The organism is Dactylosporangium sp. CS-033363, assembly GCF_050942475.1.
GTDB lineage: Bacteria > Actinomycetota > Actinomycetes > Mycobacteriales > Micromonosporaceae > Dactylosporangium.
In genome coordinates, this window is sequence record NZ_CP192032.1 from 8,012,528 (window position 1) to 8,472,694 (window position 460,167).

Below are 460,167 nucleotides of genomic sequence, written 5' to 3' on the forward strand. Positions count from 1 at the left end.
CCTACAACTACGGCGGCTGGGGCTGGTTCCCGGCCACGATGGTCTCCGGCGGCGGCAACTACCAACCGGTCCCCGGCCTGCCGATCTGCTGACCCGATCCACCTGGAGCGCGGTCGCGCAATGCGGCCGCGCTCCGTGCGGGGTCTTGCGTCCCGGTCAGGCTTGACGCATGATTTGAACATGTTCAAATACGGGTCGGCCGCCACCTGGCTGATGATCGGGCTGGTCGGATCGGTCCTGGTCCGCGGTTCGCTGTGGGTGGTTTCGCTGCTGAACATCACGCCGCTGCTCGGGCCGGTCGCGCTCCTGTCCGGCCGTACGGTCGGCGGGGTGATCTGGGCCGGCGACATCGTCGCGTCGTTCGTGCTCGCCATCGTGACCTGCGTCGTCTGGCGGGGGCTGCGCGACTACCGCCCGTGGGCAATCCGGCCGGCTCAGGGACTGGCCTGGTTCTACATCGCCACCAACGTGGTGGCCGCCGGCGCCTGCGTCAGACACCTGCCGGACTGGGACCTGCTGGCCGTACCCCTGGCCTGGTACGTCGTGTCCATCGGCATCGCCGTCATGGTGCTGCTGCGGGTAGCGGCGACAACACCGGGAAGGCGAACTCCTGCCAGAGCCGGCGGGACGCCTCCTCCGGGTACGGCGCGACGTCCGATCGTGCGTCGAATACCTGCGTGAGGCGCTTCTCCCCGTCGTACGCCGGCCACCCCGGATCCCCGTGCGCGGCGAACCCCGTCCAGGCCGCCCGCATCTCCGCCGACAGGACCTCCGCGGCGGGAGGCGGCGGCGACCCGACGAGCATGCCCGGCAGGCCGCCGTTCAGGTTGCCCAGCACCAGCGGCACGTCGAGCCCGTGGCAGGCGCCGAACCCGCCGCCCATCCCCGGCGCGGGCCAGGTCAGCTCGTACACGTAAGCGCGCCCGCCCGCCGCCGCCTGGGCCGAGGCCAGGTGCAAGGAGGGCATCCGGAACAGCCAGTCCGACAGGACCAGCTCGAACAGCTCCTCCGCCCCCGCCGACGGATAGGCCTCGCGGTAGCGGCGCTCGCCGTCCGGCCCCGGGGCGAACAGCCGCAGCGCCTCGGCCGCCTGATCCGGCGTGACCTGGCCCAGGACCCCGGTGAGGGCGGAGAACAGGCGCTGCTCGTCGCGCGTGTGGCCGACCATCAGGTCCAGGTCGCGGGCCGCACCGGACGCGAGCGCCTGCCACGGCGTCGTGGGCAGCACGTCGCCGTCGACGACCGGGGCGAACATCACACCCCGGAGCGCGACCGGACCCCAGCGCCCGGCCCGCGAGGCAAGGGTGTTCTGGATCTCGTCCGCCGCCGCGACCAGCAGGTCCGGCTCCAGCGCGCCCAGATCGGCGACGGTGGCCGGCGCGCCCAGTTCGGCCGCGATGTCGGCGGCGATGCCGGCGGCCAGTACGGGCGAGAAGAACGGGCCGGGCACGCTCTGCGCGACGGCCCGCTGGAACAGCCCGGCCGCGCGGGGCATGGCCAGCAGCGAGGCGACCGAGCCGCCGCCCGCCGACTCGCCGAAGACGGTGACGCGGGCCGGGTCGCCGCCGAACGACGCGATGTTGTCCCGGACCCACTCCAGGGCCGCGACCTGGTCGAGCAGGCCGCGGTTGGCCGGAGCGCCCGCGATCTGGGCGAAGCCCTCGACGCCCAGGCGGTAGTTGAACGTCACGACGACCACGCCGCCCTCGTGGGCCAGGCGGGCGCCGTCGTACTCGGGGCTGCCGGACGCGCCGATCGTGTACGCGCCGCCGTGGATCCACACCATCACCGGCAGGGCGGCGCCCGGGTCGGGGGTCCAGACGTTCACGGTGAGCCAGTCGTCGCCGATGGCGTTGCGGCCCGGCTGCGGGGGCGGCGGTCCGTACTCGAGCGCCGGCCGCACGCCGTCCCAGGGCTGCATCCGGGCGGGGGCGGCGAAGCGGAGCGGGCCCACGGGCGGCGCGGCGAAGGGGATGCCGAGAAAGACGTGCTCGTCGCGGCCGCGGACTACACCGGCCGTCGTGCGGACCTCAGCCATCCCCGGAGTCTGCCGCCGGGCACCGAACCGCGCCAGCCATTTTCAGCGGACCCGGTAGGTGACCCCGGCGCGGGCGGGCCAGCACAGCCGGACCCGGCCCGCCGGTGCGCCCGGCACCTCGACCGCACCTGCGGGCGCGTCGGACCCGCCGGAGCGGCCGGCCACCTCGACGGTCAGCGGCCCGTTCGCGCCCGCCGTCACCGCCGCCTCCGCCAGCGCCCCGCCGGACCAGCGCAGCGCGACCGTGTGCCCGCCGCGGCACCGGATGCCCCGCACCGCGCCGGCGGGCCAGCCCGGCGGCAGGGCGCGCAGCAGGGCGATCGCGCCGTCGTGGCTCTGCACGAGCAGCTCGGTCAGGCCGGCCACCACGCCCAGGTTGCCGTCGATCTGGAAGATTCGGCCGCTGGGCCGGCCCGCGTCCGGGTGCAGGGTCAGCAGCGAGCGCGAGCAGAGCTCGTCCAGCAGCGCGGCGACCGTGGACTCGGCCAGGTCCGCGTCGCGCAGGCGGGCGGCGAGGGCCAGGATCCAGGCGCGGCTCCAGCCGGTGTGGCCGGAGCCGTGTTCGAGGCGGAGCGCGAGGGCCCGGCGCGCGGCCGCGAAGTCCGCCGGGGTGCCGGCCTCGGTGATGCGGGTGCCCGGGAAGAGCCCGTACAGGTGGGACAGGTGCCGGTGGCCGGGCTCGCGGGGCGGGCGCTCGTCGTACCACTCCAGCAGCGCCCCGTCCGCGCCCGTCTGGACCGGCCGCAGGGAGCGCAGCGCCGTGGCCGCCTCGCGCACGAGGGCCGCGTCGGCGGGGGCGGGCCAGCGCGCCGACAGCGCCGCGAACCGGGACAGCACCTCCCGGGCGAGCTCCTGGTCCAGCGCGCAGCCCCACGAGGTGGCGGCGGATCCGTCGGTACCGTACGCGAACTGGTGTTCCGGCGAGGTCGACGGCGCGACGACCAGCGCGCCGCGGCCGTCGTCGACGAGCATGTCGAGCGTGAACCGGACGGCGGCCCGCAGGACGGGCAGGGCGACCGCGCGGCCGAAGTCGCGGCCGGCGCCGTGGTCGAGGTGGTCCCAGGCGTGCGCGGCGAGCCACGGCAGGGCCGAGGGCCAGTTCGCCCACTGTGGATCCCCGGGCACCGGTGCCGTGAACCGCCACAGGTCGGTGTTGTGGTGCGCGGCCGCGCCGCGGGCGCCGTAGTGCCGGGCGGCGGTCCGCTCGCCGTGCACGGCCAGGTCCCGGGTCAGCTCCAGCAGCGGCTCGTGCAGCTCGGGCAGGCCGGTGCTCTCCGCCGCCCAAAAGTTCATCTGGGCGTTGATGTTCGTGGTCCAGTTGCACGACCAGCCGGGCCGCACGTCGGCGTTCCAGATGCCCTGCAGGTTCGCGGGCTGGGTGCCGGGGCGGGAACTGGCGATCAGCAGGTACCGTCCAAAGTGGAACAACAGCTCCGCCCGCGCCGCGCCGGGCGAGGCGGACAGGTCGAGGTCGGCCCGGTCGAACAGGCGGCGGTGGTCGGCGCGGTGCCGGGAGCGCAGCTCGTCCGGCCGCACGGCGAGGGCTCGCCCGAGGCGGGTCGCGGCCGCGGCGGCCAGCGCGTCGAGGTCGGCGGACGGGCGGCGGGCCGGGCCGCGAAAGCCGGTCACCGCGGTCACCAGCAGCCGGGTCCCGTCGGCGGTGCGGCGCACGGCGGCGGCGATCGCGAAGCCCATCCCGGCGGCCACGGTACCGCCGGCGTCCGGGCGCTCATCGCTGTACACGATGGACGGATGGCGGTCGGGCACGTAGTTCGGCACCACGTGCGCCGGCGCGCGCCCGGTCCACACCAGACAGTCGGGGTCGGCGAACCGGCGCGCGGCCACGCCGGGATGCGGGCCGTGCAGCCGCGGGACGATCGGCCGCGGCACCGCACCGGGCCCGCCGGCGGTCAGCACGAGCACGCCGTCCGGATGCGAGGCGAACGCCGTCACCCGCACCGGGCCGGACACGCTCGCATAGCCGGTGCCCGCCTCCGCCTCCTGAAGATCGAGCCATCGAGTGTACTCCCCGAGCCCCCGCTGATCCCCGTAGCGCCACTCCAGGCGGCCCAGCGGCTGGTACGACTCCGTCCAGGCGTCCCCCTGCAGCCGGCGGGCCAGGTCCTCGGCCTCGGCGTGCCTGCCGGCGGCCACGGCCCGGCGCAGCTCCGGCAGCAGCCCCGCCGGTCCGGGACCGGGTGCGGGGACGAGCGGCCCGCCGGACCAGAGCGTGTCGGCGTTCAGGTCCAGGGCCTCCACGCCCGGCCGGCCGTGCAGCATCGCGCCCAGGCTGCCGTTGCCGATCGGGAAGCCGTCCTCGAACGTCGCGGCGGGGTCGGGGGCCTCGATGCGGTACCGGCGGCTCATGGATCGACCCGGATCTCGGCCCGGCCCTCGGCGTGGTGCAGCAGGAACACGACCCGCCCGCGGCGCACCGCCTCGACGCCGGGCGGCAGGTCCGCCAGCACCGGCCGGACCCCGGCCTCGGCGCAGACCCGGGCGAGCAGCCGCGCCAGGTCCTCGGGTTCCGGGGTGTGCCCGACGTACCAGGCGCGCCCGTGCCGGAACACCACCGGCCGCCCGTCGAGCGGCCCGCCGCGCGCGTGCCCGATCACCTCGGCGCCGCGCGGCTCGGCCCACTCGGCCCAGCCCGACGGCAGCGGCCAGTGCTCCTCGACCCGGACCCCGACGAGGTCCATGAGCAGCCCGGGCCACCCTCCGATGTGGACCCGCTCGTCCGCGTCGGCGACGCCGCTGAACGGGCCGAGCACGAAGGTCCCGCCGCTCGCCACGTACGCGGTGAGGTTCGCGGCCACCGCCGGCGTCACCTGGTACAGGTTCGGGGCCAGCACCAGCCGGTAGCGCGACAGGTCGGCCGCCGGGTGGGCGAAGTCGCACGTGATGTTGGCCGTCCACAGTGGCTCGTACCACTCGGTGAGCCGCTGCACGTAGGAGAATCCGGCGTCCGGCTGGTGCGGCAGCTCGGCGGCCCGCCAGGACTCCCAGTCGAGCAGGATCGCCACGTCGGCCGGGACGTCCGTCCCCAGGAGACCGTCCACCTCGGACAACGAAGCCAGTTCGGAGCCGAGCGCGCACGCCTCGCGGAACACCCGGGAGTCCTCGCCCGCGTGCGGGAGGAGCGCCCCGTGCGCGCGCTCCAGGCCCTGCCGGGACGCCCGCCACTGGAAGTGCAGCACCCCGTCGGCGCCGCGGGCGACCGCCTGCAGCGACCAGAGCCGGTTGAGGCCGGGCCGCTTCGGCGTCGACACCGGCCGCCAGCTGGCCGCGCCCGGGGACTGCTCCATGAGCAGCCACGGGCCGCCGGCGAGGGAGCGCATGACGTCCTTGGACATCGCCCCGCGCATCGCGGCCCCCGGGTCGTTCGGGTCCGGATAGGTGTCGAGCGAGACGACGTCCTCCTCGGCGGCCCAGCGCCAGCCGTCGACCGGGCGGTAGAAGTCCATGAAGTTCGTCGTGACCGGAATCGCCGGGTTGTGCGCCCGCACCGCGTCCCGTTCGGCAACGAAGCACCCTAGGAGGAGGTCCGAGCCGAAGCGCTGATAGTCCAAATCCTGTGCGGGATTGCCGATGTACTGCACGGTGACGGGCGGGAGGATCTCGGACCACTGGGAGTACCGCTGCGACCAGACGCTTGTTCCCCAAGCCTCGTTGAGCGCGTCGAGGTCGCCGTGGCGGGCCCGCAGCCAGTCCCGGAACCGGGCCGCGCAGTGTCCACAGTGGCAGGTGGTGCCGAACTCGTTGCCGATGTGCCACAGCCGCAGGGCAGGATGGTGCGCGTAGCGGGCCGCGAGGGCCTCGGTGACGGCGAGCGCGGCCCGGCGGTACTCGGGCGCGCTCGGGCAGTAGTGGTTGCGGGAGCCGTAGTGCCGGCGCACCCCGTCCGGGCCCTGCGGCAGCGTGTCCGGGTGCCGGTGGCCGAGCCACGGCGGCGGCGAGGCGGTCGGGGTCGCCAGGGCCACCCCGATCCCGCCGTCGTGCAGCAGCCCGAGCACGGTGTCGAGCCAGCCGAAGGTGTACCGCCCGGGCTCCGGCTCCAGCGCCGCCCACGCGAACACCCCGACGGTCGCGAGGTTCACGCCCGCCGCCCGCATCAGCCGCACGTCCTCGGCCCACACCTCGGGCGGCCACTGCTCGGGGTTCCAGTCGCCGCCGAACAGCAGCCTCGGCCCGATCATGCCCCCGATCATCCTTTGATGGCGCCGACCAGCATGCCCTTGGTGAAGTGGCGCTGGACGAACGGATAGACGACGAGGATCGGGATGAGCGTCAGCGTGACCACGGCCATCTGCAGCGAGAGGGTCGCGATCTGCTGATGGCCGGCGTACTGCCCGGTGTTGGTGAGCCCGGTGCCCGGCATGCTGGCGCCCTGCAGGGTGTACAGGTACATGACCATCTGCAGCGGCCACTTGCCGTTGTCCGGCAGGTAGAGCAGCGCGTTGAAGAACGAGTTCCAGTAGCCGACGGCGTAGAACAGCGTGATCACGGCCAGCACGGCGCGCGAGGTCGGCAGGACGACCGACCAGAGGATCCGCCACTCCCCGGCGCCGTCGACGCGGGCGGCGTCGAGCAGCTCGGGGGCGGTACTGCTGAAGAAGCCCCGCATCACGAGGATGTTGAACACCGACACGGCGGCCGGCAGGATCATCGTCCAGTACTGCCCGTAGCCGCCCAGCGCGGTGACCACCAGGAACGACGGGATCAGGCCGCCGCTGAAGAACATGGTGACGACCAGGAACAGCAGGATGAACCGGTGGCCGAAGGTGCCGTGCCGGGACAGCCCGTAGGCGCACAGCACGGTCACCACCATCGAGATGAACGTGCCGACGGCGGTGATGGCCAGGCTCACCAGCAGCGAGTGGGTGACGAGCTGGTTGGTGAAGATCTGGCGGTACGCCTCGATCGTCAGCTCCCCGGGCACGGTCACCAGGCCGCCCGCCTCGTTGATCGCCGCCTGGGTGGAGAAGCTGGTCAGCACGATCGACCACAGCGGGAACACGACCAGCACGACCACGACGACGAGCGTGATCCCCTTCAGGCCCTGTCCGACCGGTCCGGTGCGCTCCTCCCAGGCCGGGCCGGTGTGCCTGCGGCGGGGCCGGTTCACGGTTTCAGCGGTCATCTCGTCTGTACAACCCGTCCTCGCCGAAGGCGTGCGCAAGTTTGTTCGCGGCCAGCACCAGCAGCAGGGACAGGATGCCCTTGAACAGGCCGGCGGCCGCGCCGTAGCTGAAGTTGTTGTTGACGACGCCGTAGTAGTACGCGAACGTGTCGAGCACCTCGGAGGCGTCCCGGCCGACGGCCTGGCGCTGGATGAGCATCTGCTCGAAGCCCACGGTCAGCGCGTTGCCCAGCCGCAGCACGAGCATGAGCACGATGACGCCGCGCATGCCGGGCAGCGTGATGTGCCACATCCGCCGCCACTTGCCGGCCCCGTCGGCCGCCGCCGCCTCGTAGAGCGACTGGTCGATGGCGGCCAGCGCGGCCAGGAACACGATGATCCCCCAGCCCGCCTCCTTCCACACCGCCTGCGCGGTGACCAGGTACTTGAAGGCGTCGGCGTTGGTCATGATGTCCCAGGTGGCGTACCCGTGCCGGCGCAGCAGCGTGTTCAGGGCGCCGGCCCCGCCGAGCATCTCCTGGAACACGGTGACGACGAGCACCCAGGAGAAGAAGTGGGGCAGGTACACGACCGACTGCATGAACGAGCGGACCCGCGCGTTGGCGATCTCGTTGAACAGCAGGGCGAGGACGATGGGCACCGGGAAGTACAGGACGAGCTGCACGGCGCTGATGACCAGGGTGTTCTCGAGGGCGTGCCAGAAGATGGTGTCGGTGAGCAGGCGCTCGAAGTTGTACGTGCCGACGTAGGGGCTGTACCAGAACCCGTTGTAGATGTCGTAGCTCTGGAACGCGGTGATCAGCCCGAACATCGGGGCGTAGGCGAAGACGGCGAGCAGGACGACCGCCGGCAGCGTCATGAGCAGCAGCGAGCGGTCCCGGCGCAGGCGCAGGCGCCAGTGCCGCTTGCGGGGCGCGGCGGCGCCGCCGGCCTGCTCGGCCGGCGGCGCCGTTTTCGCGGGAGTGGTCGTGGTCACCGGGGGACCGTGCTCACTTGCCGGTGCCGTACTTCGAGCGGATGTCGTCGTAGAACTTGCGCAGCTCGTCGCCGCCGGTCCGGCGCCAGTTGTCGACCGCCTCGGTCCACGCCGAGATCGGCTTGCGGCCCAGCTTGACGTCGGTGATGGTGTCCTTCATCGGCTTGATGAGCGAGGAGAAGCGCGACGGCTCGCTGACGTTCATGCCGTAGAACATCGGCTTGACCACGTGCTTGACCGCGTCGGCCTGCCAGTTCACGTAGTCCTTGACGACCTGGGTGGCGCCGGACTGCACCACGATGGCCGAGGCCGGGCAGGACAGGAACTGGAAGGTGGTGGCGATCTCCTTGCTGCCCTGCTCGGTCAGCAGCGGGTTGCCGTCCTTCATGGTGAAGTCGGTGCCGGGCGCGCCGAAGTTCACCGTCAGCCACTCGGCCGAGCCGTACGGCGCGGCCAGATAGTTGGCGATGTTCAGCAGCTCCTTGATCTGGGCGTCGGAGAGCTTCTTGTTGAAGTAGCTGAACATCGACGCGCCGTTGCCCAGCTCGATCTTCGGCGCTCCGCCGTTGGCGCTGAACAGCTTGAAGCCCTGGCGGTTGTAGCTCGGGTTGGCCGCGGAGCCGGACTTGTTGTCGTCGCCGTTCCAGGCGCCGGTGCCGTCCGCGCAGATGAGCACCTTGCCCGACCAGAAGCGCTGCTTGCCGTTCTCGCTGTTGTTGGCGACCGCGTCCGGGTGCATGTACCCGGCCTTGACCATCTTGGCGTGCCAGTTCAGCGCGTCGGCGATGTTCTGCGTCTCGTAGCGGTGCACCAGCTTGCCGGAGGCGTCGGTGGTCCACGGGTAGCTGCCGCTGGGGAACTCGAAGAGCTGGTTGATGTACGCGCCGTCGTCGCCGAACAGGTCGTCGAACGCCCACACGCCGGCCGTGGCGTTGGTCAGCTGCTTGCCCAGCGCCTCCAGGTCGGCCACGCTCTTGACCTCCGCCGAGGCGCCGGCCTTGTCGAAGAGGTCCTTGCGGTAGTAGTACATGCCCGCGACGACCGCGTTGGACGAGTAGATCGGCAGCCCGTAGAGCTTGCCGTTCCACACCCCGGAGATCCAGGCGTTGGGCGACAGCGCGGCGAGGTTCGGGTACTGCTTGATCTTGTCCCCGGCCAGGTAGGGCGTGAGGTCGGCGAACTTGGCCGCGACCGCGTCACCGAAGGCCAGGTTGGTGATGTTCCAGACCGGCAGGTTGATCCAGTCGGGCAGCTTGTCCGAGGCGAACAGCGGGGGCAGCAGGTCGCCGTAGGTGTTGCCGTCGGCGGGCTGCAGCTTGAGGTTCGCGCCGATGGCCTTGTTGACGGTGTCGTAGTAGGTGTTGCCGCTCGAGGGCGGGATGGCGCCCCACAGCGGGGTCATCGTCGTGTACGAGCCGCCGGAGCCGACCGCGCCGGTGACCGACTTCGGCGGGTTCGCGGGGTAGCTCAGGAAGGCCGGGTCGGTGGTGGCCCCGTTGACCCCGGAGACGATCGGGATGTCGGGGTTCACCGCGTTGTTGGCGACGTGGTTCGGCAGCGCCTTGCTGAGCTCGTCCTGGCTGGTGGTGCCCTCTTTCTTCTCCTTGGGGCTGCCGCAGGCGTCCAGCAGGGGGGCGGCGGCGATGACGGCGACGGAGGCCAGCAGACCGCGCCGGCTCAGGCTTGCCATGGGTTGGACCACCCTTCGGGGATGGGATCGTGCATCGCGGACGGTCGGCGCTCCGGAGTTTCGAAACGGGTGTCGAAGCGCTTCGAGGCACAGACCCTAGGACATCGACGAACCGCCGACAAGGACATCGAGGCCGATCGCGCTGTTGCCGGGCTCCGGCCATGAAACTTCCGCTCCCGGTTGACACGTAGGGGCTGGTTGACCATCATCGAAACGCTTCGACTTAGGGAGTGCCGCGTGCTTGCCGGACTGACCATCGCCGAGAAGATCGCCCTGCTCCACCAGCACCAGCCGGCGGTACCGAGGCTGGGGCTGGAGGCCTTTCACACCGGCTGCGAGGCCCTGCACGGCGCCGCCTGGCTCGGCCGCGCCACGGTCTTCCCCCAGGCCGTCGGCTTGGGCGCGACCTGGGACCGCGAGCTGCTGCGGGCGGTCGGCGCGGCGGCGGCCACGGAGGTCCGCGCGTACCGCTCCGGCGGCGCCTCCCTCAACGTCTGGTCGCCGGTGGTGAACCCGCTGCGCGACCCGCGCTGGGGCCGCAACGAGGAGGGCTACAGCGAGGACCCGCTCATGGTGGCTTCGCTCGCCATCGCCTACTGCACCGGCCTGCGCGGCGACCACCCCGCCGTCTGGCGGACCGCGCCGGTGCTGAAGCACTTCCTGGCGTACAACGTCGAGACCGACCGCGACCGGATCGACATGCGGGTGCCGGAGCGCGTGCTGCACGAGTACGAGCTGCCGGTCTTCCTGGAACCCCTGCGCGCGGGCGTCGTGGCGGGCGTGATGCCGGGGTACAACCTCGTCAACGGCATCCCGAACCACGTCCACCCGCTGCTGCGCTCGGCACTGCGCGCGGCCAAGCCGGACGTGGTGATCTGCTCGGACGCCCAGGCCCCGTCGAACCTGATCGCCCAGTTCCCCACCCACGCCGAGTCACACGCGGCCGCCCTGCTGGCCGGCGTGGACAGCTACACCGACAACGGCTCTGACTCGGCCCCGACGATCGAACGGTTCACCGAGGCGTTGAACCGCGGCCTGATCACGGAGGCGGACGTGAACGCGGCGGTGTCGCGGCTGCTGGCCCTGCGCGCGCTGACCGGCGAGTTCGACCCGGCAAACGATCCCTATGCGTCGATCGGCCGCGAGGTCATCGCCTGCGAAGCCCACAACCGTCTCGCGCTGCGGGCGGCCCGCGAGTCGATCGTGCTGCTGCGCAATGCTGGCAACGCCTTGCCGCTGTCGGGGAGCGTCGCGGTGATCGGCGCCCTCGGCGGCCAGGTCCTGCGCGACTGGTACAGCGGCGACTTCCCGTACGCGGTCACGATCGAGGCCGCCCTGCGCGACCGCCTCGATTCGGTCACCTACACGCCCGGCCTCGACCTGGTCCGATTGGACGGTCTCGACGGCCTGTTCGCCCACCAGGACTGGGGATCGGGCGCCCACACCTTCCGCTCCTCGGACGGCGGCTACCTGACGGTGTCCGACGACGGCACCGTGTCGGCCACGGCGCCGGCCCCGGACGGCTGGGTGGTCCGCGAGCAGTTCTCGGTCCACGACGGCGCCGTCACGTGTGACACGCCCGGCGTCGAGTTCCGGATGGAGCGGGTCACGGACGGCGTGGCGGAGGCGGTGGCGGCGGCCCGGGCAGCTTCCTGGGCCGTCGTGGTACTGGGCAACGACCCCCACATCAACGCCCGCGAGACGATCGACCGGGCGGACCTGGCCCTGCCGCCGGACCAGGACCGCCTGCTGCGCGCGGTGGTGGCGGCGAACCCGAACACGGTGCTGGTCCTGGTGTCGTCCTACCCGTACGCCATCGACTGGGCCGCGGAACACGTCCCGGCGATCCTGTGGACGGCGCACGCGGGCCAGGAGCAGGGCAACGCGATCGCCGACACCGTGCTGGGCATCGCCAATCCCGGCGGCCGCCTCCCCCAGACCTGGTACCGCGCCGACACCGACCTCCCGGACCCGCTGAACTACGACGTGATCGGCGCGGGCTGGACGTACCAGTACCACCGCGGCCCGGTCCTGTTCCCGTTCGGCCACGGCCTGTCGTACACCACGTTCGCGTACGGCCCGCTGACCGTCGACGGTCCGGCCGCGACGGTCGAGGTCACCAACACCGGCGACGTCCCGGGCGACGAGGTCGTCCAGGTGTACTGCACCCCGCACGACTGGCCCGTGGTGGCCCCGACGCGGCGGCTGGTGGCGTTCGACCGCATCACCCTGGCCCCGGGCGAGACGCGCACCGTGACCCTGACGATCCCGCCCTGGGTCATGTCGTACTGGCACGACGGCGCACTCGTCGCCCCCGAGGGCCGCTCCACCTTCACGACGAGCGGCGGGGAGTGACCTCGGCGGACAGCATGGCCAGCTGGTTGCGGACCGCCTCCGCCTCGCGGGCGCCCAGGCCCGTGAAGATGGTCAGCGCCTGCCGGTAGTCCCTCCGCGCCCCGTCCCGGTCCCCCGCCGCCCGCCGCGCGTCCGCCAAGTGGGTCAGCACGAGACCGAGGTAGAAGCGCTCCCCCGAATCGGCCAGGCGGTCCAGCGCGTGGCCGAAGCACTCGATCGCCTTCGCATGCGCGCCCAGGTGGTGGTGGGCCACGCCCAGCGTGTCGTAGACGCCGGCCAGCTCGGCCGGTTCGGCCGCCGCCGTGAACAGGGCCAGGGCGCGGTGGCACGTGGCGATCGCCTCGGCGTAGTGGCCGATCATGGTCTGCAGCGAGGCCACGCCGCCGAAGGAGCGGGCCTCGCCCAGGGTGTTGCCGTTCAGGCGGTACAGCTCACACGCGCGCTGGGAGTAGGTCATCGCCTCCTCGTAGCGGCCCGCGCCCTCCAGCAGTTCGCCGAGCGTCCCCGTCGCGTGGGCCAGGCCGTTGCCGTCGCCCAGCGCTTGGTACAACGCCACGGCCGCGCGCAGGTGGGCCGTGGCCTCGTCGTGCTGGTGGAGGCGGCCCAGCGTGCGGCCCTGGCTGCGCAGGATCCGAGCCTCGACGGGGCGGTCTCCCGTCCGGCGTACCGCCTCCAGCGCGATCCCCAGCACCGCCAGTTTCTCCTGCCAGCGGCCGGTGCGCTCCAGGTACACCACGCAACTGCACGCCAGCTGCCAGGCGTGGGACGGGTGGGCGGCGGCGGCGCGCTCGACCGCGGCCAGCAGGACCGGGCGCTCCGCGTCGAACCAGGCGAGGGCCTGCTGGCGGTCCTCGATCGGGTCCGGGGTCACCGACGGGGCGGGCGGGTCGATCGGGGTCGGGGTCTGGTTCGCGTCGACCAGCAGCGTCGCCGGGTACGCGGTGTGCACCAGGTGGTCCAGCAGCCGGGACAGGGCGGCGTGGCGGCCGGCCGGCGGGTCGGTCGTCTCGGCGAGTTCGACGGCGTACGCGCGGATCAGGTCGTGGGCGCCGTAGCGGCCCGGGCCGGCCTCGGTGAGCAGGGACGCGGCGCACAGCCGGCGCAGGGCCGCGCCGGCCTCCTCGGGCGGGACGGCGGCCAGGCTGGCGGCGGCGTGCACCGTCACCTCCGGGCCGGGGTGGACCGACAGGAGGCGGAAGAGGCGGGCGGTGGGGTCGTCGAGCACGCGGTACGACCAGGAGAACACGGCCCTCGGGTCGGTGGCCGCGTCGACGCCGGCGAAGCCGTCCAGGGTGCGGCGGGCCCGGCCGAGCTCGCCGGCGACCGCGGCCAGGGACGGGGTGGTGGTCACCGCCGCGCGAGCCGCCACCACGCTCAGGGCCAGGGGCAGGCCGCCGCAGCGGGCGATGACGTCGGCGACGGCCGCCGGGTCGGCCGCCACCCGCCAGCGGCCGAGGCGGCGCTCCAGCAGGTCGGCGGCCTCGATGGTGTCGAACAGGTCCAGCAGCAGCGGGCGGGCGCCGGCCGCGGCCAGGCCGGCGAGGGGGTCGCGGCTGGTCACGACGGCCAGGCAGCCCGGGCCGGCGGGGAGCAGCGGGCGGACCTGGGCGGCGTCGCAGGCGTTGTCCAGCACGACGAGGACCCTCCGGGCGGCGACCACGCTGCGGTAGAGGGTCTCGCGCTCGGCCGGGTCGGCGGGGATGTCCCGGGGCCGCACGCCGAGCGCCGTGAGCAGCAGGTTCAGCGCCGCGGCGGGCTCCAGGGGCGCGCGCACGGGGTCGAAGCCGTGCAGGTTGACGTACAACTGGCCGTCCTGGAAATGCTCGGCGACCGCGTGCGCCCAGTGCACGGCGAGGGTGGTCTTGCCGATGCCGCCGGGGCCGCTGATGGTGACGGCGGGCACGTCGCGGTCCGGGTCGCCGGTGGGCAGCAGCTCGTCGAGGCGGGCCAGCCACTCGGCGCGGCCCGCGAAGCCGGCGACGCGGGCCGGGAGCTGGCGGGGGACGACGGCGACGAAGCGCGGGGCGTCGGTGACGACGGCGGCCGGCTGCTCGTTGCGCAGCACGGCCAGGTGCAGGTCGCGCAGCTGGGGGCCGGGGTCGAGGCCCAGCTCGTCGGCGAGGACCTGGCGCACGGACTCGAAGACGGCGGCCGCCTCGGCGCCCCGGCCGACCCCGACCAGGGCGCGCATGAGCTGGCCGCGGAACGTCTCGCGCAGGGGGTACTGCCCGGTCAGCGCCTGCAGCTCCGCGATGATCTCCTCGTGCCGGCCCCGGCCGAGTTCGAGCTCGAAGCGCTGTTCGAGGGCCTGCAGGCGCAGCTCCTCCAGGCCGGCCGCGTCGGCCGCGAGGGCCGGGACCGATTCGAGCCCGGCCAGCGCCGGGCCGCGCCACAGGGCCAGGGCGGCCTCGAGCGCCTCCAGGGCCCGCGCGGGCTCGGCGCCGCGGGCGGTGGCGAGCAGGGTGCGGAACCGGGCGGCGTCGAGCTCGCCCGGCTCCAGCCACAGCACGTACCCCTCGGGGCGGCGGCCGATGCGGTCGCCGCCGAGGGCCTTGCGCAGATGGTGCACGTACACCCGGACGTTGGCATCCGCCCGCGCGGGCGGCGCCGACCCCCAGAGGGATTCCACCAGGACCTCGGCCGACACCGGCCGGCCCGCGTGTGCGGCGAGCACGGCCAGCAGCGTCCTGGGCTTGCCGCCGGGCAGTTCGACGGGCGCGCCGTCCTCGTCGATGACCTCCAGCGGCCCGAGCAGGCCGATCCGCACCGGTCAGGGCGTCGGGGTCGACGAGGGCTGCGGCGACGGGGTCAGGCAGAGGATCTCACCGGCGTTGGTGTAGCACTTCTCCGGCTTCACATAGGCGTGAGCCGCGGTGGCCACGCCGAACACAATCGCCCCGGACGCCAATAACGCCAGCGCCAACTTTCGCATCTAGTCCCCCCAACAGTCGCGGCCTTCGTGGGTCCGGCCTGTCGGATCATACGGCCCGGAACGACCGTTTGGGTAAGGGCGGGATTGACGCATCGAGAGGTACCAACGCGGCATTAACGGATTTCCAACGCGCGTCCGCCACGCTGCGGGGTGCGGCCGTCAGGGGGAACGGCCCGCGACGGAGGTGGATCGGTGTTGACGTTCGGCGTACTCGGCCCGGTCGAGGTGCGGGCCGCCGACGGGCGGGCGACCGTCGTCCCGGCCCGCCAGCAGGCGCTGCTCGGGGCGGCGTTGTTGCAGGCCAACACGGAGGTGCCGACCGCGCGGCTGGCCGCGGCGATCTGGGGTGGCCGGCCGCCGCCGGCCGCCGCCGACCTGGTCCGCACGTACGTCGCGACGCTCCGCCGCGCGCTCGGCCCCCGGGCGGCCGGGTGCATCGTGGCCGGGCCGCGCGGCTACCTGGTGCGGGCCGAGCGGGGTGCGCTGGATCTCTTCGAGTTCGAGCGGCTGACCGCCGAGGCGGAGCGGGCCGCGGCCGGCGGCGACCACGAGCGCGCGACCCGGCTGCTGGGCGACGCGCTGGCCCGGTGGCGCGGGCCGGCGCTGGCCGGGCTGGACTCGCCGCTGCTGCGCGCGGCGGCGGCCCGGCTGGAGGAGCAGCGGCTGCGGGCGGTCGAGCTGCGCTTCGAGTCGGCCTGCCACCTGGGCCACCCGGCCTGGATGGTGCCGGAGCTCACGGCGTTCGTGGCCGAACACCCGCGCCGCGACGGCACGCGCGCGCTGCTGCGCCGCGTGCTGCAAGAAGTCAGCTGATCCCGGCCTGCGCGTCCAGGCGCTGCAGGAGGTCGTGCGCGGCCAGCTCGACGTCCTTGTGCCGCCACTCCGAGGCCCGGTAGACGCACGCGATCAGCCCGGTGCGGTGCACCCGGCGGAAGTCGCCGTAGACGAACGCGTACCGGGCCTTGGTCTCCTCCGACGCGCCCTCGGTGAGCCCCAGATGCCACGCGGCGTAGTCGTCCCACGAGTGCCGCTGCAGGAACGCGTTGCCGGCGTCGGCGTGCGGCTGGACCGCGCCCCAGTCGCTGTCCAGCACGTACTGCCGACCGTCGATCAGCGCGCGGGCCCGCTGGACCGCCGCGGGGTTCACCGTGTATGAGGCCATGACGTGCGCATACCCAGCGGCTGTATCTTTCACCCCCGCCGGGGCGCCCACCGCTGGTCCGGCGGCAGCTCGAAGCGCTTCGATTGATTTTTCGAAACTCCGGGGCGTACTGAAGTACCCCATGAAGAGACGACTCACGATCTTCGCCGCCGCGCTGGTCGCGGTGGCCGCGTCGTTCGTGGTGTACGCCCAGGAGGCGTCCGCCGCCGTCGGTCTCCACGTGAGCGGGCGCAACATCGTGGAGGCGAACGGCCAGCAGTTCATCATGCGGGGCGTCAACCACCCGCACGTCTGGTACACCGGCAACACGCAGGCCTTCGCCGACGTGAAGGCCCTGGGCGCCAACACGGTGCGGGTGGTGCTCGGCTCCGGCAAGCGCTGGGGGCCGTCCAACGACGTCGCCAACGTCATCGCGCTGTGCAAGGCGAACAAGCTCATCTGCGTGCTGGAGGTGCACGACACCACCGGCTACGGCGAGGACGGCGCCGCCGCCACGCTCGACGAGGCGGTGAACTACTGGATCAGCCAGAAGGCCAACCTGGTCGGCCAGGAGAGCTACATCTCCATCAACATCGGCAACGAGCCGATCGGCAACAACAACCCGGCGCAGTGGACGGCCGCCACCGTCGCCGCGATCCAGAAGATGCGCAGCAACGGCTTCCAGCACCTGCTCATGGTCGACGCGCCGAACTGGGGCCAGGACTGGCAGAACGTGATGCGCGACAACGCGCAGACCGTGCTCGACGCCGACACCCAGAAGAACACCGTGCTGTCGATCCACATGTACGCCGTCTACGCCAACGCGCAGACCATCATCGACTACCTCGACCGGTTCCAGAACAACAACTGGCCGCTCGTCATCGGTGAGTTCGGCTGGCAGTTCCAGTCGGGCGAGGTCGACCACGAGACGCTGCTGGCCCAGGCGGACGCCCGCGGGCTGGGCTACATCGGCTGGTCCTGGAGCGGCAACACCGACCCGATCCTCGACATGGCCACCAACTTCAACCCCAACCAGCTCACCACCTGGGGCCAGCGCATCTTCAACGGCGCGCACGGGATCAAGGCCACCGCCAAGCAGGCCAGCGTGTACGGCGGCACGACCAGCCCCTCGCCCTCGCGCTCGTCGCTCAGCCCGTCGCCCTCGCGCAGCGCGTCGTCGAGCCCGTCGCCGTCGCGCAGCTCGGCGTCGCCGTCGCCCAGCCGCAGCGCCTCACAGAGCACCGGCACCAAGTCGTGCAGCGCGGCGTACAGCATCGTCGGCCAGTGGCCGGGCGGCTTCCAGGGCCAGGTGACGGTCACCGCCGGCGGCCAGGCCATCTCCGGCTGGACCGTGAAGTGGACCTACGCCAACGGCCAGACGGTCAGCTCGTTCTGGAGCGCCACCATCACCAGCAGCGGCGCGAACGTGACCGCGACCAACGTGGCCTACAACGGCACCGTCGGCGCGGGCCAGAACACCTCGTTCGGCTTCCTGGGCGCCTTCGGCAGCACCAACTCGGTGCCGACGCTCACCTGCACGGCGGTATAGCGCGAGGCATGGGGGTCGAAATGTTTTCGGCCCCCATAACAATTTGTCACAACATTGACCTGCGTGAGTTGCGAGGTTCACCATCCTCGAAAGGGTTTTCGGACTCCATCCCGAGGACGTGAGAGATGAAACGAACCGCCGCCGCTCTCCTCGCGGCCGCACTGCTGCCGCTCGTGGCCCTCGAGGCGTCGCCGGCGTCCGCCGCGCCGGTGACGTTCACCAGCACCGTCGTCCTGCAGGCGGGCGGCAACTGCGCCGAGGTGCCCGGCGGCGCGTCGACCGCCGCGCTGCAGCTGCAGAACGCGGCCTGCAACGGTACGACGCGCCAGAACTTCACGTTCACGCCCGTCTCCGGCGTCGCGAACACCTACACCGTCGGCACCCTGACCGCCGGGTCGTGCCTCGACATCTCCGGACAGTCCACTGCGGACAACGGGCTCGTCATCCAGTACCCCTGCAACAGCCAGAACAACCAGCGCTTCCGGCTCCAGGCGGTCACCGTCTCGGGCGCCACCAACACGTTCAACCTCGTCGGCGCGCAGTCGGGCAAGTGCGTGACGCCGGCCGGGGACAGCACGGCGGTGAACGCGAAGCTGGTGCAGCTGCCGTGCACGACGGCGACGACGCGGGTCTGGCGCCTGGCCGGATACAACCCCGGCACCGGTACCGGCGGCGGCACCTTCACCAACCCGCTCGACCCGCAGGGCCCGGATCCGTGGCTGCAGTACTACAACGGCTACTACTACCTGGCCGCGACGACCTGGAACCGGACCATCACCATGCGCAAGTCCGCGACGCTCGGCGGCCTCGCCGGCGCCCCGGAGACCGTCATCTTCAACCTGACGCGGTCCAACGGCGCGGGCACCATGTGGGCGCCCGAGTTCCACCTGCTCTCCGGGCCCAACGGGCAGCGGTGGTACCTCTACTACGTCGCCGGCGCCGAACCGTACAACCTCGGCACGCAGCGCATCCACGTGCTCGAGAGCTCCGGGCTGGACCCGATGGGGCCGTACACGTTCAAGGCCGACCTGCTCGATCCGACCCAGAACAACACGTGGGAGCTGGACCCGACCATCCTGCAGCTCAACGGCCAGCTGTACCTGCTCGGCACCTACTACAACGGCTCGCAGCCGATGTTCATCCGCCCGCTGTCCAACCCGTGGACCGCGAGCGGCACGCGCCGGCTGCTGTCCACACCGACGTACAGCTGGGAGACGGTCGGCGGCGCGGTCAACGAGGCGCCGGAGGTCATCCAGCACGGCGGGAAGACCTTCATCGTCTTCTCGGCCAGCCACTGCTCGACGCCGGACTACAAGCTCGGCATGCTGACCTGGAACGGCGGCGACCCGCTGAGCTCCTCGTCGTGGGTGAAGACCTCGACGCCGATCTTCCAGCGCTCCAACGCCAACGGGGTCTACGGGCCGGGCCACAACGGGTTCTTCAAGTCACCGGACGGGACCGAGGACTGGATCGTGTACCACGCGACGACGTCCTCCTCCGGCAACTGCGACCTGAACCGCAGTACCCGCGCGCAGAAGATCACCTGGAACGCCGACGGCACCCCGAACCTGGGCGTCCCGGCCGCGCTCGGCACCGCCCTGGCCGTCCCGTCGGGCGAGCCCTCCTGACCTGACCCGCACCCCCAGAAGTCCGGTCCCGGCGCCCGACCCTTCCCTGTGGCGCCGGGACCGGGCCGGTCTCACGGCACCAGCACGGGCACCTGGTACCCGGACGACTCCACCAGGCCCTCGTCGTCGACGAGCACGAACGCCGGGAAGCCACGCACGCCGAACGCGGTGGCCACCGGGCCCTCGGGGTCCTCCAGGATCACCGGGGTGCCGGCGAGGGCGGTCAGCACGGTGGGGATGTCGCCGCCGTCGCGGACCACGACCGCGTAGGCGTCGCCGGGGTGGCGGGCGGCGGTGGCCCGGAAGTCGCCGAGCCGCTCGTGGCAGGCCGAGCAGTCGGGCGAGAAGAAGCCGAACAGCGTGGTGCCGGTGAGCGCGGCCCGCGACACCGGCCGGTCGTCCATTGTGGACGCGGCGAAGTCGGCCACCCGCGCGCCCAGGTGCGTGCTGAGCACCGGCGCGGGCTCGGCCATCCCGCCGAGCCGCTCCTCGTACGAGCGCAGCCGGCGGACGACCCCGAGCACGACGATCAGGTTGAACACGGTGAGCGCGGCGAGCAGCCCGACCGCGACGAGCAGGGCGGTGGTCATCGCATCCTCCAGGACCAGGGACGGCGCCCGCACGCTCGCGCGGGCGCCGTCGTGCGGGGTGTCAGCAGGTGCCGGTGACCGTGCAGGAGTAGCAGTGGTTGGGCACGCCCGAGCAGCCGTACATGCACCGCTTCTGGTACCGCAGGCCACCCTTGCACTGACAGGTGACCCACTCGTAGGCACATCCGGCGTCGGCCGAGGGGGCCAGCCGCCCCAGGACCCGGTCGGCGATACGGCCGAGGGTTTTCGCCATCGCTGCATCCTCTCGTAGCGGGAGTTGCGGAGCCGCCAGCGTGATCGACACATGTGAGCATGTCAATGGGAGCGCTCCCGCAGGCCGCCGCGCGGGCCGTGAACGCCACGGAAACACGCCGATAACGGGGCGGGCCTACGCTCGCCGCGGGAGGTGACCCATGCCCGGTCCGCGGCGACGCTCGGCGCTCGTCGCGCGGCTCGCCGGGCGGGCCGGCCGGACCCCCGGCGCCATCGTCGATGACCTGCGCGCCTGCATCCTCGACGGGGAGGTCCCGCCGGGCTCGGCCATCCCGGTCGACGCGGTCGCGGCGGCCTTCGGCGTGTCCCGCATCCCGGTGCGCGAGGCCCTCATGACCCTCATCGGCGAGGGCCTGGTCGACCACCGCCCCAACCTGGGTTACCGGGTCGCGAAACTTACCTTGGAGGAATTTGCGGAGATCTATCTTGTACGGGAGGCGCTGGAGACGGCCGCGCTCCGCATCGCGCTCGGCCAGGCCCGCGCCGAGGACGACGAGCGAGCCATGGCGGCCCACGCGGCGCTGGAGGCGGCGGTGCGGGCCGGCGACGGGCGGGCCTACCACCGGGAGAGCCGCGGCTTCCACCTCGCGCTGATCCGCCCGTGCCGGATGCGCCGGCTGCTGCACATGCTCGGGACCGCCTGGAACATGACCGAGCCGCTGCAGCCGATGACCCACCTGGGCCCGGCCGACCGCGAGCTGCTGCACCGCGACCACGCCGCGATGCTGGCCGCGTTCACCGCCCGCGACCCCGACGCGCTCATCGCCGCCTGCGCCGTGCACCACGGGCGGCTGCAGTCCTACATCGCCCGGCTCCCCCGCGATACGGGGCTCTTCGCCGATTCGCCTTGAGCGAAGCCGGCCAGCGCGCCCGTGTAGTCCTTCGCGGGCGGCCGGGCGTACTCGCCGTGCGCCGACGTCGACAGGCGCAGCGTGAGCAGCGAACGCACGAGCAGTACACCCGCGGCAACTCCGTCGATGACCGGAACACCCAGGCGCGACGAGACGGTGTCGCACAGGGCCGTCATCCCCGCGCAGCCCAGGACGATGACGTCCGAGCCGTCCTGGTCCAGGGCGAGCCGGGCCACCGCGGTGACCCGGTCGGCCAGGTGCGGGTCCGCGTCGAGGGAGAGCACCGGGATCGCGCACGCGTGCACGCCCCGGCAGGCGCCCGGGGCCACGTAGCGGGCCGCGAGGTCCCACGCCCGGCCCCGGGTCCGGTCCAGCGTGGTGACGACGCTGAAGCCCCGGCCGAGCAGGGCCGCCGCGTGCATGGCGGCCTCCGCGATCCCGACCACCGGGCCGCGGGCGAGTTCCCGGGCGGCGTCGAGGCCGGGGTCGCCGAAGCAGGCGATCACGTAGCCGTCGGCGCCCTCCGCCTCCCCCTCGGCCACCGCCGCGAGCAGGCCGGGCACGCTCAGCGCCTCGTCGTAGTGGCTCTCGATCGAGGCCGGGCCCATCGCCGAGGTGACCGCCTCGACGAGCACGCCCGGACCGGCCACGGCCCGGGCGCTCGCCCCGATCAGCGCGGTCATCGCCGCGGTGGTGTTCGGGTTGACGACGCGGATGCGCATGTCACTTCTTCCGGGCGAGGGCCAGGTAGGTGACCAGGCCCAGGCCCATCCCGATGAACCAGCTGTACTGCGCCGTCTCGTGCATCCCCGGCCCGCCGCTCCACAGCACCGGCACGACCGCGACGATCGCGCCGACCGCCGTGGCCACGAGCGCGGGCGGGTTGTAGCCCTTGCGGTACCAGTAGCGCCCGTCGGGGCTCATGGTGAACATCGCGTCGACGTCGACCTGCTGCTTGCGCACCAGGTAGTAGTCGGCGATGAGGACCCCGAACAGCGGTCCGATCGCGGCGCCGAGGATCTCCAGCGTGTAGTGGATGACGTCGGGGTTGTTGTAGAGGTTCCACGGGGTGATGAGCACCGAGCCGACCGCGGCGATCATGCCGCCGGCGCGCCAGCTGATCCGCTGCGGGCTGACGTTGGAGAAGTCGAACGCCGGCGAGATGAAGTTCGCGACGATGTTGATGCCGATGGTGGCGATCGTGAACGTCAGCGCGCCGAGCACGATCGCGAACGTCGAGTCGATCCGGGCGACCGTCTGCACCGGGTCGGTGATGAGCTCGCCGAAGATCGGGATGGTCAGCGACGAGGTGATGACGACGAGGATCGAGAAGGCCAGGAAGTTGACCGGCAGGCCGAGCAGGTTGCCGGTGCGCACCGCCCGGAACGACCTGCCGTAGCGGGAGAAGTCGCCGAAGTTGAGCATCGGGCCGGAGAAGTACGACACCACGAGCGCGATCGCGCCGAGCATCACGGGCACGGCGTCGAGGCCGTGGTACTTCACCTCGCCCAGACTGAGGTCGATGGCGCCCCAGCCGGCCTTGTAGATGAGATAGCCGGCGAGCACCGCCATGACCACGTAGACGGCCGGGCCGCAGAAGTCGATGAACCGGCGGATCGTCTCCATGCCGGTCCAGAACACCGCGGCCTGCAGCACCCACAGCACCGCGTACGAGCACCAGCCCAGCAGCGGCAGCCCGACGAATCCCCACTTGTCGACGTCGGCGTACGGCGCCAGGCCCGGCCACAGCTTCAGCACCACCACGTCGAGGGCGGCCGAGGCGAGGTAGGTCTGGATGCCGTACCACGCCACGGCGATCGAGCCGCGGATGATGGCCGGCACGTTCGCCCCGAGCACGCCGAACGCCACGCGGTTGATGACCGGGTACGGCACCCCGGTGGCCTGGCTCGGGCGGGCCACGAGGTTGCAGAAGAAGTACACGATGGAGATGCCGACCACGAGCGCGACCAGCACCTGCCAGCTGGACAGGCCCAGCGCGAAGAGGCTGCCGGCGGTCACGTAGCCGCCGACGCTGTGCACGTCGGACATCCAGAACGCGAAGATGTTGTACGCGCCCCACGTCTGCTTGCGCAGCGGGGCCAGGTCCTCGTTGGTGAGCCGCGGGTCGTACCCGGGCCTGACCTCCCCGCTGCCGACGGGCATGCCGGCGGCCTCGACGAGATCCTGATGCTGCGGAGTTTCCAGCGTGTCGGCCATGGCATCACGCTAGGAACGGCTCGTTTCCGCGACGTGTTCGCAGATATATATCTTTACCGCTTGAGGGCCTCGCGCACGGCCGTCACGACCTGCTCCGGGTCGCGGCCGTCGCGCAGCACGATCACCATCGAGCCGTCGGCGGGCTGCGGGTCGGCCGCGAAGAGCTGGACCACCCGGGCCATGGCGGCGTCCAGCTCCGCCGCCGGGTCGACGCCCTCGCGGCGCAGCCAGCGGCGCAGGACGTGGTTGTGCGCGGAGACGACCGCGGCCGCCATCAGCTCGGCCCGCAGCGCGTCGGCCGGGGCCGGGCCCATCCAGCCGGCGATGAACTCGCGGAACAGCCGCTGGTAGCGGGCCACGCTCGCGATCTCCCGGTCGCGCAGGGCGGCCACCTTGCTGGTGATCGAGTAGCGGCGGCGCGCGCGGTCGCCCTCCTCGACGTAGCTGAGCAGGACCAGCCGGACCGCCTCGGTCACCGCGACGATGGCGGTGTCGGCGGTCGAGGTGGCCAGCCGCTCCCGGACCGCGGCGATCAGCCGGTCGTGGTCCGGGAAGATCACGTCCTCCTTGGACCGGTAGTGCCGGAACAGCGTCGTGCGCCCGACGCCGGCCCGGTCGGCGATGTCGTCGGCGGTGGTCTGCTCGTAGCCGCGCTCGTCGAACAGGTCGAGGGCGGCGTCCACGAGTCGCCGCTTCGCGGGGGTTCCGGTCACCGTGCCATCCTCGCCTACCTCGAAATCGGCTGTTGCCTCGCCCAAGTGGGATCTAGTACCGTCGGAATGGTACTCGGTACCGCCATCACCCGGGGAGGGCACATGAGCCTGACGCTGCTGGAACGCCGGCCGCTCGACTCCACCCTGTTCAGCGCCCTCGACCCGGAGGCCGCCGCCGACCTCGCGGACGAGTTCGAGACGGTCGACGCGGCCCGCCGCACGGTGCTGTTCCGCGAGGCCGAGGCCGGCGACAGCCTGTACGTGCTGCTCTCGGGCAAGGTCAAGCTGTCCCGCCGGTCCTCCGACGGCCGCGAGGGGCTGCTGGCCCTGGTCGGCCCGGGCGAGCCGTTCGGCGAGGTCGAGCTGCTCGACGGCGGCCCGCGGACCACGACGGCGACGGTCGTGGCGGACGCCCGGCTGGCGCGGTTGTCGAAGACGGCGCTGTACCGCTGGATGGCCCTGCACCCCGGCGTGGCCGAGCAGCTGCTGGGCCTGGTGGCCCGGCGCATCCGCGGCAACCGGGCGACCGTGCACGACCGGCTCTTCAGCGACGTGCCCGGCCGGGTCGCCAATCAGCTGATCCAGCTCGCGAACCAGTTCGGCGTGGCCGAGGACGGCGCGACGCGGGTCGTGCACGACCTCACCCAGACCGAACTGGCCCAGTTCGTCGGCGCCTCCCGGGAGTCCGTGAACAAGGTGCTCGCCAACTACGCCTCGCGCGGCTGGGTGCGCCTCGAGAACAAGTGCATCGTCATCCTCGACGGCGCCCCGCTCGCCCTGCGCGCCCAGCACCGGCGCCGGCGGTAACTACACCCGGGCGCGGCGGGCCAGGCGCTCCGGGTCGGCGATCACGACGCTCTTGCCCTCCAGGCGGATCCAGCCGCGGGAGCTGAAGTCGGCCAGGGCCTTGTTGACGGTCTCGCGGGAGGCGCCGACCAGCTGGGCCAGCTCCTCCTGGGTGAGGTCGTGGGTGACCCGCAGGACGCCGCCGTCGCGGACCCCGAACGGGCCCGCCAGCTGCAGCAGCTTCTTGGCCACCCGGCCCGGCACGTCGGTGAAGATGAGGTCGGCCAGGGCGTCGTTGGTCCGCCGCAGGCGCCGGGCCAGCACCCGCAGCAGCTGCTCGGCGATCTCCGGGCGGCGCACCAGCCACGTGCGCAGCGAGGTCTTGGTCAGCCGGGCGGCCCGCGAGTCGACCACGGCCGTGGCGGTCGCGGTGCGCGGACCCGGGTCGAACAGGGCCAGCTCCCCCACCATGTCGCCGGGGCCCATGATGGCCAGCAGGTTCTGCCGCCCGTCGTGGGCGCGGCGGCCGAGCTTGATCTTGCCGGTCAGCACGATGTACAGGCTGTCGCCGGGCTCGCCCTCGTTGAACAGGACGTCACCGCGGCGCACGTCGATGTTGTCGAGGCCGCGCGAGAGCTCCTCCGCCGCCTCGGCGTCGATTCCCTGCATGATCCCGCTGCGCGCGAGCGCGTCGTCCATCGACCGTCCTCTTCCACCGGGCAATGATGGTCATTCTGGCACGGTTCCCCATGCCAGACTCGAACCTACATTTCGCGCCCCGTCACGAGATGATGGATCTCGGACAAAGGAGTAGCAGATGATCTTCATTACCGCCAAGTTCCGCGTCCTGCCCGAACACGCCGAGAACTGGCCGGCCATCGCCGGGGCCTTCACCAGCGCGACCCGCGCGGAGCCCGGCTGCCTGTGGTTCGACTGGTCCCGCAGCCTCGCCGACCCGAACGAGTACGTGCTGGTGGAGGCCTTCCGCGACGGCGAGGCGGGCGGCGCCCACGTGGGCTCCGAGCACTTCAAGGAGGCCCAGCGGACGCTGCCGCAGTACCTCCAGGAGACCCCCCGCATCATCAGCCAGACGGTCGACCAGGACGACTGGTCGGAGCTCGGCGAGCTCGCCGTCAACCGTTAGGCACTTCATTCAGTCAACTGACACGGTGGACTGGTCGATCAGGGCGATCAGGTCGGCCCAGTCCTCCCGCAGCAGCTCCAGGTCGAGCCGGGCCAGCTTGCGCCGCGCCGCCTTCGCCGTGGGATCGAGGCGGTGCCGGCGCAGGATGTCGTCGGCCCGGTCGATCGCGGTGTGCTCGCCGATCAGGTCGTCGATCCCGTCGAGCTCCAGGAAGATGGCCAGCTGGGCGCACAGGTCCCGGCATCGGCACACGTACGCGGGCAGCCAGCCCTCCGGCGGCCCGCTCAGGTGCTCGACCAGCAGATCGAGGTCGAACCGCAGCTCGTCGGCCCCGTCGTTGCGCACCCGGAACCCGGGCGTGGCGAGCAGCGGATCGGTCGCGGCGTGCGCGGCCGCGTACCTGGCCAGGGCGTCCGGGTCGGCGAACAGCAGCAGGCCGCCGTCGGCGTCGGCCGGGAAGACGTGCTCCATCACCCCGTAGCCGGCGTGCAGCTGCCCCCGCAGCGTCACCCCCGAGGCCGACGGCAGGCTGACCGAGACGAGCTCCACGATCGTGATCACCGCGGGAACCGGCGGCGCGACCGGCTGAAAAACCGGCGGAGGCGGCGTGACCTGCTGAAAGACCGGCGGGGCCGGCTGAAAAGCCGGCGGAGGAGGCACTGCAACCGCCGCGACCGGCTGCCACGCCGCGGGCGGCAGCGGAACCTGCGCGGGAACGGGCGAGCCGATCAGCAGCGGGTCGATGCTCCCCGCCGCCACCACGAGCTCCGGCTGGTCGATGATCGTCGGCGGGAAGCTCAGCGCCCGGTGCAGCATGGTCGCCACGAGCGGCATCCGGCTCGCCCCGCCGACCAGCACCACCCCGCCAAGCGGCCGCAGCTGCACCGTGCACCCCGAGACCGTCGCCGTGATCGCGTCGAGGGTCCGCTGCACGATCGGCGCGGCGAGCCCCTCCACCTCGGCGCGGGTGAGGAGCTGGTCGGTCTCCAGCAGCGGCAGGTACAGCGTCGTCGTGGCCGACCGCGACAGCATCTCCTTGGCCGTGCGCACGTCGTCCCAGAGCTGCCGCCGCGCGGCCCGGTCGGCCACCGTGCCCGGATTGTCCAGCCGCGCCCACTGCTCCGCCGTGCCGCACCGCCCGCGCAGCAGCTCGACGATCGCCGCGTCCACGTCCTGCCCACCGGTGTCGTCCAGCCCACCACTGGCCAGCACTGCAAGAGCCTGCCCCGGCGTGTACCGCACGACGGCCGCATCGAACGTGCCCGCACCGAGGTCGTGGACGAGCAGGTCGACCGGCCCGGACGCGTGCCGGCGCAGGTGGAAGGCGGCCGCGGCGACCGGCTCGGGGATCAGCCGCACCCGGTGCAGCCCGGTCGTGGCCGCCGCCCGCTCGAGCACCGCCCGCCGGCTCGGTCCCCAGGCGGCCGGATGGCACACGCTCATCCCCGCGACCGGCCCGCCGGCGATGCGCCGCGCCTCGGCCGCGGCCCGCTGCAGCAGCGCCCCGAGCATGGCCTCGACCGGCACCGCGGCGCCCAGGAACACGGTCCCGTCGTCGATGCGCCGCTTCGGGTTGCCCTCGAACCGCTCGGGGTGCGCGCGCGAGGAGTGCAGCGCGTCCCGGCCCACGAGGAGCTGCCCGGCGTCGTCGAGGTACACGGCGGAGGGCAGCAGCGACGCCCCGTCGAACAGCACCGGCTCGGTGCTCCCGTCGTCCCGCCGCAGGAACGCCACCGTGCTGGACGTTCCCAGATCGACCCCGAGCTCCACCGCGTCCCCCTCGCTGCGACCGTGCCGATCATCGAAGTCATCGTGGTTCGCACTGTCAAGGTCTCGCATTGCGCCGACGTCCGGGTCCGCTTCGACCGCCGGGGTCACCCGGCTGCACCGCGGCAACGAGCGGCGCACCTGTCTCGTGCGCCTCGACTGCCGGGCGCTGTCAAGGGCGTGCGGCGACGGCGAAAGACCGGCCGGTGCACGAGGCACCGGCCGGTCCTTTCGCATGCGTGAGCGCTGGTTTCCGCCTCGCGATCCGACGGCGAGCCTCCCCTACGGCCGGCTTTCAGTCGCCGGTCGGGCCCGCCGCAGATCTTGAGGGGGTGTGGGTGGAGCGGAGCTCCCCCACCGTCTTGGAAACTCAGCTAGCCGATCAGCTTCCAGGGACCGTTGGGGTCGCCCGGGGTCTGGTTGCGGCTGTACCACCTGGCCTCGTACGTGTGGTTCGCGTACGAGACCCGATCGCCGGCGTTGTACACCGTCGTCGGGGTCCAGGCCGCCGGGCCGCCGCCCGGCGCCGGTGGGGCGATTTCCTCCCACGGGCCGTTGGGGTCGCCGGGGGCCTGGTTGCGGGTCCACCAGCGGGCGCGGAACTTCTTGTCCTTGTAGAGGGCCACGTCGCCGGTGTTGAAGATCCGCGACGCGGTCCACAGGTTGGTGCCGTCCTCGGCGAGGGCCAGCTCCTGCCACGGGCCGTTCGGGTCGCCGGGCTTCTGGTTCTGGGTCCACCAGGAGGCCTGGTACACCTTCCCGTCGTACGTGACCCGCTCGTTGCCCTGGTACGCCTTGCTCGCGCTCCAGGCGGCCGGGGCGTTCACGATCGCGTTCACCGCGACCGAGGAGGCCGCGAAGGTGTCGGTGGCCGCGTACGTGGCCAGCAGCGTGTGGGTGCCGGGGGCCAGGCCGGGCGGCAGCTTGAAGACCGCCTGGTTGTTCTCCAGCGCCACGCTGCCGCGGACCTGGTCGCCCTCGCGCAGCTCGACGGTGCCGGCCACCGGCAGGCCCTCGGCGTCGGCCTTGACCGTGACGGTCGCCGCCGTGCCCCAGTTGACCGGGGCCGTGGTGGCCGTCAGGGCCGGGGCGCCCTTGCCGGTGCGGAACACCGCGGGCTGGGCGACCGCGACGCCGCCGTCCGCGCTGGCCGCGGTGACGAGCCAGGCGTAGGACGTGGCCGGGGCCAGGCCGGTCCAGCTCACCGCGGCCGTGCCGCCCGCGGTCACCTGGTCGGTGCCGATCGTGCCGGCCGGGACGTACGCGGCCAGGGAGTCGGTCGCGAAGGACGTCTTGCGGCTGGTGAGGTCGACCGGGAGGGTCAGGTTGTCCTCGGCGCCGTTGTAGCGCGGCTTGGTCTGGCTGCCGTCCTGGCGGATGTCGTACTCGGTCGCGCCGTAGTTGTGCAGGAACGGCGAGTACGTGTCGATGTGCATCACGGCCCGGTCGACGTCGAACTGCAGCAGCCGCAGGAAGCTGGCGCCGAACTGGAGCCGGTCCGCCGCCTTGTGGTCGGGCCTGCCGTCGCCGTTGACGTCGATGTTGCCGGACGCGTCGACCAGCGCGGGCCACAGCTCCCCGGCGGGGACCGTGTAGAACTGGTAGTCCGCGAGCAGCTCGACGACGTCGTGGGCGACGGTGACGCCGACGCCGGTCTTGAGGTTGGTGCCGACGCCGTGCTCGTGGCCGGCCAGGACCAGGAACACGTTCGGGTTGGCCTCGACGACCTGCTTGTACAGCGGGGAGCCGTCCGGCGCCGAGAAGTCCGCGCCGCGCCCGTCCGGGTTCGTCGAGGGCTTCAGGTAGTCGTGCGAGAGCAGGATGCCGTTGCGGTCCTTGTACTTCTTGAAGATCGAGTCCGCCCACTTGGCCTCCTGCGGGGTCACCCCGTAGGAGAGCCCGACGGCGACGAAGTCCAGCCCGCCGGCGGAGAACAGCACGTAGTTGTTCTGGTTGTCCCGGCCCGGGGCGCCGTTCTGCTCGTCCCAGGCGTGGTACTCGGTCCCGGCGGGCCAGGACTTCGCCACGCCGTAGTAGCGGTCCGCGCTGAACGTCCTGGAGAACCGGGAGTCGGGGCCCGTCTCGGCGCCGAGCTGGTCGTCGTGGTTGCCGGCGATGACCTGGTTGACCACGCCGTGGTCGTCGAGGATCTGCTGGTACCCCGAGGCGGCGGCCAGTTCCTTGTCGACCTGCTCGTTCAGGCCGGGCCGGACCAGCGAGCCGTCCGCGTTCCGCGCGAGCGGGTCGTAGTAGTCGTTCTCGATCACGTCGCCGGTGTGCGCGGTGTAGGCGATCTTCCGGCCGGCCTGGTTGTCGGCGATCCACTGGGTGGTGTCGCGGTAGGCGGCGGCCCAGATCGCCTGCTCCTCGGCCGTCTCGACGTCGGAGGCCTCGGCCTTGCCGTCCCAGTCGTCGTAGGTGCCGCCGGCGGCGCCCTCGGTCAAGTACTGCGTGTCTGTGAAATGCGCGAGGCTGAAGTCGTAGTTGCCCGGGTCCTCGAAGTGGTCCTTGTCCTGCTGGGCGGTGGCGTCGCGGGGCGAGAGGTCGTCGGCGAACGGGTCCTCGCCGGTGACGAGCACGTGGACGGTGCCGCCGTCGCGGTAGCCGGCGCCGAGCTGGGCGGCCAGGACGGTCGCCCGCTCGGTCTGGCCGCGCGAGCTGGTCAGCACGACCCACTGCTTGGCGGCCGGGTCCCACACCCGCAGCGCCACGACCCGCTCCGGGTCGATGGTGCCCTCCCAGCGCAGGGTCGGGTCGGCGGCGTTGCCCACCGCGAGGTCGTACCGCTGGAAGACCACGTCCCGGCTCGACGGCGTGGCGAGCGTGCGCCCGTCGAGCGGCTTCAGCGAGCCGACGTCCACGGTGGTGTCGTGGGCGACGTCGAGCGCCGTCGGCACCGAGCTCGCGGTGCCCTGGTAGCCGCCGCTCGGCAGGACCATGTCGGCCTTGGTGAAGGTGGCCGTCAGCGGCACTCCGGCCGCGCCCGGCACCGTGGCCGAGAGGTTCGCCGCCGGACGGTTGGCGGTGCCGGTGACGCTCGCGGTGAGGTCCGCCGGCACGTCGGGGATGTTGGCGCTGGTGAAGTGGATCTCGCGGGTGGCCGCGTTGCCGAGCGTGTCGGCGGCGGTGACCGCGATGGTGTGCGCGCCGGCGGGCAGGCCGCGGCCGATCTGGTCGCCCTGCTTGACCGCCTTGCCGTCGAGGGTGATGACCGGCGGGCCGGCGACCCCGGTGGCGTCGGTGACGTTCACGACGAGCGCGACCGTCGAGGTGAGCCGCTGGCCCTCGGCCGGGACGCTCTGCGCGACCTGTGGGGCGGTGTTGTCGACGGTGAACGTGCGGGTCGAGGTCTTGTCCGCGACGATCGCCGTGCTGGTGTGCTTTCCGTCGGCGAGCTTGGTCGTGTCGAGGTCGGCGCGGCGGCCCGCGGCGGGGGCACCGGCGATGTCGAACAGGACCGTCTTGTCCAGGGTGGCGTTGAACGAGCTGCCGCAGGTGCCGTCGCCGATGTACACCGTGACGGGCGAGCCGGCCGGGTAACTGGCCGAGCCGATCGTCACCGTGTTCTGCGCCGTCATCCGGGTCACCTGGGTGGCGGTGCCGGCCGCCGGGGCGAGCTGGAAGTCGCGCAGCGTGAAGTCGTCGTAGTTGTCGCAGCCGCCGGGGTTGGCGCTGCCGTGGTCGCTGCCGGCCACGAACTCCAGCACGTTGACGCCGGGGACGAGCCACTCGTTCGGGAAGGCGAGGTCGGCGACCTCCTTCTCCCAGATGCCGAGGTCGAGCGGGATGCCGTTGACGAGCACCTTGTTGTCGAAGCCGTTGTCGGCGCCGTTGCCCCCGACGAACACCTTGAGGTGCGCGTCGCCGGCCGCGGCCAGGGTGTCGATCGTGCGCGTGGTGGGCGCGCCGGCGATGTCGAAGTGGAACTCGGCCTCCTTGTTGGCCCCGCAGGTGCCGTCGCCGAGGGCGAGCGAGGCGTCGGCCGTGGCCGCGCGGGTCTCGCCGGTCCACAGGTACGTGGTGCCGCGGGTGACCGTGCCCGCGGTGCCCGGCGCCAGGATCGGCGTCGCGGTGACCCGGAAGTCGTCGTGGTTGGCGCAGGTGGCGCCGGCCGCGGTGCCGTTGTAGTCGCCGGTCTTGACCCGGATGACGTTGTCGCCGTTGTGCAGGAAGCGGTTCGGGAACTTCAGCGCCACCGTCTCCTGCCCGGCCACGCCGTAGTCGCCGCCGAGGTCGACCCGGTTGCCGTTGACCAGCAGGTAGTTGTGGTACTTGGCCTCGGCCGAGTTGCCGGCCTCGACGGTGAGCCCGAGGGTCGCGGTGCCGGCCGCGAGGGTCTCGGCGTTCTCGGCCGGCTGACCGTCCACCGCGAGGGATTCCACGGATCCGGTACCGCCGGTCAGCGCCGCGATGACGGGCTTGGTGCCCTTCACCAGGGCGCCGTCGGCCGGGGTGAGCTTCGGGGCGCCCGCCGGCGCGTTGTTCACGGCGACCGCGGCCTTGGCGGTGGCGCCCGACTTCGTGGTGGCCGTGACCGTGTGCGCGCCGTTGGCCAGGGTGCGGGTGTCGAGGTCGGCGCCGAGTCCCGCCGTGCCGCCCGGGGTGCCCGAGACGACGAACGTGAGGTCCTGGACGAGCAGGTGGGGGGAGCTGCCGCAGGTACCGTCGCCGAAGCTGTAGCTGAAGGAGTTCTGCTCGCCGTCGGCCACGACCCCGATCAGGCTGAGGCTCAGGCTGCTCAGCGGGAAGTCGTCGTAGTTGGGGCAGCGCAGGCCCTCGCCGTTCGGCAGCGTCTCCACCCCGGCGGCGGCCGTGTTGGTGGTGTCGACCCAGTTCGCGCCGGCGTGCACCGTGACGGTGTTGGCGCCCGGGTGCAGCCAGTCGCCGGGGAAGTCGAGGACGCCGTTGCGGCCGCCGGGGATGTCCGGGAAGTACACCCGCTCGCCGTCCGCCGTGTGCCCGTTGACGGTGATGTAGTTGTGGTACCGGGCCTCGGTACCGTTGCCGCCCATGTCGAACGCGAAGTGCGCGGTGCCCGCCGTCGGCTGCGCGGTCACCGGCGTCCCGTCGACGCTCAGCGATACGACCGAGTCGTTCTCGATGGTCGGCTCGGCGTCGACCCTGACGGTGCCCTCGAGGGTCTGCCCGTCCCGCAGGTTGAGCACCGGCGCCCCGGTCGTCGGCGGCGCGTCCCCGGCCTGCGCGCCGGCCGGCCCGATCGCCACGACGGCGCCGCCGACCAGCGCGACGGCCAGCAGCCGCCGCAAGTGGTGCCTCATGATGCTCCTCTACGGATTCTCCTGATGACGAGGACCGCGGCGGCGATTGCCAGCACGATGGCCCCGATCTGGAACGCGGCGTTGCGGCCCAGGTGCCGGTCGGCGGAGGACGGCCCGAGGGCCCAGTCGTGGGTGTCCGCGCCCTGGCGGTAGACGGTGCGCTCGCCGGCCGGACCCGTGGCCATCGTCTGGTACGCCGGGTTCAGGTCGGTCAGGGTGCGCACGCCGACGGTCGCGATGCCGACCGGGGCGGGACAGGTGTAGTCGATCGTCACGCCGCTCTTGGCGAGGTCGGCGGGGGCCTCGACGGCGCCGGAGCACGACTGCCCGGCGCCGGAGACGGTGATCTGCTGGAGCAGGTAGGCGGAGAAGCGCGGCGACGGGCCGATCGCGGCGGCGTCGGCGGCGCGGTAGACGACGGCGCCGTCGAGCATGACCCGGTCCTTGGGCAGCAGCCCGAGCGAGACCCCGAGCAGCACCAGGTCGTCCGGGCCGCCGGCCTTCCAGCGCACGTGGACGACCTCGAGCCGGGCCCCGTCGGCGGCGATGGTGACCGTCTGCGGGTCCCCGAACGGGTGCGCGGACGCCGGCCCTGGGGCAACGACCAGGGTGCTGACCAGGGCGGCGAGGCCCGCGGTGACGGCCGCGACGAGGCGCTTCAACGGTACGGACTCCGGAGGTGCTGGAAGCAGGCTGCGCAGAGTCTGTCGGTCCCGCGGAAGCATCAGGCGGCGGCGAGGTGAACAGCGATGATCAAGAATGCGGCAGCGGGTACTCCTCGCGGAGGTTGATCCGGCTGTACTCCACGTGCCGCACCAGCGGGTCCGCCCGTTGCGCGGCGGCGGTGAGCGGCAGCGTGTCGTGCGTCTCGTTGTAGAGCCGGTAGAAGCCCTCGGCGAAGTTGACGCCCGCCGCGCGGCCCGCCTCGCCGTTGGCCGACTCGATGAGCTTGCGGGCGAACAGGCCCGAGTACCCCTGGCTGTCGAAGCAGTCCATGGCCGCCACCTTGCGCCCGACGACCGGCGTGATGTCCACGAACACGTCGTTGCGGACCCCGAACAGGCTCAGCCCGTCGATCGGGAACACCGGCAGCGAGGTCAGGAACACCTGCTTCACGTGGTACTCCGCCTGCCCGTCCAGGTTGCGCAGGTACGCCCCGGCGCGGCCCAGGGCGGCCAGGACCGTCGTCGTCGCCACGGTGTGCGTGTTCGCGGCCATCACCGGGTTCTGCGGGTAGTCGCAGATGATGACGTCGGGCCGCTCGGCCGCGATCTGCTCGGCGACCGTCTCGACCAGGCCCTCGTGCAGGCCGGCCTCGCGGTCGTCGCGGTCGAGCGTGATGAGCCGCGAGATGCCGACGATCTCGGCCGCCCGCTCCAGCTCGCCCTTCTTGAACGCGATGATCTCGTCGAGGCCGGCGCCGGCGATGGCGTCGTCGGGCCGGTCCTTGCGCCACTCCTCGGCGTACCGGTTGGCGTGAATCCGGCCGCCGTGGGTCAGGATCAGCGCGACGATCTCATCGCCGGCGTCGGCGTGGCGGGCCAGGGTCCCGCCGCAGTTCGTGATGGTGTCCGCAGGATGCGCGTAGATGGTCATGACCTTCATGGCGCAACTTCACGTGAAACACCGTTCCATGTCAACGGTTTCTAGTAGCGAGCGGAGATCTCCCACCGCTCGACCACCTCGTCGCCGCGCACGGCGTAGAGGTGGCTCCACATGTTGGTGGTGCCGCAGGCGTGATTCGGCACGATCCGCACCATGTCGCCGACCGACAGGTGGCCGTCGGGATCGGCGAGGAAGCCGTGCTCCTCGTTCGCGTCGACGAATTTGGCGTCGGAATCGAGCACCAGGCCGACCGAGCCGGCGGCGGCGATCGTGTCGGAGCTCATCGCCTTGATGCCGGCGTCGATGATCGGGCGCCCGGGCCGCTGGACCGAGACCACCCGGGCCAGGACGGTCAGCGCGCAGTCGTCGAGGGTGCAGGAGCCGAGGCGGATCTGGTTGGCGTCGTAGTAGACGTACGTGCCGGGGCGGCCCTCGGTCACGCCCGGTGCGAACGGGGCCGAGCTGGCGCCAGGGGTGGAGCCGACCGAGACGACCTCGATCGCGTGGCCGTCCGCGCGCAGCCCGTCGGCGAGCGACGCCATCAGCGCGCCCGCGGTGCGGCCGGCCGCCTCCAGGGACGGGCGGTCGGGCATGCCGGCCAGGTGGCCCTCGTGGGTGAGCAGGCCGCGCAGCCGCAGGCCGGGCAGGGCGGCCAGGGTGGCGGCGACCGCCGGCACCCGGTCGGGGTCGGCGCCGAGCCGGGCGTGGCCGGTGTTGACCTCCAGGACGAACGGCACCTCGACACCGGCCGCCGCCGCGGCGGCCGACAGGGGCGCGGCCGCCTCCAGTGAGTCCAGCGCGACGGTGAGGCCGCCCCGGCGGACCGACTCGACGACGAAGGCGACCTTGGGCGGGCCGACGGGGGCGTGCGCCCACAGCAGGTCCGTGACGCCGGCCGCCTGCAGCCAGGCCACCTCGGCCGGGGTGGAACAGGTCATGCCGAGCGCGCCGGCGGCGAGCTGACGCCGTACGACATCCAGGCATTTGGAGGTTTTGGTGTGCGGGCGGAGACCGACGCCGGCCTCGGCGAACGCGCCGGCCATCCGCGCGATGTTGCGCTCCAGCCGGTCGAGGTCGACCAGCAGCGACGGGGTGGGTAACTCGGCGATCGCGGTCATCGGGCCAGCCCCAGCGCGTCGCGCGGGTCGCCGTCGATGAGCCACTCGATCGTCGCGGGCGCGATCGCGGGCAGGCCGCCCGGGCGCATCTTGGCGAGCTGGTGCAGGCCGTCCTTGGCCTCGGCCGGTGTCCACATCGGATAGTCGGAGCCGAACAGCAGCTTCGGTACCACGCCCCACTCCTGCGCCCGCACCAGCGCCATGAAGCCGTCGAGCGGCCGGGCCCAGGAGGCCGAGACGTCGCCGAACACGTTGCGGTTCTTGCGCAGCACGACGATCGTCTCGCGCTGCCACGGGTGCCCGAGGTGGGCGATGATCTGCTTCAGGTCGGGATGCCGGCGGGCCACGTCGTCCACGAGCAGCGGGTTGGACAGCTCCAGGCGCCCCTCGGGACTCGGCGTGGTGCCCATGTGCCAGAGCACGATGAGCCCGGCCTCGGTGGCGGCGCGGAAGAACGCGTCGTGTTCCTCGCCGCGCGGGTCGAAGTGGGCCAGCACGGGGTACAACTTGATGCCCTTGAGCCCGCGCGCGATGCCGTCGGCGAGCTGGTCCATCACGTCGGCGTCCGCGAGGTCGAGGGCCATGAAGCCGACCGTGTTCGTGCTCGTTTTGGCCACGAAGTCCTGGACGAACTCGTTCGGGGTGAGCACGCCGGCCCGGGTGGCCCGCATGCCGAAGACGAACGCGAGGTCGACCCCGGCCGCGGCCATCGCCTCGTCGTACTGCTCGGGCGTGCGGTCGGCGTACTCGTGGCCGTACACGGGCTGCCAGTTGCGGTGCCACTCGCAGCCCCAGTGCTCGGAAAGGTGGCAGTGGGTGTGGACGTCGATCATCCGGTGGTTCCTCTCGTGCGGTGCAGGACCCGCCCCGCCCGCCGGCCCGTGTGCGTGCCGCCCTCGACGGTCGGCACGCCGCCCACCAGCACCAGGTCGATGCCGGTGGCGAGCTGGTGCGGGGCGGTGAAGGTGGCGGTGTCGGCGATGGTGTGAGGGTCGAAGACGACGATGTCGGCGGGGGCGCCGGGGCGCAGCACGCCGAGGTGGGGCAGGCCGATGCGGCGGGCCGGTTCCGAGGTGCAGCGGCGGATCGCGTCGGGCAGGTCGTGGGCGTAGCGGTTGAGGTACCGCGGAAAACACCCGTAGCTGCGCGGGTGCGGGACCCCGGCGCCGGTGATGCCGCCCGGGTCCAGGGCCAGCCCGTCGGAGGCGACCACGGCCGCCGGGTGGGACAGCACCGTGCGCAGGTCGTCCTCGCTGCGCCCGCCAGCGGTCATCATGGCGCCCTGGCCGAGCTCGGCGAGCAGGTCGAGCGCGGCGTCGGCCCCGCCCAGGTCGGCCAGCGTCCGGCCGACGACGGGGTCGGCGTCGCCGCGGCTGGTCCAGCTGATGGTGAGCTCGTCCCAGCCGGTGGGCCGGTCGACCCAGGCGGCCCGGATCCGGGCGCGGACGTCCGGCTCCCACAGCTTGGGCGCCCAGACGTCGGCCCCGCCCTCCAGCGCCCAGGCCGGCAGCAGCTGGGAGAGGGGCGCGTTGCCGTGGACGTACGGGTAGATGTCGACCCCGATCGCGCAGCCGTCCGCGTTGGCCGCGTCGACCAGGTCCAGCGCGCCGCGGACCGCGCCCCAGTTGCGCCGGCCGACGGCGGCCAGGTGCGAGATCTGCGTGCGGGCGCCGGTCGCGCGGGCCACCCGGACCGCCTGGGCGACGGAGTCGAGCAGCCCGTCGTCGTAGTTGCGCACGTGCCAGGTGAACACCGCGCCGGCGGCGGCCACGACCCTCGCCAGGGCGACGAGCTCCTCCTCGCGGGCGTAGGTCAGCGGGGGGTACACCAGGCCGGTCGACAGCCCCAGCGCGCCGGCCTCCAGGGCGTCGGAGAGCAGCCCGCACATCCGGTCGAGCTCGTCCGGGCCGGCCGGGTGGTCGCCGAAGCCGCAGACCGCCGCGCGCAGCGGGACGTGGCCGACGAGGGCGGCGACGTTGACGGACGGGCGGGCCTGTTCGACGGCGGCGAGGTACCCGTTCAGGTCCCGCCAGTCGAAGGCGATCGCCGGGTCGAGGTCCAGGTAGCTCACGGCCTGCCGGATGGCCTCGACGTCGGCGCCGGGCGGCAGCGGGGCCACGCCGAGGCCGCAGTTGCCGACGACCTCGGTGGTGACGCCCTGGTGTACCTTGCTGCGGGCCTCGGGCGCCGACAGCAGCGTGAGGTCGGAGTGGGTGTGCAGATCCACGAATCCCGGGCAGACGACCTTGCCGGTGATGGTTCTTGTCTCGGCGGCGCTCAGGTTGGTTGCTATTGCCGCTATGACGCCGTCGCGGATCAGGACGTCGGCGACGAACCCGGGCGCTCCCGTGCCGTCGAGCACCGTGCCACCCTGGAGCAGCAACGTGGAATGTGATTCCATGTCGGCATGATCGAACGTTTCCACCCTGACTCCTTCGCCCCCGTCACCGTTCCGCTGTCACACGCCACGAAGGCCGGCGACTTCGTCTTCGTCTCCGGGCAGGTCGCCACTACCGCCGACGGCTCCATCTACCTCGGCGACTTCGCGACCGAGGTGAACCAGACCCTGGACAACGTCGAGGCGGTGCTCGCCGCGGCCGGGGCCGGGATCGACCAGATCGTGAAGATCGGCGCGTTCCTGTCCAACGCGACGCTGTTCACGCCGTTCAACGAGATCTACGCCCGCCGCTTCGGCGCCGCCCCGCCCGCGCGCACCACGGTGGTCGTGGCGTTCGGCCGCGGGGACGTGCGCGTCGAGGTCGAGGCGATCGCCTACGTCGGTCACTGATGTTTTCCGGCGGGGCGCAGTGACCGGTGCACGATCCGCAGCGCCGCGGTGAAGTCGGGGTCGTCGGACATGGCTTTGGCGACCTCGTCCAGCGCGGCGACGTACTCCTGCTGCTTCTGCGCCGTGAACTCCCCCGCCGGCCCGGACACGCTGACCGCGGCGAGCAGTTCCCCGCCGATGCGCACGCCGACGGCCACGCAGCGCAGGCCGGCGCTGCGCTCGTGGTCGTCCAGGGCGTAGCCGCGCTTGGCCGTGCGCTTGAGGTCCTTGCGCAGGTCCGCGACCGTGGTCACGGTGTTCTCGGCGAAGGACGGGAAGGGCTCGGCCGGCAGCAGTGCGGCGAGGTCCTCGTCCGGCAGTTCGGAGAGGAGCATCTTGCCCAGGCCGGTGCAGTACGTGTGGTCGCGCGCCCCGATCGCGGTGGTGAAGCGCAGCGGTCGGTCCGGCTCGGCGACGCAGATGTGCAGCACCTGGTCGCCGTCGAGCACGCCCAGGTTCGCGGTCTGGCCGGTGCCCAGCGCGACCGGGCGCAGGTAGGACTCGGCGACCACGGTCAGGTCCAGCGCGGAGATGTAGGCGCTGGCCAGGCGCTGGACCTTGTGGCCCAGGCGGTACGAGGGGCGCTCGTCGACCCGGACCACGTACTCCATCTCCGCCAGCACCGCCAGCAGCCGCACCAGGGTGCTCTTGGGCAGGGCGGTGCTCTCGCTGAGGTCGTTGACGGTCAGCGGCTCCTGCTCGGCGGCGAGCATCTCCAGCAGCGCGAGGCCCCGGGCCAGCGCGTTGGCGTGGTAGTTCGCCGACGCGGGCCGGGTGTCGTCGACGGGCACCGGGCGGGCGGTGCGGGTGGTGCGGGCCATGGCGGCCTCCTCGCGGGGCGTGCTCTACAAGGTGGACAGGGCGGCGGGTAGCTCGGGGAAGTGGCAGGCGCTGGGGTGGCCCGCCCCGATCCGATCGATCAGGGCCGGTGCCTCCTGCGCACAGACATCCTGGGCCTTCCAGCACCGCGTGCGAAATCGGCAACCCGACGGCGGGTCGGCCGGGCTCGGCACGTCCCCCGTGAGCGTGATGCGTTCGCGCTGGTCGCGGCCGACCGGGGTGGGCACCGGAATGGCCGAGAGCAGCGCCTGCGTGTAGGGGTGGGTCGGGCGCGCGAAGATGTCCTCCCGGGTGCCCGTCTCCACGATCCCGCCGAGGTACATCACGGCGACCCGATGGGAGATGTGCTTCACCACGGACAGGTTGTGGGAGATGAACAGGTACGCCAGTCCCAGCCGGTCCTGCAGGTCGCGCAGCTGGTTGATGACCTGCGCCTGCACCGAGACGTCCAGGGCGCTGACCGGCTCGTCGAGCACCAGCAGCTTCGGGTTGAGCGCGAGCGCCCGGGCCAGCCCGACCCGCTGGCGCTGGCCGCCGGAGAACTCGTGGGCGAAGCGGCGGGCGTGCTCGGGGCGCAGGCCGACCAGCCGGAGCAGCTCGGCGACCCGATCCGCGCCGCCGTCGCCGTAGCGGCCCTGCACGCGCAGCGGCTCGGCCACGATCTCGTGCACGGTCATCCGCGGGGACAGCGAGGCGTACGGGTCCTGGAACATGATCTGGATGTCCCGCCGCCTGGCGCGCATCTGCGACTGCGGCAGGCGGGCCAGGTCGGCGCCCTCGAACAGGATCCGGCCGGCGGTCGGCTCGAGCAGCCGGACCAGCAGGCGGCCGGTGGTCGACTTGCCGCAGCCGGACTCGCCGACCAGCGACAGCGTCTCCCCCGCGGCGAGTTCCAGGTCCACCCCGTCGACCGCCCGCACGGCCCCGACCTGGCGGCGCAGCACCCCCTTGCGGATCGGGAAGTGCTTGGCGAGACCTTCCACCTTCAGCAACGGCTCCGTCATGATGCGAGCTCCTCGTGGAAGTGGCAGGCGCTGGCGCGGCCGCCGCCGATCTGCAGCAGCGGGGGGCGGTCCGTCTTGCAGATGCCCTGGGCCAGGGAACAGCGCGGGTGGAAGGGGCAGCCGGCCGGGGGCGCGGCCATGTTCGGCGGGTTGCCGGGGATGGGGTCGAGCCGGTCGGTCTCGGTGTCCATCCGCGGGAGGCTGGCCAGCAGGCCCAGGGTGTACGGGTGGCGGGGCTGCTCGAACAGCTCGTGGACGGTCGCGGTCTCGACGACCCGGCCGGCGTACATGACGACGACCCGGTCCGCCATCTCGGCCACGATCCCGAGGTCGTGGGTGATGAGGATGGTCGCCGCCCCGGTCTCCCGCTGCGCCTTCTGCAGCAGCTGCAGCACCTGGGCCTGGATCGTGACGTCGAGCGCGGTGGTCGGCTCGTCGGCGATGATCAGGTCCGGGTCGTTGGCGATGGCCATGGCGATCATCGCGCGCTGCCGCATGCCGCCGGAGAACTCGTGGGGGTACTGCTTGGCCCGGTGCGCCGCGTCCGGCACGCCGACGAGCTGGAGCAGCTCGACCGCGCGGGCCCGGGCCGCCTTCTTGTCCCGCTTGGCCTGGTGCAGCAGGACCGTCTCGGCGATCTGGTCGCCGATGCTGAGCACCGGGTTCAGCGCGGTCATCGGGTCCTGGAAGATCATGCCGACCGGGCCGCCGCGGATCGCCCGCAGCTGCCGGGGCGAGAGGGCCTGCAGGTCCTGGCCGCGGAAGGCGAGGGTGGCCGCCTTGACCCGGGCCGGCGGCTCGCGCAGCAGGCGCAGGATCGACATCGCGGTGACCGTCTTGCCGGAGCCGGACTCGCCGACCACGGCCACGATCTCGCCCTCGTTGATCTCCAGGTCCACCCCGTCGACGGCGTGCACGACGAGGTCGTCCAGGTGGAACTCGACGGTGAGATCTTCGATCTTCAGGAGCTGCGCGTTCGACTGTTCGGTCATGACTGCCTCGGATCCACGGCGTCGCGCAGGCCGTCGCCGATGAAGTTGACGGCGAGCACGGTCAGCGCGACCGCGACGCCCGGGGAGAGCCACAGCCACGGCTCGGAGCGGATGACCGTGAGGCTCTGCGCGTCGGTGAGCATGTTGCCCCAGCTGGCCGACGGCGGCTGCACGCCCAGGCCGAGGAAGGACAGCGTCGCCTCCAGCATGATCGCCTGGGCCACGGCCAGGGTGGCGGCCACGCTGACCGGGGGCAGCGCGGCCGGGATGATGTGCCGGCGCAGCAGCCAGACCGGCCCGGCCCCGGTGGCCCGGGAGGCCAGCACGAACTCCTGCTCGCGCAGCGACAGCGTCACGCCGCGCACGATCCGGCCGCAGACCGGCCACTGGAACAGCCCGATCGCGATGATCATCGTGAGCACGCTGGGGCCGAGGATGCCGGCGATGACGACGATGACCACCAGCGACGGGAACGACATGAACACGTCGGCGATGCGCATGATGAGCCCGTCGACCCAGCCGCCGAGCAGGCCGGCCAGGCCGCCGAGGACGGTGCCGACGATGACCGCGAGCGCGGCCGAGGCGATGCCGACGCCGAGCGAGACCCGCCCGGCGAACAGCAGCCGGCTGAGCACGTCGCGGCCGGTGGAGTCGGTGCCGAGCCAGTGGTCCCCGCCGGGCGCGGCCCGCGCGGCGAGCAGGTCGATCTGGTTCGGGTCGTGCCCGGACAGCGGCCGCGCGAACAGCGCCGCCAGCACGACGAGGAACAGGAACACGAGGCTGGCCATGGCGACCGGGTGCCGGCGGAAGCGCCGGAACGCGCCGCGCCGCGGGATCGCCTCGCCGACCTCGGCGGCCTCGGCGGACGTCTGGATGGTCATCGCAGCCTCACCCTCGGGTCGACCAGCGTGTACAGGACATCCGCCAGCAGGTTGGACAGCAGCACCAGGATGGCGATGAGCAGCGCGAAGCCGATGATGACCGAGTAGTCGTGCTGGTTGACCGAGCTGACCGCGAGCTGGCCCATGCCCGGCCAGGCGAAGACCTGCTCGATGACGACCGCGCCGGCCAGCAGCTGGGGCACGTTGGAGGCCACGACGGTCAGCAGCGGGATGAGCGAGTTGCGGAACGCGTGGCGGATGACCACCCGGCGCGGGGGCGCGCCCTTGGCCTCGGCGGTGCGCACGTAGTCCGCCTGGAGCTCGGTGATCATGGAGCTGCGGACGTACCGCATGAAGGGCCCCGAGTTGCCGAACCCCAGAATCAGCGCCGGCAGGACCAGATGGCGGATCGTGTCCAGCAGGCTCGGCGCCGTCGGGTCGGAGATGCCCGAGGATGGCAACCACTGCAGCTTGAGGGTGAACAGGTAGATCGCGATCAGCGCCACGAAGAAGACCGGGATCGACACGGACCCGAGGCTCACCACGGTCGCGGAGTAGTCGACGAGCGAGTTGCGCCGGCGGGCGGCGGCGATGCCGAGCGGGATGGCCACCAGCAGCGAGATGAGCAGCGCTACGCCCATCAGCTCGATGGTCGGGCCGATGCGCTCGCCGAGCACCTCGGTGACGGCGCGCCCGTTGAGCAGCGAGTACCCGAGGTCGCCGCGCAGGGCGTTGCCGAGCCAGTGCCAGTACTGGACGAACACCGACTGGTCGAGGCCGAGCTCGTGGCGCTTCTGCGCGATGAACTCGGCGCTGCCGGCGTTGAGCTGGTCGGCGGGGACCTGCATGGCGATCGGGTCGCCCGGCGTCTTGTGCACCAGGCCGAAGATCGCGACGGTGATCAGGAAGAACACCAGCAAGTTCACCAGCAGGCGGCGGATGAGATACGCCCCCAAATCGCTCACCCTCCTTCATGGGGTAGAGGCCGGGCGGGTGCTGGACCCGCCCGGCCGTCCATCGTCGATGCGATCAGGCGGTGATGCTCCAGCTCGCCGGGTCCCAGAAGTTCGCGTCCTGGGAACCGGGGGCCCGGAAGCCCTGGACCTTCTTGCTCACGCCCCACAGACCGTACGGGTTGTACAGCCACATGAGGTCGGCCTGCGCGTTGGACTCGACGGCCGCCTGGTCGTAGAGGCTCTTGCGCTGGGCCTGGTCCACCGTCTGGTTCGCCTGCGTCATCAGCCCGTCGAGCTTCTGGTCGCAGAAGAAGTTGATGTTGCCACCGGCCGGGTACTGCTGGGCGCACGCGGTGATCACGTTGATCGCCGAGGAGTCCACGGCGTAGTTGCCGCCGCCGTAGAGGACCATGTCGTACGACTTGTCCTTGTAGGTGCCGGCGATCTGGGCGGCCTGGATGTTGACCAGGTTCACCTTCACGCCGACCGCCGCGAGCTCGCTCTGCACGATGGTCGCCGTGGCGTCCCGGTCGCGCTGGCCGTGCACCCACTGCAGGTTGACGGTCCGGTTGGGGTCCCAGCCGGCGTCGGCCAGCAGCTGCTTGGCCTTCTCGACGTTCTTGGCGTAGTCGTTGAGCCCGGACGGCTCGTTGGCCTTGGCGAAGTCCGACAGGCGCACCTCGGCCTTGCCCATGAGCACCGTCTTGACGATCTGCTGCCGGTCCACGGCGTAGAGGAACGCCTGGCGGACCCGGGCGTCCTTGAAGTAGTCCTTGGACTGGTTCAGCGCGATGCGCACGAACCCGGCGCCCGGCTTCTCCTGGCTGCCGACGTTGCTGAAGCCGGCCACGGTGGCCGCGTCGGTCGGCGAGTAGGAGGCGATGTCGATGCCGCCGTTGCCCAGCTGGGCGGTGGCGACGTCGGACGTCATCGGCTTGAGGTAGACGTCCTTGATCTTCGCCGGGTTGCGGTAGTTCGGGTTCGCGGTGACGTGGACGTACTGGTTGGTCTTGTACTCCACGAACGTGTACGGGCCCATCCCGACCGTCGGCTTGCGGAAGAACTCGTCCTTGGCCACGGCGTCCGGGGCGTCCTTGCCCAGGATGTGCTCGGGCAGGATCCACGGGTAGCCGATGACGGCGAGCAGGCCGAAGTTCGGCGTGGCGGCCTTGATGACGAACGTGTCGTCGTCCGGGGCCGAGAAGCCGGCGATCGTCTGCGCCTTGCCGGAGGTGAAGTCGGCGACGCCCGCGACCCCGGCGTAGCTGCCGGCCGTGGCGCTGGTCGTCTTCGGGTTGGCCAGCAGGTTGTACGTGAACAGCACGTCCTTGGAGGTGAACGGCTGCCCGTCGCTCCACTTCATGCCCTTGCGCAGGTGGAACGTGAAGGTCATGGCGTCCGGCGAGACGTCGTAGCTCTCGGCCAGCCGCGGCTGCAGCTTGTAGTCGGGGTCGACGGCGAGCAGGCCCTCGTAGACGAAGGACATGACCTGCGAGTCGGCGCCGTTGAGCGGGGCCAGCGGGCTGAACACGCCGGCGGGCTCCTGGTACAGGTACACGTTGAGCGACGACTTGCCCGGCGCGGAGGACGGCGTATCCGACTTCGGGCCGGTGCAGGCGGCCATGGCGAGCAACGCCATCGCGGCCGCACCGGCAAGGAACACCCGTTTCATGGGCACCTCTTGGTATCGGGGGGTTGGCAATTCGGAGGTGTTGGGCGCGGCCTTCAGGCCACCGTGTTGCGGAGGGTTCCCAGCGGGCCGAGGTCGACGGTCATCTCGTCGCCGGCCTTGAGGTATTCACCGGTCGCGGCCCCGACCCCGGAGGGGGTGCCGGTGAGGATCACGTCACCGGGTTCCAGGGTCATGAGCCGCGAGGCATGGGCGATCAGCTCGGCGACCGAGAAGATCATGTCCTTGGTCGAGCCGTGCTGCTTGGTGACGCCGTTGACGTCGAGGCGGACCGGGATCGCCTGGGGGTCGCCGGCCTCGTCGGCGCTGAGCAGCCAGGGGCCGAGCGGGGCGAAGCCGTCGCACCACTTGCCGGCCAGCCAGTCGAAGAACCAGACGGCCTTGTCGTCGGTGTCGCGCTCGAAGCCGTAGTCCATGCTTCGCGCCGACACGTCGTTGGACGCCATGTAGCCGGCCACGTGGTCCAGGGCCTCGGCTTCGCTGACGTTGCGGGCCTTGCGGCCGATGACGACCGCGAGCTCGGCCTCCCAGTCGACCTCGTGGCTCACGCCGGGCAGCGGAATGACCGCGCCCGGCCCGACGATCGAGGTGGGCGGCTTGAGGAACAGCCTGGGCGAGAGCCGGGACTTGTCGAGCGGTTCGCCGCCGGTCTCGGTGACGTGGTCCTGGTAGTTGGCCGCCGCGGCGAGCAGCTTGCCGGGCCGCTGCAGTGGAGCCAGTAATGCTACTTCTTCTGGTTGGTGACGGCTCCGAGCGACGTCCTTTGTGGACAGTCCGCTCTCGACAAGCTTCTGGAGATCTCCGTCGCCCAGTTCGGCGATGAGATCGCCTTCAATCCTGCCGTGGCGGACCGCTCCGTCGCGCAGGTAACTAACGAACCGCATCGAGCTGCACTCCCCGGCTCTCCTTGATGGACTGAAGGGCCGCCTCGACGACCCGCTGCGCGCGGACGGCATCGCGCGGGCCGAGCTCGGCACGGCCCGTGCGCACGCCGGCGGCGAGCACGTCGAGCAGCGCGTCGACGGTGCCCGGACCGGTCCACGCGTTCCTGGCTTCCGTTGTGGTGCGCACCTGCAGGGCCGGGCGCGTGGCGTCGGCGACGAGCACGCCGTGCGAGCCACTGATGCGGTACCGGTGCAGCAGCAGGCCGCCGGGGGCGATGCCGTGCACTTCCGGCACGCGGCCCACCACGATGGTGCTGGTGACCCCGCGCTCGTGGTCGAGCTGCAGCGTGTCGAGCGGGCCGCCGGTGGCGCGGACCCCGGTCACCGCGAGGCCGAGCAGGTCGCAGACGATGTCGATGGGGTACAGCCCGAGGTTGAGCAGCTCCCCGCCGGGCGCCGGGTCGCCGCCGGCCACGATGAAGTCGCACTGCACGTTCCACGGCAGCCCGACCCGGCCGGCCCGGACCGCGGCCCGCACCGAGCGCAGGGCGCCGCCGAGGCGCTGGTGGTGGGCCGGCACGACGACGACCCCGCGCTCCTCGGCCAGCGCGGCGAGGCGCTCGCCCTCCTCGGCCGTGGCGGCCAGGGGCTTGTCGGCCAGGACGTGGCGACCGGCCCGGATCTCGCGCTCGATGGCCCCGGCGCGCTCCGCGAGCGGCAGGGCGACCGAGACGACCTCGGCGTCCTCGTCCTCGACGACCGTGAACGCGGGGTGGCGGTCGAAGGCTGGGCGGTACATGTCGCGCTGGTGGTTCTGGGTTCCGATGCCGGCCTCGCCGAGCAGCCTGACGCGGATCATCCGAGCACCTCGTCCAGGCTCACGCGCTCGCCGGTCTCGATCGAGCGCTCGGCGGCCACGCCCATCGCGACCGCGAGCACCGCGTCCTCGACGGGCATCAGCGGCGCCGCGCCGGCAATGCTGTCCAGCCAGGCCCGCAGCTGCCGGGCGAAGCCGTTGCCGCCGGCCGCCGGGACCAGCGCGGGGCCGGTCTCGGCGTAGAGGACCGCGGCCTCGCCCTCCCAGTCCTGGCGGATCGAGCCGCCGGTGCCGGCGACGAACAGCTCGCGCTGGCTGAACGAGCCCGGCCGGTGGGCCCGGCTCATCTCGCACACCGCGGTGGCCCCGTTCGCGTAGTCCACCACCATCTCCAGGTAGTCGTAGATGCCCAGCTCGGCGGCGGTCTGCTTGTGCCCGCGGGCGCTCACGGCGATCGGCCGGGCGCCCAGCCACCAGGTGGCCAGGTCGAGCAGGTGGACGCCGTTGTGCAGGGCGTGCCCGCCGGACTTGGCCGGGTCGGCGACCCAGGCGCTCCAGTCGGGCCAGATCCAGCCGCCGAGGATGGCCAGCCGGACCAGGAACGGGTCGCCGATGTCGGCCACCGCCTCCTTCACCGCGCGGCCGTAGTCGTAGGCGCGGTGGGTGTGCGCGGCCGCCAGGATCAGGCCCTGGCCGGCGAACGTGGACTGCAGCGCCCGGGCGTCGGCTACCGTGGTGGTCAGCGGCTTCTCGATCAGCAGGTGCTTGCCCGCGCCGGCGACCGCGGCGCCGATGCCGGCGTGCGTGAAGTTCGGCGTGCACACGATGGCGGCGTCGACGTCCGGCCAGGCGAGTGCGGCCTCGAGGTCCGTGGCGTGCGGTATGCCACCCTGCGACCGGGCGAACGCGGCCGCGCGGCCGGGGTCGACGTCGACGATCCCGGCGATGCGCGCGCCGGGCGTCACGGCCACGGCGGCACTGTGCGCGTCGGCGATGAACCCGGCCCCGACCAGCAGGATGCCGATCTCGTCCACCTGGCCCCCTTCACTTCTCGGACAGTCGTTTGGAACGTAGTTTCATGTCGTACGGAAGGACTGTCAAGGTCCACTTTTCAAACATGGAACGTCTTGCCATGTTGTCGCACGGTGTTCTAGCGTCCCGGACATGCCCTCTGCACATCAACGGGAGGCCCCGCGCGGGCAGGCGATCGCGGAGCGGGCCGCCCGTGTCATCCCCGGCGGCGTCAACTCCTCCACCCGCTACATCGGCGAGCCCTACGCCTTCGCCGCGGCCGACGGCGCCTACGTGACCGACGCCGACGGCCGGCGGTACCTCGACTACCACGCCGCCTTCGGCGCGATCCTCCTCGGCCACAACCACCCGGTCGTCAACGACGCCGTCCGGAACGCCCTCGGCGGCGTCGACCTCGTCGGCCTCGGCGTGACCGAGGGTGAGGTGGCGCTCGCGGAGCGGATCGCCGACATCATCCCGTCCGCCGAGTCGATGATCGCCACCATGAGCGGCTCGGAGGCCACCGCGCAGGCGATCCGCCTGGCCCGGGCGGTCACCGAGCGCGACCTCATCATCAAGTTCCAGGGCGGCTTCCACGGCTGGCACGACGCCGTCGCCCGCAACGTCATCTCGGCGCCGGACAAGGCCTACGGCCGCGACCCGCTCTCCCGGGGCATCCTGGCCCAGGCGATCGACGCGACCCTCATCGCCGAGTTCAACGACCTCGACTCCGTCGCCGCCCTCTTCGACGAGCACCAGGACCGGGTCGCCGCGGTCATCCTCGAGCCGATCCCGCACAACGTCGGCGCGCTCCTGCCCACCCAGGAGTTCGTCGAGGGCCTGCGCACGCTGACCCGCGACCGGGGCGCCCTGCTCATCTTCGACGAGGTCATCACCGGCTTCCGGCACGCCCTGGGCGGCTACCAGCAGGTCGTCGGGGTCACGCCGGACCTCACCACGTTCGGCAAGGGCATGGCCAACGGCTACCCGATCGGCGGCGTCGCCGGCCGCCGGGACCTCATGGAGCGCTTCAACGGCCGCACCGGCGACGTGCTCATGGCCGGCACCTTCAACGGCAACCCGCTCGCCTGCGCGGCCGCCCTGGCCACCATCGACTACCTGCAGGCCAACCCCGGCTTCTACACCCGCACCCACGAGCTCGGCGCCCGCATGCGCGAGGGCCTCGCCGCCCTCACCGCCGAGCTCGGCATCGAGGCCACCGTGGCCGGCTTCGGCGGCGTCTTCGCGGTGTACTTCGCCAAGGCCCCCGTCCTGGGTTACCGCGACCTCATGCGCAACAACGACAAGGCGTACGTGGCGTTCCACCGCGGCATGACGGAGCGCGGCTTCCTCATGCTGCCGATGGCGCTCAAGCGCAACCACGTCAGCGGCTCGCACACCGCGGCGGAGATCGACCTGACCCTGGAGGCCGCCCGCGAGGTCCTGATCTCGCTGCGCCCTCTGCTGGAGGGATGATGGCTGTTCTGAAGGCTCCCTCGGGCACTCCGGCGGCTTCCGTGGACGTCGCCGAGATCGTCGCCTCGGTCATCGCCGACATCGAGGCCCGCGGCGACGACGCCGTGCGCGACTACTCCGAGAAGTTCGACCACTGGTCGCCGCCGAGCTTCCGCCTCTCCCCCGAGGACATCGAGCGCATCGTCGCCGGCGTCGACCGCCAGGTCATCGACGACATCCGGACCGTCCAGCGCAACGTCGGCGACTTCGCCCGGCGGCAGCTGGAATCCCTGCGGGACTTCGAGGTCGAAACACTGCCCGGGGTGTACCTCGGGCAGAAGTCGATCCCGGTGTCCGCCGCCGGCGCCTACGTCCCCGGCGGCCGCTACCCCCTGGTCGCCTCGGCCCACATGACGGTCGTGACGGCCAAGGTGGCGGGCGTCCCGCGGGTGGCCGCCTGCACCCCACCGATCCGCGGCGAGATCCCGGCGGCCACGGTGGCCGCCATGCACCTGGCCGGCGCCGACGAGATCTATCTGCTGGGCGGCGTCCAGGCGGTCGCCGCCCTGTCGATCGGCACCCGGACGATCGCCAAGGTCGACCTGCTGGCCGGCCCCGGCAACGCGTACGTGGCCGAGGCCAAGCGCCAGCTCTTCGGCCGCGTCGGCATCGACCTGTTCGCCGGCCCGACCGAGATCCTGATCGTCGCCGACGACACCGCGGACCCGTTCATCGTCGCGGTGGACCTGCTCAGCCAGGCCGAGCACGGCCCGGACTCCCCCGCGATCCTGGTCTGCTCCGACGAGCGGGTCGCCCGCGAGGCCCTGGCCCACGTCGAGGCCCTGCTGCCCGGCATGCCGACGAACGACTACGCCGGCCCGGCCTGGCGCGATCACGGCCAGATCATCGTGACCGGCACGACGGAGGAGGCCTTCGCGGTGGCCGACGGCTTCGCCTCGGAACACGTCCAGGTCCTGACCGCCGACCCCCGCCGGGCCCTGGACCTGATGCAGAACTACGGCGCCCTGTTCCTGGGCGAGGGAACCTGCGTCTCGTACGGCGACAAGGTCATCGGCACCAACCACACCCTCCCGACGCGCGGCGCGGCGAGGTACACGGGCGGCCTCTGGGTCGGCAAGTACCTCAAGACCGTCACGTACCAGGAGGTCACGTCCCAGGAGTCGAGCGTCGAACTGGGCCGCCTGTGCGGCCGGGCCGCCCGCGTCGAACTCTTCGAGGGCCACGCCCGCTCGGGCGACGTCCGCGCCGCGAAGTACGCGGGCGACCCGCTGCCCTGGGCCCCGACTCAATGATCTTCGACAGCGGCGACCGGGTCCTGTTCATCGGCGACAGCATCACGGACTGTGGCCGCCAGGGCCCGGCCGCCCCTTTCGGCGACGGGTATTTCAACTTGCTGCGGGCCCTGGTCACGGCCCGCCACCCCGATGTCGCGCTGACCTGGCTGAACCGCGGCATCTCGGGCAACACTGTGCGCCACTTGCGCGAGCGCTGGGAACGCGACGCGCTGGCCGAACGCCCGGACTGGCTGGCGGTGTTCATCGGCATCAACGACGTGTGGCGGTACTTCGGCGACCGCGCGTATGACCACGTGCCGCTGCCGGAGTTCGAGTCGACGCTCCGCTCTTTGCTGACCGAGGCGGTGGAGACGACGGGGTGCCACCTGATCCTGGCTACGCCCTATTTCATCGAGCCCTCGCTGACGGATCCGCAGCGGGCGATGAGCGACCAGTACGCGGGGGTGGTCCGGAAGGTCGCCTCCGACCACGGGGCGCTGCTGGTGGACACGCAGGCCGTGTTCGACGAGTTGCTGGTGTCGCGCCCGGCCGCCGAGTGGGCGCCGGACCGGGTCCATCCGGGCATCGAGGGTCACATGGCCCTCGCGCTCGCGTTCCTGGACGTGATCTCTGCGGCTTGACGCTTTCCACCGGCCCGATGGTCACCACATATGTGCCCTCGGCCGATGGTTCGGGCCGCCTGGCGGCGGCCCACAGGGTTAGCGTGGTCCCGGTTCGACTCTGGTCCAGGTTCGGTGGTCCAGACCGTTGGGGAATGCCGGGTCCGTCGTGGTCGTCATTCGGTGGTACAACCCAGGAATCCGTCTTTTTTCGCAATTTCTCTCCTGGACCACCGAACGTCGACCACCGCGGGTCCGGCTCCTGAATTACGGTCTGGACCACCGAACGGCGACCAAAGTCGTCACCGGGACCACGCTAATACATTCCGGTCGCCTAGCGGCCGGGGACCATCGGCCGAGGGCATATATGTGGTGCCCATCGGTCCGGCGGACGCTTTGAAAACCCCGGCGAGAAATCGCGCCATCTGCAATTCCGAGACCACGAAATTCGGCGTAAAAAGACCCAGGTGCGACAATTACCACGTGGGACAGATGTCATTGTTCGGCCGGGCCGAATTGCAAGCCATGCGCGACACGACCAGACGCCGGAATTACTCTCCCGCCAACGAAGCATTCCGGAAAGAACATAAGCGGCACCGCGACTGGGGACAATGCCACGTAGCTTAAGTTGATCTTGTTGGGTGCTCGGCGTGGTGTGGTGACATCGATGGCGGTTCCGGTTTGGATCGCGGGTCATGACCTCGGTGGTGGTGGATCGGCCGGTGGTGCGTCCTGATCAGGTCACGCTGGGTGTGCTGATCTCGCAGGTGCCGCGGGATGCGGTGGATGACGCGGTGGCGGTGTGCGGTGTGCGGGAGCGGCGTTCGGATGGCAAGCTGCCGGCGCATGTGACGGCGTATCTGACGCTTGCGTTGGCGTTGTTCCCTGACGATGACTATGAGGAGGTCGCCGCGAAGGTGACAGGGTCGCTGGACCGGTTCGGGGTCTGGGACGCGGGCTGGAGCGTGCCGACCTCGTCGGCGATCACGCAGGCCCGGAAACGGCTGGGTCGTGAACTGTTCGCCGAACTGTTCCGCGGCACCTGCGGGCCGGTCGCCGGGCGGGCCGGTCCGGCGGCGGCCGCGGCGGCGCTGGGCGCGGCACGGGGTTCGTTCCTGCGCTCGTGGCGGCTCCTGGCGATCGACGGGTTCGAGATCGACGTGCCTGACACACCCGCGAACGTGGCGGAGTTCGGCTATGCCGGCAGTGGTGAGAAACAGTCGTCGTTCCCCAAAGCCCGGGTCGTGGCCCTCGCCGAGTGCGGCACCCACGCGTTCGTCGCCGCCGCGGTCGGCACCCACACCAGCGGCGAGAAAACCCTCGCCGCCACGCTCTACCCACAGCTGCACGGCGATGAACTGCTGACCGCCGACCGGGGTTTCTACTCCTGGCGCGGCTGGCAGACGGCGCAGGCCACCGGCGCGGCGCTGCTGTGGCGGGCCCCGACGAACCTGCACCTGCCCGTGATCAAGATCCTGCCCGACGGCACCTACCTCAGCATCCTGATCAAACCCGAGATCCGGTTCATCCCACGCCGGGACCGGCTGCTGGCCGCCGCCCGCGCCGGCACCCACCTGGACAACCTCGATCACATCCCCGAGGCGTTCGACCGCCACGGCGAACCGATCGCGCATCTCGTCCGCGTCATCGAGTACGACATCCCCGACCGCGCCGGCGACGGCCACCACGAACTCATCGCCCTGACCACCACCATCCTGAACCCCGCCGACGCCCGCGCCGACGAACTCGCCGCCGCCTACCACCAGCGCTGGGAACAAGAAACCAGCCATGACCAGCTCAAAACCCACCTCCGCGGCCCCGGCCAAGTCCTGCGTTCCCGGCTACCCGACCTCGTCCACCAGGAAATCTGGGCCTACCTCATCGTCCACCACGCCGTCACCGCCCTGATCACCCAAGCCTCCGCCGCCGCCGACCTCGACCCCGACCAGATCTCCTTCACCAAAACCCTCCGCCTGATCCGCCGCACCGCCACCGGAACAGCCGCTATTCCCCCCTCACCACTGGACTGAGCAACTCCCCGACCACCTCCACCACATCACCACCCACCGCATCCCGCCACGACGCGAACGCACCTGCCCCCGCGCCATCAAACGCGTCCGGCACTGCCACTACCGCCTCAAACAACCCGGCGAACCAGCCAGCACCCGCCACGACAAACCCCCAACCATCCGCCACCACCCACTCACCACAAGATCAAACTAAGCTACGTGGCATTGCGACTGGGGACTGGCCCAGCGCCACGCCGGAAAGCTGCGGCGCGAAGTCCTGACTCGTCTGCGGAGACGCCTAACGTTGCTGGAAGGCGAGCAAGGCCGCCGGGTCGACCAGGAGCTTCGGGCCGGGGCCGGCGGTCGCGGGGCGGTTGCCGGCCAGGGCGGCGGCGACCTCGTCCAGGGTGATCGTGGCGCCGACCAGGGGGCGGGGGTCGACCGAGCCGTCGGCGTACGCGGCGATGGCGCCCGGCAGCCCCGCCGAGGCGCCCAGGATGCCGACCGCGGTCACGTCCTTCAGTACCAGCTCGCGGGTGTCGATGGTGCTCGGGACGCCCGACAGTCCGATGTAGACGATGCGGCGGCCCGGTTCCACCAGGTCCAGGGCCAGCGACGGGGAGGTCCGGTCGTTCGTGGCGTCGATCACCGCGTCCCACGGGCCGTCGGTCGCCTCGGGGAAGCCGAGGTCGCGCGCAAGGGCAAGCTGGGCCGGGTCGCGGCCGCGCAGGTGGACGTCCAGGCCCTGGGCTCTGGCGAACAGGGCGGCCAGCAGGCCGATCGTGCCGGTGCCCAGGATCAGCAGGCGTTCGCCCGGAGTCAGGGCCGCGGCGCGGACGCTGCGAAGGGCGTTGCCGCCCGGTTCGACCAGGGCGCCGGCGACCGGGTCCAGGGCGTCGGGCAGGGCGTGCAGGGTGTGGGCGGGGACGGCCAGGCGCTCGGCCAGGGCGCCCGGGATCGCGCCGCGGATGCCGACCTCGTTGCGGTCGGCGCAGACGTGGTGGCGGCCGGCGCGGCAGCGGTGGCACGCGCCGCAGCCGATCATCGTGTCGCCGGTGACGCGGCGGCCCAGCCAGGCGGACTCGGCCTCCGAGCCTGCCGCGGTCACGACGCCGCACCACTCGTGGCCGGGGCGGAGCGGATAGCGGGTGAGGCCCGTCTGCAGGTAGCTCAGGTCACCTGCGAAGAGCTCCACGTCGGTACCGCACAAGCCCGCCCGTTCCACCGCGACGACCACCTCGCCGGGGCGCGCGACGGGGTCCGGCACCTCGTGGACCTCGGCCCGGCTCGGGCCGGCGAAGACTAGGGCGCGCACGCCGGCGGAACCCAGGACGGGGTCGGCAGGCCGTGCACGCCCACGCGGGCGGTGAAGATGCGGCCGGCGTCCGGGAACTCGGGGCGGCGCTCGCGGGGCATGCCGCGGGCGGCGGTGGTGATCACGAGGAGGTCGCCGGCGAACGTGCAGCTCGAGGTGTTCAGGGCCGGTACGTCCACCGTGGCGAGCAGGGCGCCCGCAGGCGAGCGGCACTCGACCCGGGCGCCGCCCCAGACGGCGATCCACAGGTTGCCCTCGGCGTCGGTGCACATGCCGTCGGGGTGGCCGTCGGCGATGGTGAGCAGGTCGCGGCGCTCGCCCACGGCGCCGGTGGCCGGGTCGTAGTCGCGGACGCGGACCAGGCCGGGGAGGGTGTCGACGCTGTAGAAGCGGTCGCCCGCCGGGCTCCAGGCCAGGCCGTTGGACAGGTCCAGGTCGGCGTCCAGGACCGTCACGCCCGAGTCCTCCAAACGGACCAGGACCTCCTCGCCGCGCCGGTCGTCCTGGGCCAGGCTGCCGACCAGGAACCGGCCCGCGGGGTCCACGGCGCCGTCGTTCAGGCGGCTCGCGCGGTCCTCCGGCAGAACCCGGGCCACGTGGGTCCTCGTGTCGTCCAGACCGACCCGGGTCAGGGTGTGCCGCTCGGCGACCAGCAGTGTGCCGTCGCCGGCGAAGGCGACCGCCCCGACGGTGTCGGCGAAGGTCCAGGATCGGCGGGCATGGACGGTACCGTCGACGCCAAGGGATCCCTCGTGGACCGTGTTGGCGAGGATGTCCACCCAGAGCAGGCGGGACCGCGCCTCGTCCCACACCGGGCCCTCGCCCAGCGCGAAGGCGGCGTCGGTGGCGGGGCGCGCGGTGAACCGCATACCCCGGAACAGTACTACCCTCGATGCATGCCCGGGCGACGCAGCGCGCAGTGGTACGGCGGGGACGATCGCAACGCGTACATCCACCGCGCCTGGATGCGCCGCGGCCTGCCCGCCGGCGCGTTCGACGGGCGGCCGCACATCGCGATCGCCAACACGGCCAGCGACCTGACCCCCTGCAACGCGCACCTCGACGAGGTCGCGCGCAGCGTGGCCAACGGGGTGTACGAGGCCGGGGGCATCCCGCTCGACCTGCCCGTCGTGTCGCTGGGCGAGACGCAGGTGCGCCCGACCGCGATGCTCTGGCGCAACATGGCCGCGATGGCCACCGAGGAGATGCTGCGGGCCAACCCGATCGACGGGGTGGTGCTGCTCGGCGGCTGCGACAAGACCATCCCGGCGCTGCTCATGGCCGCGTGCTCGGTCGACCTGCCGGCCGTGGTGGTGCCGGGCGGGCCGATGCTCACCGGCACGTTCCGCGGCGTCCCGCTCGGCTGCGGCACCGACGTGTGGAAGCTGTCGGAGGAGGTGCGCGCGGGCACGCTGTCCGAGCGCGCGTTCCTGGACTCCGAGTCGTCGATGATCCGCAGCCGGGGGCACTGCAACACGATGGGTACCGCCTCCACGATGGGCCTGCTCGCGGAGGTCCTCGGGATGACGCTGCCGGGCGTCGCCGGCACCCCGGCCCCGGACAGCCGCCTGCTCGCGGCGTCGCACGCCACCGGCGTCCTGGCCGTGGAGCTGGCGAACCGGGAACGGCGGCCCAGTGCGGTACTGACGCGGGGCTCGTTCTTGAACGCGATCGTGGCCCTGGCCGCCCTCGGCGGGTCGACCAACGCCGTCGTGCACCTGCTCGCCATCGCCGGGCGGGCCGGGATCGAGCTGACGCTGGACGACTTCGACCGCGCCGGGGCCGGGGTGCCGCTGCTGGTCGACCTCCAGCCGGCCGGGCGCTTCCTGATGGAGGACTTCCACCGGGCGGGCGGGCTGCATGCGGTACTGGCGGAGGTTCTGGATCTTTTGGACCCGGACGCGTCCACCGTGACCGGGCGGCCACTGGTCGAGCACCTGGCCGGCGCGCGGATCTGGGACGCGCAGGTGATCCGCCCGCGCGCCGAGCCGCTGCAGCCGCACGCCGGGATCGCCGTGCTGCGCGGCAACCTGGCCCCGGACGGCGCGGTCATCAAGCCGGCCGCCGCCTCCCCGCACCTGCTGCGGCACCGCGGCCCGGCGGTCGTGTTCGACTCGGTCGAGGATCTGCGGGCCCGGCTCGACGATCCCGCGCTGGACGTCACCGCCGACTCGGTGCTCGTGCTGCGGGGGTGCGGGCCGAAGGGGTACCCCGGCATGCCCGAGGTCGCCAACACGCCCATCCCGGCCAAGCTGCTCAACCAGGGCGTCCGCGACATGGTGCGGATCTGCGACGGGCGGATGAGCGGCACCGCGTACGGCACGGTCGTCCTGCATGCCGCCCCCGAGGCGGCCGCCGGCGGTCCCCTGGCGCGGGTGCGCACCGGCGACATGATCGCGCTGGACGTGGCCGCCCGCACGCTGCACGCCGAGGCCGACCTGGACGCGCGGGAGCCGTCGGCGGCGTTCCTGGCCGCGCTGGCCCGCCCGGCGCGGGGCTGGGAGCGCCTGTACGTCGACACCGTCCGCCAGGCCGACACCGGGGCCGACCTCGACTTCCTGCTCGGCGCCAGCGGAGATCAGGTCCCGCGCGAGTCCCACTGAAGCGGTCGGGTGTGCTCCTATGTGAGCATGAAGACATTGAAGTACATCATGGTCTTGGCCGTCCTCGGCACGTTCTTCTGGGCGGCGAGCCCGGCCCACGCCGCGGCCGTCACCGTCCAAAGTGGAGTGCAGCTGCGCGACACGGCGGGCAACCTGCTGCACGCGCACGGCGGCGGGGTGATCAAGGCCGGCGGCTACTGGTACTGGTTCGGCGAGAACCGCAACGCCAACGACACCTTCCGGTACGTCGACGTGTACCGCTCCACGGACCTGCGCACCTGGGAGTTCCGCAACCACGCGCTGACCCAGTCGTCGGCGGCGGAACTGGGCTCGGCGAAGATCGAGCGGCCCAAGGTGATCTACAACAGTTCGACGGGCCAGTTCGTCATGTGGATGCACAAGGAGAACGGCAGCGACTACGGCGAGGCGCGGGCCGCGGTCGCCACCTCGTCCACGGTTGATGGAAGTTACACGTATCGCGGCAGTTTCCGGCCGCTGAGTTACATGTCCCGCGACATCACGCTGTTCCAGGACGACGACGGCTCGGCGTACATGATCTCGGCGGCGAACGAGAACGCGGACCTGCACGTCTACCGGCTCACGAGCGACTACCTGAACGTGAGCACCCGGGTGCAGCGGCTCTGGCCGGGCTCGTCGCGCGAGGCGCCGGCGATGTTCAAGCGCAACGGGGTGTACTTCCTGCTGACCTCGGCCGCCACCGGCTGGGGACCGAACCAGCAGCAGTACGGGACCGCGACAAGTGTTACCGGAACATGGAGCAGCCTGGCCAACGTCGGGGACAACACGGCCTTCGGCTCGCAGACGGCATACGTGCTGCCGGTCGGCGGGTCGTACCTCTACCTGGGCGACCGCTGGGCGGGGGCGTGGGGCGGGCCGGTCAACGACTCGCAGTACGTGTGGCTGGCGCTGTCGTTCCCGACCAGCACGTCGATGGCGCTGAGCTGGGCGCCGCAGCTGAGCATCGACGCCGCCGCCGGCACAGTTTCAGCAACAGCCGGCCCGGCGGAGCAGCTTGTTGCACGGCACAGCGGCAAGTGCCTCGACGTCAGCTCGGGGTCGGCGGCGGACGGGGCGCGGTCGTTGCAGTACACCTGCGGCAGCGGGCTGAACCAGCGCTTCACGGTGCAGGACCTGGGCACCGGCTACGTGCGGCTGGTCGCGCGGCACAGCGGCAAGTGCCTGGACGTCAACGGCGCCTCGACCGCCGACGGCGCGACGGTGATCCAGTGGACGTGCGGCGGCGGCACGAACCAGCAGTGGCAGGTGCAGAGCGCGGGCTCGGGCTACGTCCGGTTCGTGGCCCGGCACAGCGGCAAGTGCCTGGACGTGGCCGACGCCTCGACGGCCGACGGGGCGGGCGGGCTGCAGTGGGCGTGCAACGGGGGTACCAACCAGCAGTGGACCCGCCGCGTGGTCGCCTAGTCGAGGAGGGGGAAGAAGCGCGCGACGGCCGCCACCGGGCCGCGATCGGGTCCGGGGCGGCCGCCGTAGCCGGCGATGAGCGCGCGGACGGCGTTGCCGAGCTCGGCCAGCTCCTGCGGGGTGAGGTACACGACCTCGCTGAAGGCCTGGTCGCGCCGCCACCGCCGCGGGGCCCGGTCGCGCACGGCGAGCCAGTGCTGGTAGCTCTCGTCCTCGAGCCCGCGGTTGAGGTCGCTTTGCAAAGCCTCCTCTTGGCGTAGCCGCCACGGCTTCGCGCGTCCCTCCGCGGGCACCTCCTCGACGGTGCCGGCCCGGGCCAGCTGCCGGAGGTGGAACGAGTAGAGGCCCGAGCTGCCGCCCAGCTCACGGGCCGCCTCCGTGGAGGTCACGGTGCCGCGCTGCTTGAGCAGTTCGACGAGCGCGGCGCGCACGGGGTGTTCGTCCACCATGGTGCCAAGTATGCTGCTTTGCAAAGGACGATGCAAAGGGGCGTGCCATGAGCGTGGTTCCGGTCAGGATGTTCGGCGATCCGGTCCTCACCACCGCGACCGACGAGGTGCACACGTTCGACGCCGAACTGCGCCGCCTCGTGCGCGACCTGTTCGACACCCTGGAGTCGGAGCGCGGCTCGGGCCTGGCCGCCAACCAGATCGGCGTGGCCGTACGGGCCTTCGTCTTCCACGTCGACGGCGTGCACGGCCACCTCGTGAACCCGGTCCTGGACTTCCCCGACGCCGAGGAGCAGGACGGCCCCGAGGGCTGCCTGTCGATGCCGGGCCTGTACTTCGACACCGTCCGCCGCCAGCACGTGGTGGCCAAGGGCTGGTCCGACCGCGGCGACCCGCTGCAGGTGGTCGGCACCGGGGAGCTGGCGCGCTGCCTGCAGCACGAGACCGACCACCTCGACGGCGTCCTCTTCATCGACCGCATGGACACGCCCCGCCGCCGCGCCGCGATGCGCGAGATCCGCTCGGCCCCCTGGTTCGGCGGCCCGGCCGCCCCGCGGGTGCAGGTGAGCCCGCACCCCATCTTCGGACGGATCCGCTAGAGCAACAGCTAGAGCTCCAGGCGCACCGGGTTGTGGCGGAGCCAGAGGTCGAGGGCCAGGCACTGCTCGATCTGGCGGCGGACCGGGGCGAAGCCGTCGTGCTCGTACGGGGCCGAGGCCAGCGCCGCCACCTTGGCCGGGTCCAGCAGGTCGGCGGCCGGGGAGTCCATGGTCGCGGTGAGCAGGGCCTCGCGCAGGGCGCGCTCGTACCGCTCGTCCTGGGTCTGCGGGTACGGGCTCTTGACGCGGGCCAGGACCGAGGCCGGCAGCGCGTCCGACGCCGCGGCGCGCAGGAGGCTCTTCTCGCGGCCGTCGAAGGTCTTCATCGACCAGGGGGTGTTGTAGACGTACTGCACGAGCCGGTGGTCGCAGAAAGGCACGCGCACCTCCAGGCCGTGGGCCATGCTCATGCGGTCCTTGCGGTCCAGCAGGATCTGCACGAAGCGGGTCAGGTGCAGGTAGGAGATCTCGCGCATGCGGCGGTTGCGCGGGTCCGGGTCGTCGCCGTGGTCGACCTCGGCGATGGCGGCGCGGTAGGCGGCGTCGCGGTACTCCAGCATGCGCAGCGAGTCGTGCACGTCCCGGTCCAGGGCGCCGCCGCTCAGGTCGCCCGCCAGGTCGTTGCCGGGGATGTCCTCCGGGGCGAGCGCGGCCAGCCACGGGAAGTTGGCCTGCTCGATCACGGCGGGCTGGTGGAACCACGCGTACCCGCCGAAGACCTCGTCGGCCGCCTCGCCGGACAGGGCCACCGTGGAGTGCTCCCGGACCGAGCGGAAGAGCAGGTACAGCGACGTGTACAGGTCGCCGCCGAACGTCGGCTGGTCCATCGCGGTCACCACGGCCGAGCGGCTCAGCGGGTCCATGAGGGTCGCCGCGTCCAGCACGATGTCCTCGTGGTCGACCGACAGGTGCTTGACCACGTCGTGGACGAACGGGGTGTCCGGGGTGGCCCGCATCGGGTCGGGGCGGAAGTGCTCGGTCTGGCCCACGAAGTCGACCGCGAACGAGCGCAGCGGGCCCTCGCCGCGGCCGCTCAGCGCGGACTGGGCGAGCGCGGTGATGGCGGAGGAGTCGAGGCCGCCGGAGAGCAGGGCGCACATCGGCACGTCGGCGATCGTCTGCCGGGCCACGATGTCGTCCAGCAGCCCGCGGACGGTGGCGACGGTGGTGTCCAGGTCGTCGCGGTGCTCCTCGTAGGAGGGCCGCCAGTACTGCCGGTGGTGCACCCCCTCCGCGTCGACCCGCACGAGGGATCCGGGTACCACCTCATGCAGGTCGCGGTAGATCGCGTGCCCGGGGGTCTTGACGAAGGCGAGCAGCTCGCGCAGGCCGCCGGTGTCCACGACCGCCTCGGCGAGCGGGTGCGCGAACACGGCCTTGGGCTCGGAGGCGAACAGGACCGTGCCGGGGACGCCGGTGTAGTAGAACAGCGGCTTGACCCCCATCCGGTCGCGGACCAGGACCAGCTGCTCGCGGCGGACGTCCCAGACGCCGAACGCGTACATGCCGTTGAGCCGGTCGACGAAGTCCTCGCCCCACTCGAGGTAGGCGTGCAGCATCACCTCGGTGTCGCTGTCCGTCTTGAAGACGTGGCCGCGGCCGCGCAGTTCGTCGCGCAGCTCGAGGTAGTTGTACAGCTCCCCGCTGTACGTGATGGTGGCGACCTCCCGCCCGTCGTGCTCGACCGTCATCGGCTGGTCGCCGGTGAGCAGGTCGATGACGGCGAGGCGGCGGTGGCCGAAGGCGACGTGCTCGCGGACCCACACGCCCTCCGCGTCGGGCCCGCGCTGCACCATCCGGCCGGTCATGGCCCGCAACGCCGCGCGCTCGCGGCGAAGGTCACGACCGAAATCAACCCAACCGACGATTCCACACATGCTCGGGCCCTTCCCCGGTTACGGGCCTGTAACCAACCTGGGTCCTGCGTAACACCGGGGAAACTCGACGGAACCCGGCGCGAAACGGCGGCCCGGCACGCTGACGCGGCCGCAAGTCGATCGAGGGGGACGCATGCCCGAAGGGTTCAGCGCCGGCGACACCGCCTGGCTGCTCGTCAGCGCCGCACTGGTCCTGCTGATGGTGCCCGGCCTGGCGCTGTTCTACGGCGGGATGGTCCGGATGAAGAGCGCCCTCAACATGCTGATGATGTCGTTCGCCTGCCTGGCCGTGGTCACCGTGGTGTGGGTGCTGGCCGGCTACTCCCTCGCCTTCGGCCCGGACGTCGGCGGGCTGATCGGCTCGCTGCGCCACGCCGGGATGGCGGGCGTCGGGGTGCACGATCTCACCGGGACGGTACCGACGGCGGCCTTCGCTTCGTTCCAGCTCATGTTCGCGGTCATCACCGCGGCACTGCTCTCCGGGGCCATCGCCGACCGGGCCAAGTTCGGGGCGTGGATCGGGTTCGTCGCCGTGTGGGTGCTCGTGGTCTACGTGCCGATCGCCCACTGGGTGTTCGGCGGCGGCTGGATCGCCACCCACCTGCACATCCTCGACCTGGCCGGCGGCACCGTGGTCGAGGTGAACTCGGGCGCCTCCGGGCTCGCCCTCGCGCTGGTGCTGGGGCCGCGGCTGGGGTTCCGGGCCGACCCGATGCGCCCGCACAGCCTGCCCCTGGTCGTACTCGGCGCGGGCCTGCTCTGGTTCGGCTGGTTCGGCTTCAACGCGGGCTCGGCGCTGACGGCGGGCGGGGCGGCCGCCATGGCGTTCCTGAACACGCAGGTCGCCGGGGCGGCCGCGGTCTGCGGCTGGCTGATCGTCGAGCGGTTCCGCGACGGGCACCCGACCACCCTCGGGGCGGCCTCGGGCGCGGTGGCCGGGCTGGTCGCGATCACCCCGTCGTGCGGGTCGGTCAACCCGTTCGGGGCGCTCGTCATCGGCGCCGTGGCCGGGGTGGCGTGCGCGTACGCGGTCGGGTTGAAGTACCGGCTGGGCTACGACGACTCGCTCGACGTGGCCGGCGTGCACGGCGTCGGCGGGCTCATCGGCACGCTGCTCATCGGGCTGTTCGCGACCGCGGCGGTGACCGGCGGCGACAGCGGGCTGTTCTACGGCGGCGGGGCCGGGCTGCTGGGCCGGCAGGCGCTCGCGGTGCTGGTCGTGGCCGGGTACGCGTTCGGGGTGACGTGGCTCGTGGCCAAGGGCATCGACCGGCTGGTCGGCTTCCGCGTCCCGCCCGGCCACGAGCAGGCCGGCCTCGACCTGATCACGCACGCCGAGAGCGCCTACGAGCTGCACACCACGGGGACCCGGGTCAGCCACCTGGCGTAGCGATGGCCGGAGCGGGAGTTCGAGCGACCAGCAGCCGCCAGACCGCCAGTTGTACGACGGAAAGCGTCAGCGCGAACGGCAGCAGCGTCCAGATCCCGACGTGCTGGGCCATCCAGCCCGCCAGCCAGGGCAGGAACGACCCGCCGAGCAGGGACAGGCCGTTCATCACGCCGATCGCGGTGGCCATCAGCCGCTGCGGCACCAGCTGCGGGGTGACCGCCATCGCGGTCGGGAACAGCGGCCCGAGGAAGAACCCGAGCAGCACGAAGCCCGCGGTCGCGAGGGATGCCGTCGGTACCGCCCACAGCAGCGCCGACGCGCCCGTCACGCCGAGCAGGCAGGCCGTCGCCATGCTCGCCGCCGACATCCCCGCCCGGGTCGCGAGCGGGCTGATGAGGAAGCGGCCCAGGGTGAGGCCGAGCCAGTAGCCGCTGACCGTGTACCCGGCGACGACGTCGGGCTCGCCGTGCTCCTTGACGAGATAGGTGAAGGCCCACGTGCCGACGCCGATCTCCAGCCCGACGTACACGATGAGGAACAGCGAACCGAGGACCACCGCGCGGGTGCGCACCGCCTCCAGGAACACGCCCCTCGGGCGCTCGGCGCCGGCGTGCTCGGCCGCCGGGGCGCGGCGCGGATAGGCCAGCAGGAACCCGGCGGCCAGCGGCAGGCACAGCACGCCGAGGACGAGCCAGACCGCGGTCCAGCTGGTGTACTGCAGCATCCACGCCGCGAGCAGCGGCCCGAGCAGCGCGCCGACGCCGAAGAACGCGTGCAGCCGGTTCAGCAGCGTGGTGGAGTCCGGCAGCTCGGCCAGGAAGACGTTCAGGATCGACTCGAGGATCCCGGTGCCGTAGCCGACGAGCAGCTGCACGGCGACCAGGATCGCGAACGACGGGCGCACGGCCATGGCGAACGCGCCGGCGGCGTAGAACACCGCCCCGACGACGAGCGCCATGCGCACGTGCACCCGGTGCAACAGCGCCCCGGCGGTCGCCCCGGCCGCGAGGTACCCGGCCGAGGTGGTGAAGAAGGTGATGCCGATCGTGGCCTCGTCGATGCGGTAGTCCGCGATCTGCGCCGGGATGAGCACCCCGGCGACCCCCGCGCTGAGGCCGACGAGCACGAACGTGGCGTACGACAGCACGACCGGCGCCCAGCCCGGGCGGCGCACGAGATTCACCGCCGAATGGTACGGGTTTTACTCGCTCGCGCCAGTCTCCACCGGGCCGACCTGGGCGCGCCCCACGCCGTCGGCCGAGCACACCTGCTGCTGGAACGGCACGAAGTCGGCGGCCGTCTCGTCCGGCAGGTACACGCGGTAGCCCCGGATCTCGATCGGCTTGCACGAGTCGCCGAAGTTGCCCGGCTGCGGGCTGCGGATCTGGGCGTGCGCGGCCTGCGCGGGCTGCAGCGAGAGCTGCTTGGGCGCGATGCTCGTGTCGCGCTCGGCCGGCTGGTTGACCTGCTGCCCGTTGTCCCCGGTCACCCAGGAGACGCCGGGGTAGCCCTCCAGCGTGCAGGTCTTCGAGGTCGCGTTGGTCAGGATCAGCCAGAGGTACTGGCTGCCGGCCGCGCCGCCACCGGGTGCGCCCTGCACGGCCATCTTGACATCGCCGTGATGACAGCGCGTGTCCGCCTTCGGGGCCTCCGACGGCATCATCGACGGCTCGGCTTGTTGTGTTTCGGACGACGCCGGTGCGGCAGCTGTGCCATCGGTGGTGCTACCGCATCCGGCGACGGTGGCCAGCAGCGCGATTCCCAGTAGGGCCTTGCTTCGGTTCATGATTGCTCCTCCCCCACCCGGTTACCCAGGCGCCCAAATCGCAATCAATCAGGCAGCGGGTCATTGCCGGCTGACCCTGTACATGGCCACCCCGTGCGCGGGCACCCGGGCACGGATCGCGGCGACCGTGGTGCCCGCCCACAGGTCGTGGACGGCGGTCGCCCCCGGCACGCTCCAGCCCATGTCGGCGTCGGCGCCGGTCTCGTTGAACAGCAGCACCGCGACGTCCCCGCCCGCCAGGGGCCGGGTCAGCACGTCGAGCCCGTCATGCGAGGCGACCACCGTGCCCGCGCGCCCGAGCGGATCCTGATCGACCGCGATGACGGCCGCGTTTTGCAGATCCGCGACGGTACCGTCGTCAGCTTTCGTGAGGTCCGCCCCGGCGATGAGCGGCGCGGCGAGCATCGCCCACAGGCTGAGTTCCGCCCGTCCCTCGGTGCGCGTCAGCCCGTTGCCGACCTCGAGCATGTCCGGATCGTTCCACCCGCCGGGCCCCGCGTACCCGGACCGCCGCACCGTGGCGTGGAAGACGTCGAGCAGGCTGGCGAAGGTGGGCGCGATGTCGGGCGTGGTGCGCCACAGGTTGCCGTAGCCGCTCCCCCACGCCCAGACCCGATCGGCGCCCCAGTTGCAGATGCTGTAGACGATGGGCCGGCCGGTGTTTTCGAGCGCGTCCCGCATGGCCGCGTAGCGCTGGACCCCGCTGCCGTTGCAGGTGTCGTACTTGAGGTAGTCCACCCCCCAGTCCGCGAACGTCCGCGCGTCCTGCCGCTCGTGCCCGAGACTGCCGGGATACCCGCCGCAGGTCTCGGTCCCGGCGCTCTCGTAGATGCCGAGCCTCATCCCCTTGCCGTGCACGTAGTCGGCGACGGCCTTGATACCGTGCGGAAAGCGCTCGGGATCGGCCTGGAGCCGCCCGTCCGCGTCCCTCGCCTTGGCCATCCAGGCGTCGTCGATGTTGACGTAGACATAGCCGGCGTCGCGCAGCCCGGTTTCGACCATCCTGTCCGCGGTACGCTCGATGAGCGTTTCGCTGACGTCGAGCCCGAAGGCGTTGTAGTCGTTCCACCCCATCGGCGGCGTCAGGGCAAGCCCGTTGTCGAAGCGCGGCGACGGCACGGCGGACGCTCCGAGCACGCCGAGCAGAGCGAGCACGAACAGCAGCGCGCCGGCCCGCCGTACCGTCACCATCCCAGAACCGTAACGGCCCTACCTGGCACCCGGCTTACAGTTCCCTGACTGTCCTCAATGGATGTTCCCGCGACGCATCCCGGAATGGCTCACCACAACGTCGTGCAACCCGACCTGACCGGGCGGTGACGGAGGCAGGGCGGGTCATTACTCTTCGGACCGCTCCGTTTCCAGGAGTCACAGATCGGAGTGGTCCATGGCACGTCGGCGCGGCGTCATCGCTCAGCTTCAGCGGGCCCACGCACAGCAGGTTCGAGCCGCCGAGCAGGCCCAGCGGGCGTACTACCGCCAGCAGCAGGCGCTGCGGCGGGCGGCCGAGCAGGCGGCCAAGGCCGCGCAACGCGCGTCCGCCCACGACGAGCGCGAGCGCAAGCGGCTCTACCTGGAGGCGCGCGCGGCCGAGGTCGCCGCCGACAACGCCGATCTGCAGGCGCGGCTGGAGGAGCTGGACGGCCTGCTGTCCGCGACGCTCGCGATCGACGACCACATCGACCTCGAGCGGCTGAAGGAACCGTTTCGGTTCCCGCCGTTCGACCCCGGGCCGCACGGCGTGCCTGAGCCGCCGCCGGACTGGCGGCGGTTCGAGCCCGCGGCACCGACCGGGCTCGGCAAGATGTTCGGGCAGTCGAAGTACCAGCAGCAACTTGCCGCCGCGCAGTCGCAGTTCCAGCTCGCGCAGAGCCAGCACGCCGCGCGGGAGGCAGATCGGCAGCGCCGGGTCGCGGGCATGTACGCCCAGTACGAGCAGGCCCGCCAAGCCAAGCAGGCGGAGCTCGCGGCCCAGCACGCGGAGATCGACCGGTGGGCGGCCGGGTTGCGCGCCGGCAGTCCCGAGGACGTCGTCGAGTACTTCGGGCTCGTCCTGTCCAACTCCGTGTACCCGGACGACTTCCCGCAGAACTTCCGGATCGCCTACGTGCCGGAGTCGCGCCAGATCGTCGTCGAGTACGAGTTGCCGGCGCTCGGCGTGGTGCCGGCGGTGCTGGACCACCGGTACGTGAAGACGCGGGACGAGGTGACGTCCAAGGCGCGGACGGCCAAGGAGATCAAGGAGCGGTACACCTCCGTCGTGACGCAGGTGACGCTGCGGACGCTGCACGAGCTGTTCGAGGCCGACCGCGGCGGACTGGTCGAGACGGTCGCGTACAACGGGGTCGTCGACACCACCGATCCGCGCACCGGTCAAAGCATCCGGCCGTGCCTGGTCACCGTGCGGGCCACGCGCGAGCAGTTCGAGGCGCTGAACCTCGGCAAGGTGGATCCGGCCGCCTGCTTGCAGTACCTGAGCGCGACGGTGTCGAAGCGGCCGGAGGAGCTCGCGCCGGTGCGGCCGGTCCTCGAATTCGACATGGTGGACAAGCGATTCGTCGACGAGGTCGACGTCCTCGCCGATCTCGACGAGCGGCCGAACCTGCTCCGGCTCACCCCGACTGAGTTCGAGAGCCTGATTCAGAACCTCTTCACGAAGATGGGGCTGGACACCAAGCAGACCCGGCCGTCGCGGGACGGGGGTGTCGACTGCGTCGCGTTCGACGAGCGGCCGATCTTCGGCGGCAAGGTGGTCATCCAGGCCAAGCGGTACCGCAACACCGTCGACGTGTCCGCGGTCCGCGATCTGTTCGGCACGGTGCAGAACGAGGGCGCGTCCAAGGGAATCCTCGTCACGACGAGCGGGTACGGGCCGGCGTCCTACGAGTTCGCCTCGGGTAAGCCGCTGGAACTGCTCGACGGGTCCAACCTGCTGCACCTGCTCGCCGAACACGCCGGGATCAAGGCGCGCATCGACCCGAACGACCTCGACTGAGGCGCTAGCGGATGTAGTGCTCGGGTTCCTCGCTCTCCAGGGCGGCTCGGCCGCGGCGGGTGAGGGTGATCAGTTCGCTCGTGAGGTCCTCGCCGGCCCAGCGCCACAGGATCAGGCGGTTGTGTTCCAGGACCTGGACCGCCTCGTACAGGATCTCGCGGGCCTCGGCCGCCGCCGGTGGGTTGCGCAGGAGGCGGATGCGCAGCTCCGGGACCTGGCGGGCGATCGTCGTCTGCAGCTCCACGAGGTTCATGGTCGGCCGGCCCGGGCGGTCCAGGCGGTGGGCGAAGCCGAGCCAGAGGACGGCCGCGGCCAGGTCGCGCAGGTCAGCCTGCTGCAGGGCGGCTAGGGAGCGGACGCAGTCCAGGCTCGGCGGCATGCGGCCAGGGTAGATCCTTGACGCACCCGCGTGGGGGCGCCAAGCTTTCGGGAGAGCACCCCCGGAGGACGCCGCCACATGACCACCGGACCCGTCTCGGGACGAACCGTGACCAGCCGCGTGCTGAGCCTGCTCGGCGCGTTCAACGGGGATCACCGGCGGCTCAGCCTGTCGCAGATCTCGCGGCGGGCGGGCATGCCGCTCGCGACCACGCACCGGCTCGTCGGGGAGCTCGCCGCCTGGGGGGCGCTGGAGCGGGACGCCGACGGGCGGTACCAGATCGGGCTGCGCCTCTGGGAGGTCGCCGCGCTCGCGCCGCGAAGCCTCGGGCTGCGCGAGGCGGCCATGCCCTACCTCGAGGACCTCTACGAGGCCACCCACCAGCATGTGCAGCTCGCGGTGCTCGAGGGGTCCGACGTCGTCTACGTCGAGCGGCTCTCCGGGCGGGCCGCGCTCGGGGTGCGCAGCCGCGTCGGCGGGCGGCTCCCGGCGCACACGACCGGGGTCGGGCTGGTGCTGCTGGCGCACGCGCCGCTGGCGTTCGTCGAGGAGTACCTGACGCATCCGCTGGTCGCGTTCACCCCGTTGACGATCTCCGATCCCGAGCGGCTGCGCACGACGCTCGCCAAGGTGCGGCGGGCCGGGCATGCCGTGAGCGACCGGCAGGTGCAGATGGACGCCGTCTCGGTTGCCGCACCGGTGCGGGACGTCGAGGGCCGGGTCATCGCGGCGCTGTCGGTCATCGTGCCGTTCGACGGGCTGCAGCCTTCCGCGTTGGTACCGGCCGTGGTCGCCGCCGCCTGCGGGATCTCCCGCACGATCCTGCGCGCCGCCGCCGCCTGACGCGAGCGCACCATCCTGCGCGCCGCCGCCTGACGCGAGCGCACCCATCCTGCGCGCCGCCGCCGCGTACAAGCCGCGCGAGGCTGCGGGTGGACGTTGACGAACGCGTTCGTTACGATCGTGTTCATGAGTCCGCGACGAGTCCCAGTCAGCCGGCGTGAGCGGCCGGCCAAGCCCGCCCTCAGCCGGGAGGGCCTGGTGCAGGCGGCGCTCGCCATCATGCGCGCCGAGGGGCTCGAGAAGGTCACCATGCGGCGGCTGGCCAGTGAGCTCGACACCGGGCCCGCCTCGCTGTACGTGTACGTGCGCAACACCGCCGAGCTGCACGGCGCGCTGCTCGACGACCTGCTGAGCGACGTGCACCCGCCCGGCGCCGGGACGCCCTGGCGGGAGGGGGTGGTCGGGCTGCTCGTGCAGTACACGCGGATCCTGATCGGGCAGCCGAGCCTGGCGCGGTCCGTGCTCACCCTGCGGCCGTCCGGGCCGAACTATGTCCGGCTCATCGACGCACTGCTCGGGCTGCTCCGCGCGGGCGGGGTGCCGCTGCGCCAGGCCGCGTGGGGCGTCGACCTGCTCCTGCAGCTCGCCACGGCCACCGCGGCCGAGCAGGGCACCCGCGACGAGGCCGCGGACCCGGACCATGAGGTGAACCTTCAGGCCATGGCCGTTCGGGAGGCCTCGGCGGACGAGTTCCCCGAGATCGTCCGGGCCCGCGACGAGCTGTTCTCCGGCGACGGGGAGCAGCGCGGGCGGTGGGCGTTCGCCGCGCTGCTGGACGGCATCGCGGGCACCCCCGCGCCCTGAAGGGCTGCCCGCGAAAAACGCATTCGTCACGAACATGTTCGTCACATCACACGAGAGGACCAACGCCATGAACCAGCGCATCGGCATCGTCGGAGGCGGCCTCGGCGGGCTCACGCTCGCCCGGGTCCTGCACGTCAACGGCATCGACGCCACCGTGTACGAGCTCGACGCCTCCGCCGGCGCCCGCACCCAGGGCGGCATGCTCGACATCCACGACTACAACGGGCAGGTCGCCGTCCGCGCGGCGGGGCTGTACGAGGAGTTCCGCGCGATCGTGCACCCCGGCGGCGAGGCCATGCGGGTGCTCGACCGGCACGCGACGGTACACCTGGAGGAGCCCGACACCCGCGACGGCGGCCGCCCCGAGGTCGACCGCGGGCACCTGCGCCAGATGCTCATCGACTCGCTGCCCGAAGGCACGATCCGGTGGGGCAGCAAGCTGACCGCGGCCACGCCGCTCGGCGACGGCCGGCACGAGCTGGCGTTCGCCGACGGCACGACCGAGGTCACCGACCTGCTCGTCGGGGCCGACGGCGCCTGGTCGCGGGTGCGCCCGCTGCTCACCGCGGCGCGGCCGGAGTACGCGGGCGTGACGTTCTTCGACGTCGACCTGCCCGACGCCGACGAGCGGCACCCGGACGCGGCCGAGGTCGTCGGCGCCGGCATGCTGTTCGCGCTCGGGTCCGGCCAGGGCTTCCTGGCCCACCGCGAGACCGACGGCAGCCTGCACATCTACGTCGCGATCAAGGCCCCCGAGGACTGGGCCGCCCAGGCCGGGGACGTTGAAAAGGCGCTGCTGGAGCGGTTCGAAGGCTGGTCGCCCCGGCTGCGCGCGTTCATCACCGAGGCCGCGGCGCCGCTGGTCCCGCGGACCATCAACGTGCTGCCGATCGGGCTGCGCTGGGAGCGGGTGCCGGGCGTGACGCTGCTCGGGGACGCCGCCCACCTCATGTCCCCGTTCGCCGGGGAGGGGGCCAACCTGGCGATGTTCGACGGGGCCGAACTCGCCAAGGCGATCGTGGCGCACCCCGGCGACCTGGCGGCGGCGGTCACCGCGTACGAGGCGGAGCTCTTCCCGCGCGGGGCCGCGGCGGCCGGCGAGGCGCTGCGAAACCTGGAGCTCTGCTTCAGCGACGACGCTCCGCAGAGCCTCCTCGATCAGTTCGCGGCGTACGCGGCCGAGTGAACCGGGTCGCGGCGCCGTCGAGGAGGAGGGCGAGCTTGGCCTCGAACCAGTCGCGCGGGTCGCTGTCGATGATGGTGCGCACGATCGGGGCGTACGCGTCCTGCGAGGTCGACCACACCTCGCGCAGGTTCGAGTGCTGGGCGGCCGTCATGCGCTCCCAGCCGGTGTACGTGTCGGCGGCGAGATCCGTGAGCGTGTCGACCACCAGCACGGCGTCGGCGTCGCTGAAGCCGAGCGACGCCAGGTGCCGGGCCGTGCGGTAGAACACGTCGGTGACGGCGGGCGGGGTGTGGCTGACGGTGCGGATGGTGGAGGCCATCCCGGGGTACCGCGCGAACAGCTCCCAGACCCGCCCGGCCACCGCCTCCGTGTACGGCCGCCACGCCGGGCCCGGGGACGGCCAGTCCGCCGAGCGCACGGCCAGGTCCATGGCCGCGACGAGCAGCGCGTCGCGGTTGCGCACGTGGCGGTACAGGCTCGTGTGCTTGACGCCCAGGCGCTGCGCCACCGTGGCCATCGTGAGCGCGTGGAAGCCCACCTCGAGCGCCGCCCGGGCGATGTCGTCGGCCGAGATGGTCGGCGGGCGGCCGGGCGGGCGCGGGTCTCGCAGCGGAACTGGTCGTGGGCTCACACGGTAATCATCCACCGGCCGGCCCGCGCGCGTTCGCGCCACAGGTCCGCATAGCGGCCGCCCTTGTGCAAGAGCTCCTCGTGGGTACCGCGCTCAGCCACCCGGCCGCCCTCGAGGAACACCACCTGGTCGGCGCCGACCACAGTGGACAGCCGATGGGCGATGACGAGGACGGTGCGGTCGCGGGCCAGCTCGCGCAGGGCGGCCGTGACCCGCGCCTCGCTCGCGGGGTCCAGGGCCGCCGTCGCCTCGTCGAGCAGGATGATCGGCGCGTCCTTGAGCAGCGCCCGGGCGATCGAGACGCGCTGCCGCTCGCCGCCGGACAGGGCCTGGCCGCCCTCGCCCACGCGGGTCGCCCAGCCGTCCGGCATCCGGGCCGCGATCTCGTCGACCCCGGCCAGCTTCGCGGCGGCGTGCACCTCCGCGTCGGTGGCGCCCTCGCGGCCGATGCGGATGTTCTCGGCGATCGTGTCGTCGAAGAGGTACACGTCCTGGAACACCAGCGAGACGAGCGACATCAGCCGCTCGGTGGACAGCTCCCGCACGTCCGCGCCGCCGATGCGCACGGCGCCGCCGCCGACGTCGAAGAACCGGGCCACGAGCCGGGTCACGGTCGTCTTGCCGGAGCCGGACGGGCCGACGAGCGCGGTGACGGTACCCGCGGGCACGGTGAACGAGACGCCGTCGAGCACGGGGCGCTCGTCGTAGCCGAAGCGGACGTCCTCCAGCGCGACGCCCGTCCCGGCCGGCTCGGCTGAGACCGCGGGCGCGGGCAGCGCCGGCGTCTCGAACACCTCGGCGAAGCGCCGCAGGCCGGCCCGCCCGGCGCGGACGGCGGTGCCGAGCTCGGCCGCGAGCGCGAGCGGCTCGGCGCAGCGGGTGGCCAGGGCGAGCAGCGCGACGAGCCGGGGCGCGGACAGGCTGCCGTCCAGGGTCAGGTAGGCGCCGAGGGCGAGCAGCGCGGTGTACGCGGCCTGCACGACGGTCGCGTTGAGCGCGAGGGCGGGCACGATCGCGGTCACCGAGCGGCGCGCGGCGCGGTGCTGGGCGCGCAGCTCGTCGTCGAGCTCCCGGTACCCGCTCGACGCCCCGAAGGCGCGCAGGACCGGCTGGGCGCGGGCGTACTCGACGGCCCGCCCGGCCGCCGCCACCCCGGCCGCGTCCACCTCCCGGTCGGCCCGGTCGCCGGCCGCGGCCACGAACCGGAACGTGACCACGAGCAGCGCGCCGGCCACGGCCAGGGCGAGGCCGAGGCGCCAGTCGAGCACCGCGGCGACGAGCACGACGGTGAGCGGCGTGACGTACGCGGTGACGATCGGCTGCAGCAGGTGCGCGGGCACGCCCATCACCGAGCGGACGCCCTGGATGGCCAGCCGCCCGATCCGCCCCACGCGGTCGGCGGCGAACCAGCCCAGCGGCAGCGCGGCGAGCCGGTCGCCGAGGCGGTGGTACAGCGCGCGGGACAGGTCGAGGCCCACGCGGAAGCCCATCAGCGCCTGGAGGTACAGCAGGATCGCACACACCACCGCGGCCCCGGCGAGCGCGGCGACCCAGCGCGCGGCCGCCGCCGTGTCGCCGGCGAACAGCGCGGTGAGCACGGGCACGATGAGCGCGAACGCGAGGCCCTGGGCGATCGCGGCGGCGACGAGCACGGCGAGGTACCGCCGGGTGCGGGCCGCCGTGGCCGGATCGACCACCCGCAGCAGAAGCCGGATCATGCGTGGCTCCACAACTTCGCGTAGACGCCGCCGGTCTCCAGCAGCTCCGCGTGGGAGCCGCGCTCGGCGATGCGGCCGCCGTCGAGCACGAGAATCTGGTCGGCGGCGGTGATGGTGTGCAGGCGGTGGGCGATGACGAGCACGGCGCGGCCGCGCACGAGCACGCTGAGCGCGTCCTGGATGGCCGCCTCCGACTCGGGATCGGCGTACGCGGTCGCCTCGTCCAGCACCAGGATCGGAGTGTCGGCCAGCAGCGCCCGGGCGATGGTGACCCGCTGCGCCTCGCCGCCGGAGAGGTGGGCGCCGTCGCGGACGACGGTGCGGTACCCGTCCGGCAGCGCCTCGATCCGCTCGTGGATGTTCGCCGCCACCGCCGCCGCCCTGACCTCCTCGTCGCTCGCGCCGGGCCGGCCGAGGCGGATGTTGTCGGCCACGCTCATGCGCAGCAGCGTGGTCTCCTGCAGGACGAGGCCGATCGTGCGGTACAGCCGGGCCGGGTCGATCGCGCGCACGTCGGCCCCGCCGACGCGCACCGCCCCGGAGCCGGCGTCCCAGAACCGGGCGAGCAGTCTGGCCACAGTGGACTTTCCCGAGCCGGACGGGCCGACGAGCGCCGTCACGGTTCCCGGTTCCAGTTTGAAGGTCACGTCTTGTACCGCCAGTGCCCGCCCCCGGTACGCGAAGCTCACCCGGTCGAACTCGACGACCGGCGGCGCCGACGGCTCCGTTGCCTCCCGCGGCACGGGCAGCGGCGGCGTGCCGAGGATGGCCGCGATCCGCCCGGCCGCCTCCCGGGCCTCCTGCAGCGCCCCGACGCCGAAGCCCAGCGCCAGCACGGGCTGGCCGAGCCCCAGCCCGAGCAGCAGGAACGGCAGCAGGTCGACGGGCTCCAGCCAGTCCGCCGCGACCATGCCCGTCCCGGCCGCGAGCACGATCGTGAGCACGGTCGTCGGCGCGATCGCGTTCTGGGCCAGGGCCTCGGTGCGGGTCATCGGCTCGACCCAGCCCCGGAATTTCTCCGCGAACGCGTCGGCCGCCGCGGCGAACCGGCGGTGCGCCCGCCCGGTCTGCCCGAACGTCTTGACGACCGCGATGCCCTCGACGAACTCGACGGTCGCGGCGTTGATCGCCTCGGTGGCCGCGTTCATCTCGGCGAGCTTGCCCGCGTACCCGCGCATCATCGACGCGTACGTGAGCAGGTAGACCGGCAGCGCCGCGGCGGTGACGAGGGCCATCCGCCAGTCGGACCAGAAGAGGTACCCGAGGATGAGCACCGGGGTCAGCGCCGCCCCGACGAGGTCGAGCGCGGCGTGCGCGACGAGGTGGTGCAGCGCGTGCACGTCGTCCTGCACGGCCTGCTTGACCTGCCCGGAGGAGCGCTCGCCGAACCAGCCGAGCGGTACCCGGCCGAGCCGGCGGGCGAGGTCGCGGCGCAGCCCGTACTGCAGGTCGGCGTCGGCGAGGTGGCTCACGGTCGTGGCCGCGCCGACCAGCACCAGCCGCGCGACCAGGCCGCCCGCGCCGGCCAGCACGACCGTCCACACGCGACGGTCGTCGGCCGGTCCGGCGCCGAGCAGCGTGCGGGCCAGCTCCACAACGGCCAGATATGGTACGAGTCCCGCCGCCACCGCCAGCGCCTGCAACCCGGCCGCCGCGGCGAGCCGCGCGCGGACGGGCGCGATGAGCTCCCTCACAGCCCGGCCTTGCCGGTGGCCCAGAACGGCTTGGTGACCACGTCCTGCCGGCGCATGTTCAGGGCGGCGCGGTGCCGCTGGATCGACTGCGCGTGCCCGGCGAGGTACGCCGCGTCGGGCGCCGCGCCGCTGTGCTCCCGCAGCCAGGCGAGCACGGCGTCGCCGGGGTTCGCGGTCCCGGCCAGCACGGTCACCCCGGGAACCAGCGCCGCGGCCGCGGCCAGGTCGGCCTCGGGCACCTCGACCGCGCCGAGCACCTCGGACCCGGCCGGCAGCCCGGCGATCAGGCCCGAGAAGTGCCCGAGCGCGCTGGCGTCGCCCGCGAACAGGTGCCGCGTGCCGGGCCGCAGCCAGGAGCGGTTGCCCGGGCCGAGCACGAGCACCTCGTCGCCGGCGGTGACCGCGCGGACCCAGGTGTCGCCGGGCCCGTGCCCGTGCAGCTGGAAGACGACCTCGATCCGGCCGGCCTCGTCGTCGAACGCGGACGCGGTGTAGTGCCGGAAGTCCCGGGTGGACACCCGGAACTCGATCTCGCTGCCCGGCCCCCACTTCCGCCCGCGCAGCGCGTCGCCCTTGAACGCCATCCGGACGAGCCCGGGCGAGAGCCGGTCCACCGCTTCGACGGTCGCCGGCCGGCCCATCCACCGGGTCATCGGGTCGGCCAGCACACCAGGAAGGCTCGGCATACCGTCTCCTAAGTTAGGGTAGCCTTTCCAATATGCGACGTACTGTTGCAAACTCCGGCGGCGGCGTCAACGGACGAAGGCACGAAAAAAGACGGCGGGTGTGGTGAGCCCCAGCACCACACCCGCCGCGTCCATCGAGGGGCGCTACTCCCCCGTCACGCGCCCCGTCCCCGGATCGATCCGGCCCGGGCGCAGGCCCCGCGCACGCAGGCCGGCGAGGATGCGCGGGACCGCCGCCAGGGTGGCCGGGCAGCGCTCGTGCAGCAGGATGATCTGGCCGTCGGTCAGCTCCGCGGCGGCCGCCACGATGTCGTCCGCACTGGCACCCGCCCAGTCCCGCGAGTCGACGTCCCACAGCACCTCGGTCAGGCCCAGCCGGGCGGCGGCGTCGCGCACGGCCGCGCCGGTGGCGCCGTAGGGCGGGCGGAACAGCCGGGGCTCCACGCCGCCCACCCGGCGCAGGACGGCCTGGGTGCGGCGCATCTCCGCGCGGGCGCGGGCCGGGGTCAGGCGGGTCAGGTCGGGGTGGGACCAGCTGTGGTTGCCGATCCACATGCCGGCGTTGCGGGCCCGGCGCAGCAGCCGCGGGTACGCGCGGGCGTTGCGGCCGATCGCGAACAGCGTCGCCCGCGCGCCGCCCCGGTGCAGGGCGGCCAGCAGCGCCGCGGTGGAGGCCGGGTCGGGGCCGTCGTCGAAGGTCAGGGCGACGTGGCCGGGCATGCGGGCCTCCGGTGTTTCGAAACGATCGGGGGCGTTACCGGAAATGTTGCCTCACGGTACGATCGGCACCGACGTTCGTCAATGGGTCCGCCGACGGGCCGATCGGCGAGACACCGGCGGCCTATGATGCGGGCGTGACCGAGGCGAACTCGCAGGGCAGAGCCGGGCGGCGGACCCGCGGGGCGGTGACCGTGGCGACCATCGCGCGGCTGGCCGGGGTGTCCCCGCCGACGGTCTCGAAAGTTCTGAACGGTCGGTCCGGCATCGCGGTCGACACCCGGGAGCGGGTCGAGGCGCTGCTGCGCGAGCACGGCTACCGGCGCACCGACGCGACCAGCGCGCTGCCGATCGTCGAGGTCGCGTTCTCCGGGCTGGAGAGCCACCTCGCGGTCGAGATCCTGCGCGGGGTCGAGGAGGTGGTGCGCGACCGCGGGCTGACGGTGGGCTTCACCGACCTGCAGGGGCGCGCGCCGCGGGCCGGGCGGCGGACCGCCGACCTGCTGCTCTCGCGCCGGCCGACCGGGGTGATCGCGGTGCACTCGGCGTACCGGGGGCAGTACTACCAGCAGCTCACGGCCAGCGGGGTGCCGCTCGTGGTGGTCGACCCGACGGGCGAGCCGGTGCACGACACCCCCTCGGTCGGGACCACGAACTGGTCGGGCGGGATCGCCGCCGCCCGGCACCTGCTCGACCTCGGCCACCGGCGGATCGGGGTGATCACCGGGCCGCCGCAGTTCATGTGCTCGCGGGCCCGGCTGGAGGCGGCCCGGGCCGCGCTGGAGACGGCCGGCGTCGGGCTGGACCCGGCCCTGGTGCGCAGCGGGCCGTTCGCATTCGAGGACGGCGAGGCGCTCGGCGCGCAGCTCCTCGCGCTGCGCGACCGGCCGACGGCCGTCCTGTGCGGCAACGACCTGCAGGCCATCGGGGTGTACGAGGCGGCGCGCCGGGCCGGCCTGCGGGTCCCCGCCGACCTGAGCGTGGTCGGCTTCGACGACGTCGAGGTGGCGCGCTGGTGCGGGCCGCCGCTGACCACCGTCCGGCAGCCGTTCGCGGGCATGGGCCGGGCCGCCGCCGAGATGGTCCTGCAGCTCGCCGCGGGCCAGCCGGTGGAGCCGTCCCGGGTCGAGCTGGCCACCTCCCTGGTGATCCGGGAGAGCACCGGCCCGGTGTGAAAGGTGCATGGAAACGTTGCCGCGATCTTCCGGAAAGTCCGGGTGAATGCCGAGTGCGATCTTCGGGTACCGTGTCCACATTTCCGAGGGCGGCGGTAGGACCGGGGAGGTGGCGGTTGGCCGAGCGGCCGACCGGGCGCGGCGAGACCTACGGGGGGCAGACCCGTGAGGAACGTGCCGCGGACCGGCGTGAACGGCTGGTCGGAGCGGCGGTGCAGCTGTTCGCGGCCAAGGACTACGACGACGTCACCGTCGCCGATGTGTGCAGCGTGGCCCGGGTCTCGAAGCGGTACTTCTACGACCACTTCGCCGACCGCGAGGCGCTCGCCCTCGCCATCCACCGCGAGGTCAACGGGTGGCTGCTCGACGGGATCGCCGCGGCCGCGCCCCGCGACCCGGCCGGGCTCGACGACGCGCTCCGGCCGATGATCGCGGCCCTCGTGCGCCTGCTCGCCGACAACCCCGAGCGGGCGCGGGTCGTCTACATCAACGCCCCGCGGATGGAGCTGCGCCGGCGGGGAGTCCTGCGCGAGGAGGCGGAGCTGTTCGGGCGGCTGCTGGCGCCGCTGGCGCCGCGGCTTCGGGAGGAGCACGTGCGGTACCAGCGAACGGTTCTGGCCCTTATCGCCGGCGTCTCCGAGGTCCTCATCGACTGGGTCTGGCACGACATGCGGGACCCGGCCGAACCGCTGGTCGAGCATCTGACGGGCCTGTGCGTGGCCCTGCTGCGCTCCGGGAATTGACGCGACAGCGGTGCCGGCGGACGGCACCCTGGCAGCGTGGAGCACACCATCATGCTGCAGGGCATCGTCGGCTCGACCGCCTACGGGCTGGCCGGGCCGGACTCCGACGTCGACCGGCTCGGCCTGTTCGCGGCGCCGACGGTCGCGCTGCTCGGGCTGCACACGCCGGCCGAGTCGCAGGTCAGCCGCGCGCCGGACGTGACGCGGCACGAGGCCGGCAAGTACTGCCGGCTCGCGCTCGGCGGGAACCCGACGGTGTCGGAGCTGATGTGGCTGCCCGCCGAGCTCTACGAGGTGCGCACCGCGTTCGGCGACGAGCTGATCGGCATCCGCGGCGCGTTCCTGTCGGCCAAGCGGATCCGCGACTCGTACCTCGGCTACGCGACCCAGCAGTTCCGCAAGCTCGACAACACTTTCTCCTCCGCGACGGCGGGCCGGACGGCCAAGCACGCCCGCCATCTGCTCCGGCTGTGCTGGCAGGGGCTGCACTTGTACCGCACGGGCGAGCTGCTGATCCGGCTCGAGGATCCGGCCGCGTTCCGCGCGTTCGGCGACAGCGTGGCGGCCGGCGACATCGAGCTCGCGCGGCGGACCCTCGCGCGCTACGAGGCCGACTTCGCGGGGCTTCCGTCGCCGCTGCCGGACCAGCCCGACGAGCGCGCGGTGGAGGACTGGCTGCTGCGGGTACGCCGGGCCAACTACGCACCGGCGGGTACCGTGATCGGATGACCGCTCCGCCGACCCGCCGCCGCGACAGCGCCAAGACGCGGGCGCTGCTGCTGCAGACCGCGCGGCGGCGGTTCGCGCGGGACGGCTACAGCTCCACCACGCTGCGGGACATCGCCGACGAGGCGGGCGTGAACGTGGCGCTGATCGGGCGGTACTTCGAGTCCAAGGAGGGCCTGTTCGAGGCCTGCCTGACCGCCGCCGTCGACGACCTGCGGCGCGAGACGGGCGAGGTGCCGCTGTCCGAGGTGCACCTGGTGATCGCCGACCAGGCCGCGCGGATCGGCCCCGAGGGCCCGCCGAGCCAGCTCATGCTGCTGCTGCGCTCCTCCGGCGACGAGCGGGCCGACGAGATCCGCCGCGGCGTGCTGCGGATGTCGGCCGAGCGCCTCGCCGCCGCCACCGGCAACTCCCCCGGCGACCCGGACACCCTGCTGCGCGCGCAGATGGTGCTCGCCGCCTCCCTCGGCATCGTGCTGCTGCGCTCGGTCGGCGCGATGGAGCCCCTGCAGTCGGCCGACCGCGACGCCCTCGCCGGCCCGCTGCGCGACCTGGTGGCCGCCCTCCTGCCCGGACGTTGACAGGCGCCTCCCTCCGGTCCGATGGTGGGGCCTAGCTCCGCGTCTACCAGGGAAGGGAGTCGACATGGAAAAGGTGACCGCCCGTCTGCGCACGCACGAAGGGCAGTGGCAGTTCAGCTGCTACCCCTTCGATCACCCCGAGACCCCGACGATGGCTCTGGTCATGGGCGAGGTGGTGGGCGCCGACGAGGTCGTCGTGCGCGTGCAGTCCGAGTGCCTGACGGGCCACATCTTCGGGTCGCTGTCGTGCGACTGCTACGAGCAGCTGCACTACGCGCTCGAGCAGATCTCGGCGGCCGGCCGGGGCGTGATCGTGTACCTGCGCCAGGAGGGCCGCGGCATCGGGCTCATGTCGAAGGTGCGGGCCTACGTCCTCCAGCAGACCGAGGGCGCCGACACCGTGGACGCCAACCTCCAGCTCGGGCACGGCATCGACGACCGCTCCTACGAGGAGGCGGTGCACGTGCTGCAGGACCTCGGCGTGGCGAGCGTCGCGCTGCTGTCCAACAACCCGCGCAAGGCGGCCGAGCTGCGCGCCGGGGAGATCGTCGTGGCGAGCGAGGTGCTGCTGCCGACGTTCGACCGGCCGGAGAACAGCCGCTACCTGCAGACCAAGCGGGACCGGCTCGGGCACCGGCTCGACGTGGCCGCACTGGCCTGAGTATCGCCGTGGTACGGCGGCGGTATGCGGGTCCGCCAGACTGGAGCAGGTCGATGTGATCGCAGGTCAGACCGGCGCGCGAACGGGGGCGGCCGGTCCGGCCTGGGTCAGGTCGATGCCGATCGCGCGGTCGAGGGCGACCGCTTCGGTCCGGGCCGTCTCCGCGGCGGCGGGATCGGTCGGGCGCAGCGCGACGGCGAGCCCGGCGAGGGCGCGCGCCTGCTGGAACGGCCACTGCCGGGCCCGCGCCTGCCGCAGCGCCTTGCGGTGGTGGGTGACGGCCTCCGGGAAGCGGCCGAGGAGGCTGAGGGTGGCGCCGATATGGTTGCCGATGAGCGGCTCGAAGTAGTCGTAGTCCAGGGCGCTGGCCTGCCGGTACGCGAGCTGCTGGAGCCGGAGGCCGGCTTCGGGGTCGCCGTTGGCGGCCAGGAGCCGGCCGTAGTCGCTCAGTGCCTCGGCCGCGCCGCCGACGTTGCCGAACTGCTGCTTGAGCCGGATCGCCCAGAGCAGGACGCCGGTAGCCGCGGCCGTCTCGCCGAGGGTGGTGAGCACGCTGCCCAGGGTGCCCAGCGTGATGCTGAGCGTGTCGTCCTTGCGGTCGCGCAGGAGACGCACCGCGGCCAGGAGCATGGGCTTCGCCTCGCGGTCGCGGCCCAGCTCGTGCAGCACGTTCGCGCCCTCGGACAGGGCGACGGCCTCAGCCAGGCGGTCACCGGTCGCCCGGGCCGGCGCGACCGCCTCCTCGGTGGCCCGGACCGCCTCGCCGTGCCGGCCCTCGTGGCGCAGCAGCGTGATCATGTGCGCGCGCATGCTGTCGGCCATCGGCTGGTTCCCGAGCCGGCTGTACAGCGCCAGCGCGCGCTCGACGCTCGCCCGGCACTCGGCGGGGCGGCCGGCCGCGAGGAACAGCGCCCCGGCCATCTTGTGGGTGTCGGCCGCGAGCTCGTCGTCGCCCAGCGCGTCGGCCGCGGCCAGGGCCCGGTCGACCAGGGGCAGGGCATCGCTGTTGCGCCCGGCGACGCTGGCCGGGCGGATCACCATGCGCACCAGCAGCGCGGTGTGCCGGTGGGCGCCGACCGCCTCGGCCACCCCGATCAGCGCGGTGATGGTGGACCAGTTGGCGTAGGTCCAGGTCGCGGCGCTCGCCGCCGAGCCGAAGGGCCGTGGCCGCGGCTGCCACCGGCGGACCTCGCCGCGCCGGCCGGCGTCGGTCAGGACCGACAGATAGGCGTCGAGCATCCGCACCGTGGCCGATGCGCGCTCCTCGTCGCCCACCAGGCTCGCCGCGAAGACCCGCAGAAGATCGTGCAGCCGGTACTGCCCGGGGAGATCGGCCTGCACCAGGTTCGCCTCGACGAGGTCGTCGAGCAGGTCCTCGGTCTCGTCGGCGGGCAGCTCGGCCAGGGCGGCGGCGGCCCACACGGCGAACGCCCCGGCCGGGTGCAGGCCCAGCCTGCGGAACAACCGCTGCCGGGACTCGGACAGGTGCCGGTACGACAGGGCGAACGCGGCCGCCGTGGTGCGCCCCTCGACGCTGACGGTGATCGGCGCCGGGGCGGCCGCGGCCAGCTGGGCCTGCATCATGCCGGGCGTCCACTGCGGCCGGTGCCGCAGCCGGTGCCCGACGAGATGGATCGCGAGGGGCAGCCGCCCGCACAGCGCGACGATCGCCGCCGCGGCCTCCGGGTCGTCGCTGACCCGCTCGTCGGCGGTCTGGCGCAGCAGTTCGACGGCGGCGTCGGGGGCGAGCGGCTCCAGCGAGACGGAGACCGCGCCGCCCTCCGGACTGAGCCGGGCCCGGCTGGTGACCAGCACCAGCGCCTCGCCGCCGGCCGGCAGCAGCGGCTCGATCTGCGCGCTGTCGGCGGCGTTGTCGAGCACGACGACGGCGCGCCGGTCCCGCAGCCGGGCCCGCCACTGGGCGACCCGGTCGGCCGGCTGATCGGGCACTCCGCGCGGATCGGGGTCCAGCTGGCGCAGCAGCGTGCCGAGCGCCTCGTGGGCGGTGAGCGGCGGCTGCTCGCTGTGCCCGCGCAGGTTGATGAACAGCCGGGCGTCGGGGAACCGCTCCCCCGCCGCGTGGGCCGCGGTCAGCGCGAGGGCCGACTTGCCGACCCCGGCCATGCCGTCGATGACCGCGACGACCGGCGCGTCGAGGGCCAGCAGCCGCTCGAGCTCGCCGGACCGCCCGACGAGCCGCTGCGGCGCCCGCGGCAGGAAGCGCGGCGCGTCGGCGGCGCCGGCCCCGACCGGCTCGGCGATGGCGGCCAGGTAGGCGGCCCGGGCCTGCTCGCCCGGATCGATGCCGAGGTCCTCGCGGAGCCGGCGGGCCAGCGACTGGTACACGTCGATCGCCTCGGACCGCCGCCCGTCGCGCACGAACGCGGTCATGAGCAGCGCCGCGAGCCGCTCGCGGACCGGGTGCTCGGCGGCCAGCTGCTGGAGCCGCGGGATGAGCGGCCGGTGCTCGCCCAGCCGCAGCTCCGCGTCGGCGCACTCCTCGACGGCCGCGAGCCGCTGCTCCTCCAGTCCGGCGGCGTGCCCGGCGATGACGGTCCCGGGCAGCCCGGCCAGCGCCGGACCGCGCCACAGGCCGAGGGCCCGCTGGAACGCCTCGACCGCCTCCGCGAGCGCCCCGCCGGCCACGAGCCGCCGCGCGTCGCTCACCCCGGCCGAGAAGCGCACGGCGTCGAGGCTTTCCGCCGGTACGTCCAGCTGGTACCCCGCCGCCACGGTCCGCAGCACCGCCGGGCCGCCGACCCCGTCGATGACGTTCCGTAACCGATGCACGACCGTGCGCAGCTGCTGCCGCGCCGTGCCCGGCGGGTCGTCCCACACGAGGTCGATGAGCTCGTCGGCCCCGACCGGCCGCCCGGCCCGCATCAGCAGCCCGGCCAGCACGAGCCGGTCGCGCAGGCCGCCGATCGGCAGCTGCGCGCCGCTCGCGGTCACGGCGACCGGGCCGAGAATGCTGAACTCCATCGGTCCCAGAGCGTAGCGGTTCAGTCGCGCTGCACGAGATAGCGCAGGTGCGTGACCCGCGTCGCCTGCCGCACCCCCACCTGCTCGAGCCCGATCCGCCCGATCCCCTCGAACAGCCGCCCGCCCCGCCCGAGCAGCACCGGCGCCACGTGCAGCCGCAGCTCGTCGATGAGCCCGGCGGCCAGGCACTGGTTCACGGTCTGGGCCCCGCCGCACACGCTGATGTTGCGCTCGCCGGCCGCCTCCCGGGCCAGCTTCATCGCCTCCGCCAGGCCGTTGGTCACGAAGTGGAAGGTCGTCCCGCCCTCCATCTCCAGCGGCGCGCGCTCGTGGTGGGTCAGCACGAAAACCGGCCCATGGTACGGCGGGTTCGGCCCCCACCACCCCCGCCAGTCCAGGTCCCACGCGCCCCGGTCCGGGCTGAACATGTTGCGCCCCATGATGAACGACCCGGCGTCGGTGATCGCCTCCAGCTCGGCGGTGTTCTCCTCGGCCGTGTCGAACATCCAGCTGTGCAGGTCCTTCTCGACCTCCCCGTCCCCGAACGGCGCCTCGAGCCGCTGATTGAGCCCGGTCACGTACCCGTCCAGTGACGCGGCCATGTCCACGACGACGTTGCCCATGTCCAACCCCTTCCCTGTGGCCTTGCCTCTTGCCCAACGGTCGGAGCCGCCCGCCGGTCCTCGACATCCACCGCGCGGGAAGTATGAGTCAGACGCTATGAGGCTCGCCGGTAGATCGATGCATATCGTTCTCTCCAGACCGTACGAGTTTGGGGAGGGTTCCGGATGGTTCGAAAGGTCCTGGCCGCGCTCGCCGTGGCCGCCGCGATCGTCGGGGTGCTGCCCGGCGGCGCGCACGCCGGCGTCCCGCGGGAGTCGGTCGTGGGCGGCACGCGCGCCGCGCAGGGTGAGTTCCCGTTCATGGTGCGGCTGTCGATGGGGTGCGGCGGCGCGCTGTACAGCAGCCGGCTCGTCCTGACGGCCGCGCACTGCGTCGGGCGCACCGGCACGAACACCAGCATCACGGCCACGCTCGGCGCCGTCGACCTGCAGTCGTCGAGCCGGATCACGGTGCGGTCCAACTACGTGTACCGGGCGCCGGGCTACAACGGCAACGGCAAGGACTGGGCGCTCATCCGCCTCGCGACGCCGGTCACCGGGCTGGCCACGCTCCCGGTCGCGACGAACACCAGCTACAACTCCGGCACGTTCACGATCGTCGGGTGGGGCGCGGCGACCGAGGGCGGCGGGCAGCAGCGGTACCTGCTCAAGGCCACGGTCCCGTTCGTGCCCGACGCCACCTGCGACAACTCCTACCCGGACCTCATCCCGGGCGACGAGATCTGCGCCGGCTACACCTCGGGCGGCGTCGACACGTGCCAGGGCGACTCCGGCGGCCCGATGTTCCGCCGCGACGCGGCCAACGCGTGGCTCCAGGTCGGCATCGTGAGCTGGGGCAACGGCTGTGCACGACCCAACTACCCCGGCGTGTACACCGAGGTCAGCACGTTCGCCGCGCAAATCGCCTCGGCGGCGGCGTCCCTCGGGGGTTAGACCGGCGGGCGCCCCTCGGCGTCGGCCGGCGGGCGCCCCACGGCGTTAGCCCGGCGGGCGCCCCACGGCGTTAGCCCGGCGGGCGCCCCACGGCGTTAGCCCGGCGGGCGCCCCACGGCGTTAGCCCGGCGGGCGCCCCACGGCGTTAGCCCGGCGGGCGCCCCACGGCGTTAGCCCGGCGGGCGCCCCACGGCGTTAGCCCGGCGGGCGCCCCTCGGCGTTAGCCCGGCGGGCGCCCCTCGGCGTTGGGCGGCGGGCGCCCCTCGGCGTTGGGCGGCGGCGTCCCTCGGGGGTTAGATGGGCGGATGACCCGAGTCGTCACCGCCAGCCGTGACATCGCCGCACCGGCCGCCGTGCTCTTCGAGCTCATCGCCGACCCCGCTCAGCAGCCCCGCTGGGACGGCAACGGGAACCTCCAGGAGGCGGCGGCCGGCCAGCGCGTGCGCGCCGTGGGCGAGGTGTTCCGCATGTCGATCACCAGCGGGGCCGTGCGCGAGAACCACGTCGTCGAGTTCGTCGAGGGGCGGCGCATCGCGTGGCGGCCCAGCGAGCCGGGGCAGCCACAGCCGGGGCATCTGTGGCGGTGGGAGCTCGAGCCGCTCGACGACGGCCGGACCCGCGCCACGCACACGTACGACTGGACGCAGCTCACCGACGAGCGCCGCATCCCCAGGGCGCACGAGACCACGGCCGACAAGCTGCAGGCCTCCCTGGACCGCCTCGCCGCCCTCGCGGAGGAGACCGCTCACATCGCGCTTGACTAGGTATCGGCTGGCACCTATGTTAGCGGGTGCCATGGCGGATCGGCTGTTCGGGGTGCAGCGCCACGAGCGGCTGCTGAGCGAGCTGCGCCGCTCCGGCTCGGTGCGGGTCGCGGCGCTCGCCCGGGAACTCGGCGTCAGTGAGCTCACCATCCGCCGGGACATCGCCGCCCTCGCCTCGCGCAACCTCGTCACCCGCGTCCACGGCGGGGCCACGCTGCCCCGCGACGCGCCCCGGGCCGCGCGACCGGCGCGGACGCGGTTCACCGTCGGCATGGTCGTACCGTCGCTCGACTTCTCCTGGCCGCCGATCGTGGCCGGAGCCCGGGCGGCGGCGGCCGCGCTCGGGGTGACGCTGCGGCTGCGCGGCTCCGCGGGCGACCCGGAGGAGGACCGCCGGCAGATCACCGGGCTGGCCGGCGAGGTGCACGGGCTGCTGCTCGCGCCCGCCCTCGACGCCGCGATGGCCGGCTGGATCGGCCGGCTGCCGGTGCCGGCCGTGCTGGTCGAGCGGGAGCCGAGCCGGTGGACCGCCACCCCGCGGCAGCTGGAGTGGGTGCGCTGCGACCATGCGCTCGGGGCCGAGATCGCGGTGCACCACCTGCACGAGCGCGGCCACCGCCGGATCGGGCTGGCCCTGGGCTCGGACGCCTCGCACGCCTCGCACGCCCCGGACACGCCGGGCACGCCGAGCTCGCCGCACACCCCGCACGCCCCGGGCACGCCGAGCTCGCCGCACACCCCGCACGCCCCGGGCACGCCGAGCTCGCCGCACACCCCGCACGCCCCGGGCACGCCGAGCTCGCCGCACACCCCGCACGCCCCGGGCACGCCGAGCTCGCCGCACACCCCGCACGCCCCGGGCACGCCAGGCACGCCGGGCACGCCACACACCCCGGGCACGCCAGGCACGCCGCACGCCCCGGACGCCCCGGCTGGGCAGCTCCGGGCGGGCTGGCGGGCCGCCTGCGCCGAGCTGGGCGTCGACGGTCCGATCCTCGCCGGTGGGACCGTCCGCGACCTGCTGGCCGAGGTCCGGCGGGCGGGGCTGACGGCACTGGTCGTACACGGCGAACCCGACGCGGCGGCCGTGGCCCGGGGGTGTGCCGAGCACGGGGTCGTCATCCCCGGCGACCTGGCCCTGATCGCGTACGACGACGACACCGCCCATCTCGCCGAGCCCGCCCTGACCGCGGTGCGCCCGCCCAGGCACCACGTCGGCCGCCTGGCCGTCGAGCTGATCGTGTCGCGGCTCCTGGACGGCGACCGGCGGCCCTCGCAGCGTGTGCTGGTCGCGCCCGAGCTGGTGGAGCGGCACTCGTCGCGGGCTGTTCGGTTCTGAACGGTTCTGACCTTCTGCGTTCGGATCGTGGCGCCCGCCGCCCTCGTCCATTCCGATGTCATACGGACATTGACATCGATGGATCGAAGGTGCTCGCATGCGAAGCCCGATCGCGGCGCTGGCCGCGGCTCTCCTGCTCACGGCCGGCGCCGTGGTCGCCCTGGCCACGCCCGCCCAGGCCGCCACCGCCGACTTCCGCGGGGTCAACTGGGCCGACCAGCGGGACAACTTCGTCAACGACACGCTCGTGCTCGGCGGGCTGAGTACCTCCGACAGCTACGCGACCACGCAGACCAAGGCGGACCGGATCCTCACGGGCTTCCAGAACAACCTGGGCGCGAACACGGTACGGATGCCGGTGAACTACCCCACCGTGTCGGGCGCCTACTGGAGCTCCTACACCGGCGCCATCGACAAGGCCACGAGCAAGGGCATGCGGGTCATCCTCAGCTACTGGGAGGCCGACAACTCGCGCGACGGCCTGGTCGACAACCTGTCCCAGTTCTGGTCGATGTGGTCCACCATCGTCACGAAATACCAGAGCAACGCCGGCGTGTACTTCGAGCCGATGAACGAGCCGCACGGCTACTCCGACGCCGACTGGAAGAACGTCGCGGCCCAATGGCTCGCGAACTACCCCGGCGTGCCGCGCGGGCGGGTCATCGTGAGCGGTGCGGGGTACAACCAGAGGATCACGACGATCGGGGACGACAGCCGCTTCTCCGGCACCCTCATCTCCCGGCACACGTACCAGTTCTTCGACACCGGCCGGCTCACCGAGGACGCGTGGCGGGAGAGCCTGCGCACGAGCGTCGGCCCCTACGCGAGCCGCACGCTCGTCACCGAGTTCGGCGCGCCGATGACCGACGGGCGCAACTACGACGCACCGTCCACTTCGGACAGCTTCGTGGCCTTCATCCGCGGCACGGCGGCCGAGGCCCGGGCGCTGGGGATGGGCACCGTGTACTGGCCGGGCGTGCGCACCGCCGACCCGTACCGCCTCCAGGAGCTGACCGGAAGCGGAACGAACCTGAGCGTGTCGACCACGAACAGCTCGGGCCGCGACCAGCTGCGCTACTCGTGGGGCCTGGACGGCGGCGCCAACACCCCGCTGGCCCATTACCGGGTCACGAACCGCAACAGCGGCCGGGTGATGGACGTCGTCGGCTCGTCGATCGCGAACAGCGCGGAGGTCAAGCAGTACGCGGCCAACGGCGGCGCCAACCAGCAGTGGTCCTTCGAGGACGCGGGCGGCGGCTACGTGCGCGTCGTCAACCGCTACAGCGGCAAGTGCCTCGATGTCGCCGGCGCCTCGACGGCCGACGGCGCCAATGTCATCCAGTACACCTGCGCGGCGGGCAGCACCAACCAGCAGTGGCGCTGGCAGGCGAGCGGCAGCTACTTCCAGCTGATCGCCCGCCACAGCGGCCGCTGCCTCGACGTCGTCGGCGCGGGGACGGGCGACGGGGTGGACATCTCGCAGTACACGTGCAATGGGGGCAACAACCAGCTCTGGTCGCGCACCGCGGTCTAGCCCTGCACGGCCTCGCGCTTGATCTGGTCGAACTGGGCGGCCATCGCCTTACCCAGCGCCTGCACGGCCGACGACGGGCGGACCATGACGGTCAGCTCGTCGATCCGGCCGTGCTCGTCCAGGTGCGGGAAGTCGCACCCCTCGACCGCCACGTCCCCGATCCGCGTGGCGAACACGAGCGCATGTTCCCGCCCGCCGTCACCGCTCAACTCGCGCACGTACCGGAAGTCCTCGAACACCCGCAGCACCCCGCGCAGGATGGCGGCGACCATGGCCCGCCCCTCGTACGGCCGGAACGCCACCGGACTCCGGAACACCACGTTGTCGGCCAGGCACGCGGCCATGGCCTCGGGATCGCGCGCCTCGACGGCCCGGCGGAAGTCGGTCACCGGCCGAGCATAGACCGCCGACCGGAACGCCCAGCCCCGTCCGGTGGCGCGAGTGACGATGCGGGCTGTCGCGCCGCCGCCGGAAACATCGCCCCGGTGCAAAGGAAACCCGGTGCAAAAGGAAACCCGGTGTACGAAGGCACCCCGGTGCGAGAGGTCACCCCGGTGCAAGAAGGCACTCCGGCGCACGAGGTGACCCGGTGCGAGAGGTCACCCCGGTGCAAGAGGTGACCCGGTGCGAGAGGTCACCCCGGTGCAAGAGGTGACTCGGTGCGAGAGGTCACCCCGGTGCAAGAGGTGACTCGGTGCGAGAGGTCACCCCGGTGCGAGAGGTGACCCGGTGCGAGAGGTCGCCCCGGTGCAAGAGGTGACTCGGTGCGAGATTTCACGCCGATGCAAAAGGTAACCGGGTGCAAGATTTCACGCCGGTGGAAGCGGCCGCCCCGGTGAAGGTCCCGCCGCATCCCGCGCGCGGCGTCGCGCAGGTGCACGCGCGAGCCGCCGCGCCAGTTGAGGTCGAGCCGGAACTCGCCATCGGCTGAGCGCAGGCGGCCGGCGCCCTCAGCAGATTGCCCACCGCGACGCCACGCCCGCTGAGCTCCGCCTGCCAGCGACGCAGGCAGGTTGGCCGGCCCGGCGCGACGACCGCTGAGCTCCGGCCGCCAGCGACGCAGGCAGGTTCGCCGGCCCGGCGTGGCGGCCGCTGAGCTCCGCCCGCCAGCGACGCAGGCAGGTTCGCCGGCCCGGCGTGGCGACCGCTGAGCTCCGCCCGCCAGCGACCCAGGCAGGTTCGCCAGCCCGGCATGGCGACCGCTGAGCTCAGGCGGCCAGGGCCGCCAGGAGGTTGTCCACCGCCGCCTCGGCGGCGCGGCGGGAGCTCTCGGCCGTCGCCGCGCCCAGGTGTGGGGTCGGCAGGACCCGGGGCTCGCGCAGCAGCTCCGAGGGCTCCGGTGGCTCCCGGTCGAAGGCGTCCACCGAGTAGAACGCGATCCGCCCCGCCCGCAGCTCGGCCAGCAGCGCCGTCTCGTCGACCAGGGTCGAGCGGGCCGTGTTCAGCAGGACCACGTCGTCGCGGAGCAGGGCCAGCTCCGGCGCGCCCAGCAGCGGGCCGGCCGGGGACGGGGGGACGTGCAAGGACACGACCTCGCTCGTACGCAGGAGCTCCTCCAGCGGCAGCAGCGGTACGTCGGCCACGTCCACGAACGGGTCGTGTGCGGTCACCGTCATGCCCAGGCCGCGGGCCAGGGCGGCCAGGCGCTGGCCGATCGCGCCGTAGCCGACGATGCCCAGCGAGCGGCCCGCGGCCTCGCGGCCCGTGCTGCGCTGCCAGGTGCCGGTGCGCAGGGCGTCCGACGCTGCGGGGAGGCCGCGCAGGCCCATCAGGGTCAGGGCCAAAGCCAGCTCGGCCACGCCCTGGGCGTTGGCGCCGCGGGCCGTGATGACGCGGATGCCCTGGGCGGCGGCGGCGCGGGCGTCGATGGCGTCGCTGCCGGCGCCGTTGCGGCTGATGACGCGCAGGGCGTCCGCGCGGGCCAGGACGTCGGCGCCGATCGGCTCGACGCCGGCCACCCATCCCACCACGCCCGGTACCGCGGCCAGCAGCTCGTCCGTGGTGGGCTGGCGGCCCGGGGCCGGCGTCACGATCTCGTAGCCGGCGGCGGTCAGGCGGTCCAGGGCGGGCGAGCCGGCCGCGGACATGCTGCGCGGGGTGACCAGGACCCTCATACGAGCGCCCCGGAGAGGACGCGGATGAGGCGGGTGACCTCGGTGGCCATGGCGTCGCGGGCGGGGGCCACGTACTTGCGGGCGTCCATCACCTTCGGGTCGGACTCCAGGCGGGCGCGCACGACGTTGGTGAAGCACTTGTTCAGGTGGGTGGCGATGTTGACCTTGGTCATGCCGGCGGTCACCGCGCGGGCCAGGGTGGCGTCGTCGACGCCGGAGGAGCCGTGCAGGACCAGCGGGACCGGCACCGCGGCGGCTAGCGCGGCGACCAGGTCCAGGTCGATGACGGCGTCGCGGGTGGCCATGGCGTGGGAGGTGCCGACGGCCACGGCCAGGGAGTCGACGCCGGTGTCGGCGACGAAGCGGGCGGCGTCGGCCGGGTCGGTGCGGACGCCGGGGGCGTGTACGCCGTCCTTGCCCCCGACCTCGCCCAGCTCGGCCTCGACCGCGATCCCGGCGGCGTGGCAGAAGGCGACGACCTCGCGGGTGACGGCGCGGTTGCGCCGGTCGTCCAGTTTGGAGCCGTCGTACATGACGGAGGTGAACCCGAGGCCGACCGCCTCGCGCACCAGCGCGACGTCCTCGGCGTGGTCCAGGTGCAGCACGACCGGGACGGTGGCCGCCTCGGCGAGGGCGCGGGCGGCGGCGGCGAGCGGGCGCAGGGAGCCGTGGTAGCGGACCGCGTTCTCGCTGATCTGCATGATGAGCGGCGCGCCGGCCGCCTCGGCTCCGGCCACGAGCGCCTCGGCGTGCTCGAGCAGGGTGGTGTTGAAGGCGCCGACACCGTACCCGCGGAGGCGGGCGGCGGCGAGGATGGGGCGTGGATCGGCGAGGGGCACGGGGGAACTCCAGGTGCGTTATGTGACTTCGGATTGCGCCCGCACGGCCGCTCGCGCGGCACGGAAACGGGCCAGGGGCAGGGCGTAGTCGGCAGAGCCGGGCACGATCAGCTCGATCCCGGCGCCGCCGGAGTGCGCAGGCTCGGACCCGGCGCCACCGGCGTGCAGCCGCTCGGCGGAACCCAAGGCGCCGGTGTTCAGGGACGAGGTGGAACCCGGGGCGCCGGTGTTCAGGGACGCGGTGGAACTCGAGGCGCCGGTGTTCAGGGACGCGGTGGAACCCGAGGCGCCGGTGTGCAGGGACGCGGTGGAACCCGAGGCGCCGGTGTTCAGGGACGCGGTGGAATCCCAGGCGCCGATGCCGAGCCAGCCCAGGGCCGCCGCGCCGAGGGCCGCGCAGTGCTGGGCGTCGGCCGGGCGGGCAATGGGCCGCTCGAGCAGGTCGGCGAGGACCTGCAGCATGAGGTCGCCGCGCGCCCCGCCGCCCACGGCGGTGATCGGGGCGCCGGGCGGGATGTCGGCCAGCATGACCGCGGCGGCGCCGGCGAGGCTGAAGCCGATGCCCTCCACCACGGCGCGGGCGAGGTGGCCGTGCGTGTGGGCCAGGCCGAGCCCGAGGAACGCGCCGCGCACGGCGGGGCCGCCCTCGGCGACGGTACCGCCGGCAAGGGTCGGCACGCACGTCAGCCCGTCGGCGCCCGGAGCGACCGCGGCCGCCTCGGCCAGCAGCGCGCCCAGGTCGCCGTCCCGCCCGAGCAGGCCGGCCAGCCAGGTGAGGCTGCTGCCGCCGCCGAAGGTGGACAGCGCGGAGACGTAGAGGCCGGGCAGCACGTGGTCGAAGACGAACGGCCGGTCGACCATGTCGAGGACGGGCTCGGTCCCGGCGACGGTGACCCAGTTGGACGAGCCGAGCGAGAGGTACGCGGCGCCGGGGCGATCGAGTCCGGCGCCCAGGGCCATGCAGGAGTTGTCGACGCCGCCGGCCACTACGGGTACACCGGAAGGGATCCCGGTCGCGAGGGAGGCTTCGGCGCTGACGGATCCGATGACCGCGCTCGACGCGACGACCTCCGGCCACCATCCGGCCGGCACGCCCAGCGCCGCGAACACGTCGGGGCGCAGGGCGCGGGAGCGCAGGTCGTAGGCGCCGGAACCGGAGGCGTAGCTGGGGTCGGTGGCCCGCACGCCGGTGAGCCGGTAGTTGATCCAGTCCTTGCTGCCGAGGATGTGCGCGACGCGGTCGCCGAAGGGCGTCCCGGCCGCCTTGAACACGGTGTACATGCCGGCCGGGAAGCCGTTGCCGGTGCTCAAGTACCAGTCGTTCTCATCCACGGAGGCAAAGAACGCCTGAGCAGCGGCGCTCCCGCGCACGTCGGACCAGATCGGGACGGCGTCGAGCAGCAGGGCCCCGGAGACGTCGACCGGGACCATGGCCAGGCTGTGCCCGGAGAGGGAGACGGCGCGGACCGCGTGCCCGGGCAGCGGCAGCGCGCGGGTGGCGGCGGCCAGCGCGGCCCACCAGTCCTCCGGGCGCTGCTCGTGCCGGCCGGACGCCGGGTAGCTGGTCGGGTAGGCCACGAACGCGGTGGCGAGCACGCGCGCGGACGCGTCGACGAGGGCGGCCTTGCAGCCGCCGGTGCCGAGGTCGAAGGCGAGGACGACGTCCGTCATGAGCGCGGCATCCCCGATCGCATCCGGGACAGCCGCGTCTTCATGGTGCGGATGTCCTCCAGGGCGGAGTCCTCGCGCCGCAGCAGCACCATGGTGGCGAGGGTGTCGACCACGACGAGCTGGGCCAGCCGGGAGATGGTCGGCGTGTAGACGTCGGTGTTGTCCAGCGACTCGACGAGGAGGGAGATGTGCGAGAGCTCGGCCAGCGGCGACGGGCCGCCGGTGATGCCGATGACCGTGGCGCCGCGCTCCCGGGCGACGCGCACGGTGTCCAGGATCGACACGGTGCGGCCGGTGTTGGAGATGGCCACGAACGCGGTACCCGGACGGCTGGTGGAGGCGGCCAGGAACTGCTGGTGGGTGTCGATCGGGGCGGAGCACGGCACGCCGAAGAGCGGGAACTTCTGCTCGGCGTCCATGGCCACGATGCCGGACGCGCCGAGGCCGATGAACACGATGTGCGAGCAGGCGGCGAGGGTGTCCACGGCCCGGCCGAGGGCCTCCAGGTCGAGGTGGCGGCGCACGTGGTCGAGGGACGTGATGGAGAAGTCGAAGATCTTCCCGACCGTCGTCGCGATGTCGTCCTGGGCCTCGATCACCGACTGGGTCGCCGGCACGCCGAGCGCCACGCTCTGCGCGAGCTGGATGCGGAAGTCGTGGAAGCCGTCGCAGCCGATCGCGTTGGCGAAGCGCACGATCGTGGGCTGGCTGACGTCGGCCGCCTCGGCCAGCTCGGCCAGGGTCATCTGGACCACCCCGCGCGGGTTGGCCAGCACCGCCTCGGCCACCTTGCGCTCGGAGCGGCGCAGCTGCTCGAGGTGCTGGTTGATGCGCTCCAGCACGGGCCCGTTCATCGCCGGCCCCGCAGGACCACCGTGGCGCCGTGCTGGGGCACCGTGACCGTGACGCCGAGCGCTCCGGCGAGGCCGAGGTCGAAATCCGCCGGATCGGCGGTGTTGAAGGCGAACATGCCCCAATGATGTGGGACGAGGGTGCCGATCCCGGCGGCGGCGCACAGTCGCACCGCCTCGTCGAAGGTGAAGTTCCCGGGTACCCCGTTGTCCCGCCGGTACGCGTCGCGCCCGTTCACCGGCAGCAGCGCCACGTCGATCGCCATCCGGGACAGCCAGGCGGCGAGCCCGTCCCAGGGCGCGCAGTCACCCGAGTGGTAGACGCGGGTACCCCCGGCGTCGATCACGTAGCCGAGGAAGCGGTCGTCGCCGTACTCGTCGAGGGTGCGCTCCTCGTGCGCGGCGGGCACCGCGGTGACCATGAACGGGCCGTACCCGGTGCGCTCGCCTGCCCGCAGCGGGTCGAGCCGCGACTCGGCGGCGCCGCTGCGGCGCAGGGCCTCGCCGGCGGCCGGGCGCGGGCAGGCGAGCCGGGCCCTCGGCTGCGCGGCCAGCAGCGGGGTCAGGGTGCCGGGGTCCATGTGGTCGGTGTGCGCGTGCGTGCACAGGACGGCCACGAGCGGCGGCAGCTCGAGCGGGCCGACCGGGGCGGGGCGCATCCGGGTGTGCGGGAAGAGCCTGCCGGCGTACTTCTCGGCCAGGGAGTCCGACAGGTACGGGTCGACGGCCAGGTTCGCCTTGCCCGCAGTAAGGACGAACCCCGCCTGCCCGAGCCAGCGCGCCAGCAGCGTCATCGGACGGCCTGCGCCGAGTCGCAGCGCCGGCCGAAGCCGGCGCCAGCGTTGGGAAGCAGCGTCATCGGACGGCCTGCGCCGCGTCGTAGAGCCGGTCGAAGCCGGGGCCGGAGGTGGGCAGACCGAGGCCGAAGACGGCATCGATGGCGCGGGTCCAGCCGTGCACGAAGTACCGCCAGCCGTCCTCGACAATGAGCTCGTCGGCCGCCGCGCGGGCCCGGGCCTGGCGCAGGAAGCCCAGCTCGCCCCGGTAGTTGAACTCCCACACCGCCCCGCCGTGCGGGAACGCGGCGGCGTCGGTCAGCGGCGAGCCGGGCCGGTCCTTGCCCATGCCCGTCGCGTTGACCACGAGCGCGCCCGGAGCCAGCCCGGCCAGCAGCGCGTCGTGCGACTCGCCGCGCGCGAGCAGCCGCGTCTGCCACTCGATGCCCGGCGCGCCGGCCGCAGTGGCCTTGGCGATGGCGGCCAGCCGGTCCGCGGCGATGTCGGTGACGATCACCCGCGAGGGGGCGTTGCCGCCCGCGCGGTGCGCGAGGTAGTCGCACAGCGCGAGGGCGGCCCCGCCCGACCCCATCACCAGCACGTCGCGGCCCGTGAGCACGGGGACGATCGCGTGCAGCGACAGCTCGCTGGTGACGGTGTCCAGCGCCAGCCCGTCGACGACGCCGTCTCCGGCGACGAGGGCGCTGACCTCGTGCAGCCGCGCGGCGTCGCCGTTGACGTCGCGCAGCTGGTCCCGGGTGGCGGCGAACAGGTCGAGCTTGTGGGTGGTGACCAGGGCGCCGCGGGAGAGCGGGTCGTCGCGCAGGTGGGCCACGACGGCGCGGTAGTCGGCGGCCGGCGCGCCGACCGGGATGTCGATGCCGGTCAGCTCGACGCCGGTGAGGCCGATCAGGGGGCGCCAGGCGGCGAAGACCCGGTGGATGGCCGACGAGCCGGTGGTGACGCCGATGAAGTACATGGTCGGCGCGGCCGCCGGGACCAGCGAGGCGGGCGTGAGGGCGGCGGGCATCAGGCACCGGCCTCGGCGACGAGCCGGACGGCGACGGCGGTGTTGATGCCGAAGCGGGTGGCGCCGGCCGCGAGCAGCGCGCGGATCTGCTCCAGCGAGCGGACCCCGCCCGAGGCCTTGATCTCCGGGCCCGGGCCGGCGACCGCGCGGATGAGCTCGACGTGCCGCGGGGTGGTGGCCACGCCCTGCCAGCCGGTGCCGGTCTTGAGCGAGGTCGCCCCGGCGTCCATGGCCGCCTGGGCCGCACTGCGGAGCTGATCCTCGTCGAGCAGGCCGACTTCCAGAATCACCTTCACCGGTACCGCACCGCCGACCGCCGCCAGCACCGCCCCGACGTCCCGCGACGCGGCCGCGAGCTCGCCGGAGCGGACCAGCCCGATGTTCATCACGACGTCCATCTCCTGCACCCCGTTGGCGAGCAGCCACTCGGCCTCGGCCACCTTGATCGGGGTGGCCGAGCCGCCGGACGGGAACCCGACCGGCGAGCCCGCGTTCGTGGTGGAGCCGGCGACCAGGGCGCGCAGCGCGGGCAGCCAGGACGGCAGCACGTGCGCGGCCACGAAGTCGCCCTCCAGGGCCAGGCGGGCCAGGGTCTCGACGTCCTCGCGGCCGTGCTGGGCCTGCACGGCGCTGATGTCGACCATGCGGGCCAGGGCGCGGCCGGTGAGCGGTTCAGCGGGCGACATAGTCCGGGTTCTCCTTCAGGCGCCAGTGCTCGGCCCCGGCCGACGCGACGGCGCGGTGCCGCATGCCGCCGGCGCGGGCGATGATGCCGTAGTCCTGCCCGGCGTCGGCCGGGTAGCAGAAGACGGTCACGAGGTCGGTGTCGCCGACGTTGACGCTGCGGTGGATGTGCACCGGCGGCACGTAGGCGATGACGCCCGGGTGCAGCTCGGTGACGACCGTCTGCCCGTCGAGGGTCTCCATCAGCATGAGCCCGTGCCCGCTCAGGCAGTGGTAGATCTCGGCCCGGTCGTGCTGGGCGTGGATGTGCCCGCGGGTCATGTGGAACTCCTCGCCGACCTTGCCGGGCGAGAGCGTGGAGATGCCGGTGATGAGGTCGCCGGCCGCGTCCGACGGGCGGAACTCGTCGACGTGGTAGATGACCCGGTCGGCCTCGTGGGCCAGGCGGGCGGCGAACGCCCCGCTGTCGGCAAAGAGGCCGTCGAGGTCGGCCAGCCTCTTCTCGTACCGGCCCGTGCGGTTCGCCAGCCCCTGCGGGGTGACGACCAGCTCGGGGCCGCGCAGCGCTTCGTTCACCGTGCTCCTCCGTGGTACCTGGTGCTCGTTGGCTCAGTTTGTAGCAAAATTACAAGCCCACCACCACCCCCGGCTGCTGCTTGTAGCGAAATTCCAGGATTGAAACCGGTTAGGCCGTCATTTAGCGGGTTAATCGGACATCCCTTACTAGAAAACGAGCGTCTTCTCGTAACAATCAGAAAATCTTGCGTTGACAACTTCCGGTCCGGATGTAGTGTGACTCCACAAGTCGCGTGGGTTCCTCCACAAGACCCACATGGAAATCCACATCAGGCGGAAGGAGGTGGTTGGCGATGCAGGCTTCCCCGCTCGAGCGGCGGCGCGAGATCGCGGCGCTGGTCCGCAGCAGCGGCCGGGTGCAGGCGGCGGAGCTGTCCACCCGGTTCTCGGTCAACGCCGAGACCATCCGCCGCGACCTGTCGATGCTCGAGGCCGCGGGCGACCTGCGGCGGGTGCACGGCGGCGCCGTGGCCCGCGCGACGCTCGCCGACGAGGGGCGCGTCTCCGACCGGATCGGCGAGCGGCGCGAGGAGAAGCTCGCCATCGCCCGTGCGGCGGCCGCGGAGATCCCGCCCTTCGGCGCCATCTTCATCGAGGCCGGCTCCACCACCGGGCACCTCGCCCAGCTGCTGCCGGACCGGGGTGACCTCCTCATCGTCACCAACGCCCTGCAGATCGCGCTCGCCCTGACCGACCTGGGCCACTCCACCGTGATGACGATCGGCGGCCGGGTGCGCCCGGCCAGCTACGCCGAGGTCGACACGTGGGCCCTGGAGCGGCTGGCGGCGCTGCGCTTCGACGTCGCGTTCGTCGGCGCCAACGCCGTCGACCTCGCGTGGGGGCTCTCCACGCCCGACCCGGCGGAGGCGGCGGTCAAGACGGCCATCCTCGCGTCCGCCCAGAAGTCGGTCCTCATGACCGACGCCAGCAAGTTCGGCCTCCAGGCCGCCTGCCGCTACGCCTCGATCGAGGACATCGACCTCGTCGTGACCGACGCCGGCCTCGATCCCGCCACCGCCGAGGAGATCCGGGGCCTCGGCCCCAAGGTCCGCCTCGCCGGCCTCTGACCCCCGAAGCACACCCCCATCTGGAGGACCTCATGAGACTACGCACCGGAATCCGGTCGTTCACCCGCGGCTCCGCCGTGCTGGTGGCGGTCGCGATGCTCGCCGCCGCCTGCGGGGGCGGGGACGACTCGGCCGCGTCCGGCCCGTCCGACCTCATCTCCGGCCGGCCCACCCCGACCGACCAGAAGCCCGGCAGCGAGGTCAAGGTCGCGATGATCGGCTTCGCCAACAACCCCTACTGGGTGTCGGTGAAGGCGGGCGCGGACTACGCCAACCGGGTGCTCTCCTCCCGCAACGGCAAGGTCGACTGGATCGTCGCCGGCGACAACATCGACGTGCAGACGGTGTCCAGCGCGATCAAGGGCGCGGACGCCCAGGGGTACAAGGGCATCGGCTTCTTCATCGCCGGCGAGGGCAACTGCGCCGACATCAAGACGCTCTCGGCCAAGGGCGACAAGCTCGGCGCGTACAACACGCTGTTCGACTGCGTCGGCTCGTCCGGCGGCACGGTGAACTACGCGCAGGAGCAGTACAAGGCCGGCCAGACCGCGGCCCAGGAGATGATCAAGGCCACCGGCGGCAAGGCCGGCAAGGTCGGCATCATCGTCAGCCAGTTCACCGCGCCCGGCTCCGAGCAGCGCCGCAAGGGCTTCGTCGACGGCCTGCAGGGCTCCAGCCTGACCCTCGTCGGCCAGGGCGTCGAGGCCAAGGACTCGGCCTCGAACACCTTCTCGGCCGCGCAGAACTACATCCAGTCGAACACCGACCTGGTCGGCCTCTACGCCACCGCCGGCGGCCCGTTCGGCGCCGCGCAGGCCGTCGCCGCGGCCGGCAAGCAGGACACCATCAAGGTGATCGGCTTCGACATCACCACCGAGAACATCGACGCCATCAAGAACGGCTCGATGTACGGCGTGATCGGCCAGGACGCGTTCGGCCAGGGCTACAACGTGGCCATCCAGCTCTACAACGCGGCCGTCACCGGCAAGAACCCGGACCAGGTCACCCAGGAGGCCGAGGCCCCGTTCGTGACCAAGGACAACCTGGCCCAGCACGACCCGTCCGCCGTGCCGCTGGGCACCCCGGGCGCCTCCTGACCGACCCGGTTTCGCAGGAAGTTGTGGCGAGCATGACGAGCACTCTGAAGCCGGCGGCCCTCGCGGTCGCCGGCCTGGCGAAGTCGTTCGGTCCCGTGCGGGCCCTGCGCGACGTGTCCCTGGCCTTCCCGGCCGGGCAGGTCACCGGGCTGCTCGGGGAGAACGGCGCCGGCAAGTCCACCCTGATCCGGCTCTGCTCCGGCGAGATGCGGCCCGACGGCGGGCAGCTCACCCTCGCCGGGGAGGAGGTGAGCTTCGGCTCGCCGCTCGAGGCGATCGCCGCCGGCGTGGTCGTCGTGCACCAGGAGCCGCTGCTCATCAGCGAGCTCACCATCGCCGACAACCTGTTCCTCTACGACCTCGGCGAGCGGCCGGCCTACGCGGCCGCCCGCCGGGGCGAGAACGTCACCCGGGCCCGCGAGCTGCTGCGGCGCCTGGACATGACCGGCTACCTGCCCGACCCGGCCACCCTGTGCCGGGACCTGTCCGCCGCCTCCCGGCAGATGGTCGACATCGTGCGAGCGCTGTCCCGCCAGCCCAAGGTGCTGTTCCTGGACGAGCCCAACTCCAGCCTCACCCACGAGGAGTCCGAGCGGCTCTTCAGCGTCGTGCGGCGGCTGCGCTCCGACGGCGTCGCGGTGGTCCTCGTGAGCCACCGCCTGGCCGAGGTGTACTCCATCGTCGACCACGTCATCGTCCTGCGCGACGGCACCTTCGTGGCCGCGGGCGACCCGCGGGAGCTGCACGAGCAGCGCGCCGTCGAGCTGATGGCGGGCGAGCGCAAGCGGGCCGTGGTCGCCCAGACCGTCGCCGAGCGGCGCACCCTGAGCGACACCGCCGAGGTCGCGCTCGAGCTGCGCGGCCTGTCCGGCGAGGGCTTCGACGACGTCAGCTTCGCGCTGCGCCGGGGCGAGATCCTCGGCATGTCCGGGCTGGTCGGGGCCGGGCGCACCGAGATCGCCGAGGCGGTCATCGGGGCCCGGCGGATCACCGGCGGCCAGGTGCTCGTCGGCGGCCGCCCGGCCCGCATCTCCGGCCCCGGACGGGCGCAGCGGCTCGGCATCGCGTACGTCGCCGAGGAGCGGCGCACCGAGGTCTTCCACGCCCAGACGGTCGGCTACAACCTGACCGTCCGCATCCTCTCGACGCTCGGGCCGCTGGGCTGGGTCTCGGCCGGGCGTACCGACGCGGCCGCGCGCGACCTGACCCGCCGCTTCGGGGTGAAGACGGCCTCGACCGAGGCGCCGATCACCTCGCTGTCCGGCGGCAACCAGCAGAAGGTGCTGCTGGCCCGCGCGCTCGCGGCCAAGCCGCGGGTGCTGATCCTCGACGAACCGACCCGGGGCGTGGACGTCGGCACCAAGGCCGAGATCTACGCGACCCTGCGCGAGCTCGCCCACACCGAGGGCCTCGCCGTCTGGTTCATCTCCTCCGAGCTCGAGGAGGTCGTCGAGCTCGCCGACCGCGTCGTGGTGGTCCGCCAGGGCCGGCTGACCCTCGACGCCCCCAACACCGCAGGACCGCAGCCCATCGTGGCCGCCGCCATGGGATCGACCGAAGGATGAGCATGTCTGCCCCCACCGTCACCGCCCCGGCCCCGGGCCCGGAGCGCACCCGCTCCGCGAGGGACGTCGCCCGCTCGGTCTTCAAGCGCCAGGAGACCGGCCTGCTCGGCGTGATCATCCTGCTGGGCGCCGTCGTCAGCATCGTCAACAGCAACTTCCTGCGCGCCGACAACCTGTACAACGTGCTGCAGACCGTCGTCGTGGTCGGCGTGATCGCCGTCGGGCAGACGTTCATCCTCATCGCCAAGGAGATCGACCTGTCGGTCGGCTCGGTGCTGGCGCTGTCCGCGGTCACCGCCGGCTCGGTGTACGGCAGCGGCGCCAACCCGTGGATCGCCATGCTGGCCGGCATCGCGGTGGGCGGGGTGTGCGGGCTCGCCGTCGGTACCGTCGTCGTCCTGGGCCGGGTCAGCTCGTTCATCGTGACCCTGGGCATGCTGTCCATCGCCCGCGGCCTGACCCAGCTCGTCACCGGCGGCCTGCCGCAGAGCATGCCCGACGAGCTGTCCTTCATCGGCCAGGGCCGCATCCTCGGCGGCATCCCGGTCAGCGTGCTCATCTTCGTCGTGCTGGTCATCCTCGGCCAGCTGCTGCTGACCCGGACCGTCTTCGGCCTGCGGGTCACCGCGATCGGCGACAACGACGCCGCCGCGCGCACCGGCGGCATCCCGGTCGCCCGCACCCGCATCCTCACGTTCGTGCTCATCGGCCTGCTCGCGGGCCTGGCCGGGATCATCTTCTCGACCCAGGTCGGGGTGGCCGAGGCCCAGGCCGGCACCGGCTACGAGCTCGACGTCATCGCCGCCGCCGTGATCGGCGGGGCCAGCCTCTCCGGCGGCCGCGGCTCGATCATCGGCGCGTTCCTCGGCGCCTGCCTGCTCGGCGTGCTGCGCAACGCGTTCATCCTGCTCGCCCTCTCCCCGTTCCTGCAGCAGCTCAGCATCGGCCTGGTCATCGTGCTGGCCGCCCTGTTCGACCAGGGCCGGCAGGGCAACCTGCGCCACCTGAGCCCCTCCGCGCTGCGTTCCCGGTTCTTCGCCGGTCGTTAGAAAGGTCGTTCCACATGAAGCCGCAACCGTTCCGCATCCATGACCAGCGCGTCGTCAAGGCATTCGCCGAGGCGCGCCGCTCGCACACCGCCGACGAGCCCAAGCTCAAGTTCGGCTGGAGCAACTGGGGCTTCGGCACCGAGGAGCTCGGCGTGTCGGCCGAGCGGCTGGCCAAGAACGGCGTGCAGTACATCGAGCTGCACGGCAACCTGTACTCCGACGACTTCGGCTACCGGCCCGACGCGACCCTCAAGACCCTGGGCGAGCACGGCATCACCGTCTCCGGCATCTGCGGCATGGTGACGCCCGACCAGGAGTTCGCGCACAACCTGCCGCACGTGCGGGCCCGCGCCGTGGAGTACTTCCGCCGCCAGGCCCAGTTCACCCAGGCGGTCGGGGGAAGCTACCTGCTCTTCGGGGCGGGCTCCGTGGGCCGCCCGGTCGCGTTCGACTCCTACGAGCTGGAGCGCTCGGCGAGCACCATGCGGCACGTCGCCGACGACTTCGCCAAGGCCGGCATCCGCGGCGCCGTGGAGCCGATCCGGCCCGAGGAGACCAGCGTCGCGCACACCTTCGAGCAGGTCCTGCGCCTGCTCGACCTGGTCGGCCACCCGTCGATCGCGCACGTCAACGGCGACACGTACCACATGCTCAGCGGCGAGCTGCACATCGGCGCCACGCTGCTGGACCACGGCCACCGCATGCTCAACCTGCACCTGGCCGACACCAACCGGCGCGCCCTGGGCCACGGCCTGCTCGACCTCGACGTGGTCATCATGGCCCTCTACGCGATCGGCTACCAGCGCGGCGACAACTACTGCTCGGCCGAGCCGCTGGGCGCCGGCGGCAACCCGTACGCGGCGATGAACCTGCCGCCGCAGACCGAGAAGCTCGACGAACTCGTCCGCGTCACGGCCGAGACGTTCCGCTCACGCGAGGAGGAGGTCCTGGGGGCCACCGACGACGAGCTGTTCGCCCTGTACCAGATTGACGGCGACTAGTGTTCACGTTGCATGTGGTGTGCCCCAACCCGGCCCTGGATCGCCTCCAGGTCGTCGAGCGGTTCACCCCGTTCGAGGTCAACCGGGTCGTCGACGTGCAGAGCCTGCCGGGCGGCAAGGGGATGATCGTGTGCCGGGGCGCCCGCCGCCTCGGCGCCGCGGTCACCGCCCACGGCTTCGTCGGCGGGTTCGTCGGCGAGGTCATCCGGCGCGGCTGCGAGGACCTGGGCGTCGCCGACCGGCACGTGCAGATCCTCGGCGACACCCGGGTCACGCCGGTCGTCATCGAGCGGGCCACCGGGCGCTCCACGGTGCTCAACGAGCGCGGCCCGACGGTCTCCGCCGACGAGCAGGAGCAGCTCGCGGCCGGGCTGGCGGCGGCGGTCCGGCTGGGCGACGTGGTCGTGTCCACCGGCAGCCTGCCGCCCGGTTCCGCGCCCGACCTGCACGCCACGATCGCCCGGTCGGCCCTGCGCCGGGGCGCGACCGCGCTGGTCGACGCGCACGGCGACGCCCTGGCCCGGGTCATCGACGACGCCCGCGAACATGGGCCGGGCGACGGCCTGCTGGTCGTCAAGCCCAACGCGCACGAGCTCGGCGGCATCCTGGGCCGGGACCTGTCCGACCCGGCCGACCTGCTCGCCGCGGTGCGCGACCTGCACGGCCTGACCGGCGCGACGTTCGTGGTGACCAGCGGGGCCTTCGGCTCGGTCTGGGTCGGCGCGGGCGCGCAGCTCACCGCGGACAGCCCGGTCGTGGACACGGTCAACGCCACCGGCTCCGGCGACGCGTTCCTGGCCGGCCTCGCGGTCGCGCTCGGCCGCGGCGAGGACCCGGCGGCGGCGCTGACCCAGGCCGCGGCGATGGGCGCGGCCAACGCCGCGTCGCTCGCCCCGGACGTCGACCCTGACCTCGTCACCAAGCTGCGCGAGCACGTGACGGTGACCGCGCTGTGAGCCTCTACCTGGGTGTCGACATCGGCACCACCCGCACGAAGGTCGGCTGCTACGACGCCACCGAGGGCCGCCTGACCGCCCTGGTCTCGGCGCCGACCGAGGTGCGCGACGACCCGTGGGGCGGGCGGCGCGACGCGTCCCGGCTCACCGCCGCGGTCGCCGGGCTGCTCGAGGAGCTGCTCGCCGACCCGGCGGTGCGCCCCGGCGCGGTCGTCGCGATCGGCGTCGGCTCGGTCGGCGAGGAGGTCGTCATGCTCGGCGCCGGCGGCGAGGTGACCGCCCCGGTGCCGGCCTGGTTCGCCGGGCACGGCCGCGAGGCCAAGCCGCTCGCGGGCGAGGCGTGGGCCGGCGTGGACGACACGTTCTCGGTCTTCAAGCTGCTCTGGCTGCGGCGCGAAGGGCTGCTCGGCGGCGCGCGCACGTTCACCGGCCTGGCCGACTTCGTGGCCCGCGACCTGCTGGCCGACCCCGCCGCGCCGGTGTTCCTCAACGTCTCGCACGCCTCGCGCACCGGCCTGCTCGACGTGCGGGCCGGCACCCTCGACGAGGACGCGCTGCCGTCCCTCGGCCTCGGCGCCCTGCGCCTGCCGGAGCTCGTCGGCAGCGCCACGGTCGTCGGTCTCACGACCGGCGCGGGTGTACTGCCGGCGGGCATCGCCGTCGTCACCGGCGGCCACGACCACATGTGCGGGGCGTACGGCTCCGGCGTGCGCAAGCCCGGCGACGTCTACGTCTCGGCGGGCACCTCCGAGGCCCAGCTGCTGCTCGTGGACGCCCTCCCCGACGCGGTCGAGCCCGGCATCGACGTCGGCGTCTTCGTGGCGGGCGGCCTGCGCTACGTGCACCGGGCCACGCCGTCCGGGCGGTTCTACCAGGCGTGGCGGCGGATGCTGTACCCCGAAATCCCCGACGACCTGCTCTGGTCCGAGGTCGACGCGGCCCTGGACACCGCCGCCCCGGCCCGCATCGACGCGGACGCCCGGGAGGTCGGACTCCCGATGGACGTGACCCGCGCCCAGGCCATGGCCGGCCTGCTCAAGGGGCTGGCGGTGGAGGCCGACGCGGTCACCACCCGGCTCGGCGCCGCGGCCGGCACCCGGATCGCGGACGTCACCGTCGCCGGGGTGGCCGCCGGCTGGGCCCCGTGGCGCCGGCTGCGGCAGGACGCCACCGCCCGCCACCTGCACTTCGTCACCGAGCCCGAGGCCACCGTCCTCGGCGTGGCCGCCCTGGCCCTGAAAGGATCGTCATGAGTTTCCTCGACACCAGCCGCATCGTCCCCGTGGTCGTCCTGGATGACGCCGCCTCGGCCGAGCCGCTCGCCGACGCCCTGGTCGCCGGCGGCCTGCCGATCGCAGAGGTCACCTTCCGCACCGCGGCGGCGGCCGGCGCGATCGCGCGGATGAGCCGGCACGGCGGGGTCGTGGTCGGCGCCGGGACGGTCACCACCCCCGACCAGGTCGACCAGGCCGTGGCCGCGGGCGCGACGTTCGTCGTCTCCCCCGGGCTGAGCGCGGCGGTCGTGCGGCGGTGCCGCTTCCACGGGGTGCCCGCGCTGCCCGGCGCCACCACGGCGACCGAGATCATGGCGGCGCTGGAGCTCGGCGTGGACGTGCTGAAGTTCTTCCCGGCCGGCACCTCCGGCGGGGCGGCCGCCGTCGCCGCGCTTTCGGCACCGTTCCCCCAGGTGCGGTTCGTGCCCACCGGCGGGATCGACGCGTCCAACGCGCTCGACTACCTGCGGCTGCCGTCGGTCCTGGCGGTCGGCGGCAGCTGGATGGTCCCGCGCAAGGCCATCGCGGCGGGCGACTTCGAGTCGGTCGCCATCCTGGCCGCGGAGGCGACCCGCTTGACTTCATCAATGTGAGCGATAACATCGCTGTACCCCGCTGACATGCCGCCATTTGTTAGCGATCACAGCGACTTGAGGTGATCTCTTGAAGCGTCGCACCCTGCTGTCCGCCACGGGCGCCGCCATCGTCGGCGGCGCCCTCGCGCGTCCCGGGACCTCGATGGCCGCCACCTACGGCGGGTACGCCATGGCGTACTTCACCGAGTCCCCGACCATGGCCGCCGCCAACTACGGCCTCCACCTCGCCGTCAGCGCCGACGGGCTCAACTGGACCCCGCTCAACCAGAACAACCCGGTCGCCACGCCCACCCTGGGCAGCCGGGGCCTGCGCGACCCGTTCATCCTGCGCAAGCAGAGCGGCGGGTTCGCCGTGCTGGCCACCGACCTCAACGGCACCGACTGGAACTACCAGAGCCAGTACCTCCACGTCTGGGACTCGGCCGACCTGCGCACCTTCACCGGGTACCGGCTGCTCAAGGTGCACTCCCTGGCGACCCACGCGTGGGCCCCGGAGGCGTACTGGGACCCGGGCCGCGGGCAGTACGCGGTCGTCTACTCGGCGGTCACCGGCGGGCACAACGTGCTGATGGTGAACTACACGAGCGACTTCGTGACCGCCTCGGCCCCGCAGACGTTCTTCGACCCCGGCTACGACGCCATCGACGGCGACTTCGTGAGCGTCGGCGGCGTCAACTACATGTACTTCAAGAACAACACGAACAGCACGCTGCTCGGCACCCGCTCGACGAGCCTGAACCCGGGCAGCTTCAGCCAGTACACGAGCGGCATCGGTCCTGGAAGAGGCGTCGAGGCCCCGCAGATCGTCAAGTCCAACACCGCGGACACCTGGTTCATGTGGGGCGACACGTGGAGCCCCAACGGCCGGTTCTTCTGCTGGCAGACGAGCAACGTGGCCGGCGGGGCGTGGAGCCTGCTCAACGACCGCGCCTACACCCAGCCGCTGAACTCCAAGCACCCCGGCATCACCCCGATCACCGCGACCGAGCTGACGAACCTCACCGCCAAGTGGGGCGCGCCGGCCTGGAACCGCATCAAGTCGTACAACTTCCCGGACCGCTACGTCCGCCACGCCAACAACGTCGGGCGGATCGACGCGTACCCCTTCGACCCGTACCAGGACCAGCTCTGGACCCTGGTCCCGGGCCTGGCCGACTCCTCCGGCGTCTCGTTCCGCTCGGTCAACTACCCGGACCGGTACCTGCGGCACTCCAACTACGCGCTGCAGCTCGCGGTCAGTGACGGGACGAGCACGTTCAGGGCCGACGCCACCTTCTACAAGGCGGCCGGGTTCGCCGACGCGTCGTGGACGTCCTTCCGGTCGTACAACTTCCCGGACCGATACCTGCGCCACGCGAACTACGTCCTGCGCATCGACCCGATCACGAGCTCGTCGTCCACAACGGACAAACAGGACGCCACCTTCCGCATCGGCGCCTGAGGGCCGCACAATGCGGGCGTGCCGATTCAGGTCCACGTCGCCCTGGGCTTCAGCCTGCTGCTGCTCGCCGTCGCGACCGCCGTCGTCGGGTGGGGCGTCTCGGTGACCGCGCCGAACCTGGGCCGGCCGCGCCTCGTGCGGCTGGCCCGGGACGGCGGGCGGATCCTGTACGCGATCGCCGCGGTGCTCGTCATGCTCGCGGCGGTCGTCGCGGGCGGCGGGGCCCGCACGACGCTGGTCGGCGTCGTCATCCTGCTGCCGATCCTGACCGTCTTCGCCGTGCTGGGCGTCGTCACCATCGTCCGGGCGCTGCGGCATCAGCCCGGCTGAGCGGTCAGGTTGAACCCCACCGAACGTGCGTACCCGCTGGTAGCGCTTGCGGATCGCCTCCTGGCACGTTAGGAACAGTCGTTCGGGTCCGACCGGCTGAAGGTCCGACCGGCTGAAAGGTCCGACCGGCTGAAAGGTCCGACCGGCTGAGGGGGCGCGGTTGATCGGCGCGGGAACGGTGCTGGCCGGGCGGTATCAGCTCGAGCGGCACATCGCCAGCGGCGGCATGGGGGACGTCTGGCAGGGCCACGACCGCGTGCTGGGGCGCACGGTCGCGGTCAAACTGCTGCGCGCGCCGAGCGGCGAGCCCGAGTTCGTCGAGCGGTTCCGGGCCGAGGCCCGCACCATGGCGACCATCAGTCATCCCGGGGTCGTCGACGTCTACGACTTCGGGGACGATCCGGCGGCCGGGGTGTACCTCGTCATGCAGTACATCGACGGCGAGTCGCTGGCGGGCACCCTCGACCGCGAGGAGCGCCTGGCCCCGGACACCGCGATGCGCCTGATCGCCGAGGCGGCCGAGGCCCTGCACGCCGCCCACGAGAAGGGCGTCATGCACCGGGACGTCAAGCCCGGCAACCTCCTGCTCCGCCCGGACGGCAGCACGGTGCTCACCGACTTCGGCATCGCCCGCTCGGCCGCCGCGACCCACCGGACCGCGCCCGAACTGCTGCTCGGCACCGCCTCGTACATCGCGCCCGAACGGGCCGGCGGCGAGCCCGCGACGGCCCGGTCCGACCTGTACTCGCTGGGCGTCGTCGCCTACCGCGTCCTGGCCGGCCGGCTGCCGTTCGAGGGCGAGAGCCTGCTGCAGATCGCGCTGCGACACGCCAACGACGAGCCCGACCCGCTGCCGGACGACGTGCCGCCGGGGGTACGCGCATTCGTGGCCCGCTCCCTCGCCAAGGACCCGGCCGAGCGCTGGCCTTCGGGGGCCGCGATGGCCGCGGCGGCGCGGGAGGCCCGGGCGGCCGCTCCCCCGCGTTCGGCGCGCGGCCGCGGCCTGCTGATCGGCGCGGCCGCGGTGCTGGCCATCGTCGGCATCGTGGCGTCGGCGCTGCTGCTCGGCGACGACGACGATCCGGACCCGCCCGTCTCCGGCGCCGTGGCCCAGGCCGACCCCACGAACGGCGCGGGCCTCGGCGGCGTGGTCGCGCCGTCGGCGAGCGCGCCGGTGCCGTCCCTGTCCCCGTCCCGCCCGCCCAGCCTGGCCGCGCCGCCCTCGACCAAGGCGCCCGCGGGCGCGCCGGCGGTGCCGTCCGGGCTGACGGCGACGCCGGTGAGCGCGTCCGCGATCCGGCTGAACTGGAAGGACACCTCGGTCAACGAGACCGGCTTCACCGTCCTGAACGGGTCGGCGTCGCGCACCGCCGCCGCCGGGGCGACCTCGCTGGTCTGGGACGGCCTGGCCCCGGACACGTACATGTGCTTCAAGGTGCGCGCGGTCAACGCGGCCGGCCCGTCGGCGTACTTCCCGGCCGCGCAGAACGACTGGGTGTGCACCACCAGCCTGGCCGGCACCGGCCCGGCGGCACCGTCGGGGCTCACCGCCACGGCGAGCGGGCCGACCGCGATCCGGCTGCAGTGGACCGACAACTCGGCCGACGAGACGGGGTTCACGGTCATCAACGGCAGCGCGTCGCGGACCGCCGCGCCCGGCGCTACGTCGCTGGTATGGGACGGGCTGGCCCCGGGGACGTACATGTGCTTCAAGGTGCGCGCGGTCAACGCGGCGGGCGTCTCGGCGTACAGCCCGGCCGCGCAGGACAGCTGGGCCTGCGTGACGACCCCGGCCGCCTGACCCCTCGGGATCGTTGTCCCTGGCGGCCCGGGACGGCTGGTCGCTGTACTCGGGCCATGAGACGAACCCTCGTCGTGCTGCTGGCCCTCGCGGCCGCCGTCACGATCCCCGCTTCGCCGGGCCACGCGGCCCCGGCGTGTGACCAGCCCGTTCCCCCGCCGATCTGCTCGCCCGACGATCCCGACCCCGGGCCCGTCGACGCCCCGCCGCGCGGAGCGTTCGACACCCTCACCTTCGTGGGCAACGGGGTGCGGGTCACCGGCTGGGCGGCCGACGGCGACACGACGGGGCCGGTCCTCGTGCACATCTCCGTCGACGGTGCGTTCGTTTCGAGCCTTTCCACCGGTACCGCCCAGCGCTACGACGGTTTCGCCCCCGCGCGGCACGGGGCGCACAGCGTCTGCGTCTGGGCGCTGAACGTCCCCCGCGCCGGGGCCGACCCCGCGCCCAACCGGCAGCTCGGCTGCAGGACCTACGACGTGCCGGTGGTGTCGGGCATTCGCACCTCGGTGGGTGGCGGTTCGCCGACGGTGTCGTTCGTCGACAACGTGGCGGGCGAGACCGAGTTCACGGTCCGCTGGGACTACTACATCCTGCAGACCATTCCGGGCACCGACCACCAGGTCGGATGGCCGCAGAGCGTGACGTACACGCTGCCGGCGCACCCGGGCACCGGCCCGGCGACCCTGACCGCTCCCCGGCCTGTGCCGGCCAACGCGTTCAGGGTCACCGTCACGGCGCCCGGGTTCGGCAGTGCGAGCGCGGACCGCTGGTGGTAGGTCCTACGGCAGGGTGACCGCGCCCGGCGTGTTGCGCTGGGTGGTGGTGCCGTCGCCCAGCTGGGAGTTGCCGTTGTTGCCCCAGCACCACAGGCTGGCGTCGGTGCGCACGCCGCAGGTGTGGTACCCGGCGACCAGGCCGGCCGTCCAGGTGGTGGCGGTGCCGACGCGGGTCGGCGTGGTGCGCGTGGTCGTGGTGCCGTCGCCCAGCTGGCCGGTCATGTTGTTGCCGAAGCACCACAGGCTGCCGTCGGTGCGCGAGGCGCAGGTCGAGTAGAAGCCGGCGTTCACTCCGGTCCAGGTGTTCACGGTGCCGACCTGGGCCGGGGTGTTCTGCAGCGTGGTGCTGCCCAGGCCGAGCTGGCCGTAGCCGTTGTCGCCGAAGCACCACAGGGTCTTGTCGGCGCGGGTGGCGCAGGTGTGCGCGTAGCCGGCGGTGACCGCGGACCAGGTGGTGGCGGTGCCGACCTGGGCCGGCGTGGTCGAGTACGCGGTGGCGCCGAGCCCGAGCTGCCCCGCCGAGCTGTCACCCCAGCACCACAGCGTGCCGTCGGTCCGGGTGGCACAGGTGTGCCCGAAGCCGGCCGAGACGCTCGCCCAGCTGGTCGCGGTGCCGACCTGCGACGGCGTGGTGATCGTCCAGGCGGCCGAGCCGGTGCCGACCTGGCCCAGCCGGTTGAAGCCCCAGCACCACAGCGTGCCGTCGGTCTTCACGGCGCAGGTGTGCGCGTCGCCCGCGCTCACCTTGGCCCAGTTGGTCGCGGTGCCGACCTGGGTGGGGACGGTCTTGCCGAGGGTCGTGCCGTCGCCCAGCTGACCCCGGAAGTTGTACCCCCAGCACCACAGCGTGCCGCCGGTCTTCACGGCACACGTGTGGCTGGTGCCGGCCTCGATGCCCGCCCAGTCGGCCGCGGTGCCGATGCGGACGGGCGTGGTCCGGCTCGTCGTGGTGCCGTCGCCGAGCTCGCCGCTGTAGTTGCCGCCCCAGCACCACAGCGTCGCGTCGGTGCGGATCGCGCAGGTCTGCGAGTACCCGGCGCCGACGCTGGCCACCCCGGCAGCGGCCAGGGCATTGGCCGGTCCGGCCGTGGTGGCGATGGCGATGACCGTGCCCGCGATGGCCGTCGCCACCGCGGTGATGACCTTCCTCAAGTCGCTCATGCGCTGCGACGCTAGGATTCCGCGCCCACGCTGAGCAACGCCGCGCTCACGAAACGGGCCCTGTCCTGGCCTTGACCGGGAAAGTTACAGCATTCAATCGGTCCAGATCGCGCGGACCGCGCCGGCAAGTGCCTCCCCCTGGCGCAGGCCGGCCTCGGCGGCGGCGGCGCGGCGGGACGGGTCGAGGGCGTTGGGTCCGATCGCCTCCAGGGCCGCCTCGTCGGGCTCGATGACGAGCCGGCGCGCCGGGGCCACCTTGGCGATCTCGCGGTCGATGAGCGGGCGGGCCAGGCCCGCCATGGGCGCGATGACGAGCAGGGCCTGCGCACCCTCGGCGAGGTCGGCGTTGGTGCCGGAGCGGACGCCGCCGTCCATGTACCGCTTCCCGTCGATGGTGATCGGCGAGAACACGCACGGGACGGCGCAGCTGGCGGCGACGGCGAGCGGGAGGGGTACACCGGAGGAACGGTCGAACACGGCGGGCTTTCCGCCGTCGGTGTCCACCGCGGTGATGCGCAGGTCGGGCGCGGGCCAGTCGGCCACCGGCAGCTGGGCGGTGAGCCGGGCGATGTGCGCCTTCTCGTCCCCGGTCGGCGTCGCCAGGGCCATCTTCCCGATCTCGGCCATGATCTCCTCCCGCGGCCGCGACCGGTCGGCGAGCAGGGCGAACGCGGCCATGGCGGGCGCGATGTCGACGGCCGGGGCGGGTCCGCCGGGCCCCGCGACGGTCTGCGCGGCGACGGCGTCCTCGAGCGGGATCCCGGCGGCCAGGACGGTGCCGACCACCGACCCGGCGGACGTACCGACGATGACGTCCGCGTCACCGACCGTCACCCCACCCCGGGCGAGGCCGGCGAGCACCCCGAACTCCCAGGCGATGCCCGTCATCCCACCGCCACCGAGCACGAGCGCTTTGGTCATTACTGGAAGGTAACCCATGCACTCACCCGGCGGGAGCCCCGCTCGCCCGGACGATTGGACTCATGCCGAAGCGGCGCACCGTCGGCGGTCTCTCCCTGATCGGCCTGGCCCTGGTGGCGGCCACGGTGACCATGTGCAAGGGCGGCGACGACGAGGCGGACGCCAAGCACGGCCCGCGGTGCACCGCCCCGAGCGCCGCGAACCTCAGCGGCCGCACGGTCACGGCGTTCGACCTCGACGGCCGCAAGCTGCGGTGCGCCGACCTGCACGGCGCCACCCTGCAGGAGGCGGCCATCATGAGCACCGACATGTACGGCGCGGACCTCAGCGGCGCGGTCGCCAAGGCCGCCGACCTGAGCCAGGTCAAACTGACCAAGGCCGACCTGGCCGGCGCGGTCCTGCGGGACAGCAGCCTGACCGACGTGGGCCTGGAGCACGCCACCCTGCACGAGGCCGATCTGCGGGCGGTGACGTTCCTGCGCACCGACCTGAACTCGGCGGACCTGACCGACGCCGACCTGACGGGCTCGACGTTCGACTCCTCGAACCTGCGCGGCGCCGACCTGACCGGCGCCAAACTGGCCGGCGTCTCCTGGGTCAACTCGATCTGCCCGGACGGGACGAAGTCCACGGAGGCCACCTGCGACGGCCACATGAAGCCCAAGCCCACCACCTGACGCCGCCCGCCGCTGCGGTCAGCGGCCGCCGGTGACGTCGAGGGTCGTGCCGGTGACGAAGCGGGCGTCCGGGGACAGCAGCCACGCCACTGCCGCCGCCACCTCGTCGGAAGTGCCCGCACGGCCCAGGGGCTGGGTGGGACCCAGGCGGGCCGCGCGGTCCGGGTCGCCGCCCGTCGCGTGGATCTCCGTGTCGATGATGCCCGGGCGGACGCTCGTGACGCGGATGCCGTGGGGCGCCACCTCCAGGGCGAGGCCGCGGGTCAGGGTGTCGACGGCGGCCTTGCTCGCGGCGTAGTCGACGTACTCGCCCGGTGCGCCCAGGACCGCGGCCTTCGACGACAGGTTCACGATCGCCCGGTCCGGGAGGTCGCTGGTGCGCATCCTGGTCACCGCCTCGCGGCAGCACGCGGCCAGGCCGATCACGTTGACGGCCAGCACCCGGGACCAGCGGTCGGCGGTGATCTCGTCGAAGGGGCACTGCTGTTCCAGTACGCCCGCGTTGTTCACCAGGCCGGCCAGCGGGCCCAGCTCGTCGGCCGCCTTGAACAGGGCGCTCACCTGGGACTCGTCCGCCACGTCGCACGGGATCGCGCGCACCGGGCCGGCCGGGGTGTCGAGCTCCGCCACGAGTCCGGCGGCGCGCCCGGCATCGGCGCGGTACCCGAGCACGAGCCCCCGCCCGGCCACCCCGGCCAGGCGGCGGGCGATGGCGGCGCCGATCCCCCGGGTGCCGCCGGTGATGACGTACACCGCTGATGTCTGCATGAGATGAGGACCGTACGGCTTCGGCGGGCCGGCGGCGACAGGCAGAATCACTGAGTGAGTCGCACCATGATGGGCCGGGTCCTCGCGCTGCTCGATGTCGTCGCCGCCGCGGGGGTCACCGACCGGCGGGCGCTCGCCGCGGCCGTCGGGCTCCCGCAGGCGACCGTGAACCGGATCGTGGCCGGCCTCGTGACCGAGCGGCTGCTCGCCGACGAGGCGGGGCGGCTGCGGCTGGGGTTGCGGCTGTTCGAGCTCGGCACCCTCGCGGGGCAGGCGGGCGTGGGGCTGCTGGACGCGGCCGGGCCGTACCTGGTCGACCTGCACCGGGCCTTCGGCTGGACGGCGCAGCTCGCGGTGCTGGACGGGGACGCGGTCACGTACCTGCTCAAGGTCGGCTCGGCCCGCCGCCCCCGGATCGACACCCGGGTCGCGGGGCGCTTCCCGCCGCACTGCACCGGGGCCGGCAAGGCGCTGCTGGCGTTCTCGCCGCCCGAGCTGACCGAGGACCTCCTGGACCGGTCGGCACTCACCGCGCGCACGCCGGCCACGCTGACCTCGCGGGCCCGGCTCGCGGCCGATCTGCGGGCGACCCGGCGCCGGGGGTACTCCGTCGACCGGGAGGAGTTCCAGACCGGCATGATCGGCGTCGCCGCGCCCGTCCGCACGAGCGGGCGCCCCCTCGCGGCGGTGACCCTGGTCGGACCGGCGGCCACGGTCGACGTCCACCGCGCCGCCCACGCCCTGCGACTCGTGGCCGACATGCTCGAGGCGCGCTGCGAGCCGGCCTGACCGGCGAGCGTTCGGTTCAAGACGCGCGGGTGCCCGGCCGCGAAGACTCGACGCATGACCGATGAGGCCTTCACCCCCGCGCTCGGGCGGCTTGCCCCCACGTTCTTCTACGACAGCGTCGTGGCGCTCACGCGGGAGCGCCGGTGGCGGGGACTCGTCGCCCGGCTCGCCGCCCCGAAGGCCGGCGAGGTGGTTGTGGACGTCGGGTGCGGTACCGGATCCCTCGGCCGGTTGTTGTCCACAGTGGAGCCCGCAGCGCGCATCATCGGCGTGGACCCCGATCCGGCGGTGCTCGCCATGGCACGCAGGAAGACCGGGAAGGTCGAGTGGCGCCTCGGCAAGGGGGACGCACTCGACGACATCCTCGGGCCGGGCGAGGCCGACGTCGTGGTGTCCAGCCTCGTGCTGCATCAGTGCCCGATGCCGGTCAAGCGAAGCATCCTGCGGGCCATGGGCGAGGTGTTGCGGCCCGGCGGGCGGCTGGTGATCGCCGACTACGGCCTGCAACGCACGCGCGCCATGCGGCTCGCGTTCCGGACCGTGCAGTTCGCCGACGGCAGGGCCGACACGCAGCCGAACGCCGACGGGGTGGTGCCGGGGCTCATCGCGGAGGCCGGGTTCCGCGACGTGTGCGAGGCCGCCGTCGTGCCCACGGTGACCGGCTCGATCTCGATCTACACGGCGGGCGGGCGCTAGGGGCGGAGCACAGGGAGTACAACCGCGGGGGTCAGACCCATCATCTCGCGCATCTGGCGGGTCAGGTGGGCCTGGTCGGCGAAACCCGCTTCCACGGCCGCCGCCGCGGGGGTCCGGCCGGCGCCCAGGGCCTCGGCGGCGCGGCGCAGGCGGGACCAGACGCGCCACCGGGCCAGGGGCAGGCCGAGCTGCTCGAGGGCCAGCGCGCGCAGGCGTTGCGGCGACAGGCCGACCGCCGCCGCGAGGGCGGGCATGGCGACGGAGGCGTCGCGGAGGAGGTGCATCGCGGTGAGCAGGCGGGGATCGAGTTCGCCCGACGGCTGTACGGCGATGTCGTCCAGCCGCAACGCCCGCGGCGCGAAGGCGGCGATCGAACGGTACCGCTGCCGCAGGGAATCGGCGAAGACGCAGTGCGGGTCGACGAAGAACGTGCGCAGGTCCGGCGCGGCGAGCAGGCGGTGGCGGACCATCGGCGGGACGACCACGGCCGGCGCCCGCACGACCGTCCCGGCGGCGTCGGCCACCGCGACCTCGCCACGCTGGGCGATCGCGATCTGGAAGGCGGCGTGGCGGTGGACGGCGCTGTCGCCCACCGCCCCGCGATAGGCCGCGAAGCCGTCGCCGATCGAGAAGCCGAAACGCATTGTCCAACTATCGCGCACGGTCGTACGATGCCCCGCCGGCGGCGGCCCGCGAACCGGCGCCGAAATGGGGCAAGGCTGGTGGCGGACGGCAAATCGGGCGGCGGTTGGGGCTACCTGCCCGCCCTCGACGGCGTGCGGGCCCTTGCCGTGCTCGCCGTCGTCGTCTTCCACGCGCAGCCGGACTGGCTGCCGGGCGGGTTCCTGGGCGTGGACGCGTTCTTCGTGCTGTCCGGGTTCCTCATCACCGGGCTGCTGCTGCACGAGGTACGGCGCACCGGCGGCGTCGCCCTCGCCGCGTTCTGGGGGCGGCGGGCCCGGCGGCTGCTGCCCGCGCTACTCGTCGTCATCGTCACCGTCGTCGTGGTGAGCCGGGCCGTGCTGCCCGCGCCGGAGGTGTCGGCGCTGCGCTGGGACGCCCTGGCCGCGCTGCTGTACGTGGCCAACTGGCGCATGATCTTCCGCGGCGGCGACTACTTCGCGGCCACCGCCCCGCCCTCGCCGCTGCAGCACACCTGGTCGCTCGGCATCGAGGAGCAGTTCTACCTGCTCTGGCCGCTGCTCGTCATCGCCCTGCTGCGCGCCCGCGAATCCCGGGCCGCGATGCTCACCGCCTGTGCGTCCGGCACGGCGATGTCGGCCTGGCTGTGCGCGCACTGGTACTCCCCCGACCTCGACCCCGGCCGCGCCTACTACGGCACCGACGGCCGCGCGGGCGCCCTGCTGCTGGGCTGCGGCCTCGCCGTCCTGCTCGGCGGCAGGACCAGCGCGCCGCGGAGCCGCACGCTGAGTGTCCTCGCCGCCGGCTGCGCGCTCGCCCTGGCCGCGGCGTGGGCGCTGGTGCACGGCAGCGACGCGTGGCTGTACCACGGCGGCCTCACCGCCTTCGCGCTGGCTGTCACCGTCGTCCTCGCGTACCTCCTCGCGACCCCCGACGGCTGGGGCGCCCGCCTCCTGAGCCTGCCGCCGCTGCCGTGGATCGGGCGCATCTCGTACGGCCTGTACCTCTGGCACTGGCCGCTCCTGCAGTGGCTGACCGGCGAGCGCACCGGCCTGACCGGGCTGCCGCTGTTCGCGCTGCGGATGGCGGCCGCGCTCGCCGTCACCGTCGCCTGCTACTACGCCGTCGAGCTCCCGGCCCGCCGGGTGTTCGCGACGAGGCCCGGCCGAGCGCCCGCCAAGCCGGCCACGTGGCGCACCCTGGTGCCCACCACGACGCTGGTCATCACCGGCGTGGCCGCGCTCGCGATCGGCGTGACCGCGGCCCCGACCGTCGCCGCCGACGTGCCGTCCGACGGCCCGGCCGACGCCCCGCTCGTCCAGGCCGGCGCCTCGGGCCCGCCCCCGAGCGCGGCCGCGGGCGCCGCGATGGCCAGGCCGGGCCGCAAGCCGGGCGCGGATCCGCGGGTCGTCTTCCTCGGGGACTCGGTGGCGTGGACGATCGCGGCGTACCTCCCGGCCCACCCCGGCCTGTCCGTGGCCAACCGCGCGATCCAGGGCTGCGGCATCGCCCGCCTGCCCGACATCCGCTACATCGGCAGCGCGCACACCAACTACCCCGGCTGCGACCAGTGGGACGCGAAGTGGCGCGCGAACATCCCCGCCGACGACCCGGACGTCTCGGTGATCCTGCTCAACCGCTGGGAGCTGATGGACCGCAAACTGGACGGGCGCTACCAGCATGTCGGAGAAGACCCCTTCGACGTGTACCTCACGAAGGAACTCAGCCTCGCCATCGACATCGCCGCCGGGAACGGGGCGCGGGTCGTGCTGCTCGACGCGGCGTACACGCACCGCGCCGAACGCCCCGACGGCGGCCTGTGGCCCGAGGACACCCCCGAGCGCGTGGACGCCTGGAACACCCTGCTGGGCGAGGTGGCCGCCGCGCATCCCAGGCACCCGCTCGTCCTGGACCTGAAGAAGGTGGTCTGCCCGGCGGGCGTCTTCACCTGGAACGTCAACGGCCTGAAGGTCCGCAGCGACGGCCTGCACTTCACCCCGGACGGCGTCAAACAGGTCATCGCCCCGTGGCTCCTGCCGCAACTGCGCACGCTCGCGACGGGCGCCTGACTCAGGGCAGCGCGCGCCGGATCGCCGCGGCGGCAACGGTTTCCGCGGCACGCCACTGCGTCTCGCCGGCCACCCCCGGACAGGCGGTCGTCGGCGCGGGGCCGCTCTCCATCGCCGGCATCGCTGCCGATCGTACGAGAGCGGCACCACAGGCAGTATCGGTTCGCCTACCGTCGATCACTGACCGATCGGGCGACCCCGAACGGGCGGGTCGGGACACACTCAGACGCGGGCCAGGTTCGCGGCCGACATCGCCTCGCGGAGGCGCTGCTCGGCCTCCATGCTGAGCGAGCTCTGCAGCAGCCGGCCGCCGAGGTCGTACGGGGCCATCTCGGCCACGACCTTGTCCACGGTGACCTGGTCGACCAGCAGGAACAGGGCGGCCGAGCCGGGTTCCAGGGTCTTGCCGATGTCCTTCATGAACTTGTCGTCGACGCCGGTGTCGGTGAACTTGCCGGCCACCCCACCCGCGGCCGCACCGACCGCCATGCCCAGGAACGGGGCCAGGAACAGCAGGCCGATGAGGCCGCCCCACAGCGCGCCGCCGGCCGCACCGGCGCCGGCGTTGCTCGTGGCCTGGTGGAGCCGGACCTTGCCGCCGGGGCCGGCCTCGACCACGGCCGCGTCGCGCACGGCGATGATGCCCTTGCGCTGCAGCTCGATGATCTTGTCCCGGGCCATGTTCGCGGTGGCCACGTCGCGGTAGCCGATCGCCACGAGATCGCTCATGGTGTCTCCTCCTGCTCGTCGCTCGCGTGCGTTGCCCTGCAACCGTCGGCGACGAGGCCGCGGACCGCCTCGCCCGCGGCGAATGAGGCCCGCCCGAAAACCAGTAGCCACTTGCCCTCTTGTTCGCGCACGAGGGGCGCTAGTAACGTCACTGGCCGTGAGCGTTGTCGAACGAAACAACGTCAGGCTGCTCGGACCCGAGACCGCCCCAGCCTTGGTCTTCTCACATGGCTTCGGCTGCGACCAGAACATGTGGCGGTTCGTCGCACCGCGCTTCGCCGACGATCATCGCGTGGTCCTGTTCGACCACGTCGGGGCGGGCAACTCCGATCTCTCCGCCTACAACCCGCAGCGGTACTCCACGCTGTCCGGCTACGCCGAAGATCTGCTGGAGGTCCTCCGCGCGCTCGACCTGCGCGGCGTGGTCTTCGTCGGGCACTCGGTGAGCGCGATGATCGGGCTGCTGGCCTCGATCGCCGAGCCGGACCGGTTCTCCAAGCTCGTGCTCGTCGGGCCGTCCCCGCGGTACATCGACGACGACGGCTACTACGGCGGGTTCAGCGCCGGCGAGATCGACGAGCTGCTGGACAGCCTCGACAGCAACTATCTGGGCTGGTCGGCCGCGATGGCCCCGGTCATCATGGGCAACGCCGAGCGCCCCGAGCTCGGCGAGGAGCTGACCAACAGCTTCTGCCGCACCGATCCGGCCATCGCGCGGCAGTTCGCCGAGGTCACGTTCCGCTCCGACAATCGCGCGGACCTGGGCAAGGTGACGGTACCGACGCTGATTCTGCAGTGTTCGGAGGACGTCATCGCGCCGCGGGAGGTGGGCGCGTACACCAACGCGAACATCTCCGGCAGCCGGCTGCTCGTGCTCGACGCGACCGGCCACTGCCCCAACCTCAGTGCACCCGACGAGACCTACGAGGCCATCAGCGGCTTCCTGCGGACGGGCTGAGGCGTGGCGGAGCCGCTGCCCGAGGAGAACGCCGAGGATCTCTACGACAGCGCCCCGTGCGGATACCTCACGCTGCTGCCGGACGGCACGATCGTGCGCGCCAACCGGACGTTCCTGCGGTGGACCGGGTACCGCCGCGACCAGCTGACCGGCCGCCGGGTGCACGAGATCTACGCGACCGGCAGCCGGATCTGGCACGAGACGCACCTCGCCCCGCTGCTGCACATGCAGGGCGAGGTGCGCGAGGCGGCGGCCGAGTTCCGCAACGCGGACGGCACCCGCCTCGACGCGTTCGTCAACGCGGTGCTGCGCGCCGGTCCGGCCGGCAGCCAGGCCATGGTGCGCATGACGATCTTCGACGCCAAGGAGCGGCGGACGTACGAGCGGGAACTGCTGGCTGAGCGCCGCAGCGCCGAACGCAACGCGACCCGCATCCGGCTGCTGCAGGAGATGGTCGTGCGCTGCGCGGCGATCGAGCGGGCCGAGGAGATCGTGGCGCCGATCGTGCGGGTCGGCGAGGAGGCGTTCGCCGCGTCCGGCACGCGGGTCTGGCTGCTGGAGCCGGCCGAGGCCGCGCTGCGCCCGCTCGACCTCGCCGACGAGCTGATCTCGCTGGACGACCCGGCGCCGGAGGCCAGGGCCGCGGCGCTGATCGACGTCGTGCGGCACGCCGAGAACGACGGCGGGCTGCGGCTCGTCACGCCGCTGCTGGCCGACCAGCGGGTGCTCGGGGTGGTGTCGTTCGTGTTCTCCCCGGACCGCCCGGCCGGCGCCGACCTGGAGCTGGCCCGGCCGCGCGCGTTCGGCGAGGACGAGGTCGAGCTGATGCGTACCGTCGGGCGCCAGGCCGGCCAGGCGCTCGACCGCATCCGGCTGCTGGAGGAGACGAACCGGCGGGCGTGGCAGTCGGGCTTCCTGGCCCGGCTCAGCCGCGACCTCGACGAGACCGTCGGCTTCACCAGCCGCGCGCGGCGCCTCGTCGAGCTGCTCGTGCCCGACGTCGCCGGCTACGCCCAGATCGACCTCGACGCGGTCGGCGACCCCGCGGGCGCGCCCGGCTGGCAGGCCTCCGCGCCGAGCCGCCCGTGCGGCTGGACGATCCCGAACGACGTGCTCGCCTCGGTGCACGCGGCCGGGCGGGCGGGGGCGCTGGCGGCGGTACCGCTGATCACGGCCGACGGCGAGCGCGCGATGGTGCTGCCGCTGCGGGCCCGCAACACCGTGCTCGGCACGCTGCTGCTGGCCGGGCGGCACGTGGCCGGGGCCGGGGACGTCGGGCCGGACTTCCTGGCCGACCTCGCCGACCGGGCCGGGCTGTCGCTGGACAACGCGCGCCTGGCCGAGCGGGACCGGGAGGTGGCGCACACCCTGCAGCGCGCCATGCTCAGCGGGGAGTGGCCGGCGGATCCGCGGTACCACGTGGTCACCGCCTACCGCCCCGCCGTGCACTCGCTGGAGGTCGGCGGCGACTGGTACGACGTGTTCGCCACGTCCACCGAGAGCGTCGGCATCGTCGTCGGCGACGTCGTCGGCCGGGGCCTGCGCGCGGCCAGCGCCATGGGCCAGCTGCGCAGCGCCGTCCGCGCGCTCGCCACGGCCCACGACGGACCGGCCGCGGTGCTGCGGCACATGGACGACTTCGTGTCGCACTTCGCGGCCGGGCAGATGACCACCCTCGCGTACGCCGAACTCGCCCTCGACTCCGGCGAGCTGCGCTACGCCTGCGCCGGCCACCCGCCGCCGCTGCTCGTCCAGCCCGGCGGCGTGCCGAGCTACCTGTGGGACGCCCGTTCCGGCCCGCTCGGCGCGACCTCGGCCGGTCGCGTGCGCAGCGAGGCGCGGTTGGTCGTGCCGCGGGGGTCGAGGCTCATGCTGTACACCGACGGGTTGGTTGAACGAAGAGGCGAGCGGTTCCATCACGGGCTGGATCGGCTCGCGCAGGCCGCCGCCGAGCATTGGCAGACGCCGCTCGGGTCGCTCGCCGGGGAGCTCAGCGACGCGATGCTGCCGGGCGGCGGCGGGCACGACGACATGTGCCTGCTCGCCCTGGACTTCTCCGACGCGCCCCCGTTCCGCGCCGACGTGCCCGCGCGGATGCAGGCCCTCGCGGGATTCCGGGCCGCGCTCGACTTCTGGCTCGGCAACCAGGGCGTGGACGACTACGACCGCTTCGGCGTGGTCCTGGCGACGGCGGAGGCGGTGGCGAACGCGATCGAGCACGGGTACGCCCTCGACGACGCCCGCACCGTCGGCATCCTGGCCCAGGTCGACGGCGACATGGTCGCGGTCCGCGTGAGCGACACCGGCCAGTGGCGCCCGCCGCGCACGGCCCTGCACCGCGGCCGCGGCCTCGCCCTGATCGGGCGCCTCATGGACGAACTCGTGATCGACCGCGGCACGGGCGGCACCACGGTCCTCATGCGCCGCCGCACCGGGACCGGAAGGCGTTGAGATGGACGGCGAGCGCCAGGTCAAGGTGTACTCCACGGGCGGCTGCGAGGTCGTCCAGCTCATCGGCGAGATCGACCACGCCACCGCCCCCCTCGTGGAGCGCGACGTCCTCGTGAGCGTCCGCGCCGCGACCGGCGTCGTCGTCGACCTGACCGAGACCACGTTCCTCGACAGTGCGGGGTTGTTGTGCCTGGACCGCGTGGTGACCGCCTTCAGCGACCGCGGCGCCCCGGTCCGGGTGGCGGCCCCGGCCGACGGGATGGTGCGCTTCACCCTGGACCTGATCGGCTTCCTGCCCGACCTGATGTCGGAGGACGTCGACTCCGCGGTCGCCGCCATGACCAAATAGCCGTCGCAACCGGCCCCGGCCGGCCGCGCGGCACGGGCTGTGGCGCGCCTGGCCCTCGCTGCTCGGTGCGTTCGTGGCCACGGCCGCGGCGAGCGCCGCCGCGTGGTACGCGCTCTACAACGTGACGATCGGCTTCTGACCCACAAGTCTCAGGTGGGCCTGCTGTCATCCGATTGGGGCTGATGTAGTCCGCCGTTCGGGGGGAGCAGCACCGTGAGTGTCGGGTCCGCGTTTCGGAATGTGTCGGTCGCGTGGAAACTGCGCATTGTCGCCGTGGTGGTGTGTGCGCTGCTGGCCACGGTGGGGCTGATCGGGTTGCTGTATCTGGGCAACAGTCAGGACCGGCTGGACTCGTTGTACAACCGGAATCTGCAGTCGGTGCACATGCTCGACGGGGTGTCGTCGGACTACCTCAACGTCCGGTTCCAGGTGCGGGGGCTGGCGCTCGCGCAGAGCGACGAGGACGCCGACGCGGCCGAGGGGAAGGTCGGCGACGCCGTGCGGGGGCTGAGCGCGAGCTGGCAGGCGTTCGCGGCCAAGAACACCGACGCGGCCAACCGGGCCGACCGGGCCACGTTCGAGGCGGCGTGGACGGACTACCAGAAGGTGCTCAACAACAAGTCGGTGCCGGCGGCGCGGGCGAAGAACTACGCGGAGTACAACCGGATCAGCAAGGAGGAGGTCGAACCGATCGCGCAGCGGCTGGGCGGGGCGATCGACAGCCTCGTGGCGCGGCAGAACGCGGCGGCCAAGCAGGCGCTGCAGGATTCCACCGACGATTACGGTACGGCCAGGCTCCTCCTGCTCGTCCTGACGCTCGTCGCCATCGTGGTCACGTTCGGCATGGTCACGCTCGTCGTGCGGGCGATCTCGAAGCCGCTGCGCACCACCGTCACCGTGCTGACCGGGCTCGCCCAGGGGCGGCTCGACCAGCGGTTGCCGGTCAACAGCACCGACGAGGTGGGCCGGATGGGCACCGCGCTCAACGCCGCGCTGGATCGGTTGAGCGAGACCGTGCGTACCGTCGTCGAGTCCACCCACCAGCTCGCCAACGCGTCGAACCAGATCAGCGGCGCCTCGCAGAGCCTCTCGCAGGCCGCCACCGAGCAGGCCGCGAGCGTCGAGGAGACCACGGCGAGCATGGAGCAGATGACCGCCAGCATCAGCCAGAACAGCGACAACGCCACCACCACCGAGCAGATCGCGTCGCAGACGGCGGGCGAGGCGGACCAGGGCGGGGACGCGGTGCAGCGGACCGTGGACGCGATGAAGCAGATCACCAGCAAGATCAGCATCATCGACGACATCGCGTTCCAGACGAACATGCTGGCGCTCAACGCGACGATCGAGGCGGCGCGGGCGGGCGAGCACGGCAAGGGGTTCGCGGTCGTCGCGTCGGAGGTGGGCAAGCTCGCCGAGCGCAGCCAGGTCGCGGCGCAGGAGATCAGCGAGCTGGCGGCGGGCAGCGTGCAGACGGCGGAGCGGGCCGGGAGCCTGCTCGGCGAGATCATCCCGAGCATCACCCGCACGTCCGACCTGGTGCAGGAGATCGCGGCGGCCAGCAGTGAGCAGGCGACCGGGGTGCGGCAGATCAACATCGCGATGACCCAGATCGGGAAGGTGACCGAGCAGACCGCGTCCTCCAGCGAGGAGCTGGCCGCGACGGCCGAGGAGATGGCCGCGCAGACGCATCAGCTGCAGGACATGATGACGTTCTTCGTCACCGACGCGGGCGGTGCGGGACGGTCCGCGGCGGCGGCCCTGCCCGCCGGCTTCGACCGGGGCGCCCACCGCCACAACGGCGGCGGGCGGCCTCAGCGCCCGGCGCCCGCGCTGGTTTCCGCGGGAGCGGGCCGCCCGTCGGAGAACGACATCGACGAGAGCAAGTTCGACCGGTTCTGAGCGATCAGGCCGATGCGGGAAGAGCGATCCGGTCGCGGGCGATGTGCTGGGCGACGAGCGCGTCGATGTCGAGGATCAGCGCGATGTCGCCGTTGCCCAGGATCGTCGAGCCGCCGATGCAGCGCACCTCCTGGAACAGCTTGCCCAGCGGCTTGATGACCGTCTGCGACTGACCCAGCAGGTGGTCGACCACGACCCCGGCGCGCTGCCCGGCGTGCTCGACCACGACCACGCTCTGCCGGCGCGGGGCCCGCCCGCCCAGCGCGAACACGTCGCGGAGCCGGACGAACGGCAGCGCCTGGCCGCGCAGGTGCATGAACGAGCGGCCGCCCGCCTCGAGCGGCAGCTCCACGCACTCGATGACCCGGTCCAGGGGCACGATGAAGTGGGTGTCACCGGCGCCGACCAGGAAGCCGTCGATGATGGCCAGGGTCAGTGGCAGCCGGATCTGCATGAGGGTGCCCGCCCCCGGCGTGGTCTGCACGTCGATGCCGCCGCGCAGGGCCGTCACCGCGCCGCGCACGACGTCCATGCCGACGCCGCGGCCGGACAGGTTCGACACGGTGTCGGCGGTCGAGAAGCCGGGTTCGAAGATCAGGGAGTACACCTCGGGGTCACTGAGACTCTCGCCGCGGGCCACCAGGCCGCGCTCGATCGCCTTGGCCAGGATCCGGTCGCGGTTGAGCCCGCGGCCGTCGTCGGAGATCTCGATGACGATGCTGCCGGCGTCGTGGAAGGCGTTGAGCGCGAGGCGGCCCCGCGGCGGCTTGCCGGCCCGCTCCCGCTCGTCCGGCGGCTCGATGCCGTGGTCGAGGGCGTTGCGCACCAGGTGCAGCAGCGGGTCGCCGATCCGCTCCACGAGGGCCTTGTCCATCTCCGCGTCGCCGCCGGTGATGACGAGGTCGACCTCCTTGCCCAGCTCCATCGACACGTCGCGGACGACCCGCTCGAAGCGGCGCAGGGTGGTGCCGATGGGGACCATGCGCAGCGAGAGGGCGGTGTGCCGGACCTCCTCGACCAGCCGCAGCACCTGCGACTGCTCGTCGGAGAAGGCCACCCCGGACTGGGCGATGACCAGCTCGCCGACCAGGTCGATGAGCCGGTCGAGGCGGGAGGCGAAGACCCGGATCGTCTGGTTGTCCTGCTGGCGGCTCTCGGCGGTCTTGCGCTGCCTGTTGAGCGCCGCCTCCACCACCGGCTGCTGGACGATCCGCTCCTCGACCAGGATCTCGCCGAGCGGCCGGCCGGCCGACTCCCCCGCGTGCTGCTTGGCCAGGGCCGTCTCCAGCTCGCGGTCGGTGACCACGCCGCCCTGGCGCAGCAGGTCACCGAGCCGGTCGTACTCCGGCAGCGCGTCGATGAGCTCCGCCGCCTCGCCCGAGGGCATGATGCGGATGGTGCTGTCGTCGCGCACGAACTCGAAGACGCTCTCGATGTCGGCCTTGCTCGCCTCGCCGGCGAACTCCAGGTCGAAGCCGAGGTAGCAGACCTCCGGATCGGCCTCGTCGGCCCGCGGCAGCGCGTCGGTGCGGGTGATCAGGCGCTGGATCGTGCCCATCGTGGCGAGGTACCGCAGAAACGACAGCGGATCCATCCCGTTGCGCAGGCATTCGGGCCCGAACCAGATGCTCAGCAGCCAGATCCGCGAAGCCGGCTCGGGCGAGGACGCCCCGGAGAACGGCGCCAGCGCCGCCAGCAGCCGCGCGCTGACCTCCTGCTCGGCCGGCGTCGGCTCGTCGCGCCCGGCGGCCACCGCGTCGACCAGCACCGAGATGTGGTCGGTGCACGGCAGCAGCGCGCTGACCAGCCCGGCGCTCACCTGCAGCCGCCCGGCGCGCAGGTCGTCCAGCACCGACTCCAGCACGTGCGTGAACGACACCAGATGGCTCAGCCCGAACAGCCCGGCCGAGCCTTTCATGGTGTGCATCGCGCGGAACAGCCCGTTGACCGCCCCGGGCGCGTCCGGCGTGGACTCCAGCTCGAGCAGCCCCTCCTCGAAGTCCTGGACCAGTTCCCGCGCCTCGGTGATGAACGTGTCGAGCGCGTCCCGGAAGTCGTTCACGAGACCGCCTCCAGGTCGCTGTCCAGCCAGGCCAGGGCGAGCACGTCCCGCACGGCCGGGCTGTGGCCGGTCAGCCGCAGCCGCACGTCCCGCCGCCGCGCCTCCTGCCGCGCGAGCAGCAGCAGCTGCAGCCCGGTGGTGTCCATGTCGGTGACCCCGGCCAGCGAGAGCTCCAGGTCCGGCCCCTCCCCGAGGAACCGCAGCACCCGCTCGTGCTGCTCGGCCGCCCAGGGAATGGTCAGCTCCCCGTCAAGCTCCAGACGGGCGGTCACGGCGCCACCTCCGCAAGCTCCGGCGTCGCCGCGACAAAGCTGAGCCGATGGTGAGCGGCCCCTACGCTCCGCTCCGGGCCGCTCACGGCGCCACCTCCGCAAGCTCCGGCGTCGCCGCGACAAAGCTGAGCCGATGGTGAGCGGCCCCTGCACTCCGCTTCGGGCCGCTCACGGCGCGATCAGTTTCGATACGGCGGCGAGCATCTGGGCGGGCTGGAACGGCTTGGTCACCCAGGCCTTCGCGCCGGCCGCCTGGGCCTGCCGCTTCTTCTCCTCCTGCGACTCCGTGGTCAGCATGATGATCGGCGTGAACCGGTGCTCCGGCTGCTTGCGGATCTCGCCGACCAGCGTGATGCCGTCCATGTTCGGCATGTTCACGTCGGAGATCACCAGGTGGACCCGCTTGCCGCCGAGCTTGCGCAGCGCGTCCTGGCCGTCGACGGCGTCGATGACCTCGTACCCGGCGCCCTTGAGCGCGATCGCCACGACCTGGCGCACCGAGGCCGAGTCGTCGACGATCAGCACGGTCTTGGACATTGCCGCCTCCTAGAAGAACGTGATCTCCGACGTGGGAGCCTCGGTCACCGCGCCCGAGCGGTGGGCCTGCAGCTCGCCCTGCATGGTGTACGTGCGCTCGAGCTCCTCCAGCAGCCGGCGCGCCTGCGGCCCGGTGTCGGGGGCGTCGGCGACGTGCCGCGGCAGGAGCTTGATGTTGTCCTCCAGGTGCTGCAGCACCTGGCCGACCCGGTCCTGGAACTGCAGGTTCACGATCGCCTCGGAGATGGTGCCGCGGATGTCCACGGCCGCCCGCTCCAGCCGCTGGGACGACTCCCGGGACCGGTTCACCACGTCCTGCAGGTCGTCGATGACCTCCTGGACGTCGTCGTTGGCCCGGGCCACCGCGACGCTCTCCCGCTCGGCGTCGCCCTCGGCCCCGGCCAGCACCGACTCGATCGCCGCGCCGATCCCGGCCACCTTCTGCGCCATCTGCTCGCTGGTCTGCAGCGAGCGGTCGGCCAGCCGCCGTACCTCCATCGCCACCACCCCGAAGCCCGCCCCCGCCGCACCGACGCGGGCCGCCTCGATCGAGGCGTTGAGGGCGAGCAGGTTCGTCTGCGCGGCGATCTGCGCGACGTCGGCCGTCATCTGCTTGAGCTCGTCGTTGAACCCGGCCAGCCCGGCCAGGTCGTGCACGGCCTGCCGCTTGGCCCGCATCGCGCTGTCGAGGGTGTGGACCACGCCGCCGAGGCGCTCGCGGCCCCGGTCGAACGTGCCCGCGCCCCCGCCCTGCGGCCCCAGCGCGCCGGCCGAGGACGCCAGCACCGCGTCCACGTCGTCGACGATCTGGCTGAACTGCTGGGTGACCGCGCTGATCCCGGACTCCATCTGGGCCCGGGAGGACTCGATCTGGGCCGACCACACGGGCGCCACCTCGTCGGCGAACGCGCCCACGCCGCGCCGGAACGCGTCCGGCGGCGCCGCCTCGGTCACCTCGACGGCCGGACGGCGCCGGCCCAGCCAGAAGCCGAGCGCGAGCCCGGCCAGCAGGGCCGCGATGACGTACAGGACCTCAGCCATGGTTGCGGATCACCTCTGCAATCGCGGGGAGGGGCACCTCGCGCTCGACCGCCCCGAGCGCCACCGCCTCCTTGGGCATGCCGTGCACCACGCACGTCGCCTCGTCCTGGGCGACGGTGGCGGCCCCGGCCCGGCGCATCTCCAGCAGGCCCCGGGCGCCGTCGTCGCCCATGCCGGTCATGATGACGCCGAGCGCGTGCCCGCCGGCCGCCTTCGCCACCGAGCGGAAGAGCACGTCGACCGACGGGCGGTGCCGGTTGACGGGCGGGCCGTCGAAGACGCGGACGCGGTACCCCGAAGGATCGGACACCACCTCCAGGTGCCGCCCGCCCGGCGCGACCAGCACGAGCCCGTCGCGGACCCGGTCGCCGTCGGCCGCCTCGCGCACCTCGACCGCGCACAGCCGGTTCATCCGCTCGGCGAACGCGGCGGTGAACTTCTCGGGCATGTGCTGCACCACGACCACCGCCGGCGAGCGGGCCGGCAGCACGGTCAGCACGCGCTCCAGGGCCTGGGTGCCGCCGGTGGACGTGCCGATCGCCACCACCCGGCGCTCCTGCGGGCCGGCGGTGCGGGCCGGCTCGGGCAGCCGCGCGGTGGGGCGCTCGATGCGGCGCACCCGGCCCGCGGCGGCCGCGCGCACCGCCGGCACGATCTGGGCGCTGTCGTCCTCGAGGTACCGTTTCAGCCCGCTCGTCGGCTTCGCGACCGCCGCCACCGCGCCCGCGGCGAGCGCGTCGAGCCCCGCCCGCGCGCCCGAGCCGACCAGCGACGAGCACACCACGATCGGCGTCGGCCGGGTCGCCATCACCTGCTTGACGAACGTCAGCCCGTCCATCTTGGGCATCTCGATGTCGACCACGATGACGTCGGGCCAGGCGCGCCGCATCTGCGCCATGGCGAGCACCGGGTCGGCCGCGGTGCCGATCACCTCGATGCCGGGCGCGGCGCCGAGGACCGCGGACAGCACCTGCCGCACGACCGCCGAGTCGTCCACGATGAGCGTTCTGATGCTCACGAGGCCACGTCCAGGTCGCCGCGGGCGTTGCGGCGCAGCCAGACGTCGCCGGTGTCCAGATCGAAACGCAAAAATCTCGCTCCGGTACCGCCTGTGTCCCGCACCAGCACCGCGAAGCCGTACCGGTCCAGCAGTGTGAGCGCGGCCCGGACGTTGGCCGCGGCGACCTTCCCGCCGGAGGTCTGGGCGGCGCCTCCGAAGACCTTCGCCCGGTACTGCCCCGGCTCCGTCCCGGTCCGCGCGAGCTCGGCCCGGAACAGCGCGAACGCGCCGTCCGCGAACCGCCCGTCACCGCGCCCGGGCGAGGCGAACCGTCCGTCGCCGCGGCCGGGCGAGGCGAGCCGCCCGTCGCCGCGGCCCGGGAGCATGAAGTGGCACATGCCCCCGATCCGTAGCGCCGGGTGCCACAGGCAGACGGCGACGCACGAGCCGAGCAGCGTGGAGATCCGGGTGCCGGCCGCGCCGAAGTGGAACCCGCCCGGGTAGAGGAAGACGTCGTCAGTCACGGGTGCCCGCCGGGAGCCGGTAGATCGACGGGCGGACCATGCGCAGCCGCGACGGGATGCCGTTGAGCGTCTCGGACAGGCTGATGATGAGGTGGCCCTCGGGGTACAACATGTGCTGCAGTCTCTGCACCAGCGCCGCCTTGGTCGGCGGGTCGAAGTAGATCATCACGTTGCGCAGCAGGATCACGTCGAACAGGCCCAGGTCGCGCAGGTCGTCGAGCAGGTTGGCGTGGTGGAACGCGACCCGCTCGCGCAGGGTGGAGCCGGCCGCCATCAGCCCGGCGTACTCGTCCCGCCCCTTCAGCCAGTACTTCCGCAGCAGTTCCCGGGGAATGCGGGCGGCCGATTCGAGCGGATAGAGCCCCCGCCGCGCCCCCTCGACGATCCGGGTCGACACGTCGGTGCCGAGGATCTCCCACGCCGTGGCCGGGGACTTCTCCAGCAGCACCATCGCCGCGGTGTAGGCCTCCTCGCCGCTGGAGCTGGCCGCGCTCCACAGCCGGAACATCCGCCCCGGCCGGTGCGCGGGGACGATCACCTCGCGCAGGTAGTCGAAGTGCTGCGGCTCGCGGAAGAAGGACGTCTCGTTCGTCGTCAGCAGGTCGATGGCGTGCTTGAGCTCGCGGCCGTCGGGCTCGCGCAGCAGGCGCACGTAGTCGGCGTACCCCCGCACCCCCAGCTGGCGCAGCCGCTTGCTGAGCCGCCCCATGACGAGCGTCTCCTTGCCGGGCTGGAGCCGGATGCCGGTACGCTGATGCAGCAGCGCACTGATCGCCGCGAAGTCCGCGCCGGTGATCTCCGGCGGCGCCTCGAGCGAGCCGGTCACGGCGCCTCGGCGCCCGGGTCCTGCAGCGCCGCCACATCGGCCGGCGACACGATCCGCTCCAGGTCGAGCACGATGATGAAGTCGGCCTCGCGCCGGGCCATGCCGCTGATGTACTCGGGCTGGATCCCGGTCCCGAACGTCGGCGGCGGCTCGACGTCCCCCGGCCCGAAGCTCACCACCTTGTTCACCATGTCGACGAGGATCCCGACGTGCTGGCCGTCCTCGGCGGCACCGCTGTGCACGATGATGACGCTGGTGCGCCTGGCGACCGGCGTGGCACCCTGCCCGAATCGGATCCCCAGGTCCACCACGGGCACCGCCCGCCCCCGCAGGTTGATCACGCCCCGCACGAACTCGGGCGCCATCGGCACGGCGGTGAGCGCCCGATACTCGATGATCTCGATGACGTGGAAGATGTCGAGCGCGTACGCCTCGCCGTGCAGCGTGAACGTGAGGTACCGGCCGGCCTCGAGCCCGCCGGGGTGGTGCGCGTCCGCTGCGGCGCTCTGGGTGATGCTCACCGGTCTGCCCGTTCTGTGCGACGACCCCCTCGTACCTTCGGCTGATCGGCGCGGCGGCCCCGGTCTGTAGCGTTTCGGCCGCCCCGCCTACCGCGGGCCGGGCACGCCGGCCTACCGCGGGCCCGGCACGTCCACCTACCGCGGGCCCGGCACGTCGACCTACCGCGGGCCCGGCACGTCGACCTACCGCGGGCCCGGCACGCCGGCCTACCGCGGGCCCGGCACGTCGACGTCGATCGCGAGCAGCCGGCCGGAGCCGGGGGTGACCATCTCGGCCGCCGTCATCCCCTGCCATTCGGCTGCGGTGACGTAGAGGGTGGAGCCGCCGAGCGCGCACGCGAAGCCGCCCCGGTCCAGTTCGACGGTCTGCAGCACCTCCCCGCCCTCGGCGACGCGGACGCAGCACTTGTGGGGGACGTCGGCGTACCAGACGGCCCCTTCGGTGTCGACGCAGATGCCGTCGGGCACGCCGTCGCCGAGGTCGGCCCAGACCCGCCGGCCGGCCAGGGTCCCGTCGGCGGCGATGTCGAAGGCCAGGAGCTGGTGCCCGTAGGAGTCCGCGACGATCAGGGTGGAGTCGTCGGGGGTGACCAGCATGCCGTTGGGGAAGGCGATGTCGTCGGCGACCGGGCGTACGACACCGTCCGGCGCGACCAGGCTGACCGCTCCCGGGGCGAAGTCGGCCCCGGCCACCGGGTCGAAGCCGGCCCCGTTGACGTAGAGGTTGCCCCGCCCGTCGGCCGCGATGTCGTTCCATCCGGCCCGCCCGAGCTCGGCGTGGGTGGCCAGGGTCCCGTCGGGCGCCACCCGCAGCAGCCGCCCGCGCGGCGAGTCGACCGCCACGAGCGTCCCGTCCGGCAGGAACGCGATGCACAGCGGCAGCGACTCGACCCGCGCGACCACCGCGCCGGCCCCGTCCAGCACCTCGCCCGCGGACCAGTCGCAGAAGTACAGCCTGCCGTCGTGCCAGCGCGGCGACTCGACCAGCCCGCGCCCGTCCACCAGCGTCCGCAGCTCACCCATCGCGTCTCCCCATCTCGCCGTCGTCGTGGCCATCGTCCCCTATACGAACGGCGACGCCGCCGGATCGACACCGGCGTACCGTCGAACGATGAGACTCGGGGACGTCGAGGTCGTACCGGTGCTCGAATGGGAGGGCGACCTGGGCCCCGCGCGGGTCGTGATCCCGGACAGCCCGGCCGAGCTGTGGCGGGAGAACGAGGACTGGCTCGCCCCGGACTACTGGACCCCGGCGACGGACGGGTACCACGCGGTGCTGCGAACCTGGCTCCTGCGCAGCGCGGGCCGCGTGATCCTGGTCGACACCGGCGTCGGCAACGACCGGGACCGGCCGCAGTTCCCGCTGTTCTCGGGCCTGCACACGGACTTCCTGAGCCGGCTCGCGGCCGCCGGGGTGCGACCCGGGGACGTCGACGTCGTGGTGAACACCCACATCCACATCGACCACGTCGGCTGGAACACCCACCTGGCCGGCGGCGAGTGGGTCCCGACCTTCCCGAACGCGACCTACCTCATCCCGAGGGTCGACCAGGAGTACTACGCGCACGAGGAGCGCGGCGCGAACATCTACGCCGACAGCATCGCCCCGGTCCTGAGCCAGGCGCTGCTGTGGGAGGACGCCCACCGCATCGACGCCGGCCTCACCCTGGAGCCGGCCCCCGGCCACACGCCCGGCGCGTCGCTGGTGCGCCTGGCGTCCGGCGCGGACCGCGCGGTCTTCGTGGGCGACCTGCTGCACAGCCCGGTGCAGATCCTGCGGCCGCGGTACAGCAGCTGCTTCGACGAGAACCCGCGGCAGGCCGCCGCGACGCGGCGCCGGGTGCTGGAGCGCGCCGCCGACGAGCGCGAGCTGGTGATCCCGGCCCACTTCGCCGGGCACCCGGCGGCGGAGGTCAGCCGCGCGGGCGCGGGGTTCGCGATCAGCCGCTGGGCCTGACCCGCCGGGCCAGCAGGAACCCGGCCGCCGCGCCGACCAGGGCCGGCCCGCCGTGCACGTCGCTGATGACGAGCAGGGCCAGCCCGGCGAGCAGGCTGACCACGGCGACGACCCGCTGCCACGGCCGCCCGAGCACGAGGGCGGCCGCGGCCAGGGCGGCGCCGAGACCGAAGTCGAAGAGCGAGGTACCGGCGCCGACGGGTTGCGCGTAGAGCGCCCACAGCCCGCCGAGCACCTGGACGACGGCGACGAGGGCGATCCACCGGGCGGTCCCCCACAGCCGCTCGGCAAACGTCCCCAGCACGGCCAGCGCGACGAGGTTGAACACCGCGCCCGACCACCCCGAGTCCTGCACCAGCGCCGAGGTGACCAGCCGCCACACCTCGCCGCCGGCGACGAGGGACCGGTCGCGGCGCAGTGTCTCGAACAGCCCCGGCGCGACGGTCAGCTGCAGCAGCGTGAACACCGCGATCACCGCGAACAGCGCGATGGTCGCGACCGGCACCCGCCGCACGGCCCGCACCCGGGGCCCGGCCACGCCGGCGGCCACCAGCAGCACCAGGTACAGGACGACGATCACGGTGATCACCCTACTGCCGGCACCGGCTTCGCGCGCCCGAGCGGACGGCGGGGGCGCGCCTGCTGGGCGCCGCGGACCAGCAGGAAGACGCCCAGGACGACCTCGAACAGGCCGCCCGGGATGGACAGGGCCAGGCCGACCGGCACGCCGAGCAGCTCGCCGACGGTGCCCGCGGCGAAGATGGCGTAGCCGATCGCGCCGAACCAGGCCAGGGCGCGCGGCAGCCAGCGGGTCCGCGCCAGGAGCAGGCACAGGAAGACGCCCGCGAAGCCGAGCAGGAACTCCCCGATCTGGTACACGATGTTGTTCGCATCCACCGCCAGCAGCCCGAACACGGGGTCGGCGGCGCGGTCGTGCAGCGGGACCAGCATAAGCAGGAAGGTCACGCCGAAGCCGAGGAGCACGGCCTCGATCGCCATCATCGTGAGGTACAGCAGCGCCGTGTACTGCCCGCGGCTGTTCAGGATCGGGAAGAACAGCACGCCCTTGCCGACGTCGACGAGCACGTTGAGCAGCATGAGCAGCGCGCCCGCGACCAGGGTGGAGCGGGCGGTCAGCGCGCCGTCGTCGCCGATGGCCGAGCCGACCAGGGCGAATCCGACACCGTAGAAGAGAAACCCGGCCAGGAACAACGCGCCGATCATGCGCGTGCGGTTCATGATGACCACTCCAACCTTACTAAGTACGGTGACGGTACCGTACTTAGTAAGGAACGCGGAACCCCGAGGAGACCCTGAGATGTCGCGACGGATCACGCACGGCCCCCCGCTGAGCCGGGAGCGGGTGCTGGGCGCCGCCGTGGAGCTCGCCGACGCGGGCGGGATCGCCTCGCTGACGATCCGGTCGCTGGCCGAGAAGCTGCGGGTCAAGCCCATGTCCGTGTACCACCACGTGGCGAACAAGGACGAGATCCTCGACGGCATCGTGGACGCCGTGTTCGCCGAGATCGAGCTGCCCGCGCCGGACCGGGACTGGCGGGCGGAGCTGCGGAAACGGGCCGAGTCCGCCCGCGCGGTGCTGCGCCGGCACTCGTGGGCGATCGGGCTGCTGGAGTCGCGGACCACGCCCGGCCCGGCCACGCTGCACCACCACGACGCGGTGCTGGCCTGCCTGCGCGGGGCCGGGTTCTCCGTCGCGCTGACCGCGCACGCCTACGCGCTGCTCGACAGCTACGTCTACGGGTTCGCGGTCCAGGAGGCGGCCCTGCCGTTCGAGGGCGAGCAGACCGCCGGCGACGTGGCCGGGTCCATCATGGACACGTTCGCCGCCGAGGCCTACCCGCACCTGGTCGAGATGGCGGTGGAGCACATCGCCAAGCCCGGCTACGACTTCGGCGCCGAGTTCGCCTTCGGCCTCGAGCTGATCCTCGACGGCCTCGCCGCGCATCTAGTACCGCACTGAGCTCTGTAACAACGGCGGGTACACCTCGGACGCCTCACCGTCCACGGTGGAGCCGGCGAACTGCAGCATCGCGCGCAGGGGGCCGTGCAGCGGGGCCGGGTAGTTCAGGTCGGGCGCCGAGACCGCGTCCAGTGTGGACAGCTGGTCCGCGGTCAGCGCGACGTCCAGGGCGGCCAGGTTGCCCCGCAGGTGTTCCAGGCGGCGGGCGCCGACGATCGGGATGACCGTGCCGGGGCGGGCGCGCAGCCAGGCCAGCGAGACCGCGGCCGCCGTGGTGCCCAGCTCGTCGGCGATCGCATTGACGGCGTCGATCACCACGTAGTCGGCGTCCGTCGGCTGACCCACGAAGGCGCTGCGGGCCGAGTCCGGGGCCTGGGCGGCGCGGCGGTACTTGCCGGACAGGAAGCCGTTCTTCAGCGGGCTCCACGGCACCAGTGCGATCCCCTGGTCCCGGGCGAACGCCGCCAGCTCGCCCTCGGCCGTGCGGGCCAGCAGGGAGTACTCCACCTGCAGCGCGATCAGCGGGGTCCAGCCGCGCAGGAGGGCCATGGTGTGCGCCTGGGCGGTGAGCCAGGCGGGGGTGTTGGAGAACCCGACGTACCGGATGCGGCCCTCGCCGACCAGGTCGTCGAGCGCGCGCATCGTCTCCTCGATCGGGGTGTTGCGGTCCCAGTTGTGCAGCCAGTACAGGTCGAGGTGGTCGGTCCGCAGGCGGCGCAGGGTCTCGTGCAGCTGCCGGCGGATCGCGGAGCGCCCGGCGCCGCCCGCGTTCGGGTTGCCGGGGTGCATGTTCGTGAAGAACTTCGAGGCCAGCACCACGCGGTCGCGGGCGCCGGGGCGGGCCGCGAGGTAGTCGCCGAGGATGCGCTCGGAGTGGCCGTTGGTGTAGAAGTTCGCGGTGTCGACGAAGTTGCCGCCCTGCTCGAGGTACGCGGTGAGGATCTTCTCCGACTCCTCGACGCTGCAGCCGGCGGCGCCGGGGTCCTCGCCGAACGTCATGGCGCCGAGGGCCAGGGGGCTCACGCGGAGGCCGGAGCGGCCGAGGGTCAGGTAGTGGTCGAGTGGCATGACACCAGCAAACGCCTCCGGGGCCGCAGCCGGTAGACCGATCCGCGCGACCTCTTGCACGATCCTGCTCGGCTGGGCAAGAGTGGGCAATGTGCTCAGCGAACTGCGCCGCCTCGTCGCCGCCCACGCGCGGCCGGATCTGCGGACCGCGATCGACGGGCTGGTGTTGTCCAAAGTGGACTCCTCGCCGCCCGAGCACTCGCTGACCGAGCCGCTGCTGGTGGTCATGGCGCAGGGCGGCAAGCGGCTCGTGCTCGGCGAGCAGGTCTTCGAGTACCGCGCCGGCGACGTCCTGATCGTGACCACCACGCTGCCGGTCAGCGGGCACTTCCTGCGGGCCACGCCGAGCCGCCCGGCGCTCGGGATGGGTATGGTCCTGCGCCCGGAGGCGATCGCGCCGCTGCTGCTGCGCCTGCCGCCGCCGGAGCGGGTGCTGCCGATGGCGATGGCGACCGGACCGGCGGATGCCGAGCTGCTCGATGCCGCGGTACGGCTGCTGCGCCTGCTGGACCGCCCGTCCGACATTCCGGTGCTCGCCCCGCTCGTCGAGCAGGAGATCCTGTGGCGCCTGCTGACCGGCCCGCACGCGGCCGTGGTGCGCGCGATCGGCCAGGCCGGCAGCGGCCTCACCCACGTGGACCGCGCGATCCGCTGGCTGCACGCGAACTACGCCGAGCCGATGCGCGTGGCCGACCTGGCCCGGCTGGCCGGCATGAGCGTCTCGGCCTTCCACCGCAACTTCCGCGCCGTGACCGCGATGAGCCCGCTGCAGTTCCAGAAGCGCATCCGGCTGCAGGAGGCCCGCTCGCTGCTGACCGCCCGCGCCGGCGACGTGGCGGGGGTGGGGCACCTCGTCGGGTACGACAGCCCCTCGCAGTTCAACCGCGAGTACCGCCGCCTCTTCGGCGCCCCGCCCGGCCAGGACGCGGAACGCCTGCGCGCGACCGCCCCGTCGCTGCCCTAGTCGGTGTCGGTGGCGGCCAGCAGCGCGAGCCGGCGCCCGCCGGCGGACACGGCGGCCAGCCCGATGTCCCACGCCACGTTGGCGAACCACGGGCTCGCGCCCGCGAAGGCGTACCACTCGGCCGCGAGCGCCGCCGCCTCGGTCTCGCCCGCCGTCGCGCCCGGCGGGGCCCCGGCCAGCGCGCCGATCGAGCGCCAGGCGGCGAGGCGGCCGTAGGCGCCGTATTCGCCGGAGCTGTAGGCCCCGCCGCCCGAGGCCGCCGTGAACAGCTGCCGCCACGCGTTCCCGGCGACGCCCGCGCCGACGGTGGTGAGCCCGTCGAAGCATTCCAGCCCGAGCCCGCGCAGGGTCGCCGCGGCCGCGCCCGGGACCAGTTCGGCACCCAGCTCGTACGTGCGCGACTCGACCTGCCCGTTGGACTCCCGCGCCCAGTTGCGCACGGCCGCCTCGATCGCCACGGAGACGTCCTCGGTCGTGGTCTCGCGCAGCGGCGGTACCGCGCCGGCCTCGGCGAGCACCGTGGAGTGCTCCGACGGCAGCGCCCCGCCGGTCCCGTCGAGGCTGTAGCGCGGCATCGCCGGCCGGCCTTCGAGCGGCGTCAGCGCCCCCGGCAGCCAGGCCAGCGGATGGCCGGCGGGCGGGGCGACGTCGACCGGGCGCCCGCGCAGCGCGAGTTCGTGCACCAGGCACGCCCGCAGCTCGCCCGGCGCGTCCCCGCCCAGCGCGGGCCCGAGCTCCTCCGGCTGGTGCCCGCCCGCGAGCAGCGCCGCCGCGAGCCGTACCGGCCGCCCTTCGCCGATCACGGTGGACAGCCGCACCGCCTCGGGCACGGTGCCGGGCGAGAGGCACAGCAGCCGCACGATCCGGTCGAGGGCGCTGCGGTACTGCCACGGCGGCCGCTCGTCGAGCCCGTACCGCCGCCAGAGCGCGATCCCGAGCTCCGCCGCGAACGCCGGGCGGCCGGTCGCGATGCGGCGCTGCGCCAGCTTCAGGACGTCCTGCACGTGCTCCCGCTCGGCGATGCCGGCCGCGATGGCGACCGGGTCGGGAGCGGTCACCGGGCGGGCCGGCGCCGGGCCAGGAGGACCGTGTCGCTGCGGTGGTGGGTGCCGGGCGGGGCCGGGGCGGTGCGCGGGCGGGTCTCGTCGGCCAGGATCGTCCACTCCGCGCCGAGCCGCTTGGCCACGTCGGCCGGGTGGTAGTAGTCCTCAGGGCGGAACGGCGCCGGGTCGGGCACGTCGGCCATGTCGTGACCCACGTAGAGCAGCAGCCCGCCCGGCGCCACCGCGGCGAGCAGGCCCTGCAGCGCCGCGTCGCCCGCCGCGCGCTCCAGCGGGAAGTACTGCACCGAGACCAGGTCGAACGCGGCCGCCGGCGGTGGGGTGGTGCTCAGGTCGGCGTGGGTCCAGGTGACCGTGCCGGACGGGTCGGCGGCCGCGCCGCGGGCCAGGGCGGTCGGGGCGATGTCCGTCGCGGTCACCCGCCAGCCGCGGGCGGCCAGCCACAGCGCGTCGCCGCCCTCGCCGCAGCCGACGTCCAGCGCGCGGCCCGGTTCCAGGGCGGTGACCTCGGTCACCAGCACGCCGTTGGGGTTGCCGCTGAAGAGCCGGTCCTGGGCGCGGTACCGGTCCTCCCACTCCTGTTCGCTCATGCCGACCACGATGGGGTGCGGTTGCCCCGACCGCCACCATCTTTGCCGGAATGGCAAACGGGGTATGTTTCCTCAGGTGAGCGGGGAGGCGCGGGTGCTGGAGCTGGCGCTGCGCCTGGCCGAGGCGGGCGACTTCACCGCCGTCGCGGCCGAGGTGCTCGCCGTCGTCCGGGAACCGGCCGGGACCGTCGGGGCCGCGCTCGCCTGGCACACCGACGAGCCCGAGCTCGCGACCGTGGGTGACGGGCCGCTCACCTGCCTCGTCGCCGCCGGGCCCGAACCGGGGGTCGTGCGGGTGCTCACGCCCGCCGACGCCGTGCCGCTGCGCGAGGCCGGGCTCGGCGCGGCCGTGCACCTGACCGTGGCGACCGGGCCGCACGGGTCGGCCACCCTCGTCGGCCTGCTCAAGGACGGCGCCGACGTCGGCGCGGCGATCGCGGCGGTGGAGCTCGCGGCGGCTTCGGCCGCGCCCGTGCTGCAGCGGCTGGCGGTGGCCGAGCTGCACCGGGCCGAGCAGGCCAACAGCGCGTTCCTGGCCGAGGCGTCGGTGGTCATGGAGCAGTCCCTCGACCTGCCGGACACGCTGCAGCGGGTGGCCCGGCTGACCGCGCCGACGCTCGCCGACGGCTGCCTGATCTACCTCGACGAGGCCCCCGGAGACGTCGAGCTGGTCGCGTCCGCGCACGTCGACGCGCGGGTCGACCGGCGGATCCGGGCCGAGCTGCCCGGGGACGCGGCGCTGCGGGAGGCGGTCCGGTCCGCCCGCGGCGCCGAGGACGTCCGCGCCGCGCTGCCCGGCTGGCTGCGGCCCGACTCGGTGCGGCTGGTGCCGCTGCTGGCCCGGGACCGCCACGTCGGCACCATGGTGCTCACCGAGCGCGCGTCCGGGCGGCCGTCGCGGCTGCCGGGCCCGCAGTTCCTGGCCGACCTGGCCCGGCGGGCGGCCATCGCGATCGACAACGCGCTGCTGTACGAGCGGCGGGACGCGGCCGTGCTCGCCCTGCAGCGCCGGCTCCTGCCGCCCTCGCTGCCCGTGCTGGCGCGGATGGACCTCGCCGCCCGCTACGAGGCCGGCGATCCGTCGCTGGACGTCGGGGGCGACTTCTACGACGCGGTACCCCTCCCCGGCGGCGCCGTCGCGCTCGTCATCGGCGACGTGTGCGGCCGCGGGGCCGAGGCGGCCGGGCGCACCGCGCTCGCCCGGCACACGCTGCGGGCCCTGCTGGAGTCCGGCGCCGGCGCCCCGCGCGCGCTGCAGCGGCTCAACCGGGCCCTGCTCGACGAGGACGAGGACGGCGCGTTCTGCACCGCGCTCGTGGTCGAGGCGCGGCTGTGCGACGGGCGGGCCGAGCTGCGGATCGTCAACGCCGGCCATCCGCCTCCCGTTCTGGTACGGGCGAGCGGCGAGGTCGAGGAGCTCGGCGTCCACGGCCCGCTGCTCGGCGTCATCCCCGACGCCGAACTGGAGCCGGTGCTGGTCGAGGCGGGCGACGCCGACGCGGTGCTGCTCTACACCGACGGGCTCGTCGAGGCCCGGCGGGACCGCGAGCTGTTCGGGGCCGAACGGGTCCGCGACGCGCTGGCCGGGGCGGGCGCGGCGGACGCGGCCGAGCTCGTCGCGCGGGTGCACGCGGCCGTGGACGCCTTCCGCTCCGGCGGCAGCGACGACGACCTGGCCCTGCTCGCGCTGCGGCTGCGCGGCGGGGAGCTGTGCCGGGTCGCGCTGCCGGGCGCGAAGCAGGCGGCGGCGGAGGCCCGGCGCGCGGTACGGTCCGCGCTCGAAGCCACCCGCGTGCCGGAGCGGGCCGCCGACGACGTGACGCTCACGGTCAGCGAACTGGTGGCGGCCGCGGTGCTGGCCGGGCGGCCGGCGATGGAGCTGGTGCTGACCCGGGCCGGCCGGACCGTGCGGGCCGAGCTGCGCGCCGACGGGCCCGATCCCGCGCAGGCGCCGGCGGGCGGAGACACGGCCGATCCGGCCTGGCTGGTGGCGAAGATCGCGCAGCGGTACAGCGTCAGCCAGGGCGGTCGCGACGGTGTGGTGTTCGCATGGGCGGAGGTGGACGTGTCCGATGAGTGACCTGGTGTTGTTCGTCGAGGACTCCGCGCAGGACGTGGAGGCGGTCCGGCGGGCGCTGCGGCGCACGCATCCGGCCGTACACCTGGAGCATCTGCCGTCGGGAGAGGGCGTCGTCGCGCGGCTCACCGCCGGTGCCCTGACCCGGCCCCGGCTGCTGCTGCTCGACCTGAACCTGGTGGGGCTGTCCGGGATCGACGTGCTGCGCGCGGTGCGGGCCGAGGCGTCGCTGGACGACCTGCCCGTGGTGGTGCTGACCAGCTCGACCAACCCGCGCGACGTGGACGCCTGCTACGCCGCCGGGGCGAGCAGCTACCTGGTGAAGTCGGTGAACTTCACCCTCATGCGCGGCGCTATCGCGAACGCGGTCGACTACTGGCTGGGTTCCGACGCCTCAGACGGTGAACCAGAAGGTTGAGCCCTCCCCCGGCGTGGACTCGAGCCACATGCGGCCGCCGTGACGCTCGACGATCCGCCGGGCGATGGTGAGCCCGACGCCGGCGCCCTCGCCGCCGCTGAGCCGCCGGAAGATGCGGAACACCTCCTCGTGCCGGTCGGGGGCGATGCCGATGCCGTTGTCGCGCACGTACACGGCGGCGCCCCGCGCTCCGATGTGGACGGCCGGGGCGCGCTCCGCGGCGGCGTACTTCACCGCGTTGGACACCAGGTTCTGCAGCACCTCGTAGAGGCGGATCCGGTCGCCCCGCACGAGCGGCAGCGTGGTGTCGCGGTGCACGGTGGCGCCCCGCTCGGCGATGGCCGGCGCCAGGGACTCCAGCACCTCGTCCAGCACCGTGTCCAGCTCCACCTCGCCGGCGGGCGTCTCGCCGCGGCCCAGCATGGCGTACCGCATGACGGCGTTGAGCAGGTCGTCCATCCGCACCGCGAGCCGCCCGATGGTGTCCAGCCGGGCCATCGTGGTCGGGTCGAGGTCCTCGGCGTCCTCGGTGATGAACGCGGCCGCGTGCGCGATGCCCCGCAGCGGCTCCTTGAGGTCGTGCGACACCACGTGGGCGAACGCCTCCAGCTCCTCGGCCCGGCGCAGCACCACCCCGGCGATCGCGTGCCACAGGTCGGCCGCGATGGTCTGCTCGACGCGGCTCCAGCGGGTCGAGCGGCCGCGCACCGTCTCCCGCCACACGGCGGAGGAGCCGCGGGGGGTGAGGCGGTGGCCGTACCGGCTGGAGACCACCGGCCGCCCCGGGTCGGTGGCCCAGCGCACGTCCCGCGACGCCTCGCCCCGGCACCAGACCACGACGTCGGTCGAGGACAGCCGCAGCACCAGGATGCCGCTGGCGGTCTCGCTCAGCGCTTCCGCGCGCGGGTCGACCTCGCCGAGCCGGTCGGTGCTCCAGGCCCGCCCCACCTCGCCGCGCCCGGCCACGACCTCCAGCAGCGCCTCGGCGTCGGGCACCCGCCCGGCGGTGACGGTCTCGCCGCCGGCCCGCACGAGCACCCCGTCGGCCGGGATCAGGTCGAGCAGGTTCGGCTGCCCCTGCACCAGCCCGCCGGGCAGCGTGTCGGCCGCGTCGACGAGCAGCGCGACCATCGCCCGCCGCGCCTTGGCCTCGGCGCTGGCCAGCTGCTGCTGCTCGAGCGCGGCCAGCTGCAGCGACAGGGCGATGCCGAACATCTCGCAGGCGGCCCGCTGCTCCGGCCCGAGCACGGTGGGCCGGCGGCCGTGGCAGGCGATGAGCCCCCACAGCCGCCCCTCGTGGATGAGCGAGACCGACATCGACGCGGCGACGCCGATGTTGCGCAGGTACTCGATGTGGAACGGCGACACGGTCCGCAGCGCCGACCCGGACAGGTCCAGCGGCCGATCGGTCCCCGGCCGCAGCGGCGGCACCAGGCCCGCCCCGGGATCGTCGACGTCCGCGATCACCCGGATCCAGTTCCGCGTGTACAGCCTGCGGGCCTGCGGCGGGACGTCGGTCGCCGGGAACCAGAGCCCGAGCCAGGGTTCCCGGTCGGCGTCGGCCTCCTCGGCGATCACCTGCCCGGGCCCGTCCCCGTCGAACCGGTAGGCCACGACCCGCGCGTACCCGGTGAGCCGCCGGATCTCGTGCACCGCCGCCTGGCAGAGGTCCTCGACGGTCGCCTTGTCGCCGAGTTCCTGCGTGGCCGCGCGGAACAGGCTGTACAACCGGGTGAACTGCGCCCTTTTCCGCCCCGCCGGTTCGAACTCGCAGACCAGCAGCCCGTCACCCCGGTGCAGGCTGAGGTCGAACGCCCGCTCACCCACCTCGACCTCGAGAAACGCGCTGGCCGTGGCGGCGCTCTGGCGGACCAGGTCGGCCTGCTCCGCGCCCAGCAGCTCCACCAGCTGGTGCGGTTCGGTGCCGAGCACCGCGGCGGCGTTGTCGCTGACGACGACCGCGCGCAGCGTCTCCTCGTCGACGGCGACGAGCGCCCCGTGCGACTGCACGCGCCCGAGCAGGTGGATCTGCTCGGTGACGCACGCACTGAGGTCGAACGGCGTCCCGGTCTCGTACTCGGCGGCGATCTCCCGCGCCGACAACTGGCGCGGCTGGTACTCGGTCACCTGCCCAACGTACGGCTCACTGCATCGCCGTGCCCGGCGGGTGGTCGAACGAGCCCGGGCAGCGGAACACGTAGAGCGAGTACCCGCGCCCGATCGTCACCCCGGTCGGCACGGGCCGCGCCCCCTCGGGCTCCTCGACCGGCCGCCAGGTCCCCCGCCCCTGCCACTCACTGGACGCGGCGGTGAACAGCAGTGTCATCCCCGCCCCGCAGACGTCGCAGTCCACGGGATGAGGGTCGGTGAGCGACCAGTTCGCGAAGCCGCCGACCTTCCAGCCGGGGGCGAGCGAGAGGTCGTACTGGTAGTCGACCCGCGCGAGCCGCCGCCGCAGCTCCGGCGGCAGCAGCCCGAGGTACTCATACTCGCGCACCCGCTCGGGATGCACGACGCACGGCTCCGGTACGTACTGCTCCTCCGGCTCCTCGGGCCGCGGCGGGTCGGCCAGCACCTCGGCCACGTCGCCCGCGCGCCGCCAGACCAGCCGGACCAGCGGGTTGTACCCCTCGTCGGGATGGTCGAGCGGGCACCAGAGCACCTGCAGCAGGTCGCTGCCGTCGGGCCCGGCGAAGTCGGGGATGTCGCGGCGGTACAGCTGCGCGACCGGCACCATGGCGCCCTCGTCCTGCGGGCACATCGGCCACGGCTCGGCGGCCGGCCACAGCAGCGGCCCGCCGACCGAGCTGTCGCCGACCCCCGGCGCGCCCGGCCGCGGGTGGAGCCGGGTCGCCGTCGCGGTGTGGTCGCGCAGCTCCGGTACCAGCGCGGCCACGTCGACCGGCCGGGGAGGGGTGGTCCGCGTCATCCTGACACCCTAGGCTCGGACGATGCGGGTCTGGGCGATGCTCCTGACGGCGATCATCCTCAGCACGGCCGGCGCGACGGCCGGCTCCTGGCTCGGCGGCCGCACGACCGCGCACCTGCCCACCGACGAGGGCGCCCGGCGGCTGGCCGCCGAGATCGTCCCCGGCGCCGCACCCGAGGGGCAGGTCAACCGGCGGGACTACGCCTACGGCTTCGCGCTGGGCGACGACGACTACGGGCCCGGGTTCGTCGACGTGCAGTACACCGACAAGGACTGCGCCTTTCCGGGCCGGGCCCTGGACCACGCCACGAGGGCGGGCTGGGGCGACGTCCACCGCCGGCACGGGTTCCAGTGCGACGAGTGGAGCGCCCGCCGCGGCGACCTCGTGGTGACCCTGACCGACGGCGGCGGCGGACCGGCCCTGACCTTCTACCGCGCCACGCCGGCCGCCCTCGGCTGGGCCACGCTGCTCGGCGCGGTCCTCGGTGCCCTGCTCGGCGCGGCCCTCGGCACCCGCCTGCGCCCCGGCCTGGTGCTCGTGCTCGGCGCGCTCGCGGTGCTGCCCGGGGCCGCACTCGGCTCGGTCGGCGCGGTGCTCAACGCCATGTTCCCGCCCGCGCTGCCGTTCTGGACCGTGTGGGTGTTCATGGTGTACCTCCTGCTCCCGTTCTGGGCCGCCCTGGTCCTCGCCGGCTTCGTGGTGCGCAAGCTCAGGGCCCCGGAGGCTCAACCGGCCTGAGGTCAGGCGGTGCCGGCGACCCGGGACAGCAGAACGCGCCGGCTGCGGGTGGCGGTCTTGGCGAAGATGGACTTGAGATGGTCCTGCACCGTGTTCTCGGTCAGGAACATCGAAGCCGCGACGGTACGGGTGTCAGCCCCCGCGATCAGGTGCTGGAGCACCTCGGTCTCCCGCGCCGAGAGGCCGGTCGCCCGGGCGAACACAGCGGCGCGGTCGGCGGGTGAGGACTCCTCCACGGTGACCGCGATCCGCGCACAGCAGCTCGCGCCACAGCAGGCTCTCGGCGGGCGCGTCCAGGCGGGCCGCGGCGCTCAGGCCGGTCCACCGGTTCACCTTCGTCAGGTACTTCAGCCGGATCAACCGCGGCAGCTCGGGCATCAGCGCCGGCGGCACCGAGGCCAGCGGCGCCGTGCCGACCGCGGTCTCCGGGTCGGTGAGCGGCCAGACGTAGGCGTCGAACGGCACCACCCGCGCGAGCTCGGCCAGCGCGGCGGCCCGCAGCGCGCGCGAGTCGCCGGCGGCGTCGCCGATCCGCCGGAGCCGCTCGAGCGCCCTGTCCACGCACTCACGGTACGACTCCCAGACTTCTGGGATACGGCGCGAACCGCCCGGGGTCATAGCGTCGGCGCATGACGACACTGCGGATCGAGCACCCGATCACCGACTACGACACCTGGCGGCGCGCGTTCGACTCGTTCGCCGAGGCGCGGGCCCGCGGCGGCGTCCAGGGGCAGCGGATCCTGCGGCCCCTGGACGACGAGCGGTACGTCTGCGTCGACCTCGACTTCCCCGACGCCGGCGCGGCCGAGCGGTTCCTGGCCTTCCTGCGCGGCTCGGTCTGGGCGAGCCCGGAGCGCGCGCCCGCCCTGGCCGGCGCGCCGCAGACCCGCATCCTGGACCTGGCCGGCTAGGGCCGCGTGCGCACGATGAGCCACCCCACGCCCTTGCGGACGGCGACGAACAGCAGCACGAAGCCGCCGATCAGCGCGTAGACCCAGACCGGCGCGGCGAACGGGTTCGGACGCGCCTCGGGGCCGCCGAAGGTGCCCCGCTCCACCAGGTCCAGCGGGATGACCGGGACGCTCGCGCGCTCGTCCAGGGTCACCAGGGTCCGCTCGCCGTCGGGGCCCAGCTGGACGATCACGGTGTCGCGGCCCGGGTTGCCGCGGACGGCCACCACGTCGTCGCCCCGGAACCCGAGCACCGTGTCCGCGCGGCCGAGGCGGCGCACCTCGGCGCCGGTCGCCGCGTCCAGGACCACCGCGTGCGACTCCTCGGCCACGGTGCAGGAGGTGCTCCGGTCCGGGCACATGGGCGCGGTCGTGGCCAGGTGCCGGCCGTCGGGGCTGTAGACGATCGGGCCGGTGCGGGACGTGGCGACGTCCCAGCGCACCGTGCCGGCCAGGTCGACGGCCAGCAGGCGGTTCTCGCCGTCGCGGCCGGCCGGGATCACGACCGTGGCGCCGTCCGGGGCGATCGCGAACGCGTCGAACCCGATGTCCTCGACCGGGGGCTTGGCCTGGTCGACGGTGTAGGACGGCGCGGCCGAGCCGGCCGTGTAGACGGTGGTGATCCGGCCCGTCGCCACGTCGACGAGGTTGACCTGCCGGCCGCGGGCGTCCCAGAGGAGCGAGGCGACCGTCCGGCCGTCCCGGGACCAGGCCAGCGGCTCGCCGCCGGGCACGTCGACGGACCTGCCGGTGGTGAGGTCGAGGATGCTGGTGCCGCCCACGATCAGCCGGCGGCCGTCGGGGGACACGTCGCGGCGGATCGGGCCCTCGGGCAGCTTCCGGATGCGGTACGCGCCGTCCGTCCCGACCACCACCGTCGAACCCGAGCGGTAGCGGCCCTCGGCGGTGTTGAAGACCACGGCGGCCGGACCGGGGGCCGAGTCGGCGATCGTGGCCTGCCACAGCCACGGGAGCCGCACCTTGGACGGCACCACCCCCGTGGAGCTCGCCGGGGCCGGGGTGGCGGGCTCGGCGCCGTGCGGGCCGGTCGACCACCAGACCGGGATCGCGAGCAGCAGCACGACGACCACGGCGACGGTGGTGCCGGCCGTGCGGGCCAGGCGGCGGCGCCGGCCCCGCTGCCACGCGCGCTCGGGAAAGCGCGGCGGCGGCATCCGGTCGGCGACCGCGGTCAGTGCGGCCCGGACGGAAGCGGCCCGGACGGACTCGGTGTTCGGCTCCTGCACCTCAGCTCCCCTCTCCGGCGGTGGCCAGCTCCGGCGCGACCTCGCGCAGCCGGGCCAGGGCCGCGCGGGCGTGACTCTTCACCGTGCCGACCGACAGGCCCAGGATCTCGGCGGTGCGGGCCTCGGTCTGGTCCTCGAAGTACCGCAGCACCAGCACTGCCCGCTGCCGCCGGCTCAGCCGGGACAGCGCCTGCGCGACCGCCACCGACAGCACGACCCGTCCACTGTGGTCGTCGCCCCCCGCCCCGGGCGGCTCCGGCGGCTCGGCGACCGGCACGTCCCGCCCGCGGTGCCGCCGCCACGCCGAGACGTGCTGCGAGTAGAGCACGCGGCGCACGTACGGGTCCGGGTCCCCGTGCCGCTCGATGCGCTCCCACCGCGACGCCACCCGCTCGAGCGTGGCCTGCACGAGGTCGTCGGCCTGGTGGACGTCCCCGGTCAGCAGGTACGCCACCCGCGTCAACCCCACCAGCCGGTCCCCCACGTAGCGGCGGAACGACTCCTCTGCCTTCTGCACCGGCACCTCCCGATGGCATACACGCTCGCATGCCCTGTTTTGGAGGGGGACGCATCTTTCCGTAATTGATCCACTACTCTGTGCTACGTGCGGAAACGGTTGACCGGTGCGTTCGGGGTCTGTCTCATCATGCTGGCGGTAGCCGGCCGTCCGGTGGCCGCGGCGGCGGCGCCGGCCCACCATCCGGAGTCGCTGACGCTGCGGGCGTTCGTGGCCAGCAACTGGATGGACTGGGTCACCTACTTCGACGTGGCCTCCAACACCAAGCTCGGCAACGGCAAGACGGGCAACTGGGGCCCGAACGACCTCGTGATCGCGCCGGACGGCTCGAAGATCTACGCGTCGGGGCTCGCCGGCCTCGTCGTGGCCATCGACCCGTCCACGATGACGATCACCAGTGGCGTCAGCCTCAACACCTCGCTGTACGGGCTGGCGCTGTCGGCGGACGGATCGCGGCTGTACACCGCCAATCCCGGCAGCGGCACGGTGTACGTCATCGACACGGCCACGATGACGAAGGTCGACACGATCACCGGGTTCACCTACCCGATGGACGTCGCGCTCAGCAAGGACGGAACCCGGCTCTACGCGGCCGACGGCTCCGGCCTGACGGTGGTCAAGCTGTCCGACGGCTCGCTGGTCACGAAGGTCCCCACCGGCAGCTTCCCGTACCGGTTGGCGGTGTCGCCGGACGGCGGCACCGTGGCCCTCACCGACCACCAGGACCACAACGTCAGCCTCATCGACACGGCCACCAACACCAAGACCGCCACCGTCGTCACGGACGTCCGCCCGAACGGGCTCGCGTTCACGCCGGACGGCACGGAGGTCTGGGTCGCCAACGAGGACGGCGACGACGTCGCCGTGGTCGACCTCGCCTCGAAGACCCGGACCGATCTGATCTCGCTCGGCTCCACCTCCGGCCCCTACGGCGTCGCGTTCACCCCCGACGGCGCCAGGGCCTACGTGTCCAACATCGGCTCGGGCACGGTCAGCATCATCAACACCGGCACGAAGACGCAAGCCGGCGGGTTCTTGAATGTGGGCGGCGGCCTGCAGGACGTCGTGGTCGGCCTGGTCGACGTCCACCCGGTGATCTCGACCGCCACCCTGCCGGACGCGCTCATCGGCTCCGCCTACAGCGCCACGCTCACGGCGGCCAACCTGAGCGGGACGAAGACGTGGACCCTGCCCAACGGGGGCCTCCCCGCGGGGCTCTCGCTCAACGCCTCGACGGGCGCCATCACCGGTACCCCCACCGGCCAGGCCGGCACCGCCACGATCACGTTCCGGGTCTCCAACGGCACCGACTCCGCCACCAAGCAGCTCGACCTGAACATCGCCGCCGCGCTCGCCGGCTCCACCGACCCCGTGCCGCCGGGCGTGACCGGCCGCGCCTACACCGCCTCGCTGGCGGCCTCCGGCGGAACGGGCCCGTACACGTACGCGGTGACGACCGGCGCGCTGCCGGCCGGGCTGAGTCTCGACCCGGACACCGGCGACATCACCGGCACCCCGGCCGGCCCGGCGGGCGACACCCAGTTCGCGGTGACCGTCACGGACTCCGCCAGCGCCACCGACGTCCAGGCCTACACGCTGAGCGTCGTCCCGGCCCTGGCCGTCACGTCCACGACGCTGCCCGCGGGCGGCGTCGGCGCGCCCTACACGGCGACCGTCGCGACCGCGGGCGGGCTCACGCCCTACGGCTTCGCGGTGACCGCGGGCGCCCTGCCGGCCGGGCTCACGCTCGACCCGGCCACCGGCGAACTGAGCGGGACGCCGACCACACCCGGCGCCTACAACTTCACCGTGACCGTCACCGATGGCGGCGGCGGCACCGCCGGCCAGGCCTACACCCTGACGCTGACCTCGACGCCCACGGTGAACACGAACACCCTCCCGGACGCCGTCGTCGGCACCGCGTTCGCGCAGACCCTGTCGGCCGGCGGGGGCAGCGCGCCGTTCACCTGGAGCATCGTCGCCGGAGCGCTGCCGGCCGGGCTGTCGCTCAACCCCGCGACCGGCGAGCTGACCGGCACCCCGACGGCCGCCGGGACCGCGAGCTTCACGGTCCGGGCCACCGACGCCGGCGCCGTCACCGTGGATCAGCCGCTCACCATCGTGACCCGCGCCGCCCTCGCCCTGCCCGCGCCGGTGCTCCCGGCGGCCGCGGTCGGCGCGCCCTACACGGCGGCCGTGGCGGCGAGCGGTGGCGTACCGCCGTACGCGTACACCGTCAGCTCCGGTCTCCTGCCGGCCGGGCTCGCGCTGAACCCGATGACCGGCGCGATCACCGGCACCCCGACCGGCCCCGCGGGCGACTACACGGCGACCGTGACGGTGAACGGGACCGTCAACCAGACCATCACCGTGCACGTCGACGTGGACGCGCCGAGCGGGGTCACGGCCACCGCGCAGGTGTCCTCGATCCAGGTCGGCTGGACCCCGTCGACGGCGGCGGGCGTGACCGGGTACACCGCGACGGCCAGCCCGGGCGGCGCCACCTGCACGGCGAGCGGCGCGCAGGCGACCGGCTGCGTGCTCGGCGCCGTCGCCGGTACGCCCACCACGGTCACCGTCGTGGCCAACGCGCCGACCGGGGCCTCCGCGGCCGGTCCGGCCTCGGCCGCGGTGACCGCCACCGCGCCGGTCGCCCCGGCCACGCCGCCGGCGCCCACCACGGCGACCAGCCTGACGACCGATCGCGGCAGCGTGGACAAGCTGGCGGCGGGCGAGCAGATCACGTTCCTGGGCACCGGGTTCGCACCGCGCTCCACGGTCGTCATCACGCTGTACTCCGACCCGCAGACCCTGGGCCAGGTGACCACCGACGCCAACGGTGACTTCGCCGCTCCGGTGACAGTGCCGGCTGCCCTGGCCGGCGGCACCCACACCGTCATGGCACAGGGGGCAGCCCCGGACGGCACGCTCCGCGCGATGACCCTCACGGTGACGGTGGGCACCGGAGCGCTCGCGGTGACCGGGAGCGATCTGAGCGGGCCGCTGACGCTCGGGCTGCTGCTGCTCGCGGTCGGGCTCGGGCTGTTCCTCAGCGGCCGCCGGGCGCGCCGGAGCTAGGGATTGTTGCGGTACCGGCGGCGTTCGATGTCCTTCAACACGTCCGGGTCCCACTGCGAGGCGTTCCAGTCGTCCGCGGTGGGCTGGGCCGCGATCGGGGAGGACGTCTCGCCGCCGGTGACCAGGTCGTAGCGGTCCGCGGCGTAGGGGCGGCCGGGCGCGACCTTCGCGCGGATCCACGCCCGGGTGTGCACGACGCCGGCGATGAGCAGCGCGCAGCCGAGCAGCCGCACGGCGCACGCCCCGAGGAGGGACGAGACGAACAGCCCGGCCGCCTACAGGACGACGAACGCGCCGGCACCCCAGAAGCCGAGGTGCCCGTAGGAGGGCGAACCGTGCTCGCGGGTCTGCTTGACGGCGGCGTAGATGTAGAACGCCAGGCAGAGCAGCAGGCCGACGGACACCCCCAGCGCGGCGTAGCCGAACAGCAGCAGGAAGAGCCAGACCGCCTTCGCCTGCAGTTCGCGCGGGAGGTCGCCGAAGGAGAGCACCACCACCGTCGTGAACGCGACCAGCACCGCGTACAGCACCGCGAAGGCGATCACCCGCCGGCACGCCGCGTTCCACTCCATGACTGCTCCCCCCGACGACTCATGGACGATCGTCGAGGATAGCGAGAAATTCCTCCACCATGGGGGCGACCCAGTCCGCCCGCTGCGGGACCGTGGTGTGGGTGGTGCCGGGCAGGATCGCCAGCCGGCACGCGGGCAGCCCGGTCAGGTCGCCCGCCACTCCCCCGCCGAGCAGCCGGAACATCTCGACCGCGTGCTCGGGCCGGACGATGTCGGCGTCGGCCAGGATCAGCATGGTCGGCGCGGCCACGGCCCGGATCTGCTCCGCCGTCCACTGCGGCAGGTCGGCGTCGAGGGCCTTCATCTTGGTCACCAGGTTCGCCCAGCCGGCCGGGTCGGGGGCGGTGCGCAGGTACTCCTCGTGGAACTCCGACCCGTGCAGGTGCTCCGGCCGCAGGTCCGCGATGCCGTCCAGCAGCCCCGGGTGCATGCCGCCGTTGTGGAAGCTCACCGACGCGAGCACCAGCCGCCCGACGCGCCGCGGGTGATCGGTGCCGAGCCGCAGCGCGACGGCCGCGCCCATGCTCCAGCCGAGCACGTCGGCCCGCTCGATCCCGAGCCGGTCGAGCAGCTCGACGACGTCGGCCGCGAAGTGCTCGACGGTGAACGGCCGGGCGATGTCCGGCGTGCGGCCGTGCCCCTGCAGCTCCACCGCGATCACCCGCCGGCTCTTGGCCAGCAGCGGCAGCAGCGTGCCGAACGAGGTGTCGATGCCGGACAGCGCGCCGTGGATCAGGACGAGCGGGCGGGTGTCGAGGGGACCGTGGTCCTCGAAGTACATCTCCATGCCCACCACCATCGCGAGCTGCGCTTACGGTCTCCTTTAGGCTGGCTTGCGATGCGATTCGGGGTGCTCGGGCCGCTCGCCGTGACCACCGACGCCGGCGAGCCCGTCGTCGTGCCGGGCACCAAGGTCCGGGTGCTGCTGGCCGACCTGCTCGTGCACCGCAACCACGTCGTCTCGGCCGACCGGCTGATCGACGACCTGTGGGGCGACGAGCCGCCCGCCAACCCCGCCGGCGCGCTGCAGGTCCGCGTCTCCCAGCTGCGCAAGGCGCTCAACGACGCCGAGCCGGGGGCCCGCGACCTGATCGAGTCGCGCGCGCCCGGCTATCTGCTGCGCACGGACGCCGTGGACGCCGACCGGTTCGACCGGCTGGCCGCGTCCGGCGAGCTCGCGGCGCTCACCGAGGCGCTCGGACTGTGGCGGGGCGAGCCCTTCGCGGACATGGCCGACGAGGAGTTCGCGCGCGCCGAGGCGACCCGCCTGGCCGAGCAGCGCCTGGCCGTGCACGAGCGGCTGGCCGAGGCCCGGCTGGCCCGCGGGGAGCACGACCTCGTCGCCGCCGACCTGGCCGGGCTGGTGGCCCGGCACCCGCTGCGCGAGGGGCTTCGGGCGCTGCAGCTGCGGGCCCTGTACGGGGCCGGGCGCCAGGCCGAGGCCCTCGACTCCTACGCCGAGCTGCGCGACCGGCTCGCCGGCGAGCTGGGCCTCGATCCCGGCCCGGAGCTGGCCGCCCTGCACCGGCGGATCCTCGGCCACGACGCCACCCTGGCCCCGGCGCCGAAGCCGGCCGCGGCGCTCGTGCGCAACGCCCTCCCGGCCCGGCTCGACGAGCTCGTCGGGCGGGCCGGGGCGCTGACCGAGCTGCGGGCCCTGCTGCCCCGGCAGCGCCTGATCACGCTGGTCGGTCCGGGCGGGGTGGGCAAGACCCGGCTGGCCACCGAGGCGGTCCGCGCGCTCGGGCCGGACGACGTCGCCTTCGTCGAGCTGGCCCCGGTCCCGGCCGGGCAGGACATCGCCGAGCGGGTGCTCGCCGCGCTCGGGGTCCGCGAGTCGGCCGGCACCGACCTGACCCCCGAGGACCGTCTTTTCGCGTCGGTACGGTCCAGAGCCGTCACCATCGTGCTCGACAACTGCGAGCACGTCGTCGCCGCGGCCGCCACGCTCGCCGGAAGGCTCCTGCGGGACGCGCCCGAGGTGCGGCTGCTCGCCACCAGCCGGGAGCCGCTGAGCATCGCGGGCGAGCTGGTCTGGGACGTGCCGCCGCTGAGCCTGGCCGCGGACGAGCGGGACGTCGACGCGGTGCGGCGCTCGGCCGCGGCCCGCCTGTTCGCCGCCCGCGCCGCCGCCCAGCAGCGCACGTTCCGCCTCGACGAGCACACCGCGCCCGCCGTCGCCCAGCTGTGCCGGCGCCTCGACGGGCTGCCCCTGGCGCTCGAGCTGGCCGCGACCCGGGTCCGGGCGCTGGGCCTGCGCGGGGTCGTGGAGCGCCTCGACGACCGGTTCGCCCTGCTCGCGACCCAGCAGCGGGACGTGCCCGAGCGGCAGCGCACCCTGACCGCGGTCATCACCTGGAGCTGGGACCTGCTCGACGGGGAGGAGCGGGCGGTGCTCGCCCGGCTGTCGGTCTTCGCCGGCGGCTGCACCCCCGAGGCCGCCGAGGAGGTCGGAGAGGCCGATCTCGACCTGCTCGCCCGGCTGGTCGACCGGTCGCTCGTGGTCCTCGACGAGACCGGGATTTCGCCACGGTACCGTCTGCTGGAGTCGGTCGCCGCGTTCGCCGCCGCCCGCCTGCCCGACGCGGACAAGGTGCGGGACCGGCACGCCGCGTACTACACGGCGCTCGCCGAGCGGGCCGACCCGCTCCTGCGCGGCCCGGAGCAGCCGCACTGGCTCGCCGTGCTCGACGCCGAGTCCGCGAACCTCGCCGCCGCCCTCGCGCACGGCCGCGATCCCCGCCTGGCCGCCGCGCTGAGCTGGTACTGGTTCCTGCGCGGCCGGCTCACCGAGGCGCGCCGGGCGTTCGGGCTCGCCGGGGCGCAGGGGGCGTTCGGGCTCGGGTTCGCGCTGCTGCTCGGCGCGCCGGCCGTGCCGGACGAGGTGCGCTCCGCCCTCGACGGCGCCTCCGAGCTCGAGCGCTGGTTCGTGGCCAACGCCGTCTTCGGCCGCAACGACCTCGCCCTCACCGCCGAGCTGCTGCCGGACGAGCCCGCGGACCGCTGGGTGGCGGCGGCGACGCTGATCACCCGGGCCACGCTCGCCCACGCCACCGGCGACCTCGACGCGCTGGAGCGGCACGGCACCCGCTGCGCCGCCCTGTTCGCCGAGCTGGGCGACCGCTGGGGCCGGCTGCAGGCCACGGACTGGGTCGGCGGCCTGGCCGAGATGCGCGGCGACCACAAGCGGGCGGCCGCCCTGCACCGCGAGGGCCTGCGCTGGGCCGAGGAGCTGGCGCTGTGGCCGGAGGTGGCCAGCAAGCTGTCGTGGCTGTCCTGGCTGGCCGTGCAGACCCGGGAGTACGCGGCCGCGCGGGAGCTCGGCGAGCGGGCCTTCGCGCTGGCCACCGCCCAGGGCAACCCGACCGCGATCGTCTTCGCCGAGCTCGGCCTGGGCATCGGCGCCCGCCGCGAGGGCCGCCTGGACGTCGCCGAGGACCACCTGGGCCGGCTGGCCGGGCAGGGGCGGGCCGAGGCGCAGCCGGCGCTGTACCTGCCGATGGTCCTGGTGGAACTGGGCTACGCGGCCGAGACGAGGGGCGACCCGGCGGCCGCGGCCGCACTGCACCGCGAGGCCCTGGCCGCGGCTTCGGCCATGGGCTCACCGCGCGACGGGATCGCGGCCCTGGAGGGTCTGGCCGCGGTGCTCCCCGACCCCGTGGAGGCCGCCCGCGTGCTCGGCGACGCGGCCGCGCGGCGCGTGCGGTTCGAGGCCCCGGCGGCCCCGGCCGAGCGCGACGAGATCGACCGGGTCACCGCCCGGCTGGTCGCCGCCCTCGGCGCGGACCGCTTCGCCTCACTGCACCGGGGTGTAGGAGGCGATGATCATGCCGCTCTTGTGCACCCGGGTCCCGGCGAGCGCGAACGAGGACGCGATCTCCCCTAGCGGCGCGGTCAGGCTGGGCCCGCCGGCGAGCACCGGGCAGATCCAGAAGTGCACCTCGTCCACCAGCCCGGCCTTGACGAGCTGGTCGGTGACGGAGCCGTAGCCGTACTGGATGATGTTCTTGCCCTCGGTGTTCTTGATCGCCGTGACCGCCTCGACCAGGTCGCCCCGCAGCACCTCGCTGTTGTTCCAGCTCGGGTCGGTGAGCGTGGTGGACGCGACGTACTTCTTGACGCTGTTGAAGTACGCGGCGCCGGTGCTGGGGTCGCTCTCGTCCCGCGTCGGCCAGGCCGCGGACATCCCGTCGTAGGTGGCCCGCCCCATGAGCAGCGCGTCGGCCGCCTCGGTCAGCGCCCCGGCGAACTCCTGCGCCTCGGCGTCGAAGTACGGCATCGTCCAGCTCGGGTTCTCAATGACGCCGTCGAGCGTGATGTACGTCGAGTTGACCAGCTTGCGCATCGGATTCTCCTTGAGTGGTGTCCCGCTGACAAAGATCACTCTGCCCCACCCCCCTTACGATCCGCTTCAGGTCGCCTTGTCGTCGCCGCCGCGAGCTCCTTCGCCTACCGGCTCGGGCCGTGCGCGCTCGCCGCGCTGCCCGAGTACGACGAAGCGGGCATCCGTGAGCGTGGGGCAGGATGCAGGGGTGGCCGCGTTCGTGCTGACCTGGAATCCCGACGTCGCCGGGTGGGATGCCACGTTCGCCCGGGTCGAGTTCGACGTGCTGCTGCCGCTCGGCGATCGGATACCGGTCGAGGTGCTGCGGGCCGTGGTGCCCGGCGTGCCGTGGGACCACCTGCAGGGCTCGGGGGTGGCCGTCAAGCCGCCCGCCGCCAACGACCTGGAGCGGCTGTGGCGGGACCACGCCAGGCAATCCTGATCCGGACCGCCGGGCACGGGCGCGGACGGTGGGCTACAGGCGGGTGCGCAGGTCGGTCGAGGCGGCCGCCTCCTCGTAGTCGAGCTGTTGCAGGACGGCGCGGAGGACCTCGTCGTCCAGGCGGCCGGCGTCGCGCTCGCGGATCAGGGCCCGGCGCTGGTGGGCCAGGATCGCCTGGACCAGTTCGTGGTCGTGCTGCTCCGGTTGCTGGGCGTGCGAGGAGGCGTTCAGGACGTGGGCGATGCGGTGTTCGATCAGGGCCATGGTGACCGCCTCCTCGCCGTTGGTGGTGGCGCGGGCGGTGTAGTCGTGGGCGGCGCGGCGGGCCACGCGCAGGGCCCGGGCCAGGTCGGCCTCGGCGCGGCGGCGGTCGGCGGCGTCGGAGATGTGCAGGAAGCGGATCAGCGGCTGCAGGGTGGAGCCCTGGACGAGGATGGTCAGCACGGCCACGGACAGCGCGATCGCCTGGATCATGTTGCGGTCCGGGGCCGGTACGCCGCTGATCGTCGTGGCCGGGATCGCCGCCGCCGCGGCCAGGGTGACCACGCCGCGCATGCCGGCCCACGAGAGCACGACGCCGTAGCGCCTCGGCAGGCGGCTGGGGTTGAGCGACAGCAGGGCGAAGATCCAGAGGGGGCGGGCGACGAGGACCACGAGGAGTACCACGGTGACGCCGAGCAGCAGCTGGAGCGGGCCGGTGCCCTCCAGGGTCGCGTCCTGCAGGATGACGCTCACCTGCAGGCCCATGTAGGCGAAGACGAACGCCTCCAGGACGAGGTCCACGGTGTGCCAGACCTGCCGGCTCTGCAGCCGGGTGGCGAAGGCGGCGTCGGCGCTGTGGTGGCCGATCCAGAACCCGGCCGCGACGACGGCCAGGACGCCGGACGCGTGCAGCTCGCTGGCGGCCAGGTACGCCACGAACGGCACCACCGCGCCGAAGACGGTCTCCAGGGCCGGGTCGTGCAGCCGGGGGCGGATCTGGTGCACGACCATCGCGGTGATCAAGCCGACCCCGACGCCGACCAGGACGCTGTAGAGGGCCAGCGGGACGGGGCGGTCGATGAAGGGCTGATAGCCGGTGTACGCGGCGACGGCGAGCTCGAACGCCACCAGCGCCACGGCGTCGTTGACCAGGCTCTCCCCGGTCAGGATGGTCATCACCCGGTGCGGCATCCCCAGCCGGCGGCCCAGCGCCACCGCGGCGACCGCGTCCGACGGGGCGAGCACGGCGCCGAGCACGAACGCGCCGCCCACGGTCAGGGCCGGCAGCAGCCACCAGGCCACCAGGCCCACCGCCGTCGCCGAGAAGACCACCAGCCCGACCCCGAGGGCGGCGATGGGTAACAGGTCGCGGCGGAAGCTGACGAAGGACAGTTCGAGCGCCGCGGAGTACAGCAGCGGCGGCAGCACGAACGCCAGAATGAGCTCCGGCGGCAGTTCCATCCGCGGCAGCCCCGGCAGCAGCGACACCGCGGAGGCGACGACCACGACCACCAGCGGCCCGGGCCACCCGCGCCGGTTCGCCGCGGCGGAGACGGCGACCGAGCCGATGACGATCGCCAGGAACCCGACGCCGTTCATCCGCTCGGAGGTACCCGGCATCAGACGTTGTAGGCGCCGACCGTCCGGCGCAGCTCGGCCGCCATCCGGGCCAGCTCGGCCGCGGTCGCCCGGGTCTGTGTGGCGCCGACGCTCACCATGGCGGAGCTCTCGGCCACCCCCTCGACGGTGCCGGCGATCCCGGCCGAGCCGTCCGCGGCCCGCCCCACCCGGCGCGCGATCTCGCCGGTGACGGCGGTCTGCTCCTCCACCGCCGAGGCGATCGTGGCCGTGAAGCCGTCGATGGTGCCGATCACCGCGGCGATCTCGCCGATGGCCCGCACGGTGCCGGTCGTCTCCTGCTGGATCGACGCGACCTGGCCGGCGATCTGCCCGGTCGCGCGGGCGGTCTCCCGGGCCAGGTCCTTGACCTCGCTCGCCACGATCGCGAAGCCCTTGCCCGCGTCGCCGGCCCGGGCCGCCTCGATGGTGGCGTTGAGCGCGAGGAGGTTGGTCTGCTCGGCGATCTGCGTGATGAGCGCGACGACCGAGGTGATCCGGTCCGAGGCGGCCCCGAGGCGGGCCACGCCGTCGTTGGTCCGCTGCGCGGTCTGCGCGGCCCCGGAGGCGACCCCGGCCGCCTCGGCCGCGTTGCCGGCGATCTCCCGGATGGCCGCGGTCATCTCGTCCGTCGCGGCCGCGACCGCCCGCACGTGGTGCGACACGTCCCCGGCGCCGTCGGCGACGGCGCCGATCTGGGCGCTGGTCCCCTCGGCGGCCGCGGCGAGGTGGCCGGAGACCGTCGAGAGCTCCTCGGACGCGGCCGCGACCTGGTCGGAGGCGGCCCCGACCCGGCGGACCATCTCGCCCACGGCGGCGGCGGTGCCGTTGAGCGCGGCCGCGACCTGGCCGATCTCGTCGCGGTGGCGCACCTCGGCGCGGGCCGTGAGGTCGCCGCCGCCGATGCGGGCCAGCGCGGCCACGCACGCCCGCAGCGGCCGGGTGATGAGCAGGCTGATGCCGATGGCCAGGCCGACGCCGAGCACGAAGCTGACCGCGAGCATGACGGCCACCTCGCGCTGGGTGCCGTGGTAGCGGTCCTCGGCGTAGGTGTCCTCGCCGTCCGCCCGCGCGACCGTGGCCGTCTCCAGCGCGGCGAGCGCGGCCTGCACCGTGGCGGCGAGCCCGCTCGCGGTCGCTCGGGCCCGCTGGGCGGCGGTACGGTCGCCCCGGTCGTCGGCGGGCAGCAGCGTGCCGTTGACGGTGTCGAGGTACCGCTGCCAGCCGGTGCCGAAGTCGTCCAGCGCACCGCCCTGGGCCGTGTCGAGCCCGAGCCCGCGCACGGCCGTGGCCGCCGCGTCCACCCGCGCGTCGAGCCCGTCGATGCTCCTGCGCGCGGCCGCCCGGGCGGCGGCGTCCTCGGCGAGCACGTGCTCGTCGACCGCGACCAGGGCCTGGGTGACCAGGTCCCGCAGGCCGCCGGTGGCCTGCAGCTGCCGGCTGTAGCCGCTGAGCTTGCCGACCTGGTCGTTCATCATGCCGAGGCTGGCGAGGGCGGTGATGCCGTCGCCCAGGCTGAACAGCGCCACCACGAGCACGGCGAGCAGGATCTTCGTCCCGACGCGGCGGTTGGCGACCGGGCTCACCCACATGCGCCGACAGTAGGACGAACCGCACCGCGCACACCCGGCGATCCGCAACCTTGCAACCGGGGGTGCCGCGCGCCGATGCACTGGGTATGCGGGGTTCGACGCGAGCGGCGCCCGAGGAGCGGCGTCGGATGCTCAATGTGGTGGTCGTGGCGCTGGTGATGGCCATCGGGGGCGGGTTGTCGGTGGTGGCGGCGGTGCTCGTGCGCCAGGGCGAGAGCCGCTACGGCGGGGAGATGATGGACCGCTACACCGCCGACGCGACCGGCGCGGTCGTGGACGAGGTCGGGGCGTACCAGAACACCCTGGCCGACCTCGCCACCGCCCTCGGCGCCCAGTCCGACCTGTCCGCGGCCGACTTCGCCGCGCTCACCTCCGGGCTGAACCGGCAGCGGCTGCCGGCCGCGGCGGGGGTCGCGTTCGTCGCCCCGGCCGCCGGCGACGGGATCGCCGCACTGCAGGACGAGTGGCGCGGGCGCGGGGTGAGCGGGCTGACCCTGGCGCCGATGACCCCGGCGAGCGGCACCGAGCACGCGTTCGCCGTGCTGGAGCGGACGTTCGACGGGCGGACCGGCGTGCTCGGGGTGGACATCGACCAGGCCGCCGAGCCGGCCGAGGCGCTGCGCATCGCCCGTGACTCGGCCGCCTTCACCATCTCGCGCAGCTACGTGCTGCTGCGCGACCGCGGGCTGGCGGCGGCCGACCAGCAGCGCTCGGTCATGCTCGCCCAGCCGGTCTTCGGCTACCGGGACGGCGGCTGGGACCCCCGGGCGTTCCGCGGGTGGGTGGTGCTGGCGATGCGCGGTACCGACTTCATGACCGACACCCTGCGCGCCGAGGCCCGGGGCGCGGTGCAGCTGACCCTCACCGAGCACGACGGCAACGTCCGCCGCGTGATCGCCACCGCGCCCTCGGGCACGCCCCGCGCGGGCGGCCGCGAGCTCGACCGCGACCGGGTGCTCGAGATCGGGCAGCGCACGTGGCAGCTCTCGCTCGTCCCGACCGACCGGCTGCTGTCGGCCACCGACCGGCGGATGACCGCGCTCACGCTCACCGGTGGGCTGGTCGTCACCGCGCTGCTGGCCGTCCTGGTCGGCACCCTGGTCGGGGCCCGGGACCGCGCGGTGAGCCAGGTCGCCGCGGCCACCCTGGCGCTGCGCGCGGACATCGCCCGCCGCGAGGAGACCGAGAGCGCCCTGCGCGCCCGCGAGGCCGAGCTGCGCCACCTGGCCCTGCACGACCCGCTCACCGGGCTGGCCAACCGGACGCTGTTCTGCGAGCGGGTCGAGCACGCCTTCGACACCCACCAGCGGGCCGGGCAGACCTTCGCTGTGCTCTTCGTCGACCTCGACGGCTTCAAGCCGGTCAACGACCGCCTCGGGCACAACGCCGGCGACGCCGTGCTGCGCCAGGTCGCCGAGCGCCTGCGCCGCGCCACCCGCTCCGCCGACACCGTGGCCCGCCTCGGCGGCGACGAGTTCGCCGTGCTGGTCGAGCTGCTGGCCGCCCCGGCCGACGTGGCCGTGGCGGCCCGGCGGATCATCGCCGCGGTGGAGCGGCCGCTCGAGCCGGTCGACGGGGTCCCCGCTCAGGCGTCCGACCTGCCGGTCTCGGCCAGCGTCGGGGTCGCGCTCAGCGGGGCCGCGGCCGGCGTGGACGACATCCTGCGCCGGGCCGACACCGCGATGTACGCGGCGAAGACGGGCGGCAAGGGCCGGTTCGTGATCGACGGGACCTGACCCGCACCAGCACCGCGACGCCCATCGGGGCGGCCGGCGCGGCGAGCGCGACCGGCCGGCTCAAGGCCGTGGGCCGGGGGGCCGGGACGACGACCTCGACCCGCTCCGGCTCATCCGAGCGCCGCCGGCGCCGGCCGGCCAGGCAGGCCAGCCCGCCGAGCAGCAGGAGCAGGACGCCGCCCAGGGCCATCGAGGCGACCGGGTCGCCGGTCGTGGCCAGCGTGCCGGACGACGTGCTGCCCGTCCCGTGCCGGACCGGGGTCTGCACCGGCGTCTGCACCGGCGTCGTGACCGGGGTGGTGGGCGTCGTCGGCGTGGTCCCGCCGAGCGGGGTGGTGTCGAGCACCAGGGTGCGGATCGAGCCGTCCGGGGCCACGCCCTGGGCCACGAAGTCGAGGTCGTCGCCGAGCGTCGACGGCGCCGCGGTCGGCAGGTCGACCGAGCCGTCGGTGTCCACCGTCAGCGTGCCCAGCACGACCACCTGGACGGTGGGCGGGGTGCTGGTCCCGAGGTCGGCGCGCTTGTGCACGTCCGCCGAGTCGATCGGGTGCTGATCGGCCTCGCCGCTGGTGACGTACGCCCCGAAACGGACCGACGAGTTCGGCGCGAAGCCCGACGCCGTCAGCGTGATCGGCTCCCCGGCGCGCATCGTGACGTCGTTGACGCCCAGGTTGCTGACCAGCTGCCCGGCCTGGTTGCGGTCCGGCGGCCAGGTCGGCAGCGGCGGGAACGTCGGCCGGCCGGCGAGCGTGGCCGGCACCGAGTCGGAGTCGCGGCCGTGCAGGCCGTTGGCGACCACGTCGACGTTGTAGTCGCTGCCGATCGGCAGGAACATCGTGCACTGCGTCGCCGTCGGCGAGGTCGTCACGCAGCGGCCGTTGCCGGTGTGCGACCAGGCGGTGAAGTGGCTGATGCCGGTGCCCGCGCTGGCGGGCAGGCTCCAGCGCACGATCAGCCCGCTGTAGCGGGGGTGCACGGTCACGCTCTGCGGCGAGCCGGGCGGGGTGCTCGGGTACACCGCCGTGCTCGGCGCGCTCGGCACCGAGTCGGCCTGCGTGCCCTGCGCGACCACGGTGAACGTGTACGCGAGGCCGTCGGTCAGCCCGGTGACGGTGCACGTGGTGGCTCCCGTCGTCGTGCAGGACTGCCCGCCCGGCACCGCGGTCACCTTGTAGCCGGTGACGGCCGGTCCGCCGGTGCCCGCCGTCCAGCTCACCGTCGCCTGGGCGGTCCCCGGCACCGCGGTCACCCCGACCGGGCTGGCCGGGACGATGCCGCTCGGGTCGTACGGCGGCGCCGGGATCACCGTGTTGGACGCGGTGCTCGCGGCGGAGTCGCCGCCGGCCGACTGGGCGACCACGGTGAACGTGTACGCCACCCCGTTGGTCAGCCCGGTCACCACGCACGTGGTGGTGCCGGTGGCGGTGCAGGTCAGCCCGCCGGGTGCGGCCGTGACCGTGTAGCCGGTCACCGCGGGCCCGCTCGTGGGCGCGGTCCAGGAGACCCGCGCCGAGCCGCTGCCGCCCTCGGCCGTGACCGCCGTCGGCACACCCGGCGTGGTCGCGACCGGCACGACGGGCTGGCTGACCGCCCCGGCGCCGGGCACGCCCGGGTTGACCGAGCTGATCGCGCGGACCACGAAGTGGTACGTCCGGCCGTTGGTCAGCCCGGTCACCGTGCACGAGGTGCCGGTGGTGGCGCAGGTCTGCCCGTCGTCGGAGACCACCTCGTAGTGGTCGACTCCCCCGCCGGTCACGGTCGGCGGCGTCCAGCTGACCGTGGCCGAGCCGTTGCCGGGCGCCACGGTGACCGCGCCGGGCGGGCCGGGCAGGTCGGAACGCGGCGTGACCGCGCTGGACGGGTCGCTGGACGGCGACGAGCCGGTGGCGCCGGAGCCGTGAGCGACGACCGTGAACGTGTACGGCTGGCCGTTGGTCAGGCCGGTGACGGTGCAGCTGAGCCCGCTGGTGGTGCAGACCGCGCCGCCCGGCGAGGCGGTGACGGTGAAGACGTCCAGCCCGCCGCCGGTGCTCGCCGGCATGTCCCAGGTGACCGTGGCCGCGCCGTTGCCCGGCGAGGCGGTCACGGTGGCCGGCGTGGTCGGCGGCCCGGGCACGACCGGCCCGGTGCTGGCCGGGACCGAGGACCCGCCGGGTCCGATGGCCACGACGCTGAACGTCACCGGATCGCCCGGGTTGAGGCCGGTGATCGTGCAGCTGGTACCGGTGCTGGTGCAGCTCTGCCCGCCCGGCACCGCGGTCACCGTGTAGTGCGTGACCGCGCTCGCGCCGGCCGCCGCCTGCCACGACACCGTCGCGCCGAACGCGGACGCGACCGCGGTGGCGCCCGCCGGAGTGCGCGGCGCGCCGGGGACCGCCGGGGCGGCCGCGGTCGGCGCCGAGCGGCCGGACGGGCCGGTGGCGACGACCGTCACGGTGTACGGGACGCCGTTGGTCAGCCCGGTGATCGTGCAGTGCGTGGCGCCGGTCGTGGTGCAGGTGGCCATTCCCGGCAGGGCCGTGGCGGTGTAGCCGGTGGTCGCCGCGCCGCCGGTCGGCGTGGTGCCCGGGGTCCAGCTGACCGCGACCAGGCCGTCGCCCGGCGTCGCGGTCGCCGTGGCCGGGGCCGCCGGCGGTCCGGTGATCACCTGCGGCGACGGGGTGCTCGGCACGGACTGCCCGCCCGGGCCGGTGGCGATGGCGACGAAGGTGTACGCCGTACCGTCGGACAGCCCGGAGACGGTGCACGAGGTCGTGGCGGCACCGGTGGCGGTGCAGGTCGCCCCGCCCGGGCTGGCCGTGACCGTGTAGGCGGTGATGCCGTCGCCGGTGACGAGCGGCTCGGTCCAGCTCACGACCGCGGTGCCGGACCCGGCGGCCGGTGCCGCGGTCACGTCCGAGGGCGCGCCGGGCAGGCCGGCGCTCGGCGTGACCGCTGAGGAGGGCACGCTCGCGTCGGAGGCGCCGCCCGGGCCGATCGCCCAGACCGAGAAGCTGTAGTCCACCCCGTTGTCCAGGCCGTCGACCACGCAGCTGGTGGCCGCGGTCTCGCAGGCCGAGCCGCCCGGGTAGGCGACCGCGCGGTAGCGGGCCACCCCGGCCCGGAAGGTCGACGGCGGGGTCCAGGAGACGTTCGCCTCGCCGTTGCCGACGACGGCCGTCACGTTGTCCGGGGCGGCCGGCGGGCCGGGCGTGACCGGGTCGGTGACCGCCCCGGCCGAGGCGCCGCCGCCGCCGTTGGCCACGACCGTGAAGGTGTACGCGGTGCCGGACGTCAGCCCGGTCACCGTGCACGTGGTCGCGGTGGTGGTGCAGGTCGCCCCGTCCGGCGCCGCGGTGACGGTGTAGCCGGTGACGGTGCCCCCGCCGGTCGGCGCGGTCCAGCTCACCGCGGCGTCGGTCTGGCCGGGCAGCGCGGTCGCGCCCGTCGGCGCGCCGGGCGGGCCGGCCACCAGCGCGGTGCCGCTCGTGCCCGGGGCCGAGTCGCCGGTGCCGGGCACACCACTGGCGACCACCGAGAAGGTGTACGCCGTGCCGTTGCTCAGGCCGGTGATGGTGCAGCTGGAGCCGACGCTGGTGCAGGTCTGCCCGCCGGGCGAGGCGGTCGCCGTGTACTGCGCGATCCCCGCACCCTGGTTCGCCGGCGCGGTCCAGGACACGTCGGCCGTGCCGTCGCCGACGACCGCGGTGACGTCCGTGGGCGCGCCGGGCGGGCCGGCGATCACGGCGACCGACGGGGCGCTCGCGGCCGAGTCGCCGCTGAGCCCGTTGGCCACGACGGTGAACGTGTAGCTGGTGCCGCCGGTCAGGCCGGTCACCGTGCAGCTCGTGCCGGTCGTGGCGGTGCAGGTGGCCCCGCCCGGGGAGGCGGTGACCGTGTAGCGGTTCACGCCCGCGCCGGTCAGCGCCGGGGCGACCCAGGTGACGGTGGCCGAACCGCTGCCGGGCGTGGCCACGACCGCGGTCGGCGGCCCGGGCGGGCCGGGCACCGAGGAGCCGGACGTGGCCGCCGGGTCCGAGGTGCCGGTGTTGCCCGCGCCCACCGCGACCACGCTGAACGTGTAGGCGGTGCCGTTGGTCAGCCCGGTGATCGTGCACTGGGTGACGCTGGTGGTGCAGGTCGCCCCGCCGGGCGCGGCCGTCACGACGTAGTGGTCGACGGTCGCCCCGCCCGCCGGCGGCGTCCAGGACACCACGGCCGAGCCGCCGCCGGCGGTCGCCAGGACCGCGGTCGGCGGGGGCGGCGGCCCGGGCAGGACCGCGTTGGACACCGCCGAGGGCGCCGACGAGCCGACCGCGCCGGCCCCGACCGCGGTGACCGTGAACGTGTAGGAGGTGCCGGGCGTGAGCCCGGTGACGGTGCAGGTGAGCGCGCTGACGGTGCAGCCGGCGGAGCCGGGGGTGGCCGCGACGACGTAGTGGTCGACCGGGGCGCCGCCGGTGGGCGCGGTCCAGGTGACCGTGGCGCTCGAGTTGCCGGCCACGGCGGTCGCGGCGCCGGGCGTGGCGGGCGGGCCGGGGTTGATCGCCCCGCCGGTCACGGCCCCGGCCGAGATGCCGGTGTTGCCCACGCCGACCGAGACCACGGTGAACGTGTAGCCGGTGGCGCCGTTGAGGCCGGTGACGGTGCAGCCGGAGGCGTCGAGCGCGATGCAGACCGCGCCGCCGGGTGCGGCGGTGACCAGGTAGTGGTCGATGCCGGCGCCGTCGTTGACCGGGGCGGTCCAGGTCACCGTGGCGGTGCCCGGGCCGGCCGTGGCCGTGACCGAGGTCGGCGCGTCCGGGGGCCCGACCTCGACGCTGGTGGTCGGCGCGCTGACCGGGGCGTCGCCGCCGGGGCCGGTGGCCTTCACGGTGAACGTGTACCCCTGCCCGGGGCTCAGCCCGGCGATGACGCACGAGGTGCCGGTGGTGGTGCAGGTCCCGCCGCCCGGCGAGGCCACCACGAGGTAGCCGGTGACGCCGGCGCGCAGGATGCCCGGCGGCTGCCACGCGACGGTGACGCTGCCGTTGCCCGCGGCCACGCTGACGCCGGTGACCGCGTCCGGCGCGCCCGGCACGACGACCGGGCTGGGCAGGGTCGGCAGCGACGAGCCGGTGCCGGACGGGCCGGCGGCGGTGACCACGAAGGTGTACGGCACCCCGTTGGTCAGGTTGTGCACGACGCACGTGGTGGCGCTGGTCGAGCAGGTCTCCCCGCCCGGCAGCGCGGTCACCACGTAGTGGTCCACCGCCCCGCCGGCGCCCGCCGACGCGGTCCACGAGACCGTGGCCGTGCCGTCGCCGCCGGTCGCCGTGACGGCGCCCGGCGCTGACGGCGGGCCCGCGGTCACCGGAGCGGAGGCGGCGCTGGCCGGCGACGCCCCGCCGGGCCCGTTCGCCACGACGGTGAACGTGTAGGCGGTGCCGGGGGTCAGCCCGAGGACGGTGCACGTCGTGTCCGACGGCGACAGGGTGACGCAGAAGGCCCCGCCGGGCGCGGCGGTCACCGTGTAGCCGGTGATCCCGGCGCCGGTGCCGGTCGGCGCGGTCCAGGACACGGCGGCCGAGCGGTCGCCGGCCGTGGCCGTCACCGCGGTCGGCGCGTCCGGGGCGCCGGTGACCCCGGCGACCGGGGTGCTGGCGGTGGAGGAGCCGGTGCCGGTGACGCCGTGGGCGATGACCGAGAAGGTGTACGGCACCCCGTCGGTCAGCCCGGTGATGGTGCACGCGGTCGCGTTGCTGACGCTGCAGGACGCGCCGCCCGGGTACGCCGTCGCCGTGTAGTGGTCGATGCCGGCCCCGACGTTGCCCGGGACGGTCCACGACACGGCGGCCTGGCCGCTGCCGGCCGCGACGGTGACGCCGCCGGGACGGCTGGGCGGGCCGGGCGCGACCGCGGCCGAGGCGTCGCTCGCCGGCGAGTTGGCGAGGCTGCCGTTGGCCACGACGGTGAACGTGTAGTCGGTGCCGGGGGTGAGCCCGAGCACGGTGCAGGAGGTGTCCGACGGCGACAGCGTGGCGCACGAGGCGCCGCCGGGCGAAGCCGTCACGGTGTAGCCGGTCACGCCGCCCCGCACGACCGCCGGGGCGGTCCACGACACGGTGGCGGTGTGGTCGCCGGCCACCGCGTTCACGGCCGACGGCGGGTCGGGCGCGTTCGCCGGGGCCAGGGCGGCGGTCGCGCTGGGCAGCGAGTCGCCGGTGCCGTCGGACCCGACCGCGACGACCGTGAACAGGTAGCCGACGGTCGCCGTCAGCCCGGTGACGGTGCAGGTCGTGGTGGTCGCGTCGACCGTGGCGCAGGTGGCCCCGCCGGGCAGCGCGGTCACCGCGTAGTGGTCGATGCCGGCCCCGGTGTTCGTGGGCGCGGTCCAGGCGATGATCGCGTCGGTACCGCCCGAGGGCGTGACCGAGACGCCGGTCGGCGCGCCGGGCGGCCCGGCGGTCACCTGGTTGCTCGGCGCGCTCGCGGTGCCGTTGCCGCCGGGGCCGGTGGCCGTGACGGTGAACGTGTAGGCGGTGCCGCCGGTCAGGCCGGTCACGGTGCAGGACAGACCGGTGGTGGTGCACGTGGCCCCGCCCGGGCTGGCCGTGACGACGTAGCCGGTGACGCCGGCCCGCGCGTCGGTGGGCGCGGTCCACGACACGACGGCCGAGCGGGAGCCGCCGACCGCGGTCACGGTGCCGGCCGCGCCGGGCGCGCCCGGGGTGACGGCCGGGGACGGGTCGCTCGCCGGGGACGTGCCGGTGCTGCCGACGCCGTTGGCGGTGACGGTGAACGTGTACGCCGTACCGTCGGTCAGCCCGTTCACCGTGCAGGTGAGCAGCAGCAGCGTGGAGCAGCTGGCGCCGCCGGGCGAGGCGGTCGCCGTGTAGCCCGCGATGCCCGCGCCGGTGCTCGTCGGGGCGGTCCACGCGACCACGGCGCTGCCGCTGCCGGCCGTCGCGGTGACCGCGGTCGGCGCGCCGGGCGGGCCGGAGTGCACCTGGTTCGACGGGCCGCCGGCCGGCGAGGAGCCGCCGGGGCCGTTCGCGACGACGCCGAACGTGTAGGCGGCGCCGGGCGTCAGCCCGCTCACGGTGCAGCTGGTGGTGCTCGTGGTGCAGGTCGCGCCGCCGGGCGAGGCGGTCACCGTGTAGCCCGTGACGCCGGCCCGGGTGATGAGCGGGGCGGCCCAGGAGACGGTGGCGGCGCCGTTGCCTGGCGTGGCCACGACGAGCGTCGGGGCGTCCGGCGGGCCGCTCACGGCGGCGCCGCTGGTGCCCGCGGCCGAAGTGCCGGACGCGCCGGTGCCGTTGGCCACCACCGCGAAGGTGTACGCGATGCCGTTGCCCAGGCCGCTCACGGTGCAGGACAGACCGGTGGTGGTGCAGGTGGCGCCGCCGGGCGAGGCGGTCACCGTGTAGCCGGCGATGCCCGCGCCCGCGTTGGTCGGGGCGGTCCACGACACCGTGGCGCTGCCGTTGCCGCTCGCCACCGTGACGCCGGTCGGGGCGCCCGGCGGGCCGGGGACCATCGACGGCGACGGCGCGCTGGCCGGCGAGGTGCCGCCGGGGCCGGTGGCGACGACGGTGAACGTGTAGGCGGTACCGCTGGAGAGCCCGGGAACCGAGCACGTGGTGGTGGCCGTGGTGCAGGTGGCCCCGCCCGGCGAGGCGGTCACCGCGTAGGAGCTGACGCCGGCCCGCGCGGTGGCGGGTGCGGTCCAGGAGACGGTGGCGGCGCCGCTGCCCGCGGTCGCGGTGACCGCGGTCGGGGCGTCCGGCGGGCCGGGCTGGACGTTCGCCGCGACGCTGGCGATCGAGTCGCCGGTCAGGCCCACGCCGTTGGCCACCACGCTCACCTGGTAGGCGGTGCCGTTGGTGAGGCCGGTGAGGACGCAGGTGCGGATGATGGTGGTGGCGACGCAGGAGGCCCCGCCGGGCGTGGCGGTCACCGTGTAGCCGGCCAGCCCGGCGCCGGTGTTCGCCGGCGCGGTCCAGGACACGGTCGCGGTGGTGTTGCCGCCGGTCACCGTGACGCCGGTCGGCGGGGCGGGCGGCCCGGGCGTGACCGCGGTCGTGGTGGTGCCGGGCGAGGTGCCGCCGGGTCCGTTGGCCACGACCGTGAACGTGTACGCGGTGCCGCCGGTCAGGCCGGGCACGGTGCAGGACAGGCCGCTGCTGGTGCAGGTGGCGCCGCCCGGCGAGGCGGTCACCGCGTAGTCCGTGACGCCGGCCCGGGTGATGAGCGGGGCGACCCAGGAGACGCTGACGCCCGCGTTGCCGGCCACGGCGACCACGAGGGTCGGCGCGTCGGGGGCGCCGGGCGTGGACGGTCCGGCGTACCCCGCGCTCGACGCGCCGGTGTTGCCGGTGCCGACCGCGACGACGCCGACGGTGTAGGTCACCCCGCCGGTCAGCCCGGTGATGGTGCACGCGGTGCCGCTGCTGGTGCAGGTGGCCCCGCCCGGGGAGGCGGTGGCGACGTAGTGGTCGATGCCGGCCCCGTCGTTGTTCGGCGCGGTCCAGGCCACGGCCAGGGTGCCGTTGCCGCCGGTGGCCGTGACGCCCGTCGGGGCGCCGGGCGGGCCGGGCGTCACCGCGGCCGAGGCGGCGCCGGTGGACGAGCCGCCGGGGCCGTTGGCGACGACGGTGAACGTGTAGGCGGTGCCGCTGCCGAGGCCCGCGACGGTGCAGCCGGTGGTGGCCGTCGTGCAGGTGGCCCCGCCCGGCGACGCGGTGACCGTGTAGTTGGTGAGACCGGCCCGGGTGACGGCGGGCGCGGTCCAGGACACGGCGGCGATGCCGGCCCCGGGGGTCGCGCTGACGCCGGTCGGGGCGTCGGGGGCGCCCGGCGTGGACGGGCCCGACGGGGTGCTGGCCGGCGAGGAGCCGGTGCTCGCGATGCCGTTGGCCACGACCGTGAACGTGTAGCCGGTGCCGCCGGTGAGCCCGCTGACGGTGCAGGAGGTGGTCGCCGTGGTGCAGGTGGCCCCGCCGGGGCCGGCGGTCACCGTGTAGGTGGAGATGCCCGCGCCCCGGTTGACCGGCGCGGTCCACGACACGGTCGCGGCGGTGCCGGCGGCGGTGGCGGTGACGGCGGTCGGCGCCCCGGGCGGGCCGGGGGTGACCGCGGACGTGGTGGTGCCCGTCGACGTGCCGCCGGGGCCGTTGGCGGTGACCGTGAACGTGTACGCGGTACCGCCGGTCAGGCCGCTGACCGTGCAGGCGGTGGTCGCCGTGGTGCAGGTGGCCCCGCCCGGCGACGCGGTCACCGTGTAGCCGCTCAGGCCGCCGCGGGTGGTGAGCGGCGCGACCCAGGAGACGTTCGCCGAGGCGTTGCCGGCCACGGCGACCACGAGCGTCGGCGGGTCGGGCGCGCCCGGGGCGACCAGCGACGTCGGCGTGCTCGCGGCGGAGTCGCCGGTGCCGGCCACGCCGTTGGCCACGATGGTGAACGTGTAGCCGATGCCGTCCACGAGGCCCGTGAAGGTGCAGCTGGTGGTCGTGCTCGTGCAGGTCGCGCCGCCGGGCAGGGCGGTCACGGTGTAGCGCAGGATGCCGCCGCCCGGGTTGGCCGGGGCCGTCCACGTCACCGTCACCGTGCCCTGGCCGGCCGCCGCGGAGGCGCCGGTCGGCACGCCGGGCGGGCCGGGCTTGACCGGCGTCGTGGTGCTCGCCGGGTCGGAGGCGCCGCCGGGGCCGGTGGCCACGACGCCGAACGTGTAGGCGGTGCCCGGGACGAGCCCGGTCACGGTGCACGTGGTCGTGACCGTGGTGCAGGTGGCGCCGCCGGGGCTCGCGGTCACGGTGTAGGTGTCCACGCCGGCGCGGGTGACGGCCGGGGCGGTCCACGACACGGCGGCGCTGCGGGCCCCGGCGGTGGCGGTCACCGCGGTCGGCGCGTCGGGGGCGCCGGGCACGACCGGGGTGCTGGGGTCGCTGGCCGGCGAGGAGCCGGTCCCGCCGAGGCCGAGGGCGACGACCGAGACGGTGTACTGCTGCCCGTCGTCGAGGCCGGTGATGGTGCACGTCTGCTGCGCGGCGTTGACCGTGATGCACACGTGCAGGCCGGGCGTGGCCGTGGCGATGTACGCCGAGATGAGGTTCGTCGAGAGCAGCGGCGCGTTCCAGGACACGTTGAGCGCGCCGTTGAGCGCGGTGGCCTGCACCTGGCGGGGCGCGCCGGGCGGCCCGACGCTCGTGGTGGCGCCGGTCGCGGTCGCCGGGGAGGTGCCGCCGGGGCCGATCGCGACGGCCGAGAAGGTGTACGCGATGCCGGTGCCCAGCCCGGTGACGGTGCACGTGGTGCCGCTGGTGGTGCAGGTCGCCCCGCCCGGTGAGGCGGTCACCCGGTAGCCGGTGACGCCGGCCCGCTGCACCAGCGGCGGCACCCAGGACACGGTCGCCGCGCCGATGCCGGGCGTGGCCGTGACGAGCGTGGGCGCGTCCGGCGGGCCGGGCACCACGATGTTCGAGGCGAGGCTGGGCAGCGAGTTGCCGGTGCCGGTCGCGCCGTAGGCCACGACCGTGAAGGCGTAGCCCACGCCGCTCGTCAGCCCGCTCACCACGCAGCCGGTGCCGGTGGTGGTGCAGGTCGCCCCGCCGGGCACCGCGGTGACCGTGTAGTGGTCGACGCCGGCGCCGGTCGCGGCCGGGGCCGTCCACGACACCGTCGCCGAACTGTCGGCCGCGACCGCGGTCACGGCCGTCGGAAGTCCGGGCGGCCCAGGCCGGACGCTGTTGGACGGATCGCTGGCCGGCGATGGCCCGGCGCTGCTGCTGGCGACGACCGTGAAGGTGTACGCCTGCCCGGCGGTCAGCAGCGGCACCGTGCACGACGTGCCGGTGAGGGCCGCGCAGGTGGCCCCGCCCGGGGAGGCGGTCACCGTGTAGCCGGTGACGCCGACGCCCGGGGTGGCCGGCGCGGTCCACGACACCGTCGCCGCGTTGCTGCCCGGCGTCGCGGTGACGGCGGTCGGCGCGCTGGGCGGTCCGGCGGTGAACGCGGCCGACGGCTGGCTGGGCACCGAGGTTCCGGTCAGCCCGACGCCGACCGCGACGACGGTCACCGTGTAGCTGGTGGCCGGCAGCAGGCTCAGCATCGTGCAGCTGGTGTCGGTGGCGGTGAGGGTGCCGCAGGGCAGCAGGCCCGGGTTGGCGTAGGCGACGTAGTGGTCGATGCCCGCGCCGGCGAAGGCCGGGGGCGTCCAATTGATGGTCGCCGTCAGGAAGCCGGGGGTGACGGTGACGTTCGTCGGTGCGCCGGGCGGGCCGGGGGTCGCCGCGTTGGTGACGGCCGCCGTCGAGTCGCCGGTGCCGGCCACGCCGTTGGCGACGACCGAGAACGTGTAGGTGGTGCCGCTCGTCAATCCGGTGACGGTGCAGCCGAGCAGCAGCGAGGTGCAGGTCTGCCCGCCCGGGCTCGCGGTCACCGTGTAGTGGTCGACCCCGGCGCCGCCGTTGAGCGGGCCGAGCCAGGACACGGCGGCCGAGTTGGCCAGGGCCACGGCGCCGACGGTGAGCGGTGGGCTCGGCGGCCCGATGTTGACCAGCGGCGAGGCGAGGCTCGCGAGCGAGCTGCCGGCGCCGTTGATCGCGACCGCGGTGACCTTGAACGAGTACGAGCCGCCGGGGGTCAGGCCGCCGACGGTGCACGAGGTGCTCGATGTGGTGCAGGTCTGGCTGTTCAGGACGGTGGTCACCACGTAGTACGCGATGCCCGCCCCGACGTTGGCCGGCGCGGTCCAGCTGACGACCGCCTGGGTGTTGCCGGACGTGGCGAAGACGCCGGTCGGCATGCCGGGCGGGTTGGCCGGATCGACGACGGTAACCGTGCCGGCCGCGGCCGGGGTCGATACGCCGCCGGAGCTGGTGGCCGTGATGGTGACGACCCACGAGCCGGCCGGGACATTGGAGATGGTGCATGCCAGCAGGACCGAGGTGCACTGCAGGGTCGTCGATCCCTTGGTAGCGACGGCGGTGTATCCGGAGGCGCCGCCGACCGAGCCGAGCCAGGAGACGGCGATCGAATTGACGCCGCCGGATGCGCCGGCCCCGGTGGGCGGGTTCGGCGCGGCCTCGATGTGACCGCCGGGCTGCGACTTGGCCTTCACGGCCTTCGTCGGCGTCGCCACCGCGCTCTTCGTCGGCGTCGCCACCGCGCTCTTCGCCGGGGCCGGCTTCGCTGCGACGGCGGCCTTCGTTGCGACCGGCTTCGATGCCACAGCGGCCTTCGTAGCGGCCGGCGTTGATGGCGTCGCGGCCTTGGTGGCGGCCGGCTTCGATGGCACGGCGGCCTTCGCAGGCGCAGGCTTCGATGCGGCCGGCTTGGCCGCGGCGGGTTTCACCGCCTTCGGGGCCTTGGTCGACACGGCCGCCGGGCCCTTGCTCGCTTCGGCGGTGGGACTAGCTTCCGCACGATGAGCAAGGGCCAGCAGGACGAATCCAATTCCGGCAACGATGAACAGACCCAACAGGACGGCCCGTCGCATCGCGATCCGATCGCATGCAGCCACTCCGGCACACCTCTCCTCCGGCTTTCATCCCGAGGATCACCCATTTCGGATGGTTTAGGTGCGCATATTTATGGCGTTATTGCTCTGACGAATCCACTGTGGACGCGGTCTGAGCGCTACCCACGCTTGTATCCGGGCAAACATCGGGTGCGGTCGGATTGCGGCTGCTAGGTTCGGTTCCGGGACGCCCGTGAGCCCGCTACGGCGCCGTGCCCACAAGCGGCCGGACGGTCTCGCCCGCCCGGTCCCCGCGGCCCGCCACGGCCGCCCCGATCGAGGCCGCGATCTCCCCGGACCGCACCGCCACCGCCGACAAGAGCGTCGACGTTATTCCATGCGCGTGCTCGGTGCCGCCCTGGACGTAGACCCCGGCCCGCAGCGCCTCGCCGGTCCGCACGCGGTAGTCGCGGCCGACCCGCAGCAGCCCCTCCTCGTCGCGCAGGCAGTGCGCCCCGGCCGCGCCGAGCAGGCGGGCCGCGTCGACCGGCCGGTAGCCGGTGGCGTAGACGATCGCGTCGGCGTCGAGGGTCAGGAGCTCGCCGGAGGGCAGGTGCTCCACGACCGCCGTCACGCCGTCCGGCCGGGCCCGCAGCTCCGCCAGCCGCGAGGCGTTGAGCATGCGCAAGCGGCGGCGGCCGAGGACCTGCTCGCGGTACGAGCGACGGTAGAGGTCCTCGATGAGGTCGCCGTCGACGACGGAGTAGTTGGTGTTGCGGTGGTAGTCGAACAGCATCCGCTTCACGTCGGCGGGCGCGTCGAAGTAGAGGTCGACGGCCTCCGGATCGAAGATGCGGTTGGCGAAGTTGCTGTCGTCGGCCGGGCTGTAGCCGTAGCGGAAGAAGACCGAGCAGACCTCGGCCGACGGGTACCGCTCGTGCAGGAACGCCACCGACTCGGCCGCGCTCTGCCCGGCCCCGACGACGAGGAACCGCTCGGGCCGCTCGACCGCGAAGCGCTTGGCCCGGTGCAGGATGTCGAGGTTGTGCCAGACCCGCTCGGCGGCCTCCACCCCGGCCGGCAGGCTCGGCTCCAGGCCGACCGCGACGACGACGTTGCGGGCCCGCAGCCGCAGCACTCCCCCGCGGTGCGCGGCGACGACTTCGAGCAGCGCGCCGCCGGCGGCCGGGACGACGTCGGTGACGGTGTGCCCGTAGAGCACCGGCTCCCCCACCCGGTCCGCGGCCCATTCGAGGTAGTCGTGGAACTCGACCCGCAGCGGGTACATCGTCTTGTAGTTGATGAAGTCGGCCAGCCGGTCCTTGGCGTGCAGGTAGGACACGAAGCTGTAGCCGCTGGCCGGGTTGCGCAGGGTCACGAGGTCCTTGAGGAACGACACCTGCATGGTGGCGTCCTCGAAGAGCATCCCGCGGTGCCAGCCGAAGGTGTCCTGCTGCTCCACGAACACCGCGCGGATGTGCTCGGGTTCCGGGCGGCGGCTGTTGTACTCCTCGATCGCGATCGCCAGCGCGAGGTTGGACGGCCCGAAGCCGATCCCGACGACGTCGTACACGCCTGCGTCCATGGGTTCGCCCTTCACGTCGTTCACTGCAGTCCCCCGGTGATCTCGGCCGCCGTGGCCACGACGCCACAGCGGTCCCGCACGTGGCGCAGCGCGTCACGGTGGTGGGCGGGGCTGAAGTCGGCGACGGCGTCGGCGACCACGAACGGCTGGATGTCGCGCATGAACGCGTCGAGCGCGGTGGCGAGCACCCCGATGTGGGCGTACACCCCGGTGATGATCAGCTGGTCCCGCCCGCCCAGCAGCTCGGCGAGCGGAGTGCCGACGAAGGCGCTGTAGCGGCGCTTGGTCACGCGGTGCTCGCCGGCGGCCGGGGTGAGCGCGTCGACGATGGCGAGCGCGCGCTCGTCCGGCGGCGGCCCGTCGCCCCAGAAGTCCTGCAGCAGCCCGCGCTCGGCCAGGCTCTGCCCGCCCGGCTGGGCCGAGAACACGACCGGGATCCCGAGCTCGGCCGCGTGCTTGCGCAGCCCGTTGATGTTGTCCACGACCCGGCCGATCAGCACCTGGTCCGCGGTGCCGAACGGGGCCAGGAAATAGTGCTGCATGTCGTGCACGAGCAGCGCGGCGCGGGCCGGATCGGGGCGCCAGCCGACGCGGGCCTGGGCGATGCCGAGGTCGGTCGGCACCGGGTACGGGGTGATTCTGGGCAGCACGGCTCAGCCTTTCTGGGTCGCGGCCAGGGCCGCGCGGAGCTCGCGGCGGCTGACTTTGCCGACGCCGGTGACGGGGAACGCCTCGAGGATCTGCAGCCGGTCCGGGATCTTGTAGGCGGCGAGCCCGCGCTCCCGCAGGTGCCGGCGCAGCGCGGGCAGGGTGAGCGGGGCGGCGCCGGGCCGGGGCACCACGAACGCGCAGCTGCGCTCCCCGAGATAGGCGTCGGGCACGGCGACGACCGCGGCGTCGTGCACCGCCGGATGGGTCAGCAGGTGGTTCTCGACCTCCTCGGCCGCGATCTTCTCGCCGCCCCGGTTGATCTGGTCCTTGGCCCGGCCCTCGACCACCAGGTAGCCGTCGGGGCGCAGCCGGACCAGGTCGCCGGTGCGGTAGAAGCCGTCGGCGGTGAAGGCGGTGCGGTTGTGCTCGGCCGCCCGCCAGTACCCGCGGATCGTGTACGGCCCCCGCGTGAGCAGGTGCCCCACCTCCCCCGCCGGCACCGGCTCGTCGCGGTCGTCGACGATGCGCAGCTCGTCGTCGGGGCTGATCGGCCGGCCCTGCGTATGGAGCACGATCTCGTCCGGGTCGTCGAGCCGGGTGTAGTTCACGAGCCCCTCGGCCATCCCGAACACCTGCTGCAGGCGGCACCCGAGGCCGGGGCCGATCCGCGCGGCGACGGTGTCGACGAGCTTGGCCCCGCCGACCTGCAATACGGCCAGGCTGGACAGGTCCGGCTTCTCCGCCGCCGCCTCGACGGCCTCGAGCCAGAGCAGGGCCAGGGGCGGTACGACCGCAGTGATGGTGACCCGCTCGGCCTCGATGAGCGGCAGGACGGTCGCCGGGTCGGGCCGCGGCGCGAGCACGATCCGGCCGCCCGCGTGCAGCACGCCGAGCACGCCCGGCGAGGACATCGTGAAGTTGTGCGACACCGGCAGCGCCGTCAGATAAATACTGTCCGGCCCGAGGTGACAGATCTCGGCGGAGGCGCGGACGCTGTACAGGTAGTCGTCGTGCGTGCGCGGGATGAGCTTCGGCAGCCCGGTGCTGCCGCCGGACAGCTGCAGGAACGCGACCTCGTCGGCCGGCGGGCCGGCGGGCAGCCGGGCCACGTCGGCCGCGTCCGCGTAGAGCGAGTCGAGCCGCACGTGCCCGCCGGCGTCCCCGGCCACGATCAGGGTCGCCGGCTCGGCCGCGGCGGCGAGGGTGCGGTGGTCGAAGCCCTCGTGCACGTCGGTGGTGACGAGCGCGACCGCCTCGGTGTGGGCGCAGAAGTAGCCGATCTCGGCCGAGCGGTGCGCCGGCAGCGCGAAGACCGGCAGCGCGCCGAGGCGGAACAGCGCGAAGATCACGTCGAAGTACGCGGCGGTGTTGGGCAGCTGCACCACGACCCGGTCGCCGCGGCGCACCCCGATCCCGTGCAGGCCGGCGGCCAGGCGCAGGGCCCGGTCGCGCAGTTCGGCGTAGCTGACCCGGCGGTCCCCGTCGACGACGGCGATCCGCCCGCCGTGCGCCTCGGCCCGCTCGCGCAGCAGGTCGTCGAAGGTCTGGCCGGTCCAGTAGCCGCGCTCGCGGTACACCTCGGCGAATGCCTCAGGAAACATCGGCCTGCTCCGTCGACAGCCCGAGGGCGGCCAGCATGGTGCCGAGCTTCGCGGAGGTCTCGGCGAGCTCGGCCTCCGGGTCGGAGCCGGCCACGATCCCGGCCCCGGCGAACAGGTCGAGGCCGCCGCCGTCGGCGACCGCGCACCGGATGGTGACCGCCCACTCGCCGTCCCCGGCGGCGTCGACCCAGCCGACCATCCCGGTGTAGAAGCCGCGGTCGAACGGTTCGAGCTCGCCGATCGCGGTCCGCGCGGCCGTCGTCGGGGTGCCGCAGACGGCGGGCGTCGGGTGCAGCGCGGCGGCCAGGGTCAGGGCGCTCACCGCGGGGTCGGCGACGGTGCCGGTGACCAGGGTGCCGAGGTGCCACATGGTGTTGGTGCGCACCAGCGTGGGCTCCGCGGGCACCGTGAGCTGTGCGCAGAACGGGCGCAGCGCGTCGGCCACGGCCCGGGTCACGACCGCGTGCTCGTGCCGGTCCTTCTCGGAGCGCAGCAGGGCGGCGGCGCGGCGGGCGTCCTCGGCCGGGTCGGCGCTGCGGGCGGCCGAGCCGGCGAGCGGATGGGCCGCGACCTGCCGGCCGTGCCGGGAGACGAGCAGCTCGGGACTGGCCCCGAGCAGTGTCCGCCCGCCGCCCAGATCGACGCCGAAGGTGTACCCGCCGGGCTCCCGCGCCGCGAGCGCCCGCACCACCGGCGCCGGGTCGAAGCCGGGCGCGTCGGCCCGCAGCGAACGGGCCAGCACCACCTTGGTGTACCGCCCGTCCCCGATCTCCCGCACCGCCCGGTCGACGGCGGCCGCGTACCGGTCGGGCGCCGGCACCGGATGCAGGCGGTTGATGGACTGCATGGCGGGGCGCGCGGGCTCGCCGGGGCCCATGGGGCGCCCGCGCCGCAGGTGCAGCGGGACGACCAGCTGGGCGTGCGCGTCCGGGGCGAACGGCACCGCGCCGACCACGGTGCGCACCGAGTGCCCGGCCGCCTCGGCCACGCCGAGCACGGCCTGCACCCGGCGGTCGAGGTCGGCCAGGGCGTCGCGGCGGCCGGAGGGCGGGACCGCGAAGTAGGTGCCCTCGGCCAGCAGCGTGCCGCGCGGCGAGGCGAAGAGCGAGGACGCGCCGGGGCGGTACGCGGCGACGGGTTCGGCGGCGGAGCCGACGGCGGGCTCGGTGGAGACGGTGGTCACGGGTGGTGCTCCCTTCGGCCGGCAGGTCCTGCCGGGATCGGCGCTCAGGCGCGCAGCGTGGCGCCGCCGTCGACGTACAGGTCGTGCATGGTGATGTGCCGGGCGCGCTCCGAGGCGAGGAAGAGCACGGCGTCGGCGATGTCCTCGGGCTCGGCGATGCGCCCGAGGGGGATGCCGGCCCGGTAGGCCGCGGGGTCGCCGGCGACGACCGCCGCCGCCCCGGCCGCGGGCCCGCCGGGGTGTCCGGCCCACATGGCCCGCTGCATCGGCGTGTCGGTCGAGCCGGGGGCGACGACGTTGCAGCGGATGCCGTACTCCGCCAGCTCCAGCCCCAGGCTCTTGGTGAAGTGGGTCGCGGCCGCCTTGGACGCGGCGTAGGCGGCCATCCCGGCCCGCGGCACGCCGGCCGCGTTGGACGAGACCGTCACGATGGCGCCGGCCCGGCGGACCCGCATCCGCCGGGCCACCGCGCGGCTGGCGTGGAAGACCCCGGTCGCGTTGACCGCGAACGTGTCGGCCCAGTCGGCGTCGGAGCAGCCGAGCACCGGGCCGGTGCGCAGGATCCCGGCCACGTTGACCAGGACGGTGATCGGGCCGAGCCCGGCCTCGACCGCCGCGACGACGTCCTCCACCTGCCCCGCCGAACTGACGTCGGCGGGGTGGGCGGCGATGCCGTCGTGCTCGGCGGCGAGCTTGGCGAGGCCGTCCGCGTCGCGGTCGAGCGCCGCGACCCGGGTGCCGCCGGCGGCGAACGCCACGGCGACGGCGCGGCCGATGCCCTGTGCGGCGCCCGTCACCAGCGCGATCCCGTCCATGTTCCTCCTTCGATGTTAGGTTAGCCTAAGCTAAGCTGGCGTTCCCGAGAGGGCCTGCTCCCGATCGCGTTCCTGCTCGGACTGCTGCACGCGGGTCATGGCCCGGCGCAGGATCGGCGGGCCCATCACCGAGGTGACGACCGCGATGAGGACGACCACCGTGTAGGTCGCGGTGGACAGCACCCCCAGCCGCAGGCCGGTGGTGGCCACCACGACCTCGACCACGCCGCGGGAGTTCATCCCGGCGCCGAGCGCGATGCCCTCCCAGTGCGACAGCCGGCTGGCCCGCGCGCCGGCGTAGGCGCCGACGAACTTGCCGGCGATCGCGAGCAGCAGCAGCGCGATCCCGGCCAGGAGCACCTTCGGGTCGGCCAGGGCGGTGAGGTCCACCCGCAGCCCGGCGGTGGCCAGGAAGATCGGCGCGAGCACCGAGAGCACCACCGTGCGCAGCGGCGCCAGGTCGGTCCACAGCGGCCGGCCGGGCCGGGCGTCGAGCTCGCCGGGCCTCTCCCGGGTCTGCCCGATGAGGATGCCGGCCACGAACGCCCCGAACAGCGCCTCCATGCCCATCGACTGGGTGGCGGCCGCGCCGAGCAGGACCAGGATCACCGCGACGGTGACCCGCACCCCGCCCTCGGCCGAGCGGGCGGCGAGCCGCATGACCCAGCGGACCAGCGGGCGGCCGATCAGCAGGGCGGCGGCGAGGAAGCCCAGGAGGTACACGACGGACAGGACGACGGATCCCGCGTGCACGCCGGTGGTGGCGGCGGCCGCGACCACCGACAGCAGGAACCAGCCGATCGCGTCGTCGAACGAACCGGCGGCCAGGGTCAGCTGCCCGATGTCGCGGTGCAGCAGGCCCATGTCGGCGAGCGTCTTGGCGATCACCGGGATCGCGGTGACACACATCGCCACGCCGAGGAACAACGCGAAGACCCATCGATCGGTACGGCCGGTCAGCAGCGCCGCCGGCACCAGGAACCCGGCGGCGATGCCGAGGGCGAGGGGCAGCAGCAACCCGGAGAGGCTCACCCGCAGCCCGGTCAGGCCGCGCCGGCGGATCATCCCGGCGTCGAGCTGGGCGCCGGTCACCCCGACGAGCAGCAGCACGCCGACCTGCCCGACGGCGTCGACGAGGTGCAGCTGGTTGGCGTCGGCCGGGAACAGCCAGCGCAGGAACCCGGGCGACCAGGCGCCCAGCAGCGACGGGCCGATGATCACGCCGGTCAGCAGCTCGCCGACGAGGGCGGGCAGCTTGAACCGGACCGCGACCCGGCCCAGCGCGAGCGCGATGAGCAGCAGGACGGAGACCTGCAGCAGGAACAGCAGCAGGGCGTGCGGAGCGAGGCTGGGTAGTGGACTAGTCACCGTCTTCCCCTTCGTGGTGATCGAGGTTCACCACTCCACGCTTCCAATACCCATCGATTTCTGTCCATTTTCTATTGAGCCCAGTCGCGCGGATGTGCCGGCGGATCGGCTTGAGCCCGCCCGCCTCGCCGGCGACCCACACGTAGCCGTCGCCGTCGGGCAGCGCGAGCCCGGTCAGCTCCCGCTGCAGCGACTCGCCGCGCTCCCGGTGCAGCCAGCGCACGTCGGCGTCGGCCCGGGTCGGCAGCGGCTGCTCCTCGGCGCCGCCGGCCACCTCGATCCGCGCGATCACCTTCGCGCCCTCGGGGAGCCGCTCCAGCCACGCGGCCAGCGCCGGCAGGGCGGTCTCGTCGGCCCCGAGCAGATACCAGTCGAAGGTGAGGGGCACGAGGTTCGACCCCCGCGGCCCGAGGATCCCCAGCCGCTGCCCCGGTGCCGCCTGGGCCGCCCACGAACCGCCGGGCCCGTGCCCGTGCAGCGCGAAGTCGATGTCGAGCTCGCGCCGCTCGGGGCGCAGGAACCGGACGGTGTAGTCGCGGAAGATCGGCAGCGGCTGCCCGGGCGGCGGCGGCTCGAGCCCGTCCTCGCCCAGCGTCGGCATCACCGGCAGCTCGGCCCCGGGCTCGGGGAAGAACACCTTGACGTGGTCGTCGGGGGCGGCGTAACAGAATCCGTCGAGCTGCTCGCCGCCGAAGGTCACGCGGACCATGCCGGGGCTGAGCCGGTGCACGCGCCGCACCTCGAGCAGTCTCGGGGTGAGGTCGTGCCAGACGAGCTCGACGTCGCGGGCGATGGTCATGCGCTGGTCTCCTTGGCCGTCATGAACTGCAGCAGCTCGGCGTTGAGCCGTTCGGGTCGTTCGAGGTATCCGTAGTGGCCGGCGTCGGGGATCTCGGCGTACCGGGCGCCGGGGATGGCCTTGGCCACCTCGCGGCCGAGCGGCGCGGGCGCGACCAGGTCGTCGGCGAACCCCACGACCAGGCAGGGCGTGCGGATGCGGCCGTAGTCGTCGAGCCGGTCGTCCTCGCTGCCGAGCTCGGTCCGGCTCTCGTCTTCCGGGTGCAGGGGTGCGGCGAAGATGTCGAGCCAGTCCTGGGCGAGCCGGTCGTCGGCGAGGGTGCGCGGCGAGAGGTTGAAGGCGGCCCGGACCACGGCCCGGTAGAGCGGCGGGATGTCCGCGCCGGCGACCGCGCGCTCGGCCTCGCTCATCGCGGCCAGGAAGGCACCCTGGCGGCCGAAGGTGGCCATGAGCACGGCCCGGTCGACGAGGTCGGGACGGCGCAGGCACACCTCGGCGGCGACCCGGGCGCCCATCGACGAGCCGACCAGCCGGACCGGTCCGGCGTCGAGGTGCTCGACGAGCGCGGTCGCGTCGGCCACGAGATCGGCGAAGGTGACCAGGTCGGGCGCGTCCGACGGCGGGATGCCGCGGGCGTCGAAGGTGACGGCCGTGAACCCGGCGGCGACGAGGGCCGGCACCTGGTAGAGGTGCCACGTCCGGCCGCGCGCGCCCGTCCCGGCCAGCATCAGGACGAGCGGGCCCGCTCCGGTCCTCTGCACGTTGAGCCGGACACCGTTGACCTCGATCAGGGGCATGGTTCCTCCCTTTGGGCGACAAATGCCACGTCGGCAGCGACGCGGCCGGCCGGCGTCGGCTCCACGACGCGGCCGGAGTGCAGGCGGACGATGCGCGGCAGGCGCTCGATCGTGCTGGTGCGGTGGGCGATGACCAGGACCGTGCGGTCGCGGCGCAGGGTGGCCAGGGCGGCCTCGATGCGGTGGGCGGTGCGCGGGTCGAGGTCGGCGGTGGCCTCGTCGAGGATGAGCACGTCGGGGTCGATCATCGCGGCCCGGACCAGGCCGACCAGCTGCCGCTCGCCGGCCGAGAACCGCTCCCCGCGCCGGCCGAGCGGGGCGTCGAAGCCGCCGGGCAGCCCCTCGACCCAGCCGGTCAGCCCGAGCCGGTCGGCGGCCGCGGCGAAGTCGGCGCGGCCCGGCCGTCCGGGGGTCAGCGCCAGGTTGTCGGCCAGGGTGCCGGAGATGACGTGCACCTGCTGCGGGATGAGCACCAGGCGGCGGCGCAGCTCGGCCGGGTCGAGCGCGGCCAGCTCGGCGCCGTCGTGGCGGACGCTGCCGCCGTCGGGCCGGTACAGCCCGCACAGCAGCTTCGCGAGGGTCGTCTTCCCCGAGCCGGTCTCGCCGACGAGGCCCGCGTGCTCGCCGGGCGCGAAGGTCACCGAGACGTCGTGCAGCACCGGCTCCCCGTCGCGGTACGCGTACGAGACCCCGTCCGCCACCAATCCCCTGTTGGTTTTGGTCTCCGCCCGCTCGCGCACTTCGGTGCGCGCGGGGGGCTCGGCCGCGTCCAGCAGGTCGAGGAGACGGGCGAGGCCGACGCGGGACTCCAGCATCTCCCCGGCGACCAGCGTGAAGTCGTCGACGGAGCTGAACAGGTCGCGGCTGGCCAGCACGAACGTGACCACCACGCCGACCGTCACCACGTCGGCGCCCGCCAGCAGGCCGCCCACCACGAGCAGGGCGGCGCTGGTCAGGCCCTGCACGACCCAGGTGACGTCGATCCAGGTGGCGGCGCGCTGGGCCGCGCGGGCGGTGGTGAGGTACCCGCCGGCGTCCGCGCGCATCCGGGCCAGCCAGGTGCCGGTGGCCCCGTCGATCTGCAGCTGCTCGCGGGCCTGCAGGCTCTCGGTGAACGTCGCCGACAGCGTGGCCTGGGCCGCGGCCTCGGCCGGGTAGGCGTCCTCGGCGGCCCGCCGGAACCGGCGGGTGATCCACCACATCGGCGGCCCGAACACGAGCAGCAGCACCCCGGACAGCTCCCACGAGGAGCTGATCAGGACGATCGCGGTGAACACGAGGTACCCGCCGAGCGAGATCAGGTCCGGCAGCTGGCTGCGCACGAACGTGGCCAGCTCGGCGATCTCCACCGTGGCCCGGCGCAGCAGGTCGCCGCCCCGGTGCGCCTCCAGGAACCGCAGCGGGGTCTCGCCCAGCCGGCGCACCACCAGGTCGCGCAGCCCCTGCACGACCCGCTCGCCGGCCCGGGTCAGCAGCACCTCGGACCAGCGCAGCAGGATCGTGCGGGCGACGACCAGGCCGAGCACGGTGCCGGCGGTGACGAGCAGCCCGTGCCGGTCGTGGTCGAGCAGCCGGTCGACGGCCCGCCCGATGAGCACCGGGATCAGGGTCAGCGCGAGCGTGGAGACCAGGTTGACCGCGACCCCGGCGGCGACCGCGCCCTTGTGCGCGCGCAGGTGCGGCCAGGCCCGGCGCAGGACGTGGCGCAGGTCCGGCTCCTCGGCGAGCATGCGTACGTCAGCCACGGCTCACCAGCTCCTCCTGCTCGCTCCTGGCACTCAGGCCCGCACCCAGGTCGATCACGCGGTCGGCTTGTTCCGCGACCGCGGGGCGGGACGTGGCGAAGACGATCGTCACGCCGAGCTCGCGCAGGCCGCGGAGGATGCGCTGCTCGGTGGCGGCGTCGACGGCCGAGGTGACGTCGTCCAGCAGCAGCACCCGCGCGCCGCGCAGCAGGCCGCGGGCCAGGGCGAGGCGCTGGAGCTGCCCGCCGGAGACCGTGTTGCCGCGCTCCCCCACCTCCGTCGCCAGGCCGTCCGGGAGGTCGGCGATGAAGGCGTCGATCGCCGCGGTACGGCACGCCGCCCTCAAGTCGTCGTCGCTCAGCTCGGCGCGGCCCAGGCGCAGGTTGTCGGCGATGGTGCCGGACAGCAGCAGCGGGCGCTGGCCGACGATGGTCACCGCCCCGCGCAGGTTGCCGGGGTCCAGCTCCCGCAGGTCGGTCCCGCCGTACGTGACCTTGCCGGCGCTCGGCTCCTCCAGCCCGGCGAGCAGGCGCAGGAGGGTGGTCTTGCCGGTCCCGACGCCGCCGACGACCGCGACGAACGCGTTGTGCTCGATCGTCAGGTCGGGCAGCTTGATCGGTGCGCGGCCGGCGCGCTCGACCGTGAGGTCTTCGGCGGTCAGCGCACCGTCCTGGGCGGCCGCGGTGCCCTTGGGCCGCGCCGGACCGGCGTCGAGGACCGCGCCGATCCGCCCGGCCGCCGTCCAGGCGTCGCCGAGCTGGTTGAACCGGAACGTCAGCATCATCACCTGGCGGCCGAGCAGCGTCATCCAGCTGGCGAAGGAGACCAGCCCGCCGACGGAGAACGCGCCGTCGAGCACGAGCAGGCCGCCGACGCCGACCCCGACCGCGGTGGCGAGCCAGGGCACGAACGGCGCGTGCGCCGCCCACGAGGCCGCGACCCGGGCCAGCGCCAGGGTGCGCTCCCGGACGTCGTCGCTGGCCCCCCGATGCCGCCGGACCAGCTCGGTCTCCCCGCCCAGCCCGCGGACCGCCGTGCTCGCCGAGAGCAGGTCCTCGACGGCGTCGGCCCGCGCGCTGTGCGCCACGGACAGGGCGCTGTTGGCGCGCTCGTACTTCCTCGGGTACCAGAGATTGATCAGGATCAGCAGGGGGACCGTGGCGAGGCCGATGGCGGCGAGCGCCGGCCCGAGCGTGGCGACCACCACGATGACGGCGGCGAACCCGAGCACCCCGCTCACGAGCGACGGCACGGTGGCGATCCACACGATGAGCGTCTCGACGTCCCGGGTCCCGCGGGTGACGAGGTCCCCGGTGGAGAACCGGCCCGCGGTCGCGGTGTCCCAGCCCAGAATCCGGTCGGCCAGCCGCAGCAGCAGCGCGTTGCCGGCCCGCACCCCGGCCAGCGCGGCCCACCACCGCATCGCGAACTCGGCCCCGGTCAGCGCGACGGACACGGCCAGGGTCGCCCCCGCCCACCAGAACAGCGCGGGACGGTTCCCCGCGGTGATCCCGTCGTCGAGCGCGCGGCCGAGGCACCACGGGAGCAGGATCAGGCCGCCCTGGTACAGCAACCCGCCCACCCAGGACGCGCCGACGCCCTTGCCGGCGTGGCGCAGGCACCATTGCAACAGCGCGGAGGGGCTCATGCGCGCACCGCCAGGGCTGCGACGGTACGGAGCTCCAGCAGATCCCGCAGCCGCAGCTCGACCCCGGCCGCGCGGGCCGCACTGGTGAGCCGCATCGCCGCGATGCTGTCCCCGCCGAGGTCGAAGAAGCTCTCCTCGGCCCCGACGCCGTCGATCCCGAGCGCCGTGGCGAACAGCGCGGCCAGCCGCTCCTCGGCCTCCCCCCGCGGCGGCCGCCCGGTGGCGGTGTGCTCGGGCCTGGGCAGCGCGGCCCGGTCGAGCTTGCCGTTGACGGTCAGCGGAATCGCGTCGAGCCGCACCACCGCGGCCGGCACCAGGTAGGCGGGCAGCCGCTGCCCGGCCCAGGCCCTGACCGCCTGCGGTTCGGCGGTCGCTCCGACGATGTAGGCGATCAGGCGGCCGCCCTCGGCCACGACGACGCACTGGGCGACATCCGGGTGTCCGGCCAGCGCGACCGCGACCTCACCGGGCTCGACCCGATGGCCGCGGATCTTCACCTGATCGTCGGCCCGGCCCAGATAGTCGATGCGGCCGTCGGCGGTCCAGCGCGCGACGTCGCCGGTGCGGTACATGCGGGCTCCGGGTTGGTTCGTGAACGGATCGGCGACGAACCGCTCGGCGGTGAGTCCGGCGCGGCGAAGGTAGCCGAGCGCGAGCTGCGCGCCGCCGATGTAGAGCTCCCCGGCGACGCCGGGCGGGACGGGCCGCAGGCGGTTGTCGAGCACGTACAGCGTGAGGTTCGCGACGGGCCGCCCGATGAGCGCCCGCGGGACCTCCTTGACCCGCTGCACGACGGCGTCGACGGTGCACTCGGTGGGGCCGTAGAAGTTGTACGACTCGGTGTCGGGCAGCGCGGCCATGGCCGCCCAGAGCGGATCGGGCACGGCCTCCCCGCCGACCCCGAGGACGGCGAGTCCGGCCGCGTCGAACCCGGCCGCGAGCAGCTGCTCCAGGTGCGAGGGCGCCACCTCGATGACGTCGATGCCGCTGTCGCGCAGCAGCGCGGCGAGCAGCCGCGGGTCCCGGCGCGGCTCGTCGGTCACGAGGTGCAGCTCGTCCCCGCCGAGCAGCGCCAGCAGTGGCTGCCAGGACGCGTCGAACGCGAACGACCAGTTGTGCGCGATGCGCAGCGGCCGCCCGAGCCGCTCCGCCGCCGGCCCGAGGATGCGGTGCCGGTGGCTGGCGTGGAGATTGACCACCGTGCGGTGCGGGACGAGCACGCCCTTGGGCCGCCCGGTCGAGCCGGACGTGTAGATCACGTACGCCGGGTGGTCCGGCGTGATCGGTGCGGGCGTCGCCGTCGCGGTGTGCAGGTGCCCGTCTAGCACGAGCGTCTCGAGGCCGGCCGGCAGCAGGTCCACAGTGGACTTCACGGCGAGCGTCACGACCGGTTTCGCGTCGTCGAGCATGGCGGCGATCCGGGCGGGCGGGTACTCGGGGTCGATCGGGAGGTACGCCGCGCCGGAGCCCATCGCCCCGAGAATCGCCGGCACGATGTGGTGCCCGCGGGGCAGCACGAGCGCGACGAGCCGTCCGGGTTCGGCCCCGCGCGCGGCAAGCACCCCGGCGAGGGTCTCGGCCTCGGCGGCCAGCTGCGCGTAGCTCCACCGCCGCTCCCCCACGACGAGCGCGATGTTGTCCGGCGTACGGGCGGCCCACCCGGCCACCAGCCCCGGCAGCGTCGCCGGCGTGACCTCGACCGATCCGGCGTTCCAGTCGACGAGGATCCGCCGCCGCTCGGCCGGAGTCAGCGCGTCCGCCCGGTCCACGGCCCGCGACGGGTCGGCGGCCAGCTCACCGGCGAGCGCCACGAGGCGGTCGAGCAGCAGCCGCGCGGTCGCGGCGTCGAACACGTCGGAGCGGTACTCCAGCGTCAGGTGCAACCCGTCGTCATCCGCCGCGACGAGCGTCAGCGGATAGTGCGTCGCATCCCGGGCGGTGACGTCGGCGAGCTTGAGCCCGGCGGCGCGCTGGCTGTCGTCGAGCCGCTCCTCGTCCACCGGGTAGCTCTCGAACACCACCAGGGTGTCGAACAGCTCCCCGCCTCCCGCGAGCCGCTGGATGTCCGCGAGCCCGAGGTGCTGGTGCGCGAGCAGCTCGGCCTGGCTCCGCTGCAGCCGGTGCAGGAAGTCCGCCCAGCTCTCGCCGGCTGTGAGTGCCGCCCGGACCGGTACCGTGTTGATGAACAGCCCGATCATGTCGCCGGCCCCGGCGAGCTCGGGCGGCCGCCCGGCGACGGTGGCCCCGAACACGACGTCGTCGCGCCCGGTGAGCCGGCCGAGCAGGACCGCCCACAGCCCTTGCACGAGCGTGTTGAGCGTGACCCCGGTCGCCTTGGCGAACGCGGCGGCAGCCGCCGGCAGTTCGGCACCGAGCTCCCCGGGAAGCCCTCCGGCCCGCCCGGTGGCCCCGGGCGCGACGAGGGTCGGCTCCCCGACCCCGGCGAGGGCGGCGCGCCAGGCCTCTTCGGCGGCGCTCTTGTCGGCGGCGGCCAGCCAGGCCAGGAAGTCCCGATACGGCCGGGCCGGCGCGGGCAGCGTCCCCGCGTACGCGCCGAACAGCTCCCGCGCGATCAGCGGCCCGGACCACCCGTCGACCAGCAGGTGGTGCTGGGTGATGACGAGCGTATGCCGCTGGTCGTCGTGCCGCTGCAGGAGCATCCGCAGCAGGGGCGCGGCGGCCAGGTCGAACGGCCGGGCACGTTCCTCGTCGGCGCCGCCAAGGGCATCATAGTCGTCGTACCGCCAGGGAACCTCGGCCTTCGCCGGGATGACCTGCACCGGCCGGCCCGTGGCGGTGGTGGTGAACGCGGCCCGCAGGTTGGGATGCCGCTCGAGCAGGCTGGCGGCGGCGGCGCGGAGCCGGTCGGCGTCGAGGGGCCCTTCGAGTTCGAGGCTCTGCTGCACGGCGTACCCGGTGTCATCGAGCTGATGCAGGTAGAACAGCCCTTCCTGCAGCGGCGTGAGCGGCAGCACGTCGACGAGGCCGGGGAACCGCTCGCCGAGTTCGTCGAGCTCAGGTTGGTCGACGGGGGCAAGCACGTCGGACGGGGTGCAGGCACCCTGGTGGTTTACGAGCGTCCCGATACGCTGGATGGCAGCGACCCACGCGGCCAGGAGTTCCCCGGCATCTCCTACCGCGTGGCGCGGGTAGGCGATCGACAGGCGGAGGTCGCCGTCCACGATGGACGCCTCGACGGCGTAGGGGTGCCGGACCGGCAGCTGGTCCCCGGCGTCGCCGCGCAGCCCGTCGATCGGGGTCCAGGGGCGGTCAACCTCGTCGGAGGCAGCGCCGTGCTGTTGGCCGAGGTAGTTGAACAGAATCGGCGGCGTCACGTGCGGAAGCCTGTCCCGGAGCAGGCCGTAGCCGATGCCGCCGTCGGGGGCCGCGCGCAGCTGTTCCTTGACGGCCTTCAGCGCGGTCTCGGGGTCGTCGCCCGTGGTCGTGAGGCGGACCGGGTGGGTGGTCGTGAACCAGCCCACCGTGCGCGACAGGTCGGCGCCGGGCAGGAGGGCCTCTTCGCGGCCGTGGCCTTCCAGCTCCACCAGGACGTCGCGGCGCACCAGGGCGAGGGCGGCCAGCAGCACGTCCTGTTGGTTCGCGCGGTAGTGGGGCAGGGCCACCACGGGAACGCGGGCCGTGACCTGGTCGAGCGTCCCCAGTGTATCCCGATCCGCGTCCAACACATGACCCTGCGCGGCACCATCCACAATGGACCGCCAATAGGGCAGCTCGTACGCCCGGTCGAGCTCGCCGAGGGCCAGCACCCACTCCCGGAAGGACGTTCCGGGATCCACAGTGGACTCCGCTGCCAGATCGGCCAGCAGGGTCGGCCAGGAGACCGCGTCCACCGCCAGATGGTGGATTTCCAGCAGGATCTCGTCGGCCGAGAGCACCGCGCGCAGCATCCGGCCCGCGGCAGGGTCGAGATCCGCCGCGCCCACCAGCGCCGCAGCGCCCACCGAACCCGGGGGCGGGATCTGCAGGCCGGTGCCGGTCCAGGTGGCCCGCAGCACGTCGTGGCGGTCCAGCAACGCCTGCACGCGTTGCGTCAGGTCCGCCACCGTCAGGCCGGCCGGGGCGCGCAGCCGCATCGACTGGGAGAGCCGGGCGTCGTCCGCGCCCGGGGTCAGCATGATGGGCGTGGCCGGGACGAAGCCCCAGCCCGCCGACCGGTCCCGCCGCTCCTCCACGAGCGGGACGGCCACCGCGGCCAGGCCCTCCACCGTCGGGCGGGCGAAGACGTCGCGGGCCGTGATCCGCCAGCCCGCCTCCCTCGCCCGGGCGGTCAGTTGCAGGGCCAGGATGCTGTCGCCGCCGAGGGCGAAGAAGCCGTCGCGGACGCCGGCCCGGGGCAGGCCAAGCACGTCGGCGACCAGGCGGGCCAGAACCGCCTCGGCCTCGGTGCGCGGCTCGTCGTGGCCGGCCTGGGACGCGAAGTCCGGGGCGGGCAGGGCCTTGCGGTCCAGCTTGCCGTTGCCGGTCACCGGCAGCGCGTCCAGCGCTACGAACGCGGCCGGGACCATGTGCTCCGGCAGGCGCTCGGCGACCCAGGCGCGGTCGACCGCGCCGACGACGTACGCGATCAGGCGGCCTTCGCGGGCCACCACGACCGCCTCGGCGACGTCCTCGTGGGACGCCAGCACGGCGGCGATCTCGCCCGGTTCGACCCGCTGGCCGCGGATCTTCACCTGGTCGTCGGTGCGGCCCGCGTAGACGATCCGGCCGTCGGGGTCCAGGCGGGCCAGGTCGCCGGTGCGGTACATCCGCTCGCCCGGGACGAACGGGTCCGCGACGAACCTGGTCGCGGTCAGGCCGGCCCGGCCCAGGTAGCCGCGGGCCAGCTGCACTCCCGCGAGGTACAGCTCGCCCTGCGCCGCGGGGCGGAGCCAGGGGTCGAGGATGTACGTGCGGGTGTTCCAGACCGGAAGGCCGATCGGGACCGGGGCCGTGCCGCCCGAGACCGCGTGGAACGTGACGTCGACCGCGGCCTCCGTCGGGCCGTACAGGTTGTGCAGTTCGACGCCCGGCAGCACCTCGGCGAACCGCGCGGCCACCTCGGCGGGCAGGGCCTCGCCGCTGGCGATGACGCGGCGCAGGGGTGCCCCCGCCGCCGTGGGCTCGGCGAGGAAGGCACGGAGCATGGACGGTACAAAATGGACGGTGGAAATCCCGGAGTGCCGGATGAGATCGGCCAGATAGGCCGGGTCGCGGTGGCCGTCGGGCCTGGCGATGACCAGGGTCGCGCCCGTGATGAGCGGCCAGAAGAACTCCCACACCGACACGTCGAAGCCGGCCGGGGTCTTCTGCAGGACCCGCTCGCCCCGCTCCAGAGGATACTCCGCCTGCATCCACATGAGACGGTTGACGATCGCGCGGTGCGTGACGGTGACACCCTTGGGGCGGCCGGTCGAGCCGGAGGTGTAGATGACATAGGCCGCCGTGCCGGGAAGAACCCTCGGCGCGTCCCACGATCCCGCCGGGTTCTCCCGCACCGATTCCGCCGTCAGTACCGCCTGTGCCCCCGCATCCGCCACCAGCATCTCGTTGCGCTCGCGCGGGTGGGCGGGGTCCAGCGGCAGATAGGCCGCGCCCGCGCGCTGGACGGCGTGCAGCGCGATGACGAGCTCCAGCGACCTGGGCAGGGCCACGGCGACGACGCTCTCGGGCCGGACACCGCGCTCGTGCAGGCGGGCGGCGAGCCGGTCCACGCGCGCGTCGAGTTCGGCGTACGTCAGCTCCGTGCCCTCGAACCGCAGCGCGACCGCGTCCGGGTGGGCGGCGACGGCGGCCCGGAACAGGTCGGGCAGGGTCGTGGCGGGGACCGGGTGCTGCTCGCCGTCGAGGCCGGGCGGCCCGAACTCGGCGAGGGCGCGGCCGACCGGGGCGGAGGGGCGGGCGGCGAGGGTGGCGAGGATCGTGCCGTACCGGTCGATGAGGTCCTCGGCGAATCGCTCGGAGAACAGGTCGCCGCGGTAGGCCAGGCCGAGCCGGAGCCGCTCGCCGGGCGCGACGGCGAGGGTGAGCGGGTAGTGCGGGGCGTCGTCGCCGGTCACGCCGGTCATCCGCAGGCCGCCGGCGCCGGTCGCGGCCTGCAGCGCGTCGCCGTCGAGCGGGTAGCTCTCGAAGATGGTGAGCGTGTCGAACAGCTCGCCGATCCCCGCGCGGCGCTGGATGTCGGTCAGCGGGAGGTGCTGGTGCTCCAGGAGCGCGGCCTGCCCGGCCTGGAGCCGGTCGAGCAGCGCGGTCCAGGACTCGGCGGGGTCGAGCGGCACGCGGACCGGCAGCGTGTTGATGAAGAAGCCGATCATGTCCTCGACGCCGGGCACCTGGGCCGGGCGGCCCGAGACGGTGGTGCCGAAGACGACGTCGGTGCGGCCGGTGAGCTGGACGAGCAGCACCGCCCAGGCCGCCTGCACGACGGTGTTCAGGGTGACCTGCCGCTCCCGCGCGAGGGCGGCGAGCCGCGCGGTGACCTCGGCCGGCAGCTCCCGTTCGAGCTGGCCGGGCCGGGCGTCGACCGGGCCGGCCGCGGGCGCGACGAGCGTCGGCTCCTCGATCCCGGCCAGCGCCCGGCCCCACGCCTCCTCGGCGGCGGCGCGGTCGGTGCGCTGCAGCCAGCGCAGGTACTCCTCGTACGGGCGCGGCCGCGGCAGGTCGCGCCCGGCGTACAGGTCGAACAGGTCCCGCACGGCGAGCGGCGTGGACCACCCGTCGAGCAGCACGTGGTGGTTGGTGAGCACGAGCTTGTGCCGGCCGGGCAGCCGGACGAGGGTGAGTCGCAGCAGGGGCGCCTGCGCGAGGTCGAAGGCCCGGCCGCGGTCGGCGGCGGCGAGCCGTTCGAACGCCGCGCCGGGGTCGGCCGCCCCGGTCAGGTCCACTTCGGACCACGGCAGCTCGGCCCGCGCGGCCACGGCCTGCCGCAGCACGCCGCCGGGCCCGCCCGGGAACGCGACGCGCAGGGTGGCGTGCCGGTCGAGCAGCGCCTGCCCGGCCTCCCGCAGGCGCCGGGCGTCGAGCGGGCCTTCGAGGTCGAGGACCTGCTGCACCACGTACGGGTCGACGTCCTCGGCCAGCGCGGCCAGGAACACGAGCCCCTCCTGCAGCGGCGTCAGCGGCCACACGTCGGCCAGCCCGCCCGGCCGCCGCTCCAGCGCCTCGATCTCGTCCTGCGCCACTCCCGGCTGCAGCAGGTCGGACGGCGTGCGGCCGGCGTCCACAGTGGACAGTTCGGCGAGCGCCGCGAACCAGCCGGCGGCGATGTCCCGCACGGTCTCCTCGGCGATGACCCCGGCAGGATAGGTGAGCGCGGCGCGGAGCCGGCCGTCGACGACGGACGCGTTGATTTCCAGGGTCCGCGCGAGGGGCATCGCCGGGTCGGCCGCACCGCCGAGGCCGCCGATGGGTTCCCAGTCGCCGTTTTCCGCGTCGGTACCGCCGAATCGCCCCAAGTAGTTGAACGTGACCTGCGGCCGGGGCCCGCCGAGGTCCAGCAGCCCGAACCGCGCCCCGTTGTCGGGCACCGCGCGCAGCTGACCCCGGACCGCCTTGAGCGCGGCCGCGGGGCCGCCGCCGCCGGGCGTGAGCCGCACCGGGTACTCGGTCGTGAACCACCCGACGGTGCGGGACAGGTCGCTGCCCGGGACGAGCTGCTCCTCCCGCCCGTGCCCCTCGAGCTCGACGAGCAGGCTGTCCCGCCCGCCGCGCCGGGTGATGGCGAGCGCGAGCGCGGCGAGCAGCCGGTCCTGCGCGGTGGCGTTGCCGGGGCCGCCGAGCAGCCCGGCGTCGGCGTCCACGGTCACGGTCCGCGCGGTGGCGACGGTGTCGCGGTCCGGATCGACGGCACGGTCGCCGAGCGGCGCCTCGTCCTCGGCGCCGACAACGGTCTGCCAGTACTCGCGCTGACTGGTGGAGTCGGCATTCACCAGCCCGACGGCCCACTCGCGGAAGCTGGTCCCGGGCCGGCCCGGGGTCATCAGGTCGGCGAGCACGATGCGCCAGGAGACGCCGTCGACGACGCTGTGGTGGATGACGAGCAGGACCCGGTCCCGGTCGCGGACGGCCTGGAGCATGATCCCGGCCGCCGGGTCGAGCCGGTCGGCGGCGGCCTCGGCGTCGATGGGACCGTTCCTGATGAGGTCCCGGGCGCGAACCGCACCGGGGCCCGGGATGTGCAGCCCGGCCGGGGTGAGCCGGGCCCGCAGCACGTCGTGCCGGTCGAGCAGCCCCTGGACGGCGCCTTCGAGCTGGGCGTCGGTGAGCCCGGCGGGCGCGCGCAGGACCATCGACTGGCTGTACCGCTTCGAGGGCCCCGCCGACAGCAGCCACCGCAGGGCGGGCGTGAGCGGCACGTCCCCGGCGGCGTTGCCCGGCACGGTCGCGGACTGCGGCTGGAGCGGCTCGGCGACGGCGGCGATGGCGGCCACGGTGCGCAGCTCGAACACCTGCCGCGGCGTGATCCGCAACCCGGCCGCCCGGGCGCGGGCCACGAGCTGGATGCTGACGATGCTGTCCCCGCCGAGCGTGAAGAACCCGTCGTCGACCCCGACGGCCGGCAGCCCGAGGACCTCGGCGACGAGCGCGCACAGCACTTCCTCGGTCGCCGTGCGGGGCGCGGACCCGCTGCTCAGCCCGGCAAAGTCCGGCGCCGGCAGGGCCCGCTTGTCGACCTTCCCGGCCACGGTCACGGGAATGCGCTCGAGCGACACGTACGCGGCCGGCACCAGGTGCTCGGGCAGCTTCCCGGCGGCCCACTCCCGCAGCCCGGTCAGGTCCCCGACGACGTAGGCGACGAGCCGCCCCTCGCGCGCGACGACCACGGCCTGCTCAACCCGGGGGTGCTCAAGCAGCGCGGCGGCCACCTCTCCGGGCTCGATCCGGAACCCGCGGATCTTCACCTGGTCATCGGCCCGCCCGACAAACTCGATGGTCCCGTCCTCGGCGCGCCGTACGACGTCCCCGGTGCGGTACATCCGCTCCCCGGCCACGAACGGATCGGCGACGAACCGGGACGCGGTCAGCCCAGGCCGGTCGAGGTATCCGCGCCCAAGCTGAGCCCCGGCCAGATAGAGCTCCCCCTGCGCGGCCGGCCGCAGCCACGCGTCCAGGATGTAGGCGCGGGTGTTCGCGATCGGCCGCCCCACCGACGGCGTCTCGCTCTCCTCGAGCCGGGCCATGAGCGTGTCGACGGTGCACTCGGTAGGCCCGTACAGGTTGATGGCAGCGGTAGCTTCGCGCAGCGCCGTCCACGTCTTCGGGTCGGCCGCCTCCCCGCCGAGCGCCACCATCGCCGGCGGCTTGTCCAGCAGCCCAGCGGCGACCAGCGGCCCCGCGAGGGACGGCGTGACGTCGAGGAAGTCGATCCCGTGTTCATGGACGTAGCTGACGAACAGGTCGGGGTCGCGGCGGGTCTCGTCGTCGAGCAGGTGCAGCTCATGCCCGGCGACGAGGAACAGCAGCCCCTCCCACGACGTGTCGAACACCGTCGCCGCCGAAAGCCCGGCCTTGACCCGGTGCGCCGGCATGACGTGGGCGCGGTGATGCTGGAACAGGTTCATCAGGCTCGCGTGTTCGACCACCACCCCCTTCGGCCGGCCCGTCGAGCCGGACGTGTAGATGAGGTACGCCGCCGAGTTCGGGTGAACCGACGACGGCAGCTCGGCATCGGCGGTCTCCGCCAGCAACTCCGGCGTGACCACCACCGCCGGGCGCGCATCCCCGAGCAGGTAGTCGACCCGATCGGCCGGATAGCCGGCATCGATCGGCAGATACACACCGCCGGAGCGCAACGCGGCCAACCACGCCACCACCGCGTCCACCGTGCGGGGCAACAACACCGCCACCGGCCGCTCCGGCCCAGCCCCTCGCGCAACCAGCACCCGGGCCAGACACTCCACCCGCTCCGCCAACGCCGAAAACGTCAGCGAATCCGAGCCACACCGCACCGCAACCGCATCCGGCCAACGAGCCACAGTAGCGGCGAACTCGTCGAGCAAGGTCCCCTCCGGAACCGCCACCATCGTACCACGCACCGCGCTGTCCACAGTGGACAAACGGCTCAAGCGCGCGCCGGCCGAAGTCCCCATCAGCTCAGCCAGGCGGTCCAGCATCCGCGCCGCCGAAGCGCCGTCGACGAGGTCGGGACGGAACTCCGCCCCGAGCACCAGCCGCTCGCCCGGAACGACGGTCACCGTGAACGGATAGTGCGTCGCGTCCCGCCCCGACACCGCGGCCAGCCGCACGCCGGCGGTGCGCTCCAAGGCCCGTACACCCGCCTCGTCCAGCGGATAGCTCTCGAACACCAGCAGCGTGTCGAACAGCGGTCCCAGCCCCGCCTGCCGCTGGATCGCGGCGAGACCCGTGTGCTGGTGGTCGAGGAGCGCCGCCTGCTCGGCCTGCAGCCGCCCGAGGAACTCGCCCCACGTGTCCGCGGGGCGCGGCCGCACCCGCACGGGCACGGTGTTGATGAACAGCCCGATCATGTCCTCGACGCCGGGCAGACCCGCGGGCCGCCCGGAGACGGTGGTGCCGAACACGACGTCGGTACGCCCGGTCAGCTCGGCCAGCACCAGCGCCCAGGCCCCCTGGACCACCGTGTTCACGGTGACCCCGAGCTCCCGCGCCCGCGCGATCACGCCGGTCCCGTCGACAACCAGCTCCACCAGCTCGGGCTCGGCCGCCACCGGGCCGGCCGCCGGGCGCAGCAGCGTCGGCTCCTCCAGCCCGTCGAGCGCCTCGCGCCACGCGGCCGAGGCGGCGTCGCGGTCCTGGCGCGCCACCCACGCCAGGTACTCCTTGTACGGGCGGGTGCGGGCGGGCTCCCGCCCGGAGTACAAGATGAGCAGGTCCTTGACGAGCAGTGGGGCGGACCAGCCGTCGAGCAGGATGTGGTGCGCGGTCAGCACGAGCCGGTGCCGCTCGGGCGCCTCGCGGACCAGGCACCACCGCAGCAGCGGCGGCTTGGCGAGGTCGAACGGCCTGCCGCGCTCCGCCTCGGCGACATCGTCCGCATCCGCGTCGTCCACAAAGGACCACGCGACCGGGACCGCCGCCGGGATGAGCTGGACGGGCTGGCCGGCCTTGCGGGGGCGGAACGCGGCGCGCAGGTTCGCGTGCCGGTCCTGCACCGCCTGCGCCGCGGCCCGGAGCCGGTCCGCGTCGAGCGCGCCGTCCAGGGTGAGCACCTGCTGGACGACGTAGACGTCGGGGTCGCCGTCGGAGTACGAGGACAGGAAGTACAGACCCTCCTGCAGCGGCGACAGCGGCAGGATGTCCTGCAGTCCGCCCGGGCTGGTCACAAGAGCCTCCACTCGTCTTCGAACTCGTCGATCTCGTCCTGGCTCAGCGTCACCAGGTTCAGGTCGGATGGGGAGAACCCGCCGTCCGGCGACGCGGCCCGCAGCCGGTCCAGGGCGGCGAGCCACAGCTCGCCGAGGCGGGCCACGTCGGGCTCGGTGAGGACCGTCGCGACGTACGTGAGCCGCACGTCGAGCTCCGGCCCGCCCGGCAGGTCGAGCGTCCCCGCGTTGATCTCCAGGGCGTGCCCGGCTGGGAACGCGGGGTCGAGCCCGTCGCCGAGGGTGTCCCCCTCGGGCGCGGCGACCCAGTCCGCGCCGTCCCCGGCGGCCAGGCGGCCGAGGTAGTTGAACAGGATCCCGGGCTCGGACGCGGCGGGGATCTCGCCGCGGTACCGCAGCAGCCCGTACCCCGCGCCGCCGTCCGGGATCGCCCGCAGCTGCTCCTTGACGCGCTTGAGCGCGGTCGCCGGATCGTCGCCGCCCGCGTCGAGGCGCACCGGGTAGTCGACGGTGAACCAGCCGACGGTCCGCGACAGGTCGCTGCCCGGCACGAGCTGCTCCTCGCGGCCGTGGCCTTCCAGGCGCAGCAGTACCCCGTCCTCGGCGGGCCGCCACTGCCGCACGGCGAGCGCGAGCCCGGCGAGCAGCACGTCCTGCACGCCGGCGTGGAAGGCCTCGGGCACGGTGGTGAGCAGCGGCCGGGTCGCGCCGGCCGGCAGGCGCAGGGTCAGCTCCCGCTGGTCCCCGACGGTCGCGCCGCCCGTGGTCGCGCCGCCCGTGGTCGCAGCCTCGGCACCGTTCGCCCAGAGCGGCAGCTCGGCTCGGCGGTCGAGCTGCTCCAGGCCGCGGGCCCACGAGCGCAGCGACGTGCCGACCGGTGCGAGGTCGCGCCCGGCCCAGGCCTCGGCGAGGTCGCCCGCGATGATCCGCCACGACACGCCGTCCACGACGAGGTGGTGGGCGACGAGGAGCAGCCAGCGCGCGGACGGGTGCCACACCGCCTGCAGCATCCGCCCGGCCCGCGGGTCGAGCCGCCCGATCGCCGCGGCGTGCTCCTCCGCGAGCGTGCCGGCCGCGAGCCGGAGCTCGGGTGCCGTGCCGGGCGGCGGGATCACGAGGCCGTCGCCGGTCCAGCGGGCCCGGAGCGCGTCGTGGCGGTCGAGCACCGCCCGCAGCATGGTGGTGAGCCGGTCGCGGGTCAGCGCCGCGGGGACGCGCAGCACGAGCGTCTGGGCGAAGGTGTCGATCGGCGCGTCCAGGTCCCGGAGCCAGGCGGTGATCGGGGTGAGCGGCACCGCCCCGTACGCCGCGTCGGCGGCCTCCCGCGCGGCCGGCGCGGACGGCACGGCCACGGCGGCCAGCGCGGCGACGGTCTGGTGCTCGAACACCTGCCGCGCGGTCAGCTCCAGCCCGGCCGCGCGGGCGCGGGCGACGAGCTGCAGGGCCACGATGCTGTCGCCGCCGAGCGCGAAGAAGCCCTCGTCCGCGCCGACGTCGTCGATCCCGAGCAGCTCGGCGAAGAACGCCGCGAACAGCTCCTGACCCTCCGTGGCCGGGCGGGTGGCCTCCCGCTCGACGACCGGATCCGGCAGCGCGTTGCGGTCGACCTTGCCGGCCACGGTGACCGGGATGCGCTCCAGCGCCACGAACGCGGACGGCACGAGGTGGTCCGGGAGCCGCGCCGCGGCCCACGCACGCAGGTCCGCGGCGGTCCCGACGGTGTACGCGACCAGGCGGCCGTCGCGGGCGATGACCACGGCCTGCGCGATCTCCGGGTGCTCGGCCAGCACCGCCGCGACCTCGCCCGGCTCGATCCGGAAGCCGCGGATCTTCACCTGGTCGTCGGTGCGCCCCAGGAACTCGATCTGCCCGTCGCGGGTCCAGCGGGCCAGGTCCCCGGTGCGGTACATGACGCTGCCGGCCGGGCCGTAGGGGTCGGCCACGAACCGCTCGGCAGTCAGCGCGGGCCGCTGCAGATAGCCGCGGGCAAGGCCGGCACCCGCGAGGTACAGCTCGCCGGGCACACCGGGCGCCACGGGCCGCAACGCCGCGTCGAGGATGTGCGCGCGCTTGTTGCGGTCGGGCCGTCCGATGAGGACCGGGCCGCCCGGCTCGCACACCCAGTACGTCGAGTTGACGGTCGCCTCGGTCGGCCCGTACGCGTTGAGCATCCGGTGCGTCGCCGTCCACCGCGCCACGAGGTCGGGCGGGCAGCGGTCGGCCCCGGTGACCACGGTGACGCCGGGCGGCAGCTCGCCGTCGGGCAGCGCGGCGAGGGCGGCCGGGGGCAGCGCGAAGTGCGTGATGCCATGGTCCCGGACGAACTCGGCGAACGGCGCGCCCAGCCGGGACTCCTCGGGCACCACGACGAGCGTACCGCCGCGCAGCAGACTGATCGCCAGCTCGGCCACCGTCACGTCGAACGCGGGCGAGGCGAACTGCGCGATGCGCGCGCCCGGCCCGGCCTTCCACAGCTCGGCAAAGGTGGCCGCGAGGTCGGCGAGCCCGGCGTGCGGGACGACGACGCCCTTGGGCCGCCCGGTCGAGCCGGAGGTGTAGATGACGTACGCCGCGTTCGAAGGGCTCGGCGCCCCCAGCGACCCGTCGTCGTCCCCCTCGTCCGGCCGCACCACCGGCACCCCCGCGATCGCGGTCCCCTCGCCCGCGATCGCCAGCACCGGCGCGGCGTCCTCGACCAGCAGGGCCACCCGCTCGGCCGGATAGGACGGATCGACCGGCAGGTAGGCCGCGCCCGCCTTGGCGATCGCCAGCTCGGCGATGAACAGATCGGCAGAACGCGGCAGCAGTACCATCACGAGCTTCTCCGGCCCCGCCCCCAACCGCCGCAGCCGGTACGCGAGCCGGTCCGTGCGCGCGTCCAGCTCGGCGTACGTCAGCCGGATCGGCCCGTCCTCGAGCGCAGGCGCGCCCGGGCGGCGGGCGACCTGGGCCGCGAACAGCTCCGGCAGCGTCGACGGCGGCGTGTCCGCGCGGGTGCCCTGCCAGTCGCCGGTGATCGCCCGCCGCTCGGCCGGCGTGAGCACGTCGAGCTCGCCGACGCGGCGCTGCGGGGCGGCGACGGCCGCGGCGAGCAGGCGCACGAACCGGTCCGCGAGCGACGTGGCGGTGGCGGGGTCGAAGAGGTCGGCGCTGTACTCGATGACGCCCGTCAGCCCGTCCTCCCCCTCCTGCTCGGTGACGACGACGCCGAGGTCGAACTGCGCGACGCCGGTGTCGATCGGCACCGGCGCGGTGACCAGCCCCGGCAGCCCCGGCAGCGCGGCCGGCACGTGCTGGAACGCGACCATGACCTGGAACAGCGGGTTGCGCGCGAGGGAGCGCTCCGGGTTGAGCGCCTCCACGACCCGGTCGAACGGCACCTCGGCGTGGCCGAACGCGGCGAGGTCGGCCGCCCGGACGCGGGCCACCAGCTCGCCGAACGTCGGATCGCCGCCGACGTCGGCCCGCAGCACGAGCGTGTTGACGAAGAACCCGGCGAGCTCGTCGAGGCGCTGGTCGGCGCGGCCGGCGACCGGGCTGCCGAGCGGGATGTCGTCCCCGGCGCCGAGCCGGTGCAGCAGCGCGGCCAGCCCGGCCTGCACGACCATGAACGCGGTCGCGCCGGTACGCCGGGCCAGCTCCCGCACCCGCCGGTGCGTGTCCGCGGGCACGTCGAACGTCACGATCCCGCCGGCGTGCGACGGCTGCGCGGGCCGGGGCCGGTCGGTGGGCAGCGCCAGCTCGGTCGGCGCGCCCGCGAGCGCCTCGCGCCAGAACGCCAGCTGCCGCGCCTGCAGGCTCGCCGGGTCGCTCGGCTCCCCGAGCAGTTCGCGCTGCCAGAGCGCATAGTCCGCGTACTGCACCGGCAGCGGCGCCCAGTCCGGCGCCCGGTCGCGCGTCCGCGCGGCATAGGCGGTCCCGAGGTCGGCCACGAGCCGCCCCTCCGACCATTCGTCGGTGACGATGTGATGCAGGAGCAGCAGCAGCACGTGCTCGGACGCGCCCAGCGCGAACAGGTGCGGCCGGACCAGCGGCTCACTCGCGAGATCGAAGCCGTGCCGCGCGGCGCCGGCGAGCCGGTCGGGCAGCTCGCCCTCAGTGCACGTCTCCGTCCGCCATTCCGGTTGTACCGCCTGCAGCACCCGCTGCACCGCCCGCCCGTCGACGCTCGGGAACACGGTCCGCAGGCTCTCGTGCCGATCGAGCACGTCCACGAGCGCGTGGCGCAGCGCGTCGGCGTCGAGCGCCCCGCTGAGCCGCAGCGCGAACGCCACGTTGTACGTCGGCCCCGGCCCGTTGAGCTCGTGGTGCAGCCAGAGCCGGTGCTGGGCGGGCGAGACGGGCAGCAGCTCGGGTCGCTCGTACCGCCGCAGCTCGGGCCCGGCCCCGTCCCGCGAAGCGGTGGCAAGTTGCGTGGCGAGCCCGGCGACGGTGGGCGCGTCGAACACGGCCCGGACCGGCAGCGCGGTACCGAACACGGCCCGCACCCGAGCCGCGAGCGCCGTCGCGGTCAGCGAATGCCCGCCGAGCGCGAAGAAGTCGTCGCCGACCCCGACCGACGGCAGCCCGAGCACCTCGGCGAACAGCCCGCAGAGAATCTCCTCGCCCGGCGTCCGGGGCAGGCTGTCGCCGCTCAGGCCGGCAAAATCGGGCGCGGGCAGCGCGCGCTTGTCGACCTTCCCGGCGACGGTCACCGGGATGCGCTCCAGCAACACGTACGCAGCCGGCCGCAGGTGCTCGGGCAGCTTCCCGGCCGCCCACTCCCGCAGCCCGCCTACCGCTCCGACGACGTAGGCGACCAGCCGCCCGTCAACGGCCACAACAACGGCCTGGACGACGTCGGGGTGCTCAAGCAGCGCAGCGGCCACCTCTCCGGGCTCGATCCGGAACCCCCGGATCTTCACCTGGTCATCGGCCCGCCCGATGAAGTCGAGGCTTCCGTCCTCGGTACGCCGGACCACGTCCCCGGTGCGGTACATGCGCTCCCCGGCCACGAACGGATCGGCGACGAACCGGGACGCGGTCAGCCCAGGCCGGTCGAGGTATCCGCGCCCGAGCTGAGCCCCGGCGAGATAGAGCTCCCCCTGCGCGGCCGGCCGCAGCCACGCGTCGAGAATGTAGGCGCGGGTGTTCGCGATCGGCCGCCCCACCGACGGCGTCTCGCTCTCCTCGAGCCGGGCCATGAGCGTGTCGACGGTGCACTCGGTAGGCCCGTACAGGTTGATGGCAGCGGTAGCTTCGCGCAGCGCCGTCCACGTCTTCGGGTCGGCCGCCTCCCCGCCGAGCGCCACCATCGCCGGCGGCTTGTCGAGCAGCCCAGCGGCGACCAGCGGCCCCGCGAGGGACGGCGTGACGTCGAGGAAGTCGATCCCGTGTTCATGGACGTAGCTGACGAACAGGTCGGGGTCGCGGCGGGTCTCGTCGTCGAGCAGGTGCAGCTCATGCCCGGCGACGAGGAACAGCAGCCCCTCCCACGACGTGTCGAACACCGTCGCCGCCGACAACGCGGCCTTGACCCGGTGCCCCGGCATCACATGGGCGCGATGGTGCTGGAACAGGTTCATCAGGCTCGCGTGTTCGACCACCACCCCCTTCGGCCGGCCCGTCGAGCCGGACGTGTAGATGAGATATGCACCGTTGCGCGGGTCGATCGCCGGGAGTTCCGCGTCGGCGTCCTTGCCCAGCAGGTCGAGGGTGACGACCACCGCCGGCTGAGCGTCGCCCAGCAGATAGTCGACCCGCTCGACCGGATAATCCGCATCGATCGGCAGATACACCCCGCCGGAGCGCAACGCGGCCAACCACGCCACCACCGCGTCCACCGTGCGGGGCAACAACACCGCCACCGGCCGCTCCGGCCCAGCCCCTCGCGCAACCAGCACCCGGGCCAGACAATCCACCCGCTCCGCCAACGCCGAAAACGTCAGCGAATCCGAGCCACACCGCACCGCAACCGCATCCGGCCAACGAGCCACAGTAGCGGCGAACTCGTCGAGCAAGGTCCCCTTCGGAACCGCCACCATCGTACCACGCACCGAGCTGTCCACAGTGGACAGCGAGGCCAGTACCGTATCGGCCGAGGTCCGCAGCAGCAAGGCGAAGCGGGCCAGCAGACGGTCGGCCGCGTCGCGCGGGTAGAGGTCCGGCCGATGCTCCAGCCGCAGCCGCAACCGCTCCCCCGGCACGACGACGAGACTCAGCGGATAGTGGGTCGCGTCGACCGGAATCCCGCCCCCGACCGCCAGCCCGGGAACGGCAGCGGCCGCGCCGCCGGTCGGGTAGCTCTCGAACACGGTCAGCGTGTCGAACAGCTCCCCGACCCCCGCGAGCCGCTGCACGTCGGCCAGCCCGAGGTATTGGTGGTCGAGCAGCGCCGCCTGCTCCCCCTGCAACCGCGCCAGGAAGCCGGCCCACGTGTCGCTCGGCCGCGCCCGCACCCGGACCGGCACCGTGTTGATGAACAGCCCGACCATGTCCTCGACCCCGGCCAGCCCCGCCGGCCGCCCGGACACGGTCGCGCCGAACACGACGTCGGTACGCCCGGTCAGCTCGGCCAGCACCAGCGCCCACGCCCCCTGCACGAGGGTGTTGAGCGTGAGCCCGTGCGCGCGAGCCATCGCGATCAGCGGCTCCGGGTCGACGATCAGCTCGGCGACCTCGGGCAGCACCGCGACCGGCGCGGCCCCGGGCGCGACCAGCGTCGGCTCCTCCACCCCGGCGAGCGCGTCCCGCCACGCGTCCTCGGCGACCGTACGGTCCTGCGCGGCGAGCCAGCCCAGGTACTCCTTGTACGGCCGCGGTGCGGGTCCGGCCTCCCCCGCGTACAGGGCGAACAGGTCCCGCATGGCGAGCGGCCCGGACCAGCCGTCCATGAGCAGGTGATGCTGGGTGAGCAGCAGCCGGAAGTCCCCGTCGCCCAGCCGGGCCAGCACGAACCGCAGCAGCGGCGGCGCGGTGAGATCGAACCGCCGGTCCCGCTCGGACGCGGCCAGCTCGGCGAACGCTGTCTCAGTCAGGTCGAGCGCGACGAACGGCACCGTGACCTCGGCCGGAATGACCTGCACGGCCCGCCCGGACGCGGTGCGCGCGAAACCGCCCCGCAGGTTCGGGTAGCGTTCGAGGAGCCGCGCGGCCGCGGCCCGCAGACGTCCGGCGTCGACGTCCCCGGTGAGCGTGTACACCTGCTGCACCGTGTACACGTCGTGGTCGTCGCCGGCGAGGTAGTAGAGACCCTCCTGGAGCGGCGCGAGGGGCAGCACGTCGGCGAGTTCGGGCCAGGCCGCGGTCAGCTCGTCGAGCTCGCCGCCGCCGAGCCCGGCGAGGGGCACATCGGACGGCGTGAGCGCGCCCGCGCCCGGCTCGTGCACGGCGGCCGCGATCGCGACGAGCGCCGCGAACCAGTCGTCGGCGATCCGCCGCGCGTCCGCGTCGTCGAGCGCGGCGGCCGGGTAGGAGAACTCGGCCCGCAGCACCGGGCCCGCCGCGGTGTCCACGGTGGACGCGTTCACCGCGAGCCGATGCCGGACCGGCATGCCGGGCGCCGCAACCGTATGCGCGGCCGGCAGCTCACCGGCGATCCCCCAAGCAGCACCGCCAGCACCGCCAGCACCGCCGGACGCCCCGGCCACCACACCCGCCGCAGCCGCCGGAGCCGCAGCCGGAGCCGCCGGAGCCGCCGCAGCCGCAGCCGCCGGAGCGTCGTGCGCGGTGAGAACGTCGCCGGACGCCTCGGACTCCGCAGCTGCCGGAGCGTCGAGGGCGGTGAAAACGTCGCCGGATGCCTCGGCCGCCGCAGCCGCCGAACCGTCGTGCTCGGTGAAAACGACGCCGGATGCCCCGGTCCCCGCGGCGTCGTGCGCGGTGAAGCGGCCCAGGTAGTTGAAGAGGATCTCGGGCTCGGGCCGCCCGGGCGCGTCGAGCAGCCCGTAGCCGACGCCGCCGTCGGGGATCGCGCGGAGGCGCTCCTTGACGCCGCGTACGACGGCGGCCGGGCCACCGGCGGCGGCCGGGAGCCGGACCGGGTACTCGCTGGTGAACCAGCCGACGGTGCGGACCAGATCGGCGCCCGGCACCATGGATTCCTCGCGGCCGTGGCCTTCGAGGGCCACCAGCGGCTCCGCGTGCGAGCCGAGCCGGCGGGCCAGCGCGAGCACCAGCCCGGCGAGCAGCACGTCCTGCACGCCGGCGCGGAACGTCGTGGGCACGGAGCTCAGCAGCGGCCCCGCGAGGGAGGGCTCGACGGTGACGGTGACCGTCCGCAGCGTCGCGGCCGTGTCGCGGGCGGGATCGAGGGGCACGCCGCCCAGACGGACGGCCGGTCCGGCGAGGGTTTCCTGCCAGAGCACAGACGGTACGACAGCGAGCAGTTTTTCTGCCCAGACCCGGAACGGAGTATCCTCGGGGGCAGGGTTCGCGCCCGTCGCCGCGGTCGCGAGGTCCTCCGCGATGATGCGCCACGAGACGCCGTCGACGACGAGGTGGTGCGCGACGAGCAGGAGCCGGCCCGGCTCGGCGCCGCGGTCGAACCACACGGCCTGCACCATGCCGCCGGCCGCCGGGTCGAGCCGGTCCGCCGCGGCCTCGCGCTCGCTCAGGACGTCCCCGGTCGCCACGCGCAGCGGCGGGTCGAACGGGGCGTCGGGCACGTTCAGGCGCCAGTCGGGCTCCAGCCGGGCGCCCAGGATCGCGTGGGGTGCGAGGCCGACGCGCAGCACCCGCGCGACGTCTTCGCGCGTCAGGCCGGCCGGGGTGTGCAGCAGCAGCGCCTGCGAGTACCGGTTGACGTCGGCGCCGAGGTCGCGCAGCCAGCCGATGATCGGCGTGACCGGGACGAGCCCGGCCCCGGAGACCGAGGCGCGCGCGGTCGCGGGCGCGGCGACACGGGCGAGGGCGGCCACGCTCTGGTGCTCGAACACCTGCCGCGGCGCGATCTGCAGGCCGGCGGCGCGGGCGCGGGAGACGAGCTGGATCGACAGGATGCTGTCGCCGCCGAGCGCGAAGAAGCCGTCGTCGACCCCGACCGGGCGGCCGAGCAGGTCCGCGAACAGCCCGGCCAGCACGGCCTCGGTGGGCGTCCGAGGCTCGACGGCCGGCCCCGCCTCGCCCGGCGCGGGCAGTGCGCGCTTGTCCACCTTACCCGCCGCGTTCAGCGGGAGCGTTGCAAGAGCAACCACCGTCGCCGGTACCAGATGTTCCGGCAACCGCGCCGCCGCCCACTCCCGCAGCCCGTCGGCCTCGCCCACCACGTAGGCGATGAGGCGCCGCTCGACGGGGACCACGACGGCCTGCGACACCCGCGGATGGCTCGCCAGCACCGCCTCGACCTCGGCCGGCTCGACCCGGAACCCGCGGATCTGCACCTGGTCGTCGGTGCGCCCGAGAAACTCCAGCCGATCGTCGAGCGTGCGGCGGACGAGGTCGCCGGTGCGGTACATGCGGGCCCCGGCCTTGAACGGGTCGGCCACGAACCGCTCGGCGGTCAGCGCGGGCGCGCCCAGGTAGCCGCGGGCGAGCCCGTCCCCGCCGAGGTACAGCTCGCCGGGCGCGCCGGGCGGCACGGGCCGGAGGCGGCCGTCGAGCACGTACGCGGTCCGGTTGAGCTCGGGCCGCCCGATCAGCACCGTTGGGCCGTCGACGACCCAGGTGGTGGCGGTGACGGTGGCTTCCGTCGGACCGTACGCGTTGATGAGCGTCCGCCCACGCGCCCACCGCGCGACCACATCGGCCGGCGTCGACTCCCCGCCGATGGTGACCGTGACGCCGGCCGGCAGCGCGCGCTCGGGCAGCGCCGCGAGCAGCGCCGGCGGCAGGTCGACGTGGGTGAGCCGCTGCGCGGCCACGAACTCGCCGAGCGCCGCCCCGAACCGCGCGTCGTCCGGCACGATCACGAGCGTGCCGCCGGACAGAACCGACGCCGCCAGCTCGGAGAACGCCACGTCGACGGCGGGCGACACGAACTGCGCCGCGCGGGTGCCCGGCCCGGTCCCGAATACCGCGCGGACGCTCTCGACCAGCCCCGCAAGCCCGGCGTGCGGCACCACGACGCCCTTGGGCCGCCCAGTCGAGCCGGACGTGTAGATGACGTACGCCGGGTGCTCCGGGCGCAACCCCACCACCGGCGCCGCATCGTCCCCGCCTGCGGGCACCGCATTGCCGACCACGACCGAAGCCGCGTCGCCGCCGCCCGCAGGCACCTCGACCACGACCGAAGCCACGTCGTCGCCGGCGCGCGCCTGCGTGACGATGGCGACCGGCGCGGCGTCGCGCAGCTGCGCCTCGATGCGGGCCGCGGGGTGATTGACGTCGATCGGCAGGTACCCGGCGCCGGACTTGGCCACCGCCAGCAGCGCCACGATCAGCTCCGCCGAGCGCGGCAGCCGCACCCCCACGAGCCGCTCGGACCCGGCCCCCGCGGCGACGAGCGCGTGTGCGAGCCGGTTCGACCGAGCATCCAGCTCGCCATAGGACAGCGCGACCGCCCCGTCCTCGACCGCGATCGCGTCCGGCCGCGCGGCCACCTGCTCCGCGAACAGCTCGGGCAGCGTCCGCGCCGCAACGGCCCGGGTCTCCCCCTCAAGCGTCGCCCGCTCGCCAGGCCCGAAGAGATCCGCCGCCCCGATCGCCCGCTCGGGCGCGGCCGTCACCGCCTCCAGCAGCCGCACCAACCGCGCCGCCAGCGCCTCGGCGGTCTCCCTTGCAAAAAGCCCGCTCCGGTACTCGATGCTGCCCGCCAATCCCCCCTCGCGCTCAGCAACGTCGAACGTGAGGTCGAACTTGGCCGTCCCCGTGTCCACCAGCCGCGGCGTGGCAACCAGCCCGGGAAAGCCGGCAATGGCGGGCAGCGGAGCCTGGTAGGACACCATGACCGAGAACAGCGGATGGTACGCGAGCGACCGATGCGGATTCAGCGCCTCAACCAGCCGGTCGAACGGCAGCTCCTGATGCGCGAGCGCGGCCAGATCAGCGGCCCGGACCCGCCCGAGCAGCTCGGCGAAGCTCGGGTCCCCGGACACGTCGGTCCGCAGCACGACGGTGTTCACGAAGAACCCGGCCAGCCGTTCGAGCGCATCGTCGGACCGCCCCGCGACCGGCGTCCCGAGCGGAATGTCCTCTCCGGCCCCGAGCCGCGACAACAGCGCGGCAACGGCAGCCTGGACGGTCATGAACACCGTGACCCCGTGCGCCCGGGCCAGCGCGCGGAGACCATGTTCCAACGCAGCCGGAATCTCGAACGCAATGGTACCGCCGGCCACCGACATTTCCCCGGCCCGCGCCCGATCGCCAGGCAGCCGCACCGTCTCGGGCGCGCCGGCGAGCGCCGAGCGCCAGAACGCAAGGTGCTCGTCAACCGGAAGCGCGGCCTGCCAGACGGCGTAGTCGGCGTACCGGACGGGCAGCGGCACAAAGCCGGGCGCCCGCCCCTCCTTCCGCGCGGCGTACGCAACGGCAAGGTCGTCGAGCATCGGCGTCAGCGACCACTCGTCCCCGGCAATGTGATGCACAACGAGCAACAGCGTGTGCCGCTCACTCCCGGTCGCGAACAGCGTCGCCCGAAGCGGCGTCTCCCGGGTGATGTCGAACGGCACCCGCACCGCCGCCGCGATGTCCACTGTGGACGATACCTCGAACGCCAGCGCGTCACGCAGCTCAGGCGCGGGTTCACCGTCGCGCTCGGGGAACACGGTACGCAGCGGCTCATGCCGGTCCACCAGGTCGTGCAGCGCGGCGCGCAACGCATCGACATCCAGCGGCCCGTCCAGGTCGATCGCGAGCGGCAGGTTGTACGTCGCGCTGGGCCCGTCGACGCGCTCGAGCGACCAGAGCCGCCGCTGCGCCGGCGACAGCACCTGCCCGACCGCAGCACCAGCCTGAAGCGGCGGCCGCGCAACACGATGGGAAGCCTCGCCGAGCCGAGCGGCCAGCCCGGCGACGGTGGGCGCATCGAACACATCGCGCAGCGCCAGATCGACCCCGAACACCGCGCGGACCCGGGCGGCCACCCGGGCGGCCAGCAGCGAGTGCCCGCCGAGCGCGAAGAAGTCCTCCCGCACCCCGACCGCCTCGACCCCGAGAACCTCGGCGAAGATCCCGGCGAGCAGCTCCTCCTCCGGCGTACGAGCCGCCTCCACGGGCCCGCCCGCGAACTCCGGCGCCGGCAACGCATTGCGGTCGAGCTTCCCGTTCGGCGTCCTCGGCAGCGTGTCGAGCGCCATGACGGCCGACGGCACCATGTAGTCCGGCAGCGACTCGGTGGCAGTCCGGCGCAGCGCGGAGGGGTCCACCGTGGACGGCGTGACGTACGCGACGAGGCGCCGGTCCCCCGGCCGGTCCTCGCGGATGACGGCAACCGCGCGCTGCACCGCCGGGTGCGCGGCCAGCACGGCCTCGACCTCGCCCAGCTCGATCCGGAACCCGCGCAGCTTCACCTGGTGGTCGACCCGCCCGAGCACGTCGAACGAGCCGTCGGGACGGCGGACGGCGAGGTCCCCGGTGCGGTACATGCGCGCGCCCGGCGCGTACGGGTCGGCGACGAACCGGGACGCGGTCAGCCCCGCCCGGTTCAGGTAGCCGCGCGCCACCCCGGCGCCGCCGAGGTACAGCTCACCGGGGAAGCCGTCCGGAACCGGACGCAGCGCGGCGTCGAGCACGTAGGCGCGGGTGTTCCAGATGGGCAGGCCGACGCTGACGGTGTCGTCGGTGAGCCGGTACGCGGTCGACCAGATGGTGGTCTCGGTCGGTCCGTACAGGTTGGTCACCTCGGCCGCGTGCTTGCGCAGCTCGGCCGCCAGGTCGGGCGGAAGCGCCTCACCGCCGACGAGGACCCGCAGCCCGGACAGCGCCGCGGCGCCGCCCGGAGCCTCGATCAGCGCGCGCCACAGGGTCGGGGTCGCCTGTACGACGGTCGCCCCGGTCCGCCGCACGAGCGCGGCCAGGGCCTCGGGGTCCTGCACGGTCTCCTTGGCCGCGAGCACGACCGCGGCCCCGCACAGCAGCGGCAGGTACAGCTCCAGCCCGCTGATGTCGAAGCTCACCGTGGTCACGGCGACGAGCCGGTCGGACGCCGCGAGCGGGATCTCCTCGCGCATGGCGAGCAGGAAGTTCACCAGGTTCTCGCGGGTGATCACGACGCCCTTGGGCCGCCCGGTCGACCCGGACGTGTACAGCACGTACGCCGCGTCATCCCCCCGCTCCACCAACGGCGGGCACGGCGCGCTCGCGACCGGAACGCCACCGTCGAGGTTCATCAGCGGCACGGTCGTCGAAGGTGCCCGCACCGCCGACGACGTCACGAGCAGCGCGGGCGCGCTGTCCTCCAACATCCACGCGAGCCGGTCGGCCGGGAAGTCGGGGTCCAGCGGCAGGTACGCGGCGCCCGTGCGCTGCACCGCAAGCAGCGTGACCAGCAGGTCGGCGGTCCGCGGCAGGCACACGGCGACCGTGCTGCCGCTTGTTACGCCCTGTTCGTGCAACACCGCCGCGAGCCGTTCCACGCGACCGCTGAGGTCTCCGTATGCAACAGTTTCCGCCGGATCGATCACCGCGACCGCGTCCGGCTCGCCGCCCCAGAGCGAAGCGAAGCCGGCCGGAGGCAGCTCACGCGCGGTGTCGTGCAGAACCGGCGCGGCGACCAGCCCCAAACGGCCGAGCAACACGTCGGGAGCAGCCTGCGCGAACGCCGTGAACAGCGCGGCAAGCCGGCCGCCGTGCGCCGCGAGCTGCGCCGAGGTGTACAGCGCCGGATTCGCGTCCACCACGAGCTCGATGACGTCGCCACCCCGGTCGTCCACGGTGATCGACAGGTCGTCGACCGGCCCCGCGGAGAGGTACCGCGGCGTCCCCGGCGCCCCCGCGAAGGACAGCACCGCCCCGAACGGCTTGATGTTCACCCACGGCCCGACCAGCCGCCGCTCCCCGCCGACCAGGCCCAGGTCGCGCCGGATGTCCTCGCCGCGGTACCGCTGGTGCGGCCGCAGCGCCCGGATCTCCCCCGCCACCCGCTTGACCAGCCCCGACACGGTGTCGCCAGGCGACACGGCGACCCGCAGCGGCAGCACGTTCACCGCGTTGACCGGCACCTTCGCCGCGACCGAGCCGAGCCGCCCCATCATCGGCAGCCCCAGCACCACCTCCGCCGACCCGGTGAGCCGCGAGACGTAGAGCGCCACGACCGCGAGCACCGCCTCGACCCGGGCCGGCGCGGCGGCCACCGTGACGCGATGACGCAGAAACGTCGGGCTCGGACGGCTGGAACCCGCGGCAAGGGCGGGCACCTCGACGCCGTCCAGGCGCGAGCGCCAGAACGCGCGATCGGCGGCGAACTGCTCCGACGCCCGATACGCGAGATCCTCGGCCACGACGTCGGCAAGCCGCCCGAAGGGCGACGGCGGCGGCGCCTCCCCCGCGGCCAGCGCGGTGTAGACAGCGGCAAGCCGCTGCGCCACGAGCGCGAACGTGTACGCGTCCATCACCACGTGGTGGCAGCGCTGGTACCACGTCCACTCCCCCGGCCCCCGCCGGATCAACGTCTGCGCGAACACCGGCCCGCGCTCGAGATCGAACGGCTCGGCCAGGGCCGCCTGCATGAACGCGTCCGGGTCGGCCGGCGCCACGACCTCGAGCGACCACGCGGGCGAGGCGATCTCCTGCAGCGGCCCGTCGACGACCCGGACCCGCAGCGCCTCCGCCTCGCCGATGACCAGCCGCAGCGCACGCTCGAACAGTGCGGGATCGAGCTCGCCGGCGATGTCCACGCAGGCCGCCGTCGTGAACGCGGGGCCGGGATCCAGCTGGTGGGCGTACCAGACGCCCGCCTGTGCTCCGGTGAGTTCAAGACGGTCGATCACGTGGCGGCTCTCCTTGAGCAGCGCAGGGCCCGCCGCACCAGGTCGATGCGGCGGGATGCGTGGTTGCGAAGACGTGCGTTACGAGGCGCGCGCGGCCATTTCGGCGATGAGCCCGGCCGGGCGCATGTCGGTCCAGTTCCGCTCGACGAACTCCAGGCAGGCGTCCCGCCCGTCCTCGCCGAAGACCACGCGCCAACCGGCGGGCACCTCGGCGAAGACCGGCCAGAGCGAGTGCTGGTGTTCGTCGTTGACCAGCACGAAGTACCGGCCATCGGGATCTTCGAAGGGATTCGTCATCGCGCCACCTCCTGATCGGTCGAAGAGGAACCGCCGGCCGCCGGCGAAGAGCCGCCGGCCGCCCACGACAGCCCGTCGGGCGAGGGCACCAGCCCGTCGTCGAGCAGCGGCAGCTCGTGCGCCGCCAGCCCCTGCACCCCGCGGACCTGGATGTTGTTCATCTCGGCCATCACCTCGCGGACCACGGGCGTGCCGAAGAGGTGGTGCATGCGCTCCCCGGACGGGGTCTGCATGCTGCCGGTCCGCTCGACCGCGCCCGCGAGATCGTCGGACGCGGACTGGAACGAGCTGACCAGGGCCCGCTCCCCGGAGTGCGCGCCGGCGACCAGGGTCACGAACGCCTCCAGGTCGGTGGCGTCGAGGTTGGTGACCTTGCGGGCCTTCCAGAAGTACGACTCCTCGTTGGTCTGCATGTCGTAGAACGCGGAGAGGAACTCGTAGAAGACGCGGTACTCGCGGCGGTAGCGCCCCTCGAACTCGGCGAACACGCGCTCCTCGGGCAGGGTGCCGTCGAGCACGCTGTTGATCGAGCGGGCGGCGAGCAGGCCGGCGTAGGTGGCCAGGTGCACGCCGGTGGAGAACACCGGGTCGATGAAGCACGCGGCGTCGCCGACCAGCACCATGCCGGGCCGGTGGAAGGTGCTGTTCGTGTACGAGTAGTCCTTGCGCGTGCGCAGCTCGCCGTAGACGCCCTCGGTGACCCGGGTCGCGCCGGCCAGGAAGTCCTTGACGATCTCGCAGCGGTCGATGAACCCGCGCAGCGCCTGCTCCTGGTCGCCCTGCAGCCGGCTGGCGTGCTCGCGGGAGATCACGGCGCCGACACTGGTGAGGGTGTCGGACAGCGGGATGTACCAGATCCAGCCCTCGTCGAACGCGGCGCACAGGATGTTGCCGGAATCCGGCGCGGGCAGCCGCTTGCCGCCCTCGAAGTAGCCGAAGAGCGCGATGTTCTTGAAGAACTCGGAGTAGATCCGCTCGCCGCCGACGTGCTGGTGCACGCGGCTGCGGTTGCCGGAGGCGTCGACCACGAACGTCGCGTGGATCTCGCGCTCGGCGCCCTCGGGATCGGTGTACCGCACCCCGCGCACCCGCGCCGCATCCGAGATGACGTCTGTTACAGCGCTGTTCTCACGCACGTCGACGCCGTTGCGCTGGGCGTTGCGCAGCAGGATGTCGTCGAACTTCATCCGCTCGACCTGGTACGCGGTCGACGTCGGCCCGGACAGCTCCGGCGCCACGGCGAAGAGGAAGTTCCACGGCACCGGGTTGGTGCCCCAGCGGAAGCTGCCGCCGCGCTTGACGGTGAAGCCGGCCTTCTCGAAGTCCTCGGTGACGCCGAGCATCCGGCCGATGCCGTGCACGGTCGAAGGAAGCAGAGACTCCCCGATCTGGTACCGCGGGAAGGTCTCCTTCTCCAGCAGGACCACCCGGTGGCCGCGCTTGGCGAGCAGCGTGGCGGCGGTCGATCCGCCGGGTCCGCCGCCGACGACCACGACGTCGGCGTTCTCGATGATCGGGCTCAACGCTTCTCCTCCAGCAGGTTCGACCAGGCGGCGACCGTCGGCTCCATCGCCAGGTCCAGGTATCCGGCCTCGAGGCCGGCGGCGCGCCAGCGGGTCGCGAGGCTCATGAGCCGGATCGAGTCGAGCCCGAGATCGATGAGGTTGTCGTCGTCGGCGAACGCGGCGGTGTCCTCGGTGACTTCGGCAAGGGCCTCGGCGACGTCGCTGCGCATCCGCTCGACGTTCATGGGGGCGGTCATGCGGGGCCTTTCGGTCGGTTAGGTGAGGCTAACCTAATTGTTTCGGGTGAGTAAAGCGGCCTTCGCGTTCATTCAGGCGCATTTATCCGTATACAGGGAGAAAGAGCAGCTCAGCCCGTTTGTGGCCTAAGTCATGGATCCCGATGGAGCGGAATCCGGCCCGCGCGAACATCCGCCGGGCCACCACGTGCCGCTCGTCGGGGTCGGCGAACACGCGGCGGCAGCGCGGGTCGGCCGCGGCCAGGCCCGCCGCGAGCGCGCGCACCATCGCGCGGCCGAGCCCCCGCCCGGTCTGCGCGAGGTCCCCGATCGCGAGGTGCACGCCCAGGTCGTAGGGGTCGGCGTCGTACTGGCGGCCGACCACGTCGCGCGGGGTGCGGTAGACCTCCACATAGGACAGCGGGGCGCCGTCGTGCGAGACCAGGTAGGGCCGGGAGTGCTCCCCGGACAGCTGCTCGGCGAGCTCCCCGGCCCACCGCGCCGGCGGCCACGCCGCGTGCCAGAAGGCCTCGACGTGCGGCTCGCACATCCACCGGCTGACCAGTCCGGCGTCGGCGTCGCCGGACGAGAGCGGCCGGATCGACCACGGCGGGACGAGCACCGGGGCGGGCGGAGGCCCCGCCGCAACAACCGCTGCGGCGAGGCCGGCCGTCACTTCTCGGCTCGACACTCAGCCGGTCGCCTTGGCCGCGGTCGAGATCGTGGGCAGGACGTTCTCGATGATGTACTGCACCGACAGCGGCGTCGGCGTGCGCAGCGACGAGAACTGCGCGCCGGACAGCGCCCCGTAGGACCCGCGCTTGACGGCGGTCAGGCCCTTGAACAGCGCGTTGCCCTCGAGCTGCGGCTTGAGGCCGTCCTCGGCGTAGTACACGAGCACGACGTCGGTGTCGAGGACCTGGACCTTCTCCAGGCTCAGCTGCACCGCGAAGTCCTCGCCCTGCAGGGCGGCCACGCCCGGGGCCAGCACCATGCCGAAGTCGTTGAGCATCTTCACGCCGGCGTCCTTGTCGGAGCGCAGCACGCCGATGGAGCCGGCCTCCCACATCTGGCTCAGCGAGAACTTCTTGCCGGCCAGCTCCGGGTGGTCCGACTTGGCCTTGGTGACCTTGCCCTCGACGTCCGTGATGACCTTCTCGGCGTCCGCCGACCGGCCCACGGCCTTGCCGACCTGGCGCAGCGTGGTCTGCCAGGAGTCCTCGAACGGCCCGGTGGTCTCGAAGGCGGTGGTCGGCGCCAGCTTGGCGAGCTTGTCGTACTCGTCCTTGATGTAGTAGTCGCCGCCGGCCAGGATCAGGTCCGGGTTGAGCGCCGCGATCTTCTCGATGTCGAAGCCGGTGTCGCCCGCGGTGAGCACGGTCGGGCTGCCGCTCAGCTTCGGCTTGGCCCACGGCGTGATGCCGCCCTCGCCCGCCGACTCGGCGATGCCGACCGGCTGCACGCCCAGCACCAGCAGCGCGTCCAGGTCGGCGTCGGACAGGGCCACGATCCGCTTCGGCTCCGCCTTGACCTCGGCGGTGCCCAGCTTGTGGGTCAGCGACACCGGGTAGCTCGCGGCCGCGGGGGCACCCGAACCGGCCGGGGCCGCGCCCTCACTCGTGGAGTCGTCGCCGCACGCGCTGAGCAGCGCGAGACCGGCGACGAACGCGACGCCGGCCGCCGCGAAGCGCCGGGCGGGGCGCAGGGAAAAGGTCATGTCGGGCCTCACAGTCGGAGTTAGGTTAGGCTAACCTAAGCGATCGATCCGCCCGAGGGCAAGACGACTCCCGATATGAGATAAGGCTAACCTTCGTTCGAGGTTCAGCGATAGAGGTGACAATTTTGCCGGTAGTCGTCCCCAAGGTGAACGACCGCGTCTCCACCAGATCGAGCCGTCCGCTGGCGCTGCTCGTGCTGGCGTGCGCGGCCGGTCTCGCGGTCCTGCTCAGCCTGGCCGTCGGCGCGCAGACGCTGAGCCCCGTCGAAGTGTGGCGGGCCCTGGTCTCCCCCGCAACGGCGGCCCCCGACGCGGTGGCGATCGTCCGCGAGCTGCGGCTGCCGCGCACGGTCCTCGGCGTGCTCGTCGGGCTCGCCCTCGGCGCCGCCGGCGCGCTCATGCAGGGCCACACCCGCAACCCGCTCGCCGACCCGGGCCTGCTCGGCATCTCGGCCGGCGCGTCGTTCGCGGTCGTCATCGGCATTCAGCTCGGCGCGCTGACCCTCGCCGGGTACATCTGGTTCGCCTTCGCCGGCGCCCTGCTCGCCAGCGTCCTGGTCTTCGCGATCGCGGCCGGCCGGCGCGGCGGACCGACCCCGGTCACCCTCGCGCTGGCCGGCATGGCGATCAGCGCGCTGCTGGCCTCGTTCACACAGTCGATGCTGCTGGCCGACAACGCGAGCCTCAACGTCTTCCGGTTCTGGGTCGTCGGCTCCCTCTCCGGCCGCGACGCGCACGTGGCCGCGCAGGTCGCCCCGTTCATCGCGGCCGGCCTGCTGCTCGCGATCGTCAACTCCCCCGCGCTGAACGTGCTCGGCCTCGGCGAGGACGTCGCCCGCGCGGTCGGCCAGCGAGTCCTCGCCGCCCGCGCGGTCGGGGTCGGGGCCATCGTGCTGCTGGCCGGGGCGGCCACGGCGGCCTGCGGCCCGATCGGCTTCCTGGGCCTCATCGTCCCGCACATCGCGCGCGCGCTCACCGGCCCCGACCACCGCTGGCTGGTCCCCTGCTCCGCGCTCGCCGGCGCGGCGCTGCTGCTGGTGGCCGACGTGCTCGGCCGCGTGGTGGTCTCGCCCGGCGAGCTCCAGACCGGCATCGTCCTGGCCGTCGTGGGCGCACCGTTCTTCATCGCCCTGGTACGCCGCCGCAAGGGAGTCGTGCGCCTGTGAGCAGCACCGTCGCGGACCGCCGCCGCAAGGGAGTCGTGCGCCTGTGACGACGACCCAACGCCGCGCCGGCCGGCCGCAACGCGATCGTGCGCCGGTGCGCGGAACCGTCGTGCGGACCCGGTTCTTCTCGGCGGCGCTGCCCCTGCGCTCGGCCGCCGTCGCGCTCGTCGCCCTCGCCGCGGCCCTGACCGTCGCGGTGTTCGCGATCGGCCGGGGCAGTTACGCCATCCCGCCGGGGACTGTCGTGGATGTGCTGCTCGGTGGCGGTACACCGGGACAGCAGTTGGTCATCCTCGACCTCCGCCTGCCGCGCATCCTCGCCGCCCTCCTCGTCGGCGCCGCCCTCGGGCTGTCCGGTGCCCTCACCCAGACCTTCGCCCGCAACCCGCTCGCCACGCCGGACGTCCTCGGCGTGACCAACGGCGCCTCCCTCGGCGCCGTCGCGCTCATCGTCCTGGGCGGCAGCGGCAGCGTGGCCGGCGTCCCCCTCGCCGCGCTGGCCGGCGGGCTCGTCGCGGCCGCCCTCGTCTACGTGCTCGCCTGGCGCCGCGGCATCGACGGCTACCGCCTGGTCCTCGTCGGCCTCGGCGTCGGCGAGATCGTGCAGAGCGGCGTGTCGTGGTTCCTCGTGCGGGCCGAGATCGTCGACGCCTACCGGGCCACGGTCTGGCTCAACGGTTCCGTCGCGGGCGTGGAATGGGAGCAGGTCCGCCCGCTCGCGATCGCCCTCGCGTTCCTCGTGCCGGCCGCCCTCGCCACCGGCTTCACCCTGCAGGCGATCCAGTTCGACGACGATGTCGCTCGTTCCTTGGGTGTACGGCTCCAGCTCGCCCGATTGGCCGTAGTCCTCACCGCGATCGCACTGGCCGCGGCCGCGGTGTCGGCCGCCGGCCCGATCGAGTTCGTGGCGTTCGTGGTGCCCCAGGTCGCGCTGCGCCTCTGCCGCGGTTCGCGACCCCCGCTGCTCACCTCGGCCGTCCTCGGCGCGCTGCTGGTCGCCGGGGCCGATCTCGTCGCCCGCACCGTGCTGCCCGGCCGCGAACTGCCGGTCGGCCTGGTCACCGCGATCGTGGGCGCCCCGTACCTGTTGTGGCTGCTGGTCCGTACGAACCGGAGGAACTCGGCATGACGACAAGGCTTCAGGCGCGCGGGCTGCGGCTGGCCTACGGCGACAACGTCGTCGTCGACGGCCTCGACCTCGACGTGCCCACCGGCGCCGTCACCGCGGTCGTCGGCCCCAACGGCTGCGGCAAGTCCACCTTGCTGCGCGCGCTGGGCCGGCTCCTGCGCCCCCAGGCCGGCGAGGTCCTCCTGGACGGCAGGCGCATCGAGCGCATCCCGACCCGCGAGGTCGCCCGCGTCCTCGGCATGCTCCCGCAGAGCCCGGTCGCCCCGGACGGCCTGACCGTCGCCGACCTCGTCATGCGCGGCCGCCACCCGCACCAGAACTGGTTCCGCCAGTGGTCCGCCGGCGACGAGTCGATCGTCACCGAGGCCCTCGAGTGGACCGACATGCGCGACCTGGCCGACCGCCCCGTCGACGCCCTCTCCGGCGGCCAGCGCCAGCGCGCCTGGCTGTCCATGGCCCTGGCCCAGGGCACCGAGATCCTGCTGCTGGACGAGCCGACCACGTACCTCGACCTCTCCCACCAGATCGACGTCCTCGACCTGGTGGCGCGCCTGCACCGCGAGCGCGGCCGGACGATCGTCATGGTCCTGCACGACCTGAACCTGGCCGCCCGCTATGCCGACCACGTCATCGCCATGCGCGACGGCCGCATCGTCGCCCAGGGCACCCCCGCCGACGTCTTCACCCCCGAGCTCCTCGCGACGGTCTTCGGCCTGCAGGCGCTCGTCATCCCCGACCCGGCGACGGGTACTCCCCTGGTCGTACCGCTGCCTAAAGTGGCGGTGTGAACCTCACCGCGCGCTTCCACGCGGCAGGCGACGTCCGCCTGGCCGAAGAGCCCACCCCCGAGCCCGCGCCCGGCGAAAGCCTCGTCGAGGTGACGGCGGTCGGCCTGTGCGGTTCGGATCTGCACTGGTGGTCGGAGGGCGGCATCGGCGACGCCAGAATCGCCCACCCCATCGTCGGCGGCCACGAGATGGCCGGCATCGTCCGCGGCGGCGAGCTGGACGGCGTCCGCGTCGCCATCGACCCGGCGATCCCCTGCCACGAGTGCGACCTGTGCCGGCTCGGCCACCCCAACCTCTGCCGTCACATCGTCTTCGCCGGCCACGGTTTCAAGGACGGAGGGCTGCAGCGGTACCTCCAGTGGCCCACCAATCGCCTCCACCCCCTCCCCGACCAGCTCACCAACGCCGACGGGGCGATGCTGGAACCGCTGGGCGTGGCGATCCACGCGGCCGACCTGGGCCACATCGCCCTGGGCGCCGACGTCGCGGTCCTGGGCGCGGGCCCGATCGGCCTCCTGCTGATCCAGGTGGCACGGGCGGCAGGCGCCGCAAGGGTGATCGCCACCGATCCCCTACCCCACCGCCGCGAGGCCGCCCTCCACTATGGAGCGGACGGGGCCCTGGACCCGGCTGCGCAGGATTTCGTCGCGGCGCTGGCCGATTTCACGGACGGCCGAGGCACCGATGTCGCCTTCGAGATCGCCGGCACCGACGCCGCGATCGAGTCCGCCATCGAATCGGTACGCCCCGGCGGCCGAGTCGTACTCGGCGGGATTCCCAGCACCGACCAGTCCTCCTTCCCCGCGGCCGCGGCCAGGCGCAAGGGCCTCACCTTCGCGATGGTCCGCCGCATGAAGGAGGTGTACCCCCGGGCGATGTCCCTGGTCACCGCCGGCCGCGTGGACGTACGGTCCCTCGTCACCCACCGCTACCCCCTGACCGAGGTGGCGGAGGCCTTCGCGACCGCCGAGGCCCGGGCCGGACTGAAGGTCATCGTGGAGCCTTCCGCCTGATCAGGGCCCCGCCCTGGCGTGTTTCCCGGCATGATGGGCGCCATGACCGAGACCCGCACCCTAGAGGCACCCGGCGCCACCATCACCTACGACGTGCGAGGCCCCTTACCCCCGACGGACGGCCACCTCCCCCTGGTCATGATCGGCCAGCCGATGTCGGCCGAGGGCTTCACCTCCCTGGCCGCGAACTTCCCAGACCGCACGGTCATCACGTACGACCCCCGCGGCCTGGGCCGCAGCGTCCGCACCGACGGCCGAACGGACAACACCGCGGAACAACAGGCCGCCGACCTGCACCTCCTGGTAGCGACGCTGACCACCGGCCAGGTGGACGTCTTCGCCAGCAGCGGCGGCGCGGTCACGGCCCTGGAATGGGTCCGCGCCCACCCGGACGACATCGCCACCCTGGTGGCCCACGAGCCCCCGCTGAACCGCATCCTCCCGGACGCCGAGGCCGTCGACCGAGCCCGAGCCGCCTTCAACGAGGCGTACGAGTCCAAGGGCATGGGCGCCGGCATGGCCGCCTTCCTGGTGATGACCTCCTGGCAGGGCGAGTTCACCGACGAGTACTTCGCCCAGCCGCTCCCCGACCCGGCGGCCTTCGGCATGCCCGCGGAGGACGACGGCTCCAGGAACGACCCCCTGCTGTCGAAGGTCTCCTGGCCGGTCAGCGACTACCTCCCGGACGTGGCCGCCTTGAAGGCCGCTCCCACCCGCATCGTGATCGCGGTGGGCGAGGAGTCCGCAGGCACGTACACGGCCCGCACCGCCGAGGCCATGGCCGCCCTGCTCGACCAGCAGCCAACGGTGTTCCCGAGCCACCACGGCGGCTTCATCGGCGGCGAGTTCGGCTACGCCGGCAAGCCGGAGGAGTTCGCCACCAAACTCCGCGAGGTCCTCGCCACCCCCTGACAACCACCGCCCACGCCACGCCGCGCCGACGTGCAACCCGACACGACCACACGACGGCAGCGGCGCTGGCACACCACCGCCCACCGCCCACGCCCCGCCGACGTGCAACCCGACACGACCACACGACGGCAGCGGCAACGGCGCACCAACGCCCATGCCACGCCGCGCCGATGCGCGGCCCGGCGCGGCCGGACGACGGCAGTGGCAAGGGCGCTCTACAGAAGTCCGGCCAGTTTGTAGAGGACGAGCGAGCCGGCCACGGCGACGTTCAGGCTCTGCCCCGTGCCCACCATCGGGATTTCCACGGCGGCGTCGAGCAGGTCCAAGGCCTCCGGCGGGATGCCGGTCGACTCGTGGCCCAGGACCATGACGGTGCGTTGGCGAGCGGCCGGAAGGTCGGCCAGCCGCACGGCCTCGTCGGCGAGTTCGACGCCGAGGATGCGGCTTCCGGCGGTTCGTTCGGTCGTGAGCCAGTGGACGGGGTTGGCGACGCGGTGTACGCACGTCGGGTGGCGCAGGGTGTTGCCTCTTGCCAGCGCCTCGTCGACCCAGGACCAGGGCGGGACGACCAGGCAGGCACCCACAGCGTCGCAGGTGCGCAACAACGTGCCCAGGTTGGCGCCGTGCATGGGCCACAGGGGCGCGGCGAGGAGGTGGCCCCAGCAGCGGTGCCGACGTGGGCGGCGGTTGGAACGGATCTCTTTGCGGGTCCGCACTCGGATGGCGGTCGTACTCACATAGGGGCGTGCTTCTCGGCGCACGCTAGGCCATCGACGGCGACAGGCCTGACCGACGATCTACTCGACGGCCCTCGAACTCAGAACCTCCCTCAGGATATCGCCCCCAAGGTGTCATCCAGGTGTCGAATCCCGCCCCGGATCATCGTCCCGTAGTCGTCGTCGGCCAGGTGGTGCTCGTGGGCCCGCGCCAGGGCCAGGTGCTCCCGCGCGAGCACGGGGTGGTCGAGGCGCCGGTGGACGTCCGCGAGGTTGAGGTGCAGCGACGGCAGGAAACTCGCCGCCTGCGCCGTGGGCAGGCCGGTCGATGCCTCCAGCGCGCGCTCGTCCCACTCCAGCTCCACCGCCGGGTCGTCCTGCAGGTCGGCCAGGTAGTGCGCCAGCGCGCACCGGTGCAGGGCGTCGTCCGAGGCCAGCGTGGACCAGATGGCAACCAGCTCGTCGCGCGCCGCGAGGCGTTCCCCGGCGCGGCCCCGCGAGACCGCGGCGCCGATGCGGGTCATGGTGTCGTCGGTCATCGGTCTCCTTTGACGGGTGGTGAAGTCGCCGCCGTCGGCCGAGCGACGGGCATGATCAGGGTCGTGAAGCCGCCGCCGTCGGCCGAGCGACGGGCATGATCAAGGTGGTGAAGTCGCTGTCGTCGGCCGAGTGCACGACGACCGGCAGGTCCGGGGCGCCGATCCGCAGCAGGACGTCGGGCCCGAGGGCGGCGGCCACAGCGGGGTACAACGTGGAGAACTGGAAGCTGATCGCCACCGGCCCGCCCGTGACGGCCGCCGGGACCTCCGCCGCCGCGATCCGCAGGCCGCCGTCGATCACCAGGTCCAGCCGCGCGGACGGATCGGGACCGAGGGCCTCCAGGAACGCCTCCCGCGGGACGACCACCTGGGCGATCGGGGCGGGCAGCCCGTCGAGGACGACCCGGTAGTCGGGAAACGGCTCCCGCAGCGTGGGCAGGACCCGATCGCCGATCCGCAGCTCCCCGTCGTCGGGCGCCGGGAGCCGCACGGTGTCCTGAGCCGCCAGCCAGGGACGCAACGCCTCCAGCACGCCCACCTCGACGACCGCCGTGGAGGCCTCGACACCCCCGACAACGGGCAGGGAGCGGATCGCCAGGCGGAACCGGTCGGTGGCGACCAGCCGCAGCTCGCCCTCCGCCACCTCGAACAGGACCCCGCCCAGCGCCGGGAACTCGCCGCCCCGGGCCGCCGCCGGGGCCACCTGGGAGACAGCCTCGGCCAGCAGCCGGCCCGGCAGAGCCACACCGGCAGGCGAGGCGAAGCCGTCCAGCAGCGCGCGGGTCGCCGCAACCGCGCGTTCCATCGACTCCAGGTGGCGGGTCAGCAGGGCCGAGGCGTCGGCGGGCGGGCCGGTGAGGACCCGGCGTACGTCGACCAGGGGCAGCCCGGCCTCGCGCAGCCGGCGGATCAGCAGCACCTCCTCGAGCTGGGCCGGCGAGTAGGAGCGGTAGCCCGTGGCCGCGTCCACCGAGGCGGGCCGGACCAGGCCGCACTCGTCGTAGAAGCGCAGCGCGCTGGGCGTGATGCCGGCGACCCGCGCGAACGCTCCGATGCTCATGTGTTCCCCCACGCCACCCATCCTGGAGGTTCAAGCAACCCGAAGGTCAAGCGATAGGGTGCAGCGATGCAGCGCACCGCATTGGTGACCGGGGCCTCGTCCGGCATCGGGAAGGCGACCGCCGCGGCGCTGGTCGCGCGCGGGTACCGGGTCCTGGGCACCAGCCGGCGGCCCGGGGAACTCGGCGCGGAGCACCGGGCCGAAGGGGTGGAGTACCTGCCGCTCGACCTCGGGGACGACGCCTCCGTCGACGCACTGGCGAGTTCCGCAGGACCGGTCGACATCCTCGTCAACAACGCGGGCGAGAGTCAGTCGGGGCCGTTCGAGGAGCTGCCCGGCGATGCGCTGCGGCGGGTGTTCCAGGTGAACGTCCTCGGGCCCGTGCGGCTCGCACAGTTGCTCGTGCCCGGCATGCGTGAGCGCCGGTACGGCCGGATCGTCATGATCGGATCCATGCTCGCCTCGTTCCCGCTCGCGTACCGCTCCTCCTACGTGGCGACGAAGGCGGCCCTCAAGGGCTTCAGCGACGGCGCGCGGCACGAGTACTCGCCGTTCGGCGTCTGGTTCACGACCGTCGAGCCGGGGTCGATCAATACCGGGATCAGTGGGCGGCGCACGCAGTACAACAGCGAAACCTCGCCGCATCGGGAGGATTTCGAGCGGATGCTCGCCGCGCTGAACCGCAACGAGAGTGCCGGGACGTCGGCCGAGCGGGTCGCGGCCACCATCGTGAAGGCGATCGAGGCTTCGCGGCCCAAGGCGCTCTACGCGGTGGGCAGCAACGCGGCGCTCGTGTTCCCGCTCAAGCGCCTGGTGCCCACCGCGTTCGTCGAGAAGGCCACCCACCGCCGCCACGACCTGAGCCGCTGAGTTCCGCACGCCAAGGCGGGGTGGGCCCGGACCCACCCCGCCTTCGGCAGCGAGCGACCTAGTTGGTGACCGTGATCCGGACCGAGTCGAAGGCCGGGACCTCGTTGGCCTTCTGCATCATCGGGATGCGGTGCGAGCCGTCACCGGCCCACGAGGCGCACTGGGCGGTGCCCGCGGTCGGCATGCCCGTCACGTTGATGGTGACGGTGTCCGGCTGGGCGCCGCCGGCCTTGTCCTCGGTGGCGACGAAGAACGCCGGGGCCACCGTCGGGTCGGGCGCGCTGCGCGTGGTGGCCAGCATCCGGCACGCGGTGTGGAAGTGGCCGCGGGTCAGGCCGTCGGGCGTGAGGAACGCGCTTTCGAGGTAGTACCCGCCGGCCGCCGCGCCGAGGAAGCGGTCGCGGACCAGGTTGCGGGTGCTGACCTGCAGCGTGAAGGCCTGGCCGACGCGGACCCGCTGCGGGGCCCGGGTGATGAGCAGCGTGGGGTTCTTGTCCTGGCTGCTGACCTCGCCGAACGCGGTGCTCACGCAGCGCGGGGCGTCCTGGAAGCCGGTGTGCGCGGCGAGGCGGCTCTGGCTGCAGTCGTTGCCGAGCGTCTCGAGCGTGGTGCCGTTGCTGCTGCCGGCCGACGGTACGCCGGTCGCGCCGGTCGACCCGGTGTTGGTCGGGGCCGGGGTCGGGCAGTTCGGGTTGACCCGGCGCCACTGCGGGCGGCCGTTGACCTGGCCGTCGCCGAGGTGGTTGGTCACCCGGTGGCCGTTCTGGTTGCCGCCGTCGACGTCGCCGGCGGTCTGGTTGGGCTTGGGCACGGCCCCGGCGGCCGGGTCGGCGCCCTCCTCGGGCGGGGCGCTCGCGGAGGCCTTGGCGTTGGGGTTGGCGGTGTTGGTGCGGCCGGCGCCGGTCGCCGGGGTCTTGCCCGGGGTGGTCGCGCACGCCGCGGGCGCCTGGCCCTGGCCGGGTCCCCGCTTGCGGGTGGCGGCGTCGGCGAGCTGGGTCGTGGCGAGGCCCGCACCGAAGGCGACGACCGCCGCGATGATGGTGATCACCCGGATCTTGCTGCGCGGCTGGGGCTGGTCCTCGAGCGAGCGATCCGGCTCGTCATCCTCGAACCCGCGCCACCGTGCTGACCTTCGCTGCATGGCGGAAAACCTCTCTGGGGGTAAAACCTCTTTTTCGAATGTCAACCTAGAATCGCCGATTGACCGGCGTCAACCATGGAAGAGCGATCTAAGAAACATTAAAGACGCCCGCAAAACGCCGTTGAATAACAGCATTTGGGCAGGTGGAAGCTATGCCGCAGGTTTTTCTCCGACAACCGGCCGGCGATTCTGCAGTACCACGCTGACAATGCAGATCGCGGCAATGAACAACAGCGCGACCAGACTCCAGGTCAGATAATTGGTACCGCCGGAAGAAGGCGCAGGCGGAGGAGCGGCATCATTCGCAACGGGGGCCGCCGCGCCATGCTCGGCATGCCCGGCGCCGGCTTTCAGCACCAGCGGGCCGTTCCACTTGGTCTGCGTCCCGTCCGAGTTGAACAGGGTCACCGCGAAGGCCAGCCGGTCCACCGCGGGCAGCGGCCCGATCGAGAGGTACAGCTCCGTCCTGCCACCGGGCGGCAGCGCACGCCCCTCCATCGCGACCCACTTGACCCCGGTGGTCACCTCGGTGATCTGATACCCGTGCAGCGACGCGACCGGCTTGTCGATCTTCACGTTGGTCATCGACGGGGCCCAGTCGTCGACCGACAGCGGGTACACCTCGGCGATCGGCGTCTCGCCCGGCAGCTGCACGTCGATCGCGGTGATCGAGGCGCTCGGGCTGTCGTTGGCGATCCGGAACGTCAGGTCGGCCCCGTCGCCCTGCACGGCCTCGGCCGGCGTCACCGCCACGTCGGCCCGCGCGGGCGCGGCGATCCCGAGCAGGGCCACGACCCCGGCGCCGGCGAGGGCGGCGCGGACGGTCCACCGCGATCGCCGCTGAGTCTGCTCCTGCGTGTACCTCACACCGGGTTGTTCGTAGCGGCGGCCCGCAGGGTTCAAGCCGCGGGCAAGATTATTTGGCGCGTTTCGCGTCGGTTCGGCTGAGCACGGTCCCGACCATCCGCCGCCAGTCCGTGTCGAACTCCGGGCCGGTACTGTGCTCCCCCACCCAGTACACCGCGTAACTGGCCACGACCACGGCGTTGCCCCGGCCCACCACGGCGACCGCGATGTCGGCGGAGCCCGGGTAGGTCGGCTCGTACACCTTGTGCCGCAGCGTCACGAAGCCCTTCCACCCGCCGGATTCGAGCGGCTCGATGGTGCTCGTCTCGGTGTAGCCGGCCTCGGAGGACTCCTCGCGCGGACCGGCGCTGCGCGTGGCGCTCGGCGGGCAGGCCTCCATGGCGTCCTGCAGCTTGGTGAACGCCGCCTCCATCGCGGGCGCGTCGGCGTACGCGAGGCCCATCTGGTCGAAGGCCTGCGCGCCCTTGTCGCCCTCGTCGGCCAGCGCCGCCGCGATGACGCCGGGCGTGCCGGGGATCGGCGGGCGGGTCGGGACGCCGGGGCACAGCGGGGTCAGCGTCGTCGTGGGCGGCTGCTGTTCGGGGCGTTTCCAGCTGGTACCGACGTCCGCCGGCTCCAGCACGCCCGCCTTGAGCGCCGCCGTGGTGTAGGTGGCGTCGCGGTCGGCGGTGGCCCCGTCATCGCCCGAGCAGCCCGCCAGTCCCAGGGCCAGCGTCACCGCGGCACAACCGGCCGTCACCATCCGAATCGCGCTCGTCGCCATCGACACGCGGTCATCCTGGCAGCCGCGCGCCGGCACGCAGCGTCGCCAAAGGAAGACCTAAGGAAGACCCGAGACGCGCGAAAACGTCGTTGGCCGGCGCGACGGCTGCCGTGCTGCGTTGGGCGATGACCCCGGTGGAGCCACCCTGCTGCCGCGCCGACCAGGTCTCAATACCTATCGGGTGTGAGCGTTCCCAGAACTCGTCCGAACGGTCGTCAGTCGCCGTCGCGTGGGAGGGCTCCCGGCAACCTGATCCGGCAATCGGCCACGAACGAGTGACGGCGCGCTATGCCGCGCTGGTGTCTTCCTCGAACGTGAGCAGCGTCGCCAGGCCGGTGAGTTCGAACTGCTCGGCGATGACGCCGGGTACGCTCCGCAGCGCGTAGTGCATGCCCGACCTGCGGGCCCGCTGCCAGCCGCTGACGATGACGCCGAGGCCGGTGCTGTCCAGAAAGCGCAGTCGCGACAGGTCGACCACGACGCCGGGCGGCCGCCGCTCGATCGCCCCGAACAGGGCGGCGCGCAGGTCACCGGCGGTGTCGTAGTCGACCTCGCCGTGCACGCACACCACCGTCACGCCGCCGGGCTCGCCGGCGACGGTGATCTGCAGCATCGCCGAGTCGCGCTGGTCGCTGACTGTCATCGCGAGGGCTCTCCGATCTGGGGAATCGACCCGTCAGGCCAGCGTAAGGCCAAGGTCGCGAGCGTGCATGGCGGATCACGGGCGCGTAGGCTCGGACCGGAACGCACCGGCCACGGATTGGACGACCAATGAACGCACCGATGGGTGCGCCCGACACGGCCGCGCTCCGCGGGACGGTTCCCGACGCCGCCCTGGTGCGCCTCCTCGACCACGTCGACGAGGGCGTGCTGCTCTGCGACGACACCGGATTCGTCCGGTACCGCAACCCGGCCGCGATGGCGATGCTGCCCGCGGTACACCCGGGAATGCCCTTGCCCGCGAACCTGCGGGGCCGCCGGGTCGAGCTCGGGGCCGGGCAGGTGGCGTGGTATCTCGATCGCGCCGGCGACTCCGCCGCCTTCCTCGCCGCCACCGCGCGGCGCCTCGGCGGCATGCTCAACGCCGACCGGGTCTGCAAGGCGACCGTCGAGCTGGCGGTGCAGTCCCTCGGCGAGGCGGCCCTGCTCGTGGTGCCCACCCGCCGCGGCCGGGCCCGCTGCTGGCACGCCGCCGGCGCCGCGCCCGTGCGGCAGGAGCAGGTCACGCTGGCCGCGATGCCGGCCGCGGTGCGCGACACGCTCGACGGCAACCCGGTCGCCCAGCCGTTCCTGTGGCCGGGCGGCACCGCGTTCCTCGGCGGCTCCGCGACCCCGGCCGCGTGGGTCGTGCCGATCCTGGCCGCGGGCGGGCCGGCCGCCGCGCTGGTCGTCGCCGAACTCGACGACGCCCGCGTGGACGCGCTCAACGACTTCGCCGCGCGGGTGGGTGCCGCGCTGGAGGCCGCGCAGCTGTACGCCGCGCAGTCCCGCGTCGCCGCCACGCTGCAGGAGAGCCTGCTGCCCGAGACCCCGCCGCCGGTCGCCGGGCTCGCCTGGGGCACCGCCTACCGCCCGGCCCGCTCCACGATGCAGATCGGCGGCGACTTCTACGGCGCCCACCCGACCAGCGGCGGCGGCGCCATGTTCTTCCTCGGCGACGTGTCCGGCAAGGGCGTCGACGCGGCCGTGCTCACCGGCCAGGTCCGGCACAGCCTGCGCGCGCTGCGCCGGGTCGAGGACGACCCGCTGCGGCTGCTGCACGTGCTCAACGACATGCTGCTCGAGGGCGTCTCCGACGGCCGGTTCGCCACCATGGTGCTCGGCACCGCGCAGCCCCGCCAGGGCGGCGGGCTGAGGCTGAGCCTGGCCGGCGGCGGGCACCTGCCCCCGCTGGTGCTGCGGGCCGACGGCACGGTGGAGACCGTCGCGCTGCGCGGCATGCTCGTCGGCGTCACCGACACCCCGACCTTCGGCCGGCACACGGTGCGCCTGGAGCCCGGCGAGAGCTGCGTGCTGTTCACCGACGGCGTCACGGAGGCGCGCGGCGGGCATCGCGGCGACGAGATGTACGGCCTGCGCCGCCTCACCACCGCGCTCGCCGGCTGCCACGCCATGCCCGCGCCGGCCCTCGCCGAGCGCGTGGAGCAGCTCACCACCGACTGGCTCGGCGGCCGCGACCACGACGACATCGCGGTCCTGGCCGTGCGGGCGGCGCCGGTGCGCACGGGCGGCCCGCGCCACCTGCACGCGGTCCAGCGCGGGGTCGCGGTGTCATGACCGCGTACGACGACTACGTCGCCTGCCTGGGCGCCGCCGACGAGGAGGGCGCCGTCGACGTGGCGTGCGCCCTGCTCGACGCGGGCGTGAGCGCCGAGCGCGTGCTGCTCGACGTCGTCGCGCCCGCGCAGGCCCAGGTCGGCGAGTGGTGGCAGCGCAACGAGTGGAGCGTCGCGCAGGAGCACGCGGCCACGCACATCAGCGAGCGGGTCGTCGCCGCGCTGGGCACCCTCGCCTCCCGCGGCCGCGCGGGCGCCCAGCGGCGGGTCGTGATCGCCTGCCTCGACGGCGAGTGGCACGCCCTGCCGGCCCGGATCGTCTCCGAGGTGCTGCGGATGCGCGGCTGGCAGGTCACGTTCCTCGGCGCCAGCGTGCCGGTCGCGCACCTCGTGTCCTACCTGCACGCCAACGACATCGACGCGGTCGCGCTCAGTTGCGCGCTGGCCACCCGGCTGCCGATGGCCCACCGCGCCGTGCAGGCCTGCCACCGTACCGAGGTCCCGCTCATCGTCGGCGGCCGCGGCTTCGGCCCCGGCGGCCGCTGGGCCCGCACCATCGGCGCCTGCTGGGCGGCCGACGCGACCGGGGCGGCCGACCTGCTCGACGACCGCGAGGCGCTGCGCACGCCCCCGCCGGAGGCCCTGGCCCACCTCGCCGACGACGAGCACACCGCCCTGGTGAAGCGGCGCGGCGACCTGGTCGAGGAGGCCGCGGCCGAGCTGCGCCGGGTCTTCCCGCCGATGCGCGGCTACTCGCCGGCCCAGCTCGACGCGACCATGGCCGACCTGGCCCACATCGTGGACTTCCTCACCTCCGCCGTGTTCGTGGACGACCCCGAGCTGTTCACCGGGTTCCTGGCGTGGACGGCCGGGGTGCTGCGCAGCCGCGGGGTGCCGGCGACGAGCCTGGTGGTGCCGCTGGAGCGGTACCGGACGCTGCTCTACGACTTCCCCCGCACCGGCCGCATGCTGGCGGCGGGGCTGGAGGAACTCGCCGCGTAAAGCGGCGCGAGGCGGCGTAGACCCGCGTGCAACCTTTTGCGCCCCGGTGGTGTCCTTGGTGCATGCCGAGCTGGGACGCCCCGCCCTCGTTCGAGGACTACGTGCGGGACCGACACCGCGAGCTGCTGCGATTCGCCTATCTGCTCAGCGGCGACCAGCACCTCGCGGCCGACCTCGTGCAGGACGCGCTGGAGCGCACCGGCATGGCCTGGCGGCGCGTGCAGAAACAGGACGACCCCGGCGGGTACGTGCGGCGCATCGTCGTCAACCGCTACCTGAACCGGGTCCGCTCGCTGCGCCGGGAGCGCCTCACCGACGCCACGCCCGACGTCGCGCACGTCGACGCCGAGCCCCCGGACGGCGAGCTGTGGCAGGCGATCGTGGCGCTGCCCAAGCAGCAGCGGGCGGTCCTGGTGCTGCGGTACTACGACGACTTCTCCGAGCAGCAGGTGGCGGCCGCGCTCGGCTGCTCGGTCGGCACCGTGAAGAGCAACGCCTCCCGCGCCCTGGCCAAGCTCCGGGCCGCGCTCGGCACCCGCGACCTCGACGGGAGCGACGTCTGATGGACCTCGAGCAGCTGATCCGCCGGGAACTCGGCGACGAGCGGCACATGCCGACGGGGTGGGCCGCACCCGTCGAGCGCGTCCAGGCGGGCATCCGGCGGCGGAAGCGGCGGCGGTACACGACGATGGCCGCGATCGTCGCCGGTGCCGTCCTCGCCGGCGTGGGCGTGCTCGCCCTCCCCGTGCCCGGCGCGCAACCGGCGCAGGGGGTCATCGCGTGGGAGCGGGCCGAGGCGAGCCTGCCCACCCTGTCCCGCCGCAGCCCCCGCCCGGACGCGAGCCCGTGTGCCGCCGACGATCTGTCGCCCGGCCCATGGCTGGACGGGACCTCGACCGCCGCCGACGGCACGGTGACGTACACGGTGCTGGTCCCGAGCATCCGCTCGGCCCGCTGCACGCTGAGCGGCACGCCGTCGCTCGAGGCCGACGGGGCGGACGTGCCGACCGGCCCGCTCGCGCCCCGGGCCGACGGCGCGCAGACGCCCGCGACGGTCGACCCCGGCGAACCGGTCCGCGTGGAGATCGCGGTCACGCCGTGCCCCGGCGGGAAGCCCTCGCCGCACCACCAGCTGGCCGTCACCTGGGGCGACGGCCGCGGCTACGCGGTGCCGAACGTTCCCGACGCGGGTTGCGGTTACGCGATCAGCCCGTGGTACGTCCAGGCGCCCCTGCTCAACGCCCCGCTCACCGTCACCATGGCCGTGCCGAAGGTGGCGGAGCGCGGCACGACCCTGGTCTACCAGGTCAAGGTCACGAACACCTTCCCGCGGGCGTTCCGGCTGGAGCCGTGCCCGGCGTACCGGCAGGGCATCGCCGGCACCGCGAGGACCTACCGCCTCAACTGTGCCGCGCGCTCGATCCCGCCGCATTCGACCGTGACGTACGAGATGCGGCTCGACATCCCGTCCACCGTGGACCCCGGGCCCACGAAGGTCACGTGGATGGCGGCGTTCGCCGACGGGACAGTCGCCATTGGGGAAATCGCCACCGCGGGGGCGGCGACGACTTTGACATGATCGACACATGGGGACTTTGGACGACGCGATCGACTGGGACACCTTCGCCCGGGGGCTCGCGCTCGACTTCGGGCAGTGCGCGTTCGACGACGCGGTGATCCTGCGGTTCGGCGCGGACCGGTACGTGCAGTACATCCAGAACCTCGAATCGATCACGGTCGAGGTGAGCGACCTCGACGCGGCCGCGCTCACCGCCGGGGAGCACGAGTACCTGGCCGGGGAGGGCTTCGCGCCGCCGGACGACGGCTGGACCTGGAAGCGGGACATTCCGTGGCAGCCGGAGCCGCAGCTCTTCCACCGCATCGCCCACCTGGTCGCGAGCCTGCTGCGCAACCTGCACGGCGTCCGCTTCCCCGGCCAGCTCACGGTGGAGTCGTTCAACGTGCGCGGCCAGGGCGACTTCGAGCTGCCGTTCACCGGCCTCGCGCGGGAGCGGGCCGTGCTCAACGGCGAGATGCGCCAGGCCGACCTGCGCCTGCACGAGGCCGCGGCGAACCTCCTGCTGCAGACGACCGTCCCGGGCGCGCGGATCGTCGCCGTCATCCCCACCGCGGCCGACCGCCGGTCCACAGAGGACGGCTACGGCGACTTCTTCGTCGACCGGGTCGTGCTCGTCGAGGGCGAGGACCCGCACATCCTGCTCTGGCACCACATCGGGCCGAACGGGTTCACCGGCAGCCGGTACGTCCCCGCCCATCCCCCGGCCGACGGCCCGCTCCTGCGCGCCGAGCAGGGCGCCGCGCTGTACGTGCGCGATCTGTTGCAGCGCAACCGCATCCTGGCCGAGGCGCTGCGCGCGGACCCGGACCTGCACGCCCGGATGCACGCCGTCGTCGCCACCGGCCACCCCGACGCGGTCCGCGCCCAGCGGGTGCGCGTCGACGCCGAGGGCCAGATCACCACCACCCGGCTGCGCATGCAGGCGGACGAGCTGGACGTGCCGACGCTGAAAGTTTCAGCCGAATAGCGCGCGGTCCGCGCACCCCGTTAGCATCCCGAGCGTGATCCTGGCGCTGCTGCTCGACCTGGCCAACATCGCCGGGGGCTTCCTGCTGGCCGTCGCTCTGCTGCGGCGGCTGCCGCGGGTCGGCCCCGGGCTGGGCCGGTTCGCCGAGCGGATGGCCCCGTTCGGCTGGGTCGTCGGCATCTTCGCCCTCGCCCTCGGCGTGATGTTCGTGCTCATCCACCTGCTGCGGGGCTCGGGCATCTACATCTTCGAGCTGGTCGGCATCGCCGTCGGCCTGGCCCTGCTGTGGGACCGGCTCACCGGCCGCCCGTCGCCGGTCCCCCAGCCGAACGCCGACGGCACGACCGGGGTGGCGCTGATGCTCGCCATCTTCGGCGTCATCGCGATCCTGGTCGGCCTGGACGGTCTGATCACCCCGGACTGACCGGCCGGTACGCGAACCGCCGCACGACGCTCGCCCGCCCGACCTCCTCCACGCCGACGACCCGCCCCGTGAACCCGCCGGCGACCTCGGTGGCCAGGTAGCGCCCGTCCACGTCGGCCACCTTTGTGAATCCGTCTGCGTCGAGGTATCCCAGCTCGACCAGATCGGGCCCGGCCGCCGGCCCGTGCGCGACCGGATGCGGGCCGACCCGGATCGCCACGGTGGACGTTCGCGCACGTTCGCGCGCCAGCTCCCGCACGAACGGCCCGACGGTCGCCGAGGCCACGACCTCCCCGTCCACCAGCTCCACGTGCGCCCGGTGCCGCTCGTCCAACCGCAGCACCAGGCGCCCGGCCCCGCCCAGCTCGGCCGTCGCCATCCAGGCAAAATCCGTCACTCGTACCGCGAGCAGCCGCGCCTGCCCGCCCGCCGCGCCCAGCACCAGGCCGTCCGGGCCGGTCCGCGCGAACGAGGACGGATACGACCCCGGCGAAACCCAGCGCGTGTCCAGCGCGGCGAAGGAGTCGACGAAGGCGCCTTCCGCCGGCGGTACCGGATAGGCCTCCTCGTCCACGCAGGGCCATCCGGCGTCCCAGCGCACCCCGGCGAGGAACGTCTCCCGCCCGTTGACGTGCCAGCCGGGCGGGGACCCGTGCGGGCGCACCGCGAGGTAGACCATCGCCCACTCCCCGCCGGCCGTCTCGACCAGGTCGGCGTGCCCCGTGCTCTGCACCGGGTGCGTCGTGCTGCGATGGCTCAGGATCGGGTTGTGCGGACAGGGTTCGAACGGCCCGGAGATGCTGCGCGAACGCGCAACGGTGACCGCGTGCCCGCGCTCGGTCCCGCCCTCGGCGAGCAGGAGGTACCAGTAGTCGCCGCGGCGGTACAGGTGCGGCCCCTCGGGGTAGGCCAGCCCGGTCCCGGGCCACAGCGCGACCGGCTCGGACCGCAGCGCGCCCGTCTCGGGATCGAGCCGCGCCTGCCGGATCGGCTCGGGCCCGCCCGCCGACCAGGTCAGGAAGCAGTCGCCGCGCTCGTCCCAGGCCAGGTCGGGATCGATGCCGCTCGCGCCCCGGGTCACCACCGGCGTGCTCCACGGCCCGGCCGGGTCCTCGCTCCACACGAGGAGGTGGCCCTCCGCCGCCCGCGCGATGTCGGTCGTCACCATCCAGAAACGCCCGCCGTGGTACCGCAGGGTCGGCGCGAAAATCCCGCCGCTCCCAGCGCCCGAGGCCAGCGTGAGCTGCTCCGGCCGGTCGAGCACGTGCCCGATCCGCCGCCACCGCAGCAGGTCCCGGCTGGCGGAGACGGGCACCCCCGGCAGGTACTCGAACGAGGAGTTGACCAGGAAGTACTCGTCGCCGGCCCGGCACACCGACGGATCGGGATGAAACCCGGCCAGGATCGGCTCACTCATGGCCATGGATGCTAGCCGCTCTTGACCTCAACCCGGGTTGAGGTTTTACCGTGGAATCGGTGAGCGACGAGTTGGTGACCGGGTTCAGGGCCGCATTCCGCGGCTATCCGACCGGGGTGGCGATCATCTCCGTCGCCGGCCCCGACGGCCCGGCCGGCCTGACCGCCTCGAGCGTGGCCTCGGTCTCCCTGGCCCCGCCCGCCCTGTCGTTCTCGGTCATGGACTCCCCCTCGGCCAAGCTCATCACCGCCGCCCCCAGCCTCGTCGTCAACCTCCTCGGCGCCGCCCACGCCGACCTGGCCCACGACTTCGCCCGCCCCGGCGGCCCGAGGTTCACGCCCGACCAGGACTGGATCACGCTGCCGACGGGCGAACCGGCCCTGCGCGACGCCCAGGCCGTCATGCGCTGCCTCCCCCTGCACCGCGTCGCCGTGGGCGCCTCGACGGTGGTCGTGGCCGAGGTCACCACGGTCCTCACCGGCACCCCCGACGGCCGCCTGATCTACCACGAGCGCCGCTTCCACACGTTCCACGCCTCAGGAGATCCACAGCCGCGCCTGCGATGATCGTTCCATGGCACGCGTAGCGATCATGGCCATCGGCAGCCGCGGCGACGTGGCGCCCTACACCGGCCTCGGGGTACGCCTCCAGCAGGCCGGCCACGCGGTCACCATCGCCACCCACGCGGTCTTCCAGCCCCTGATCGAGCGCTGCGGCCTGCACTTCCACCTGCTGCCCATGGACGCCCAGGAGCAGCTGCGCACCCGCTTCGCCGACCGCGGCCTGACCCGCATGACCCTGGCCGTGAACAAGGTCGTCGCCGAGCACGCCCACCCCCTGGCCCAGTCGATGCTGGCCGCCGCCCGCGACGCCGATGTTCTGCTGGTCACCCCCACGAGCTGGTTCGGCGTCGTCATCGCCGAGGGCCTGGGCATTCCGAGCATCGGCGCGTACCTCCAGCCGCTCACCCCCACCCGCGAGTTCGCACCCCCGGCCCTGACCACCAGGTCCTACGGCGGCGCCCTGAACCACCGCCTCGCACGGCTCCTGCTGACGGCCGGCCAGCACCCGTTCCGCCCCGCCGTGGCGGAGCTGCGCCGCGAGCTCGGCCTCCCGGACGTGAGCGCATCGGCGTGGCTGCAGTCCCAGGAGGAAAAGCACTGGCCCATCTTGTACGGCTACAGCCCCCTCGTCGTCCCCGCCCCGCCCGACTGGCCGTCGTGGTACCGCCCGGTTGGCTACTGGTGGCCGGCCGCGGAACCGGACTTCACCCCGTCGCCGGAGCTGGAGGCCTTCCTGGATGCGGGCCCTCCCCCGGTGTACCTGGGCTTCGGCAGCATGCCGGTCCGCGACCGCGACGCTCTGTCGGCGCTGCTGGCCAAGGCGGTGCGCAAGGCGGGCCTGCGCGCTGTCGTGAGCTCGGGCTGGGCGGGCCTGACGGCGTCGGCGGGCGGGGATGTGTTCGCCGTGGATGAGGTACCACACGAATGGCTCTTCCCGAGGATGGCCGCAGTGGTCCATCACGCCGGGGCGGGCACCACGGCGGCCGGCCTGCGCGCGGGCGTACCGTCGGTCCCGGTGCCGGTCATGGTGGACCAGCCGTTCTGGGCCCAGCGCCTGCAACAGCTGGGCGTCTCGCCGGGCCCGATCAGGATGCGCCACCTGACCGCGGACAACCTGGCCAAGGCCTTGTCGCTGGCGGTGACGGACCCGGTGTACCGGACGCGGGCCGAGACGCTGGCCGAGCGCCTGGCCTTGGAGGACGGCGCCGGCGCGGTCGTCCGCGAGGTGGGGCGCCTCACGTCCTGATCCTCCTCCGCACCCTTGTCGATGCGGCCAGCGCGACGGCCCCCGCCAGCAGGGCGATACCGGCGGTGGAGAACAGCCGGATCCCGGAGAGCAGGTACGGCGCCCAGATCGCATCGGCCTGCGGCGGCACGAGCGCGACGGTGGTGAGCACGGTGCCGGGCAGGAGCAGCACGACCCCGGCCCAGCCCGCGACTCGCGCGGGGGTGGGCCCGCCGGCGAAACGCCGCCCGCCCCGCCACCCTGCCGCCAGTCCCGCCAGGTAGCCGATGAGGGCGAACGGCACCACCTTGCCGGGCCTGCTCCGGCTGAGCTGGAGCACGACGGATCCGTCGGACCACGGGTAGACGGCCAGGCTCCATTGGTCTTTCTTGGCAGCCACGTCGTCGGTGGCCTCGACGTGCCAGCCGGAGGCGGTGAGCGCATCCCCGATGGTCCTGGCGGTCGCGGCCGGATCGTCCCCGCCGGGCGTACTGAGCCAGACCGACCCGGGGATGTAGTCGCTGTCGCCGGTGAGCCAGGTCCAGGGGCCGTCGGGGTGCTCGTATCCGAACAGGTCCGGCAGCCGCCCGACGACGGTGATCTCGGCCGCGGTTCCGTCGGCGTTCACGGGGATGGCGGGCCCGACGATCGCGATGGCCGCCTCGTCATCGGGCAGGTCGGGAGCTCCTACCCAGCCGAGTACGGCACCGAATCCGGCTCCGAGCGCCGCGAGGGTGAGCGCCACGACGATGGCGGCTAGGACAGGCTTCAGGCGATTGGCGGTGGTGGGGTCAGCTTGGAGCACGGCGGCCATCCGCGATGGTCCCTTCGAAGCGCGACCCCCCGCGCCGACGGTGATGCTACGTCACGCGCCTTGATACGACTGGGGCCACTCCTCCAAGCGGCGGACCACACCCTCGAGCGCTGCCTCGAACGCCTCTTCGCCGACGTCCGCTCGCCGCCACAGCCGACTAGGTCGTCCTCGATCACACCCAGCTCGACGAGCCGCTCGGCCGCCTCACCAGCCAGCCTCAGCACCCTCGACCGGCTCGGCGCCGACCTGCGTCTTGTCCTCAAGCACAGCAAGCGTGCACCGCGCCGCAGCGGCAATCCCCCGCCTGGCAAGCTCGACGGCGGGGAACCTTCGCGCCGACGCTTCGACGATGGCAACAAAGACTCCAGCAGCGCCCATTTCCACGAGGCGATAGATTCGGACCGACGGAGCTATATCCACGGTGACGCCTGTCCCGACCGCGCGTCGACTCCGACGTCAGTTATCTTTGCAGTCCCGAGACCAGTGATCAGGCGGATGCGTGGGGCAGTCATGGATTCCCATGGCCGCTTCGACACCTCCGTACACATGGCGCGTACACTTGCCTCGTTCCACTCTGTAGCCGCAGTCGCAAGGATAATTTGATCCGCGCGAACCTGCTGCGCCAACAGCGCACGCTTTGTCACCGTCCGATTCAGGTCACGGCCCTCGCCGAGAGTAGCCGGACGTTTGGCTTCAGCTACGATTACCTGCCCGTCGCTATGGGCGATAAGATCCGACTCTGCAATCGCGCCAGCGTCGGAGTTGGTGAGCTCCAGTTCAGCTACGTCGTCGTAATCGGGGCTTCGAGTCCGCAGGTAATGCGATAGAAGTAACGGTATGTCGCCATCCTGGCTTACGTGTTCACGCACAATGGGATGCAAATCGTAGTACCATTGCGGCTCAGCTTCCGGCTGACGCCATCTAGCTTGAGTAAGATGGTTCATCGCACCGCATCGCGGGCAGGGGTTGATTTGTGCCAGTGCGTCAATTCGGGTGAACGTGGGTCGCATGCACTGCGCGCAACCTAGAATCATTCCTCGCCGAAGAATACCGCGCTCCAGCAAGCGGTCCACTTCGCCGCGCATGACGGTAGCGCCTTCGAGTGCGTCGCCAACTTGGCAGATCCCTACGAAGCTCAGGTAAGATTCGTATAAATCGTCACCTGCTCCCGTAGGCAGAATGACGTTTACACTCTCGCCATGCTCGATGTCTCGTTTCCGTTTCGCCGAGCGAAATGCCCGAAAGACAGGTAACATCGAGCCAGCAAATTCTTTCGCCAGCGATGCTCGGTCCCCCCACAACTGACGCATCACGTCCACACGTCTGCCTGCTGCCGAAAGCCTCACCTGCCGTCCGTCCTGGACGGCCATTAAGGTCAACCACGTTGAGAGACTCGGCGCACGGAGGCGCGGCCTCGCTAAGCGCGCCATTGAAGGCGTTCCAGCCAAGATGAGATCGAATCGCTCCGACTCGTACACGGCCCCGTCTCGTCCACTCCGAACCCATGTCAGGAAGGCCCCCTCGCCGGGCGCGAGGAGCGCGTGACCGTCGAGACCTCGGCCATGCGGCGTCTTCGCCTCCGCAAGTTCGATGTCAACTTGCCAATGCAGCTCAGAGGTGTTTGCGAAGTCCGGGTGAGTAATTTGGGGCACTGGACATGGCGCAACTAGATCGATGTCGTCGGCGTTGGTACGGGTGATTGGCACCGCAAAATCTTGGTCAAAATGGCCATCGACGGCGAAGTACTGAACACCCTCCGTGGACCATTCCGGCGTTCTATGCTCGGTGTTCATGGCGTAACGGTGTTCTATTTCGTCGCCGCCTTCGATCCACTCGACGGTCGGGCGTCGAAATTTGGCGAGGATTTCCGCAATCAACGCGTCGCTGGCCGATGTCGTTGTGAGCGTCACACTATCATCACGAAGAATATGCCGGGCTGCGGCAGCTGTGAGTGCATCTCCCACGTTGAGCACACGGCCGCCATCCGGATACAACCAAGACGTGGGAAGCCACGTCCCGCGTCCATAAAGAACCCTGTATATGTGGGCGATCGCAAAGTCGTCCGCTGAATCTCCGATCGAAATAAGGACTGGATGCCGAGCAGATCCCCGGGCAACCTTGACCAGGCTGCGGCTATTCCGACTGAAGGCCGTTTCGACCTTAGCTGGATCAACATTCAACGCGGCTGTAGGATGCCACACCAAACTGAATGGCGGTCTACCCAATTCGTCGTCGGTCAACCAACTAACAAGATCATGAAGTTCTCCCGCTTCCACCGTCGGCGCCCCACCAATTTCTGGTTCCTCAACCACACCGCATCGCTCTGCGATCGCAACACCAAGCGCGGCACCCCATGCCGGCGGCGCGCTGAGACAGGTCGTTTGAACCGCATTAGGCAGTTCCTCAAACTTCGTTAGTATTCCGTTCTCTCTATTGATCGACAGCGTCGTCATTCTTTCGTGCCACTTTCCGGACGAGTCCAAGCCCGCTTCACGACGCCCATGGGGGGAACAGTGAGACGCCACCTTGCGTCGCGCTTCTTCATCCAACGCTAAATGCACGGGCTCGTCCCGCAGCCTCGCTACCAACTCTTCCCGTCGTACACCTTCCGCAGGATTTCCGTCGGCGTCACGAATGGTTAGCGCTCCAGGCTCGGCTGTTTCACACGTTCGAACCGTTCGCTCAAGCTTCACCACGTAGTCTGGATCATAGATGCGTACGGCCGCGAGCAGTTCAGCGTTGATCTGACCGCTTGAATGGGGAATCAGCATGAATCCCTCACCGCCCCAAATTTTCGTGCACGCGTATAGAGCCAAGCGTGCCCAAAAATGCCAATGATCACCGCCGTCAAACACGACTGCGACCCTGGGCGGACGCAGACCCATACGAAGAGTGGCATATCCGGGCTGAGCCATGAAGTTCCTATCCAGTGCAGTTAGAGGTCTGCGCCCGGCAGCGCGGAGCACAGGCGGCGATGACTAGGGGGTCGTCGACGTCGAAAGGCATTGTCGTCGATGCCGTACTCACGCAGTCGAGTTCAGAGCGTCCCTGTCGGGTCGCAGCCCTGTCCTCCATGTCGTGGCGAGCACACGCGCAGATGTATCCATGCAGAACAGGATGCCGCCTCGCCCGCGAACCGCGGGGCCCCGCGCCGATGTGGCGATGCATCGAACGCTTTGTCTCGTCGCTGTCGGTCGCCGGGGCCGTCCTACAGCTACATGCCCGACTTCAACCGGAATCGTCGGAGGTCGTATGCACGACCGTCCGTGCGGCTGCCCGCCGGGCACTCCGGATTGCAGATGCCTGGCGGCCGATGCTGCATAGACAGCTGACCTCGACGCCCGGTTCTCGTTAGACCCATCAGCTGGGCTGGAACCGGCCGACCGAAGCCTTCACCACCGTGTGGTCAGAGCCTTGCCAATCGGCATCGAGCTCGTTTTGCCGTGTGAATCGCTGACGCTCATCGGCGTGGCAGCGACCGTGGCAAACGCCCGCGCCGCGGGACACTGGTCCGGTGCTGGAGATGTTGTGGGAGGCGCACGACCCGCGCCGAGCGCTCGGGGAACGGTTCGGCTTCGCCGATGCGGAGGCCGCCGGGCGCTGGATCGCCGCCACGCTCGAAGAGCACTGGGCCGTCCGCGTCGAGTCGTGTGAGCGGATCGTCATGAACGGCGGCAACGCACTGGCTTGGGTCGTCGCGCCGGACGGCCGGATGCTCGCGAAGTGGTCGGTGGTGCCGGACCGCTTCCCGCGCCTGGCGGAGGCCGCACGGCTCACGGCATGGCTCCACGACCGGGGCCTGCCCGTCTCGGCGCCGGTCCCCGCGCGCGACGGCCGGCTGCAGGTGGAGGTCGACCAGGTCTCGATGAACCTGCAGCGCGTCATCGACGGCGACCTGCTCGACACCACGGATCTCGACCAGGTGCGCGCGGCCGGCGCGGTGCTCGCGAACATGCAGGACGCCCTCGCCGCGTACCCACAAGCCGCCGCCGCGACCGAACCGCTGGCGGGCCGGATCACCGCCTGGCTCGAATCGGGCCGGGCCGACCACCTGCCGGCGTCCGACCGGCTCGCCTGCCAGCGTGTGCACTTCGACTTCCGCTCCGCCAACATTCTCTTCGACAACGCGGGGAGGCGCGGTACGACCACTCGCCCGCGCGGCAATCCTGCTCGGCACCCGCTACCGCGACTGGGGACCGGTGCCGCCCGAGGTCCACGCGGCCTTCATCGCCGGCTACCAGTCGGCGCACCCGCTGACCCAGGACGATCCCACCGGATGGGGTCAGGCGGCGCTGGCGATGGCCCCCGCGATCACCACGTCCAGGCACTCCTGAAACAGGTCGTCGACGGTACGGCCCGGCGCGAAGTACTCCGTGATCGCCGCAACCACCGTCGGGTGCCGTTCGCTGAACGCCGCCACGTCGAAATCCTGCAAATCCGCGGCGTCCGGGCGGGCGGCCTGCTCCTCGAGCACGTGCCCCATCGTGAAGCGCTCCACGGTCAGCACGATCACCCGCGCCTGGCGCAACGGTACGCCGCGCGCCACCAGCGTGCTCATGCCCAGCTCCGAGATCGCCGCCATGGTGCGCGAGAGCTGCGAGGCGGACACCACCCGGGCACCGTCCGGGTGCGCGAGCAACGCCCGGCGTAAGCGGGACGCCAACCCGCTCAACCACAAGGGCCAGGGCTGGTCCGGCGGGGGCGGGGACATGGAAACGAACTCCTGGTCCAGGATCGCGTCCGCGATCGCCGTGACCAGGGCCGCCTTGTTCGGCACGTGCCAGTACAGCGTCGGCGACTGCACCCCCAGCCGCGCCGCGAGCTTGCGGGTCGTCACGCCGTCCAGGCCCTCGGCGTCCAGCAGGGCCACGGCCTCGGCGACGATCCGCTGTCGGTCCAGCGTCACAACAGGTACCTCCCATCCCCACCCTATCAGTGCTAGAGTCCCCCTATCACTGATAGAGACGGGGAGACGATGAAGGCAGCGGTCCTGCACGAGATCGGCGGCATCCCGCGGTACGAGGACTTTCCGGACCCGGTGGCCGGCGACGACGAGGTGGTCATCGAGGTCAAGGCGGTCGCGGTCGAGAACGTCGACAAGAGCGTCGCGGCCGGCACCCACTATGCGAGCGGGCAGTACCTGGCCCGGCTGCCCGCCATTCCGGCGTTCGACGGGATCGGGGCGCTGCCGGACGGTACCGTCGTCGGCTTCGGAAACCCGCGCGCCCCCTACGGTGCGCTCGCCGAAAGAACCGTGGTGGCCAAGGGGGCGTATGCGCCGATCCCCGACGGCATCGATCCGGTCATCGGCACCGTGCTCGGCACCGCGATCACCGCCATGTCGGCCAGGACGGCCGCCGGGTTGCAGGCGGGCGAGACGGTGCTCGTCCAGGGCGCCACCGGAGTCGCGGGCAGGCTCGCCGTCAAGGTGGCGCGGCTGCTCGGCGCCGGGCGGGTGGTCGCGACCGGGCGGGACGACGAGCAGCTGCGCGAGGTACGGGCGGATGCCGTCATCAACACCGCCGTGGACGACGGCGCGCTGGCCGAGGCGTTCCTGCGGGAGAAGGGGGACGGCTACGACGTCGTGCTCGACTTCCTGTGGGGCCGGCCGACCGAGGTGCTGCTGCGCGCGCTCGTGCCGAAGTCCTTCGCGTTTCCGAGGCCCACGCGGCTGGTGCAGATCGGCGAGTCGGCCGGCGCCGGGATCGCGCTCGCCGCGGAGAGCCTGCGCACGTCCGGGGTCGAGATCTGCGGGGCGGCCAAGGGGCTCGATGCACAAACCATGCAGCAGGTGTACGGCCAGATCGTGGCCTGGACCCAGTCCGGCGAGCTCACCTTCGACGTGGTGACGGTGCCCCTGCGCGACATCGAGCACGCCTGGCAGCGGACCGATCTGCGCGGCCGACGCCTGGTGGTGGTCCCATAAAGACAAGTGGTGGTCCCACAAACGACGTGGGACCACCACGAGGAAACCGTCAGGCGGTCAGCCGGAAGTAGTCCAGGTTGAAGCCGCCCGTCTCGCAGAAGACCGTCACCGGCTGGTCGCCCGCCGGCAGGGTCACCGTCGTGGTGACGGACTGGTAGCTGCCCCAGCCGCCCGTGTCCGGCACCGACACCGTGGCCAGGACCTGGTCGTCGGCGTCGCGGAACGTGATGGCGTTCGCGGCGACGGCGCCGCTGCCGTTGGCCACGCGCAGTTCCAGGTTGTACGTGCCGGCTGTCGCGACATCCAGCCGGTACTGCAGCCAGTTGCCCGCCGACGTCCAGCCGACGTTCCTCCCGCCGCTGGCCGCCGGGTTGTTCTCGACGAAGTTGGCGCCGCCGTCGGTCCAGCCGTGCTCGGCCGTGTAGGCCTCCGCCTCGACCTTCTCGCCGATCGGGGCGCCGTGCGGGGCCACGGTCACGTGCACCGTGGTCGATGCACTGGCCGCGCCGTCGGTGACCCGGAACTTCAGGTCCAGCGGGCCCGCCGCCGTCGGGTGCAGCGACACCGTTCCGGTCGACGCGTCCACGGTCACGCCGTCCGGCAGGTCGACCGCGTAGAACGCCAGGGCGTCCCGGTCGCGGTCCGTGGCCTTCAGACGAAACGTCGTCGTCGTGTACTGATCCGCGGTCACATCAGCCACGGGCGCCAATACGGGAGCGTGGTTCCCGTGCGCCGGCGGCAGCGACGCGTGCCAGCGGTAGGTGGCGTAGGCACCGGCCGGTACCGTCGCCACGAACTGCTTTCCGGCCAGCAGCACCCGAACCTTCCGCGACGAGGTGTTCGCGTTGCCGAGGACCGCCACGAAATCGTCGCCGTCGCGGTAGACCACGTTGCTCACGCCGTTCGCCGTCGCGCTCGATTCGACGCGGGTGTGGCGCGGGGTCAGGTACTTCGCGAACTGACCCATCCCATAGAGCTCGTCCCGGACCGTGTACGTGCGCGCCGTCGTGTCGACCTTCACCAATCGGTCCGGCCATTTCGTCGTCGCCGCGATCTGGTCCCAGTCCACGTTGTTGTCGCGCAGCGGCGTCCAGTGCAGCGTGCCGCCGTCCTGGTCGGTCGCCTGCGCCCACATCACGTAGGAGCTCGCGTCCAGCCGGAAATAGCTCAGGATCGTGGCCGGCGAGAGGTCGCTGGTCTCGGTCATGTGCACCGGCTTGCCGGTCTGCTCATAGGCGTCGCGCATCACGGCCGGGTCGCCCCAGTACGGGTGGAACGCGATCGCATCCGCCGCCCGGTTCGCCGCCGGGTCGTTCAGGACGCGGTAGTAGTTCTTCGTCTCGGTGCTGTTCGGGTCCTTCCAGTCCCAGAAGTTGAAGTCGTGGATGTACACGTCGACGTCCCGCGGCAGGTATTTCTGCATGGCGACCGCGAGCTTCTGCTGCTGCTCGACGCTGATGTCCATGGCCGGGTAGACCACGTCCATTCCCGGCTCGTTCAGCAGCGTGAGCGCATCGACGCGGATGCCCTTGCGCGCGTAGGCCTCGACGTATTTCGCGTAGTACCGGGCGAAGACGTCGATGCAGTCGTCGCGCAGCTTGCCGACCTGGTAGTAGTCGGTGGTGCTGCCCGGCTTCAGCGCGACCTCGCCGAGGAACTTGTTGTTCGTCTTCATCCACGCGGGCGCGCTCCAGGCCGACGCGAAGAACGTCGCGCGCGGGTTGTACTTCTGGATGAGCTTGATGGTGTCGACGATGTGCAGATCGATGTCGCGCTGGATCGAGAAGTACTTGAGCCCGAAGTCGTCGGCGACGCCGGCGGGCAGGTCGTCCTCGGACCAGAACGGCAGGTGCTCGATGAGGTCGGGGCTGCCGATGGTGAGCCGGAAACGGTTCAGCCCGGCGCCGCTGCGGGGGTCGACGAGGAGCCGGATCGCGTCCTCGCGCTGCTGCGGGGTGAGCTTCCACAGGTTCGACACGCTGGTCTCGTCCAGGGAGAAGCCGATGCCGCTGTACCGCTGCCGCATCTGGCTTGGATCGATGACGACCGTGGCGTCGACGGCGGCCGATCCGTTGCTCCCCACGGTGACGGGTGGCAATGGTTTCCAGGCCTGAGCGGCGCCAGTGGAATAGGTTCCGGTGACGGTCTCCACCCGATGCGCCGGGGCCGCGGTTGCGGGCGCGGCCCCGACGGTCAGGGCGAGCAACGCCGTCGAGGTGACGGTGATGATGCGTCGCACAATGTCCCTTCCTGCAAGACCGACGACTTACGGCCCGGAGACCAGGTACTCGACCTGATGCCCGGAGTTCACCGCGGCGCCGGTGTTGTTGATGACGTGCGAGATGGTCCCGGTGCCGCCCAGCGACACGGTGACCATGTCGTGGAACTTGACCCCGGACTTCACCGGCACCTCGAACGCGTGCGCGGCCACGACACCCGGGTTGACGTTGAAGTAGCAGTAGCTGCCCAGGCCCCACGCCTCGTGCGTGGTGACGCTGTCGGCCACCTTGTACGCGGCCCAGCCCTGGGTGGAGCCGTTCATGAAGGCGGCCTGGTTCGGCGGGTCGTACGGCATCTCGTTCTGGTAGAAGTACGTGCGGCCGCCGTTGCCGTTCCAGATCGTCTGGTACTGCTGGTAGTGCTCGACGAAGAGCCCGTAGAACGTCACGTTGTTGCCGTTGACGACCAGGCCGTTCTGGGCGGTGTTGGTGGTCCAGCCGACGCCGGAGCCGTGGTCGGCGCGCCAGATCCACGAGTGGTCGCCGATCACGTCGTTGCTGTTGATCCGCAGGCTCACGGTGGCCTTGCCGACGCCGGCCCCGCCGATGCGGAAGAACACGTCGGACAGGCTGGTCGGGTTGGCGGCGTGGCTCGCGGTGGAGCCGGACGGGCCGATCTCGGCGAGCACGGGCGAGTTGGTGGTGCCCGCGTCGAAGAGCAGGCCGGCGAGCTTGATGCCGTCGACGTCCGCGGTCTTCAGCGCGGTGATCCCGCCGTCGGGCACCAGGGTGGCCAGGCCGAGGCCGAGGATCACGGTGTCGGCGCGGGTCACGTTCAGCGTCTGGTTGAGGTGGTAGACGCCCGGGGTGACCAGCAGGTTCTTGCCCGCGGCGAGCGCGCTGTTCATGGTCGCGGCGGTGTCGCCGGGCTTGATGACCTGGAACTGGCTGATCGGCAGGCTGGTGCCGGCCGGGTTGCCGCTCGCCCAGGTGGTGCCGCTGGAGTTGGTCCGCAGCGCCGGCACGAACACCTGGTAGGCGCCGGCCGAGTCGACGTAGAGGAACGGCTTCTCGCGCACGACCGGGGTGGTGCCGACCGTGGTGTACGGCGGGTTCGGGAAGCTGTTGCCGGGCGCGCCCGTGGCCCCGACGAAGACCTGGTTCCAATTGGAGCCGTTCCAGCTGCCCATCGACGAGTTGCGGGTGATCCACTGCTGCTGGGTGCCGGACTGGATCTGCCCGTCGATCTTCGAGTCGGCGATGAAGCCGCCCGAGGACCAGCCGCCGTCGGAGAGCGCGAGGTTGCCGCGCACGTGCATGCGGCGGTACGGCGCGGCCTGCGACACGGCCCACCGGTCGAGCCCGCCCGTCGGGGTCACGGACAGGTTCTCGGCCGAGCGCCAGAAGTTCTGGGTCGCGTTCTGGCTGCCGTCCGGCCACCAGTCGGCCTCGGCGTGCACCGCGCCGTTGATGACGACGGCGTCCGGAGTCAGCCCGAGCCCCGCGACCTGGGTGTAGAAGCCCACGTTGGCGTCGACGTTGTACGTCCCGGGCTTGAACAGCAGCGCATAGCGCTGGCCGCCGAACTGGTTGCTCACCTGGCCGTTGAACACCGAGTTGAGCTTGTTCTGGACGGTGGCCTGCGACATCGACGGGTCGAAGACCGTGACGTTCGGGCCGAGGTCGGGGTTGTTCGGGTTGTTCGGCACGCCGGTGGCGGTGGCGGTCGCGGTCGGCTGGCCCGTCCCTCCGGAGAAGTTCCACTTCTGGTTGGCGCCGCCGCCGCAGGTCCAGAGCTGCAGCTTGGCCCCGTCGGCGAGGTTGTTGTCCTTGATGTCCAGGCACTTGCCGGACTTGGTGTTGATCAGGTCGTGGGCGGCGTTGAGCGACCACTTCTGGCTGGTGACCGAGTCGTAGCAGGTCCACAGGTGCACGACGGCGCCGTCGGTGGTGGCGCCGTTGACGACGTCGAGGCACTTGCCGAGGCCCTGCACGGAGCCGTTGTCGGCGAGGGTCCAGGTCTGGTTGGCGCTGCCGGCGTAGCAGGTCCACATCTGGGGCTGGTTGCCGTCGGCGGTGGAGCCGTCGGTGACGTCGAGGCACTTGCCGTTGGCCGAGCTGGTGATCTGTCCGGTGCTGGCGGCGGAGGCGGCGGTCATGGCGACGGCGCCCACGGTGGCCACGGTCGCGGCGGTGACCGCGATCGCGAGCAGCATGGAGCGCCGCACTCGTCTGGGTGCGTGCATCGGGTGTCCTGTTCCACTGGCGGGGGTGGTGGGGTACCGCCAGGAAACCGCTCAGGGCCGAGGCATGTCAATGAATCGCTGTAACTTTTTTCGACTCTTGGCGGAAGTGTTTATGAAACACGCGTCAACGGAGCGCCGGCGACACCGGTCCCGTCGAGCCGCGCACGACCAGCTCGGTGGCCAGCTCGACGTGCAGCGCGTCCACGTCGCTCCCGGTGAGCATCCGGCTGAGCAGGCTGACCGCCATCCGGCCCATCTCGCCCAGCGGCTGGCGGACCGTGGTGAGCATCGGGTGCGTGGCCCGGCTGACGTCGATGTCGTCGAAGCCGGCGATCGAGAGCTCCTGCGGCACCCGCAGCCCGCGCTCGGCCGCGGCCTGCAGTGCGCCGACGGCCATCTTGTCGTTGAACGCCACCAGCGCGGTCGGCCGGTCGGGGCGGTCCAGCAGGCCGGCGGCGAGGGCCCGGCCGGCCTCCACGGTCGGGTCGGTCGAGGTGCGCAGCAGGTCCACGTCCGGGTACACGCCGACGGCCACCAGCGGCGCGTGGAACCCGGCCAGCCGGTCGCTCATGGCCAGCCAGTTCAGCGGCCCGCCGAGCACGCCGACGCGCCGGTGACCGAGTTCCACCAGGTGCGTCATGAGCCGCCGGGCCCCGGCGAAGTTGGCCGCCGACACCGACGCGATGTTCGGCGGCGGGGCGGTGCGCGGGTCGACCACGACGAACGGGAAGCCGCGGTCGCGCAGCCGCTCCAGGTCGTCCTCCGGCTCCGGCGGCAGGATCAGGATCGCGCCCGTGACCTGCGGCCAGCCGGTGAGCGTGGGCAGCACGTCGGTGCGCCGCCAGGCCGACTCCCCGGCGTCGACGACGGCGTGCATGCCGTGCGCGTCGAGGGCCTCGGTGATCGCCGAGACGATCAGCCCGAAGTAGTCGGTGAGCAGGTACGGGCAGCGCACGTACACCCCGTTGTCGGCCTTCGGCACGCCCGCGCCGCGGCGGCGGGGGGCCCGCTTGCCGAGCCCGCCCATCGCCTGCAGAACCTTCTCGCGGGTCTCCGGGGCAACGTTGGCGCGGCCGTTCAGGACCCGCGAGATCGTGGCGATCGACAGCCCGGTCTGCGCGGCGACGTCCCGGATCGTGACGCGCGGCTCCTGCGTTGTTTCAGCGCTTTGTTTCATCATCGATCAGGGTAACCCGGCGGGGCGATTGAACCGATCCGGCCTTCTGGCAGTACATAGGGGTATGACGTCTGCGACCGCCGCCCACGCCGAGAACGTCCGGCGCTACTACGACCGGAACACGGCCGCGTTCGACCGGCTGGGCCAGGGCGGCGCCTCGATCCACCGCGCGGTGTGGGGCCCGGGCGTGACGACCCGGCCGGAGGCGTTCCACCACGTCGACGAGCTGATCCTGGCCGCGCTGCCCGAGGGCGCGCCGGAGCCGCGGGTCGTGGACCTCGGGTGCGGGCTGGGGGCGAGCCTGATGTACCTGGCCGGGCGCGCGCCGATCCGCGGCGAGGGGCTCACCATCAGCCCGCGGCAGGCGGAGGGGGCGACGCGGCTGCTGGCCGGGGCCGGGCTCGGCGGGCGGGTGCGGTGCCGGGAGGGCAACTATCTGGACGTACCGGATGATCTGCACGGAACCGCGGACCTGGTGTTCTCCATCGAGGCGTTCCTGCACAGCCCCGATGCGGCGGGCTATTTCCGCGAGGCGGCGCGGGTCCTGCGCCCCGGCGGGCGGCTGCTGGTGTGCGACGACTTCCTCACCGAGCGGGCCCCGTCGGCGCCGCCGCGCGAGGCCCGGCGGCTGGAGGCGTTCCGCGACGGCTGGCGGGTCGGCTCGCTGCTGACCGTCGAGCAGGTCCGCGCGGCCGCCGCCGGGCACGGCCTGGAGCTGACCGGCGAGGTCGACCTCACCCCGCACCTCGAACTGCGCCGGCCGCGGGACCGGTTCATCGCCGCGCTCGTCGCCGCCGGCCGCCCCCTGCGCCTGCGGGGCGAATACTGGAAGATGCTCTCCGGCGGCGACGCGCTGCAGTGGTGCCTGCTCAACGGCCTGCTGAACTACAGGGTGCTCACCTTCACGCCGCGCGCGTGAGCGAGAGGATCGTGTCCATCGCCTTCAGGCGGTCCGCACCCGTGCCGAGCAGCCCGTCCGGCACGATGAACTCGTCAAGACCCTGGCTCTTGTACTGACTGAGCACGTCCCCCAGCGCCGCCGGTGACCCGCCGATGACGGGCGCCGGCAGCTCGGGCAGCGGCCCGTCGACGACCACGAGCGCCTGGGCGGTGCGGTCGATCGCCTTCGGGTCGCGCCCCTGCCGCGCGCAGAACTCGTCGAGCACGCCCGACTTGTGCGCGATGACGTCGGGCTTGCCCCAGGTGTTCCAGATGTCGGCGTACTTCGCGACGATCCCCAGCATCCGCTGCTCCCCGCCGCCCCCGATCAGGATCGGCAGCCGCTCCTGCACCGGCTTGGGCTCGCACACGGCGTCGGTGAGCTGGTAGTACTCGCCCGCGAACGTGGTGCGCTCGGTGCGCAGCAGCCCGTGCCAGATCTCGAGCGCCTCCACGAACCGGTCGAGGCGCTGCTTCACCGGCGGCAGCTCGATGCCGTACTGCTCGTGCTCGTTGAGCTGCCAGCCCGCCCCGACGCCGAACACGAACCGGCCCCCGGTCACGTGGTCGGCGGTCGCGGCCATGTTGGCGAGCACGGCGGGGTGGCGGTAGGTGTTGCCGTAGACCAGCGAGCCGAGGCGCACCCGGGGCACGGCCGCCCCGAGCGCGCTCACCACGGTCGCACACTCCAGCATCGGGGCGAGCGGGTCGCGCCCGGGCCCGGCGTTGGCCATGAAGTGGTCGGCCACATAGACGCCGTCCCACCCGGTCGCCTCGGCGTGCCGGGCCACCTCGAGAATGTCGTCGTACGGCTGTGACGTGCCCGGCCAGATCGAAAGTCGCATGCCTCCTCTATACAACCAACGCGATGTCGGCGTCGGTGCAGACCGGCAATCCGGGATCGGGCTCATTGTCGGCGCCGCCCAGCAGGTACACCTCGGGGACCCATCCCCACTTGCCCGGGTGCTCATCGCCCTGCGTCAACGCCCACCAGTCGTGCCGGGCCGCCTTCAGGCCGTACTGCGCCGGGAAGTCGTAGCGCGCCCCTCGCTCGTGGCACCGGAAGTATTGGGCGCCGGCCTCGCGGTACAAGTGATTGATCGCCGCTTCCGGCGTGAGCGCCATGGATGTGAACTCGCGATAGACGGGCACCCGGGTCATCGCCTTCGCGCTGTCCCAGACGAGCGGGCAGCGGTACGGCAGCGCCTGTTTGTTGCTCGCCCGATCGACCCATACGCACGGGTGTCCGTCGCCGCCCTGTTCGAGCATGCCGTCGTTCTTCTGGGTGGTTGGTGTTTCGACCGGCCGCCGCACTTCCGGCTTCTTCGCCACCGTCACCGGATCGTTCTGCGCGGCCATGGCGACGGCGGTGGTGCCGAGGGCGACAAAGGCGGCCACCGCCGACACGACGACGGCGATCCACGCGGTGGGGCTCAACCGGTTCATCGTGCACCTCCGACCGCGATCCGGGATTGACGCCCGAACGGTACGGCCGAGAAACCCGGAGCGCTATCGGTCGATTACCCAACGCTGAATCGGATTAGTCAGAACGTATAGCGGTTCTGCGAATACGGGTCCTTACCGAAGGCGTGCACGGCGAGCGGCGTCACCCGAAAGACGTCGGCGCGCTGGCCGCCCTGGACGTGGTGGAATCCGCCGTCGCGGGCCTCGAAGTGCCATTCCTCGCCGTACTTCGCGAGCCACGCCTGCGCCGCCCGTTCCAGAGTGCCCTGGTCCTCCACCTGGGCGGCATCGCCCTGGACCACGACGTCGAGCCCCTCGTGCAGCGCGTCGGTGCCGGTGGTGACGGCGACGGCCGCGTTCCCGTGGAGGTTGCGGCGCTTCTGTTCCTCGGCGCCGGTCGTGAACCAGAACGCCTCGTCGAGCCAGACCCCGATGAGCGGCGTGACGTGCGGCCGCCCCTCGTCGCGGACGGTGGTGAGCCAGTACACCCCGGCGCCCGCGAACCGTTCGCGCACGGTCTCCCACGGCACCTCGGTGGCGCCGGGTTCGCTGTACCTTGAGTCGAGCACGACAGCCCGCTCCTCTCCGTTGAGGTTGGTACGCCCGATGCTGCCACGTTCACCCAGAATCCTCTCGATATCGTGGGGCTCGATCACCGTCGAGGACCACGGGGCATTCAAGGACGCCAAGCTCTGGCCGGGTGGCGCGCGGGCCTGGGACTGGAACGAGACGGGGACCCGCCACTCGCCCGGCACGCAGCCCGCCGACGTGGCGGAGCTCCTCGACGCCGGCGCGACGGTCGTCGTGCTGTCGCTCGGCATGGAGGAGCGCTTGGAAGTGGCCGCCGAGACGCTGGCGCTGCTGGAGGACCGCGGCATCGCGGTACACACGGCGGAAACCTCGGAGGCGGTGGAGCTCTACAACTCCCTCGTCGACACCGCGGCGGTCGCCGGGCTGTTCCACTCGACGTGCTGAGAAGGCCGCCGGTCGCGCGGCATTGATAGGGTTGCGCGTGTCGATCCGCCTCCCGTCGCCGCCCGGTGGGTTCTGGGCGCTGCCGCTCCTGGTGGTGTTCGCCGCGCCGGTCTGGCTGTTCACGCCGTGGCGGGTCGCGCTGGTGATCTCGCTCGTGGTGGTCGGCGGCGTGCTCGTCGGCCTGCTGGTGCGGGGCCTGGTCAGCCGGCGGTGGAGGCCGCGGATGCGCCGCCGCCGGGCGTACCTGGTGCCGGCCGACCTGCCGCCGCCGCCCGAGCTGCTGATCGGCCGGGACGACGCGCTGGACCGGCTGGCGGCGCTGCTCGACGCGGCGCATCGGGAGCGGGGCGGGCCGGCGATCGCGGTCGTCACCGGGCGCGAGGGCGTGGGCAAGACGGCCCTCGCCGTGACCGCCGGGCACCTGGTCGCGCCGCGGTACCGCGACGGGCAGATCCTCGTCCGCTTCGACACCCAGCGGCCGGACGGCGACGAGCTGGCGCGGGAGTACCTCACCCGGGCGCTGGTCGGGCCGGGCGACGCCGATCCCGGCGCGGAGGGCTTCGACCGCTGGTACCGGCGGCGCACGACGGCCCGGCGGCTCCTCGTGGTGCTGGACAACGTGCCGGCGGGGCTCGACCTCGCGCGGTTCACGCCGGCCGGGCGGCGGTGCGCGCTGATCGTCACCTCACGCAGTACCGTCGAAGGCCTTGCTCCTGATCTTGTCGAGCACCTCGAGCCGCTGGACGGCGACGCCTCCCGCCGGCTCGTCGCCGCGCTGCTCGGGGCGGGCGCGGTCGTGCTCGACGAGCGGCTGGACGAGCGGATCATGCGGGCCGCGCGCGGATATCCGGCCGCGCTGCAGATGGCGGCCGCCGTCGCGCGGTCGCGGCGCAGCGAGGACCTCGACGTGCCGCCGCGGGCCGAGCCGCCCGGGGACGCCGGTGCGCTGCCGTTCGCCGAGGTCCTCGACCTCGCCTGCGCGCTGCTCACCGAGCAGGAGCGGCGCTGCCTGACGGTGCTGTCGCTCAGCGAGCACCGGCGGGTCGCGCCGTGGACGCTCGTGGCGCTGGCCCGCGGCGCGTTCCCGCACGACGCCACCTTCGCGGCCTTCGACGAGTTCCAGGCCGGGTGCGTGCTCGACCGGCTCGCGCGGGTGCGGTTCGTCGAGCTGCGCGCCGACGAGCGCTCCGGGGTGGCGGTGTTCCGGATTCCGTACTACGTCCGCCAGTACGCCGCGATGCTCGCCGACGCGGAACTGGGCGCCGAGGGCATCGAGCGGGCCAAGGACGCCTACAGCGCGGCGGACCGCAGCCGGCTCGAGCGCCAGCCGGAGATGCGCCTGCGCCGCGACGTCTACCACCTGTTCGACGACGGCCGGCTCAGCGAGGCCCTCGGCAACGCCCGCGAGGTGGTGCACCTGGCCCAGGAGCGCAGCCAGGCGGTCAAGGACCGGCGCAGCGTCGAGGCCGACGCGGCCCGCCGCGACGAGGCCCTCGCGGAGGCCGGGCTGGCCGAGGTGTTCGCGGAGCTCGGCTGGATCGACGACGCGCTGTCCGCCGCGACGTCGGCCGCGCGCAGCGTCGAGGCGGCCACGCGGTCGCGGGCGCTGCGGGTGCAGGGGCGGATCCGGTGGCGGCTGCGGCAGAGCGCCGCCGCCGTGGAACGCCTGCGGCTGGCCCGGGAGCAGGCCGAGCGGATCGAGCAGGACCCGGCCGAGCTGATCCGGGTGCTGCGCGAACTGACCGTGGCGAGCGCGCTGTCGGCCGAGCCGGAGACCGCGCTGGAGTACGGCGAGCAGGCCCTGCGGCTGTGCGGGACGGGATCGGCCGAGCAGCCCCGCCGGCTGCCCGGCGTGCTGTGGGCCTACGGGCTGGCGCTGACCGCGAACCGCCGCCACGAGCGGGCCGCCGAGGTCCTCAGCCGCGGCGACACGCTGAGCGGGCAGCCGGAGCTGGCCCAGGGGCTCTGGCGGCCGTGGATCCGCCACCAGCGGGCGTACCTGGCCCTGCAGAGCCGCGACTTCGAGGCCGCCCGCGGCTTCGCGGTGAGCGCGCTCAACGGCTTCACGACGCTCAAACACCGCTACGGCAGCGGCCACAGCCGGCTGCTCATCGGCCGCGCCTGCCTGCACGAGGAGCGGGACCTGGAGCGGGCGGTGTCCGCGCTGGAGGAGGCGCTGCAGACGTTCCAGCGCTGCGGCGACCGGTGGGCCGAGGCGGAGGCGTCGTACTGGCTCGGCGTGGCGTACAAGAACCGTGGCGAGCTGCCGAAGGCCACGCTGCTGCTGCGCCTGGCGGTCGAGATGTTCGAGACGCTCAAGGACGGCGCGGGCGCCAAGGACGCGCGGGAGGCGCTGGACCGGGAGTGGTCGCTCTCGTCGCTGCTCGGCCGGCGCGGGACCCGCCATTCGGAACAGCCGCGGATCTCCACGTGAGGCGGCGGCTGCGCGGGCTGCGCATCTACCTCGCCGTGATCGCGGGCGCGCTGACCACGGTGATCAGCACGGTCTACGAGAACGTGCCACCGTCGCTGCGGTACGGCTCGCTGATCGTCATCGCGCTGCTCAGCGGCGTGGTGCTGCTGCTGACCGACACCGGTCCGGCGAAGAGCCCGGGCGGGCGCGACAGCAGCGGCGACTGGCCCACCACGGCGCGCTCGGGCGTCGAGGCCCGGCAGGGGCCGGCCGAGCCGATCGCCCAGACCGCGTTCGCCGGCCGCGAGGCCGAGCTGGACGAGCTGACCCGCTGGCACGACGAGCAGCGGGCCGAGCGCGCGTCCGGCCGCGCGCGCCGGGCGGCCGGCCTGGGCTGCGTGCAGGTGTTCCTGCACGGCGGGCCGGGGGTCGGCAAGAGCGCCATCGCGCGGAAGCTGGCCGAACGGCTCGCGCCGCGGTACCGCCACGGGGTCCACATCGTCGACCTCGGCACCGCCGGCGCCCCGCGGCCGCCCGGCGAGGTGCTCACGGAGCTGCTGCTCGCGCTCGGCTGGCCCGAGTCCGACGTGCCGGCCGACCCGCAGGGCCGGGCCATCGCCTTCCGCTCGCTGGCCGCCGGCAAGTCGCTGCTGTTCGTCTTCGACGCGGCCCGCACCGCCGACCAGGTCGAGATGATCATGCCCACCCACCCGCAGAACGCCGTCATCGTCACCAGCCGCTTCGACCTGTCGCTGGTGCCGGACATGCAGGCGGCCCGCTCGTTCCTGGTCGACGTGCCCAGCGAGTCCGATGCCCTGCACATCTTCCGGGCCATGTCGCGCACCGAGGACCGCGACAGCCCGTACTGCGCGGCCGAGATCGTCGAGGGCTGCGGCCGCCTGCCGGTCGCGATCCGCTCGGCCGCCGAGCGCATCTACGACGACGCCACCAACGTCTGCGCGGTCGCGTCCTACCTGCGCGAGCCCACCACGCGGCTGTCCCGCCTGGCCCAGCCCGGCCGCCAGGTCCAGGAGGTGCTGCAGTCGGAGTTCGACCGGCTGCTGCCGATGGAGCGGCAGGCCCTGACCAACCTGGCGTTCCTGCCGTCGCCGACGTTCGCGCCCTGGATCCTCATGCCGCTGCTCGACGTCACCCTGCGCGAGGCCGAGGCGCTGGCCGACCGCCTGCATGCCGCGCAGCTGGTACGGGCGGTCGGGGCGGCCCGCCGTACCCACGTGGTGCGCTTCACGGTGCCGCCGCTGGTCGGGCTGTTCGCCTCGCAGTTGGCGGCCGACGTGCCCGCCGACCGCCGGCGGGCGGCGACGCGCCGGGCGGACCGCGCCTACCGGGCGCTGACCGCCCGCGTCCTGAACCGCATCACGCCCGAGGCGCACCTCGCCGAACCGGCCGATCCCTACGTCGACGGGCTGCTCCTCGCCGACCGCATCGCGCGGGACGTGCCGGGGTGGATCGACGCGGAGTACCGCACGATCCTGCACCAGATCGCCGTGGCCGCCCGGGCCGGCGACGACGAGGCCTGCTGGCGGCTCGGCGCCCTGCTCAACGGCGCGACCCCGGCCGCGGTGGACTACGAGTCCACGGCCGCCGCGTACCGCCAGGCCACGGCGGCCGCCGAGCGGATCGGCCCCGGCCCGTTCACCGCCACCCAGCTGGCCAAGGCCCGCTTCCTGGCCGCCGCCGGCCGCTACGGCGAGGCCGAGATCGCCTTCGACCTCGCGCTGGAGGCCGCCAAGCGGGCCTGCACCCCGCAGGAGCAGGCCGAGTACGCGATCGTCAAGCAGCTCCTGCTGGGCCAGGCCCTGGTCCGCATGGGCGCCCACGACCTGGCCGACGAGCGCCTCACCGACTGCCTGCGCCGCGCCACCGAGGCCCGCGCGGCGACCCACGTCTCCAACGCCGAGATCCTGGTCGCCATCAACAGCCACGTGGAATGCCCGTACTGGGTGCAGGACCGCCTCCAGGACGACACCCTCGACGACATGGGCCGCTTCAGCGCGAGCATCGCCTACGCCGAATCCGCGCTGCGCGGCCGCGAGTGGTCCACCGCCCTGCACCACTTGCGCGCCGCTCGTTCATCGCACGACCTTTCCCGGGCCGCCTTCGTGGCGGTGCGCACGGCGGAGGTCCACCTGGAACACGCCCGGTACCTGGAGCGCACCGCCCGGCCGCAGGGCATCGCCGCCGCCCTGGACCGCGCGATCGAGGCGGCTTGCGGGGCGATCTGGCGGTACCACCAACTGCGCGACAACGCCGGCGAGCACCGCGCGAAGTGGGTCCTGGCCCGCGCGTTCGGCGCCGCCGGCCAGCTGGGCATGGCCGAGCAACTCGCCCAGGGCCTGAAGACCGAGGTCACCGACACCCACAAGGACCCCGACTCCCCGGGCCGCGCCATGGTCGCCCGAGTCCACCAGCTCAACGGCGAGCTGTTGTACCGCTTCGGCGACGCGACGGCGGCCCGCACGGTCCTGATCCAGGCGGCGACGCTGTTCCAGATCCTCGGCGACCCGATGTCGGAGGACGACGTCCGCGAGACCATCCAACGCCCGCCGCTCGCCGTCGTCGGTACCGTACGACCGTGACCGACACCCCCACGCCGGCCCCCCGCTCCCGCCAGGCCCGCACGGCCCTCGTCCTCGCGAGCGTGAGCCTTGTGCTCTCGCTGGTCGCCTGCGCGGTGGTCGCCTTCGCCGACTTCGACCTGCTCCCGGTGCAGTCCAAGCCGACGGAGGCGACGGCGGGCCAGGTGGAGGCGGTGGCCCACGTGACGCTGCCGCCGGGGACGGTGCTGCTGGCCGCGGCTTACAGCAACGGCCTGGAGACCCGGCTTTCGGCCAAGTTCCGCTTCCCGCGCACGGCCCTGGACCCGTTCGTGGCCGCGGCGAAGTTCACCGCCCCCGTGACCCCGGGCTTGCGGGCCGTCACGGCAGCCCAGAACGTCGGGGGCGGCAACCTCTTCGACCCGGACGCCGCGGTGTCGGTCTCGGGGATCAAGGAGGACCAACCGACGGCGGACGGGACGTACCGCTCGGCGTTGTTCGGCCTCGACGCCCCGGACACGGTGACGGTGTACCTGTACGCGAGCCGCGGCTGACGAACACCTGAGCGCGGGTCAGGCGCCCAGGAAGATGGGGTTCGTCAGCGCGACCATGGTGTCCGCGGTGGTCGGGGTCGGCTGCTGCCTGCGCACCTCCGCCCGTACGTAGCGCGCGTTGCGGGCGTTCGTCTCCCAGGTGACGGTCGCGGCCGGATCCGGGCCCAGGACGGTACCGTAGCGCTGTCCTTGGTCTGTAATGAGCCGCACCGCGCAGCCCGCGACGCCGCTCACCTGCAGTGTCACCGTCACCGGGGTGTCGTCCGGCACGCGGAGGCGTTCGCCGATGCCGGCGCTGCGGCCCTGGGCCGTGGCGGTGAAGGCGAGGTCGACCGCGGCCGACTCGGCGATCCACAGGCGGCCGGCGCGGACACCGTCGAGGACGGACTTGCGGTCCAGGGCCTTCGCGAAGACCACGTTGTGCGGCAGGCCCACGACCTGCGGCTCGCTGTGGGCGTCGCTGTCCCCCACGGCCGGAATCCAGTCGGCGCGGCCCTCGCGGGCGGCCGCGACGAGCAGGTTGTCCCAGCCGGCCAGGACGGCCTCGTCGTCGAGGGTCCAGGGGCCGTTCCAGACCTCCACGGCGTCCAGGCCCGCGTAGCCGAACTTCCAGCCGCACGCCACGCAGGTGGCGAGGGGGTGGGCGGCGACCGCGAGCCCGCCCGCGCGGTGGATCTGCTGGACGAAACGGGCGAGGGCGCCGTCGACCGCGCGGTACCGCCAATCGATCCACGTCCCCGCCGGCAGCCCGATCGCGGTGTAGTGGCCGTTGCGGGTCGTGATCTCCTCGCCGTCGATGATGAGCAGGTCGGGGCCGGCGAACTCGCCCCAGACGGCCGCGGCGCTCGACGTGTTGTGGTCGGTGGAGACGATGAAGTCCAGCTTGGCGGCACGCGCGGCCGTCGCGACCTCGGCCGGGGTGCGCCGGCCGTCCGAGTGCACGGTGTGCAGGTGCATGTCGCCGCGGTACCACGCTGCGCCCCGCCCGGTCGCGCGCGGCGGGGCGGGGTTCGGGCGGAACGCGGGTCCCTCGGGGCCGAACTCCAGCTTGACGGTGATCGTGTAGTTCAGCCCCTGCGGGTGCACCGTGTACGGCCCGAGGATGACGTGCCAGGTGCCCCTGCGGATCGGGCCCGGAAGGTACCCGGGCGTCGCGTCGGTGGCCGACACCGTGAAGCTGGTGCGGAAGCCGCCGGACCAGCCGCGGAAGCCCTTCTCGTCGCCGAGGTCGAAGCCGTGCTCGTCGAACAGGCCGATGTCGAGCGCGTTGCCGTTCTGCCCGGGCGGCGCCGCGGGCCGGTCGTACGTGTAGTCGACGGTGATCCGGTTGACGCCCGCCGGAATCTCCAGCGGCACATAGAGGAAGTCCGGGGCGCCATAAGCGATGTGGCCGCTGATCGTGGCGGTCTGCGGCTCCGGCCCCGGGCCGAACTGGATGGCGATCAGGCCGGCGGCGCCACCGGCGAGCAGTTGACGACGATCCATATGGGCAGCCTGCCGCATATCGATGGACCTCAAGCGACTGGGAGATGACCGGTGTTAGCGCATCGCACAGCCAGGGCGCCCCGGCTGTACATGTGCCGCCCCTAGCGTCCGGGGTCATGGCAAATGTCGATCGTCGTACATTTCTTCAGATGGCGGCGGCCGCCGCTGTTCCGCTGCCGTTCGAGCAGGCCCTGTCGATCCCCGCGCACGACAAGCACGGGTCGATCGAGGACGTCGAGCACGTCATCTTCCTGATGCAGGAGAACCGCTCGTTCGACCACTACTTCGGCACCATGCGCGGGGTGCGCGGCTACGCCGACCCGCACCCGGCGAAGCTCGCCAACGGCAAGAGCGTCTTCCACCAGCCCGACGGCGACGGCGAGGTGCTGCCGTTCCGGCCGCCGGTCAAGGACATGGGCAAGACGTTCCTGCCCGACCCGCCGCACGGCTGGAACGACACCCACGGCGCGTGGAACAACGGCCGCTACGACGGCTGGGTGCCGAACAAGGGCGTCACCACGATGACGTACCACCAGCGCAAGGACCTCGACTGGTCCTACGCCCTCGCCGACGCGTTCACGATCTGCGACAACTACCACTGCTCGCTGCTCGGGCCGACTGACCCCAACCGGTACCACATGTGGAGCGGCTGGGTCGGCAACGACGGCAAGGCGGGCGGGCCGGTCATCACCAACGCCGAGGCCGGGTACGACTGGTCGACCTACCCCGAGCGGCTGGAGCGGGCCGGCATCTCCTGGAAGGTGTACCAGGACGTCGGCCTCGGGCTGACCGCCGAGGGCTTCTGGGGCTGGACCAGCGACCCGTTCATCGGCAACTACGGCGACAATTCGCTGCTGTACTTCCACCAGTACCAGAACGCCGCCCCCGGCTCGCCGCTGGCCAAGGCGAAGCAGGGTACCGAGATCAACAAGCAGGGCCGCAGCCCCGACGCGCTGCTGGCCGACTTCAAGGCCGACGTCGAGAACGGCAGGCTGCCGGCTGTCTCCTGGATCGTGGCGCCCGAGGCCTACACCGAGCACCCGAACTGGGAGCCGGACTACGGCACCTGGTACGTCTCGCAGGTCATCGACATCCTCGCCAAGCACCCCGAGGTGTGGAGCAAGATGGCCCTGTTCATCACGTACGACGAGGAGGGCGGCTTCTTCGACCACCTCGTGCCGCCGACCCCGCCGGCGACCCGGGCCGAGGGCCTGTCGACCGTCCCCGTGACGAACGAGATCTACCCCGGCTCGGCCGACCACCCGGCGGGCCCGTACGGGCTCGGGGTGCGGGTACCGATGATCATCGTGTCCCCGTGGACCCGCGGCGGCTACGTGAACTCGGAGCTGTTCGACCACACCTCGCTGATCAAGTTCCTGGAGCGCCGGTTCGCGCGCGGCCGCAAGGACCTGGTCGAGTCCAACATCACCCCGTGGCGGCGGGCCGTCGTGGGCGACCTGACCTCGGCGTTCGACTTCAAGACGCCGAACGCCTCGCGCCGCGTGGACCTGCCCGGCACGGCCGACCTGAAGCCCGCCGACCTGACCCGCCAGCCCGACCAGGTGCCGGTCCCCCCGGCCGACGGCAAGCTGCCGGCCCAGGAGCGCGGCGTCCGCCCGGCCCGCGCGCTGCCCTACGCCCTGCACGCCGACGGCCGCCCCTCGGCCGGCGCGTTCGCGGTCGACTTCCGCAACAGCGGCACGGCCACGGGCGTCTACCAGGTCCGCTCGGCCGACCCGGCGCTCGCCCCGCGGACCTACACCGTGGAGCCGAGCAAGCAGGTCACCGACGTGTGGCCGGCCGACAAGGGCTACGACCTCAGCGTGTACGGCCCGAACGGCTTCTTCCGCCGCTTCGCCGCCGGCACCCGCCAGCCGGGCGTGACGGTCCGCGCCCGCTACCACGGCTGCGGCATCGTCCTCGAGCTGACGAACAAGAGCTCCAAGCGCGTCGATGTCAGCGCGGCCGACCGCTACACGGGCAAGCACTCCCGCATCTCGCTGCGCGCGGGCGAGACGCACTCGGAGGAGTTCTCGCTGGACCGCAGCCACGGTTGGTACGGCCTGACGCTCACCATCCCCGGCGACTCCGTCTTCTCCGCGGAGTACGCGGGCCACGTCGAGGACGGCGACCCCTCGATCAGCGACCCGGCGATGGGCGGGCTGGTCTGATTTCACGCTGGGCCGGCTCGCCGCGCGGGCCGGCCCCTCGCGTGTTGATCACGAAAAGTCGGGCGCTGGCGCGCCGCGACTTTTCGGACTTATACCCCGACGGGGTATCTGGGTGCTTCACGCCGTGACGTACGCCCGAAACCGACATGTCCTAAATTTCGCCTGTCGGGCGATAAAGGTGATAAAGGAGACCGTCAATAGGGTGGAATCGGGGCGTTCGGGACGTAGGTACGGGAACGGGCACAGGCATCGGTCGATCGTGGGAGTTCTCTACGCTCTGCGACTGACCTGGGGATGCCTGTGCCCGTGCTGCCATCATCGCTGCTGGAACCGATCTGGATCGAGTTCGCCGCGCTGTTACCCGTCCGGGGTGAGTTCGATCCCACGCATCCGCTGGGCTGTCACCGGCGGCGGGTGCCGGACCGGGTGGTGTTCGAGCACGTCATCGCTGCCTTGGTCCACGGATCGGGTTACGAGCGGATCGCCGGTCCGGGCTGCTCGGACTCGACGATCCGCCGCCGGCTGCGGTCGTGGGCGTCGGCCGGCCTGGGCGGGCACGTGCATGCGCTGGTCCTGGCCGCGTTCGACCGGATGATCGGGCTGCAGCTGAGCGATCTGGCTGTGGACGGGTGTAGCACCAAGGCGGTGGCGGGCGGCGCGCACGTGGGCCGGTCACCGGCCGACCGGGGCAAAAGGCGGCCGGGGCAAAGGCGGCCGGGGCAAAGGCGGCCGGAAACGGTCGGTGGTCACTGACGGCGGCGGGGTCCCGCTCGGCGTCGTCGCGGCGGGCGCGAACCGGCACGACGGCCCGCTGCTCGGCCCGCTGCTCGGCCCGCTGCTCGGCCCGCTGCTCGGCCCGCTGCTCGGCCCGACCCTCGACGCCGCGGTCAGCCAGGTCGGACCACGCTGGCCGGAGCAGGTCACGGTGCATCTGGACGCCGGCTACGACTCCATCCCCACCCGGCAGCTGCTCGCCGGGCGAGGCTGGACCGGCCGGATCGCCCGCCGTGGCCGGCCAGCGCCGGTCCAGGCCGGCCGACGCTGGGTCGTGGAAGCCGACCACGCCTGGATGAACGGGTTCGGCAAACTCCGCCGACACACCGACCGCCACCCAGCCGTCATCGACTTCTACCACTACCTCGCCGCGGCCCTCGTGACCCTGCGAGCCCTCATCCGCCAAGCCCGCACCCACTGCCGATGGACCGGCATGCCCACAGCACGGCGACTCCGATGACACCTACTGACGGTCTTCCTAAGTCGCGGCGCGTCAGCGCCCGACTTATCTCACCCAAGTCTCAAGCTGACGCGCGAACGACCAGCTCCGGGTTGAAGATCACGGAGCGCGGCGTGCGCTGCGGCTCGCGGATCCGGGTCATCAGCAGCGACGCCATCTCGCCCGCCATCTCCTCGACGGGCTGGCGGACGGTCGTGAGCGGCGGATGGCACTCGAGCGCGGCGGTCGAGTCGTCGAACCCCACGACCGCGATGTCCTCCGGGACCCGACGGCCTGCTTCCTGTACAACTCGAAGCGCACCGTCCGCCATGAGGTCGTTGGCGACGAAGACGCCGTCGACGTCCGGGTGCTCGGCCAGCAGGCGTGCCGCGGCCCGCTCGCCGCCGGAGCGGGTGAAGTCGCCCTCGATGTGGCGCGGGGTGAGGCCGTGGGCCCGCACCGCCTCCTCGAACGCGGCGAGACGGTCCTGGGCGGCCGGCATGTCGAGCGGGCCGGTGATGGTGGCCAGGCAGCGGCGGCCCAGGGCGGCCAGGCGGTCGACGGCCAGCTGCACGCCCGCGCGCTGGTCGACGTCGACGAAGCTGATGGTGACCGGGTGGCCGGGGCGGCAGGAGAGCACGACCGGAATGCCGAGCTCGACGAGCTGGGCGGGGAGCGGGTCGTCGACGTGGCTGGAGATCAGCAGGGCGCCGTCGACGTGGCCCTGCCGGAGGTACCGGAGCAGATGCGGCCGCGCGGGTGGGTCGGCCAGGAAGATGACCAGGTGGATGCCCAGCGGCCGGAGCACCTCCTGCGCGCCGGCGGTGATGCGGCCCAGGAAGGGGTCGGTGAACATGCGGGTCAGGAACGGCGTGGAGTAGCCGCGGTTCTCCGGCTCCGACACGACCAGGGCGATCGAGTCCGTACGGCGGGTGACCAGCGAGCGGGCGGCCAGGTTCGGCACGTACCCGGTCGCGGCGATGGCCCGCTCGACCGTCCGGCGCAACTCGGGATCAACGGTCTGCACACCGTTGATGACCCGGGAGACCGTGGCGCGTGACACTCCGGCGTAGTTGGCGACCTGCTCGAGGGTGGGCGGTCGCGCGTCGCTGCCCGTCATGGTTGTCACGGTAGATCGTGCCCCGTTGCGATGAGGAGCCGCGGGTGGACGGATACGCATGTCACGTCCACCCGCGGCCAGAATTGTTACTTGTAGACCCGGACGTAGTCGACGTACATCCGCGACGGGAACGGCGTGGAGGCGTCGATCGGACCGGGGAAGTCACCGCCCACGGCCAGGTTGAGGATCAGGTAGAACTGGTGGTCGTAGACCCACGGGCCCCGGGTCGTCTCCACCGTGTCCTTGTTGGCGACCAGGATGACGGTGTTGTCGACGCGGAACGTCATGTGCTTGCTGTCCCACTCGACCGAGTAGACGTGGTAGTCCAGCGAAAGATCCACGGTGGTGAGCTTCTGGCCGTAGCCACCCCCGCCGTTGTACGCCGGAGCGTGCAGCGTGGAGTACACATCCGTGGTGCTCTTGCCGAGGATCTCCATGATGTCGATCTCGCCGTTGTAGGGCCAGGGGCGACCCTGCAGGAAGTCGGCGCCCATCATCCAGAACGCGGGCCACAGGCCGTTGCCCTTCGGGACCTTGACCCGGGCCTCGACGCGGCCGTACTGCGTCGTGAAGCTCGTGCTGGTGTTGATGCGGCCCGAGGTGTAGTCGCGGCCGCCGGCGGTCTCCTTGCGGGCCTCGATGACCAGCGAGCCACCCTGGATGCTGGTGTTCGCCAGGTTCGAGTAGTACTGGATCTCACCGTTCTGGCCGGTGCCCGGGTCGACGTGCCACTTGGACGTGTCGACGTTGGTGCCCGTGTTGAACTCGTCGCTCCAGACCAGGTTGGTGGCCGGGAAGATCGGGTCCGCGGGCGGGGCCGGCGGCTGGGTCGGGGCGCCGCCGGTGCCGTACACCTTGAACTCCCAGATCGAGTAGCCGTAGCCGTTGGAGCGCTGGGTGCCGTACATCCGCACGTAGCGGCCGTTGCCGTTGACGTTCAGGGTCTCCTTGAAGCCCTTGCCCGTCGTGGTGGTGTAGATGTTGGTCCAGTTGGCGGCGTCGTTGGAGGTCTGGATCTGGTACGACACCGCGTACGCCGGGTCCCACTGCAGGACGACCTGCGTGATGTGGGCCTGCGCGCCGAGGTCGACGTAGATCCAGCCCGGGTCGACCCAGCCGTTGTCGGGGCTGGTCGCCCAGCGCGAGGCCGGGTCGTTGTCGAACGCCTTGTCGGGCGTGCACGGGTTGCAGTTCGAGTCGTTCTGCGAGGTCGAGGCGACGGCCGGCTTCTTGTACGACAGCAGCACCGAGTTGCCCGGGTTGGAGGGCGACTGGCTCGGCGAGCTCGGGGTGTCGTTCGTCGTCGACGGCACGCCGGTCACCCGGATCTGGAACTCCCACAGCGAGTAGCCCCACTGCGTGGCCCGCGCGGTACCGTTCATCCGCACGTACCGGCCGCTGCCCGTGACGTTGAGGTTCTGCACGCCGCCGGTGCTCGTGGCCGTCGTGTAGATGGTCGTCCAGGCGTTGCCGTCGTTCGAGGTCTGGATCTGGTACGCCGTCGCGTAGGCGGCCTCCCAGTTCAGCGTCACGCCGCAGATCGACTGGACCGAGCCGAGGTCGACGCGCAGCCACTGCGGGTCGGTCGCGGCGCTGGACCAGCGGGTTCCGGCGTTGCCGTCGACGGCGGACGAGGCCGGCGTACCGGCGTTCTCGGTCGACGACGCGGTGGCCGTCTTGCCCTGCGCGGCGTTGGCGGAGCCGCAGCTGCCGGGCGTGGTCGGCGAGCCGCCGAAGATCTGGAACTCCCACAGCGAGATGCCGTACTGGGTGTTCTTGGCGGTCGCGTTGAGCCGGACGTACCGGCCGGTGCCCGTCACGCTCAGGCTGACGTTGGCGCCGCCGGCTCCGGTCGTGGTCGAGTAGATCTGCGTCCAGTTGCTCGCGTCGTTGGACGTCTGAATCGTGAAGGCGGTCGCGTAGGCCGCCTCCCAGTTCAGCGCGACCCGGCTGATCGACTGCTGCGAGCCGAGGTCGACCTGGATCCACTGCGGCACCGAGAACGCGCTGGACCAGCGGGTGCCGGCGTTGCCGTCGGTGGCGCTGGAGGCCGGGGTGGCCGCGCTCTCGGACGAGGAGGCGGTCGTGGGCTTGCCCTGCGACAACAAGGTCTCGGCGGCGTTGGCCCGGGTGACGACCACGACGATGTACGCACACAGCATGGCGGCCACCGCGAGCGCGATGATGCCGTAGCGCAGCGTGCGCCGGCTCGGGCCGATTCTGGCGGATCGATGGCCGGGGGCGGAGACCGACCAGTCCATGTGGGACTCCTTCTGGCGGGGTGTAACACGGCGGGTTGAGAGAGCGCTCTCTCAGAAAGCCACAATGACCCTTCGGTCAAACCCTGTCAATGGCCGGGCACAATTTGACCGTACTCGGGGAGCGCTCTCTGACTACGCCCTCCACTCGTGCCGCAGCAGCGCCACCGCCCCGAACACGTCCGCCCGCTCGGCCAGCTCACCCATGGTCACGGCGGCCGCGCTCACCGGACTGGCGAACCGCTCGACCGTCTCGGCGACCCCGTGCACGATGTGCGCCCCGGCCGGCCCGACGGACCCGTCCACCACGATCACCTCGGGATTCAGCAGCGTGCACAGATCGGCGAGCGGCCGCCCCGCGACCCGCCCGACGTCGACGAGCAGCCGCTGCAGCCCGATGTCCCCACCGGCGGCGAGCCGCAGCACGGAGCCGAACGTGAGCGGCTCGGCGTACGCGGGCTGCGCGAGCTCCAGCAATTCGGTCGAGATCGTGTGCCGCATGCACCCCCGCCCGCCGCACGGGCACACCGGCCCGTCGGCGCGCACCTGCACGTGCGCCAGCTCGCCGGCGAACCCGGCGCTGCCCCGGATCAGCCGCCCGCCGAGAATCAGCCCGGCCCCGAGCGCCTGCTCACCCAGCTTGAGCAGCACCACGTCGGTCCTCCCGCGCGCGGCGCCGAACCACCACTCCCCCAGCACCGCGAGGTTCGCGTCGTTCTCGATGAATGTTTCGGTACCGGTACGAGCCCGCACCGCCCCCGCCAGCCCCGCATCGACCCAGCCGGGCATGAACGCCCACCGCCGGCTGCTGCTCCTCGGCACCGGCGCCCCGACCCCGACCACGATCGCGACCAGCTGCCGCGCCCCGGCCCGCTCGAGCAGGTCCTGCATCACGCCGACGGCCGCTTCCTGCGATGCGGATGCCTCCAGTACCCCGCTGGCGGTGCCCAGGACCTCCCCGCGCAACGTCGCCACGGTGGCCTGCGCCCGCCCCCCGAACGCGCTGACCACGCCGATCGCCGCTGCGGGCCCGTTGAGCGCCACCACCTTCGCGGGCCGCCCGGCGCCGCGCTGCTCCACCAGGGTGGGCTCGCGCTCGACGACCAGCCCGGCCTCGACCAGCCCGGCCACGATTCCCGCGACGGTCCCCTTGGGCAGCCCGAGCACCTCCCCCAGCTCCGTGCGCGTGCACTCCCCGATCTGCCCGAGAAACGCCACAACCCGCCGCTGTACTGGCCGCAACATGCCCCCGATATTAGCCCGGATTCAAGCAAACCCTTCGGCCGATGCCGCGCTTTGACAGCACTTTTGTAACGTCGACCAGGTGACTGTTGTGTTGGATTCGACTGATTCCGAGCAAATTTCCTCGAACCGCTTGGTGCGCGCGTTCGAATCCCTGCGCGACCGCCGGTACCGCCTGTGGTTCTTCAGCCAGGTCTTCTCCTCCTCGGGCACGATGACCTCGGCCGTGGCCCAGTCCTGGCTGGTCCTGCAGATCAGCGGCAGCACGATCGACATCGCCCTGATCACGGCCCTGCTGTTCCTGCCCACCCTGTTCGCCGGCGCCTGGGCCGGTTCCCTGGTCGACCGCACCGACGTCCGCCGGCTCCTGCTGGGGACCAACATCGCCTTCGCCGTCCTGGCCACCGCCCAGGCCCTGTTGATCGCCACGGGCGACATCGAGCTGTGGATGCTGTTCGCCTTCAGCGCGCTCAACGGCCTGGTGTTCGCCTTGGACCAGCCCGCCCGCCAGGTGTACGTCTTCGAGCTCGTCGGCCCCGCCCGCCTCACCAGCGCCGTAGGCCTGTACGAGGTGGTCCTGAACGCGTCCCGAGCCCTGGGCCCAGCCGCGGGCGGCCTCTTCCTGGCCACCGCGGGCGTCTCGGCCTGCCTCCTGTTCAACGCGGCGACCTACCTGCCGTCGATCGCCCTCCTGATCAGCTTCCGCGTCTCGTCGATCCGCCCACCCCGCTTCGCTCCGTCACCCACAGCCGCACCACCGCCGGCCACCGCAACACCGCTGACCACCACACCGCCGCCCGCAGCCGGACCGCCGCCGGCCATCGCACCGCCGCCCGAAGCCGCACCGTCACGCTTCATCGGGCAGCCGCCGCCGGTCGCACCACGTTCGGCCATCGCAACATCGCTCACCGCCGCACCGCCGCCGGCCACCGCACCGCCGCTGGCCACTGCACCGCCGCCCGCTGTCGGACCGTCACGGTTCATCGGGCAGCCGCCGTCGGTCGCGCCGCGTTCGGCCATCGCGCAGCTCGCGCCGGTGGCTTCGCCGGCCACAGACAGTCGAGCGGCGACCGGACCGCTGCCGCCGCTCGCTGGAACGGGCGGAGCCGACGCCGCGCTGCCCGCCGCGCCGACTGCGACCGACGGCCGCGCGCGGGTCGGCCGCTCGGGGCGGTTGAGGGCCGGTCTGGCCGTCGTCCGCCGGGATCCCGTGATCCTGTCCTGCGTCGTCCTGGCCGCGGTCAGCGGCATGATCTTCAACCTCGGCGTTACCACCCCGCTGTTCGCCACGAGCGTGCTGCACCTGGGAGGGGGCGGCTACGGTGCGCTCACCGCGTGCTTCGGCCTCGGGGCGCTGCCGGGCGCCTTCATGGCCGCGAGTACGCACGGTGCACCGTCCCCCCGCGTTGTTCGGGTCCTCGCGCTCGCCACCTCCCTGTCGGTCCTGGCCACCTGCCTGACGCCCGTCGCCGCGGGCGCGTTCGTGGGTATGGTCGTCGTCGGGTTCTGCTCGATCTGGCTCGTCGCGACGGCGAACACGCTCGTCCAGCTCGCGGCCGCTCCGGGCATGCGCGGCCTCATCATGGGGATCTGGGCCATGGCGCTGCCCGGCATGAACCCGCTCACCGGGATCGTCGCCGGGGCCGTCGCCCAGCTCTCGCCCCGAGCCGGACTCGGCCTCGGCGGCGCCCTGATGCTCGTCGTTCTGGCCGCCACCTGGCGTTCCCTACACCGCAAACCCTAGACCGGGGGTACGACAAAAACGCCCAGCGGCCGGGCCTCGTCGTCCCGGCCGCCGCCCGAACAAAACCAGCCCGATCCAAAGCCGGCCGCCACTCGAGGAGCCGACCGCCACCTGAAGAAACCGGCCGCCATCCGAGAAACCGGCCGACGCTCAAGAAACCGGCCGCCACTCGAGAAACCGGCCGCCGCCCCGAGGAACCGGCCGCCAACCTGAGAACCGGCCGCGATCCGAAGAAACCCGTCCGAGCCGGAGCCGGCCGCCATCCGAGAGCAGCCAGCCGAGCCGAAGCCAGCGGCCACCCAGGACAGGACAGCACCCACCGGCGTCCCGCCCGCGGCCGAAGACGTCAGCCGGTGGCCAGGACGGTGATGGTGAGCGTCGCGGAGTACAGGCCGGGCTGGGTCCGGGACGGGATCTTCAGGAACAGGTCGGCCCCGATCGTCGTCCGCCCCAGCCCGCCCGCCGCCGGCGCCCCCGCCAGCACATCCCCGCCCGGCAGCCGCGGCGTGCCCGGCGCCACCGGCGAGCCCGCAACAGCGCTCCCCGACGGGTTGTTCAGCAGCACCTTCGGCGTCCAGCCCAGGTGAGCGCCGCCGAAGGAGTGGACGCCGTCGGAGAAGTCGCCGATCTGGCCGGTGACGGTCCAGCCCGGGGAGGTCTGGTCCCGCTCGTCGACGATGGTGACCGCGCCCAGCGCGCCGGAGGCCTCGAAGGTGTGGTCCGGGCGCAGCTCCGCGTCCGTCAGCCGGACCGGGTCGCTGGTCACGGTCACGGTCAGGAAGCCCTCCTCGTGCGGTACCTCCACCTCCGCAAACTGCTGCTCCTCCGAGCCGTCCACCGTGACCGTGATCGGGGCCGACGTGGATGGGGTGTAGGCACCCTGGTCCGCGGGGTTGAAGCGGGCGACAATCGTGTTCGAGCCGAGGTTGAGTCCGAAGCCGACATAGCCCCAGGTCGACGCCGTCCCGCCGGCCACGGGGACAGGTTCGCCGAGAGGCGTGCCGCCGCCGGTCAGGAACTGCACGCTGCCCGCCGCGTCCGCCGGGGTGACGGTGGCGGTCAGCAGGGCGCCGCGGTTGGCCGACGCCCGCGACGGTCCGGTCGCCGTCGTGGTGGTCGCCAGCACGGTGCACTGCTGAGCGCCCTGCCGGTCACAGGCCGGCGGCGCCGGGTCGTTATGGGAGAGGAGGTCGGTGCCATCGGTGGAGAACGTCGGATTGCCCCCGCAGGCCTGCGGGAACGGGCTCGTCGGCTGGCGTGAGCCAGGGATCCGGGAGAGCTGCGAGAAACCGGCCTGGGCCAGGTTCATCGGCAGCGGCGCGTACCCGAGCGCGTCGAGGCGATCCTGCCCGCGGCACAGCATGTAGGCGGTGAAGTCCGCCAGCGTGAGGCCCTTGTTCGCGTTCATCCCGGCGGTCGTGTCCGTCGGCAGAATCAGGGAGGTGTACCAGGACAGCTCGTACGAGCGCGGGTCCGGGTTCGTGTACACGTCGGAGAGGTCCGCGATCTGGTCCGCGCCGACCTTGGCCTTCAGCAGCGCGATGCCGACATGCCCGGCGGTCGGCGCGGTGTAGTACCCCGCCGCGTTGAGCACCTTCGCCACCGGGAAGCCGTACGGCGCGGCGTTGGGGTTCTCGACGTACCCGATCGCCCCGTCCGCGTGCTCCTGGCTGACGTAACCGCCGACGCCGGTGTCGCTCGGCAGCGAAACCATCCACGGCGTGCGCACCGGGTACGCCACCCGCGGCCCGTCACACCCGCAGTAGGAGGTCCACAACGCACCGTGCCGCGCGAGCAGCCAGCGCGTGAAGTTGTACGTCGAGCCCGCCGCGTCCGACCGCACGACCGGCACGATCGGCGTCCCCGGCAGCGCCAGCCCCGGGTTGTCCGCCGCGATCGCCGGGTCGTCCCAGTGCGTCACGACGCCCGTGAAGATCCGCGCGATCGTGTCCCCCGACAACCGCAGGTTCGTGACCCGCCGCCCGCCGACCGTCAGGTTGTACATCAGCGTCGTCCCGACCCCGGTCAGCGGCGCGTACGTGTACCCGCGCGCGGGCAGCTGATCAGGCTCCACGCCGTACGGGACATCGGAGACGGCCCAGTCGACCAGGCCCGACGCGAAGTCCCGCCGCCCGCTCCCCGAGCCCGTGCGCTGGTAGTTGATCCGCAGGCCGTACTGCGCGAGGTTCGCGGTCGCCAGCTGCACCGCGGGGGCGGCCAGCGTCGACCCCGACCCGGTGACCGGCACGTAGACGTTGGCCGCCGCGGCCGGCTCGGCCATGACGAACGGCGCGGCCAGCACGAACGGCGAGACGAGGAACAAGGCGAGCACCAGCACGATCCCCCGAGTGCGCATGGGGACCGACGCTCGCCCCGGCGGATGGCCGCGCGGACCGCCACGGCCGGACGCCGGACGGCGAGCGGATGAACACCGATATTAATTCGAAGTACGAAAAAAGGTCGTTTAGAGTCGCTTCGATGGCAATCGTGGAGGCACGTCAGCTGACCAAGGTCTTCCGAAGGCCGGACAAGGATCCGGGCCTACGGGGGGCCGTCAAACACCTCTTCACCAGGAGGTTCACCGACAAGATCGCGGTCGACCACGTCGACCTCTCCATCGAGGCCGGCGAGGCGGTGGCGTACGTCGGGCCCAACGGCGCCGGCAAGTCCACGACCGTGAAGCTGCTCAGCGGCATCCTGGTCCCGACCTCCGGCGAGGTCCGCATCGACGGGCTGGAGCCGCGCAAGGACCGGATCGCGGTCTCGCACCGCATCGGGGTGCTCTTCGGCCAGCGTACGCAGCTGTGGTGGGACCTGCCGGTCGCGGAGTCCCTCGCGGTGCTGCGCGACATCTACGGCGTCGACCACGGCACGTACCGCAGGCGCATGGCCCAGTTCGACGAGGTCCTCGACCTGGGCGAGGTGCTGCCGGTGCTCGGCCGCAAACTCTCGCTCGGCCAGCGGATGCGCGCCGACCTCGCCGCCGCGCTGCTGCACGCGCCGCCGGTGGTCTACCTCGACGAGCCCACCATCGGGCTCGACCTCGCCGTCAAGGACCGGGTGCGGGAGTTCTTCCGGACCCTGCGCGACGAGGGCACGACGGTGATGCTCACCAGCCACGACCTCGGCGACATCGAGGGCTTCTGCCGGCGGCTCATCATCATCGACTCCGGCCGGATCATCTTCGACGGCGACCTCGAGGCCGTGAAGGACGCCTTCGCCCGGGAGCGGATCCTCAATGTGGAGGCCGATTCGACGGTACCATTGGATGCCCTTCGAAACGCCCTGCCCGGAGCCACCGTCGAACCCGGCGAGACCCCTGTGCAGTTCTCGGTGCGCTTCGACCGGTTCACGATGACGGCGGGACAGGCCGTCACGGCGCTCGCCCCGCTGACCAACCTGGTCGACTTCCACGTCGACGAACCGTCCATTGAGGACGTCATCCGCCGGGTGTACTCCGGCGAGCTGCAACTGGACAACGCGTGAGGGCTTATCGGGCGCACGCGCGGGCGGCGGCGCTCAGCGCGCTGGCGTACCGCGGGAACTTCCTCATGTCCCTCGGCGGCGTCGCCTTCCAGCTCGTCGCGCTGCTCGCGGTCTGGAAGGTGCTGCTCGGCGACGGCGCGGCGCAGGTCGGCGGGTACGACTGGCCGCACATGCGCAGCTACCTGCTCGTCGCCTTCGCCAGCGGCGCGCTGGTCGGCACGTTCGTCGACTTCCGCATGTCGCACCGCATCCAGTCCGGGCTGGTCGCGCTCGACCTGGTCAAGCCGGTCGACTACCAGCGGGCCCGGCTGTGGGAGGCGGTCGGCGGCGTCTGGATCGAGGTCGCCGTCATCGCCGTGGTGACCGCGGTGTCCATTGTGGTCAGCGGCCCGCCCGACCTGCCGCCGGGCCCCGAGCTGGCGCTGTTCGCGGCGAGCATGGTGCTGCTGGTGCCGCTCAAGTTCATCGTGGTGTACCTCTCGACGCTCGTCTGCTTCTGGACGCAGAACTTCGTCGGGGTGCTGTGGGCCCGCCAGGCGATCACCGGCCTGCTCTCAGGAGCGTTGGTGCCGCTCGCGTACTTCCCGGGCTGGCTCGCCACCGCCGCCCAGTGGTCGCCCTTCGCGGGCCTCACGTCCACGCCGGCCCTGATCTTCGTCGGCCAGGCGTCGGGCCGCCATGCCCTGCTGCTCGTCGCAGTGCAACTCGGCTGGCTCATCCTGCTCTGGTACGCCTCGCGCGCCCTCTTCGGCCGCGCGTTGCGCCAGCTGACGGTACACGGGGGATGAACGTGCACTGGTTGCGACTCTATGCGCGGCTGATGGGCGCGCACGTCCGCTCGATCCTGGAGTACACGGGCGACTTCTGGATCATGATGGCCGGTACCGCCGTCATGCAGGTCGTCAACGTGGTCTTCCTGTCGGCCATCTTCGCCAAGGTCCCCGCGATCAACGGCTGGAGCTTCTGGGCCGTGGTCGCGATGTTCGGCATGGTCGCCGTGGCCGAGGGCGTCGGCTCCCTGTTCTTCGAGGGCATGTGGAGCCTGGCCTGGCTGATCAACCAGGCCGACATCGACTACATGCTGGTCCGCCCGTACCCGGTGGTCCTGCAGGTCAGCAGCGTGCAGATCGGCCCGCACGGCCTGACCAACATCGTCTCCGGCGGCCTGATGGTCGGCTTCGCCGTCGCGCACGTGGACGTGGACTGGACGGTGGGCCGCATCGCCCTGGCGGTGGTGGTCCTGCTGTCGGCGATCGCCATCAAGGTCGCCATCAACCTGGCCACGAACGCGGCCTCGTTCTGGATGCAGAGCCCGAGCCCCCTGTTCGCGATGGCCGTCCACCAGGCGGGCGACCTGGCCCGCTTCCCCCTGAGCGTGTACCCGTGGGCGCTCAAGGCCGCGCTCGGCTTCGCCCTGCCGTTCGCGTTCGTGAGCTTCTTCCCGGTCGCGTACCTGCTGGGCCACGGCCAGGCCTGGGTGGGCCTGCTCACACCCCTGGTCGCGATCTACAGCCTGTTCGTGGCCGGCTGGATCTTCAGCAGGGGCCTGCGGCGGTACGAGAGCGCGGGCAACTAGACGCCCGGCAAGGCCCCCGGCGCCGTCCGGGGGCCTCAGGGCCACCGACCCGAGAAAGTCATGAATGCTGATCGTTCACTGGCGGAATGTTTGACTCGTCAGATATGTTGAGGCGGTCAGAGGTCGGGGAGCCGCCCGGGCCGCAGTGAAGGTGGCGTTCGAGATGCAGTTCGGTGTGTTCACCGTCGGTGACGTTACGCAGGACCCCACGACCGGGCGCGTGCCGAGCGACGCCGAGCGGGTCAAGGCCATGACCGCGATCGCGCTCAAGGCCGAAGAGGTCGGGCTCGACGTGTTCGCCATGGGCGAGCACCACAACCCACCGTTCGTACCGTCCTCGCCGACCACGATGCTCGGCTGGATCGCGGCCAAGACGTCGACGTTGCAGCTGTCCACCGCGACCACGCTCATCACCACCAACGACCCGGTGAAGATCGCCGAGGACTACGCGATGCTGCAGCACCTGGCCGACGGCCGGGTGGACCTCATGATGGGGCGCGGCAACACCGGGCCGGTGTACCCGTGGTTCGGCCAGGACATCCGCAACGGCATCGCCCTGGCGATCGAGAACTACGCGCTGCTGCGGCGGCTGTGGCGCGAGGACGTCGTGGACTGGGAGGGCAACTTCCGCACGCCGCTGCAGGGGTTCACGGCCACGCCGCGGCCCCTCGACGGTGTGCCGCCGTTCGTGTGGCACGGGTCGATCCGCAGCCCCGAGATCGCCGAGCAGGCCGCGTACTACGGCGACGGCTTCTTCGCCAACCACATCTTCTGGCCCAAGGAGCACACCCAGCGGATGATCGACCTGTACCGGCGGCGGTTCGAGCACTACGGGCACGGCTCGGCCGACCAGGCCATCGTCGGGCTCGGCGGGCAGGTGTTCATGCGCAAGAACTCGCAGGACGCCAAGAACGAGTTCCGGCCGTACTTCGACAACGCGCCCGTCTACGGCCACGGCCCCTCGATGGAGGAGTTCACCAGCCAGACGCCGCTGACGGTGGGCAGCCCGCAAGAGGTCATCGACCGTACCCTCGGCTTCCGCGAGTACGTCGGGGACTACCAGCGCCAGCTGTTCCTGCTCGACCACGCCGGGCTGCCGCTCAAGACCGTGCTGGAGCAGCTCGACATCCTCGGCGAGGAGGTCGTGCCGGTGCTGCGCAAGGAGTTCGCGATCGGCCGGCCCGCGCACGTGCCGGACGCACCCACCCACGCTTCCCTCAAGGCCGCCGCGCAGAAGGTGGACGCCTAGCCATGAGCACGCGCTCGATCGTCGCGATCACCGCGGGACTGAGCCAGCCCTCGTCGTCCCGGCTGCTGGCCGACCGGCTGACGGCCGCCGTCACCCAAAAAGCCGGCGCGCAGAACCTCGACGCCGAGGTGCGCACGTTCGAGCTGCGCGACGTCGCCCACGACATCACCGACCACCTGCTGACCGGCTTCCCGTCGCCGGCCCTGAAGGAGGTCATCGACGCGGTCGCCGGGGCCGACGGCCTGGTGGCGGTCACGCCGATCTTCAACGCGTCCTACAGCGGCCTGTTCAAGTCGTTCTTCGACGTCCTCGGCGACGACGTGCTGGGCGACAAGCCGGTCCTGCTCGGGGCGACCGGCGGCACCGCCAGGCATTCGCTCGCCCTCGAACATGCTTTGAGGCCCATGTTTTCGTACCTTCATGCAGTGGTCGCGCCCACCGCGGTGTTCGCGGCCACGGAGGACTGGGCGACCGGCGGGCGGGACACCCTGCACGCGCGCATCGGCCGGGCCGCGGCCGAACTGGTCGCGCTCGTCTCCGCGCGGGAGCCGGTCACGGTGGCCGACCCGTTCGCGCTGACCACGTCGTTCGAGGACCTGCTCGGCGGTCAGGGCCGCGCGGTCACGAACGACCTGCGCCTCTAGCCATGATCCAGACGGGGAGCTCGTCGACCATGAGCTCCTCGACCACGGCGAAGCCGGCCGACCGGTACACCTCGACGTTCTTCGGGCTCGAGGTCTCCAGGTAGGCCGGCACCCCGTCCCGCTCCGCGCGGCGCAGACCGGCGGCCATCACGGTCCGGCCGAGGCGACGGCCCCAGTGTTCGGGGTGGGTCGCGAGCACACCGAGGTACCAATGCGGCGTCTTGGGCATTTTGCGGTGCACGACGGACTGATAGCGCCCGAAGCGCCCGGCCTGGGGTGGGTGCTCGACGCCGTCGCCGCCGGGCGAGCGGGGCGGGTCCCACATCGCGACCGCCGCGCCGCCGTCGGCGACCCACACGGTGCCGTGCCCGACGCGCAGATCGAACAGCGACCCGGCCATCGCGGCCGCCTCGGCGGGGTAGGTGTCGTCGTCGGGCAGGAACCAGCGCAGGGCCGGGTCCGCGGCGAACGCGGCGACGAAGGTGCCGACCACCGCGTCCCGATCGGCGGCGGTGGCGACGGTCACGCTGGGCTCGATCATGGGACGGGTCACTTTCGACAGGTACGCATCGATGGCGTCACGATTGCGGCTCAGACATGCGATCCGGGCGTCCATCCGATCCCGCTCCTGCCGCAGCAGCGCCACGACCTCGGACCCGGCATCGGAGATCGTGATCGTACAGGGGTTGTCCAGGCACGGCAGCACATTCTTGATCAACCGCGTCGGCAGCCCGGCCTCGAGCAGCCCGCGAATCTGCTGCACCCGGTCGACGAGGTGCTCGCCGTACTCCCGGTACCCGTTCGCCCGCCGCTCGGGCGCGAGCAGTCCCTGCTCCTCGTAGTACCGCAGCAGCCGGGCGGGCGTCCCGGTGCGCTCCGACAACTCCCCGATCCGCATTGACCCTCACATTAATGTGAAGGTCGGACGATGGCGAGCATGATCCTCGCCGTGCTGTCGGCCGCGCAGTTCCTCCTGGCCCTCGACTATTCCATCGTGTACGTCGCGCTGCCCGTCATCGCCCGCGACCTGCACCTGGACCTGCCGGCGGCGCAGTGGGTGGTGAGCGCGTACGCGGTACCGTTCGCGGGCCTGTTGTTGCTGGGCGGCCGCCTGAGCGATCGCCTGGGCGCGGGCCGCCTCTTCCTGGCGGCCGCACTCCTGTTCGGTCTGGCGAGCCTGGCGGGCGGCCTGGCCGGAAGCGGAGCGCTGCTGCTGGCCGCCCGAGCGGTCCAGGGCCTGGCCGCGGCGCTGCTCCAGCCGGCGATCCTGGGCCTGATCGGCGCCCGCTTCCAAGGTTCGGCGCGCACCCGCGCGCTGTCGGTCTGGGGCGCGGTCGGCGCCTCGGGCCTGGCCGCGGGCGTGGTGCTGGGCGGCCTGTTCACGCGGTACAGCTGGCGGTGGACCTTCCTGGTCAACGTCCCGGTGACCCTCGCGTGCGCTGCTGGGGCGGCGATCTGGCTGCTGACCACGGCCCGCCCGCGTCCGTCCACGTCTCCCTTGGGCCGAACCTTGCTGACCACGACCGCGGCGGTGGCGGCGGCGCTGGGCCTGACGCTGGCGGGGGCGCGGGGGTGGTCGGATTGGGCCACGATCACGCCGCTCGCGGTGGCGGTGCTGCTGGGGCTGTTGCTGATCCGGCCCGCGCTGGGTCTGCGGCCGGCTTCGCTGCGCACGGGAACCATGGCGGCGGCGTTGTACATGGCGAGCGTCGGCTCGGAGTTCTACGTCGTCACGTTGATGCTCCAGAACCGCGACGGGTACGCGCCGTTGCAGGCCGGGCTCGCCTTTCTCCCCCTGGCCGCGCTGGTCACGGTGGGGAGTTCGCTCACGTCCGGGCTCGTGCGGCGCTTCGGCCCGGCGCGGACCCTCGCGGGCGGATTCTTGTTCGCCGCTTTGGGCCTTGCCTGGCTGGCCGTCGCTGGCTCGTCCTATCCCACCGGGGTGCTGCCGGGGCTCGTGGTCAGCGGGGCCGCTCACGGGGTGATCTACACGGCCATGTTCGTGCTGGGGGCTCGGGATGTGCCCGCGGAGCGGCAGTCCTCGGCCGGGGCCACCATGACCACTGCCCAGTACCTGACGGGGGCGGTCGCCGTCGCGCTGCTCACCTTGCCGTTGCATGGGGGCGCTTACGGGACTGCGTTCTGGCTCACTGCCGGCGCTGCGGTCGCCGGGGCCGTGGTGGCGCTTCAGCGCGGCCAGGCATCTCTGGAGGCGGCTCAGTAGGTCGCGCCGTTTGATTTCGTTTACTTGGCGCATCTTTTCGGCATGCCTTTGGGCCACCGCTATGTGCCCTCGGCCGATGGTCCCCGGCCGCCTGCGGCGACCGGACAGGGTAAGCGTGGTCCCGGAGACGACTTTGGTCGCCGTTCGGTGGTCCAGGAGGCGAATTGGAAGAAAGAAATAGAAGGTTGCTAGTTGTACCACCGATCGTCGACCACGACGGACCCGGCAGTCCCCAACGGTCTGGACCACCTCCCCGTAACCAGCGTCGGACCGGGTCCACTTAACCCTGTGGGCCGCCGACAGGCGGCCCGAACCATCGGCCGAGGGCACAAATGTGGTGCCCATCGGTCCGGTGGAAACCCACCCCGATGGACACCACAAATAAAAACAGCTACGCGTTGTGTTCTTTCTTGTCGCCGGCCCACTCCACGTGGAAGGTGCCCTCGCGGTCGGTGCGCTTGTAGGTGTGCGCGCCGAAGTTGTCGCGCAGGCCCTGGATCAGCGAGGCGGGCAGGCGAGAAGCGCGCAGCCCGTCGAAGTACGACAGCGACGACGAGAACGCCGGAGTGGGAATGCCCGCCGCCGCGGCCGCCGCCACCACGCGGCGCCAGGCGGGGACGCCCGCGTTGACGGCGTCGGCGAAGTACGGGGCGACCATCAGGCTCTTCAGGTCCTGGTTCTCGTCGTAGGCCTCGCGGATGCGGTTGAGGAAGCGGGCCCGGATGATGCAGCCGCCGCGCCAGATCGTCGACACCGCGCCGCGGTCGATGTTCCAGTTGTACTCTTCGCTGCCGGCCTGGATGTGGTCGAAGCCCTGGGCGTAGGCGACGATCTTCGAGGCGTACAGCGCCGCCCGCACGTCCTCGATGAACTGGTCGCGGTCTTCGACAACCACGGCGCTGACGGAGGTGCCGAAGGCGTCGCGGGCCGCTGCGCGCTGGTCGGCGTGGCCGGACAGGGAGCGGGCGAAGGTGGCCTCGGCGATGCCCGTGATCGGGACGCCCAGGTCGAGGGCGCTCTGGACCGTCCAGCGGCCGGTGCCCTTCTGCTCGGCCTGGTCCAGGACGATGTCGACGAAGGCCTGGCCCGTGTCGGCGTCGATCTGGGAGAGGACGTCGGCGGTGATCTCGATCAGGAAGGACTCGAGGTCGCCCGTGTTCCAGGTGCGGAAGATGTCGGCGATCTCGGCCGGCGTGGCGCCCAGGCCGGCCCTCAGGAGGTCGTAGGCCTCGGCGATGAGCTGCATGTCGGCGTACTCGATGCCGTTGTGGACCATCTTCACGAAGTGGCCGGCGCCGTCGGGGCCGATGTGGACGCAGCACGGGGTGCCGTCGACCTTGGCCGAGATCTTTTCGAAGATGGGGCCGAGCTTCTGGTACGACTCCGGGGAGCCGCCCGGCATGATGCTGGGGCCGAGCAGGGCGCCCTCCTCGCCGCCGGAGACGCCGGTGCCGACGAAGTGCAGGCCGTGCTCGCGCAGGGACTGTTCGCGGCGGCGGGTGTCGGCGAAGTGGGCGTTGCCGGCGTCGATGATGATGTCGCCCTCCTCCATGAGGGGGACGAGCTCGTCGATGACGGCGTCGGTGGGGCCGCCGGCCTTGACCATGATGATGACGGCCCGCGGGCGGGCCAGCGAAGCGACGAAGTCGGCCATGGATTCGCTCGGCACGAACGTGCCCTCGTGCCCGAACTCGTCCACGAGGCGGCGGGTCCGCTCATAGGAGCGGTTGTGCACGGCGACGGTGTAACCGTTGCGGGCCAGGTTCCGGGCCAGGTTGCGGCCCATCACCGCGAGACCGGTCACGCCGATCTGCGCCAGGTCGGACATCTGCGATGCACCTCATCCAGTCGAGCTCTCTGCCCCGGACCGCCGACCACTACCCCGTGATCACGGTTCGAAGCGCGCGTTGGATCAGGCTACCCGTACCAGAGGTCAGGACGGCCGCAGTAGGTGTCTGCGCACCATCAGCGTGATGCTGCGATCGCAGAAGGCCACAAGGTCCCACGAGATGCGCATGCGCTCCCCCGGAGCGGCCGCACGGCCGAAACGGGGCCGCCGCGGTTCCACGACGAGCGTGGCGATCTCCTCCTCGCCGTCACTCCGGAGCACGGTCTCGACTTCGTCGACGGTCCCGACGGGCATCCCGGCCAGATCAACGACCGGCTTGCGCAGCAGATCGATCTCCATGCCTGCGACATACCCGGGCGCGGGCAGGAACTAACGTTTCCGTACCCCGTCCATGGCCACGGCCAGCACCCGCTCGCGCTGCGACTCGTCGACGTACCCGCCGGCGGTCAGCCCGGAGACCAGCCGCAGCACGTCGTCGGCGCTCACGTCGGCCCGGGCCGCGCCGGAGCTCTGGGCGCGGGCCAGCAGGGGCTCGAACGCGGCGTACATCGCCTCGCGGGCGCCGCGCATCATCTCCGAGTCGCGGTTGATCTCCTCGTAGATGGCCCGCTTGGTGGCGACGTAGCCGACGAACCGGCGCAGCCACGCGGCCAGGGCCTCCCACGGCTCCAGCCCGGCGACGTCGTCGGCCGCGCGGCACAGGGCGTCGATCTCGCCCAGGTACACCGCGTCGAACAGGTCCTGGCGGGTGGGGAAGTTGCGGTACAGCGTGCCGATCCCGACCCCGGCCCGGCGGGCGATGTCCTCCAGCGACGCGGTCGAGCCGTGCTCGGCGAACGCGTCGCGGGCGGCGGCGATGAGCGCGTCGAAGTTGCGCCGCGCGTCCGCCCGCTGCGGCCGCCGCACACCGGGCTGCGTCTGCATGCATCCACCCTTTTTCGGAGGTACGCCTCCACTTTAACACCGTCGTCTACGCTGCCCGGATGGACGGGGACGCGCTGACCATGGCCGCCGGAAACGCGGCCGAGTTCTGGACCCGGGTGGCCCGGGCCCGCGGGTACGAGACCGAGGCCGCCGACGGCTGGCTGGCCATCACGGGCGATGAGCGCTACGGCACCCGGGTGCTGACGCTGCGAAAAACCGGCTTGTCCGATCGGAAAACGCAAACCGGAGAGCTCATCGAGGACGCGTTCGGCGGCGTCGACCTGACCGCACAGGGCGCCACGATGCGCCAGCTTCCGATCATGATCCGGTACCCCGGCATGCCCGTCCCCGAGCCCCGCATCCCGGTGCGCCGCGTGCACGACGCGCACGACCTGAGCACCGCCGAGCGTCTCGTCGTCGAGGACTTCTCGCTGGAGCGCTTCCAACCGTACGAGCCCGGCGTCGTCTTCCCGGCGGCCCTCCTCGACACGCTGGAGTTCTACCTCGCGGAGATCGAGCGCGAGCCGGTCGGCGCCTGCGTCGCGGTACCAGAGGAACACGTGGTCGGCGTGTACTGGGTGACGACCGGCACCGCCTTCCGCTCGCGCGGCGTCGGGCGGTCGCTGATGCACGCCCTCCTGCGCCGGTTCGACGACCGCCCCATGACGCTGACGGCCTCGAAACTGGGCCGCCCGCTGTACGAGTCGCTGGGCTTCGAGCACATCAGTCAGGCGACCTGGTGGACGGGATGACCCAGTCGGGGTAGGCCGCCGCGAACTCGCCCACGCGGTCGTCGCGGGCCGCGGCGAACAGGGTCTCGGACAGCTCGTCGAGGTTCTCGTAGTCGCGGCCGTCGCGCTGCTCGGTGTTGAACTGCCCGGCGTTCGTGCGCATCAGGGTCAGGTCGTCCGGGCCGATCGCGCGGAGGCGGACGATCCAGTCGGTGAGCGACGCCCCGTTGCCGTCGAAGGTCAGCGAGTCGCCGACCGCGCCGACCGCCCGGTTCAGCGCGATCGGGTTGGCCAGCACGCCGGCCGAGGTGATCTTCTCCGCCAGGGCGCGCAGGAGCTGCTGCTGGTGGCGCTGGCGGCCGTAGTCGCCGTCCGGGATCAGCTCGCGCTGGCGGACGTAGTCGAGGGCCTCCCAGCCGGCGAAGTGCCGGCAGCCGACGTGGTACACCTGGGCCCGCACACCCGAGATCTTCTCCGGGCGGAAGGAGGGCGGGATCAGCCGGTACGGCGGCGTCTCCCGCCCCTTCGCATCCCACCCGACGTGCACGGACGTCGTCTCCTCGTCCACGCACAGCTCGACCCCGCCGACCGCGTCGACCACCTTGCGCAGGCCGGCGAAGTCGATGATGGCACCGGCGTCGAAGACCAGCCCGGTGACCTGCTGGACGGTCCGGGCCAGCAGCTCGAAGCCGCCGAGGGCGAAGGCGGCGTTGAGCTTGTCGGTGCCGTGGCCGGGGATGGCGACCCGGGTGTCGCGGGGCAGCGAGATCAGGTACGCGCGGTCGCCCGCCTCCGTCACGTGCACGACGATCACGGTGTCGGCGCGCGCGGCCGCGCGGTCCTCCTCGGGGCGGGCGTCGAGGCCGACGAGCAGGATGTTGCGGCCCGGCTCGGCGTCGAGGCGCCCGGCGTCGGCGCTGGGCATGCCGGGGCCGCCCGACAGGCGCGGGGCGGACTGGATGTCGATCTGGCGGGGCTCCCCCGCGCGGTCGCGGCCGGTGTCGCCGAGCAGGTCGGCCTCACCGACCTGGCCGACGTAGTGCTGCCAGACCAGCATGGCGCCGAGCGCGACCGAGAGCACGACGGCGGCCGTGACGAGCCACGCCTTCACCACGGTCCCATCGGCCGTTCAGGACAAAGCTTTAGCCGTCCTTGTACCCGTACCGGTGCCGCAGCGGAACCGTGACCGCGCCCGTGAGGTACCGGTGCCGGGTCGACATGCCCGTGGTCCACTCGTCGTCGAGGCGCAGCGCGACGGGGCCCGAGTGGAAGCGCATCGGGTTGCCGGAGACCTGGTGGGTGCGCGGCACGAACACCTCGCCGCGCTCCCCGACGGGCACGGTGGCGGCCGGCACCCCGCTCAGCTCGGTGATCCGGCGCAGCGTGGCCTCGGGCTCGCGGACCAGGTCCTCGTAGCGGAACCGCAGGTACTCCAGGCCCGAGCGGCGCGCGATGCGCTCGGTCGCGAGGTTCCAGGCGGACCAGTACAGCGCCGTCGCCCCCGGGTGCATGCGCGGCATCTGGGCGTCGCCGGGCGCGTCGGGGTCGTGGCGGTGCCGCTGCCAGGAGTACGCGACCGCACGCGGGTCCCGCACGATGTGGGCCACCCGCACGTCGAGCGCCGCGGACTGCAGCAGCGCCGTGAGGTACGAGGGGAACTTGGAGGAGTCGACGATCACCTGCGCGCCGCTGACCGCGGCGACCGCGCGGTAGAGGCGCTCGAGGGTCTCGTAGTACCAGAGCAGGCGGTCGGCGTCCGGCGGGCTGGTCGGCTTGAGCAGCAGCCCCGGCAGGTGGCGGGTGCGGAAGCGGCGCGACGCGGCGTCGAGGGCCTGCGCGGTCGCGTCGTCGGGCATCCCGCCGAACGCCTCGCCGAGCACGTCGACCCAGAACCGGCAGGAGCGCAGCGGGGTGCCGCAGCTGCAGCGCCGGTTCTGCAGCAGGCCGCGCTCCCACAGGAACTTGATCTCACCCACCCCGACCAGGCCGGGGACCTGGTCGAGCAGGCTCTCGGCGAGCGTGCTGCCGCTGCGCCCCCACCCGGCCAGGTAGAGCACGCGGGTCGTCGGAGTCGGGTCGCTGCGCACCTTGCGTCCAACTGCCGACTTGTCCGCTTAGTTACGCATTTTGCCTGGTCCGGACGGGTGACGCGACCGAGGACACATGTGTTCTGCCACGTTCGACGTAGATGTCGACCACCGGTGGGCGGATGATCGGAACTCCCGTCGATGTGAGGAGCCGGTCCATGTCGGATGACACGCTGACGCGTTCCGTGGTGTTCGCCGTGGCCCTGCTGGCCCTCTTCGTCGGGCACAACCTGGGCGACCACGTGACGCAGACCGATCGGCAGGCGGGGCTCAAGGCGGGGCGCGGGGCGACCGCGTGGCGGGCGATGGCGGGGCACCTCGTCGGGTACCACGTGACCGTCTCTGTGATCTTGATCGGCACGGCGCTGGCCCTGCGCCTGCCGCTGTCCCCGCTGGGCGTCGTCGCGGGCCTGGCGTTCTCGGCGGTGACGCACGGACTGCTGGACCGGCGCTGGCCGGTGCGGGCGGTGCTCAAGGCCACCCGCTCGCCGCAGTTCGCCGAGGCCCAGAGCCCGGTGTGCGGCATGTACGTCGCGGACCAGTCCCTGCACCATCTCTGTCTGCTGGTGTCCGCGCTGATGATCGCGGCCCTTTAGAAAAAAGGCTGCAGCGGTACCGTACGTTCGCGCGTGACATGAGCATGCCGGAACCCCCGTTCAGCGAGTTCTACGGCGCCCACTTCCAGCGGATCGCCCTGCAGCTCTACGCGTATCTCGGTGACCACGCCGAGGCCCAGGACCTCGCCCAGGAGGCGTTCTGCCGGGCCCTGGAGCAGTGGCCGCGCATCTCCCGCTACGCCGACCCGGCGGGCTGGGTGCGCCGCGTCGCGTGGAACCTCGCCACGAGCCGGCTGCGGCGGCTGCGCACCGCGCTGGGCTTCCTCGCCCGGCAGCGCGAGCAGCACGTCGACGGCCCGACGCCGGACCGGGTGGCGCTGGTGGCGGCGCTCGGCACACTGCCGGCGGCCCAGCGGCGCGCGCTCGTGCTGCACCACCTCGGCGGGCTCGGGGTGGCCGAGATCGCCGAGCAGGAGGGTGTCGCCGAGGGCACCGTGCGCTCCTGGCTGACGCGCGGCCGGGCCAAGGTCAAATCCCAGCTCACGGCGGAGGTGCGGCATGTCTGAGCAGACGGTGGAGGACGAGTTCGCGCGGTTCGCGCAGGACTGGGCGGGGACGTTCCGGCCGGTGCCGGTCGAGGCGATGGGCACCTGGCGGCGGGCCCGGCGGCGCGGGCTGCTGTGGCTGGGCGGGCTGGGGGCGGCGATCGTGGCCGCGCTGGCGGTCAACGCGCTGCAGCCCGCCGCCGCGCCCGAGCACCCGCCGATCGCCGACCGGGTGGTCCGGCTGGAGGGCGCCCGGGGCACGATGGCGGTCCGGTTCGTGGATCGCGACCACGGCTGGGTGCTGTTCGACGACTGCAACCTCGGCACCGGCTGCACGCGCACGATGGGCCGCACCACCGACGCCGGACTGACCTGGACGCCGGTCGCGCTGCCGCCGGACCTGCCCACCGTCGGCCACGCCGGGTTGCTGGTGCAGGGCCAGAACTCGTTCCTCATCGGCACCAGCGACCCCTACATCGCCTGGTGGTCGACGGAGGACGGCGGCCGCACGTACCGGCAGCTGCCCCCGGAGACCGTCGCCGGCGTCCCCGACGTCGCGGTGGAGCGGCTCGGCGGCGGGCCGCCGCGGACCCCGTGGCGGCTGACCCCGGGCAACCTCGAGACGACCGTGGCGTACTCCCCGGACGGCGGGGCGACCTGGCGGGACCTGCAGCCCCGGATCGGCCCGGGGGCCGTGCTGCGGATCGGGCCGGACGGCGAGGCCTGGGCGATCGCGGGGCAGCCGACCCGGGTGTGGCGGCTGACCCCGGACGGCCCGGCCGCGCTGGAGGACCTGCCGATCACCGTCGACGCGGGCACGATCAGCCCGATCGGCGACGGCGGGCTGATCGTCCTCGTGCCGGGCAAGGGCATCGGCGTGCTGCGGGCCGGGGCGTTCACCCCGCTGCCCGCCCCGCTGACCGACGCGATGCTGGTGGGCCCGCTGGACGACGGGACGGTCGTGCTGATGACGGGCGACGGCACCGTCGTCGCCGGCAACGGGCGCGAGCCGTGGGTGCGCTACGTCCGGCCGTGAGCGGGGCCACAATTGAACACGTTCAAGGAAGGCGCTACCGTCATGTTGAACACGTTCAACAGACGGGAGGCCGGACATGGACGTGGAACTCTTCAAACCGGTCACGTACCTGGTGTACCTGGCGGTCAGCGTGGTGCTGACCATCTGGGTCGCCCGCACGCTGTTCAAGAACGGCCAGGTGTTCCTCGACGACGCATTCGCCGACGAGCGCCTGGCCGAGTCGGTCAACCACCTGCTGGTGGTCGGCTTCTACCTGCTCAACCTGGGGTACATCGCGATCGCGCTGAAGATCAGCGACCGGATCACCACCGGCAGCGCGGCGATCGAGGCCCTGGCCTGGAAGCTGGGCCTGGTGCTGCTGGTCCTCGGCGGCGTGCACTTCTTCAACCTGTACGTCCTGAGCCGCTTCCGCCGCCGCCGGCTGCTCGACCAGGCCGCGCCGCCGATCGAGCCGACCCGCACGATGCCGCCGCTCATGCAGCCGGTCCCGGTCCCGCCGATGCCGCCGATGCCGCCCGTTCCGCCGCGCCGCCCCGGCGCCGTGCCGCCACCCCAATGATCACTCGGCTCACCGTGCTCTACGACGCGGGCTGCGGACTGTGCCGCACGGCACGGTCCTGGCTCGCCGGGAGGGCCCAGATCGTCCCGCTGGAGTTCGTCGCGGCGGGCTCCGACGAGGCGCGCCGCCGGTATCCGGCGCTCGATCCGGCAGAGACCCTGGCCGACATCACCGTGGTCGCCGACGACGGCGGCGTGTACACCGGGGATGCGGCCTGGCTGGTCTGCCTGTGGGCGCTGGACGGCTATCGGGGGCTGGCGGCGCGCCTCGCCCAACCGCACCTTCGCCCGCTCGCCCGGCGGGTCGCCCAGTCGGCCGGACGGCTGCGCACCACCGACGCTGGATATGGTCAGGACTGTGGCGAAACCTGCAGCACCTGAGTCCGGCCGGGGCGAAGCGACCAAGCGGCTCATCGTCGACACGGCGGTGCGGCTGTTCCGCGACCAGGGGTACGACAAGACCACCATGCGCGGCATCGCCCAGGAGGCCGGCATCTCGGTCGGCAACGCCTACTACTACTTCCCCTCCAAGGATCACCTGGTGCAGCAGTTCTACGCCACGGTCCAGGAGGACACCGCGGCCGCCGTCGAACCCCTGCTGGCCAAGCCGGGCCCGTTCGACGAGCGGCTGCGGGTCGCGCTGACCGGGATGCTCGACACCATGGCGCCGTACCACGCGTTCGCCGGCAAGTTCATCAAGACCGCCGTGGAGCCGGGGTCGCCGCTGAGCCCGTTCAGCGCCGAGTCCGCCCCGGCCCGCGAGCGGTCGATCGCGGTGCTGCGCGACGTCGTCGAGGGCTCCACCAGCAAGATCGAGGCTGAGCTGCGGCCCGACCTGCCCGAGCTGTTGTGGCTGGCCCAGATGGGGATCACCCTCTACTGGGTGCACGACCGCTCACCCGATCAGGCGAAAACCCGGCTGCTGATCGACCGCGCGGTTCCCTTGATCGACCGGCTCGTCGCATTGGCTCGCATGCCCGGCCTGAAGTCGCTGAACCGCGAGGCGCTGAAGTTGTACCGCCTGCTTCGTTAACGGCTCGCCGTAGTCATTCGGTAACCATTTGTTCAACGACAGCGTTCGCCGATCCCGGAATCCCGGGGTAGCGTCGGCTCCCATGGCGACCTTGCAGGGCACCCGCACGGCCGCCGACCACGACGCGGTCATAGCCGAGATCGAGCAGGCCGAGGGCTACATCGCATCGATCTGCTTCAAGACCGGACCACCCGCGGCGGTCGGTGTCGAACTCGAGTTCACGGTTCATCAGTGCGACGATCCCGCGGTACCGCTGGATCCGTCCCGGCTCTGTCAGGCCCTCGGCGATCATGCGCCGCCGACCCTGCGGGCCGACTCCCCGGCGCTCCCGCTGCGCCATGGCGGCGCCGTCACCCTCGAACCCGGCGGCCAGGTGGAGATCTCCAGCCGCCCGTTCGCCTCCCTCACCGAGCTGCACACGGCCGTCGGCGCCGAGATCGAGCAGCTCACCGCCCTCCTGGCGGGCGCCGGACTGGTCCTGGGCGACACCGGCGCCGACCCGCACCGCCCCCCGCGGCGGTTGCTCTCCACCCCCCGGTACGACGCGATGGAGGCCGCCTTCGAGCGGCGGGGCGTGGCCGGAAAAATCATGATGTGCTCGACGGCGGGCCTGCAGGTCTGCCTCGACCCCGGCCCCGAGGGCGAGCTCGCCGAGCGCTGGGCCGCGGTCAACGCGCTGGGCCCGCCGCTGCTGGCGCTGTTCGCCAACTCCGGCCGGTTCGCCGGCGTGGACACCGGCTGGGCCTCGGCCCGGCAGCGGGCCTGGCGGGGCATCGACCCGTCCCGGACCCGGCAGGTCGGCACCGGCGGGGAGCCCTCGGCCGACTGGGCCGACTACGCGCTGCACGCCAAGCTGCTGTGCGTCCGGCGCGCCGACGGGGCCTGGAACGCCCCGGCCGGGGTGACGTTCGCGGACTGGATCCGCGGCGCACTGGACACGAGGCCGACGTACGCCGACCTCGACTATCACCTCAGCACCCTCTTCCCGCCGGTCCGCCCGCGCGGGTACCTGGAGATCCGCTACCTCGACACCCAGCCCGGGCGCGCCTGGTTCGCACCCGCGGCGCTGCTGCACGCTCTGCTCGCCGACCCCGGCACCGTGTCGCGGGTCCTCGAGCTGTGCGAGCCGGCCGCCGAGCGCTGGGTGGAGGCGGCCCGCGACGGGATGGGGGATCCGGTCCTCGCCCGGGCCGCCCGGGCCGTGCGCGAGCTCGCCCTGGCGCGGCTGGACCTGCCGCCGGACATCATCGCGGACGTCGTCGAAGGGAGTACACGCAATGGCTGACCTGCGGGATCGTGTCGCGCGGGAGCTCGGGCGCAGCCGGGAGCGCTCCACCGGGCTGACCGAGGCGGTGGACGAGGACGACCTGGTGCGCCAGCACTCGCCGCTCATGTCGCCGCTGGTGTGGGACCTCGCCCACATCGGCAACCAGGAGGAGCTGTGGCTGGTGCGCGACGTCGGCGGCCGGGAGCCGGTGCGGGCCGACATCGACCACCTCTACGACGCCTTCAAGCACGCCCGCAAGGACCGCCCGGCGCTGCCCCTGCTCGGGCCGAAGGAGGCGCGGGCCTACGTGGCGACCGTCCGCGACAAGGCGCTCGACGTGCTGGAACGGGTACACCTGGAGGGAAGGCGGCTGACCGAGGACGGCTTCGCCTTCGGGATGATCGTGCAGCACGAGCAGCAGCACGACGAGACCATGCTCGCCACGCACCAGCTGCGCACCGGCGATCCGGTGCTGTCCGCGCCGCCGCCCCCGCCCGCCTCGGTCGAGGTGCGCGGCGAGGTGCTGGTGCCGGGCGGGCCGTTCACCATGGGCACGTCGACCGAGGCGTGGGCGCTGGACAACGAGCGGCCCGCGCACACCGTCGACGTGCCGGCGTTCTGCATCGACGCGGGGCCGGTCACCAACGGGCAGTACGCCGCGTTCCTCGACGAGACCGGCGCCACTCCCCCGCTGCACTGGCGGGCCGACCCCGGCGGCTGGCTCGCCACCGACTTCGGCCGGACCGCGCCGATCGTCCCCGACGCGCCGGTCGTGCACGTGTCGTTCCACGAGGCCAGGGCCTACGCGGCGTGGGCCGGGCGGCGGCTGCCGACCGAGGCCGAGTGGGAGAAGGCGGCCCGCTGGGACCCCGCGAGCGGCCGGTCGCGGCGGTACCCGTGGGGCGACGAGGACCCCGGCCCGCAGCACGCCAACCTGGGCCAGCGGCACCTCGCCCCGGCGCCGCTCGGGGCGTACCCGGCGGGCGCCTCGCCGCTCGGCGTGCACCAGCTCATCGGCGACGTGTGGGAGTGGGTCGACAGCGACTTCAGCGCCTACCCGGGCTTCACCGCGTTCCCGTACCGCGAGTACTCCGAGGTCTTCTTCGGCCCGGACTACAAGGTGCTGCGCGGCGGCTCGTTCGGCACCGACGCCGCCGCCTGCCGGGGCACGTTCCGCAACTGGGACTACCCGGTCCGGCGGCAGATCTTCAGCGGCTTCCGCACCGCGCGCTCGCTGACCCCCGCGGAGCTCGCCTAGTGTGTCGCCACCTGGCGTACCTGGGGCCGCCGATCGCCCTGGCCGAGCTGCTGTTCACGCCGCCGCACTCGCTGTCCCACCAGTCCTGGGCACCCCGGGACATGCGGGGCGGCGGCACCATCAACGCCGACGGCTTCGGCCTCGCCTGGTTTCAGGACGACGCTTCGGTACTGCGTGTGCGCCGCGCCGTTCCACTGTGGACCGATGCCGGGCTGCCGGCCCTCGCCGCCTCGCTGCGGTCGGGCGCCGTCCTGGCCGCGGTCCGCTCGGCCACCGTCGGCATGCCGGTCACCGAGACGGCGGCCGCGCCGTTCACCGAGGACCGCTGGCTGTTCAGCCACAACGGCAAGGTGACCGGCTGGCCGGACAGCGTGGCCGACCTCGCCGCCGCGCTGCCGGTGCGCGACCTGCTCACCCTCGACGCCCCGACCGACAGCGCCCTGCTGTGGGCGCTGGTGCGGGCGAGGCTCCGCGCCGGGTCCACGGTGGACGGTGCCCTCGCGGCGGTCGTGCCGGCCGTCGCGCGGGCCGCCCCCGGCTCCCGGCTCAACCTCCTGCTCACCGACGGCGCGACGATCGCGGCCACCGCGGCCGGGCACTCGCTGTCCTACCTGCTCACCCCGCCGGGCGTGCTCGTCGCCTCCGAGCCGCTCGACGACGATCCCGGCTGGATCCCCGTCCCCGACCACTCACTGCTCGTCGCGACCCCGACCGCCGCGACGGTCACAGCGTTGGAAGGTGCTCCCCAGTGACTCTTCAGGAACTCGACCTCGACGTGTACCTCACGCCCGAGGACCTGGCCGCCGGCCTGCGCACCGACGCCCGCACCGGGCTGAGTGCGAGCCCGAAGTGGCTGCCCCCGAAGTACTTCTACGACGCCCGCGGCAGCGAGCTGTTCGAGGAGATCACGCGGCTGCCGGAGTACTACCCGACGCGCGCCGAGCGCTCGATCCTCGCCGAACGCGCGCCGGCGATCGCCCGGATCACCGGCGCCAAGACGCTCATCGAGCTCGGCTCGGGCTCCTCGGAGAAGACCCGCCTGCTGCTGGACGCCCTGCGCGAGCACGGCACGCTCGGCTCCTTCACCCCGCTGGACGTCTCCGAGTCGGCCCTGCGCCACGCCCTGGCCGACCTGCACCGCGAGTACCCGGACCTGCACCTGCACGGCATCGTCGCGGACTTCGTGCACCACCTCGAGGTGCTGCCGGAGTCCGGGACCCGCCTGGTCGCGTTCCTGGGCGGCACGATCGGCAACTTCACCCCGGCGGAGCGGGCCCCGTTCCTGGCCGCGTTGCGCGACCGCCTGGCCCCCGGCGAGTTCCTGCTGCTGGGCGCCGACCTGGTGAAGTCCCCGGCGGTCCTGATCCCCGCATACGCGGACGCCGCGGGGGTGACGGCCGAGTTCAACCGCAACGTCCTGCGGGTGCTCAACCGCGAGCTGGGCGCCGACTTCGACCCGTCCCGGTTCGCGCACGTCGCCCTGTGGGACGAGGCCAACGAGTGGATCGAGATGCGGCTGCGGTCGGTGGTGGCGCAGACGGTACGGCTGGAGGCCCTCGACCTGGACCTCACCTTCGGCCGCGGCGAGGAACTGCGGACCGAGGTCTCGGCCAAGTTCCGCCGGGACGGCCTGACGGCGGAGCTGGCCGCGGCCGGCTTCGCGGTGCGCGACTGGTGGACGGACCGGGAGGACCGGTTCGCGCTTACCTTGGCCGCCGCTGTCTGATTGGACGTTTTTGGGCCGGAAATGTCGGGCGCTGGCGCGCCCGACATTTCCGACATTTCGTATATGCCCGGTTTCTCGCCGCCCGCCGCCTGATTTCGCTGTTTCAGCGGCACGTCAGGGGCGTGGGGCAGGGTGTCGATCGGCAGTTTCTGCGATCGGAGAGGTGGAAGATCATGCTCAGCCCCTGGGCCGGCCCGACCCGTTGACCCTGGAACGCCCCGCCGTCCTTTTTGGAGGCGGGGCTTTTATCGGGCTTCCGCCGCCCGCAGGCGGAGGCGCTTGGCGGCCGCGGCGGCGTTGCGGCGCTGACGCTCCGCATCGGCGGCCAGGGCGGCGGCGCCGTTCTCGGTGAGCCGGTAGTAGCGCCGGTGCCGGCCGTCGACGACCTCGGAGCCCTCCGGCGCGACGAGCCCCTCGGCGGTGAGGCGGTCCAGCGCGGCGTACAGCGTTCCGGCCGGCAGGACCACGCGGCCGCCGGAGAGTTCGGAGACCTCCTGGATCACGGCGTACCCATGCATCGGCCGCACCGCGAGGGCGGTCAGGATGAGGAACGTCGGCTCCCGCATCGGGGTCATGCCGCTCTTTATACGTTGCTTTGCCCCGATCAGGACGCGCGGTGCCGGGCCCTTCCGGCCGACGGATTCATCACATCGGCCCCGCGACCGCGGGTCTGGCGCGGAATGTGACCACTCGGCTGCGCGGCGTGCTTCGCCGGCTCTCCGTGCCCGTGCGGCGCGAACGCCGGCCGCGCCCGCTCCACCACGAAGCGTGACTGCTCGTCAATCGGCCCGGTGGCCGTGGTCAGCGGGGCCGCGTTCGTGATCTCGGCCGACTCCGCCACGTAGCCGGACCACGACGCCCGGTCGAGCGCGCCGATCGGCGCCCCGTGACCGCTTCGCCCCGCTTGCGTGACCTGCAGCGCGTGACCAGTTTGCGACGCATGACCATTTTGCGACGCGGCCGGGTAGGCGGCGTGCACGGTGGCGTACGCCAGGGGGGCCTGCCGCTGTTGTGCGGCGTACGCCGCCGGGAGGTGCGGCTGGAACGACGCGTCGCCGAACTGCCGCGCGGCCGCCGGGTGCGTGCGCAGCAGCGGCGTGCGGGCCGGGCGGGTCAGGGCGCTGCGAAGGGCGCCGATGCCGCCCCGGATCAGCAGGAGCAGCGGGGCCAGCATCACGAGGGCGTTGACGTAGACGAACCCGCCGAGCAGCAGAACCTTGCCGGCCCAGGCCGCCATCGCGGTGCCGAGCACGAGGCAGACCACCCGGTACAGCGGGGTGTTCCCCGGCAGGAAGGCCGCGCCGAAGACGGCCAGGCCGCCGACGAGGTACGCCAGGAGCATCGCCTCCCCGCGCATGCCACCGATGCTGAACAGCGCCTCGCCCACCCGTACTTCCTCCCTGCGCGCAACCGACCTGCAACCACGGTAGGCGAGCGATCATGCGCGCACTGTCATGAGATCGGACGGACCGGCCGCACCACGGGAGGACGCCACCGAACCCCCGGGGTGCGAACCGGGTGCACACAATTTGGCGCGTGGTGCCATCGGGAACGGCCACGGGACATGATCCGCGCCGACGCCCACCCGGACTGAGCGACAACCGCACGGGCCCGAGCCGCTCCGACCCCGGCACGCACTCGCCGCGATCGCGTCGACAACGCCACGCGGGCGGGTGACGACGGCGACGGATGGCCGGGACGCGGTCACGGGCGGCGGGCTTGCCGGGGCGCGATCCCGGGGCGGCCTGTGCGCTGGTGGGGTGACGCCGATCTCGGGGCGGGCGGTTGCCTCAGGTCGGAAATCTGTCCGGCGACACACACGGGCGAGGGGTGTGCGTGGTGGCGAGATCCTTCGGGTACACAATATTGCATGACCGCCGCGCCCCCCGTCGTTGCCGATCGTTATCGTCTGCTCGAGCCGCTTGGTGTCGGGGGCATGGGGCGGGTGTGGCGCGCCCGGGACGAGACGTTGCATCGGGACGTTGCGGTCAAGCAGATTGTGCTGCCCCCGGAGTTGCTGGACAGCGCCCGGGACGTGGCGATGGAGCGGACGCTGCGCGAGGCGCGGGCGGCGGCGCGGCTGAGCCATCCCAACGTGGTGCGGGTCTACGACGTGCTGGCGGCGGAGGGGCAGCCGTGGCTCGTCATGGAGTACGTGCGGTCGCGGTCGCTCGATCAGGTCATCCGCGAGGACGGGCCGCTGCCGCCGCGGCGGGTGGCGGAGATCGGGCTGGCGGTGCTCGACGCGCTGCGGGCCGCGCACCGGGCCGGGGTCGACCACCGGGACATCAAGCCGGGCAACGTGCTGCTCGCCGAGGACGGGCGCGTGGTGCTCACCGACTTCGGCATCGCCCGGGTCGAGGGTGAGGGGCACGTCACGCGGACCGGGCTCGTGCTCGGCTCGCCCGAGTTCATCGCGCCCGAGCGGGCCCGCGAGGGGATCGCCGGGCCGGCCGGTGATCTGTGGTCCCTGGGCGCCACCCTGTACGCGGCGGTCGAGGGCCGCTCCCCGTTCGGCCGCGGTTCCGCCATGGAGACGCTGTCCGCGCTCGCGTCCGAGGAGGCCGACCCGCCGCAGCGGGCGGGGGCGCTGACGCCGGCGCTGCGGGCGCTGCTGCGCAAGGATCCCAAGGCCCGCGCGGACTTCGCGCAGACCGACGAGCTGCTGCGGCGGGCGCTGCTGCGGCCGGAGCAGGCGAAGAAGAAGCGCTCCTGGCTCGGCGGCTGGGGGCGTACCGAGCAGGCGGCGCCCGCCGTCCCCGCGCAGCGCACCCCGACCCGGCCCGAGCGCCCGATCCGGCCGATTCCCGCCATCCCGCCGGTCGTCGCCCCACCCGCGGCGGGCTCCGTCTACTCGGGGGCGTCCGCGGTGCGGGGCAAGGCCGTCGTGCCGCCGCCCGCCGCCGCGCCGGCCCAGGCAGAGCGACCGGTTGATACCGCCGTTTCCGATAAATCGGGCGTGATTGAGGGCCCGGTCTTCGGCACGGCGGCCGCGGACGAGATCGAGGACGAGGTCGAGACGCCGGCCGCGACGGCACCCGCGGACGTCGAGACGCCGGCCGCAACAGCACCCGCAGACGTCGAGACGCCGGCCGCAACAGCACCCGCAGACGTCGAGACGCCGGTCGAGACGCCGGTCGCGGCAAACGCGAACGTGAAGACGGCGGACGGAAACGAGACGCCGGTCGGGAACGAGACGGCGGCCACGAACGACACGGCGGTCGGGAGCGAGACGGCCGCCGCGAGCGAGACGGCGGCCGAAGAGCCCGCGACGGCGGCGCCGGCCACGGAGACGGAGTCCGCCACGTGGACCCCGCGCGAGACCGCGGAACCCGAGGCGCCGGCGAAGGCCGAACCCGAGACCGCCACCGAGACCGCCACCGAGGAAGAACCCGCGGAAGAACCCGAGACCAAGGTCGAGCCGCTCGCCCCGGTCGCGGTGCAGCGGGGGGCCGAGCCGGTCGCCGCGGTGCGGGAGCAGCCCAAGGCCGACACAGCGCCGCAGACCAGGATCGAAGCGCGGTCCGAACCGCGGTCGCACACGCGCGTGGCCGGGTCCGTGGCGCCCGTGGTTGCGCCGCCGAAGAGGACGCAGGACGAGAAGCGGCGGCGGGGCATCCTGATCGGCAGCGTCGCCGCCGTGGTGGTGGCGGCGCTGCTGGTGTGGTTCGCGGTGAGTACCGATGACGATGGCAACGGCGACAAGCAGGCCACCGGCACCAATCAGACCACCGCCGCCGGCGCCGCCCCCGCGCCCAGCGCCGCGGCGACGTCGCAGGCCGGTGGTGGCGCCGCTCCGACGACCGGCGCGCCCAGCAACCCGCCCGCCACCAGCTCCACGCCGCAGAAGGTGAACACCGCCTCCGGCACGCTGCCGCCGCTGCCGGCGGGGTGGATCGACTATCACGACGAGACGGGCTTCTCGGTGTACATGCCGGCCGGCTGGAAGAAGTCGTTCGACGGCCCGCGGATCTACTTCCGGGGCAACGGGCGCACGCTCGGCATCGACCAGACCAACGACCCGCAGCCGGACCCGGTCGCCGACTGGAAGGCGCAGGAGAAGGACCGCGGCGGCAGCTACTACAAGAACTACACGGGCCTGGGCATCCGCAAGGTCGACAACTACTTCGTCGCCGCCGCCGACTGGGAGTTCACCTACAGCAACGGGCCGCAGCACGTGAACAACCGGGGCATCGTGACGTCGGACCACCAGGCGTACGGGATCTGGTGGTCGACCTCCGAGAGCGACTGGAGCGGCGCCCGCGGCGACCTCGACATCATCTTCGCGAGCTTCCGCCCGAAGCCGTGACGACGCTACGGCTGCCCTCGGGTCGCGAGATCCGGGGGCGGGCCCTCAAGGAAACGGCCGACCCGCCGGACTTCGGCCTGTATCTGCTCGGCCGGGAGCCCGCGATGCGGTGGCCCTCGATCTGGCTGCGCTGGCCGGACTTCTGGCTGCCCACCGACCGTACAAGAGCGAGACAAGCGTTTCAGGAAACACTGGACAGAGCCGAACACGAGCGGGTCGAGGTCGCGTGCCTGGGCGGGCGCGGGCGCACCGGCACCGCGCTGGCCTGCATCGCGGTCCTCGACGGCGTCCCGGCGGACGAGGCCGTGGCCTACGTCCGCCGGCACTACCACCCGCACGCGGTGGAGACCCCGTGGCAGCGGCGCTACGTGCGGACCTTCGGCTCGAGGCCCTGAGCAGCGCCGCCCGCGAGAGCGATGACCTTCAGTTCGCGGCCTTGAGCAGCGCCGCCATGGCGTCCGGGCCGAACGCGTCGCCCGCGAAGGCGGCGATCCGGTTCAGCGGCATGTTGGCCATGAGCGAGAACATCTCCGGGTCGGCCGCGGTCGCCGCCATCGCCCCGCCGCCCGCCGCGGCCACCGCCGCGAAGGTCTCGGTCAGCGCGGCGGCGCCGCGCGGGTCGGCGAACCACTCGGCCATCGTCGACTCCGCCGTCAGCTCGCGGCGCTCGTCGTCGCCGGCCACCGTGACGGTCGCGGTCGCGCGCAGGTCGCGGGAGGAGGAGCCGACGGCCACCGTGTACTCCCCGGCCTCGACGACCCACCGCCCGAGCTCGACGTCCCAGTAGGCCAGGTCGCCCGCCTCGACGCGGAGCACCACCTCGGCGGACTCGCCGGCCGCGAGCGGTACCGACGCGAAGGCCTTCAGCTCGCGGGGCGCGCGGCGCACCCGGGAGGCGCCGAGCGAGGTGTAGACCTGCACGACCTCGCGGCCGTCGCGGGCGCCGGTGTTCGCCACGGTGACGCGGACCTCGAGGCCGCCGTCCACATCGGACACCGCGAGGCCGGAGTAGGCGAACGTGGTGTAGGACAGGCCGAAGCCGAACGGGTAGGCGACGTCCTGCTCGCGGGCGTCGAAGCCGCGGTACCCGACGTGCACGCCCTCGCCGTAGCGCACGTGCCCCTGCTCGCCCGGGAAGTCCAGGTGCGAGGGGTGGTCGGCGAGGCGCAGCGGGATCGTCTCGGCGAGCCGGCCGGACGGGTTGACCACGCCGAACAGCACGTCGGCGAGGGCCGCGCCGCCGGCCTGGCCGAGCAGCCAGCCCTCGACGAGCGCGGGCACGGCCGCGTCCCACGGCGCGGTGCGCACGACGGCGCCGTTGGACAGCACGACGACGGTGCGCGGGTTGGCCGCCGCGACCCGCTCGATCAGCGCCAGGTGCGCGGCCGGCAGGTCCAGGCTGGTGCGGTCCGAGCCCTCGGTCTCGCCCTCGGAGCCGGCGAACACGATCGCCACGGACGCCTCGCGGGCCAGCGCCACGGCCGCCTCGACGTCGTCATAGCCCGGCGCGAAGCTGACCTGGCCGCCGGCGAGGGCGGTGATCGCGTCCAGCGCGCTGTCCAGCCGCGTGGGGTTGATGAGCGAGGAGCCGCCGCCCTGGTACCGCGGTGTGCGCGCCTGCTCCCCCAGCACCGCGATCGACGGGGTGCCGGCGGCGAGCGGCAGCAGGTCGCCCTCGTTCTTGAGCAGCACGACGGCGCGGCTCGCGACCTCGCGGGCGAGCGCGTGGTGGGCGTCGGCGTCGTACGTCGCCCCGGGCCTCGCCGCCGCCAGCGCGCTGCGCACCAGGGACTCGACCCGCCCCGCGGCGGTGGACAGCGCGGCGGCGGGCAGCGCACCCTCCCGTACCGCCGCAGCCAGGGCCTTGTCGCCCGCCGGATCGGGACCGGGCATGGTCAGGTCCAGCCCCGCGCGGACCGCCTCGACCCGGTCCACGACCGCGCCCCAGTCGGAGACGACCAGGCCCTCGTAGCCCCACTCGTCGCGCAGCACCTCGGTCAGCAGCCAGTGGTGCTGGCTGGCGTAGGTGCCGTTGATCCGGTTGTACGAGCACATCACCGTCCACGGCCGCGCGACCTGCACGACCCGCTGGAACGCGCGCAGGTACAGCTCCCGCAGCGTGCGCTCGTCGACGTCGGCGCTGACCCGCATGCGGTCGGTCTCCTGGCTGTTGATCGCGAAGTGCTTGAGCGAGGCGCCGACCCCGCCGCCCTGCAGGCCCGCGACCCACTCGGTGGCCAGGGCGCCGGTGAGGATCGGGTCCTCGGACAGGTACTCGAAGTTGCGCCCGCCCAGCGGCGTGCGCTTGAGGTTGATGCCGGGGCCGAGCAGCACGGCCACGTCCATCGCCAGGCACTCCTCGGCCAGGGCGGCGCCGACCCGCCTGGCCAGCGCCGGGTCCCAGGTGGAGCCGAGCGCCACGGCGGGCGGGAAACAGGTGGCGGGCTCGCTGTCGAGCAGCCCGTGCCCCTCGCCCTCGACCTGCTTGCGCACGCCGTGCGGGCCGTCGGTGACCATGATCGCCGGCACGTCCGCGACGGCCTCGGTGTGCCAGAAGTCGGCGCCGCTGGTGAGTGCGGCCTGCTGCTCGATCTCCATGTCCGGCCCCTTACTGAGTACCTAGTAAGTAGTAACTAACGCGTAACATAGCTCCGTGGGAGACGGCGCGACAAGGGTTGGGTGACACGGATGGCACGGCGCGAGCGCTCGCGGTTGCCGGCCGAGCAGCGGCGCGGCCAGATCCTCGCGGCGGCGACCGCACTGGTCGCCGAGCGCGGCTTCTGGGGCCTGTCCATGCAGGACGTGGCCGACGCGTGCGGGCTGACCGTGCCGGGGCTGCTGCACCACGTCGGGTCCAAGGACGGCCTGCTCGTCGCCGTGCTGGAGCACCGCGACGAGGAGGACCGCCGCGCGCTGGGCGAGCCGGTGCCGGGCGACCTGCGGGAGCTGTGCGCCGCGCTGGTGCGCCGCAACGCCGGGCAGCCGGAGATCGTGCGGCTGTTCGCGGTGCTGGCCGCGGAGTCCCTGGCCCCGGAGCATCCCGCGCACGACTACTTCGCCGAGCGGCAGCGCAAGGTCCTGGGGGCGTTCGCGGACCTGGCTGAGCCGGCACTGGCCCGGCAGATCATGGCGACCATGGACGGGCTGCAGCTGCAGTGGCTGCGCGACCAGGCCGGGACCGATCTCGTGGCTATGTGGGAGGAGGCGGCGCGGCGGCTGTTCGCCGGGCGATCGGGGTGAACAGCGCGGCCAGCGCCGTGAGCGTGACGGCGGCGCCGGCGATGGACAGCGTCAGCGGTACCCCGAAATGCTTCGCCGAGAACGTCAGCGCCGCGTCGCCGGCCGGGGCGAGCACGAGCTGCAGCGTCCAGAACGCCGCCGTGACCCGGCCCAGCAGGTGCCCCGGCGTGACCTCCTGGCGCAGCGACACCGAGGAGATGCCGGCGATCCCGGTGCACAGGGTCACCGCGGCCGCGAGGACGGCGACGAGGGGCACGTTGTCCGCCAGCCCGATCCCGGCCACGACCAGCCCGGCGAGGGAGAACGCGCCGATCCAGGTAGCCCCGAACCCGGCCCGGCGGCGCAGCGGGGCGACCGCGGCGGCGGCGAACGTGCTGCCGAGCACCCCGGCCGTCAGCACCAGGCCGATGATCGCGTCGGGCTGGCCGAGCCCGGCCATCAGGTGGTACACGATGACGTCGTTGAGGCTCGAGGTGAAGAAGATCAGCACGGCGAGCAGCACGGTCAGGGGCAGCATGACCGGGTGGCGGCGGATGAAGCGGACCCCGGCGCCGAGCCCGCGCTCGGTGCCCGCGGTGCCCGGCCCGCGCAGCTTGACCAGGTAGATGCCGGCCGCGGAGAGCGCGAAGGAGATCGCGTCGAGGCCGATGGCGTAGACCGGGCCGGCGCCCTGGGAGACGAGGCCGGCGACCGCGGGGCCGGCCAGGTAGGCGACGGAGTAGGCGCCGTACAGCAGCCCGTTCGCCTCGGCGATCCGGTCCGGCGGCGCCAGCGCGGGGACCACCGCGACGTAGGTGACCTGGAAGATCATCGAGAACACCGCGGCGGCGGGCAGCACGACGTACAACAGCCACGGCTGCGGACCGGCGAGCCAGGCGAGCGGGATGACCCCGAGCAGCGCGAACCGGGCGAGGTCGCACCGGCGCAGGATGCGGCGGCGGTCGAAGCGGTCCGCGATGACGCCGGCGAAGACCCCGGTGACCAGCGTGGCCACCGCCGACAGGGCGCGGATCCAGCCCAGGTCGGTGATCGAGACCGAGCCGGTGCGCATGAGCAGCGGGACGGCGGCGAACGTGCAGGCGTCGCCGAACGCGGAGAGGGTCTGGACGCCGAGGAAGACCGCGAAGTTCCGGTCCCGCCAGAGCGCGGTCAAGACCGCAGCAGGGACAGGATCGCGTGCCGCGGCAGGTCGATCAGCCGCGCGTCGAGGAAGTCGTCCCGGCCGATCAGCTCGGCGGCCCGCGCCTGGGCGGCGGCCCTGCTCAGCGCGGGGTCGGCGCGGATCAGCGCGTCGCGCAGCACGTTGCCGATCTTGCCATGGACGTGCGTGAGCAGCCAGCCCGCGACGCCGTCGTCCGGGCGCAGGGTGGCTTCCACGGTCGCCTGTCTCGGTCCGGGTGTACTGCGCAGCAGCCGCAATTCGTACTTCCCGCCCACCAGGGCCCGGAGCGCGGCCTGGGACTGCTCGTCGCGCAGGTCGGGGTGGTTGTTGGGGACCAGCAGCGCGACCTTGGCGACGTTGAGCGCGAGCAGCACCCGGGCCAGCCACGGGCCGGGGTCGCCGGTGAGGTCCACGGTCAGCTCGTCCGCCTTCACCGGCCCGCCGCCGAGAATGCGCGCGGGACCCTTGGCGGCATCCGGCTTCGGGGTGTCGGCTTCGAGGGACTGCTCGCCGTGGGTGTAGATGTTGGCCGAGCCGGCGAGGGCGTTGAGCCGGCGGTCGAGGACCTGCCAGGTGGAGGCGGTCGGGCGGCAGACGTAGAGATCGCTGGCGCTGCCGACGGCCTGGGCGCCGTGGTACCGGTTGAACGCCGGCAGCATCGCCTCGATCACGAGGTCCAGGTCGAGCACGGCGCGCTGGACCTTGAGCCCGAGCGCGGGGGTGAGCGGGCTGAAGCCGTAGGCCATCACGAGCCGGCCGTTGGCCCGGTCCCGCAGCGCCTGGGCGCCCCGGCCGAGGAACAGCTGGACGCCCTCCGGGGTGTACGGCGGGTCGGTGAAGATCACGTCGCCGCTCCCCGCGACCGCCGGGGGCAGGCCGAAGCGCAGGTCGGCGTGGTAGCAGGCGATCCCGGCGCCCTGCGCGTCGATGTAGGCCAGCAGCCGCTCGTCGACGTCGACGACGGTGATCTTCGCGTCCGGGCAGGCCTTCGCCACGGCGAGCGAGGTCAGGTCGTGGTCGCCGACGCACACCAGCCGGGCGCCGGCCAGGTCGTAGGTGCTGGCCAGCCACTGCGCGCGCCGCTCGGCGGTCCCGGCGGTGGCGGAGACGTGGTCGAGGGCGCGGTCGGCCTTGGGCGCGTTCGCGATCAAGGCCGCCATCCCCGGTACCGCCGGCACGCCGGGCAGGGCGGCGAGGGCGAAGCGGTCGCGGTACACCGGGACGACCGAGGGATCGAGGAGGACCGTGCCGCCCTCGGTGCGCAGGTCCGCACCGGCCGCGCGCAGGAGCGCCTCGGCGGTGCGGCGGGGGGCGGCGTGGGCCCGGACGAGATCGTCGAGGGTCGTCGGACCGGCGGCCAGGGTGGCGATCATCTCCCGGATTCGGCGGCCCGCGATCCCGTATTCCGAGACGAGGGCGGCCACCGCATCGGCCGGCTCGGGTTGCACCGCAGAACCGTACCATCTGTTAACAGTTAACGATCAGTAGCGGTAAAGGGGCTCCCAGATCTACAGAGCGCGAGATTTCTGGGATGTTTCGACGCCGGAAGTACAGGGTGGGGGCGAGGGTCCGTCTAGGGCATCGACCCTTGTCCAACTCTTCTCATCTGTGTGATCGTCCTCGCATCGCTGCAAGTCGATGCGGATTCCGGGCCTGAGTACGGCGCGCACAGGGGCCCTCCAGACGCTTCGACGAGCGCGTGACCTCCATTGGTTCCGGCCCGCCCGCTCACAAATTCCCCGGTGAGGTTGGGTCGTTGCTGAAAGAAGGCACCCTTTGAAGCTCTCCCCACGGTTCGCTACAGCGGCCGGAGTGTTCGCGGTCGGGCTGGTCACAGCCGGCACGGCCGCGGCCGTTCAAGCCACGACTGCATCGGCGTCCACGGATGCCGTCGAGGTCTCCAATGCCGCCGCCGCCCAATCCGTCGACGCGTTCGTCAAGAGCAAGCCGTCGGTGATCCAGCCGAGCGCCGACGAGGCGTACGTGCAGAAGTCGGTCACCGCCTACGGCAACTCGAAGTACATCGCGTACGACCGCACGTACAAGGGCCTGCACGTCAAGGGCGGTGACTTCGTCGTCGCCACGGACAAGTCGGGCGCGACGACGTACACGTCGGTCGCGCAGACCAAGGCGATCGGCAACCTCTCGACGACGCCCAGCATCTCCGCCTCGTCCGCCGAGGCCGTCGCCAAGAAGCAGCTCACGACGGTCAACAACGTCGAGGGCACCTCGCTGGTGGTCTACACGGTCGACGGCACGGCGAAGCTCGCCTACGAGACCACGATCAACGGCATCGGTGCCGAGGGCATCAGCCGCCTCACCGTCGACGTCGACGCCTCCACCGGCGCCGTGCTCGACAAGACCGAGCACGTCATGGCGGGCACCGGCACCGGCTGGATCAACGGCTCGGTGACGATCAACACCACGCAGTCGGGCAGCACGTACAGCATGCGCGACCCGAACTACACCAACGTCTCCTGCCAGGACGCGGCGAACAACACCGTGTTCTCCGGCAGCGACGACGTGTGGGGCAACGGGACCGGCACCAACCGGGAGACCGGCTGCGTCGACGCGCTCTACGTCGCGCAGAAGGAACTCGGCATGCTGTCCTCGTGGCTGGGCCGCAACGGCTTCAACGGCTCGGGCGGCGGCTGGCCGATCCGCGTCGGCCTGAACGACCAGAACGCCTACTACGACGGCACCCAGATCCAGATCGGCAAGAACACCGCCGGTCAGTGGATCGCCTCCGCCGACGTCGTGGGCCACGAGGCCGGTCACGGCATCGACGACACCACGCCGGGTGGCATCTCCAAGAGCGGCACCCAGGAGTTCGTCGCGGACACGTTCGGCGCGGCCACCGAGTGGTTCGCGAACAACCCGAACGACCCGCCGGACTACCTGGTCGGCGAGGAGGTCAACCTGGTCGGCAGCGGCCCGATCCGCAACATGTACAACCCGTCGGCCGTGGGTGACTCGAACTGCTACAGCAGCAGCACGCCCGGCTCGGAGGTCCACGCGGCCGCCGGTCCCGGCAACCACTGGTTCTACCTGATGGCCCAGGGCTCCGCCGGCAACGGCCAGCCGTCCAGCCCGACCTGCAACGGCTCGACCGTCAGCAACCCGCTGGGCATCCAGAACGCCATCAAGGTCATGTACAACGCGATGCTGATGAAGACCTCGTCGTCGTCGTACCTGAAGTACCGGACCTGGACGCTGACCGCGGCCAAGAACCTGTTCCCGGGCAGCTGCACCCAGTTCAACACGGTCAAGGCCGCGTGGGACGCGGTGTCGGTGCCGGCCCAGTCGGGCGACCCGACCTGCACCGGCGGCACCACGCCGCCGCCCACCACCGGTGGCCCGACCACCACGCCGCCCACCGGCACCTGCTCCGGCCAGAAGCTCCTCAACGGCGGCTTCGAGTCCGGCGCGGCGTCGTGGACCGGCACCACCGGCAGCATCGGCCAGTGGGCCAGCTCCGGCCAGGCCGCCCACGGCGGCACGTACAGCTCCTGGCTGGACGGCTACGGCTCGACCCACACCGAGGCGATCCAGCAGTCGGTGACCGTCCCGTCCGGGTGTAGGGCGACCCTGTCGTTCTACGTGCACATCGACTCGGCCGAGACGACCACGACGGTCCAGTACGACAAGCTGACCGTCACGGCCGGCTCGACCACGCTGGGCACGCTGTCCAACCTGAACAAGGCCTCCGGCTACCAGCTGAAGAGCTACACCTTCACCGGTACCGGGGCGGCGGTCGCCATCAAGTTCAGCGGCACCGAGGACTCCTCGCTGCAGACCTCGTTCGTCATCGACGACGCGGCCGTCACGCTGGGCTAGTTGCTCTCTTGGGAAGGGCCCGGGCCGCGCGTCGCCCGGGCCCTTTTCATATGGCTACCGCAATGCCGATGACCGGCGGCCGCTTCAGCCTCAGAACGCGCGTGAAGAAGTTGCCGGCCCGGGACAGGAAGTACTTGCCGGCGATGTACCGCCGGGCCTGTTCGGTCTCCGCCTCGTCGAGCAGCCGCGCGGTGCCGGCCGCGGGCGTCGCGCCCGGCTTGAGGGTGCCCCGCACGTTGCACGGGGTGAGCTCGACCCGGGCGTTGTTGCGGATGCGCTTGACCTTCCAGGCGTCGGCGACGGAGATGATGAACACCTCGCCGCCGTGCACCGCGTGCCACACCGGCGTCGCGACCGGCGTGCCGTCCTTGCGATACGAGGTCAGGCTGACGTACCCGGCCCGCTCGATCTCCTCGAGAGCGCTCATGTGCCCAATGTACGGAGCCATCCACCCAGCGCCCGCGCCACCTCCTCCGGCGCCTCCTCGGGCAGGAAATGCCCGGACGCCGGTACCGCGGCGACGGTCAGGTTCGGCAGTTCGTCCCGGCACAGCGCGACCTTGCCGGCGGTGATGACGACGCCCGGCTCGCCGTACACGAGCAGCTTCGGGATCGTGCTCGTCCTGAGGTGCGCCCATCCGGCGGCCATGAGCGCGGCGGTGTCGGCCGGCTCCCCCGCGATCGGGATCTCCCGGGTCCACTGCAGCAGCGGGCGGCGGGAGCGGGCGTCCGGGTAGAACTCGGCGTAGCCCGGCGCGACCTCGGTGATGAGGAAGTTCTCGTCGAGCACCATCCGCTCGCCCTCGCCCCGGGTGCGCAGCCGGCGGAACACGTCCCGGCCGTCCTCGTCGAACTCCTCCCACCCGGCCAGCGGGCGCAGGTGGCCCTCCATGAACGCGATCGCCGGGATCCGCGGCCGGCGGCGCAGCAGCGCGAAGCCGATGGCCACGCCCCAGTCGTGCGTGACCAGCACCGGGTCGGCGAGGCCGAGCGCGTCGAGGAACGCGTCGGCGTACTCCACGTGGTCGGCGAGCCGGTACTCCAGGTCCGGCTTGCCCGAGCGGCCCATGCCGACCAGGTCCGGGGCGATCGCCCGGCGCCCGCCGAGGTCCGCGCGCTCCAGGACGGGCTCCCACAGCCGCGACGAGGTGGGGTTGCCGTGCAGGAACACGACCGGCGGGCCGTCCCCGCCGGAGTCCAGGTAGTGCATCGTCGTGTCGAGCACCTTCACGGCTAGCATTCTGCAAGACGTTCGGTCGGATTTCCCGCGCCGGGCTCCCGGCGGGGCCGTCCCGGCCCGTACGCTCGGCGGACGTTCGCCGTGGAGCCTGCACTCCCGGCCCTGTCCTGGTCGGGGGGGTTGGCATCCTCCAGTTCCGCATCCTGGGCCCGCTCGAGGTCTCGGCCGAGGCCGGCCCGGTCGACACCGGCACGCCGAAGCAGCGGGCCGTCCTGGCCATGCTCGCCACCCAGCCCGGCCGGATCGTCTCCGTGCAGCGGCTCATCGACGAGCTGTGGTCCGACGAGCCGCCGGAGCGGGCGATCGCGTCCCTGCAGGCGTACGTGTCCCGGCTGCGCCGCGCGCTGGAGCCCGGCCGCACGGCGCGGGACCGCTCGGCGGTGCTGGTGAGCCGCTCCCCCGGGTACGTGCTGCAGGTGCCGCCCGACTCCGTCGACGCCGTCCGGTTCGCGGCCGCCGTCGAGCGTTCGCTGGACTCCCCGGCCGACGTGCTGCGGTCGCTGACGGCGGCCCTCGAACTGTGGCGGGGGGATCCGCTGCCGGAGCTCGGGGACTCGCCGCTCGCGCGGGCCGAGCGGAGCCGCCTCGTCGAGCTGCGGCTGACGGGGATCGAGCGGCACTCCGAGGCGCTGCTGTCCCTGGGCCGCGCCTCCGAGGTGGTGTACCGCACCGAGTCCGCGCTCGCCGAGGCGCCGTACCGGGAGCGGCTGTGGGGGCAGTTGATGCTGGCGCTGTACCGCAGCGGGCGGCAGGCGGACGCGCTGTCGGCGTTCTCGCGGGCGCGGCAGGGGCTGGCCGAGGAACTGGGGATCGAGCCGGGGCCTTCGCTGCAGCAGCTGGCGCAGGACATTCTGCGGCAGTCGCCGGCGTTGGCGGGCCCGGCGGCGGCCTTGGGGGTTTCGCCGACTTCGGCGCCGCCCGTGGCGATTTCGGGTTCCGGCGGCGACATTTCCGACATGCGCAGCGTGTCGGATTCGGTGGACCGTGAGGTGCTCATCGGGCGGGACGAGGAGCTGCGGACCGCCGACCGTCTGCTGGCCGAGGCGGCGGCGGGGCACGGGCGGATGCTGCTCGTCTCCGGGAGTCCAGGCATTGGGAAGACGGCGCTGCTGCGGGAGGTCTGCGCCCGGGCCGGCGGACTGGTCGGGACCGGGGCCGGGGTCGACGGGGAGGCGCCGCCCGTGTTCCTGCCGTGGGCGCAGATCCTGCGAGATCTCGCCGGTGGCGGCGCCACAGCCTTGGCCGAGGCCTTCGCGCCCTACGGGAACCTGCCCGCCGTGCTCGATCCGACCCTCGGCGACGTGCTTGCTCTGCCCGCGGCCGAGCGGATCGCCGACCCCGAGATGGCCCGGTCGCGGCTGCTGCGCGGGATCGTGGACGGGCTGGGGCGGCTGGGGAGCAGCTCGCCGCTCGTCGTCGTGCTCGACGATGCGCACTGGCTCGACGCGCCCTCGACCGTGCTGCTGACGATGTTCGCCAAGGCGTTGCGCGGGAGCCGGGTGCTGCTGGCCGTCGGGTACCGCGAAGCCGAGCTCGCGCCCGGGGCGCCGCTCGCCGGGGTCCTCGCGGAGCTCGTCGCCGATCCGGCCGCGGTGCGGATGCCGCTCGACGGGCTCGGGGCCGACGGGATCGCGGCGCTCGCCCGGTCCGTCACCGGTGGGGAGGTGCCGGGCGGGACGGTGGCGATGCTGGCCGACCGTACCGGCGGCAATCCGTTCTTCGTGGTGGAACTGCTGCGGGTCCTCGTGGCCGAGCACACGCTGTCGCCCGAGCACGTGCCCGTGCGCGTCCAGGAGGTCGTGCGGCGGCGGCTCGCGAAGCTTCCGGGACAGGTCAACGCGGTGCTGGCGGTCGCCGCGGTGCTCGGCCGGGACGTGGCGGTGCCGGTGCTGCGCGACGTGGTGCAGATCGACGAGCTGGCGCTGTTCGACACGCTCGACACGGCCGTCGTCGCCGGGCTGCTGACCGCCACCGACGACCCCGGGCTGCTGCGGTTCTCGCACGACCTGGTGCGCCAGACCGCGTACCAGGACCAGGGGCCGCTGCGCCGGGCCCGGCTGCACGCCCGCGCGGCCCAGGCGCTGCGCGACACCGGGCTCGGCACCGCCGCCCAGCTGGCCGGGCACCTGCGGGCGGCGCTGCCGGTGCTGTCGCCGTACGACGTGGTGCCGGCCCTGGCGGAGGCGGCGCGGGAGGCGTACGAGCGGACCGCGCACGAGCAGGCGACCGAGCTGCTCGACGAGGGCCTCGAGCTGCTGGGCCGGGTCCCGGCAGGCGAGCGGCGCGACGTGGCCGAGCTGGACCTGCGGATCCGGCTGGCGTACATGCGGCAGGCGAGCGACGGGTACCTGGCGCCGGTGGCCGCGGAGCAGTACGCCGCGATGGAGCCGCTGCTGCTGCGGCTGCGCGGGCGGCCGGTGCTGGACGTGCTGCCGGCGCTCTGGGGCTATGCGTCGTTCCACACGGCGGCCGGGGACGTGCAGCGGGCCGTGTCCGTGGCCCGCGCCCCGTCGCACGGTCCCGGGGACCCCTGGGCGGCCGTGGTGGCCGAGGTGCACGAGGGGCACGCCGCGCTGGCCGTGCCGGACCTGCCGCGGGCGCACAAGCACTACGAGAACGCGCTCGCCGCGCTGCCCGGCGGGGACCTGCCGGTGTTCCCGATCGTCAACTGGGACCCGGTCATCGGCGCCCTCGCGCCGGCCGCGATCGCGTGCGGGCTGCTCGGCGACGACGCCTCCGCGCAGGCCCACCTGCGGGCGGCGCGGGCCCGGGCGGGGCGGGTCGGCGAGCTGTTCCTGGACATGTACGTCGCGCACTTCACCGCCGTCGTGGCGGCCGACCGGGACGATCCCGCAGCGGCCGCGGCGGCGTCCCGGGAGACGCTGGGGCTGGCGGAGCGGGGTGGGCACGGGGAGTACCAGAGCCTGGCTTCTCTGGTTCTGGGGTGGGCGGAGGTGCGCACCGGCGAGGCGTCCGGGCTCGCGCGGATGGCCACGGCGCGGGCGGACCTGGGCGCGGCGATGCGGCGGTTCGGGCGGCTGGAGGCCCTCTACGCGGAGGCGCTGCTGACCCTCGACCGGCGCGCGGAGGCGGCCTCGATCGCGGCGGCCGCGCTGGAGGCCGGGCTGCCCGGGCAGAGCGCGTTCGCCGAGCCCGATCTGCGCCGCGTCCACGCGCTCGCGACCGGCTCGCGCGACTCGGCGTGCGCGGCCCTGGCCCGGGCCCAGGAGCTCAGCCACGTCCCCGCGGCCGCGCGGGCGGTTGGAGTCGTTTCTCCACCCTGAGTTCCACCCGTGGGTGGCGGCTCTTCCGGCCGCCGATCCATACCTTCATGGACATGAACACGACCACGCTGCTGATCGCCGTCGCCGCCATCGTCCTCGTCATGATCCGCCGGTTCGCGGGCGAGCCCCTCGAGGCCCGCCGCCTGATCGTCGTGCCGGTCGTGCTGCTGCTCATCGGCGGGTACTCCATCTCGCAGGTCGACTTCGCCACCGCGGTGCAGCACCCGGTCGTCGACGGCGCCGTGCTGGGCGCCGGCGCGGTCCTCGCGGTGCTGGGCGGCGTCGTGCGCGGTCTCACGGTGAAGGTCTTCGTGCAGAACGGCCACGTCTGGTACCGCTACACGCTCGTCACCATCGCCGTGTGGCTCGGCCTGATCGTGCTGCGGGCCGGCCAGACGTTCGCCGGGCGCGCCCTGCACGCCGACTCCGCGCTGCTCACCGCGGGCCTGCTGGTGATCCTGGGCCTGAGCTTCCTCGGCGAGGCGGCGATCGTCGGGCGGCGCGCGATCGCCACCGGTGCGCCGTTCGCCCCGCGCGGTGCCCGCCGTGCCGCCCGCCGTGGCTGATGCCTCCGCGCCGCCCGGCGTGGCTGACACTGGTGCGGTGTTCGAGTTTGTGACGCCCCAGCGGTTGTACCGGTACCGCCAGCTGCGCAGCCTGGTGATCCTGGTCATCCTGACCGTCGCGATGTTCCAGGACGACCCCCGGCCCGGCACGTCCGGCCGGGGGCTCGTCCTGCTCTGCGGCGTCGTGCTCGCCGCTTCGGCGTGGGTGGCGATGACGTTGCGGGTGGGGGCGCCGCGCTGGCAGCCGTACACCGTGGGCGCCTGCATGGTCGTGGGTGTCGCCCTCACCGTGGCCCAGCACGGGGGCATCGCCGGCTGCTACGCCCTGGCCGCCGTGACGGTCGCGACCGCCTCGCTGCCGTTCCGCACCGCCGCGATCATGACCGGCACCGGCGCCGTGCTGCTGGCCGGCACGCACGCGATCCTCGGCGCCCCGCTGGAGACCGTCGTCATCTGGGCGGGCGCGATGCTGCTGATCCTGCTGCTGGGTACGATCCGCCGCGAGCGCACGGCCAGCGCGGCCGCTCTTGCCGACGAGCAGGCCAAGGCGGCCGCGCTGGCCGAACGGGCCCGCCTGGCCCGCGAGATCCACGACGTGCTGGCCCACTCGCTGTCCGCCCTGTCGCTGCAGCTGGAGACGGCCGCCGCCCTGCTGGAACGCGACCGGGCGGCGGACGCGGCCGTCATCGTCGACCGCGCCGGCCGCCTGGCCCGGGACGGCCTGACGGAGACGAGACGCGCGGTGAGTGCCCTGCGCGGCGACCCGGTGCCGCTGCCGGAGCTCCTGCGCGAGCTGACGGCGGACCACGAGTTCTCGCTGGTCGGCGCCCCGCGCGACTTGGGCGCGGAGACGGGGCTGGCGCTGTACCGGACGGCCCAGGAGGCGCTGACGAACGTGCGCAAACACGCCCCGGGGAGCGCTGTTGCCGTCCGGCTGGAGTACGGCGCTTCGGACGTCCGCCTTTCCGTGCGCAACTCGGGCCCGGCGGGTCCGCCGACGACGGGGCTGTCTTCCGGGTACGGCCTGACGGGCTTGCGTGAGCGCGCCGAGCTGGCGGGCGGCACCTTCGCGGCCGGGCCAACGGAGGACGGCTGGCTGGTGGATGTGAAGATGCCAGGGTGACGATCCGCGTTGTCGTGGCCGACGACCAGACCGCCGTACGCGAGGGTCTGGCCCTGATGCTGAGCCTCCTGGACGACGTGGAGGTGGTCGGCGAGGCCGCGGACGGCGAGGCGTGCCTGGAGCTGGTGGCGCGGTTCAGCCCTGACGTGGTGCTGATGGACCTGCGCATGCCCCGGCGCGACGGCGTGTCGGCGACGGGCGCGATTCGCGCGTCGCACCCGGGCACGCGGGTGGTGGTCCTGACGACGTACGCGGACGACGACCACATCCTGGCCGCTCTGCAGGCGGGCGCCCTGGGGTACCTGACGAAGGACGCGGGCCGAGTGCAGATCGCCCAGGCGGTGCGGGCCGCGGCGGCGGGCCAGTCGGTCATGGATCCGCAGGTACAGCAGCGCTTGCTGGCCGCGGCGGTGCAGGGTGGCGCGGCTCCTGTTGTCGCGGCGGCTCCGGTTGACGGCTTGACGGCTCGGGAGACCGAGGTCCTGAGTTTGATCGCGTCAGGCCTGTCGAACCGCGAAATTGCCGAACGACTTTACGTCTCGGAGGTCACTGTCAAGTCACACATCAATCGCTTGTTCGCAAAGATCGGCGTACGGGACCGTGCGCAGGCAGTTCGCTATGCCTACGAGCGAGGCCTGGCTTCGTGATCGGCTACTGCTGGTGACGGCTTGTCGCGGAGCGTGATGCGGGCAAGATCCAACTTTTTCGACTTGGGTAGGATGAGGGATAGAACGAGCCGCCCCGCCCGGACCTATGCCTTCGACGCCAGCCCAACGAGAGCCGCCCCGGCCGGACCAGCAGCGGCGAACCGGAACCCGGTGCCGGCCCAGAGGTTCACGCGCTCGCGGTCCCCGGCTTGCGCGGCGGCCTTGCGCAGCGGCGAGGTGAGGTAGTGCACGGCGGGGTACCCGGCCGGCGCCGCCTGGTGGTGCCGCTCGGTGAACCCGTTGCGCAACGCCCTGGCGGGCCGCCCGCTGAACGCCCGCGTGAGGAGGGTCGCACTTCGATCCACAGTGGACTGAGGGGCTTGGGGATTGACGCCTTCGCCGCGCCCAGCATCGCCCGCACGACCCGAACCTGCGGCCGGCCTCGCCGGCGCCACGCCTGCACCCGCGGCCGGGCCGGTCGGCGCCACACCCGAACCGGCGGCCGACCCCGCCGGCGCTGCGCCTGCACCCGCGGCCGGGCCAGTCGGCGGCGCACCCGAACCGGCGGCCGACCTCGCCGGCGCCATATCTGAACCCGCGGCCGGGCCGGTCGGCGCCACACCCGAACCTGCGGCCGACCCCGCCGGCGGCGCGCCCGAACCCGCGGCCGGGCCAGTCGGCGGCGCGCCTGAACCCGCGGCCTCCGCCAGTGCGGCCTTGTGTACCGCCGACGCGCCGCTCTCGTCGGTCCGCAGCAGCGCGGTGCCCACCATCACGGCCTGTGCGCCCGCGGCCAGCGCGGCCGTCACGTCGTCGGGCGTGCCCACCCCGCCTGCGGCGATCACCGGCAGCGCCGCCTCCGCCAAGATCGCGCGTACCAAATCCGGCAAATCCGCATTTTTCGGCATATTTCCGGGCGAAAACGTACCCGAGTGCGCCCCGGCCGCCGCGGACTGGATGATCAAGCCGTCCACGCCCAGGTCAGCCGCCGCCCGGGCCTCCACTGTGGACGTTACCGTCTGCAGGACCACGGTGCCGGCCCGGCGCAGCGACGCGACCACCGCGGCCGGCGGGAGGGCGAACGTGAAGGACACGACCGGCACCGGGCGCGAGATCAGCAGGTCGATCTTGGCGTACCAGTCGTCGTCGTGCTCCACGATCCTGGCGGCGGTCAGGTCCAGGCCAAACAGTGCGGCATCCGGCTGCAGGCGCTGCGCGTACGCGCGGAACTCCGCCGGGTCCACCGGCACCGGGTTCGGGGCGAACACGTTCACCCCGAACAGGCCGTCCACCTCCGCGATCCGGGCCGCCAGATCAGCCGCCGACAAGTAGCCCGCGGCCAGGAAGCCCATCGAGCCCACGCTCGCCGCGGCGCGGACCAGGGCCGGCGTCGTCGGGCCGCCGGCCATGGGAGCGGCCAGAACAGGAAGCTCGGTGCCCAGCAACGGTGTCACAACACCGATTATCCCTGGTTCAGAGCGTCCTGCACCGACGTCTCGCGCCGGCCCAGAAAGACCGGGTCGCGGCCCGTCAGGACGTCGAAGGCGGCCTTGTCCGCGGCGCCGTACTCGCGCATCGACGCCTTCAACCACGGCCCGCGGAACTTGGCCATCGTCGTGTCGCCCACCCCGGACGCGTCGACGCCCAGGTGGCGGCACAGGGCCACGGCCCGTTCCAGGTGGAAGGCCTGGGTCACGATGATCATCTGGTCCACGCCGAAGACGCGCTTGGCCCTTGCGCAGGAGTCGTAGGTGTCGAAGCCAGCGTGGTCCTCGATGATGCGGCCCGCCGGTACGCCGTGGGAGTTCAGCCAGAGCCACATGCTGCCCGGCTCGTCGTAGCCCCAGTCCATGTGGTCGCCGGAGACCAGGATGGCCTTGACCTTGCCCGCCGCGTACAGCTGCCGGGCCAGCTCCAGCCGCGCCTCCAGGAACGGCGACGGGGTGCCGTCGTCGTACACCTGCGCGCCGAGCACCATGGCCACCGGCGCGGCCGGGACCGTGGCGACGGTGTAGATGTGACCGTTCGCGGCGGTGCGAAGCCACATGCTGCTCTCGGCCGTGAGCAGGGCGCCCACGACCGCGGCGGCCAGGCCCAGCTTGAACAGCCGGGTGAGCCGGACACGCATTCGCATTCCCCCGAGGATCGCGCGCACGCACCAATTTACAACGTTGCGCCGTCAATCCGACACGCGCGGACCCCAGGTAGACGACGCCGAAGCCATACCCGCGGCCAGCGCATCGGAAGAGATCAGCTCCTCGTGCGTGCCCACGGCACCGCACGCGAACGCACCGGACACGGCCCCCGCCAAGGCGCACTCCGGCAACGGGCGGCCGTCGAGCCAGCGGCTCATGAAGGCGGTACTGAACGCGTCCCCGGCACCGTTCGAGTCGACCACCGGACGCGACGGCGCGGCGACCGGGTAGCGCGTGATCGTCGAGTCCGCCAGCACCCGGCAGCCCAGGTCGCCCTCGGTCGCGACCACGACCGACGCCCGCCCGCCGGCCGCGATCGCGCGCATCACGTCGTCGATCGCCGACGGTACCGCCGCGGAACTGAGAAACACGACGTCCGCCTCGCTCGCCATCGGCCGGGCCCAGTCGTCGACGCCGTTCCAGGCGTGCACGTCCGTCGAGGTCGTGATGCCCCGCGCCCGCGCCGCCGCCCACACGGCCGGGGTGCGGTCGGTGGCCACGTGCACGTGCGCGGCGCGCTCGACGAGCGGGAGGTAGAAGTCCTCCGGGAAGCGGTACCCGTCCGGGTGACGCCCGTCGAAGAAGGAGAACCGGCGACCGGCCGCGTCGACCAGGTTCACGCTGCGGGGCGTGCCGTTCGGCGCCGGGATGCTGACGTGGTCGAGGCCCACCGCGGCATACCGGGCCCGGATCAGCGCACCGAATGCGTCGTCGCCGAGCAGGTCGGCGAAGCGCGTGCGCAGGCCCAGCGCATGGAAGCCCAGCGCCACGCCGTTGCCCGAGTGGGCGACGTAGTCCCGGATCGGCGGCACCGACAGGACGTCGCTCGCCGGCAGCTTCAGCTCCGGCACGCGCACGATCGTGTCCACCCCGGCCCCGCCGAGCACCAGCACATCAAAGTCGGCCATCGCGAGAGCATAGACGGCGGCGCGGCACATCGAGGGGCATGATAGGACCATGGCCGACAAGGAGAAGGAATCCGCACGGCCGCTGGTTTCCATCCTCGTCGCGCTGTTCACCGGGGCCGGGATCGCCCTGCAGCAGCTCTCCACCGGACAGCCCGCGTCGTTCGCCCGGTGGGCCATGCTCATCGGCGGGTCGATCATCGGCGGGCTGGGCGGGCTGTTCGCGGCCGGGCTGTTCGAGTCGGTCCTGCACTGGTCCGGCGACGTCCTGCAGAAGCTGCGCATCTTCTTCGCCCCGAAGGTGCTCGGCTTCGTCGGCGGGCTGTGCCTGGTCGCGCTGGCCATCGGGTACCTCGCGCCGCCCACCGTCGATTTCACGAAGCGCTGGCTGCGCGGGTGCGACCGGCCGGCCGCGGTGCGGGTGCTCACGTCGCCGGAGCAGCTGGACGCGGTGCGGCAGCTCGCCGACGCCTACGAGTCCGCCACGGCCGCCGCCGACCACGGGTGTCCGGGCGCCGAGTTGTACGTGTACGCCGCGAAACCCGACGCCGCCCGCGAGGCGATCGGCAGCGGCTGGACGAACGACGCGCTGCGCCAGGTCGGGCCGCGGCCGGACGTGTGGCTGCCCGACTCCACCGCCGACGTCGACGCGGCGCGGGACGCGGCGGCGCGGTTCGCGGTACCGGTGCCGATCGCCGGGCAGCGGGTCATCGCCGCGTCCCCGGTGGTGCTCGGGGTGCCCGCCGCCGCGGTGCCCGACGACCTCGCCGCGCGCCGCGAGGAGCTCACCTGGAAGCAGCTGTGGGACGAGGTGGTCCGCCGCGGCTGGGACGTGGTGCGCCCCGACCCGTCGGTGTCCGGGGCGGGCTCGCTGGCCACCACGGTGCTCTACGACCGGACGAAGGCCGACGGGCCCGCCGCCCGCGCGATCGAGCAGCGCATCGAGCGCTCCCTGGACGCCGGCGGGTTCCCGCTCGCCGACAGCACCGAGCTGCTGTGCCGCAAGCGCGCCGGCGACCCCCGCCGGGCCGCGGTCCTCACCACCGAGCAGAGCCTCGTCCGGTACAACCAGGGCCTCGGCTGCGACCTCGGCACCGGCCCGCCGGACGCCGAGCAGGCCCTGGTCGCCTTCTACCCGCGCGACACGATCGGCGCCGACCACCCGCTCGTGCGCCTCGGCTGGGACACCACCGCGGCCGCGGCCACCGCCGCCGTGAAGGACTTCGAGAGCTGGCTCGGCCGCGACGACGGCAAGCGCGCCCTGGTCCGCACGGCACTGCGGCCGCCGCCCCTGTTCGACGTGGCCGACCCGCTGTCCGACCGCTTCGGCGCGCATGCCGGGATCGCCTTCGAGCGCCGCCCGCCGTCCCCCGAGACGATCAGGACAACCCTGCAGCGGTACTCCCAAGCCCGCCGCCCCGGCCGCATCCTCCTCGCCCTGGATGTGTCCGGCTCGATGTCCACCCTCGCCGACGGCCGCCAGACCCGGTTCCAGGTCGCCTCCGCCGGGGTCGGCAAGGCCCTCGCCCTGATGAGCGGCCGCGACGAGTTCGGCCTGCGGGTCTTCCCGAACACCAGGGACCTCGTGCCGCTGGGAAGAGCCGACGTGCCCATCGCCGGTGTACCGCGGGCCAAGGCCGCCACCGACGCGCTCGCCCAGGTCAGGCCGGGCGGCGACACGCCCCTGCTGCAGACCGTCGGCGACGGCGTGACCGACGCCGCGCGGGACCTCGACGAGCAGATCGCCGGCCTGGTCGTGCTCACCGACGGCAACGACACCAGCGGCCTCGACCCGGCGGGCGTCGACAACCGCGTGCACGACAAGGGCGTCCGCGTCTTCGTCATCGCGATCGGCGAGGCCAGCTGCGGCGCGTTCGGCCTGCGCGACATCACCGCGCACTCCGGCGGCGCCTGCTACGACGCCGCGACCGGCGACATCGGCGACATCCTCACGGACCTGTTCGGCCTGCTCTGGGGAGGCGAGCCCACGAATGACGGATGACCCAGCCACGCGCCCACCGAGGCCGCCCGCCAAAAAAGGGGACCCGCCGGTGCCGGGCGATCGGTCCACAGTGGAGCGAGCCGGGCGTTTCCTGGTCGCGGTCTGCGCGGGGGTGGCGGCCACGCTGCTCGTCACGCTCGTCGTCGCGCAGTTCCAGCCGAGCCACGACCCCGAGGACGGCGAGCTCGTCATCCTCTCCGGCCGCGACGACGGGTACGGCAACCAGCGCCAGGCCCTCGTCGACCAGTGGAACGCCCTGCACCCCCGCAACCAGGCCCGCATCGAGGAGCTGGCGGCGGTGGCGGACGCCCAGCGCAGCGAGATGGTCGCCAGGGCCCAGGGCGGCGGCAAGGGCGACGCCGACATCTACAACCTCGACGTGACCTGGACGGCGGAGTTCGCCTCCCAGGGGTACATCCGCGCCCTGGACGACCCCGACACGGGCGGGTTCCTGCCGGCGCCGCTGGCCACCTGCCGCTACGACGGCGAACTGTGGGCGCTGCCGTTCAACACCGACGCCGGCATGCTGTACTACCGCGACGACTACGTCGGCACCGCCCCCACGAGCTGGCCCCAGCTGGTCGCCGCGTCCCAGTCGGTCCTGACCGGCTTCGGCGCGATCCCCGAGAAGGACCGCCCCAGCGCCGGGTACGCGGGGCAGCTCGCCGACTACGAGGGCCTCACCGTCAACGCGCTGGAGGCGATCTGGGGCGCCGGCGGCGACGTGGTCGACGGCGACGGCACCGTGGTCATCGACTCCTCGGCCGCCCAGGACGGGCTGACCCGGCTCGCGTCGGGCCTGCAGAAGTCGACCCCGCAGGTGATCCTGCCCGCCTCGGCGACCTTCGACGAGGCGGCCGCGACCCAGGCCTTCGCCGAGGGCAAGGTACTGTTCATGCGCAACTGGCCGGTCGCGCACCGGACCCTCGACCCGCCGCCGGCCCTCGCGCCCGCGCCCGGCAGCACCCCCGGACCGGCCGCCAGCCCCGCCACCGACACCCGCCCGGCGCTGCGGTTCGGCGTCACCCGGCTGCCCGGCCCGAGCGCGCTGGGCGGGCAGAACCTCGCCGTCTCCGCCCACAGCCGCCGCCCGAACGCCGCCCGGCAGCTCATCGAGTTCCTCACCAGCGAGCGCAGCCAGCAGATCCTGTTCGAGCGGGGCGGGTTCGCCGCCACCCGCGAGATCGTGTACCGCGACGCCGAGGTCGTCCAGCGCTACCGGTACGCGCCCACGCTGCTCGAAGCGATCCGCTCGGCCCGCACCCGCCCGGTCACCCCGCACTACGCCCAGTTCTCCGAGACGTTCCGCGCCGTCGTCCGCGAGGCCCTGGCCAACGGCGGCCAACTCCCGGCCGACGCCAAGACCCGGCTGGAGGCCGCGCTGAAGGGCTACAAGCGCTGAGCCGTTCCGCGCCGTCGTCCGCGAGGCCCTGGCCAACGGCGGCCAACTCCCGGCCGACGCCAAGACCCGGCTGGAGGCCGCGCTGAAGGGCTACAAGCGCTGATCCGCGGCCCCGAGCACGATCTCGCTCAGGAAGCCGAGGCTCGCGGTACCGGACGCGAAGTACCCGTCGTGCCCGTCGACGCCGGCCACCGGTACCGACGAAGCCCCGAACGCCGGGTCGTAAGGATGCGCCCCGTGGCCCGCTCCAACCAGCCGCAGGCCCGGGATGCGGCGGGTCCAGTCGTTCGCGGCGGTGCCGGCCCACACGTGCGCGGCGGTGTGCAGGTCCGCCGCCCGCGCGACCCCCATGCCGGGGCTGCCCAGCGCGACGAGGTCGGTGACCCGCGGGTCGAGCCCGTGCGCGGCCAGCCCCATCACCGTCGAGCCGTAGCTGTGCCCGACGACGACGATCCGCTCCCCCGGCAGGCGCGCCACGAACTCGCGCAGTGCCGCCGCGCCGGCCGAGGCCAGGTCCTCGCGGGCGGCGTCGAGCCCCACGCCGTGCGGCGGGTGGTACCCGAGCCACGCCACCACCGCCACGCCCGTCCCGCCCCGCGCGGCGACCGCGTCGGCGAGCTGGTGCGCCTGCCAGGCCGGGGCCCGCCGCTGCACGCCGCCGAGGCCGCGGTCGAAGTTCGCCGCCGTCGTGTCGACGCCGGGCACCAGGACCACGACGGTGCGCGCGGCGCCCAGGTCGCCCACGATCTCCAGCGCCCGCCCGTCGGCGAGGCGGACGTCCTGGATCGGCAGCGGGGCCGGGACGGCCGGGGTGCGGGTGGGGCCGAAGACGGTGAGGGCGGCGGCGACGACCGGAAGCATCAGCAGCGTTCGCATGCCAGGCAAGCTATGAACGCGACCGGCCCCGGATCGTCATACCGGGGAGCCGTTCTCCGATCCCTCCACGGTACTGAAGAACGCCATCGGATCGTGCCGGCCGCTGTGCACCGGGGCCGAGAGGTGCAGGCGCCGCTTCACGCCGGCCAGATGGTCGTGCAGGTCGGGGTCGCCGTGCCGGGACGCGGTCAGGTGCGCGATCCGCCGCTCCCGCAGCCAGCCCAGCAGGACCGAACCCTCGCTGTTGGGCCAGGGCCGGCGGCCGTGGTAGATGTCGTGCACGGCCACGGCGACGCCGGGCTTGAGGCGGTCGAGGACGAAGGCGGTGTACCAGCGGGCGAATCCGGCGGTGTGCAGGGCGTCGACGAGGACGAAGCCGGGGTCGTCGGGGAGCTCGGCGGCGCGCACGTCGCCGTGCACGAAGCGCCAGCGGGTCCGGGTCAGCTCCTCGGGCAGGGTGCGCCGCGCGTGGTCGACGCGGTCGAAGGTGTGCAGCACCCCGTCGCCGTTGTCGCGCAGCGCCCGCAGCAGCCACGAGGTCGACCATCCGTGGTACGAGCCGATCTCGATCACCGTGTGCGGGCGCAGCGCCCGGACGGTGAGGTAGGCGATCTCCGCCTCGATGTCGTCGAGCTTGGGGTGCATGTCCCGCTGGGCGAGCAGTTCGCGCTGCTGCTCACGGGCGGCGCGCAGGTCGGCGGCGTGCTCGCGGTACCACTGGATGATCGTGTCCACGGAGTACATGGCGCGAAGGTAGGACGGCACCCGTGAGCCGGGCGTCCCTCCGCGGAGCCACGCACCCGTGCTACCGGGGTACTACTCCCCCGCCGTGACCACGCCGGCCTCGTAGGCGAAGACCACGGCCTGGGCCCGGTCGCGCAGGTCGAGCTTCTGCAGCACGCGGCTCACGTGGGTCTTGACGGTCTGCTCGGCCACCACGAGCGTCTCGGCGATCTCGGCGTTGGACCGGCCGCGGGCGATCAGCCGCAGCACCTCGACCTCGCGCGGGGTGAGCTCGCGCAGCTTGGCCGGCGGGCGGCTGGCGACCCGGGGCCGGGTGGCGAACTCCTCGATGAGCTTGCGGGTCACCGACGGGGCGAGCAGCCCGTCGCCGGCCGCGACCACCCGCACGGCGTTGACGAGCTCGGCCGCCGGGGCGTCCTTGAGCAGGAAGCCCGACGCGCCCGCGCGCAGCGCCTCGAAGACGTAGTCGTCGAGGTCGAACGTGGTGAGCATGAGGACCCGGGGCCGGTGCAGGCCGGGGCCGACGTCGAGCAGGCGCCGGGTGGCCTGCAGCCCGTCGAGGACCGGCATGCGGATGTCCATGAGGACCACGTCGGGGGCGCGCTCGCGGGCCAGGGCGACGCCCTGCTCGCCGTCGGAGGCGTCGCCGACGACGGTGAAGTCGGGCTGGGCGGCCAGCAGCGCGGCGAAGCCCTGGCGGACCATCGCCTGGTCGTCGACGATCAGGATCTTGATCATGCGTCCCCCAGGGGCAGTGTCGCGACGACCTCGTAGCCGCCGTCGGCCGCGGGCCCGGCCCGCAGGGTGCCGCCGATCGCGGCCGCGCGCTCCTGCATGCCCATCAGGCCGTGGCCGCCCTTGCCCTCGGCGGGCGGCGGGGTCCCGGCCGGCTCGTTGCGCACGAAGACCCGCAGCTCCGCCTTGTCGCGGAAGATGACGATGGCGACGGGCGCGCCGGCCGCGTGCCGGCGGGCGTTGGACAGCGCCTCCTGCACGATGCGGTACGCGGCCAGCCCCACGCCGGGCGGGACCTCGATGCCCTCGGCGGGCGAGTACTCGACCCGGACCCCGGCCCCGCGCGCCTCGGCGACCAGCCCGGCCAGCTCGTCCAGGGCCGGCTGGGGCTCGGTGAGCGGCACGGAGTCGTCGCGCAGGACGCCCAGCAGGCGGCGCATCTCGGTGAGGGCCTCACGTGAGGTACCGGCGATGGCCTGAAGCTCTTCGGCGACGGCCGGGGGAACGCCCTCGATGCGGTAGACCGCCGTCTCGGCCCGCACCGCGATGAGCGACATGTGGTGGGCGACGATGTCGTGCATCTCGCGGGCGATCCGGTTGCGCTCCTCGGCGATCGCCCGGCGGGCCTGCGCCAGCTCGGTGCGCTCGGCCTCCTCGGCGAGCTCGTGCTGGACCTCGCGGCGGCGGCGGATCTGGTCGCCGATGACCAGGATGGCCAGGACGAGCAGCAGCAGCGGGGCGACGTTGTCGGGGTTGACGTAGGCGATGACGAGCAGGGCGGCGCTGACGCCGACCCAGATCAGGATCGCCCGCCGGTGCCGGATGGCGACGACGGCGAGGATGAGCGGGAAGCTCAGGATCTGCACCGGCTGGAACGGCCACGGCGTGCCCTGGTCGATGTGCAGCACCAGGGTCGTGTAGATGGCCGAGACCCAGGCGATCCGCCAGGCCAGCAGCGGGCGGGTGGCGACCAGCGAGACCGGCGCGCCGATGAGTACCGAGCAGAAGATGATCTGGAACCAGTGCCGGGAGGCCGGCTCGCTGACGTTGCCCTTGTAGTAGACGAACGCGAGCAGCCCGGCCAGCATGCCGGCGACGGCACCGATGAGCGGCAGCGCCCGGCCGAGACGCGTCCTGGGGTGGACCGCGGGATCCCTGGCGGCGATGAGCCCCCACAGGCCGTTTGCGATCCACCCCACGAGCGCCATGCTATGCCAGCTGCGGGACCACCTCGTCCAGGGCCTGGTCGACGGTCAGCGCCTTGATGCCCTTGGTCTGGATCAGCTGCAGCTCCTTCTCCAGGTTCGCGGGCGTGACGGCGTAGGTCGGGTCCTCGGCCGAGGCGTCCACCTCGTGGTAGACGAGCACCAGCCACGACTTGTCCCGGACGGCCTGGTCGATCCAGAGCCCCACCTGGGCCGGCGTGGTGGTGTTGAGGATGTTCTGCACCTTGATGTTGTTCACGTCGGTGCTGTCCTTGGTGTTGTACCCCTCGTCGGTGGAGCGGTGCGAGCGGTAGTACTTCTTGCTCGTCGTGAGCACCGTCGCGTTGTACTCGCCGAACGGCGTGGCGAAGTTCTTGGCCACGCCCGGGCCGTACCACGCCTTGAGGTCCGCCTGGCTGTTCTTGAGCTCGGCGTCCACCTTGGCCGCGCTGAGCTGCGGCAGGTGCGGGTGGGTGACCGTGTGCGAGGCGATCTCGGCGCGGTGGTTGACCAGGTCGCCCATCTGCGCCTTGGTCATGTAGTCCGGGTACGTGATGGTGCTGGTGAGCAGGTAGAACGTCGACGGCGTCTGGTACTTGTCCAGCAGCGGCACGCCCGCGGTGTACTGCGAGCGCCAGCCGTCGTCGAACGTGAGGCTGACCAGCGCCCGGTTGAGCTGGGCCGGGGTGTACTCGGCGAGGCTGAAGTCGTCACTGGTGACCCAGCCGACCTTGGCCAGCACCTGGAACACGGTGATCTTGGTGGCGCCCACCGGCACGGTGTACTGCCCGCTGACCTTCGCCCAGGCCGAGGAGGCGGGGGCGGCGGCGAGGTACGCGTACTGCTCGGAGCCGTCGGCCATGGTGACCTCGACGTCGATCTCACTGTCCACGTTGGACTGGTACCAGTTGGAGTACTGGTAGGTCTTGCCCGGCGTGACGCCCACCGCGGCCGGGCTCCACTTCGAGTCGCCGCTGGTGTACTTCGTGATCTGCGTCTTCACCGCCCGGCTGCCGGTGTGCGCGCCCGAGCTCAGGTACGTGAACGCCGTCGTGTTCGTGCCCCACGTCGAGCTCTCCCAGCCCGACGGCGCGCTGCCGTTCGCGGTCTCGACCGACGGGTTGGCGATGAGGTTGCCCGGCGTCGTCGGCGGCGGCGTGGTCGTGGTGTTGTCGACCGTCACGGTCACCTTCGACGTGGCCGCGGTCGCGCTGGACGCGGTGCGGGCCGTCGCGGTGACGGTGTGCACGCCCTTCGTCGCCTGCTTGGTGTCCCAGCTCGCCGCGAACGGGGCCGCGGTGTCCTCGGCGCCCACGTCGACGCCGTCCACCGCGAACTTGACCCCGACGACGTCGGCGCTGGCGGTGGCGGTGAGCTGCTGGGTGCCGGAGACGGTGGCGCCCTCGGCCGGGGCGGTCAGCTTGACCGAGGCCGGCGTCGGGGTCGGGTCGGACGCGCCGGACTCCGCCATGAAGTACAGGTCGGTCTGCAGGCTGCCCTTCTTGGCCAACACGTGGTACACGGACGCCTTCACCGCGTCGGCGGGCGTGGTGAACTCGATCGAGAGCTGCTTCCACGCGGTCGAGACCGGGGCGTCGGCGAGCCACACGAACGTCTGCTTGCCGGCCGCGTTGGTGTAGACGACCTCGAGCGACGTGGCGACCGAGCCGATGTACCAGTCGGAGACGACGTACTTCGTGCTCGGCTTGACCGTCACCGGCGCCGCCATCCACTTGGCGTCGCCGGACGAGCGCGACGTCATCGTGATGGCGAGGCTGCGCTGGCCGTCCTTGCCGGTGTTCTGCCAGCTCGACGTGGTCTGGTTGGTGCCCCACTTGTCGAAGGTCCAGCTCGCCGGCCCCGAGCCGGCGGCGGTCTCCGCGGAGGGATTGCCGATGAGGTTCGCACCGACCGCGTAGGCCGTGACGCCGGGCAGCAACGTCGAAACGACGGCCGCGAGAACGGCGCCGATGAGTAATCTGTACAGCCGCACGTGTCGATACCCCAATCGTCACAGAAAGCAACTTCGGACGGGGTATCAGACCAATCGTCCCCATATCGCGTCAACGCAAAGTGGCGACGCGGTCACGACAGTTGCGGGAGAGCGCGCTCTTGACCAGCGCCGACTCGCAGATTAGCCCGCACAACCGTGCACGTTCGGATTAACTCCAACGCGCCGGGGGTGATACTGCGAGTCACCCAATAGTGGTGAGCGCTCAGAGGCGCCGCTCCACGGGGAGCCGGGAGCGGGTCAGCAGCCAGCCCGCGGCCATCGCGATCAGCGGCACCGCCACCAGTACGACGGCGAGGCTCGACCAGGGCAGGGTGAACGGCGCCGCCGGCTCCGACGGCCAGGTGGTGACGCTCGCCCGGTTCAGGGCGGACAGCACCGCCGCCCCCGCGCCCAGGCCGCCCGCCACGCCCAGGACCGCGCCCAGGCCGGCGATCAGGCCGGCGCGGCTCAGGGCGAGGCGGCGGCGTACGCCCGGCGAGGCGCCCACCGCGCCCAGCGTCGCGTGGTCGGCCCGGCTGTCCACGGCGGACAGGCCCGTCGCGATGCCGGCCGCGCCCAGGGCGACCACCGCCGCGGCCAGGGCGAACAGGAGGACCACGAGGACCGGGGTCCGGGTGCGGGGCTTGACGATCTCGCCGCCGTACCCGTGGCCGAGGCCCGCCAGGCGCTGCTCGAACGCGTCGGACTCCGCGGTCGTCGGGCGGCGGCTCGTGGCGGCCACGACGCCGATGACCGCGCTGCCGAGGCCGGCCTTGGCGACCGCCTGCGGGGAGATGGCGTAGAACTCGCGCGAGTGGGCGGTCGGGGCGTAGTAGCCGGGGACCCGCAGCGGCTCGCCGGTGGACTGCGGGGTGACGAGGGTGGCCTGCCCGCGGTACACCTTCAGCGGGTCGCCGACCACGACGCCGCCGGCCGCCAGGACCGCCCGCGCCCGCTCGAGGTCGTCGCCGCTCAGGCCGCCGATGGGGCCCAGGGCGGCGCCGTCGTCGACGATGTGGACGGGGCCGGTGGTGCCGGCGAAGACGTAGGCGGTGTCGGCGCAGCGCGGGTCGGCGGCCGCGGCGCGCTGCTGGGCCGGGGTCAGCTCGCCGATCCGGTACGGGCAGCGGTTCTCCTCCGGCCGCACCGGCTGCAGGTCGCAGTTGCCCTGCTCCTTGCACGCCACCGCGCGGACCTCGGTCACCGTGGTGACCGGCAGCGGGCCGAGCGCCTCGCGCAGCCGGTCGGTCGGCAGCGGCTCCGGCCGGCCGTCCTTGCCCGGCGGGGACTGCACGACGGCGGCGTACCCGATCGGCAGCGCCGTGCCGTACATCGCGTCCATCCGGGCCTCGGTGCTCGCCTGGTACGTCGCGATGGCCGTGCTGCCGATGACGGCGGCCATCACCGCGGAGACGGCGGGCGAGGCGGCGGCCCGGTTGCGCGCGGCGTCGCGGACCGCGATCCGGGCCGCGAGCGGCAGGCCGCCGCCGAGCCGGGCCAGCGCGCCGAGGACCGCGGGCGTGGACAGCACCAGGCCGAGCTCGGCCACGACCAGCCCGGCGAGCACGGTCGTGGCGGCCGAGCCGGCGATGCCCCAGGCGACGACGGCGGCCCCGAGCGCCACGCCCGCGAGCCCGGCGGCGGCGAGCCGGCGACCGGCGCGGGCCCGCGGGCGGCGGCCGGTGAGCGCGGTGAGGACGTCGGTGCGCCCGGCCGTGACCGCGGGGGCGAGCGCGGCGAAGACGCCGGTGAGCACGGCCAGCAGCGCCACGCCGAGCAGCTCCCCCGGCGGGACGCGCAGGCCGCCGGGGCGGGCGTGCAGCAGGTACTGGGCCACGAGCGGCCGCGCGGCCAGGGCGGCGCCGATGCCGAGCACCGTGCCGGCGACCGCGGCGGCGACCCCGAGCACGAGACCGTCGGCGAGCACGATCCGGCGCAGGTGGCCGGGGGTACCGCCACTCGCGGCGACGAGCCCGAGCTCGCGGCGCCGGCGGCGGGCGCCGACGGCGAAGGCGGGGCCGGCGAGGAGTACCACTTCCAGGACGGCCATCCCGACGGCGAGCACGGCGAGGTTGAGGCGGTTCGAGGCCGGCCGCGCGGGGGCGAGCATCCCCTCCTGGAGGTCGTCGCCGATCAGCACGGCCCGCGAGCCGGCGGTGATGCCCCGCTCGTTGAGCCGCCGGACCTGGTCCCAGCCGAGGGGTTCGGGGGTGTCGACGTACCAGGTGCCCGGGGACGCCGGGAGGGTGCCGGGCCGCAGCACCATGCCCCCGCTCAGGTTGTCGGGCCGCTCGAACTCGCCGACGACGGTGAACGTGCGCTTGTCGTCGGGCAGCGTGAACGTGCCGCCGAGCCCGGTGCCGAGCCGGCGCATGGCCGCGGCGTCCAGGGCGGCCTCGGAGTCCTTGGCGGGCGCGCGGCCGCGCAGCAGGTCGATGTGCCCGGCGAACCGGGGGTCGGCCAGGTCGAGCAGGTACGCGGGCATGCCGCCGCGCCCGGCCGGCGTGCTCACCGCGACCCCGCGCTCCTCGTCGGCGTGCACCAGGGTGCTGCCCGGCGGGAGGGCGGCGAGCAGCGCCCGCTCGGTGTCGGCGGCCGGCGCGTCGAAGCGGTAGCGGGCGTCGGGGTGCTCGGGCTCGTACAGCATCCCGGAGCGGTCCTGCCGCACCGGCCCGTCGACGACCCAGCGCACGGTCGCGTCGAACCGGCCGAGCTCGCGGTCGGCCTGCTCGGCCTTGGTGAGCGTGAACTGGTCCAGCACCACGGCGACGAACGACAGCGCCAGCACCGGCAGCATGACGAGCCCGACGATGAGCGCCGCCCGCCCCTTGGCCCGCGCCGCCTCCCGCCGCGCGATCCGCAGCGCGATCACGACGCCGCCCCCGGCAGCAGCTCCTCGGCCTGGGCGAGCGGCCCGGACGCGTCGACGATCCGCCCGTCGCGCAGGAACACGACCCGGTCGGCCCAGGCGGCGTGCCGCGACTCGTGCGTGACGAGCACCCCGGCCGCGCCACCGTCCACCTTGGACCGCATCAGCCGCAGCACCGCCTCGCCGGTCACCGAGTCCAGCGCTCCGGTCGGCTCGTCGGCCAGGATCAGCCGCCGCTGCCCGACGAGCGCCCGCGCGATCGCGACCCGCTGCTGCTGCCCGCCGGACAGCTCGTCCGGGAACCGAGCCGCGCACTCGGCGAGCTCGACGTCGGCGAGCGCCGCCAGGGCGGTCCGCCGGGCCCGCCGCGGCGAGGTCCCGTCGAGTTCGAGCGGGAGCGCCACGTTCTCCGCCGCGGTGAGGGCGGGCAGGAGGTTGAGGTCCTGGAAGACGTACCCGATGGACCGCCGCCGCAGCGCCGCCAGCTCCCGCCGGCGCATCCCCTCCAGCCGCCGCCCCTCGACCGCCACCCCGCCCGCGTCGGGCCGGTCGAGCCCGCCGGCCAGGTTCAGCAGTGTCGACTTCCCCGACCCCGACGGCCCCATCACGGCCACCAGCTCCCCGGCGCCGACCGCGAGCGACACCCCGCGCAGCGCGTGGACCGCCGTCTCCCCGTGCCCGTGCGTCCGGCACACGTCGAAGAGCTCAAGCACGCTCATCAAGGGCCTCCAGGTGTACTGCCGGTGCCGCGCCGACCGCCCTGGGCGCCCGCACGACGAGGCTGGCCTCGCAGTGGTCGAGCCACCGCAGTTCCGCCTCGGCCTGGAACACGAGCGCCTCCAGCACGAGCCGCCAGGGCAGATCCTCGGGCCGCTCGGCCCCGCGCTTCATCCGCGTGTACTCCTGCATCGCCCGCATGGTCGCCGTCCGCTGCGCCTGCACCACGCCCGGCACGTCGACGCCGGGCGTGGTGATGGCGAGCGCCAGCTTGACCGCCAGCTCGTCCCGCGGCCGATCCTTGCTCGCGACGGGCGTGGCGAACCAGGCCCTGACCTCGCCGCGCCCGCGCTCGGTGAGCTCGTACGGCCGCTGCCCCTCGTGCTCTTCGAGGGCCCGCACGAACTCGTCCCGCTCCAGCCGAGCCAAGGTCGTGTAGACCTGACCGATGTTGAGCGGCCAGGTCCCCCCCGTCGACTCCTCGAACTCACTGCGCAGCTGATACCCGTGCATGGGCCCACGCTCCAGAAGCGCAAGCAACCCGTGCCTGATCGACATACATACGGAGTATGCATACCGCGTATGCATCGGTCAAGCGGCCACCCCACCGGCACGAGCCCGGCGCGGATTTACGACTTGGCGTCCTCGCGCTGCTCGCGCCGCTTCCAGGCGTCCTCGATCCCGGCGCGCACGGCCGCCCGGACCACGAGATAGAGCGAAACGCACCCGAGGGCCCACAACAGCACAGTCACGGCGGCGGCCCCAGGATTCGACATGCCGCTCAGCATAGACGCCGGTCGACACCCACCGCGTGCGTCAAACTGCCGCCGATGGTCTGGAACCGCAGCCGCTCGCCGGGCACTCCGGGGCCGTGTTCGCGCTGGCGTTCTCGCCCGGCGGGCGGGTCCTTGCCAGCGCCGGTGACACCGTGCGGTTGCGGCGCTATCCGTCGACGCCGAGCCGGCGGCGGCGCGGGTACGGGCGGACCGTCCGGCCTTCGTCCTCCAGCGCGAGGATCATGCCCAGCACGCGGCCGTCGAGGTCCTCGTCGTCCGGCAGGGTGATCAGCTCGTCGTGGCTCCACGGCTCCGGCAGCGCGCCGGTCAGCGCCGCCTTCACCAGGTCGGCCGTCGAGCGGGTCATGGTCCGCGTGGTGTTCACGCCCGGCGGGGTCGGCGAGTACACCGGCCAGTAGGCGTGCCGGTCCCCCGAGCGCGGCCGCCGCGGATGGCCGGCGCAGTGCCGCAGGAAGCCGTCGAGGTCCGAAACGTGGTGGCGCATGGCCTCGGCGACCAGGACGGCCCAGGTGAAGCCGCCGACCAGGCCCCACGCCGCGCCGTCCAGTTCGTGCTCGCGGGACCAGCGGCGGACCTGGGTCAGCAGCGCACGGAACGCCGCCGCATCCAGGCCCTCCAGCAGGGCGTCGGCGTCATGGACGGCCAGGGCCGCCCGCTGCCCGGCGCCGTCGGGGACCGGGGTCAACCGGTCGACGTCGCCCGTCGGCACGTGCTGGACGTCGACGTGGACGCCCGCGACCACCGCCCGCAGCACGGGGACGACGGTGCCGGCCAGGCGGGCGCCCGGCAGGACCGCGGCCAGCGCAGCCAACGGGTCGCCGACCATCGGTGCCCGCGTGGCCCAGACCAGGTCCAGGTCCGTCGAGGCGGTCGCGATGCCCAGGCGGACCGAGCCGATCACGTGCAGCCGCGAGCCGGGGCGGACCGCGAGCGCGGCCTCCTCCACCAGGCGGCGGGCGGTGTCGTGGCCCGTGGCGAGGGGTACCGATTCCCGGACCGCGAACGGCTCGTCCGAACGGCGGCTGATGAGGTCGACGGCGGTCACCGTGAACTCGAGCGGCACCCAGTCGCGTCGGAGCGCATCGAAGCGGGACTGGGCGGCCGGGCCGGTGAGTTTCGCGACGGTCAGGTGCGGCGTGTACGAAGCACTGGAGGTACAACCGGGAAATCGTGATGCCAGCGCGCGCTGCAGCGTTTGCAGCGCATCCGGGGGCGTCGTGGCGGGGAACGCCCAGACCGTGGTCGAGCCGCGGTGCTCGAAGCGGCGCAGCTCGGACAGGCGGACGTGGATCGGGCCCGTGCCGGCCACGACGGCCGCCACCACCTTGGCCGCCGCCGGGAAGCCGGCCTCCGGGACGAAGCCGTAGAGCACATTGATGTGGGGCATCCAGCGGCGGTACGCCGGATCCTCCGCCGCCCGCACCGCCTGGATCCGTGGCCACACATGCTCCGGCGGGCGCACGATCAGCGCCGAGGTGTGCACCGCCGCCGCGTCGATGGCCGGCTGGGACGGTTGCAGCAGCGCGGTGACGCCGAAGTGGTCGGAGACGTACCGGTCGCCGGCGAAGGGCTGGTCGGCAAAGCGTTCCGCGACGACGGGGGTGAGCGAGCCGCGCACGAGGATGCGGTCGAGGCGGGCGGCGCGGCCGGTGCGGGAGGCGATCGCGGCCAAGGGATTCACGGCCGGGTCGAAGGTGAAGCCGGCGTCGTGCGGGTGCACGGCGCGCCAGGCGTCGACGTAGCCGGGAACCGCCGGGGCGGCCTCGTCGCCGGCATTGAGGTCGGTGAGGACGACGGCGGCGTCGAGGTCGCCCCGGCCCAGGCGCTCGGCGATGACCCGCAGCTGGTGCTCGCGGCGCTGCTCGGCGCCCTCGGTGTGGTCGCTGGTGAGGTGGGCGGCGACGAAGCCCGTCGGGCGGCCGTTGAGGTCGACCACGCCGAGGACCAGCCGTTTGTACGCCGAAAGCCGCCGCACCTCCAGCGCCAGCGGCCACTGGGAGAGCAGCGTCGTGCCGTACCCGATCTCGGCGTCGGGACCGGCCGAGACGCAGTACCGCGCCCGCACCCACGGCGCGGCGAGCAGGGCCGTCCACAGCTCGTGGGTGACCTCGTGCAGCGCGACGACGTCGGCGCCGAGGCCCTCGAGCAGGTCGACGCAGGCCGGCACCCGCAGCCGCGGGTACGTCAGCTCCCGGTCGTAGGCGTCGGAGAGCACGTTGAACGTGGCCACCTGCACCGCGTCGGCGTGCACGGGCGCCGCGGCACCGGCCGGGACCCACCGCGCGAGCACCGGATCGAAGCGCAGGCACTCGGCCGCGTCGAACGAGGCGACGGCGCGCCTCGGGGCCTTGGCCGGCGGGGCGGCGGCCGCGGCGCTGAGCGCGGCGAGGTCGGCGGCGCCGGGGCCGAAGACCAGGTCCACGCGGGCGGTGCGGTCCCAGACGGTGGTGGTGCCGGCCTTCACGTACCGCACGCGATGCCAGGGCACGTCGCCCCCGCCGACGAACACGAGCAGCGGCGTCTCCCGGATGCCGGCGCCCCGGTCCTCGTAGCCGACGGAGAAGCGGGCGGCGTCGAGCGAGGCGTCGTACCGGATCCGGGACACGACGTCCTGCACGGGCCTCATGCCCCGAGCGTAGGTCGGCCCGCGGTGCGGCCGCGAACGAAATACCGCTACGCGGCCACCGGGGACAGGTGCATCCAGGTGAAGACGAGCGGCACCGCGCCGTCGCTGACGAGGTGGTGGTTCTCGCCGGGCTCGATGATGAGGATGTCGCCCGCGGTGAACCTGGTGCCGGCCACGCCGTTGAGCTCCAGCACGCCGGCGCCCTGCACGATGGTGAAGATCTCCGGTACGTCGTGCACGTGCACGTCGGACTCGGGGTGGGTGCGGTGCCCGGGGGCGTCGTAGCGGCTGATCCCGCCGCGCTGCACCGGTCCCCAGCCCGCGCCGATCGCGGCGAGGGTGGCCGGGGTGCCGCCGTCGGGCAGGTCGGCCAGCGAAAGTTTCCTCATTGGAAGGCTCCGATCTCGCGGAAGTGGGCGCGCTCGGCGGCGGCGCGGCGGACGAGCGCGGCGGCGCCCGGAATCTCGGCGCCGTCCTCGCGGGGCTTGAGGCGGGCGGGGTCGACCAGCGCCGGCTCCCCCGCGGTCAGGATCGCCTCGGCCAGGGCGGTGAACGGCTCGGTGCGCTCCAGCGGCACGAGCAGCGGAGCGTCGTGCTCGCGGTGGTCGAGCAGGTTCTCCAGCAGCCCGATCCGGCCGGGCAGCACCTCCCCGTCGAGGCGGTCCTCGGTGTAGCCGACCTCGGCCGTGCCCGCGGTGCCGGTCACCGTGATGTCGCCGGGCACGAACTCGCCGGAGCACAGGGTGACGGCGACGAACAGTTCGCGGCCGTCGGGGACGCGCAGGCGCACCGTGGCCGTGTCCTCGACCTCGACGGCGGGGCGGGTGCGGTACCGGTCGAGGCTCACCGTCCACGGTGGACTGATGCCGGTGATGGCGAGGGCCTGCATGAGGGCGTGCGCGAAGGCGTTCACGAGCGCCCCGTCGCGGCCGCGGCGCCCGGCCCACGGCGAGCGGGTCCAGTAGGCGTCGGGCCGCCACCAGGCCCCGGCGACCGCGGCCGACGTGACCGCGCCGACCCGGTCGGGCAGCATCGGCAGGGTCGGCGAGCCGAGGGCCTGGAAGCCGACCTGCACCACCCGGCCGCGGGAGGCCTCGGCGAGGGTGCGGTGGTCGGCCAGCGACAGCACCGGCGGCTTCTCGAGCAGCAGGTCAGCCCCGGCGTCGAGGGCGTCGAGGGCGATCGGCAGGTGGGTGTGCGGCGGGGTGCACACCACGACGACCTCGGGCTTGCGCTCGGCGAGCATCCGGCGGTGGTCGGTGTAGTCGTAGCCGGGCTGCACGTCGCAGGTGGCGACGAGCCGGACCCGCGGACCGAGCGCGTCGATGGCGCGCAGGTGCCACGCCCCGTGCCCGGCCGCCCCGATGAGCGCGACCGTGGTGGTCACCGCAGCCCCTCCAACACCCCGAGAACCCCGTGCCGGTCCAGGTCGCGGCCCCACGCGTCCAGCTGCGCGCGCAGCTCGGTGTCGTCGGCGAAGGCGGGCGGGAACACCGCGTCGAGCGCGAGCAGGTCGCCGGTCTCGCGCAGGCGCTCGGCCATGGGGTCGTCGAGCGGCAGCGCGGTGCCGTCGTCGGCCACGCCGCGCACGAAGCGCATCCAGGCGGCGAGGACGAGGGTGGCGTACCGTGGCATGCTCCCCGCCGCCCGCCGGTCCGCGATGGTGCCCAGCAGCCGCTGCGGGAGCTTCTGCGAGCCGTCCATGGCGATCTGCAGCGTCCGGTGGCGCAGCGCGGAGTTGGCGAAGCGCGCGAGGGCGCCGCGGCCGAACTCCTCGACCGTGACGCCGTCCGGCGGGGACAGCGTCGGCGCGATGTCGGTGGCGATGAACCGCTCCACGGCGTCGCGCATGCCCGGCAGGGCGAGGGCCCGGTCGACCGTGGGCGCACCGGCGAGCGCGCCGAGGTACGCCAGCGCCGAGTGCACCCCGAGCACCACCCGCAGCTTCAGCCCCTCCCACGGGCCCACGTCGCCGGTGATGATCGCGCCGGCCCGGTCCCACGCGGGCCGCCCGCCCGGGAAGTCGTCCTCGAGCACCCACGCGTGGAACGGCTCCGCGCCGACGGTGGCCCGGTCCTCCAGGCCGAGCACCTCCCGCGCGGTGGCGTAGGTGGCCTCGGTGCTGGCGGGCACGATGCGGTCCACCATGGTGCTCGGGAACCCGGTCGAGTCCACGATGGACGGACCGAGCTCGGCCACCACGAGCTCACGCAGCCGGCGGCCGTTGCTGGGCAGGTTGTCGCAGCTCACCAGCGCGATCGGGGCGCCCGCCCGGGCCCGCAGGCCGCGGACCAGCAGGTCGAGGACGGCCGAGCCGGGCCGGTACGCCTTCTCCGTCACGGTCAGCGTGACGATCCGCACGGCGGGGTCGGCGAGCAGGCGTTCGACCGCGTCGGGTTCGCTCGCCGCGTGCAGGGCCTGACTGTGTACCCCCAGCACGCGCGGCGTGACCCGCTCGCCGTCGAGGGTCAGCACGCTGTACAGCAGGTCCTGCTCCAGCAGCGGGTCGAGCACGGACCGGGAGCGCGGGGCGACCGCGGCGATGCCCCAGTCCCCGCCGCCCGCGGCGATCGCGTCCGCGGTGAACACCGCCTGGTGGGCCCGGTGGAACGCGCCCAGCCCGAGGTGCACGATCCCGGTGCCCGGCGCCTTGGGCACGTCACCGGCGGTGGCCCGGCTCAGGCGCTCCATACCGGACCTCCCGGGAAGCCGAACCGCGCGACGGACTCGGGGCGCAGCTCCACGCTGTAGCCGGGCTTGTCGGGCAGCCGGTAGCGGCCGCCCTCGACGCGCACCGGGTCGGTGAAGTGCTCGTGCAGGTGGTCCACGTACTCCACCATCCGCCCGTCCATCGACCGCCCGACCCGCAGGTAGTCGAAGAAGGACAGGTGCTGCACGTACTCGCACAGCCCCACCCCGCCCGCGTGCGGGCAGACGGTGACCCCGAACTTCGCCGCCAGCAGCAGCTCGGCCAGCACCTCGCCGACGCCGGCCACCCGGCACGCGTCGACCTGCATGATGCCGATCGCGCCGGCCTGCAGCAGCTGCTTGAAGATGACCCGGTTGGCCGCGACCTCCCCGGTGGCGACCTTGCACCGCGCGCCGAGGGCCCGCTGGATCGCGGCGTGGCCGAGGACGTCGTCGGCGTGGGTGGGTTCCTCGATCCAGTACGGGTCGAAGGCGACCAGCCGCTCCATGTTGGCGATCGCCTCGTCGACGTCCCACACCTGGTTCGCGTCCATCATGAGCAGCGCGCCGGGGCCGAGCTCGGACCGGATGATCCCCGCCCGGCGCACGTCGTCGTCGATCGGGCCGCCGACCTTCATCTTGACCGCGGTCCAGCCGTCCTTGACCGCCTGGCGGGTGAGGGCGCGGACCTTCTCGTCGTCGTAGCCGAGCCAGCCCACCGACGTGGTGTACGACGGGAATCCGAGCTGCGTGGCCTGTTCGAGGCGCTCGCGGTACCCCTGCAGGCCTTGATCGAGAATCGCCGAGGCCTCGTCCGGGGTGAGGGCGTCGGTGATGTGGTTGAAGTCGACCGCGGCGACCAGGTCGGCGGTCGGCAGCTCGGCCAGCAGGCGCCACATGGGCTTGCCGGCCAGCCGCGCCCGCAGGTCCCAGACGGCGTTGAGGATCGCCCCGGCCGCCATGGCCACGACGCCCTTCTCCGGGCCGAGCCAGCGCACCTGCACGTCGGCCGTGAGGGTGCGGGCGCCGGCGGCGGTGCACAGCTCCTCGACCTCGTGCCCGACCACGTGGTGCCGCAGGGCCTCGACGGCGGCGCAGGTGATCTCGTTGCCCCGGCCGTTGGTGAAGGTGAGGCCGAAGCCCTGCTGACCCGTGGAAGTTTCGAGCACGACATACGTGGCGGAGTAGTCGCCGCGGTTGATGGCGTCCGAGCCGTCCCCGGCCGCGGCGGTCGGGAACCGCACGTCGTGGACGGTCAGACCGGTGATGACGGTCACGCGGAATCTCCAGTGTGGACGGTGCGCTGGAAGACGCGCTTCGGCAGGTGGTAGGCGAGGTCGGCGATGGTCTCGGCGGCCTCGTCGAGCGGCAGGCGGTGCTCGGCCACGAGCCGGGCCAGGAACCCCGCGTCGACGCGGCGGGCCACGTCGTGGCGGACCGGGATGGAGCAGAACGCGCGGGTGTCGTCCACGAAGCCGGAGGTGTTGGAGAAGCCGGCCGTCTCGGTGACGGTCTCCCGGAAGCGGCGCAGGCCCTCGGGGCTGTCCAGGAACCACCAGGGCGCGCCGAGGAACACGGCGGGATATCCGCCCGCGAGCGGCGCCAGCTCCCGCGTGAAGACGGTTTCGTCCAGGGTGTACAGCACGATGCGGAACCGGGGATCCGTACCGAACGCGTCCAGCAGGGGCTTGAGCGAGCGCACGTATTCGGTCGGGCCGGGGATGTCGCCGCCGACGTCGCGCCCGTGCCGCGCGAACAGCGCCGCGTTGTGGTTGCGCACGGCGCCGGGGTGCAGCTGCATCACGAGGCCGTCCTCGACCGACATGCGGGCGAACTCGACCAGCATGTGGGCCCGGAACCGCTCGGCGTCGCCGGCCTCGGCGCGCCCGCGCAGGGCCCGGTCGAACAGGGCGGCGGCCTCGTCCGCGGGCAGGGCCAGGGTGGCCGCGCTCGGGTGGCCGTGGTCGCTGGAGGTGGCGCCGGCCGCGATGAAGGCCCGGCGCCGCTCCCGCAGCCGGTCGAGGAACTCGCCGAACGTGCCCGCGCCGAGCTGCTCGACCCGCTCGGCCCAGCCCGGCCAGTCGGGGTCGACGAGGTCGTCGGGGCGGAACGTGGTGATGACCCGCCCGCCCGGGCCGCCCCAGCCGTCGGCCGCGAGCTTGGCGTGCGCGCCCAGGTCGGACAGCGGCGACTCGGTGGTGGCGAGGGACTCGAGGTTGAAGCGCTCGAACAGCGCGCGGGGCCGGAACTCGGGGTCGGCCAGCCGGGCGGCGATCGCGTCGTAGACGTCGTCGGCGGTGCCCGCGTTCAGCGGCGCGTCCACCCCGAACACCGAGGACAGCACGCCCTCGGTCCACAGCCGCGACGGCGTACCGCGGAACAGGTGCCAGTTCGCGGCCAGCAGCCGCCAGATGGTCCGCCCGTCGGTCTCCACCGGGGTGCCGTCCAGCGCCGGGACGCCGAGCGCGGCGGGGGGAATGCCCTGGCTGGCCAGCATCCGCGTGACGTAGTGGTCCGGCACCACGATGAGCCGGGCCGGGTCCGGGAACGGCTTGTCGTCGGCCAGGATGGCCGGGTCGACGTGGCCGTGCGGGCTGATCAGGGGCAGGTCCTTGGCGTGCCGGTAGAGCTCGCGGGCGATGGCGCGCACCCCGGGCTCGGCGGGCAGCAACTGGTCTTCATGCATGAGCGGTTCCAGCCTCGATGTCGGCGGTGATGTCGGCGGTGCGGACGGGCCGGCCGGTCAGGATGGACTGGTTGGCCGCCAGTCCGACCAGCAGCGCACGCGCGCCGGCCCCGGCGTCGGCGGAGCGGCCCAGGGGGTCTGCGGGGGCGTCGGGGTCGAGCAGCTGGGCGAGCATCCGCGCGTCGGCCCCGCCGTGGCCCGCGCGGCGGTAGCCCTCGACGGGCAGCTCCACCGGGGGGCCGAAGAACGGGCGCAGACGCAGGCTCGCGGTGCCGGGCTCGCGGTGACCCTTGAGCGAGTCGGCCGCCGCCACCGAGACGTGGTCGGTCTCGGTCACGTCGAGTTCGAGCCGTCCCCGGCTGCCGTTGAAGGCGATGCGGTACCCCTCCCAGGGCGCGTAGGCCGTCAGGTGATACGTCAGGGTCGCACCGCGAGCGTAGCGCACGAGCACGGCGAGATCGTCCTCGATGGTCACGCCGGGCGCGAAGACGTCCTGGTCCCGCCGGTAGCCGTCCTCCCGCACGGCGGCGTCGCCGTAGAGCGCGTCGAGGTCGGGGTCGCCCATGTCGATGGCGAACTTGCCGGCTCCGTGACCGGCACCGTCGGTACCGTAGAAGAAGAGCCGGCCGTCGGCGAACACGGACGCCGGGTCGTCGTCCAGCCACCAGTTGACCAGGTCGAAGTGGTGCCCGGCCTTGTGCACGAGCAGCCCGCCGGAGTCGGCCTTGTCGCGGTGCCAGCGGCGGAAGTAGTCGGCGCCGTGGCGCACGTCGAGCAGCCACTCGAAGTGCACCGACCCGACCTCGCCGATCTCGCCCGCCGCGAGGACGCGCTTGACCGCCTCGTGCAGCGGGTTGTAGCGGTAGTTGAACGTCACCCGGACCCGGCGGCCGGTGCGCCGCACGGCGTCGAGGATGCGCGCGCTGCGCTGCGCGTCGACGGTCATCGGCTTCTCGGTGAGCACGTCGCAGCCGGCCTCGAGGGCGGCGACGATGTACTCGTCGTGGTAGCGGTCCACGGTGCACACGACGACCACGTCGACCCGCTCGCGGGCCAGCATCTGCACGAACTCGGTGGCGGGGTAGGCGGGCACCGGCGCGGGAAGCCGGTCGTTGTGCACGGCGATGCGGACCGGGTTCGGGTCGGCCAGCGCGACGAGCGCGCAGGTGTCGGGGTGCTCCTCGGTGAGCGCCCGGACGAACATGGCGGCGCGGGACCCGGTGCCGACGATCGCATAGCGGGTTTTCAAGGAACCCCCAACGGCGAAGGACTGCAAAGGTTTGCAGCAAACTATGCGCAAGACCGCTCGCTCCGGTCAATACCGCGCTCTAGATCGCATCGAGGGGCGTTGACACGGGAGCAAACGTTTGCATAATTGGCACCACCGCGGTGACCCAGGTCACCGTCTCGCTCATCCGAGAGGACCCCACGTGCCCGCCACGATCCGAGATGTCGCCCGCGCCTCCGGCGTCCATGTCTCCACCGTGTCGCGCACGTTCTCGGCGCCCCACCTGGTCAACCCCGACACGCGCAGCCGGGTGCTGTCAACCGCGGAGAGCCTCGGCTACCGGCCCAACCGGGCCGCCCGCGCCCTGATCACCGGCCGGACGCACAACATCGGCCTGATCGTCGCGGACATCGCCAACCCGTTCTTCCCCCCGCTCATCAAGGCCGCCGAATCCCAGTCGCGCCAGCGCGACTACCACCTCTTCGTCGCCGACACCAACGAGGACCCCGTGGTCGAGGAGCAACTCGTCCACGCCCTCGCCAAGCAGGTCGACGGCGTGCTGCTGTGCAGCCCGCGCATGAGCAACGACCTGATCGAGAAGCTCCGCAAGGAGGTGCCCCTGGTCGTGGTCAACCGGCCCGTCGAGGGGCTCCCCGCGGTCGTGATGGACGTCGCCAGCGGCGCCCGGACCGCGGTCGAACACCTGGTGGGCCTCGGCCACCGCGACATCGCCCTGCTGGGCGGGCCGCGCGGCTCGTGGACCAACCGGGAGATCCGCCGCTCCGCCACCGCCGCGGCCCGGGTCGCGGGCGCCACGCTCACGGTCCTGGGGCCCTTCCAGCCCACGGAGGCGGCGGGCTCCGCCGCCTGCGCGGCGCTGCTGGCCACCGGGGCGACCGCCGTGCTGGCCTACAACGACCTCATGGCGATCGGCCTGCTCGAGGCCCTGCACGACCGCGATGTGAAGGTGCCGGAGGAGCTCAGCGTCATCGGCATCGACGACATCATGCTCAGCCGGATCGTGCGCCCGAAGCTCACCACCGTGGCGACCCCCACCGCGGCCGCCGGCCGGGCGGCCGTGGACATGTTGCTGCACCACGACGAAGACCACCGCTCCACCGCACTCGTCACGCTCCAGACCCAACTGGTCGTCCGCGACTCGACCGGCCCCGCTCCGGTCTGAACCCCATTCGCGCGTTCGGCCAATCCGTTGTTCGCCACGGCGCTCAATGCCTAGGAGTGAAACTTCCATGTCCGGAACCCCTCGCCGACGGCTGCTCGCGATCGCCGCCGCGGCCGCTCTGCTCGTGCCCCTCGCCGCCTGCGGTGACGACGCCGGCTCATCGCCCTCGGCGGACTCCACCGAACCGGTCGAGCTGAGCTTCTTCTGGTGGGGCGGCGACGCCCGCGCCAAGCTCACCGAGGACGCGCTGAAGCTGTACACGGCCAAGCACCCCAACGTCACGTTCAAGACGACGTGGCAGGCCAACCAGGGCTACTTCGACAAGCTGGCCACGCTCACGGCCGGCAACGCGGCGCCCGACATCTTCCAGATCGACGACAACTACCTGACCGAGTACGCGTCGCGGAACGTCACGCTGGACCTGAGCACCTACCAGAAGTCCGGCAAGCTGGACACGTCGAAGTTCCCCGAGAGCCTGTGGAAGTACGGCGAGGTCGACGGCAAGCTCGCCGGCGTCGCGTTCGGCGAGAACACGCAGGGCCTGGTGTACAACAAGACCAAGCTGCAGGCCGCCTCCCAGCCGCTGCCGACCACCGGCATGTCGTGGGAGCAGTTCATCACGTGGGCCCAGGCGGCCGGCGCGGCGACCAAGACCGCCGGCACGCAGGACCCGAGCGCCGACTACAAGGCCTTCTGGGTCTGGCTGCGCCAGCAGGGCAAGGACCTGTACAAGGGCAAGGAACTGGGCTTCACCGCGCAGGACGTGCAGGCCTGGTTCGACCTGTGGAAGGGCGCCCGCGACAACAAGGCGACGCCGACCGCCGACGTGATCCGGGAGGGCAACGCCACCGACATCACCAAGCAGCTCGTGGTCACCGGGAAAGCCCTTACCTCCTGGGTGTGGGTCAACCAGCTGCCCGAGCTGCAGAAGAACACCAAGGACGAGCTCGGCGTGATCGCCTACCCCGGCGACCCGAAGGCGCAGTGGGCGCGCGCGTCGATGTACTTCTCGGTGTACCGCGGCAGCTCCAAGAAGGACGTCGCCGTCGACGTCATCAACTTCCTGGCCAACGACCCGGAGGCCGGCAAGGTCCTCGGCACCGACCGCGGCCTGCCCTCCAACCTCGACGTGCGCACCGCGGTCGAGGGCAGCGTGACCGACAAGTCGATGAAGACCTCGATCGACGTGGAGAACACGCTCGGCAAGACCTTCGGCCCCTCGCCGCAGGTCCCGCTCAAGGGCCACAGCACCCTGCGCTCGGAGCTGATCAAGGCCGCGGAGTCGGTGCAGTCCGGCAAGGCGTCCTCCCAGCAAGCCGCCGACGCGTTCGTCGCCGCCGTGAAGACGGCCATCTCCAAGTAGGGAAATCCTTCCAGTGGCTGTCACGACCACGGAACGGACACCGCCGCGACACTCCGCCCGGGTCCCATCGGGATCCGGGCGGGGGGTCCGCCGCGAGGGCCGGGCCGGCTACGTCTTCCTCTCCCCCTGGCTGCTCGGCTTCGGGGCGTTCACGCTCCTGCCGATGCTGGGCTCGCTGCTGCTGAGCTTCACCGACTACGACATCCTGTCGGACTGGTCGGAGCTGCACTTCGTGGGCTTCGACAACTACACGCGGATGTTCACCGAGGACCCGGCCTTCTGGCACGCGGTCACGGTGACGGTGCTGTTCGGCGTCATCGCGGTCCCGCTCAAGCTGGCCGCCGCGTTCGGCGTGGCCCTGCTGCTCAACCGCGAGATGCGCGGCGTCGGGTTCTTCCGCGGCCTGTTCTACCTGCCCTCGCTGCTCGGCGGCAGCGTGGCGCTGGGCTTCGTGTGGTACTCGATGTTCAACCGCGACGGCTCGTTCAACCGCCTGCTGGCCCTGTTCGGCATCCACGGCGAGGGCTGGGTCAACGACCCCGACTGGGCCCTCGGCACGCTGATCCTGCTGGCCGTCTGGCAGTTCGGCGCGCCGATGGTCATCTTCCTGGCCGGCCTCAAGCAGGTCCCCGTCGAGCTCTACGAGGCGGCCGCGGTCGACGGCGCCGGGGCCTGGCGCAAGTTCCGCTCGGTCACGATGCCCATGATGTCGCCGGTCATCTTCTTCAACCTGGTGCTGGAGACCATCCACGGCTTCCAGGGCTTCACGTCGGCGTTCGTCATCTCCGGCGGCACCGGCGGACCGGTCGACTCCACCCTGATGTACACGCTCTACCTGTACATCAAGGGCTTCACCGACTACGAGATGGGCTACGCCTCGGCGCTGGCCTGGGTCTTCCTCGCCGCGATCGGCCTGCTGACGGTCGTGCTGTTCAGCACCGGCCGCTTCTGGGTGCACTACTCCGACGGAGGCGACGACCGATGAAAGCCATTCCGCGGTACCTCGCGATCCTCGCCATCCTGCTGATCATCCTGTACCCGCTGCTGTGGATGGTCGGCAGCTCGTTCAAGAGCCAGGAGGAGGTGCTCAGCAACGTCTCCATCTGGCCCGACAGCTGGACCCCGGCCAACTACCCGGACGGCTGGACGCACTTCAAGAGCGCCTCGGTCACCTTCGGCCGGTTCTTCGCCAACAGCGCCCTCGTGGCCCTGCTGGTCGTCGTGGGCAACGCCGCCTCCTGCCTCCTGGCCGCGTACGCCTTCGCCCGCCTGCGCTTCCGCGGCCGCCGCGTCTGGTTCGCCATCATGATCGGCACCCTGCTGCTGCCCGGCCACGTCCTGATCGTCCCCCAGTTCATCCTGTTCAAGCAGCTGGGCCTGGTCGGCGGCGAGTTCCCGTACCTGCCCCTGGTGGTCCCCCACTTCCTGGCCACCGAGGCCTTCTTCGTCTTCCTCATGGTCCAGTTCATGCGCGGCATCCCCCGCGAGCTGGACGAGGCCGCGAAGATCGACGGCTGCTCCCCGTTCGGCGTGTTCCGCAGCGTCATCCTGCCCCTGTCCAGACCGGCCCTGGTGACGACCGCGATCTTCTCGTTCATCTGGACCTGGAACGACTTCTTCCGCCAGCTGGTCTACGTCTCGGAGACCACGAAGAACACGGTGCCGGTCGCGCTGCGCTCCTTCATCGACTCCTCGGGCCAGGTCTCGGTCGGCCCGATGTTCGCGATGTCGGTGCTCTCGCTCGTACCGGTGTTCCTGTTCTTCCTGGCCTTCCAGCGCATGCTCGTCGAGGGCATCAACACCTCGGGCCTGAAGGGTTAGGTACCACATGAAACGCGACTGGCAGGAGACCGTGACCCTGGCCGCGGACGTGGCTCTGGTGGGCATCGCGGTGACCGTCGCCGCCCTCCCCCTCGTCACGGCCGGCGCCGCCCTGCGCACCGGTTCCGCCGCGATCTGCGTGATCGCCCGCGGCGAGAAGGTCTCGCCGGCCGCGATGTGGCGCCTCTTCCGGGCGTCCCTGCTCCCGGGGCTGGCGGCCACCCTCCTGGCCGCGGCGGTGGTCCTCCTGCTGGTCTTCAACGTCGGCGCCGTAGCCGCCGGCCGGGTCCCGGGCGGGTCACCCGCGCTGGCCGGCACCGGCGCCGCGGCCGCCGTGCTGCTCGCGATCGCCATGCTGGCCCTCGTCCGCCTCGGGTGGGACCCGTCCCCCTCGAGCTGGCGCGGCGCCCTGCGCTGGGCCTTTGCGACGGCATGGCGGCGCCCGGGCGCGGCGGCGGCGGTGGCCGGGGTGTCGGCCGTCGCCGCCGCGCTTGCGGTCTTCGTGCCACTGACCGCGCCGCTGTTGGTGGGCTACACCCTGTACGCCGCCCACGCGGTCACCACCCGCCTGGCCGAACGGGTGACATCGGTGCATCACGCACAAGGATGAGACCGTACGTATTAGTGACGCATGTCGGAGGTTCCCGTAGCGTGGGCTTTCTGGACGCCTTAAGCTAAAAGGCTAAAGCGCTCGTACGGACACATCGAGCTGCTTCATTCTGCGATCCGATGGGGGCTGGAGTGTCCCGTGTGGGGGAACCCCCGACGTTACTCGCATCCCGCGATGACGAGCTGAAAGTCGCCTACCAGGTCGTCGGCGACCCCACCGGGTTCCCGGTGATCCTGGCGCACGGCACGCCGGGCAGCCGTATCGGCCCGCGCCCCCGCGGCATCACCCTGTACCGCCACGGCATCCGGCTCATCTGCTACGACCGCCCGGGCTACGGGCAGTCGGACCGGCGCGAGGGGCGGGATGTCGCCGACTCCGCCCGGGACGTTGCGGCCGTCGCGGACCACCTCGGGCTCGACCGGTTCGCCGTCCTGGGTCGCTCCGGCGGGGGGCCGCACGCCCTGGCCTGCGCGGCCGACCCCGAGCTGCGTGGGCGGGTCACCAGCGTGGCCGTCCTGGTCAGTTTCGCCCCGGCGGACAGCCCCGACCTCGACTGGTACTCCGGCATGAACGCCGACAACGTGCGCGGCTTCGGCCGCGACGCCCGCGACACCGCGGCGGTCAAGGCCGAGATCACCCACCGGGCCGAGCTGGCGACGAAGGACCCGCGCCAGCTCATGCTGCACCTCGAGCAGCAGATGACGGCCATGGACCGGCAGGTCGTGAGCCAGTTCGGGCTGCGCCGGACCATCCTCGACGCCTACCGGGAGGCCCTGCGCAACGGGCCGTACGGCTGGATCGACGACGTGCTCGCCCTGGGCCAGAGCTGGAAGTTCGACCTCGGCGCGATCGACACCACGCTGACCGACGTGTTGATCTGGCACGGCAAGCACGACACGTTCGCCCCGGTCGACCACGCCCGCTGGCTGGCCGGCGCGATCCGCGGCGCGGTCTTCGAGGAGCAGCGCGACGCCGCCCACTTCGACGCCATGGAAGCGCTCCCCCTGGTGCTGGTCCGGCTCAGCCGTGGCCGCGAGGCGATCACCGCGCGCTGAACTTGCCGCAACGGTGCACGGACCGCTGAGGCGATGCGCTTCAGCATGGCCTCGGCATGCCCTCGACGGCAATGCCGGATGGCGCGCCGTGGCCGGCCCGTGGAAATGATCACTGATTCATACCTGTTAGTGACGCTGCAATTACCGCACACTGGAAGTCCATTGACGGGCGGCAGTGGGAGGGAGCGTTGGCGGCACCGGAGCGGGGCGGAGGCGGCCGGCCGGGGGTGACGACCATCCGGACGGTGTTCGGCGTCGTGGGCCTCGTGGCGCTGATCCTGGGCCTCATCGGCATGCACGGCTTTCGGACCGTGACGAGCTGGTTCGACACGACGTACTACACGCTGCAGCTCTTCGTGCTCGGCTCTGACCCGCTGCAACCTCCGGTGGACCAGGCGATTCCGTGGCAGCTGCAGGCCGCCCGGTTCCTTGCCCCGCTGTTCACCGTGGCCACCGTGGTCGAGACCACGCGCGTCCTGCTGGCCGGCGAGATCCGCCGGCTGCGATCGCGCCTGGCCCGGCGGCACGCCGTGATCTGCGGCGACACGCCGTTCGCCAAGGCCCTGGCGGCGCAGCTGTTCGCCACCGGCGAGCGGGTCGTGGTGGTCCGCTCGGCCCCGATCCGCCCGTTCGAGCTGCGCCACCGGCGCCTGCTCGGGGTGTCCGGCGACGCGCGCTCGCCGGAGGTGCTGCGCGCCGCGGGGCTGCGTCGCGCCCGCTGGCTGTACATCTGCGGCGACGACGACCAGGTCAACCACGCGGTGTCGGTGACCGCCGGCACCGAGCTGCAGCTCCGGCGCTCCTCGCCGTGGATCTTCGTGCAGCTGAACCGGCAGCAGACCTGCCACCTGCTGCAGGCCCGGCGGCTCGGCGCGGCCAACTCCAACCGGTTCCGCCTCGACTACTTCCACGTCGACGACGTGGCCGCGCGCTCGCTGTACCGCCGCCACCCCCTGCCGCCCCGCGATGCCGATGGCCGCCCGCTGCGCCTGCTGATCTCCGGCGACACCTCGTTCGCGCGTGTGCTGCTGGTGGAGACCGCACGGCACTGGCGGTTCGCCGGCGGCCAGCGCGACCACCTCGAGGTCGACGTCATCGGCCGCGACGCCGGCCGCACCGTCGCCACACTGCACGCGCGGTTCCCGTTCCTGGAAGCCGCGTGCCGGGTGCGCGCCCACGACGAGCTGCTCGGCGACTGGCTGCCCGAGATCAGCCGCCCGGCCCATTACGACCGCATCTACCTCTGCCACGAGGACGAGCAGCGGATGCTGGACCTCGCGCTGGAGAGCACGCAGTTGTGGCAGGCGGTGACCGAGAAGGTCTTCGTCGCCGCCCACGAGGCCACCGCCCTGGCCGACGCGTTCCACGGCGGCGAGCTCAACGACCTGCTGGACGAGGTCGGGGGAAAGCTGCGGGTGTACCCCATCATCACCCAGGCGTGCGACGCCCAGCTGATCGCCGACGATCTCACCGAGCGCCTGGCGGTGCGGTTCCATCAGCGGTACCTGGACACCGCCCGCGGCGCCGCCAGCCCCAGCAGCGCGGTCGGCTGGAAACAGCTGTCGGAACCGCTGCGCAACGCCAACCGGGCCCAGGTGCAGGGGATCGCGGCCAAGATGCAGAAGCTCGGCTGCGTGATCGCGGTGCGCAACGGCGAGGACGGGCTCATCACCGACCGCGAGCTGGAGGAGCTCGCCGAGCTCGAGCACACCCGGTGGTGCGAGGAGCGCGCCGGGCAGGGGTGGCGCCACGCCGAACGGCGCGACGACCGCCGGCGCCGCCATCCCGACCTGGTGCCGTGGCAGGATCTCGGCGAGGCGGGCCGTGAGAAGGCCCGCGACGCCGTGCGGTACATGACGGAGATGCTGGCCGACGAGGGCTTCACCATCGTCAGGCTTACGGAACCGGTCCGCGCGACGACCGTCTAGCGAGGGGAGACCGCTATGCGAGTCGGCATCACGGGTCATACGAACCTCACCGGCGGCGGCGCCCAGGCCATCTACACCGCCCTCATCCAGCACCTGGACGCCTACGGCGGGGACATCATCGGCGTGACCTGCCTGGCCGACGGGGCCGACCAGCTCTTCGCCCGGGCCGTGACCGCGGTCGGCGGCGTCTACGAGGTCGTGCTGCCCGCGCCCGACTACCGCCGCGTCGTGCCGCCGGAGCGCCGCCACGACTTCGACGCCCTGCTGGACGGGGCGAGCATCGTGCTGGCCACCGGCGAGAAGCGGTCGGGGCAGCGCGCGTACGTCGCCGCCAACCGGATCATGCTCGAGCGGGTGGATCGGCTCATCGCCGTGTGGGACGGGCGCGACGAGGGGGATCCGGGCGGTACCGCGGACGTCGTGACCCGGGCCCGCGCCGCTGACCTGCCGATGACCGTCATCTGGCCGGCCGGGGCCGAGCGCGGATGAGCTGCGGTGCCGCCGGTCCGCCCAGCCGGAACGCCTGACCCGATCGACCCGGAATGTAAGCCGGAGAGCACAACCCCGCACAGTACCGGTGACATCACGGCATGTCTTTCCTATGCTGATTGAAGGTCGTCTTCGCCTGGGCGGCCGGCAACCGCAATGGGGGGATAAACCAGTGCCAAGCGACGCGAAAACTGCGGAGCCGATCGATGCTCCGATCGACACCGCCCTCACTACGCCGCTCGGTGACATCCCGGTCGGGTGGGCCGACAACCTCGTGCGCAACCTGAGCCGCGGGTCGGACGATGTCGCCGCCGTTGACGTCGCCCGGTTCGGGTCGCACGTCTGAGCCGGCCGGGCGCGGCGGTGCGATCAACCAGTATGTGCTGAAGGTCGCCAGCCGCTGCGACCTGGCGTGTGACTACTGCTACGTGTACGAGAGCGCCGACCAGAGCTGGCGGCGCAGGCCGCACTTCATTGCGGCGTCCACGGTGGACGCCGCGGCCCGGCGAATCGCCGAGCACGCTGATCGGCATGCCCTGGCTCGGGTACGGGTGATCCTGCACGGCGGCGAGCCACTGCTGGCCGGGGCAGAACGGCTCGCCGACGTCATCGACCGGCTTCGCGGGCCGATCGGTGATCGGCTCGAGCTCGGCGTGCAGACCAACGGGGTGCTGCTGGACGAGCGCTTGTGCCGGCTCTTCGCCGAACAGGGCGTGCGAGTCGGCGTCTCACTCGACGGGGACGCGGCCGCGCACGACCGGCACCGGCGGCGGGCCGACGGGCGGGGTAGCCACGCCGACGTCGTGCGTGCGCTCGCTCTGCTGCGCCGGCCCGAGTTCCGCGACAGCTACGCCGGTCTGCTGTGCACCGTCGATCTCGACAACGACCCCGTCGCCGTCTACGACGCGCTGGTGGCCGAGGAGCCGCCCGGCATCGACTTCCTGCTCCCGCACGCCAACTGGGAGGACCCGCCGGCCCGCCCGGACGACGGGGACGGGGCGTATGCGCGGTGGCTGCTCGCGGTACACCGGCGATGGGTCGAAACGGGAAGGCCCGTGCGCGTGCGGTTGCTGGACTCGCTGCGCGCCACGATCGCGGGCGGGGCCAGCGCGACCGAGGCGGTGGGACTCGGCCCGGCCGCGCTCGTCGTGATCGAGGCCGACGGCACGTTCGAGCAGGTCGATGCGCTCAAGACCGCGTTCCCCGGGGCACCGGAGACCGGGCGGTCGGTCTTCTCCGACACCGTCGACGACGTCGCCGCACACCCGCTCATCGCGGTCCGCCAGATCGGCCTGGCCGGGTTGTGCACCACCTGTCGCGCCTGCCCCGTCGTGCGGCACTGCGGCGGCGGCCATTTCGCGCATCGGTACCGTGACGGGCACTTCGACAACCCGTCCGTCTACTGCACCGACCTCAAGGACCTCATCACCGGCCTGCTTCCCCATCCGCCCGGTCTCGACCCGGATCTGCTCGACGACCTCGGCACCGGCCACGGCTCGCCCACCGCACTGGCTCGCCTCGCCGCCGTGCACGACTCGCTCGTCCGCGCGTACCTGGCCGCGCTCGGGCCGCGGGCCGACCGCGACCCGCTCGCCGCACCGGCCTGGGCGCTGCTGCGATCGCTCGACCGGGACCACCCGGCGGCCGTCCGCGCGGTCCTCGCCCACCCGTTCGTGCGGACCTGGGCCGCGGCCGCAAGCGAGTCGGGCCACGACCTCGGGCAGCTCGCGGGCCTCGCCGCCGCGGCGGCCCTGCGCGCCGGCGTGACGGCCGAGGTCACCGTGCCGGTCCGCGACGGGCTGGCCGTGCTGCCGTCGCTGGGCGCGATCGAGGCCGGGGCAGCGTCACTGCGCCTGCGCATCGCCGACGGGTCCGTGGCCGGCGACCCGGTCTGGCGCCGCCCGCACGAGCTGGCCGCGGTCACGTTGGACGACGTCGATCCGTACCGCGACTGCTTCGCCGAACCGCTCGCCCCGCGCCTCACGGCGGCCGAGGCCGCAGGCTGGTCGCGCCGGCTCGACGCGGCGCTGGCGTGGCTGGATGAGCGGACCCCGCAGTACCGGCCCGGGCTGCGGACCGCGCTGCGGGTCGTCGTGCCGCTGCGCCCCGACCCGTCCGGCGACCTGCGCAGCGCGGCCGCCCGCACCGCGTTCGGCGCCGTCGCGGTGGGGCCGGCGCCCGACGCCCCGAGCCTGGCCACGCTGCTCGTGCACGAGGTCCAGCACCTCAAGCTCGGCGTCGTCATGGACGCCTGCGACCTGTTCGACCGCGCCGACCCCCGCCGGCTGGCCGTTCCCTGGCGCCGGGACCCGCGCCCGATCGAGGGGACGCTGCATGGCTGCTACGCCTTCGCGGCGGTCGCCGACGTCTGGCGGCACCGCCCGGAACGGGAGGCACCGAGACTGGCCGCGCAGTACCGCGGCTGGGTGACCGGCGCGATCGAGCAGTTGCTGGCCGGCGGCGGCCTGACCGCCGACGGGGAACGGTTCGTGCGGCGTCTGCGGGTCACCCTGGACGGGTGGTGACACGGTGGCCGTTCGGAGCGGTACGAGATCGTTCGGACGACACACAGAGCGAACCGGTACAGCGATGCGCGCGACGAGCGGGCGGTCGATATCGTTGACCCGGCATCGTGTCGTCATCGACCAGGAGCGGCGTGTGGCGGGAGCACGACCAGAACCGGCGCCGAACGCCCCGGTGTTCTTCCTGAGCTACTCCCGTGCCGGTCGTCTCGCGCCGCGGGTGCAGGCATTCCATCAGAAGCTCTCGGAGCACATCGCCGAGTTGATGGCGGTGCCGGCGGGCTGCGAACCCGGCTTCATCGACCGCGAGCTCGTCGCCGGCCAGGTCTGGGCCGAGGAGCTCGCCTTCGCCCTCGGGCACTGCCAGGTCTTCGTGCCGCTGCTGTCGGCGCCCTACCTGCAGAGCAAGTGGTGCGCCCGGGAGTGGAACGCCTTCGCCCGCCGGACCGTCAGGCCGCTCGTCGACGGAGCGCACCGCGGCACCTCGGTGATCCCGGTCGTGTGGAACGTGCTGCGCCACGACGCCGAGGTGCCCGACGCGGTCAGCCGTGTGCAGCTGTTCATCCCGTCCGGGCCGCCGCCGGACGTCGCATCGGCCTACCGTGCCGAGGGCATGTACGGGCTGCCGCTCATCGGCGACCCGGGCCGCGGCCTGTTCGACGCGGCCGTCTGGCGGCTGGCCCAGCAGATCGTGCAGGCCGCCCACGAGCGGTGGATCGAGCCGGACGTGCCCGCCGATCTGGAGTCGCTGAGCACGGAGTTCGGGGAGGCGTCATGACGGTGCCCGGGCGCGACGTGTACTTCTTCCTCAGCTACGCCCGCTCCTCGCCCGTCTCCGACGACGTGCCGAACGACCCGGACTACTGGGTGCGCAAGTTCTTCGCCGACGTCTCGGCCGCGCTCGAAGCCCACGCCGAGCGCGACCCGGACCTGGCCGGCGGGTTCTTCGACGGGCTGCTGCGGGTGGGCGACGACGTCGGGCGGGCCCAGGCCGACGCGCTCGCGGTCGCGCAGGTGTTCGTCCCGCTGTACTCCCCGCTGTACTTCGGCAACGGCTGGGCCCTCGGCGAGCGCGAGTCGTTCGCCACCCGCCTGCGTACCGCCGGGCTGGACGAGGACGCGATCGCGCGGCACACCGTGCCCGTGCTGTGGACGCCGCTGCCGCCGTGGGACTCGCGGCCGGAGATCGGCCAGGCCATCGCGGCTGTCGCCGACGCGCCCGAGATGCAGGGCAAGACGGCCGCCTACGAGCAGAACGGGCTGCGGGTGATGAGCCGGCTGGACGCCTACGCCGGGGAGTACGCCGAGATCGTCGGCGTGCTCGCCGCGCGGATCGTGGCCGCGGCCCGCGCCGAGCCGCTGCCCCGCGCGGCCGATCCGGTCCGCCCGGCCGCCCCGCCCCAGCGCGGCCCCGGCACCCGGCTGGTGGTGAGCGTGCTCGCGCCGGACGCGGGCGTGGCCTGGCATCCGTACGCGGGCCACGGCCACGCGCGGCCGGTCGCCGGCTACGTCGCCGAGACCGCCGAGCGGCTCGGCGTGCCCACCCGGGTGGCCGAACTGGCCGACATCGACAAGAACGCGGCCGAGCCGGTGCTGGTGCTCGTCGACGGCACCGCCGACGCCGACGCGGTGCGGGCCGGGCTCGCGGGCCTGCCGGCCTGGGCGGTGCCGGTCGTGCTGCCCGGGACCGGCGGGGCCGAGCCGCGGCGCGCGGCGATCGAGGCCGCACCCTCGGGCTTCACTCCGGTGTACCAGCTCGACCAGCTCGGACGGGTCGTGCCGGTCGCGGTGTTCCAGGCCCGCAACCAGTACCTGAAGCGGCTGGCCCACAACTGGCCGCCGGACGAGCGCCGGCTGAGCCTGCGCAAGGACGCGGCCGACCAGCGGCGCGGAACGGAAGAGGAGCGATGACGCAGCACGAGGGCCAGGTCATCACGTTCTACTCGTACAAGGGCGGAACCGGCCGGACGATGGCGCTGGCCAACGTCGCGTGGATCCTGGCCGCGAACGGCCACCGGGTCCTCGTCGCCGACTGGGACCTCGAGTCGCCGGGCCTGCACCGCTTCTTCGGCCCGTTCCTCGACCCGCTGCAGGTGGCCCAGACCGAGGGCGTGGTGAACCTGCTCGGCGAGTACACCTGGGCGGTTCTCGACGAGACGGCCGACCGGCCCGCCGACTGGTTCCGCGACTACGCCAGCGTCGAGCGGTACGCGTTCAGCCTCGACTGGGAGTTCCCGGGCCAGGGCAGCCTGGACATCATGCTGGCCGGGCGGCACAACCTCGACTACGCCGCGCACGTCGCCGGCCTCGCCTGGGAGACCTTCTTCAACCTCGGCGGCGCGCAGTTCCTCGACGCGCTGCGCCAGGACATGAAGGCCCGCTACGACTACGTGCTCATCGACAGCCGGACCGGCTTGAGCGACGTGGCCGACATCTGCACGCTGCACCTGCCCGACGTGCTGGTCGACTGCTTCACGCTGAGCTACCAGGGCATCGACGGCGCGGCCGAGGTGGCCCGGCGGGTCGGCGACCACGAGCGCCCGCCCGTGCGGTCGCGGCGCATCCTGCCGGTGCCGATGCGCGTCGACGACGGCGAGAAGACGAAGGTCGACGCGGGCCGCGCCTTCGCCCGGCGGCGCTTCGCCGACCTGCCCAAGGGTATGTCCGAGGACGAGCGGCGGGCGTACTGGCTGACGGTCGAGGTGCCGTACCGCAAGTTCTACGGCTACGAGGAGACGCTCGCCACGTTCGGCGACGAGCCTGGCGCACGCAACACGCTGCTGTCGTCGTACGAGACGCTCACCGCGTACATCACCAGCGGCGACGTGACCGCGCTGCCGAAGATGGACGAGCTGCTGCGGGCCCAGACCATGGCGAAGTTCAACCGCAAGCAGGCCGTCGCCGACGACGTGATCGTGCTGCGCTACTCGCCGGCCGACCAGGTCTGGGCCGAGTGGGTCCGCGGTGTGCTCGTCGCCGCCGGCGTGCGGGTCGCGGACCCGGCCGAGGCGCCCGGGCCGCAGCTGCCTTCGCGCCCGCTCGTACTCGTCTCACGCAACAACGAGCAGCCGGAGCTCGACACCGGCGCGCTCGTGCTGTACCTCGACGACACCCCGCCGCTGCCCGACCTGCTGGCCGAGAACTGGGTCTCCATCGCCGGTTCCGTCCGCCCCGACGCCGTGCGCCGCCTGCTGCAGCTCATCGGGCTCGACCCGGCCGACGCCGCGCAGACCCGGGCCGCGATGCCGCCGCGCTTCCCCGGCGAGCCCCTGCTGGCCTACAACGCACCCGGCCAGAACACCAGGTTCACCGGCCGCACCGACGTGCTGCGGCGGCTCAGGGCGACGCTGCGGGGCCGCGGCGGCCGCGGGCCGGTGGCGCTGTACGGCCGGGGCGGCATCGGCAAGACCCAGCTCGCGACCGAGTACGCACACCGGTTCCGCGGCGCCTACGACGTGGTCTGGTGGATGGCCGCCTACCCGCCGCAGTTCGTCGACGTCGAGTTCAGCGACCTCGCCCGCGAGCTGGGCCTGCCCCACCAGCCGCAGGTGCCGGAGCGGGTCCGGCAGGTCCGGCAGTGGCTCCAGCGGGCCGAGCCGCGCCCGGACGGCGGGCCGCTGCGCTGGCTGCTGGTGTTCGACAACGTCGAGGACTACCACAGCATCGCGGAGTACCTGCCGCCCGGCGACGGCGACGTCCTCATCACCACGCGCAAGGCCAACCTCGACGACGCCGTGGTGGCCTTCGAGATCGGCGCGTTCGAGCCCGGCGAGAGCGTCGAGCACCTGGTCGGCCGGGTCGGCGCCAAGCGAATCTCGCCGGCCGAGGCGGCCCAGATCGCCGGGACCGTCGAGCACATGCCGATGTTCGTCGCACTGGCCGGGGCGCTACTGGCCGACTCCGACACCGAGGTGGCGGACTACATCGCCGGCCTGGTCAGCGTCGACCCCGCGAGCGGCCTGAGCGCGGACGTCTGGAGCCTGTCGCTGGACCGGCTCCGGAAGGAGTCTCCCGGCGCCTTCCGCCTGCTCCAGCTGGCGGCGGTGCTGGCTCCCGAGATCTCCCTGGACATCGCCTACGACGACGCGCTCGCGAGGATCATCGCCCGGCACGACGATCGGGTCCGGGCCCAGCTGGCCGTCCGGGGCAGCGAGCGCAGCGCCGCCATCCGCCTGGTCCAGCGGCTCAACCGGCTCGCCCTGATCAAGCTCGACCAGCAGGGCCGGCAGGTCGTGGTGCACCAGCTGCTGCAGGCCACGCTGCGGGCCCGGATGAGCGACGACGAGCTCGCCAAGGTCCGGGTCGAGGCCCACGAGCTGCTGGCCGGCGCCCGGCCGCCGGGCGAGGTCGACGACCCGGAGCTGCAGCAGCGGCTGCTGGTGCTCTGGCCGCACCTGGACACCACGAACGCCATCGAGAGCGAGAACCCCGACGTGCGGCAGTTGGTCATCGACCGGGTGCGGTACATCGCCCTGCTCGGCGGCTACGACCAGGGCCTGAAGTACGCCCTCGAGGCCGACGGGGCCTGGGAGGCGCAGATGGCCGCGCTGCCCCCGGAGGACCCGCGCCGCGACGACCTCCGCGTCCAGCTGCTGCACCTGCGCTTCAACCGCGCCAACCTCCTGCGCAGCCTCGGCCAGTTCCGCGAGTCGCGCCGGCTGAGCGAGGAGACCCTGCGGGAGCAGGAGCAGCTCATCGGCGAGAGCCACCCGCAGACCCTGTGGACCGCGAACGGCTACGGCGGCGACCTGCGCGCGCTCGGCCTCTACGAAGAGGCGCTGAACCGGGACCTGAAGAGCTACGAGGCCTCGGTCCGGGAGAGCGGGCCGGAGGAGTGGCAGTCGCTGATCATCGCCGGCAATGTGGCCACGTCGTACCGCCTGATGGGCAACTTCCGGCAGGCACTGGAGGTCGACGAGCGGACGCTCGAGATCTGGAAGCGCCGGTACGGCATGAGCAACCGCCGCACGCTGCTGTCGGCCAACAACCTCGCGCGCGACCTGCGCGAGGCGGGGCGGTACGCCGAGTCCGTGACCGACCTGCGGGTGGTCCTGGCCGCCTACTGGGACCTCCTCGGCGACGACTCCCGCGAGGCGCTGACGGCCCAGGTCAACCTGTCGGCCTCACTGCGCGGCAACGGCGAGCTGACCGAGGCGATCGAGCTGGTCGAGGAGGCCTGGCACGGCCTGCGGGACCGGTTCGGTGCGGACCACCCCGACACCGCCCTGGCCCGGCTGTCCCGGGCGTCCACGCTGCTGATGCGGCCTCCCGCCGAGCGGCCCGGGATCTCGCCCGAGCTGCTGGAGATCGAGGCCACGCTGATCCGGCTTTTCGGCCCCGACCACCCGTACATCTTCGAGGGCCGGGTCAACCGCGCGGTGGCCCTGTGGGACGAGGGCGAGCCGACCGCGGCCCGCGACCTGGGCGTCCAGACCGCCGCCGCGCTGCGCGACCTGCTCGGCGCCGATCACCCGTTCGTGCTGGCCGCACGCAACAACGCGGCGGTGTTCCTGATCGGCACCGGCGACGCGGCCGAGGGCACGGCGCGGCTGGAACACGTCGTGCAGCGACTGGAGGCCACGCTCGGCGCCGACCACCCCGACAGCCTGCGCAGCCGGGGCAACCTGGCCCTGGCCCGGGAGGAGGACGGACCGGGCGCGAGCGTGGAGCGAAACCGGATCGCCGACCAGCTGGCCGAGCGTGTGGGTCGCAACCACCCGAGCGTGCTGGCGCTGCGCGAGCGCCGGTACGTGCGGCGGATCCTCGACCCGCACGTGTACTGACGCTTCAAACTCTGCGAAAGATGACACCCCGTGGGCTCGCCGATGCGCCAACTGATCTTGAAAATCCACAGTCGCTGCAACCTCAGCTGCGACTACTGCTACGTATACGAGAGCATTGATCAGAGTTGGCGCGAGCAGCCGAACACCATGGCGCCGGCCACCCTGGACCAGGTCGCCCAGCGCATTGACGAGCATGCCAAGTCCCACGATCTTCGCGAGCTTGAGGTGGTCCTGCACGGCGGCGAGCCGCTGATGGCCGGCCACGCGGCGCTGGCCGGCGCGCTGGAGAAGATGCGCGCGGCGTTCCCGGCGACCCGATTCGCGATCCAGACCAACGGCATTCTGCTCGACGACCGGTTCCTCGCCCTGTTCCACGAATACGGCGTCCGGGTCGGGGTCAGCGTCGACGGCGGCCCGGCCGCGACCGACCTGCACCGGCGCTATGCGAACGGCCGCGGCTCGTACGATCGGATCTCCGCCGGCATCGCCCGCCTGATGGAGCCGGAGCACGCCGTGATCTACGGCGGCCTGCTGTGCACGATCGACGTGGACAACGACCCCGGCGAGGTCTTCGAGGCGCTGCTCGCGTTCCGGCCGCCCCGCATCGACCTGCTGCTGCCGCACGGCAACTGGACCACGCCGCCGCCGAAGCGGGATCGGCCCCTGGCCTACGCGAACTGGCTGATCCGGGTGTTCGACCGGTGGTACGACCACCGCCCGGTCGAGACGAACACCCGCATCCGGCTGTTCGAGTCGATCATCGCCCGGCTGTTCGACCGGCCCAGCGCCACCGAGACGATCGGCGGCGAGCAGCCCGGGATCGTCACCATCGAGACCGACGGCTCCTACGAGCAGTCCGACGCGCTCAAGACCACCACCGAGGGCGGGCCGGCCACCGGCCTCGCGGTCGGCGGTCAGAGCCTCGACGACGTGCTGGACCACCTCGCCGTCGCCGCGCCCTACCGGCTCTCGGCCAAGTGCCAGGCCTGCCCGGTGGTCAAGGTCTGCGGCGGGGGGCTGCGCGCGCACCGCTACTCGGCCGGCAACGGCTTCGACAACCCTTCGGTGTACTGCGACGACCTGCTCACGCTGATCAACCACATCGGCGGCCGGGTGCGGGCCGACCTCGAGCGGGCCGTGTCGGCCCGCCGGTGAGCGCAAGGCGGGCATCGCTCAGGAATGCCGGCACTCCGGGCCCGACCGGGGCGAATGCTCAGGCCTGGGCGGCGGTCGCGAACGGTACGGTGTCGATCCCCAACGCCAGCGCCACCGCGCCCAGGGCGGCCGCCCGTGGGGTCAGTGCGCTCTGCACGACCTCGACCGCCTCGGCCGCCGCCGCGAGGGCCGTCTCGGCCAGGCCCCGCTGCAGCGGCTCGCGCAGCAGGTCGGTCGCCGCGCCCAGCTCGTCGCCCAGCAGCACCCGCTGCGGGTTGATGAGGTTCACGAGGTTGCCCAGCGCGTAGCCGAGCTGGGTGCCCGCGTCGATGATCAGGCGGCGGCACCCCGGGTCGCCGGCGTGCGCGTACTTGATCAGGCCCCCGAGGTCGTGCAGCTCCGGGTGGCTCTGCCGGGCGTGGGCCAGCAGCGCGCGGCCGCCGACGGCCAGTTCCACGCAGCCGCGGTTGCCGCACCGGCACACGGCCCCGCGCGCGTCCAGCGTGACGTGGCCGAGTTCGCCCGCCGTGCCGGCCGCGCCGCGGTACAGCCGCCCGTCCAGCACGATGCCCGCCCCGATGCCGGTGGCCAGTTTGACGTAGACGAGGTCGGTGCAGCCCCGGCCGGCGCCCCAGACGTACTCGCCCAGCGCGGCCAGGTTGGCGTCGTTGTCGACCCGCACGGGCAGGCCGAGGCGCTCGTTGAGCTCGTCGGCCGGGCGGAGCTCGGCCCAGCCGGGCAGCATCGGCGGGGAGCCGATCCGCCAGTCGCGGGTGATCGGCGCGGGCACGCCCAAGCCGACGCCCACCACGTCGTCGCGGGTGGCACCGATGTCCCCCAGGGCCGCGTCGACCAGCTTGACCGCGAGCTCCAGGGCGTCGGCCGGCCGGTCGTCGATGTCGAAGTCGGTGCGCGAGCCGCGCTCGGCGATCACGGCGTGCCCCAGGTCGGCCACCGCGACGCGAACGTGCCGGCGGCCGATGTCGGCGCCGACCGCGATGCCGGCCCGGCGGGTCAGCTGGACGACGGAGGCGGGGCGGCCGCCGACGGGGCGGGCCGCGGCGCCGACCTTCTCGCTCACCAGTCCGGCGCCGCCGAGATCGGTCAGGACGGCCGAAACGGTGGGGCGGGACAGGCCGCTGAGGGTGACGAGCTCGGCACGGGTCCTGGGGCCGTACAGGCGCAGAGTCTCGGCGACCCGCCTGGCGGTTCCGCTCAAGCGCCGCCACAGGTCGCGGGGATGCGTCTGCTGCGCCGCCACGGCGCGTAATCCTTCATGGCCGTCAATAGTTATGTCAAGGCCTTACCGAACCTGGTCGCCCACACGGCGAAGCCACCTAGCCTGAAAAGGGAGCCGAACGGCGAAGCCGCCGAGCCCGGAAGGGAGCCCGAACGGCGGTGCCGCCGAGCCCGCGAAGGGCCCGGCGGCACCGGTACTGCGAAAGGTTCTCAGACGTTCCACACCTGGAAGGTGGAGAGCTGCCCGGCCGGCCAGCCCGAGTTGGAGGTGAAGGTCAGCCGGAAGTACCGCTGCGTGCTAGCCGTGAACGTGATCGTCACGGTGTTGTTGGCGCCCGGCGTGAAGGTGTAGTCCGTCGCCGCCTTGAGGTCGGTGAAGGACGAGCCGTTGGTGCTGCCCTGCAGCTGGATGCGCTGCGTGCGGGCGCCCCAGCCGGCCGGGAGCTGCAGCACGACCCGCGAGGCGCTCTGGGCCGAGCCCAGGTCGACCTGCACCCACTGCGGGAACGCGTTGTTCACGCTCTCCCAGTAGGTGCCCTGGTTGTTGTCGGTCACGTTGCCCGACGGGTACACGTCGTTGTGACCGGACTCGCTGGTCGCCTTGCCCGCGGCCAGGTCGGTCGGCGAGGTGCCGCCGGCGCCCGTGCCGCTCAGCGCGACCGTGGTCGGGCTGTTGTTGGCGTTGCTGGTCAGGGTCAGCGTGCCGGTGCGGGTGCCGGAGGCCGTCGGGCGGAAGGTCACGTTGACCACGCACGAGCCGCCGACCGCGATGGAGCCGCAGTTGTTGGTCTGCGCGTAGTCACCCGAGACCGTCACGCCGGAGACCGAGGCCGCCGCGGTGCCGGTGTTGGTGACGGTGACCGCCTGCGAGGCGCTCGTGGTGTTGAGGGCCTGCGAGGCGAACGTCAGCGACGACGGCGAGGCGCTGAGCACGGGCGCGTTCGGCGTGCCGCCCCCGCTCGGGTACACCTCGAGCTCCGACAGCTGCGCCGCCGGCCAGCCGGTGTTCGCGGTGACGTTGACCCGCACGTAGCGGACGTTCGTCGCCGGAACCGTGACGGCGACCGTGTTGCCCGACGCCGGGTTGAACGTGCGACCGGCCGAGGCCGACAGGTTGCTGAAGTTGGTGCCGTCGGTGCTGCCGGTGATCGACAGCGTCTCGGTGCGGGTGGCCCACGCCGAGTCCGGCGGGAGCTTCAGGGTGACCTTGCCGATGCTGGTCGCCGCGCCCAGGTCGACCTGGATCCACTGCGGGAACGCGTTGTTGGCGCTCTCCCAGTAGGTGGCCGCGTTGCCGTCGGTGGCCGTGTTCGGCGCCTGGGTGCCGTTGACCGAGCTGCTGGCCGTGACGGTCTTGTTCAGGGCGATGTTGGTGTCCGTGCCGATGCCGGAGCCGGACAGGCCCACGACGGTCGGGCTGTTGTTCGCGCTGCTGGTGACGGTCAGCGAGCCGGTCCGGGAGCCGGAGGCGGTCGGGCGGAACGTGACCGAGACGGTGCAGGAGGCGCCGACGGCGATGCTGCTGCCGCAGGTGTTGGTCTGGCTGTAGTCGCCGGAGGTGGTGATGCCGGAGACGCTGGCCGCGGTGGTGCCGGAGTTGTTGAGCGTGACGGTCTGCGCGGCCGAGGAGGAGCCGACGACGGTACCGCCGAAGCTCAGGCTGCCCGGGTTGGCGTTCACGATCGGGCCGGGGGCGACGCCGGTGCCGGACAGCGGCACGGTGTTGGTGATGCCCGAGGCGGTGACGGTGAGGGTGCCGGTGCGCGAGCCCGCCGCCGTCGGGCGGAAGGTGACGCTCACGGTGCAGGACGCGCCCGCGGCGATGCTGCTGCCGCAGGTGTTGGTCTGGGCGAAGTCGCCGGTGACCGAGATGGTGCCGACCGGGGCGGCGCCGCTGCCGGAGTTGGTGACCGTGACCGACTGCGCGGCGCTGGTCGAACCGGTGACGACGGAGCCGAAGCCGACCGCGCTCGGGCTGATGTTGATGCTCGAGCCGTTGTCGGGCAGGTACGGCGGGAAGGTCGGGTTCTGCAGGTTCGAGCACGAGGTCGTGGACAGGCCGCTGTTGCCGCCGCCGTCGGTGAGCGTGAAGCCGACGCCGCAGTTGTAGATCGCGGCCGGGGCCTGCACGCCGGTGGCGGTGGAGTTGCTGATCGTCGCCGCGCCGCCGACCTGCTCCTGGATGGCCCAGGTGCCGGTGTTCTGGATGGTCGCGTTGTTGATCTTCACGTTCGAGATCTGCGAGCCCGAGACGAACTGGATGGCCTCGTACGGGCTCTGCTGGATCAGGATGTTGTCGACGTTGGTCAGGCCGCTCATCACGCCGTCGCGGGCGTCGAACCACAGGGCGCCCACGCCGAACTGCCAGTTCGGGTCGAGGTTGCCGGAGCGGATGATGGTGTTGCGCAGCACGTCGGTGCGCCCGAGCGTGGTGGAGGCGAAGCGCTGGGCCACGTGGATGCCGCCGCCCTGGCTGAGGCCGGCGTCGACGACCCGGTTGTCGGTCACGAAGTTGTCGTGGCCGCCGTAGATCGCGATGCCGTTGGCCAGGATCGGGTACTGCACCGTGTTGTGGTCGAACGAGTTGTTCGCGTCGGCGTTCTGCTCGGCCCAGGTGGCCAGGCCGTCGTCGCCGGCGTTGCGCACGTCGCTGTTGGTGACCTTCGAGTTGGTGACGCCGTTGTGGAAGTTCACGCCGTCCGCGGTGAAGTTGCGCAGCCGCAGCCCGCTCATCACCAGGTTGTTGAACGGCCCGTCCATCCAGGCGCCGACCTTGGTGTGCTCGATCCACACCCGGTCCACGGTGGAGTTCGTCAGCGCGCCGCCGATGCCGTTGACCTGGTCGGCGTCGTTGCGCTCCTGGACGTTGCCGAAGATGGCGAAGTCCGACAGGTGCACGTTGGTGCTCGGCGTCGGCGCGTAGTTGCCGTAGAAGCCGATGCGGTCACCGGTGGTGCGGGAGCGCCACATGCCGGCGCCCTTGATGGTGATGTTGTTGACCGCGATGTGGCCGAGGATCTTGAAGGTGCCCTCGGGGATCCACACGGTGCCGCCGGAGCCGGCCTGCGCGATCGCGGCGTTCATGGCCGCGGTGGAGTCCTGCACGCCGGTCGGGTCGGCACCCTTGCTGGTGATCGAGACCGAGCCGGACGGCTGGGACAGCGCCGGGCCGACGTTCTCGAAGTCGGCGAAGTCGATCGTGTACGACGACGCGGACGAGTCGGAGTCGACCTGTAGCTTGAACTTGGTCCCGGCCGGGTAGGTGGTCGGGAAGAGCCGGTTGACCTCGTCGTAGAAGTGGTGCGCGTTGCCGCCCGGCTGGTTGGTGAACGGGTAGCTGCTGTAGTACCAGCTGTACGCGTTGGTCAGGGTGAAGTTCGTGCTGCGGGTGCCGTTGATGTACAGCGAGATCGGCGCCGTGTAGACCGAGCCGTTCCCGGTGTCCGGGATGCTGTAGCGGAAGACCAGCGAGTTCGTCGCCACGGGCGTGGTGAACTCGACGTACTTGCCCTGGCCCTGCAGCGTGACGGCCTTGCGGTAGGAGGCCTCGCCGGGCAGCGTGTTGTAGGCCGCGCTGGGCCCGATGACCGAGCCGTTGGTGGCCGCGTTCTCGGCCTGGACCTCGACGTAGGGCAGGGTCGCGCCGACGCCGCCGGACGCGGCCGCGAGGGCCGGGCTCGCGACCCAGACGGCCACGCCGGCGGCGGCCAGCGTGGCGGCGGCGACCAGGGCCGCGGTCCGCGCTCTTGGTATGCGCATATTGCCAACTTTCGATGAGCCCAAGGCGGGAACTCCGACGTTGGCGGTGTCGGGAGCGCGCGCGAGGGGGCGGGTCGGGGGTGCACCGGTCGGCGGATGGTCGATGCAAGAGGGACCGTAACCCGCGCGACACGCCCGCGCAATATCCAGACTCATCTTCGCAAGACCATGACGGAAGACGGTCATCCTCCGGGCCGCACCAACCCGCTTTCATAGGCGAGCACCACTAACTGAACGCGATCGCGCAGCCCGAGTTTGGTGAGAATCCGCCCGACATGGGTCTTCACGGTCGTCTCGGCGACCCGCAGCCGCTCGGCGATCTCCGCGTTCGACAGCCCCTCGGCGACGATGAGCAGCACCTGCCGCTCCCGGTCGGTCAGCGCGTCCAGCCGCACGTTCGAGACCGGAGCCCGCCGCGGTACCGCCCCCACGAACTCCTCCAGCAGCCGCCGGGTGACCCGCGGCGCCACCACGGAGTCCCCCGCCGCCACCACCCGGATCGCGGCCAGCAGGTCGGCCGGCGGCGCGTTCTTGAGCAGGAACCCGCTCGCCCCGGCCTGCAGCGCGGCGAACGCGTCCTCGTCGGTGTCGAACGTGGTCAGCACCAGCACCCGCGGCCCGTCCGGGCGGCGCGCGAGCTCGGCCGTGGCGGCGACCCCGTCCATAACCGGCATCCGGATGTCCATCACGACCACGTCGGCGGCCGCGGTGCGCAGCAGCCCGAGCGCCTGCGCCCCGTCGCCCGCCTCCCCCACCACGGTCATGTCGGGCTGCGCGGACAGGATCATCCGGAACCCGGCCCGCACCAGGTCCTGATCGTCGACGACGAACACCCTGATCACCGGGCCACCGGAATCTCGGCCCGCACCCGCCACCCGCCGCCGTCGACCGGTCCGGCGCGGAAGGTCCCCCCGTGCATGGCCACCCGTTCCCGCATCCCCACCAGCCCATGCCCTTCCGAGAAGGCCCCCCGCGCCGTGCCGTCGTCGGTCGCCGTGATCACCAGACGATCCTGAGAACGCTCCAGCAGCACGGTCAGCGCGGCACCGGGCCCGGCATGGCGCAGCGTGTTGGTCATCGACTCCTGCACGATCCGGTACGCCGTCAGCTCCTCGGCGGCCCCCAGCGGCCCGGCCTCGCCCTCCAGCCGCAACCGCAGCCCGGACGCATCCGCCAGTTCCGACAAATCGCCCAGACTGACCCGCCGCCGATCGCCGTCGGAAGGCCCGCGCAGCACGGCCAGGACCCGGCGCATGTCGAGCAGCGCCTCGCGACCCGTGGCGGCGATGGTGTCCAGGGCCTTGCGCGCCTCCACGGCGGCCGGGTCCACGACGTAAGCGGCCCCGTCGGCCTGGACGATCATCACCGACAGGCTGTGGGCGATGACGTCGTGCAGCTCCCGCGCGATCACCGCCCGCTCGTCGGCCGCGGTCAGCCTCGCCAGGTGGTCCCGCTCCCGCTGCAGGGTGGCGGCGCGCTCCTCGAGCGTCTCGACGTACAGGCGGCGGGTGCGCACCGAGTAGGCGGTCACCCACGCCGCCACGGTGATCGCGCCGAGGACGGTGAACACGATCCCGAAGTTGCCCGTGTTGCGCTGCTCCGCCCACGCGGCCAGCACGACGCCGACCGCCGCGCCCGCACCGGCCAGAACACCCCAGAAGAGCCGCTGCTGGTACTTCACGACGGAATACATCGCGATCACCGCCACGACGTCGAACATCCGCACGGCCGGATGCACCGCGAGCTGCGCGATCCCGAGCGCGCAGACGGCCAGCGCGACCGGCACCGGATACGCCCGGCGGAACAGCAGGGCGAGCGCCATCGCCACCCCGATCGCCCCTACCAAAAAAGGCTTCGCGAGGTCGCGCTCGAGGTACAGCAGCCCCAGCACGCAGGCCGTGACCCCGACGTCGAACAGTCTCGCCCGCACATCGTCCAGACTAGGCACGGGCCGCCCGCCGGGCGGGAAGGACCGCGGCCAGCACCGCCGCGAGGGCCGCGAGCCCGACGAACCCCGCCAGCCGGCCGAGCGGCACGTCCAGCTGGGGCTGGATGGCCCCGAAGGCCGCCTTGGTCGTCAGCCACCCGTACAGCACGCCGAACGCCACCCCGCCCAGCGCCCCGGCCACGGCCATGAGCAGCGCCTCGGCCAGCAGCGTGGCCCGCAGCTGGCCCCGGGTCAGGCCGAGCGCCCGCACCAGCCAGGACTCCCGGGCCCGCTCCAGCACCGAGAGCGCCAGCGTGTTGCCGATCCCGATGACGGCGATGACCAGCGCGAACGCCAGCAGCGCGGCGAGGATCGCGACCATCTGGTCGATCTCGGCGTTGCGCTGGTCGCGCACCTCCTGCAGGTCCGCCACCTGGACGAGCGGGCGGGCGGCGAGGGCGTCGTCGAGCCGCTGCCGGGCGGTCGCCGCGGGCTGCCCGGGCGCGGACCTGATCAGTACCAGAGCGTCGTCGTGCACGTCCGGGAAGAGCGCGGCGAAGTCGGCCTCGCCCAGGACCACGTCGCCGACCAGGCTGGAGCTCTGCGCGACGGCCGCGACGGTGACCGTGAGCCGGTGGTCGCCGGCCGCCAGGTCGAGCCGCTCCCCCACCCTGGCCCGCACGTTCCCGGCGGCCGCGACGACGGCGGTGCCGGGACCGAGGCCGGCGACCGGGGCGTACGCGGCGGGATCGACGGTGCCGACCAGCACGTCGCCGGCCTCGCCCCGGCGGACCGGGGCGGCCAGCGGGAACCCGGCGGCCCGCACCTCGCCCGCGACCGCGGCCGGCACCAGCTCGCCCGGCACCGCCGGGGTGAGCAGGTAGTCGACCGGGAACGCCCGGTTGAGCTGCGCCTCGGCGGTGCGGTTGGCGGTGGCGGCGACGGTCCCGCCGCCGCTCATCAGGGCCACCCCGATGAGCAGGGTCGCCGTGGTGGCCGCGGTCCGGCCCGGGTTGCGCGCCGCGTTCGCCGTGGCCATCTTGGCCGGCACCCCGAACAGCCGCCCGGGCAGCCAGCCGAGGCCCCGCACGACCGGCCCGGCGAGCCGGGGCGTGAGCAGCAGCAGGGCGGCGAAGTTGCCGATCCCGCCGAGCATGACCAGCACCATCGCCTCCAGCACGCCGCCGGTACCGCGCACGCCCGCCACGGTCTGCGCGGTGCCGACGAGCGCGGCGAGGACGGCGAGGATCAGCGAGGTACGACGGAAGGCTCCTGATTCGGCAACGGCGGCCCGCAAGGCGGCGATCGGCCGGACCCGCGACGCGCGCAGGGCCGGTCCGACCGCCGCCCCGACCGTGACCAGCAGCCCGAGCAGCGGCCCGGCCAGCAGCGGCGGCGCGGTGAGCACCACGCCTCCCGCCGGCAGCCCCAGCAGCGGGGAGAAGCGGGACAGGCCGAACGCGACGAGCACGCCGAGCCCGGTGCCGAGGACCGCGCCGATCAGCCCGACGAGCGCCGCCTCCCGCAGGACCCGCCGGAACACCTGCCCGCGCCCGGCGCCGACGCAGCGCAGCAGGGCCGTCTCGCGCAGCCGCTGGGCCATCAGGATGGTGAACGTGTTGACGATGACGAACCCGGCCACGAGCACCGCGACCAGCGCGAACAGGCCCAGGCCGACGAGCAGCCCGCCCAGCTGCCCGGAGGCCTCCCGGGCCAGGTCGGCGCGGAGCCGGCCGCCGGTGCGCGCCCGCGCGTCGAGGCCGGCCCCGATCCGGTCCCGCACGGCGGCCGCGTCCGCGCCGGGCTTCAGGGTGGCGACCACCTCGCGGTAGCCGGTGGCGCCGGTGAGCCGGGTCAGCTCGGCGTCGGTGACGACCACGGTGGAGGTGCGGCCGCCGCGGAAGCCGGTGACGTCGACGATCCCGACGAGGCGCAGAACCTGCCGCCGCTCCCCCGCGTCGACGACGGTGAGCTGGTCGCCGACGGCCACGCCGATCCGCCCGGCGGTACGCGCGTCGAGCGCCGCCTCCCCGCCCGTCTCCGGCAACCGTCCATCGTGGAGGTCGAACGGGCGCAGGGGCGCGACGGTGCCGGCGTTGATGGCGTACCCGGGCTCGCCGATGTCGGTCACGATCCGGCCCCGCCTGTCCAGCAGCGGCAGCCGCTCGGCCCGCCGCCCGTCGGCCGCGGCCACCCCGGCGTCGGCCCGCGCGGTGTCCAGGGTGGACGGTGCCAGTCGCGCGTCGCCGCGGGCGGTGAGCGCGGCCCCGACGTTGCGGGCGGCGCGGGCGTACTCGTCGTACAGCGCGGCCTCCGCTGTGTCCCGGTAGACGAGCGTGCCGGCGACAAAGGCGACGGCCAGTACCACGGCGACGAGGGTCGGGATCAGGCGCCGCACGTCAGCCGCCCAGCTTGCGCAGGCCGGCCAGGACCGAGTCGGCGTCCGGGCGGTGGATCTCGTCGACGATCCGCCCGTCGGCCAGGAGCACCGCGCGGTCGGCATAGCTCGCCGCGACCGGGTCGTGGGTCACCATGACGACGGTCTGGCCCAGCTCGCGCACGCTGCGCCGCAGGAACTCCAGCAGGTCGGCCCCGGAGCGCGAGTCGAGGTTGCCGGTCGGCTCGTCGGCGAAGATCACGTCGGGCCGGCTCAGCAGCGCCCGCGCGCACGCGACGCGCTGCTGCTGCCCGCCGGACAGCTCGGACGGCCGGTGCCGCAGCCGGTCGGCCAGGCCGAGCGTGGTCGTCAGCTCGCGCAGCCGCGCCGGGTCGGGCCTCTTGCCGGCCAGGTCCAGCGGCAGCGTGATGTTCTGCTCGGCGGTCAGCGTCGGCAGCAGGTTGAACGACTGGAACACGAAGCCGATCCGCTCCCGCCGCAGCCGGGTCAGCGCCCGGTCGGACAGCCCGGTGATCTCCGTGCCGCCGATGCGCACCGAGCCGCCGTCGACCGCGTCCAGCCCGGCCAGGCAGTGCATGAGCGTCGACTTGCCGGAGCCGGACGGCCCCATCACGGCGGTGAACTCCCCGGCCGCGAACTCGACCCCGACCCCGTCGAGGGCCCGCACGGCGGTGTCGCCGGACCCGTACACCTTCACCACGTCGGCGGCCCGAACCGCCACACCCGAGTTCGTCACGATCCGTGACGCTATTGGCGGCGCGGCCCCCCGTCGTCTACGTGAGGTCGTACTACCTAAGCAGTACGCCCGATCAGCTCGGCCACGGCGGACGGCGCCGGCATCGCGGCGATCTCGGCCGCCAGCTCGGCCGCGCGGACGTGGTAGCCGTCGTCGGAGAGCAGCTTGGACGCCTCGATGCGCACGGCGGACGCGCAGCGCTCCGGGAACGGCACGACCCGGGCGGCGCCGGTCGCGGCGAGCCGCTCGGCGATCGCGAACTGGTCGCACATCTGCGGCATGAGCAGCTGCGGCCGGCCGACGGTCAGGGCCGCCATCGAGCTGCCCGAGCCGCCGTGGTGCACGAACAGCGCGCAGCCCGGCAGCACCTGGTTGTGCGGGATCCAGCCGATCCGGCGCACGTCGTCGGGCAGCCCGGCCAGGTTGTGCACGCCCGCGCCGGACACCACGATCTCGACGTCGAGCCCGCGCAGCCCGTGCACGGCGGCGGTGAGCCCGTCGACCCCCTCCGGGATCGGCACGGTCCCCATCGACACGCACACGCGCGGGCGCGCCGGGGCCTCCAGCAGCCAACCCGGGATGGTGCAGGCCGCGTTGTACGGCACGTAGCGCATCGGCGTCCCGCCCGGCACCGAGCCGAGACTCGGCGGGCAGGTGTCGATGGTGAGCGCGGGCGGATCGACCGCGATGCCGCCGTACAATGTAGACAGTCGCGAATGGACCTTGGCCAGCGCGGCCCGGTGCACCTCCGGCGGGACCGGCAGCCCCCAGTGCTGCAGCACCCAGGGGATCCCGGCCCGCGTGGCGGCCAGGGGGCCGGAGTATTCGACGGGCTCGGTGACGACCACGTCCGGCCGCCAGGCGCGCACGAGGGCGTCGACGTCGTCGCGGGTACGCTCGGCGAGGGCCACGAACACGTCCAGGTCGAGCTCCTCGTTGCCGCCGAGGCTGAGCCCGGCCGGCCAGAGCTCGAAGAACGACGCGTCGCCGCCGACCACCGCCGCCGTCAGCCCGGCCCGGCGGACCTGCTGGTGCAGCGGCTGCGGTACGGCCACCAGCACCTGATCCCCGCGCAGGTGCAGCGCCCAGGCGAGCGGCACCATCGAGAACAGGTGCCCGGGGGCGGGGTTCATGGTGAACAGGACGCGCATGTCAGGCTCCGAGGGTCACGGGCAGGTCCTCGATGCCGCGCAGCATGGTGCCGGGCGCCCGGTAGCGCACCGGCCCGGCGATGCGCAGCCCCGGGAACCGGCGCAGCAGACGGGGAAAGAGCACCTGGGCGTGCATCCGGGCCAGCGCCGCCCCCGGGCAGAAGTGCCGCCCGGCGCCGAAGCTCAGCGACGCCCGCGCGGGCCGGCGCAGCACATCGAAGCGCTCGGGCTTCTCGACGTACGCCGGGTCCCGGTTCGCCGCCCCGACCAGCCCGAGCACGGCCATGCCCGGCCGCACCTCGACGTCGCCGAAGCGCGCGGCGGCGGTGGCGATCCGGACCGCGACCTGCACCGGCGGCTCGTACCGCAGAATCTCCTCGACCGCCCGCTCGGCCGTGGCGTTGTCGCCCCCGCGCACGAGGGCGGCCTCGTCGGGGTACGACAACAGCAGCCGCGCCCCGAGGGTCACCAGGCTCGCGGGCGAGTCGTAGCCGGCCCCGAACAGCAGCACCAGGTCGCCGAGGTACTGCTCGCCCAGATCGGCCCGCAGCCCGCGCACGATCGGCAGCAGCCCGGTCTCCGCCTGCCCGGCGAAGACCTCGAGCGCATCGATGATCTCGTCCCCGGCGGTCGCCATCTCGGTCCGCTGCCGCGGCGTCATGAACGGCTCGAACGCCGCCGACGCGGCCCGCGCGGCCTCCCCGAGCCGCAGCGCCTCGGCGTCGGGAATGTCCAGCAGCCGCCCGGTGACGAGCGACGCGAACGGAATCGCCAGCGCCTCGGCCAGGTTCACCGTCTCCTGTACCGTCAGCCGCTCGGCCAGCGCGTCCAGGCACGATTCCGCCGTGGCGACGGTGTGCGCCCGCAACTCCTCGGCCCGCCGCGGGACGAGCCGCCGGGCGAGCGCGGCCCGCAGTTCACTGTGGACGGTGCCCTCGCGCCAGCCGAACGACTGGTACAGGCAGCGGATGATCCGCACGTCCCGCCAGTTCGGCGTCAGCAGCGCGGGGTCCTCCCCCGGGCTGGCGAAGATCGGATCCTGCAGCAGCCGCGCCACGTCGGCGTGCCGGCTGAGCACCACGGCGGCCGTCTTGCCCGGCAGGTCCACCCGGAGCACGGGCGTCCGCTCGCGCAGGGCGCGGTAGTGCGCGTACGGATCGGCGAGCGCCCGCGGCCGCACCAGGTCCACGAAGAGCCGCTCGGCGTGCCGCCGCTCGGCCTCGTCCCAGAACCGCGTCAACGCCGCGGTGGTCAGCTCGGGCTGCTCCAGGTTCGGACTGTGCGACGCATCGGGAATGATCTCCAGCGCGGCCCCCACCCGCTCCGCATAGCCGGCGAAGTCCCGCGCCGACCACAGCCGTTGGTCGCGATGCCCGTGCATGAGCAGCACGGGCAGCCGCGTGGCCCGCAGATCGTCGCCCCGGTCGGACTCGGCGGTGAGCGAGCGCAGCGCCCCGTGCAGGAACGCCAGCCGCATCCCGTCGAGCCGCCGCCGCCAGAACTCCCGCCGGTCGACGTCCTGCTCGGGTACCAGCCGCCGCACGACGGGCCACATGACGGCCGCGCCCTGCAGCTTGAGCGTGGCGTCGAACCCGGCGAGCAGCCTGCGATGCTTCGCCCCGTCCATCCCGGGCCCGGCCCCGATGAGCGCCACGGACCGCAGCAGCTCAGGCCTCAGCAGCGCGGCGGCCCGGGCGACGAACCCGCCGTACGAGTGCCCGACGAGGTGCACGGGCCGCCCGATGCTCTCGAGCACCGCCACGAGATCCGCGGCGTGCCGGGCAATGGTGTGCCCCTCGGGCGACTCCCCGTCGAGCTCCGCGTAGTGCCCGAGGTAGTCATAGGCGTAGGCGTGGTACCCGGCGTCGGCAATGGCCGGCAGCACAGGCAGGAAGTCCTCCTTGGACCCGACCACCCCCGCGCACAGCACGACGGCCGCCTCCTGCTCGCGGTCGCCGCCCGGCCGCCGCAGGAGCGCCGAAACGGGCCCGACGGCGGTGTCGAGCACCATCTCGGGATCACTGAGCGTGAGCACAATACGACGATAGGACCTTATCGTCCGTTTTGTACGCCTCTCGCGATACTTGCGCCCGAAAGGTCACCCCGACCGATACTGTGCTCAGGTGACCTACATCAAGAGCGTCACCTTCGACTGCACCGACGCGCTGGCCCAGGCCACCTTCTGGGCCGCGGCCCTGGGCTCCGACGTCGACGAGGACTCGACCGCGGACCGCGCCTTCGTCGAGGCCGCGGGCTGGGGCGGCCCGAACATCTGGTTCCAGCGGGTGCCGGAGCCCAAGACGGCCAAGAACCGCCAGCACTTCGACCTGCGCGCCCCCGGCCCCGTGGCGGACGAGGTGGCCCGCCTGGAGTCCCTGGGCGCCCACGTCCTCCAACGCGGCGACGACCTGACGGTAATGGCCGACCCGGAAGGCAACGAATTCTGCGTCGAGTGAGCTCAGTGCAGGACGGCGTCCTCGGGCAGGGTCGGCAGGAGGGCGGCGCCGGCCAGGGGTGCGGTCTCCCCCAGGGCGGCCGGCAGCACCTCCACGTGCTGGTAGGTCAGGACGCGATGCAGGGTGGCCCGCAGCGGTGGCCAGAGCGCCGGCTGCGTCAAGGCGATCGCGCCGCCCAAGGCGACCGCGTCCAGCCCAGCGCTCAGCGCGAAGTTCGCCACCCCGATCGCCAGGTCCGCGCCGTACCGTCGCCAGAAGGCGGGATCGTCGACCTCCTCCAGCGGACGGCCCAAGCGGCGGCCCAGCGCGTCGCCGCCGGTCAGGGTCTGGAGGCAGCCCGTCTGCCCGCAGGAACACGGCTCGTCGTTGCCCGGCACGAGCTGGTGGCCCGCCTCCGTGGTGAGCCAGACGTTGCCCAGCCGCAGCGCCGCGCCCACGCCGGTGGACAGGGTCAGGTACCCGCAGCGCGAGAACGACTGCAGCGAGCCCGAGAGCGCCTCCCCCAGCAGCCCGCACGTGGCGTCGTGGGCCACCCGCACCGGGACGTCCAGCAGCGTGGCCAGGTCGAGGCCGAGCGGGCGGCCCTCGTACTCGCGCAGGTTCAGGGCTACCCGCACGACGCCGTCCGGGGTCAGGCGGCCGCAGAAGGAGACGCCGAGCGGGGCCGTCAGCGGGGGCACCGTCGCGGCGATCATGGCCAGCTCGCGGTCGTAGGACGGCTCGGTCGGGAAGCGGGTCACGAAGCCGTCGTGCAGGACGCGGGTCCAGGTTCCGCCAATGTCCAAGGAGATCGACACAATTCATTGTAGAGGTGTGTCGATATATGTGGGAATCTGGGCGTGGTTCACCCCACCGCCATGGAGGACCGCACATGAAGGCTCGTCTTGCCCTGCTCGCCGCCGGCTGTCTCGTGGCCGCCCAGCTCGTCAGCATGGGGCCCGCCGCCGCCGCTACCACCGTCACGATCAACGGGACCGCCGCCGGGCGCACGTTCGACGGGGTCGGCGCCATCTCCGGGGGCGGCGGCAACAGCCGGCTGCTCTTCGACTACCCGGAGCCCCAGCGCAGCCAGATTCTCGACTACCTGTTCAAGCCCGGCTACGGGGCCGCCATGCAGATGATGAAGGTCGAGGTCGGTGGCGACACCAACTCGACCAGCGGGGCCGAGCCCAGCCACAAGCACACCGCGAGCGATCTCAACTGCAACCGCGGCTACGAGTGGTGGATGGCCGAGCAGGCCCGGGCGCGCAATCCGCAGATCAAGCTCTACGCGCTCGCCTGGGGCGCGCCCGGCTGGATCGGCAACGGGAACTTCTGGTCCGACGACATGATCAACTATTACATCAGCTTCCTCGACTGCGCGAAGAACAGCCACGGGCTGACGTTCGACTACATCGGGGGGTGGAACGAGCGCGGGTACGACAAGGGCTGGTACGAGCGGCTCAAGTCCGCGCTCAACAGCCGCGGGTACGCGAACGTCAAGGTGGTCGCCGACGACACCAGCTGGGACCCGGCCAACGACGTCGTCAGCGATCCGGCCTTCGCGGCCGCCGTGGACGTGCTGGGCTCGCACTACGTGTGCGGGTACCGGGGCGCCCAGACGAACTGTCCCAGCAGTACCAACGCGATCAACAGCGGGAAGAAGGTCTGGGCCAGCGAGAACGGCTCCGACGACTACAACCTGGGGGCCGTCGCGCTGGCGCGGGGGATCAACCGCGGCTACCTCGACGGGAAGATGACCGCCTACCTCAACTGGCCGGTGATCGCGGCGATCACGCCGAACATCCCGTTCCCGACGATGGGCGTGGCGCTGGCCGCGCAGCCGTGGTCCGGCAACTACTCGATCGGCAAGAACACCTGGGTCATGGCGCACACCACGCAGTTCACCGCCCCGGGCTGGCGCTACCTCGACTCGGCCTCGGGCTACCTGGGCGGCAACCGCGCCAACGGCAGCTACGTGACCATGCGCGACCCGAACAGCGGCAACTACAGCGTCGTCGTCGAGACGCTGGACGCCACCGCCGCGCAGCCGTTCACCGCGACCGTCACCGGCGGGCTGTCCACCGGGCCGGTGCACGTCTGGTCGTCGCTGCTGTCCAGCGGCAACCAGGCGGACTACTTCGCGCACACCGGCGACGTGACCCCGTCCGGCGGCACGTACACGGTGACGCTCCAGCCCGGCCGGGTGTACACGCTGAGCACCACGACCGGGCAGGGCAAGGGCACGGCCACCGCCCCGGCCGCCGGAACCCTCGCGCTGCCGTACTCCGACAACTTCAACGGCTACGCGATCGGCCGCGAGGCCAAGTACCTGGCCGACATGCAGGGCGCGTTCGAGATCGCCCAGTGCGGCGGGACCACCTGCGTGCGGCAGATGTCGCCGCGGGCCCCGATCACCTGGGACGACCTCAGCGACCCCTACGCGCTGCTGGGCGACCTGAGCTGGAGCAACTACAAGGTCTCGACCGACGTGCTGCTGGAACAGGCCGGATACGTCGAGGTCATCGGCCGGGCGGGCACCCAGCACGCGTTCGGGCCGGCCGGGCTCAACGCCTACTACCTGCGGATGTCCAACACCGGCGCCTGGAGCATCCTCCGCAACGATGTCAACAACGCCATGACGACCCTTCGCTCCGGTACCGTCTCCGCCCCCGGCACCGGAACCTGGCACAACATCGCGCTGACCTTCTCGGGCACCACGCTCACCGCCCAGATCGACGGCGCGACGGTGGCGACGCTGACCGACGCTTCGTGGTACACGGGCCAGGTCGGCATCGGCACCAGCCAGGGCGAGACCGCGCAGTTCGACAACCTGTCGGTCACCGCGGTGTCCGGGCCGCCCCCGCCGGTCAGCGGCCAGCTCGTCTCCGCGCAGTCCGGGCGCTGCCTCGACGTGCCCGGCCAGACCCAGACCAACGGCACCCAGGTCGAGATCTGGGACTGCAACGGCGGCGCCAACCAGCAGTGGACCCAGGTCTCCGGGGCCCTGCGGGTGTACGCCAACAAGTGCCTCGACGTGCTGAACAACCAGACGGCGGCCGGCTCCGCGGTAGGCATCTGGGACTGCAACGGCGGGGCGAACCAGCAGTGGACCGTCGGCGCCGACGGCACCATCAAGGGCGTCCAGTCCGGCCTGTGCCTCGACGTGACCGGCCAGATCACCGCCAACGGCACCCTGGTGGAGCTCTGGACCTGCAACGGCGGCGCCAACCAGCGCTGGTCGCGCTAGACCGCTACTGCGCCCGGGCCTCCTCGGGGGCCCGGGCCAGGAAGTCGGCCACCAGGTCGGCGAAGCGCGGGCGGCCCAGGCACGGCTCGTTGTGGCTCGCGCCGCGCACGACGGCCGTGCGCGCATCCGGCATGACCGCGGCCAGCTTCGCGTTCATCGCGCGGTAGTACTTCCCGCTGCGCCCGCCGGCGGCCAGCAGGGTCCGCGCCGTGATGCCCGCGTACTCCGAGGCCGGCCCCGCGGTCGCCGCGACCTCCTCGGTCTCCAGCATCGTCCCCGGCAGCAGCTCGCCCATCATCCGGCCGACCGGCGTCTTCAGGAACAGCCTGGTGACGGCCACCCGCAGGCCGAACGACAGGCTGTTGAGCTGCAGGCCGCCACTCATCACGGCCAGCGCCCGCGGGATGTCGCCCGCGTCGATGTAGGCCCGCATCCGCGGGATGAAGTCCACCGGGAACGTGCCGTCGACGTTCACGGCCCCGTCGTACACCACGATGTTGTCCAGCGGCAGCTCCAGCGCGGCCCGCAGCACGACCAGGCCGCCGTAGCTGTGCCCGAGCACGTTGCGCGCGCCGGTGCGCTCCAGCACCGCGGCCAGGTCGGCGACCTCGTCGTCGACCGTGTACCCCGGCGCCCGGGGCCCCGCGTCCGCCCGCCCGCGCCGGTCGTACAGGTGCACCTTGACCCGGCCGGCCAGGCGCCGCGCGAGCGGCTGGTAGTACTTCGCGGTGATCGCCCCGCCGTGCACGACCACCAGTTCCATCGGCTCCATGGCCCCTCCCGTATCTGCGAACGCTGTTTGCAGTTTACAGTAGTGGAGTGGGGGACAGCCAGTCGATATTCCAGCGGCCGCCGCGGGGCACCCGGGGACCGGCGCCGGCGCACAGCCGCGACGAGATCGTGTCGGTCGCGATCGGGCTCGCCGACGCCGACGGGCTCGGGGCGGTCTCGATGCGCGCGGTCGCCGCGAAGCTGGGCACCGGGGCCGGATCCCTCTACCGGTACCTCTCCTCGCGCGACGACCTGCTCGACCTCATGGCCGACGCGGCGATCGGGGCCATCGCGCCGTACCCGGAGGTGGACGGCCCGATCGACGCGCTGGTCGCCCTGGCCCGCAGACAGCTGACCGTCTACAAGCGACACGCGTGGCTGCCCGAGGTGGTCCAGCAGACCAAGGGCTTCGGCCCCAACGCCCTCGCGTACTTCGACCACTGCATCGGCGTGCTGGCCCCGGTCCGCTGCCCGGTGACGGCCAAGTTCGAGGCGGTCGCGATGATCACCGGCGTGGTGGTCCTGTTCGCCCGGCCGCAGCCCGAGGGCCTCGGCTTCGCCGCGATCGACTTCACGCGGTACCAGAACCTGGCCGCGGCCATCCAGGAGGCGTCCTCCGGGGCGCTGAAGGCCCCGGAGGACGTGCCGGACCTGTTCGAACGCGCGCTGCGCAGTCTCCTGTCCGGCCTTTTGAGCTAGCGCCGGGCCCACTTCTGGGCGCCGGTGCCGTTGCAGTCGTACAGCTGCACGATGGTGCCGTTCGCCGTGCCGCTCGCGTTCACGTCGATGCACTTGCCCGAGCCCGCGCCGACGATCGTGCCGTCGGTGTTGAAGGTGAACTTCTGCGCGGTGGTGCCGTTGCAGTCCCAGATCTGCACCTTGGTGCCGTTGGCGGTCCCGTTGGCGTTGATGTCGAGGCACTTGTTGCCGTACAGCCGCAGCTCCCCCGCCGCCGTGCGCGTCCACGACTGGTTGGTGCCGCCGTGGCAGTCCCACAGGATGAGCTGGGTGCCGTTGGCGGTGCCGGCCCCGGAGGCGTCCAGGCACCGGCCGGACTGCGGGTTCGTCACGCCGCCCGCGGCGCCGACCGGGGGCACCCCGCCGCCCTGGAGACTGGCCGGGAAGGCCTGCAGCGCGGAGTACCAGCGGGCGCCCATCTTGTCGTAGCCGCCGGCGTTCGGGTGCACGCCGTCGGCCAGGTCGGCGGTGGTGATGGCCGAGTGCATGTCGACCAGGTGGGTCTTCGAGCCCTTCTGCGCCACGATGCCGGGGATCGTCGCGTTGTACGACTGCACCCGCGACTCCAGCGTGGCGTCGCTCTCCGGGGTGATCTGGGCGACGAACAGCTCGACGTTCGGGTCGTTGGCCCGGATCTTGTCGATCAGCGCGGACAGCCGCGCGGGCGCGTTGGCGATGTCGTAGTTCTGGTTCATGTCGTTGGTGCCGATGTGCAGCAGGATCGTGCGCGGCGCGTACGCCCGCAGCCAGCCGACGATGTTCGCGTCGAGCTGGTCGATCCGCCAGCCGGAGTGGCCCTCGTGGTCGTGGTCGCCCAGGTTCGACGGCCCGTTGAAGCCGGAGCCGACGAAGTCCGTGGTGATGCCGCCGGCCGCGAGGCGCTGCCAGAGGTTGATGCGGTAGCCGCCGGGCACGTTGAACCCGTCGGTGATCGAGTCGCCCAGCGGCATGATCTTCACGCCGCCGTTCGACTCGGCGTAGGCGGGCGCGGCGGCGGCGCCCAGTGCGGCGGCCACCATCGCCGCGGCGAGGCCGATGGTGGTGAGAATACGTCGCATGCCTGTAGGCCCTCCCTGAAGGAATGGCCTGCACGCCGCCCTGGCGGAGGCGGCGTGCAGGGGTCTGAAGGGGGTTTTCAGCGCATTGATTCTCAGCGATGTCAGACGATTCTTGGACCGAAGCCACATGATCGGCGCGACGAGCGGGTCGGCCGCTGCGCCGAGCGGTCACCCATGTGCGAAAACCAGTGATCACCATTGCAATTTGGACGTCGGAGCGGCGGTCGGCGGCCGCTCGGAGCACAATCCACCGGTGGGAAACACGCTGACGATCGACTGTGGCGGCGGCGGCCTGAAGGCGGCCGTGGTCGACGACTCCGACGCGTTGGCGGGCGGCCCGATCCGGGTCGCGACGCCGTACCCGTTCCCGCCCGAGCGCTTCATCCGCGCCATGCTCGACATCGAGGCGCAGCTCCCGCCGGCCGACCGGGTGACCGTCGGCCTGCCCGGCATGATCCGCCACGGCCGGGTGGTGGCGACCCCGCACTACGTGAACCGGGCCGGGCCGCACACCCCGGTCGACCCCGAGCTGTTCAAGGCCTGGACCGGCTACGACGCCCGCGCGGCGCTGAACCGGGCGTTCGGCAAGCCGGTGCTGGTGCTCAACGACGCCGAGGTGCACGGGGCCGCCCTGGTGGTGGGCACCGGCCTGGAGCTCGTCATCACGCTCGGGACCGGGCTCGGCAACGCGCTGTTCGACGACGGGGTGCTGGCCCCGCACCTGGAGCTGTCGCACGGGCCGATCCGGCGCAAGAAGACCTACGACACGTACATCGGCGAGATCCAGCGCCGGGAACTGGGCAATGCCCGCTGGTCGCGGCGGGTGCGGCGGATGGTCGACGGGCTGCGCCCGGTGTTCCGCTGGGACCGCCTCTACATCGGCGGCGGCAACGCGGCCCTCATCGACGCCGAGCAGGTCGCCAAGCTGGGCGACGACGTCACGATCGTGCCCAACACCGCGGGCGTCACCGGCGGCGCGCGAGCCTGGAAGCTGATCGGCGCTTAGTCCCGGCTCAGCTCCAGGAGGCGCTCGCCGAGCCGGGCCACCTCGGTGCGCAGCTCGCCGGGGCGCGCGATGGTGAAGTCCCAGCCCAGACCGGCCAGCATCCGGGCCATGCCGTCGAGCCGCTCGGCCCGGCACAGCAGCCGGGTGCCGTTTGCAACCGCCGCGGTTGTACCGACCGATGCCGGCACCCGCCGCCGCACGTCCTCGATCGGGGCGTGCAACACCACCTCGACCTCGTGCCGATAGGGCACCGCGGCCAGCGCGCCGACGACGTGCCCGGCGGCGTCGAAGGACTCGGGCGGCTCGAAGCGGTCCTCCCCCACCGTCACCGCCCCGATGCGGTCCAGCCGCAGCGTGCGCAGTTCGCCGCTGCGGTGGTCGAGGCCCGTGGCGTACCAGCGGCCGGCGTGGAAGACGACGCCGTACGGGTCGAAGTCGCGCCGGGTCTCCTCGCCGCGCCACGAGCGGTACACGAGGGAAAGGCGGCGGCGATCGCGGACCGCTTCGCCGACCGCGAGCAGGTGCCGCACGTCGAAGAGGCTCCCGGCCCTCGCGGGCTGGGTGAAGCCGAGGGTCGCCCGCACCGCCTGGACCCGGTCGCGCAGGGCGGACGGCAGCATCCGCTCGATCTTGGCCAGCGCCGAGGCCCGCGCGGACGCGCCGACGCCGAGCCCGAGCTGGTCGGCGGCGAGCAGCCCGAGGACCACGGCCACGGCCTCGTCGTCGCCCAGCATGAGCGGCGGGAGGCGGAAGCCGGGGGCGAGCCGGTACCCGCCGTACCGTCCCCGCTCCGCCGACACCGGCAGCCCGAGATCGGCCAGGGCGGCGGCATAGCGGCGCACCGTCCGCTCGTCGATCCCGAGCCGCTCGGCCAGCTGCGGCCCGGTCAGCCCGGGCTGCGCCTGGAGCACCTCCAGCAGCGCGAGCACCCGGCCGGTCGACTGTGACACGGGTCACCATCCTTATCAGGGCGGAAAGTGCCCTGATTCGAGATTAGCGTCAGGCCCATGACGAACTTCATCCTGGTTCCCGGCATGTGGCTCGGCGCGTGGGCGTGGGACGCGGTGGCCGAACCCCTGCGCGCGGCCGGGCACGACGTGACCGCGGTGACGCTGGGCGGCCTGGCCGAGCGGGCGGGCGAGCCGGCGACCCTGGACTCGCACATCGACGACATCGTGGCCGCGGCCGGCGACCGGGGCGCGGTCACGCTCGTCGGGCACAGCTACGGCGGCCTCCCGGTGCGCGGCGCGGTCGAGCGCCTCGGGGACCGGGTGACCCGGGTCGCCTACGTCGACAGCGGCCCGGTCCCGGACGGCACCGCCCAGGCCGACTTCAGCGGCCTGGCCGAGGTGGACGTCCCGCCGCCCTCGTTCGACCCGGCCGACGACCCGCAGCAGTTCGCCGGGCTGGAGGGGCGCTCGGCCGAGCTGCGGGCCCGCAGCACCCCGCACCCGAAGGAAAGCGTCAACGGGCGGCTCCGGCTGCTCAAGGCCGAGCAGCCGCCGACCGAGCTGGTCGTCAGCACGTTCGCCAAGGCCGACGCGGAGCAGATGATCGCGGCCGGCCACCCGTTCTTCGCCGGCCTGGACCGCCGCGACTACCGGGTCCACGCGCTGCCGACCGGGCACTGGCCGATGTTCAGCCGCCCGGCCGACCTCGCTTCGCTGCTCGCCGCGCTCTAGACGCGCTTGTAGACGGTCCCGGCGTTCGCGTCGGTCAGGGACTTCGCGGTCCACTGGTTCGAGCCGCACTCGTACGGCTGCGGGTTGTTGTGCGGCTCGACCGTCTCCGGATCGGTGGCCTTGCCGTCGACCGCGACCGTCATCTTCACCGTGCTGCCGGTCGAGGTGAACAGGATCTCGTGGTCGGCCGTCTTCAGGTCCCACTGGTTGGCGCCGGTGAACGTGGCGTCGACCTTGTGCCCGTCGGCGGTCTGCCCGCTGTACTTCGTCTGGCTGAAGTCCTCGACGCCCTTGCCGTCGACGGTGATCTTCCAGGTCCGGCCGCCGCCGCTGAGGTTGACCTGGCCCAGCGGCTTGCCGCCGACGGTCACGTCGCTCAGGTCGAACAGCGCGCTGTACTGCGACTGCTTCCAGTTCCCGATCAGGCACGAGTCCACCGGCCCGACCTGCGCATTTGTCGTGGCCGCGGGCGACGGGGCCGCCGTGGCCGGTACCGACGCGACCGGCGGCTCGTCGGCGGAACTTCGGACCAGCACCACCACGACCACGGCGACCGCCACCACAGCGAGCACGGCCAGGCTGGCGATGAGCGCGATCAGCCCGCTGCTCCGCCGCGGCGGCTGCGGCGGCTGGACCGGCGCGGGCTGGTAGGCGGGCTGCTGCGGGTACGCCTGCTGCTGCGGCGGCGCGGAGTACGGCTGGGCGTAGGGCACCGCCGAGTACGGCTGTTGCGGGGAGTACTGACCCGTGTACTCCTCGCCCACCGGCGAAACCTCGTAATGCTCGTACGGCTGACCCGGTTGCGACACGATTCCTCCCCCGTTGTCACTCTTCCGGGATCGAGGATGTCACAACCACGAATGTAAGCTTCACCGCCCGCCGCAGGTCCCCGGCCTGACGGCGCCCAACGCATTGAGCTCCGTCGAAGCGCTTGCTTCAATCCGCCCCGACGGCACACGGGCCGAAGGGAGCGCACCATGCGCTGGCGGTTGATGTCCACGGTAACGGCGGTCCTGGCGCTGCTGGCCGCCTCGGTCGCGCTCGCCCTGCCCAGCCGGGCGGCGGCCGCCCCGGTGCGGATCATGCCCCTGGGCGACTCGATCACCGGCTCGCCGGGCTGCTGGCGGGCCCTGCTCTGGCAGCAGTTGCAGGCCGGCGGGTACACGAACATCGACTTCGTCGGGACGCAGGCGCCGCAGGGCTGCTCGGTGCCGTACGACGGGGACGGCGAGGGCCACGGCGGCGCCCTGGTGACCGCGGTGGCCGACCAGAACCAGCTCGTCGGCTGGCTCGCCGCGACCCACCCGGACGTGGTGCTCATGCACTTCGGGACCAACGACGTGTGGAGCAACCGGAGCACCGACACGATCCTCGCCGCGTACTCCAAGCTCGTCGACCAGATGCGCGCCAGCAACGCCTCGATGCGCATCCTGGTGGCCCAGATCATCCCCATGAACCCGTCGACGTGCCCGGAGTGCGCGCAGCGGGTGGTGGCACTGAACGCGGCCATCCCGGGCTGGGCGGCCGGCAAGACCACGGCGGCCTCGCCGATCGCGGTGGTGGACCAGTGGACCGGCTTCAACACCGCGACCGACACCGGCGACGGCGTGCACCCCAACGACGCCGGCAACCAGAAGATGGCCGCCCGCTGGTATCCGGCGCTTTCCAAAGTCCTCGGGAACACCACCCCCACGAGCCCGTCCGCGTCCGCATCCAGGTCGCCGTCGGCATCGCCGTCGTCTGCGGCCGGTGGGTGCAGTGCCACCTACAAGGTGACCAACCAGTGGCCGGGCGGCTTCCAGGCCGACATCACGGTGCGCAACGCCGGCCCCGTGGCGATCAAGGGCTGGACCCTGAAGTGGAGCTTCACCGGCGGCGAGACGGTCAACCAGGCCTGGAACGCCACGGTGACCCAGTCCGGAGCCGCGGTGACCGCGACCAACGTCAACTGGAACGGCGCCCTGGCCCCCGGCGCCACGGCGACCTTCGGGCTCATCGGCAACGGCACGGGCGGTACACCCGCGGTGACCTGCACAGCCGCTTAGGAGACCAGAGCGAAGCCACCCCGGGCCAGGAGGTCCGCGAACTCCCGCTCCGGCACCGGGCGGGAGAAGTGGAACCCCTGGCCGATCGGGCAGCCCAGGCGCGCCAGCTCGCGGGCCTGGGCGGCGTCCTCGATGCCCTCGGCGACGACCTGCAGGTCGAGCGCCTGGGCCAGGTCGAGGATCGCGCGGGCCAGGGCCGAGTGCTCGGGCCCGCGCGCCACGCCGTCGACGAACGGCTTGGGGATCTTCAGGATGTCGATCGGGAAGGTGTGCAGGCGGGACAGCGAGGAGTACCCGGTGCCGAAGTCGTCGACGGCCAGCCGCACGCCGAGGGCCTTGAGCTCGGCCAGCCGGCTCGCGGCCACCTCGGCGTCCTCGCTCAGCAGCGACTCGGTGATCTCCAGGGTCAGCTGCTCCGGGTCGAGGCCGCTGTGCAGGAGGGTCTGCTGGACGTACAAGGTGACGGCCGGGTCCTGCACCTGCCGCGGTGACAGGTTGACGCTGATCTTCGGGCGGGCCCCGTCGACCGGCCAGTTCGCGGCGGTGCGGCAGGCGGCGCCGAGCACCTCGTAGCCGAGCGGCAGGATGAGGCCGGTCTCCTCGGCGAGCGGGATGAACCGGTCCGGCGGGATGAGGCCCCGCTCCGGGTGCGGCCAGCGGACCAGCGCCTCCGCCCCGGTGATGGTGCCGTCGCGGAGGTCGACGAACGGCTGGTAGTACACGAGAAGCTCATGACGCTCGATGGCGCCGCGCAGGTCCTCGGCCAGGTCCAGCTTCTCCAGGAGCCCGGCCTGCATGCTCGGGGCGAAGTAGGCGTAGCGGTTGCGCCCCTGCCGCTTGGCCATGTGCATCGCGACGTCGGCGTTGCGCAGGAGCTCGTCGGCGTCCGGCGGGCGGTCCGGGTCGGGCAGCGCGATGCCGACGCTGGCCTGGGGCTGGATCTCGCGGCCGCCCACGCTGATCGGGCGGCGCATGGTGGTCAGCACGCGCTCGGCCACCCGCGCGGCCTCGGCGGCGTCGTCGAGGTGCTCCAGCAGCATCGCGAACTCGTCGCCCCCGAGCCGCGCCGCGGTGTCGGCCGAGCGCAGGCACGAGCGGAGCCGGTCCGCCGTGGTGCGCAGCAGCGCGTCGCCGGCCGCGCGGCCGAGCGAGTCGTTGATGGTCTTGAAGTCGTCGAGGTCGACGATCAGCAGGGCGATGTGCCGGTACGGCGTGCCGCGCCGTTCCAGCGCGTGATGGATGCGGTCGGCGAGCAGCGCCCGGTTCGCCAGCCCCGTCAGCCCGTCGTGGAACGCCTGGTGCGTGAGCTGCTCCTCGAGGGCCTTGCGCTCGGTGATGTCCCGGGTGGTGAAGAGGTACCCGCTCCCGTCGCCGTCGTCGACCGCCCGCCCGATCGTCTCGGTGAGCACGAACCCGCCGTCGGCGCGGCGCAGGCGGCACTCGACCGGGCCGACGTGGCCGTTGGGCTGCCGGGTGGCCAGCAGGAGCCGCACGCGGTCGCGGTCGTCGGCGTGCACCAGGTCGGTGAGCGGGCGGCCGAGCACCGCGGCCGGCTCCACGCCGAGCAGGGAGTGGATGGAGGGCGTGACGTACTGGATGACGCCGTCGGGCCGGCAGATCGACAGCAGGTCGGTGACCTGCTCGGTGAGGCGCTGGAAGCGGCCCTCGGCGCGCTGGCGCTGCCCCTCCCGCAGCACGGTGACCACGTCGGCCAGCCGGACCAGGACGAGCACGAACAGCGCGCAGGAGGCGGTCAGGAACACGGCCAGCTCGGTCGTGGCGGCCGACTTGACGGTGATGACCACCGGAATGAGCAGCGCGGCCACCGCCAGCAGCACCGCCACGCGCCCGCTGGACAGCCGGGGCGGGCCGGGCGGCAGTGGCTCGTCGACGGTGCGCATGTCGGGGTGCAGGGCCGAGCAGCCCGCGGCCAGGTAGAACCCGATCCAGACCACGTCGACCCAGCTGCCGGCGTGAAACTCCCCGCGCAGCGACTGCCACGTGAACACGGCATCCGCGGCGAGCAGGCAGGCCAGTCCGAAGAACAGGAGCCGCATGGGTGTACCGCGGGTGGTGCCGCGCCCGCCGCTCAGCCGCGCCATGACCGCGAGCACGAGGACGTCGCCGAACGGGTACGAGAGGGCCACGACCCGCTCGGCCGTGCTGCTGGTGGCGCTGGCCAGGTACGGCTCGATGAGGAACACCCAGGTCAGCAGCGCCCCGCCGACGGTCACGATGGTGCCGTCGATCAGCGCCGCCCGGTCCCCGCCGGGGCTCTGCCGGCGCACCAGGATGGCCAGCGCGCCGGCCAGGCACGGGTACAGCACGAGGTAGAACACGTCCGCCAGCCCCGGCCCGGGCGCGTCGCGGCCGTGCACGAGCTGGGGCCAGTAGAACAGCCCCTCGCCGACCGAGTACGACACCAGCCCGGCCGCCGCGAGCCACCAGGGCAGCGGGCGCGGCGGCCGGTGCACGGCGATCCCGGCGGCGATGGCCACCGCCGAGGACAGGGCGATGGCCACCCAGATCAGGGTGCGCAGCGGCGAGTCGGGCGTCAGGAAGTACACGACGCCCAGGACCACGCCGATGGCGGCGTACGCGCGCAGCAGCACTCGACTCCCTCCGGTGTCACCCGGGAGCCCAATCGGCCACTTCGTACGCCGCTTTACGGTTTCGCCCGGTGCGTCACTCGCGGATGGCGGCCATGCGGGCCGCCGGCGTGCGCAGGGCGAGCGCGGCGGGGATCAGGGCCGCCACGAGGGCCACGGCGGCGCAGACGCCCGCGACCGTCAGCACCGGCGTCCACGGCACCACGAGGACCGGGTCCGCTCCGCCGGCGGTGTGCAGGTGCGGGACCATGGCCAGCAGCATCACGCCCGCCACGAGCCAGGCCAGGATCACGCCCGCCGCCGACGCCAGCAGCGCCTCCAGCCCCACCATGCCCAGCACCTGCCGGGGCGTGGTGCCGGCCAGCCGCAGCACGGCGAGGTCGCGGGACCGGTCGGCGGTGGCCATGACGAGCGTGTTGGCGATGGCGATCGTGGTGTACAGCAGCGCCATGCCGAGCACCGTGAGCAGCGCCAGGTCGTTCATCCGGCGCTGGTCGGCCTCCAGGGCGGCGAAGTACTCGGGCGCGCTGAGCACGGTGCCCTCCACCCCCGCGGCCGGGCCGGTCAGGAAGACGGCGTCCGGGTGGCCGGGGCCGAGCGACCACGGCAGCAGCACCGAGTCGTCCAGGTCGAACGCCGGTTCCAGCACGCCGGCCACGCGCAGGTGCACCGGGGTGGAGTCGTCGAGCCAGAAGTCCGCGGTGCCGCCCGCGCGCCAGTGCATCGATGCGGCGAGCCCGTGCCCGACGACGACGGTCCCCTCGGCCGGCTCCGTGCCCACCCGCATCACGCGGCCGAGGCCGGGCCCGGCGAAGAGGGCGTCGAACGGCTCGGCGTACTCGTCCTGGTCGATGTACACCGTCCCGTGCGCGACCGGCACCCCACCGGCCGGCGTGGTGACCGGGTCGATCAGCACTCCGGTCGCGGTGAGCCGCGCGGCGCTCGCGTCGGCCTCGGCCCGCCAGATGGTGGCCGTGGCGGCCAGGGTACTCGCCGCGATGCCCGCCGTGAGCAGGATCGGCGCGACCGTGGACGCCGTGCGCCGCACCGCGGTCAGGGCGCCGTCGCGGGCCAGGGCCGCCGTCACGCCCGGGAGGAGCCTGCCCGTGAGCCAGGCGGCGCCGGGGGCCAGCAGCGGCGCGAACAGGGCGATGCCGGTGATGGCGAGTTGGGCGTCGAGCAGTACCAGCGCGATGGCTTCGGGCCCTTCGACGGGAACCCAGATCAGCATGGCCGCGGTGCCGGCCAGGAACGCCAGCCCGAACACCCAGCGCCCGGCGGTCATCACGCGCGGCTCGACCGAGGCCTCCCGCAGCGCCTCGATCGGCCGGACCCGCCCGGCCCGCCGCGCCGCGACCGCCGCGCCGATGACGGCTACGAGCAGCCCGGCCCCGAACGCGGCCAGCAGCGGCCACCACACGAACCCGGCGGTGAAGCCGCTCGGCGCGAACCCGTTGCGGGCCATGGAGTGCGCGAACGGCGGCGCGGCGAGCAGCCCGGCCGCGCACCCGGCGAGCCCGGCCACCACGCCGACGACGATCGCCTCGCCGAGCACCAGCCGGCGCACCTGGCGCGGGGTGGCCCCGGCCGCCCGCAGCAGCGCGAGCTCCCGCCGCCGCTGCGCCACCGCGAACGCGAACGTGCCGGCGACCACGAACACCGCGACGAACGCGGCCACGCCGGCCGTGGTGCCCATCAGCGAGGCGGCCACCGCGAGCAGGTCGCCGTCCGCGTCCGGCTCGGCCTCGGCGCGCGCGTCGCCGGTCAGCACCCGCGGCCCTTCGCCGACCGCCTTGCGCACGTCGGCGGCGCTCATGCCCCGCACGGCGATCGCGTCGATCCGCCCGCCGCTGAGCTCCTCGGCCGCGCGGTCGGTGAGGTAGACCGCCGCCGGCCCGGGCACGGTGCCCGCGACCGCGAAGGTCCGCCCGAGGATGGTGATCTCCCCCGTCCGCGGCCCCGCCACGACCACCTGGTCGTCCTGCTTCGGACCGGCGTCCGCGGGCAGCCCGTGCAGCGCCGCGGCCGACCACGGGTGGGCGTTGCCGGGCAGCCACCGGTCGACGACCGCGCCGGGCAGCCGCGCCGCGAGGTCGGCGGGCAGCGGGCGGGAGCGGTTGGTGGAGGTGCCGGCCGTGTACTCGTCCTCGGTCCCGGGATCGACGACGACCTCGATGCTGTTCTGCCCGGCGACGACGACGTCGGCGGTGTCGTACCAGACGGGTTCGCGGCCGCCCCCGACACTGGAGGCGAGCGTGAGCCCGGTGGTGGCCAGCAGCGCCACCCCGAGCGCGAGCGCGATGAAGGTCCCGGCGAACGAGGCCCAGCGGGCCCGGACGGTCTGCAGCGAGATCCCGAGCACGGCCCTACACCCCCGCCGTCTCGAGGTCCGTCATGCGCTCGGCCACGGCCTGCGGCGTCGGCCCGGTCATCTCGGCCACCACCCGCCCGTCGGCCAGGAACACCACCCGGTCGGCGTGCGCGGCCGCGAACGGGTCGTGGGTCACCATCACGACGGTCTGCCCCTGGCCGTCCACCATGGACCGCAGCAGCCCGAGCACCTCGCGCCCGGTCCGCGAGTCGAGCGCCCCGGTCGGCTCGTCGGCGAAGAGCACGTCCGGCCGCGTGATGATGGCCCGCGCGATGGCGACCCGCTGCTGCTGCCCGCCGGACAGCTCGGCCGGCCGGTGCCGCGCCCGATCGGCCAGCCCGACGGCGGCGAGCACGGCCCGCACGTCCTTCTTGGCCGGCCGCTTCCCGGCGAGCCGCAACGGCAGCGCCACGTTCTGCTCGGCGCTGAGCGACGACAGCAGATTGAACGCCTGAAAGACGAACCCGATCCGCTCCCGCCGCAGCAGCGTCAGCCCGGTCTCGTTGAGCGAGCCCAGGTCGACCCCGGCCACGTGTACCGCCCCGGCGCTGGGCCGCTCCAGCCCGGCCGCGGCCTGCAGGAGCGTCGACTTGCCCGACCCGGACGGCCCCATGACCGCCGTAAATGTCCCACGCGCGAACCCCAGCGTCACGCCGTCCAGCGCGACGACGCTGCCGAACCGCTTCTGCACCCCGACAAGCGACACGACGTCTTCGGTCATGCCCTCCATCTCACCGGGATCGACCGCCCGTCTCACGCCCGCCGGCTGGCGTCCTCGTGGTGGGGCTGTCCCCACCACGGTCAGGTCAGGGCAATGCTGACCTCGGTCGATTTGATGAGCGCGATGGCGTCGAGCCCGGGTTCGAGCCCGAGGTCCTCGGCCGCGTCCTTGGTGATGGCCGCCGTGACGGTGTCCCCGCCGGCCGTCGCGAGCTGCACGGTGGTCATGACGGCCCCGTGCTCGACCTCGGTGATCCGCCCGGGCAGCCGGTTGCGAATGCTCATCCGGGGCAGCTCCCCGAGCCCGATGGCCACCTCGGTGGACTTCACGAGCGCGACGACCCGCTGCCCGCTCGAAAGCCCCAGCTCCCGAACCGACTCGAGGGTGATGGCCGCGGTGATCTCCAGCCCACCCCCGAGTGCGACCCGGACCGTACCCATGACCTCGCCGGCCTCGACTGCCACGACCTCACCGGCCAGCCGGTTGCGAATACTCAGACGCACCCTTGCGACCCTACGCCGGGTACACCTTCCACGGGCTGGTCTTGAGCCCGCCCCGGGAGTCGATGCCGGTCTTGAGCCGCTCGCTCGTCTCGTGCGAGATGCCCGGCGACTCGTAGGTCGGCACCTCGACGGCGGTGGCGGTGAACTGCTCGCTGTCCGTGCCCGAGTAGTCGATCCGCACGACGGTGGGGCCCTGGACGGTTTCCAGCAGCAGGAACACGTGCCCCGGCCCGGAGATCGGCGGCGTCCGGCGGCCCAGGTCGATGCAGCTGTTGACCTCGCCGAACGGGGAGGTCTTGGCGAACAGCGAGCAGGCCTGCCGCTCCTGGTCGGCCAGGAACGAGGAGCGCTGGGGGAACCCCACGGCGAACGCGCCGCCGCCACACACCAGCACCACCGCCGCCGCGGTCGTCACCGTCCACCCGAGTCGATTCATGCCGACATTGTTAGCAGATGTCAGGCGGTCCGCGACGGCCCGGGAGCGGCCGCATTTCAGGCGGCCGGCGCGAGCAGTCCTCCCGTCGGGTCGGCCGCGCCCAGGAGGACCTCCACGGGCACGTCCAGGTCGTCGGCGGCGTCGATGGTGGCCAGGATCGCGCCGACCACGCGCGGGTCGAGGCGGGTCGCCCCCCGCAGGTCGATGACGATCGGGTCCGGCCGGTGGCGCAGGGCCTCGACCAGGCTGTGCTGTGCGTGGGCGGCCCAGGACGCGTCGATCTCGCCCTGGAAGAGGATCGCGACGGCGGGGCTGGGGTCATGGCGGAGTGTGACGGCGACCGGTGAACTCTCGTGCGGCACGTGCTGCCTCCGAGGGTGTCGGTGAATGAGTTGCACCCGAAGCCACCGTAACGAAGTTTCCCCATCAATGTGAACAGGTAACTTTGTGCCTGTTATGGTAGCGCTCCCACAGAAGCCACCTGGCCAGCGGGAATCGTCAGACAACACCACCAGCGACTGTTACATTACGCCGTGATGAAAGGTCCCCCGTTCGGCGTAAGTAAGTGACCGATCGACGCTCGGTAGCGCCCTAAGGTTCCATCGGCAACCTCTACGTACCAGCACTACCGTCCCTGGACGACATGCGTGCGCCGCCCCGCCGGATGGAGTCGCCGCGCCGCGCCAGTTCTCGGCACCGCTGGAGGGTTAGGCGTGTGGAAAGGCCGCTTGGCGATTCTGTCGATCGTCGTGGTCTCACTGATCTGTGGGCTGTCGATGTTCGCGGTGCGGGGCGCGAGCAACGACCAACTCGAGGTGTACTCGTGGTGGACCGGTCCGGGTGAGGAGGAGGGGCTGGCCGCGATGGCCAAGTCCTTCGAGGGCACCAACCCGGGCGTGCGGTTCGTCAACGCCGCCGTCTCCGGTGGTGCGGGCTCCAACGCCAAGGCCATCCTGGCCAGCCGGTTGCTGGCCAACGACCCGCCGGACTCCTACCAGCGCCACGCCGGGCTCGAGCTGCTCGACGACGTGCGCTCGGGCAAGGTGCAGGACCTCTCGGACCTGTACCGGCAGCAGGGCTGGAACAAGGTCTTCCCCAAGGGCCTGATCGAGAACCTGACGATCGACGACCGCATCTACGCGGTGCCGGTGAACATCCACCGCGCCAATCTCATGTGGTACCTGCCGAAGACCCTCAAGGACCTGGGCATCTCCGCCCCGCCGAAGACCTGGAAAGAGTTCCTGGCGCAGGCCGAGCAGATCAAGGCCAAGGGCAAGATCCCGCTCGCCGTCGGGCCGGAGTGGACGCAGAAGCACCTGCTGGAGACCGTGCTGCTCGGCGAGCTCGGGGCGGACAACTACGACAAGCTCTGGGCCGGTCAGCTCAGCTGGCTCTCGCCCGAGGTCACCGGTGCCCTGGACACCTACACCAAGGTGCTGGCGGTCTCCGACGTCAAGTCGGCCGCCGGCGATTGGCAGCCCCAGCTGGACAAGGTGGTTTCCGGTTCCGCCGTGTACGCCGTGATGGGCGACTGGTCCAGCTCGTACCTCGAGCAGACCAAGAACCTCGCGTGGCAGACCGGCTACAACGTGGTCGCCTCGCCGGGCACCGACGGGATCTACGACTTCCTGTCCGACTCGTTCACGCTGCCGACCGGCGCCCGCCGGCCCGACCTGGCCCGCAAGTGGCTCATCGAGTGCGGCTCGACCGACGGGCAGAACCTGTTCAACCCGCTGAAGGGCTCGATCCCGGCGCGCACCGACGCCGACGCGGCGCTGTACAAGAACTATCTGAGCTGGGCGCTGCAGCAGTGGCGCGACCCGAAGACCCGCATCGTCGGGTCGCTGACCCACGGCGTGGTGGCCAACAACGCGTACAACGCGGAGATCGACTCGGCCCTCGGCCTGTTCGTGCAGGACGACGACCAGGCCAAGTTCGCGCGGACCGTCGAGCTGCAGTACCGGGAGACGCAGTGAACGCCCCAGTAGTCCATCGCGCCCGGCACTCCTCGGAGCCCGAACGGCCCGCGGTCGCGCCGAAGCAGCGGCGGCCCCGCAAGCAGCGCGGGCCGCGGTGGCTGCCCGGGCTCCTGCTGGTGTCGCCGTCGCTGATCCTCATCGGCATCTTCGTCTACGGATTCCTCGGCTGGAACGTCCGGGTCTCCTTCACGAACTGGCGCGGACTCTCCCCGAAGTACCACCTCGTCGGCTTCGACAACTACACCGCGCTGCTGCACGACGAGCGCTTCCGGGCCGACATGCGCAACCTGATCATCTTCACGGTGGTCTTCGTGGCCGGCGCCATGCTGCTCGGCTTCTTCATGGCGATGCTGCTGGACCGGGGCGTGCGCGGCGAGGGCTTCCTGCGCGGCGTGTTCCTGTTCCCGATGGCCATCTCGTTCATCGCCACCGCGATCGTGTGGCGCTGGCTGCTCGACAACGGCTCCGGCAACGACACCGCCGGGCTCAACAAGCTCCTGGCCGACGTCGGCCTCGGGTTCCTGCGCAGCGACTGGCACAAGTCGGACTCGATCTGGGCCATCTCGGCCGTCGCGCTGCCGGCCGGGTGGGCGCTGTCGGGGTACGTGATGGCGCTCTTCCTGGCCGGCATGCGCGGCGTCAACGACACCCTGCGCGAGTCGGCCCGCATGGACGGGGCCAGCGAGACCCAGGTCTTCTGGCACGTGGTGCGGCCCGCGCTGCGCCCGGTGACGTTCAGCGCCCTGCTCATCATGATCCACATCTCGCTGAAGACGTTCGACCTGCTCTACGCGCTCGACCAGGGCAACCTGCGCATCGACACGCCGTCGCTGTACATGTGGTTCACCACGTTCGACGGCGGCTTCTACGACCGCGGCGCCACCATCGCCACGGTCCTGCTCCTCGGGGTGGCCCTGGTCGTCGGCCCCTACGTCTGGTACAGCCTGCGCACGGAACGGCGGTGACTTCTTCGATGGTGCGTGCAACCGCCGTCGTTCCCTATCAGCCCACCCGGCCCACCCGGCTGCCCACGCCCGGTGAGACGCCGCCCGACCTGTCGGCGGTCCCGCGCTGGCAGCGCCCGGGGCCGGTGCGCACGACGCTGCGGTACCTCGTGCTGTGGGCCCTGGCCGCGTTCTTCCTCATGCCGGTCTACGTGCTGATCGTGACCAGCTTCAAGAACCCGGCCGACGTCTCGGTGACCCGGATCTGGGAGCTGCCGACGAGCCTGTCGTTCGACAACTTCTCGGCCGTGCTGCCCAAGCTCTCCTCGGGCTTCCGCAACTCGCTGGCCCTGTCCATTCCGGCCAGCCTCATCTCGGCCCTGCTGGGCTGCGCGAACGGCTTCGTGCTGTCGAAGTTCCGCTTCCCGCTGTCCAACGTGGTATTCCCGCTGATCCTGTTCGGCATCTTCGTGCCGTACCAGGCGGTCATCATCCCGGTCTCGCAGACCATGACCGCGGTCGGCCTGCGCGGCTCCGGCGACGCCACCGGCGGCCTGCTCGGCCTGATGCTGATCCACATCATCTACGGCCTGCCGATCACCACGCTGATCTTCCGCAACCACTTCGTGTCCATGCCCGACGCCCTGCTGGAGTCGGCCCGCCTGGACGGCGCGGGCGTGCTGCGAACCTGGGTGGATCTTGCGGTACCGCTGGCCAAGCCGGCCTTCGCGGTGGCCATCATCTGGCAGTTCACGTCGTCCTGGAACGACTTCATGTTCGGCGCGATGATGACCAGCCGCGACTCGTGGCCGGTGACGATCGCCCTGAACAACGTGGCCGGCGGCCAGTCGGTGCCGTTCGGCCAGGCGATGGCCGGCGCGCTGCTGGTGAGCCTGCCGACCCTCGCCATCTACGTGCTGCTGGGACGCTTCTTCATGCGCGGCCTGCTGGCGGGCACGCTGCAGGAGCGCTAGCTCAGTACTCGACCTCTTCGGTGGCTTCGAAGGGGCCGACGACGATGCCGCGGCGGAAGCGGCCGCCCTGGGCGGAGACGTCCAGGGTGAACTGCTGCAGGACGCGCAGCTTGCGGCCGCCGATCTGCAGCGGGCGGCGCACCTCGTACAGCGGCGCCCACGGGCACTCGTAGTAGCAGCTGCTGCCGTCGCGGGTGCGGTACAGCACCACGTCGCCGTCGGCCAGGGCCTCGTCCAGCTCGACCTTGAGGGCGAGGGTGGCCGCCGGGTCCGGGTCGTTGCGCCACAGGTGGGCGATCGCCTCCTTGGCCTGCTTGTCGGTCTGCCAGCGGCGCAGCGTGACCCGGTCGGTCAGGCACCACGGGTCGAAGCGGTGCCCGCCGGGCAGGGCGGCCACGTCCGGGCGGGCGGCCAGGCGCAGCGACTCGTACCGGGTCAGCAGGCCGGGCATCGCCGCCAGCTGGCCGACGTGGAACCAGATCTCCAGCGCGTTCTTGAGGTTGTTCTCGATCAGCTCGTGCAGCCGCGCGTCGTGCCGGTCGGTGCGCAGCGCCTCGGCGTAGTCGGCGGCCGCGGTCGCCTCGGCGTTGAGCTGCTTGAGCCGGTTGACGGCGGCCTGCTGCTCCTCGGGCACGCCGGAGCGCTCCAGCCCGTAGATGGCCACGTCGATGTGCTGGCGCAGCGGCGGGACGGCGGCCAGCAGCGCGCTGAGGTGCTCGGGCGGGCAGGTCCGCTCCTCGGCCCACTCGGGCAGGCCGGCGGGCAGGCTCAGCTCCAGCGCGATGTCGTAGTCGGGGTTGACCCGGGCCTGCCGCGCCCGCGACACCCAGCCCTCGACCGCCGAGAGCCAGGCCGAGACCTGGTCGAAGGTGACCGCCGGGACGTAGCCGACGGTGCGGGGGCCGGCCGCGTAGTCGGCGTCGAGGAAGCGCTCGCCGAGGGTCTGCAGGACGTACCCGTTCCAGGCCGCCACCAGCAGGCTGCCCGTCGACCGCGGGGCGTCCCAGACGCTGCGGCCGTCCGCGGCGAGCTGCTCGCGGGCCTGGTCGGCGTACATCATCTCGTCGTAGGCGGCCTTGCCCGCGGCGCGCAGCGCCTCCAGCACCATCGCGTCGCGCTCCTTGGCGAGCGAGGCGCGCATCTTGGTCATCAGCGAGGGGCGCAGCGGATCGGCCATGGCCAACACGGTAGCGATCGATCGCCATCCCCGGGAGCCGCTATGAGGCGCGGTAGGCGATCCCGTGCGCGTCCTCGCAGTGCGCGTCCGGATCCTGCGGCCCGGCGCCCGCGTGGTCGACCTGCAGGGTGCTGTGCGTGAGCGCGTACTCCCGGCGCAGCAGCTCCTCGATCGCCGCCCGCACCGCGTGGCAGTCGCGGCCCGGGGCGACCAGCACGTGCGCCGACAGCGCGGGCTCCCCCGAGGTGATCTGCCAGACGTGCAGATCGTGTACCTCCACCACGTGCGCCATCGCCGCCAGCCGCTCGCCCAGCGCCGGCGGATCGATCCCGCTCGGCGCCGCCTCCAGGAAGATCCGCCCGGACGCCCGGACCAGCCCGAGCCCGGCGCGGACCATGAGCGCCACGACGAGCAGCGTGGCGATCGGGTCGGCCCGGGTGAACCCGGTCGTGACCATGACCAGCCCGGCGATCGCCGTGGCGATGAACGCGAACAGGTCGTTGAGCACGTGCTGGAACGCGCCCTCGACGTTCAGGCTGGTCCGGTTGGCCCGGCTCAGCGCCCAGCTCGCGAGCAGGTTGACCCCGATCCCGGCGACCGCGGTGACGAGCACCGGCAGCCCGACCACGTCCGGCGGGTGGACCAGCCGCCGCACCGCCTCGACGGCCAGCACCGCGGCGAGGATCAGCATGGTGAGCCCGTTCGCCTGGGCCGAGAGGATCTCCGCCCGTTTCAGGCCGAAGGTGTACCCCCCTTTCGGCGGCCGCGCCGCCAGCCGCATGGCCACGAGCGCGAGCACGATCGCCCCGGCGTCGGTGAGCATGTGCGCGGCGTCGGAGAGCAGGGCGAGCGAGTGCACGAGCAGCCCGACGACGACCTCGCCGGCCATGAACGCGCCGATCAGCGCCAGCGCGACGGCCAGCCACCGCCCGTCGGCGTCCTGCTGCACGCCGTGCCCGTGGTCATGGCCGTGGTCGTGCGCGTGGTCGTGGTCGTGTCCGCTCACGGTTCCAGACTCTCCCACTCGCACAACCCTGTCGCGATGAGTTTGCGCACCCCGGCGGGTTGAGAAGAGGAATGGTTGGTTCGACGACACACGGGAGTACACATGTTGCTACAGGATCGGACGGCCGTCGTCTACGGTGGCGGCGGCAACGTCGGCGGGGCGATGGCCCGGGCGTTCGCCCGCCACGGGGCCACCGTGCACCTGGCCGGGCGGACCCTGGCCGCGGTGCGGGCGGTGGCCGACGAGATCACCGAGGCCGGCGGCACGGCCTGGGCGGACGCCGTCGACGCCCTGGACGAGCGGGCCGTCGACGAGCACACGGCCCGCGTCCTGGAGCGCTCCGGCCGCCTGGACGTCTCGGTGAACGTCATCAGCGACCAGGACGTCCAGGGCACCCCGCTGGCCGAGATGAGCCCGGACGACTACATGCGCCCGATCATCACCTCGATCACCTCGAAGTTCCTGACCGCCCGCGCCGCCGCCCGGGTGATGGTGCCGCGGGGTTCGGGCCTCATCCTGTACTTCGGCGGCTCCTTCGACTGGCAGGCCGCCCGCCGCTTCAGCGTCGGCGGCATGGGCCTGACCTTCGACGCCGTCGAGTCCCTGCGCAAGCAGCTGGCGTGCGAGCTCGGCCCGTCCGGCATCCGCGTGGTCACGCTGCGCACCAGCGGCCTGCCCGAGACGATCCCGCCCGGCTTCGAGGGCCGCGACGAGCTCGTCTCCTACCTCACCGCCGAGACCCTGACCGGCCGCCTGGCGAGCCTCGAGGAGGTCGGCGAGCTGGCCGCGTTCGTCGCGTCCGACGGCGCCGCCCTCCTGACCGGCGTCGAACTGGACATGAGCGCCGGGACGTCGCTCCGGTGAGTTGATCATTGCAAGATCTTGCTGGCCTTCCAAAGGATTCGCGCAGTTCAAGCCGCATTGGTACCGCTGAGCTGCGCGAATTCCTGCAAGAAGCTTGACAAGCATGAATGCGACCAACGACTCTTCCTGCACGCGTTGCAACGCCTTGGCTTTCGTTCGGCCCGCCACCGTCCGGATCGCGCAAGGAGAGTCCACCCACCATGTCCCGTCGCAGACGCACCTTCCTCGTCATCCTGTGCCTGCTGGCCGCCCTGCTCCCGGCCCGCGCCCTGGCCTTCGCCGCGGCCGGCAACACCCTGACCGTCTACTACCAGGCGCCGGCCGCCTGGACCGTGGTGAACATCCACTGGGCCCCGTACGGCGGCGCCTGGACCGCGGTGCCGGGCGTGCCCATGTCCCCGGCGTGCTCCGGCTGGTACACGCGCGTCCTGGAGCTGGGCTCCTCCACCGGCGCCCAGCTCACCTTCAACAACAACGCCGGCACCTGGGACAACCACAACGGCGCCAACTACTCCGTCGCCGCGGGGGTGGTCGCCGTCAGCAACAACACCGCGACGGCCACGAACCCGTGCGCGTCGACGCCGCCAACCTCGACACCGCCAACCTCGACTCCGCCAACCTCGACTCCGCCCACGTCGCCGCCGCCCACGACCACGCCTCCGCCGCCCGCCACCACCGGGACGATGCTCGGCGGGGACCCGCGCAAGGAGAGCATCTACTTCGTGCTCACCGCCCGGTTCTACGACGGCGACCCGGGCAACGACCGGGGCGGCAGCCAGCATGTCCGCTCCGGCAACGCGGCCAACAGCGACCCCATGTTCCGCGGAGACTTCAAGGGCCTCGTCGACAAGCTCGACTACATCAAGGGCCTCGGCTTCTCGGCCATCTGGATCACGCCGGTGGTGCTGAACCGGTCCGACTACGACTACCACGGGTACCACGGCTGGGACTTCTACCGCGTCGACCCGCGCCTGGAGTCCTCCGGCGCCTCGTACCAGAATCTCATCGACGCCGCCCACGCCAAGGGCCTGAAGATCTACCAGGACGTCGTGTACAACCACAGCTCCCGCTGGGGCGCCAACGGCCTCTACGTGCCGACCGTCTGGGGCGCGCGGGACGGGCAGTGGGACTGGATGTACAGCGAGAAGGTCCCCGGCGCGGTCTACGACCCGATGCAGGAGAACGCGCTCGGCCGCGCCTACAACGGGGACCTGTGGTCGACCACCCCGCCGGCCGGCAACACGTGCCCGAACTACGGCCAGGCGAACGGCCAGCGCAGCCCGGAGGGGTACACCATCCACTCCTGCCAATGGCCCAGCCCGACCGCCGCGATGTTCCCGGCGTCGCTCTACCACCAGTGCTGGATCGGCAACTGGGAGGGCGAGGACGCGCGTTCCTGCTGGCTGGCCGACGACCTCGCGGACCTCAACACCGAGAACCCGGCGGTGCAGGAGTACCTCATCGGGGCGTACAACCGCTACATCGACATGGGCGTGGACGGCTTCCGCGTCGACACGGCCGTGCACATCCCCCGCGTGACGTGGAACCGCCGCTTCCTGCCGGCCATCCAGCAGCACCTGGTCGAGAAGTACGGCGCGGCGAAGGCGCAGGACTTCTACGTCTTCGGCGAGGTGGCCGCGTTCGTCAACGACAAGTGGAACCGCGGCTCGGTGAACCACTCGGCCCAGTTCTACACCTGGAAGGAACGCCGCTCCTATGTGGACAACGACACGCAGGCCGCGCTGGACCAGTACAACTATGAGGAGCAGTTGGGCACGGGCAACCAGCCGACGTCCACCAACGCCTTCCTGAACGGCAACGACTACCACGCCCCGGACCGCACCCAGTTCTCCGGCATGAACATCATCGACATGCGCATGCACATGAACTTCGGCGACGCCCCGAACGCCTTCCGCAACGGCAAGGACTCGGACGACTCCAACAACGACGCCACGTACAACGCGGTCTACGTCGACTCCCACGACTACGGCCCCAACAAGAGTGCCAACCGCTACTCGGGCGGCACCGACGCCTGGGCCGAGAACATGGCCCTGATGTGGACCTTCCGCGGCGTACCGGTCCTGTACTACGGCTCGGAAGTCGAGTTCCAGGCCGGCCGACAGATCGACTGCGGCCCGACCTGCCCGCTGGCCACGACGGGCCGCGCCTACTACGGCGACCGTGTGACGGGCACGGTGGTCGCCTCGGGCTACGGCACGGTGGCGTCCGCCTCGGGCCCGGTCGCGACGACGCTGAGCCAGCCCCTGGTGAAGCACGTCCAACGCCTGAACCAGATCCGCCGGGCGATCCCGGCCCTGCAGATGGGCCAGTACTCCACGGCCGGCATCAGCGGGGGCGAGATGGCCTTCAAGCGCCGGTACACGAGCGGCTCGGTGGACAGCTTCGTCCTGGTCACGATCTCCTCGACGGCCACCTTCACCGGCATCCCGAACGGCACCTACACCGACGCCGTCACGGGCGACGTCAAGGTGGTGACGAACGGAACGCTGACCGCGAACGTCTCGGCCAAGGGCGACCTGCGCGCCTACGTGCTCGCCCTGCCCGGCAATCCGGCCCCGGGCAAGGTCGGCGCCGACGGGCCGTACCTGCGGTAGCTCACTCAGCGCTCCGTGCGCAGCGTCAGGCGGAGGATGCGGTCGTCGTCGAGGGTGGGGCCGTTCGGGTTGCGGCCGTCGCGGTTCGAGGTCGTGATCCAGACGCTGCCGTCCGGGGCCGTCGCCGCCGTGCGCAGGCGGCCGTACTTCTCCGTCAGGGCCTCCATCGGTTTGGCCGCCACTCCGGCGTCCGGGCGCCAGCGCACGGACATCGGGGTGGCGGGCTCCGACGGGGCGGAGGCGGCCGGCGCCGGGGACTTGCCCAGCGGTACCAGATACACCCGCTGCCCCCGCAGGCACGTCACGACGGCCGTGGTGCCCAGGATCGCCACGCCCGAGGCGACGCCGACCTCGGGGTGCCAGGCGACGATCGGGTCGATGTACTGCGGCTTGTTCCCGATCCCCTCCACCGCCGGCCAGCCGTAGTTGCCGCCCGGGCGGATGATGTTCAGCTCGTCCCAGACCGCCTCGCCGATCTCCGACGAGTACATGGTGCCGTTGGCGTCCCAGGCCAGGCCCTCCGGGTTGCGGTGGCCGTAGGACCAGATCAGGGAGCCGGGGAACGGGTTGCCCTTCGGCGGCTTGCCGTCCACGGTCATCCGCAGGATCTTGCCGCCGAGGCTCTTCAGGCTCTGGGCCGACTCGGTGTGGGAGGCCTCGCCCGTGGTCGCGTAGAGGTAGCCGTCCGGGCCGAAGGCGAGCCGGCCGCCGTCGTGGATGCCGCTCTTCGGGATGCCGGTGACGATCGGCTGGGGGCGGGACCTGCCGTCCAGGTGCAGGCGGGCGATGCGGTTGTCGTCCCTGGTGGTGTAGTAGAGAAACACCGTTTTATCCGTTTTGTACGAAGGGGACACCGCCAGCCCCAGCAGCCCGCCCTCGTTGTCGGAGGTCGACTCGTTCAGGTGGGCCATCTCGGTCACCTGGCCCGTGCCGGTCACGTGCAGGATGCGCCCCGTGCCGCGCTCGGTCACCAGCGCGCTGCCGTCGGGCAGGAAGCCCAGGCCCCACGGGATGTTCAGGTGCCTGGCGACCGTGGTGATCGAGACCAGGGCGTCGGCGCCGGCGGACGGGTCGGCCGGGGCGTGGTGGAAGTCCGTGGGGTCGGCGTGGGGCAGCTGGCGGCCCTCGGCCGACGCCGGGGCCGCGGAGCACGCGGCCAGCAGGCAGACGGACACTCCGGCCAGCAGCGCGGTCCTGGTTCGGCGCACGGGTCAAACCGTGCGCCGAACCCGGGTGAGCCACCGTCACCCGCTACGAGGCGTACACCTCCAGCTCCGACAGCTGCCCGGCCGGCCAGCCGGTGTTGCCGGTGACCGTGATCCGCAGCTGCCGCACGCCCGCCGCCGGGAAGGTCAGCGTGGCCGTGTTGCCGGTGGCCGGGTCGAAGCCGACGGCGCGGGTCGAGACGAGGACGGCGCCGGTGGTGAAGTCGGTGACGGTCACCGTCTCCGTGCGGGCCGCCCACGCCGTGGCCGGGGGCAGGCGCAGCACGACCCGGCCCACCGGCGTCGTCGCGCCGAGGTCGACCTGGATCCACTGCGGGAAGGCGTTGTTCGCGCTCTCCCAGTAGGTGTCGGCGCTGCCGTCGACCGCGTTGCCGCCCGTGTAGTTCTGGGTGTTCGAGGACTGGGTGACGGTCTTGTGCAGGGCGAGGTTGGTGGCGGTCGCGGCCACCCCGGTGCCGCTGAGCGCGACGGTGGCGGTGCCGTTGGATGCGGTACTGCGCACCGTCAGCGTCCCCGTCCGGCTCCCGGCCGCGCTGGGGTGGAACGTGACCGTGGCCGTGCAGTTGGCGCCCGGGGCGATCGCGGTGCCGCACGTCGTGGTGACCGTGAAGTCGCCGGTCGCCGTGACGGACTGGACGGTCGCCGCGGCGGTGCCGGTGTTGGTGACCGTCACCGTCTGCCACTCGCTGTTCTCGTTGACGTCGGTGTCGTCGAACTGCAGCGACGCCGGGCTGAGCGCGAGCGTGGCAGTGCCGGCGCTCGTACCGTACACCTCGAAGGAGGAAAGCTGCCCGGCCGGCCATCCGGTGTTGGCGGTGATGCTCAGCCGGACATAGCGCGCGGTGACCGCCGGGAAGGAGGCGCTCGCGGTGTTGCCCGTGGCCGGATCGAAGAGGTAGTCGGCGGCGGCCGCGGCGGTCGTCCACTGTGCACCGTCCACGCTGGACAGCACGGTCACCGTCTGGCGCCGGACCTGCCACGCGGTCTGCGGGGGCAGGCGCAGGGTCACCTTGCCCACGCTCGCCGGCGCGCCCAGGTCGACCTGCACCCACTGCGGGAACGCGTTGTTCGCGCTCTCCCAGTAGGAGTTGGCGTCGGTGTCGGTGACGTTGGACGCCGGGAAGCCGCCCTGGGTCGACTGGGCGGTGGCCGGGCGCCCGGCGGCCAGGTTGGTCGTGCTCGCCGGGGGCACGCCGGTGCCGGTCAGCTGGACCAGGACCGCGCCTTGGCCGTCGTCGCCGGTGATGGAGTAGACCGCGGACTGCGCGCCCTGGGCCGCCGGCGTGAACGTGACCGTCTGGTGGATGACGTCACCGGGCGAGAGCTGCTGGCCCTCGGAGACCGGCGTCGTGGTGTTGAACGCGCCCACGGGCGGGGCGGCCTTGGTCAGGGTCAGCGTGATGTTGCCCGTGTTCGCGATGTCGAAGGTCTGGGTCGCGGTCGTACCGACTGTCACCGAGCCGAACGCGACCGGATTCGGGGTGATGGTGAGGTGCGCCGCCCCCGTGACCGCGGTGCCGCTGAGCGGGACCGTGACCGGACCGGCCGAGCTGGTGACGGTGAGCGAGCCGGTGTGGTTGCCGGCCGCCGTCGGGGCGTACTTCACCGAGACGGACACCGAGGCGCCGGCCGCGATCGTGGTGCCGTTGGCCGGGAAGCCGGTCGCGCTGAACGGCGCCGCGGGCGCGGTCGAGCCGGTGATCGTGACCGCGCTCGTGCCGGTGTTGGTGAGGCTGACCCCGAGCGTCTTCGAGGCGCCGGTCGGCACCGTGCCGAACGACAGCGCCGCCGGGGTGGCCCCGAGGCCGGCCTTGGTGCCCGTGCCGTGCAGGTCGAGCGCGACCGTGCCGGCGTCGGTGGTGAACGTGAGGCTGCCCGTGGCGCCGCCGGCCGCGGTCGGCGTGAAGCGCACCGGCACCGCGAGGGTCTGCCCGGTGTTGAGGCTGACCGGCAGCGTGGGCGGGGTGGCGCCGAACGGGGCGGCGGCGCTGATCGCGGTGATCCGCACGGCCCGGGTGGCGGTGACCGTGACGGTCGCGTTGCCGGTGCTGCCGACGGCGACGTTGCCGAAGTCCGTCGGCGAGGCGCTCAGCGCGGCGGTCGTCGGGCGGCCGAAGCCGAAGACGCGCCCGTCGCGGTTGCCGACGTACACGCGGCCGTTGTCGCTGGCCGGGACCGCGAACTTGGTGGCGGTACCGATGGGGGCGGAGTAGCGCAGATGCAGCTGGCCGCCGGTCGGCAGGGCGTCGTAGGCCCGCAGCTGGCCGTTGGCGCCGTTCGAGCCGTCGCTGTAGACGGCCCAGACGATCGCCGAGCCGGACGTGGTCCCGCTGGAGGTGACGATCGGCGAGCCGGAGGTGTACCCGAACGTCGACGGACTGGTCGCCGCCGAGGTGAGCGTGGGCAGGCCGTTGCCGTTCACGCCGTACTTGAAGGCGCGCAGGAAGCCCTGGTTCTCGACCTGGTACACGTAGCCGCCGTCGCCGCCCCAGACCGCGGGGTGGCCCCAGATGCCGTTGTACGGGCCGGCCGCCGGGACGAGCGAGGCGTCGCTGCCGCCCGGGCCCTGGGCCATGCCGCCGAGGTTGTCCCGGTCGAGCAGGAAGACCCGGCCGTCCTTGCCGGTCTGCACCAGCAGGTGCGGGTGGGCGGCGGTGCCGAAGGAGGCGGGCAGGGCGACCGGGCCGCCGGAGCCGAAGTCGGTGTCGTCCTGGTCGAGCTTGCCGTTGTTGGCCGGGCTGAAGAAGTCCTTCGCGGCCAGCGAGCCGTCGCCGTTGACCTGCAGGCGGATCACCGACTCGGCCAGGGTGCCGGGCGGGCTGGTGCCGGGGCCGGGCGCGGGCGAGACGCCGTTGCCGGTGGCCACGATGATCCGGCCCGAGCCGTCGGAGACCAGGCCGCCGCCGGACTGCCAGATGCCGCCCATGCCGGTCGAGCGGCCGGCCTCGGTGGACCAGAGCGTCGACATGGCGGGCGTGGCCGTGCGGACGCCGGCGACGTACCCGACGTACGGGCCGTAGTCGCAGTGGCTGGCGAAGCCCGCGTAGACCACGCCGTCGAGCAGCAGCAGGCCGGGGCGCTGGGCCGCGGTCTTGGCGTTGAAGGTGGTCGACGGGTCGTTGCTCGGCGAGCCCTGGATCGTCACCGGCCAGCCGGAGCGCTCGGTGCCCGTCGCCGGGTCGATCTTGTGCATGTAGAAGTGCGGGTGGTTCGCGTCGGCGCCGTCGTTGACCTTGGCGGTGAAGAACACCGAGCTCGTCGCCGGGTCGTAGACCGGGGTGCTGGTGATGCCGATGTTCGGGACCAGGTCGCCGCAGCCGATGGCCGAGGCGGGCCAGGCCGGCCCGACGCTGCGCGACCAGACGATGGCGCCGGTCTGCGGGTTGAGGCCGTAGATCCAGTTGTTCTCGGTCGCGGCGATGAGGGTGCCCGCGGCGACGATCGGCTGGGCGTAGATCTGCCCGTTGAGGTCGGTCCCGAAGAGCTGCCCGAAGTCGGCGGCGGAGACGGCGGACGGGCCGAGCGCGGGCTCGTTGGGGTCCCAGCCGGTGCGCAGCGTGTCGACCGAGACGGTGGTGACGTCCGCGGCGGCGGGCGCGGTGAGCACGGCGGTGGCGGCGCCGAGCGCAAGGAGGGGTGGCAGGAGGGCAGCGACCAGCCGGCGTGCGGCCATGACGGCTCCAGGGTGGGGGGTGTCGAGAGGCATCGATCGGAGGTGCAACGTAACGCGCCCGACATCTCCGCGCAAGATGCCAATCAAAGCTCGAAATACTTGCACTCAGAAATGCAAAACGCATCGACGGTACGGTGAGCCGGCACAACACCCGATGGGGGCATTGATCGTTACAGACTTGTGGTGGCTGGGTAGAAGACTCGAACCGACCAGGGCTTTCGCGGTCTTCTCCCGGAAGGGGACGAAGCGATGAGCGACACGGGACAACGGCGTGCCACGCCGCGCGACAACCGCACCGCCATCGCGGCCGGCGGCGCCGCCATCATCGTCATCCTGCTGTCGCTGCTGGCGTACTGCCAGTTCACCGGGGATGACGGCAGCGACAACGCCGGCCCGGCCGTCTCCGCGAGCGTCTCGGCCAGTGTGTCGGCCAGCGTCTCCGCGAGCGTCTCGGCGCGGGTCTCGGCCAGCGTCTCGGCCAGCCGGTCCGCCGACGCCGCGGCCGCTCGCTCCGCTGCCGCGGCCGCCGATGCCGAGCGCGCCGCCGCCGCGTCCAGGTCGGCGGCCGCGGCTCGCTCCGCCAGCGCCGCGGCCGCGAACGGGTCGGACGGCAACGCCGGGGTCGGCGGGGCCGGGCCCACCCCGAGCGGCGCGCCGCACACCGGTGGCGGCGACGGGCTCGGCATGCGCAACCCGGTCCTGGCCGGCGGCGGCATCGTGCTGCTGCTGGTGGCGGCCGCGCTGATCGTCTTCCGGATGCGCCCCGCCATCGGGCGCCGCTGACGATGCTCACCCGCCGCCGGATCGCGATCGACGGGCTGACCGGCCTGCTGGCCGTCGGCGGGCTCACGCTGCTCGTGATCGGGGCGTCGCCCGCTCCCCCGCCGCCGGAGCGCCCGGCCGCCGCCGCGCCCGAGCCCGTCGCGAGCGTGCCGGCGGCGTCGATGTCCCCGATCCCGATCGCCAGCTCGGCCGCGCCCGCGCCGAAGCAGGAGACGCACGGGCTGGGTGCGTCGGCACCCGTCCGGCTCGCGATCCCGGCGATCGGGGTGGACACCGAGCTCATGTCGCTCGGGCTCAACGGCGACGGCACCGTGCAGGTGCCGCCGCTCAAGAAGGGCTCCCCGGCCGGCTGGTACCGCAACCTGCGCACCCCCGGCGAGGTCGGGCCGGCGGTCATCCTCGGCCACGTGGACACCGCGCACGACGGGCCGGCCGTCTTCTACCGGCTGCGTGAGCTGCGGCCCGGCGACACGGCGAGCGTGCGGCGGGAGGACGGCAGCGTGGCCGTCTTCGTGGTCGAGCGGGTCGTCGAGGTGCCGAAGAACGACTTCCCGACCGACGACGTCTACGGGCCGGTCGACTATCCGGCCCTGCGGCTCGTCACCTGCGGCGGCACGTTCGACCGCCTGAAGCACGAGTACCGGGGGAACATTCTCGTGTACGCGCGCTTGGAGCGCTCCGGCTGAGCGGTCAGACTGGCCGCATGACGTCGCCGGACTGGTCCCCCAGCACGTTCCTCGGGAGCCTGCCCGAGGCGACCGCGAAGGAGCTGGTCGGCCGGGCCACCGTGCGGCAGTTCGCGCCCGGCCGGGTGGTGCTGCGCGAGGGCGACGTCGAGACCCACGTGGAGCTGCTGATCGCCGGGTTCGTCAAGGTGACCACGTCGGTCGACGGGTTCGAGACGCTGCTGGGCATCCGGGTCCCGGGCGAGCTCGTCGGCGAGGTCGGCGCGCTGACCGGGGCGCCGCGCAACGCGACCGTCACGGCGTGCGGGCGGGTCACGGCGGGCGTGCTGAGCCGCGCCGCGTTCGAGGACTTCCTGCGCCGCCACCCGGCCGCGGCCGCGCGCGTGACGGCCGCCCTGGCCGGTCAGCTGTCCTGGGCCAACCGCCGAAGGACGGACTTCGCGGTGTACCCCGCCCACGTGCGCCTGGCCCGCCTGCTCGTCGAGATCGCGGAGCTGTGCGGGCGCCCGGCCGCGAACGGCGGGATCGAGATCGCGGTGCCGCTCAGCCAGCCCGAGCTGGCCACGATGATCGCGATCGCGCAGGCCACGGTGCAGAACGCGATCCGCGACCTGCGCTCCCGGGGCCTGCTCAGCACCGGGTACCGCCGGCTCACCATCCTCGACCCGGCCGGCATGCGGGCCCTGGCGGAACTCGAGCCGTAGTTTTTCGGCCAACCCCATACTTGTAGCCGATCCCGCGGTACGGGCCGCCGCACCATAGCGGCATGCAACCGCTATCGGTTCCGGCGCGGCTGGCCGCGCTGTCCGCCCCGGCCCGGCGCATCCTCCAGGTGGCCACGGTGCTCGGGCCGTGCTTCGGCGTGCTGGACCTGGCCCGCCTCATGCGGTGCGCGACCGCCCAGCTGCTGCCGTACCTCGACGAGATCCTGGCCGCCGGCCTGCTCGTGAACGTCGGCGACCGGGCGACGTTCCCCGACGAGCTCGTCCACGCGGCGGTCGCGGAAACGCTGTGCAAGCCGGCCGCGGCGGCGCTGCGGGCCGAGGCGGCGGCGCTGCCGCGGTCCGGGGCCGAGGCCAAGCCGGCGCCGGTGACCGGCTGGGAGGCGCTCACCGAGCAGGAGCGGCGGATCGCCGAGCTGGTCGGGCGGGCGCTGACGAACCAGCAGATCGCGCACCGGATCGGCCGCACCCGCCACACCGTGAACTACCACCTGCGCCGGACGTTCCGGAAGCTCGGGATCAGCTCGCGGGTGGAGCTGGCCGCGCTGGCCCGGGCCCGTCGCTGACGCCGAGCCACTCCAGCAGCCGCTCCGTCGTCGGGGTGGCGGCGCAGCTGCGCGCCGCGTAGTCCAGGGCCATCGCGTGGTCGGCCGCGGTGAAGTCGGCCATCGCGTCGGCGACCAGGAACGGCTCGATGTCCAGCGCGTACGCGTCGCAGGCGGTCAGCAGGCAGCCCAGGTGCGCGAACACCCCGCACACGACGAGCTGGTCGCGGCCGAGCCGGCGCAGGTCGGCCAGCAGCGGGGTGCGGTGGAAGGCGCTGTACCGCCACTTGGTCACCACCTCCGCCCCGTCGGCGGGGGCGAACACGAGGCCGCGGCCGGCCTCGTCATCCGTCATGCCCTCGCCCCACACGTCGTGCAGCAGGCCCCGGTCGGCGCGGCTCATCCGGCCGGGCTGCGCGGTGTACCGGACGGGGATCCCGAGCGCCGCGCACGCCTGCCGCAGCCTGTCCACATTGGACCGCAGCTCGCGGCCGGGCGACTCCCGCGGGTCGAAGCGGTCGACGAAGTACCGCTGCATGTCGTGGATGAGCAGCGCGCAGCGGGACGGGTCGGCCTTCCAGGGCGCCGGGCCCTCGCGGAGCGGCACGGGCATCGGGTACGGGGCGACGGCGGGAATGCTCACGTGAACAACCAATCCTGGTCGGGCAGCGCGGAGGCCGCGATGCGCTCGTCTCGTTGTCGTTGCCCGGGGCCGTCCGGGAGGTGGTAGTCGGTACCGCCGGCCGCGCCGGCCGCCGCCACCCGCTCGGCCCGGGGGCGGCGCAGCGCTTCGAACGCGGCGAGGTCGTCGAGGTGCTCGGGCAGGGCGGCGGCGTCCTCGATGGCCTGGGCGGCGCCCTGGGCGAGGAACGGCGGCATGGGGTGGGCGGCGTCGCCGATGACGACCACGCCGTCGCGGTGCCAGGCCGGCAGCGGCGGGCGGGTGCGCAGCGCGAACCCGCGCCCGGCTTGTTTGACGAGGTCGCGCACGGGCGCGTGCCAGCCGTGGAAGGCCTCGAGCCCGGTCGCGGTGACGGCGACGAGGTTGAGGCCGCCGGGCACCGGGTAGGCGACGGCGTGCGCGCCCGGGCCGAGCCACACCGTCACGACCGGCGGGGCCGCCGCCTTCACGACCGCGCGATAGGCGGTGTAGCCGACGTCGACCGGCGCGTCGTCCGTCAGCATCCCGCGGACCGTAGAGTTGAGGCCGTCGGCGCCAACCACCAACATGCTATCAGTTCTCGCGGCATACGTCTGTCCAAAGTGGACTCTGACGTTCCTGAAGAGCCCCCGCAGGAGATCAGCCCGGCGCAGGGTGAGATAGGGGGCGCCGTAACGCTCCAGAGCCGCGTCGCCCAACGGAATCCGGCCCAGCAGGGCGCCGTCCGACCAGCGCCGGATCTCCCGCGCCTCCGGACGCAAGGAGACCGGCGCCAGGTCCACGCCGAGCTCGCGCAGGACGCGCGTGGCGTTCGGCGGGAGCTGGATGCCGTAGCCCGATGCGGCCAGGGCGGGCGCGCGCTCGACCACGGTGCACGAGAGCCCGTGCGCGGCGAGGGCGACGGCCGCCGTGAGGCCGCCGACGCCCGCGCCGACGACGAGCGGGTCAGTAGTACCGCAGCGCACGGTCCCAGTCCTCACCCGGCCCGAACAGCCCGCGCGGCTTCATCACCTCGGCCGTGGCCGTGAGCAGCCGGTGCGGCACGAGCTCCCCCGGCGGCACGGCCACCACGAGCGGCTCGACGTGCGGGTACGCGGCGCGCAGGGCCCCGTCCAGGGTCGCCGTCGCGGCCGCCCGCCACCGGTCCGCGACCTCGATCTCGACGCGCAGCCGGCCGCCGTCGACGCGGGCCCGCCAGAACCAGACGCCGAAGTCGTCGGGCAGCGCGAAGACCAGCTCCTCCAGGCCCAGCTGGGTCAGGCCGCCGCGGGCGAACCGGCCCAGCATGCGCACGGCGGGCAGGTGCCAGCCGCAGGGGCAGTCGCGGTACGACACCTCGACCTCGTCCTCGATGGCGTAGCGCAGCAGGGGCATGGCGTCGCGGTAGAGCGGCGTCACGACCAGCCGGCCGCGCCCGTCGGGCCGAAGCTCCCCCGTCGCGGGGTCCTGCACCTCGAACACGGCCCGGTCGGCCCACAGGTGCATGGTGCCGTGCTCGCACTCGCCGGCCAGGCTGCCGGTCTCGGTCGCGCCGTACTCCTCCACGACCGGCGCGCCCCACACCCGCCCGATGCGGGCCTTGCGGGCCGGGCCGACCGGCTCCCCGCCGACGAACAGGGCGCGCAGGTGCGGGAAGTCGCGGTAGCCGCCGACCCGCGCGGCCGCCGCCCACAGCAGCGTGTCCGTCGGCAGCGACCAGGTGATGGTGACGCCGAGGTCGTGCAGCAGGCGGACCACGCGGGAGTACGGCGTGGCCAGCGAGCGGTTGTCGGCCGGCACCACGGTCGCGCCGCGCAGCCGGGCGGCCGCGTGCGCGAGGTGCCCGGTGATCATGAGGGCGTACGGGGTGCGGACCATCAGCGTGTCGTCGGCCGTGATGCCGGTCCACTTGCGGGCGAACCGCTCGGCGAGGTCGAGCCAGTCGGCCTCGGTGTAGTACGACGCCGTCGGCTCGCCGCTGCTGCCGCTGGACTCGTGGTAGGTCGCGAGGTCCGCGCGGTCGCAGGCGAGCAGGCCGAACGGGTACGCCTCGCGCAGGTCCTGTTTGGTGGTCAGCGGCTGCTCGGGCAGCTCCGCGACGCCCTTCTTCCGGTAGAACGGGGAGCGCTCGGCCGCGGCGTACACGGCGGGGAGCCGCTCCTGCTGGAGCCGGGCGAGGGCCGCGAAGCCGTCCCAGTCCCCGAGCTGTGGCAGCTTCATCGGCACTCCAGGAGGCGGTCGGCGTTGCCGGACGAGACCAGGGCGAGCTCGTCGGGGTCGAGGCCGAGGGCGCGCAGCTTGGCGACCTCGACGCTCGGGTGCTGCAGCGGGTGCTCGGTGCCGAACAGCACCCGGTGCGCGCCCAGCCGGCGCACCGCGAGGCGGGCCACGGCGGTGAAGCAGCCGGAGAGCTCGACGGCGATGTTGGGGTGCGGCGCCACCAGGTTCAGCCCGGCCGCGTCGAGGCCGGTGTGCCCGCAGTGGCCGGAGACGAAGGTGACGTCCGGGTGGCGCCCGGCCAGCACCACCAGGTCCTCGGTGCGCGTGCCGGGGCGGGCGAGGCACACGACGTACACGGGATGGCGGTGTCGTGCGGCAATGCGCACGAGCACGTCGACCCGCGGGTCGTCGAGCCGGAAGCCGTGCACGGCCGGGGAGATCTCCAGGCCCCGGTAGCAGGGCGCGGCCTCCTCGTAGCCGGCGGCGTCGCGGTAGGGGTCGGCGAAGAAGAACGGCACGAGCCGCCCGCCGGACTCCTGGCAGGCGCGCAGGACCCCGGCGTTGTCCGCGAGGGCCTTGCTGCGCCCGCCGTCGACGATCTGCACCGAGAGCCGGTCCAGGCCGACCACCCCGCCGGCGCAGACCGCGGCCCGCTCGACCCCGGCCTCGTCCAGCGCGCCGAGCAGGGCTTCGGCGGCACCGGGGCCGGGGGTCAGCCGCGCGTGAAAGTCGAACATCGCGATCACTGCTCGTAGCACAGCTCGTCGATGGGGTACCCGACGTGGCGCTCGCGCTGCGGCAGGTACCCGAGGATGCGGTCGCCGGGGCGCAGCGCGGTCGAGTTCAGCACCGCGCCGCCGGGGCCGAGGATGCGCACGTGCCAGTCGTCCTGGACGATCACGTTGACCTCCTCGCCGGTGTCGGCGACGGCGTCGATGGACAGCAGCGGCCGCGTCTCGATCTTGATCCGGCCGACGACGGCCGGGCGGGTGCGCCCGTCGACCCCGACGGCCAGGACGGTGCCGCCGGCGCGCAGCTCGCTGAGGTACCGGGTGTGCTCGGCGTCGGCGAGCGTGTAGGACATGATCGCGCCGGCGTTCACCCGGAACGGCCGGGTCGGCATGTAGGGCAGCGGGTGCGTCTCGCTCACGCAGAGCACGAGCGCCTTGGCCCGCGAGCCGACCAGGATGCCCTCGTCCCGGGCCAGGTACGTGCACGTGTCCACGCACGCCCGCTCGCCCATCCCGGCGTGCGTGATCGCGGTGACGGTCAGCTCGGTGAGCGCCAGGTCCGGCGAGCGGCGCTCGACGGCGTCCTTGAGCCTGCCCGCCTCGCCGGGTGCGTGCGGGGCCAGCATCACCCCGTCCGGGCCCCGCTCGAGCACGCCGAGGAACACGGGCGCGTCGGCGGCCCGCTCGACGGTGGTGATGATGAGCCCGTGCGCGTCGGCCGCGGCGGCCAGCACGATCTCGAGCGGGATGTTGGTCGGGTCGGCGAAGCGCAGCACGGTGCACGGGTCGCGGGTCACGCTCGCGCAGGCCGCGGCCAGGGTGTCGGCGTCGGTCACGTCGACGTAGCCGCCGAAGCGGACGCCCGGGTGGCGGGCGGCGAGCCGGCCGGGCTCGCCGTGCACCGCCGGGTCGACGATCACGAGGTCGGCGTCGCCGAACGCGTCCGGCAGCTCCTTGCCCGGCAGCAGGACCCGGGACACGGTGGGCGGGAGGCCGGCCAGGTCGGCCGGGTCGTCGGCGACGATGGCGTCGAAGCCCCGGTGGATCGCCTCCTGGCACAGGGCGGACTTGAGCTCGTCGGCGGCGCGGATGTCGAGCCAGCACTGCTTCATGGGGGTATGCACTCCTTCTACCGGCTGTGGGCCAGGTCGCGGTCGTGGACGAGGGCGGCGAGCCGGCGGACCATCGCGGCCGGCTCGGGGGCGTTGAAGACCAGCCGGCCGGCGGCGATCCCGCCCGCGCCGGCCCGCATCGCGTCGGCCAGGTGGGCCAGGGCGGCGGCGCTGTCGCGGGCGTCGCCGCCGGCGGCCAGGAACGGGATCGGGCAGTCGCCGACGACGGTCGCCAGGTCGGCCAGGGTCCGCGGCATCGCGGTCTTGACCAGGTCGGCGCCGAGCTCGGCGGCGATGGCGGCGGCGTGCGCGACCAGGTGCGGGGCGCGGCCGTCGGCGATCGCGGGGCCGCGGGCGTAGACCATGGCGAGCAGCGGCACGCCCCAGCGGGCGCAGTCGCCGGCCACCGCGGCCAGGTCGGCCAGCTGCCGGGGCTCGGTGAGCGAGCCCGCGTTGACGTGCACGCTGACCGCGTCGGCGCCGAGCCGCAGCGCCTCGGCGACCGAGCAGACGAGCACCTTGGCGTCGGGGTCGGCGGACAGGCCGGTGCCGGCGGAGAGGTGGACGATGAGGCCGAGGTCGCGGAAGCGGTGCGGGGCGACCTGGCGCAGCGCGCCCTTGTGCAGGACCACGGCGTCGGCCCCGCCGGCGGCGAGCTCGCCGGCCAGCCGGTCCAGACTCTGTCCACTGTGGATGATGGGGGCGCCGCTGATCGGGTGATCGAGCGGCACCACGAGCAGGCCGCCGGATCCGTTACGGTACAACCGGTCCAGCCGAACCCGGCGGGCGAAGCTGTCGTTGTGAGCCACGTCCGGAACGCTAGAAGCCGGCCGGTGCAGCTCCCACTACCTCAATGGGTAGTGGCCGCCTGCGCGGGGCCGCTGCCACGGTGGCGGGCATGACGCACCCGTGGTTGCAGCGTATCGCCGATGCCGAGGCCTTCGCCCTGTTGTGCCGCGACGACCGGGTCGAGCTGCGGGTCGGCACCCCGCTCGACGCGCTCCCGGAGCCGCTGACCGGCGAGGTGGTGGCGGCGCTGCCGTACCGGGCGATCGCCGAGCGCGGCCTGGCCTGCGTCGACGACGGCGCGCCCCTGCTGGCCCTGGCCGTCACCTGGTCGGACTCGCTGCCGGTCGAGGAGGCGCTGGCCCTGCTGCCGGCCGCCATCCCGGACCTGGTCGAGGGCGGCTTCGATCTTGACGACGAGGAGTATGCCAAGATCGTCCGGCAGGTCGTCGCCGAGGACATCGGCGGCGGCACGGGTTCGAACTTCGTCATCCGGCGCACCTGGCGGGCCCGGATGGCGGACTGCACGCGATGGGGGGCGGCGGCGGTGTTCCGGGGACTGCTGCTGGCCGAGCGCGGCGCCTACTGGACGTTCCTGCTGCACTGCCGGGGCCGCACGCTGCTCGGCGCCACCCCCGAGTCGCAGGCCCGCCTGGACAGCGGGATCGCGGCGATGAACCCGATCAGCGGCACGTACCGCTACCCGCCCGGCGGCCCCACCGCCCGCGGCCTGCGCCGGTTCCTCGCCGACCGCAAGGAGACCGAGGAGCTGTTCATGGTCGCCGACGAGGAGCTCAAGACCATGGCCCGGATCTGCGCCGGCGGCGGGCGGCTGCGCGGGCCCTGGCTGCGGCCGATGTCCCGGCTGGCGCACACCGAGTACATCATCGACGGGCCGACGGCGCTCGGGCCGGCCGCGGTGCTGCGCGCGACCCTGCCCGCCCCGACGGTGACCGGCAGCCCGATCGCGGCCGCGTGCCGGGTGATCGCCGAGCGCGAGGGGACCGGGCGCGGCTACTACGGCGGGGCGGTGGCCCTGCTGGCCCCCGGGTCGCTGGACTCGGCGCTGACCATCCGCACCGCCGAGATCGCGCCCGACGGCTCGGTCACCGTCTCGGTCGGGGCGACGCTGGTGCGCCACGGAGACCCGGCGGCCGAGGCGGCGGAGACCCGGGCCAAGGCGGCGGCCCTGGTCGGGGCTCTGAAAGGCGAAAACGCGGCGACGGTACTGCCAAAGCTCCCGCGCGTCGAGCGAGCCCTCCGCCGCCGCAACGCCGGCCTGTCCCCGTTCTGGCTCGGCCGCCCGGTGCGGCTGCGGCCGCTGGCCGGGCGGGTGCTGATCATCGACAACGAGGACGACTTCACCGCCATGCTGGCCCGGCTGATCGAGGTCCTCGGGCTGCGCGTCGACCTGGGCACCCGGCTCCGCGACGGGTACGACGCCGTCGTGCTCGGCCCCGGCCCCGGCGACCCCCGCGACCGCAGCGACCCGCGCATCGACCGGCTGCACGAGATCGCCCGGCGGCTGCTCGCGGAGCGCACCCCGACCCTCGCCGTGTGCCTCGGCCACCAGGTCCTGGCCGACGAGCTCGGGCTGCCGATCCGCCGGCTGACCCGCCCGGCCCAGGGCGAGCCGCGGCGGATCCCGGGCTTCGGCCGGGTCGGCTTCTACAACACCTTCGTCGCCGTCTGCGGGCCCGCCGAAGGGGTCCCGAACCATCGAATGAATGCTATTCATGTGACAACCGTGCGTGACGGCGTGCACGAGCCGATTGGGATATTGCGGGATGCAGGGACCGGCGCCGTGCACGCAATGCGTATCGGAAGAGCGCGGTCAATACAGTTCCACGTCGAATCGGTGCTGACCGAGCACGGCCCCGCGATTCTGCGCCGCCTGCTGGCCGAAATCCTGGTCGCGCCGACGGCCGGGCCGGGAGCAGGACGACATCGGACCGACGGAGGATGCCGTCCGGGTTCGTCCGGCTCCCCCGAAAGGCTGTTCAAGTGGATCTTCACGGAACGCGAGAATCAACACGGGCCGAATACGGTTTTCCAGCCGCACTCGGGTAAAACGTCCGACAACGCGTCCGACCATCAGGGGTGATTTCGCTGACGAGCACGGCCGCTGGGACATTCGGGCGCGACCGCGAACTCGCCGCCCTGCGAAAGGCGGTGTCCGGCGCCGCCGACGGGTTCGGCGGATGCACGATCGTCACCGGCTCGGCCGGCATCGGCAAGTCCCACCTCATGCGCGCGGCGACGCACTGCGGGCAGGCCCGCGGGGTGGCCGTCGCCGCCCGCGCCGCGTTCGAGCTGGACCGGGCCGCGCCGCTGATCACCCTGGCATCCGCGCTGCAGCAGCTGCGCCCGGCCGAGCCCGCGATCGGCTGGCTGCGGGAGGACGACGACGCGCAGTACCGGACGCTGGAGCGCCTCGGCGCCGCGCTGGAGGACTACGCGGCCCAGCGGCCCCTCGTGATCGCCATCGACGACGCGCAGTGGATGGACGAGCTGTCCGCGCTGGCCGTCGCCGAGCTCGTCCCGGCCCTGGCCTCCTCCCCCGTGCGCTGGCTCTTCGCGCATCGGCCGGCGCCCAGCGGTACCCCCGGCCAGCAGCTCATCGAGCGGCTCGTCCGCGACGGGCACGAGCAGATCACCCTCGGCACCCTCGACGACGAGGCGGTGCGCCGGCTGTGCGCGCACGTGGTCGGGGCCGACGTCGACAACACCGTGCTCGCCCTGGCCGGCGGCTGCGACGGCAACCCGCTGCAGGTCGAGCAGCTGGTCCGGACCCTGCACCTGACCGGGCAGCTGGTCGTGGCCGACGGCATCGGCACCGTGGTCGGCGAGGAGCTGCCGTCGAGCTTCATCACGATCGTCGACCAAATGCTGCACGGGCTGTCCGGCGACACCCAGGAGCTGCTGCGGGCCGCGTCGGTGTTCGGCCGGCCGTTCGGCATCGAGGGGGTCGCGGAGCTGCTCGACGTGCGCCCGGCGACGCTGCTGACCCAGGTCAAGGAGGCCACGGCGGCCGGGGTGCTGGTCGACAACGGCGACGAGCTGGAGTTCGTGCACGACCTGGTCCGGCTGGCCGTCTACGGCACGCTCAGCGGCGCCGTCTCGACCCTCATGCACCGCCAGGCCGCGGTGATCGCCCGGGCCGAGGGCCGCCCGCCCGTCGAGGTCGCCGAGCACCTGCTCAAGACCGGCCGGTCCGGGCGGCGCGAGGCGGTCACGATCCTGCACGAGGCCGCCCTGGAGGTCGCCCCGGCCGCGCCGAGCACCGCCGCCGACCTGATCGAGCGGGCCCTGGGCATGATCGGCGAGCACGACCGGGAGCGGGTGCCGCTGGTCGCCGACGCGGTCGGGCTGCTCGCCTCGGCCGGCCGCCTCGAGCGGGCCCAGGACCTCGGCGAGACCGCGCTGCGCTCCGGGCTCGACCCGCGCACCGAGGCCATGCTCAAGCTCGGGCTGGCCGAGGCGTTCAAGCACGCGGGGCACAACGGGACGGCGGTGCAGTACGCCGACCAGGGCCTGGCCGTCGCCGGCGCGCCCGAGTCCGTGCGGGCCAAGCTGCACGCGATCCGCGCCCACGCCCGCTTCTACCACCGCGACCTGCCCGGGGCCGACGCCGACGGCGAGGCGGCCACGGCGGCCGGGCTGGCGGCCGGGGAGTACGCCGCCTCGGTCTTCGGGCTCACCGGGCGCAGCCTGGTCGCGCAGGCCCAGGGCCGCCTCGACGACGCCTTCGGCCACGCCGAGCACGCCACCGGCATCGCCGACAAGGTCCGGGGCGACGCCGCGCACCGCCACCCGCGGATCTGGCTCGGCGACGCGCAGGCCGCCCTCGACCGCTTCGACGAGGCCGAGGAGACCTACGCGCGCGGCCGCCGCGAGTCCGAGCGGCTCGGCACCGCCTGGTCCACCCCGCTCTGGCACTACTACCACGCCGCCCTGCTCACGGCCCGCGGCAAGCTCGACGACGCCGCCGCCGAGGCCGAGGCCGGGGTGGCCGTCGCGCTCAACCTGGCCGCGTACGCGCTGGCGGTGCCGCTGCTGGGGCAACTCACGAGGCTTGCCGTCCTGCAGGGCGACCTGCCGCAGGCCCAGGCCCATCTCGCGCACATGCACCGCCGGATGGCCGCCGGGATCAGCTGCGCGCCGGAGGACATGTACTGGCCGGAGGGCGTCCTGCAGGAGGCCGTGGCCGGTCCCGAGGCGGCCCTGACCGTGCTGTCCGGCGTGGTCGACGCGCTGCCCGAGCGGCCGGTGCTGATCGCACAGGACCCGACCAGCGCGCCGGCCCTCGTGCACATCGCGGTGCGGGCCGACGACCTGCCGCGGGCCCGGACCGTGGTCGCCGCCGCCCGCGCCCTGGCCGCCCGCAACACCGGCATCCTGTCCCTCGCCGCGGCGGCCGATCACGCCGAGGGGGTCCTGACCGGCGACCCGTGGCTGCTGCGGGGGGCGGTCGAGCGATTTCGGCGTACACCGAGACGCCTTGCCCTTGCCGGAGCCCTCGAGGACGCCGCCCTGAACAGCGCCGACGAGCAGCAGGGCCGGGCCTGGGCCGCCGAGGCGATCGCGATCGTCACGGACTGCCGGGCCGAGCGCGCGCGCCGGCGGCTGGAGTTCAGCCTGGGCGGCCCCAAGGCGCCGACCGAGCGGCCGGTGTTCCGCCCCGGCTCGCCGCTGCGCCAGCTCACCCCGGCCGAGCAGAACGTGGCCCTGCAGGTCGCCGACGGCCTGACCAACCGGCAGGTGGCCAGCGCCCTGCACCTGTCCCGGCACACCGTGGACAGTCACCTGCGCAAGATCTTCACCAAGCTGGACCTGCGCGGCCGGGTCGAGCTGGCCACGCTTGTCTCCCAGGACCGGGAAATCCCGTGAACACGTGATGTGCGATGGGTCCCCCTGACCCGAACATGACCATTGGCGACGAAGGCGTCGCCGAGGTCGAGGGATGGGGGATCACCGGTGACGACGCCCACGAGCACGCAGGTCCTGGTGGTCGGCGCGGGCCCGACCGGCGCCGTCCTCGCGCTGGAGCTCGCCCACCACAACGTGCCCTGCCTGGTCGTGGAGCGGGCGGTGGCCCCGCCCCGGCACCCCGGCGTGGACCGGCTCACCGGCCACGCCATGGCGCTGGTACGCCGGCTCGGGCTGGCCGCGCTGGTCCGCCGGTACGGTTCCGGGCCCGCCGACCCCGAGGACGTGGAGTGGCGGACCAGCCTGGACGACGACCCCGTGCTGGTCGCGCCCGGCTCGTTCCTGCTCGATGAGGCGCTGCCGGACGGCGGTCCCGAGCACCGCATCCCGGCCGCCGAGCTGACCCGGCGGCTGCGCGACAAGCTGCGCGAGCACCCGCTCGTCGACCTGCGCGAGGGCTGGACGTTCACCGGCCTGCGGGTCGACCCCGAGGGCGCCGTGGCCACCGTCCTCGACGTGCGCGCGGGCGTGCGGCACACCGTGACGGCGCGGCACCTGGTCGGCTGCGACGGCGCGCAGAGCACCGTCCGGCGCTGCCTGGAGGTGCCGATGGAGAACCTCGGCAGCCCGGCCCAGCACTGCTCGGTGTTCTTCCGCAGTACCGATCCCCGGTTGCCGGCCAAGAACGGCACCCCGGTCGTCGTGGTCGTCGGCGGCGTGACCAGCGTGGCCCGCGGCGACGGCGACACCTGGGTGGCCCACCTGCCGATCGGCGCCGACGAGCCGGTGAGCACCGACCCGGTCGCGATGCTCCGCGCCCGGCTGGGCAGCGAGCTGGAGTCGCCCGAGATCCTCGGGGTGGCCCAGTGGGACGACGCGCTGGGCGTGGCCTCGGCGTACCGGCGCGGCCCGGTCTTCCTGGCCGGCGAGGCCGCGCACCGCTTCCACCCGGCCGGCGAGCTCGCCGACACCAGCCTCGCCGACGCGGTCGACCTGGGCTGGAAGCTGGCCGCCGAGATCAACGGCTGGGGCGGGCCGGCGCTGCTGGCCAGCTACGAGTCCGAGCGGCGGCCCAGCGCCCTGCTCGACCGGGAGCTGCTGGCCCGGGCGCTGGAGACGCGCCGGCGCTTCGGCCGGCTCAGCGCCGCCGGAGCGGCCCCCGAGCTGCTCGCCGGGGTGCTGCGGCAGGAGGCGCACCGGCCCGACGCCCGCGCCCTGCCGGCCCGGCACACCAAGTCGTCCGTGGTCTGGCCCAGCGGCCCGGCCGGCGCCGTGCGGCCCGGCGGGCGGGTCCCCGACCTGCACCTGGACGGCGGCGAGACGCTGGCCGACCGGTTCGGGCCGGAGCTGACCCTGGTCGACCTCACGGCGGCGGCGGACGGGCGGCCCCTGGTCGCCGCGGCCACGCTGCGGGGCATCCCGGTGACGCACCTGGCCGTCGCCGACATGAGCGTGCGCACCCGCTGGGATCGCCCGCTGGCCCTGGTCCGTCCCGACCGGCACGTGGCGTGGTGTGCCGATACGGTCCCGAACGACTGGGACGCCGTCTTGGACCTGGTCAGCGGCAAGACCACGTAAACGCGTGATGGTCCCGGAGCAACCCGGCGGCCACGCTCGGAGGACGCCCCGCCCACCACCGACAGGCAGGACAGGACCGATGAGCATGACGACCCTGGCGCCTTATCTGACGGCCTCCCCGGACTTCGGCCGGGAACTCGGCAACACCGTCGTGAGCCGCTGGCACAAGCGCCTGTCGGCGAACCCGACGGCCAAGCGCAGCCACTGGCGCACCAAGACCGTCTACTTCCGCGCGGTGGCGGGCCTCGTCGCCGCGGCGCCCGGGGCCCCGCTGACCTGGAAGAGCATCGTCGAGGCGGCCTCGCCCAACGGCAGCCGCAGCACGTTCTACGAGGTCGCCGGGGCGCACGCCCGGCACCCGTTGATCGACGCGTTCATCCGCGACGGGCGCACGGACTCGATCCAGCTGGCGCTGTACTACCGCCGCAGCGACGCCGTGGCCCAGCTCATCGACGAGGCCAAGGTCTGGTCCTACTGGCAGCACCGGGAGCGGATGCTCGACGCGGTCAACGCGGCCGGCCCGCTGTCGCCGACCGCCCTGGAGGGCGAGGTGTGCGCGTCGCTGACCAAGTGGTCGCGGGCCAACCAGCACCTGGCGGCCGCGCTCGGGCACACGCCCCCCGCCTGCGCCGTCGAGGACCTCATGCTCATCCGGGACGGACAGATGGCGGCGGTGCGCGCGGCCACGCTGCTCAGTGATCATCTTCGGCGTACCGCCTGAGGGCATTTCGCCTTCTTGCCGCTAGTCTGGCGGCGTGCGACTGCGGCGGCTTGAGCGGGAGTGCCGGCGCCTGATCGCGGACATCGAGGTGCCGGACCCCTTCGACCTGTCGGTGTTCCTGTCCTACATCGCCGCCCGCCGCGGCCGCGACCTGCACCTGCACCCACAGCCCGCACCGGCCGGCGCGCCGTGCGGGCTGTGGCTCGCCACCGACCAGGCCGACCACATCTTCTACGCGGCGGGCGCCGACCCGCTGCACCGCCGGCACATCATCCTGCACGAGATCGGCCACATCCTCTGCGACCACAAGGCGCCGGGGCTGGTGCTGCCCGACCTCGACCCGGCCACGGTGGCCCGGGTCCTGATGCGCACGACGTACTCGGCCCCGCAGGAGCAGGTGGCCGAGATGATCGCCACGATGATCAGCGGCCGGGCCCTGCGCGGCGGCACCGAGCCGCGCAGCGACGACCCGCTGCTGCAGGGCCTGCACGAGGCGCTCATCCCGGGACCGGCGCATGGCCTTCGCTGACACCCTCGAGTTCCTGGTCCTGGGCTCGTTCTGGGCGTTCACGATCTGGCGCTTCGCGACCCCGCAGCCGCCCCGGGGCCGGGCGATCCGGCTGGTCGCCCTGCTCGCGGCGCTGTCGTTCACGTTCAACCGGCGGGAGATCTCGTTCGCGACGGACCGGCTGCTGCAGGTGGCCGACATTTCGGTACCGCTGAAGAACCTCGCCACCGTGGCCGCCTCCGCGGCGATCGTGCACCTCGCCGGCCTCATGCCGGGACCGGTCGGCGAGCGTCCCCGGCTGCGCCGCTGGGCCTACGTCCTGCTCGGGCTGGCCGGCGCGACGATGATCGTGCTGTTCCTCCTGGTCCCGCGCAGCCCCGCCCGCGGCGACTTCGTGGCCGAGCACGCCGGGACCCCGCTGGTCACCGCGTACGGCGTGCTCACCCAGTTCGGCCTGTTCGTCGGCCTCGCCACCTGCCTGGCGCTGTTCCACCCCGCGGCCGGGCGGGCCGCACCGGGGCTGCTGCGGATCGGGCTGCGGCTGCTGACCGCGGCCGGCCTGGTCGGGCTGCTGTTCATCCTCAACCGGGTCGCGTTCCAGGTGAGCAACGCCCTGGGCAGCGAGATCATGAACGGCCCGGGCGCCGAGAGCCTGTCCCGGGTCATCCTGGCCACGATGCTGCTGCTGTTCGCCTCGGGCGCCGCCCTGCCGGCCATCGGCGGCGTGCGGCGCCGGCTGTCCCACTATCTCGCCCTGCAGCGGCTGCGTCCCATGTGGGCCGATGCCGTCGCCAAGGTGCCGCACGTCGTCCTGGGCGATCCCCCGGGCCGCCTGGCCGACGTGCTGACGATCCGGGGCGTCGACCTGCGGCTGTACCGCCGGATCATCGAGATCCGCGACGCCCAGTGGGAGCTGGGGCAAGCTCAGCAGGCACCCGCGGACGCCGACACGAGCCTGGTGGAGCAGGCGCGCGCCCTCCTGCGGGCTGGAAGCGTTGTGGCCACCCCCGAATTGGCGCCGACCCGGCCACCCGGCCACAACGATCCGCCCGATGCGCCCCCCGCCGTAAACGTGAGTTGATGGACGCACGGTGCCCGTAAATCTGAGCTTATGATGGAGATTTCCATCCGACCGGTGGGATTGTCAAGGGTTGATGCGATGAGTGAGCCGACGCTCGCGGCCAAGCTGGACCGCCTGTTCCGCACCGTGCACCCCGCCGGCCGCGGCGAATACACCTACGAGGAGGTCGCCGCGGCCATCCGCGACCGCGGCGTGATGATCTCGCACACCTACGTGTGGCAGCTGCGCAAGGGCACCCGCGACAACCCCACCAAGCGCCACCTGGAAGCCCTGGCCGAGTTCTTCGGCGTCAACGCCGCCTACTTCCTGGACGACGACCCGGACACCTCCCGCCGCATCGAGGAGCAGCTCGACCTGCTGGCCGCCCTGCGCGACAGCGCCGTCCGCTCGGTCGCCCTGCGCGCCGCGGGCCTGTCCGCCCCGAGCCTGGAGGCCATCCACGGCATGATCGAGCACGCCCGGCGCATCGAGGGTCTCCCCGAATCGGACTAGCGTTGACGCGGGTGTCAACGTTTACCGTGCTGGTATGCGGATCAGCGAGTTGGCGGAGCGGGCGGGCACCAGCGCCCGCGCCCTGCGCTACTACGAGCAGCACGGCCTGCTGGCGGCCAGGCGCGCCACCAACGGCTACCGCGACTACGACGAGTCCGACCTGCGCCTGGTCCGCGAGATCCGGTCCCTGCTGGAGATCGGCTTCAACCTCGAGGACACCCGCCCCTTCGTCGAGTGCCTGCGCTCGGGCCGCGCCACGGGAGCGGAGTGCCCGGGCTCGATCGAGGTGCTGGGCCGCAAACTGGCCGACCTGGACGGGTGCATCGCCCGCCTGCTGGCCGTGCGCAGCGTCGTGTCCCAGGAGTTGGAACAGGCCACCGCGATGGAGGAACAATCATGACAACCGAGGTGACGGACGCCACGTTCGCATCCGAGGTCCTGGCCAGCGACGTACCGGTCCTCGTGGACTTCTGGGCCGAGTGGTGCCCGCCGTGCCACCGCATAGCGCCGCTGCTGGACGAACTCTCGGCGGAGTACGCGGGCCGCGCGCGCGTGGTCAAGCTGAACGCCGACGACAACCCCCTGACGGCCCGCGCGTACGGAGTCATGTCCATGCCGACGTTGGCCGTGTTCTCCGGCGGCGCCGTGGTGTCGCAGGTGGTGGGGGCGCGGCCGAAGGGCCGGCTGCGGGAGCAGTTGGACGCGGCGCTCTGACGACAAGTCGGGCGCCGGCGCGCCGCGACTTATCGGACTTTTCGCCCGGCGGGGTATTCGCGCGCGGTGTCTGATCCCGGGGTCGGGTGTGTCACAAAGCGCGGGATCAAGCTCGGAGGAGGAGGGCGGTTGCGGGTTAGGGCAGACTACCCTGGCCAGTGTGTCCGTTCTTTCGTCCGGGCCCAGGCCCGCACCCGTCATGCACACCGGCCGGGTCGTACGCTCCGAGCGCCTGACCCCGAACATGCACCGCGTCGTGCTCGGCGGTGAAGGCCTGTCCCGGTTCGCCGCGGGCGAGTACACCGACCACTACGTCAAGCTGATGTTCCCGCGCCCGGGCGTCGACTATCCGAGCCCCCTGGACCTGGCCCACGTGCGGGCGAGCATGCCGCGCGAGGCGTGGCCGGTGACCAGGACGTACACGGTGCGCGAGTGGGACCCGCAGGCCCGCGAGCTCACGCTGGACTTCGTCCTGCACGGCGACACCGGCCTGGCCGCGCAGTGGGCCGTCAACGCCCGCCCCGGCGACGAGCTGCACTTCGGCGGGCCCGGCGGCGCCTACGCCCCCGACCCGAAGGCCACCTGGCACCTGCTGGCCGGCGACGAGAGCGCCCTGCCGGCCATCGCCGCCGCCCTGCCGCACCTCCCGTCCGGGGCGGACTTCGCGGCCTTCGTCGAGCTCGGCGACCCGGCCGACCGGCAGGACATTCCGGGCATCACCTGGCTGGACCGCGGCCGGGGCCCGATCGGCTCGGCGCTCGTGCCCGCCGTCCTGTCCCACCCGTTCCCGGCCGACGCCGATCCGGATTCCGTGCACGCGTTCGTCCACGGAGAGGCGAGTTTCGTCAAAGACCTTCGCCGGTACCTCCGGATCGACCGCAACCTCCCCCGCACCCGCATGTCGGTGTCGGGCTACTGGCGCCTCGGCCACGACGAGGACGGCTGGCAGGCGTCGAAGCGCGACTGGAACGCCCAGATCGAGGCCGAACAGGAGCCGGCCTTCTCGTAGTGCGTCAGAGCACCGGCGCGGTGATGGTGAACCGGGCCTCGACGGCGGCCGAGATGCGCTGGCGCTGGGGGTCGAGCTGCAGCTCGGCGGTGGACTGGCTCTTCATCATCCCGCCGCCGTAGCCGCCCCTGAACGTCTGGATGCCCTCGGCGCGGCTCAGGCCGGGGTCGGCCAGCTCGGTGAGCTCGATGAGCTCGGCGCCGAGCGCCTCGGCGTACTCCCGGGCCCGCGCGATCGCGTCCCGCACGGCCTCGCGCCGCGCCTCCTTGTGCACCGGGCTGTCCGGCCGCACCGACCAGAACGGGCCGCGCACCTCGGTCTGCTCCTGCCCCGCGGCCGCGAGCATCAACTCCCCGAGCGCCGCGAAGTCCTTGATCGTGACCGTCGTCGAAACGCTGCCGTGGTACGCCGTGATCCGCTCGCCGCGTTTGCCCGCGCTTTCCGGGTACACGTGAAGGCCTGAAGTCTCTCGCTTCTCGACGGCCTCGCCGAAGCGGTCCAGGAACTGCCGGAACGCCTCGGCGCGCTCGCGAAGGCGCTGGAGGGTCGCGTCCCGGTCCCGGTCGCGGGCCGACACCACCACCGTGAACTCGGCCAGCTCGGGGTCGACCTCACGCACCGCCTCGCCGCGCACCGCAACCGTCGTCATGCCGCCCAGCCTAAGGAGCCGGCCTCGCGCCGCTTGCGGCGGCGGCGCTCAAGCCCGCCTCACCCCATACCGCGGGCGCCCAACCCTAGGAGCCGGCCTCGCGCCGCTTGCGGCGGCGGCGCTCAAGCCCGCCTCACCCCATACCGCGGGCGCCCAAGGCTAGGAGCCGGCCTCGTGCTGTTTGCGGCGGCGGCGCTCGACGCCCACGCCGCCCCACATGGCGAAGCCGGTCACCGTGATGCGTGGGGCGCCGTGGCGGCCGGGGCCGGAGGCGTCCTGGGCGAAGCCGCCCATGAAGCCGACGCCCGTGACGTGGAGCTCGGCGTCCTCCGGGACGATGACGTTGACGCCACCCATGAGGGCGAAGCAGCGGATCGTGACCTCGCCGTGGAGCATGCGGGCCTCGCGCAGGTCGATGGTGCCGCCGCCCCACATGGTGAAGCTCGTGAAGATCTTCGGGACGAGCCACGGGCCGCGGCGGACGAAGCCGCTCATGACGGCGACCGCCTGGCCGGTCTGCGGCACCTCGCCCGGGCGGGGCGGCACGCCGTCCAGCAGCGGCACGGGGGCCGACTGGGCGCTCGGGAGGTCCTGGACCATGGGTTCGAGGTCGGCGTACGTGCGGGCCGCGTACACCGCGTGCAACCGCTCGTCGACCTCGTCCAGGTCGAGGCGTCCCTCGGCGGCCGCGGTGCGCAGGACCTCGGCCACCCGCTCGCGGTCGGCGTCCGAGGCTCGCATCTGACGGGGGTCCAGGCGCTCGGGGAGGTCGGCCATGGCGAACAGCGTAGGCCGTACGCACATGACTGCGGGAGCCGGTCGACCATCACGCGAGTCGGCCGAAAGGCCGTCCGAGATCCACCTGGGCGCGACGGGTCGGCCATCACGCGGGTCCGCCGCACGGTTGCCGCGCGATCAGCGGGAGATCTTGCACCGTACGGTTCCCGATACCCGGACGGGCAGTTACATCGGCTCGAATGGCCCGGACGGGCGGGTACACCTGTGCGGGCCCGCTGGTCGTGGCGCTGTCGGCCAGGCGGGCAGCGGATCGGACGCGCGGTGTCGTTTGGGTGACTGATTGTCCACAGTGGTCGCGACACGTACCGATAAATCCGGAAAAAACGGGCTGGCCACATATTGTGAGCGAAACAAACCGAAGACTTGCGCAAGGGCCTCGGTAGCGTTTTGGATGTGCTGGCGGACCGTTTGCCACCGTGCGTGAGCGGCGGCGTCACAAGCTTCCCGATCGTATGGAGGATCGATTCATGACCCATGGCGGGGATCTGTTGACGCAGCGTGACGACGCCTCCGCGCGTCCCAACTTCACCCAGCAGGTCCGGGGATACGACAAGCGTCAGGTCGACCAGTACCTCAACCAGCTCGACCGGCAGATCTCCGGCCTGAGCGCGGAGCGCAAGCGCGCCGCGGGACAGGCGCAGGACCTGACCAACCAGATCCAGGACCTCACGTCGCAGCTCAAGCAGCTGCAGGCGGAGCTGAACGAGGTACGGCAGCGGCCCGCCCGGGTCGACCGGGCCTCCTTCCGCCACCTCGGCCCGATGGTCGACCAGATTCTCGCGCTCGCCGAGAAGCAGGCCGGTGTGATCATCGACAACACCGAGCAGAAGGCGGCCGAGCACCAGGGCAACGCCGAGAAGGCGCTCGCCGAGGCCAAGGAGCGCGCCGAGAAGCTCGTCGCCGACGGCGAGGGGGCCCGCGAGCGGTCCGAGGCCGAGGCCAAGCGGATCCACGAGCAGAGCGTCGAGCACATGGAGAAGACGCGGGCCGAGGCCGACGCGCTCGCCGAGGCCGCGCGCCAGCAGGTGCTGCAGGAGGTCAAGGCCGGCCGCGCCCAGGCGCAGCAGGAGCTCGCGCAGTGGAAGGCGACCGCGCAGCGCGAGATCGAGGAGCTCAAGGCCGGCACCGAGCGCGATCTCACCGAGGCGCGGCAGAACACCGAGCGCGACCTGACCCAGCAGAAGCAGTCGGCGGACCAGAAGAACGCGGCGCTGCACGCGGACGCCCAGAAGTACGCGGCCGACATGCGCAAGCGCGCCGACGAGGAGAACTCGCGGCACCAGCAGCAGCTGACGGTCGTACAACAGGACATCCAGGCGCGGCAGAAGGCCCTCACGCAGCTGCAGACCGAGCTCGAGGCGACCCAGACCAAGCTGACCGAGTCGCGCAGCGAGTCCCAGACGCTCGGCCGCGACGTCACCCAGCTGCAGCAGCGCCTGGGCGAGACCAAGCAGAGCCTCACCAGCGAGCTGACCCGCCTCGAGCACGCCCGCCAGGCCGCCGACTCGGCCGAGCGGCACGCCAAGGAGGTCCGGGCCCGCGTCCAGCGCGAGGCGAAGCGCGTGGCCGACCTGGCCGCGGCGGCGGTCATGGCCGCGGCGGCGGGCGGCGGCGACACCGGCGAATACCCGAAGGTGCCCGCCCCGGTCCGGCAGATCCCCGAGCAGCTGCCGACCCAGCCGGACAACCAGACGGCCCCGGACGCGCGCCGCGAGGAGTCCCCCTCGCCCGAGCAGGCCTGATCGTCCTTTAGGTTGCGGCGAGCCGGAATGCAACACCTACACGGCTCGCCGCCCGCCGACCCCGGGCCGATGCCGAACGCCTGCCGATTGCTCTAGCGTCCAGCGTGGTGTGCGAGCGCGCGGAGGTGGTGGGCGTGAGGATCGTGGCGGTCGTCAACAACAAGGGCGGCGTGGGCAAGACGACCATCACCGCGAACCTCGGGGCGGGCCTGGCCGCGCGCGGCATGAAGGTACTGATGATCGACCTCGATCCTCAGGCCAGCCTCACCAAGTCGTTCTTCACGGTCGACGAGTCGCAGCTGTTCCTGTCGAAGCTGCAGACCATCGGCGCCTGGTTCCGCGCCCCCGACAAGGGCCGCGCGCAGGTGCTGGCCGACCTGGTGTTCAGCCCGCCGCGGTGCAACGCGCTGATCGGCAAGCAGGGCGGCTGGCTGGAACTGGTGCCGTCCGACCCGCTCATCATCAACTCCGAGAGCCTGATCCCCGGCGCCGTGGACAACACCGGCAACGTCCGGGCGGCCAAGTTCGTGGGCCTGCACCGCCGGCTCGCCGAGGATCTCGCCGATCCGGCCTTCTCGAAGTACGACGTCGTCCTCATCGACTGCGCGCCCGCCTTCTCGCTCACCACCAAGATGGCCACGGTCGCCGCCGACATGCTTCTGATGCCCGCGAGGCCGGACTTCCTGTCCACCGAGGCGATCCAGGTCATGGGCCAGCGGCTGCTCGAACTCACCCGGGACTACAACAAGCACCGCCAGGCCGCCCCCGACGGCGTGCCGGAGATGCGCATGCCCCGCGTGGCCGTGCTGTTCACCATGGTCCAGTGGCACAACGGCGGCCCGATCGACGTGCAGGCCCAGTTCATCAACGAGGTGACGGCCCTCGGCGTGCCGGTGTTCGGCACCCTGCTCCGGGACCGCAGCAGCGCTTATGCGGCATCTGGCCGTTTCGGTGTACCGACCATGCTCGCCAACGGTGTCGCCCCCGAAATCCGCACCAACCTGAATGACTGCGTCGACGAGCTGCTCAAGATGTTCGAGAGGTTGTGACGTGACCCAATCCCCCAAGCTGGCCGCGCTCGCGCTCAACGAGATCGGCCGGCTCCTCGGCACCCTCACCGAGGACCAATTGACCGCCCTGGCCGAGGGCCGCGCCCACGTCGAGTTCCGCGACACCGACGGCAGCGCGACCGCCCTGTCCCCGGCGCCCCGCGCGAAGGCCCCGAAGGCCAAGCTCGACCTGGACGAGCTCATCGCCGAGATCAAGGCCCTGACCGAGGAGGACGCCGTGGAGCGCTACCTCCAGTCCCGCGACAAGGACCTCTCCCTCCCCCAGATGCGCGAACTGGCCGACCGCATCGGCCCGCCGGTAACGTCGAAGGGCGCCAAGTCAAAGGCCCAACTGCGCAAGAACATCGCCGCGGGTACGGCCGGTCTCCTCAACCGCCCCGCCTCCGTCTTCTCGGGCACCTGGAACCGCTAGTCGGTACTACTGGCCGGCAGCGCAATCCGCTCGCCGGCCCACGGCTTCTCCTCCACCGCCGGCATCTGGGCGACCGAGTGCATCACGGCGCGCTCCCGGTCGAGGATGTCCAGCCACTCCTGCGCGGTGCCGGAGACGAGGAACGGCCCGATCGGCACCTCGATCGCGTCCTCCAGCACCTGCACCGGCACCGACTCACCGTTGATCACCACGTCACCGTCCCGGCCCTCCGTGCAGGCGGCCTCGATCGCCTTGGCGAAGTCGTCCATGTCGGTGACGCCGGTCCAGTCGATGCTCACGCCGGACGCTCGGAACACCAGGCGGTCGTCGACCCAGGCGCTGCCGTAGAGGACCATCGTCAGCTTGTAACCGTCGGTCGTCGCCGCGGGCCCGCTCGGCACCGCCCGGTCGAGCCACTTCGGGCGGAACGACGACAGCAGATCGGTCATCGCCTCGGCCAGCAGCCGGCGGCGCTCGACCAGGAAGCGCGGGAAGGCCGTCGCGGCGCGGAGATCCTCGTCGAGCGGGATGTAGTGCGCCCGCAGCGCGGCCACCTCGACGTCCGGGAAGTAGTCGAGGGGCGAGCGATCGCTGATCTTGAGGTTCGCCTTGCGGGAGATGAAGGCCAGGTTGGCCAGGTCGTTGATCTCGCCCTTGTCGTAGCGGTCGAGTGTCGCCACCGGGTGGACGTGGTGGTACTGCAGCTGGAAGTCGTCGCTCTCCCCCGGCATGATCGAGGTCGCGTACCACCAGTCCCGGGCCTTGTTGCGCTGGGCCACGAGCAAGCTGAGGAAGAAGTACGGGCTCTCCTTGGACCGGCCGGCCAGGGACTCGGCGGTGATGCTCGGCACCGACTGGAACACGCCGAGGTTGTGCAGCAGTTCCCGGGCCGGGTCGGGCTTGCGGGCGGCCTGGATGTCACGGGACAGCGTGGTGTCCGACGAGGTCGAGTAGCGGGCCCGGATCGTGGCGATGAGGAGCCAGTAGACCAACGCATCGGCGGTCTGCTGCTCCATCGGCGCATCGGGCCGCTCGCCGAGCAGGACGATCAGCGGGATCAGCGCCACCAATGAGGGCAGCAGACCGGAGTGGGCGAGTCCCAGATTGGCCTTGAGCAACGGGACCAGGTGCCGCAGGCCGCGCTGCACCGTCTTCCAGGACTTGGCCAGGGCGACCTCGTCGACGCGGCTCAGATCGTTCACCGACCACGAGGACATGCCGCCGCCGAAGAGCACGCCGGCGAACGCCCGGGACAGGAACTCCACGTCGAGGTCGCCGTATCCGGCCCGCCGCCAGTGGACGGCCTCCTTCTGGAACTTGTCGAGCACGCCGGGCCACTTCGCCGAGAGGGTCGACATCGCGAGGTCGGCGCGGCTCAGATGGCGGCCGGCGCTGTTGACGCGGACGAAGATCTCGGAGACCTCCTGATAGCCGCAGTCGCGCAGGGTCTCGACGTGGAAGGTCCGATCTCCCAGCGACTGGACGGCGACCAGGCGGCGTTCCAGTTCCAGGAGGTCGAGCTGGCTGCCGGCATCCGTCAGCCGCTTGATCATCGAGATGAGCGGCTCGCTGCGCTGGAGCAGGGTGTGGACCTTGATCCAGCTCGGATCTTCCCGCGTGGCCGCGCTCTGGTTCTGGAACCGCTCCTTCTCGACGTGGAAGACGATCTGGGCCTCGGGGTCGTTGTGGAAGACCCGGTGCAGCGAGGTCAGCCGCTGCTGCCCGTCGAGCAGGTACAGGGGCGGCTGGGTGAGCTTCTCCACGGCACCGGTCACCGCCAGCTCACGGGTCACCGGGGTCTCGTCGGACTGCCAGAACAGCAGGGAGCCGAACGGGAAGCCGTGGTACAGCGAGTCGACGAGCTTCGCGACCTGGGTCGGACGCCAGACGTAGCTGCGCTGCAGTTCCGGCAGCCTGATCTCGGTGCGCGAGATGCGCTGCATCAGCTCGTTCACATGCAACGTCGCCCGGTCGATATGCATGCGAACGATCCTTCCCGGGGCGCGGCGGGCACGGTAGCGCCCGGTCGCGCTTGCCGGGAGGGATGGTCCGGCGGGGATTTCCGCCCGAAAGACGTTGCATTCCGCGTCACTCGTTGCGCGCGGTCTCCGGACCGGTCATGCGGGACAGCAGCGGCAGCGTCGAGGCGATGATGGCCAGCGACATCGCCAGACCCAGCACCGTCAGCGCGTAGTACGGCCAGCCCGGCGCCGTCAGGGTGTAGTCCATCTGGGCGCGCAGGAACAGCTGGGCCGCGCCGAAGCCGGTGGCGGCGGCGAGGACGGCGACCGCCAGCAGCGGTACCGCCGACTCCAGGGCGATGACGCGGCGGAGCATGCGCAGCGGTACCCCGGTCAGGCGCAGCAGGCTGAACGGACGCTTGCGGTCGGCCAGGCCCGCCGCGACGCTCACGGCCAGGCTGCAGCCCGCGATCGGCAGGCTGAAGAGCATGATCACGTCGGCCAGGCGCTGGAAGAGGGCCATCTGGGTGCGTGAGTTGGTGCCGCGCTCGACGTCGGTCAGGGCCGGGACCTCGTACTCCGGGAAGGCCAGCACCATCGCCGTGCGCGCCCGTTCGGTGGTGGCGGGGTCCCCGTCGAGGCCGACGACGAACGTGTCCACCGGCAGGGTGGCCACCTGGTCGGCGGTGACCGGGGCGGTGGGCCAGACCGTGGCCGCGCCGACGCCCGAGCGGACCCGGTCGAAGCCGACGAGGTTCCCCCAGATCTGGGCGTACTGCGCGCCGGGTGCGCACCGGCCGTACTGCGGGATCCGGGCCAGCTCGGCGCACGCGATGAGGTTGGACGGGGAGCCCATGCTCTCGTCGGGATTTCTGGGCAGGGCGACGGCGAACGTCACGCCCTTGACCGCGGGCAGCTCGAGCGCGAGGCCGTCCTCGGCCGCGAACTGCACCAGCGTGACCGAGGCGAGCTCGCCGTAGTGCACGCCGCGCTCGTCGTTCATGGTGCCGATGACGCCCGTCGCGACGCTCACCACGAACAGGGCGAGCATCACGCCGCTGACGGCTCGGAACGCGGCCTGCGGGTTGTCGGCCAGGCGGCGGGCGGCGACCAGGGCGGGCAGCCGGCGGGCGCGGCGGGCCAGCAGGCGGGCGCCGACCATCGTCAGCCACGGGCCGGCGATGACGAGACCGACCATGACGAGCAGGAAGCCGGGCAGGAACGCCGCCGTCTGGCCGCTGGACGTCTCGGGGCGGCGGCCGATGAAGTACGCGAGCTCGAGCAGGCCGGCGACCAGTGGGATCAGCCGCCAGGCGCGCGGCGGCTTCGGGGTCACCTGGCGCACGACGCCGAGCGGGGAGATGCGCACCTGGCGCATGGCGAACGCGGCCGCGGCGACGGCACCGAGCGGGACGCCGAGCGCGATGAGCACGGCGATCACCGGCCCGGGCGAGATGTCGCCGGGGAAGAACCGCTCGGTGGTCAGCGGTACCGCCGCCATCGCCGAGCGCAGCGCCGGGAACAGCGCGAACCCGGCGATGGTGCCGACCACGGCCGCGGCGCCCGACTCGACCGCGGCGAGCTGGGTCACCTGGCGCGGCGTGGCCCCGATGAGTCGCATCGCCGCGAACCGCTGTTCCCGGCGGGTGGCGGAGAGGCGGGTCGCGGTACCGATGAAGACGAGCAGGGGAAAGAGCAACCCGCCAGCGATGACGGACAGGACCAGGTCCATGGCCGCGGCCGGAATCGCGAGCGGCTCGTTGGAGACCGCGGTGAGCTCGTGCGCGCGGGGGATCGCGGCGGCCTCGGCGGGGGTGCGCCCGACGACGATCACAAGAGAATCCGGCGACGGTACCGCGCCGCTGCCGATGATCCCCGCCTCCCGCCCCGGGAAGCGTGCCCCGAGCTCGTCGGCCGGATGGGTGGCGATGAGGTCGTGCAGCGCCTGGGTGACGTAGTACTCGCCGGGTGCGGGCAGCCGCGCGACACCGGGCACGGCCGGCGGATGGTCGCCCTTGAGCCCGACGTCGATCCGCCAGATGGAGGTGCCGGCGAAGAAGTCCTCGCGGTTGGCCCAGACGACCGGATCGGCCGCGGGTGCCCCGGCGGCCGGCGCGCCGCGCATCCACGCGCCCCGGCTCAGCTGCTTGTCGACCGCCAGGACGCCGGCCACGGTGGCGAGCAGCAGCCCGGTGCCGAGCGCGACGGCCACCGCGATGAGCACGAACCGCAGCAGTGCCTCCCGCCCGTTGGCGAGCGCGAGGCGCAGCCCGAGCCGGATCACGACCGCCCCCGCCCGGCGGTCAGGGCGTGCACGCGCCCGTCGCGGACGATGACCTCGCGGTCGGCGTAGACGGCGACCCGGGGCTCGTGGGTGACGAGCACGACCGTCGTACCGTGCTCCCGCGCCGCCGCCACCATGAGGTCCATGACCTGCTCGCCGGTGAGCGAGTCGAGCGATCCCGTCGGCTCGTCGGCGAACAGCACCCGCGGCCGGTTGATCATGCCCCGGGCGAGCGCGACCCGCTGGGCCTGCCCGCCGGACAGCTCGCCCGACCGGCGGAGCTCCATCCCGGCCAGCCCGAGCCGCTCCAGCCAGCCGCGCGCCGCGCGCAGGGCCTCGCCGCGCCGCGCGCCGCCGAGCAGCAGGGGCAGCGCGACGTTCTCCTCGACGGTCAGCTCGGGTACCAGCTGCCCGAACTGAAACACGAACCCGAATCGCTCCCGGCGCAGGGTGCTGCGCTCGTGCTCGCCGAGCCGATCGATGCGCCGGCCGTCGAAGCGGACCTCGCCGCCGTCCGGGACGAGAATCCCGGCCAGGCAGTGCAGGAGGGTCGTCTTGCCCGAGCCGGACGGGCCCATGACGGCGACGATCTCGCCCGGCTCCGCCTCGAACGTCGCGCCGCGCAGGGCCGGGGTCTCGCCGAAGGACAGTACGACATCGCGGGCCTCGATCAGGATGCTCATCTGCGCACCAGCCCGGCCAGGTGGTCGAGGCGGGCGACGGTGAGCTCGATCCAGCGCAGGTCGGCCTCGAGGTGGAACAGCCCGTGATCGGCCAGCATCGCCTCGATGAGGTCGTCGCCCTTCTTGATGTCGTGCAGCTCGCGCATCCGGGCCAGGTGGGCGGCGCGCTGCATGTCGAGGTACTCCCCGGCCGGCCGGTCCAGCATCAGCGACAGCATCACCTTGGAGAACAGCACCGTCTGCAGGTGCGGCTCGGGCTCGACGGGCTGGGCCAGCCAGGCGTCGACCTCGGTCGCCCCGAGCTCGGTGATCACGTACCGCTTGCGCTCCGGCCCCTCCCCCGCCTCGACCTCGCTGATCACGACCTTCCCGTCGCGGGCGAGCCGGCCCAGGGTCGAGTACACCTGCCCGAACGGCAGCGGCCGGCCGCGGCCGAAGAACGTGTCGTAGTCGCGCTTGAGGTCGTAGCCGTGGCTGGGCTCGCGCTCGAGCAGGCCCAGCAGCGTGAGAGGAACGCTCATGCCGCTGACCATACACCGCGGATATACACCCGGTATATACCTCGGGGTGATAGTCGATAAGTCGGGCGCTGACGCGCCGCGACTTATCGCATTTTTCGCCCGACGAGCGATAAATCGGATTTGTCCAGATGGAGGCCACCCGCGGTCGGGCGTGTCACGCGGGCCGAGCCGAACGGACAGCGGCCACCCCCGCCGCCGGGCGTGTCACGCGGGCCGAGCCGCACGGAGGCCACCCCACGGCCCGGGCGTGTCACGCGGGTCGAGCCAAATGGAGGCCACCCCCGGCCCGCGGCGTGTCACGCGAGTCGAGCCGAACGCAGGCCACCCCCCGGCCCGCGGCGTGTCACGCGAGTCGAGCCTTCCCACAAGCGCGTCCCGAGGCGCGCGTCAACAAGCAGCGGCAAAGCCGCGAACCGCAGGCCGCGACCTACCGGACGCGAGCGACCGCGCCGAAGCAGGCCACCTCTTCAGCCGAAGGCCGAGGCCCAGGAACGTCATCGGCATGCCAGTACGCCACCGACGCGACCCCCGGCGGCACCAGCTCGAACCCGGACAGCAGCTCCGCGAACCGAGCCCCGGTCCGAGCCTGGAACCGCCCGTCCGCATTGTTCGCGGTAAGCGCCGCGATGGCCTCGGCAGGCAGGTACTCCCACGTGGCATGCGAGGCCACCAGGAAGCTCCCAGGAGCCAGCGCCCCCGTCAGCTTGTCGATGATCTCCTGCGGATGCTCGTCCTCGCGAATGAAGTGCAGCACCGCCACCAGCAGCAACGCGACGGGCCGGGACAGGTCCAGCGTCCCCGCGAGGTCGGCGTTGCCCAGGATGGAAGCCGGATCCCGCAGATCCCCGTCGATGTACGCGTTCCGGCCGCCGGGCCCGCTGGTCAGCAGGGCGCGCGCGTGGGTGAGGACGATCGGGTCGTTGTCCACGTACACGACGCGGCTGGACGGATCGACCGCCTGCGCGATCTCGTGGGTGTTGTTCGGCGCCGGGATGCCCGTGCCGATGTCGAGGAACTGCCGGATGCCCTGGTCGGCCAGCCATCGCACGGCCCGGCCCATGAACGCGCGGTTCTCCACCGCCATGAGCTTGACGCCCGGCATGGCCGCCGCGATCGCGTCGCCGGACGCGCGGTCGGCGGCGAAGTGGTCCTTGCCGCCCAGCCAGTAGTTGTACCGCCGGGCCGGATGCGCGACCGAGGTGTCGATGCGCGCCCGGGCGTCGTCCGCAGTGTCCATCAAGGCTCATCGTAGTCACCGACGCCACAGATTCGTCAACGCGCCGACGGGCAGGGGTATGGGTACGCTCGCGCCGTGAGGGTTGCGGTGGTGGCACACCGGAAGAAGACGCTCGGCGGCGGCCTGGACCAGTTGCGGCGCGAGCTGGAGCGGGCGGGCGTCGGCGAGTTCGGCTGGCATGAGGTACCCAAGAGCAAAAAAGCTCCCAAGAAGGTCCGCAAAGCGGTCGAATCCGGCGCGGATCTGCTGTTCGTGTGGGGCGGCGACGGGATGGTCCAGCGCTGCGTGGACGCCGTCGCGGGCACCGGCGTGACGATCGCGATCATCCCGGCCGGCACCGCGAACCTGTTCGCCACCGCGCTGCGCATCCCCCGCGACGTCCGCGCGGCGGTGGACGTGGGGCTGCGGGGCGAGCGCCGGCGGTACGACCTCGGCAAGATCGAGGGCGAGCACTTCGCCGTGATGGCGGGGGCCGGCTTCGACGCGGCGATGATCGAGGACGCCGACCAGCACCTGAAGCGGCGGGCCGGGCGGTTCGCCTACTGGCGCACCGCACTGCGGCACGTGGGGGACGCCCCGGTGCACACGATCGTGCACCTGGACGACCAGCCCTGGTTCGAGGGCCCCTCGACCTGCCTGCTGCTGGGCAACATCGGCCGGATCTCCGGCGGCATCAAGGCCTTCGACGACGCCAGCCCGTTCGACGGCCGGCTCGAGGTGGGCGTGACCACGGCCCGCGGCGCGCTGCAGTGGGCGCGCACGATCGGCACCATGGCCACCGGCCGCACCGATCGCTCACGGTTCGTGCGCATGGGCAGCGCCCGCAAGGTGTACGCCGAGTTCGCCGAACCCGTCCTGCTCGAACTCGACGGCGGCGCCCGCAAACGGGTCAAGCGCCTGGAGGCCGAGGCGGTCCCCCAGGCGGTGACCATCGCGGTACCGAAACAAAAGTGACCTAGACGAACGTGAACAGGGGCTCGGCGAGCTCGTGCACGCCGACCCCGATCTCCATGTCCACCGGCGCGTCGAACGCCACCTCCCGGAAGCCCGCCTCGGCGAACCAGCCGCGGATCGCCGGCGTGACGTCGCCGGAGCGCCGGTGCCGCGTCCAGATGACCCGCGCGCCGGGCAGGCACATGCCGGGAAGCGCGGATACGGTACGGCGAATGTCCCGCTCGGACACGTTCCCGAACACGCCACAGACGAGCAGCACGTCGGCGGGCAGGAACCCGGCGTACGCCGCGGCCGTCCCGGCATCGCCCTCCACGACCTCGAGCCCGCTGCCCGCGAGCCGCTCCCGCGCGGACGCGACGTTGGCCGGGTCGAGCTCGACCAGCCGCCCGACCACGTCCCCGCGCCGCGGATGCCCCTCCAGCGCCCCGGCCACGTCCCGCCCCTGACCAGCGCACATGCTGACGAGCCGGATCGGTCCGGCCGGCCGCGCGGCGATCGCGGCGGCCACGTGCCCGGTCACCAGCCGCAACCGCTCGGCCAGGAACGAGCCGGGCCGGTCGTAGTCGTCGTGCCAGCGCACCCAGTGACTCGCCGCTGAACCCATCGCGAACTCCTCCGTGGTGATGTGTGACGTGTGCCGTCTGGCCGGTTGCCAGCTCCCGTGGTCCGGTAGCCTGCAAAGTATGGTGCTGAGGACCCCCGAAACGGAGGCCGGCGCCGCCGGGCTCGCTGCGATCCTGGACCGCCCGCAGGAGGCGTCGCTCGCGTTCGACTTCGACGGCGTGCTCTCGCCGATCGTGGCCGACCCCGGGCTGTCCCGCCCCTACCCGGGCGTCGTCGCCGCGCTGGGCCGCCTCGCGGAGCTGGTGGGGTCGGTGTCGATCATCACCGGACGGCCCGTCGCCGACGTGCTGCGCCTGGGGGACCTGGGCGATCTGGCCGCGCTCGAGCACTTCTCGATCTTCGGCGTGTACGGCATGCAGCGCTGGGACTGGGCCACCCGCACGGTCGCCTCGGAGCCGGTGCCGGCCGGGGTCGCCGCGGCCCGCGCGCAGCTGCCGGCGCTGCTGGCGGCGTCCGGATTCGCCGGCGTGTCCATCGAGGACAAGGCGATGTCGGTGGCCGTGCACACCCGCCGGGCCGACGCGCCGCAGGAGGCGTTCGCCGCGCTCCGCGAGCCCCTGGCCGAGCTGGCCGGGCGGCACGGGCTGGCCGTCGAGCCGGGCCGGATGGTGCTGGAGCTGCGGCCGCCGGGCATCGACAAGGGTCACGCGCTGGAGGCGATCGTGGCCGGGCACGCGGCGCGCGCGGTCGCGTACTTCGGCGACGACCTCGGCGACCTGGCCGCCTTCGACGCGGTCGAGCGGCTCCGGGAGACGGGCGTCGCCGGGCTCAAGGTGTGCAGTGGGTCCGACGAGGTCCCGCGCCTCGCCGAGCGGGCCGACCTCATCGTGGACGGCCCGCCGGGCGTGCTGGCGTTCGTCGAGAGCCTCAACGAGCGCCTCAAGTAAGTCGAGCGCCTCAAGTAGGTGCGGGTCGGCGGCCAGCGCCGTGGCGACATTTGAGCAGTCATTACCGCTGCTGTTGCGATATCTGTCGTACCCCGATGTGGAATCGGAGGGGCTGTCGCCGAGCCTGACTCAGTCCCGCAGGTCCTCAGTACACCGCCCCGAACCCGTTGCGGTCAAAGCATTTACGCCGCGAACAGCGAGGCATAGACCAGCCGCGACCCGTCGGTGACGAACTGCCCCGCGACCGCGCCACTGTCCACCGTGGACAGCCGCAGGCCGAGGTACCGCTCCTCCTCCACCGGCTCCCCCGGCTGCCAGTCCGCGGCCGCCAGCCAGGCGCTCACCTCGTCGGCGACGCTCCCCCGCCGCGCCGCGAGCTCGGCCCGCAGCCCGGCGAGGCTGTCCGCACGCAGCGGCCGGCCTTCATCCGCCGGCGCATCGCGGAACCACGCCGCCGGACCGTAGGCGAAGCACACCAGCGCGGCCCACACGTCCTCGAAATACTCCGGGTCGGGCGCGAGCTCCACCCCGGCCAGCCGGTCCCCGACGAAGAACAGCGCTCCGAGCTGCTCATCAAGAAGCTCAAGCCTGCTCCGGTACTGCGTGAGCCCCGCCCGCTGCCGCGTCAGCACCTGCTCGAGGTGGCCCCGCGCCGGCAACCCGTGGCCCCGGTTGAACGCGGCGATGTCGTTCCAGAGCTTGCTGTACTGGCTCTGGGTCCGCAGCCGCAGCGCCGCCGCCCGCAACTCGACCGGCAGCACGAAGAACCACTGGTCGTCGCGGCCGGCGAGGTACCCGCCCTGCGACTCCTGCACGCAGCACGCGTCGTCGAAGCGCAGCGTCTGCCCGGCCCCGATGAACGCCGACCGGCACAGCGCGTGGTTCTGCGCCGCGTCCTGGATGTAGCCCACGTGCAGCGGCACGATCGCGACGCCTGAGGACGCCGGGTTGGCCAGCTCGACCTGGCCGTACGTGACGACCCGGCCGAGCTTCAACCCGCGCCGCGGCGCCACGATGCCCGGGTACGACGGGCCGAACACGGGCACCATGGTCAGCGCGCCGGCCTGCTGCGGCGTGCCGAGCCGGTAGCCGGCCACGTCGATCGCGCGCGGGAGCATGACGAGCTCGCTCATCGCGGTACACCTTCCAATGCGGTTTCCAGTGCGGCGAGGCGGCGCCGCAGTTCCAGCCCGACCCAGCGGCCCGCCTCCGGACCGTCCACCTGGGACAGCATCCAGAGCACCAGGCCGGCCAGGTCGCCGGAGTGCCAGAACGTGCGCAGCGGCAGCCCGCCGGCGGCCCGGCGCAGCGCGAGGTCGTCGGCCCGGCCGAACGCGGCCTGGCAGAACACGACCGGCGCGGCGATCCCGGCCCCGGGCAGCGCCGCGGCGACGCGGGCGAGGTCGCCCGGGTACACGTTCTCGTACCCGTCGGACGCCACCGCGATGACATCGGGCCCGGTCTCGGCGGCGTCGAGCACCGCGGAGGCCAGGTCGGTGGCGCCACCCGGCCGCCCGTCCACGCCGCCGGCCTCGACGACCACCAGCCCGGGCGCGACCCGCTCCAGCACCATGCGCAGCGCGGCGACCTGCGAGAGCACGGCCCACTCCCGGGTGCCGTACCCGCGCATCGACGCCGACTGGTCGACCACGAGCGCGATCCGCCCGTCGTACCGCGGCATCCCGTCGGTGATCGCCCGCGCGTAGCCGTCGGCCGCCGCGAGCAGCTCCCCGGCCGGCCCGCCCCGATAGAGGTGCACGAGCGTGGCGGCGAGGTCGCCACGGTTGGTCGCGGTCACGGTGCCGGGCCGCTCCCCCGCGAGCTCGAAGTCGAGCAATGCCCCCGGCAGCGCGACGTCCACACTGGACGGCTCGTAGAGCGCGGCCAAAGTGGACAGTCCGAAGTGGCCGCCCACGCCACGGCCCGCATCACCAGCCGTGCCGCTCGCCGCTCGGGGTCCGCGGGCCGTGGCCGGAACGTCGGCGGCGGCGTCGGCCGTCGCGGGAACGTCGGCCGCGGTCAGGGCCGCGTACCGTCCCCGGGCGGTGGCCTTGCCCAGCGCGTGCTCGAAGCAGTCCACGGCCAGTCCGCGCCGGGCACCCACGATCTCGGCCGCGCGCGGGTGCTCGAACAGCACCGCGAGCGCGACCCGGGTGACGTGCTTGTGGTTGGCGCGCCGCCGCCGGGCCGCGAGCAGCACGGTGAGCACGTCGGCCGGCGCCAGCCCGAGCGCGAGCACCCGGGCGACCCGGTTCAGCGTCTCGCGCGGCCCGGGCTCCAGCCCGGCCCAGGACGCGGTCAGCAGCCGCAGCAGCACCCGCGCCCGCTGTCCACTGTGGATGCCGGGCCCGAGCGCGGACAGCGCATAGGCAACGGGATCGCGCCGGTACGCGGCCGCGTGCAGGTCCTCGTCATCCCAGACGACGGCACCCGCGCGGGGCACGCGCAGCACCCCGTCGTGGCGCCGCAGGTGATGCACGAAGATGTCGGTCACGCCACGGACGATAGGCCCGCGAAAATCGATGGACCCAGCGGATTTCGATGTGCGTCAGCGCGGCAGGCGCTGCAGGATCATCCGGGCCATCTCGGCCACCAGCGCGCCGTCCTCGGTGTGCGCGAACTCCATCGCACGGTGCGACCCGCGCCCGCACACCGCCGCCGTGTACCGCGGCGCCACCACCACGAACGCGCACTCCTCGACCGCGGCCCCCGGCCCCTCGGCGAACCGCACCCCGGGCCCGACCGCCGCCGGATGCAGCGGCGCCACCAGCCCGACGAACGCGGCCCGATCGGCCAGCCCGGTCAGCGAGGGCAGCCACGACCGGGCAGTGACGGCGTCGGTGCAGGAGGCGAGCACCACGGCCCCGCTCCCGGCCCGCCGCATCACGTGCTCGAGGTGCGCCGCGAACGCCTCGGGGTTCGCCGCCCGCACCTTCCCGCGCGCCTCGGCCGCCGCGAACGGCGTACCCGCCGGCAGATGCACGTCGGGCCGCGACTCCCGCAGCGCGTGCGACCCGGGCGCCGACACGAACGGCGCCACGCCGGCAAGCGGACCGCGACCGCCCTCAGGCCGCGCCGGCCGCCCGGACGCCGGGACGAACGGCGCCACGCCGGCAAGCGGACCACGATCGCCCTCAGGCCGCGCCGGCCGCCCGGACGCCGGGACGAACGGCGCCACGTCGGCAAGCGGCCCGGGTCCGCCGAAGTACAGGCCCTGGCCCCAGTGCGCCCCGAGCGCCCGCGCGTTGGCGAGGTCCTCCAGCGTCTCGATGCCCTCGGCCACGATCAGCGCCCCGGTCCGCTCGGCCACCGCGTTCACCGCGGCCACCACCTCCACGGTCCGCGGCGCGTGCGGGGCCCGCAGCAGCTGCAGGTCGAGCTTGACGACCTCCGGCTCGAGCAGCGGCAGGAACGCCAGCGACATCGGGTCCGCGCCCACGTCGTCGAGGGCAAGACAGTGCCCCTGCGCCTGTACCGCCGCCGCCAGCTGCAACAGCCCCGCCGGATGGGCCGACAGGGCGCGCTCGGTGTACTCCAGCACGATCCGGAACGGCGACGCGGCCATGAGTTCCCGCAGCCGCGCCGACAGCGGCTGGTCGATGACGGCCGGCTCGGCGTTGACGAACACGAGCGGCGGCGGCGACCCGGCCGCCCGGGCGGCCTCCAGCGCCCGCTCGGCGCACAGCGTGTCGAGCTCGGCCAGCCGCCCGGCCGCGACCGCCGCGGCGAAGAGGTCCCGCGCCCGCCACAACCCGGACCCGATCGGCCCCCGGGCGAGCGCCTCGACCCCGACCGGCCGCAGGTCCGTGAGCTCGACGATCGGCTGGAACAATGGCTCGACGGCCCGCTCGGCCAGCACCCGCTCGATGGTCCAGGTATCGGCCCCGGCATCCAGACCGCGGCCCGGCGAAGTCCCGACATCGATGCCACGGCCCGGCGAAGTCCCGACATCGAGGCCGCCGCGCGGCGAAGTCCCGCGATCGAGGCCGCCGCCCGGCGAAGTCCCGGCACCGAAGCCACGGCCTGGCACCGCGTCAGCACCACGGCCGCGGCCCGGCGAAGCGTCGGCGTCGAGGGGCTGGGCGGGCGCCAGGCCGGCGAGCTTCATGACGGCCGCCCGCGACACGATCGCGACCGTCTGGTCCTCCAGCAGGCTGAGCGGCGTGACCTCGACCGTGTCGTCGTCGGGCCCGATGCCGCTCGGCGCCGGCGCACCCCGGCCGCGCAGCACGTTGCGGGAGGCGAGGGACCGGCTGACCCGCGAGCGGAACGAGGACGGCCGCAGCGGCGTGGGTGCCGGCATGGACACGGAGGGTGAGGGTGCGGTAGGCGCGGGAGGGACGCTCGGCCGGTCTTGGGCCTGCATGCCAACCTCCCGGCTCGACACCACCGTGTGCCCCGCTCCCCACGACACCCTAGTCCCTGATCCAGTGCCGAACCAGCCACGCAGCTCAGGGGTGGGTCACACCTGATACATCGAGCGAGGTCGCGCGGACGCAACACGCAGCCGGCGCACAAACCGGCCGCGACCCCGGGAAGTATCCCTGGCCGCGGCCGGAGTGCGGGCGGGTCAGGCGGTCGCGGCGATCACCTCGACCGACTTCGTGTCGGCGTTGATCGCCGCCGTCGAGTACGAGCAGTCACGGAGGCGCTTCTGGGAGTACAACAGGGTCTGGTCCGTGTATTGCGGCGAGTTGCGGTCCCCGGACTCGGAGTAGGTGAGGATGCACTTCGCCGACGGGCCGCTGCTGGTGTAGGCCAGCGTGAGCAGGAAGCTCGTCCCGTAGTTCACGACGTAGCCCTTGTCGGTCAGGTCGCTGCCCGGCACGAAGGTGCCCGGGTCCATGAACGGCTCGAGCGAGGAACCCGGCATCACCTGGTACTGCGCCATGTTGGCGATGCCGATGTTCTCCGTGGAGCCGGGGACCGGGATCTTCTGGCCGTTCTTCACGGTGTACTGCACCTGCGACATCGGCACGTTCAGCGCCAGCCCCACGGCGCGCATCCGCTGCATGCCGCGGGCCAGGCCCTGCAGCAGGGCGTCGGGCGAGGCGGGGGCGCCGCGCGGGGTGCGGGTCGGGTCGGCCGGGTTGAACGGCACCCCGAACAGCGGGCCGGCCTGGTTCAGCGGGTCGGCCTCGGGGTTGGCCGCGACGACGGCGCCGACGGTCTCCCGCCAGAGCACCGCGCCCCGGCTGGCGAGCTCGAACTGCTTGTCCCAGGAGGCGAGGACGCTGCACCCGGCGCTGATGTCGACCGCGGTGCCGTCCACGACCACGGGCGTGTGGCCGCGGGCCTGGCAGGAGGAGACCGTGTAGGCGGCCAGCTGGGCGGCCGTGTAGGTATCCCCGGACAGGATCGTCGTGCCCAGCCCGGCCAGGTCGAACTTGGGCTGGCTGTTGATGAGCTTGACGTTCTGCCGCGAGCGGACCGTCAGCGGCGTGCCCTCCGGGCCCTGCAGCGGCGTGAAGCCGGTCAGGAACTGGTTGGCGTTGGGCACCCAGTGGCTGTCGTTGGAGTTGAAGACGTAGTCGCGGCGGGTCAGCTGCGGCTGCCGGGCGAACGGCACCAGCCCCGGCGAGCGGGCGCCGGGCGCGTTGACCCAGGCGTTGGCGCTGTTGCTGCCGTCGAGCAGGCCGAGCGGGTTGCTCGCCCACTCCGCGATCGAGGCCGGCGAGAGGTTCGGCGTCGGCGAGGAGTCGGTGTAGAACGCGTTGCCGGACGAGTCGGTGGCGATCGTGTTCACCCACGGGATGCCCTGGTTGGCCGCGATGGCGTTCTTCAGGCCGTTGGTGTCGCTCGCGCGGGCCATGGCCAGCCAGGTCGGGATGAGCTTGTCGTTGTCGATGTTCGCGTCGCGGTAGGTGATCGCGGAGAACTCGTTCCAGCCCAGCGAGGGGTCGATCGCCGAGAGGTCGAGCACCGGGCCGTACCGCGTCGAGTACATCGTGCGCGTCACGTCGGCCAGCGAACCGTTGGGCTGCTTGACCTTCAGCGTCACCGGCTTGCCGGTCATCGCCTCCGGGGTGCCGTCCACGGTGTACTTCGTGGGCTGCCCCGGCACCAGGTTCACCGAGTAGAACGTGTAGCGGGCGCCGGCCGCGACCGTGTGCGTCCACGCGACCTTGTCGGTGAAGCCGATCTGCACGCCGGGCAGGCCGCCGAGGCTCGCGCCGTAGACGTTGAGGCTGCTGCCCACCGTCAGGTGCGACTCCCAGAAGCGCAGCTCGCCCTCCCACGGGAAGTGCGGGTTGCCGATGAGCATGCCCTTGCCGCTCTGCGACTTGTCGGCGCCGAGGGCCCAGCCGTTGCTCGACACCGCCCGGCTCTGCTCGGTCAGCTGGGCGAAGTCGTCCTTGACCTGCTGCTTGGACACGGCCAGGGCGGCGGCCGACGGGGGCGCCGCGGCCGCGATCGGGGCCAGCAGCGCGCCGCCGCTGGCCAGCAGGGCGATGTCGCGGTCGTACGCGAGCAGGTCCACCGCGGACATCGGCTTGACCCACGGCTGACCGGCGCACCAGCCCGGCACGCGGCTTGCGCCCTTGGTGGCCAGGAAGGCGTTGTACCCGCGCACGAAGCCGTTGACCATGTCGCGGGTGTCGCCGGTCATCGTGGCCGCCTGCGCGGCCGCCTTGTCCATGACGCCGAGGTTGGCGTAGGCGAAGTCGGTGGCGAGGTTGGCGTTGTCCGGGCCCGGCCCGAAGTAGCGGGAGCGCTCGCTGCGCACCTTGACGACCTGGTCGGCGAGGTCGCAGAAGCGGTCCTCGGCGTAGGCCCAGGCCTGCCCGAAGGCGACCGAGCCCAGGTTCGAGGCGGTGATGTGGGGCACCCCGTAGGAGGTGCGCTTGATGACGGCGGCGTATCCGCCGGCGGCGACCGCATCGGCGGCCGCGGAGGCCGATCCGGCGGTGGCGGCGACGACGGTGGTGGATAAGAGCGCCGCGGCGGCAAGCGCGGTGGCGACCCGGCGGGTTCCGGACACTATTCCTCCGTGGGACCAGGGGAAAGACCGCAGGACGGATGGAAACGGAGCGCGTCAACCACAGTACGCAGCGTCATCACTGGTTTCAATGGCCACACCAGTCACACAACGGATCATTGGTGCATCGAAACCGTTGAATCTTGATGCATAGACTGTGGTATATGCTCCGGTGCCGCCGAGGGTCACCCGGTCGCCGGCCCGCAGGTCGGCCGAGAGCTCGACGTCGAACATGATGGTGTCCTGGCTGTCACACGTCGGCCCGGTCAGGTGGAACCGGTCGCGGGCCGCCCCGGCCCGGCTGTCGGCGACGGGAAATCGCAGCTCATTGCCGGTTTCCAGGCTCTCCATCAGGCCGTTGAAGGCGCCCACGTCGAGGTGCGCCCAGCGCCGCCCGCCGCGCACGGCGGTGCCGATCACGGTCGTGTGCAGCGTCCCGGCCTCGGCCACGAGCGCCCGCCCGGGCTCGCAGACGGCGGCCACGGGATATGGAAGATCGGCCAATGCGGCGCCGATCACCGCACCATAGTCCGCCATCGGCGGGATTTTTCCGGTGTACCGCGCGGGAAATCCGCCGCCGAGGTTCACCATTTGCAAGAAGACATCTTCGGCCGCCAATTTGGACATCAGGTACCCGACGGCCCGCAGCGGCGCGCGCCACGCGTGCGGCAGCAGCATCTGGGAGCCCACGTGGAAGGCCGCGCCGTACGGCCGCAGCCCCCGCTCGCGCGCGGCCAGCATGAGCGTCACGGCGTGGTCGGCGTCGACGCCGAACTTGCCCTCGCTCGGCACGCCGCTGCGGATCTGGTGCGCGGCCAGCCGCACCACGACGGCGGCCCCGGGCGCGGCCACGGCGAGCTTGTCCAGCTCGTCCTCGGAGTCGAAGGAGTAGCGCCACACGCCGGCCGCGTGCTGCCGGGCGATGTGCGGCAGCGGCTTGACCGGGTTGCTCGACAGCACCTGGGCCGGGTCGGCGCCGATGGCGAGCAGCGCGTCGAGCTCGGCCGCGGAGGCGATCTCGAACCGGCCGCCCAGCGCGTGCAGCAGCCCGAGGATCTCGGGGTGCGGGTTGCATTTCATCGCGTAGTGCACCGCCACGCCCGGCAACGCGGAGATGAATTCACGGTACGCGGCGGCCACCCGATCCAGGTCGATGACCAGCTCAGGGGGTGTCGGGAAGGCATCGAGGCGGTCCATGGACCCTCCCGAGATCGCAGATGGCGTCGTATCTACGCAGCACCATATTGCACTCGGTGACAGTTGGACTACTCTCAATGCACCATCGATCGAAAATTGTTGATCGACTCCAGGTGAACGGGGCAAACCACGTGCCCGGCCGACGGCGATCGGAGTGCTCGACATGAACGTCAAGATTGTCGATCTCGTGCAGGGCGAGCTGCGAGAAGAGGCGTGGAAACTCTACTCGGAGGCCTTCGCCGAGCTCAACGCGCTGGCCGTCCAGCGCCACTTGATGTACCGGCACGAGTTCGACGACGTGATGGACGATCCCAGGGTCCACAAGTACCTGTGTCTCGACGATGACGACACGGTGCGTGGAGCATCGATCTACACCAACGACCTGACGGCGGTGCCGCTCATCTCCCCGCCGTACTTCGAGCGCCGCTGGCCGGTGCACTACGCCGAGCAGCGCATCTGGTACTGCGGCTTCGTGGCCACCCAGGCCGACGCCCGGGCGGCCACCGCCTTCGGCGAGCTCGTCACCGCCATGTACCAGACCGCGTCGGCGCAGAACGGGCTCATCGCCCTGGACTTCTGCAACCGCACCGACGAGGTTCGGCACATGGCCCGCGTCGTCCGCCTGATGCTGCACCGCCTCTCGGGTGACGTCAAAGCGCAGCGGATCGACGAGCAGCAGTACTGGCTCTACGAGTTCCCTTCGATCTAGACCCCTTCTACAGCAAGGGTTCCCGCCACATCGGCCAGACCGGCGGGCCATCCGGCAGCAGGACCGGGGGCCGGCTCTCGTAGCCGTGGCGCAGGTACAGCTCGCGGTTGCGCGGATCGTTGGCCTCCAGGTAGGCCGGGAGGCCGGCGCGGTCCAGCCTGGCGTGGTGCCGGGCCAGCAGCGAGCTGCCGATGCCGAGGTTCTGCCGATCGGGCCGCACCGCGATGAACGCCAGGTAGTGGTGCGGCCCGAGCGGGTGCCTGGCCTCCAGCGCCGCGTCGAGCTCGCAGATGCGGTCGAAGGCGGAGCCGGTCACGTCCTTGAGCCGGCTGTCGTAGTCCACCGGCGCCGGGATCGCCCGGGTCAGCGGGAACCACAGCGCGACGCCGGAGAGCTTGCCGTCGATCGGGTCGACGCTGGCGTAGACCTCCCCGTGGCGCAGGGCGTGCTCGGCGAAGATCGCGAAGTACTCCGGGCTGGACTCGCGCCGCAGCGCGTCCTCGGGCATCAGCCAGCGCGCGACCGCGCCGTCGGCCATCGCCGCGACGAGCACCTCGGTGACCTCCTCGGGGGTCACCGGGTCGATGTCGCGGAGGACAACGTCCTGAATGGCGTGCGTCATGTGATCCTCTCCCGAACGAGCCGCGCGGGCTCTTGTCTAGGAAAACGTCCGGTGGACGGAGCCGGTTCAGGCCGCATGGTGTGCGACGTCTGCGGTGACACGGTGCGGCCTCGTGGGCCGGCCGAAGACGCTCTCCGCCGCCACGAACCCCTCGGTGCCGCGGCCGATGCCGGCGTAGGCGTCCGGGCGCGAGCCGCGCATGATCGCGGCCCAGCCGATGCCGAAGAGGGCGCAGAGCGCGTAGATGGTGGAGAAGAGCCAGTTGAACGGCGAGTCGTCGGGCACCTGCAGCAGGTCGCCCAGGCCGACGATGGTCGCCAGGAGCACGAAGCTGAGCAGCAGGAACGCGAGCAGCGGGGCGAGGCGGGCCCGCCAGACGTTCTCCCGGCGCCGGTCGCGCAGGAAGAAGCCGACGACCGCCGCCGACGTGGCCCACATGAGGATCAGCACGCCGAGGCCGCCCGCGACCGTCATCCACGCGAACAGGTGGACGAGCGGGTCGGTGTGCGTCACGAAGTACACGATGAGGACGCCCAGCGCCAGCGCGCTCTGGGTCAGCGAGCCGGCGATGGGGGCGCCGGTGCGCGGGTGCGCGGAGCCGTAGATGCGCGGGAGGACGCGCTCGCGGCCGAGGGCGAACTGGTAGCGGGTGACCGACGTGTGGAACGCCAGCATCGCGGCGAACACGCTGGTGAGGAACAGGATGTAGCCGATGTTGACCAGCGCGAGCGGCACGTAGGGCGTGACGAGGTTGAACACCAGGTTGGTGGTGTCGGCCCGCGCGGCGCCCACGATGTCGCCGGCGTTGGTGGACATGGCGAACGCGGAGACGCCGCAGAGGACGCCGGGCAGGAACACCGCCCAGTGGGTGGCCCGGCCGATGGTCTTCTTCGGGTCCTTGGCCTCCTCGGAGAGCACGACGGTGGCCTCGAAGCCCACGAAGCCGGCGACCGCGAGGACGAGCATCGCGATCACCTCGGGCGTCGCCAGCTGCTGCGGGTTGAGCGGGCCGAAGTCGACCTTGCCGCCGTGCGGGTGGGCCAGCATCACGAAGTCGTAGATCAGCACGATCACGATCTCGACGGTGAGCAGCACGGCGAGGACCTTGCCGCTGAGGTCGACCCAGAGCACGCCGAGGATCGCCACCAGGAACCAGCCCACGAGCGCGCACACGAACCAGCTGGCCTGGATGCCGCTGGCCGCCAGGATGCTCGAGGCGACCACCCCGAACAGGCCGAGCAGGCCGATCTGCATGGCGGCGTAGGCGGGCAGCGCGATGAACGCCGCCGCGACGCCGATCATGCGGCCCAGCCCGTGGCTGATGTAGCTGTAGAAGGCGCCGGAGTTGACGATGTGCCGGCTCATGGCCACGAAGCCGACGGTGAACAGGGACAGGATGAGGGCGGCCACGAAGTACACGAGGGGGACGGCGGTGTTGCCGACGACGGCGTAGATCGTCGAGATCGAGCCCAGGATCACCGTCAGGGGTGCGGCGCCCGCGACGCCGAAGAACACCACCGACGGCACGCCGAGCCGGTTGTTGGCCAGCCCGCGCGCGACGATGTCGGGCCCGGTCAGGGTGGTACGCGCCATAGTCTTCGTCTCTCCTTGAGCGGGACGTGCGCTGGGGGGTCAGCGACGACCGGCGGCGAGCGCGGAGCCGACCGCGGCCTCGGTGTACTGCACGAGCTGCACGAGGTCGTCCGGGAGCGAGCTCAAGATCCCGGGCATGGCCTGCATGCAGTCGCGCTGCTGCTGGGGGCTGAAGAACACGTACCGCGTGAGCCCGGTCGCCACGACCAGCGCGACCAGCACCCGGTCGGAGAGGTTCATCGACCGGCGCCGGCCCAGCGCCTCGGCGAGGCGGATGGACTCCCACGCCGCCGCGTTGCGCTGGTCGGGGCTCACGGGCATGTAGAGGGTCTGGGCGCTGAGCAGCTTCCGCTTGGTCACCGGCTCGACCACGCCGGCCCGCAGCAGCCGCTCACCGACCTGGTCGGCGGCGTCCTGGGAGAGATAGGCGAGCCAGGTGCGGATCTCCTTGTGCTGCGGCTGGGCCACGAGCAGGTCCAGCAGCGTATGGGAGAGGGAGTCACCCGGTGGTTCGTGGCTGACGACGTACAGGTCCCCGGTCATCGCGCGGAGGCGTCCGAAGAGCATGAGCTCGCCGAGCAGCCCCGCCGCGAGCCCGAGGCCGGTCGCCCTGGGGTGCAGCCGGGAACGTCCGGTCCGATCGTCGTGGGCAATGAGGTAGTAGCTGTTGGCAAGCACGGCGAATCACGCTCCCCGGCACTAGGCAAAAGGAGATCATGAATGAATAAAGGTTCATCCTCGACGTCCCCAGCATCATGTACCAAGCACTGCGCGTAGTGCAACGAGTACTAGACTCCTAGTATCGGTCAACGCCAAATTGCATAGGATCACAGCCGTGGAGACAGACACCGCGAGAACGCCCGAGGAGGTTTCGGTGACTGTCGACGAGGGGCCCACGCTGCGCCGTCGTCGACTTGCCGCCGAGTTGAAGAAGTGCCGGGAGGAGGCGGGCTTCACCCAGGAGGCCGTCTCCCGCCAGTTCGAATGGCACAGTGCGAAGGTCACGCGCATCGAGAACGCGCGGGTTCCCGTCACCCCGCGGGACGTCAACGACCTGCTGACGCTGTACGGCGTGGCCGACAGCGAGTACCGCGACGCCCTCATGACCCTGGCCCGGCTGGCCCGCCAGCGCGGCTGGTGGACCGACTACAAGGACGTCATGCGGCCCGGCAACTTCGTCGGGATGGAGGCCGACGCCTCATCGGCGAAGGTCTGGGAGCCCATCGTGCTGCCCGGGCTGCTGCAGAGCGAGCCCTACATGCGCGCGCTCATCGGCAGCGGCCGCAGCCACGACCCGCAGTCGGCCAACGAGCGCCGCATCCAGCTGCGTATCACCAGGCAGCGGCGGCTGTCCGGGCCCTCGCCGCTGACCCTGTGGGCGATCGTGGACGAGTCCGTGGTGCGCCGGATGATCGGCGGCCCGGAGGTCATGGGCGAACAATGGGAACGGCTCATCGAGGCCGGGCGTCGTAGCAACGTGACCCTGCAGGTGCTGCCGTACTCCGCGGGTGAACACAAGTTCCTCGGCGGTTCGGTGGCACTGCTGGAGTTCCCAGACGTCGCTCATCTTGACGTCGTTTACCTCGAAGGACTTGCCGGGGACTACTACGAGGAGCAGCCTGCAGAGGTCAAGCGTTACCGGGTCGAATTCGAGCGCCTCAGCACCAGAGCACTCACGCCGGAGGAGTCGGCCGGCATGATCCAGAGCCTGCTCGACGACCTCTGAGGGCTGAGGAGTCTTCGGGGAAAGGAGGTGTGCCATGTATGGCTAATGATTTTCGTCACTCCGCCTGGCATAAGAGCAGCCGAAGCAACGGCAATGGCGGCGCCAATTGTGTGGAAGTCGCAGTCGCCGGAACAAGTATTGGCGTCCGTGACAGCAAGAATTCCGCCGGGCCCGTTTTAACATTTACGGCCAGCGATTGGACGTCGTTCGTGGACGGCACGAAGCTAGGCCGCTTCGATTCCGCCCACTAACGACGTGCTAAATCAGCGCCAGTGCTACCGACACCGTCGCTGAATTGTGCAAGGGCACTTCGTCGTGCCGTGTTCGACCCGATGAAACGCCTGACGGCGCGTTGCGGGGGGCCGATGCGTCCAGCATCGGTCCTCAGCAATCGGACGCAGTCGATGCTATTGCTTATCTTGGCGGTTGCAAACCACGCCGTTTCGCAGCATCTGCGATTTCTACCCAACCGGCCCCGCCCAGGTCGCTCAGGGTAAGAACCGCCGAGAGCGGGCCTGATCCACCGATCCCGATCGATCTACCGAAAAGCGCGGGTGACCTGCGCCAATCGGGACATACACGCGCGTCTACCGACGAGTCACCGGATCCGATGACTCGACGGACGGTATATGGCGGCGGGCCGGGCGTCGACAACCGTCGCATCGATCCGTGAGACTGCACCGCGTGGAGCAGATCGCGTTCGCCGAGGGACGTTCCGGAACGGGGCCGGCCACCTGGGGGCAGAGCGCGATCTGGGACGTGGTGCGCCGGCTCGGGGACGATGCCGCGCGGTACAACGTCAGCGGCGGGCTGCCGCTGGACCCTCCGCTGCCCCTGGACGAACTCGCCGGGCTCGTGCGCGCGCTGCTGCTGCGGCACGACTCGCTGCGCACGACCCTGCGGTGGGACGGCGACCGCCTCGAGCAGGTGGTGCACGCCGGCGGCGCGATCGACCTGCACGTGCGCTCGTGCTCGCCGGACGACGTCACCGCGACCGCCTATGCCTTCTACCACGAGCTGCAGGCCATCCCGTTCGACGCCGAGCGGGAGCTGCCGGTGCGGGCCGGGGTCGTGACGGCGGGCGGGCGCGCCGGGTACCTCATCCTCTCCCTCTCGCACACCGCCTCCGACGGCTGGGGCCTGCGCAACCTGCTCGCCGACGCCGCCGCCCTCGCCGCCGGGCGCCCGCTGAGCGCGGACGAGCGGACCCAGCCCCTCGAGGAGGCGGCGTACCAGACCTCCGACAAGGGCCGCCGGCGCGACGCCGCCGCCCGCCGGGCCTGGCTGGACAAGCTCGGCCGCGGCCCGGCGAGCCAGTTCCCGGACCGGGCCGGCCGCCCGCCGGCCGCGGCCTTCCCCAACGCCGTGCTCAACTCCCCCGCCCTCGCGCTGGCCCTGGAGCGGGTCGCCGCCGGGCTGGAGGTGAACCAGGGCGCCGTCCTGCTCGCCGCGGCGGCGGGCGCGGCGGCCCGGCTCGGCTCCGCCCCCGAGGCGCTCTTCCAGGTCGTGGTCAACAACCGGTTCCTGCCGGGCATGGCGGGCGCGGTGAACACGATCGCCCAGGAGGGGCTGCTGCTCCTGCCGGACCCCGCCGAGGACTTCCCCGGCCTGGTCCGGCGCACGTTCGGGGCGGCGCTGTCGGCCCAGCGGCACGCGTACTACGACAAGCTCGCCCTCGCCCGCGACCTCGCCGGCCTCGTCGCGCCCGCCGACCACTCCTGCTTCGTCAACGACACGCGCGGCCTGATTCCGATCGACGGGTACGGCCGGGCGCCCGACGAGCCGCTCGCCGAGGCCCTCGCGCGGACCACGCTGAGCTGGCCGGTCGAGCACGCCCCGCGGCGCAACACCACGTTCGCCCTCGACGCCCAGGACGCCCCCGGCAGCCTGGAGCTGGCCATGACCGCCGACGCCGCCGTGCTCCCGCGCCCCGACATGGAGCGGATCCTCTTCGGCATCGAGGACCTCGTCGTGACCCAGGCGCTCGCGCTCGAAAAAACTTCCGCCGGACACCGATGAGTTCGCGCGCGGCCCGGCGTTAGACCGGCCATGAACAACACAGCGAAGAACGTGGTCATCTACGGCGCCGCGGGCGGCATCGGCAGCGCGGTCGCGCAGGCCTTCGCGGCCGACGGCGCCACCGTCCACCTGTGCGGCCGCACGGCGGAGACGCTCGAGGCGCTCGCCGCGCGCATCCGGGAGCAGGGCGGCAAGGCGGAGCCGGCGGTCGTCGACGCGTTCGACGAGGCCGCGGTCGAGGCCCACGCGGCGAGCGTCGGGCGCATCGACGTCTCCCTGAACCTCGTCCCGCGCGGCGACGTGCAGGGCATCCCGCTGCTCGAGATGAGCACCGAGGACCTGACCCGGGCCGTGACCAACGGCCTGCGCGGCAACCACATCACCGCCCGCGCCGCCGCGCGCCGGATGGTCGCCCAGGGCGAGGGGCTGATCCTGGCCCTGGACAGCGGCTCGGCCCACCCCAGCCCGATGATGGGCAGCACCTGCCCGGCGGACGCGGCCCTCGACACGTACATCCGCAGCCTGGCGCTGGAACTGGGGCCACAGGGGGTACGAGCGATGGGCATCTGGGTGGCGGGCCTGCTGGAGACCCTCACCGTGGAGAAGCTGCAGGCCGTGAACGCGGCCATCGACGAGCAGGCGGTGGCGGGCATCCACGCCGCCCTCGACGGGGCACGGATGCTGGGCCGCTCGCCCCGCCTGGCCGACGTCGCCGCGACGATCGTGTTCCTGGCCTCCCCGGCGGCGGCCGGCCTGACCGGCACCTGGATCAACGCGACGGGGATGTTCCCCAGCTGACGGCGCCCCCGCGCTCGGCGGCGGCGAACGCGGTCACGACCGTGATCAGCCCACCCGCGACGAAGCCGAGGAACGTGACGCCGGCGTACTGCGGAAAGCTCAGCCCCCGCTCCGCCCACCCGTCGCCGCTGAGGATGCCCGGCATGCTCAGCGCACCCGCGGCGAGCAGTCCGCCGGCCCCGAGCCAGGCCGCCAGCAGCGGCACGGCGAAGGGCCGGCGGGGCGCCCACCCGTGCACGATCGCGAGCAGCCCGGCCGCGGCCGCCACGGCCTGGAGAGCGGTCATCGCATCGGTGAGCCGCATCCACGCGTCGCGGGACCCGGGCCCGGCCGCCCACACCAGCCGCAGCCCGGCCAGGCCCAGCGCGAGCAGCGCGCCGAACCAGGCGAGCGGGAGCTGCGCGGCCCGGGTCGGGCTCACGGCCGGCGCCCGCTCGCGCAGGACGGCGCCGAAGCGCTCCCGGGCGTAGCCGAGCAGGGCCACGATCAGCGCGACGCCGAGGACCACGAAGCTGCCGTAGACGACCACGAAGACCCACGGTGCCAGTTCGGGCTCGGTGTGATCGACGGGCGGAAGCCGGTACCAGCCGAACAGCAGCATGACCGCGAGGACCGGCAGCAGCACGACCAGCGGGGCCAGCAGCCCGCCGCCGATCCACATCGGCCCGACGACGAGCCAGGCCGGCAGCCGCCGCCCCCACGGCCGGAACGCGGCCAGCGCCACGGCCGCCGCGGCCACCCCGAGCAGCCCGGTGACCACGTTGTCGGCGACCCAGGCCGCCCGCGTCGTGCCGTGCAGGTCGCGCACCCCGGCATCGCTGCCGGCGATCCAGAGGACCTTCACCCCGATGTACACCAGCGCCGCCCCGACGGCCGTCCACCCCGCGATCCGTTGCATGGCCTCATCCTGGCCGGGCGGCGCTGTGACGGGACTGAGACCGGTCTATGCCGCTTGACGGTTGATGTCCATGAGGTGATGCTCGCCCTCGTGGACGGTGTGGCGGCCGAGCCAGAGCAGCGTGCGCGGGACGGGCTCCGGCCACGGGTAGAGGCCGATCCGGTCGAGCTGGCCGGGGCTCAGCGCGGCGAAGGCGGTGGCGAGCAGGCCGGCGGCCGAGCCGAGGGCGGCGAGCACGGCCGCGGGGTCCTGGCGGTTGTACGCCGCCGTGATCACGAGCTCGTCCCGCCCCATCGGCGCGAACTCGGGCGCGTCGGCGCGCAGCGCGAGGTCGAGCCGCTCGCCCTGGACGCGCAGCACGTCGCGGACGTGGCAGGTGTACTCCAGCGGCGACCACACGTCCGGCGCGGGCCGGGCCCGGATGTCACTGACGCCGGCGAGCGCGCCGGCGAAACGGGGCGCGAACTCGCCCAGCCGCCCGGGGACGTCACCGGCCGCGACGGCGTCGTAGCCGAACCCGCACTCCTCGCAGAGATCCACGAGCAGGACGGTACCCGGCTCACAGCCAACTTTCAGGCCCGGCACAGCCGCCCAGCATCAACCACCCCAACAGTTGAGCGCATGACTACCGACGCCGTGCCGCTGCGCCGCGCCGAGACGCCCTGGTGGTGGGCCGACGCCGGCGGGATCGCGGCGGGGGTGAGCCTGCTCGTGGTCGCCGGCCTGTGGGTCAACGGCGGCAGCGCGGGCGACCTCGCGGCCGGCGGGCTGACCGCGGTCACCGCCGTGGGCCGGCTGTTCGGGCTGCTCGCCTCCGACCTCATGCTGCTGCAGGTGCTGCTGCTGGCCCGGATCCCGGCGGTGGAGCGGGCGTTCGGCCAGGACCGGCTGGCCCGCTGGCACCGCTGGACCGGGTTCACCTCGTTCAACCTCATGGTGCTGCACGTGGCCCTGATCATGATCGGCTACGAGTCGGTGTGGGGCCTGATCGTCGACTACCCCGGCATGCTGCTGGCCGCGGCCGGCACCGCGGCGCTGGTCATGGTCACGGTGACGTCGGTCAAAGCGGCAAGGCGGCGGCTCCGGTACGAGTCGTGGCACCTGCTGCACCTCTACGCGTACCTCGGCGTGGGCCTGGCCCTGCCGCACCAGCTGTGGACGGGCGCGGACTTCATCGGCTCCGCGGCGGCGCGCGCCTACTGGTGGACGCTCTACGCCGTGGCCGCCGGCGCCGTGCTGACCTACCGCGTCGCGCTCCCCCTGTGGCGCAGCCGCCGGCACGCCCTGCGGGTCAGCGAGGTGCGCGCCGAGGGTCCCGGCCTGGTGTCGGTGTTGCTGCGCGGCGAACAGCTCGACCGGCTGCCGGTACGAGCGGGGCAGTTCTTCCTCTGGCGCTTCCTCGACGGACCCGGCTGGTCGCGGGCCCACCCGTATTCGCTCTCCGGCCCGCCCCGCTCCGGCCTGCTGCGGATCACCGTCAAGAACCTCGGCGACGGCAGCGCCCGGGTCGCGGCGCTGCGGCCCGGCACCCGCGTGCTGATCGAGGGCCCCTACGGCAAGCTGACCGGCGAGTCGTACCGCGGCGGCCCCGTCACCATGCTCGCCTGCGGGATCGGCGTCACGCCGCTGCTGGCCCTGCTGTGGGACCTGCCCTTCGCGAACGGGGAGGCGACGCTCGTCTACCGCGCCCGCAGGCCGGAGGATCTCGCCTTCCACGAGGAGCTCGCCTGGCTGGCCCGGCACCGGGGCGTACGGCTGGTGCCGCTGCTCGGCCCGCGCGCCGAGGGCTCGTGGCTGCCCCGCACGCACGCCGGCACCCCGCTGACGGCGCTCGTGCCGGGGGTTTCGGGCCATCACGTGTACGTCTGCGGCCCCGACGACTGGACCGAGTCCGCGGTGCGCGCGGCCCGGGACGCCGGCGTCACCCGCCTGCACACCGAACGCTTCGCCTGGTGACCGGGGAGACGACCTGATGCGCCGAATCATCCTCTGGCTGGCCTCGACCGTCGCCGCCCTCGTGCTGCTGTTCAGTTACCGAACGTCACTGGGCGCCACCACCTCGGCCACCGTGCAGTCCGCGGCGGCCACCCCGGCCACCGGCAAGACCTTCGACGGTTCCGTGGCCGCGACCCGCTGGGGTGATGTGCAGGTCCGCATCACGGTGGACGGTGGAAAGGTCACCGACGTCACGGCGCTCACGTACCCGACGGGGAACCGCCGCGACCAGGAGATCAACGCCTACGCCCTGCCGCAGCTGCGCACCGAGGCGCTGGCCGCCCAGAGCGCGGACATCGACGCGGTCTCGGGCGCGACCGTGACCAGCGAGGGCTACAAGGAGTCCCTCCAGGCCGCCCTGGACGCCGCCGACCTCGGATGACGGGTTGACGGATATTTGCGGGAACCGAAGCGCGGTGCTCACGCTATGCTCCACAATCGGCCCCGGGACCCTATCGTTTGGAGCGCCAGCTGCCCATGACGGCCTTCACCATCGACCACCGAGCCGCGCGACTGAACGGGACCCGCCGCCCGCTGCACGTCCGCCAGCGGTGCCGCCTGCTGTTCCTCAACATGCAGGAGCAGGCGTCGGTACGTGAGATGGGCCTGACCCCGTACCGCGACTGGATCGCCGAGGTGACCCGCCTGGCCCCCGACCAGATCCACACCGTCAACGTGGCCGACGGCGACCCCCTGCCGGACACCATCGAGGCCAGCGGCATCATCGGCGGCGGCTCCATGCACTCCTCCTACGAGGAGCTCCCGTGGATCCGCCAGGTCAAGGACTTCCTGGCGGTTGCCCAGCACCGCGGCGTGCCGGAGCTGCACATCTGCTTCTCCCACCAGGCCAAGTCCGAGGTCGCCGGCGGCGTGTCGAAAACCGGCCACCTGGGCCGCCGCTTCGGCATCGAAACCCTGACCCTGACCCCGGCCGGCCGCGAGGACCCGCTGTTCCGCGGCCTCCCCGCCACGTTCGACGTCTTCACCTCGCACGTGGACGCCGTGTACGACGTCCCGCCGACTGGCGCGTTCGGCCCGGTGACGGAGCTGGCCTTCGGGGCGTACCGCAACGAGTCCCTGGCCATCGGCACGACGGCCCGGACGCTGCAGGTGCACCCGGAGATGACCTCGGGGATCGCGGCGGCCCTGGCGCAGACGCGGCGCAAGCAGCTCGTTGCGGAGGGGCAGTTGGGGCCCTCCGACGCTGACTATGCCGCCTTCCTCGAATCGCTGGACTGGGCGGACCGGGACATCCGCGCTCGGATGCGGACGCTGCTGGACAACTGGCTGCGGTACTTCGTGGCCCCGGCCATGAACCCGCCCGCCGCCGCAGCCCTGCACGCCTGACCGCGCGCTCGGCTCGCGGGGTTCGGCCGCTTGGGCTGGGGAGCACCGGGCCACAACTGATCGTGGGTTGGGGCGCCTTCGGCCTGCCCTAATTCACCGCAGTTGGCGTGGTCCGGACCGTAGTTTGGTCACCGTTCGGTGGTCCAGGTCCGTAGTTCGCTGCCGGGTCCGTCGTGGTCGTCGTTCGGTGGTCCCGGTCCGAGGGCGCCTTCGGCGACAAAGCAGGTTTCCGGTTCGTGGAGGGTTGCGGGCCGTAGCGCCTTGCGGCGCCAGGAAAGCTCCGGTCCGCCGTGGGTCGCAGGTGGAGGCGCCTTGCGGCACCCCGAACGTTCGCGCCGAAGGGGACTCGCGGGTCGCGAACAGTCGCGGTCTGATGCGCCGAGCGCGCCCACCAACACCAGCGGTGATCGGTGGGTGTGGTCCGAGGCCGCAGGAAATTGCGGTTCGTCCATAATTGCGGCGTGCTTGTCATTCGTACCGAGGCGGTCGGGGTCGGCGTCGGGCTGGTCCGGACCCTGCGCGACACGCCCCTCGAGGAGGCCGGCGGCGAGATCGTGGGCCGGGTCGAGGAGGTCGGCGCGGGCGTCATCGGGTTCAAGCCCGGCGATCGCGTCGGTGGCGTGGTCTTCAAGGGGGCCTACGGCGAGCGCGTGGTCGGCATGCCAGGACTCGTCGAGCACGTCCCCGAGGGGATCGAGGCCGGCGCCGCCGTGGCTGTGGTGCGCGGGGGGCTGGTCGCGTTGGGAGCGCTTCGCGCCGGGGAGGTGCAGGCCGGGCAGTCGGTGCTCGTCACGGCGGCGGCGAGTGGGGTCGGGCATCTGGCGGTACAACTGGCGCGGGCTCTGCGAGCGGAACGCATCGTCGCCGTGGTGGGGTCGGCCGACAAGGCGGACTTCGTGCGCGAATGCGGGGCGACCGAATGTTTCACCTACGACGACCAGGCGTGGGGCGAGCCGGTCGATCTCGTGCTCGACGGCGTCGGCGGCGAGCTCGTCCAGCGCGGCGTCGACAACCTCGCCCCGTTCGGGCGGCTGGTGGCGTTCAGCGCCGGCGGCGGCGAGGTCGACACCGCCGCGCTGCTCGGCGACGGGCGGACCGTGACCGGATTCGCGGTCGGGACCTGGCACCGGCGGCGGCCCGGCGTTGTCAGCGCGTGGCGGCAGGAGCTGTGGGACCTGGTCGCCGAAGGACAGATCGTGCCGCGGTGGACGGAGTTTCCGCCGGGCGAGCTAGACCGCGCTCTCGGGCTCGTGGCCGGCCGGGGCAACCTCGGGAGAGTCGTCGTCCGCGCCGCTGCCTGACACCCGGCGGTACGCGATGTGCCACAACGCCGCCGCCAGCAGCACCGCCAGCAGGGCCCAGGCCGCCAGTGGGCCGCCGAAGACGCCGAGCAGGGCGCAGACCAGGACCGACGGGACGCCCCAGCCGACGACCCAGCGCCAGTTTGCTCCACCGCGGGCGCCCATCAGCGTGGCGGTCAGGAAGTACAGGGCGGCGCCGGAGCACAGGACCACGCGGGTCGAGGTTTCGACGTGGCCCTCCGGGTGGGCGGCCAGGGCGCCGAGGCCCGCCGCGATGACGACGATCGACACCGTGGTCAGGTAGTGCGAGGGCATCGTCAGGCGGAGGGCGAAGACGCGCACGCCGTACGTCGGGGCGGAGCTCGGGCCGTAGCGCAGGGTCAGCCACCACAGGGCGACCAGCAGGCCGAAGCCGGCGACGACCACCATGAACAGCGGCATCCGCCAGTGGCCGCCCTCCGCCGCGGCGTTGACGAGCTGGGCCACCGCCTCGCCCAGGACGATGATGACGAAGAGGCCCAGGCGCTCGCCGAGGTGCGGGCGGTCCGGGTTGGCCGCCTGCAGCTGGGCGACCCGGCCCAGGTCGGCCTCGCGGTGCCGGCGGCGCAGGGAGCGCTCCAGGTCGCGCCGCTCCTCCTCCAGCAGGGCCTTGGGGTCGCGGGAACGGGTGATCGAGAAGAACACGTCCACGGCGATGCCGACGATCCACAGGCCGTACCGGATGCGCTCGTCCTCGTAGTTGCCCAGCGAGGCGAACCACGGGATCAGGCCGACCGCCTGCTGGACGCCGGGCCACTCGGTGACGATGCGGTTCTCGCGCTTGAAGGAGCTGATGCCCATGAAGCGGCACCAGATGTAGGCGATCACGAACGCCCGCGGCTCGCCCTCCTCGATGAGCGGGACGGAGGCGGCCATCACCGCGATGCCGAACATCGCCAGGAGCATGGCGCGCTGGCGGGTGCGGATGCCGGAGATGTTCGCGTACAGGGTGAACGCGGTCCACACGCTCCACATCGCGTAGTACGCGACGCCGAAGACGAGCACCGTCTCCCACGTGACGTCGTCGTGCAGCAGGTGCGCCAGCTGGGCGACGGCGGCGACGATGACGAGGTCGAAGAAGAGCTCCAGCCAGGTGGCGTGGCGCTCCTCGGCGGATGCGGGGGTGGCCATGATCGCCACCTTAATCGACGGAGACCGGTTCCGGGTCCGCGGCGGGAGCGGGCGGCGGCAGGGCGTGCTCGCGCAGGCCGATGCGCTCGTGCAGGCGGCGCAGCGGGGCCGGGGCCCACCAGTTGAAGCGCCCGAGCAGCGTCATCGTCGCCGGTACCAGCAGGCAGCGCACCACCGTCGCATCGATCACGACCGCGGTGAGCAGGCCCAGCCCGACCTGCTCGATCTGGCCCAGGTCGGCGGCGGCGAAGCAGGCGAAGACCACGACCATCAGCAGCGCGGCGGAGGTGATGATCCGGCCGGTGTGCTGCAGGCCGTGGCGTACCGCGGTGTCGGTGTCGTCCCCGCGCTCGACGTACTCCTTGATCCGGCCGAGCAGGAAGACCTCGTAGTCCATCGAGAGCCCGAACGCGAAGGCGAACACGATCACCACGACGAACGGGTCCAGCCCGCCGATCGTGAGCGTGTGCAGGGCCCCCGAGCCCCAGCCGTGCTCGAACACGGCCACCATCACGCCGAACGTCGCGCCCAGGGAGACGACGTTGGCCAGCACGGCCTTCACCGGTACGACCAGCGAGCCCGTCATCGCGAACAGCAGGATGATCATGGCGACCAGGGTCACCGCCACGGCCCCGGGCAGGTCCCCGGCGATCAGCCCGAGCAGGTCGATGAGCAGCGCGGCGTCGCCGACCACCCAGGACTGCACGCCGGCCGGGCGGTCGGCCCGCAGCCGGTGCACCAGCCCCTGGGCCGCCTCGTCCTGGCCGCCGCCGCGCAGGACCAGGTCGACCGTGGCCGTGCCCGTCCCGGCCGGCTTGGCGGGCGCCACGCCGGCCACCGCGGGGTCGGACTTCCACCTGGCGGCGTACGCGTCGAGCGACGCGGCATCGGTACGGGCGACCACCCGGACCGTCGGCTTGTACCCCTGGCCGAAGCGGGCCGCGAGATCGTCGGCGACGCGGGCCGACTCGATGCTGCGCGGCACCCCCTCCAGGCGGGGCATCTTGAACGTGACCCCGAGCAGCGGGGAGCCGGCCGCCAGCAGCAGCAGGGTGGTGCCCAGGGCGATGAGCACCGGGCGGCGCTGCACGATCCGCGACAGCCCGGCGAAGAAGCCGCGCTCGGCGTCCTCGCGGTCCCGGGCCCGGGCGATCGCGCGCCTGGACGGGCGGATGCGCTTGTGCAGCACGCCGATCAGGGCCGCGGTGAAGGTCAGCGCGGCCAGCATGGCCACCACGGCGATCGACACGCCGCCGGCGCCGAGCGCGCTGAGCTGGTGCACCGAGAACATCATCAGGCCGGTCAGGGCGGCGGCCACGGTCAAGGCGCTGAAGAAGATGGTGCGCCCGGCGGTCGCCCAGGCCCGGCCGATCGCCTCGGAGGGCTCGAAGCCGGCCGCGACCTCCTCGCGGTACCGGGCCACGAGCAGCAGCCCGTAGTCGATGGACAGGCCGAGGCCGAGCAGCGTGCACACGGTGACGACGTTCTGGTCGAGGTCGGTGACCCGGCTGAACAGCCACAGCAGCGGCATGGCGGCGGCGATCGAGACGACCGCGGCGAGCACCGGCAGGCCGGCCGCGACCAGGCCGCCGAAGACGAAGACCAGGACGATCAGGGTGAGCGGCAGCGAGATCAGCTCGGCCCGGCCGATGTCCTGCTGCAGCGTGCCGCGCACGTCCGCGTTGAGGATCGGGTTGCCGCCGACCTCGACCGTGGCCTGCGGTACACCGGAAGCGGCCAGATCGGCGTCGACCTTGTGCAGCCGGTTCTTCAGGGTCGACAGCACGCCGTCGCGCTCGCCGCTCTCCAGCTTGTCCAGCGTGACGACGATGATCAGGCCGCGCCCGTCGGTGGCCAGGTAGGCCGGGGCCTGCGCCGCGGGGACCGAGAACGGGGTGGCCACCGAGGTCACCCCGGCCGCCCCGGCGAGATCGGCCGCGGCGGCGTCGACGGCCGTCTTGACCGCGGGCGCCTTCGGGTCGACGTCGTCGAGCAGGCCGATGACGGTGCCGCTGGAGTCGTTGCCGGTGGCGATGGCGTCCATGCCGCCGATCGACTCGACGTGCTTGGGGTTGCTCGGGTCGGCGATCGCCGAGAACACCGGCCCGAAACTGAGCCCGCCGAGCACGACCACGACCAGCCAGAGGCCGATCACCGACCAGCGGTGCCGGAAGCAGAACCGTCCGATGCGCGCCACCACACCCAGTGCCATGGACGAAAGCTTCTCACTAGCACTCGATGACGGTGACGGCCAGGCCTCCCCGCGCGGTCTCCTTGTACTTCACGGACATGTCGCGGCCGGTCTCGCGCATGGTCTTGACCACCTTGTCGAGGGTGACGTGGTGCGCGCCGTCGCCGTTGAGGGCGAGCCGGGCCGCGTTGACCGCCTTGACGCTGGCGATCGCGTTGCGCTCGATGCACGGGATCTGCACCAGGCCGCCGACCGGGTCGCAGGTCAGGCCCAGGTTGTGCTCGAGGCCGATCTCGGCCGCGTTCTCGACCTGGCCGGGGGTGCCGCCGAGCGCCTCGCAGAGCCCGGCCGCGGCCATCGCGCAGGCCGAGCCGACCTCGCCCTGGCAGCCGACCTCGGCCCCGGAGATCGAGGCGTTGCCCTTGATGATGATCCCGACGGCCGCGGCGGCGAGCAGGAACCGCACCACGCCGTCGTCGTCGGCGCCGGGCACGAACTGCGTGTAGTAGTGCAGCACGGCCGGGATGATGCCGGCGGCGCCGTTGGTGGGCGCGGTGACGACCCGGCCGCCGGAGGCGTTCTCCTCGTTGACGGCCAGGGCGTACAGGTTGAGCCAGTCCATGACGTGCAGCGGGTCGGACATATCCGATTTGTGGGACAAATCGACGAAGAGCTTGGGCGCACGGCGGCGAACGCGAAGGCCCCCGGGCAGGACGCCCTCCGCGCGGGTGCAGCCGTTGCGCACGCACTCCTGCATCACCGACCAGATGTGCAGCAGCTCGGCCCGGATCAAAGGCTCCGAGCGCCAGGACAGCTCGTTGGCCAGCATCACGTCCGAGATCGAGCGCCCCTCGCAGTGGGCCAGCAGCTCGCCGCCCGTGGTGAACGGGAACTTCAGCGGCACGTCGGCCTCGGCGATCACCCCGTCCGGGCCGACCACGAAGCCGCCGCCGACGGAGAAGTACGTGCGCGCCAGCAGCTCCTCCCCCGCCCCGTCCCACGCGGTGAAGCGCATGCCGTTGGGGTGCTCGGGGAGGCTGCGGCGACGGTGCAGTACAAGATCGGCGTCTGGATCGAACGCGATGTCGTGCCGGCCGAGGAGCGCGATCCGCCCGTCGCGCCCCGCCTCGGCCTCGGTGTCCACGGTGGCCGGGTCGGCGCCCTCCAGCCCGAGCAGGACCGCCTTCGGCGAGCCGTGGCCGTGCCCGGTCGCGCCGAGCGAGCCGAACAGCTCGGCCTTGACCCGCCGGACCCGCGGCAGCAGCCCGTCGTCGGCCAGGCGGGCGGCGAAGCGGCGGGCGGCGCGCATCGGCCCGACCGTGTGCGAGCTGGACGGGCCGATGCCGATGGAGTACAGGTCGAAGGCGCTGAGCGTCACGGAAGGCTCCCCTGGTGTCGAGGGTGGGCCTCCCCGCTCTGTCATCGAATGCCTGAGAGCTTCACCGCTTTGACAGGCGGTTTGCACCGTGGGCGCGGGACGCGGCGTCCCGGCTTTTCAGAGTCGCCTACCCGCGGCGGTACGTGGGCCTGAGAGATTCCCGGGGAGGGTGTTGCTCCTTCGGCGCCCCTGTTGCCAGGGGACTCTCCCGTCGCAGGTGAAACGGCGTGCTTATGCGGTTGTCGGGCCGACCGTACTACGGTGCCCAGGGCGCGGCAACGGACCGGGTGATGTCCGGCACGAGGCTGTTCGGGTTGTCCTGGGTGGCCGATCCGCCCGGCGTGGCCAGCCACAGCTCGGAGTTGATGTGCCGCAGGTAGGAGCCCGGGAAGTTCCAGGACGCCAGCCGCACGCGTGGTGGCGGCGCCGTCGTCGCCGGCCGAACCCGGCACGGACGCCAGGGCGGCGGCCCAGCGGGCGGCCATCTTGTCGTACCCGCCGCGGGTGGGATGCACCCCGTCGGCCAGGTCGGCGGTGGTGAGCGCGGCGTGCATGTCGACGTAGTGGACCTTGGATCCCTTGCCGGCCACCATGCCCGGGATGGTCGCGTTGAACGTGCGCGCCGCCGCCTCCCGCCCCGCGTCCGACAGCGGGATGATCGAGGCGACGAACACGTCCGCCCCGGGCGCGGCCGCGCGCACGTGGTCGACGAGCGCGGAGAGCCGCGCGGGCGCGTTGCCGAGGTCGTAGTTCTGGATGACGTCGTTGGTGCCGAGGTGGATGAGCACGCTGCGCGGGGCGGTGCCCTGCACCCAGGCGGTGGCGTTGGCGTCGACCTGCTCGATGCGCCAGCCAGGGTGCCCCTAGTGGTCGTGGTCGGGCAGGTCGGCCGGCCCGTTGAACTGCGAGCCGACGAAGTCGACCGGGTGCCCGGCGCTCGCGAGGGCGCGCCACAGGTTGATCCGGTAGCCGCCGGGCACGTTGAAGCCGTCGGTGATCGAGTCGCCGAGCGGCAGGATGCGCGTGCCGCCGTTGGACTCCGCGTGCGCGGCAGCCGGTGCGACAAGGAGCGCCGCGACGGTGGCGGCCGCTGTACACTTCCCGTTGGAACTCCGAATTCCGCCCCCGTGGAGACACGTCGCAGATGGGGGCGGGACCTCGCAACAGTCGCGAGGAGGAGGTGGCGACAGCGCTGGATGTCCGCTGCCCACCCACAGGGAGTACCACATCATGGAACTTGGCCTTGGCCTGCCCGTCAGCGACCCGCCGCGGCTGCTCGACTGGGCCCGCCGCGCCGAAGCCGCCGGTTTCGCGAGCGTCGCGCTGCTGGACCGGCTCGCCTACGACAACCCCGAACCGCTCGTCGCCCTGGCCGCCCTCGCCGGCGCCACCACCCGCATCCGGCTGCAGACCGAGGTCCTGCTCGCCCCGCTGCGCGGCACGGCGCTGCTGGCCAAGCAGGCGGCCACGCTGCACCTGATGTCCGGCGGCCGGTTCCGGCTGGGCGTCGGCGTCGGCGGGCGCGAGGACGACCACGCCGCCGCGGGCGTTCCGCTCTCGCAGCGCGGCGCGGTGATGGACCGGATGCTGGGCGACCTGCGGGCGATCTGGGGCGGGGCGCCGTACCCGATGACGCCCATCGGCCCGCTCGGAGGCCCGCCGCTGCTGATCGGCGGGTTCGCCCCGGCCGCCCTGGCCCGGGTGGCCCGTTTCGACGCCGGCTTCCTGTGCGCGGCGCCGCTGCAGTGGGCGGGCCGCCTGGTCGACACGGTCCAGGAGCAGTGGCAGGCCGCCGGTCGCGCGAAAAAGCCCCGGCTGGTCTGCCAGGTGAACGCCGCGACGCCGGCATCGCTCGACCAGGCCCGCAGAGCGGTCGGCGCGTACTACGCCTTCACCGGCCGCGAGGGCTGGGGCGAGCCGATCGGCGACCCCGGGCAACTGGCCGAGACCGTCGCCGCGTACCGGGAGTTCGGCGCCGACGAGCTCATCCTGTACTGCTGGGGCGACGACCCCGCCCAGGTCGAGCTGCTCGCCGAGCATGCGAAGCTGTGCTGATGGCGCGTATCGGGGTGATGCTGCCGCGGGACCTGCCCGCGGATCAGGTGCTGGCCTACGCCCGCCGGGCCGAGGCGCTCGGCTTCGACGAGCTGTGGGTGGTCGAGGACCTCGGCTTCCGCGGCGGCGTGGCGCAGGCCGGGGCGGTGCTGGCGGCCACC

Annotated in this window: 376 protein-coding genes, 3 pseudogenes and 2 riboswitches (2 of these 381 only partly in view); of the genes and pseudogenes, 170 read left to right on the top strand and 209 right to left on the bottom strand. The window is 73.0% G+C overall.

Annotation, left to right across the window (positions count from 1 at the left end; genetic code table 11):
- A protein-coding gene (locus ACQPZ4_RS37090; RefSeq protein WP_433046553.1) for a hypothetical protein crosses the window boundary here: on the top strand, positions 1–92 show its end. Its footprint begins 346 nt before the window's first position; the window shows 92 of its 438 coding nt (coding positions 347–438); its start codon lies beyond the left edge, outside the window; the stop codon is at positions 90–92.
- A gap of 88 nt (positions 93–180) precedes the next feature.
- On the top strand, positions 181–681 hold the full coding sequence (locus ACQPZ4_RS37095) for a hypothetical protein (RefSeq protein WP_433046556.1): 501 nt from the start codon (positions 181–183) through the stop codon (positions 679–681).
- On the opposite strand, the gene ACQPZ4_RS37100 is transcribed toward ACQPZ4_RS37095, so the two are convergent.
- From ACQPZ4_RS37100 to ACQPZ4_RS37125, 6 genes are read right to left on the bottom strand one after another with little or no spacing between them, the layout of a single operon-like run.
- Positions 563–2,038 carry a carboxylesterase/lipase family protein gene (locus ACQPZ4_RS37100; RefSeq protein ID WP_433046559.1) on the bottom strand — a complete coding sequence of 492 codons (1,476 nt, stop codon included), beginning with the start codon at positions 2,036–2,038 and terminating at the stop codon, positions 563–565. The genes ACQPZ4_RS37095 and ACQPZ4_RS37100 overlap by 119 nt on opposite strands.
- A gap of 42 nt (positions 2,039–2,080) precedes the next feature.
- Positions 2,081–4,405, bottom strand: coding sequence for a glycosyl hydrolase family 95 catalytic domain-containing protein (locus ACQPZ4_RS37105; RefSeq protein WP_433046562.1), 2,325 nt, complete (start codon positions 4,403–4,405; stop codon positions 2,081–2,083).
- Complete coding sequence (locus tag ACQPZ4_RS37110; RefSeq protein WP_433046565.1) at positions 4,402–6,234, bottom strand: beta-galactosidase; 1,833 nt, start codon at positions 6,232–6,234, stop codon at positions 4,402–4,404. Before ACQPZ4_RS37110 ends, ACQPZ4_RS37105 begins: the two co-directional genes overlap by 4 nt.
- Before the next feature lie 8 nt (positions 6,235–6,242).
- Positions 6,243–7,178, bottom strand: coding sequence for a carbohydrate ABC transporter permease (locus ACQPZ4_RS37115; RefSeq protein ID WP_433046568.1), 936 nt, complete (start codon positions 7,176–7,178; stop codon positions 6,243–6,245).
- Complete coding sequence (locus ACQPZ4_RS37120) at positions 7,168–8,154, bottom strand: ABC transporter permease (protein ID WP_433046571.1); 987 nt, start codon at positions 8,152–8,154, stop codon at positions 7,168–7,170. The genes ACQPZ4_RS37115 and ACQPZ4_RS37120 overlap by 11 nt, the downstream gene beginning before the upstream one ends.
- Positions 8,155–8,167: 13 nt before the next feature.
- Positions 8,168–9,844: a hypothetical protein gene (locus ACQPZ4_RS37125; RefSeq protein WP_433046574.1), complete on the bottom strand. Its 1,677-nt coding sequence runs from the start codon at positions 9,842–9,844 to the stop codon at positions 8,168–8,170.
- Positions 9,845–10,081: 237 nt separating this feature from the next.
- Here ACQPZ4_RS37125 and ACQPZ4_RS37130 point away from each other — a divergent pair, with 237 nt between their 5' ends.
- Positions 10,082–12,199, top strand: a complete 2,118-nt coding sequence (locus ACQPZ4_RS37130) for a beta-glucosidase family protein (protein WP_433046577.1) — start codon at positions 10,082–10,084, stop codon at positions 12,197–12,199.
- On the opposite strand, the gene ACQPZ4_RS37135 is transcribed toward ACQPZ4_RS37130, so the two are convergent.
- Entirely contained in the window at positions 12,177–14,966 is a 2,790-nt protein-coding gene (locus ACQPZ4_RS37135) for a BTAD domain-containing putative transcriptional regulator (RefSeq protein ID WP_433046580.1), read from the bottom strand. The genes ACQPZ4_RS37130 and ACQPZ4_RS37135 overlap by 23 nt on opposite strands.
- 357 nt (positions 14,967–15,323) lie before the next feature.
- On the opposite strand from ACQPZ4_RS37135, the gene ACQPZ4_RS37140 reads away from it, so the two are divergent.
- Positions 15,324–15,944, top strand: a complete 621-nt coding sequence (locus ACQPZ4_RS37140) for an AfsR/SARP family transcriptional regulator (RefSeq protein WP_433046583.1) — start codon at positions 15,324–15,326, stop codon at positions 15,942–15,944.
- Here the strand turns inward: ACQPZ4_RS37140 and ACQPZ4_RS37145 are convergent.
- On the bottom strand, positions 15,937–16,293 hold the full coding sequence (locus ACQPZ4_RS37145) for a hypothetical protein (protein ID WP_433046586.1): 357 nt from the start codon (positions 16,291–16,293) through the stop codon (positions 15,937–15,939). The two genes, ACQPZ4_RS37140 and ACQPZ4_RS37145, sit on opposite strands and share 8 nt — an antisense overlap.
- A gap of 121 nt (positions 16,294–16,414) precedes the next feature.
- On the opposite strand from ACQPZ4_RS37145, the gene ACQPZ4_RS37150 reads away from it, so the two are divergent.
- Positions 16,415–17,821 carry a cellulase family glycosylhydrolase gene (locus ACQPZ4_RS37150; protein WP_433046589.1) on the top strand — a complete coding sequence of 469 codons (1,407 nt, stop codon included), beginning with the start codon at positions 16,415–16,417 and terminating at the stop codon, positions 17,819–17,821.
- Between the two features lie 125 nt (positions 17,822–17,946).
- On the top strand, positions 17,947–19,449 hold the full coding sequence (locus ACQPZ4_RS37155) for a family 43 glycosylhydrolase (protein WP_433046592.1): 1,503 nt from the start codon (positions 17,947–17,949) through the stop codon (positions 19,447–19,449).
- 71 nt (positions 19,450–19,520) lie between these two features.
- On the opposite strand, the gene ACQPZ4_RS37160 is transcribed toward ACQPZ4_RS37155, so the two are convergent.
- Entirely contained in the window at positions 19,521–20,039 is a 519-nt protein-coding gene (locus tag ACQPZ4_RS37160) for a TlpA disulfide reductase family protein (RefSeq protein WP_433046595.1), read from the bottom strand.
- A gap of 61 nt (positions 20,040–20,100) precedes the next feature.
- A complete protein-coding gene (locus ACQPZ4_RS37165; protein ID WP_433046598.1) occupies positions 20,101–20,292 on the bottom strand; it encodes a hypothetical protein in 192 nt (63 codons plus the stop codon).
- A 160-nt stretch (positions 20,293–20,452) separates the two neighbouring features.
- Between ACQPZ4_RS37165 and ACQPZ4_RS37170 the strand changes: the two genes are divergently transcribed.
- A complete protein-coding gene (locus ACQPZ4_RS37170) occupies positions 20,453–21,163 on the top strand; it encodes a GntR family transcriptional regulator (protein ID WP_433046601.1) in 711 nt (236 codons plus the stop codon).
- On the opposite strand, the gene ACQPZ4_RS37175 is transcribed toward ACQPZ4_RS37170, so the two are convergent.
- From ACQPZ4_RS37175 to ACQPZ4_RS37185, 3 genes are read right to left on the bottom strand one after another with little or no spacing between them, the layout of a single operon-like run.
- Positions 21,112–21,885: an aspartate/glutamate racemase family protein gene (locus ACQPZ4_RS37175; RefSeq protein ID WP_433046604.1), complete on the bottom strand. Its 774-nt coding sequence runs from the start codon at positions 21,883–21,885 to the stop codon at positions 21,112–21,114. The two genes, ACQPZ4_RS37170 and ACQPZ4_RS37175, sit on opposite strands and share 52 nt — an antisense overlap.
- Position 21,886: 1 nt before the next feature.
- Complete coding sequence (locus tag ACQPZ4_RS37180) at positions 21,887–23,380, bottom strand: NCS1 family nucleobase:cation symporter-1 (protein ID WP_433046607.1); 1,494 nt, start codon at positions 23,378–23,380, stop codon at positions 21,887–21,889.
- Between the two features lie 53 nt (positions 23,381–23,433).
- Positions 23,434–24,093, bottom strand: a complete 660-nt coding sequence (locus ACQPZ4_RS37185) for a TetR/AcrR family transcriptional regulator (RefSeq protein WP_433046610.1) — start codon at positions 24,091–24,093, stop codon at positions 23,434–23,436.
- A gap of 102 nt (positions 24,094–24,195) precedes the next feature.
- On the opposite strand from ACQPZ4_RS37185, the gene ACQPZ4_RS37190 reads away from it, so the two are divergent.
- Positions 24,196–24,900 carry a Crp/Fnr family transcriptional regulator gene (locus tag ACQPZ4_RS37190; protein WP_433046613.1) on the top strand — a complete coding sequence of 235 codons (705 nt, stop codon included), beginning with the start codon at positions 24,196–24,198 and terminating at the stop codon, positions 24,898–24,900.
- Here the strand turns inward: ACQPZ4_RS37190 and ACQPZ4_RS37195 are convergent, their stop codons facing one another.
- Entirely contained in the window at positions 24,901–25,578 is a 678-nt protein-coding gene (locus ACQPZ4_RS37195; protein ID WP_433046616.1) for a Crp/Fnr family transcriptional regulator, read from the bottom strand.
- A 118-nt stretch (positions 25,579–25,696) separates the two neighbouring features.
- Between ACQPZ4_RS37195 and ACQPZ4_RS37200 the strand changes: the two genes are divergently transcribed.
- On the top strand, positions 25,697–26,023 hold the full coding sequence (locus ACQPZ4_RS37200; protein WP_433046619.1) for a putative quinol monooxygenase: 327 nt from the start codon (positions 25,697–25,699) through the stop codon (positions 26,021–26,023).
- A gap of 9 nt (positions 26,024–26,032) precedes the next feature.
- Here ACQPZ4_RS37200 and ACQPZ4_RS37205 read toward each other — a convergent pair whose 3' ends face one another.
- From ACQPZ4_RS37205 to ACQPZ4_RS37235, 7 genes are all read right to left on the bottom strand, one after another.
- The gene (locus ACQPZ4_RS37205; RefSeq protein WP_433046622.1) at positions 26,033–27,793 is read right to left on the bottom strand and encodes an Hsp70 family protein; all 1,761 of its coding nucleotides are present in this window, start codon (positions 27,791–27,793) and stop codon (positions 26,033–26,035) included.
- 371 nt (positions 27,794–28,164) lie between these two features.
- A complete protein-coding gene (locus ACQPZ4_RS37210; RefSeq protein WP_433046625.1) occupies positions 28,165–33,069 on the bottom strand; it encodes a carbohydrate-binding protein in 4,905 nt (1,634 codons plus the stop codon).
- Positions 33,066–33,731 carry a hypothetical protein gene (locus tag ACQPZ4_RS37215; protein ID WP_433046628.1) on the bottom strand — a complete coding sequence of 222 codons (666 nt, stop codon included), beginning with the start codon at positions 33,729–33,731 and terminating at the stop codon, positions 33,066–33,068. Before ACQPZ4_RS37215 ends, ACQPZ4_RS37210 begins: the two co-directional genes overlap by 4 nt.
- Before the next feature lie 91 nt (positions 33,732–33,822).
- Positions 33,823–34,674, bottom strand: coding sequence for a PIG-L deacetylase family protein (locus ACQPZ4_RS37220; RefSeq protein WP_433046631.1), 852 nt, complete (start codon positions 34,672–34,674; stop codon positions 33,823–33,825).
- Between the two features lie 41 nt (positions 34,675–34,715).
- Positions 34,716–35,792 carry an alanine racemase gene (locus ACQPZ4_RS37225; RefSeq protein WP_433046634.1) on the bottom strand — a complete coding sequence of 359 codons (1,077 nt, stop codon included), beginning with the start codon at positions 35,790–35,792 and terminating at the stop codon, positions 34,716–34,718.
- A complete protein-coding gene (locus ACQPZ4_RS37230; protein WP_433046637.1) occupies positions 35,789–36,625 on the bottom strand; it encodes an amidohydrolase family protein in 837 nt (278 codons plus the stop codon). Before ACQPZ4_RS37230 ends, ACQPZ4_RS37225 begins: the two co-directional genes overlap by 4 nt.
- Positions 36,622–38,193: an N-acyl-D-amino-acid deacylase family protein gene (locus tag ACQPZ4_RS37235; RefSeq protein ID WP_433046640.1), complete on the bottom strand. Its 1,572-nt coding sequence runs from the start codon at positions 38,191–38,193 to the stop codon at positions 36,622–36,624. The genes ACQPZ4_RS37230 and ACQPZ4_RS37235 overlap by 4 nt, the downstream gene beginning before the upstream one ends.
- Positions 38,194–38,199: 6 nt before the next feature.
- Here ACQPZ4_RS37235 and ACQPZ4_RS37240 point away from each other — a divergent pair, with 6 nt between their 5' ends.
- Positions 38,200–38,580, top strand: coding sequence for a RidA family protein (locus ACQPZ4_RS37240; protein WP_433046643.1), 381 nt, complete (start codon positions 38,200–38,202; stop codon positions 38,578–38,580).
- On the opposite strand, the gene ACQPZ4_RS37245 is transcribed toward ACQPZ4_RS37240, so the two are convergent.
- The 9 genes from ACQPZ4_RS37245 to ACQPZ4_RS37285 all read right to left on the bottom strand — a co-directional run bounded on the left by ACQPZ4_RS37245 (position 38,574) and on the right by ACQPZ4_RS37285 (position 47,717).
- Positions 38,574–39,440, bottom strand: coding sequence for an IclR family transcriptional regulator (locus ACQPZ4_RS37245; protein ID WP_433046646.1), 867 nt, complete (start codon positions 39,438–39,440; stop codon positions 38,574–38,576). The two genes, ACQPZ4_RS37240 and ACQPZ4_RS37245, sit on opposite strands and share 7 nt — an antisense overlap.
- 24 nt (positions 39,441–39,464) lie before the next feature.
- The gene (locus ACQPZ4_RS37250) at positions 39,465–40,463 is read right to left on the bottom strand and encodes an ABC transporter ATP-binding protein (protein WP_433046649.1); all 999 of its coding nucleotides are present in this window, start codon (positions 40,461–40,463) and stop codon (positions 39,465–39,467) included.
- Positions 40,460–41,455 carry an ABC transporter ATP-binding protein gene (locus ACQPZ4_RS37255; RefSeq protein ID WP_433046652.1) on the bottom strand — a complete coding sequence of 332 codons (996 nt, stop codon included), beginning with the start codon at positions 41,453–41,455 and terminating at the stop codon, positions 40,460–40,462. The genes ACQPZ4_RS37250 and ACQPZ4_RS37255 overlap by 4 nt, the downstream gene beginning before the upstream one ends.
- Positions 41,452–42,336, bottom strand: a complete 885-nt coding sequence (locus ACQPZ4_RS37260; protein ID WP_433046655.1) for an ABC transporter permease — start codon at positions 42,334–42,336, stop codon at positions 41,452–41,454. The genes ACQPZ4_RS37255 and ACQPZ4_RS37260 overlap by 4 nt, the downstream gene beginning before the upstream one ends.
- Positions 42,333–43,301 (bottom strand): ABC transporter permease, encoded by a 969-nt coding sequence (locus ACQPZ4_RS37265; RefSeq protein WP_433046658.1) that lies wholly within the window; start codon positions 43,299–43,301, stop codon positions 42,333–42,335. The genes ACQPZ4_RS37260 and ACQPZ4_RS37265 overlap by 4 nt, the downstream gene beginning before the upstream one ends.
- 64 nt (positions 43,302–43,365) lie before the next feature.
- Positions 43,366–44,964: an ABC transporter substrate-binding protein gene (locus ACQPZ4_RS37270; RefSeq protein ID WP_433046661.1), complete on the bottom strand. Its 1,599-nt coding sequence runs from the start codon at positions 44,962–44,964 to the stop codon at positions 43,366–43,368.
- A gap of 53 nt (positions 44,965–45,017) precedes the next feature.
- Positions 45,018–45,866 carry a fumarylacetoacetate hydrolase family protein gene (locus ACQPZ4_RS37275; RefSeq protein ID WP_433046664.1) on the bottom strand — a complete coding sequence of 283 codons (849 nt, stop codon included), beginning with the start codon at positions 45,864–45,866 and terminating at the stop codon, positions 45,018–45,020.
- On the bottom strand, positions 45,853–46,725 hold the full coding sequence (locus tag ACQPZ4_RS37280; protein ID WP_433046667.1) for a Gfo/Idh/MocA family protein: 873 nt from the start codon (positions 46,723–46,725) through the stop codon (positions 45,853–45,855). The genes ACQPZ4_RS37275 and ACQPZ4_RS37280 overlap by 14 nt, the downstream gene beginning before the upstream one ends.
- A complete protein-coding gene (locus tag ACQPZ4_RS37285) occupies positions 46,722–47,717 on the bottom strand; it encodes a Gfo/Idh/MocA family protein (protein WP_433046670.1) in 996 nt (331 codons plus the stop codon). The genes ACQPZ4_RS37280 and ACQPZ4_RS37285 overlap by 4 nt, the downstream gene beginning before the upstream one ends.
- A 130-nt stretch (positions 47,718–47,847) precedes the next feature.
- Between ACQPZ4_RS37285 and ACQPZ4_RS37290 the strand changes: the two genes are divergently transcribed.
- The 4 genes from ACQPZ4_RS37290 to ACQPZ4_RS37305 all read left to right on the top strand — a co-directional run bounded on the left by ACQPZ4_RS37290 (position 47,848) and on the right by ACQPZ4_RS37305 (position 53,094).
- Positions 47,848–49,170, top strand: a complete 1,323-nt coding sequence (locus ACQPZ4_RS37290; protein WP_433046673.1) for an aspartate aminotransferase family protein — start codon at positions 47,848–47,850, stop codon at positions 49,168–49,170.
- Positions 49,167–50,462, top strand: a complete 1,296-nt coding sequence (gene hisD / locus ACQPZ4_RS37295; protein WP_433046676.1) for a histidinol dehydrogenase — start codon at positions 49,167–49,169, stop codon at positions 50,460–50,462. Before ACQPZ4_RS37290 ends, hisD begins: the two co-directional genes overlap by 4 nt.
- Entirely contained in the window at positions 50,459–51,085 is a 627-nt protein-coding gene (locus tag ACQPZ4_RS37300; protein WP_433046679.1) for an SGNH/GDSL hydrolase family protein, read from the top strand. Before hisD ends, ACQPZ4_RS37300 begins: the two co-directional genes overlap by 4 nt.
- 674 nt (positions 51,086–51,759) lie before the next feature.
- On the top strand, positions 51,760–53,094 hold the full coding sequence (locus tag ACQPZ4_RS37305; protein WP_433046682.1) for an IS4 family transposase: 1,335 nt from the start codon (positions 51,760–51,762) through the stop codon (positions 53,092–53,094).
- 277 nt (positions 53,095–53,371) lie between these two features.
- Here ACQPZ4_RS37305 and ACQPZ4_RS37310 read toward each other — a convergent pair whose 3' ends face one another.
- Entirely contained in the window at positions 53,372–54,388 is a 1,017-nt protein-coding gene (locus ACQPZ4_RS37310) for a zinc-dependent alcohol dehydrogenase (protein WP_433046685.1), read from the bottom strand.
- Entirely contained in the window at positions 54,376–55,257 is an 882-nt protein-coding gene (locus tag ACQPZ4_RS37315) for an SMP-30/gluconolactonase/LRE family protein (RefSeq protein WP_433046688.1), read from the bottom strand. Before ACQPZ4_RS37315 ends, ACQPZ4_RS37310 begins: the two co-directional genes overlap by 13 nt.
- A gap of 27 nt (positions 55,258–55,284) precedes the next feature.
- On the opposite strand from ACQPZ4_RS37315, the gene ACQPZ4_RS37320 reads away from it, so the two are divergent.
- Positions 55,285–56,991 (top strand): dihydroxy-acid dehydratase, encoded by a 1,707-nt coding sequence (locus tag ACQPZ4_RS37320; protein ID WP_433046691.1) that lies wholly within the window; start codon positions 55,285–55,287, stop codon positions 56,989–56,991.
- A gap of 27 nt (positions 56,992–57,018) precedes the next feature.
- On the top strand, positions 57,019–58,434 hold the full coding sequence (locus ACQPZ4_RS37325) for an RICIN domain-containing protein (RefSeq protein ID WP_433046694.1): 1,416 nt from the start codon (positions 57,019–57,021) through the stop codon (positions 58,432–58,434).
- Here the strand turns inward: ACQPZ4_RS37325 and ACQPZ4_RS37330 are convergent.
- Positions 58,431–58,883, bottom strand: coding sequence for a winged helix-turn-helix domain-containing protein (locus ACQPZ4_RS37330; RefSeq protein ID WP_433046697.1), 453 nt, complete (start codon positions 58,881–58,883; stop codon positions 58,431–58,433). The genes ACQPZ4_RS37325 and ACQPZ4_RS37330 overlap by 4 nt on opposite strands.
- A gap of 47 nt (positions 58,884–58,930) precedes the next feature.
- On the opposite strand from ACQPZ4_RS37330, the gene def reads away from it, so the two are divergent.
- Positions 58,931–59,482: a peptide deformylase gene (def, locus tag ACQPZ4_RS37335; RefSeq protein WP_433046700.1), complete on the top strand. Its 552-nt coding sequence runs from the start codon at positions 58,931–58,933 to the stop codon at positions 59,480–59,482.
- Positions 59,483–59,490: 8 nt separating this feature from the next.
- Here the strand turns inward: def and asnB are convergent, their stop codons facing one another.
- Positions 59,491–61,359: an asparagine synthase (glutamine-hydrolyzing) gene (gene asnB, locus ACQPZ4_RS37340; RefSeq protein ID WP_433046703.1), complete on the bottom strand. Its 1,869-nt coding sequence runs from the start codon at positions 61,357–61,359 to the stop codon at positions 59,491–59,493.
- A gap of 133 nt (positions 61,360–61,492) precedes the next feature.
- On the opposite strand from asnB, the gene ACQPZ4_RS37345 reads away from it, so the two are divergent.
- On the top strand, positions 61,493–62,749 hold the full coding sequence (locus ACQPZ4_RS37345) for an ammonium transporter (protein ID WP_433046706.1): 1,257 nt from the start codon (positions 61,493–61,495) through the stop codon (positions 62,747–62,749).
- Here the strand turns inward: ACQPZ4_RS37345 and ACQPZ4_RS37350 are convergent.
- The 3 genes from ACQPZ4_RS37350 to ACQPZ4_RS37360 all read right to left on the bottom strand — a co-directional run bounded on the left by ACQPZ4_RS37350 (position 62,733) and on the right by ACQPZ4_RS37360 (position 65,726).
- Positions 62,733–63,932, bottom strand: a complete 1,200-nt coding sequence (locus ACQPZ4_RS37350; protein WP_433046709.1) for an MFS transporter — start codon at positions 63,930–63,932, stop codon at positions 62,733–62,735. The two genes, ACQPZ4_RS37345 and ACQPZ4_RS37350, sit on opposite strands and share 17 nt — an antisense overlap.
- A gap of 18 nt (positions 63,933–63,950) precedes the next feature.
- Positions 63,951–64,355: a DUF4232 domain-containing protein gene (locus tag ACQPZ4_RS37355; protein WP_433046712.1), complete on the bottom strand. Its 405-nt coding sequence runs from the start codon at positions 64,353–64,355 to the stop codon at positions 63,951–63,953.
- Between the two features lie 240 nt (positions 64,356–64,595).
- Positions 64,596–65,726, bottom strand: coding sequence for a glycoside hydrolase family 27 protein (locus ACQPZ4_RS37360; protein WP_433046715.1), 1,131 nt, complete (start codon positions 65,724–65,726; stop codon positions 64,596–64,598).
- Positions 65,727–65,922: 196 nt separating this feature from the next.
- Between ACQPZ4_RS37360 and ACQPZ4_RS37365 the strand changes: the two genes are divergently transcribed.
- Positions 65,923–67,530, top strand: coding sequence for a restriction endonuclease (locus ACQPZ4_RS37365; protein WP_433046718.1), 1,608 nt, complete (start codon positions 65,923–65,925; stop codon positions 67,528–67,530).
- 4 nt (positions 67,531–67,534) lie between these two features.
- Here ACQPZ4_RS37365 and ACQPZ4_RS37370 read toward each other — a convergent pair whose 3' ends face one another.
- Positions 67,535–67,909 (bottom strand): hypothetical protein, encoded by a 375-nt coding sequence (locus ACQPZ4_RS37370; RefSeq protein WP_433046721.1) that lies wholly within the window; start codon positions 67,907–67,909, stop codon positions 67,535–67,537.
- 78 nt (positions 67,910–67,987) lie between these two features.
- Here ACQPZ4_RS37370 and ACQPZ4_RS37375 point away from each other — a divergent pair, with 78 nt between their 5' ends.
- The 3 genes from ACQPZ4_RS37375 to ACQPZ4_RS37385 all read left to right on the top strand — a co-directional run bounded on the left by ACQPZ4_RS37375 (position 67,988) and on the right by ACQPZ4_RS37385 (position 70,742).
- The gene (locus ACQPZ4_RS37375; protein ID WP_433046724.1) at positions 67,988–68,752 is read left to right on the top strand and encodes an IclR family transcriptional regulator; all 765 of its coding nucleotides are present in this window, start codon (positions 67,988–67,990) and stop codon (positions 68,750–68,752) included.
- Positions 68,753–68,878: 126 nt separating this feature from the next.
- Positions 68,879–69,556, top strand: coding sequence for a TetR/AcrR family transcriptional regulator (locus ACQPZ4_RS37380; protein ID WP_433046727.1), 678 nt, complete (start codon positions 68,879–68,881; stop codon positions 69,554–69,556).
- Between the two features lie 67 nt (positions 69,557–69,623).
- The gene (locus ACQPZ4_RS37385; RefSeq protein WP_433046729.1) at positions 69,624–70,742 is read left to right on the top strand and encodes an FAD-dependent oxidoreductase; all 1,119 of its coding nucleotides are present in this window, start codon (positions 69,624–69,626) and stop codon (positions 70,740–70,742) included.
- Here the strand turns inward: ACQPZ4_RS37385 and ACQPZ4_RS37390 are convergent.
- The 5 genes from ACQPZ4_RS37390 to ACQPZ4_RS37410 form a co-directional block, all read right to left on the bottom strand.
- Complete coding sequence (locus tag ACQPZ4_RS37390; protein ID WP_433046732.1) at positions 70,684–71,373, bottom strand: TetR/AcrR family transcriptional regulator; 690 nt, start codon at positions 71,371–71,373, stop codon at positions 70,684–70,686. The two genes, ACQPZ4_RS37385 and ACQPZ4_RS37390, sit on opposite strands and share 59 nt — an antisense overlap.
- Positions 71,370–73,091 carry an ABC transporter ATP-binding protein gene (locus ACQPZ4_RS37395; RefSeq protein ID WP_433046735.1) on the bottom strand — a complete coding sequence of 574 codons (1,722 nt, stop codon included), beginning with the start codon at positions 73,089–73,091 and terminating at the stop codon, positions 71,370–71,372. The genes ACQPZ4_RS37390 and ACQPZ4_RS37395 overlap by 4 nt, the downstream gene beginning before the upstream one ends.
- On the bottom strand, positions 73,088–74,785 hold the full coding sequence (locus tag ACQPZ4_RS37400; protein WP_433046738.1) for an ABC transporter ATP-binding protein: 1,698 nt from the start codon (positions 74,783–74,785) through the stop codon (positions 73,088–73,090). The genes ACQPZ4_RS37395 and ACQPZ4_RS37400 overlap by 4 nt, the downstream gene beginning before the upstream one ends.
- Positions 74,782–75,471, bottom strand: a complete 690-nt coding sequence (locus ACQPZ4_RS37405) for a siderophore-interacting protein (protein WP_433046741.1) — start codon at positions 75,469–75,471, stop codon at positions 74,782–74,784. The genes ACQPZ4_RS37400 and ACQPZ4_RS37405 overlap by 4 nt, the downstream gene beginning before the upstream one ends.
- A 144-nt stretch (positions 75,472–75,615) precedes the next feature.
- Positions 75,616–76,191, bottom strand: a complete 576-nt coding sequence (locus tag ACQPZ4_RS37410; RefSeq protein WP_433046744.1) for a polysaccharide deacetylase family protein — start codon at positions 76,189–76,191, stop codon at positions 75,616–75,618.
- Between the two features lie 134 nt (positions 76,192–76,325).
- Here ACQPZ4_RS37410 and ACQPZ4_RS37415 point away from each other — a divergent pair, with 134 nt between their 5' ends.
- From ACQPZ4_RS37415 to ACQPZ4_RS37435, 5 genes are all read left to right on the top strand, one after another.
- Positions 76,326–77,363 (top strand): LacI family DNA-binding transcriptional regulator, encoded by a 1,038-nt coding sequence (locus ACQPZ4_RS37415; RefSeq protein ID WP_433046747.1) that lies wholly within the window; start codon positions 76,326–76,328, stop codon positions 77,361–77,363.
- Between the two features lie 116 nt (positions 77,364–77,479).
- Positions 77,480–78,106, top strand: a complete 627-nt coding sequence (locus tag ACQPZ4_RS37420; RefSeq protein ID WP_433046750.1) for a TetR/AcrR family transcriptional regulator — start codon at positions 77,480–77,482, stop codon at positions 78,104–78,106.
- A 36-nt stretch (positions 78,107–78,142) separates the two neighbouring features.
- Positions 78,143–78,835 (top strand): nucleotidyltransferase domain-containing protein, encoded by a 693-nt coding sequence (locus ACQPZ4_RS37425; RefSeq protein ID WP_433046753.1) that lies wholly within the window; start codon positions 78,143–78,145, stop codon positions 78,833–78,835.
- On the top strand, positions 78,832–79,413 hold the full coding sequence (locus ACQPZ4_RS37430) for a TetR/AcrR family transcriptional regulator (protein ID WP_433046756.1): 582 nt from the start codon (positions 78,832–78,834) through the stop codon (positions 79,411–79,413). Before ACQPZ4_RS37425 ends, ACQPZ4_RS37430 begins: the two co-directional genes overlap by 4 nt.
- A gap of 64 nt (positions 79,414–79,477) precedes the next feature.
- A complete protein-coding gene (locus tag ACQPZ4_RS37435; protein ID WP_433046759.1) occupies positions 79,478–80,074 on the top strand; it encodes a GTP cyclohydrolase II in 597 nt (198 codons plus the stop codon).
- Positions 80,075–80,140: 66 nt separating this feature from the next.
- On the opposite strand, the gene ACQPZ4_RS37440 is transcribed toward ACQPZ4_RS37435, so the two are convergent.
- Together ACQPZ4_RS37440 and ACQPZ4_RS37445 are read right to left on the bottom strand one after the other, a co-directional pair.
- Positions 80,141–83,056 carry a BTAD domain-containing putative transcriptional regulator gene (locus ACQPZ4_RS37440; protein WP_433046762.1) on the bottom strand — a complete coding sequence of 972 codons (2,916 nt, stop codon included), beginning with the start codon at positions 83,054–83,056 and terminating at the stop codon, positions 80,141–80,143.
- A gap of 20 nt (positions 83,057–83,076) precedes the next feature.
- On the bottom strand, positions 83,077–83,679 hold the full coding sequence (locus ACQPZ4_RS37445) for a dihydrofolate reductase family protein (RefSeq protein ID WP_433046765.1): 603 nt from the start codon (positions 83,677–83,679) through the stop codon (positions 83,077–83,079).
- Between the two features lie 165 nt (positions 83,680–83,844).
- Here ACQPZ4_RS37445 and ACQPZ4_RS37450 point away from each other — a divergent pair, with 165 nt between their 5' ends.
- The 4 genes from ACQPZ4_RS37450 (at position 83,845) to ACQPZ4_RS37465 (ending at position 88,249) form a co-directional block, all read left to right on the top strand.
- On the top strand, positions 83,845–84,612 hold the full coding sequence (locus ACQPZ4_RS37450) for a S1 family peptidase (protein WP_433046768.1): 768 nt from the start codon (positions 83,845–83,847) through the stop codon (positions 84,610–84,612).
- Between the two features lie 305 nt (positions 84,613–84,917).
- Positions 84,918–85,376, top strand: coding sequence for an SRPBCC family protein (locus tag ACQPZ4_RS37455; RefSeq protein WP_433046771.1), 459 nt, complete (start codon positions 84,918–84,920; stop codon positions 85,374–85,376).
- Positions 85,377–85,407: 31 nt separating this feature from the next.
- A complete protein-coding gene (locus tag ACQPZ4_RS37460) occupies positions 85,408–86,715 on the top strand; it encodes a substrate-binding domain-containing protein (protein WP_433046774.1) in 1,308 nt (435 codons plus the stop codon).
- Between the two features lie 97 nt (positions 86,716–86,812).
- Positions 86,813–88,249: an RICIN domain-containing protein gene (locus tag ACQPZ4_RS37465; RefSeq protein WP_433046777.1), complete on the top strand. Its 1,437-nt coding sequence runs from the start codon at positions 86,813–86,815 to the stop codon at positions 88,247–88,249.
- Here ACQPZ4_RS37465 and ACQPZ4_RS37470 read toward each other — a convergent pair.
- On the bottom strand, positions 88,246–88,638 hold the full coding sequence (locus tag ACQPZ4_RS37470) for a nuclear transport factor 2 family protein (RefSeq protein ID WP_433046780.1): 393 nt from the start codon (positions 88,636–88,638) through the stop codon (positions 88,246–88,248). The two genes, ACQPZ4_RS37465 and ACQPZ4_RS37470, sit on opposite strands and share 4 nt — an antisense overlap.
- A gap of 410 nt (positions 88,639–89,048) precedes the next feature.
- Between ACQPZ4_RS37470 and ACQPZ4_RS37475 the strand changes: the two genes are divergently transcribed.
- On the top strand, positions 89,049–89,180 hold the full coding sequence (locus tag ACQPZ4_RS37475; protein WP_433046783.1) for a hypothetical protein: 132 nt from the start codon (positions 89,049–89,051) through the stop codon (positions 89,178–89,180).
- A 277-nt stretch (positions 89,181–89,457) separates the two neighbouring features.
- On the opposite strand, the gene ACQPZ4_RS37480 is transcribed toward ACQPZ4_RS37475, so the two are convergent.
- From ACQPZ4_RS37480 to ACQPZ4_RS37515, 8 genes are all read right to left on the bottom strand, one after another.
- Complete coding sequence (locus ACQPZ4_RS37480; protein WP_433046786.1) at positions 89,458–90,363, bottom strand: NAD(P)-dependent oxidoreductase; 906 nt, start codon at positions 90,361–90,363, stop codon at positions 89,458–89,460.
- On the bottom strand, positions 90,360–91,202 hold the full coding sequence (locus ACQPZ4_RS37485; protein WP_433046789.1) for a class II fructose-bisphosphate aldolase: 843 nt from the start codon (positions 91,200–91,202) through the stop codon (positions 90,360–90,362). The genes ACQPZ4_RS37480 and ACQPZ4_RS37485 overlap by 4 nt, the downstream gene beginning before the upstream one ends.
- An 18-nt stretch (positions 91,203–91,220) precedes the next feature.
- Positions 91,221–92,873 carry a xylulokinase gene (locus tag ACQPZ4_RS37490; RefSeq protein WP_433046792.1) on the bottom strand — a complete coding sequence of 551 codons (1,653 nt, stop codon included), beginning with the start codon at positions 92,871–92,873 and terminating at the stop codon, positions 91,221–91,223.
- Positions 92,870–93,727: an SIS domain-containing protein gene (locus ACQPZ4_RS37495; protein WP_433046795.1), complete on the bottom strand. Its 858-nt coding sequence runs from the start codon at positions 93,725–93,727 to the stop codon at positions 92,870–92,872. Before ACQPZ4_RS37495 ends, ACQPZ4_RS37490 begins: the two co-directional genes overlap by 4 nt.
- On the bottom strand, positions 93,724–94,518 hold the full coding sequence (locus ACQPZ4_RS37500; protein ID WP_433046798.1) for an MBL fold metallo-hydrolase: 795 nt from the start codon (positions 94,516–94,518) through the stop codon (positions 93,724–93,726). The genes ACQPZ4_RS37495 and ACQPZ4_RS37500 overlap by 4 nt, the downstream gene beginning before the upstream one ends.
- Before the next feature lie 61 nt (positions 94,519–94,579).
- Positions 94,580–95,530, bottom strand: a complete 951-nt coding sequence (locus ACQPZ4_RS37505; protein ID WP_433046801.1) for a hypothetical protein — start codon at positions 95,528–95,530, stop codon at positions 94,580–94,582.
- Positions 95,530–96,216: a deoxyribose-phosphate aldolase gene (deoC, locus tag ACQPZ4_RS37510; protein ID WP_433046804.1), complete on the bottom strand. Its 687-nt coding sequence runs from the start codon at positions 96,214–96,216 to the stop codon at positions 95,530–95,532. The genes ACQPZ4_RS37505 and deoC overlap by 1 nt, the downstream gene beginning before the upstream one ends.
- A complete protein-coding gene (locus ACQPZ4_RS37515) occupies positions 96,203–96,790 on the bottom strand; it encodes a glucose-6-phosphate isomerase family protein (protein ID WP_433046807.1) in 588 nt (195 codons plus the stop codon). Before ACQPZ4_RS37515 ends, deoC begins: the two co-directional genes overlap by 14 nt.
- Positions 96,791–97,083: 293 nt before the next feature.
- Between ACQPZ4_RS37515 and ACQPZ4_RS37520 the strand changes: the two genes are divergently transcribed.
- From ACQPZ4_RS37520 to ACQPZ4_RS37575, 12 genes are all read left to right on the top strand, one after another.
- Complete coding sequence (locus tag ACQPZ4_RS37520) at positions 97,084–97,857, top strand: DeoR/GlpR family DNA-binding transcription regulator (protein ID WP_433046810.1); 774 nt, start codon at positions 97,084–97,086, stop codon at positions 97,855–97,857.
- 32 nt (positions 97,858–97,889) lie between these two features.
- The gene (locus ACQPZ4_RS37525; protein WP_433046813.1) at positions 97,890–98,954 is read left to right on the top strand and encodes a sugar ABC transporter substrate-binding protein; all 1,065 of its coding nucleotides are present in this window, start codon (positions 97,890–97,892) and stop codon (positions 98,952–98,954) included.
- Positions 98,955–98,986: 32 nt separating this feature from the next.
- The gene (locus ACQPZ4_RS37530) at positions 98,987–100,519 is read left to right on the top strand and encodes a sugar ABC transporter ATP-binding protein (RefSeq protein WP_433046816.1); all 1,533 of its coding nucleotides are present in this window, start codon (positions 98,987–98,989) and stop codon (positions 100,517–100,519) included.
- A 2-nt stretch (positions 100,520–100,521) separates the two neighbouring features.
- A complete protein-coding gene (locus tag ACQPZ4_RS37535; RefSeq protein WP_433046819.1) occupies positions 100,522–101,568 on the top strand; it encodes an ABC transporter permease in 1,047 nt (348 codons plus the stop codon).
- Between the two features lie 14 nt (positions 101,569–101,582).
- Positions 101,583–102,569, top strand: a complete 987-nt coding sequence (locus ACQPZ4_RS37540; RefSeq protein WP_433046822.1) for a sugar phosphate isomerase/epimerase family protein — start codon at positions 101,583–101,585, stop codon at positions 102,567–102,569.
- A gap of 17 nt (positions 102,570–102,586) precedes the next feature.
- Positions 102,587–103,525 (top strand): 1-phosphofructokinase family hexose kinase, encoded by a 939-nt coding sequence (locus ACQPZ4_RS37545; protein WP_433046825.1) that lies wholly within the window; start codon positions 102,587–102,589, stop codon positions 103,523–103,525.
- Positions 103,522–104,778 (top strand): FGGY-family carbohydrate kinase, encoded by a 1,257-nt coding sequence (locus tag ACQPZ4_RS37550; protein WP_433046828.1) that lies wholly within the window; start codon positions 103,522–103,524, stop codon positions 104,776–104,778. The genes ACQPZ4_RS37545 and ACQPZ4_RS37550 overlap by 4 nt, the downstream gene beginning before the upstream one ends.
- A complete protein-coding gene (eda, locus tag ACQPZ4_RS37555; RefSeq protein ID WP_433046831.1) occupies positions 104,775–105,392 on the top strand; it encodes a bifunctional 4-hydroxy-2-oxoglutarate aldolase/2-dehydro-3-deoxy-phosphogluconate aldolase in 618 nt (205 codons plus the stop codon). Before ACQPZ4_RS37550 ends, eda begins: the two co-directional genes overlap by 4 nt.
- Positions 105,393–105,462: 70 nt before the next feature.
- Positions 105,463–106,836, top strand: coding sequence for a glycoside hydrolase family 43 protein (locus ACQPZ4_RS37560; RefSeq protein WP_433046834.1), 1,374 nt, complete (start codon positions 105,463–105,465; stop codon positions 106,834–106,836).
- Positions 106,837–106,854: 18 nt separating this feature from the next.
- A complete protein-coding gene (locus ACQPZ4_RS37565; protein WP_433046837.1) occupies positions 106,855–107,166 on the top strand; it encodes a hypothetical protein in 312 nt (103 codons plus the stop codon).
- A 160-nt stretch (positions 107,167–107,326) separates the two neighbouring features.
- Entirely contained in the window at positions 107,327–108,967 is a 1,641-nt protein-coding gene (locus tag ACQPZ4_RS37570) for a protein kinase domain-containing protein (RefSeq protein WP_433046840.1), read from the top strand.
- Positions 108,968–109,023: 56 nt separating this feature from the next.
- On the top strand, positions 109,024–109,746 hold the full coding sequence (locus tag ACQPZ4_RS37575; protein ID WP_433046843.1) for a hypothetical protein: 723 nt from the start codon (positions 109,024–109,026) through the stop codon (positions 109,744–109,746).
- Positions 109,747–109,749: 3 nt separating this feature from the next.
- Here the strand turns inward: ACQPZ4_RS37575 and ACQPZ4_RS37580 are convergent, their stop codons facing one another.
- A complete protein-coding gene (locus ACQPZ4_RS37580) occupies positions 109,750–110,907 on the bottom strand; it encodes an RCC1 domain-containing protein (protein ID WP_433046846.1) in 1,158 nt (385 codons plus the stop codon).
- 93 nt (positions 110,908–111,000) lie between these two features.
- Positions 111,001–111,828, bottom strand: coding sequence for a patatin-like phospholipase family protein (locus tag ACQPZ4_RS37585; RefSeq protein ID WP_433046849.1), 828 nt, complete (start codon positions 111,826–111,828; stop codon positions 111,001–111,003).
- Between the two features lie 62 nt (positions 111,829–111,890).
- Between ACQPZ4_RS37585 and ACQPZ4_RS37590 the strand changes: the two genes are divergently transcribed.
- On the top strand, positions 111,891–112,505 hold the full coding sequence (locus ACQPZ4_RS37590) for a pentapeptide repeat-containing protein (protein ID WP_433046852.1): 615 nt from the start codon (positions 111,891–111,893) through the stop codon (positions 112,503–112,505).
- 18 nt (positions 112,506–112,523) lie between these two features.
- Here ACQPZ4_RS37590 and ACQPZ4_RS37595 read toward each other — a convergent pair whose 3' ends face one another.
- Entirely contained in the window at positions 112,524–113,273 is a 750-nt protein-coding gene (locus ACQPZ4_RS37595) for an SDR family oxidoreductase (RefSeq protein ID WP_433046855.1), read from the bottom strand.
- Positions 113,274–113,327: 54 nt separating this feature from the next.
- Between ACQPZ4_RS37595 and ACQPZ4_RS37600 the strand changes: the two genes are divergently transcribed.
- The gene (locus ACQPZ4_RS37600; protein ID WP_433046858.1) at positions 113,328–114,062 is read left to right on the top strand and encodes an IclR family transcriptional regulator; all 735 of its coding nucleotides are present in this window, start codon (positions 113,328–113,330) and stop codon (positions 114,060–114,062) included.
- Between the two features lie 54 nt (positions 114,063–114,116).
- Positions 114,117–114,758 (top strand): class I SAM-dependent methyltransferase, encoded by a 642-nt coding sequence (locus ACQPZ4_RS37605; protein WP_433046861.1) that lies wholly within the window; start codon positions 114,117–114,119, stop codon positions 114,756–114,758.
- Here the strand turns inward: ACQPZ4_RS37605 and ACQPZ4_RS37610 are convergent.
- On the bottom strand, positions 114,755–115,402 hold the full coding sequence (locus tag ACQPZ4_RS37610) for a helix-turn-helix domain-containing protein (RefSeq protein ID WP_433046864.1): 648 nt from the start codon (positions 115,400–115,402) through the stop codon (positions 114,755–114,757). The two genes, ACQPZ4_RS37605 and ACQPZ4_RS37610, sit on opposite strands and share 4 nt — an antisense overlap.
- Positions 115,403–115,480: 78 nt before the next feature.
- Here ACQPZ4_RS37610 and ACQPZ4_RS37615 point away from each other — a divergent pair, with 78 nt between their 5' ends.
- Entirely contained in the window at positions 115,481–117,469 is a 1,989-nt protein-coding gene (locus ACQPZ4_RS37615) for an acyltransferase family protein (RefSeq protein ID WP_433046867.1), read from the top strand.
- A gap of 222 nt (positions 117,470–117,691) precedes the next feature.
- Here ACQPZ4_RS37615 and ACQPZ4_RS37620 read toward each other — a convergent pair whose 3' ends face one another.
- Complete coding sequence (locus tag ACQPZ4_RS37620; RefSeq protein WP_433046870.1) at positions 117,692–118,198, bottom strand: DUF1269 domain-containing protein; 507 nt, start codon at positions 118,196–118,198, stop codon at positions 117,692–117,694.
- A 214-nt stretch (positions 118,199–118,412) separates the two neighbouring features.
- Here ACQPZ4_RS37620 and ACQPZ4_RS37625 point away from each other — a divergent pair, with 214 nt between their 5' ends.
- The 4 genes from ACQPZ4_RS37625 to ACQPZ4_RS37640 all read left to right on the top strand — a co-directional run bounded on the left by ACQPZ4_RS37625 (position 118,413) and on the right by ACQPZ4_RS37640 (position 123,858).
- A complete protein-coding gene (locus ACQPZ4_RS37625; protein ID WP_433046872.1) occupies positions 118,413–119,156 on the top strand; it encodes an alpha/beta fold hydrolase in 744 nt (247 codons plus the stop codon).
- A 3-nt stretch (positions 119,157–119,159) separates the two neighbouring features.
- Complete coding sequence (locus ACQPZ4_RS37630) at positions 119,160–121,607, top strand: SpoIIE family protein phosphatase (protein WP_433046875.1); 2,448 nt, start codon at positions 119,160–119,162, stop codon at positions 121,605–121,607.
- Between the two features lies 1 nt (position 121,608).
- The gene (locus tag ACQPZ4_RS37635) at positions 121,609–121,956 is read left to right on the top strand and encodes an STAS domain-containing protein (RefSeq protein ID WP_433046878.1); all 348 of its coding nucleotides are present in this window, start codon (positions 121,609–121,611) and stop codon (positions 121,954–121,956) included.
- A gap of 213 nt (positions 121,957–122,169) precedes the next feature.
- Positions 122,170–123,858 (top strand): methyl-accepting chemotaxis protein, encoded by a 1,689-nt coding sequence (locus ACQPZ4_RS37640; protein ID WP_433046881.1) that lies wholly within the window; start codon positions 122,170–122,172, stop codon positions 123,856–123,858.
- Between the two features lie 4 nt (positions 123,859–123,862).
- Here the strand turns inward: ACQPZ4_RS37640 and ACQPZ4_RS37645 are convergent, their stop codons facing one another.
- The 9 genes from ACQPZ4_RS37645 to ACQPZ4_RS37685 form a co-directional block, all read right to left on the bottom strand.
- The gene (locus ACQPZ4_RS37645; protein WP_433046884.1) at positions 123,863–125,920 is read right to left on the bottom strand and encodes a chemotaxis protein CheW; all 2,058 of its coding nucleotides are present in this window, start codon (positions 125,918–125,920) and stop codon (positions 123,863–123,865) included.
- Positions 125,917–126,192, bottom strand: coding sequence for an STAS domain-containing protein (locus ACQPZ4_RS37650; RefSeq protein ID WP_433046887.1), 276 nt, complete (start codon positions 126,190–126,192; stop codon positions 125,917–125,919). The genes ACQPZ4_RS37645 and ACQPZ4_RS37650 overlap by 4 nt, the downstream gene beginning before the upstream one ends.
- 168 nt (positions 126,193–126,360) lie before the next feature.
- Positions 126,361–126,729 carry a response regulator gene (locus ACQPZ4_RS37655; RefSeq protein ID WP_433046890.1) on the bottom strand — a complete coding sequence of 123 codons (369 nt, stop codon included), beginning with the start codon at positions 126,727–126,729 and terminating at the stop codon, positions 126,361–126,363.
- A 9-nt stretch (positions 126,730–126,738) separates the two neighbouring features.
- Positions 126,739–127,770: a methyl-accepting chemotaxis protein gene (locus tag ACQPZ4_RS37660; protein ID WP_433046893.1), complete on the bottom strand. Its 1,032-nt coding sequence runs from the start codon at positions 127,768–127,770 to the stop codon at positions 126,739–126,741.
- Positions 127,763–128,788 carry a protein-glutamate methylesterase/protein-glutamine glutaminase gene (locus ACQPZ4_RS37665; protein WP_433046896.1) on the bottom strand — a complete coding sequence of 342 codons (1,026 nt, stop codon included), beginning with the start codon at positions 128,786–128,788 and terminating at the stop codon, positions 127,763–127,765. Before ACQPZ4_RS37665 ends, ACQPZ4_RS37660 begins: the two co-directional genes overlap by 8 nt.
- On the bottom strand, positions 128,785–129,294 hold the full coding sequence (locus tag ACQPZ4_RS37670; protein WP_433046899.1) for a chemotaxis protein CheD: 510 nt from the start codon (positions 129,292–129,294) through the stop codon (positions 128,785–128,787). The genes ACQPZ4_RS37665 and ACQPZ4_RS37670 overlap by 4 nt, the downstream gene beginning before the upstream one ends.
- Entirely contained in the window at positions 129,287–130,120 is an 834-nt protein-coding gene (locus tag ACQPZ4_RS37675) for a CheR family methyltransferase (RefSeq protein ID WP_433046902.1), read from the bottom strand. The genes ACQPZ4_RS37670 and ACQPZ4_RS37675 overlap by 8 nt, the downstream gene beginning before the upstream one ends.
- Positions 130,117–130,641: a chemotaxis protein CheW gene (locus ACQPZ4_RS37680; protein ID WP_433046905.1), complete on the bottom strand. Its 525-nt coding sequence runs from the start codon at positions 130,639–130,641 to the stop codon at positions 130,117–130,119. Before ACQPZ4_RS37680 ends, ACQPZ4_RS37675 begins: the two co-directional genes overlap by 4 nt.
- A 207-nt stretch (positions 130,642–130,848) precedes the next feature.
- A complete protein-coding gene (locus ACQPZ4_RS37685; RefSeq protein WP_433046908.1) occupies positions 130,849–131,664 on the bottom strand; it encodes an SMP-30/gluconolactonase/LRE family protein in 816 nt (271 codons plus the stop codon).
- Positions 131,665–131,752: 88 nt separating this feature from the next.
- Here ACQPZ4_RS37685 and ACQPZ4_RS37690 point away from each other — a divergent pair, with 88 nt between their 5' ends.
- Positions 131,753–132,598: an MBL fold metallo-hydrolase gene (locus ACQPZ4_RS37690; RefSeq protein ID WP_433046911.1), complete on the top strand. Its 846-nt coding sequence runs from the start codon at positions 131,753–131,755 to the stop codon at positions 132,596–132,598.
- On the opposite strand, the gene ACQPZ4_RS37695 is transcribed toward ACQPZ4_RS37690, so the two are convergent.
- On the bottom strand, positions 132,582–133,178 hold the full coding sequence (locus tag ACQPZ4_RS37695) for a rhomboid family intramembrane serine protease (RefSeq protein WP_433046914.1): 597 nt from the start codon (positions 133,176–133,178) through the stop codon (positions 132,582–132,584). The genes ACQPZ4_RS37690 and ACQPZ4_RS37695 overlap by 17 nt on opposite strands.
- Before the next feature lie 5 nt (positions 133,179–133,183).
- Positions 133,184–133,837, bottom strand: coding sequence for a DUF4386 domain-containing protein (locus ACQPZ4_RS37700; RefSeq protein WP_433046917.1), 654 nt, complete (start codon positions 133,835–133,837; stop codon positions 133,184–133,186).
- 79 nt (positions 133,838–133,916) lie between these two features.
- On the opposite strand from ACQPZ4_RS37700, the gene ACQPZ4_RS37705 reads away from it, so the two are divergent.
- Positions 133,917–134,579, top strand: a complete 663-nt coding sequence (locus ACQPZ4_RS37705) for a TetR/AcrR family transcriptional regulator (RefSeq protein WP_433046920.1) — start codon at positions 133,917–133,919, stop codon at positions 134,577–134,579.
- Here the strand turns inward: ACQPZ4_RS37705 and ACQPZ4_RS37710 are convergent.
- Positions 134,565–135,647, bottom strand: a complete 1,083-nt coding sequence (locus tag ACQPZ4_RS37710; protein ID WP_433046923.1) for an aldo/keto reductase — start codon at positions 135,645–135,647, stop codon at positions 134,565–134,567. The two genes, ACQPZ4_RS37705 and ACQPZ4_RS37710, sit on opposite strands and share 15 nt — an antisense overlap.
- 91 nt (positions 135,648–135,738) lie before the next feature.
- On the opposite strand from ACQPZ4_RS37710, the gene ACQPZ4_RS37715 reads away from it, so the two are divergent.
- A complete protein-coding gene (locus ACQPZ4_RS37715) occupies positions 135,739–136,611 on the top strand; it encodes an AraC family transcriptional regulator N-terminal domain-containing protein (protein WP_433046926.1) in 873 nt (290 codons plus the stop codon).
- Here the strand turns inward: ACQPZ4_RS37715 and ACQPZ4_RS37720 are convergent.
- Together ACQPZ4_RS37720 and ACQPZ4_RS37725 are read right to left on the bottom strand one after the other, a co-directional pair.
- On the bottom strand, positions 136,608–137,669 hold the full coding sequence (locus ACQPZ4_RS37720) for a DUF6183 family protein (protein WP_433046928.1): 1,062 nt from the start codon (positions 137,667–137,669) through the stop codon (positions 136,608–136,610). The two genes, ACQPZ4_RS37715 and ACQPZ4_RS37720, sit on opposite strands and share 4 nt — an antisense overlap.
- Positions 137,666–138,262 (bottom strand): class I SAM-dependent methyltransferase, encoded by a 597-nt coding sequence (locus tag ACQPZ4_RS37725; protein WP_433046931.1) that lies wholly within the window; start codon positions 138,260–138,262, stop codon positions 137,666–137,668. The genes ACQPZ4_RS37720 and ACQPZ4_RS37725 overlap by 4 nt, the downstream gene beginning before the upstream one ends.
- A 76-nt stretch (positions 138,263–138,338) precedes the next feature.
- Here ACQPZ4_RS37725 and ACQPZ4_RS37730 point away from each other — a divergent pair, with 76 nt between their 5' ends.
- Together ACQPZ4_RS37730 and ACQPZ4_RS37735 are read left to right on the top strand one after the other, a co-directional pair.
- Positions 138,339–140,342 carry a PP2C family protein-serine/threonine phosphatase gene (locus tag ACQPZ4_RS37730; protein WP_433046934.1) on the top strand — a complete coding sequence of 668 codons (2,004 nt, stop codon included), beginning with the start codon at positions 138,339–138,341 and terminating at the stop codon, positions 140,340–140,342.
- Entirely contained in the window at positions 140,335–140,757 is a 423-nt protein-coding gene (locus tag ACQPZ4_RS37735) for a response regulator (RefSeq protein ID WP_433046937.1), read from the top strand. Before ACQPZ4_RS37730 ends, ACQPZ4_RS37735 begins: the two co-directional genes overlap by 8 nt.
- Here the strand turns inward: ACQPZ4_RS37735 and ACQPZ4_RS37740 are convergent.
- Together ACQPZ4_RS37740 and ACQPZ4_RS37745 are read right to left on the bottom strand one after the other, a co-directional pair.
- Complete coding sequence (locus ACQPZ4_RS37740) at positions 140,734–142,884, bottom strand: ATP-binding protein (RefSeq protein ID WP_433046940.1); 2,151 nt, start codon at positions 142,882–142,884, stop codon at positions 140,734–140,736. The genes ACQPZ4_RS37735 and ACQPZ4_RS37740 overlap by 24 nt on opposite strands.
- 16 nt (positions 142,885–142,900) lie before the next feature.
- Entirely contained in the window at positions 142,901–143,686 is a 786-nt protein-coding gene (locus tag ACQPZ4_RS37745) for a hypothetical protein (RefSeq protein ID WP_433046943.1), read from the bottom strand.
- 22 nt (positions 143,687–143,708) lie between these two features.
- Between ACQPZ4_RS37745 and ACQPZ4_RS37750 the strand changes: the two genes are divergently transcribed.
- The gene (locus tag ACQPZ4_RS37750) at positions 143,709–144,425 is read left to right on the top strand and encodes a hypothetical protein (protein ID WP_433046946.1); all 717 of its coding nucleotides are present in this window, start codon (positions 143,709–143,711) and stop codon (positions 144,423–144,425) included.
- A gap of 2 nt (positions 144,426–144,427) precedes the next feature.
- On the opposite strand, the gene ACQPZ4_RS37755 is transcribed toward ACQPZ4_RS37750, so the two are convergent.
- Both ACQPZ4_RS37755 and ACQPZ4_RS37760 read right to left on the bottom strand, forming a co-directional pair.
- A complete protein-coding gene (locus tag ACQPZ4_RS37755; RefSeq protein ID WP_433046949.1) occupies positions 144,428–144,661 on the bottom strand; it encodes a response regulator transcription factor in 234 nt (77 codons plus the stop codon).
- On the bottom strand, positions 144,558–144,986 hold the full coding sequence (locus ACQPZ4_RS37760) for a hypothetical protein (protein WP_433067153.1): 429 nt from the start codon (positions 144,984–144,986) through the stop codon (positions 144,558–144,560). The genes ACQPZ4_RS37755 and ACQPZ4_RS37760 overlap by 104 nt, the downstream gene beginning before the upstream one ends.
- A 68-nt stretch (positions 144,987–145,054) precedes the next feature.
- Between ACQPZ4_RS37760 and ACQPZ4_RS37765 the strand changes: the two genes are divergently transcribed.
- Positions 145,055–145,336 carry a hypothetical protein gene (locus ACQPZ4_RS37765; protein ID WP_433046951.1) on the top strand — a complete coding sequence of 94 codons (282 nt, stop codon included), beginning with the start codon at positions 145,055–145,057 and terminating at the stop codon, positions 145,334–145,336.
- Here the strand turns inward: ACQPZ4_RS37765 and ACQPZ4_RS37770 are convergent.
- Together ACQPZ4_RS37770 and ACQPZ4_RS37775 are read right to left on the bottom strand one after the other, a co-directional pair.
- Positions 145,333–146,622, bottom strand: coding sequence for a WD40 repeat domain-containing protein (locus tag ACQPZ4_RS37770; RefSeq protein ID WP_433046954.1), 1,290 nt, complete (start codon positions 146,620–146,622; stop codon positions 145,333–145,335). The genes ACQPZ4_RS37765 and ACQPZ4_RS37770 overlap by 4 nt on opposite strands.
- 1 nt (position 146,623) lies before the next feature.
- On the bottom strand, positions 146,624–147,139 hold the full coding sequence (locus ACQPZ4_RS37775; RefSeq protein ID WP_433046957.1) for a SigE family RNA polymerase sigma factor: 516 nt from the start codon (positions 147,137–147,139) through the stop codon (positions 146,624–146,626).
- A gap of 87 nt (positions 147,140–147,226) precedes the next feature.
- Between ACQPZ4_RS37775 and ACQPZ4_RS37780 the strand changes: the two genes are divergently transcribed.
- Positions 147,227–150,217, top strand: coding sequence for a putative Ig domain-containing protein (locus ACQPZ4_RS37780; protein WP_433046960.1), 2,991 nt, complete (start codon positions 147,227–147,229; stop codon positions 150,215–150,217).
- Here the strand turns inward: ACQPZ4_RS37780 and ACQPZ4_RS37785 are convergent.
- Genes ACQPZ4_RS37785 through ACQPZ4_RS37795 form a run of 3 tightly spaced genes read right to left on the bottom strand, consistent with a single transcriptional unit; the run spans position 150,214 to position 151,576 of the window.
- Positions 150,214–150,450 carry a hypothetical protein gene (locus tag ACQPZ4_RS37785; RefSeq protein WP_433046963.1) on the bottom strand — a complete coding sequence of 79 codons (237 nt, stop codon included), beginning with the start codon at positions 150,448–150,450 and terminating at the stop codon, positions 150,214–150,216. The two genes, ACQPZ4_RS37780 and ACQPZ4_RS37785, sit on opposite strands and share 4 nt — an antisense overlap.
- A 42-nt stretch (positions 150,451–150,492) precedes the next feature.
- A complete protein-coding gene (locus ACQPZ4_RS37790) occupies positions 150,493–150,789 on the bottom strand; it encodes a hypothetical protein (protein ID WP_433046966.1) in 297 nt (98 codons plus the stop codon).
- Positions 150,790–150,808: 19 nt separating this feature from the next.
- Positions 150,809–151,576 (bottom strand): alpha/beta fold hydrolase, encoded by a 768-nt coding sequence (locus ACQPZ4_RS37795; RefSeq protein WP_433046969.1) that lies wholly within the window; start codon positions 151,574–151,576, stop codon positions 150,809–150,811.
- A 51-nt stretch (positions 151,577–151,627) separates the two neighbouring features.
- Between ACQPZ4_RS37795 and ACQPZ4_RS37800 the strand changes: the two genes are divergently transcribed.
- A complete protein-coding gene (locus tag ACQPZ4_RS37800) occupies positions 151,628–154,675 on the top strand; it encodes a BTAD domain-containing putative transcriptional regulator (RefSeq protein ID WP_433046972.1) in 3,048 nt (1,015 codons plus the stop codon).
- Here ACQPZ4_RS37800 and ACQPZ4_RS37805 read toward each other — a convergent pair.
- Positions 154,586–155,134: a dihydrofolate reductase family protein gene (locus ACQPZ4_RS37805; protein WP_433046975.1), complete on the bottom strand. Its 549-nt coding sequence runs from the start codon at positions 155,132–155,134 to the stop codon at positions 154,586–154,588. The genes ACQPZ4_RS37800 and ACQPZ4_RS37805 overlap by 90 nt on opposite strands.
- 187 nt (positions 155,135–155,321) lie before the next feature.
- Here ACQPZ4_RS37805 and ACQPZ4_RS37810 point away from each other — a divergent pair, with 187 nt between their 5' ends.
- The gene (locus ACQPZ4_RS37810; RefSeq protein WP_433046977.1) at positions 155,322–155,555 is read left to right on the top strand and encodes a hypothetical protein; all 234 of its coding nucleotides are present in this window, start codon (positions 155,322–155,324) and stop codon (positions 155,553–155,555) included.
- Positions 155,556–155,588: 33 nt separating this feature from the next.
- On the opposite strand, the gene ACQPZ4_RS37815 is transcribed toward ACQPZ4_RS37810, so the two are convergent.
- Both ACQPZ4_RS37815 and ACQPZ4_RS37820 read right to left on the bottom strand, forming a co-directional pair.
- Positions 155,589–157,157 (bottom strand): cation:proton antiporter, encoded by a 1,569-nt coding sequence (locus ACQPZ4_RS37815; protein ID WP_433046980.1) that lies wholly within the window; start codon positions 157,155–157,157, stop codon positions 155,589–155,591.
- Positions 157,157–158,746, bottom strand: coding sequence for a methyl-accepting chemotaxis protein (locus ACQPZ4_RS37820; protein ID WP_433046983.1), 1,590 nt, complete (start codon positions 158,744–158,746; stop codon positions 157,157–157,159). Before ACQPZ4_RS37820 ends, ACQPZ4_RS37815 begins: the two co-directional genes overlap by 1 nt.
- A 128-nt stretch (positions 158,747–158,874) precedes the next feature.
- On the opposite strand from ACQPZ4_RS37820, the gene ACQPZ4_RS37825 reads away from it, so the two are divergent.
- Complete coding sequence (locus tag ACQPZ4_RS37825; protein WP_433046986.1) at positions 158,875–160,482, top strand: diguanylate cyclase domain-containing protein; 1,608 nt, start codon at positions 158,875–158,877, stop codon at positions 160,480–160,482.
- Here the strand turns inward: ACQPZ4_RS37825 and ACQPZ4_RS37830 are convergent.
- Positions 160,376–172,582, bottom strand: coding sequence for a fibronectin type III domain-containing protein (locus ACQPZ4_RS37830; RefSeq protein WP_433046989.1), 12,207 nt, complete (start codon positions 172,580–172,582; stop codon positions 160,376–160,378). The genes ACQPZ4_RS37825 and ACQPZ4_RS37830 overlap by 107 nt on opposite strands.
- Between ACQPZ4_RS37830 and ACQPZ4_RS37835 the strand changes: the two genes are divergently transcribed.
- Entirely contained in the window at positions 172,551–172,871 is a 321-nt protein-coding gene (locus ACQPZ4_RS37835) for a hypothetical protein (RefSeq protein ID WP_433046992.1), read from the top strand. The two genes, ACQPZ4_RS37830 and ACQPZ4_RS37835, sit on opposite strands and share 32 nt — an antisense overlap.
- Before the next feature lie 291 nt (positions 172,872–173,162).
- Here ACQPZ4_RS37835 and ACQPZ4_RS37840 read toward each other — a convergent pair whose 3' ends face one another.
- The 17 genes from ACQPZ4_RS37840 to ACQPZ4_RS37920 form a co-directional block, all read right to left on the bottom strand.
- Positions 173,163–174,485, bottom strand: coding sequence for a lysine N(6)-hydroxylase/L-ornithine N(5)-oxygenase family protein (locus ACQPZ4_RS37840; protein ID WP_433046995.1), 1,323 nt, complete (start codon positions 174,483–174,485; stop codon positions 173,163–173,165).
- A gap of 20 nt (positions 174,486–174,505) precedes the next feature.
- Complete coding sequence (locus tag ACQPZ4_RS37845) at positions 174,506–175,135, bottom strand: isochorismatase family protein (protein ID WP_433046998.1); 630 nt, start codon at positions 175,133–175,135, stop codon at positions 174,506–174,508.
- Between the two features lie 3 nt (positions 175,136–175,138).
- Complete coding sequence (locus tag ACQPZ4_RS37850; RefSeq protein WP_433047001.1) at positions 175,139–176,737, bottom strand: (2,3-dihydroxybenzoyl)adenylate synthase; 1,599 nt, start codon at positions 176,735–176,737, stop codon at positions 175,139–175,141.
- Positions 176,727–177,920, bottom strand: coding sequence for an isochorismate synthase (locus tag ACQPZ4_RS37855; RefSeq protein WP_433047004.1), 1,194 nt, complete (start codon positions 177,918–177,920; stop codon positions 176,727–176,729). Before ACQPZ4_RS37855 ends, ACQPZ4_RS37850 begins: the two co-directional genes overlap by 11 nt.
- Positions 177,921–177,964: 44 nt before the next feature.
- Complete coding sequence (locus ACQPZ4_RS37860) at positions 177,965–178,735, bottom strand: 2,3-dihydro-2,3-dihydroxybenzoate dehydrogenase (RefSeq protein WP_433047007.1); 771 nt, start codon at positions 178,733–178,735, stop codon at positions 177,965–177,967.
- Between the two features lie 30 nt (positions 178,736–178,765).
- Entirely contained in the window at positions 178,766–180,103 is a 1,338-nt protein-coding gene (locus tag ACQPZ4_RS37865; RefSeq protein WP_433047010.1) for a cation:proton antiporter, read from the bottom strand.
- A complete protein-coding gene (locus ACQPZ4_RS37870; protein WP_433047013.1) occupies positions 180,096–180,902 on the bottom strand; it encodes a siderophore-interacting protein in 807 nt (268 codons plus the stop codon). The genes ACQPZ4_RS37865 and ACQPZ4_RS37870 overlap by 8 nt, the downstream gene beginning before the upstream one ends.
- Positions 180,899–181,699 carry an alpha/beta fold hydrolase gene (locus ACQPZ4_RS37875; RefSeq protein WP_433047016.1) on the bottom strand — a complete coding sequence of 267 codons (801 nt, stop codon included), beginning with the start codon at positions 181,697–181,699 and terminating at the stop codon, positions 180,899–180,901. Before ACQPZ4_RS37875 ends, ACQPZ4_RS37870 begins: the two co-directional genes overlap by 4 nt.
- Positions 181,690–183,444, bottom strand: coding sequence for an ABC transporter ATP-binding protein (locus ACQPZ4_RS37880; protein ID WP_433047019.1), 1,755 nt, complete (start codon positions 183,442–183,444; stop codon positions 181,690–181,692). Before ACQPZ4_RS37880 ends, ACQPZ4_RS37875 begins: the two co-directional genes overlap by 10 nt.
- The gene (locus ACQPZ4_RS37885) at positions 183,437–185,092 is read right to left on the bottom strand and encodes an ABC transporter ATP-binding protein (protein WP_433047022.1); all 1,656 of its coding nucleotides are present in this window, start codon (positions 185,090–185,092) and stop codon (positions 183,437–183,439) included. Before ACQPZ4_RS37885 ends, ACQPZ4_RS37880 begins: the two co-directional genes overlap by 8 nt.
- Positions 185,089–196,389, bottom strand: coding sequence for an amino acid adenylation domain-containing protein (locus tag ACQPZ4_RS37890; protein ID WP_433047025.1), 11,301 nt, complete (start codon positions 196,387–196,389; stop codon positions 185,089–185,091). The genes ACQPZ4_RS37885 and ACQPZ4_RS37890 overlap by 4 nt, the downstream gene beginning before the upstream one ends.
- The gene (locus ACQPZ4_RS37895; RefSeq protein ID WP_433047028.1) at positions 196,386–211,232 is read right to left on the bottom strand and encodes an amino acid adenylation domain-containing protein; all 14,847 of its coding nucleotides are present in this window, start codon (positions 211,230–211,232) and stop codon (positions 196,386–196,388) included. Before ACQPZ4_RS37895 ends, ACQPZ4_RS37890 begins: the two co-directional genes overlap by 4 nt.
- A 78-nt stretch (positions 211,233–211,310) precedes the next feature.
- Positions 211,311–211,529, bottom strand: a complete 219-nt coding sequence (locus tag ACQPZ4_RS37900) for an MbtH family protein (protein WP_433047031.1) — start codon at positions 211,527–211,529, stop codon at positions 211,311–211,313.
- On the bottom strand, positions 211,526–213,052 hold the full coding sequence (locus ACQPZ4_RS37905) for a tryptophan 7-halogenase (protein ID WP_433047034.1): 1,527 nt from the start codon (positions 213,050–213,052) through the stop codon (positions 211,526–211,528). The genes ACQPZ4_RS37900 and ACQPZ4_RS37905 overlap by 4 nt, the downstream gene beginning before the upstream one ends.
- On the bottom strand, positions 213,049–213,291 hold the full coding sequence (locus ACQPZ4_RS37910; RefSeq protein WP_433047037.1) for a phosphopantetheine-binding protein: 243 nt from the start codon (positions 213,289–213,291) through the stop codon (positions 213,049–213,051). The genes ACQPZ4_RS37905 and ACQPZ4_RS37910 overlap by 4 nt, the downstream gene beginning before the upstream one ends.
- Before the next feature lie 82 nt (positions 213,292–213,373).
- Positions 213,374–213,946, bottom strand: a complete 573-nt coding sequence (locus tag ACQPZ4_RS37915) for a GNAT family N-acetyltransferase (RefSeq protein ID WP_433047040.1) — start codon at positions 213,944–213,946, stop codon at positions 213,374–213,376.
- A gap of 15 nt (positions 213,947–213,961) precedes the next feature.
- Positions 213,962–214,987: an iron-siderophore ABC transporter substrate-binding protein gene (locus tag ACQPZ4_RS37920; RefSeq protein ID WP_433047043.1), complete on the bottom strand. Its 1,026-nt coding sequence runs from the start codon at positions 214,985–214,987 to the stop codon at positions 213,962–213,964.
- A 125-nt stretch (positions 214,988–215,112) separates the two neighbouring features.
- Here ACQPZ4_RS37920 and ACQPZ4_RS37925 point away from each other — a divergent pair, with 125 nt between their 5' ends.
- From ACQPZ4_RS37925 to ACQPZ4_RS37945, 5 genes are all read left to right on the top strand, one after another.
- Positions 215,113–216,153 (top strand): FecCD family ABC transporter permease, encoded by a 1,041-nt coding sequence (locus ACQPZ4_RS37925; protein ID WP_433047046.1) that lies wholly within the window; start codon positions 215,113–215,115, stop codon positions 216,151–216,153.
- Between the two features lie 94 nt (positions 216,154–216,247).
- Positions 216,248–217,282, top strand: a complete 1,035-nt coding sequence (locus tag ACQPZ4_RS37930; protein WP_433047049.1) for a FecCD family ABC transporter permease — start codon at positions 216,248–216,250, stop codon at positions 217,280–217,282.
- Complete coding sequence (locus tag ACQPZ4_RS37935; RefSeq protein ID WP_433047052.1) at positions 217,279–218,070, top strand: ABC transporter ATP-binding protein; 792 nt, start codon at positions 217,279–217,281, stop codon at positions 218,068–218,070. The genes ACQPZ4_RS37930 and ACQPZ4_RS37935 overlap by 4 nt, the downstream gene beginning before the upstream one ends.
- Positions 218,067–219,083 carry a zinc-dependent alcohol dehydrogenase gene (locus ACQPZ4_RS37940; protein ID WP_433047055.1) on the top strand — a complete coding sequence of 339 codons (1,017 nt, stop codon included), beginning with the start codon at positions 218,067–218,069 and terminating at the stop codon, positions 219,081–219,083. The genes ACQPZ4_RS37935 and ACQPZ4_RS37940 overlap by 4 nt, the downstream gene beginning before the upstream one ends.
- Positions 219,084–219,125: 42 nt before the next feature.
- The gene (locus ACQPZ4_RS37945; protein ID WP_433047058.1) at positions 219,126–219,995 is read left to right on the top strand and encodes an alpha/beta fold hydrolase; all 870 of its coding nucleotides are present in this window, start codon (positions 219,126–219,128) and stop codon (positions 219,993–219,995) included.
- Between the two features lie 215 nt (positions 219,996–220,210).
- Here the strand turns inward: ACQPZ4_RS37945 and ACQPZ4_RS37950 are convergent, their stop codons facing one another.
- The 3 genes from ACQPZ4_RS37950 to ACQPZ4_RS37960 form a co-directional block, all read right to left on the bottom strand.
- Positions 220,211–220,624, bottom strand: a complete 414-nt coding sequence (locus tag ACQPZ4_RS37950; RefSeq protein WP_433047061.1) for a TrmH family RNA methyltransferase — start codon at positions 220,622–220,624, stop codon at positions 220,211–220,213.
- A gap of 200 nt (positions 220,625–220,824) precedes the next feature.
- Positions 220,825–221,250 carry a hypothetical protein gene (locus ACQPZ4_RS37955; RefSeq protein WP_433047064.1) on the bottom strand — a complete coding sequence of 142 codons (426 nt, stop codon included), beginning with the start codon at positions 221,248–221,250 and terminating at the stop codon, positions 220,825–220,827.
- A gap of 55 nt (positions 221,251–221,305) precedes the next feature.
- A complete protein-coding gene (locus ACQPZ4_RS37960; RefSeq protein ID WP_433047067.1) occupies positions 221,306–222,310 on the bottom strand; it encodes a MerR family transcriptional regulator in 1,005 nt (334 codons plus the stop codon).
- 66 nt (positions 222,311–222,376) lie between these two features.
- Between ACQPZ4_RS37960 and ACQPZ4_RS37965 the strand changes: the two genes are divergently transcribed.
- On the top strand, positions 222,377–223,180 hold the full coding sequence (locus tag ACQPZ4_RS37965; protein WP_433047070.1) for an SDR family oxidoreductase: 804 nt from the start codon (positions 222,377–222,379) through the stop codon (positions 223,178–223,180).
- Between the two features lie 58 nt (positions 223,181–223,238).
- Here the strand turns inward: ACQPZ4_RS37965 and ACQPZ4_RS37970 are convergent, their stop codons facing one another.
- The 4 genes from ACQPZ4_RS37970 to ACQPZ4_RS37985 form a co-directional block, all read right to left on the bottom strand.
- On the bottom strand, positions 223,239–224,321 hold the full coding sequence (locus ACQPZ4_RS37970) for a Pecanex-like protein 1 (protein ID WP_433047073.1): 1,083 nt from the start codon (positions 224,319–224,321) through the stop codon (positions 223,239–223,241).
- 150 nt (positions 224,322–224,471) lie between these two features.
- Positions 224,472–225,113: a DUF1775 domain-containing protein gene (locus ACQPZ4_RS37975; protein ID WP_433047076.1), complete on the bottom strand. Its 642-nt coding sequence runs from the start codon at positions 225,111–225,113 to the stop codon at positions 224,472–224,474.
- A gap of 124 nt (positions 225,114–225,237) precedes the next feature.
- Entirely contained in the window at positions 225,238–225,957 is a 720-nt protein-coding gene (locus tag ACQPZ4_RS37980; protein ID WP_433047079.1) for a hypothetical protein, read from the bottom strand.
- A 280-nt stretch (positions 225,958–226,237) separates the two neighbouring features.
- Positions 226,238–226,594 (bottom strand): STAS domain-containing protein, encoded by a 357-nt coding sequence (locus ACQPZ4_RS37985; protein WP_433047082.1) that lies wholly within the window; start codon positions 226,592–226,594, stop codon positions 226,238–226,240.
- A 140-nt stretch (positions 226,595–226,734) separates the two neighbouring features.
- Between ACQPZ4_RS37985 and ACQPZ4_RS37990 the strand changes: the two genes are divergently transcribed.
- The 6 genes from ACQPZ4_RS37990 (at position 226,735) to ACQPZ4_RS38015 (ending at position 232,199) form a co-directional block, all read left to right on the top strand.
- Positions 226,735–228,228, top strand: coding sequence for a SpoIIE family protein phosphatase (locus ACQPZ4_RS37990; RefSeq protein ID WP_433047085.1), 1,494 nt, complete (start codon positions 226,735–226,737; stop codon positions 228,226–228,228).
- Positions 228,225–229,229: a cobalamin B12-binding domain-containing protein gene (locus tag ACQPZ4_RS37995; RefSeq protein WP_433047088.1), complete on the top strand. Its 1,005-nt coding sequence runs from the start codon at positions 228,225–228,227 to the stop codon at positions 229,227–229,229. The genes ACQPZ4_RS37990 and ACQPZ4_RS37995 overlap by 4 nt, the downstream gene beginning before the upstream one ends.
- A gap of 62 nt (positions 229,230–229,291) precedes the next feature.
- Complete coding sequence (locus ACQPZ4_RS38000; protein WP_433047091.1) at positions 229,292–229,792, top strand: SigE family RNA polymerase sigma factor; 501 nt, start codon at positions 229,292–229,294, stop codon at positions 229,790–229,792.
- Positions 229,792–230,808 carry a DUF4232 domain-containing protein gene (locus ACQPZ4_RS38005; RefSeq protein WP_433047094.1) on the top strand — a complete coding sequence of 339 codons (1,017 nt, stop codon included), beginning with the start codon at positions 229,792–229,794 and terminating at the stop codon, positions 230,806–230,808. Before ACQPZ4_RS38000 ends, ACQPZ4_RS38005 begins: the two co-directional genes overlap by 1 nt.
- A gap of 7 nt (positions 230,809–230,815) precedes the next feature.
- A complete protein-coding gene (locus ACQPZ4_RS38010; RefSeq protein ID WP_433047097.1) occupies positions 230,816–231,775 on the top strand; it encodes a TY-Chap domain-containing protein in 960 nt (319 codons plus the stop codon).
- A 34-nt stretch (positions 231,776–231,809) separates the two neighbouring features.
- Positions 231,810–232,199: a hypothetical protein gene (locus ACQPZ4_RS38015; protein WP_433047100.1), complete on the top strand. Its 390-nt coding sequence runs from the start codon at positions 231,810–231,812 to the stop codon at positions 232,197–232,199.
- On the opposite strand, the gene ACQPZ4_RS38020 is transcribed toward ACQPZ4_RS38015, so the two are convergent.
- Positions 232,186–233,616, bottom strand: coding sequence for a family 43 glycosylhydrolase (locus ACQPZ4_RS38020; protein ID WP_433047103.1), 1,431 nt, complete (start codon positions 233,614–233,616; stop codon positions 232,186–232,188). The genes ACQPZ4_RS38015 and ACQPZ4_RS38020 overlap by 14 nt on opposite strands.
- Positions 233,617–233,675: 59 nt before the next feature.
- Between ACQPZ4_RS38020 and ACQPZ4_RS38025 the strand changes: the two genes are divergently transcribed.
- Both ACQPZ4_RS38025 and ACQPZ4_RS38030 read left to right on the top strand, forming a co-directional pair.
- Positions 233,676–234,182, top strand: coding sequence for a flavin reductase family protein (locus tag ACQPZ4_RS38025; RefSeq protein ID WP_433047106.1), 507 nt, complete (start codon positions 233,676–233,678; stop codon positions 234,180–234,182).
- A 7-nt stretch (positions 234,183–234,189) separates the two neighbouring features.
- A complete protein-coding gene (locus ACQPZ4_RS38030; protein WP_433047109.1) occupies positions 234,190–235,425 on the top strand; it encodes a glycosyltransferase in 1,236 nt (411 codons plus the stop codon).
- Here the strand turns inward: ACQPZ4_RS38030 and ACQPZ4_RS38035 are convergent.
- A complete protein-coding gene (locus ACQPZ4_RS38035) occupies positions 235,415–236,209 on the bottom strand; it encodes a hypothetical protein (protein ID WP_433047112.1) in 795 nt (264 codons plus the stop codon). The genes ACQPZ4_RS38030 and ACQPZ4_RS38035 overlap by 11 nt on opposite strands.
- A 419-nt stretch (positions 236,210–236,628) precedes the next feature.
- Positions 236,629–238,989, bottom strand: coding sequence for a hypothetical protein (locus ACQPZ4_RS38040; protein WP_433047114.1), 2,361 nt, complete (start codon positions 238,987–238,989; stop codon positions 236,629–236,631).
- A gap of 752 nt (positions 238,990–239,741) precedes the next feature.
- Between ACQPZ4_RS38040 and ACQPZ4_RS38045 the strand changes: the two are divergent.
- Positions 239,742–240,552, top strand: a pseudogene (locus tag ACQPZ4_RS38045) (phosphotransferase).
- Here ACQPZ4_RS38045 and ACQPZ4_RS38050 read toward each other — a convergent pair.
- Complete coding sequence (locus tag ACQPZ4_RS38050) at positions 240,501–241,124, bottom strand: TetR/AcrR family transcriptional regulator C-terminal domain-containing protein (RefSeq protein WP_433047117.1); 624 nt, start codon at positions 241,122–241,124, stop codon at positions 240,501–240,503. The pseudogene ACQPZ4_RS38045 and the gene ACQPZ4_RS38050 sit on opposite strands and share 52 nt — an antisense overlap.
- 69 nt (positions 241,125–241,193) lie before the next feature.
- On the opposite strand from ACQPZ4_RS38050, the gene ACQPZ4_RS38055 reads away from it, so the two are divergent.
- The gene (locus ACQPZ4_RS38055) at positions 241,194–242,144 is read left to right on the top strand and encodes a quinone oxidoreductase family protein (RefSeq protein ID WP_433047120.1); all 951 of its coding nucleotides are present in this window, start codon (positions 241,194–241,196) and stop codon (positions 242,142–242,144) included.
- Between the two features lie 49 nt (positions 242,145–242,193).
- On the opposite strand, the gene ACQPZ4_RS38060 is transcribed toward ACQPZ4_RS38055, so the two are convergent.
- The 3 genes from ACQPZ4_RS38060 to ACQPZ4_RS38070 form a co-directional block, all read right to left on the bottom strand.
- On the bottom strand, positions 242,194–244,383 hold the full coding sequence (locus tag ACQPZ4_RS38060; protein WP_433047123.1) for a carbohydrate-binding protein: 2,190 nt from the start codon (positions 244,381–244,383) through the stop codon (positions 242,194–242,196).
- A gap of 27 nt (positions 244,384–244,410) precedes the next feature.
- Complete coding sequence (locus ACQPZ4_RS38065; RefSeq protein ID WP_433047126.1) at positions 244,411–246,579, bottom strand: ricin-type beta-trefoil lectin domain protein; 2,169 nt, start codon at positions 246,577–246,579, stop codon at positions 244,411–244,413.
- A gap of 154 nt (positions 246,580–246,733) precedes the next feature.
- Entirely contained in the window at positions 246,734–247,789 is a 1,056-nt protein-coding gene (locus ACQPZ4_RS38070; protein ID WP_433047129.1) for a LacI family DNA-binding transcriptional regulator, read from the bottom strand.
- A gap of 61 nt (positions 247,790–247,850) precedes the next feature.
- On the opposite strand from ACQPZ4_RS38070, the gene ACQPZ4_RS38075 reads away from it, so the two are divergent.
- On the top strand, positions 247,851–248,705 hold the full coding sequence (locus ACQPZ4_RS38075; RefSeq protein ID WP_433047132.1) for an SAM-dependent methyltransferase: 855 nt from the start codon (positions 247,851–247,853) through the stop codon (positions 248,703–248,705).
- On the opposite strand, the gene ACQPZ4_RS38080 is transcribed toward ACQPZ4_RS38075, so the two are convergent.
- From ACQPZ4_RS38080 to ACQPZ4_RS38090, 3 genes are all read right to left on the bottom strand, one after another.
- Positions 248,689–249,570, bottom strand: coding sequence for a TIGR03560 family F420-dependent LLM class oxidoreductase (locus ACQPZ4_RS38080; protein ID WP_433047135.1), 882 nt, complete (start codon positions 249,568–249,570; stop codon positions 248,689–248,691). The genes ACQPZ4_RS38075 and ACQPZ4_RS38080 overlap by 17 nt on opposite strands.
- A gap of 7 nt (positions 249,571–249,577) precedes the next feature.
- Positions 249,578–250,162: a hypothetical protein gene (locus tag ACQPZ4_RS38085; protein WP_433047138.1), complete on the bottom strand. Its 585-nt coding sequence runs from the start codon at positions 250,160–250,162 to the stop codon at positions 249,578–249,580.
- Positions 250,163–250,269: 107 nt separating this feature from the next.
- Positions 250,270–250,758 carry a pyridoxamine 5'-phosphate oxidase family protein gene (locus ACQPZ4_RS38090; protein WP_433047141.1) on the bottom strand — a complete coding sequence of 163 codons (489 nt, stop codon included), beginning with the start codon at positions 250,756–250,758 and terminating at the stop codon, positions 250,270–250,272.
- A 37-nt stretch (positions 250,759–250,795) separates the two neighbouring features.
- Here ACQPZ4_RS38090 and ACQPZ4_RS38095 point away from each other — a divergent pair, with 37 nt between their 5' ends.
- Genes ACQPZ4_RS38095 through ACQPZ4_RS38110 form a run of 4 tightly spaced genes read left to right on the top strand, consistent with a single transcriptional unit; the run spans position 250,796 to position 256,689 of the window.
- Positions 250,796–251,164, top strand: coding sequence for an Mth938-like domain-containing protein (locus tag ACQPZ4_RS38095; protein ID WP_433047144.1), 369 nt, complete (start codon positions 250,796–250,798; stop codon positions 251,162–251,164).
- Positions 251,165–251,201: 37 nt separating this feature from the next.
- Entirely contained in the window at positions 251,202–253,598 is a 2,397-nt protein-coding gene (locus ACQPZ4_RS38100; RefSeq protein WP_433047147.1) for a hypothetical protein, read from the top strand.
- Positions 253,595–256,177: a hypothetical protein gene (locus ACQPZ4_RS38105; RefSeq protein ID WP_433047150.1), complete on the top strand. Its 2,583-nt coding sequence runs from the start codon at positions 253,595–253,597 to the stop codon at positions 256,175–256,177. Before ACQPZ4_RS38100 ends, ACQPZ4_RS38105 begins: the two co-directional genes overlap by 4 nt.
- Positions 256,174–256,689, top strand: coding sequence for a hypothetical protein (locus tag ACQPZ4_RS38110; protein WP_433047153.1), 516 nt, complete (start codon positions 256,174–256,176; stop codon positions 256,687–256,689). The genes ACQPZ4_RS38105 and ACQPZ4_RS38110 overlap by 4 nt, the downstream gene beginning before the upstream one ends.
- Before the next feature lie 18 nt (positions 256,690–256,707).
- Here the strand turns inward: ACQPZ4_RS38110 and ACQPZ4_RS38115 are convergent, their stop codons facing one another.
- Positions 256,708–258,174 (bottom strand): CehA/McbA family metallohydrolase, encoded by a 1,467-nt coding sequence (locus ACQPZ4_RS38115; RefSeq protein WP_433047156.1) that lies wholly within the window; start codon positions 258,172–258,174, stop codon positions 256,708–256,710.
- A 116-nt stretch (positions 258,175–258,290) separates the two neighbouring features.
- Here ACQPZ4_RS38115 and ACQPZ4_RS38120 point away from each other — a divergent pair, with 116 nt between their 5' ends.
- Together ACQPZ4_RS38120 and ACQPZ4_RS38125 are read left to right on the top strand one after the other, a co-directional pair.
- Entirely contained in the window at positions 258,291–260,345 is a 2,055-nt protein-coding gene (locus tag ACQPZ4_RS38120; protein WP_433047159.1) for a phosphocholine-specific phospholipase C, read from the top strand.
- A gap of 294 nt (positions 260,346–260,639) precedes the next feature.
- Positions 260,640–261,579 (top strand): annotated as a pseudogene (locus tag ACQPZ4_RS38125) (transposase).
- Between the two features lie 61 nt (positions 261,580–261,640).
- Here ACQPZ4_RS38125 and ACQPZ4_RS38130 read toward each other — a convergent pair.
- The 3 genes from ACQPZ4_RS38130 to ACQPZ4_RS38140 form a co-directional block, all read right to left on the bottom strand.
- The gene (locus ACQPZ4_RS38130; RefSeq protein ID WP_433047162.1) at positions 261,641–262,678 is read right to left on the bottom strand and encodes a LacI family DNA-binding transcriptional regulator; all 1,038 of its coding nucleotides are present in this window, start codon (positions 262,676–262,678) and stop codon (positions 261,641–261,643) included.
- An 86-nt stretch (positions 262,679–262,764) separates the two neighbouring features.
- Positions 262,765–264,939: a discoidin domain-containing protein gene (locus ACQPZ4_RS38135; RefSeq protein ID WP_433047165.1), complete on the bottom strand. Its 2,175-nt coding sequence runs from the start codon at positions 264,937–264,939 to the stop codon at positions 262,765–262,767.
- A gap of 132 nt (positions 264,940–265,071) precedes the next feature.
- Entirely contained in the window at positions 265,072–266,181 is a 1,110-nt protein-coding gene (locus ACQPZ4_RS38140; RefSeq protein WP_433047168.1) for an ROK family transcriptional regulator, read from the bottom strand.
- Positions 266,182–266,314: 133 nt separating this feature from the next.
- Here ACQPZ4_RS38140 and ACQPZ4_RS38145 point away from each other — a divergent pair, with 133 nt between their 5' ends.
- Complete coding sequence (locus tag ACQPZ4_RS38145) at positions 266,315–267,922, top strand: MFS transporter (protein ID WP_433047171.1); 1,608 nt, start codon at positions 266,315–266,317, stop codon at positions 267,920–267,922.
- Positions 267,923–268,268: 346 nt separating this feature from the next.
- Here the strand turns inward: ACQPZ4_RS38145 and ACQPZ4_RS38150 are convergent, their stop codons facing one another.
- The gene (locus ACQPZ4_RS38150) at positions 268,269–270,278 is read right to left on the bottom strand and encodes an extracellular solute-binding protein (RefSeq protein ID WP_433047174.1); all 2,010 of its coding nucleotides are present in this window, start codon (positions 270,276–270,278) and stop codon (positions 268,269–268,271) included.
- Positions 270,279–270,400: 122 nt separating this feature from the next.
- Between ACQPZ4_RS38150 and ACQPZ4_RS38155 the strand changes: the two genes are divergently transcribed.
- From ACQPZ4_RS38155 to ACQPZ4_RS38175, 5 genes are all read left to right on the top strand, one after another.
- Positions 270,401–271,408 carry an ABC transporter ATP-binding protein gene (locus ACQPZ4_RS38155; RefSeq protein ID WP_433047177.1) on the top strand — a complete coding sequence of 336 codons (1,008 nt, stop codon included), beginning with the start codon at positions 270,401–270,403 and terminating at the stop codon, positions 271,406–271,408.
- The gene (locus ACQPZ4_RS38160) at positions 271,405–272,196 is read left to right on the top strand and encodes an ABC transporter permease (protein ID WP_433047180.1); all 792 of its coding nucleotides are present in this window, start codon (positions 271,405–271,407) and stop codon (positions 272,194–272,196) included. The genes ACQPZ4_RS38155 and ACQPZ4_RS38160 overlap by 4 nt, the downstream gene beginning before the upstream one ends.
- A complete protein-coding gene (locus ACQPZ4_RS38165; RefSeq protein WP_433047183.1) occupies positions 272,193–272,984 on the top strand; it encodes an ABC transporter permease in 792 nt (263 codons plus the stop codon). Before ACQPZ4_RS38160 ends, ACQPZ4_RS38165 begins: the two co-directional genes overlap by 4 nt.
- 163 nt (positions 272,985–273,147) lie before the next feature.
- Complete coding sequence (locus ACQPZ4_RS38170; RefSeq protein ID WP_433047186.1) at positions 273,148–274,233, top strand: LLM class flavin-dependent oxidoreductase; 1,086 nt, start codon at positions 273,148–273,150, stop codon at positions 274,231–274,233.
- 2 nt (positions 274,234–274,235) lie between these two features.
- Positions 274,236–274,877: an FMN reductase gene (locus ACQPZ4_RS38175; RefSeq protein WP_433047189.1), complete on the top strand. Its 642-nt coding sequence runs from the start codon at positions 274,236–274,238 to the stop codon at positions 274,875–274,877.
- Here ACQPZ4_RS38175 and ACQPZ4_RS38180 read toward each other — a convergent pair.
- Positions 274,855–275,775 carry a GNAT family N-acetyltransferase gene (locus tag ACQPZ4_RS38180; RefSeq protein WP_433047192.1) on the bottom strand — a complete coding sequence of 307 codons (921 nt, stop codon included), beginning with the start codon at positions 275,773–275,775 and terminating at the stop codon, positions 274,855–274,857. The two genes, ACQPZ4_RS38175 and ACQPZ4_RS38180, sit on opposite strands and share 23 nt — an antisense overlap.
- Before the next feature lie 30 nt (positions 275,776–275,805).
- On the opposite strand from ACQPZ4_RS38180, the gene ACQPZ4_RS38185 reads away from it, so the two are divergent.
- The gene (locus tag ACQPZ4_RS38185) at positions 275,806–277,101 is read left to right on the top strand and encodes an MFS transporter (protein ID WP_433047195.1); all 1,296 of its coding nucleotides are present in this window, start codon (positions 275,806–275,808) and stop codon (positions 277,099–277,101) included.
- Positions 277,102–277,492: 391 nt separating this feature from the next.
- Here ACQPZ4_RS38185 and gndA read toward each other — a convergent pair whose 3' ends face one another.
- The 3 genes from gndA to ACQPZ4_RS38200 form a co-directional block, all read right to left on the bottom strand.
- Positions 277,493–278,929, bottom strand: a complete 1,437-nt coding sequence (gene gndA, locus ACQPZ4_RS38190; RefSeq protein ID WP_433047197.1) for an NADP-dependent phosphogluconate dehydrogenase — start codon at positions 278,927–278,929, stop codon at positions 277,493–277,495.
- A gap of 105 nt (positions 278,930–279,034) precedes the next feature.
- The gene (locus ACQPZ4_RS38195) at positions 279,035–279,289 is read right to left on the bottom strand and encodes a PRC-barrel domain-containing protein (protein WP_433047200.1); all 255 of its coding nucleotides are present in this window, start codon (positions 279,287–279,289) and stop codon (positions 279,035–279,037) included.
- Positions 279,290–279,319: 30 nt separating this feature from the next.
- Positions 279,320–279,874, bottom strand: a complete 555-nt coding sequence (locus tag ACQPZ4_RS38200; protein WP_433047203.1) for a TetR/AcrR family transcriptional regulator — start codon at positions 279,872–279,874, stop codon at positions 279,320–279,322.
- A gap of 59 nt (positions 279,875–279,933) precedes the next feature.
- Between ACQPZ4_RS38200 and ACQPZ4_RS38205 the strand changes: the two genes are divergently transcribed.
- Positions 279,934–280,626 (top strand): GNAT family N-acetyltransferase, encoded by a 693-nt coding sequence (locus tag ACQPZ4_RS38205; RefSeq protein WP_433047206.1) that lies wholly within the window; start codon positions 279,934–279,936, stop codon positions 280,624–280,626.
- Here the strand turns inward: ACQPZ4_RS38205 and ACQPZ4_RS38210 are convergent.
- Positions 280,598–281,719 carry an LCP family protein gene (locus tag ACQPZ4_RS38210; protein WP_433047209.1) on the bottom strand — a complete coding sequence of 374 codons (1,122 nt, stop codon included), beginning with the start codon at positions 281,717–281,719 and terminating at the stop codon, positions 280,598–280,600. The genes ACQPZ4_RS38205 and ACQPZ4_RS38210 overlap by 29 nt on opposite strands.
- 28 nt (positions 281,720–281,747) lie before the next feature.
- Positions 281,748–282,692: a sulfotransferase gene (locus ACQPZ4_RS38215; protein WP_433047212.1), complete on the bottom strand. Its 945-nt coding sequence runs from the start codon at positions 282,690–282,692 to the stop codon at positions 281,748–281,750.
- 158 nt (positions 282,693–282,850) lie between these two features.
- On the opposite strand from ACQPZ4_RS38215, the gene ACQPZ4_RS38220 reads away from it, so the two are divergent.
- From ACQPZ4_RS38220 to egtD, 10 genes are all read left to right on the top strand, one after another.
- Complete coding sequence (locus ACQPZ4_RS38220; protein WP_433047215.1) at positions 282,851–283,288, top strand: DUF3307 domain-containing protein; 438 nt, start codon at positions 282,851–282,853, stop codon at positions 283,286–283,288.
- A gap of 38 nt (positions 283,289–283,326) precedes the next feature.
- Complete coding sequence (locus tag ACQPZ4_RS38225; protein ID WP_433047218.1) at positions 283,327–283,815, top strand: RNA polymerase sigma factor; 489 nt, start codon at positions 283,327–283,329, stop codon at positions 283,813–283,815.
- A complete protein-coding gene (locus ACQPZ4_RS38230; RefSeq protein ID WP_433047221.1) occupies positions 283,808–284,830 on the top strand; it encodes a WD40/YVTN/BNR-like repeat-containing protein in 1,023 nt (340 codons plus the stop codon). The genes ACQPZ4_RS38225 and ACQPZ4_RS38230 overlap by 8 nt, the downstream gene beginning before the upstream one ends.
- A gap of 76 nt (positions 284,831–284,906) precedes the next feature.
- Positions 284,907–285,389: a hypothetical protein gene (locus ACQPZ4_RS38235; RefSeq protein ID WP_433047224.1), complete on the top strand. Its 483-nt coding sequence runs from the start codon at positions 284,907–284,909 to the stop codon at positions 285,387–285,389.
- Complete coding sequence (locus tag ACQPZ4_RS38240; protein WP_433047227.1) at positions 285,386–285,769, top strand: thiol-disulfide oxidoreductase DCC family protein; 384 nt, start codon at positions 285,386–285,388, stop codon at positions 285,767–285,769. Before ACQPZ4_RS38235 ends, ACQPZ4_RS38240 begins: the two co-directional genes overlap by 4 nt.
- Positions 285,747–286,421: a TetR/AcrR family transcriptional regulator gene (locus tag ACQPZ4_RS38245; protein ID WP_433047230.1), complete on the top strand. Its 675-nt coding sequence runs from the start codon at positions 285,747–285,749 to the stop codon at positions 286,419–286,421. Before ACQPZ4_RS38240 ends, ACQPZ4_RS38245 begins: the two co-directional genes overlap by 23 nt.
- Positions 286,422–286,503: 82 nt before the next feature.
- Positions 286,504–287,706: an ergothioneine biosynthesis glutamate--cysteine ligase EgtA gene (gene egtA, locus ACQPZ4_RS38250; protein ID WP_433047233.1), complete on the top strand. Its 1,203-nt coding sequence runs from the start codon at positions 286,504–286,506 to the stop codon at positions 287,704–287,706.
- Positions 287,699–288,946 (top strand): ergothioneine biosynthesis protein EgtB, encoded by a 1,248-nt coding sequence (egtB, locus tag ACQPZ4_RS38255; protein WP_433047236.1) that lies wholly within the window; start codon positions 287,699–287,701, stop codon positions 288,944–288,946. Before egtA ends, egtB begins: the two co-directional genes overlap by 8 nt.
- Complete coding sequence (egtC, locus tag ACQPZ4_RS38260) at positions 288,946–289,698, top strand: ergothioneine biosynthesis protein EgtC (protein ID WP_433047239.1); 753 nt, start codon at positions 288,946–288,948, stop codon at positions 289,696–289,698. Before egtB ends, egtC begins: the two co-directional genes overlap by 1 nt.
- Positions 289,695–290,672, top strand: coding sequence for an L-histidine N(alpha)-methyltransferase (gene egtD, locus ACQPZ4_RS38265; RefSeq protein WP_433047242.1), 978 nt, complete (start codon positions 289,695–289,697; stop codon positions 290,670–290,672). The genes egtC and egtD overlap by 4 nt, the downstream gene beginning before the upstream one ends.
- 245 nt (positions 290,673–290,917) lie before the next feature.
- Here the strand turns inward: egtD and ACQPZ4_RS38270 are convergent, their stop codons facing one another.
- The gene (locus ACQPZ4_RS38270; RefSeq protein ID WP_433047245.1) at positions 290,918–291,247 is read right to left on the bottom strand and encodes a PadR family transcriptional regulator; all 330 of its coding nucleotides are present in this window, start codon (positions 291,245–291,247) and stop codon (positions 290,918–290,920) included.
- Positions 291,248–291,276: 29 nt separating this feature from the next.
- Positions 291,277–292,059, bottom strand: a complete 783-nt coding sequence (locus ACQPZ4_RS38275; RefSeq protein ID WP_433047248.1) for a hypothetical protein — start codon at positions 292,057–292,059, stop codon at positions 291,277–291,279.
- Positions 292,060–292,542: 483 nt separating this feature from the next.
- Here ACQPZ4_RS38275 and ACQPZ4_RS38280 point away from each other — a divergent pair, with 483 nt between their 5' ends.
- A complete protein-coding gene (locus ACQPZ4_RS38280; protein ID WP_433047251.1) occupies positions 292,543–294,981 on the top strand; it encodes a protein kinase domain-containing protein in 2,439 nt (812 codons plus the stop codon).
- Positions 294,978–295,376 carry a protein-tyrosine phosphatase family protein gene (locus ACQPZ4_RS38285; RefSeq protein WP_433047254.1) on the top strand — a complete coding sequence of 133 codons (399 nt, stop codon included), beginning with the start codon at positions 294,978–294,980 and terminating at the stop codon, positions 295,374–295,376. Before ACQPZ4_RS38280 ends, ACQPZ4_RS38285 begins: the two co-directional genes overlap by 4 nt.
- Positions 295,377–295,404: 28 nt before the next feature.
- Here ACQPZ4_RS38285 and ACQPZ4_RS38290 read toward each other — a convergent pair whose 3' ends face one another.
- Positions 295,405–297,579, bottom strand: a complete 2,175-nt coding sequence (locus tag ACQPZ4_RS38290; RefSeq protein ID WP_433047257.1) for a glycoside hydrolase family 3 C-terminal domain-containing protein — start codon at positions 297,577–297,579, stop codon at positions 295,405–295,407.
- 90 nt (positions 297,580–297,669) lie between these two features.
- Here ACQPZ4_RS38290 and ACQPZ4_RS38295 point away from each other — a divergent pair, with 90 nt between their 5' ends.
- Positions 297,670–298,221, top strand: a complete 552-nt coding sequence (locus tag ACQPZ4_RS38295; RefSeq protein ID WP_433047260.1) for a TetR/AcrR family transcriptional regulator — start codon at positions 297,670–297,672, stop codon at positions 298,219–298,221.
- Here ACQPZ4_RS38295 and ACQPZ4_RS38300 read toward each other — a convergent pair.
- Both ACQPZ4_RS38300 and ACQPZ4_RS38305 read right to left on the bottom strand, forming a co-directional pair.
- Positions 298,172–299,374: an MFS transporter gene (locus ACQPZ4_RS38300; protein WP_433047262.1), complete on the bottom strand. Its 1,203-nt coding sequence runs from the start codon at positions 299,372–299,374 to the stop codon at positions 298,172–298,174. The two genes, ACQPZ4_RS38295 and ACQPZ4_RS38300, sit on opposite strands and share 50 nt — an antisense overlap.
- Positions 299,371–300,831 carry a bis-aminopropyl spermidine synthase family protein gene (locus ACQPZ4_RS38305; RefSeq protein WP_433047265.1) on the bottom strand — a complete coding sequence of 487 codons (1,461 nt, stop codon included), beginning with the start codon at positions 300,829–300,831 and terminating at the stop codon, positions 299,371–299,373. The genes ACQPZ4_RS38300 and ACQPZ4_RS38305 overlap by 4 nt, the downstream gene beginning before the upstream one ends.
- A 364-nt stretch (positions 300,832–301,195) precedes the next feature.
- On the opposite strand from ACQPZ4_RS38305, the gene ACQPZ4_RS38310 reads away from it, so the two are divergent.
- Positions 301,196–303,220 (top strand): M4 family metallopeptidase, encoded by a 2,025-nt coding sequence (locus ACQPZ4_RS38310; RefSeq protein ID WP_433047268.1) that lies wholly within the window; start codon positions 301,196–301,198, stop codon positions 303,218–303,220.
- Positions 303,221–303,266: 46 nt separating this feature from the next.
- Here the strand turns inward: ACQPZ4_RS38310 and ACQPZ4_RS38315 are convergent, their stop codons facing one another.
- Positions 303,267–303,647: a PPOX class F420-dependent oxidoreductase gene (locus tag ACQPZ4_RS38315; RefSeq protein WP_433047271.1), complete on the bottom strand. Its 381-nt coding sequence runs from the start codon at positions 303,645–303,647 to the stop codon at positions 303,267–303,269.
- Positions 303,644–304,450 (bottom strand): haloalkane dehalogenase, encoded by an 807-nt coding sequence (locus ACQPZ4_RS38320; protein WP_433047273.1) that lies wholly within the window; start codon positions 304,448–304,450, stop codon positions 303,644–303,646. Before ACQPZ4_RS38320 ends, ACQPZ4_RS38315 begins: the two co-directional genes overlap by 4 nt.
- A gap of 227 nt (positions 304,451–304,677) precedes the next feature.
- Here ACQPZ4_RS38320 and ACQPZ4_RS38325 point away from each other — a divergent pair, with 227 nt between their 5' ends.
- The 4 genes from ACQPZ4_RS38325 to ACQPZ4_RS38340 are packed head-to-tail and all read left to right on the top strand — an operon-like array spanning position 304,678 to position 310,079.
- Positions 304,678–307,743, top strand: coding sequence for a BTAD domain-containing putative transcriptional regulator (locus ACQPZ4_RS38325; protein ID WP_433047275.1), 3,066 nt, complete (start codon positions 304,678–304,680; stop codon positions 307,741–307,743).
- Between the two features lie 53 nt (positions 307,744–307,796).
- Positions 307,797–308,309: a hypothetical protein gene (locus ACQPZ4_RS38330; RefSeq protein ID WP_433047278.1), complete on the top strand. Its 513-nt coding sequence runs from the start codon at positions 307,797–307,799 to the stop codon at positions 308,307–308,309.
- A gap of 37 nt (positions 308,310–308,346) precedes the next feature.
- A complete protein-coding gene (locus ACQPZ4_RS38335) occupies positions 308,347–309,432 on the top strand; it encodes a sensor histidine kinase (RefSeq protein ID WP_433047281.1) in 1,086 nt (361 codons plus the stop codon).
- Positions 309,429–310,079 (top strand): response regulator, encoded by a 651-nt coding sequence (locus tag ACQPZ4_RS38340; protein WP_433047284.1) that lies wholly within the window; start codon positions 309,429–309,431, stop codon positions 310,077–310,079. Before ACQPZ4_RS38335 ends, ACQPZ4_RS38340 begins: the two co-directional genes overlap by 4 nt.
- A gap of 104 nt (positions 310,080–310,183) precedes the next feature.
- Here ACQPZ4_RS38340 and ACQPZ4_RS38345 read toward each other — a convergent pair whose 3' ends face one another.
- Genes ACQPZ4_RS38345 through ACQPZ4_RS38355 form a run of 3 tightly spaced genes read right to left on the bottom strand, consistent with a single transcriptional unit; the run spans position 310,184 to position 313,182 of the window.
- Positions 310,184–311,533 (bottom strand): nitronate monooxygenase, encoded by a 1,350-nt coding sequence (locus ACQPZ4_RS38345; RefSeq protein WP_433047287.1) that lies wholly within the window; start codon positions 311,531–311,533, stop codon positions 310,184–310,186.
- Between the two features lie 8 nt (positions 311,534–311,541).
- Positions 311,542–312,213: a SanA/YdcF family protein gene (locus ACQPZ4_RS38350; RefSeq protein WP_433047290.1), complete on the bottom strand. Its 672-nt coding sequence runs from the start codon at positions 312,211–312,213 to the stop codon at positions 311,542–311,544.
- A 45-nt stretch (positions 312,214–312,258) separates the two neighbouring features.
- Entirely contained in the window at positions 312,259–313,182 is a 924-nt protein-coding gene (locus ACQPZ4_RS38355) for a carbohydrate kinase family protein (protein WP_433047293.1), read from the bottom strand.
- 49 nt (positions 313,183–313,231) lie between these two features.
- On the opposite strand from ACQPZ4_RS38355, the gene ACQPZ4_RS38360 reads away from it, so the two are divergent.
- Both ACQPZ4_RS38360 and ACQPZ4_RS38365 read left to right on the top strand, forming a co-directional pair.
- Entirely contained in the window at positions 313,232–315,181 is a 1,950-nt protein-coding gene (locus ACQPZ4_RS38360) for a substrate-binding domain-containing protein (RefSeq protein ID WP_433047296.1), read from the top strand.
- Positions 315,182–315,230: 49 nt separating this feature from the next.
- Positions 315,231–316,583, top strand: a complete 1,353-nt coding sequence (locus ACQPZ4_RS38365) for an extracellular solute-binding protein (RefSeq protein WP_433047299.1) — start codon at positions 315,231–315,233, stop codon at positions 316,581–316,583.
- A gap of 90 nt (positions 316,584–316,673) precedes the next feature.
- Here the strand turns inward: ACQPZ4_RS38365 and ACQPZ4_RS38370 are convergent, their stop codons facing one another.
- From ACQPZ4_RS38370 to ACQPZ4_RS38445, 16 genes are all read right to left on the bottom strand, one after another.
- Positions 316,674–317,459 (bottom strand): alpha/beta hydrolase, encoded by a 786-nt coding sequence (locus tag ACQPZ4_RS38370; protein ID WP_433047302.1) that lies wholly within the window; start codon positions 317,457–317,459, stop codon positions 316,674–316,676.
- A gap of 36 nt (positions 317,460–317,495) precedes the next feature.
- The gene (locus tag ACQPZ4_RS38375) at positions 317,496–318,203 is read right to left on the bottom strand and encodes a class I SAM-dependent methyltransferase (protein WP_433047305.1); all 708 of its coding nucleotides are present in this window, start codon (positions 318,201–318,203) and stop codon (positions 317,496–317,498) included.
- 72 nt (positions 318,204–318,275) lie between these two features.
- Positions 318,276–318,941, bottom strand: a complete 666-nt coding sequence (locus ACQPZ4_RS38380; RefSeq protein ID WP_433047308.1) for a response regulator — start codon at positions 318,939–318,941, stop codon at positions 318,276–318,278.
- Positions 318,938–320,137, bottom strand: a complete 1,200-nt coding sequence (locus ACQPZ4_RS38385; protein ID WP_433047311.1) for a sensor histidine kinase — start codon at positions 320,135–320,137, stop codon at positions 318,938–318,940. Before ACQPZ4_RS38385 ends, ACQPZ4_RS38380 begins: the two co-directional genes overlap by 4 nt.
- A 10-nt stretch (positions 320,138–320,147) precedes the next feature.
- The gene (locus ACQPZ4_RS38390; protein WP_433047314.1) at positions 320,148–322,136 is read right to left on the bottom strand and encodes a polysaccharide deacetylase family protein; all 1,989 of its coding nucleotides are present in this window, start codon (positions 322,134–322,136) and stop codon (positions 320,148–320,150) included.
- A 223-nt stretch (positions 322,137–322,359) separates the two neighbouring features.
- Positions 322,360–325,008 carry an ABC transporter permease gene (locus tag ACQPZ4_RS38395; RefSeq protein ID WP_433047317.1) on the bottom strand — a complete coding sequence of 883 codons (2,649 nt, stop codon included), beginning with the start codon at positions 325,006–325,008 and terminating at the stop codon, positions 322,360–322,362.
- A complete protein-coding gene (locus ACQPZ4_RS38400; RefSeq protein ID WP_433047320.1) occupies positions 325,005–325,724 on the bottom strand; it encodes an ABC transporter ATP-binding protein in 720 nt (239 codons plus the stop codon). Before ACQPZ4_RS38400 ends, ACQPZ4_RS38395 begins: the two co-directional genes overlap by 4 nt.
- Positions 325,711–326,280 carry a PadR family transcriptional regulator gene (locus ACQPZ4_RS38405; RefSeq protein WP_433047323.1) on the bottom strand — a complete coding sequence of 190 codons (570 nt, stop codon included), beginning with the start codon at positions 326,278–326,280 and terminating at the stop codon, positions 325,711–325,713. The genes ACQPZ4_RS38400 and ACQPZ4_RS38405 overlap by 14 nt, the downstream gene beginning before the upstream one ends.
- Before the next feature lie 71 nt (positions 326,281–326,351).
- The gene (locus ACQPZ4_RS38410; RefSeq protein ID WP_433047326.1) at positions 326,352–326,498 is read right to left on the bottom strand and encodes a hypothetical protein; all 147 of its coding nucleotides are present in this window, start codon (positions 326,496–326,498) and stop codon (positions 326,352–326,354) included.
- 166 nt (positions 326,499–326,664) lie between these two features.
- Entirely contained in the window at positions 326,665–329,145 is a 2,481-nt protein-coding gene (locus ACQPZ4_RS38415) for an RNA repair domain-containing protein (RefSeq protein WP_433047329.1), read from the bottom strand.
- Between the two features lie 47 nt (positions 329,146–329,192).
- Positions 329,193–329,534 carry a cupin domain-containing protein gene (locus tag ACQPZ4_RS38420; protein ID WP_433047332.1) on the bottom strand — a complete coding sequence of 114 codons (342 nt, stop codon included), beginning with the start codon at positions 329,532–329,534 and terminating at the stop codon, positions 329,193–329,195.
- Positions 329,531–330,532 (bottom strand): Gfo/Idh/MocA family protein, encoded by a 1,002-nt coding sequence (locus ACQPZ4_RS38425; protein WP_433047336.1) that lies wholly within the window; start codon positions 330,530–330,532, stop codon positions 329,531–329,533. The genes ACQPZ4_RS38420 and ACQPZ4_RS38425 overlap by 4 nt, the downstream gene beginning before the upstream one ends.
- The gene (locus ACQPZ4_RS38430; RefSeq protein ID WP_433047338.1) at positions 330,529–331,836 is read right to left on the bottom strand and encodes a mannitol dehydrogenase family protein; all 1,308 of its coding nucleotides are present in this window, start codon (positions 331,834–331,836) and stop codon (positions 330,529–330,531) included. Before ACQPZ4_RS38430 ends, ACQPZ4_RS38425 begins: the two co-directional genes overlap by 4 nt.
- On the bottom strand, positions 331,824–333,110 hold the full coding sequence (locus ACQPZ4_RS38435) for an enolase C-terminal domain-like protein (protein WP_433047340.1): 1,287 nt from the start codon (positions 333,108–333,110) through the stop codon (positions 331,824–331,826). The genes ACQPZ4_RS38430 and ACQPZ4_RS38435 overlap by 13 nt, the downstream gene beginning before the upstream one ends.
- The gene (gene uxaC / locus ACQPZ4_RS38440) at positions 333,107–334,519 is read right to left on the bottom strand and encodes a glucuronate isomerase (protein ID WP_433047342.1); all 1,413 of its coding nucleotides are present in this window, start codon (positions 334,517–334,519) and stop codon (positions 333,107–333,109) included. Before uxaC ends, ACQPZ4_RS38435 begins: the two co-directional genes overlap by 4 nt.
- Positions 334,512–335,723, bottom strand: a complete 1,212-nt coding sequence (locus ACQPZ4_RS38445; protein ID WP_433066820.1) for a Gfo/Idh/MocA family protein — start codon at positions 335,721–335,723, stop codon at positions 334,512–334,514. The genes uxaC and ACQPZ4_RS38445 overlap by 8 nt, the downstream gene beginning before the upstream one ends.
- A 226-nt stretch (positions 335,724–335,949) precedes the next feature.
- Here ACQPZ4_RS38445 and ACQPZ4_RS38450 point away from each other — a divergent pair, with 226 nt between their 5' ends.
- From ACQPZ4_RS38450 to ACQPZ4_RS38515, 14 genes are all read left to right on the top strand, one after another.
- Complete coding sequence (locus ACQPZ4_RS38450; RefSeq protein WP_433047345.1) at positions 335,950–336,930, top strand: LacI family DNA-binding transcriptional regulator; 981 nt, start codon at positions 335,950–335,952, stop codon at positions 336,928–336,930.
- 67 nt (positions 336,931–336,997) lie between these two features.
- Positions 336,998–338,293, top strand: coding sequence for an ABC transporter substrate-binding protein (locus ACQPZ4_RS38455; protein ID WP_433047348.1), 1,296 nt, complete (start codon positions 336,998–337,000; stop codon positions 338,291–338,293).
- 13 nt (positions 338,294–338,306) lie between these two features.
- Entirely contained in the window at positions 338,307–339,278 is a 972-nt protein-coding gene (locus tag ACQPZ4_RS38460; protein ID WP_433047351.1) for a carbohydrate ABC transporter permease, read from the top strand.
- Positions 339,275–340,114, top strand: a complete 840-nt coding sequence (locus ACQPZ4_RS38465) for a carbohydrate ABC transporter permease (protein ID WP_433047354.1) — start codon at positions 339,275–339,277, stop codon at positions 340,112–340,114. Before ACQPZ4_RS38460 ends, ACQPZ4_RS38465 begins: the two co-directional genes overlap by 4 nt.
- A 7-nt stretch (positions 340,115–340,121) precedes the next feature.
- Positions 340,122–340,724 carry a hypothetical protein gene (locus ACQPZ4_RS38470; protein WP_433047357.1) on the top strand — a complete coding sequence of 201 codons (603 nt, stop codon included), beginning with the start codon at positions 340,122–340,124 and terminating at the stop codon, positions 340,722–340,724.
- A 131-nt stretch (positions 340,725–340,855) separates the two neighbouring features.
- Positions 340,856–341,779 (top strand): alpha/beta fold hydrolase, encoded by a 924-nt coding sequence (locus ACQPZ4_RS38475; RefSeq protein WP_433047359.1) that lies wholly within the window; start codon positions 340,856–340,858, stop codon positions 341,777–341,779.
- 227 nt (positions 341,780–342,006) lie between these two features.
- Complete coding sequence (locus ACQPZ4_RS38480) at positions 342,007–343,707, top strand: RyR domain-containing protein (protein WP_433047362.1); 1,701 nt, start codon at positions 342,007–342,009, stop codon at positions 343,705–343,707.
- A gap of 15 nt (positions 343,708–343,722) precedes the next feature.
- Positions 343,723–344,196, top strand: a complete 474-nt coding sequence (locus ACQPZ4_RS38485; RefSeq protein ID WP_433047365.1) for a hypothetical protein — start codon at positions 343,723–343,725, stop codon at positions 344,194–344,196.
- Positions 344,197–344,308: 112 nt separating this feature from the next.
- A complete protein-coding gene (locus tag ACQPZ4_RS38490) occupies positions 344,309–344,542 on the top strand; it encodes a hypothetical protein (RefSeq protein ID WP_433047367.1) in 234 nt (77 codons plus the stop codon).
- 34 nt (positions 344,543–344,576) lie between these two features.
- On the top strand, positions 344,577–346,721 hold the full coding sequence (locus ACQPZ4_RS38495) for an FxsB family cyclophane-forming radical SAM/SPASM peptide maturase (RefSeq protein ID WP_433047370.1): 2,145 nt from the start codon (positions 344,577–344,579) through the stop codon (positions 346,719–346,721).
- Positions 346,722–346,815: 94 nt separating this feature from the next.
- Positions 346,816–347,496 carry a TIR-like protein FxsC gene (locus ACQPZ4_RS38500; RefSeq protein WP_433047373.1) on the top strand — a complete coding sequence of 227 codons (681 nt, stop codon included), beginning with the start codon at positions 346,816–346,818 and terminating at the stop codon, positions 347,494–347,496.
- Positions 347,493–348,629 (top strand): TIR-like protein FxsC, encoded by a 1,137-nt coding sequence (locus tag ACQPZ4_RS38505; protein WP_433047376.1) that lies wholly within the window; start codon positions 347,493–347,495, stop codon positions 348,627–348,629. The genes ACQPZ4_RS38500 and ACQPZ4_RS38505 overlap by 4 nt, the downstream gene beginning before the upstream one ends.
- Positions 348,626–352,501 carry an FxSxx-COOH system tetratricopeptide repeat protein gene (gene fxsT / locus ACQPZ4_RS38510; RefSeq protein ID WP_433047379.1) on the top strand — a complete coding sequence of 1,292 codons (3,876 nt, stop codon included), beginning with the start codon at positions 348,626–348,628 and terminating at the stop codon, positions 352,499–352,501. Before ACQPZ4_RS38505 ends, fxsT begins: the two co-directional genes overlap by 4 nt.
- A 42-nt stretch (positions 352,502–352,543) precedes the next feature.
- Entirely contained in the window at positions 352,544–353,656 is a 1,113-nt protein-coding gene (locus tag ACQPZ4_RS38515) for an FxsB family cyclophane-forming radical SAM/SPASM peptide maturase (RefSeq protein WP_433047382.1), read from the top strand.
- Positions 353,657–353,714: 58 nt separating this feature from the next.
- Here ACQPZ4_RS38515 and ACQPZ4_RS38520 read toward each other — a convergent pair whose 3' ends face one another.
- The 8 genes from ACQPZ4_RS38520 to ACQPZ4_RS38555 form a co-directional block, all read right to left on the bottom strand.
- Positions 353,715–354,917: an ROK family protein gene (locus ACQPZ4_RS38520; protein WP_433047385.1), complete on the bottom strand. Its 1,203-nt coding sequence runs from the start codon at positions 354,915–354,917 to the stop codon at positions 353,715–353,717.
- 188 nt (positions 354,918–355,105) lie between these two features.
- Positions 355,106–358,654, bottom strand: coding sequence for a choice-of-anchor D domain-containing protein (locus ACQPZ4_RS38525; protein ID WP_433047388.1), 3,549 nt, complete (start codon positions 358,652–358,654; stop codon positions 355,106–355,108).
- Between the two features lie 182 nt (positions 358,655–358,836).
- Positions 358,837–359,442, bottom strand: a complete 606-nt coding sequence (locus ACQPZ4_RS38530) for a response regulator (protein WP_433066823.1) — start codon at positions 359,440–359,442, stop codon at positions 358,837–358,839.
- Between the two features lie 50 nt (positions 359,443–359,492).
- On the bottom strand, positions 359,493–360,584 hold the full coding sequence (locus tag ACQPZ4_RS38535) for a sensor histidine kinase (RefSeq protein ID WP_433047391.1): 1,092 nt from the start codon (positions 360,582–360,584) through the stop codon (positions 359,493–359,495).
- Between the two features lie 10 nt (positions 360,585–360,594).
- Positions 360,595–362,979 carry an ABC transporter permease gene (locus ACQPZ4_RS38540; RefSeq protein ID WP_433047394.1) on the bottom strand — a complete coding sequence of 795 codons (2,385 nt, stop codon included), beginning with the start codon at positions 362,977–362,979 and terminating at the stop codon, positions 360,595–360,597.
- Position 362,980: 1 nt separating this feature from the next.
- Positions 362,981–363,715 carry an ABC transporter ATP-binding protein gene (locus ACQPZ4_RS38545; protein WP_433047397.1) on the bottom strand — a complete coding sequence of 245 codons (735 nt, stop codon included), beginning with the start codon at positions 363,713–363,715 and terminating at the stop codon, positions 362,981–362,983.
- Positions 363,716–363,771: 56 nt separating this feature from the next.
- Entirely contained in the window at positions 363,772–364,866 is a 1,095-nt protein-coding gene (locus tag ACQPZ4_RS38550) for a nucleotide disphospho-sugar-binding domain-containing protein (protein ID WP_433047400.1), read from the bottom strand.
- A gap of 1 nt (position 364,867) precedes the next feature.
- The gene (locus tag ACQPZ4_RS38555) at positions 364,868–366,901 is read right to left on the bottom strand and encodes an alpha/beta fold hydrolase (protein WP_433047403.1); all 2,034 of its coding nucleotides are present in this window, start codon (positions 366,899–366,901) and stop codon (positions 364,868–364,870) included.
- Between the two features lie 88 nt (positions 366,902–366,989).
- Here ACQPZ4_RS38555 and ACQPZ4_RS38560 point away from each other — a divergent pair, with 88 nt between their 5' ends.
- Complete coding sequence (locus tag ACQPZ4_RS38560) at positions 366,990–367,322, top strand: VOC family protein (protein ID WP_433047406.1); 333 nt, start codon at positions 366,990–366,992, stop codon at positions 367,320–367,322.
- Positions 367,323–367,324: 2 nt separating this feature from the next.
- Here ACQPZ4_RS38560 and ACQPZ4_RS38565 read toward each other — a convergent pair whose 3' ends face one another.
- On the bottom strand, positions 367,325–368,119 hold the full coding sequence (locus ACQPZ4_RS38565; RefSeq protein ID WP_433047408.1) for an ROK family protein: 795 nt from the start codon (positions 368,117–368,119) through the stop codon (positions 367,325–367,327).
- A 74-nt stretch (positions 368,120–368,193) separates the two neighbouring features.
- Between ACQPZ4_RS38565 and ACQPZ4_RS38570 the strand changes: the two genes are divergently transcribed.
- A complete protein-coding gene (locus tag ACQPZ4_RS38570; protein ID WP_433047411.1) occupies positions 368,194–370,551 on the top strand; it encodes a ricin-type beta-trefoil lectin domain protein in 2,358 nt (785 codons plus the stop codon).
- A 4-nt stretch (positions 370,552–370,555) separates the two neighbouring features.
- Here ACQPZ4_RS38570 and ACQPZ4_RS38575 read toward each other — a convergent pair whose 3' ends face one another.
- On the bottom strand, positions 370,556–371,323 hold the full coding sequence (locus ACQPZ4_RS38575) for an alpha/beta fold hydrolase (RefSeq protein ID WP_433047414.1): 768 nt from the start codon (positions 371,321–371,323) through the stop codon (positions 370,556–370,558).
- Positions 371,324–371,370: 47 nt separating this feature from the next.
- Here ACQPZ4_RS38575 and ACQPZ4_RS38580 point away from each other — a divergent pair, with 47 nt between their 5' ends.
- A complete protein-coding gene (locus tag ACQPZ4_RS38580; protein WP_433047417.1) occupies positions 371,371–372,021 on the top strand; it encodes a TetR/AcrR family transcriptional regulator in 651 nt (216 codons plus the stop codon).
- On the opposite strand, the gene ACQPZ4_RS38585 is transcribed toward ACQPZ4_RS38580, so the two are convergent.
- A complete protein-coding gene (locus ACQPZ4_RS38585; protein ID WP_433047420.1) occupies positions 372,018–373,118 on the bottom strand; it encodes a ricin-type beta-trefoil lectin domain protein in 1,101 nt (366 codons plus the stop codon). The two genes, ACQPZ4_RS38580 and ACQPZ4_RS38585, sit on opposite strands and share 4 nt — an antisense overlap.
- A gap of 253 nt (positions 373,119–373,371) precedes the next feature.
- On the opposite strand from ACQPZ4_RS38585, the gene ACQPZ4_RS38590 reads away from it, so the two are divergent.
- A complete protein-coding gene (locus ACQPZ4_RS38590; protein WP_433047423.1) occupies positions 373,372–374,124 on the top strand; it encodes an ROK family protein in 753 nt (250 codons plus the stop codon).
- Here ACQPZ4_RS38590 and ACQPZ4_RS38595 read toward each other — a convergent pair.
- Positions 374,121–375,074, bottom strand: a complete 954-nt coding sequence (locus ACQPZ4_RS38595; protein ID WP_433047426.1) for a helix-turn-helix transcriptional regulator — start codon at positions 375,072–375,074, stop codon at positions 374,121–374,123. The two genes, ACQPZ4_RS38590 and ACQPZ4_RS38595, sit on opposite strands and share 4 nt — an antisense overlap.
- Before the next feature lie 57 nt (positions 375,075–375,131).
- Between ACQPZ4_RS38595 and ACQPZ4_RS38600 the strand changes: the two genes are divergently transcribed.
- A complete protein-coding gene (locus ACQPZ4_RS38600; RefSeq protein ID WP_433047428.1) occupies positions 375,132–375,806 on the top strand; it encodes an esterase/lipase family protein in 675 nt (224 codons plus the stop codon).
- On the opposite strand, the gene ACQPZ4_RS38605 is transcribed toward ACQPZ4_RS38600, so the two are convergent.
- The gene (locus tag ACQPZ4_RS38605) at positions 375,803–376,615 is read right to left on the bottom strand and encodes a hypothetical protein (protein ID WP_433047430.1); all 813 of its coding nucleotides are present in this window, start codon (positions 376,613–376,615) and stop codon (positions 375,803–375,805) included. The two genes, ACQPZ4_RS38600 and ACQPZ4_RS38605, sit on opposite strands and share 4 nt — an antisense overlap.
- A gap of 168 nt (positions 376,616–376,783) precedes the next feature.
- On the opposite strand from ACQPZ4_RS38605, the gene ACQPZ4_RS38610 reads away from it, so the two are divergent.
- Positions 376,784–377,851: a cellulose binding domain-containing protein gene (locus ACQPZ4_RS38610; RefSeq protein ID WP_433047433.1), complete on the top strand. Its 1,068-nt coding sequence runs from the start codon at positions 376,784–376,786 to the stop codon at positions 377,849–377,851.
- Here ACQPZ4_RS38610 and ACQPZ4_RS38615 read toward each other — a convergent pair.
- The 6 genes from ACQPZ4_RS38615 to ACQPZ4_RS38640 form a co-directional block, all read right to left on the bottom strand.
- Entirely contained in the window at positions 377,848–380,463 is a 2,616-nt protein-coding gene (locus tag ACQPZ4_RS38615; RefSeq protein ID WP_433047436.1) for a putative bifunctional diguanylate cyclase/phosphodiesterase, read from the bottom strand. The two genes, ACQPZ4_RS38610 and ACQPZ4_RS38615, sit on opposite strands and share 4 nt — an antisense overlap.
- Before the next feature lie 73 nt (positions 380,464–380,536).
- Positions 380,537–382,822 (bottom strand): FtsX-like permease family protein, encoded by a 2,286-nt coding sequence (locus ACQPZ4_RS38620; protein ID WP_433047439.1) that lies wholly within the window; start codon positions 382,820–382,822, stop codon positions 380,537–380,539.
- Positions 382,823–382,826: 4 nt separating this feature from the next.
- Positions 382,827–383,552, bottom strand: a complete 726-nt coding sequence (locus tag ACQPZ4_RS38625; protein WP_433047442.1) for an ABC transporter ATP-binding protein — start codon at positions 383,550–383,552, stop codon at positions 382,827–382,829.
- A gap of 80 nt (positions 383,553–383,632) precedes the next feature.
- Positions 383,633–384,055: a TOBE domain-containing protein gene (locus ACQPZ4_RS38630; protein ID WP_433047445.1), complete on the bottom strand. Its 423-nt coding sequence runs from the start codon at positions 384,053–384,055 to the stop codon at positions 383,633–383,635.
- A 10-nt stretch (positions 384,056–384,065) separates the two neighbouring features.
- Complete coding sequence (locus tag ACQPZ4_RS38635; RefSeq protein WP_433047448.1) at positions 384,066–384,491, bottom strand: hypothetical protein; 426 nt, start codon at positions 384,489–384,491, stop codon at positions 384,066–384,068.
- Between the two features lie 56 nt (positions 384,492–384,547).
- The gene (locus tag ACQPZ4_RS38640; RefSeq protein WP_433047451.1) at positions 384,548–384,853 is read right to left on the bottom strand and encodes an STAS domain-containing protein; all 306 of its coding nucleotides are present in this window, start codon (positions 384,851–384,853) and stop codon (positions 384,548–384,550) included.
- 366 nt (positions 384,854–385,219) lie between these two features.
- On the opposite strand from ACQPZ4_RS38640, the gene ACQPZ4_RS38645 reads away from it, so the two are divergent.
- The 3 genes from ACQPZ4_RS38645 to ACQPZ4_RS38655 are packed head-to-tail and all read left to right on the top strand — an operon-like array spanning position 385,220 to position 388,388.
- Positions 385,220–386,467 carry an ABC transporter substrate-binding protein gene (locus ACQPZ4_RS38645; protein ID WP_433047454.1) on the top strand — a complete coding sequence of 416 codons (1,248 nt, stop codon included), beginning with the start codon at positions 385,220–385,222 and terminating at the stop codon, positions 386,465–386,467.
- Positions 386,464–387,435: a carbohydrate ABC transporter permease gene (locus tag ACQPZ4_RS38650; protein ID WP_433047457.1), complete on the top strand. Its 972-nt coding sequence runs from the start codon at positions 386,464–386,466 to the stop codon at positions 387,433–387,435. Before ACQPZ4_RS38645 ends, ACQPZ4_RS38650 begins: the two co-directional genes overlap by 4 nt.
- 8 nt (positions 387,436–387,443) lie before the next feature.
- Positions 387,444–388,388 carry a carbohydrate ABC transporter permease gene (locus tag ACQPZ4_RS38655; RefSeq protein ID WP_433047460.1) on the top strand — a complete coding sequence of 315 codons (945 nt, stop codon included), beginning with the start codon at positions 387,444–387,446 and terminating at the stop codon, positions 388,386–388,388.
- 1 nt (position 388,389) lies between these two features.
- Here ACQPZ4_RS38655 and ACQPZ4_RS38660 read toward each other — a convergent pair whose 3' ends face one another.
- Together ACQPZ4_RS38660 and ACQPZ4_RS38665 are read right to left on the bottom strand one after the other, a co-directional pair.
- The gene (locus ACQPZ4_RS38660) at positions 388,390–389,565 is read right to left on the bottom strand and encodes a hypothetical protein (protein ID WP_433047463.1); all 1,176 of its coding nucleotides are present in this window, start codon (positions 389,563–389,565) and stop codon (positions 388,390–388,392) included.
- A 40-nt stretch (positions 389,566–389,605) separates the two neighbouring features.
- Positions 389,606–390,571, bottom strand: coding sequence for a cation diffusion facilitator family transporter (locus ACQPZ4_RS38665; RefSeq protein ID WP_433047466.1), 966 nt, complete (start codon positions 390,569–390,571; stop codon positions 389,606–389,608).
- A 102-nt stretch (positions 390,572–390,673) separates the two neighbouring features.
- On the opposite strand from ACQPZ4_RS38665, the gene ACQPZ4_RS38670 reads away from it, so the two are divergent.
- A complete protein-coding gene (locus ACQPZ4_RS38670) occupies positions 390,674–391,435 on the top strand; it encodes an SDR family NAD(P)-dependent oxidoreductase (protein ID WP_433047469.1) in 762 nt (253 codons plus the stop codon).
- Positions 391,436–391,635: 200 nt separating this feature from the next.
- Positions 391,636–394,050 (top strand): alpha-amylase family glycosyl hydrolase, encoded by a 2,415-nt coding sequence (locus tag ACQPZ4_RS38675; protein ID WP_433047472.1) that lies wholly within the window; start codon positions 391,636–391,638, stop codon positions 394,048–394,050.
- Between the two features lie 5 nt (positions 394,051–394,055).
- On the opposite strand, the gene ACQPZ4_RS38680 is transcribed toward ACQPZ4_RS38675, so the two are convergent.
- Positions 394,056–395,258, bottom strand: a complete 1,203-nt coding sequence (locus tag ACQPZ4_RS38680; protein WP_433047475.1) for a PQQ-dependent sugar dehydrogenase — start codon at positions 395,256–395,258, stop codon at positions 394,056–394,058.
- 43 nt (positions 395,259–395,301) lie between these two features.
- A complete protein-coding gene (locus ACQPZ4_RS38685) occupies positions 395,302–398,949 on the bottom strand; it encodes a choice-of-anchor D domain-containing protein (RefSeq protein WP_433047478.1) in 3,648 nt (1,215 codons plus the stop codon).
- A 249-nt stretch (positions 398,950–399,198) separates the two neighbouring features.
- Here ACQPZ4_RS38685 and ACQPZ4_RS38690 point away from each other — a divergent pair, with 249 nt between their 5' ends.
- The 4 genes from ACQPZ4_RS38690 (at position 399,199) to ACQPZ4_RS38705 (ending at position 401,706) form a co-directional block, all read left to right on the top strand.
- A complete protein-coding gene (locus tag ACQPZ4_RS38690) occupies positions 399,199–399,732 on the top strand; it encodes a hypothetical protein (RefSeq protein ID WP_433047481.1) in 534 nt (177 codons plus the stop codon).
- 2 nt (positions 399,733–399,734) lie between these two features.
- Positions 399,735–400,418 carry a class F sortase gene (locus ACQPZ4_RS38695; RefSeq protein WP_433047484.1) on the top strand — a complete coding sequence of 228 codons (684 nt, stop codon included), beginning with the start codon at positions 399,735–399,737 and terminating at the stop codon, positions 400,416–400,418.
- A gap of 17 nt (positions 400,419–400,435) precedes the next feature.
- The gene (locus ACQPZ4_RS38700) at positions 400,436–401,122 is read left to right on the top strand and encodes a Crp/Fnr family transcriptional regulator (protein WP_433047487.1); all 687 of its coding nucleotides are present in this window, start codon (positions 400,436–400,438) and stop codon (positions 401,120–401,122) included.
- Between the two features lie 62 nt (positions 401,123–401,184).
- Entirely contained in the window at positions 401,185–401,706 is a 522-nt protein-coding gene (locus ACQPZ4_RS38705; protein WP_433047490.1) for a helix-turn-helix transcriptional regulator, read from the top strand.
- Here the strand turns inward: ACQPZ4_RS38705 and ACQPZ4_RS38710 are convergent.
- Genes ACQPZ4_RS38710 through ACQPZ4_RS38735 form a run of 6 tightly spaced genes read right to left on the bottom strand, consistent with a single transcriptional unit; the run spans position 401,660 to position 407,197 of the window.
- The gene (locus tag ACQPZ4_RS38710) at positions 401,660–402,328 is read right to left on the bottom strand and encodes an isochorismatase family protein (RefSeq protein ID WP_433047493.1); all 669 of its coding nucleotides are present in this window, start codon (positions 402,326–402,328) and stop codon (positions 401,660–401,662) included. The two genes, ACQPZ4_RS38705 and ACQPZ4_RS38710, sit on opposite strands and share 47 nt — an antisense overlap.
- Entirely contained in the window at positions 402,325–403,326 is a 1,002-nt protein-coding gene (locus tag ACQPZ4_RS38715) for an FAD-dependent monooxygenase (RefSeq protein ID WP_433047496.1), read from the bottom strand. Before ACQPZ4_RS38715 ends, ACQPZ4_RS38710 begins: the two co-directional genes overlap by 4 nt.
- On the bottom strand, positions 403,292–404,545 hold the full coding sequence (locus ACQPZ4_RS38720; protein WP_433047498.1) for an AMP-binding protein: 1,254 nt from the start codon (positions 404,543–404,545) through the stop codon (positions 403,292–403,294). The genes ACQPZ4_RS38715 and ACQPZ4_RS38720 overlap by 35 nt, the downstream gene beginning before the upstream one ends.
- Positions 404,542–405,282 carry an amidohydrolase family protein gene (locus ACQPZ4_RS38725; RefSeq protein ID WP_433047501.1) on the bottom strand — a complete coding sequence of 247 codons (741 nt, stop codon included), beginning with the start codon at positions 405,280–405,282 and terminating at the stop codon, positions 404,542–404,544. The genes ACQPZ4_RS38720 and ACQPZ4_RS38725 overlap by 4 nt, the downstream gene beginning before the upstream one ends.
- Before the next feature lie 5 nt (positions 405,283–405,287).
- On the bottom strand, positions 405,288–406,388 hold the full coding sequence (locus ACQPZ4_RS38730) for a 3-dehydroquinate synthase II family protein (RefSeq protein ID WP_433047504.1): 1,101 nt from the start codon (positions 406,386–406,388) through the stop codon (positions 405,288–405,290).
- A gap of 17 nt (positions 406,389–406,405) precedes the next feature.
- Complete coding sequence (locus ACQPZ4_RS38735) at positions 406,406–407,197, bottom strand: 2-amino-3,7-dideoxy-D-threo-hept-6-ulosonate synthase (RefSeq protein ID WP_433047507.1); 792 nt, start codon at positions 407,195–407,197, stop codon at positions 406,406–406,408.
- 89 nt (positions 407,198–407,286) lie between these two features.
- On the opposite strand from ACQPZ4_RS38735, the gene ACQPZ4_RS38740 reads away from it, so the two are divergent.
- The 10 genes from ACQPZ4_RS38740 to ACQPZ4_RS38785 all read left to right on the top strand — a co-directional run bounded on the left by ACQPZ4_RS38740 (position 407,287) and on the right by ACQPZ4_RS38785 (position 418,206).
- Positions 407,287–409,278, top strand: coding sequence for an anthranilate synthase family protein (locus tag ACQPZ4_RS38740; protein ID WP_433047510.1), 1,992 nt, complete (start codon positions 407,287–407,289; stop codon positions 409,276–409,278).
- Positions 409,275–412,064 (top strand): helix-turn-helix transcriptional regulator, encoded by a 2,790-nt coding sequence (locus tag ACQPZ4_RS38745; RefSeq protein WP_433047513.1) that lies wholly within the window; start codon positions 409,275–409,277, stop codon positions 412,062–412,064. The genes ACQPZ4_RS38740 and ACQPZ4_RS38745 overlap by 4 nt, the downstream gene beginning before the upstream one ends.
- Positions 412,065–412,151: 87 nt before the next feature.
- Positions 412,152–413,681 (top strand): FAD-dependent monooxygenase, encoded by a 1,530-nt coding sequence (locus tag ACQPZ4_RS38750; protein WP_433047516.1) that lies wholly within the window; start codon positions 412,152–412,154, stop codon positions 413,679–413,681.
- 79 nt (positions 413,682–413,760) lie between these two features.
- A complete protein-coding gene (locus ACQPZ4_RS38755; RefSeq protein WP_433047519.1) occupies positions 413,761–414,402 on the top strand; it encodes a hypothetical protein in 642 nt (213 codons plus the stop codon).
- A 34-nt stretch (positions 414,403–414,436) separates the two neighbouring features.
- A complete protein-coding gene (locus ACQPZ4_RS38760) occupies positions 414,437–414,931 on the top strand; it encodes a hypothetical protein (protein WP_433047522.1) in 495 nt (164 codons plus the stop codon).
- On the top strand, positions 414,918–415,991 hold the full coding sequence (locus ACQPZ4_RS38765) for an MAB_1171c family putative transporter (RefSeq protein WP_433047525.1): 1,074 nt from the start codon (positions 414,918–414,920) through the stop codon (positions 415,989–415,991). The genes ACQPZ4_RS38760 and ACQPZ4_RS38765 overlap by 14 nt, the downstream gene beginning before the upstream one ends.
- Positions 415,992–416,069: 78 nt before the next feature.
- A complete protein-coding gene (locus ACQPZ4_RS38770; RefSeq protein WP_433047528.1) occupies positions 416,070–416,483 on the top strand; it encodes an XRE family transcriptional regulator in 414 nt (137 codons plus the stop codon).
- Between the two features lie 34 nt (positions 416,484–416,517).
- Complete coding sequence (locus ACQPZ4_RS38775) at positions 416,518–416,883, top strand: MerR family transcriptional regulator (RefSeq protein ID WP_433047531.1); 366 nt, start codon at positions 416,518–416,520, stop codon at positions 416,881–416,883.
- Entirely contained in the window at positions 416,880–417,197 is a 318-nt protein-coding gene (gene trxA, locus ACQPZ4_RS38780; RefSeq protein ID WP_433047534.1) for a thioredoxin, read from the top strand. The genes ACQPZ4_RS38775 and trxA overlap by 4 nt, the downstream gene beginning before the upstream one ends.
- Positions 417,198–417,396: 199 nt before the next feature.
- Positions 417,397–418,206 carry a siderophore-interacting protein gene (locus ACQPZ4_RS38785; protein ID WP_433066826.1) on the top strand — a complete coding sequence of 270 codons (810 nt, stop codon included), beginning with the start codon at positions 417,397–417,399 and terminating at the stop codon, positions 418,204–418,206.
- A gap of 4 nt (positions 418,207–418,210) precedes the next feature.
- Here ACQPZ4_RS38785 and ACQPZ4_RS38790 read toward each other — a convergent pair whose 3' ends face one another.
- Together ACQPZ4_RS38790 and ACQPZ4_RS38795 are read right to left on the bottom strand one after the other, a co-directional pair.
- Positions 418,211–418,855: an SIMPL domain-containing protein gene (locus ACQPZ4_RS38790; RefSeq protein WP_433047537.1), complete on the bottom strand. Its 645-nt coding sequence runs from the start codon at positions 418,853–418,855 to the stop codon at positions 418,211–418,213.
- Between the two features lie 159 nt (positions 418,856–419,014).
- Positions 419,015–419,632, bottom strand: a complete 618-nt coding sequence (locus tag ACQPZ4_RS38795; RefSeq protein WP_433047540.1) for a DUF1707 domain-containing protein — start codon at positions 419,630–419,632, stop codon at positions 419,015–419,017.
- A gap of 488 nt (positions 419,633–420,120) precedes the next feature.
- On the opposite strand from ACQPZ4_RS38795, the gene ACQPZ4_RS38800 reads away from it, so the two are divergent.
- From ACQPZ4_RS38800 to ACQPZ4_RS38810, 3 genes are all read left to right on the top strand, one after another.
- Positions 420,121–421,395 carry a hypothetical protein gene (locus ACQPZ4_RS38800; RefSeq protein ID WP_433047543.1) on the top strand — a complete coding sequence of 425 codons (1,275 nt, stop codon included), beginning with the start codon at positions 420,121–420,123 and terminating at the stop codon, positions 421,393–421,395.
- A 134-nt stretch (positions 421,396–421,529) separates the two neighbouring features.
- Complete coding sequence (locus ACQPZ4_RS38805; RefSeq protein ID WP_433047546.1) at positions 421,530–422,444, top strand: ParA family protein; 915 nt, start codon at positions 421,530–421,532, stop codon at positions 422,442–422,444.
- A 1-nt stretch (position 422,445) separates the two neighbouring features.
- On the top strand, positions 422,446–422,877 hold the full coding sequence (locus ACQPZ4_RS38810) for a hypothetical protein (RefSeq protein WP_433047549.1): 432 nt from the start codon (positions 422,446–422,448) through the stop codon (positions 422,875–422,877).
- Here the strand turns inward: ACQPZ4_RS38810 and ACQPZ4_RS38815 are convergent.
- The 5 genes from ACQPZ4_RS38815 to ACQPZ4_RS38835 form a co-directional block, all read right to left on the bottom strand.
- Complete coding sequence (locus ACQPZ4_RS38815) at positions 422,874–424,859, bottom strand: GmrSD restriction endonuclease domain-containing protein (RefSeq protein ID WP_433047552.1); 1,986 nt, start codon at positions 424,857–424,859, stop codon at positions 422,874–422,876. The two genes, ACQPZ4_RS38810 and ACQPZ4_RS38815, sit on opposite strands and share 4 nt — an antisense overlap.
- A gap of 106 nt (positions 424,860–424,965) precedes the next feature.
- Positions 424,966–427,122, bottom strand: coding sequence for an FtsX-like permease family protein (locus ACQPZ4_RS38820; RefSeq protein WP_433047555.1), 2,157 nt, complete (start codon positions 427,120–427,122; stop codon positions 424,966–424,968).
- Positions 427,119–427,805 (bottom strand): ABC transporter ATP-binding protein, encoded by a 687-nt coding sequence (locus ACQPZ4_RS38825; protein WP_433047558.1) that lies wholly within the window; start codon positions 427,803–427,805, stop codon positions 427,119–427,121. Before ACQPZ4_RS38825 ends, ACQPZ4_RS38820 begins: the two co-directional genes overlap by 4 nt.
- A complete protein-coding gene (locus tag ACQPZ4_RS38830; RefSeq protein WP_433047561.1) occupies positions 427,802–428,326 on the bottom strand; it encodes a PadR family transcriptional regulator in 525 nt (174 codons plus the stop codon). The genes ACQPZ4_RS38825 and ACQPZ4_RS38830 overlap by 4 nt, the downstream gene beginning before the upstream one ends.
- A gap of 427 nt (positions 428,327–428,753) precedes the next feature.
- Positions 428,754–429,563: an SAM-dependent methyltransferase gene (locus tag ACQPZ4_RS38835; RefSeq protein ID WP_433047564.1), complete on the bottom strand. Its 810-nt coding sequence runs from the start codon at positions 429,561–429,563 to the stop codon at positions 428,754–428,756.
- A gap of 75 nt (positions 429,564–429,638) precedes the next feature.
- Here ACQPZ4_RS38835 and ACQPZ4_RS38840 point away from each other — a divergent pair, with 75 nt between their 5' ends.
- Complete coding sequence (locus tag ACQPZ4_RS38840; protein ID WP_433047567.1) at positions 429,639–430,517, top strand: diacylglycerol/lipid kinase family protein; 879 nt, start codon at positions 429,639–429,641, stop codon at positions 430,515–430,517.
- Between the two features lies 1 nt (position 430,518).
- On the opposite strand, the gene ACQPZ4_RS38845 is transcribed toward ACQPZ4_RS38840, so the two are convergent.
- On the bottom strand, positions 430,519–431,121 hold the full coding sequence (locus tag ACQPZ4_RS38845; RefSeq protein WP_433047570.1) for an SAM-dependent methyltransferase: 603 nt from the start codon (positions 431,119–431,121) through the stop codon (positions 430,519–430,521).
- A 79-nt stretch (positions 431,122–431,200) separates the two neighbouring features.
- On the opposite strand from ACQPZ4_RS38845, the gene otsB reads away from it, so the two are divergent.
- Positions 431,201–432,028, top strand: coding sequence for a trehalose-phosphatase (otsB, locus tag ACQPZ4_RS38850; RefSeq protein ID WP_433047573.1), 828 nt, complete (start codon positions 431,201–431,203; stop codon positions 432,026–432,028).
- A 182-nt stretch (positions 432,029–432,210) separates the two neighbouring features.
- Here otsB and ACQPZ4_RS38855 read toward each other — a convergent pair whose 3' ends face one another.
- The 5 genes from ACQPZ4_RS38855 to ACQPZ4_RS38875 form a co-directional block, all read right to left on the bottom strand.
- On the bottom strand, positions 432,211–433,161 hold the full coding sequence (locus ACQPZ4_RS38855; RefSeq protein ID WP_433047576.1) for an ARPP-1 family domain-containing protein: 951 nt from the start codon (positions 433,159–433,161) through the stop codon (positions 432,211–432,213).
- Positions 433,158–434,522, bottom strand: coding sequence for a hypothetical protein (locus tag ACQPZ4_RS38860; RefSeq protein ID WP_433047579.1), 1,365 nt, complete (start codon positions 434,520–434,522; stop codon positions 433,158–433,160). The genes ACQPZ4_RS38855 and ACQPZ4_RS38860 overlap by 4 nt, the downstream gene beginning before the upstream one ends.
- A gap of 54 nt (positions 434,523–434,576) precedes the next feature.
- Positions 434,577–436,331 (bottom strand): EAL domain-containing protein, encoded by a 1,755-nt coding sequence (locus ACQPZ4_RS38865; RefSeq protein ID WP_433047582.1) that lies wholly within the window; start codon positions 436,329–436,331, stop codon positions 434,577–434,579.
- A gap of 267 nt (positions 436,332–436,598) precedes the next feature.
- The gene (locus tag ACQPZ4_RS38870; protein WP_433047585.1) at positions 436,599–439,010 is read right to left on the bottom strand and encodes a penicillin acylase family protein; all 2,412 of its coding nucleotides are present in this window, start codon (positions 439,008–439,010) and stop codon (positions 436,599–436,601) included.
- Positions 439,011–439,064: 54 nt separating this feature from the next.
- Positions 439,065–440,204 (bottom strand): type III PLP-dependent enzyme, encoded by a 1,140-nt coding sequence (locus ACQPZ4_RS38875; RefSeq protein WP_433047588.1) that lies wholly within the window; start codon positions 440,202–440,204, stop codon positions 439,065–439,067.
- A 163-nt stretch (positions 440,205–440,367) separates the two neighbouring features.
- On the opposite strand from ACQPZ4_RS38875, the gene ACQPZ4_RS38880 reads away from it, so the two are divergent.
- Positions 440,368–440,913 (top strand): hypothetical protein, encoded by a 546-nt coding sequence (locus ACQPZ4_RS38880; protein WP_433047591.1) that lies wholly within the window; start codon positions 440,368–440,370, stop codon positions 440,911–440,913.
- A 7-nt stretch (positions 440,914–440,920) separates the two neighbouring features.
- Here ACQPZ4_RS38880 and ACQPZ4_RS38885 read toward each other — a convergent pair whose 3' ends face one another.
- From ACQPZ4_RS38885 to ACQPZ4_RS38895, 3 genes are all read right to left on the bottom strand, one after another.
- Positions 440,921–441,535 (bottom strand): GNAT family N-acetyltransferase, encoded by a 615-nt coding sequence (locus tag ACQPZ4_RS38885; RefSeq protein WP_433047594.1) that lies wholly within the window; start codon positions 441,533–441,535, stop codon positions 440,921–440,923.
- A 66-nt stretch (positions 441,536–441,601) separates the two neighbouring features.
- Entirely contained in the window at positions 441,602–443,128 is a 1,527-nt protein-coding gene (locus ACQPZ4_RS38890) for an APC family permease (protein WP_433047597.1), read from the bottom strand.
- A gap of 39 nt (positions 443,129–443,167) precedes the next feature.
- Positions 443,168–443,806 (bottom strand): GOLPH3/VPS74 family protein, encoded by a 639-nt coding sequence (locus tag ACQPZ4_RS38895; protein WP_350624973.1) that lies wholly within the window; start codon positions 443,804–443,806, stop codon positions 443,168–443,170.
- A 196-nt stretch (positions 443,807–444,002) separates the two neighbouring features.
- On the opposite strand from ACQPZ4_RS38895, the gene ACQPZ4_RS38900 reads away from it, so the two are divergent.
- The 4 genes from ACQPZ4_RS38900 (at position 444,003) to ACQPZ4_RS38915 (ending at position 447,671) form a co-directional block, all read left to right on the top strand.
- Positions 444,003–444,854, top strand: a complete 852-nt coding sequence (locus tag ACQPZ4_RS38900) for a helix-turn-helix domain-containing protein (protein WP_433047601.1) — start codon at positions 444,003–444,005, stop codon at positions 444,852–444,854.
- Positions 444,855–444,892: 38 nt separating this feature from the next.
- Positions 444,893–445,105 (top strand): DUF397 domain-containing protein, encoded by a 213-nt coding sequence (locus ACQPZ4_RS38905; protein WP_433047604.1) that lies wholly within the window; start codon positions 444,893–444,895, stop codon positions 445,103–445,105.
- Between the two features lie 418 nt (positions 445,106–445,523).
- On the top strand, positions 445,524–446,873 hold the full coding sequence (locus ACQPZ4_RS38910; protein ID WP_433047607.1) for a condensation domain-containing protein: 1,350 nt from the start codon (positions 445,524–445,526) through the stop codon (positions 446,871–446,873).
- Positions 446,874–446,903: 30 nt separating this feature from the next.
- Positions 446,904–447,671 (top strand): SDR family NAD(P)-dependent oxidoreductase, encoded by a 768-nt coding sequence (locus tag ACQPZ4_RS38915; RefSeq protein ID WP_433047610.1) that lies wholly within the window; start codon positions 446,904–446,906, stop codon positions 447,669–447,671.
- Here the strand turns inward: ACQPZ4_RS38915 and ACQPZ4_RS38920 are convergent.
- Both ACQPZ4_RS38920 and ACQPZ4_RS38925 read right to left on the bottom strand, forming a co-directional pair.
- Complete coding sequence (locus ACQPZ4_RS38920) at positions 447,643–448,569, bottom strand: hypothetical protein (RefSeq protein WP_433047613.1); 927 nt, start codon at positions 448,567–448,569, stop codon at positions 447,643–447,645. The two genes, ACQPZ4_RS38915 and ACQPZ4_RS38920, sit on opposite strands and share 29 nt — an antisense overlap.
- 45 nt (positions 448,570–448,614) lie before the next feature.
- The gene (locus ACQPZ4_RS38925) at positions 448,615–449,109 is read right to left on the bottom strand and encodes a DinB family protein (RefSeq protein ID WP_433047616.1); all 495 of its coding nucleotides are present in this window, start codon (positions 449,107–449,109) and stop codon (positions 448,615–448,617) included.
- 81 nt (positions 449,110–449,190) lie between these two features.
- Between ACQPZ4_RS38925 and ACQPZ4_RS38930 the strand changes: the two genes are divergently transcribed.
- The 4 genes from ACQPZ4_RS38930 to ACQPZ4_RS38945 all read left to right on the top strand — a co-directional run bounded on the left by ACQPZ4_RS38930 (position 449,191) and on the right by ACQPZ4_RS38945 (position 453,212).
- Positions 449,191–450,525, top strand: a complete 1,335-nt coding sequence (locus ACQPZ4_RS38930) for a ferredoxin reductase family protein (protein ID WP_433047619.1) — start codon at positions 449,191–449,193, stop codon at positions 450,523–450,525.
- Between the two features lie 16 nt (positions 450,526–450,541).
- A complete protein-coding gene (locus ACQPZ4_RS38935) occupies positions 450,542–450,946 on the top strand; it encodes an FMN-binding protein (RefSeq protein ID WP_433047622.1) in 405 nt (134 codons plus the stop codon).
- A gap of 95 nt (positions 450,947–451,041) precedes the next feature.
- Positions 451,042–451,911, top strand: a complete 870-nt coding sequence (locus tag ACQPZ4_RS38940) for a type 1 glutamine amidotransferase (RefSeq protein ID WP_433047625.1) — start codon at positions 451,042–451,044, stop codon at positions 451,909–451,911.
- Between the two features lie 461 nt (positions 451,912–452,372).
- Entirely contained in the window at positions 452,373–453,212 is an 840-nt protein-coding gene (locus ACQPZ4_RS38945; RefSeq protein WP_433047628.1) for a quinone oxidoreductase family protein, read from the top strand.
- On the opposite strand, the gene ACQPZ4_RS38950 is transcribed toward ACQPZ4_RS38945, so the two are convergent.
- From ACQPZ4_RS38950 to ACQPZ4_RS38970, 5 genes and pseudogenes are all read right to left on the bottom strand, one after another.
- On the bottom strand, positions 453,141–454,382 hold the full coding sequence (locus ACQPZ4_RS38950) for a low temperature requirement protein A (RefSeq protein WP_433047631.1): 1,242 nt from the start codon (positions 454,380–454,382) through the stop codon (positions 453,141–453,143). The genes ACQPZ4_RS38945 and ACQPZ4_RS38950 overlap by 72 nt on opposite strands.
- A 10-nt stretch (positions 454,383–454,392) precedes the next feature.
- Entirely contained in the window at positions 454,393–456,594 is a 2,202-nt protein-coding gene (locus ACQPZ4_RS38955) for an MMPL family transporter (RefSeq protein ID WP_433047633.1), read from the bottom strand.
- 16 nt (positions 456,595–456,610) lie between these two features.
- Entirely contained in the window at positions 456,611–457,951 is a 1,341-nt protein-coding gene (locus ACQPZ4_RS38960) for an L-serine ammonia-lyase (RefSeq protein ID WP_433047636.1), read from the bottom strand.
- 28 nt (positions 457,952–457,979) lie between these two features.
- Positions 457,980–458,078: riboswitch (glycine riboswitch) on the bottom strand.
- Positions 458,079–458,172: riboswitch (glycine riboswitch) on the bottom strand.
- A 35-nt stretch (positions 458,173–458,207) separates the two neighbouring features.
- Positions 458,208–458,363, bottom strand: coding sequence for an AbfB domain-containing protein (locus tag ACQPZ4_RS38965; protein WP_433047639.1), 156 nt, complete (start codon positions 458,361–458,363; stop codon positions 458,208–458,210).
- A 118-nt stretch (positions 458,364–458,481) separates the two neighbouring features.
- Positions 458,482–458,763, bottom strand: a pseudogene (locus tag ACQPZ4_RS38970) (GDSL-type esterase/lipase family protein); the annotation flags it as partial.
- 418 nt (positions 458,764–459,181) lie between these two features.
- Here ACQPZ4_RS38970 and ACQPZ4_RS38975 point away from each other — a divergent pair.
- A complete protein-coding gene (locus ACQPZ4_RS38975; protein ID WP_433047642.1) occupies positions 459,182–460,006 on the top strand; it encodes an LLM class flavin-dependent oxidoreductase in 825 nt (274 codons plus the stop codon).
- A protein-coding gene (locus tag ACQPZ4_RS38980; protein WP_433047645.1) for an LLM class flavin-dependent oxidoreductase crosses the window boundary here: on the top strand, positions 460,006–460,167 show its 5' portion. The gene runs 777 nt beyond the window's last position; 162 of the gene's 939 nt are visible here — the first part of the coding sequence; its start codon is at positions 460,006–460,008; its stop codon lies beyond the right edge, outside the window. The genes ACQPZ4_RS38975 and ACQPZ4_RS38980 overlap by 1 nt, the downstream gene beginning before the upstream one ends.

What these genes read in the sequence shown, in the direction of transcription:
- ACQPZ4_RS38635 (WP_433047448.1), bottom strand. Translation starts at nt 384,491, where the DNA reads ATGAATCGACTCGGGTGGACGGTGACGACCGCGGCGGCGGTGGTGCTG.
- ACQPZ4_RS37145 (WP_433046586.1), bottom strand. Translation starts at nt 16,293, where the DNA reads ATGGCCTCATACACGGTGAACCCCGCGGCGGTCCAGCGGGCCCGCGCG.
- ACQPZ4_RS38675 (WP_433047472.1), top strand. Translation starts at nt 391,636, where the DNA reads ATGTCCCGTCGCAGACGCACCTTCCTCGTCATCCTGTGCCTGCTGGCC.
- ACQPZ4_RS38270 (WP_433047245.1), bottom strand. Translation starts at nt 291,247, where the DNA reads ATGACCCCGATGCGGGAGCCGACGTTCCTCATCCTGACCGCCCTCGCG.
- ACQPZ4_RS37585 (WP_433046849.1), bottom strand. Translation starts at nt 111,828, where the DNA reads ATGACCAAAGCGCTCGTGCTCGGTGGCGGTGGGATGACGGGCATCGCC.
- ACQPZ4_RS38485 (WP_433047365.1), top strand. Translation starts at nt 343,723, where the DNA reads ATGCGAGTCGGCATCACGGGTCATACGAACCTCACCGGCGGCGGCGCC.
- ACQPZ4_RS38845 (WP_433047570.1), bottom strand. Translation starts at nt 431,121, where the DNA reads ATGGGTTCAGCGGCGAGTCACTGGGTGCGCTGGCACGACGACTACGAC.
- ACQPZ4_RS38410 (WP_433047326.1), bottom strand. Translation starts at nt 326,498, where the DNA reads ATGTCGAATCCTGGGGCCGCCGCCGTGACTGTGCTGTTGTGGGCCCTC.
- ACQPZ4_RS37820 (WP_433046983.1), bottom strand. Translation starts at nt 158,746, where the DNA reads ATGTGGGTGAGCCCGGTCGCCAACCGCCGCGTCGGGACGAAGATCCTG.
- ACQPZ4_RS37965 (WP_433047070.1), top strand. Translation starts at nt 222,377, where the DNA reads ATGCAGCGCACCGCATTGGTGACCGGGGCCTCGTCCGGCATCGGGAAG.
- ACQPZ4_RS37405 (WP_433046741.1), bottom strand. Translation starts at nt 75,471, where the DNA reads ATGCCGAGCCTTCCTGGTGTGCTGGCCGACCCGATGACCCGGTGGATG.
- ACQPZ4_RS38550 (WP_433047400.1), bottom strand. Translation starts at nt 364,866, where the DNA reads ATGCGCGTCCTGTTCACCATGAACCCCGCCCCCGGGCACCTGTTCTCG.
- ACQPZ4_RS38725 (WP_433047501.1), bottom strand. Translation starts at nt 405,282, where the DNA reads ATGTTCGACTTTCACGCGCGGCTGACCCCCGGCCCCGGTGCCGCCGAA.
- ACQPZ4_RS38955 (WP_433047633.1), bottom strand. Translation starts at nt 456,594, where the DNA reads ATGGCACTGGGTGTGGTGGCGCGCATCGGACGGTTCTGCTTCCGGCAC.
- ACQPZ4_RS37800 (WP_433046972.1), top strand. Translation starts at nt 151,628, where the DNA reads ATGCGATTCGGGGTGCTCGGGCCGCTCGCCGTGACCACCGACGCCGGC.
- ACQPZ4_RS38040 (WP_433047114.1), bottom strand. Translation starts at nt 238,989, where the DNA reads ATGCTGATTCCCCATTCAAGCGGTCAGATCAACGCTGAACTGCTCGCG.
- ACQPZ4_RS38180 (WP_433047192.1), bottom strand. Translation starts at nt 275,775, where the DNA reads ATGCGGATCGGGGAGTTGTCGGAGCGCACCGGGACGCCCGCCCGGCTG.
- ACQPZ4_RS38080 (WP_433047135.1), bottom strand. Translation starts at nt 249,570, where the DNA reads ATGCGACTTTCGATCTGGCCGGGCACGTCACAGCCGTACGACGACATT.
- ACQPZ4_RS38915 (WP_433047610.1), top strand. Translation starts at nt 446,904, where the DNA reads ATGAACAACACAGCGAAGAACGTGGTCATCTACGGCGCCGCGGGCGGC.
- ACQPZ4_RS37325 (WP_433046694.1), top strand. Translation starts at nt 57,019, where the DNA reads ATGAAGACATTGAAGTACATCATGGTCTTGGCCGTCCTCGGCACGTTC.
- ACQPZ4_RS37175 (WP_433046604.1), bottom strand. Translation starts at nt 21,885, where the DNA reads ATGCGCATCCGCGTCGTCAACCCGAACACCACCGCGGCGATGACCGCG.
- ACQPZ4_RS38375 (WP_433047305.1), bottom strand. Translation starts at nt 318,203, where the DNA reads ATGTACTCCGTGGACACGATCATCCAGTGGTACCGCGAGCACGCCGCC.
- ACQPZ4_RS37705 (WP_433046920.1), top strand. Translation starts at nt 133,917, where the DNA reads ATGTCGCGACGGATCACGCACGGCCCCCCGCTGAGCCGGGAGCGGGTG.
- ACQPZ4_RS37315 (WP_433046688.1), bottom strand. Translation starts at nt 55,257, where the DNA reads ATGCGGTTCACCGCGCGCCCCGCCACCGACGCCGCCTTCGCGCTGGGC.
- ACQPZ4_RS38490 (WP_433047367.1), top strand. Translation starts at nt 344,309, where the DNA reads ATGCTGATTGAAGGTCGTCTTCGCCTGGGCGGCCGGCAACCGCAATGG.
- ACQPZ4_RS38225 (WP_433047218.1), top strand. Translation starts at nt 283,327, where the DNA reads ATGAGCATGCCGGAACCCCCGTTCAGCGAGTTCTACGGCGCCCACTTC.
- ACQPZ4_RS37605 (WP_433046861.1), top strand. Translation starts at nt 114,117, where the DNA reads ATGACCGATGAGGCCTTCACCCCCGCGCTCGGGCGGCTTGCCCCCACG.
- ACQPZ4_RS38890 (WP_433047597.1), bottom strand. Translation starts at nt 443,128, where the DNA reads ATGGCGCGTACCACCCTGACCGGGCCCGACATCGTCGCGCGCGGGCTG.
- ACQPZ4_RS37380 (WP_433046727.1), top strand. Translation starts at nt 68,879, where the DNA reads ATGAGTCCGCGACGAGTCCCAGTCAGCCGGCGTGAGCGGCCGGCCAAG.
- ACQPZ4_RS38720 (WP_433047498.1), bottom strand. Translation starts at nt 404,545, where the DNA reads ATGAAGCTGCCACAGCTCGGGGACTGGGACGGCTTCGCGGCCCTCGCC.
- ACQPZ4_RS38530 (WP_433066823.1), bottom strand. Translation starts at nt 359,442, where the DNA reads ATGATCCTGTCCGCGCAGCCCGACATGACCGTGGTGGGGGAGGCGGGC.
- ACQPZ4_RS38515 (WP_433047382.1), top strand. Translation starts at nt 352,544, where the DNA reads ATGCGCCAACTGATCTTGAAAATCCACAGTCGCTGCAACCTCAGCTGC.
- ACQPZ4_RS37935 (WP_433047052.1), top strand. Translation starts at nt 217,279, where the DNA reads ATGACGACAAGGCTTCAGGCGCGCGGGCTGCGGCTGGCCTACGGCGAC.
- ACQPZ4_RS37345 (WP_433046706.1), top strand. Translation starts at nt 61,493, where the DNA reads ATGCCCGAAGGGTTCAGCGCCGGCGACACCGCCTGGCTGCTCGTCAGC.
- ACQPZ4_RS37875 (WP_433047016.1), bottom strand. Translation starts at nt 181,699, where the DNA reads ATGCCCCTGATCGAGGTCAACGGTGTCCGGCTCAACGTGCAGAGGACC.
- eda (WP_433046831.1), top strand. Translation starts at nt 104,775, where the DNA reads ATGAGTTTCCTCGACACCAGCCGCATCGTCCCCGTGGTCGTCCTGGAT.
- ACQPZ4_RS37660 (WP_433046893.1), bottom strand. Translation starts at nt 127,770, where the DNA reads ATGGCTGAGGTCCTGTACGTCATCGCGGCCCTGCTGGCCGGGCTCGCG.
- ACQPZ4_RS37220 (WP_433046631.1), bottom strand. Translation starts at nt 34,674, where the DNA reads ATGAAGGTCATGACCATCTACGCGCATCCTGCGGACACCATCACGAAC.
- ACQPZ4_RS38175 (WP_433047189.1), top strand. Translation starts at nt 274,236, where the DNA reads ATGAGCACGCGCTCGATCGTCGCGATCACCGCGGGACTGAGCCAGCCC.
- ACQPZ4_RS38600 (WP_433047428.1), top strand. Translation starts at nt 375,132, where the DNA reads ATGACGAACTTCATCCTGGTTCCCGGCATGTGGCTCGGCGCGTGGGCG.
- egtB (WP_433047236.1), top strand. Translation starts at nt 287,699, where the DNA reads ATGGCTGACCTGCGGGATCGTGTCGCGCGGGAGCTCGGGCGCAGCCGG.
- ACQPZ4_RS38000 (WP_433047091.1), top strand. Translation starts at nt 229,292, where the DNA reads ATGCCGAGCTGGGACGCCCCGCCCTCGTTCGAGGACTACGTGCGGGAC.
- ACQPZ4_RS37490 (WP_433046792.1), bottom strand. Translation starts at nt 92,873, where the DNA reads ATGACGGACGTCGTCCTCGCCTTCGACCTCGGCACCGGCGGCTGCAAG.
- ACQPZ4_RS37280 (WP_433046667.1), bottom strand. Translation starts at nt 46,725, where the DNA reads ATGATCCGCGTCAGGCTGCTCGGCGAGGCCGGCATCGGAACCCAGAAC.
- ACQPZ4_RS38690 (WP_433047481.1), top strand. Translation starts at nt 399,199, where the DNA reads ATGAGCGACACGGGACAACGGCGTGCCACGCCGCGCGACAACCGCACC.
- ACQPZ4_RS37105 (WP_433046562.1), bottom strand. Translation starts at nt 4,405, where the DNA reads ATGAGCCGCCGGTACCGCATCGAGGCCCCCGACCCCGCCGCGACGTTC.
- deoC (WP_433046804.1), bottom strand. Translation starts at nt 96,216, where the DNA reads ATGTCGCCCGCTGAACCGCTCACCGGCCGCGCCCTGGCCCGCATGGTC.
- ACQPZ4_RS37115 (WP_433046568.1), bottom strand. Translation starts at nt 7,178, where the DNA reads ATGACCGCTGAAACCGTGAACCGGCCCCGCCGCAGGCACACCGGCCCG.
- ACQPZ4_RS38405 (WP_433047323.1), bottom strand. Translation starts at nt 326,280, where the DNA reads ATGTCGATCAGGCACGGGTTGCTTGCGCTTCTGGAGCGTGGGCCCATG.
- hisD (WP_433046676.1), top strand. Translation starts at nt 49,167, where the DNA reads ATGATGGCTGTTCTGAAGGCTCCCTCGGGCACTCCGGCGGCTTCCGTG.
- ACQPZ4_RS37305 (WP_433046682.1), top strand. Translation starts at nt 51,760, where the DNA reads ATGACCTCGGTGGTGGTGGATCGGCCGGTGGTGCGTCCTGATCAGGTC.
- ACQPZ4_RS37825 (WP_433046986.1), top strand. Translation starts at nt 158,875, where the DNA reads ATGCTCAATGTGGTGGTCGTGGCGCTGGTGATGGCCATCGGGGGCGGG.
- ACQPZ4_RS37655 (WP_433046890.1), bottom strand. Translation starts at nt 126,729, where the DNA reads ATGTCCAAGACCGTGCTGATCGTCGACGACTCGGCCTCGGTGCGCCAG.
- ACQPZ4_RS38120 (WP_433047159.1), top strand. Translation starts at nt 258,291, where the DNA reads ATGGCAAATGTCGATCGTCGTACATTTCTTCAGATGGCGGCGGCCGCC.
- ACQPZ4_RS37955 (WP_433047064.1), bottom strand. Translation starts at nt 221,250, where the DNA reads ATGACCGACGACACCATGACCCGCATCGGCGCCGCGGTCTCGCGGGGC.
- ACQPZ4_RS37610 (WP_433046864.1), bottom strand. Translation starts at nt 115,402, where the DNA reads ATGCGTTTCGGCTTCTCGATCGGCGACGGCTTCGCGGCCTATCGCGGG.
- ACQPZ4_RS37620 (WP_433046870.1), bottom strand. Translation starts at nt 118,198, where the DNA reads ATGAGCGATCTCGTGGCGATCGGCTACCGCGACGTGGCCACCGCGAAC.
- ACQPZ4_RS37520 (WP_433046810.1), top strand. Translation starts at nt 97,084, where the DNA reads ATGCAGGCTTCCCCGCTCGAGCGGCGGCGCGAGATCGCGGCGCTGGTC.
- ACQPZ4_RS38430 (WP_433047338.1), bottom strand. Translation starts at nt 331,836, where the DNA reads ATGGAGCGCCTGAGCCGGGCCACCGCCGGTGACGTGCCCAAGGCGCCG.
- ACQPZ4_RS38670 (WP_433047469.1), top strand. Translation starts at nt 390,674, where the DNA reads ATGTTGCTACAGGATCGGACGGCCGTCGTCTACGGTGGCGGCGGCAAC.
- ACQPZ4_RS38350 (WP_433047290.1), bottom strand. Translation starts at nt 312,213, where the DNA reads ATGCGAATGCGTGTCCGGCTCACCCGGCTGTTCAAGCTGGGCCTGGCC.
- ACQPZ4_RS37805 (WP_433046975.1), bottom strand. Translation starts at nt 155,134, where the DNA reads ATGCGCAAGCTGGTCAACTCGACGTACATCACGCTCGACGGCGTCATT.
- ACQPZ4_RS37375 (WP_433046724.1), top strand. Translation starts at nt 67,988, where the DNA reads ATGACCACCGGACCCGTCTCGGGACGAACCGTGACCAGCCGCGTGCTG.
- ACQPZ4_RS38825 (WP_433047558.1), bottom strand. Translation starts at nt 427,805, where the DNA reads ATGAGCATCCTGATCGAGGCCCGCGATGTCGTACTGTCCTTCGGCGAG.
- ACQPZ4_RS38575 (WP_433047414.1), bottom strand. Translation starts at nt 371,323, where the DNA reads ATGGAGCCGATGGAACTGGTGGTCGTGCACGGCGGGGCGATCACCGCG.
- ACQPZ4_RS38695 (WP_433047484.1), top strand. Translation starts at nt 399,735, where the DNA reads ATGCTCACCCGCCGCCGGATCGCGATCGACGGGCTGACCGGCCTGCTG.
- ACQPZ4_RS38570 (WP_433047411.1), top strand. Translation starts at nt 368,194, where the DNA reads ATGAAGGCTCGTCTTGCCCTGCTCGCCGCCGGCTGTCTCGTGGCCGCC.
- ACQPZ4_RS37235 (WP_433046640.1), bottom strand. Translation starts at nt 38,193, where the DNA reads ATGGAATCACATTCCACGTTGCTGCTCCAGGGTGGCACGGTGCTCGAC.
- ACQPZ4_RS37840 (WP_433046995.1), bottom strand. Translation starts at nt 174,485, where the DNA reads ATGGACGCAGGCGTGTACGACGTCGTCGGGATCGGCTTCGGGCCGTCC.
- ACQPZ4_RS37500 (WP_433046798.1), bottom strand. Translation starts at nt 94,518, where the DNA reads ATGACGCTGCTGGCGCGCTGGCTCGGGCAGGCGGGGTTCGTCCTTACT.
- ACQPZ4_RS37950 (WP_433047061.1), bottom strand. Translation starts at nt 220,624, where the DNA reads ATGCACGGCGCCAACCTGGGCACGTTGTTGCGCACCTGCGACGCTGTG.
- ACQPZ4_RS37535 (WP_433046819.1), top strand. Translation starts at nt 100,522, where the DNA reads ATGTCTGCCCCCACCGTCACCGCCCCGGCCCCGGGCCCGGAGCGCACC.
- ACQPZ4_RS38875 (WP_433047588.1), bottom strand. Translation starts at nt 440,204, where the DNA reads ATGGACCGCCTCGATGCCTTCCCGACACCCCCTGAGCTGGTCATCGAC.
- ACQPZ4_RS38465 (WP_433047354.1), top strand. Translation starts at nt 339,275, where the DNA reads ATGAAAGCCATTCCGCGGTACCTCGCGATCCTCGCCATCCTGCTGATC.
- ACQPZ4_RS37765 (WP_433046951.1), top strand. Translation starts at nt 145,055, where the DNA reads ATGACGACACTGCGGATCGAGCACCCGATCACCGACTACGACACCTGG.
- ACQPZ4_RS38930 (WP_433047619.1), top strand. Translation starts at nt 449,191, where the DNA reads ATGACTACCGACGCCGTGCCGCTGCGCCGCGCCGAGACGCCCTGGTGG.
- ACQPZ4_RS38470 (WP_433047357.1), top strand. Translation starts at nt 340,122, where the DNA reads ATGAAACGCGACTGGCAGGAGACCGTGACCCTGGCCGCGGACGTGGCT.
- ACQPZ4_RS37180 (WP_433046607.1), bottom strand. Translation starts at nt 23,380, where the DNA reads ATGGCCGACACGCTGGAAACTCCGCAGCATCAGGATCTCGTCGAGGCC.
- ACQPZ4_RS38815 (WP_433047552.1), bottom strand. Translation starts at nt 424,859, where the DNA reads ATGCATATCGACCGGGCGACGTTGCATGTGAACGAGCTGATGCAGCGC.
- ACQPZ4_RS38765 (WP_433047525.1), top strand. Translation starts at nt 414,918, where the DNA reads ATGGCCTTCGCTGACACCCTCGAGTTCCTGGTCCTGGGCTCGTTCTGG.
- asnB (WP_433046703.1), bottom strand. Translation starts at nt 61,359, where the DNA reads ATGTGTGGAATCGTCGGTTGGGTTGATTTCGGTCGTGACCTTCGCCGC.
- ACQPZ4_RS38355 (WP_433047293.1), bottom strand. Translation starts at nt 313,182, where the DNA reads ATGGCCGACTTTGATGTGCTGGTGCTCGGCGGGGCCGGGGTGGACACG.
- ACQPZ4_RS37385 (WP_433046729.1), top strand. Translation starts at nt 69,624, where the DNA reads ATGAACCAGCGCATCGGCATCGTCGGAGGCGGCCTCGGCGGGCTCACG.
- ACQPZ4_RS38730 (WP_433047504.1), bottom strand. Translation starts at nt 406,388, where the DNA reads ATGAAGCAGTGCTGGCTCGACATCCGCGCCGCCGACGAGCTCAAGTCC.
- ACQPZ4_RS37300 (WP_433046679.1), top strand. Translation starts at nt 50,459, where the DNA reads ATGATCTTCGACAGCGGCGACCGGGTCCTGTTCATCGGCGACAGCATC.
- ACQPZ4_RS38830 (WP_433047561.1), bottom strand. Translation starts at nt 428,326, where the DNA reads ATGAGCGTTCCTCTCACGCTGCTGGGCCTGCTCGAGCGCGAGCCCAGC.
- ACQPZ4_RS37360 (WP_433046715.1), bottom strand. Translation starts at nt 65,726, where the DNA reads ATGGTGACGGTACGGCGGGCCGGCGCGCTGCTGTTCGTGCTCGCTCTG.
- ACQPZ4_RS38155 (WP_433047177.1), top strand. Translation starts at nt 270,401, where the DNA reads ATGGCAATCGTGGAGGCACGTCAGCTGACCAAGGTCTTCCGAAGGCCG.
- ACQPZ4_RS37635 (WP_433046878.1), top strand. Translation starts at nt 121,609, where the DNA reads ATGGACGGCGAGCGCCAGGTCAAGGTGTACTCCACGGGCGGCTGCGAG.
- ACQPZ4_RS37165 (WP_433046598.1), bottom strand. Translation starts at nt 20,292, where the DNA reads ATGGCGAAAACCCTCGGCCGTATCGCCGACCGGGTCCTGGGGCGGCTG.
- ACQPZ4_RS37885 (WP_433047022.1), bottom strand. Translation starts at nt 185,092, where the DNA reads ATGAGCCCCTCCGCGCTGTTGCAATGGTGCCTGCGCCACGCCGGCAAG.
- ACQPZ4_RS38905 (WP_433047604.1), top strand. Translation starts at nt 444,893, where the DNA reads ATGGCTAATGATTTTCGTCACTCCGCCTGGCATAAGAGCAGCCGAAGC.
- ACQPZ4_RS37430 (WP_433046756.1), top strand. Translation starts at nt 78,832, where the DNA reads ATGACCGCTCCGCCGACCCGCCGCCGCGACAGCGCCAAGACGCGGGCG.
- ACQPZ4_RS37985 (WP_433047082.1), bottom strand. Translation starts at nt 226,594, where the DNA reads ATGACAGTCAGCGACCAGCGCGACTCGGCGATGCTGCAGATCACCGTC.
- ACQPZ4_RS38185 (WP_433047195.1), top strand. Translation starts at nt 275,806, where the DNA reads ATGGCGAGCATGATCCTCGCCGTGCTGTCGGCCGCGCAGTTCCTCCTG.
- ACQPZ4_RS38240 (WP_433047227.1), top strand. Translation starts at nt 285,386, where the DNA reads ATGATCACTCGGCTCACCGTGCTCTACGACGCGGGCTGCGGACTGTGC.
- ACQPZ4_RS37590 (WP_433046852.1), top strand. Translation starts at nt 111,891, where the DNA reads ATGCCGAAGCGGCGCACCGTCGGCGGTCTCTCCCTGATCGGCCTGGCC.
- ACQPZ4_RS37450 (WP_433046768.1), top strand. Translation starts at nt 83,845, where the DNA reads ATGGTTCGAAAGGTCCTGGCCGCGCTCGCCGTGGCCGCCGCGATCGTC.
- ACQPZ4_RS37795 (WP_433046969.1), bottom strand. Translation starts at nt 151,576, where the DNA reads ATGGAGATGTACTTCGAGGACCACGGTCCCCTCGACACCCGCCCGCTC.
- ACQPZ4_RS38755 (WP_433047519.1), top strand. Translation starts at nt 413,761, where the DNA reads ATGAGCATGACGACCCTGGCGCCTTATCTGACGGCCTCCCCGGACTTC.
- ACQPZ4_RS38865 (WP_433047582.1), bottom strand. Translation starts at nt 436,331, where the DNA reads ATGCCGGCACCCACGCCGCTGCGGCCGTCCTCGTTCCGCTCGCGGGTC.
- ACQPZ4_RS38075 (WP_433047132.1), top strand. Translation starts at nt 247,851, where the DNA reads ATGACGTCTGCGACCGCCGCCCACGCCGAGAACGTCCGGCGCTACTAC.
- ACQPZ4_RS37990 (WP_433047085.1), top strand. Translation starts at nt 226,735, where the DNA reads ATGGGTGCGCCCGACACGGCCGCGCTCCGCGGGACGGTTCCCGACGCC.
- ACQPZ4_RS38740 (WP_433047510.1), top strand. Translation starts at nt 407,287, where the DNA reads ATGACGCACCCGTGGTTGCAGCGTATCGCCGATGCCGAGGCCTTCGCC.
- ACQPZ4_RS38785 (WP_433066826.1), top strand. Translation starts at nt 417,397, where the DNA reads ATGCACACCGGCCGGGTCGTACGCTCCGAGCGCCTGACCCCGAACATG.
- otsB (WP_433047573.1), top strand. Translation starts at nt 431,201, where the DNA reads ATGGTGCTGAGGACCCCCGAAACGGAGGCCGGCGCCGCCGGGCTCGCT.
- ACQPZ4_RS37160 (WP_433046595.1), bottom strand. Translation starts at nt 20,039, where the DNA reads ATGACCACCGCCCTGCTCGTCGCGGTCGGGCTGCTCGCCGCGCTCACC.
- ACQPZ4_RS37355 (WP_433046712.1), bottom strand. Translation starts at nt 64,355, where the DNA reads ATGGCCGTGCAGGGCGCACCCGGTGGCGGCGCGGCCGGCAGCCAGTAC.
- ACQPZ4_RS37900 (WP_433047031.1), bottom strand. Translation starts at nt 211,529, where the DNA reads ATGACGAATCCCTTCGAAGATCCCGATGGCCGGTACTTCGTGCTGGTC.
- ACQPZ4_RS38165 (WP_433047183.1), top strand. Translation starts at nt 272,193, where the DNA reads ATGAACGTGCACTGGTTGCGACTCTATGCGCGGCTGATGGGCGCGCAC.
- ACQPZ4_RS38950 (WP_433047631.1), bottom strand. Translation starts at nt 454,382, where the DNA reads ATGGCCACCCCCGCATCCGCCGAGGAGCGCCACGCCACCTGGCTGGAG.
- ACQPZ4_RS38315 (WP_433047271.1), bottom strand. Translation starts at nt 303,647, where the DNA reads ATGAGCGCTCTCGAGGAGATCGAGCGGGCCGGGTACGTCAGCCTGACC.
- ACQPZ4_RS37910 (WP_433047037.1), bottom strand. Translation starts at nt 213,291, where the DNA reads ATGACCGCCCCCATGAACGTCGAGCGGATGCGCAGCGACGTCGCCGAG.
- ACQPZ4_RS38770 (WP_433047528.1), top strand. Translation starts at nt 416,070, where the DNA reads ATGAGTGAGCCGACGCTCGCGGCCAAGCTGGACCGCCTGTTCCGCACC.
- ACQPZ4_RS38705 (WP_433047490.1), top strand. Translation starts at nt 401,185, where the DNA reads ATGCAACCGCTATCGGTTCCGGCGCGGCTGGCCGCGCTGTCCGCCCCG.
- ACQPZ4_RS37445 (WP_433046765.1), bottom strand. Translation starts at nt 83,679, where the DNA reads ATGGGCAACGTCGTCGTGGACATGGCCGCGTCACTGGACGGGTACGTG.
- ACQPZ4_RS37505 (WP_433046801.1), bottom strand. Translation starts at nt 95,530, where the DNA reads ATGCCCGCCGCCCTCACGCCCGCCTCGCTGGTCCCGGCGGCCGCGCCG.
- ACQPZ4_RS38885 (WP_433047594.1), bottom strand. Translation starts at nt 441,535, where the DNA reads ATGACGCACGCCATTCAGGACGTTGTCCTCCGCGACATCGACCCGGTG.
- ACQPZ4_RS37365 (WP_433046718.1), top strand. Translation starts at nt 65,923, where the DNA reads ATGGCACGTCGGCGCGGCGTCATCGCTCAGCTTCAGCGGGCCCACGCA.
- ACQPZ4_RS38020 (WP_433047103.1), bottom strand. Translation starts at nt 233,616, where the DNA reads ATGAGTGAGCCGATCCTGGCCGGGTTTCATCCCGATCCGTCGGTGTGC.
- def (WP_433046700.1), top strand. Translation starts at nt 58,931, where the DNA reads ATGAGCGTGGTTCCGGTCAGGATGTTCGGCGATCCGGTCCTCACCACC.
- ACQPZ4_RS37465 (WP_433046777.1), top strand. Translation starts at nt 86,813, where the DNA reads ATGCGAAGCCCGATCGCGGCGCTGGCCGCGGCTCTCCTGCTCACGGCC.
- ACQPZ4_RS37595 (WP_433046855.1), bottom strand. Translation starts at nt 113,273, where the DNA reads ATGCAGACATCAGCGGTGTACGTCATCACCGGCGGCACCCGGGGGATC.
- ACQPZ4_RS38065 (WP_433047126.1), bottom strand. Translation starts at nt 246,579, where the DNA reads ATGCTGCTCGCGATCGCGGTCACCGCCGCGACCGTGGCCACCGTGGGC.
- ACQPZ4_RS38445 (WP_433066820.1), bottom strand. Translation starts at nt 335,723, where the DNA reads ATGTTCGTCCGGGCGCTCACCGAGGAGCACCCCGACACCTGCGCGCTC.
- ACQPZ4_RS38010 (WP_433047097.1), top strand. Translation starts at nt 230,816, where the DNA reads ATGGGGACTTTGGACGACGCGATCGACTGGGACACCTTCGCCCGGGGG.
- uxaC (WP_433047342.1), bottom strand. Translation starts at nt 334,519, where the DNA reads ATGCATGAAGACCAGTTGCTGCCCGCCGAGCCCGGGGTGCGCGCCATC.
- ACQPZ4_RS38005 (WP_433047094.1), top strand. Translation starts at nt 229,792, where the DNA reads ATGGACCTCGAGCAGCTGATCCGCCGGGAACTCGGCGACGAGCGGCAC.
- ACQPZ4_RS38220 (WP_433047215.1), top strand. Translation starts at nt 282,851, where the DNA reads ATGTCGGATGACACGCTGACGCGTTCCGTGGTGTTCGCCGTGGCCCTG.
- ACQPZ4_RS38070 (WP_433047129.1), bottom strand. Translation starts at nt 247,789, where the DNA reads ATGATGAAACAAAGCGCTGAAACAACGCAGGAGCCGCGCGTCACGATC.
- ACQPZ4_RS37575 (WP_433046843.1), top strand. Translation starts at nt 109,024, where the DNA reads ATGAGACGAACCCTCGTCGTGCTGCTGGCCCTCGCGGCCGCCGTCACG.
- ACQPZ4_RS38420 (WP_433047332.1), bottom strand. Translation starts at nt 329,534, where the DNA reads ATGAGGAAACTTTCGCTGGCCGACCTGCCCGACGGCGGCACCCCGGCC.
- ACQPZ4_RS37460 (WP_433046774.1), top strand. Translation starts at nt 85,408, where the DNA reads ATGGCGGATCGGCTGTTCGGGGTGCAGCGCCACGAGCGGCTGCTGAGC.
- ACQPZ4_RS37270 (WP_433046661.1), bottom strand. Translation starts at nt 44,964, where the DNA reads ATGAAACGGGTGTTCCTTGCCGGTGCGGCCGCGATGGCGTTGCTCGCC.
- ACQPZ4_RS38325 (WP_433047275.1), top strand. Translation starts at nt 304,678, where the DNA reads ATGCTCGCCACCCAGCCCGGCCGGATCGTCTCCGTGCAGCGGCTCATC.
- ACQPZ4_RS38380 (WP_433047308.1), bottom strand. Translation starts at nt 318,941, where the DNA reads ATGATCAAGATCCTGATCGTCGACGACCAGGCGATGGTCCGCCAGGGC.
- ACQPZ4_RS38170 (WP_433047186.1), top strand. Translation starts at nt 273,148, where the DNA reads ATGCAGTTCGGTGTGTTCACCGTCGGTGACGTTACGCAGGACCCCACG.
- ACQPZ4_RS38235 (WP_433047224.1), top strand. Translation starts at nt 284,907, where the DNA reads ATGGACGTGGAACTCTTCAAACCGGTCACGTACCTGGTGTACCTGGCG.
- ACQPZ4_RS37155 (WP_433046592.1), top strand. Translation starts at nt 17,947, where the DNA reads ATGAAACGAACCGCCGCCGCTCTCCTCGCGGCCGCACTGCTGCCGCTC.
- ACQPZ4_RS38585 (WP_433047420.1), bottom strand. Translation starts at nt 373,118, where the DNA reads ATGCGACGTATTCTCACCACCATCGGCCTCGCCGCGGCGATGGTGGCC.
- ACQPZ4_RS38775 (WP_433047531.1), top strand. Translation starts at nt 416,518, where the DNA reads ATGCGGATCAGCGAGTTGGCGGAGCGGGCGGGCACCAGCGCCCGCGCC.
- gndA (WP_433047197.1), bottom strand. Translation starts at nt 278,929, where the DNA reads ATGTCCGACCTGGCGCAGATCGGCGTGACCGGTCTCGCGGTGATGGGC.
- ACQPZ4_RS37230 (WP_433046637.1), bottom strand. Translation starts at nt 36,625, where the DNA reads ATGATCGACGTCCACACCCACTGCCACCTTTCCGAGCACTGGGGCTGC.
- ACQPZ4_RS38800 (WP_433047543.1), top strand. Translation starts at nt 420,121, where the DNA reads ATGACCCATGGCGGGGATCTGTTGACGCAGCGTGACGACGCCTCCGCG.
- ACQPZ4_RS37320 (WP_433046691.1), top strand. Translation starts at nt 55,285, where the DNA reads ATGCCCGGGCGACGCAGCGCGCAGTGGTACGGCGGGGACGATCGCAAC.
- ACQPZ4_RS37240 (WP_433046643.1), top strand. Translation starts at nt 38,200, where the DNA reads ATGATCGAACGTTTCCACCCTGACTCCTTCGCCCCCGTCACCGTTCCG.
- ACQPZ4_RS38835 (WP_433047564.1), bottom strand. Translation starts at nt 429,563, where the DNA reads ATGGACACTGCGGACGACGCCCGGGCGCGCATCGACACCTCGGTCGCG.
- fxsT (WP_433047379.1), top strand. Translation starts at nt 348,626, where the DNA reads ATGACGCAGCACGAGGGCCAGGTCATCACGTTCTACTCGTACAAGGGC.
- ACQPZ4_RS38130 (WP_433047162.1), bottom strand. Translation starts at nt 262,678, where the DNA reads ATGACGGGCAGCGACGCGCGACCGCCCACCCTCGAGCAGGTCGCCAAC.
- ACQPZ4_RS37410 (WP_433046744.1), bottom strand. Translation starts at nt 76,191, where the DNA reads ATGCCCGGCCACGTCGCCCTGACCTTCGACGACGGCCCCGACCCGGCC.
- ACQPZ4_RS37495 (WP_433046795.1), bottom strand. Translation starts at nt 93,727, where the DNA reads ATGAACGGGCCCGTGCTGGAGCGCATCAACCAGCACCTCGAGCAGCTG.
- ACQPZ4_RS37210 (WP_433046625.1), bottom strand. Translation starts at nt 33,069, where the DNA reads ATGAGGCACCACTTGCGGCGGCTGCTGGCCGTCGCGCTGGTCGGCGGC.
- ACQPZ4_RS38655 (WP_433047460.1), top strand. Translation starts at nt 387,444, where the DNA reads ATGGTGCGTGCAACCGCCGTCGTTCCCTATCAGCCCACCCGGCCCACC.
- ACQPZ4_RS37245 (WP_433046646.1), bottom strand. Translation starts at nt 39,440, where the DNA reads ATGGCCCGCACCACCCGCACCGCCCGCCCGGTGCCCGTCGACGACACC.
- ACQPZ4_RS38525 (WP_433047388.1), bottom strand. Translation starts at nt 358,654, where the DNA reads ATGCGCATACCAAGAGCGCGGACCGCGGCCCTGGTCGCCGCCGCCACG.
- ACQPZ4_RS37870 (WP_433047013.1), bottom strand. Translation starts at nt 180,902, where the DNA reads ATGACCATCGCCCGCGACGTCGAGCTCGTCTGGCACGACCTCACCCCG.
- ACQPZ4_RS38790 (WP_433047537.1), bottom strand. Translation starts at nt 418,855, where the DNA reads ATGACGACGGTTGCGGTGCGCGGCGAGGCGGTGCGTGAGGTCGACCCC.
- ACQPZ4_RS37815 (WP_433046980.1), bottom strand. Translation starts at nt 157,157, where the DNA reads ATGCCGGGTACCTCCGAGCGGATGAACGGCGTCGGGTTCCTGGCGATC.
- ACQPZ4_RS38135 (WP_433047165.1), bottom strand. Translation starts at nt 264,939, where the DNA reads ATGGACTGGTCGGTCTCCGCCCCCGGCCATCGATCCGCCAGAATCGGC.
- ACQPZ4_RS37225 (WP_433046634.1), bottom strand. Translation starts at nt 35,792, where the DNA reads ATGACCGCGATCGCCGAGTTACCCACCCCGTCGCTGCTGGTCGACCTC.
- ACQPZ4_RS37435 (WP_433046759.1), top strand. Translation starts at nt 79,478, where the DNA reads ATGGAAAAGGTGACCGCCCGTCTGCGCACGCACGAAGGGCAGTGGCAG.
- ACQPZ4_RS37395 (WP_433046735.1), bottom strand. Translation starts at nt 73,091, where the DNA reads ATGATCCGGCTTCTGCTGCGGGTGGTCGATCCGGCCACGGCGGCCCGC.
- ACQPZ4_RS38095 (WP_433047144.1), top strand. Translation starts at nt 250,796, where the DNA reads ATGCTGCCACGTTCACCCAGAATCCTCTCGATATCGTGGGGCTCGATC.
- ACQPZ4_RS37190 (WP_433046613.1), top strand. Translation starts at nt 24,196, where the DNA reads ATGAGCCTGACGCTGCTGGAACGCCGGCCGCTCGACTCCACCCTGTTC.
- ACQPZ4_RS37150 (WP_433046589.1), top strand. Translation starts at nt 16,415, where the DNA reads ATGAAGAGACGACTCACGATCTTCGCCGCCGCGCTGGTCGCGGTGGCC.
- ACQPZ4_RS37370 (WP_433046721.1), bottom strand. Translation starts at nt 67,909, where the DNA reads ATGCCGCCGAGCCTGGACTGCGTCCGCTCCCTAGCCGCCCTGCAGCAG.
- ACQPZ4_RS37525 (WP_433046813.1), top strand. Translation starts at nt 97,890, where the DNA reads ATGAGACTACGCACCGGAATCCGGTCGTTCACCCGCGGCTCCGCCGTG.
- ACQPZ4_RS38625 (WP_433047442.1), bottom strand. Translation starts at nt 383,552, where the DNA reads ATGACCGAAGACGTCGTGTCGCTTGTCGGGGTGCAGAAGCGGTTCGGC.
- ACQPZ4_RS38370 (WP_433047302.1), bottom strand. Translation starts at nt 317,459, where the DNA reads ATGCGAACGCTGCTGATGCTTCCGGTCGTCGCCGCCGCCCTCACCGTC.
- ACQPZ4_RS37260 (WP_433046655.1), bottom strand. Translation starts at nt 42,336, where the DNA reads ATGACCATCCAGACGTCCGCCGAGGCCGCCGAGGTCGGCGAGGCGATC.
- ACQPZ4_RS38975 (WP_433047642.1), top strand. Translation starts at nt 459,182, where the DNA reads ATGGAACTTGGCCTTGGCCTGCCCGTCAGCGACCCGCCGCGGCTGCTC.
- ACQPZ4_RS37690 (WP_433046911.1), top strand. Translation starts at nt 131,753, where the DNA reads ATGAGACTCGGGGACGTCGAGGTCGTACCGGTGCTCGAATGGGAGGGC.
- ACQPZ4_RS37095 (WP_433046556.1), top strand. Translation starts at nt 181, where the DNA reads ATGTTCAAATACGGGTCGGCCGCCACCTGGCTGATGATCGGGCTGGTC.
- ACQPZ4_RS37290 (WP_433046673.1), top strand. Translation starts at nt 47,848, where the DNA reads ATGCCCTCTGCACATCAACGGGAGGCCCCGCGCGGGCAGGCGATCGCG.
- ACQPZ4_RS37455 (WP_433046771.1), top strand. Translation starts at nt 84,918, where the DNA reads ATGACCCGAGTCGTCACCGCCAGCCGTGACATCGCCGCACCGGCCGCC.
- ACQPZ4_RS38940 (WP_433047625.1), top strand. Translation starts at nt 451,042, where the DNA reads ATGACGGCCTTCACCATCGACCACCGAGCCGCGCGACTGAACGGGACC.
- ACQPZ4_RS37125 (WP_433046574.1), bottom strand. Translation starts at nt 9,844, where the DNA reads ATGGCAAGCCTGAGCCGGCGCGGTCTGCTGGCCTCCGTCGCCGTCATC.
- ACQPZ4_RS37995 (WP_433047088.1), top strand. Translation starts at nt 228,225, where the DNA reads ATGACCGCGTACGACGACTACGTCGCCTGCCTGGGCGCCGCCGACGAG.
- ACQPZ4_RS38415 (WP_433047329.1), bottom strand. Translation starts at nt 329,145, where the DNA reads ATGAGGCCCGTGCAGGACGTCGTGTCCCGGATCCGGTACGACGCCTCG.
- ACQPZ4_RS38700 (WP_433047487.1), top strand. Translation starts at nt 400,436, where the DNA reads ATGACGTCGCCGGACTGGTCCCCCAGCACGTTCCTCGGGAGCCTGCCC.
- ACQPZ4_RS38505 (WP_433047376.1), top strand. Translation starts at nt 347,493, where the DNA reads ATGACGGTGCCCGGGCGCGACGTGTACTTCTTCCTCAGCTACGCCCGC.
- ACQPZ4_RS38055 (WP_433047120.1), top strand. Translation starts at nt 241,194, where the DNA reads ATGAAGGCAGCGGTCCTGCACGAGATCGGCGGCATCCCGCGGTACGAG.
- ACQPZ4_RS37725 (WP_433046931.1), bottom strand. Translation starts at nt 138,262, where the DNA reads ATGAGCGAACAGGAGTGGGAGGACCGGTACCGCGCCCAGGACCGGCTC.
- ACQPZ4_RS37250 (WP_433046649.1), bottom strand. Translation starts at nt 40,463, where the DNA reads ATGACGGAGCCGTTGCTGAAGGTGGAAGGTCTCGCCAAGCACTTCCCG.
- ACQPZ4_RS37480 (WP_433046786.1), bottom strand. Translation starts at nt 90,363, where the DNA reads ATGAGGGTCCTGGTCACCCCGCGCAGCATGTCCGCGGCCGGCTCGCCC.
- ACQPZ4_RS38330 (WP_433047278.1), top strand. Translation starts at nt 307,797, where the DNA reads ATGAACACGACCACGCTGCTGATCGCCGTCGCCGCCATCGTCCTCGTC.
- ACQPZ4_RS37735 (WP_433046937.1), top strand. Translation starts at nt 140,335, where the DNA reads ATGAGTGACCTGGTGTTGTTCGTCGAGGACTCCGCGCAGGACGTGGAG.
- ACQPZ4_RS38455 (WP_433047348.1), top strand. Translation starts at nt 336,998, where the DNA reads ATGTCCGGAACCCCTCGCCGACGGCTGCTCGCGATCGCCGCCGCGGCC.
- ACQPZ4_RS38200 (WP_433047203.1), bottom strand. Translation starts at nt 279,874, where the DNA reads ATGCAGACGCAGCCCGGTGTGCGGCGGCCGCAGCGGGCGGACGCGCGG.
- ACQPZ4_RS38610 (WP_433047433.1), top strand. Translation starts at nt 376,784, where the DNA reads ATGCGCTGGCGGTTGATGTCCACGGTAACGGCGGTCCTGGCGCTGCTG.
- ACQPZ4_RS38290 (WP_433047257.1), bottom strand. Translation starts at nt 297,579, where the DNA reads ATGGAGATCGAGCAGCAGGCCGCACTCACCAGCGGCGCCGACTTCTGG.
- ACQPZ4_RS37710 (WP_433046923.1), bottom strand. Translation starts at nt 135,647, where the DNA reads ATGCCACTCGACCACTACCTGACCCTCGGCCGCTCCGGCCTCCGCGTG.
- ACQPZ4_RS37330 (WP_433046697.1), bottom strand. Translation starts at nt 58,883, where the DNA reads ATGGTGGACGAACACCCCGTGCGCGCCGCGCTCGTCGAACTGCTCAAG.
- ACQPZ4_RS37540 (WP_433046822.1), top strand. Translation starts at nt 101,583, where the DNA reads ATGAAGCCGCAACCGTTCCGCATCCATGACCAGCGCGTCGTCAAGGCA.
- ACQPZ4_RS37195 (WP_433046616.1), bottom strand. Translation starts at nt 25,578, where the DNA reads ATGGACGACGCGCTCGCGCGCAGCGGGATCATGCAGGGAATCGACGCC.
- ACQPZ4_RS37685 (WP_433046908.1), bottom strand. Translation starts at nt 131,664, where the DNA reads ATGGGTGAGCTGCGGACGCTGGTGGACGGGCGCGGGCTGGTCGAGTCG.
- ACQPZ4_RS37275 (WP_433046664.1), bottom strand. Translation starts at nt 45,866, where the DNA reads ATGCGGTTCGTTAGTTACCTGCGCGACGGAGCGGTCCGCCACGGCAGG.
- ACQPZ4_RS38685 (WP_433047478.1), bottom strand. Translation starts at nt 398,949, where the DNA reads ATGGCCGCACGCCGGCTGGTCGCTGCCCTCCTGCCACCCCTCCTTGCG.
- ACQPZ4_RS37850 (WP_433047001.1), bottom strand. Translation starts at nt 176,737, where the DNA reads ATGTTTCCTGAGGCATTCGCCGAGGTGTACCGCGAGCGCGGCTACTGG.
- ACQPZ4_RS37960 (WP_433047067.1), bottom strand. Translation starts at nt 222,310, where the DNA reads ATGAGCATCGGAGCGTTCGCGCGGGTCGCCGGCATCACGCCCAGCGCG.
- ACQPZ4_RS37100 (WP_433046559.1), bottom strand. Translation starts at nt 2,038, where the DNA reads ATGGCTGAGGTCCGCACGACGGCCGGTGTAGTCCGCGGCCGCGACGAG.
- ACQPZ4_RS37255 (WP_433046652.1), bottom strand. Translation starts at nt 41,455, where the DNA reads ATGACCGAACAGTCGAACGCGCAGCTCCTGAAGATCGAAGATCTCACC.
- ACQPZ4_RS38920 (WP_433047613.1), bottom strand. Translation starts at nt 448,569, where the DNA reads ATGCAACGGATCGCGGGGTGGACGGCCGTCGGGGCGGCGCTGGTGTAC.
- ACQPZ4_RS37790 (WP_433046966.1), bottom strand. Translation starts at nt 150,789, where the DNA reads ATGGAGTGGAACGCGGCGTGCCGGCGGGTGATCGCCTTCGCGGTGCTG.
- ACQPZ4_RS37170 (WP_433046601.1), top strand. Translation starts at nt 20,453, where the DNA reads ATGCCCGGTCCGCGGCGACGCTCGGCGCTCGTCGCGCGGCTCGCCGGG.
- ACQPZ4_RS38880 (WP_433047591.1), top strand. Translation starts at nt 440,368, where the DNA reads ATGAACGTCAAGATTGTCGATCTCGTGCAGGGCGAGCTGCGAGAAGAG.
- ACQPZ4_RS38140 (WP_433047168.1), bottom strand. Translation starts at nt 266,181, where the DNA reads ATGTTGCGGCCAGTACAGCGGCGGGTTGTGGCGTTTCTCGGGCAGATC.
- ACQPZ4_RS38360 (WP_433047296.1), top strand. Translation starts at nt 313,232, where the DNA reads ATGGCCGACAAGGAGAAGGAATCCGCACGGCCGCTGGTTTCCATCCTC.
- ACQPZ4_RS37745 (WP_433046943.1), bottom strand. Translation starts at nt 143,686, where the DNA reads ATGACGCGGACCACCCCTCCCCGGCCGGTCGACGTGGCCGCGCTGGTA.
- ACQPZ4_RS38030 (WP_433047109.1), top strand. Translation starts at nt 234,190, where the DNA reads ATGGCACGCGTAGCGATCATGGCCATCGGCAGCCGCGGCGACGTGGCG.
- ACQPZ4_RS38295 (WP_433047260.1), top strand. Translation starts at nt 297,670, where the DNA reads ATGGCACGGCGCGAGCGCTCGCGGTTGCCGGCCGAGCAGCGGCGCGGC.
- ACQPZ4_RS38935 (WP_433047622.1), top strand. Translation starts at nt 450,542, where the DNA reads ATGCGCCGAATCATCCTCTGGCTGGCCTCGACCGTCGCCGCCCTCGTG.
- ACQPZ4_RS38855 (WP_433047576.1), bottom strand. Translation starts at nt 433,161, where the DNA reads ATGAGCGAGCTCGTCATGCTCCCGCGCGCGATCGACGTGGCCGGCTAC.
- ACQPZ4_RS37945 (WP_433047058.1), top strand. Translation starts at nt 219,126, where the DNA reads ATGACCGAGACCCGCACCCTAGAGGCACCCGGCGCCACCATCACCTAC.
- ACQPZ4_RS37200 (WP_433046619.1), top strand. Translation starts at nt 25,697, where the DNA reads ATGATCTTCATTACCGCCAAGTTCCGCGTCCTGCCCGAACACGCCGAG.
- ACQPZ4_RS37920 (WP_433047043.1), bottom strand. Translation starts at nt 214,987, where the DNA reads ATGACCTTTTCCCTGCGCCCCGCCCGGCGCTTCGCGGCGGCCGGCGTC.
- ACQPZ4_RS38195 (WP_433047200.1), bottom strand. Translation starts at nt 279,289, where the DNA reads ATGGAGATCGATCTGCTGCGCAAGCCGGTCGTTGATCTGGCCGGGATG.
- ACQPZ4_RS37970 (WP_433047073.1), bottom strand. Translation starts at nt 224,321, where the DNA reads ATGCAGCGAAGGTCAGCACGGTGGCGCGGGTTCGAGGATGACGAGCCG.
- ACQPZ4_RS37440 (WP_433046762.1), bottom strand. Translation starts at nt 83,056, where the DNA reads ATGGAGTTCAGCATTCTCGGCCCGGTCGCCGTGACCGCGAGCGGCGCG.
- ACQPZ4_RS37860 (WP_433047007.1), bottom strand. Translation starts at nt 178,735, where the DNA reads ATGGACGGGATCGCGCTGGTGACGGGCGCCGCACAGGGCATCGGCCGC.
- ACQPZ4_RS38280 (WP_433047251.1), top strand. Translation starts at nt 292,543, where the DNA reads ATGACCGCCGCGCCCCCCGTCGTTGCCGATCGTTATCGTCTGCTCGAG.
- ACQPZ4_RS38115 (WP_433047156.1), bottom strand. Translation starts at nt 258,174, where the DNA reads ATGGATCGTCGTCAACTGCTCGCCGGTGGCGCCGCCGGCCTGATCGCC.
- ACQPZ4_RS38795 (WP_433047540.1), bottom strand. Translation starts at nt 419,632, where the DNA reads ATGGCCGACCTCCCCGAGCGCCTGGACCCCCGTCAGATGCGAGCCTCG.
- ACQPZ4_RS37750 (WP_433046946.1), top strand. Translation starts at nt 143,709, where the DNA reads ATGCGGGTCTGGGCGATGCTCCTGACGGCGATCATCCTCAGCACGGCC.
- ACQPZ4_RS38150 (WP_433047174.1), bottom strand. Translation starts at nt 270,278, where the DNA reads ATGCGCACTCGGGGGATCGTGCTGGTGCTCGCCTTGTTCCTCGTCTCG.
- ACQPZ4_RS37530 (WP_433046816.1), top strand. Translation starts at nt 98,987, where the DNA reads ATGACGAGCACTCTGAAGCCGGCGGCCCTCGCGGTCGCCGGCCTGGCG.
- ACQPZ4_RS38400 (WP_433047320.1), bottom strand. Translation starts at nt 325,724, where the DNA reads ATGAGCGTGCTTGAGCTCTTCGACGTGTGCCGGACGCACGGGCACGGG.
- ACQPZ4_RS37580 (WP_433046846.1), bottom strand. Translation starts at nt 110,907, where the DNA reads ATGAGCGACTTGAGGAAGGTCATCACCGCGGTGGCGACGGCCATCGCG.
- ACQPZ4_RS38660 (WP_433047463.1), bottom strand. Translation starts at nt 389,565, where the DNA reads ATGGCCGATCCGCTGCGCCCCTCGCTGATGACCAAGATGCGCGCCTCG.
- egtA (WP_433047233.1), top strand. Translation starts at nt 286,504, where the DNA reads ATGGCGACCTTGCAGGGCACCCGCACGGCCGCCGACCACGACGCGGTC.
- ACQPZ4_RS37700 (WP_433046917.1), bottom strand. Translation starts at nt 133,837, where the DNA reads ATGAACCGCACGCGCATGATCGGCGCGTTGTTCCTGGCCGGGTTTCTC.
- ACQPZ4_RS38205 (WP_433047206.1), top strand. Translation starts at nt 279,934, where the DNA reads ATGGACGGGGACGCGCTGACCATGGCCGCCGGAAACGCGGCCGAGTTC.
- trxA (WP_433047534.1), top strand. Translation starts at nt 416,880, where the DNA reads ATGACAACCGAGGTGACGGACGCCACGTTCGCATCCGAGGTCCTGGCC.
- ACQPZ4_RS37110 (WP_433046565.1), bottom strand. Translation starts at nt 6,234, where the DNA reads ATGATCGGGCCGAGGCTGCTGTTCGGCGGCGACTGGAACCCCGAGCAG.
- ACQPZ4_RS38230 (WP_433047221.1), top strand. Translation starts at nt 283,808, where the DNA reads ATGTCTGAGCAGACGGTGGAGGACGAGTTCGCGCGGTTCGCGCAGGAC.